Origin of the sequence: Agrobacterium tumefaciens (assembly GCA_025559845.1) — a bacterium.
GTDB lineage: Bacteria > Pseudomonadota > Alphaproteobacteria > Rhizobiales > Rhizobiaceae > Agrobacterium.
Map to the genome: position 1 here is coordinate 1,026,399 of CP048469.1, position 456,266 is coordinate 1,482,664.

471 protein-coding genes, 1 tRNA gene, 11 pseudogenes and 3 riboswitches are annotated in these 456,266 nt (G+C 59.4%); of the genes and pseudogenes, 261 read left to right on the top strand and 222 right to left on the bottom strand.

Annotated elements, in window-relative coordinates:
• Window positions 1-118: 118 nt before the first annotated feature.
• Window positions 119-490: a response regulator gene (locus FY156_05095; protein UXS00913.1), complete on the top strand. Its 372-nt coding sequence runs from the start codon at window positions 119-121 to the stop codon at window positions 488-490.
• A gap of 17 nt (window positions 491-507) precedes the next feature.
• Window positions 508-1,878 carry a PleD family two-component system response regulator gene (locus FY156_05100; protein ID UXS00914.1) on the top strand — a complete coding sequence of 457 codons (1,371 nt, stop codon included), beginning with the start codon at window positions 508-510 and terminating at the stop codon, window positions 1,876-1,878.
• Window positions 1,879-2,579: 701 nt separating this feature from the next.
• On the opposite strand, the gene rpmG is transcribed toward FY156_05100, so the two are convergent.
• The 10 genes from rpmG to FY156_05150 form a co-directional block, all read right to left on the bottom strand.
• Complete coding sequence (rpmG, locus tag FY156_05105) at window positions 2,580-2,747, bottom strand: 50S ribosomal protein L33 (protein UXS00915.1); 168 nt, start codon at window positions 2,745-2,747, stop codon at window positions 2,580-2,582.
• An 88-nt stretch (window positions 2,748-2,835) separates the two neighbouring features.
• Window positions 2,836-4,008, bottom strand: a complete 1,173-nt coding sequence (locus FY156_05110; GenBank protein ID UXS00916.1) for an MFS transporter — start codon at window positions 4,006-4,008, stop codon at window positions 2,836-2,838.
• An 8-nt stretch (window positions 4,009-4,016) separates the two neighbouring features.
• The gene (locus FY156_05115; protein ID UXS03025.1) at window positions 4,017-4,643 is read right to left on the bottom strand and encodes an NUDIX domain-containing protein; all 627 of its coding nucleotides are present in this window, start codon (window positions 4,641-4,643) and stop codon (window positions 4,017-4,019) included.
• A 56-nt stretch (window positions 4,644-4,699) separates the two neighbouring features.
• On the bottom strand, window positions 4,700-5,143 hold the full coding sequence (locus tag FY156_05120) for a DUF983 domain-containing protein (GenBank protein UXS00917.1): 444 nt from the start codon (window positions 5,141-5,143) through the stop codon (window positions 4,700-4,702).
• A gap of 36 nt (window positions 5,144-5,179) precedes the next feature.
• Window positions 5,180-7,534 carry a ribonuclease R gene (gene rnr / locus FY156_05125; GenBank protein ID UXS00918.1) on the bottom strand — a complete coding sequence of 785 codons (2,355 nt, stop codon included), beginning with the start codon at window positions 7,532-7,534 and terminating at the stop codon, window positions 5,180-5,182.
• Entirely contained in the window at window positions 7,531-10,209 is a 2,679-nt protein-coding gene (topA, locus tag FY156_05130) for a type I DNA topoisomerase (GenBank protein ID UXS00919.1), read from the bottom strand. The genes rnr and topA overlap by 4 nt, the downstream gene beginning before the upstream one ends.
• A gap of 306 nt (window positions 10,210-10,515) precedes the next feature.
• The gene (gene dprA, locus FY156_05135) at window positions 10,516-11,658 is read right to left on the bottom strand and encodes a DNA-protecting protein DprA (GenBank protein UXS00920.1); all 1,143 of its coding nucleotides are present in this window, start codon (window positions 11,656-11,658) and stop codon (window positions 10,516-10,518) included.
• A 37-nt stretch (window positions 11,659-11,695) separates the two neighbouring features.
• Complete coding sequence (plsY, locus tag FY156_05140; protein UXS00921.1) at window positions 11,696-12,313, bottom strand: glycerol-3-phosphate 1-O-acyltransferase PlsY; 618 nt, start codon at window positions 12,311-12,313, stop codon at window positions 11,696-11,698.
• Between the two features lie 52 nt (window positions 12,314-12,365).
• Window positions 12,366-13,655, bottom strand: coding sequence for a dihydroorotase (locus FY156_05145; GenBank protein UXS00922.1), 1,290 nt, complete (start codon window positions 13,653-13,655; stop codon window positions 12,366-12,368).
• On the bottom strand, window positions 13,652-14,593 hold the full coding sequence (locus FY156_05150; GenBank protein ID UXS00923.1) for an aspartate carbamoyltransferase catalytic subunit: 942 nt from the start codon (window positions 14,591-14,593) through the stop codon (window positions 13,652-13,654). Before FY156_05150 ends, FY156_05145 begins: the two co-directional genes overlap by 4 nt.
• Before the next feature lie 293 nt (window positions 14,594-14,886).
• Here FY156_05150 and FY156_05155 point away from each other — a divergent pair.
• The 3 genes and pseudogenes from FY156_05155 (at window position 14,887) to FY156_05165 (ending at window position 17,989) form a co-directional block, all read left to right on the top strand.
• Window positions 14,887-15,468: pseudogene (locus FY156_05155) on the top strand (hypothetical protein).
• Between the two features lie 119 nt (window positions 15,469-15,587).
• On the top strand, window positions 15,588-17,240 hold the full coding sequence (locus tag FY156_05160; protein ID UXS00924.1) for an acyl-CoA dehydrogenase: 1,653 nt from the start codon (window positions 15,588-15,590) through the stop codon (window positions 17,238-17,240).
• 137 nt (window positions 17,241-17,377) lie between these two features.
• Entirely contained in the window at window positions 17,378-17,989 is a 612-nt protein-coding gene (locus tag FY156_05165; GenBank protein UXS00925.1) for a GNAT family N-acetyltransferase, read from the top strand.
• A gap of 24 nt (window positions 17,990-18,013) precedes the next feature.
• Here the strand turns inward: FY156_05165 and FY156_05170 are convergent, their stop codons facing one another.
• Window positions 18,014-18,937, bottom strand: a complete 924-nt coding sequence (locus FY156_05170) for an ornithine cyclodeaminase family protein (GenBank protein ID UXS00926.1) — start codon at window positions 18,935-18,937, stop codon at window positions 18,014-18,016.
• Window positions 18,938-19,131: 194 nt separating this feature from the next.
• Here FY156_05170 and FY156_05175 point away from each other — a divergent pair, with 194 nt between their 5' ends.
• From FY156_05175 to FY156_05185, 3 genes are all read left to right on the top strand, one after another.
• Window positions 19,132-19,782 carry a TetR/AcrR family transcriptional regulator gene (locus FY156_05175; protein UXS00927.1) on the top strand — a complete coding sequence of 217 codons (651 nt, stop codon included), beginning with the start codon at window positions 19,132-19,134 and terminating at the stop codon, window positions 19,780-19,782.
• A 230-nt stretch (window positions 19,783-20,012) separates the two neighbouring features.
• The gene (locus FY156_05180; GenBank protein UXR99975.1) at window positions 20,013-20,174 is read left to right on the top strand and encodes a hypothetical protein; all 162 of its coding nucleotides are present in this window, start codon (window positions 20,013-20,015) and stop codon (window positions 20,172-20,174) included.
• The gene (locus FY156_05185) at window positions 20,171-20,488 is read left to right on the top strand and encodes a hypothetical protein (protein ID UXS00928.1); all 318 of its coding nucleotides are present in this window, start codon (window positions 20,171-20,173) and stop codon (window positions 20,486-20,488) included. Before FY156_05180 ends, FY156_05185 begins: the two co-directional genes overlap by 4 nt.
• On the opposite strand, the gene ruvX is transcribed toward FY156_05185, so the two are convergent.
• Together ruvX and FY156_05195 are read right to left on the bottom strand one after the other, a co-directional pair.
• Window positions 20,440-20,919: a Holliday junction resolvase RuvX gene (gene ruvX / locus FY156_05190; protein UXS00929.1), complete on the bottom strand. Its 480-nt coding sequence runs from the start codon at window positions 20,917-20,919 to the stop codon at window positions 20,440-20,442. The two genes, FY156_05185 and ruvX, sit on opposite strands and share 49 nt — an antisense overlap.
• Window positions 20,920-20,929: 10 nt before the next feature.
• Window positions 20,930-21,232, bottom strand: a complete 303-nt coding sequence (locus FY156_05195; GenBank protein ID UXS00930.1) for an alkylphosphonate utilization protein — start codon at window positions 21,230-21,232, stop codon at window positions 20,930-20,932.
• 184 nt (window positions 21,233-21,416) lie between these two features.
• Here FY156_05195 and FY156_05200 point away from each other — a divergent pair, with 184 nt between their 5' ends.
• From FY156_05200 to gatA, 3 genes are all read left to right on the top strand, one after another.
• Window positions 21,417-22,121, top strand: coding sequence for a metal-dependent hydrolase (locus FY156_05200; GenBank protein UXS00931.1), 705 nt, complete (start codon window positions 21,417-21,419; stop codon window positions 22,119-22,121).
• A gap of 127 nt (window positions 22,122-22,248) precedes the next feature.
• Window positions 22,249-22,536, top strand: coding sequence for an Asp-tRNA(Asn)/Glu-tRNA(Gln) amidotransferase subunit GatC (gatC, locus tag FY156_05205; GenBank protein ID UXS00932.1), 288 nt, complete (start codon window positions 22,249-22,251; stop codon window positions 22,534-22,536).
• 57 nt (window positions 22,537-22,593) lie between these two features.
• Window positions 22,594-24,075 (top strand): Asp-tRNA(Asn)/Glu-tRNA(Gln) amidotransferase subunit GatA, encoded by a 1,482-nt coding sequence (gene gatA / locus FY156_05210; protein ID UXS00933.1) that lies wholly within the window; start codon window positions 22,594-22,596, stop codon window positions 24,073-24,075.
• A gap of 69 nt (window positions 24,076-24,144) precedes the next feature.
• On the opposite strand, the gene FY156_05215 is transcribed toward gatA, so the two are convergent.
• The gene (locus tag FY156_05215; protein UXS00934.1) at window positions 24,145-24,402 is read right to left on the bottom strand and encodes a hypothetical protein; all 258 of its coding nucleotides are present in this window, start codon (window positions 24,400-24,402) and stop codon (window positions 24,145-24,147) included.
• Between the two features lie 327 nt (window positions 24,403-24,729).
• On the opposite strand from FY156_05215, the gene FY156_05220 reads away from it, so the two are divergent.
• Window positions 24,730-25,239: a GNAT family N-acetyltransferase gene (locus FY156_05220; protein ID UXS00935.1), complete on the top strand. Its 510-nt coding sequence runs from the start codon at window positions 24,730-24,732 to the stop codon at window positions 25,237-25,239.
• A gap of 16 nt (window positions 25,240-25,255) precedes the next feature.
• On the opposite strand, the gene FY156_05225 is transcribed toward FY156_05220, so the two are convergent.
• Window positions 25,256-25,831 (bottom strand): hypothetical protein, encoded by a 576-nt coding sequence (locus FY156_05225; protein UXS00936.1) that lies wholly within the window; start codon window positions 25,829-25,831, stop codon window positions 25,256-25,258.
• A gap of 184 nt (window positions 25,832-26,015) precedes the next feature.
• Here FY156_05225 and gatB point away from each other — a divergent pair, with 184 nt between their 5' ends.
• The 5 genes from gatB (at window position 26,016) to FY156_05250 (ending at window position 29,644) form a co-directional block, all read left to right on the top strand.
• A complete protein-coding gene (gene gatB / locus FY156_05230) occupies window positions 26,016-27,518 on the top strand; it encodes an Asp-tRNA(Asn)/Glu-tRNA(Gln) amidotransferase subunit GatB (GenBank protein ID UXS00937.1) in 1,503 nt (500 codons plus the stop codon).
• Window positions 27,519-27,594: 76 nt separating this feature from the next.
• Window positions 27,595-28,092 carry a GNAT family N-acetyltransferase gene (locus tag FY156_05235; protein ID UXS03026.1) on the top strand — a complete coding sequence of 166 codons (498 nt, stop codon included), beginning with the start codon at window positions 27,595-27,597 and terminating at the stop codon, window positions 28,090-28,092.
• On the top strand, window positions 28,089-28,562 hold the full coding sequence (locus FY156_05240) for a GNAT family N-acetyltransferase (GenBank protein UXS00938.1): 474 nt from the start codon (window positions 28,089-28,091) through the stop codon (window positions 28,560-28,562). The genes FY156_05235 and FY156_05240 overlap by 4 nt, the downstream gene beginning before the upstream one ends.
• A 105-nt stretch (window positions 28,563-28,667) precedes the next feature.
• Window positions 28,668-29,066 carry an NADH:ubiquinone oxidoreductase subunit NDUFA12 gene (locus FY156_05245; protein ID UXS00939.1) on the top strand — a complete coding sequence of 133 codons (399 nt, stop codon included), beginning with the start codon at window positions 28,668-28,670 and terminating at the stop codon, window positions 29,064-29,066.
• Window positions 29,067-29,206: 140 nt separating this feature from the next.
• The gene (locus FY156_05250; protein UXS00940.1) at window positions 29,207-29,644 is read left to right on the top strand and encodes a DUF2155 domain-containing protein; all 438 of its coding nucleotides are present in this window, start codon (window positions 29,207-29,209) and stop codon (window positions 29,642-29,644) included.
• Between the two features lie 21 nt (window positions 29,645-29,665).
• On the opposite strand, the gene FY156_05255 is transcribed toward FY156_05250, so the two are convergent.
• The 5 genes from FY156_05255 to FY156_05275 all read right to left on the bottom strand — a co-directional run bounded on the left by FY156_05255 (window position 29,666) and on the right by FY156_05275 (window position 33,482).
• Window positions 29,666-30,277: a leucyl/phenylalanyl-tRNA--protein transferase gene (locus FY156_05255; protein ID UXS00941.1), complete on the bottom strand. Its 612-nt coding sequence runs from the start codon at window positions 30,275-30,277 to the stop codon at window positions 29,666-29,668.
• A gap of 2 nt (window positions 30,278-30,279) precedes the next feature.
• Window positions 30,280-31,623 (bottom strand): acetyl-CoA carboxylase biotin carboxylase subunit, encoded by a 1,344-nt coding sequence (gene accC / locus FY156_05260; GenBank protein UXS00942.1) that lies wholly within the window; start codon window positions 31,621-31,623, stop codon window positions 30,280-30,282.
• A 12-nt stretch (window positions 31,624-31,635) separates the two neighbouring features.
• Window positions 31,636-32,124: an acetyl-CoA carboxylase biotin carboxyl carrier protein gene (locus FY156_05265; protein ID UXS00943.1), complete on the bottom strand. Its 489-nt coding sequence runs from the start codon at window positions 32,122-32,124 to the stop codon at window positions 31,636-31,638.
• Between the two features lie 27 nt (window positions 32,125-32,151).
• Window positions 32,152-32,589 carry a type II 3-dehydroquinate dehydratase gene (gene aroQ, locus FY156_05270; protein UXS00944.1) on the bottom strand — a complete coding sequence of 146 codons (438 nt, stop codon included), beginning with the start codon at window positions 32,587-32,589 and terminating at the stop codon, window positions 32,152-32,154.
• Between the two features lie 125 nt (window positions 32,590-32,714).
• A complete protein-coding gene (locus FY156_05275; protein UXS00945.1) occupies window positions 32,715-33,482 on the bottom strand; it encodes a DsbA family protein in 768 nt (255 codons plus the stop codon).
• Between the two features lie 173 nt (window positions 33,483-33,655).
• Between FY156_05275 and FY156_05280 the strand changes: the two genes are divergently transcribed.
• Complete coding sequence (locus FY156_05280; GenBank protein ID UXS00946.1) at window positions 33,656-34,819, top strand: aminotransferase class I/II-fold pyridoxal phosphate-dependent enzyme; 1,164 nt, start codon at window positions 33,656-33,658, stop codon at window positions 34,817-34,819.
• A gap of 16 nt (window positions 34,820-34,835) precedes the next feature.
• Here FY156_05280 and FY156_05285 read toward each other — a convergent pair whose 3' ends face one another.
• Window positions 34,836-35,522 carry a winged helix-turn-helix transcriptional regulator gene (locus tag FY156_05285; GenBank protein UXS00947.1) on the bottom strand — a complete coding sequence of 229 codons (687 nt, stop codon included), beginning with the start codon at window positions 35,520-35,522 and terminating at the stop codon, window positions 34,836-34,838.
• A 74-nt stretch (window positions 35,523-35,596) separates the two neighbouring features.
• Between FY156_05285 and FY156_05290 the strand changes: the two genes are divergently transcribed.
• Complete coding sequence (locus FY156_05290) at window positions 35,597-35,923, top strand: NIPSNAP family protein (GenBank protein ID UXS00948.1); 327 nt, start codon at window positions 35,597-35,599, stop codon at window positions 35,921-35,923.
• Window positions 35,920-36,270 (top strand): antibiotic biosynthesis monooxygenase, encoded by a 351-nt coding sequence (locus FY156_05295; protein UXS00949.1) that lies wholly within the window; start codon window positions 35,920-35,922, stop codon window positions 36,268-36,270. Before FY156_05290 ends, FY156_05295 begins: the two co-directional genes overlap by 4 nt.
• Window positions 36,271-36,370: 100 nt before the next feature.
• On the opposite strand, the gene FY156_05300 is transcribed toward FY156_05295, so the two are convergent.
• Window positions 36,371-39,268, bottom strand: coding sequence for a ribonuclease E/G (locus tag FY156_05300; GenBank protein UXS00950.1), 2,898 nt, complete (start codon window positions 39,266-39,268; stop codon window positions 36,371-36,373).
• A 646-nt stretch (window positions 39,269-39,914) separates the two neighbouring features.
• Here FY156_05300 and FY156_05305 point away from each other — a divergent pair.
• From FY156_05305 to FY156_05320, 4 genes are all read left to right on the top strand, one after another.
• On the top strand, window positions 39,915-41,174 hold the full coding sequence (locus tag FY156_05305) for an N-acetylmuramoyl-L-alanine amidase (protein ID UXS00951.1): 1,260 nt from the start codon (window positions 39,915-39,917) through the stop codon (window positions 41,172-41,174).
• A gap of 303 nt (window positions 41,175-41,477) precedes the next feature.
• Entirely contained in the window at window positions 41,478-43,937 is a 2,460-nt protein-coding gene (locus tag FY156_05310; GenBank protein ID UXS00952.1) for a penicillin-binding protein 1A, read from the top strand.
• A 98-nt stretch (window positions 43,938-44,035) separates the two neighbouring features.
• A protein-coding gene (locus FY156_05315) for a peptide chain release factor 2 (GenBank protein ID UXS00953.1) occupies window positions 44,036-45,167 on the top strand; the annotation gives its coding sequence in 2 pieces (ribosomal slippage) (window positions 44,036-44,104 and window positions 44,106-45,167; 1,131 coding nt in all).
• 76 nt (window positions 45,168-45,243) lie between these two features.
• Window positions 45,244-45,714 (top strand): cysteine hydrolase family protein, encoded by a 471-nt coding sequence (locus tag FY156_05320; GenBank protein ID UXS00954.1) that lies wholly within the window; start codon window positions 45,244-45,246, stop codon window positions 45,712-45,714.
• Window positions 45,715-45,745: 31 nt separating this feature from the next.
• Here the strand turns inward: FY156_05320 and FY156_05325 are convergent, their stop codons facing one another.
• A complete protein-coding gene (locus FY156_05325; protein UXS00955.1) occupies window positions 45,746-46,252 on the bottom strand; it encodes a hypothetical protein in 507 nt (168 codons plus the stop codon).
• Between the two features lie 11 nt (window positions 46,253-46,263).
• Entirely contained in the window at window positions 46,264-47,037 is a 774-nt protein-coding gene (locus tag FY156_05330) for an NAD kinase (GenBank protein ID UXS00956.1), read from the bottom strand.
• A 331-nt stretch (window positions 47,038-47,368) separates the two neighbouring features.
• On the opposite strand from FY156_05330, the gene FY156_05335 reads away from it, so the two are divergent.
• Complete coding sequence (locus tag FY156_05335; GenBank protein UXS00957.1) at window positions 47,369-48,283, top strand: PhzF family phenazine biosynthesis protein; 915 nt, start codon at window positions 47,369-47,371, stop codon at window positions 48,281-48,283.
• A gap of 108 nt (window positions 48,284-48,391) precedes the next feature.
• Here FY156_05335 and FY156_05340 read toward each other — a convergent pair whose 3' ends face one another.
• The gene (locus FY156_05340; protein UXS03027.1) at window positions 48,392-55,279 is read right to left on the bottom strand and encodes a hypothetical protein; all 6,888 of its coding nucleotides are present in this window, start codon (window positions 55,277-55,279) and stop codon (window positions 48,392-48,394) included.
• Window positions 55,280-55,763: 484 nt separating this feature from the next.
• On the opposite strand from FY156_05340, the gene FY156_05345 reads away from it, so the two are divergent.
• On the top strand, window positions 55,764-56,132 hold the full coding sequence (locus tag FY156_05345; protein UXS00958.1) for an Hpt domain-containing protein: 369 nt from the start codon (window positions 55,764-55,766) through the stop codon (window positions 56,130-56,132).
• Window positions 56,133-56,271: 139 nt separating this feature from the next.
• Window positions 56,272-56,592, top strand: a complete 321-nt coding sequence (locus tag FY156_05350; protein ID UXS00959.1) for a (2Fe-2S)-binding protein — start codon at window positions 56,272-56,274, stop codon at window positions 56,590-56,592.
• Window positions 56,593-56,945: 353 nt separating this feature from the next.
• Here the strand turns inward: FY156_05350 and FY156_05355 are convergent, their stop codons facing one another.
• Window positions 56,946-57,572: a DUF922 domain-containing Zn-dependent protease gene (locus FY156_05355; protein UXS00960.1), complete on the bottom strand. Its 627-nt coding sequence runs from the start codon at window positions 57,570-57,572 to the stop codon at window positions 56,946-56,948.
• Window positions 57,573-57,751: 179 nt separating this feature from the next.
• On the opposite strand from FY156_05355, the gene folP reads away from it, so the two are divergent.
• From folP to folK, 3 genes are read left to right on the top strand one after another with little or no spacing between them, the layout of a single operon-like run.
• Entirely contained in the window at window positions 57,752-58,528 is a 777-nt protein-coding gene (gene folP, locus FY156_05360) for a dihydropteroate synthase (protein ID UXS03028.1), read from the top strand.
• A gap of 15 nt (window positions 58,529-58,543) precedes the next feature.
• The gene (gene folB, locus FY156_05365) at window positions 58,544-58,909 is read left to right on the top strand and encodes a dihydroneopterin aldolase (protein UXS00961.1); all 366 of its coding nucleotides are present in this window, start codon (window positions 58,544-58,546) and stop codon (window positions 58,907-58,909) included.
• Window positions 58,910-58,919: 10 nt separating this feature from the next.
• Entirely contained in the window at window positions 58,920-59,426 is a 507-nt protein-coding gene (gene folK / locus FY156_05370) for a 2-amino-4-hydroxy-6-hydroxymethyldihydropteridine diphosphokinase (protein UXS00962.1), read from the top strand.
• Window positions 59,427-59,451: 25 nt separating this feature from the next.
• Here the strand turns inward: folK and FY156_05375 are convergent, their stop codons facing one another.
• The 4 genes and pseudogenes from FY156_05375 to FY156_05390 all read right to left on the bottom strand — a co-directional run bounded on the left by FY156_05375 (window position 59,452) and on the right by FY156_05390 (window position 63,348).
• Window positions 59,452-60,012, bottom strand: a complete 561-nt coding sequence (locus FY156_05375) for a hypothetical protein (protein UXS00963.1) — start codon at window positions 60,010-60,012, stop codon at window positions 59,452-59,454.
• Between the two features lie 131 nt (window positions 60,013-60,143).
• The gene (locus FY156_05380) at window positions 60,144-61,223 is read right to left on the bottom strand and encodes a TIGR01620 family protein (GenBank protein UXS00964.1); all 1,080 of its coding nucleotides are present in this window, start codon (window positions 61,221-61,223) and stop codon (window positions 60,144-60,146) included.
• Window positions 61,220-62,698, bottom strand: coding sequence for a YcjX family protein (locus FY156_05385; GenBank protein UXS00965.1), 1,479 nt, complete (start codon window positions 62,696-62,698; stop codon window positions 61,220-61,222). Before FY156_05385 ends, FY156_05380 begins: the two co-directional genes overlap by 4 nt.
• 135 nt (window positions 62,699-62,833) lie before the next feature.
• Window positions 62,834-63,348, bottom strand: a pseudogene (locus tag FY156_05390) (histidine phosphatase family protein).
• 266 nt (window positions 63,349-63,614) lie between these two features.
• Here FY156_05390 and dksA point away from each other — a divergent pair.
• Complete coding sequence (gene dksA / locus FY156_05395) at window positions 63,615-64,034, top strand: RNA polymerase-binding protein DksA (GenBank protein UXS00966.1); 420 nt, start codon at window positions 63,615-63,617, stop codon at window positions 64,032-64,034.
• A 115-nt stretch (window positions 64,035-64,149) separates the two neighbouring features.
• Here dksA and FY156_05400 read toward each other — a convergent pair whose 3' ends face one another.
• The gene (locus FY156_05400) at window positions 64,150-65,448 is read right to left on the bottom strand and encodes a flagellar biosynthesis protein FliO (protein UXS00967.1); all 1,299 of its coding nucleotides are present in this window, start codon (window positions 65,446-65,448) and stop codon (window positions 64,150-64,152) included.
• Between the two features lie 339 nt (window positions 65,449-65,787).
• Here FY156_05400 and FY156_05405 point away from each other — a divergent pair, with 339 nt between their 5' ends.
• The 7 genes from FY156_05405 (at window position 65,788) to FY156_05435 (ending at window position 74,898) form a co-directional block, all read left to right on the top strand.
• Window positions 65,788-68,376 carry a response regulator gene (locus FY156_05405; GenBank protein ID UXS03029.1) on the top strand — a complete coding sequence of 863 codons (2,589 nt, stop codon included), beginning with the start codon at window positions 65,788-65,790 and terminating at the stop codon, window positions 68,374-68,376.
• A gap of 299 nt (window positions 68,377-68,675) precedes the next feature.
• Window positions 68,676-69,029, top strand: coding sequence for an ATP-dependent Clp protease adapter ClpS (gene clpS / locus FY156_05410; GenBank protein ID UXS00968.1), 354 nt, complete (start codon window positions 68,676-68,678; stop codon window positions 69,027-69,029).
• A 10-nt stretch (window positions 69,030-69,039) separates the two neighbouring features.
• A complete protein-coding gene (gene clpA, locus FY156_05415; GenBank protein UXS00969.1) occupies window positions 69,040-71,556 on the top strand; it encodes an ATP-dependent Clp protease ATP-binding subunit ClpA in 2,517 nt (838 codons plus the stop codon).
• 211 nt (window positions 71,557-71,767) lie between these two features.
• Window positions 71,768-72,523: an AzlC family ABC transporter permease gene (locus FY156_05420; protein ID UXS03030.1), complete on the top strand. Its 756-nt coding sequence runs from the start codon at window positions 71,768-71,770 to the stop codon at window positions 72,521-72,523.
• Window positions 72,520-72,870 (top strand): AzlD domain-containing protein, encoded by a 351-nt coding sequence (locus tag FY156_05425; GenBank protein ID UXS00970.1) that lies wholly within the window; start codon window positions 72,520-72,522, stop codon window positions 72,868-72,870. The genes FY156_05420 and FY156_05425 overlap by 4 nt, the downstream gene beginning before the upstream one ends.
• A gap of 62 nt (window positions 72,871-72,932) precedes the next feature.
• Entirely contained in the window at window positions 72,933-73,886 is a 954-nt protein-coding gene (locus tag FY156_05430) for a hypothetical protein (protein UXS00971.1), read from the top strand.
• A 61-nt stretch (window positions 73,887-73,947) separates the two neighbouring features.
• Complete coding sequence (locus FY156_05435) at window positions 73,948-74,898, top strand: hypothetical protein (GenBank protein ID UXS00972.1); 951 nt, start codon at window positions 73,948-73,950, stop codon at window positions 74,896-74,898.
• Here FY156_05435 and FY156_05440 read toward each other — a convergent pair.
• A complete protein-coding gene (locus FY156_05440) occupies window positions 74,877-75,761 on the bottom strand; it encodes a LysR family transcriptional regulator (protein UXS00973.1) in 885 nt (294 codons plus the stop codon). The genes FY156_05435 and FY156_05440 overlap by 22 nt on opposite strands.
• Before the next feature lie 114 nt (window positions 75,762-75,875).
• Here FY156_05440 and FY156_05445 point away from each other — a divergent pair, with 114 nt between their 5' ends.
• Window positions 75,876-76,727, top strand: a complete 852-nt coding sequence (locus FY156_05445; protein ID UXS00974.1) for a DUF1989 domain-containing protein — start codon at window positions 75,876-75,878, stop codon at window positions 76,725-76,727.
• A gap of 80 nt (window positions 76,728-76,807) precedes the next feature.
• Here FY156_05445 and FY156_05450 read toward each other — a convergent pair whose 3' ends face one another.
• Genes FY156_05450 through FY156_05465 form a run of 4 tightly spaced genes read right to left on the bottom strand, consistent with a single transcriptional unit; the run spans window position 76,808 to window position 79,674 of the window.
• Window positions 76,808-77,239: an HIT family protein gene (locus tag FY156_05450; GenBank protein UXS00975.1), complete on the bottom strand. Its 432-nt coding sequence runs from the start codon at window positions 77,237-77,239 to the stop codon at window positions 76,808-76,810.
• A gap of 37 nt (window positions 77,240-77,276) precedes the next feature.
• Window positions 77,277-78,470: a GNAT family N-acetyltransferase gene (locus tag FY156_05455; GenBank protein UXS00976.1), complete on the bottom strand. Its 1,194-nt coding sequence runs from the start codon at window positions 78,468-78,470 to the stop codon at window positions 77,277-77,279.
• The gene (locus FY156_05460) at window positions 78,467-79,207 is read right to left on the bottom strand and encodes a glycerophosphodiester phosphodiesterase (GenBank protein ID UXS00977.1); all 741 of its coding nucleotides are present in this window, start codon (window positions 79,205-79,207) and stop codon (window positions 78,467-78,469) included. Before FY156_05460 ends, FY156_05455 begins: the two co-directional genes overlap by 4 nt.
• Window positions 79,204-79,674: a RidA family protein gene (locus FY156_05465; protein ID UXS00978.1), complete on the bottom strand. Its 471-nt coding sequence runs from the start codon at window positions 79,672-79,674 to the stop codon at window positions 79,204-79,206. Before FY156_05465 ends, FY156_05460 begins: the two co-directional genes overlap by 4 nt.
• A gap of 115 nt (window positions 79,675-79,789) precedes the next feature.
• Here FY156_05465 and FY156_05470 point away from each other — a divergent pair, with 115 nt between their 5' ends.
• From FY156_05470 to lpxB, 14 genes are all read left to right on the top strand, one after another.
• Window positions 79,790-80,632, top strand: coding sequence for a cell envelope integrity EipB family protein (locus FY156_05470; protein UXS00979.1), 843 nt, complete (start codon window positions 79,790-79,792; stop codon window positions 80,630-80,632).
• Window positions 80,633-80,825: 193 nt separating this feature from the next.
• The gene (rpsB, locus tag FY156_05475; protein ID UXS00980.1) at window positions 80,826-81,593 is read left to right on the top strand and encodes a 30S ribosomal protein S2; all 768 of its coding nucleotides are present in this window, start codon (window positions 80,826-80,828) and stop codon (window positions 81,591-81,593) included.
• 249 nt (window positions 81,594-81,842) lie between these two features.
• Window positions 81,843-82,769, top strand: coding sequence for an elongation factor Ts (locus FY156_05480; protein UXS00981.1), 927 nt, complete (start codon window positions 81,843-81,845; stop codon window positions 82,767-82,769).
• A 97-nt stretch (window positions 82,770-82,866) separates the two neighbouring features.
• The gene (locus FY156_05485) at window positions 82,867-83,589 is read left to right on the top strand and encodes a UMP kinase (protein ID UXS00982.1); all 723 of its coding nucleotides are present in this window, start codon (window positions 82,867-82,869) and stop codon (window positions 83,587-83,589) included.
• A 66-nt stretch (window positions 83,590-83,655) separates the two neighbouring features.
• Window positions 83,656-84,213: a ribosome recycling factor gene (gene frr / locus FY156_05490; GenBank protein ID UXS00983.1), complete on the top strand. Its 558-nt coding sequence runs from the start codon at window positions 83,656-83,658 to the stop codon at window positions 84,211-84,213.
• A 64-nt stretch (window positions 84,214-84,277) separates the two neighbouring features.
• Window positions 84,278-85,024: an isoprenyl transferase gene (locus FY156_05495; GenBank protein UXS00984.1), complete on the top strand. Its 747-nt coding sequence runs from the start codon at window positions 84,278-84,280 to the stop codon at window positions 85,022-85,024.
• Window positions 85,024-85,857 (top strand): phosphatidate cytidylyltransferase, encoded by an 834-nt coding sequence (locus FY156_05500; GenBank protein ID UXS00985.1) that lies wholly within the window; start codon window positions 85,024-85,026, stop codon window positions 85,855-85,857. Before FY156_05495 ends, FY156_05500 begins: the two co-directional genes overlap by 1 nt.
• Window positions 85,858-85,903: 46 nt before the next feature.
• The gene (gene rseP / locus FY156_05505; protein UXS03031.1) at window positions 85,904-87,025 is read left to right on the top strand and encodes an RIP metalloprotease RseP; all 1,122 of its coding nucleotides are present in this window, start codon (window positions 85,904-85,906) and stop codon (window positions 87,023-87,025) included.
• A 199-nt stretch (window positions 87,026-87,224) separates the two neighbouring features.
• Window positions 87,225-89,549, top strand: coding sequence for an outer membrane protein assembly factor BamA (gene bamA / locus FY156_05510; protein UXS00986.1), 2,325 nt, complete (start codon window positions 87,225-87,227; stop codon window positions 89,547-89,549).
• A 49-nt stretch (window positions 89,550-89,598) separates the two neighbouring features.
• Window positions 89,599-90,666, top strand: coding sequence for a UDP-3-O-(3-hydroxymyristoyl)glucosamine N-acyltransferase (gene lpxD / locus FY156_05515; GenBank protein UXS00987.1), 1,068 nt, complete (start codon window positions 89,599-89,601; stop codon window positions 90,664-90,666).
• Window positions 90,659-91,126, top strand: a complete 468-nt coding sequence (gene fabZ, locus FY156_05520; protein UXS00988.1) for a 3-hydroxyacyl-ACP dehydratase FabZ — start codon at window positions 90,659-90,661, stop codon at window positions 91,124-91,126. Before lpxD ends, fabZ begins: the two co-directional genes overlap by 8 nt.
• The gene (gene lpxA / locus FY156_05525) at window positions 91,123-91,938 is read left to right on the top strand and encodes an acyl-ACP--UDP-N-acetylglucosamine O-acyltransferase (GenBank protein ID UXS00989.1); all 816 of its coding nucleotides are present in this window, start codon (window positions 91,123-91,125) and stop codon (window positions 91,936-91,938) included. Before fabZ ends, lpxA begins: the two co-directional genes overlap by 4 nt.
• A gap of 3 nt (window positions 91,939-91,941) precedes the next feature.
• Window positions 91,942-92,805, top strand: coding sequence for an LpxI family protein (locus FY156_05530; protein UXS00990.1), 864 nt, complete (start codon window positions 91,942-91,944; stop codon window positions 92,803-92,805).
• On the top strand, window positions 92,805-93,986 hold the full coding sequence (gene lpxB, locus FY156_05535) for a lipid-A-disaccharide synthase (GenBank protein ID UXS00991.1): 1,182 nt from the start codon (window positions 92,805-92,807) through the stop codon (window positions 93,984-93,986). The genes FY156_05530 and lpxB overlap by 1 nt, the downstream gene beginning before the upstream one ends.
• A 192-nt stretch (window positions 93,987-94,178) precedes the next feature.
• On the opposite strand, the gene gltA is transcribed toward lpxB, so the two are convergent.
• Entirely contained in the window at window positions 94,179-95,468 is a 1,290-nt protein-coding gene (gene gltA / locus FY156_05540) for a citrate (Si)-synthase (GenBank protein UXS00992.1), read from the bottom strand.
• Between the two features lie 306 nt (window positions 95,469-95,774).
• Here gltA and FY156_05545 point away from each other — a divergent pair, with 306 nt between their 5' ends.
• Window positions 95,775-98,225 (top strand): ComEC family competence protein, encoded by a 2,451-nt coding sequence (locus FY156_05545; GenBank protein ID UXS00993.1) that lies wholly within the window; start codon window positions 95,775-95,777, stop codon window positions 98,223-98,225.
• Between the two features lie 25 nt (window positions 98,226-98,250).
• Here FY156_05545 and FY156_05550 read toward each other — a convergent pair whose 3' ends face one another.
• The 3 genes from FY156_05550 to FY156_05560 all read right to left on the bottom strand — a co-directional run bounded on the left by FY156_05550 (window position 98,251) and on the right by FY156_05560 (window position 101,111).
• The gene (locus FY156_05550; protein UXS00994.1) at window positions 98,251-98,928 is read right to left on the bottom strand and encodes a glutathione S-transferase family protein; all 678 of its coding nucleotides are present in this window, start codon (window positions 98,926-98,928) and stop codon (window positions 98,251-98,253) included.
• Between the two features lie 590 nt (window positions 98,929-99,518).
• Window positions 99,519-100,247 (bottom strand): transcriptional repressor LexA, encoded by a 729-nt coding sequence (lexA, locus tag FY156_05555; GenBank protein ID UXS00995.1) that lies wholly within the window; start codon window positions 100,245-100,247, stop codon window positions 99,519-99,521.
• Window positions 100,248-100,463: 216 nt separating this feature from the next.
• The gene (locus FY156_05560; protein UXS00996.1) at window positions 100,464-101,111 is read right to left on the bottom strand and encodes a hypothetical protein; all 648 of its coding nucleotides are present in this window, start codon (window positions 101,109-101,111) and stop codon (window positions 100,464-100,466) included.
• Window positions 101,112-101,620: 509 nt separating this feature from the next.
• Here FY156_05560 and FY156_05565 point away from each other — a divergent pair.
• The 12 genes from FY156_05565 to lipA all read left to right on the top strand — a co-directional run bounded on the left by FY156_05565 (window position 101,621) and on the right by lipA (window position 113,799).
• Window positions 101,621-102,184 carry a hypothetical protein gene (locus FY156_05565; GenBank protein ID UXS00997.1) on the top strand — a complete coding sequence of 188 codons (564 nt, stop codon included), beginning with the start codon at window positions 101,621-101,623 and terminating at the stop codon, window positions 102,182-102,184.
• A gap of 217 nt (window positions 102,185-102,401) precedes the next feature.
• Window positions 102,402-103,283: a VOC family protein gene (locus FY156_05570; GenBank protein ID UXS00998.1), complete on the top strand. Its 882-nt coding sequence runs from the start codon at window positions 102,402-102,404 to the stop codon at window positions 103,281-103,283.
• Window positions 103,283-104,128 carry a 3-deoxy-8-phosphooctulonate synthase gene (gene kdsA / locus FY156_05575; GenBank protein ID UXS00999.1) on the top strand — a complete coding sequence of 282 codons (846 nt, stop codon included), beginning with the start codon at window positions 103,283-103,285 and terminating at the stop codon, window positions 104,126-104,128. Before FY156_05570 ends, kdsA begins: the two co-directional genes overlap by 1 nt.
• 136 nt (window positions 104,129-104,264) lie before the next feature.
• A complete protein-coding gene (gene eno, locus FY156_05580; protein ID UXS01000.1) occupies window positions 104,265-105,539 on the top strand; it encodes a phosphopyruvate hydratase in 1,275 nt (424 codons plus the stop codon).
• Window positions 105,540-105,839: 300 nt separating this feature from the next.
• Complete coding sequence (locus tag FY156_05585; protein UXS01001.1) at window positions 105,840-106,157, top strand: septum formation initiator family protein; 318 nt, start codon at window positions 105,840-105,842, stop codon at window positions 106,155-106,157.
• Between the two features lie 153 nt (window positions 106,158-106,310).
• A complete protein-coding gene (gene pdhA / locus FY156_05590) occupies window positions 106,311-107,354 on the top strand; it encodes a pyruvate dehydrogenase (acetyl-transferring) E1 component subunit alpha (GenBank protein UXS01002.1) in 1,044 nt (347 codons plus the stop codon).
• A gap of 17 nt (window positions 107,355-107,371) precedes the next feature.
• Window positions 107,372-108,760 carry a pyruvate dehydrogenase complex E1 component subunit beta gene (locus FY156_05595; GenBank protein ID UXS01003.1) on the top strand — a complete coding sequence of 463 codons (1,389 nt, stop codon included), beginning with the start codon at window positions 107,372-107,374 and terminating at the stop codon, window positions 108,758-108,760.
• A 14-nt stretch (window positions 108,761-108,774) separates the two neighbouring features.
• A complete protein-coding gene (locus tag FY156_05600; GenBank protein ID UXS01004.1) occupies window positions 108,775-110,136 on the top strand; it encodes a pyruvate dehydrogenase complex dihydrolipoamide acetyltransferase in 1,362 nt (453 codons plus the stop codon).
• Between the two features lie 61 nt (window positions 110,137-110,197).
• Complete coding sequence (locus tag FY156_05605) at window positions 110,198-110,845, top strand: SGNH/GDSL hydrolase family protein (GenBank protein ID UXS01005.1); 648 nt, start codon at window positions 110,198-110,200, stop codon at window positions 110,843-110,845.
• Window positions 110,846-110,908: 63 nt separating this feature from the next.
• On the top strand, window positions 110,909-112,354 hold the full coding sequence (gene lpdA / locus FY156_05610; GenBank protein UXS01006.1) for a dihydrolipoyl dehydrogenase: 1,446 nt from the start codon (window positions 110,909-110,911) through the stop codon (window positions 112,352-112,354).
• An 84-nt stretch (window positions 112,355-112,438) separates the two neighbouring features.
• Window positions 112,439-112,687, top strand: a complete 249-nt coding sequence (locus tag FY156_05615) for a GlsB/YeaQ/YmgE family stress response membrane protein (GenBank protein UXS01007.1) — start codon at window positions 112,439-112,441, stop codon at window positions 112,685-112,687.
• Window positions 112,688-112,827: 140 nt separating this feature from the next.
• On the top strand, window positions 112,828-113,799 hold the full coding sequence (lipA, locus tag FY156_05620) for a lipoyl synthase (protein UXS01008.1): 972 nt from the start codon (window positions 112,828-112,830) through the stop codon (window positions 113,797-113,799).
• 251 nt (window positions 113,800-114,050) lie between these two features.
• Here the strand turns inward: lipA and FY156_05625 are convergent, their stop codons facing one another.
• Both FY156_05625 and FY156_05630 read right to left on the bottom strand, forming a co-directional pair.
• Window positions 114,051-114,989 (bottom strand): DMT family transporter, encoded by a 939-nt coding sequence (locus tag FY156_05625; protein ID UXS01009.1) that lies wholly within the window; start codon window positions 114,987-114,989, stop codon window positions 114,051-114,053.
• 96 nt (window positions 114,990-115,085) lie between these two features.
• Window positions 115,086-115,826, bottom strand: coding sequence for a helix-turn-helix transcriptional regulator (locus FY156_05630; GenBank protein UXS01010.1), 741 nt, complete (start codon window positions 115,824-115,826; stop codon window positions 115,086-115,088).
• Window positions 115,827-116,352: 526 nt separating this feature from the next.
• On the opposite strand from FY156_05630, the gene FY156_05635 reads away from it, so the two are divergent.
• Together FY156_05635 and FY156_05640 are read left to right on the top strand one after the other, a co-directional pair.
• On the top strand, window positions 116,353-116,922 hold the full coding sequence (locus FY156_05635) for an AAA family ATPase (protein ID UXS01011.1): 570 nt from the start codon (window positions 116,353-116,355) through the stop codon (window positions 116,920-116,922).
• Window positions 116,923-116,931: 9 nt separating this feature from the next.
• The gene (locus FY156_05640) at window positions 116,932-117,387 is read left to right on the top strand and encodes a type II toxin-antitoxin system RatA family toxin (GenBank protein ID UXS01012.1); all 456 of its coding nucleotides are present in this window, start codon (window positions 116,932-116,934) and stop codon (window positions 117,385-117,387) included.
• Here the strand turns inward: FY156_05640 and FY156_05645 are convergent.
• Window positions 117,369-117,878: a CinA family protein gene (locus FY156_05645; protein ID UXS01013.1), complete on the bottom strand. Its 510-nt coding sequence runs from the start codon at window positions 117,876-117,878 to the stop codon at window positions 117,369-117,371. The genes FY156_05640 and FY156_05645 overlap by 19 nt on opposite strands.
• On the bottom strand, window positions 117,875-119,062 hold the full coding sequence (locus FY156_05650; protein UXS01014.1) for a bifunctional 2-C-methyl-D-erythritol 4-phosphate cytidylyltransferase/2-C-methyl-D-erythritol 2,4-cyclodiphosphate synthase: 1,188 nt from the start codon (window positions 119,060-119,062) through the stop codon (window positions 117,875-117,877). Before FY156_05650 ends, FY156_05645 begins: the two co-directional genes overlap by 4 nt.
• Window positions 119,063-119,337: 275 nt before the next feature.
• Between FY156_05650 and dusB the strand changes: the two genes are divergently transcribed.
• The 9 genes from dusB to FY156_05695 all read left to right on the top strand — a co-directional run bounded on the left by dusB (window position 119,338) and on the right by FY156_05695 (window position 131,442).
• Window positions 119,338-120,354 (top strand): tRNA dihydrouridine synthase DusB, encoded by a 1,017-nt coding sequence (gene dusB, locus FY156_05655; protein UXS01015.1) that lies wholly within the window; start codon window positions 119,338-119,340, stop codon window positions 120,352-120,354.
• Window positions 120,351-121,499 carry a nitrogen regulation protein NR(II) gene (locus FY156_05660; protein ID UXS01016.1) on the top strand — a complete coding sequence of 383 codons (1,149 nt, stop codon included), beginning with the start codon at window positions 120,351-120,353 and terminating at the stop codon, window positions 121,497-121,499. Before dusB ends, FY156_05660 begins: the two co-directional genes overlap by 4 nt.
• Window positions 121,496-122,947, top strand: coding sequence for a nitrogen regulation protein NR(I) (gene ntrC / locus FY156_05665; GenBank protein UXS01017.1), 1,452 nt, complete (start codon window positions 121,496-121,498; stop codon window positions 122,945-122,947). Before FY156_05660 ends, ntrC begins: the two co-directional genes overlap by 4 nt.
• 153 nt (window positions 122,948-123,100) lie before the next feature.
• Entirely contained in the window at window positions 123,101-125,362 is a 2,262-nt protein-coding gene (locus tag FY156_05670; protein UXS01018.1) for a PAS domain-containing sensor histidine kinase, read from the top strand.
• A complete protein-coding gene (locus FY156_05675) occupies window positions 125,352-126,716 on the top strand; it encodes a sigma-54-dependent Fis family transcriptional regulator (protein ID UXS01019.1) in 1,365 nt (454 codons plus the stop codon). The genes FY156_05670 and FY156_05675 overlap by 11 nt, the downstream gene beginning before the upstream one ends.
• A 50-nt stretch (window positions 126,717-126,766) precedes the next feature.
• Window positions 126,767-128,143: a Trk system potassium transporter TrkA gene (trkA, locus tag FY156_05680; GenBank protein ID UXS01020.1), complete on the top strand. Its 1,377-nt coding sequence runs from the start codon at window positions 126,767-126,769 to the stop codon at window positions 128,141-128,143.
• 185 nt (window positions 128,144-128,328) lie between these two features.
• Window positions 128,329-128,571: an RNA chaperone Hfq gene (hfq, locus tag FY156_05685; GenBank protein ID UXS01021.1), complete on the top strand. Its 243-nt coding sequence runs from the start codon at window positions 128,329-128,331 to the stop codon at window positions 128,569-128,571.
• 193 nt (window positions 128,572-128,764) lie between these two features.
• On the top strand, window positions 128,765-130,099 hold the full coding sequence (hflX, locus tag FY156_05690; GenBank protein UXS03032.1) for a GTPase HflX: 1,335 nt from the start codon (window positions 128,765-128,767) through the stop codon (window positions 130,097-130,099).
• Window positions 130,100-130,260: 161 nt separating this feature from the next.
• Entirely contained in the window at window positions 130,261-131,442 is a 1,182-nt protein-coding gene (locus FY156_05695; protein ID UXS01022.1) for a GGDEF domain-containing protein, read from the top strand.
• Between the two features lie 14 nt (window positions 131,443-131,456).
• On the opposite strand, the gene mazG is transcribed toward FY156_05695, so the two are convergent.
• Together mazG and FY156_05705 are read right to left on the bottom strand one after the other, a co-directional pair.
• On the bottom strand, window positions 131,457-132,293 hold the full coding sequence (mazG, locus tag FY156_05700; GenBank protein ID UXS03033.1) for a nucleoside triphosphate pyrophosphohydrolase: 837 nt from the start codon (window positions 132,291-132,293) through the stop codon (window positions 131,457-131,459).
• Between the two features lie 22 nt (window positions 132,294-132,315).
• Window positions 132,316-132,903, bottom strand: a complete 588-nt coding sequence (locus FY156_05705) for a nucleoside deaminase (protein UXS01023.1) — start codon at window positions 132,901-132,903, stop codon at window positions 132,316-132,318.
• Window positions 132,904-133,153: 250 nt separating this feature from the next.
• Between FY156_05705 and cobA the strand changes: the two genes are divergently transcribed.
• The 5 genes from cobA to FY156_05730 all read left to right on the top strand — a co-directional run bounded on the left by cobA (window position 133,154) and on the right by FY156_05730 (window position 138,081).
• The gene (gene cobA, locus FY156_05710) at window positions 133,154-134,617 is read left to right on the top strand and encodes a uroporphyrinogen-III C-methyltransferase (protein UXS01024.1); all 1,464 of its coding nucleotides are present in this window, start codon (window positions 133,154-133,156) and stop codon (window positions 134,615-134,617) included.
• Complete coding sequence (locus FY156_05715; protein ID UXS01025.1) at window positions 134,610-134,924, top strand: DUF2849 domain-containing protein; 315 nt, start codon at window positions 134,610-134,612, stop codon at window positions 134,922-134,924. Before cobA ends, FY156_05715 begins: the two co-directional genes overlap by 8 nt.
• A gap of 8 nt (window positions 134,925-134,932) precedes the next feature.
• Window positions 134,933-136,603, top strand: coding sequence for a nitrite/sulfite reductase (locus FY156_05720; GenBank protein ID UXS01026.1), 1,671 nt, complete (start codon window positions 134,933-134,935; stop codon window positions 136,601-136,603).
• A gap of 13 nt (window positions 136,604-136,616) precedes the next feature.
• Entirely contained in the window at window positions 136,617-137,123 is a 507-nt protein-coding gene (locus tag FY156_05725; protein UXS01027.1) for a DUF934 domain-containing protein, read from the top strand.
• A gap of 145 nt (window positions 137,124-137,268) precedes the next feature.
• A complete protein-coding gene (locus FY156_05730) occupies window positions 137,269-138,081 on the top strand; it encodes a ferredoxin--NADP reductase (GenBank protein ID UXS01028.1) in 813 nt (270 codons plus the stop codon).
• 48 nt (window positions 138,082-138,129) lie between these two features.
• Here the strand turns inward: FY156_05730 and FY156_05735 are convergent, their stop codons facing one another.
• The gene (locus FY156_05735) at window positions 138,130-139,494 is read right to left on the bottom strand and encodes an MFS transporter (protein UXS03034.1); all 1,365 of its coding nucleotides are present in this window, start codon (window positions 139,492-139,494) and stop codon (window positions 138,130-138,132) included.
• 145 nt (window positions 139,495-139,639) lie between these two features.
• On the opposite strand from FY156_05735, the gene FY156_05740 reads away from it, so the two are divergent.
• Entirely contained in the window at window positions 139,640-140,143 is a 504-nt protein-coding gene (locus FY156_05740) for a hypothetical protein (protein ID UXS01029.1), read from the top strand.
• 3 nt (window positions 140,144-140,146) lie between these two features.
• On the opposite strand, the gene FY156_05745 is transcribed toward FY156_05740, so the two are convergent.
• The 7 genes from FY156_05745 to FY156_05775 form a co-directional block, all read right to left on the bottom strand.
• Window positions 140,147-141,286, bottom strand: a complete 1,140-nt coding sequence (locus FY156_05745) for a diguanylate cyclase (protein ID UXS01030.1) — start codon at window positions 141,284-141,286, stop codon at window positions 140,147-140,149.
• 138 nt (window positions 141,287-141,424) lie between these two features.
• Window positions 141,425-142,228, bottom strand: coding sequence for an endonuclease/exonuclease/phosphatase family protein (locus tag FY156_05750; protein ID UXS01031.1), 804 nt, complete (start codon window positions 142,226-142,228; stop codon window positions 141,425-141,427).
• Window positions 142,229-142,328: 100 nt separating this feature from the next.
• Window positions 142,329-145,469, bottom strand: coding sequence for an autotransporter domain-containing protein (locus tag FY156_05755; GenBank protein UXS01032.1), 3,141 nt, complete (start codon window positions 145,467-145,469; stop codon window positions 142,329-142,331).
• A gap of 299 nt (window positions 145,470-145,768) precedes the next feature.
• Window positions 145,769-148,633, bottom strand: coding sequence for an aminomethyl-transferring glycine dehydrogenase (gcvP, locus tag FY156_05760; GenBank protein UXS01033.1), 2,865 nt, complete (start codon window positions 148,631-148,633; stop codon window positions 145,769-145,771).
• On the bottom strand, window positions 148,633-148,995 hold the full coding sequence (gcvH, locus tag FY156_05765; protein UXS01034.1) for a glycine cleavage system protein GcvH: 363 nt from the start codon (window positions 148,993-148,995) through the stop codon (window positions 148,633-148,635). Before gcvH ends, gcvP begins: the two co-directional genes overlap by 1 nt.
• Window positions 148,996-149,025: 30 nt before the next feature.
• Complete coding sequence (gcvT, locus tag FY156_05770; GenBank protein ID UXS01035.1) at window positions 149,026-150,165, bottom strand: glycine cleavage system aminomethyltransferase GcvT; 1,140 nt, start codon at window positions 150,163-150,165, stop codon at window positions 149,026-149,028.
• 150 nt (window positions 150,166-150,315) lie between these two features.
• Window positions 150,316-150,403, bottom strand: a riboswitch (glycine riboswitch).
• Between the two features lie 125 nt (window positions 150,404-150,528).
• Window positions 150,529-150,714, bottom strand: a complete 186-nt coding sequence (locus FY156_05775) for a DUF3008 family protein (protein UXS01036.1) — start codon at window positions 150,712-150,714, stop codon at window positions 150,529-150,531.
• A 131-nt stretch (window positions 150,715-150,845) separates the two neighbouring features.
• On the opposite strand from FY156_05775, the gene FY156_05780 reads away from it, so the two are divergent.
• Together FY156_05780 and FY156_05785 are read left to right on the top strand one after the other, a co-directional pair.
• Window positions 150,846-151,262 carry a hypothetical protein gene (locus FY156_05780; protein ID UXS01037.1) on the top strand — a complete coding sequence of 139 codons (417 nt, stop codon included), beginning with the start codon at window positions 150,846-150,848 and terminating at the stop codon, window positions 151,260-151,262.
• Window positions 151,263-151,350: 88 nt separating this feature from the next.
• Entirely contained in the window at window positions 151,351-152,334 is a 984-nt protein-coding gene (locus tag FY156_05785) for a DUF1775 domain-containing protein (GenBank protein UXS01038.1), read from the top strand.
• Window positions 152,335-152,434: 100 nt separating this feature from the next.
• Here the strand turns inward: FY156_05785 and FY156_05790 are convergent, their stop codons facing one another.
• Window positions 152,435-152,764 (bottom strand): hypothetical protein, encoded by a 330-nt coding sequence (locus FY156_05790; GenBank protein ID UXS01039.1) that lies wholly within the window; start codon window positions 152,762-152,764, stop codon window positions 152,435-152,437.
• A 201-nt stretch (window positions 152,765-152,965) separates the two neighbouring features.
• Between FY156_05790 and crcB the strand changes: the two genes are divergently transcribed.
• From crcB to FY156_05815, 5 genes are all read left to right on the top strand, one after another.
• Window positions 152,966-153,343 carry a fluoride efflux transporter CrcB gene (crcB, locus tag FY156_05795; GenBank protein UXS01040.1) on the top strand — a complete coding sequence of 126 codons (378 nt, stop codon included), beginning with the start codon at window positions 152,966-152,968 and terminating at the stop codon, window positions 153,341-153,343.
• 64 nt (window positions 153,344-153,407) lie between these two features.
• Window positions 153,408-154,400, top strand: a complete 993-nt coding sequence (locus tag FY156_05800; GenBank protein ID UXS01041.1) for an RluA family pseudouridine synthase — start codon at window positions 153,408-153,410, stop codon at window positions 154,398-154,400.
• On the top strand, window positions 154,397-155,053 hold the full coding sequence (locus FY156_05805; protein UXS01042.1) for an HAD family hydrolase: 657 nt from the start codon (window positions 154,397-154,399) through the stop codon (window positions 155,051-155,053). Before FY156_05800 ends, FY156_05805 begins: the two co-directional genes overlap by 4 nt.
• 30 nt (window positions 155,054-155,083) lie before the next feature.
• Window positions 155,084-155,878: an ATPase gene (locus tag FY156_05810; protein ID UXS01043.1), complete on the top strand. Its 795-nt coding sequence runs from the start codon at window positions 155,084-155,086 to the stop codon at window positions 155,876-155,878.
• Window positions 155,879-155,938: 60 nt separating this feature from the next.
• The gene (locus FY156_05815; protein UXS01044.1) at window positions 155,939-156,427 is read left to right on the top strand and encodes a hypothetical protein; all 489 of its coding nucleotides are present in this window, start codon (window positions 155,939-155,941) and stop codon (window positions 156,425-156,427) included.
• Between the two features lie 43 nt (window positions 156,428-156,470).
• Here FY156_05815 and fghA read toward each other — a convergent pair whose 3' ends face one another.
• Genes fghA through FY156_05830 form a run of 3 tightly spaced genes read right to left on the bottom strand, consistent with a single transcriptional unit; the run spans window position 156,471 to window position 158,472 of the window.
• Window positions 156,471-157,304 (bottom strand): S-formylglutathione hydrolase, encoded by an 834-nt coding sequence (gene fghA, locus FY156_05820; GenBank protein ID UXS01045.1) that lies wholly within the window; start codon window positions 157,302-157,304, stop codon window positions 156,471-156,473.
• A 37-nt stretch (window positions 157,305-157,341) separates the two neighbouring features.
• On the bottom strand, window positions 157,342-158,004 hold the full coding sequence (locus tag FY156_05825; protein ID UXS01046.1) for a DUF1345 domain-containing protein: 663 nt from the start codon (window positions 158,002-158,004) through the stop codon (window positions 157,342-157,344).
• Between the two features lie 21 nt (window positions 158,005-158,025).
• Window positions 158,026-158,472, bottom strand: coding sequence for a YaiI/YqxD family protein (locus tag FY156_05830; GenBank protein UXS01047.1), 447 nt, complete (start codon window positions 158,470-158,472; stop codon window positions 158,026-158,028).
• A 238-nt stretch (window positions 158,473-158,710) separates the two neighbouring features.
• Here FY156_05830 and chrA point away from each other — a divergent pair, with 238 nt between their 5' ends.
• Window positions 158,711-159,901 (top strand): chromate efflux transporter, encoded by a 1,191-nt coding sequence (gene chrA, locus FY156_05835; protein UXS03035.1) that lies wholly within the window; start codon window positions 158,711-158,713, stop codon window positions 159,899-159,901.
• Between the two features lie 3 nt (window positions 159,902-159,904).
• Here chrA and FY156_05840 read toward each other — a convergent pair whose 3' ends face one another.
• Window positions 159,905-160,423 carry a GNAT family N-acetyltransferase gene (locus FY156_05840; GenBank protein UXS03036.1) on the bottom strand — a complete coding sequence of 173 codons (519 nt, stop codon included), beginning with the start codon at window positions 160,421-160,423 and terminating at the stop codon, window positions 159,905-159,907.
• Window positions 160,424-160,967: 544 nt separating this feature from the next.
• Here FY156_05840 and FY156_05845 point away from each other — a divergent pair.
• Window positions 160,968-163,637, top strand: coding sequence for an autotransporter outer membrane beta-barrel domain-containing protein (locus tag FY156_05845; protein ID UXS01048.1), 2,670 nt, complete (start codon window positions 160,968-160,970; stop codon window positions 163,635-163,637).
• A 262-nt stretch (window positions 163,638-163,899) separates the two neighbouring features.
• Here the strand turns inward: FY156_05845 and FY156_05850 are convergent, their stop codons facing one another.
• Window positions 163,900-164,358 carry a GNAT family N-acetyltransferase gene (locus FY156_05850; GenBank protein ID UXS01049.1) on the bottom strand — a complete coding sequence of 153 codons (459 nt, stop codon included), beginning with the start codon at window positions 164,356-164,358 and terminating at the stop codon, window positions 163,900-163,902.
• 107 nt (window positions 164,359-164,465) lie between these two features.
• On the bottom strand, window positions 164,466-164,918 hold the full coding sequence (locus FY156_05855; protein ID UXS01050.1) for a winged helix DNA-binding protein: 453 nt from the start codon (window positions 164,916-164,918) through the stop codon (window positions 164,466-164,468).
• Window positions 164,919-164,991: 73 nt separating this feature from the next.
• Here FY156_05855 and surE point away from each other — a divergent pair, with 73 nt between their 5' ends.
• Window positions 164,992-165,822: a 5'/3'-nucleotidase SurE gene (gene surE / locus FY156_05860; protein UXS01051.1), complete on the top strand. Its 831-nt coding sequence runs from the start codon at window positions 164,992-164,994 to the stop codon at window positions 165,820-165,822.
• 8 nt (window positions 165,823-165,830) lie between these two features.
• Here surE and FY156_05865 read toward each other — a convergent pair whose 3' ends face one another.
• The 5 genes from FY156_05865 to FY156_05885 all read right to left on the bottom strand — a co-directional run bounded on the left by FY156_05865 (window position 165,831) and on the right by FY156_05885 (window position 171,134).
• Window positions 165,831-166,292, bottom strand: a complete 462-nt coding sequence (locus FY156_05865; GenBank protein ID UXS01052.1) for a GNAT family N-acetyltransferase — start codon at window positions 166,290-166,292, stop codon at window positions 165,831-165,833.
• A 63-nt stretch (window positions 166,293-166,355) separates the two neighbouring features.
• Window positions 166,356-166,994, bottom strand: a complete 639-nt coding sequence (locus FY156_05870; GenBank protein UXS01053.1) for a trimeric intracellular cation channel family protein — start codon at window positions 166,992-166,994, stop codon at window positions 166,356-166,358.
• Between the two features lie 40 nt (window positions 166,995-167,034).
• Window positions 167,035-168,771, bottom strand: coding sequence for a penicillin-binding protein 2 (locus FY156_05875; GenBank protein UXS01054.1), 1,737 nt, complete (start codon window positions 168,769-168,771; stop codon window positions 167,035-167,037).
• 157 nt (window positions 168,772-168,928) lie between these two features.
• Window positions 168,929-169,780, bottom strand: a complete 852-nt coding sequence (locus FY156_05880) for a LysR family transcriptional regulator (protein UXS01055.1) — start codon at window positions 169,778-169,780, stop codon at window positions 168,929-168,931.
• Window positions 169,781-170,229: 449 nt separating this feature from the next.
• Window positions 170,230-170,323, bottom strand: a riboswitch (glycine riboswitch).
• A gap of 85 nt (window positions 170,324-170,408) precedes the next feature.
• Window positions 170,409-171,134 carry a L,D-transpeptidase gene (locus FY156_05885; GenBank protein UXS03037.1) on the bottom strand — a complete coding sequence of 242 codons (726 nt, stop codon included), beginning with the start codon at window positions 171,132-171,134 and terminating at the stop codon, window positions 170,409-170,411.
• A 335-nt stretch (window positions 171,135-171,469) separates the two neighbouring features.
• On the opposite strand from FY156_05885, the gene FY156_05890 reads away from it, so the two are divergent.
• Window positions 171,470-172,642: a polysaccharide lyase family 7 protein gene (locus FY156_05890; protein UXS01056.1), complete on the top strand. Its 1,173-nt coding sequence runs from the start codon at window positions 171,470-171,472 to the stop codon at window positions 172,640-172,642.
• Between the two features lie 985 nt (window positions 172,643-173,627).
• Here the strand turns inward: FY156_05890 and FY156_05895 are convergent.
• The 3 genes from FY156_05895 to FY156_05905 all read right to left on the bottom strand — a co-directional run bounded on the left by FY156_05895 (window position 173,628) and on the right by FY156_05905 (window position 177,076).
• Complete coding sequence (locus FY156_05895; protein UXS01057.1) at window positions 173,628-174,638, bottom strand: IS30 family transposase; 1,011 nt, start codon at window positions 174,636-174,638, stop codon at window positions 173,628-173,630.
• A 178-nt stretch (window positions 174,639-174,816) separates the two neighbouring features.
• Complete coding sequence (locus FY156_05900) at window positions 174,817-175,389, bottom strand: adenylate kinase (GenBank protein ID UXS01058.1); 573 nt, start codon at window positions 175,387-175,389, stop codon at window positions 174,817-174,819.
• A gap of 136 nt (window positions 175,390-175,525) precedes the next feature.
• On the bottom strand, window positions 175,526-177,076 hold the full coding sequence (locus FY156_05905) for a TerC family protein (protein UXS01059.1): 1,551 nt from the start codon (window positions 177,074-177,076) through the stop codon (window positions 175,526-175,528).
• A 561-nt stretch (window positions 177,077-177,637) separates the two neighbouring features.
• Here FY156_05905 and FY156_05910 point away from each other — a divergent pair.
• The 4 genes from FY156_05910 to FY156_05925 all read left to right on the top strand — a co-directional run bounded on the left by FY156_05910 (window position 177,638) and on the right by FY156_05925 (window position 180,144).
• On the top strand, window positions 177,638-177,925 hold the full coding sequence (locus FY156_05910; protein UXS01060.1) for a DUF2282 domain-containing protein: 288 nt from the start codon (window positions 177,638-177,640) through the stop codon (window positions 177,923-177,925).
• A gap of 64 nt (window positions 177,926-177,989) precedes the next feature.
• A complete protein-coding gene (locus FY156_05915) occupies window positions 177,990-178,871 on the top strand; it encodes a DUF692 domain-containing protein (protein UXS01061.1) in 882 nt (293 codons plus the stop codon).
• Complete coding sequence (locus FY156_05920) at window positions 178,868-179,650, top strand: DUF2063 domain-containing protein (GenBank protein UXS01062.1); 783 nt, start codon at window positions 178,868-178,870, stop codon at window positions 179,648-179,650. The genes FY156_05915 and FY156_05920 overlap by 4 nt, the downstream gene beginning before the upstream one ends.
• Window positions 179,647-180,144, top strand: coding sequence for a DoxX family protein (locus tag FY156_05925; protein UXS01063.1), 498 nt, complete (start codon window positions 179,647-179,649; stop codon window positions 180,142-180,144). The genes FY156_05920 and FY156_05925 overlap by 4 nt, the downstream gene beginning before the upstream one ends.
• Here FY156_05925 and FY156_05930 read toward each other — a convergent pair.
• The 11 genes from FY156_05930 to FY156_05980 all read right to left on the bottom strand — a co-directional run bounded on the left by FY156_05930 (window position 180,141) and on the right by FY156_05980 (window position 191,055).
• Complete coding sequence (locus FY156_05930) at window positions 180,141-181,922, bottom strand: chloride channel protein (GenBank protein ID UXS01064.1); 1,782 nt, start codon at window positions 181,920-181,922, stop codon at window positions 180,141-180,143. The genes FY156_05925 and FY156_05930 overlap by 4 nt on opposite strands.
• 21 nt (window positions 181,923-181,943) lie before the next feature.
• Window positions 181,944-182,768 (bottom strand): MBL fold metallo-hydrolase, encoded by an 825-nt coding sequence (locus FY156_05935; protein ID UXS01065.1) that lies wholly within the window; start codon window positions 182,766-182,768, stop codon window positions 181,944-181,946.
• A 3-nt stretch (window positions 182,769-182,771) separates the two neighbouring features.
• Window positions 182,772-183,554 (bottom strand): TatD family hydrolase, encoded by a 783-nt coding sequence (locus FY156_05940; protein UXS01066.1) that lies wholly within the window; start codon window positions 183,552-183,554, stop codon window positions 182,772-182,774.
• A 5-nt stretch (window positions 183,555-183,559) separates the two neighbouring features.
• The gene (locus tag FY156_05945; GenBank protein ID UXS01067.1) at window positions 183,560-185,110 is read right to left on the bottom strand and encodes a methionine--tRNA ligase; all 1,551 of its coding nucleotides are present in this window, start codon (window positions 185,108-185,110) and stop codon (window positions 183,560-183,562) included.
• 104 nt (window positions 185,111-185,214) lie between these two features.
• Window positions 185,215-186,240 (bottom strand): DNA polymerase III subunit delta', encoded by a 1,026-nt coding sequence (locus FY156_05950; GenBank protein ID UXS01068.1) that lies wholly within the window; start codon window positions 186,238-186,240, stop codon window positions 185,215-185,217.
• Window positions 186,237-186,908, bottom strand: a complete 672-nt coding sequence (locus FY156_05955) for a dTMP kinase (GenBank protein ID UXS01069.1) — start codon at window positions 186,906-186,908, stop codon at window positions 186,237-186,239. The genes FY156_05950 and FY156_05955 overlap by 4 nt, the downstream gene beginning before the upstream one ends.
• 77 nt (window positions 186,909-186,985) lie before the next feature.
• Window positions 186,986-188,182, bottom strand: coding sequence for a D-alanyl-D-alanine carboxypeptidase (locus FY156_05960; protein ID UXS01070.1), 1,197 nt, complete (start codon window positions 188,180-188,182; stop codon window positions 186,986-186,988).
• A gap of 55 nt (window positions 188,183-188,237) precedes the next feature.
• Entirely contained in the window at window positions 188,238-189,320 is a 1,083-nt protein-coding gene (locus tag FY156_05965) for a septal ring lytic transglycosylase RlpA family protein (protein ID UXS01071.1), read from the bottom strand.
• Between the two features lie 324 nt (window positions 189,321-189,644).
• On the bottom strand, window positions 189,645-189,827 hold the full coding sequence (locus FY156_05970) for a hypothetical protein (GenBank protein UXS01072.1): 183 nt from the start codon (window positions 189,825-189,827) through the stop codon (window positions 189,645-189,647).
• 117 nt (window positions 189,828-189,944) lie between these two features.
• Window positions 189,945-190,214: a hypothetical protein gene (locus FY156_05975; protein UXS01073.1), complete on the bottom strand. Its 270-nt coding sequence runs from the start codon at window positions 190,212-190,214 to the stop codon at window positions 189,945-189,947.
• A gap of 67 nt (window positions 190,215-190,281) precedes the next feature.
• Window positions 190,282-191,055 (bottom strand): SDR family oxidoreductase, encoded by a 774-nt coding sequence (locus FY156_05980; protein ID UXS01074.1) that lies wholly within the window; start codon window positions 191,053-191,055, stop codon window positions 190,282-190,284.
• 137 nt (window positions 191,056-191,192) lie between these two features.
• Between FY156_05980 and FY156_05985 the strand changes: the two genes are divergently transcribed.
• The gene (locus FY156_05985; GenBank protein ID UXS01075.1) at window positions 191,193-192,095 is read left to right on the top strand and encodes a LysR family transcriptional regulator; all 903 of its coding nucleotides are present in this window, start codon (window positions 191,193-191,195) and stop codon (window positions 192,093-192,095) included.
• Between the two features lie 18 nt (window positions 192,096-192,113).
• On the opposite strand, the gene FY156_05990 is transcribed toward FY156_05985, so the two are convergent.
• Entirely contained in the window at window positions 192,114-193,022 is a 909-nt protein-coding gene (locus FY156_05990) for an alpha/beta hydrolase (protein ID UXS03038.1), read from the bottom strand.
• Between the two features lie 2 nt (window positions 193,023-193,024).
• Complete coding sequence (locus tag FY156_05995; GenBank protein UXS01076.1) at window positions 193,025-193,636, bottom strand: DUF2239 family protein; 612 nt, start codon at window positions 193,634-193,636, stop codon at window positions 193,025-193,027.
• A gap of 152 nt (window positions 193,637-193,788) precedes the next feature.
• On the opposite strand from FY156_05995, the gene FY156_06000 reads away from it, so the two are divergent.
• The 3 genes from FY156_06000 to FY156_06010 all read left to right on the top strand — a co-directional run bounded on the left by FY156_06000 (window position 193,789) and on the right by FY156_06010 (window position 197,144).
• Window positions 193,789-195,225 (top strand): coniferyl aldehyde dehydrogenase, encoded by a 1,437-nt coding sequence (locus FY156_06000; GenBank protein UXS01077.1) that lies wholly within the window; start codon window positions 193,789-193,791, stop codon window positions 195,223-195,225.
• 228 nt (window positions 195,226-195,453) lie between these two features.
• Complete coding sequence (locus FY156_06005) at window positions 195,454-196,317, top strand: phosphatidylinositol kinase (GenBank protein ID UXS01078.1); 864 nt, start codon at window positions 195,454-195,456, stop codon at window positions 196,315-196,317.
• A 59-nt stretch (window positions 196,318-196,376) separates the two neighbouring features.
• Window positions 196,377-197,144, top strand: coding sequence for a restriction endonuclease (locus tag FY156_06010; protein UXS01079.1), 768 nt, complete (start codon window positions 196,377-196,379; stop codon window positions 197,142-197,144).
• 339 nt (window positions 197,145-197,483) lie between these two features.
• Here FY156_06010 and FY156_06015 read toward each other — a convergent pair whose 3' ends face one another.
• The 4 genes from FY156_06015 to FY156_06030 all read right to left on the bottom strand — a co-directional run bounded on the left by FY156_06015 (window position 197,484) and on the right by FY156_06030 (window position 199,528).
• A complete protein-coding gene (locus FY156_06015; protein ID UXS01080.1) occupies window positions 197,484-197,714 on the bottom strand; it encodes an AlpA family phage regulatory protein in 231 nt (76 codons plus the stop codon).
• 205 nt (window positions 197,715-197,919) lie between these two features.
• Window positions 197,920-198,252, bottom strand: coding sequence for a hypothetical protein (locus tag FY156_06020; GenBank protein ID UXS01081.1), 333 nt, complete (start codon window positions 198,250-198,252; stop codon window positions 197,920-197,922).
• Window positions 198,252-198,776 carry a hypothetical protein gene (locus FY156_06025; GenBank protein UXS01082.1) on the bottom strand — a complete coding sequence of 175 codons (525 nt, stop codon included), beginning with the start codon at window positions 198,774-198,776 and terminating at the stop codon, window positions 198,252-198,254. The genes FY156_06020 and FY156_06025 overlap by 1 nt, the downstream gene beginning before the upstream one ends.
• The gene (locus FY156_06030; protein ID UXS01083.1) at window positions 198,773-199,528 is read right to left on the bottom strand and encodes a secretion activator protein; all 756 of its coding nucleotides are present in this window, start codon (window positions 199,526-199,528) and stop codon (window positions 198,773-198,775) included. Before FY156_06030 ends, FY156_06025 begins: the two co-directional genes overlap by 4 nt.
• A 147-nt stretch (window positions 199,529-199,675) precedes the next feature.
• Here FY156_06030 and FY156_06035 point away from each other — a divergent pair, with 147 nt between their 5' ends.
• The 15 genes from FY156_06035 to FY156_06105 all read left to right on the top strand — a co-directional run bounded on the left by FY156_06035 (window position 199,676) and on the right by FY156_06105 (window position 210,961).
• Entirely contained in the window at window positions 199,676-200,773 is a 1,098-nt protein-coding gene (locus FY156_06035) for a N4-gp56 family major capsid protein (protein ID UXS01084.1), read from the top strand.
• Window positions 200,774-200,842: 69 nt separating this feature from the next.
• A complete protein-coding gene (locus FY156_06040; protein UXS01085.1) occupies window positions 200,843-201,304 on the top strand; it encodes a hypothetical protein in 462 nt (153 codons plus the stop codon).
• A 63-nt stretch (window positions 201,305-201,367) separates the two neighbouring features.
• Complete coding sequence (locus FY156_06045) at window positions 201,368-201,781, top strand: hypothetical protein (GenBank protein UXS01086.1); 414 nt, start codon at window positions 201,368-201,370, stop codon at window positions 201,779-201,781.
• A 3-nt stretch (window positions 201,782-201,784) separates the two neighbouring features.
• Window positions 201,785-202,486 (top strand): hypothetical protein, encoded by a 702-nt coding sequence (locus FY156_06050; GenBank protein UXS01087.1) that lies wholly within the window; start codon window positions 201,785-201,787, stop codon window positions 202,484-202,486.
• A complete protein-coding gene (locus tag FY156_06055; GenBank protein ID UXS01088.1) occupies window positions 202,486-203,112 on the top strand; it encodes a hypothetical protein in 627 nt (208 codons plus the stop codon). Before FY156_06050 ends, FY156_06055 begins: the two co-directional genes overlap by 1 nt.
• The gene (locus FY156_06060) at window positions 203,112-203,528 is read left to right on the top strand and encodes a hypothetical protein (protein UXS01089.1); all 417 of its coding nucleotides are present in this window, start codon (window positions 203,112-203,114) and stop codon (window positions 203,526-203,528) included. The genes FY156_06055 and FY156_06060 overlap by 1 nt, the downstream gene beginning before the upstream one ends.
• Complete coding sequence (locus tag FY156_06065; GenBank protein ID UXS01090.1) at window positions 203,528-204,040, top strand: hypothetical protein; 513 nt, start codon at window positions 203,528-203,530, stop codon at window positions 204,038-204,040. Before FY156_06060 ends, FY156_06065 begins: the two co-directional genes overlap by 1 nt.
• Window positions 204,041-204,048: 8 nt before the next feature.
• Window positions 204,049-204,315, top strand: a complete 267-nt coding sequence (locus FY156_06070; protein ID UXS03039.1) for a hypothetical protein — start codon at window positions 204,049-204,051, stop codon at window positions 204,313-204,315.
• Entirely contained in the window at window positions 204,315-205,487 is a 1,173-nt protein-coding gene (locus FY156_06075) for a hypothetical protein (GenBank protein UXS01091.1), read from the top strand. The genes FY156_06070 and FY156_06075 overlap by 1 nt, the downstream gene beginning before the upstream one ends.
• Entirely contained in the window at window positions 205,444-205,992 is a 549-nt protein-coding gene (locus FY156_06080; GenBank protein ID UXS01092.1) for a DUF4376 domain-containing protein, read from the top strand. The genes FY156_06075 and FY156_06080 overlap by 44 nt, the downstream gene beginning before the upstream one ends.
• A 9-nt stretch (window positions 205,993-206,001) precedes the next feature.
• On the top strand, window positions 206,002-207,741 hold the full coding sequence (locus tag FY156_06085) for a hypothetical protein (GenBank protein ID UXS01093.1): 1,740 nt from the start codon (window positions 206,002-206,004) through the stop codon (window positions 207,739-207,741).
• 10 nt (window positions 207,742-207,751) lie between these two features.
• Window positions 207,752-207,997: a hypothetical protein gene (locus tag FY156_06090; protein UXS01094.1), complete on the top strand. Its 246-nt coding sequence runs from the start codon at window positions 207,752-207,754 to the stop codon at window positions 207,995-207,997.
• Window positions 207,994-208,443 carry a GNAT family N-acetyltransferase gene (locus FY156_06095; GenBank protein ID UXS01095.1) on the top strand — a complete coding sequence of 150 codons (450 nt, stop codon included), beginning with the start codon at window positions 207,994-207,996 and terminating at the stop codon, window positions 208,441-208,443. Before FY156_06090 ends, FY156_06095 begins: the two co-directional genes overlap by 4 nt.
• 50 nt (window positions 208,444-208,493) lie before the next feature.
• A complete protein-coding gene (locus FY156_06100; GenBank protein UXS01096.1) occupies window positions 208,494-209,660 on the top strand; it encodes a tail fiber domain-containing protein in 1,167 nt (388 codons plus the stop codon).
• Window positions 209,657-210,961, top strand: a complete 1,305-nt coding sequence (locus FY156_06105) for a hypothetical protein (GenBank protein ID UXS01097.1) — start codon at window positions 209,657-209,659, stop codon at window positions 210,959-210,961. Before FY156_06100 ends, FY156_06105 begins: the two co-directional genes overlap by 4 nt.
• Before the next feature lie 3 nt (window positions 210,962-210,964).
• Here FY156_06105 and FY156_06110 read toward each other — a convergent pair whose 3' ends face one another.
• The 3 genes and pseudogenes from FY156_06110 to FY156_06120 all read right to left on the bottom strand — a co-directional run bounded on the left by FY156_06110 (window position 210,965) and on the right by FY156_06120 (window position 225,337).
• Window positions 210,965-219,565, bottom strand: a complete 8,601-nt coding sequence (locus tag FY156_06110) for a PLxRFG domain-containing protein (protein ID UXS03040.1) — start codon at window positions 219,563-219,565, stop codon at window positions 210,965-210,967.
• 1,548 nt (window positions 219,566-221,113) lie between these two features.
• Window positions 221,114-222,991: pseudogene (locus FY156_06115) on the bottom strand (hypothetical protein).
• A 1,827-nt stretch (window positions 222,992-224,818) separates the two neighbouring features.
• A pseudogene (locus FY156_06120) lies at window positions 224,819-225,337 on the bottom strand (cell wall hydrolase).
• Window positions 225,338-225,524: 187 nt separating this feature from the next.
• Between FY156_06120 and FY156_06125 the strand changes: the two are divergent.
• The gene (locus FY156_06125; protein UXS01098.1) at window positions 225,525-225,758 is read left to right on the top strand and encodes a hypothetical protein; all 234 of its coding nucleotides are present in this window, start codon (window positions 225,525-225,527) and stop codon (window positions 225,756-225,758) included.
• Between the two features lie 70 nt (window positions 225,759-225,828).
• Window positions 225,829-226,119 carry a hypothetical protein gene (locus tag FY156_06130; GenBank protein ID UXS01099.1) on the top strand — a complete coding sequence of 97 codons (291 nt, stop codon included), beginning with the start codon at window positions 225,829-225,831 and terminating at the stop codon, window positions 226,117-226,119.
• A 15-nt stretch (window positions 226,120-226,134) separates the two neighbouring features.
• Here FY156_06130 and FY156_06135 read toward each other — a convergent pair whose 3' ends face one another.
• The 21 genes and pseudogenes from FY156_06135 to FY156_06235 all read right to left on the bottom strand — a co-directional run bounded on the left by FY156_06135 (window position 226,135) and on the right by FY156_06235 (window position 240,684).
• Entirely contained in the window at window positions 226,135-227,244 is a 1,110-nt protein-coding gene (locus FY156_06135; GenBank protein UXS01100.1) for an acyltransferase, read from the bottom strand.
• A 79-nt stretch (window positions 227,245-227,323) separates the two neighbouring features.
• Window positions 227,324-227,533 (bottom strand): hypothetical protein, encoded by a 210-nt coding sequence (locus FY156_06140; GenBank protein ID UXS01101.1) that lies wholly within the window; start codon window positions 227,531-227,533, stop codon window positions 227,324-227,326.
• The gene (locus tag FY156_06145; protein UXS01102.1) at window positions 227,530-228,465 is read right to left on the bottom strand and encodes a fibronectin type III domain-containing protein; all 936 of its coding nucleotides are present in this window, start codon (window positions 228,463-228,465) and stop codon (window positions 227,530-227,532) included. The genes FY156_06140 and FY156_06145 overlap by 4 nt, the downstream gene beginning before the upstream one ends.
• On the bottom strand, window positions 228,465-228,779 hold the full coding sequence (locus FY156_06150) for a hypothetical protein (GenBank protein UXS01103.1): 315 nt from the start codon (window positions 228,777-228,779) through the stop codon (window positions 228,465-228,467). The genes FY156_06145 and FY156_06150 overlap by 1 nt, the downstream gene beginning before the upstream one ends.
• 410 nt (window positions 228,780-229,189) lie before the next feature.
• Window positions 229,190-229,468 carry a hypothetical protein gene (locus tag FY156_06155; protein UXS01104.1) on the bottom strand — a complete coding sequence of 93 codons (279 nt, stop codon included), beginning with the start codon at window positions 229,466-229,468 and terminating at the stop codon, window positions 229,190-229,192.
• Window positions 229,469-229,482: 14 nt separating this feature from the next.
• The gene (locus FY156_06160) at window positions 229,483-229,671 is read right to left on the bottom strand and encodes a hypothetical protein (GenBank protein UXS01105.1); all 189 of its coding nucleotides are present in this window, start codon (window positions 229,669-229,671) and stop codon (window positions 229,483-229,485) included.
• A gap of 8 nt (window positions 229,672-229,679) precedes the next feature.
• Window positions 229,680-230,660: a hypothetical protein gene (locus tag FY156_06165; GenBank protein UXS01106.1), complete on the bottom strand. Its 981-nt coding sequence runs from the start codon at window positions 230,658-230,660 to the stop codon at window positions 229,680-229,682.
• 12 nt (window positions 230,661-230,672) lie between these two features.
• Entirely contained in the window at window positions 230,673-232,910 is a 2,238-nt protein-coding gene (locus FY156_06170) for a hypothetical protein (protein ID UXS01107.1), read from the bottom strand.
• 1 nt (window position 232,911) lies between these two features.
• Entirely contained in the window at window positions 232,912-233,337 is a 426-nt protein-coding gene (locus tag FY156_06175; protein UXS01108.1) for a hypothetical protein, read from the bottom strand.
• Window positions 233,338-233,428: 91 nt separating this feature from the next.
• A pseudogene (locus FY156_06180) lies at window positions 233,429-234,910 on the bottom strand (hypothetical protein).
• Entirely contained in the window at window positions 234,910-235,710 is an 801-nt protein-coding gene (locus FY156_06185) for a hypothetical protein (GenBank protein ID UXS01109.1), read from the bottom strand. The pseudogene FY156_06180 and the gene FY156_06185 overlap by 1 nt, the downstream one beginning before the upstream one ends.
• Window positions 235,704-236,333, bottom strand: coding sequence for a YdaU family protein (locus FY156_06190; protein UXS01110.1), 630 nt, complete (start codon window positions 236,331-236,333; stop codon window positions 235,704-235,706). The genes FY156_06185 and FY156_06190 overlap by 7 nt, the downstream gene beginning before the upstream one ends.
• Entirely contained in the window at window positions 236,330-237,073 is a 744-nt protein-coding gene (locus tag FY156_06195) for a hypothetical protein (protein ID UXS01111.1), read from the bottom strand. Before FY156_06195 ends, FY156_06190 begins: the two co-directional genes overlap by 4 nt.
• A complete protein-coding gene (locus FY156_06200; protein ID UXS03041.1) occupies window positions 237,070-237,360 on the bottom strand; it encodes a hypothetical protein in 291 nt (96 codons plus the stop codon). Before FY156_06200 ends, FY156_06195 begins: the two co-directional genes overlap by 4 nt.
• Window positions 237,361-237,416: 56 nt before the next feature.
• Window positions 237,417-237,860 (bottom strand): hypothetical protein, encoded by a 444-nt coding sequence (locus FY156_06205; GenBank protein ID UXS01112.1) that lies wholly within the window; start codon window positions 237,858-237,860, stop codon window positions 237,417-237,419.
• Window positions 237,857-238,351, bottom strand: coding sequence for a hypothetical protein (locus tag FY156_06210; protein UXS01113.1), 495 nt, complete (start codon window positions 238,349-238,351; stop codon window positions 237,857-237,859). The genes FY156_06205 and FY156_06210 overlap by 4 nt, the downstream gene beginning before the upstream one ends.
• Window positions 238,348-238,920, bottom strand: a complete 573-nt coding sequence (locus FY156_06215) for a hypothetical protein (GenBank protein UXS01114.1) — start codon at window positions 238,918-238,920, stop codon at window positions 238,348-238,350. Before FY156_06215 ends, FY156_06210 begins: the two co-directional genes overlap by 4 nt.
• Window positions 238,921-238,923: 3 nt before the next feature.
• Window positions 238,924-239,235: a DUF2312 domain-containing protein gene (locus tag FY156_06220; protein UXS03042.1), complete on the bottom strand. Its 312-nt coding sequence runs from the start codon at window positions 239,233-239,235 to the stop codon at window positions 238,924-238,926.
• A 65-nt stretch (window positions 239,236-239,300) separates the two neighbouring features.
• Window positions 239,301-239,717: a hypothetical protein gene (locus FY156_06225; protein ID UXS01115.1), complete on the bottom strand. Its 417-nt coding sequence runs from the start codon at window positions 239,715-239,717 to the stop codon at window positions 239,301-239,303.
• Complete coding sequence (locus tag FY156_06230; GenBank protein UXS01116.1) at window positions 239,695-239,988, bottom strand: hypothetical protein; 294 nt, start codon at window positions 239,986-239,988, stop codon at window positions 239,695-239,697. The genes FY156_06225 and FY156_06230 overlap by 23 nt, the downstream gene beginning before the upstream one ends.
• Complete coding sequence (locus tag FY156_06235; GenBank protein UXS01117.1) at window positions 239,989-240,684, bottom strand: hypothetical protein; 696 nt, start codon at window positions 240,682-240,684, stop codon at window positions 239,989-239,991.
• A 293-nt stretch (window positions 240,685-240,977) separates the two neighbouring features.
• On the opposite strand from FY156_06235, the pseudogene FY156_06240 reads away from it, so the two are divergent.
• From FY156_06240 to FY156_06370, 27 genes and pseudogenes are all read left to right on the top strand, one after another.
• Window positions 240,978-241,259: pseudogene (locus tag FY156_06240) on the top strand (transcriptional regulator).
• Window positions 241,260-241,523: 264 nt separating this feature from the next.
• Entirely contained in the window at window positions 241,524-241,949 is a 426-nt protein-coding gene (locus tag FY156_06245) for a hypothetical protein (protein UXS01118.1), read from the top strand.
• A 286-nt stretch (window positions 241,950-242,235) separates the two neighbouring features.
• Window positions 242,236-242,541, top strand: a complete 306-nt coding sequence (locus FY156_06250) for a hypothetical protein (GenBank protein ID UXS01119.1) — start codon at window positions 242,236-242,238, stop codon at window positions 242,539-242,541.
• Entirely contained in the window at window positions 242,538-242,825 is a 288-nt protein-coding gene (locus FY156_06255; protein UXS01120.1) for a hypothetical protein, read from the top strand. The genes FY156_06250 and FY156_06255 overlap by 4 nt, the downstream gene beginning before the upstream one ends.
• 1 nt (window position 242,826) lies before the next feature.
• Window positions 242,827-243,408, top strand: coding sequence for a hypothetical protein (locus tag FY156_06260; GenBank protein UXS01121.1), 582 nt, complete (start codon window positions 242,827-242,829; stop codon window positions 243,406-243,408).
• Window positions 243,398-243,610, top strand: a complete 213-nt coding sequence (locus FY156_06265) for a hypothetical protein (protein ID UXS01122.1) — start codon at window positions 243,398-243,400, stop codon at window positions 243,608-243,610. Before FY156_06260 ends, FY156_06265 begins: the two co-directional genes overlap by 11 nt.
• A 1-nt stretch (window position 243,611) precedes the next feature.
• Window positions 243,612-244,022 (top strand): helix-turn-helix transcriptional regulator, encoded by a 411-nt coding sequence (locus FY156_06270; GenBank protein ID UXS01123.1) that lies wholly within the window; start codon window positions 243,612-243,614, stop codon window positions 244,020-244,022.
• 25 nt (window positions 244,023-244,047) lie between these two features.
• A complete protein-coding gene (locus FY156_06275) occupies window positions 244,048-244,938 on the top strand; it encodes a hypothetical protein (protein UXS01124.1) in 891 nt (296 codons plus the stop codon).
• Window positions 244,935-245,105 (top strand): hypothetical protein, encoded by a 171-nt coding sequence (locus FY156_06280; protein UXS01125.1) that lies wholly within the window; start codon window positions 244,935-244,937, stop codon window positions 245,103-245,105. Before FY156_06275 ends, FY156_06280 begins: the two co-directional genes overlap by 4 nt.
• 62 nt (window positions 245,106-245,167) lie before the next feature.
• Window positions 245,168-245,692, top strand: coding sequence for a hypothetical protein (locus tag FY156_06285; protein UXS01126.1), 525 nt, complete (start codon window positions 245,168-245,170; stop codon window positions 245,690-245,692).
• Entirely contained in the window at window positions 245,689-245,943 is a 255-nt protein-coding gene (locus FY156_06290) for a hypothetical protein (protein ID UXS01127.1), read from the top strand. Before FY156_06285 ends, FY156_06290 begins: the two co-directional genes overlap by 4 nt.
• The gene (locus FY156_06295; GenBank protein UXS01128.1) at window positions 245,940-246,338 is read left to right on the top strand and encodes a hypothetical protein; all 399 of its coding nucleotides are present in this window, start codon (window positions 245,940-245,942) and stop codon (window positions 246,336-246,338) included. Before FY156_06290 ends, FY156_06295 begins: the two co-directional genes overlap by 4 nt.
• Window positions 246,331-246,990, top strand: a complete 660-nt coding sequence (locus FY156_06300; protein ID UXS01129.1) for a hypothetical protein — start codon at window positions 246,331-246,333, stop codon at window positions 246,988-246,990. Before FY156_06295 ends, FY156_06300 begins: the two co-directional genes overlap by 8 nt.
• The gene (locus FY156_06305; protein ID UXS01130.1) at window positions 246,987-247,412 is read left to right on the top strand and encodes a hypothetical protein; all 426 of its coding nucleotides are present in this window, start codon (window positions 246,987-246,989) and stop codon (window positions 247,410-247,412) included. The genes FY156_06300 and FY156_06305 overlap by 4 nt, the downstream gene beginning before the upstream one ends.
• On the top strand, window positions 247,405-247,911 hold the full coding sequence (locus FY156_06310; GenBank protein UXS01131.1) for a hypothetical protein: 507 nt from the start codon (window positions 247,405-247,407) through the stop codon (window positions 247,909-247,911). The genes FY156_06305 and FY156_06310 overlap by 8 nt, the downstream gene beginning before the upstream one ends.
• On the top strand, window positions 247,908-248,270 hold the full coding sequence (locus FY156_06315) for a hypothetical protein (GenBank protein UXS01132.1): 363 nt from the start codon (window positions 247,908-247,910) through the stop codon (window positions 248,268-248,270). Before FY156_06310 ends, FY156_06315 begins: the two co-directional genes overlap by 4 nt.
• Window positions 248,263-249,183, top strand: coding sequence for a DUF5131 family protein (locus FY156_06320; GenBank protein UXS01133.1), 921 nt, complete (start codon window positions 248,263-248,265; stop codon window positions 249,181-249,183). The genes FY156_06315 and FY156_06320 overlap by 8 nt, the downstream gene beginning before the upstream one ends.
• Entirely contained in the window at window positions 249,180-249,932 is a 753-nt protein-coding gene (locus FY156_06325) for an adenine methyltransferase (protein UXS01134.1), read from the top strand. Before FY156_06320 ends, FY156_06325 begins: the two co-directional genes overlap by 4 nt.
• A complete protein-coding gene (locus tag FY156_06330) occupies window positions 249,925-250,266 on the top strand; it encodes a hypothetical protein (GenBank protein UXS01135.1) in 342 nt (113 codons plus the stop codon). Before FY156_06325 ends, FY156_06330 begins: the two co-directional genes overlap by 8 nt.
• The gene (locus FY156_06335; GenBank protein UXS01136.1) at window positions 250,259-250,903 is read left to right on the top strand and encodes a hypothetical protein; all 645 of its coding nucleotides are present in this window, start codon (window positions 250,259-250,261) and stop codon (window positions 250,901-250,903) included. The genes FY156_06330 and FY156_06335 overlap by 8 nt, the downstream gene beginning before the upstream one ends.
• A complete protein-coding gene (locus tag FY156_06340) occupies window positions 250,900-251,745 on the top strand; it encodes a hypothetical protein (protein UXS01137.1) in 846 nt (281 codons plus the stop codon). Before FY156_06335 ends, FY156_06340 begins: the two co-directional genes overlap by 4 nt.
• On the top strand, window positions 251,732-252,328 hold the full coding sequence (locus FY156_06345) for a hypothetical protein (GenBank protein ID UXS01138.1): 597 nt from the start codon (window positions 251,732-251,734) through the stop codon (window positions 252,326-252,328). Before FY156_06340 ends, FY156_06345 begins: the two co-directional genes overlap by 14 nt.
• 3 nt (window positions 252,329-252,331) lie before the next feature.
• Window positions 252,332-252,886, top strand: coding sequence for a hypothetical protein (locus tag FY156_06350; protein UXS01139.1), 555 nt, complete (start codon window positions 252,332-252,334; stop codon window positions 252,884-252,886).
• 39 nt (window positions 252,887-252,925) lie between these two features.
• Window positions 252,926-253,162, top strand: a complete 237-nt coding sequence (locus FY156_06355) for a hypothetical protein (protein ID UXS01140.1) — start codon at window positions 252,926-252,928, stop codon at window positions 253,160-253,162.
• 1 nt (window position 253,163) lies between these two features.
• A complete protein-coding gene (locus FY156_06360; GenBank protein ID UXS01141.1) occupies window positions 253,164-253,424 on the top strand; it encodes a hypothetical protein in 261 nt (86 codons plus the stop codon).
• Entirely contained in the window at window positions 253,421-253,681 is a 261-nt protein-coding gene (locus tag FY156_06365; GenBank protein UXS01142.1) for a hypothetical protein, read from the top strand. The genes FY156_06360 and FY156_06365 overlap by 4 nt, the downstream gene beginning before the upstream one ends.
• Window positions 253,678-253,875: a hypothetical protein gene (locus FY156_06370; GenBank protein UXS01143.1), complete on the top strand. Its 198-nt coding sequence runs from the start codon at window positions 253,678-253,680 to the stop codon at window positions 253,873-253,875. Before FY156_06365 ends, FY156_06370 begins: the two co-directional genes overlap by 4 nt.
• Here the strand turns inward: FY156_06370 and FY156_06375 are convergent.
• The 6 genes from FY156_06375 to FY156_06400 all read right to left on the bottom strand — a co-directional run bounded on the left by FY156_06375 (window position 253,872) and on the right by FY156_06400 (window position 256,987).
• Window positions 253,872-255,176 (bottom strand): integrase arm-type DNA-binding domain-containing protein, encoded by a 1,305-nt coding sequence (locus FY156_06375; protein UXS01144.1) that lies wholly within the window; start codon window positions 255,174-255,176, stop codon window positions 253,872-253,874. The two genes, FY156_06370 and FY156_06375, sit on opposite strands and share 4 nt — an antisense overlap.
• Window positions 255,177-255,337: 161 nt before the next feature.
• Window positions 255,338-255,427, bottom strand: a tRNA-Ser gene (locus FY156_06380).
• A 103-nt stretch (window positions 255,428-255,530) separates the two neighbouring features.
• Window positions 255,531-255,773 (bottom strand): hypothetical protein, encoded by a 243-nt coding sequence (locus FY156_06385; GenBank protein ID UXR99976.1) that lies wholly within the window; start codon window positions 255,771-255,773, stop codon window positions 255,531-255,533.
• Window positions 255,774-255,860: 87 nt separating this feature from the next.
• Window positions 255,861-256,049: a hypothetical protein gene (locus tag FY156_06390; GenBank protein ID UXS03043.1), complete on the bottom strand. Its 189-nt coding sequence runs from the start codon at window positions 256,047-256,049 to the stop codon at window positions 255,861-255,863.
• Window positions 256,050-256,470: 421 nt separating this feature from the next.
• Window positions 256,471-256,692 (bottom strand): hypothetical protein, encoded by a 222-nt coding sequence (locus FY156_06395; protein ID UXR99977.1) that lies wholly within the window; start codon window positions 256,690-256,692, stop codon window positions 256,471-256,473.
• 28 nt (window positions 256,693-256,720) lie between these two features.
• A complete protein-coding gene (locus FY156_06400) occupies window positions 256,721-256,987 on the bottom strand; it encodes a hypothetical protein (GenBank protein ID UXS01145.1) in 267 nt (88 codons plus the stop codon).
• A 187-nt stretch (window positions 256,988-257,174) separates the two neighbouring features.
• Here FY156_06400 and FY156_06405 point away from each other — a divergent pair, with 187 nt between their 5' ends.
• The 3 genes from FY156_06405 to FY156_06415 all read left to right on the top strand — a co-directional run bounded on the left by FY156_06405 (window position 257,175) and on the right by FY156_06415 (window position 259,903).
• Window positions 257,175-257,885, top strand: coding sequence for a hypothetical protein (locus FY156_06405; protein ID UXS01146.1), 711 nt, complete (start codon window positions 257,175-257,177; stop codon window positions 257,883-257,885).
• A 148-nt stretch (window positions 257,886-258,033) separates the two neighbouring features.
• Entirely contained in the window at window positions 258,034-259,557 is a 1,524-nt protein-coding gene (locus FY156_06410; protein UXS01147.1) for a D-alanyl-D-alanine carboxypeptidase, read from the top strand.
• Between the two features lie 85 nt (window positions 259,558-259,642).
• Entirely contained in the window at window positions 259,643-259,903 is a 261-nt protein-coding gene (locus FY156_06415) for a hypothetical protein (GenBank protein ID UXS01148.1), read from the top strand.
• 340 nt (window positions 259,904-260,243) lie between these two features.
• On the opposite strand, the gene FY156_06420 is transcribed toward FY156_06415, so the two are convergent.
• Window positions 260,244-261,581 (bottom strand): acyl-CoA transferase, encoded by a 1,338-nt coding sequence (locus FY156_06420; GenBank protein ID UXS01149.1) that lies wholly within the window; start codon window positions 261,579-261,581, stop codon window positions 260,244-260,246.
• 79 nt (window positions 261,582-261,660) lie between these two features.
• Between FY156_06420 and FY156_06425 the strand changes: the two genes are divergently transcribed.
• Window positions 261,661-262,791, top strand: coding sequence for a citrate synthase (locus tag FY156_06425; protein ID UXS01150.1), 1,131 nt, complete (start codon window positions 261,661-261,663; stop codon window positions 262,789-262,791).
• 21 nt (window positions 262,792-262,812) lie between these two features.
• Here the strand turns inward: FY156_06425 and FY156_06430 are convergent, their stop codons facing one another.
• Window positions 262,813-263,151, bottom strand: a complete 339-nt coding sequence (locus FY156_06430) for a hypothetical protein (protein ID UXS01151.1) — start codon at window positions 263,149-263,151, stop codon at window positions 262,813-262,815.
• A 157-nt stretch (window positions 263,152-263,308) separates the two neighbouring features.
• Window positions 263,309-264,121, bottom strand: coding sequence for an aminotransferase class IV family protein (locus FY156_06435; protein ID UXS01152.1), 813 nt, complete (start codon window positions 264,119-264,121; stop codon window positions 263,309-263,311).
• An 83-nt stretch (window positions 264,122-264,204) separates the two neighbouring features.
• On the opposite strand from FY156_06435, the gene FY156_06440 reads away from it, so the two are divergent.
• A complete protein-coding gene (locus tag FY156_06440; protein UXS01153.1) occupies window positions 264,205-264,564 on the top strand; it encodes a MerR family transcriptional regulator in 360 nt (119 codons plus the stop codon).
• Window positions 264,565-264,597: 33 nt separating this feature from the next.
• Here FY156_06440 and FY156_06445 read toward each other — a convergent pair whose 3' ends face one another.
• Entirely contained in the window at window positions 264,598-265,335 is a 738-nt protein-coding gene (locus tag FY156_06445) for an HAD family hydrolase (protein ID UXS01154.1), read from the bottom strand.
• A gap of 151 nt (window positions 265,336-265,486) precedes the next feature.
• Between FY156_06445 and FY156_06450 the strand changes: the two genes are divergently transcribed.
• On the top strand, window positions 265,487-266,263 hold the full coding sequence (locus FY156_06450; protein UXS01155.1) for a class I SAM-dependent methyltransferase: 777 nt from the start codon (window positions 265,487-265,489) through the stop codon (window positions 266,261-266,263).
• A gap of 45 nt (window positions 266,264-266,308) precedes the next feature.
• Here FY156_06450 and FY156_06455 read toward each other — a convergent pair whose 3' ends face one another.
• The 6 genes from FY156_06455 to FY156_06480 form a co-directional block, all read right to left on the bottom strand.
• Window positions 266,309-266,512: a DUF4287 domain-containing protein gene (locus FY156_06455; protein UXS01156.1), complete on the bottom strand. Its 204-nt coding sequence runs from the start codon at window positions 266,510-266,512 to the stop codon at window positions 266,309-266,311.
• A 237-nt stretch (window positions 266,513-266,749) separates the two neighbouring features.
• Window positions 266,750-266,959: a hypothetical protein gene (locus FY156_06460; GenBank protein UXS01157.1), complete on the bottom strand. Its 210-nt coding sequence runs from the start codon at window positions 266,957-266,959 to the stop codon at window positions 266,750-266,752.
• 1 nt (window position 266,960) lies between these two features.
• Complete coding sequence (locus tag FY156_06465) at window positions 266,961-268,166, bottom strand: multidrug effflux MFS transporter (GenBank protein UXS01158.1); 1,206 nt, start codon at window positions 268,164-268,166, stop codon at window positions 266,961-266,963.
• Window positions 268,163-269,647, bottom strand: a complete 1,485-nt coding sequence (locus FY156_06470) for an efflux transporter outer membrane subunit (GenBank protein UXS01159.1) — start codon at window positions 269,645-269,647, stop codon at window positions 268,163-268,165. The genes FY156_06465 and FY156_06470 overlap by 4 nt, the downstream gene beginning before the upstream one ends.
• A 25-nt stretch (window positions 269,648-269,672) precedes the next feature.
• Window positions 269,673-272,807 (bottom strand): efflux RND transporter permease subunit, encoded by a 3,135-nt coding sequence (locus FY156_06475; GenBank protein ID UXS01160.1) that lies wholly within the window; start codon window positions 272,805-272,807, stop codon window positions 269,673-269,675.
• Window positions 272,807-274,030: an efflux RND transporter periplasmic adaptor subunit gene (locus tag FY156_06480; protein ID UXS01161.1), complete on the bottom strand. Its 1,224-nt coding sequence runs from the start codon at window positions 274,028-274,030 to the stop codon at window positions 272,807-272,809. Before FY156_06480 ends, FY156_06475 begins: the two co-directional genes overlap by 1 nt.
• Before the next feature lie 79 nt (window positions 274,031-274,109).
• Here FY156_06480 and FY156_06485 point away from each other — a divergent pair, with 79 nt between their 5' ends.
• Both FY156_06485 and FY156_06490 read left to right on the top strand, forming a co-directional pair.
• On the top strand, window positions 274,110-274,760 hold the full coding sequence (locus FY156_06485) for a TetR/AcrR family transcriptional regulator (protein ID UXS01162.1): 651 nt from the start codon (window positions 274,110-274,112) through the stop codon (window positions 274,758-274,760).
• Window positions 274,761-274,797: 37 nt separating this feature from the next.
• Complete coding sequence (locus FY156_06490) at window positions 274,798-275,370, top strand: DUF4269 domain-containing protein (protein UXS01163.1); 573 nt, start codon at window positions 274,798-274,800, stop codon at window positions 275,368-275,370.
• Between the two features lie 43 nt (window positions 275,371-275,413).
• Here FY156_06490 and FY156_06495 read toward each other — a convergent pair whose 3' ends face one another.
• Entirely contained in the window at window positions 275,414-276,373 is a 960-nt protein-coding gene (locus FY156_06495; protein ID UXS01164.1) for an alpha/beta hydrolase, read from the bottom strand.
• 52 nt (window positions 276,374-276,425) lie between these two features.
• Window positions 276,426-277,379: an alpha/beta hydrolase gene (locus FY156_06500; GenBank protein UXS03044.1), complete on the bottom strand. Its 954-nt coding sequence runs from the start codon at window positions 277,377-277,379 to the stop codon at window positions 276,426-276,428.
• A gap of 115 nt (window positions 277,380-277,494) precedes the next feature.
• Here FY156_06500 and FY156_06505 point away from each other — a divergent pair, with 115 nt between their 5' ends.
• Together FY156_06505 and FY156_06510 are read left to right on the top strand one after the other, a co-directional pair.
• A complete protein-coding gene (locus FY156_06505) occupies window positions 277,495-278,388 on the top strand; it encodes a LysR family transcriptional regulator (GenBank protein ID UXS01165.1) in 894 nt (297 codons plus the stop codon).
• A 130-nt stretch (window positions 278,389-278,518) separates the two neighbouring features.
• Complete coding sequence (locus FY156_06510; GenBank protein ID UXS01166.1) at window positions 278,519-279,067, top strand: GNAT family N-acetyltransferase; 549 nt, start codon at window positions 278,519-278,521, stop codon at window positions 279,065-279,067.
• Window positions 279,068-279,187: 120 nt separating this feature from the next.
• On the opposite strand, the gene gyrA is transcribed toward FY156_06510, so the two are convergent.
• Together gyrA and FY156_06520 are read right to left on the bottom strand one after the other, a co-directional pair.
• A complete protein-coding gene (gene gyrA, locus FY156_06515; protein ID UXS01167.1) occupies window positions 279,188-281,980 on the bottom strand; it encodes a DNA gyrase subunit A in 2,793 nt (930 codons plus the stop codon).
• A 57-nt stretch (window positions 281,981-282,037) separates the two neighbouring features.
• On the bottom strand, window positions 282,038-282,220 hold the full coding sequence (locus FY156_06520) for a hypothetical protein (GenBank protein ID UXS01168.1): 183 nt from the start codon (window positions 282,218-282,220) through the stop codon (window positions 282,038-282,040).
• Between FY156_06520 and FY156_06525 the strand changes: the two genes are divergently transcribed.
• Entirely contained in the window at window positions 282,198-282,830 is a 633-nt protein-coding gene (locus tag FY156_06525; GenBank protein ID UXS01169.1) for a MarC family protein, read from the top strand. The two genes, FY156_06520 and FY156_06525, sit on opposite strands and share 23 nt — an antisense overlap.
• Window positions 282,831-282,953: 123 nt before the next feature.
• Entirely contained in the window at window positions 282,954-284,102 is a 1,149-nt protein-coding gene (locus tag FY156_06530; GenBank protein ID UXS01170.1) for an HPP family protein, read from the top strand.
• Between the two features lie 75 nt (window positions 284,103-284,177).
• Here the strand turns inward: FY156_06530 and FY156_06535 are convergent, their stop codons facing one another.
• On the bottom strand, window positions 284,178-284,732 hold the full coding sequence (locus FY156_06535; GenBank protein ID UXS01171.1) for a single-stranded DNA-binding protein: 555 nt from the start codon (window positions 284,730-284,732) through the stop codon (window positions 284,178-284,180).
• 308 nt (window positions 284,733-285,040) lie between these two features.
• Here FY156_06535 and uvrA point away from each other — a divergent pair, with 308 nt between their 5' ends.
• Entirely contained in the window at window positions 285,041-287,962 is a 2,922-nt protein-coding gene (gene uvrA, locus FY156_06540; protein UXS01172.1) for an excinuclease ABC subunit UvrA, read from the top strand.
• A gap of 52 nt (window positions 287,963-288,014) precedes the next feature.
• Window positions 288,015-288,815: a DUF72 domain-containing protein gene (locus FY156_06545; protein UXS01173.1), complete on the top strand. Its 801-nt coding sequence runs from the start codon at window positions 288,015-288,017 to the stop codon at window positions 288,813-288,815.
• Window positions 288,816-288,897: 82 nt separating this feature from the next.
• Here FY156_06545 and FY156_06550 read toward each other — a convergent pair whose 3' ends face one another.
• The gene (locus tag FY156_06550; GenBank protein ID UXS03045.1) at window positions 288,898-289,458 is read right to left on the bottom strand and encodes a hypothetical protein; all 561 of its coding nucleotides are present in this window, start codon (window positions 289,456-289,458) and stop codon (window positions 288,898-288,900) included.
• Between the two features lie 1,230 nt (window positions 289,459-290,688).
• Entirely contained in the window at window positions 290,689-291,696 is a 1,008-nt protein-coding gene (dusA, locus tag FY156_06555) for a tRNA dihydrouridine(20/20a) synthase DusA (protein ID UXS01174.1), read from the bottom strand.
• A gap of 329 nt (window positions 291,697-292,025) precedes the next feature.
• On the opposite strand from dusA, the gene FY156_06560 reads away from it, so the two are divergent.
• Window positions 292,026-292,253, top strand: a complete 228-nt coding sequence (locus FY156_06560; protein ID UXS01175.1) for a DUF1653 domain-containing protein — start codon at window positions 292,026-292,028, stop codon at window positions 292,251-292,253.
• On the opposite strand, the gene FY156_06565 is transcribed toward FY156_06560, so the two are convergent.
• The 4 genes from FY156_06565 to FY156_06580 form a co-directional block, all read right to left on the bottom strand.
• Window positions 292,243-292,869, bottom strand: coding sequence for a hypothetical protein (locus tag FY156_06565; protein UXS01176.1), 627 nt, complete (start codon window positions 292,867-292,869; stop codon window positions 292,243-292,245). The two genes, FY156_06560 and FY156_06565, sit on opposite strands and share 11 nt — an antisense overlap.
• A 43-nt stretch (window positions 292,870-292,912) precedes the next feature.
• Window positions 292,913-293,449 carry a transcriptional regulator gene (locus FY156_06570; protein ID UXS01177.1) on the bottom strand — a complete coding sequence of 179 codons (537 nt, stop codon included), beginning with the start codon at window positions 293,447-293,449 and terminating at the stop codon, window positions 292,913-292,915.
• 615 nt (window positions 293,450-294,064) lie between these two features.
• Entirely contained in the window at window positions 294,065-295,147 is a 1,083-nt protein-coding gene (locus tag FY156_06575; protein UXS01178.1) for an ATP synthase F0 subunit B, read from the bottom strand.
• A 256-nt stretch (window positions 295,148-295,403) separates the two neighbouring features.
• Complete coding sequence (locus tag FY156_06580; protein ID UXS01179.1) at window positions 295,404-295,607, bottom strand: CsbD family protein; 204 nt, start codon at window positions 295,605-295,607, stop codon at window positions 295,404-295,406.
• Between the two features lie 162 nt (window positions 295,608-295,769).
• On the opposite strand from FY156_06580, the gene FY156_06585 reads away from it, so the two are divergent.
• A complete protein-coding gene (locus tag FY156_06585; protein ID UXS01180.1) occupies window positions 295,770-296,483 on the top strand; it encodes an SDR family NAD(P)-dependent oxidoreductase in 714 nt (237 codons plus the stop codon).
• A gap of 61 nt (window positions 296,484-296,544) precedes the next feature.
• Here FY156_06585 and FY156_06590 read toward each other — a convergent pair whose 3' ends face one another.
• On the bottom strand, window positions 296,545-297,345 hold the full coding sequence (locus FY156_06590) for a DUF429 domain-containing protein (GenBank protein UXS01181.1): 801 nt from the start codon (window positions 297,343-297,345) through the stop codon (window positions 296,545-296,547).
• Window positions 297,342-297,677: a hypothetical protein gene (locus FY156_06595; protein ID UXS01182.1), complete on the bottom strand. Its 336-nt coding sequence runs from the start codon at window positions 297,675-297,677 to the stop codon at window positions 297,342-297,344. Before FY156_06595 ends, FY156_06590 begins: the two co-directional genes overlap by 4 nt.
• Before the next feature lie 303 nt (window positions 297,678-297,980).
• Here FY156_06595 and FY156_06600 point away from each other — a divergent pair, with 303 nt between their 5' ends.
• The 3 genes from FY156_06600 (at window position 297,981) to FY156_06610 (ending at window position 300,223) form a co-directional block, all read left to right on the top strand.
• The gene (locus tag FY156_06600) at window positions 297,981-298,625 is read left to right on the top strand and encodes a DUF3885 domain-containing protein (GenBank protein UXS01183.1); all 645 of its coding nucleotides are present in this window, start codon (window positions 297,981-297,983) and stop codon (window positions 298,623-298,625) included.
• Between the two features lie 333 nt (window positions 298,626-298,958).
• Window positions 298,959-299,549: a TetR/AcrR family transcriptional regulator gene (locus FY156_06605; GenBank protein ID UXS01184.1), complete on the top strand. Its 591-nt coding sequence runs from the start codon at window positions 298,959-298,961 to the stop codon at window positions 299,547-299,549.
• 188 nt (window positions 299,550-299,737) lie between these two features.
• A complete protein-coding gene (locus tag FY156_06610) occupies window positions 299,738-300,223 on the top strand; it encodes a hypothetical protein (GenBank protein UXS01185.1) in 486 nt (161 codons plus the stop codon).
• An 80-nt stretch (window positions 300,224-300,303) separates the two neighbouring features.
• On the opposite strand, the gene FY156_06615 is transcribed toward FY156_06610, so the two are convergent.
• Both FY156_06615 and FY156_06620 read right to left on the bottom strand, forming a co-directional pair.
• Window positions 300,304-301,332, bottom strand: coding sequence for a methionine synthase (locus tag FY156_06615; protein ID UXS01186.1), 1,029 nt, complete (start codon window positions 301,330-301,332; stop codon window positions 300,304-300,306).
• A gap of 28 nt (window positions 301,333-301,360) precedes the next feature.
• Entirely contained in the window at window positions 301,361-302,344 is a 984-nt protein-coding gene (locus FY156_06620; protein ID UXS01187.1) for a DUF1852 domain-containing protein, read from the bottom strand.
• A 222-nt stretch (window positions 302,345-302,566) separates the two neighbouring features.
• Window positions 302,567-302,770, top strand: a riboswitch (cobalamin riboswitch).
• Between the two features lie 98 nt (window positions 302,771-302,868).
• Between FY156_06620 and FY156_06625 the strand changes: the two genes are divergently transcribed.
• Window positions 302,869-303,705: an acyl-CoA thioesterase gene (locus FY156_06625; protein UXS01188.1), complete on the top strand. Its 837-nt coding sequence runs from the start codon at window positions 302,869-302,871 to the stop codon at window positions 303,703-303,705.
• 2 nt (window positions 303,706-303,707) lie between these two features.
• A complete protein-coding gene (locus FY156_06630; GenBank protein ID UXS01189.1) occupies window positions 303,708-304,595 on the top strand; it encodes a LysR family transcriptional regulator in 888 nt (295 codons plus the stop codon).
• Window positions 304,596-304,720: 125 nt separating this feature from the next.
• Here the strand turns inward: FY156_06630 and FY156_06635 are convergent, their stop codons facing one another.
• From FY156_06635 to FY156_06655, 5 genes are all read right to left on the bottom strand, one after another.
• On the bottom strand, window positions 304,721-305,161 hold the full coding sequence (locus FY156_06635; GenBank protein ID UXS01190.1) for an EamA-like transporter family protein: 441 nt from the start codon (window positions 305,159-305,161) through the stop codon (window positions 304,721-304,723).
• 6 nt (window positions 305,162-305,167) lie between these two features.
• Window positions 305,168-305,686 (bottom strand): N-acetyltransferase, encoded by a 519-nt coding sequence (locus FY156_06640; protein UXS01191.1) that lies wholly within the window; start codon window positions 305,684-305,686, stop codon window positions 305,168-305,170.
• A 78-nt stretch (window positions 305,687-305,764) separates the two neighbouring features.
• Entirely contained in the window at window positions 305,765-306,331 is a 567-nt protein-coding gene (locus tag FY156_06645) for a helix-turn-helix domain-containing protein (protein ID UXS01192.1), read from the bottom strand.
• A gap of 68 nt (window positions 306,332-306,399) precedes the next feature.
• Window positions 306,400-307,155 (bottom strand): cysteine hydrolase, encoded by a 756-nt coding sequence (locus FY156_06650; GenBank protein UXS03046.1) that lies wholly within the window; start codon window positions 307,153-307,155, stop codon window positions 306,400-306,402.
• 303 nt (window positions 307,156-307,458) lie between these two features.
• Complete coding sequence (locus tag FY156_06655; protein ID UXS01193.1) at window positions 307,459-308,370, bottom strand: AraC family transcriptional regulator; 912 nt, start codon at window positions 308,368-308,370, stop codon at window positions 307,459-307,461.
• A gap of 75 nt (window positions 308,371-308,445) precedes the next feature.
• Here FY156_06655 and FY156_06660 point away from each other — a divergent pair, with 75 nt between their 5' ends.
• Window positions 308,446-309,273 carry an oxidoreductase gene (locus FY156_06660; protein ID UXS01194.1) on the top strand — a complete coding sequence of 276 codons (828 nt, stop codon included), beginning with the start codon at window positions 308,446-308,448 and terminating at the stop codon, window positions 309,271-309,273.
• Between the two features lie 167 nt (window positions 309,274-309,440).
• Window positions 309,441-310,001 (top strand): peroxiredoxin, encoded by a 561-nt coding sequence (locus FY156_06665; GenBank protein UXS01195.1) that lies wholly within the window; start codon window positions 309,441-309,443, stop codon window positions 309,999-310,001.
• A 231-nt stretch (window positions 310,002-310,232) separates the two neighbouring features.
• On the opposite strand, the gene FY156_06670 is transcribed toward FY156_06665, so the two are convergent.
• A complete protein-coding gene (locus FY156_06670) occupies window positions 310,233-311,570 on the bottom strand; it encodes a hypothetical protein (protein UXS01196.1) in 1,338 nt (445 codons plus the stop codon).
• 364 nt (window positions 311,571-311,934) lie between these two features.
• Between FY156_06670 and FY156_06675 the strand changes: the two genes are divergently transcribed.
• The 3 genes from FY156_06675 to FY156_06685 all read left to right on the top strand — a co-directional run bounded on the left by FY156_06675 (window position 311,935) and on the right by FY156_06685 (window position 313,928).
• Window positions 311,935-312,369, top strand: coding sequence for a winged helix-turn-helix transcriptional regulator (locus FY156_06675; GenBank protein ID UXS01197.1), 435 nt, complete (start codon window positions 311,935-311,937; stop codon window positions 312,367-312,369).
• Window positions 312,370-312,422: 53 nt separating this feature from the next.
• A complete protein-coding gene (locus tag FY156_06680; GenBank protein UXS01198.1) occupies window positions 312,423-313,169 on the top strand; it encodes an SDR family oxidoreductase in 747 nt (248 codons plus the stop codon).
• Between the two features lie 204 nt (window positions 313,170-313,373).
• Entirely contained in the window at window positions 313,374-313,928 is a 555-nt protein-coding gene (locus tag FY156_06685) for a hypothetical protein (protein UXS01199.1), read from the top strand.
• Window positions 313,929-313,988: 60 nt separating this feature from the next.
• Here FY156_06685 and FY156_06690 read toward each other — a convergent pair whose 3' ends face one another.
• From FY156_06690 to FY156_06700, 3 genes are all read right to left on the bottom strand, one after another.
• The gene (locus tag FY156_06690; GenBank protein UXS01200.1) at window positions 313,989-314,426 is read right to left on the bottom strand and encodes a VOC family protein; all 438 of its coding nucleotides are present in this window, start codon (window positions 314,424-314,426) and stop codon (window positions 313,989-313,991) included.
• A 141-nt stretch (window positions 314,427-314,567) separates the two neighbouring features.
• Window positions 314,568-314,966 carry a hypothetical protein gene (locus FY156_06695; GenBank protein UXS03047.1) on the bottom strand — a complete coding sequence of 133 codons (399 nt, stop codon included), beginning with the start codon at window positions 314,964-314,966 and terminating at the stop codon, window positions 314,568-314,570.
• A gap of 170 nt (window positions 314,967-315,136) precedes the next feature.
• Window positions 315,137-315,586, bottom strand: a complete 450-nt coding sequence (locus FY156_06700) for a hypothetical protein (GenBank protein ID UXS01201.1) — start codon at window positions 315,584-315,586, stop codon at window positions 315,137-315,139.
• Between the two features lie 323 nt (window positions 315,587-315,909).
• Between FY156_06700 and FY156_06705 the strand changes: the two genes are divergently transcribed.
• Window positions 315,910-317,088, top strand: coding sequence for a GGDEF domain-containing protein (locus FY156_06705; protein UXS01202.1), 1,179 nt, complete (start codon window positions 315,910-315,912; stop codon window positions 317,086-317,088).
• A 38-nt stretch (window positions 317,089-317,126) separates the two neighbouring features.
• Here the strand turns inward: FY156_06705 and FY156_06710 are convergent.
• Both FY156_06710 and FY156_06715 read right to left on the bottom strand, forming a co-directional pair.
• Window positions 317,127-317,314, bottom strand: a pseudogene (locus tag FY156_06710) (hypothetical protein).
• Between the two features lie 71 nt (window positions 317,315-317,385).
• Window positions 317,386-318,129: a helix-turn-helix transcriptional regulator gene (locus FY156_06715; protein UXS03048.1), complete on the bottom strand. Its 744-nt coding sequence runs from the start codon at window positions 318,127-318,129 to the stop codon at window positions 317,386-317,388.
• 103 nt (window positions 318,130-318,232) lie between these two features.
• Here FY156_06715 and FY156_06720 point away from each other — a divergent pair, with 103 nt between their 5' ends.
• Window positions 318,233-319,177, top strand: a complete 945-nt coding sequence (locus FY156_06720) for an NADP-dependent oxidoreductase (GenBank protein UXS03049.1) — start codon at window positions 318,233-318,235, stop codon at window positions 319,175-319,177.
• Window positions 319,178-319,389: 212 nt separating this feature from the next.
• Window positions 319,390-320,202, top strand: coding sequence for an alpha/beta fold hydrolase (locus tag FY156_06725; protein UXS01203.1), 813 nt, complete (start codon window positions 319,390-319,392; stop codon window positions 320,200-320,202).
• A 152-nt stretch (window positions 320,203-320,354) separates the two neighbouring features.
• On the opposite strand, the gene FY156_06730 is transcribed toward FY156_06725, so the two are convergent.
• Complete coding sequence (locus tag FY156_06730) at window positions 320,355-321,638, bottom strand: cystathionine gamma-synthase family protein (GenBank protein ID UXS01204.1); 1,284 nt, start codon at window positions 321,636-321,638, stop codon at window positions 320,355-320,357.
• A gap of 126 nt (window positions 321,639-321,764) precedes the next feature.
• Here FY156_06730 and FY156_06735 point away from each other — a divergent pair, with 126 nt between their 5' ends.
• A complete protein-coding gene (locus FY156_06735; GenBank protein ID UXS01205.1) occupies window positions 321,765-322,223 on the top strand; it encodes an Lrp/AsnC family transcriptional regulator in 459 nt (152 codons plus the stop codon).
• Here the strand turns inward: FY156_06735 and FY156_06740 are convergent, their stop codons facing one another.
• Complete coding sequence (locus FY156_06740) at window positions 322,224-322,790, bottom strand: pyridoxamine 5-phosphate oxidase (GenBank protein ID UXS01206.1); 567 nt, start codon at window positions 322,788-322,790, stop codon at window positions 322,224-322,226.
• Between the two features lie 53 nt (window positions 322,791-322,843).
• Window positions 322,844-323,818 carry an MBL fold metallo-hydrolase gene (locus FY156_06745; protein ID UXS01207.1) on the bottom strand — a complete coding sequence of 325 codons (975 nt, stop codon included), beginning with the start codon at window positions 323,816-323,818 and terminating at the stop codon, window positions 322,844-322,846.
• A 135-nt stretch (window positions 323,819-323,953) separates the two neighbouring features.
• Here FY156_06745 and FY156_06750 point away from each other — a divergent pair, with 135 nt between their 5' ends.
• The 3 genes and pseudogenes from FY156_06750 (at window position 323,954) to FY156_06760 (ending at window position 325,854) form a co-directional block, all read left to right on the top strand.
• The gene (locus FY156_06750) at window positions 323,954-324,850 is read left to right on the top strand and encodes a LysR family transcriptional regulator (GenBank protein UXS01208.1); all 897 of its coding nucleotides are present in this window, start codon (window positions 323,954-323,956) and stop codon (window positions 324,848-324,850) included.
• 183 nt (window positions 324,851-325,033) lie between these two features.
• A complete protein-coding gene (locus FY156_06755; protein UXS03050.1) occupies window positions 325,034-325,546 on the top strand; it encodes a GNAT family N-acetyltransferase in 513 nt (170 codons plus the stop codon).
• Window positions 325,547-325,611: 65 nt separating this feature from the next.
• A pseudogene (locus FY156_06760) lies at window positions 325,612-325,854 on the top strand (hypothetical protein).
• Between the two features lie 358 nt (window positions 325,855-326,212).
• On the opposite strand, the gene FY156_06765 reads toward FY156_06760, so the two are convergent.
• Window positions 326,213-327,115 carry a LysR family transcriptional regulator gene (locus FY156_06765; GenBank protein UXS01209.1) on the bottom strand — a complete coding sequence of 301 codons (903 nt, stop codon included), beginning with the start codon at window positions 327,113-327,115 and terminating at the stop codon, window positions 326,213-326,215.
• A 121-nt stretch (window positions 327,116-327,236) separates the two neighbouring features.
• Between FY156_06765 and FY156_06770 the strand changes: the two genes are divergently transcribed.
• Together FY156_06770 and FY156_06775 are read left to right on the top strand one after the other, a co-directional pair.
• Complete coding sequence (locus tag FY156_06770; GenBank protein UXS01210.1) at window positions 327,237-328,103, top strand: aldo/keto reductase family oxidoreductase; 867 nt, start codon at window positions 327,237-327,239, stop codon at window positions 328,101-328,103.
• Between the two features lie 148 nt (window positions 328,104-328,251).
• On the top strand, window positions 328,252-328,704 hold the full coding sequence (locus FY156_06775) for a hypothetical protein (protein ID UXS01211.1): 453 nt from the start codon (window positions 328,252-328,254) through the stop codon (window positions 328,702-328,704).
• On the opposite strand, the gene FY156_06780 is transcribed toward FY156_06775, so the two are convergent.
• Both FY156_06780 and FY156_06785 read right to left on the bottom strand, forming a co-directional pair.
• Complete coding sequence (locus tag FY156_06780) at window positions 328,697-328,981, bottom strand: hypothetical protein (GenBank protein UXS01212.1); 285 nt, start codon at window positions 328,979-328,981, stop codon at window positions 328,697-328,699. The two genes, FY156_06775 and FY156_06780, sit on opposite strands and share 8 nt — an antisense overlap.
• A gap of 110 nt (window positions 328,982-329,091) precedes the next feature.
• Entirely contained in the window at window positions 329,092-329,424 is a 333-nt protein-coding gene (locus FY156_06785) for a hypothetical protein (GenBank protein ID UXS01213.1), read from the bottom strand.
• Window positions 329,425-329,601: 177 nt separating this feature from the next.
• Between FY156_06785 and FY156_06790 the strand changes: the two genes are divergently transcribed.
• Window positions 329,602-330,183 carry a TetR/AcrR family transcriptional regulator gene (locus FY156_06790; GenBank protein UXS01214.1) on the top strand — a complete coding sequence of 194 codons (582 nt, stop codon included), beginning with the start codon at window positions 329,602-329,604 and terminating at the stop codon, window positions 330,181-330,183.
• An 87-nt stretch (window positions 330,184-330,270) separates the two neighbouring features.
• Entirely contained in the window at window positions 330,271-331,002 is a 732-nt protein-coding gene (locus tag FY156_06795) for an SDR family oxidoreductase (GenBank protein ID UXS01215.1), read from the top strand.
• A gap of 191 nt (window positions 331,003-331,193) precedes the next feature.
• Here FY156_06795 and FY156_06800 read toward each other — a convergent pair whose 3' ends face one another.
• Window positions 331,194-331,715, bottom strand: a complete 522-nt coding sequence (locus FY156_06800; protein UXS01216.1) for a GNAT family N-acetyltransferase — start codon at window positions 331,713-331,715, stop codon at window positions 331,194-331,196.
• Between the two features lie 89 nt (window positions 331,716-331,804).
• A complete protein-coding gene (locus FY156_06805; GenBank protein UXS01217.1) occupies window positions 331,805-332,335 on the bottom strand; it encodes an AAA family ATPase in 531 nt (176 codons plus the stop codon).
• A 175-nt stretch (window positions 332,336-332,510) separates the two neighbouring features.
• Between FY156_06805 and FY156_06810 the strand changes: the two genes are divergently transcribed.
• The 4 genes from FY156_06810 to FY156_06825 all read left to right on the top strand — a co-directional run bounded on the left by FY156_06810 (window position 332,511) and on the right by FY156_06825 (window position 334,782).
• A complete protein-coding gene (locus FY156_06810; protein ID UXS01218.1) occupies window positions 332,511-332,816 on the top strand; it encodes a hypothetical protein in 306 nt (101 codons plus the stop codon).
• Between the two features lie 140 nt (window positions 332,817-332,956).
• Window positions 332,957-333,571, top strand: a complete 615-nt coding sequence (locus FY156_06815) for a type 1 glutamine amidotransferase-like domain-containing protein (protein UXS03051.1) — start codon at window positions 332,957-332,959, stop codon at window positions 333,569-333,571.
• Between the two features lie 75 nt (window positions 333,572-333,646).
• Window positions 333,647-334,321, top strand: coding sequence for an HD domain-containing protein (locus FY156_06820; GenBank protein ID UXS01219.1), 675 nt, complete (start codon window positions 333,647-333,649; stop codon window positions 334,319-334,321).
• A 68-nt stretch (window positions 334,322-334,389) separates the two neighbouring features.
• Window positions 334,390-334,782, top strand: coding sequence for a GFA family protein (locus tag FY156_06825; protein UXS01220.1), 393 nt, complete (start codon window positions 334,390-334,392; stop codon window positions 334,780-334,782).
• A 13-nt stretch (window positions 334,783-334,795) separates the two neighbouring features.
• Here FY156_06825 and FY156_06830 read toward each other — a convergent pair whose 3' ends face one another.
• On the bottom strand, window positions 334,796-335,734 hold the full coding sequence (locus FY156_06830) for a DMT family transporter (GenBank protein ID UXS01221.1): 939 nt from the start codon (window positions 335,732-335,734) through the stop codon (window positions 334,796-334,798).
• Between the two features lie 85 nt (window positions 335,735-335,819).
• Between FY156_06830 and FY156_06835 the strand changes: the two genes are divergently transcribed.
• Complete coding sequence (locus FY156_06835; protein UXS01222.1) at window positions 335,820-336,692, top strand: LysR family transcriptional regulator; 873 nt, start codon at window positions 335,820-335,822, stop codon at window positions 336,690-336,692.
• A gap of 193 nt (window positions 336,693-336,885) precedes the next feature.
• Complete coding sequence (locus FY156_06840) at window positions 336,886-337,452, top strand: hypothetical protein (GenBank protein UXS01223.1); 567 nt, start codon at window positions 336,886-336,888, stop codon at window positions 337,450-337,452.
• Between the two features lie 73 nt (window positions 337,453-337,525).
• On the opposite strand, the gene FY156_06845 is transcribed toward FY156_06840, so the two are convergent.
• A complete protein-coding gene (locus FY156_06845; protein UXS01224.1) occupies window positions 337,526-338,218 on the bottom strand; it encodes a helix-turn-helix transcriptional regulator in 693 nt (230 codons plus the stop codon).
• A 193-nt stretch (window positions 338,219-338,411) separates the two neighbouring features.
• On the opposite strand from FY156_06845, the gene FY156_06850 reads away from it, so the two are divergent.
• The gene (locus tag FY156_06850) at window positions 338,412-339,569 is read left to right on the top strand and encodes an acyl-CoA dehydrogenase (GenBank protein UXS01225.1); all 1,158 of its coding nucleotides are present in this window, start codon (window positions 338,412-338,414) and stop codon (window positions 339,567-339,569) included.
• 45 nt (window positions 339,570-339,614) lie between these two features.
• On the opposite strand, the gene FY156_06855 is transcribed toward FY156_06850, so the two are convergent.
• Window positions 339,615-340,070, bottom strand: coding sequence for a hypothetical protein (locus FY156_06855; protein UXS01226.1), 456 nt, complete (start codon window positions 340,068-340,070; stop codon window positions 339,615-339,617).
• Between the two features lie 802 nt (window positions 340,071-340,872).
• The gene (locus FY156_06860) at window positions 340,873-341,178 is read right to left on the bottom strand and encodes a hypothetical protein (GenBank protein ID UXS01227.1); all 306 of its coding nucleotides are present in this window, start codon (window positions 341,176-341,178) and stop codon (window positions 340,873-340,875) included.
• Between the two features lie 372 nt (window positions 341,179-341,550).
• Between FY156_06860 and FY156_06865 the strand changes: the two genes are divergently transcribed.
• Both FY156_06865 and FY156_06870 read left to right on the top strand, forming a co-directional pair.
• Window positions 341,551-342,189, top strand: coding sequence for a terminase small subunit (locus FY156_06865; GenBank protein ID UXS01228.1), 639 nt, complete (start codon window positions 341,551-341,553; stop codon window positions 342,187-342,189).
• Window positions 342,173-343,591, top strand: a pseudogene (locus FY156_06870) (terminase). Before FY156_06865 ends, FY156_06870 begins: the two are co-directional and overlap by 17 nt.
• A 107-nt stretch (window positions 343,592-343,698) precedes the next feature.
• On the opposite strand, the gene FY156_06875 reads toward FY156_06870, so the two are convergent.
• The 3 genes from FY156_06875 to FY156_06885 form a co-directional block, all read right to left on the bottom strand.
• Window positions 343,699-344,298, bottom strand: a complete 600-nt coding sequence (locus FY156_06875; protein ID UXS01229.1) for a hypothetical protein — start codon at window positions 344,296-344,298, stop codon at window positions 343,699-343,701.
• Window positions 344,299-344,408: 110 nt separating this feature from the next.
• Window positions 344,409-344,840: a GNAT family N-acetyltransferase gene (locus tag FY156_06880; GenBank protein ID UXS01230.1), complete on the bottom strand. Its 432-nt coding sequence runs from the start codon at window positions 344,838-344,840 to the stop codon at window positions 344,409-344,411.
• A gap of 38 nt (window positions 344,841-344,878) precedes the next feature.
• Window positions 344,879-345,208 carry a hypothetical protein gene (locus FY156_06885; GenBank protein UXS03052.1) on the bottom strand — a complete coding sequence of 110 codons (330 nt, stop codon included), beginning with the start codon at window positions 345,206-345,208 and terminating at the stop codon, window positions 344,879-344,881.
• A gap of 304 nt (window positions 345,209-345,512) precedes the next feature.
• On the opposite strand from FY156_06885, the gene FY156_06890 reads away from it, so the two are divergent.
• A complete protein-coding gene (locus FY156_06890) occupies window positions 345,513-345,782 on the top strand; it encodes a hypothetical protein (protein ID UXS03053.1) in 270 nt (89 codons plus the stop codon).
• Window positions 345,783-345,799: 17 nt separating this feature from the next.
• Here the strand turns inward: FY156_06890 and FY156_06895 are convergent, their stop codons facing one another.
• Together FY156_06895 and FY156_06900 are read right to left on the bottom strand one after the other, a co-directional pair.
• The gene (locus tag FY156_06895; protein ID UXS01231.1) at window positions 345,800-346,762 is read right to left on the bottom strand and encodes a cation transporter; all 963 of its coding nucleotides are present in this window, start codon (window positions 346,760-346,762) and stop codon (window positions 345,800-345,802) included.
• 81 nt (window positions 346,763-346,843) lie between these two features.
• On the bottom strand, window positions 346,844-347,467 hold the full coding sequence (locus FY156_06900; GenBank protein ID UXS03054.1) for a TetR family transcriptional regulator: 624 nt from the start codon (window positions 347,465-347,467) through the stop codon (window positions 346,844-346,846).
• A 117-nt stretch (window positions 347,468-347,584) separates the two neighbouring features.
• Between FY156_06900 and FY156_06905 the strand changes: the two genes are divergently transcribed.
• The 4 genes from FY156_06905 to FY156_06920 all read left to right on the top strand — a co-directional run bounded on the left by FY156_06905 (window position 347,585) and on the right by FY156_06920 (window position 351,113).
• Window positions 347,585-349,051 carry an MFS transporter gene (locus tag FY156_06905; GenBank protein ID UXS01232.1) on the top strand — a complete coding sequence of 489 codons (1,467 nt, stop codon included), beginning with the start codon at window positions 347,585-347,587 and terminating at the stop codon, window positions 349,049-349,051.
• The gene (locus FY156_06910) at window positions 349,048-349,800 is read left to right on the top strand and encodes an SDR family NAD(P)-dependent oxidoreductase (GenBank protein ID UXS01233.1); all 753 of its coding nucleotides are present in this window, start codon (window positions 349,048-349,050) and stop codon (window positions 349,798-349,800) included. The genes FY156_06905 and FY156_06910 overlap by 4 nt, the downstream gene beginning before the upstream one ends.
• A gap of 207 nt (window positions 349,801-350,007) precedes the next feature.
• On the top strand, window positions 350,008-350,502 hold the full coding sequence (locus FY156_06915) for a GNAT family N-acetyltransferase (protein ID UXS01234.1): 495 nt from the start codon (window positions 350,008-350,010) through the stop codon (window positions 350,500-350,502).
• A gap of 11 nt (window positions 350,503-350,513) precedes the next feature.
• Window positions 350,514-351,113, top strand: a complete 600-nt coding sequence (locus tag FY156_06920) for a thioredoxin domain-containing protein (GenBank protein UXS01235.1) — start codon at window positions 350,514-350,516, stop codon at window positions 351,111-351,113.
• Window positions 351,114-351,158: 45 nt separating this feature from the next.
• Here FY156_06920 and FY156_06925 read toward each other — a convergent pair whose 3' ends face one another.
• Window positions 351,159-351,629 (bottom strand): GNAT family N-acetyltransferase, encoded by a 471-nt coding sequence (locus tag FY156_06925; protein UXS01236.1) that lies wholly within the window; start codon window positions 351,627-351,629, stop codon window positions 351,159-351,161.
• Window positions 351,630-351,693: 64 nt separating this feature from the next.
• Here FY156_06925 and FY156_06930 point away from each other — a divergent pair, with 64 nt between their 5' ends.
• On the top strand, window positions 351,694-351,873 hold the full coding sequence (locus tag FY156_06930) for a hypothetical protein (GenBank protein UXS01237.1): 180 nt from the start codon (window positions 351,694-351,696) through the stop codon (window positions 351,871-351,873).
• Window positions 351,874-351,891: 18 nt separating this feature from the next.
• Here FY156_06930 and FY156_06935 read toward each other — a convergent pair whose 3' ends face one another.
• The gene (locus FY156_06935; protein ID UXS01238.1) at window positions 351,892-352,104 is read right to left on the bottom strand and encodes a hypothetical protein; all 213 of its coding nucleotides are present in this window, start codon (window positions 352,102-352,104) and stop codon (window positions 351,892-351,894) included.
• Between the two features lie 317 nt (window positions 352,105-352,421).
• On the opposite strand from FY156_06935, the gene FY156_06940 reads away from it, so the two are divergent.
• From FY156_06940 to FY156_06980, 9 genes are all read left to right on the top strand, one after another.
• Window positions 352,422-352,664, top strand: coding sequence for a hypothetical protein (locus tag FY156_06940; GenBank protein UXS01239.1), 243 nt, complete (start codon window positions 352,422-352,424; stop codon window positions 352,662-352,664).
• A 3-nt stretch (window positions 352,665-352,667) separates the two neighbouring features.
• Window positions 352,668-354,356 carry a phage tail protein gene (locus FY156_06945; protein UXS01240.1) on the top strand — a complete coding sequence of 563 codons (1,689 nt, stop codon included), beginning with the start codon at window positions 352,668-352,670 and terminating at the stop codon, window positions 354,354-354,356.
• Window positions 354,353-354,715, top strand: coding sequence for a hypothetical protein (locus tag FY156_06950; GenBank protein UXS01241.1), 363 nt, complete (start codon window positions 354,353-354,355; stop codon window positions 354,713-354,715). The genes FY156_06945 and FY156_06950 overlap by 4 nt, the downstream gene beginning before the upstream one ends.
• Complete coding sequence (locus tag FY156_06955) at window positions 354,708-355,430, top strand: hypothetical protein (GenBank protein UXS03055.1); 723 nt, start codon at window positions 354,708-354,710, stop codon at window positions 355,428-355,430. Before FY156_06950 ends, FY156_06955 begins: the two co-directional genes overlap by 8 nt.
• A 3-nt stretch (window positions 355,431-355,433) precedes the next feature.
• Window positions 355,434-356,474, top strand: coding sequence for a hypothetical protein (locus tag FY156_06960; protein UXS01242.1), 1,041 nt, complete (start codon window positions 355,434-355,436; stop codon window positions 356,472-356,474).
• Window positions 356,475-356,594: 120 nt separating this feature from the next.
• Window positions 356,595-357,005 (top strand): hypothetical protein, encoded by a 411-nt coding sequence (locus FY156_06965; GenBank protein ID UXS01243.1) that lies wholly within the window; start codon window positions 356,595-356,597, stop codon window positions 357,003-357,005.
• Window positions 356,998-357,306, top strand: a complete 309-nt coding sequence (locus tag FY156_06970; GenBank protein ID UXS01244.1) for a hypothetical protein — start codon at window positions 356,998-357,000, stop codon at window positions 357,304-357,306. The genes FY156_06965 and FY156_06970 overlap by 8 nt, the downstream gene beginning before the upstream one ends.
• Window positions 357,307-357,406: 100 nt before the next feature.
• Window positions 357,407-358,870 (top strand): hypothetical protein, encoded by a 1,464-nt coding sequence (locus tag FY156_06975; GenBank protein ID UXS01245.1) that lies wholly within the window; start codon window positions 357,407-357,409, stop codon window positions 358,868-358,870.
• 130 nt (window positions 358,871-359,000) lie between these two features.
• Entirely contained in the window at window positions 359,001-361,031 is a 2,031-nt protein-coding gene (locus FY156_06980; protein ID UXS01246.1) for an autotransporter domain-containing protein, read from the top strand.
• 648 nt (window positions 361,032-361,679) lie between these two features.
• On the opposite strand, the gene FY156_06985 is transcribed toward FY156_06980, so the two are convergent.
• Complete coding sequence (locus FY156_06985; GenBank protein ID UXS01247.1) at window positions 361,680-362,114, bottom strand: hypothetical protein; 435 nt, start codon at window positions 362,112-362,114, stop codon at window positions 361,680-361,682.
• Window positions 362,107-362,871, bottom strand: a complete 765-nt coding sequence (locus FY156_06990; GenBank protein UXS01248.1) for a nucleotidyltransferase domain-containing protein — start codon at window positions 362,869-362,871, stop codon at window positions 362,107-362,109. The genes FY156_06985 and FY156_06990 overlap by 8 nt, the downstream gene beginning before the upstream one ends.
• A 182-nt stretch (window positions 362,872-363,053) precedes the next feature.
• Between FY156_06990 and FY156_06995 the strand changes: the two genes are divergently transcribed.
• From FY156_06995 to FY156_07010, 4 genes are all read left to right on the top strand, one after another.
• Window positions 363,054-363,701: an HAD family phosphatase gene (locus FY156_06995; GenBank protein ID UXS01249.1), complete on the top strand. Its 648-nt coding sequence runs from the start codon at window positions 363,054-363,056 to the stop codon at window positions 363,699-363,701.
• Window positions 363,702-363,805: 104 nt separating this feature from the next.
• Entirely contained in the window at window positions 363,806-364,333 is a 528-nt protein-coding gene (locus tag FY156_07000; GenBank protein UXS01250.1) for a MarR family transcriptional regulator, read from the top strand.
• Window positions 364,330-365,124 carry a DNA alkylation repair protein gene (locus FY156_07005; GenBank protein ID UXS01251.1) on the top strand — a complete coding sequence of 265 codons (795 nt, stop codon included), beginning with the start codon at window positions 364,330-364,332 and terminating at the stop codon, window positions 365,122-365,124. The genes FY156_07000 and FY156_07005 overlap by 4 nt, the downstream gene beginning before the upstream one ends.
• Window positions 365,125-365,144: 20 nt before the next feature.
• Window positions 365,145-365,483 carry a hypothetical protein gene (locus tag FY156_07010; GenBank protein ID UXS01252.1) on the top strand — a complete coding sequence of 113 codons (339 nt, stop codon included), beginning with the start codon at window positions 365,145-365,147 and terminating at the stop codon, window positions 365,481-365,483.
• Window positions 365,484-365,555: 72 nt separating this feature from the next.
• On the opposite strand, the gene bcr/cflA is transcribed toward FY156_07010, so the two are convergent.
• Together bcr/cflA and FY156_07020 are read right to left on the bottom strand one after the other, a co-directional pair.
• Complete coding sequence (bcr/cflA, locus tag FY156_07015; GenBank protein ID UXS01253.1) at window positions 365,556-366,755, bottom strand: CmlA/FloR family chloramphenicol efflux MFS transporter; 1,200 nt, start codon at window positions 366,753-366,755, stop codon at window positions 365,556-365,558.
• Window positions 366,756-366,977: 222 nt separating this feature from the next.
• Window positions 366,978-367,877 carry a PhzF family phenazine biosynthesis protein gene (locus tag FY156_07020; GenBank protein UXS01254.1) on the bottom strand — a complete coding sequence of 300 codons (900 nt, stop codon included), beginning with the start codon at window positions 367,875-367,877 and terminating at the stop codon, window positions 366,978-366,980.
• A 310-nt stretch (window positions 367,878-368,187) separates the two neighbouring features.
• Here FY156_07020 and FY156_07025 point away from each other — a divergent pair, with 310 nt between their 5' ends.
• The gene (locus FY156_07025; GenBank protein ID UXS01255.1) at window positions 368,188-368,901 is read left to right on the top strand and encodes a DNA helicase; all 714 of its coding nucleotides are present in this window, start codon (window positions 368,188-368,190) and stop codon (window positions 368,899-368,901) included.
• 99 nt (window positions 368,902-369,000) lie between these two features.
• On the top strand, window positions 369,001-369,438 hold the full coding sequence (locus tag FY156_07030) for a GNAT family N-acetyltransferase (GenBank protein ID UXS01256.1): 438 nt from the start codon (window positions 369,001-369,003) through the stop codon (window positions 369,436-369,438).
• Window positions 369,439-369,578: 140 nt separating this feature from the next.
• Here the strand turns inward: FY156_07030 and FY156_07035 are convergent, their stop codons facing one another.
• From FY156_07035 to FY156_07045, 3 genes are all read right to left on the bottom strand, one after another.
• On the bottom strand, window positions 369,579-369,974 hold the full coding sequence (locus FY156_07035) for an SgcJ/EcaC family oxidoreductase (GenBank protein ID UXS01257.1): 396 nt from the start codon (window positions 369,972-369,974) through the stop codon (window positions 369,579-369,581).
• A 193-nt stretch (window positions 369,975-370,167) separates the two neighbouring features.
• Window positions 370,168-370,683 (bottom strand): N-acetyltransferase, encoded by a 516-nt coding sequence (locus FY156_07040; protein UXS01258.1) that lies wholly within the window; start codon window positions 370,681-370,683, stop codon window positions 370,168-370,170.
• 75 nt (window positions 370,684-370,758) lie between these two features.
• Complete coding sequence (locus FY156_07045; GenBank protein UXS03056.1) at window positions 370,759-371,313, bottom strand: GNAT family N-acetyltransferase; 555 nt, start codon at window positions 371,311-371,313, stop codon at window positions 370,759-370,761.
• A gap of 171 nt (window positions 371,314-371,484) precedes the next feature.
• On the opposite strand from FY156_07045, the gene FY156_07050 reads away from it, so the two are divergent.
• Complete coding sequence (locus FY156_07050) at window positions 371,485-371,715, top strand: hypothetical protein (protein ID UXS01259.1); 231 nt, start codon at window positions 371,485-371,487, stop codon at window positions 371,713-371,715.
• Window positions 371,705-372,211: an NUDIX domain-containing protein gene (locus tag FY156_07055; protein ID UXS01260.1), complete on the top strand. Its 507-nt coding sequence runs from the start codon at window positions 371,705-371,707 to the stop codon at window positions 372,209-372,211. Before FY156_07050 ends, FY156_07055 begins: the two co-directional genes overlap by 11 nt.
• Before the next feature lie 43 nt (window positions 372,212-372,254).
• On the opposite strand, the gene FY156_07060 is transcribed toward FY156_07055, so the two are convergent.
• The 7 genes and pseudogenes from FY156_07060 to FY156_07090 form a co-directional block, all read right to left on the bottom strand.
• Window positions 372,255-372,839 (bottom strand): protein-tyrosine-phosphatase, encoded by a 585-nt coding sequence (locus FY156_07060; GenBank protein ID UXS01261.1) that lies wholly within the window; start codon window positions 372,837-372,839, stop codon window positions 372,255-372,257.
• Window positions 372,840-372,952: 113 nt separating this feature from the next.
• Window positions 372,953-373,582 carry a hypothetical protein gene (locus tag FY156_07065; GenBank protein ID UXS01262.1) on the bottom strand — a complete coding sequence of 210 codons (630 nt, stop codon included), beginning with the start codon at window positions 373,580-373,582 and terminating at the stop codon, window positions 372,953-372,955.
• A 68-nt stretch (window positions 373,583-373,650) separates the two neighbouring features.
• Window positions 373,651-374,349, bottom strand: a complete 699-nt coding sequence (locus tag FY156_07070) for a glutathione S-transferase (protein ID UXS01263.1) — start codon at window positions 374,347-374,349, stop codon at window positions 373,651-373,653.
• Between the two features lie 12 nt (window positions 374,350-374,361).
• Window positions 374,362-374,748, bottom strand: a complete 387-nt coding sequence (locus FY156_07075) for a hypothetical protein (protein ID UXS01264.1) — start codon at window positions 374,746-374,748, stop codon at window positions 374,362-374,364.
• A gap of 5 nt (window positions 374,749-374,753) precedes the next feature.
• Entirely contained in the window at window positions 374,754-374,942 is a 189-nt protein-coding gene (locus tag FY156_07080; GenBank protein UXS03057.1) for an XRE family transcriptional regulator, read from the bottom strand.
• A gap of 132 nt (window positions 374,943-375,074) precedes the next feature.
• Window positions 375,075-375,230, bottom strand: a pseudogene (locus FY156_07085) (Asp/Glu racemase).
• A gap of 122 nt (window positions 375,231-375,352) precedes the next feature.
• A complete protein-coding gene (locus FY156_07090) occupies window positions 375,353-376,252 on the bottom strand; it encodes an AraC family transcriptional regulator (GenBank protein UXS01265.1) in 900 nt (299 codons plus the stop codon).
• 95 nt (window positions 376,253-376,347) lie between these two features.
• Here FY156_07090 and FY156_07095 point away from each other — a divergent pair, with 95 nt between their 5' ends.
• Window positions 376,348-377,100, top strand: a complete 753-nt coding sequence (locus tag FY156_07095) for an SDR family oxidoreductase (GenBank protein UXS01266.1) — start codon at window positions 376,348-376,350, stop codon at window positions 377,098-377,100.
• A 105-nt stretch (window positions 377,101-377,205) separates the two neighbouring features.
• On the opposite strand, the gene FY156_07100 is transcribed toward FY156_07095, so the two are convergent.
• The 4 genes from FY156_07100 to ftrA all read right to left on the bottom strand — a co-directional run bounded on the left by FY156_07100 (window position 377,206) and on the right by ftrA (window position 380,964).
• Window positions 377,206-378,459: a GGDEF domain-containing protein gene (locus FY156_07100; GenBank protein ID UXS01267.1), complete on the bottom strand. Its 1,254-nt coding sequence runs from the start codon at window positions 378,457-378,459 to the stop codon at window positions 377,206-377,208.
• Between the two features lie 188 nt (window positions 378,460-378,647).
• Window positions 378,648-379,022, bottom strand: coding sequence for a VOC family protein (locus tag FY156_07105; GenBank protein UXS01268.1), 375 nt, complete (start codon window positions 379,020-379,022; stop codon window positions 378,648-378,650).
• 84 nt (window positions 379,023-379,106) lie between these two features.
• Complete coding sequence (locus tag FY156_07110; protein UXS03058.1) at window positions 379,107-379,427, bottom strand: YkgJ family cysteine cluster protein; 321 nt, start codon at window positions 379,425-379,427, stop codon at window positions 379,107-379,109.
• Between the two features lie 538 nt (window positions 379,428-379,965).
• The gene (gene ftrA, locus FY156_07115; GenBank protein ID UXS03059.1) at window positions 379,966-380,964 is read right to left on the bottom strand and encodes a transcriptional regulator FtrA; all 999 of its coding nucleotides are present in this window, start codon (window positions 380,962-380,964) and stop codon (window positions 379,966-379,968) included.
• A 79-nt stretch (window positions 380,965-381,043) separates the two neighbouring features.
• On the opposite strand from ftrA, the gene FY156_07120 reads away from it, so the two are divergent.
• A complete protein-coding gene (locus FY156_07120) occupies window positions 381,044-381,460 on the top strand; it encodes a rhodanese-like domain-containing protein (protein ID UXS01269.1) in 417 nt (138 codons plus the stop codon).
• A 40-nt stretch (window positions 381,461-381,500) separates the two neighbouring features.
• Here the strand turns inward: FY156_07120 and arsH are convergent, their stop codons facing one another.
• From arsH to FY156_07150, 6 genes are all read right to left on the bottom strand, one after another.
• Window positions 381,501-382,247 (bottom strand): arsenical resistance protein ArsH, encoded by a 747-nt coding sequence (gene arsH, locus FY156_07125; protein ID UXS01270.1) that lies wholly within the window; start codon window positions 382,245-382,247, stop codon window positions 381,501-381,503.
• Complete coding sequence (gene arsC / locus FY156_07130; protein ID UXS03060.1) at window positions 382,204-382,635, bottom strand: arsenate reductase (glutaredoxin); 432 nt, start codon at window positions 382,633-382,635, stop codon at window positions 382,204-382,206. The genes arsH and arsC overlap by 44 nt, the downstream gene beginning before the upstream one ends.
• Window positions 382,632-383,690: an ACR3 family arsenite efflux transporter gene (arsB, locus tag FY156_07135; protein ID UXS01271.1), complete on the bottom strand. Its 1,059-nt coding sequence runs from the start codon at window positions 383,688-383,690 to the stop codon at window positions 382,632-382,634. The genes arsC and arsB overlap by 4 nt, the downstream gene beginning before the upstream one ends.
• A 1-nt stretch (window position 383,691) precedes the next feature.
• Window positions 383,692-384,219 carry an arsenate reductase ArsC gene (locus FY156_07140; protein UXS01272.1) on the bottom strand — a complete coding sequence of 176 codons (528 nt, stop codon included), beginning with the start codon at window positions 384,217-384,219 and terminating at the stop codon, window positions 383,692-383,694.
• A 39-nt stretch (window positions 384,220-384,258) separates the two neighbouring features.
• A complete protein-coding gene (locus tag FY156_07145) occupies window positions 384,259-384,624 on the bottom strand; it encodes a helix-turn-helix transcriptional regulator (GenBank protein UXS01273.1) in 366 nt (121 codons plus the stop codon).
• A 149-nt stretch (window positions 384,625-384,773) separates the two neighbouring features.
• The gene (locus tag FY156_07150; GenBank protein UXS01274.1) at window positions 384,774-385,337 is read right to left on the bottom strand and encodes a TetR family transcriptional regulator; all 564 of its coding nucleotides are present in this window, start codon (window positions 385,335-385,337) and stop codon (window positions 384,774-384,776) included.
• An 80-nt stretch (window positions 385,338-385,417) separates the two neighbouring features.
• Here FY156_07150 and FY156_07155 point away from each other — a divergent pair, with 80 nt between their 5' ends.
• Window positions 385,418-386,620, top strand: a complete 1,203-nt coding sequence (locus FY156_07155) for an MFS transporter (GenBank protein ID UXS01275.1) — start codon at window positions 385,418-385,420, stop codon at window positions 386,618-386,620.
• Between the two features lie 83 nt (window positions 386,621-386,703).
• On the top strand, window positions 386,704-387,291 hold the full coding sequence (locus FY156_07160; protein ID UXS01276.1) for a sugar O-acetyltransferase: 588 nt from the start codon (window positions 386,704-386,706) through the stop codon (window positions 387,289-387,291).
• Between the two features lie 61 nt (window positions 387,292-387,352).
• On the opposite strand, the gene FY156_07165 is transcribed toward FY156_07160, so the two are convergent.
• Entirely contained in the window at window positions 387,353-387,841 is a 489-nt protein-coding gene (locus tag FY156_07165) for a hypothetical protein (protein UXS01277.1), read from the bottom strand.
• Window positions 387,842-388,088: 247 nt separating this feature from the next.
• Here FY156_07165 and FY156_07170 point away from each other — a divergent pair, with 247 nt between their 5' ends.
• A complete protein-coding gene (locus FY156_07170; protein UXS01278.1) occupies window positions 388,089-389,153 on the top strand; it encodes an AI-2E family transporter in 1,065 nt (354 codons plus the stop codon).
• On the opposite strand, the gene FY156_07175 is transcribed toward FY156_07170, so the two are convergent.
• The gene (locus FY156_07175; GenBank protein ID UXS01279.1) at window positions 389,125-389,583 is read right to left on the bottom strand and encodes an Lrp/AsnC family transcriptional regulator; all 459 of its coding nucleotides are present in this window, start codon (window positions 389,581-389,583) and stop codon (window positions 389,125-389,127) included. The genes FY156_07170 and FY156_07175 overlap by 29 nt on opposite strands.
• 251 nt (window positions 389,584-389,834) lie before the next feature.
• Here FY156_07175 and FY156_07180 point away from each other — a divergent pair, with 251 nt between their 5' ends.
• The gene (locus FY156_07180) at window positions 389,835-390,473 is read left to right on the top strand and encodes an AzlC family ABC transporter permease (protein ID UXS03061.1); all 639 of its coding nucleotides are present in this window, start codon (window positions 389,835-389,837) and stop codon (window positions 390,471-390,473) included.
• Complete coding sequence (locus FY156_07185; protein ID UXS01280.1) at window positions 390,466-390,789, top strand: AzlD family protein; 324 nt, start codon at window positions 390,466-390,468, stop codon at window positions 390,787-390,789. The genes FY156_07180 and FY156_07185 overlap by 8 nt, the downstream gene beginning before the upstream one ends.
• A gap of 20 nt (window positions 390,790-390,809) precedes the next feature.
• Here FY156_07185 and FY156_07190 read toward each other — a convergent pair whose 3' ends face one another.
• Together FY156_07190 and FY156_07195 are read right to left on the bottom strand one after the other, a co-directional pair.
• Window positions 390,810-392,174, bottom strand: a complete 1,365-nt coding sequence (locus FY156_07190; protein ID UXS03062.1) for an amidohydrolase family protein — start codon at window positions 392,172-392,174, stop codon at window positions 390,810-390,812.
• A 49-nt stretch (window positions 392,175-392,223) separates the two neighbouring features.
• Complete coding sequence (locus FY156_07195; GenBank protein ID UXS01281.1) at window positions 392,224-392,436, bottom strand: hypothetical protein; 213 nt, start codon at window positions 392,434-392,436, stop codon at window positions 392,224-392,226.
• Between the two features lie 449 nt (window positions 392,437-392,885).
• On the opposite strand from FY156_07195, the gene FY156_07200 reads away from it, so the two are divergent.
• Window positions 392,886-395,795, top strand: coding sequence for an autotransporter outer membrane beta-barrel domain-containing protein (locus FY156_07200; GenBank protein UXS01282.1), 2,910 nt, complete (start codon window positions 392,886-392,888; stop codon window positions 395,793-395,795).
• A gap of 39 nt (window positions 395,796-395,834) precedes the next feature.
• Here the strand turns inward: FY156_07200 and FY156_07205 are convergent, their stop codons facing one another.
• Window positions 395,835-396,119, bottom strand: coding sequence for a K+/H+ antiporter subunit F (locus FY156_07205; GenBank protein ID UXS01283.1), 285 nt, complete (start codon window positions 396,117-396,119; stop codon window positions 395,835-395,837).
• 300 nt (window positions 396,120-396,419) lie between these two features.
• On the opposite strand from FY156_07205, the gene FY156_07210 reads away from it, so the two are divergent.
• Together FY156_07210 and FY156_07215 are read left to right on the top strand one after the other, a co-directional pair.
• Window positions 396,420-397,574: a calcium:proton antiporter gene (locus FY156_07210; GenBank protein UXS01284.1), complete on the top strand. Its 1,155-nt coding sequence runs from the start codon at window positions 396,420-396,422 to the stop codon at window positions 397,572-397,574.
• A 482-nt stretch (window positions 397,575-398,056) separates the two neighbouring features.
• Window positions 398,057-398,803: a F0F1 ATP synthase subunit A gene (locus FY156_07215; protein ID UXS01285.1), complete on the top strand. Its 747-nt coding sequence runs from the start codon at window positions 398,057-398,059 to the stop codon at window positions 398,801-398,803.
• Window positions 398,804-398,851: 48 nt separating this feature from the next.
• Here FY156_07215 and FY156_07220 read toward each other — a convergent pair whose 3' ends face one another.
• A complete protein-coding gene (locus tag FY156_07220) occupies window positions 398,852-399,367 on the bottom strand; it encodes a hypothetical protein (GenBank protein UXS01286.1) in 516 nt (171 codons plus the stop codon).
• A gap of 42 nt (window positions 399,368-399,409) precedes the next feature.
• On the opposite strand from FY156_07220, the gene FY156_07225 reads away from it, so the two are divergent.
• Window positions 399,410-399,760 carry a helix-turn-helix transcriptional regulator gene (locus FY156_07225; protein UXS01287.1) on the top strand — a complete coding sequence of 117 codons (351 nt, stop codon included), beginning with the start codon at window positions 399,410-399,412 and terminating at the stop codon, window positions 399,758-399,760.
• Window positions 399,753-400,931: an arsenite efflux MFS transporter ArsK gene (gene arsK, locus FY156_07230; GenBank protein UXS01288.1), complete on the top strand. Its 1,179-nt coding sequence runs from the start codon at window positions 399,753-399,755 to the stop codon at window positions 400,929-400,931. The genes FY156_07225 and arsK overlap by 8 nt, the downstream gene beginning before the upstream one ends.
• Here arsK and FY156_07235 read toward each other — a convergent pair.
• From FY156_07235 to FY156_07260, 6 genes are all read right to left on the bottom strand, one after another.
• Window positions 400,928-401,605 carry a DUF4405 domain-containing protein gene (locus FY156_07235; protein ID UXS01289.1) on the bottom strand — a complete coding sequence of 226 codons (678 nt, stop codon included), beginning with the start codon at window positions 401,603-401,605 and terminating at the stop codon, window positions 400,928-400,930. The two genes, arsK and FY156_07235, sit on opposite strands and share 4 nt — an antisense overlap.
• Window positions 401,602-402,075, bottom strand: a complete 474-nt coding sequence (locus FY156_07240; GenBank protein UXS01290.1) for a cytochrome P460 family protein — start codon at window positions 402,073-402,075, stop codon at window positions 401,602-401,604. Before FY156_07240 ends, FY156_07235 begins: the two co-directional genes overlap by 4 nt.
• Entirely contained in the window at window positions 402,068-402,559 is a 492-nt protein-coding gene (locus tag FY156_07245; GenBank protein UXS01291.1) for a cupin domain-containing protein, read from the bottom strand. Before FY156_07245 ends, FY156_07240 begins: the two co-directional genes overlap by 8 nt.
• A gap of 3 nt (window positions 402,560-402,562) precedes the next feature.
• Window positions 402,563-402,907, bottom strand: a complete 345-nt coding sequence (locus tag FY156_07250) for a carboxymuconolactone decarboxylase family protein (protein ID UXS03063.1) — start codon at window positions 402,905-402,907, stop codon at window positions 402,563-402,565.
• Between the two features lie 161 nt (window positions 402,908-403,068).
• On the bottom strand, window positions 403,069-404,169 hold the full coding sequence (locus FY156_07255) for an alpha/beta hydrolase (GenBank protein UXS01292.1): 1,101 nt from the start codon (window positions 404,167-404,169) through the stop codon (window positions 403,069-403,071).
• A gap of 51 nt (window positions 404,170-404,220) precedes the next feature.
• Window positions 404,221-405,303, bottom strand: a complete 1,083-nt coding sequence (locus FY156_07260; GenBank protein UXS03064.1) for an alpha/beta fold hydrolase — start codon at window positions 405,301-405,303, stop codon at window positions 404,221-404,223.
• A 313-nt stretch (window positions 405,304-405,616) separates the two neighbouring features.
• Here FY156_07260 and FY156_07265 point away from each other — a divergent pair, with 313 nt between their 5' ends.
• Window positions 405,617-406,930, top strand: a complete 1,314-nt coding sequence (locus tag FY156_07265) for an adenylate/guanylate cyclase domain-containing protein (protein UXS01293.1) — start codon at window positions 405,617-405,619, stop codon at window positions 406,928-406,930.
• A 4-nt stretch (window positions 406,931-406,934) separates the two neighbouring features.
• On the opposite strand, the gene FY156_07270 is transcribed toward FY156_07265, so the two are convergent.
• On the bottom strand, window positions 406,935-407,828 hold the full coding sequence (locus FY156_07270; protein UXS01294.1) for a LysR family transcriptional regulator: 894 nt from the start codon (window positions 407,826-407,828) through the stop codon (window positions 406,935-406,937).
• A 134-nt stretch (window positions 407,829-407,962) separates the two neighbouring features.
• On the opposite strand from FY156_07270, the gene FY156_07275 reads away from it, so the two are divergent.
• From FY156_07275 to FY156_07295, 5 genes are all read left to right on the top strand, one after another.
• On the top strand, window positions 407,963-409,396 hold the full coding sequence (locus FY156_07275; protein UXS01295.1) for an MFS transporter: 1,434 nt from the start codon (window positions 407,963-407,965) through the stop codon (window positions 409,394-409,396).
• Between the two features lie 16 nt (window positions 409,397-409,412).
• Window positions 409,413-410,396, top strand: coding sequence for an aldo/keto reductase (locus tag FY156_07280; GenBank protein ID UXS01296.1), 984 nt, complete (start codon window positions 409,413-409,415; stop codon window positions 410,394-410,396).
• Window positions 410,397-410,411: 15 nt separating this feature from the next.
• Window positions 410,412-411,401, top strand: a complete 990-nt coding sequence (locus tag FY156_07285; protein ID UXS01297.1) for an aldo/keto reductase — start codon at window positions 410,412-410,414, stop codon at window positions 411,399-411,401.
• A gap of 1 nt (window position 411,402) precedes the next feature.
• Window positions 411,403-412,296 (top strand): FAD:protein FMN transferase, encoded by an 894-nt coding sequence (locus FY156_07290; GenBank protein ID UXS01298.1) that lies wholly within the window; start codon window positions 411,403-411,405, stop codon window positions 412,294-412,296.
• 92 nt (window positions 412,297-412,388) lie between these two features.
• Window positions 412,389-412,700: a hypothetical protein gene (locus FY156_07295; GenBank protein ID UXS03065.1), complete on the top strand. Its 312-nt coding sequence runs from the start codon at window positions 412,389-412,391 to the stop codon at window positions 412,698-412,700.
• Window positions 412,701-412,748: 48 nt separating this feature from the next.
• Here the strand turns inward: FY156_07295 and FY156_07300 are convergent, their stop codons facing one another.
• Window positions 412,749-413,921: an MFS transporter gene (locus tag FY156_07300; protein UXS01299.1), complete on the bottom strand. Its 1,173-nt coding sequence runs from the start codon at window positions 413,919-413,921 to the stop codon at window positions 412,749-412,751.
• An 88-nt stretch (window positions 413,922-414,009) separates the two neighbouring features.
• On the opposite strand from FY156_07300, the gene FY156_07305 reads away from it, so the two are divergent.
• The 3 genes and pseudogenes from FY156_07305 (at window position 414,010) to FY156_07315 (ending at window position 416,784) form a co-directional block, all read left to right on the top strand.
• The gene (locus FY156_07305; protein UXS01300.1) at window positions 414,010-414,507 is read left to right on the top strand and encodes an Lrp/AsnC family transcriptional regulator; all 498 of its coding nucleotides are present in this window, start codon (window positions 414,010-414,012) and stop codon (window positions 414,505-414,507) included.
• 76 nt (window positions 414,508-414,583) lie between these two features.
• A pseudogene (locus tag FY156_07310) lies at window positions 414,584-415,075 on the top strand (AAA family ATPase).
• Between the two features lie 107 nt (window positions 415,076-415,182).
• Window positions 415,183-416,784, top strand: coding sequence for an EAL domain-containing protein (locus FY156_07315; GenBank protein UXS01301.1), 1,602 nt, complete (start codon window positions 415,183-415,185; stop codon window positions 416,782-416,784).
• A gap of 5 nt (window positions 416,785-416,789) precedes the next feature.
• Here the strand turns inward: FY156_07315 and FY156_07320 are convergent, their stop codons facing one another.
• Window positions 416,790-417,695 (bottom strand): LysR family transcriptional regulator, encoded by a 906-nt coding sequence (locus FY156_07320; GenBank protein ID UXS01302.1) that lies wholly within the window; start codon window positions 417,693-417,695, stop codon window positions 416,790-416,792.
• 133 nt (window positions 417,696-417,828) lie between these two features.
• Here FY156_07320 and FY156_07325 point away from each other — a divergent pair, with 133 nt between their 5' ends.
• The gene (locus FY156_07325; GenBank protein UXS01303.1) at window positions 417,829-418,482 is read left to right on the top strand and encodes a hydrolase; all 654 of its coding nucleotides are present in this window, start codon (window positions 417,829-417,831) and stop codon (window positions 418,480-418,482) included.
• Window positions 418,483-418,548: 66 nt separating this feature from the next.
• Here the strand turns inward: FY156_07325 and FY156_07330 are convergent, their stop codons facing one another.
• Window positions 418,549-418,839 carry a barstar family protein gene (locus FY156_07330; protein ID UXS01304.1) on the bottom strand — a complete coding sequence of 97 codons (291 nt, stop codon included), beginning with the start codon at window positions 418,837-418,839 and terminating at the stop codon, window positions 418,549-418,551.
• Between the two features lie 46 nt (window positions 418,840-418,885).
• Window positions 418,886-419,767, bottom strand: coding sequence for a LysR family transcriptional regulator (locus FY156_07335; protein UXS01305.1), 882 nt, complete (start codon window positions 419,765-419,767; stop codon window positions 418,886-418,888).
• Window positions 419,768-419,905: 138 nt separating this feature from the next.
• Between FY156_07335 and FY156_07340 the strand changes: the two genes are divergently transcribed.
• The 11 genes from FY156_07340 to FY156_07390 all read left to right on the top strand — a co-directional run bounded on the left by FY156_07340 (window position 419,906) and on the right by FY156_07390 (window position 430,346).
• A complete protein-coding gene (locus tag FY156_07340) occupies window positions 419,906-420,976 on the top strand; it encodes an alkene reductase (GenBank protein UXS01306.1) in 1,071 nt (356 codons plus the stop codon).
• A 162-nt stretch (window positions 420,977-421,138) separates the two neighbouring features.
• Entirely contained in the window at window positions 421,139-421,876 is a 738-nt protein-coding gene (locus tag FY156_07345; protein UXS01307.1) for an SDR family oxidoreductase, read from the top strand.
• Window positions 421,877-421,952: 76 nt separating this feature from the next.
• On the top strand, window positions 421,953-422,609 hold the full coding sequence (locus tag FY156_07350; GenBank protein UXS03066.1) for an acetyltransferase: 657 nt from the start codon (window positions 421,953-421,955) through the stop codon (window positions 422,607-422,609).
• 48 nt (window positions 422,610-422,657) lie between these two features.
• The gene (locus FY156_07355) at window positions 422,658-423,863 is read left to right on the top strand and encodes an MFS transporter (protein ID UXS01308.1); all 1,206 of its coding nucleotides are present in this window, start codon (window positions 422,658-422,660) and stop codon (window positions 423,861-423,863) included.
• 19 nt (window positions 423,864-423,882) lie between these two features.
• Entirely contained in the window at window positions 423,883-424,320 is a 438-nt protein-coding gene (locus tag FY156_07360) for an acetyltransferase (protein ID UXS01309.1), read from the top strand.
• Between the two features lie 76 nt (window positions 424,321-424,396).
• Window positions 424,397-425,215 (top strand): nucleotidyltransferase domain-containing protein, encoded by an 819-nt coding sequence (locus FY156_07365; GenBank protein ID UXS01310.1) that lies wholly within the window; start codon window positions 424,397-424,399, stop codon window positions 425,213-425,215.
• A gap of 146 nt (window positions 425,216-425,361) precedes the next feature.
• On the top strand, window positions 425,362-426,093 hold the full coding sequence (locus FY156_07370) for a class I SAM-dependent methyltransferase (protein UXS01311.1): 732 nt from the start codon (window positions 425,362-425,364) through the stop codon (window positions 426,091-426,093).
• 47 nt (window positions 426,094-426,140) lie between these two features.
• On the top strand, window positions 426,141-426,527 hold the full coding sequence (locus FY156_07375) for a DUF4440 domain-containing protein (GenBank protein UXS01312.1): 387 nt from the start codon (window positions 426,141-426,143) through the stop codon (window positions 426,525-426,527).
• Window positions 426,528-426,710: 183 nt separating this feature from the next.
• Window positions 426,711-427,898, top strand: coding sequence for a hypothetical protein (locus FY156_07380; protein ID UXS01313.1), 1,188 nt, complete (start codon window positions 426,711-426,713; stop codon window positions 427,896-427,898).
• Between the two features lie 99 nt (window positions 427,899-427,997).
• Window positions 427,998-429,551, top strand: coding sequence for a hypothetical protein (locus tag FY156_07385; GenBank protein UXS01314.1), 1,554 nt, complete (start codon window positions 427,998-428,000; stop codon window positions 429,549-429,551).
• Window positions 429,552-429,683: 132 nt separating this feature from the next.
• Window positions 429,684-430,346, top strand: a complete 663-nt coding sequence (locus tag FY156_07390; GenBank protein ID UXS01315.1) for a LysE family translocator — start codon at window positions 429,684-429,686, stop codon at window positions 430,344-430,346.
• 58 nt (window positions 430,347-430,404) lie between these two features.
• Here the strand turns inward: FY156_07390 and FY156_07395 are convergent, their stop codons facing one another.
• A complete protein-coding gene (locus FY156_07395) occupies window positions 430,405-431,400 on the bottom strand; it encodes a zinc-dependent alcohol dehydrogenase family protein (protein ID UXS01316.1) in 996 nt (331 codons plus the stop codon).
• Window positions 431,401-431,584: 184 nt separating this feature from the next.
• Between FY156_07395 and FY156_07400 the strand changes: the two genes are divergently transcribed.
• Window positions 431,585-431,935: a helix-turn-helix transcriptional regulator gene (locus tag FY156_07400; GenBank protein UXS03067.1), complete on the top strand. Its 351-nt coding sequence runs from the start codon at window positions 431,585-431,587 to the stop codon at window positions 431,933-431,935.
• 7 nt (window positions 431,936-431,942) lie between these two features.
• Here the strand turns inward: FY156_07400 and FY156_07405 are convergent, their stop codons facing one another.
• From FY156_07405 to FY156_07420, 4 genes are all read right to left on the bottom strand, one after another.
• Window positions 431,943-432,455 carry a GrpB family protein gene (locus FY156_07405; GenBank protein UXS01317.1) on the bottom strand — a complete coding sequence of 171 codons (513 nt, stop codon included), beginning with the start codon at window positions 432,453-432,455 and terminating at the stop codon, window positions 431,943-431,945.
• Between the two features lie 64 nt (window positions 432,456-432,519).
• Window positions 432,520-433,677, bottom strand: a complete 1,158-nt coding sequence (locus FY156_07410) for an amidohydrolase (protein ID UXS01318.1) — start codon at window positions 433,675-433,677, stop codon at window positions 432,520-432,522.
• Window positions 433,674-434,924, bottom strand: coding sequence for a Zn-dependent hydrolase (locus FY156_07415; protein ID UXS01319.1), 1,251 nt, complete (start codon window positions 434,922-434,924; stop codon window positions 433,674-433,676). The genes FY156_07410 and FY156_07415 overlap by 4 nt, the downstream gene beginning before the upstream one ends.
• A complete protein-coding gene (locus FY156_07420) occupies window positions 434,924-436,123 on the bottom strand; it encodes a diaminopropionate ammonia-lyase (protein ID UXS01320.1) in 1,200 nt (399 codons plus the stop codon). Before FY156_07420 ends, FY156_07415 begins: the two co-directional genes overlap by 1 nt.
• A gap of 103 nt (window positions 436,124-436,226) precedes the next feature.
• Here FY156_07420 and FY156_07425 point away from each other — a divergent pair, with 103 nt between their 5' ends.
• On the top strand, window positions 436,227-436,703 hold the full coding sequence (locus tag FY156_07425) for an Lrp/AsnC family transcriptional regulator (GenBank protein UXS01321.1): 477 nt from the start codon (window positions 436,227-436,229) through the stop codon (window positions 436,701-436,703).
• 6 nt (window positions 436,704-436,709) lie between these two features.
• Here the strand turns inward: FY156_07425 and FY156_07430 are convergent, their stop codons facing one another.
• A complete protein-coding gene (locus tag FY156_07430) occupies window positions 436,710-437,699 on the bottom strand; it encodes a hypothetical protein (protein UXS01322.1) in 990 nt (329 codons plus the stop codon).
• Entirely contained in the window at window positions 437,696-439,996 is a 2,301-nt protein-coding gene (locus tag FY156_07435) for a hypothetical protein (protein UXS03068.1), read from the bottom strand. Before FY156_07435 ends, FY156_07430 begins: the two co-directional genes overlap by 4 nt.
• A 716-nt stretch (window positions 439,997-440,712) precedes the next feature.
• Between FY156_07435 and FY156_07440 the strand changes: the two genes are divergently transcribed.
• The 10 genes from FY156_07440 to FY156_07485 all read left to right on the top strand — a co-directional run bounded on the left by FY156_07440 (window position 440,713) and on the right by FY156_07485 (window position 452,979).
• The gene (locus tag FY156_07440; GenBank protein UXS01323.1) at window positions 440,713-441,270 is read left to right on the top strand and encodes a TetR/AcrR family transcriptional regulator; all 558 of its coding nucleotides are present in this window, start codon (window positions 440,713-440,715) and stop codon (window positions 441,268-441,270) included.
• Window positions 441,271-441,330: 60 nt separating this feature from the next.
• Window positions 441,331-442,551, top strand: coding sequence for an efflux RND transporter periplasmic adaptor subunit (locus FY156_07445; GenBank protein ID UXS01324.1), 1,221 nt, complete (start codon window positions 441,331-441,333; stop codon window positions 442,549-442,551).
• A 9-nt stretch (window positions 442,552-442,560) separates the two neighbouring features.
• Complete coding sequence (locus FY156_07450; GenBank protein UXS01325.1) at window positions 442,561-445,731, top strand: multidrug efflux RND transporter permease subunit; 3,171 nt, start codon at window positions 442,561-442,563, stop codon at window positions 445,729-445,731.
• A gap of 109 nt (window positions 445,732-445,840) precedes the next feature.
• On the top strand, window positions 445,841-446,530 hold the full coding sequence (locus FY156_07455; protein ID UXS01326.1) for a pentapeptide repeat-containing protein: 690 nt from the start codon (window positions 445,841-445,843) through the stop codon (window positions 446,528-446,530).
• A 30-nt stretch (window positions 446,531-446,560) separates the two neighbouring features.
• Window positions 446,561-447,034 carry a pyridoxamine 5'-phosphate oxidase family protein gene (locus tag FY156_07460; GenBank protein UXS01327.1) on the top strand — a complete coding sequence of 158 codons (474 nt, stop codon included), beginning with the start codon at window positions 446,561-446,563 and terminating at the stop codon, window positions 447,032-447,034.
• 99 nt (window positions 447,035-447,133) lie between these two features.
• Window positions 447,134-447,763, top strand: coding sequence for a hypothetical protein (locus tag FY156_07465; protein ID UXS01328.1), 630 nt, complete (start codon window positions 447,134-447,136; stop codon window positions 447,761-447,763).
• Window positions 447,756-449,852: a hypothetical protein gene (locus tag FY156_07470; GenBank protein ID UXS01329.1), complete on the top strand. Its 2,097-nt coding sequence runs from the start codon at window positions 447,756-447,758 to the stop codon at window positions 449,850-449,852. Before FY156_07465 ends, FY156_07470 begins: the two co-directional genes overlap by 8 nt.
• Window positions 449,833-450,309 carry a hypothetical protein gene (locus tag FY156_07475; GenBank protein ID UXS01330.1) on the top strand — a complete coding sequence of 159 codons (477 nt, stop codon included), beginning with the start codon at window positions 449,833-449,835 and terminating at the stop codon, window positions 450,307-450,309. The genes FY156_07470 and FY156_07475 overlap by 20 nt, the downstream gene beginning before the upstream one ends.
• A complete protein-coding gene (locus FY156_07480) occupies window positions 450,302-450,811 on the top strand; it encodes a hypothetical protein (GenBank protein UXS01331.1) in 510 nt (169 codons plus the stop codon). Before FY156_07475 ends, FY156_07480 begins: the two co-directional genes overlap by 8 nt.
• A gap of 11 nt (window positions 450,812-450,822) precedes the next feature.
• Entirely contained in the window at window positions 450,823-452,979 is a 2,157-nt protein-coding gene (locus FY156_07485) for a hypothetical protein (GenBank protein UXS01332.1), read from the top strand.
• 39 nt (window positions 452,980-453,018) lie between these two features.
• On the opposite strand, the gene FY156_07490 is transcribed toward FY156_07485, so the two are convergent.
• Window positions 453,019-453,339, bottom strand: coding sequence for a hypothetical protein (locus tag FY156_07490; GenBank protein UXS01333.1), 321 nt, complete (start codon window positions 453,337-453,339; stop codon window positions 453,019-453,021).
• Window positions 453,340-453,555: 216 nt separating this feature from the next.
• Window positions 453,556-454,395: an N-acyl homoserine lactonase family protein gene (locus FY156_07495; protein ID UXS01334.1), complete on the bottom strand. Its 840-nt coding sequence runs from the start codon at window positions 454,393-454,395 to the stop codon at window positions 453,556-453,558.
• 53 nt (window positions 454,396-454,448) lie between these two features.
• Between FY156_07495 and FY156_07500 the strand changes: the two genes are divergently transcribed.
• On the top strand, window positions 454,449-455,078 hold the full coding sequence (locus FY156_07500) for a TetR/AcrR family transcriptional regulator (GenBank protein ID UXS01335.1): 630 nt from the start codon (window positions 454,449-454,451) through the stop codon (window positions 455,076-455,078).
• Window positions 455,079-455,118: 40 nt separating this feature from the next.
• Here FY156_07500 and FY156_07505 read toward each other — a convergent pair whose 3' ends face one another.
• Window positions 455,119-456,108: a carbon-nitrogen hydrolase family protein gene (locus tag FY156_07505; protein ID UXS01336.1), complete on the bottom strand. Its 990-nt coding sequence runs from the start codon at window positions 456,106-456,108 to the stop codon at window positions 455,119-455,121.
• Window positions 456,109-456,266 lie beyond the last annotated feature (158 nt).

The window sequence follows — 456,266 nt, forward strand, 5'->3', positions numbered from 1 at the left end:
TTACCTATTTTGAAACCAAATCGCTTTAGCCTAGCGCGACAATTGGACGATGGAATCGGCTCTGAGGCAACTTATATGTCTTGATGAAGGTTTCAAAGCGGAGCGGGGACTGTTCGCCATGCCCAAACAGGTCATGATAGTCGAAGACAACGAGCTGAATATGAAGCTCTTTCGCGATCTGATCGAGGCATCGGGTTACACGACGATTCAGACGCGCAACGGCATGGAAGCGCTCGACCTCGCCCGCAAACACCGTCCAGATCTCATTCTGATGGACATTCAGCTTCCTGAGGTATCAGGTCTGGAGGTCACGAAATGGCTCAAGGAAGACGATGAGCTGCACGTTATCCCTGTCATCGCGGTTACCGCCTTTGCGATGAAAGGGGACGAGGAGCGTATTCGTCAGGGCGGTTGCGAGGCCTATGTCTCGAAACCGATTTCCGTCCCGAAATTCATCGAGATCATCAAGACCTATCTTGGTGACGCGTAAGGCGGCTGGGGAAAACCATGACAGCGAGAGTTCTTGTCGTTGATGACATACCCGCAAACGTCAAGCTGCTTCAGGCGCGGCTTCTGGCGGAGTATTTCGACGTTGTCACAGCCGAAGACGGCTTCAAGGCGCTGGCCATCTGCGACAGCGAGCAGGTCGATATCATCCTTCTCGACATCATGATGCCGGGCATGGATGGCTTTGAAGTCTGCGAGCGGTTGAAGGCCAACCCGAACACGGCACACATTCCGGTTGTCATGGTTACGGCGCTCGATCAGCCTTCCGACCGCGTGCGTGGCCTGAAAGCCGGCGCCGACGATTTCCTGACCAAGCCTGTCAACGACCTCCAGCTTATTGCCCGTGTCAAAAGCCTGGTGCGTCTCAAGTCCGTCAGCGACGAACTGCGCATGCGCGCCGAAACAGCACGGCAGATCGGTATGGAAGACCTGCTGCGCGGCGACAGCACGATGCAGACGCCAGGTCGTGTTCTGCTCGTCGATGGCCGTGCAAGCTCGCAGGAGCGCATCATCAGAGCTCTGAAGCCGGTTGCCGAGGTCGAGGTCATGAGCGATCCGCAAGCCGCCCTGTTCACGGCAGCGGAGAACCCTTTCGAACTGGTGATCGTCAACGCGAACTTCGACGACTACGACCCGCTTCGCCTGTGCTCGCAATTGCGCTCACTGGAGCGCACCCGCTTCCTGCCGCTTCTCCTGGTGGCGGAGCAGGGCGCTGACGATATGGTGGCGCGTGGGCTCGATCTTGGCGTCAACGACTACATCCTGCGTCCGATCGATCCCAATGAGCTGGTCGCCCGCACGCTCACGCAGATCAAGCGCAAGCGCTTCAACGACCATCTGCGCCGCAACCTGCAGCACACGATGGAGCTTGCCGTTGTCGATGGGCTGACCGGCCTCAACAACCGCCGTTACCTGGACAATCATCTCAAGATCCTCTTTGACCGCGCGGCAGCGCGTGGCCGGCCGATTTCGATCTGCATCACCGATATCGACCGCTTCAAGACGGTCAACGACACCTATGGCCACGACGTTGGCGATGAGGTGCTGCGTGAGTTCGCAGCCCGCATCCGCTCGGCTGTCCGTGGCGCCGACCTTGCCTGCCGTTATGGCGGGGAGGAATTTGTTGTGGTCATGCCGGATACGTCGATGGAACATGCCATCGGCGTCGCCGAACGTCTGCGCGAGATCGTCGAAGGTGAGCCCTTCTATGTCCGCTCAATCGACCGTGAGCTGAGGATCACTGCATCGCTCGGCATCGCCACCAACAGCCCCTCGGTTGTTTTGCCGGATCAGCTTCTCAAGCAGGCTGACAAGGCTTTGTATGAAGCGAAGAATTCAGGCCGCAACCGGGTCGTTGCCGCTGCGGCTTAACCAGCCGATCACCATATTTTGAGCCGGGTTGCTTTGTGTCCTGCGTTCTACAGGCGGAAAAGCCCGGTACCGCAAGCTTTTGTGCGACTATAGCGTAAGTTGAATTTTAAAATAAATTCAATCTCATCGCGCAGTATTGTGTATCATACTGGTATATTTAACCATATCTTTCGACGGAAATGGGCTTCGCTTAAGAATTTGTTGATTTTTCTTTAGGTTCTGCGAAAATCTAAGCCAACGAAAAAGGATCTTTAAGGCGGCTTTTTTGCCGCGGATGAAGTGATGATTGCGGCGAAGACGCTGCAGAGTATCGCTCATCAGGGGTCGTATTGCGTAGCTTAGAATACCCCATGATGCCAGGTCCGCCGCATCTCCTGAATCGTGGGGTCGGTCGGCCGGCGATGTTCGAATCGGTTCCTCGTGCCGTAATCACATCGTTGGCCGACCCCCTATTTCCCCACTGACATCCACCCCATCTTCACCGGCTGCTTTTGTCCCCAGGCGCTTTCGCGTGCGCTCTGCGCAAACGTCGCGGTTTGGTTCGGCGCTGCACTGATTCTCGAGGCAGGTGATCAGGTTCGCGCAGGCAGATGACCTGTCGGGGCTTTGTGGCTCTATCTGCGGCGGGAGAGGCGTTCGCGTGGCCACAAACAAAAAACGCGCCCGGAGGGCGCGCTTTTGTCGGAATGCCCGATCAAGAATTACTTGATCTTGGTTTCCTTGAATTCTACGTGCTTGCGTACAACCGGGTCGTACTTCGTCTTCGTCATCTTGTCCGTGAACGTACGGCTGTTCTTGGTGGTGACGTAGAAGGTACCGGTGTCGGCTGTCGACAGCAGCTTGATCTTGATTGTTGTAGCTTTCGCCATGGTCGTCCTGCCTTTAAACAAAAGAGAAGCCGCAGGCGCTTTCACCTCGGCTAAATCTGGCGCGAAACTACGTATCGCGCCCGAAAAGTCAAGTCTGTTTTGCCCGGAAAACAAAACGGACGACATAAAGCACGACGTAAAGACCGAAAAACATGGCAAGCGCCCAGGCAAAACCATCGGTGCCGGCAATGTCCATTGCAGCACCCACCGCCTGCGGCCCGCAGATCGTTCCCAGCGCGTAGCAGAAGATGAAAGCGGCATTGGCTGCCACCAGGTCAGCACCCGTCAGGCGCGAGCCCAGATGCGTCAGGCCAACCGTATACATGCCGGACACCAGGCCGCCCCAGAACAGCAGCAGACCGGCCACCAGCAACCAGCTGTCCACCATCAATGGCAGCGCCAGCGTGCCGCCGACGCCGGCAAGCGCCATCAGGCCAAGCAGCGTGCGGCGATCCTTCATCCTGTCGGACATCAGGCCGATCGGGATCTGGAAGACCATGTTGCCGATGCCCATCACCGTCAGCAGCAGCGCCGCCTGCGATTCGTTGAAGCCTTCACGCGTCGCATAGATCGGAAAGAGCGAGAGACCGCCCGCCTGCACCGAGCCGAACACGAAGGCAGCGGCAGAGGCCATCGGCACGAGCCAGATATAGCGTGCGAAATGATGGTTTGGCCGTTCATCCAGCTCCGGGCTTTCGCCTCGCGCCATGTAGATCGGAATAGCCGCCAGAAGAATGATCGCGGCACCAACGAGGAAGGGAAGAATACCCTCGCTGCCGACAGCCGAAAACAGCAGCGGCCCAACCGCAAACCCCACCGCAAGCCCGGTGGCGTAAATGCCGAGCACCATGCCGCGCTTTTTCGGCGGTGCGGCCATGTTGATCCAGTATTCGGACAGGATGAACAGCGTCGTGGTCGCGCCGTGGAAAACGAGTCGCAGCGGAAACCACATCCAGAACGCATCAGCGAAATAGAAACCGAGGGCACTAAGCGCCGAAATCACCACCGCCACCAGCATGGTGCGTGCGACGCCGAAGTCGTGGGCGATTTTCGATGCCACAGGTGCCGCCATCATAGCCGCCACACCGGCCATGGCCGTGTTGACGCCAATCATCGTCGAGGAGATGCCGCGCTTTTCCAGAATGATGGACAACAGTGGCAGGCCGAGACCGATGGCCACACCGACCGCGCTGATGGAAGCAATGGCGGCGATCAGGGAAGGCCAGTGAATGGCGTCTTCTTCGCATTTCGTCTGTGACATAACGGCCTTTATACAAAGTCTCGAATGAACCGGCCGTGGCGCGTGAAGTAGAACCGCACGGGGCTTTCAAAGGGCAGTGAGGGATCACCTATCATAAGTTTTGTGACATCTTCGAGAACCGTGCGTGTGATCGTCGGCATGTTCAGACCGGAAAGCTCCGCCGTGTCAACCCATCGCACGTCGTGAAGCTCGTCCGAATCGCTGATCGCATCGATATCCACGTCGATTTCATCGGTAAAACCGCAAAAGAATCGCGTGTCGTAGCGGCGCGACAATCCCGGTGGCGTGATTGCACGTGCCACGAAACGCAGTGGCGACAGATCCGGGCCGGCGTTTTCCTTGCCAAGCCGGATACCGGTTTCCTCAGCCAGTTCGCGCACGGCAGCCAGCGCCAGAGCGCGCGCACCGGCAACGCTTAGACGGCGCGGCACGGATGCGGAAAGCTGCTCCAGCACACTCGGGTGCAGATCGCCGCAATAGGGAAGGGCATGGTCCTGTCGGTCACGCTTGCCGCCCGGAAAGACATAGGTGCTGGGCATGAAGACATGTGCCGCGCTGCGTTTGCCCATCAGCACGCGCAGTCCGCGGCTGGAGCGGTCGAACAGGAGAAGGGCAGCGGCGTCGCGTGGACGCAGCACTGCCGTCGTTCGGCCCGGGTCTGTGGTGGAATTCAGTGGCGTCACGCGACAGCCTAATGCGAGGAGCCGTCAATGACGGGTTTTGCCGGCCGGCTGTCGAAACCATGCATTCGAAGCGCCCATTGCAGGCCAACGACACCGCCCTTGATCGGCTGCAGTGTCAGAAGTGCCGCGAGAATGGTGATCGGCACCCAGATGGCGAAGTGAACCCACATCGGAACCTGCATGACGAGGTCGGTCATCATGAAACCGCCAACGGCGATGTGGCCGATGATGACGATGGAAATATAGGGCGGCAGATCGTCGGAACGGTGGTGGTGCATTTCCTCGCCGCAGGCCGCACAATTGTCCACGGGCTTCAGCCAGGCACGGAACAGGCGTCCCGAGCCACAGGCCGGGCAGCGGTTCAACATGCCCCGCATGATCGAACGGCCAAGCGGCCGCTCCACACCTTTGTCGCCGAACGTCAGAATGTCGGAGCTGTGTTCATTACCCATGCTCGTTTCCTTCCCGTGGCGGTTCCTGCCGCCGTTTTATCGCCGCCGTCTTGGCGGGCGCGTTCCGGGCTTTGCCGCCACGCGCGATGTCCGCCGCCCCGCTTTATGAAACGACCGTGTGGCGACCGGCATCTTCCTTCCCTCGCTCAGCATATCGAAACGCAGGGCGCCCGCCAACGGTACCGCTTCGGCAAGACGTACCTGCACGCTGTCGCCAAGCTGATAGCCGAGACCGGTCTTTTCACCCGTCAAGGCCTGATGCGCCTCGTCGTAAATGAAATAATCGGTTCCGAGCGTTGATATAGGTATGAAACCATCGGCACCAAACTGAGGCAGCGCGACAAAAAGTCCCGCCTTGGTGACACCGCCGATGCGACCCTCGAATTCCTCGCCGACACGCTCGGACAGGTGATGGGCAATCAGGCGGTTGATGGTATCGCGCTCGGCTGCCATGGCGCGGCGCTCGAAGGTCGAGATTTCCGCTGCGATATCGTCGAGCGTCGCTTCTTCCTGCGGGGTGATGCCACCTTCGCCAAGGCCGAGGGAACCGACCAGCGCGCGATGCACGATCAGGTCGGCATAACGGCGGATCGGCGAGGTGAAGTGCGCGTATTTCATCAGGTTCAGGCCGAAGTGCCCGATGTTCTCAGGGCTGTAGATCGCCTGGCTCTGGGCGCGCAGCACCATCTCGTTGACCATGATCTGATGCGGCGTATCCAGCGCACGTGCCAGAATGCCATTAAAGGAGTTGGCGCGCATCGCCGCACCCTTGGCCATGGAAATACCGATGGTGCCCAGGAATTCGCGCAGTGTCTCCTGCTTGGAAAGCGTCGGCGCATCGTGCACGCGGTAGACAAGGCGCTGCTTTTTCTTTTCCAGCGTCTCGGCGGCGGCGACGTTTGCCTGGATCATCATTTCCTCGATCAGCTTGTGCGCATCGAGGCGTTCCGGAATGACGACCTTGTCCACGGTACCGTCGGGGCGAAGCAGGATCTTGCGTTCCGGCATGTCGAGTTCGAGCGGCTGGCGACGATCACGCCCGCGCTTCATCACCTCATAAGCGTGCCACAGCGGCTTGAGGATCGGCTCCAGCATTGGTCCGGTCTTGTCGTCCGGCTTGCCGTCGATTGCGGCCTGCGCCTGCTGGTAGGACAGCTTGGCAGCACTCTTCATCATGATGCGATGGAATGTGTGGCCCGCTTTGCGGCCTTCCTTCGAAAAGATCATCCGCACGGCAAGGGCAGGGCGATCGACACCTTCCTTCAGCGAGCAGAGGTCGTTGGAAATGCGTTCGGGAAGCATCGGCACGACGCGATCCGGGAAATAAACTGAATTGCCGCGCTTCAGCGCTTCACGGTCCAGCGGCGCACCTGGGCGCACGTACCAGGAGACATCGGCAATCGCCACCGTCACGATCACGCCATCAGGGTTGTCGGGCGAAGGATCGGGCTCGGCATAAACCGCGTCGTCATGGTCCTTGGCATCGGCAGGGTCGATGGTGATCAGCGGCAGGTCACGCCAGTCTTCGCGGTGTGACATCGTCGCCGGCTTGGCATCGTCAGCCTCGGCCAGAACGTTCTGCGGGAAGATGTGCGGAATACCATGCGCATGGATTGCGATCATCGAGATCGCCTTTTCGGATGCTACCGAACCGACGACAGACAGAACCTTTGCCCGCGTCAGGCCGTAACGCCCGCTGTTGCGTGAGGTTTCGACCTCGATCAGATCGCCGTCCTTGGCCTCGCCCACGCCATCGGGGTCGATGACCATTTCCTCGCCGCGCCGGTCGATAGGCATCAGGCGACCACCGCCGCCAGGCGACAGCTTGAATACGCCGAGAAGCGCACCCTGTCTGCGGTCGAGAATCTTGACGACACGCGCCGTATAGGCCGGGCCACCGCGTTCCTTGGCTGGAAAGATCTTTGCCAGAACCCGGTCGTTGAGACCGGCGGTCGGCGCTTTCTTGCCGCGATCCTGCGACGACTGGCGGATCAGAACCGCAGGGGCTGCGCCCAGATCATCCGGCCACTCCGCTGGCCGACCGATCAATTCGCCGTCCTTGTCGCGGGTGGTGATATCGAGAACCGTGACGGGTGGCAGGCCGCCCGGCCGCACCAGCGACTTGCGGCTCTTCTGCACCATGCCGTCGCCTTCCAGCTCCTTCAGCACGCCTTTCAGCAGCACGCGGTTCTCACCCTTCAGCCCGAAAGCCTTGGCGATTTCACGCTTGGAAGCCTGTTGCGGATGGTCGGCAATGAATTTCAGCAGCACTTCGCGGGAAGGCACCTCACCGTGGATGATGCCTTCACCTTCGTTGACGCGCTTGGATCGCGCAGTGCGTCCGAAACCGTCCTTAGCCGAACCCTGTCCCTGACGCGGCGCTTTGCTCACGATTCTGCCTTCTTCGATTTTGCTGCGGCCTTTGGCTTGGCAGCGGATTTGGCCTTGGTGGCCGTTTTTGCTTTGGTCGCCTTCGGCTTGGCTGTCGTGTCACCATCCGCAGACTTTGCCGTCGTCTTCTTGGCCTTCACAGGCTTGCCGGTGCCGGTCTTGGCGATGCGCTCGGCAATCAGCACCAGCGCTTCCTCCAGCGTCACGCTGTCAGGCGCCTGAGCCTTCGGAATGGTGGCGTTGACCTTGCCCCAGTTGACGTAGGGACCGAAACGCCCGTCACGCACGGTAATCGCGCCACCATCGGGGTGATCGCCAAGCGTTTTCAGCGCGGCAGGCGTGGAGGATCGGCCACGGCCCGGTGCAGCCTTCTTCTCGGCAATCACCGTAACCGCACGGTTGAGACCGATCGAGAACACGTCCTCGACGCTCTCCAGGTTGGCGTAACCGCCGTCATGCAGCAGGAACGGGCCGTAGCGGCCGATTCCGGCGGAAATCATCTTGCCGGTTTCCGGATGCTGACCGATATCGCGCGGCAGGTTGATCAGCGCCAGAGCCTTTTCGTGGTCGATCTCTTCCGGCTTCCAGCCCTTGGGCAGCGATGCGCGCTTGGCATCCTTACCGTCGCCACGCTGGATGTAAGGTCCGAAGCGACCGGAACGCAGCGTCAGTTCCTCGCCGGTCATCGGGTCTGCGCCCAATGCCTTCGGCTCGTTCAGCGCTGCAGCTTCCGCTTCCGCACCGTCAGAGTTGAGCTGGCGGGTGAAGTTGCATTCCGGATAGTTCGAGCAGCCGACGAAGGCGCCATACTTGCCGAGCTTCAGCGACAGGTTGCCGGTGCCGCAAACCTGGCAGATGCGCGGGTCGGAACCGTCTTCGCGCTTGGGGAATACCAGCGGTGCCAGAACCTCGTTCAGCGCGTCGAGAACGTTGGTGACACGCAGTTCCTTGGTGTCTTCGATCTGCGCGAAGAAGTCCGTCCAGAAATCGCGAAGAACCTGCTTCCAGTCCAGTTCACCGGCGGAAATGCGGTCGAGCTTTTCCTCCAGAGCAGCGGTGAAGTCGTATTCGACGTATTTCGTAAAGAAGCTTTCCAGGAATGCCGTCACCAGACGTCCACGCGAATGCGGGATCAGCTTGCGCTTGTCGACGATGATGTATTCGCGGTCGCTCAGCGTCTTCAGTGTCGCCGCATAGGTGGAAGGACGGCCGATGCCGAGCTCTTCCATTTTCTTGATGAGCGATGCTTCCGAATAGCGCGGTGGCGGTTCGGTGAAGTGCTGGCTGGCGTTGATCTTCTGCTTGGCGAGGTTCTCGCGTGCATTGATCTCCGGCAGACGGCCTTCGTCGTCACCGTCGTCGCTCTGTTCGCCATCTTCCTTCTGGTCGGTATAGGCAGCGATGAAACCGTCGAAACGGATTACCGAACCAACCGCACGCAAACCGGCCTGGTCGCCCTTGTTGTCAGCCAGAATTTCAACCGTGGTGCGCTCGATTTCTGCCGATGCCATCTGGCTGGCGATGCCACGCTTCCAGATCAGATCGTAGAGACGGAACTGATCGGGATCGAGGAAACGCTTCACCTGATCCGGGGTACGGTTGAAATCGGTCGGACGGATCGCCTCGTGCGCTTCCTGGGCGTTCTTGGCCTTGGTGGAATAGAAGCGGGCCTTTTCTGGCACGTAACGGCTGCCGAACTGCTCACCGATGGCGCTGCGCGCCGCATCGATCGCTTCCGGCGCCATCTGCACACCGTCGGTACGCATATAGGTGATCAGACCGACAGTCTCGCCGCCGATGTCGATACCTTCATAAAGCTTCTGCGCCACCTGCATGGTGCGCGAGGCCGAAAAGCTCATGCGCGACGACGCGGCCTGCTGCAGCGTCGAAGTGGTGAAGGGCGGGCCGGGATTGCGCTTGACGGGCTTCGCCTCGACCGTGTCGACCAGATAGGTCGCACCATCGAGCAGCGCCTTCAGGCGGTTGGCATCATCGCCCGTCTTGATGGACTTGCCCTGCAGGCGTTTGCCGTCGGCAGAAACCAGCTTGGCTTCGAATTCGTCACCGCGCGGTGTCTTGAGCAGGGCGGAAAGGTTCCAGTATTCTTCCGAGACGAAACGCTCGATTTCGGACTCGCGATCGCAGACGAGACGCAGCGCCACCGACTGCACACGTCCAGCCGAGCGTGCGCCCGGCAGCTTGCGCCACAGCACCGGCGAAAGATTGAAGCCGACGAGATAGTCGAGTGCGCGGCGTGCCAGATAGGCGTCCACCAGCGGCACGTCGATGTCGCGCGGGTTGGCCATCGCATCCAGCACCGCCTTCTTGGTGATGGCGTTGAACACCACGCGCTTGACGGGCTTGTCGCCGATCACCTTCTTCTTTTTCAGAAGATCGAGAACGTGCCAGGAAATCGCTTCGCCTTCGCGATCAGGGTCGGTTGCCAGAAACAGTCCGTCGGAGGATTTGACCGCGTCGGCAATGTCCTTCATGCGCTTCTGCGAGGCAGGGTCGACCTCCCAGGACATTTCAAAGTCCTGGTCGGGCAGCACCGAGCCGTCCTTGGCAGGAAGGTCGCGAACATGGCCAAAGGATGCAAGAACCTTGTAGCCCGAACCAAGATACTTGTTGATAGTCTTGGCTTTGGCCGGAGATTCTACGACGACGACATTCATATTTTTTTCTCTGGGAACGGGTCCGTTAGTGTGTGCCCGGTGCATTGGCGTACTGCAGCAAGGCTTCCTTATATTTCGACATGGACAGGTAATGCGCGCTGGTCAAGAGGCAAGGGCGATTTTCTCATATCGGCACGAATGCAGCCGATGGGTTATTTTTGCCGGATTCGCAACTTCGGGTCATCGATCCCCGGTTGCATGATGCCTGTGACGACACCCGAGATCCTGTCTTCGTGGTGGCTGGCTGACACATATATGGTGTCGCGTGGCGATGGCGCAATCCGCAGATATCAACGACGTCGGCAATCACTCGGCCATGATAAGGGAAACCTGGCCGCCGGCGTGGCGGTTCAGTCGCCCGGCAATATCCAGTTCCAGCAGCACCATATGCACCGTCGCTGCGGAAAGACCCGTATGCCTGATGACATCATCGCTTTCGACCGGCGAGGGGCCAATGGCTGCGGCAATCATCTCGCGCTGATTGTCTGCGGGCGGCGACATATCCGCGTCGCGGGACGGTTCCTCGACCTTGCGGCCAAGCGGCAGGCCGGGTTCGACAAGCGGCCGCAGCGCCTCCAGAATGTCGGCGGCGCCTGTTGTCAGCATTGCGCCCTCCTTGATCAGCCGGTTCGTACCCTGGCAGCGCGGGTCGAGCGGCGAGCCTGGCACGGCAAAGACCAGACGGCCCGCTTCGCCGGCAAGCCGGGCAGTAATCAGGGAGCCGGAGCGTTCGGCGGCCTCGACGATGACGACACCAAGCGAGACACCGGCAATCAGCCGGTTGCGGCGGGGAAAATCCCGGGCGCGCGGCTCCCAGCCGAAGGGCATTTCACTGATGGTCGCGCCACCCTGATCATAGATCTGCTGCAACAGGCCAAAATTTTCCTGCGGATAGGGGCGATCGAGCCCGCCTGCCAGCATGGCCACAGTGCCGGTCGCAAGACTGGCGCGGTGTGCGGCGGCATCGATGCCACGCGCCAGACCGGATGCGATGGTATAACCGGCGCGCCCGCATTCATGCGCCAGCATGGCGGCGAATTTCGCGCCGTTGATCGAGGCGTTGCGGGAGCCGACGATACCGATGGAGGGGCGTATCGCGGCCGCACCCGATCCCTTCATGGCAATCAGCGGCGGGGCGCCATCCACATGCCGCAGGGCGGGCGGATAATCCGGCTCGCCGATGCCGACGAAGCGGGCGCCGAAGCGCTCTGCCGCCTCGATTTCCTGCTCGGCTTCCGCCTGCGTGGCGATACGGACATTGCGTGCCGCGCCGCCTCGCCGGGACAATTCCGGCAGGGCATCCAGCGCTTTTTCGGCACTGCCATAGTGATTGATGAGTTCGCGAAAGGTAACGGGACCGATATTGTCGCTGCGGATCAGCCGCAGCCAGGCGATCTTTTGCCGTTCGGAAAGCGCCATGCCTTGCCGTTTCGTCCCGTCATGCGGCATCAAACGCCCCCCGAAAGAGGGCGTAAGACCTGTCGTCTTAGCCCTTCTGGCCGATCTTGCTTTCCGTGCCTGCCATCAGGCGCTTGATGTTTTCGCGATGTTTCCACCAGGAAATCACACTCAGCACCGTCACGAGCAGCGCGGTCTTTTCCGGGCCGAGTATCCACAATGCAACCGGAATGACAAGCATCGCAACCAGTGCGGAAAGCGAGGAATAGCGTGTGACGAATGCCGTCACCAGCCAGACCACGGCAAAGCCCAGCATCATCAGCGGTGCGGCACCCAGCAGCACACCGATATAGGTCGCCACACCCTTGCCGCCCTTGAAGCCCAGCCAGACCGGAAACAGGTGGCCGAGAAAGGCAAAGAAGCCGGCAATCAGCGATGCCTCGTAACCCCAGAGCGCGTTGGCAACCAAGACCGCCGCCGTACCCTTCAGCGCGTCGAGCAGCAATGTCGCGGCAGCAAGTTTCTTGTTGCCGGTACGCAGCACATTGGTTGCGCCGATATTGCCCGAACCGATCTTGCGCACGTCTCCCAGACCCGCCATGCGGGTCAGGATCAGGCCGAACGGGATCGAGCCGAGCAGGTAACCCACCAGCGCGGACAGTGCGAGAAGGGAGGGCGCCGTCTCCCAGACAGTCAATGCAGTCATTCAAATGTCCCCAGTCATCGTGCGTTCCGCACCGTGGTTATGCCCACATGTCTTACAATGCATGAACCTGCTTGCCGGCTACATAGGTGGCAACAGCACGGCCACTGAAACGGGCGTCCTCGAACGGCGTGTTCTTCGATTTCGAAACGAGCTGTTCCTTGGCGACCAGCCACGGTTCGTCGAGATCGACCAAGGTAATGTCGGCCTTGGCGCCAGCCTGCAGCGTGCCGGCATCGAGCCCGAAGATTTTGGCCGGACGGGTCGAGAGCGCATCGATCAGCCGCATCAGCGGGACTTCGCCGCTGTGGTGCAGACGAAGCGCTGCCGCCAGCATGGTTTCCAGTCCGACCGCGCCGCTTGCCGCATCGGAGAAGGGCAGGCGCTTGGTGTCGACGTCCTGCGGATCGTGCGAGGAGACGATGATATCGATGGTGCCGTCCTTCAGCGCTTCCACCATGGCCTTGCGGTCGTCTTCCGCGCGAAGCGGTGGGGAAAGCTTGAAGAAGGTGCGGTACTCACCGATGTCGTTCTCGTTGAGCGTCAGGTGGTTGATGGAAATGCCGCAGGTGGCCTGTACGCCACGCGATCTTGCCAGCTTGATAGCCTCTGCCGATTCCGGCACGGAAATCTTGGCGGCATGGTAGAGCGCCCGCGTCAGTCCGGCGATCCGCAGGTCGCGCTCCAGCGGAATGATTTCGGCTTCTTTCGGAATTCCGGGAAGGCCGAGCCAGCTTGCGAAAAGCCCCTCGTTCATATCGCCGTTGCCGATATATTTGTCGCGTGTCTCGAGCGCGATGACGGCACCCAGTTCACGGGCGTAGGTCATGGCCCGGCGCAGCACCAGCGTATCGTAGAGCCCCTTGCGGCCATTCGTGAAGGCAACGGCGCCCGCTTCCTTCAACATGCCGAATTCGGTCATTTCCTCGCCGTTCAGACCCTTGGTCAGCGCGGCTGCCGGGTGCACGTTGACCAGCGCCTTGTCGCGTGCGGTCTTCTTGACGAACTCCACCAGCGCGATCTCGTCGATGACGGGATCGGTATCCGGCATGACGATCATGCTGGTCACACCGCCGGCCGCTGCCGCGCGTGAGGCGGATTCGATCGTTTCACGATGTTCGGCACCGGGTTCGCCAACGAAGACGCGGGCATCGACCAGGCCGGGAACGGCAAGCAGACCCTTGCAGTCGCGCACGGTAGCACCTTCTGGTGCGCCCTGATTGCGGGCGTCCTTGCCAGCGGCAAGGATCGTTCCGTCTGCGCCGATGACGATGCTGCCGGTTTCGTCGAGACTGCGGGAAGGGTCGATGATGCGGAGATTGTTCAGAACAGTAACGGCACTCATGCGCGCTCACCCTGGTTTTGCGAGACAAGCAGGGTTTCCATCACCGCCATACGAACGGCAACCCCCATTTCAACCTGGCTTTCAATCACGCTCTGCGGACCGTCGGCCACTTCTGATGCGATTTCCACGCCACGGTTCATCGGGCCGGGATGCATCACGAGGGCGTCTTCCTTGGCTGCTTTCAGCTTTTCCGCGTCGAGGCCGTAATAATGGAAGTATTCGCGCACCGAAGGCACGAAGGAACCGGACATGCGCTCGCGCTGCAGGCGCAGCATCATCACCACGTCGGCATCTTTCAGGCCTTCTTTCATGTCGTGGTAAACTTCCACGCTCATGTCGCGAATGCCGGAAGGAAGCAGCGTCGCAGGCGCGACGACGCGTACCCGCGCTCCCATCTGGTTCAGCAGAATGATGTTGGAGCGGGCAACGCGCGAATGCAGCACGTCGCCGCAGATCGCAACCGTGATGCCAGACAGCTCGCCCTTGGCACGGCGAATGGTCAGCGCGTCGAGCAGGGCCTGGGTCGGATGTTCATGCTGGCCGTCACCGGCATTCACCACCGAGCAGGCCACCTTCTGCGCCAGAAGCGCTGCGGCACCGGCGGATGAGTGGCGCACCACCAGCACGTCGGGGCGCATGGCGTTCAGCGTCATGGCCGTGTCGATCAGCGTCTCGCCCTTTTTGACGGAGGAGTTGCCGACCGACATGTTCATCACGTCGGCACCGAGGCGTTTTCCAGCCAGCTCGAAAGAGGACTGTGTGCGCGTCGAAGCTTCGAAGAACAGGTTGATCTGCGTCAGGCCACGCAATGTCGAGGTTTTCTTCTCGCGCTGACGGCTGATTTTCACCGCCTCGTCGGCTTTGTCGAGAAGAAGGGTGATGTCCTGGTGGGAAAGCCCCTTGATGCCGAGGAGATGGCGGTGGGGGAAGAAGACCATGCGGTTTGCCTCCTGATGGGCGTCGCATTTTCCCGTGAAAATGCCCGGAACGCCCGAATGCTGGTCCGTGCGCTCCCATTCGCTGTCTACACGCCTGTGGAGCGCCGCGGAATTCGGTCCTGCGCTCTATAGAGACTGCTTGGGCGAGGGGCAAGCGTCCGCGACCCTGTGAAATGAAAACATGGCGATGTTTCCCCGCTTGCTTTGTATCAAGGCGCGTCTTTGTGGCGTAAGGCACTCTCCAGTGTTAGTCGCAGCCAATCAGGGTTTTGCGCGCAGATCATCGGAATTATGCCATGTCTTCCTATTCGGTTTTTGCTTTGGCGGCTCTTGCGCTTTTGTTGACGCCAGGCCCGACCAACACGCTTCTGGCGCTGTCCGGTGCCGGTCGCGGCGTTAAAGCCTCACTGCCGCTGATGCTTGGCGAAATTGCCGGTTATCTTCTCGTCATCCTGTCGCTTGTTCTGCTCGTCTCGCGTTTTCTCGAGGCGCATGCCGGGCTTGCCTCTGCCATCAAGCTTTGCGCGGCGGTCTGGGTGGCCTTTCTGGCGGTTCGGCTCTGGAGCCTGCCGCCGTCCGCGCCGATTGGCGAGGCCATCTCGGTTCGCCGCGTATTCGTCACGACATGCCTCAATCCAAAGGCGCTGATCGTCGGCCTCGTGCTGTTGCCGCAGGCGCCGGTTGCCGAGGTCTGGTCGTATATTCTGCTGTTTTCGCTGCTGGTGGCATTTGCTGCGTTGGCCTGGCTTTGCGCCGGTGCCTTTCTCATTCGCCATGCCAGCCAGTCGTCACCGCGTCTGGTTCGCGGCACGGCATCGTGCTTTTTGCTTGTGCTGTCACTTGGACTTGCCGGAAACGTGTTCGGCATTCTCTGAGAACAGCGTCCGAAAAATGCCAAAACCGGGCGTTTAATCCGTTCAATCGCTTCCTGTGGGCAAAATTATGCAATATCACCCACTATGCAATTCAAATTAAAAGCAGCTAGAAGCACTTGATGACCCAGAACTCCCGGACCGATGAATCGCTCGCCGAATTGAACCAGCCAAGCCTCTGGACCGGCATCAATGCTTATCGCTCAGATCCGCTGATCGTTGATCTGACGTCGGGGCTGTCGCGAAACGTGCGGGATGAGTTCGACCAGCTTGGCCGTTACGTTACCTCGCACGAGGCGCAGGAACTGGCGCGCATGGCCAACCAGGGCGTGCCGAAACTCAACACCCACGGCCCGCGCGGCGAACGGCTGGATCAGGTGGAGTTTCATCCGGCCTGGCACGCGCTTATGCGCCGCTCCATGTCGTCTGGCCTGCATTCCGCCGCCTGGGAAAATTCGCCGGATACGCGCGGCAACGAACACAAGGCACGCGCCACCAAGTTCTATCTGACCTCGCAGCTTGAGGCCGGGCACCTGTGCCCGTTGACCATGACCAGCGCATCCGTTGCCGCAATCATGACCTCGCCGCGTGTGCAGAAGGAGTGGGCGCCGAAAATCCTGTCGCGCAAATACGATTCGTCGCAGAAACCGGCATTGCAGAAAACCGCCGTGACCATCGGCATGGGCATGACGGAAAAGCAGGGCGGCACGGATGTGCGCGCCAACCGCACGACGGCGGAACGGGTGGGCGAGGGCATCTATCGTCTGTCCGGCCACAAATGGTTCCTCTCCGCGCCGATGAGTGACGGTTTCGTCATGCTGGCGCAGATGGGCGATGGCATGGGCTGCTTCCTCGTGCCGCGTTACCTTGAAGACGGTTCCGCCAATGGCCTGCATTTCCAGCGCCTCAAGGACAAGCTTGGCAATCGCTCCAACGCCTCTGCCGAAGTCGAGTTCACCGATGCCTTCGGCTATCTGCTGGGTGATCCCGGTGCCGGTGTTCGCACCATTCTCGATATGGTCACGCTGACGCGCCTCGATTGCGCGCTCGCCTCTGCCGGCATGATGCGCGCCTCGCTGGCCGAAGCCGTGCACTATGCCCGTGGCCGTTCTGTCTTCGGCAAGATGCTGGTCAGCCAACCGATCATGACCCGCGTGCTTGCGGACATGGCGCTTGATGCGGCGGCGGCAACGGCCCTTTCGTTCCGGCTGGCCACGGCCTTCGACGCAGCCCGCAACAATCCTGCGGAAGCGGCTTATGCCCGCGTCATGACGCCGATCGTCAAATACTGGTGCTGCAAGATCGCACCGGCGCTGATCTACGAGGCCATGGAATGCCTCGGCGGCAACGGTTACGTTGAAGAGCGCCCGATTGCCCGCCATTACCGCGAAGCTCCCGTCAACGCCATCTGGGAAGGCTCCGGCAACGTCATGGCGCTGGATGTGCTGCGTGTCCTTCAGCGCGGCAAGGATCTCTTCGATCTCGTTTTCCAGACGCTGGAGCGCGATCTCGGCCCTTCGGGCAAGAAGACCACGGATGTTCTGCGTGCGGCGATTGCGCTTGCTGAGCGCGACGAGGGTGCAGCCCGTCTTCTGGTCGAACAGTTTGCGCTTGCGGCGGCTGCCGCAGAGCTTTGCCGCCTCGGTGCCGGCAAGATCGCCGACGCATTCCTCGAAACGCGTCTGGCCGGCGGCTGGAGGCACACCTATGGCATGCTCGATTCGCGCTTCGATCCGACATACATTATCGATCTTCTCTATCCGCCAGCGACATAAGGTGGCGATTGGGAAGATCAGGCACACGCGATCCTGTGGGAGGGGTGGGATTTGAACAGCAGTGGTGGCGTATTCATCTGTCCGATTTGTCTTTCGCATGCCGTGCTTATGGGCGCGGTCATGGGGCTTGAAACACCATGCTGATCTTTCGCTCTGCACGACCCGAAGACGAGGACGCCCTTTACGCCATCAGCCTGGCAACCGGTGATGCCGGCCAGGATGCGACGCAGCTTTACCGCGACGGGCGCATGGTCGGCCATATCTACGCGGTTCCCTATCTGCATCTGTGGCCGGACGCTGTCTTTGTCGCCGAGGATGACGAGGGCGTCTGCGGTTATATCGTCGGGGCGCTCGATACGGCGCTGCACGAAGAACGGCTGGAACAGGAGTGGTGGCCGCACCTGCGCGCGCTTTATCCCGATCCTGAAGGCGATCCGGAAAGCTGGAACGCCGATCAGCGCCGCGCCCACTACATTCATCACCCGCGCCGCACGCCGACCTGGCTGACCGAGCCTTTTGCCGCTCACATCCACATGAACCTTCTGCCGCGCACGCAAGGCAAGGGCGGTGGCACCCGGCTTTTGTCCCGCTGGCTCGACATGGCGAGACAAAATGGCGTCGGCGGCATCCATCTCGGTGCCAGCGAGCGCAACGAAACCGGCATGCGCTTCTGGGAAACCCGCGGTTTCAAGCGTCTCGAAAGCCACGAAACGCCTGGCACCGTCTGGTTTGGTATGGCGCTCGAATAGCGCTTCTATTGGCCTGCGAGCACGTTACGCCTTTCTGCGCAACAGGGCCGCAGCCACCGCGACATCCGTACCGGCAAGGCCGGTCGAGCAGAACAGCGTTATCTCGTCCGGTGACCGACGGCCGGTCTGCTGTCCCGCAACAATCTCTGCGAGATCCCTGATGCGTTGTTCGTCCGGCGTGCCGGCAAGAAAAAACGGTGATGCGTAGGCGCGAATCTGGTCGGGCGAATCTGTCGCGATCAGGCTCGCAGCAGCGGCGACGTCTTTGCCCAGTTCGTGTGCATTGACAGTCTTCGGCCCAACCGTGTTGATATGGACGCCGGGTTTCAATGATCGCGCATGGATGACGGGTGTCTTGCTGCTGGTCGCGCAGATGACGATATCGGCGTCCGCGACTGCATCCTCGACCGTCTCGGCAGGCTGGATGTCGATATCCAGCTGACGCTGCATTTCTGTTGCGAATGCATGTCTGTTCGCTTTGTCCCGGCTGAAGACGCGCACATGTGAAAGGCGCCGCACGGCCGCTGCCGGAGCAAGTTGGGTCCGCGCCTGAAGGCTGCTGCCGATGATGCCGACCGTTTTGGCATTTTCGGAGCTGAGGTGGCGAATGGCGACGCCACCGATTGCACCGGTTCGGATCGCACCGAGCTTTTCTCCCAGAACGAGCCCTTCCAGCCGGGCTGTGTCGGCTGACCAGACGGCAACGATCTGCGAATGTTCGTTGCCGGCAAAGGTATCGTAGACGCGAAAACCCGCGATCGCATCATCCCCGACAAGGCCGCCGACGGTAAAGACAAGATCGCCTTTGCCGGGAAAGGCGACATGGTGTCTGGGTGGGGCAACCAGTTCGCCAAGCGCTTTTTTCCGCATGGCGGCCTCAACCGCTTCTATCGCGATCGGCATGATGTCGCCGCCGCTCAGGTCCTGATCCGTCAATATCGTCGTCATGGCTGTCCTTTCGCTCGCCACATGCTGCAAGCTCAAGTGCAGTTTAGGTCAAGCATCTCTCAAAAAAGAAGCGCTGGTGCGCAGTTTGGCCGTCATCCACAGGAACCTTGGCCTTGCCGCGCCTCGTGCGTTGTTCTTCCCTTCATGCTTTGTTAACCCGGTGGTTCAGCTTCCGGGAAGGACGGGTAGACACTATGCTTGCGAGCGCCGCCGCAGAGATGATTTCGGACGTAAAACCGGAAAAGCGCATCAAGGATCGCGCCGCCACCGAGAAGGCCATCTTCAATGCCGCCAAGTCCATTCTGGCGGAAGAGGGCTTCCAGAATTTCGGCATCAATGCCATTGCGCGCCGGGCCGGTTGCGACAAGCAGCTCATCTACCGCTATTTCCGGGGTCTTGAAGGCCTGATCGAAGCAATCGGTGAAGACCTCGGCTCATGGGTCAAGGATCGCATCCCTGAAGATACCGGTGGCATGTTCCTGCTGACCTATGGCGACCTCATGGAGAAGCTGGCGCTTTATTTCATGGATGCGCTGCGCGCCGACCCGCTCGTCTGCAAGATCATCGCCTGGGAAGTGTCCGAAAACTCGCCGCAGGTGCGCCAGCTTTCCGAAGCGCGTGCAAAGTCTCTGGCGAAGTGGCTGGAGCGTATGCGCGGTTCGCTGGAGGCGCCCAAAGGCGTCGATACCGCAGCCGTCAACGCCGTGCTGTTTGCGGCGATCCAGCATCTCGTTATTTCCGCCGCCGCCAGCGGCCAGTTCGCCGGCGTCCCGCTCAAATCCACCAAGGATTGGGAAAAGGTCGCAACCGCCGTCAAGAGGCTGGTGCGTGGCGTCTACGGCTGATAGCCGCAAGGCCTGATCTACATATTCCCCCATCTGGCCGCTTGTGTCTTTCGCAGCGGTTTTTCTATGCGTGGCACAGATGTCTCTTGCGGGTGACGTCGGGGGTTATCCACATCCGCATCCCGTTTGTTAACCATGTTGGCAGCTTTTGTTTGCCTGGCGGCGGCCGCCGGTTCACTGTGTTAATAATTCGTTAACCATGCGCAATGACTGCGCAGAGGGAGCCGCAAGTGAGCCGCTGGATAGCTTTGAGCGTCATGATGACGTTTTTTGCCATGCTGCCGTTGGATATCGACGTGCCAGCGCTGAACCTATGCCTTATGGCGTTCGCGCGCTGGGCGGTGCTTGCTGGCATTCCCGAGACGTTTTTCGTACGGGAGCAGATGGCATGAAGTGGTTTCTTATCCTCTGGGCCGGTCCCGTCGCTCTTCTGGCGGGCTGGTACTGGCTTTCCTATTACGACATGAGTTTCGGCTTCTACATGCTGACCCGCCAGACGCATGATCTCGTCTTCCAGGTCTACGGCAACATTCTCGGATTGCCGCCGGAAAGCCTGCCGCCGATGGTGGCACGCGCCATTGCGGTCGACAGCCTGATCGTGCTGGCAATCGTCGCCTTCCGCAAAAGAAAGAAAATCATCGCCTGGTGGCAGGGCCGTCAGTCTGTGGAGCGCGCCAGCGCCGAAAGCCTGTCCAGCGCACCCTGAAGAATGAAGCTTGCCGCAGCCGAATCGATGCGTTCGGCCCGCTTGGCGCGTGACACGTCCATTTCCAGAAGCGCCCGTTCCGCTGCAACCGTCGAAAGCCGCTCGTCCCAGTAGATGAAGGGCAGGGCGGTCTTGTCGCTCATCGACCGAACGAAGGCGCGCGTGGCCTGCACGCGCGGACCGGATGAGCCATCCATATTCATCGGCAGACCGATCACGAAGGCTGCGACCTTTTCCTTTTCGGCAAAGGACAGCAGCACCTCGGCATCCTGCGTGAATTTCACCCGCTTGATCACGGGGCGCGGCGTGGCAAAGCGCCGCGACAGGTCGGACATGGCAAGGCCGATGGTTTTCGTGCCAAGGTCCAGTCCGGCAATGGCCTGTCCCGGCTGCAGAAAACCCGCAAGTTCTTCGATTGTCAGCGTTGCCATGCGTTTTCTCTTACCGCTTGCGAACAAATTCGGTGCGCAGCACCAGCCCTTTGACGGCATCGTGCTTGCAATCGATCTCTTCGGGATTATCTGTCAGTCGTATCGACTTGATAACCGTTCCCTGCTTCAGCGTCGTGTTTGCGCCCTTGACCTTCAGATCCTTGATAAGTGTAACAGAATCGCCATCGGCCAGGAGGTTTCCCGCCGCGTCATAGACTGCGTTTGCCTTTGCCGCTTCTGCTGCTATTTCAGAGGCCGGGCGCCATTCGCCGCTCGCTTCGTCATACACATATTCGTCATCATCTGCGGCCATGTTCGCAATCCAATTCAAAAGCATGTCGCGCAAAAATACGTCAGGCGGTTTTGCGATAACGGCATGCGAAAGCAAGAAATCTGCAAAGCGTTGTGAAACTGAAAATCTCGACGCCTTGCTGGGGTAACCGGTTATCCGGCCCGTCCTATGTCACAGTATACCGTTAATACAAAGGAGAACTTCCATGAAAGTCACTTGGCTCGGTCACGCCGCCTTCCGCATTGAAACGGCAAAGGCGAAAATCCTCGTCGACCCGTTCTTCACCGGAAATCCATCCTTTGCCGGGCTGGACGCCAAGGGCGCCGCTGGCGGTATCACCCACATTCTCCTGACCCACGGTCACGGCGACCACGTGGGTGACACGATCCAGCTTGCCAATGAAACAGGTGCAACGGTTCTCGCCAATGCCGACCTGGCTGCATGGCTCGGCTCCAAGGGTGTTTCGAAGCTCGAAATGGGGAACACCGGCGGTACGGTGCATTTCGACGGATTTTCGGCGACCTTCACCAACGCGCTTCATTCCTCGGCGCAGATCACCGAAGACGGCGTTTCCCATTCGCTCGGCAATGCCAACGGCCTGATGCTGCACTTCGAAGACGGCCCGACGGTCTACCACATGGGCGACACCGATATCTTCTCCGACATGAAGCTTATCAATGAACTGCATGCGCCAGACATCGGCCTCGTGCCGATCGGCGACCGCTTCACGATGGGTGGCGCGGTGGCTGCTCTGGCCTGCCAGCGCTTCTTCAAGTTCGAGCATGCCATCCCCTGCCACTACGGTTCGTTCCCGATCATCGATCAGACGCCGGAGAAGTTCGTGGATGGTATGGACGGCGAGCAGACCCGCGTTCACACTCCCAAGCCAGGCGAGACCCTGTCCTTCTGATATCGCGTTTTTAAGCATGTCGGCACCGTAAAACCGCGTCAGAGTTTTACCCGACATGCTTTCTACCGTTGCGAACGGCGGACATGCTGATTATAGCGGGTAGGAAAATTCCTACCGGAGTAGAACCATGTCCGTCGATCTCGCCACCGTGAAGCGCGTTGCGCGCCTTGCCCGTATTGCCGTCAACGAAGAAGAAGCTGAGAAGATGCTCGGCCAGTTGAATGGTATTCTCGGTTTCGTGGAGCAGCTTTCGGAAGTGAATGTCGACGGCGTCGAGCCGATGACCTCCGTCACCCCGGTGGAAATGAAGAAACGCGCCGACGCTGTGACCGATGGCGACAAGGCCGACGATATCGTTGCCAATGCGCCCGCGACTGACCGGAACTTCTTCATGGTTCCGAAAGTGGTCGAATAAACCGACCACCGTTCCTTCGCCCGATTTTTCCGAGATTTTCGAAAGCCGTTGCCGACCATGACCGAACTGACGAGCCTTACCATCGCTGAAGCCCGCGAGAAGCTGAAGGCGAAAGAGTTTTCCGCCCTTGAGCTGACGGACGCCTACCTGAAGGCCATTGATGCCGCCAACGGCGCGCTGAATGCCTATGTCGCGCTGACGCCGGAAAAGGCCCGCGAAATGGCAAAGGCGTCGGACGAGCGCATCGCAGCCGGCAAGTCCGGTGACCTCGAAGGTATTCCGCTCGGCGTCAAGGACCTGTTTGCTACCCGCGACGTCCACACCCAGGCCTGCTCGCACATTCTCGATGGCTTCAAGCCGAAATACGAATCCACCGTGACCCAGAACCTCTGGGATCAGGGCGCGGTCATGCTCGGCAAGCTCAACATGGACGAGTTCGCCATGGGCTCTTCCAACGAAAGCTCCTGGTATGGCCCGGCCATCAACCCGTGGCGCGCCAACGGCTCTGAGCAGAAGCTCGTGCCGGGCGGTTCTTCGGGTGGTTCGGCCGCTGCCGTTGCCGCGCATCTGTGCGCCGGTGCGACCGCAACCGATACTGGCGGCTCGATCCGCCAGCCAGCCGCCTTCACCGGCACCGTCGGCATCAAGCCGACCTATGGCCGCTGCTCGCGCTTCGGCATCGTCGCTTACGCTTCCTCGCTCGATCAGGCCGGCCCGATCGCCCGCGACGTGCGTGACGCAGCGATCCTGCTGAAGTCGATGGCAAGCGTTGATTCCAAGGACACGACCTCCGTCAATCTGCCGGTTCCGGACTATGAAAAGGCTATCGGTCAGTCGCTCAAGGGTCTGAAGATCGGCATTCCCAAGGAATACCGCGTCGATGGCATGCCGGAAGAAATCGAAAAGCTCTGGGCGCAGGGCGTTCAGTGGCTGAAGGATGCCGGCGCTGAAGTCGTCGATATTTCCCTGCCGCACACCAAATACGCGCTGCCGGCCTATTACATCGTGGCACCGGCTGAAGCCTCGTCCAACCTTGCCCGTTACGACGGCGTTCGCTACGGCCTGCGCGTCGATGGCAAGGACATTGCCGATATGTATGAAAAGAGCCGCGCTGCCGGCTTCGGCAAGGAAGTTCAGCGCCGTATCATGGTTGGCACTTACGTGCTGTCGGCCGGTTATTACGATGCCTATTACCTCAAGGCGCAGAAGGTTCGCACCCTTATCAAGCGCGACTTCGAAGATGCGTTCCACGCTGGCGTCGATGCGATTCTGGCACCGATCACGCCATCATCCGCATTTGCTGTCGGCGATGAGGAGCTCGCATCCGATCCGGTCAAGATGTACCTGCAGGACGTCTTCACCATCACCGTCAACATGGCCGGCCTTCCGGGCCTGTCGGTCCCGGCCGGTCTCGACGGCAAGGGTCTGCCGCTTGGCCTGCAGTTGATCGGCAAGCCGTTCGAAGAAGAAACCCTGTTCAAGACGGCGCATGCCATCGAACAGGCCGCAGGCAAGTTCACGCCCGCCAAGTGGTGGTAAGAAGTTTTACCAGACATCTGTTCTGATGTGTTCGCCGGGCCGCAGTCGCTGCAGCCCGGCGATTTCTTTTTATCGGTTGTCCAGCTCGCCTCGAACGAGAACGAGCCCACGCGTGGTGATGCGATAAGGTCTGCCGCCTGAAGAGGCGATCGCCTTCTTGCGCTTCAGTTTGCGAAAGGTTTCGAGGTTGAGGCCACTGAAAATCCAGCCGTCGCGTGTGTAGAGCGAAAGCTTTTCGACTTTGCGATTGATGTCACGAACGAGTTCGATGCTGCCGCCTTGTGCGAGCAGGTGAAGGATGCGCTGTTCGGCGCGGGAAATGTCCATTTTCGGAAATCCGGTCGGCGTCTTTTGGACGCGTGAAAACAAATCCGGGTGCCACAGGCATCCGGCTCGGTTTCATTTTGGCCCGGCGCGCAAGAGACTTGCGGGCAGGGCCTTTACCGGGACTCCGATTGAGCGAACATAAAAGCTCCTTGTTTGCGCCTTCTGGTTAAACCGCAAGATGAACGCGGTCAAGTCTGGCACAATTTCCATCCTGCGCTGCGTCTCTACTCTGTCGAAGGATCATTTCAGGCGATATTGCGTCTCAAGGTTGCGCTGGCCGAATCGTTCGGCCAATGCTTTACTTCGGTGGACAATGGAGGGCGCGGATTGATCGTCATTCGCAATGCGCGTGAGGAAGAGGCGGCAGTGCTGGCGGAAATCGGCCTGCGCGCCTGGCAGCAGGCAACTGCCGCTATCGGCATCACGACTGCGCTGTATGAAAACGCCAGCAGCGCTTTTGCCAATTTCACCGGTTCATCCTGGTTGAGCATCATCGTTGCCGAGACCGGCGGGGTCGTTGCAGGCTGGGCATCGCGTGAACGCTTTGACGATACGATCAGCGATTTCTGGATCGATCCCGATTTTCAGCGCCGCGGCATTGGCAGCCTGTTGCTGGGCGAGATTGAGAAACAGATCGCCGAGAAGGGGTTTGAAAGCGCACGGCTGGAGACTCATGCGCAGAATGAACCAGCCGTCGCTTTCTTCCGTCACCACGGTTACAGCATCAGCTGGTTTTCGGTGTCCTACGCGCCCAAACTTGATCGCGACGTACAATCGGTCGGCCTGCACAAGCAGTTCGTTGAGATCGCAAGCGGTACCTATGGGCCGGGCTTCTGAGGAGACGGCTCCAAGGTCATTTTGCCGGGGTGGTTATCTCATAGGTGCATTTGAAGGAACTGGCGGCGATACGGTAGGTGTCCTTCTCGTCTGAAGGAACCTGAACGATCGCATCTCCCGGCTTGGCAACCATCGTCTCACCCCATGGGGCGGTGAAGTTGAAAGCGCCGATCTTGTCGCTGACAATGAAATAGGTCATGTCACCGCCCAGTGGCTTGAATGTGCGGTAGCCTTTTTCGTCCGGTTGAGACAGGGGTTCGCCGTAACGCTGCGGAAATTTGGCGGCTTTGACGAGAATTTCCTCGTTACCGGTTTCCGGGCAGCGGTTGCGAACCACCCAGTCGCCATTTTCAGCCGGCTTTGAGCGCGTCTCCACACCTTCACCCTTGATCGTCGTAATGATGATTTCACCGGCAAGCGCAGGACGGGCATCGACTTCCCGTGTCTTGCGGGCAATTCCGGTCTCGTGGCGGGCTTTTGCCTCGCTGATCAGCGCGACCTGGTCCTTTACTGGCACGCCGTCGGCCGCAGCGCAAAAGGCGGGAAAAGCCGCTGCCAGAAGCAGGCCTCGAAACAGGGGAAGCGTTGTCATGTCAGTCCTCTTGGAACAGGCCGGATTTTGATATCGAGGGGTTTGGCGAAGTTTGAGGGAGGCTATTCAATCCCTATCGTCATGGCAATAAGCCGTGCACCTTTATGCATGCCGTGAGAAGCCTTGCGTATGCGGCCTATTTGTTTTACCCCACGCACAGAAAAACGTATTCCGTGAGCTTCAGATGACCCTTGTAGACGTGCGCACCCCAGACCCGAAACGCTTTATCCCCGGCGCCACCGGCGATTGGGAGATCGTCATCGGCATGGAGGTGCATGCGCAGGTTCTGTCCAATTCCAAGCTTTTCTCCGGCGCGTCCACGACCTTCGGCAATGCGCCGAACTCCAACGTGTCGCTGGTTGATGCGGCCATGCCCGGCATGCTGCCCGTCATCAACGAGGAATGCGTCAGGCAGGCGGTTCGCACCGGTCTCGGTCTGAAGGCGCAGATCAACAACCGTTCGATCTTCGACCGCAAGAACTACTTCTATCCGGATCTGCCGCAGGGCTACCAGATTTCGCAGTTCAAGGACCCGATCGTCGGTGAAGGCACCATCACCATTTCGCTCGGTCCAGACCGTCAGGGCAATTTCGAGGATATCGAAATCGGCATCGAGCGCCTGCATCTGGAGCAGGATGCCGGCAAGTCCATGCACGACCAGCACCCGACAATGTCCTTCGTGGACCTGAACCGTTCGGGCGTTGCGCTGATGGAAATCGTGTCCAAGCCGGACATGCGGTCGTCGGATGAGGCGAAGGCCTATCTGACCAAGCTGCGCTCCATCGTCCGTTACCTCGGAACCTGCGACGGCAACATGGACGAAGGCTCAATGCGCGCCGACGTCAACGTTTCCGTGCGCAAGCCGGGCGGTGCATTCGGCACGCGTTGCGAAATCAAGAACGTCAACTCGATCCGTTTCGTCGGTCAGGCGATCGAATACGAAGCACGTCGCCAGATCGCCATTCTCGAAGACGGCGGCGTCATCGACCAGGAAACCCGCCTGTTCGATCCGGGCAAGGGCGAAACGCGGTCGATGCGCTCCAAGGAAGACGCGCACGACTACCGTTATTTCCCAGATCCGGACCTGCTGCCGCTGGAATTCGACGATGCTTTCGTGGAAGCCCTGAAGGTCGACCTGCCCGAACTGCCTGACGACAAGAAGGCACGTTTCGTCGCCGATCTCGGTCTGTCGGTTTACGACGCATCGATCCTGGTCTCCGAAAAGGCGATTGCCGACTATTACGAGGCTGTTGCTGCCGGTCGCGATCCGAAGGCTGCTGCCAACTGGGTCATCAACGACCTTCTTGGCGCGCTCAACAAGTTCGGCAAGGACATCGAGACGACCCCGGTTTCGCCGGAACAGCTCGGTGGCATCATCGACCTCATCAAGGCCGAAACCATTTCCGGCAAGATCGCCAAGGACCTGTTCGAAATCGTCTGGAACGAAGGCGGCAACCCGGCGGAGATCGTTGAAAGCCGTGGCATGAAGCAGGTGACCGACACCGGCGCCATCGAAAAGGCTGTCGATGAGATCATTGCCGCCAACCCGGATCAGGTCGAGAAGGTCAAGGCGAAGCCGACGCTGGCCGGCTGGTTCGTCGGTCAGGTCATGAAGTCGACTGGCGGCAAGGCCAACCCGCAGGCCGTTCAGGCCCTGGTCAAGGCCAAGCTCGGCATTGAGGAATAAGCATCGCTGAGGCGGTGCCGGGCCGGGGCCGGAAACGGTACCCGGCCTTTTTCATTTGGAGCAAAGGAACACGATGGTGTTTTTCATTCGGACAGCCAGCGAGCGCGATATCGAGCCGGTACGGGCGCTGCTCGACAAAACCTGGCACGCCACCTACGACGATATCTACGGCGCTGAAAACGTCGTGAAGATGATGGAAAGCTGGCATTCGCCACAGGCCATGAAGGACCGCGTTCACAAGAAGGGCGGCGAGTTTCTGGTGGCCGATGACGGCAAACGCATTGCCGGCATGGGTTATGCCGCCATGTCCAGCAAGATGACCAAGACGGCGCTGCTCTACCAGCTTTACGTCGCTCCTGAATTCCAGCGCCAGGGAATCGGGCGCGATCTGTTCGCCGAACTCGAAACCTGCTTCCCATCGGCCGAAATCATGCGCCTTGAAGTCGAGCCGAAGAACACGGCTGCAATCGCGTTTTACCAGGGCGTCGGTTTTGTCGAGGTGGACCGAATCGAACGCATGGCCGGTGTTGAGGGGCTTCCCGGCATCGTCATGGAAAAGAGCCTGCCGAAATGAGTGCTGCGCTCGATAATCTCGCAATCCGCCAGGCGCGGGAAGATGACATTCCCGCACTCGTGGCAATCTATGCGGCGGACGAGCTTGGCGGACACGGCGACACGTCCGACGAATCCGCTCTGGCCGACTACGTGACGGCGTTCAGGGCGATAGAAGCATCGCCCAGTGAAACGCTCTACGTCGCCGAACTGGACGGCGAGGTCGTCGCAACTTTCATGACCGCGATCCTGACCAAGATGGTCGGGCGAGGGGCCGTGTCGATGATGATCGAGGCCGTGCATACGCGCCCTGACCGGCGCGGGCGCGGCATTGGCGCTGCGATGATCCGCCACTGCATCGAGGACGCGAAAAAGCGGGGTCTCAACGCGGTTCAGCTCACCTCGAATATGAAGCGTCTGGATGCACATCGCTTTTATGAGCGGCTCGGTTTTGAAAAGCGCCAGTTCGGCTTCAGAATGAAGCTGAAATAGTGTTTGCCAGACGGGAAATGCTGGACAATCCACGCACATGACGGCATAAGCTTTTGGCGGTGCAGGCGTAAAAACCGCAGCACCTATAAGCCTGAGGAACGCATTATGAAGACTCTCCTGACGCAAATCTTCACCTGGTGGAATGGCCAGACGATCGGAACACGGTTTCACACCTGGCGTTTCGGAAAGAAGGTAGGGCAGGACGAGTTGGGCAACACCTATTACGAAGGTGGCACCACCTCCTGGGGCATGCCGCGTCGTTGGGTGATCTACAACGGTTACGCAGAAGCTTCCGCCATTCCTCCGGGCTGGCACGGCTGGATGCACTACCGCACCGATACCCCGCCAAGCCAGGAAAACTATGTTTCGCGTGAGTGGCAGAAGCCGCACCAGCCGAACCTGACTGGCTCTTCCCAGGCTTACCGCCCGCAGGGTTCGCTTGTCGTTGCGGGTGAACGTCCGCGCGTGACCGGCGACTACGACGCCTGGACCCCCGGCAACTGATTTTTCGTTTCGGGCGGCATGCTTGTGGATGCCGCCTTTGAAACCTCGTCCTCACCCGCTTTCGCCACATTCCGCCCTTAGAGCATTGGCGTGATCCGGTCGAAGAGACGACTCAGGAAGAATTTTTGGAGACAGGTCGTATGAGCAAAAACACGCGGGTTCGTTCTTTGCGTGCGCTGGCAACATCGCTGCTGGCAATTGCATCTACGGCAGTTCTCGTGTCGCCCGCACCGGCGGCACGCCTGGAAAACAAGGTGGCGGTTTTCTCCGGCATCGACAAGATTACCGGCCGCATCACATCCTTCGACGTCTATATTGATGAAACCGTGCAGTTCGGCGCGCTGCAGGTCACACCGAAGGTCTGCTATTCCCGCGATCAGACGGAAGCCCAGAAGATCGATGCCTTCATCGAGGTCGACGAAATCACCCTCGATCGCAAGATCCGTCGCATCTTTACCGGCTGGATGTTTGCCGATAGCCCCGGCCTCAACGCTGTGGAACATCCGATCTATGACGTCTGGCTGACCGGTTGCAAGCAGGACTCGGAAGTGCCTGCTCCCTCTACGGCAAGCAACTGACCTAACGGAAACTCTGAAAATTCAGAATGGCAGGCTTGGCCGGTTCACGGCAGCCTCGAGCATCTTCACGTATTCAGCCTTGGGAACGTCAATGGCGCCGAACGTCTTCAGATGGTCGGTGGTAAATTGTGTGTCGAGCAGGGTGAAACCCTGTGCGCGCAGGCGTGCGACCAGATGGACGAGGCAGATTTTCGACGCGTTGGTGCGCCGTGAAAACATGCTCTCTCCGAAAAATGCCGAGCCGAGAGAGACCCCATAAAGGCCGCCGACAAGTGTATCGCCTTCCCACGCTTCAACGCTGTGGGCATGGCCGATCTGGTGCAGTTCCGTGTAAAGATTGCGGATCGTCTGGTTGATCCAGGTGCTTGGCCTGTCAGGCGCTTCGGCCGCGCAGCCCGCCATCACACCTTCGAAATCCGTATCGAAACGGATGTCGAACGGCCGTTTGCGGATGGCCTTGCCGAGACTTTTGGAAACGTGGAACGTATCGAGCGGGATGACGCCCCGCAGCTCCGGCTCGACCCAGAACAGCTCCGGGTCATCCGCCGAATCGGCCATGGGAAACAGGCCGACGGAATAGGCGCGCAGCAGAATATCGACGTTGAGATCGCTATTTCTGCCGCGCCGTCCCATTCTTAGTGTGCGTCACCGGCCAGATATTTTTCCAGCCAGTGGATGTCGTATTCACCCTTCAGGATGTCTTCGTTCTGCAGAAGATCCTGGAACAGCGGCAGGGTCGTCTTGATACCGTCAACGACAAACTCGTCCAGCGCGCGGCGCAGACGACGGATGCATTCGTCACGGTCGCGACCGTGAACGATCAGCTTACCGATCATGCTGTCGTAATAAGGCGGGATCTTGTAGCCCTGATAGGCACCCGAATCCACGCGCACGCCGAGACCGCCGGGCGTATGGAAATAGGTGAGGATGCCCGGAGACGGAACGAAGGTACGCGGATCTTCGGCGTTGATACGGCATTCGATTGCGTGGCCATGGAATTCGATATCGGCCTGCGTCACCGAAAGGCCCTGGCCGGAAGCGACGCGAATCTGCTCCTGCACGAGATCCATGCCGGTGATGGCTTCGGTGACCGGATGCTCCACCTGAAGACGGGTGTTCATTTCGATGAAATAGAACTCGCCGTTTTCGTAGAGGAATTCGATAGTGCCTGCACCGCGATACTTCAGCTTGCGCATGGCGCTCGCGCAGATCTCGCCGATTTCCATGCGCTGTTCGACCGTCAGGGCCGGAGAGTTTGCCTCTTCCAGAACCTTCTGGTGACGACGCTGCAGCGAGCAATCACGTTCGCCAAGGTGAATTGCATTGCCTTCACCATCGCCGAAAACCTGCACTTCGATGTGGCGCGGCTTGCCGAGGTACTTTTCCATGTAAACGGCATCGTTGCCGAAAGCGGCAGCCGCTTCAGAACGGGCCGTGTTCACGGCTTCGTCGAGATCGGCTTCGGTCTTGGCGACCTTCATGCCGCGTCCACCGCCGCCCGCGGTTGCCTTGATCAGAACCGGGAAACCGATCTGTCTAGCAATTTCCAGCGCGTTTTCAGGCTTCACTTCGCCATCGGAACCGGGAACGACGGGAATGCCGAGTTCCATGGCCGTCTGCTTGGCGGTGATCTTGTCGCCCATGATTCGGATGTGCTCGGCGGTCGGCCCGATGAAGGTAATGCCGTGCGCATCGAGAATATCGGCAAACTTGGCGTTTTCCGACAGGAAGCCGTAGCCGGGGTGAACCGCATCAGCACCGGTGATCTCGCAGGCTGCGACGATCTGGTGGATGTTGAGGTAGCTGTCACGCGACGGCGGCGGGCCAATGCACACGCTTTCGTCGGCCAGGCGAACATGCATGGCGTCCGCATCGGCCGTGGAGTGCACGGCAACGGTCGAGATGCCAAGTTCCTTCGCAGCGCGCAGCACGCGAAGGGCGATTTCGCCGCGGTTGGCTATGAGGATCTTCGAAACCATTGTGGACCGCCTTTATTCGATGACCACGAGGGCTTCACCATACTCCACGGGCTGTGCGTCGTTGACGATGATTTCCACGACCTTGCCGGACTTCGTTGCCGGAATCTGGTTCATGGTCTTCATGGCTTCAACGATGAGAAGCGTCTGGCCTTCCTTGACGGTGGCGCCGACTTCGATGAACGGGCGAGCGCCCGGAGCAGGCGACAGGTAAACCGTACCGACCATCGGCGAGGTTACGGTGTTGGCCGGGTTGCGGGCAGGGGCCGCAGCCGCTGCTGCCGGTGCGGCAGGCGCAGCAACAGCCGCAGGTGCGGCAACCGGTGATGCCGGAGCGTAGGCGACTGGTGGTGCAGCGTAGACCGTTGCAGGCGGGGCAGAACGGGAAACGCGAATGCGCAGGTCGTCCTGCTCGACTTCGATCTCGGAAAGGTCGGTGTCGTTGAGGATGTTCGCAAGTTCGCGGATCAGTTCCTTGTCGATACCGTTTTTCTTTTCAGACATGACAAACCCTATTCTGATTGTTTCTTTTTATGCCGTGATATTCTTCAGCGCGTTGAGCGCCATGATGTAGCCGTATGGCCCGAAACCGCAGACCATTCCCTTGGCTGCGGGGGCAATCATCGACTTGTGACGGAATTCCTCGCGGGCGTGGATGTTGGAAATATGAACTTCCACCACGGGAACGGAGATGGCGCGAATGGCATCGTGCAAAGCAATCGACGTATGGCCATAAGCACCGGGATTGATGACCACGCCGACTGCACGGTCGCCTGCTTCATGCAGCAGATCGACCAGCGCGCCCTCATGGTTGGACTGATGGCATTCGACGGAAAATCCGAGTTCTTCGCCGGCCTTGATGCAGTCGTTTTCGATGTCCTTCAGCGTTTTGCCGCCGTAAATACCCGGCTCCCGCTTTCCCAACATGTTGAGATTGGGTCCGTTCAGGACGAAGATCGTGTTGCTCATTCGTGGTTCCACAAGAAAATCAGCGACACCTATAGACTGCACAGCTTCGAAGGAAAAGCCCCTGAACACCGTAAAGCACCGGGTTGCCCGGCAACTTCAGGGTTTATGCAGGGGCTTTTGAGAAATCAGGAGCAGGTGGCCTTACCGCAGGTGCGCATATTGGCGATCTTCTCTTTCAGCGGTGCGGCACCAACAGCGCCGAACACGGCCTCCGTGCCGACGATATAGGACGGCGTTCCGGTGATGCCGAGATTGTTGGCGAGCTGATAGGCTTCCTGCACCTGCGCGTCGTTGGGGTTCTCTTCCATGGACTTGCGGATATCCGCTTCCTTGAGGCCGAGAGAGGTCGCAACTTCCATCGCGCTTTCTTCATTGGCGCGGCCGCGCGCGCCAAGCAGGGTGCGCTGGAACTCCGGATATTTTTCCGGCGAGAGAAGTTTCACGGCATTCGAAACCCGGTGGGCCGCGACCGATTCCGGTCCGAGAATCGGAAATTCCTTCAGCACGACACGCACTTTGTTGTCGGACTTGAGAATGTTGTCCATGTCGCTCATGGCGCGTTTGCAGTAGCCGCAATTGTAGTCGAAGAACTCGACCAGCGTGACATCGCCTTCGGGATTGCCGAGCGCCAGATCGTATTTCGATTCGAAAATGGCCTTCTGGTTGTCGGCTACCGCTTCGGATGCCTTGGCGTTGCGCGCCGCATATTGCTTGCGCTCCAGCGCATCCTGCACCTCAAGCATGATCTCCGGGTTCTCGATCAGGTATTGCTTGATGAATTCGCCCATCTCCTTCTTCTGCTGCGCGTCAAGCGCGTGCGCAGGCTGGAAGGCAAAAACGGTCGAAAGGGCCGTGATGCTGGCGAAAACGGTTGAACGGAGAAGGTGCGCCATATCGGTCCTCGTCATGTGTGTGGGCAGTGCCACTGGAATATCACTCTGGCACTTACCTTACCTTAAGCCAAATATCATACGGCAAAAATAGTTGTCCTCATTATGATCGCATCATTGTGAAGACTGCGATTTTGCGGCAAGTCTCGAAAAACATTTCAGGAAAGAAGACGCCATTGATAACGATGTCGAAGCGAAGCGCGGTTGAACCCTTCCATGCCATGGACATTCTGGCGGAAGCGAACCGGCGCAAGCAGGCAGGCCGTCCGGTGATTTCGATGGCCGTCGGCCAGCCGTCTCACCCCGCGCCAAAGGCCGCACTCGCTGCCGCCGAGACCGCGCTGAAACATGGCCGCATCGGTTACACCGACGCGCTTGGCCTGCGTGATCTGCGTGAAGCGATCGCCGGCCACTATCAGCGCCGCCATCAGGTTTCGGTCGATCCCGCCCGCATTGCGGTGACCACAGGATCTTCGGCCGCCTTCAATCTCGCCTTTCTCGGCCTCTTCGATGCGGGCGACCATGTCGCGATCGCAAGACCCGGTTATCCCGCCTACCGCAACATTTTAAAGGCCCTCGGCCTCAATGTCGTGGAGGTGCCAGTCACCGCCGAAACCGGCTACACGCTGACACCGGCAAGCCTGGAGCGCGCCGAAACCAAGGCAGGCTGCACGCTGAAGGGCGTTTTGCTGGCAAGCCCGGCCAACCCCACCGGCACGGTAACGGGACGCGAGGCGCTGAAACGCCTGTCTGCCTATTGCGACAGCCGCGACATCGCCTTCATCTCGGACGAGATCTATCACGGCCTGACCTTTGTCGGGGATGAGACTAGCGCGCTCGAAATTACCGACAACGCCGTCGTCATCAACTCGTTCTCCAAATATTATTGCATGACCGGCTGGCGTATCGGCTGGATGGTGCTGCCGGAAAAACTCGTTCGCCCGGTCGAATGTCTTGCGCAAAGCCTCTACATTTCCGCGCCGGAACTGTCGCAGCTCGCGGCCGCGGCCGCGTTTTCGGCCGAGGCTGAGCTGGATGTCTACAAGGAAAGCTACCGCACCAACCGCGATTTCCTGATGGCGCGCCTGCCGGAAATCGGCCTGCCGCTGGCATCTCCGATGGACGGGGCCTTTTATGCCTATGTGGACACCAGCCGTTATTCCAATGACAGCATGGATTTTGCAAAGCGCATGCTGGCTGAAATCGACGTGGCGGCAACGCCTGGCATGGATTTCGATCCGGAAGAAGGCCACCGGGCACTTCGCATTTCCTATGCGGGGTCGGTGTCGGATATAGCCGAAGCTGTCGGTCGCATTGCCGGCTGGCTGAAACAGGGCTGACGTAGCCTAGACGCTGTTATTCCGCAGCATCGCATTGAAAGGTGCTGCGGAAAGCCTTCTCGCCCTTGGTGGTGAAGGTCAGAACTCGGCCTTGTCCGCGTCGTATCCAGTCGCGGCTTTGCATGGTCGATAGCAACGATGCACCGAGCCCGCCGCCGAGGTGATGGCGACGTTCGCTCCAGTCCAGGCACTGCAGGCAGATGGGACGGCGGCTTTTCTCCAGCGTCGTAAGATCGATGCCGAATTCTTCGAAAAAATGGCGTCCCTTGTCGGTCAGGGCAGGGTCATCGCCATCGGTGACAAAACCTTGCGTGATGATGGCGTTGAGCAGCGTGACACCGCTTTCGCCAGCCAGGTGATCATAGCAGACGCGCGCTTCGCGCAGCGCCTTGTCTTTCGGGCCGGTCCGCACCCGCACCGCCCCGGTGCGTTGGGCGAGGCCCATCAAGGCCTCCAGAACCTGCGCGACATCTTCGTCGGAGAGCCGGAAGTAACGGTGGCGTCCCTGCTTTTCGGCTTTCAGAAGATGCGCGTCGGAGAGTTTCGACAGATGGCCGCTGGCGGTTTGCAGCGTGACTCCGGCCGCCTGCGCAAGCTCGCTTGCCGTCAGCGCACGCCCATCCATCAGCGCCGTCAGAATGTTGGCGCGGGCAGGGTCGCCGATCAGTGCGGCAACATTGGCGATCATCGGTCCATCTTTCATACTTCGATCATAGCCGAAGCATCGACGCGCAGCAATGGCGTAAACAGGGGCATGTCACATCAACGGAGATTGCCATGCTGACCTGTTTCATTCGTTATGAAATCGACCCATTCAAGGTCGACGCCTTCAACCAGTATGCCCGCAACTGGGGGGAGGCCATTCCGCGCTGTGGTGCCGATCTGATCGGTTATTATGCCCCGAAGGAGGGATCGAGCACCGTTGCCTATGGCGTTTACAACATCGACAACCTTGCCGCCTACGAGGCCTATCGCGCCCGTCTGGCCGCTGATCCGCTCGGTCGCGAAAATTACGAGTTTGCAAGGCGCGAACAGTTCATTCGCCGCGAAGACCGGTTGTTCCTGCAACTTGCCTCCGCGCCGCATGGGGTGGGCGGGAGATGATCGCTGTCATCTTCGAAGTCTGGCCAGCGGAAGGCGAACGACAGCATTATCTGGATATCGCATCCGCGCTGCGCGCCGATCTTGAGGCGATCGACGGTTTCATCTCCGTCGAACGGTTCCAGAGCATCGTCAATCCCGACAAGATGCTTTCCCTCTCCTTCTTCCGCGACGAGGCGGCAGTGAAGGCATGGCGCAACCGCAGCGGCCACAGGGCCGCTCAGTCCGCAGGGCGTTCAGGTGTCTTTGCCAATTACCGGCTGCGGGTCGCCAGCGTCATGCGCGATTACGGTCTGAACGAAAGAGACCATGCACCGTCCGACAGCCGTGCTATGCACGAGAACAACTGACGGCCAGACCGGCACTCTTCGCTGAACCTCACATCTCTGCACAAAAGAAAACGCCCGCAATGTTCGTTGCGGGCGTTTTTCAGTGTCTATTCGCGTGGTCTCAGAAGAAGCCGCGACGCTGCCACCAGCCGCCCTTGCGCGGCTTCGGCTCATCGCCGTCATTGCCGGACGAGGTCACGACTGGCTCGGACGTGGAGACGTTCTCACCACGGTTGGCACGGGCAGTCTTGCCTTCGGCTTCGGCTTCCGTTTCCGGTGCAACCGTTTCAGCGCCAAGGTCTGCCGAGGCTTCGCCGGCTTCCTCGATTGCCACTTCGGCAACGGTCTGCTCGACGATCACAGGCTCGACCGTTTCGACCTCAACAGCCTTCGGTTCGTCCTCGACCTTCGCCTTGGCCTTACGGGTACGGCGTGGCTTCTTCGGCGCTTCTTCGGCTACCGGTTCTGCAACGGCTTCGACAACCTCGACAACCTCGACAGCTGCGACGTCTTCGGCAGCGGCAACTGGCGCTTCCGCCTCGTCGCTTTCTGCTTCGCCGTCAGCCTGCTGTTCGCCATCGGCATCAAGAGCTTCGTCTTCCGCACGGTTGCGACGACCGCCACGCTTGCCGCGACGACGACGCTTGCGCTTGCCGTCTTCATCGGAAGCAACGGCGTCGCCTTCTGCAGCGGCATCCTCATCGGCATCCACGCCATTGTCTTCGTCGGCATCGGACTCATCGCCAGCACCGTCTTCGGAGCCTTCGGCTTGATTGTCACCGCCCTGGCCATTCTGGCCGCCCTTGCCGCGACGACGACGACGACGCTTGCGCTTGCGCTTGCCATCTTCGCCATTTTCGCCCTGCGGCTGGCGGGCTTCGGTGCCCTGAGCCTTGACGATTTCTTCTTCGTCCTCGTCCTCTTCGATCTCGATGACGATATCGTCTTCTTCTTCGGCGAAGTCGGGCAGGGCCTGCAGAAGGCTTTCGATCTTCACCGGATTTTCGACGGCTTCGCCACGGTCGATTGCGAAGTGCTGTGCACCAACGCTGGCATCGGCTGCGATGATGATCGAGACGCCGAAGCGGCCTTCATAATCGACAATCGTGCCACGCTTGTGGTTGAGCAGGTAGAGCGCTGTCTCAGGCGTGGTGCGAACGGTGATGTTGTGCGTCGTGTTGCGCAGCAGATATTCCTCGACGCCACGCAGTACGTGCAGCGCGATGGACGATTCCGAGCGAACGTGGCCCGTGCCGCCGCAATGCGAGCAGACCTGGGTGGTCGATTCCAGAACCGATGCGCGAATACGCTGGCGCGACATTTCCAGAAGGCCGAAATGCGAGATGCGGCCGACCTGGATGCGGGCGCGGTCGTTCTTCAGGCAATCCTTGAGCTTCTTTTCGACAGAGCGGTTGTTGCGCTTTTCTTCCATGTCGATGAAGTCGATGACGACAAGACCGGCAAGGTCGCGCAGGCGAAGCTGGCGGGCAACTTCTTCAGCGGCTTCAAGGTTGGTCGTCAGCGCGGTTTCTTCGATCGAATGTTCGCGGGTCGAACGGCCGGAGTTCACGTCGATCGAAACCAGAGCTTCCGTCTGGTTGATGATGAGATAACCGCCCGACTTCAGCGTGACCTGCGGCTGCAGCATGCGGTCGAGCTGGGCTTCGATGCCCGAGCGCGAGAAGATCGGGTGAATGTCGCGGTAAGGCTGAACCACCTTGGCGTGGCTCGGCATCAGCATCTTCATGAAGTCTTTCGCTTCACGATAGCCGTCTTCACCCGAAACGATGATCTCGCCGATATCCTTGTTGTAGAGATCGCGGATCGAGCGCTTGATGAGCGAACCTTCCTCGTAAACGAGGCAGGGGGCCGTGGAGTTCAGCGTCAGCGTGCGGACGTTTTCCCACAGGCGCATCAGATACTCGAAGTCGCGCTTGATCTCGACGCGGGTACGGTTGGCACCAGCGGTACGCAGGATCACGCCCATGCCCTGCGGCACCTCGAGATCGCGTGCGATTTCCTTCAGGCGCTTGCGGTCGGCCGGCTGGGTGATCTTGCGGGAAATACCGCCGCCCCGTGCCGTGTTCGGCATCAGAACCGAATAACGTCCTGCCAGCGACAGATAAGTGGTCAGTGCCGCGCCCTTGTTGCCGCGTTCTTCCTTGGCAACCTGCACCAGAAGGATCTGGCGACGCTTGATGACTTCCTGAATGCGGTACTGCTTGCGCGGCTTGCGCGAAACGCGATCCGGAACTTCTTCCATAGCGTCTTCGGCGCCAACGGATTCGATCACTTCCTTTTCGTGGTGATCGTCGTCGTCATCGTCGTCGTCGTTGTTATCGCGACGAAGACCTTCGACTTCTTCGGAAATCGTGTCGGCATCCACCATGGCGGCCATTTCGCCACCGGTGCTGCCATCATCCTCGGAAGAGCCCTCTACGGCTTCAGCCGCTGCTTCGTCTTCCGCAACCTTCTTCTTGGCGCGGGGACGACGGGTGCGCTTCTTCGGCTTTTCTTCTTCGACAACGGCGTCTTCTGCGACCGCTACAACAGCGACGGCTTCCGCTTCCGTTTCGGTGACTTCGGCAACCGGTTCTTCGCTTGAAACGGCAACCGCTGTTTCTTCGCTCGCCACAATGCCGACATCCGGCTGGTCTACCTGCGACAGATCGATGGCAGGTGCGCCCGGTTCCGGTGCGTCAGCCGATTCGAAATCGTCGCTGCGGCGATGATCCTCGGCTTCGGCCTTCAGCAGTGCCTGACGGTCGGCAAGCGGGATCTGGTAATAGTCAGGGTGAATTTCCGCAAAAGCGAGAAAGCCATGACGGTTCCCGCCGTAGTCGACGAAGGCCGCCTGAAGCGAAGGTTCAACGCGGGTTACCTTGGCAAGGTAAATGTTGCCGCGAATCTGCTTCTTGTGTTCCGATTCGAAATCGAATTCCTCAATCCGGTTTCCACGGACGACTACAACGCGCGTCTCCTCTTCATGGGAGGCGTCGATAAGCATTTTGTCTGCCATGTAAGCTGTGCTCCTCGGCGCAGCCTTGTATTATACGAGAACAGGCCCGCCGGGAGGACGGGCCTTTCATATGAGTGCAAGGATGTGCCGGAAATGAAGTCTCCAGCCTGACCTCCGTAAACTGGCAGCATCCGGACCGACGGCGAGGCGCTGGGCCTGCTCCTGGTATCCGGTTCATATGAAAACTGCTGCGACATCTTGGGCCAGGCGGAACGACAATAATATATAGACCCCTTGGGGTCCGATGAATTTGCTCTCCTCAGAGCGGCGGTGGCAACGCCACCGGGTACGTTTCCGGACAGTTCCGGAATTGATCCAGTTTCAGGATAAATGTAACAACGGCAGATGATTACCCGCTTTTGCGGCGCCAGCTTCTAAGTCGATTGGCAGCCGGCGGGCGTCTATCCCGTCAACACTTTTAACCCTCTCCCGTGTTGTATGTTTTCTCTGTCATAATAGCAATAGGCTGGCTAAATATGCCATATTGTTGGTGGAATTGGCGGGTTAAGAATTGGTTCATCAACGCCTGCGATTTTGGTGCCAAATGGCGCAAAGGCATATGCGTCGGGGCTGAAATAGCCACAAACCGGCGTCAACGCGGCGTTGTTCGTGCAAATGACTGAAATACGGATTTTTTTAGAAGACCATGATTTTCTATCGAGGATCAGCCTTTTCGGGTGAGACAAGAGCGTTTGGCGCGCGAATCGCACGTCTGGCGTGCGTCGTCGCGTTGTCTTTCGTCGTATCGATTCCAGGGCTCCGCGCTGCATCGGCCAATGGACCGCTGGTCGCGCATCAGGCCCGCATCATCGGAGACGAGGCGCGCACGCGCATTGTTCTCGATTTCGCCGAAGAGCCGGAGTTCGATATTCACTATCTCGACTCGCCGACGCGTATCGTCGTCGATTTCCCCGCCGTGAACTTTGCCTTCCCGGCATCCGATCTTGCGGCGACGGGGCTGTTTTCGGATATCCGCTTCGGCAGTATGGGCGAGGGCAACGCCCGTATCGTCCTGACGGCAAAGAAACCGGTCAAGGTGGCCGTGGCCGAGGCAAAACCCGGCGAAGATGGAAACTCCTATCGTTTCGTTCTGGATACGGAGATCACCACCAAGGCGAAATTCGCCGAACTGCTGAAGACGCAGCAATGGCAGACACCAGCGCCGGTTTCCACGGCCTCCATTACCCCTGATGACAAGACATCGCGCACCAATGACTTCGTGATTGCCGTCGATGCCGGTCATGGTGGTATCGATGCCGGCGCATCCGGCAGCACAACCGGAACGGAAGAAAAGATCATCACGCTGGCTTTCGCCCGCGAGCTGGCAGAGCGCCTTAACCGCGAACCCGGTGTGAAGGCGTTCCTCACCCGCGATTCCGATACGTTTCTGGCGCTTTCCGAACGCGTGACGCTGGCCCGGCAGAACAATGCCAATCTCTTCATTTCGGTTCATGCCGACACGTTGAAGCAGAAGGGTATTCGCGGCGCCACCGTCTATACCTTGTCCGACCGCGCCTCCGACCGCATGGCGCAGGAACTGGCGGAACGCGAAAACAAGTCCGATCAGATCGCCGGCGTGGCCGCCTCGAGCGAGCCGCCCGAGGTTGCGGATATCCTTCTCGATTTCACCCGTCGCGAAACCCAGGCGTTTTCGGTGACGCTGGCGGAAAATATCGTTTCGTCCTTCGAGGGGCAGGTGGGTCTCATCAACAACCCGCATCGTTACGCCGGTTTCATGGTTCTGCGTGCCCATGACGTGCCGTCTGTTCTGCTGGAACTCGGATTTCTGTCCAATCCCGAGGACGAGAAGCTGCTGCTCGACACCGAATGGCGCAAGAAGGTTGCCGATACGCTGGCAAAAGCCGTCGGTCGTTATCGTGAAAAGGCGATGGCAAACGGCGGCTGACGAAATTTTGCGAGTGCCTGCAATCCGTTGTATCATCGCCATAGTGCAACAAAACCATGGGTTCTACACAGGGTAAAACAGCCGGGAGCCCTATTTTACTCACAATCGACGCGTTACTCGGAGGTCGGATTCGGCGATGGTCGGGACGCGGCCTTTGTCGATCGTGTGGTAACATATCGGCGAATGCAGCGCATTCGGCTTGTCATTGAAGGTATGGTGTGCAAAACGGCACCCGATATGCAAGGATACGTCCCGATATCGATGGGCGTTGATGGTTACGATTCGAATTATCGGTAGCTTGGTATGATCAGACTTATTGGATATTTCTTCGGCTTGGCCTGCGTGCTGTTTCTGTGCGCCGCCGCCGCCGGTGCAATTTATTTGCGCGGCGTGTCGCAAGACCTGCCGGACTATGCCGTACTGAGCACCTACGAGCCGCCGGTAACGACCCGCGTGCACGCCGGTAACGGTGCGCTGATGGCGGAATATGCGCATGAAAAGCGTCTCTTCCTGCCGATCCAGGCGATCCCGGACCGTGTGAAGGCGGCGTTCCTCTCCGCCGAAGACAAGAATTTCTACAACCATCCCGGTATTGACGTCTGGGGTCTTGGACGCGCGATCCTCGTCAACGTCCAGAACCTCGGTTCCGGCCGTCGCCCGGTCGGCGCATCGACGATCACCCAGCAGGTCGCCAAGAACTTCCTTCTCACCAACGACCAGACCTTCGACCGCAAGATCAAGGAAGCGATCCTGTCCTTCCGCATCGAGCAGACCTACTCGAAGGACAAGATTCTCGAACTTTATCTCAACGAGATTTTCTTCGGTCTGAATTCCTACGGTATCGCTGGTGCGGCACTGACCTATTTCAACAAGTCGGTCACCGAACTGACGATTGCCGAAACGGCCTATCTTGCCTCTCTGCCGAAGGGTCCTGCCAACTATCATCCCTTCCGTCGTGAAAAGGCTGCCCTTGAGCGCCGCGACTGGGTGATCGACCGCATGGCCGAAAACGGCTACATCACCGTTGCCGACGCCACCGATGCCAAGAAACAGCCGCTCGGCGTCAACGTGCGTCGGGGTGGCGCCCATATCTTCGCCTCCGACTATTTCGCCGAGGAAGTCCGTCGTCAGATCGTTGAAAAATACGGCGAAAAGGCTCTTCTCGAAGGCGGCCTTTCGGTTCGTACCTCTTTCGATCCGCAGGTTCAGCTTGAAGCCCGCAAGGCGCTTCAGGATGGCCTCGTTGAATATGACGAGCGTCGTGGTTATCGCGGCCCGATCGAGCAGATCGATACGACCGGTGACTGGACGGCGGCTCTCGCCAAGATCAAGGGCCTGCGCGACGTTCCCGAGTGGAAGGTCGGTGTGGTTCTGGCGGTTGCCGCAGACGGTCTGACCATTGGCGTTCAGGCCGATCCTGATGCCGAGGACGAAAGCGGCGACAAACGGACACGCGGCCATATCGCCCCTGAAAACATGCGCTGGGCTTATCGCGACGCCAATGGCAAGCGCTCGACGGCAAAATCGCCGGTCGGCGTTCTCGCACCCGGCGACGTCATCTATGCCCAGCCGCTGAATGCCACGGGCAGCGAATACCGTCTGCGCCAGCCGCCGAAAGTGCAGGGTGGCATGGTGGTGATGGACCCGCATACCGGCCGTGTTCTGGCCATGGTCGGCGGCTTCTCCTACGGCCAGTCGGAGTTCAACCGTTCGACGCAGGCCATGCGCCAGCCGGGTTCCTCCTTCAAGCCGTTCATCTACGCGGCGGCGCTGGACAATGGCTACACGCCTGCATCCGTTATTCTCGATGCGCCGATCGAAGTCGTCTCAGGCGGTCAGGTCTGGAAGCCGCAGAACTACGGCGGCGGTTCGGCTGGTCCTTCGACGCTGCGCCTCGGCATTGAAAAGTCGCGTAACCTCATGACCGTGCGTCTGGCACAGGACATGGGCATGAACGTCGTCGCCGAATATGCCGAACGTTTCGGCATCTACGACAAGATGCCGCCGCTTCTGGCCATGTCGCTGGGTTCGGGTGAAACCACAGTCATGCGCATGGTGTCGGCCTATTCGGTCATCGCCAATGGCGGCAAGCAGATCAAGCCGACTTTGATCGACCGCATTCAGGACCGTTACGGCAAGACGATCTTCCGTCATGAAGAGCGCGCTTGTGAAGGCTGCAATGCGACGAGCTGGCAGAACCAGGACGAGCCCGTCATCGTTGACAACCGCGAGCAGGTTCTCGACCCGATGACCGCTTACCAGACGACGTCGATGCTGGAAGGCGTTGTTCGTCGCGGTACGGCTGCTGGCAAGATCCCGGTGAATGACCGCCCCGTAGCAGGCAAGACCGGCACGACCAACGATGAAAAGGACGCCTGGTTCGTCGGTTACACGCCGAACATGGTCGCGGGCCTTTATATCGGTTTCGATTCTCCGGCCCCGCTCGGTCGCGGTGGCACCGGTGGTTCCTTGTCGGCGCCGATCTTCGGTGAGTTCGTCGCTGATTTTGCCAAGCACACGGAGCCGAGCCAGTTCATCGTGCCGGAGGGCATGAAGTTCATCGCCGTCAACCGCAAGACCGGTATGGCAGCCATGGAAGGTGAACCTGACACGATCATGGAAGCCTTCAAGCCCGGCACGGGTCCCGCCGACAGCTTCTCGGTCATTGGCGGCATGGACGGCTATATGTCTCAGGAAGATATTCTGAAGACCTCGCCACAGGCCCAGCAGGCCATCACCGGCGGTGGCGGCGGCCTTTATTGATCCGTCATCTAGGAGTTCGTAAGGGGCGCGGTCTTTACATCCGCGCCCCTCGCATTTATTTGAGCAGCCAGTTTCAAACAAGGTGAAGAACCAGCGAAATGCGCAATGAAATTGTGAACGTAGTCGACGAAATCAAGCAGGCCATAAGCCTGCTGAGGAGGCATCTTTGACTGGGACCAGGCGATAAGACGACTGGACTGGTTGAATAACAAGGCAGAGGACCCGACCCTCTGGAACGATGCCGCAGAAGCCCAGAAGCTGATGCGCGAGCGCCAGCAGCTTGATGACAGCATCAGCGGCGTGAAGGCGCTTGAGCGTCAGTTGAGCGACAACATCGAGCTGATCGAACTCGGCGAGATGGAAGGCGACGACGAAATCGTCAAGGACGCCGAAGACGCACTGAAGGCACTGAAGAACGAGGCCAACCGCCGTCAGGTGGAAGCCATGCTCTCGGGCGAAGCCGACGGTAACGATACCTATCTCGAAGTGCACTCCGGCGCCGGCGGTACCGAAAGCCAGGACTGGGCCAATATCCTGCTGCGCATGTATACGCGCTGGGCGGAACGCGAAGGCTTCAAGGTTGAGGTTCTGGAAGTTCATGACGGCGAAGAAGCGGGCATCAAGTCTGCGACGATCCTGGTCAAGGGTCACAATGCCTTCGGCTGGCTGAAGACCGAATCGGGCGTACATCGTCTCGTCCGCATTTCGCCTTACGACAGCAACGCCCGTCGTCATACGTCGTTCTCGTCCATCTGGGTCTATCCGGTGGTCGATGATTCGATCCAGATCGACATCAATGAAAGCGATTGCCGCATCGATACCTACCGGTCCTCGGGTGCGGGTGGTCAGCACGTTAACACCACCGACTCGGCTGTTCGTATCACGCACATTCCGACCGGTATCGCGGTTGCCTGCCAGCAGGAACGCTCCCAGCACAAGAACCGCGCCAAGGCGTGGGAAATGCTGCGCTCGCGTCTCTATGAGGTCGAGCTTCAGAAGCGCGAAGATGCCGCCAATGCGCAGGCTGCATCCAAGACGGATATCGGCTGGGGTCACCAGATCCGCTCCTACGTTCTGCAGCCTTACCAGTTGGTCAAGGACCTGCGTACCGGTGTGGAAAGCACGGCACCTGGCAACGTTCTGGACGGCGATCTGAACGAGTTCATGGAAGCGGCTCTTGCCCATCGCATCAGCGGTGGCGCGGGCGTGGATGTCGCCGACATCGATTGATGAAGGCTGGCAGACCAGTGTTGTAGAATTCGCCCTTCGCAGAAAACTGCGGGGGGCTTTTTGTTTGGAGGAATGCGTGAGACAGGCTCTATACATCGTCGATGTTCAGCCAAGCTTCAATCCACCGGCCGCGCTGGTCACGGAGATTGCCCGACTGGCGAAGACCATGCCGAGTGCGGCGAGCGTCGAACGCCATGATGAGGCCATCACGCCCTTCGAACGGCAACTGGGCTGGAAACCGGGCAGGGATGATGAAAGCCTGGTGCCAGCAGACCGGGTGTTCATCAAATACGGCTATGCGCCGCCGAAAGAGGCGATCGATTATCTTCGCTCGCTGAACGTGGAGCGCGTGCTCGTGTGCGGTATTCAGGCCGATACCTGCGTGCTCGCCGCCGGTTTTGCACTGTTCGATGCCGGTCTCACCCCGACCCTGCTGCCGTGGCTGACGGTTGGTTCCAGCCTGGACCGGAGCGGTGGGCTCGGCGAAAAGCTCTGGAAACATCATTTCGGCGCGGTGTTGTCAGGACCGAACGAACTGGGCCTGTAGAGCGAAGCGGATTACATCCGGTCTTCCGGTCTCAGTTCGAGGCGCGCTCAATTTTCATTTCACCGAGTTCATCGATGAGGATCGTCCAGCTTTCCGATTCCTTGGCCATCGGATCGGTCTTGAGGTAGACCGTTACGAACAGTCCCGGCGCGGTGGGTGCACCGTTGGAACTTTCGGGTCGAATATCCGTCACGTAAGACTTCATCTGGTTGAATTCTTCCAGCTCGACCGTTTCGACGAGGTGCGGGCCATTGGCCGTGAAGGCAATGCGCTGCAGATAGATCTTGGCGGTTCCGTCGCCCTGTCGCAGCGCAATCACCTTATAGTAGCCGCGTGTCGGCGCGCTCGGCGGTGTTCTCTGGGCGTCAGCGCCGTTCTGCGCAGGGGCTGCAGGCGGGTTGGCGTCTTCCCAGAGACCGCTGCTCGTCACGAAGATCGTGGAAACCGGCAGCGCATCGATCTCCTGCGTCTGCGCAGGCGCGCAAAGCGTGCTGGCGGCCAGAAACAATGTGGCAAGGAGCGTCAATTTCGGGTGCATGCGGGTCTTCGTCAGTTGGTGAATTGCTCGGCAAGAATGCGGTCGGACCATGAACGATCCGGGTCGGATAAAATCCGTGCTGTCCTGTCCTGCGATTGGGCGATCCTGACATGGGTTACGGATTTGACTTCCGTATGGTCCGCAACGGCATTGACGGGGCGCTTGTCGCGTTCGAGAACATGAATGTCGACCGTCACCTTATTCGGTAAAAGCGCACCGCGCCAGCGGCGTGGGCGGAAAGCGCTGACAGGCGTGAGCGCCAGAAGCGGCGATTCCAGCGGCAGGATCGGTCCATGCGCGGAAAAATTATAGGCGGTGGAGCCGGCCGGTGTCGCCACCATCATGCCGTCGCAGATCAGCTCTTCCAGCCGCACCTTGCCATCCACCTCGACGCGCAGCTTGGCGGCCTGGTGGGACTGGCGAAAAAGGCTCACTTCGTTCATCGCAAGCGCGGTAAACTCGTCGCCGTCGGAATCCGTGGTGGTCATGCGCAGCGGATGAAAATCATTGCCGGTTGCCACGGCAATGCGTTCGCGCAATCCCTCGATCTTGTAGTCGTTCATCAGGAAGCCGACAGAACCACGGTTCATGCCATAGACACGTTTTCCCGAGTTCATGGTTTCGTTCAGCACCTGCAGCATGAAGCCGTCGCCGCCGAGAGCCACGACGACTTCGGCCTCTTCAAACGGCATATTGCCATAAAGTGCCGTCAGCTCCTCGAGCGCGGCCTCGGCGTCCTCGGTTTTCGCAGCGACAAAGGACAATGAAGAGCTAGGACGCGACATTCGCTTTCCTTGACAATGTCGCGGGACAGAGATGACACGCGAAAATGTGGGTAACTTGTTGAGGCAACTCGCAATCTTCCGGTCTGCAGGCGAATCGTCGACGAAAATCCGCCGATCCTTCGCAGGTATATTTTCCTTGGTACATGAAGAGCTTATGTCGCGACAAGCTATTTTGACCGAGATCGGTTCTGCGAGGGTCTCTGCACCAGATCCGGTCCACAGCTTGTTGTTTTTACCTGCGCGCCGAGGGTTGCGATGCGCTTTCGTCTGGGGCAGGTTGCTCGACACCAACATGCGCCGACATGAATTGACGTCTGGCAGGAGGCAAAGCGTGGTTCTGAACTACTCAATCTATGATGTCTTTACCGAAACAAAGATGGCCGGAAATCCTCTGGCTGTCATGTATGGCGGCGAAAGTCTCGACGATGCGACCATGCAGGCCATTGCCAGGGAAATGAACCTGTCCGAAACGGTATTCGTCAATCCGTCGTCCAATCCGGCCCATGCCGCATCGCTGCGCATCTTCACGCCGTTTGGCGAGTTGCCCTTTGCCGGGCATCCGACAGTCGGATCGGCGGTGGCAATTGCCGAGCGCCAGCATGCGGCCGGCGGTGATCTCGACATGGTCAGCGTGCTGGAGGAAAAGGTCGGACCGGTCCGCTGCGCGGTGAAAATCCGTGAGGGTGCGGCAAGTTTCGCCGAATTCGACCTGCCGCGCAAATCTTCGCGCGTCGACCTGCCGCTCGACAACACCAGGCTTGCCGACGCGCTCGGCGTCAGCGAAGGTCATATCGGCTTCGAAAACCACGTGCCCTCGGTCTGGACCGCTGGTGTGGCTTTCCTGCTGGTGCCGCTGCACAATCTGGCTGCCGTACAGGAAATGGAGTTCGACGCCAGCCTGTGGCTCAGAACAGCCCCGCTGGTCGAAGGACGCCTTGCTGCGGCGTTCATTTATTGTCGCGGTGGCATCAACCACGCCGCAAAGTTTCATGCCCGCATGTTCTCGCCGGAAATGGGCATTCCTGAAGACCCGGCAACGGGCTCTGCCGTGGCGGCAATGTCCGGCGCCATTCATTATTTCGATGGCCTGTCCGACGGCCAGTATCCGCTGCTGATAGAGCAGGGTGTGGAAATGGGCCGCCCGTCGCACATCCATCTGCGCATGGACATCAAGGACGGCGAAGTTGCCCGCGCCCGCATCGGCGGCAATGCTGTCCGCGTGGCATCGGGTGTGTTCGAACTCTGACGCAGAAGGGCCGGACAGCACACGCCGTCCTGCCAGATCCATTCCTAGCCCCAAAAGAAAACCCCGGTCTTTCGACCGGGGTTTTTATTTGTCCAGCGTAGCGTCGGATCAGTTGAACCGACCCGCCGCATGCGCAAGCATCGTATAGACCTTGCCGGTATCCGAGGTGAGGTAGGACTGCGTTACGGTGCGGTCGCGATCCGTGCGGGCCACGTCGGCCAGCAGCTTCTCGAAATCGGCGATGTAACGGTCAACCGCGGTGCGGAATTCCTGCTCGCGATCATACTTGCGCTTGATCTCGTCAAACGTCTGCTGGCCCTTCAGCGTGTAGAGACGACGCGTGAACACGTCGCGCTCACCGCGCTGGTAGCGGCGCCACAGTTCGACCGAGGCATCGTGATCGATGGCGCGGGCGATATCGACGGAAAGAGAGTTCAGCGATTCCACCATATGACGCGGGTTGCGGGTGTCAGCAGCGCGGGTCGGCTGTTCTGCAGCAGCGCGCGGTGCGGCTGCGGCAGGCGCTTCCTGACCGTCACGCGATGCGCCACGCAGCAGATCGCTGATCCAGCCACCACCTTCTTCACGACGTCCTGCCGGTGCAGGCGCAACGGGCTGGCGGTTTTCGATCGGCAGGTTGCCACGCAGGGCAGGCGCCGCTGCGGCTGGCTGCTGTGCGACACGCTGCTGAACCGGGGCAGGTGCCGGAGCGACCGGGGCCGGTGCTGGAGCGGGGGCCGCTGGCTGCTGACGCGCTTCAACGCGACGTTCGACAGGCTGCGTTGCTGCAATCGCACGGGCAACAGGTTCGGACACTTCCATCTGCTGCGTCGAGCGACCGACGAGCTGCGAAATGTCCTGCAGCGCCTTGATCTGTTCGGAGACGGCGCGACGCATGGCGGCTGCGCTTTCCTTGGCCTCTTCGGGCAGATCGAAGGCACCACGCTTCAGTTCGGCGCGGGTCGAGTCGAGTTCGCGGCGAATATCGTGGCTGGAGCGGCGGATTTCGTCCGTGGCACCGGCGAAGCGGGCAACGGCCTCTTCCACGGCCTGACGCAGCGTATCACGCATATTGGCGGCTGCGGCATTCGACTTTTCGGAGGCGCTGCCTAGCAGGGTGTCGACTTCCGAGAGCGACGATTCCACGCCACCGCGCAGGCGGTTGACCAGCTCGTCGGAGTATTTCTGCGCATCGGCCAGCGTGCTCTCGATCGAGCGGGTGGCATCCTGACCGGCGGAGAGCAGGGCGCCCCGCATGGTCTGTGCAGCCGAACGGGCCCGCTGTTCGGTTTCGTCCAGCGAGCGGCCGATATCGGAGAACGAGGACTGCAGATTGTCACGCAGGTTGCCTGCAACATTCTGCGAGCGTTCTTCGGCGGCGGTAAGTGTGTCTTCCACCACGCTGACAACACCGCGCATGGAGTTTTCGATTTCTTCCGAGCGCTTGAGCAGGCCGACCGAGAGGCTGCGCAGGGCATCCTGACGTTCTTCCAGCGTACCGACGAGGCTCGACTGTGCCGCGTTCAGCAGTTCGGATGCCTGGCTCAGAACCTTGGAGTGTTCTTCGAAACGTCCAACGATACCGGCGACCTGTGCCAGCGTCTGACCGGAAATGTTCGACAGACGGTCGATCTTTCCTTCCAGCAGACGGCTGGAGCTGGACACCATATCGGCGGCCTGGGAAGCAGCTTCCGAGAAATGCGTCGCGGTCGAATTCAGAGCCTGATCTGCGGCGCTGAATTCCTGAGCGGCGCGTTCGACGGCGGAGTTGAACTTCGCTGCCGACTGCTCGACGATTTCCGCCATGCCGTTGTGCGTCTGAGACAGCATGTCCGTGCTCTGGCGGGTGGCGGCAACCAGCTTGTTGGCGGCATCGCTGCCGACACGGCCATACTTGTCGATACCCTGTTCCACGGCGTCGGCCATGGCGGTGTGGGTTTCGGACAGCATGTCGGTGCTCTGACGCGTTGCTGCGACGAGCTTGCTGGCTGCTTCGTTACCGGCAGTGGCGTAGTCGCTGATGGCCTGTTCGACCATGCCGACCATGCCGCTGTTGCTCTGCGTCAGAAGATCGGCGCTCTGCTGTGCGGCGGAGACGATCTTTTCGGCGGCTTCGCGACCGATGGTGGCGTATTCGTCCACAACCGGCTTGGCCTTTTCTTCAATGAGGCGCGACAGTTCGGCAGACCGGCTGGCCAGCATCGAGTTGAGTTCGCGGGTGCGGTTGTCGAGTGCGGAGCGGATGGATTCGCCGCGTGCATCGAGAGCCGATTCCACATTGGTGAGCGTTTCGGAAATCACGCCAACCTGCGAGCGTACGACAGCTTCCGCCTCGGCCACCTTGTTGACAATGATGTTGCCGGCTTCCGAGAAGGTCTGGGCAACGGCGGCAGCCTGGCCCGAAAGGCGGGTCTGCGCATCCGAGATGCGGTTGACGATCTCGCCGGAGCGCTCTTCGATGGCCTTGGTGAAGGCCTCGTTCTGCGCCTGAACCTGCTCGACATAGTCGGAACCGGTCTTGGCCAGCAGTGCGGTGGAGCGTGTGGCTTCTTCGCCAATGCTTTCGGTGGCAGAGATAACAGCGCCGCGCAGGCTGAGCGCCAGATCGGTAGCCTTGCCTTCGATGGTACGGTTGACGTTTTCGAGACCGATCGTCAGCGCCCGGTCCATGGTACCAAGGCGTTCATCGATCTTGGCCGAACCGCTGTCGAAGGTTTCCGCCAGACGGCTGGTGCGGCTTTCGAAGGTATCGGCAACGCGTGCCGACTGCTCGTCGAGCAGGCCGGTGATGCGCTGTGCCGCGTCTTCGCTGCTGCGGGCAAAGGCTGCGGTCTTGTCATCAAGCGTTTCGGCGAAACGACGGCTCGCATCGTCGATGGCAGTGTTGACATTGCCGAGGTCGCCATGAACGCGCTCCTGCAGCGTGTCGAGGCTGACCTCGATGCGCGTGCCGGTCTCGTCCAGACGGTTGGTGATGTTGCCGAGCGAGGTTTCGATGCGGGTGGAAAGCTGGTCGGTCGCACCGCCGATTTCACGCGCGGCGTCGCTGATCTTGCCTGCAATGGCGCCAGCACCGTTGCGAAGGCGCTCTTCGAGGCTTGCAGCGCTTCCGTCGATGGCTTTCTGCAGATTGTCCTGCTGCGTTTCGAGCGAGAGTTCGAGCATGCTGGCGCTGGAAGCGACCGTCGTGCCGATCATCATGGCCTGTTCGGAGAGCAGGTCGCTCATCTGCGTCGACGCGGAATTCAGCGTCGCGGCAATATCGGCATGGCGCTGGTCGAGGGTGGTGGCGATATCGGCCTGCGACTGCGACAGGCTCGTCTCCAGGCGCGAAACGCCTTCTTCAACGGTCTGCGAGAAGCGGCTGCTGCCACCTTCAACGGCGGTTTCGATGCGGTGGGCTGCACCGGCAACGCTGTCTTCGATCAGGCCGCTGTTGCGTTCCAGCGTGCCGGCAATGCGCTCGGCCTGCGAACCCAGCATGGTTTCAAGACGTTCGTGACCGCCGGCGAGGGCGTTCTCAAGCGTGAAGGCGGTTGCCTCCAGACGCTGGCCTACACCGGAAGCCGCCAGCGAAAGCGAAGCGGACTTGGCATCGAGAGTTTCGGCGATGCGCTCTTCCGCACCCGAAATTGCCATGTCGAGCGCCATGGAGCGGCTGTCCAGCACGTCTGCGATGCGCTCTTCGGCATTCGAGACGATGCCGCTGAGTGCTGCGGTGCGGCTGTCGAGTGCCGAGGCAATACGGTCTTCGACACCGGAGACGACGTTGTTGAGGGCGGCGGTACGGCCTTCGATGACGTCGGCAATCTTTTCCTCGACGCCGGAGAATGTCATGTCGAGCGCCATGGAACGGCTGTCGAGCACATCGGCGATGCGCTCTTCGGCATTCGAAACGATACCGCTGAGTGCTGCGGTGCGGCTGTCGAGTGCCGATGCGATCCGATCTTCAACGCCGGAAACGACGTTGTTAAGGGCAGCGGTGCGACCTTCGATGACGTCGGCAATTTTTTCCTCGACGCCCGAGAAGGTCATGTCGAGGGCCATGGTGCGGCTGTCGAGAGTTCCGGCGATGCGCTCTTCGGCATTCGAGACGACGCCGCTGAGGGCTGCGGTGCGGCTGTCGAGTGCCGATGCGATACGGTCTTCGACACCGGAGACGACGTCGTTGAGAGCAGCGGTACGGCCTTCAATGACATTGGCGATCTTGTCTTCGACACCCGAGAAGGTCATGTCGAGCGCCATTGCGCGGCTGTCGAGCACATCGGTGATGCGCTCTTCCGCACCCGATACGATGTTCCGGAGCGATGCCGTGCGGCTGTCGAGTGCCTCGGTGATCTTTTCCTCAGCACCGGAGAAGGCCATGTCGAGGGCCATGGAACGGCTGTCGAGCACATCGGTGATACGCTCTTCCGCGCCCGAAACGATGGTCTGCAGCGATGCCGTGCGGCTGTCGAGTGCTTCGGTAATCTTCTCTTCGGCACCCGAGAAAGCCATGTCGATGGCCATGGAACGGCTGTCGAGCACATCGGCGATGCGTTCTTCAGCGCCCGAGACGACCGAGGTAAGGGCTGCCGTGCGGCTGTCGAGTGCTTCGGTAATCTTTTCTTCGGCGCCCGAGAAAGCCATGTCGATGGCCATGGTGCGGCTGTCGAGCACATCGGCGATGCGTTCTTCAGCGCCCGAGACAACCGAGGTGAGGGCTGCCGTGCGGCTATCGAGCGCGTCGGCAATCTTGCCTTCGGCGCCTTCAACGATACCCGCCAGCGCAGAGGTGCGGTTATCGAGGGTTTCCGACAGACGTTCTTCGACATTCGCAAAGGTCATGTCGAGCGACAGCGTACGGCTGTCCATCGTGTCTGCAATGCGCTCTTCGACGCCGGAGATCGCGCTGGAGAGTGCCGCGGTGCGGCCGTCGAGCGTATCGGCGATACGGTTTTCCGCACCCGAAACAACTTCGTTGAGGGCTGCCGTGCGGCTTTCCAGCGTGTCGGCGATGCGGTCTTCGATGCCGGTAACAGCGCCGGTGATGGCGGCTGCGCGGGTTTCGAGCGTTTCGGTTAGGCGACGTTCAACGTCGGCAACCACGTTGTTGATGGCTGCAGCTCTTTCGTCGAGCAGCGCGGCCAGATGTTCGGCCGTACCGGAAACGGAGCTGGTGATGGCCTGCGAACGGCTGGCAAGCGCCTCATCGAAACGGTTCTGGCTGGCAGAAAGCGCGCCAAACAGGGCATTGCTGCGCTCTGCAAGCACGCTGTCGATCTTTTCATGCGTATCGGCAAATGCGCCGGTGATTTCGGCGGTGCGACGGCCAAGAGCATCACTGAAGGCGCGGGTGCGATCGTCAAGCGCGCTTTCGAGCATTTCCTGGCCGGTTCCGAGTGCCGTCGCCAGTGCCAGCGACTGATCGGTCATTGTCGAGCCAAGGCGCTCGATGCTGCCGTTCAGCATGGTGTCGAAGGCTTCCGAGCCGCCTGCAACGGTTTCGTTGATGCGAGCCAGGCTCTCCATCAGCTTGCTGTCGAGGCTGCCGGCACGCTGGTCGAAGGCGCTTGCAAATTCGGCAACACGCTCGTCGAAGGCGGAGTTGACCAGGCCGACGGTCGCCTGCAGACGTTCTTCAAACAGACCCGAACGCAGATCGAGATCCATGATCGCGTCGTCGGCCGTGCTCTGCAGGTTCTGACGGAAGGACAGGCCCTTTTCTTCCAGCGTCGCGCTGAGCTTGTCGAGAACGGTGTCGAGCGAGCCGCCAATGATCTGTTGGCCGCGGTCGATATTGCGGTTCAGTTCCAGCGTGCGCGTTGACAGGGTGTCGTTGAGCTGACGGGTGCGCTCTTCAAGCGCGCTGTTCAGGCTTTCGGCACCGCTATCGAGGGTGGAAGCGTGGATTGCGAAGCGCTCCAGCAACATTTCACCGCGCTCGTCGAGCGTCGAGGAAAGATTGTGCAGGCGCATGTCGAATTCGTTGGAGAGCGCCGAGCCGGAGGTGTTCAGAGCCTGCAGCAGGTTTTCCGTCTTGGCGGCAATCAGGCTGCCCATGGCTTCGGTCGAAGCGCGCGATTTTTCGAGGAGTGCCGCCGAGCGCGTGTCGATCATCGAAGCGAAAGCCTCGCCGGTGGTGGCAAGGCGCATCGACAGCTCTTCGCCGACGATCGAAAGTTCTTCCTTGATCTGCTCCTGCGCGCCAACGATGGACGAGCGGATGCGTTCGGCGTGATTGACGATGGCGTCACGTTCCGCCGTCAGTTCCTGCACGAGGCTGCGAACGCGCAATTCGTTGTCGGCGTAGCTGCGCTCAAGTGCGTTGACTTCGGAGTGGACGAGGGTTTCGAGTTCGGTGGCACGGGCAATGGTGCGCTCGATGCCATCATTCATGGCCGAAACTTCGCGGCGAACCGCCTGACCGACCGACATGATGCGGTCGGAGGCAACGGTTTCTGGCTCTGCCAGACGCAGGGCGACTTCCGCCATGGAGCGTGCGGCATTGCGAAGGTCACGGGCGCGCGCCATCATGATGGCGAAGGCGAAGAACAGCATGACCGGAACGATGATGCCGACAATGATCGCCATCAGGCCGGGGATAGCAGCGAGATCGGCAATCGATGCGATGTTCCAAAGCGCGTTGCCGTAGAACAGATGCGCAATGCCGAGGCCGCCGATCGCCCAGATGATGGACATGATCGCCGCGTTGCGCAGCGCACCACCAATCGAGCCGCCTTCCAGCGATTTCAAAATCATCGCCGGGCTGCGTTTGGAGCCGTCATTGGCCGCTTCCAGATTGGGGGATTTTGGCGCCTGTTCGGCCGCAGCGCGCGCCGGTTCGGGTGCGGAACGCTGCTGTCTGCTGGCTTCCTTCAATCTGGCCTCCGGCTGCTTCGGCGTTGTAGATTTTCGCTGCTCCGGCGTGTCTTCAAAGGCGCCGAGTTGCAGGGCGTCTTCCAACGCCTGAAATGCAGTCTCGTCGACGGAGTCGCTAATCTTGTTGTTCGCCATGCGGTTACGCCTCGTTACACATACGCCCGGCTTCATGCCGTAGAACCCGTTTGCCGCCCGCAAACGAATTGCCGCCATCTGCCAACGGAAAAGCCCTTGAGAAAGGGAATCGATTCCGCTCATTACACATTTCCGGATGCTGGTGACCCAGCTTTCGGGCGAAATTACATCACTGTGCCGTAATAACAAAGCTTGAGCGAAAGCCTGGTCGGAACGGCAGTACCGTAGTGACACATTTGCGTCTTCGAAACAATTAATGCGGATTTGCAGAGAGGGCGAAGTGTCGGCTTTTTAACAGTATTTAAACCTCGGTCCCGCGCCGAATGCCTTGTTTCATATAAGTTTAGCATAAATTAACCATAGCGAAAGATTTTCACCAATGCCGCGCCGTAATTTAAGCCGATAGCACCGCCATACATGCGTAAATCCGGCACAGATGTGACGCAAAACAAGAAACGGCGAGACAGAAACAAGGAATTGAGACATGGCAGCGGTCAGTATTGCTTTCGAAGCTCCGGATAATTCCGGTGGCGCGGCTTCCGCCAGCACAAAGCCGATCGATTTTGTTCATCTTGCCCGTCAGACGATGGGTGACAAGGAACTGGAAATTGAAGTCCTGCAGCTTTTCAGCCGCAGCGCCCGCTCGGCATTGCACGAGCTGAATGGCGCTGATGCGACCGCCGTCAAGGCCATCGCACACCGGTTGAAGGGTGCCGCCGATGCGGTTGGCGCATTCGCCGTTTCCGCCGCCGCTGCCAAGCTCGAAGACAATGCAGGTGATGGCGCCGCCATGGCAAAGCTCGTGGCAGCCATCGTCGAAGCAGAGAATTTCGTTCTCAAGCTCTGCCGCTAAGCCGGGATTGGTCGATTTTGTCAGGCCGGCCGGGCTTGGTGCCGCTTCTGCGGGTTGCCAAGCGGAGCCGGCCTTTCTATGTGTTTAGAACAATTCTTAGAACACACCTCAGTCACAGAACACGACCTGGATCTCCGACATGACCAAACTGACCATCGTCGCCTTCGACGGCACGTCCCATGAACTTGATGTAAGCAACGGTTCCACCGTCATGGAGAATGCCGTGCGCAACTCCATTCCCGGTATCGATGCCGAATGTGGCGGTGCCTGTGCCTGTGCGACCTGTCATGTCTATGTCGATGATGCGTGGACCGAACGCGTCGGCGGCCCGGAGCCGATGGAAGAGGACATGCTCGACTTCGCGTTCGATGTGCGTCCGACGTCGCGCCTTTCCTGTCAGATCAAGATGAACGACGAGCTCGATGGTCTCGTCGTTCATGTGCCTGAGCGCCAGGGCTGATATCTGATTATTCCGCTTTGCGCACAAAGAACCCCGCTCGCCTGATTTGGGAGGAGAGCGGGGCAAGGTGGGTACGCAGCATGCAGGCGAGGGAGGAAACACCTGCGAGCCCTCAAGCGCGCACCGGGAGAACTGCTGTCGGATGTCTTATGCCGATGGTTTTACTCGGCTTCTTCCTGAATTTCGTATTCCGGAAGCAGGCTACAATGAGTCTATTTGCGCGCGCCACGGTGAGAAGTTACCGGTAAAATCGGGCATGACGTAACGTAACGCCGCCTATGGCGCAGGCGCCAGAATGCGATGTTAAGTCTCTGATTTTTATGAGTTGATGGCGTGTTGTTCGCCGGCTTCCGTTACCGGCGGTTCTGGCCTTGCTCCAGGCGATGCTTCAATAGCCGCGTCATGCGCGCATCGAAGTTCTTCGATTCCACCACATCGAACCGGTACTGGTCCTTGTCATGCTCTTCCATGACGGTCTGGGTGATCTTTCCGGCCATTTCCTGCAGCTTGTCGCAGGATGACTGCGGCCGCATCGCCTTCAACTGGCGTTCGAGCGAACGGGCATAGGTTCGAGCGATTTCCGCGTGCCGTTCCTCGTGCCGTTTGATGTCGGCAAGCAGCGTATCCCAGATGAAGGCAAGCTCTGCCGTTGTACGGCGGCGGTTCTTCCATTGCGGCAGCAGGATGCGCGTGTTCAGCAACACCTTGGCCGTACCGACGCTGCAAAGTCCGTTTCGTTCGACATAGGTCACGTCGCCGCCGAACTTGATCTCCGTCGCACCCGGATGACGCGCGCCTGTCGCTTTCGTCAGTGGGCCACGCGCTGAAAGCTCCTTGTCCAGATCACCAGCCGTTTTGCCGCCAATCGAGAAATAGGAATAGCTTTTGCGCAGAACCGTTTCCGGAAATGCCGCTGTCGGCAAAGAAACGGCCAATGCGCCGGCAAGAATGGCGCAAAGGGCGCGTGTTGGTCTGGTCATTACCCGGCCTTCCGGTTGAATTCGAAAATCGTTTGCTGCATAGGCGGAGCGGAACTTATAAGACTTTGCATAACACTCCGTTATTCCTGAAAGGCTCGTGTTACGTGATAACAGCCAGCAGCAATGTGTGGCAAGCGGCCCATGGCCGCTCCCTGAAACTTGATGGACGTGGCCGTATTATGGCCATCGTCAACGCCACACCCGACTCGTTTTCCGATGGCGGCCGCTATCTTGCCGCCGATCAGGCGTTTTCTCACGCCATCAAATGTGTGGAAGAAGGCGCTGATATCATCGATATCGGCGGAGAATCGACACGTCCCGGTGCAGCTGATGTCACGGAAAGCGAAGAGCAGGACCGGATATTGCCGGTGATCGAAAAACTGGCGCGCGAAAGCGACGTTCTGATCTCGGTCGATACATACCGCGCCTCAACGGCAAAACGGGCCATCGAGGCAGGCGCCCACATCGTCAACGATGTTTTCGGTCTGCAGAAGGACGCTGACATGGCCGCTGTTGTGGCCGCGACTGGCGCAGGTGTTTGCATCATGCACACCGGTCGCGAACGGCAAAAGCTCGATGACGTCATCGAGGATCAGTTTGCGTTTCTCGGTACTTCGCTTGAGATCGCCTCAAAGGCGGGTGTCGCTCGCGGCGCCATCGTTCTCGATCCCGGTTTCGGCTTTGCCAAGGACACGGATGAAAACGTGGAACTGATGGCGCGGTTTGGTGAACTCGATCCTTTCGGCCTGCCGATCCTGGCCGGAACGTCGCGCAAGCGTTTCGTCGGGTCGTTGACGGGCAGGGATGTTGCCACCGATCGCGATATTGGTACGGCGGCGACAACGGCGATCCTCAGAATGGCGGGAGCTTCTGTCTTCCGCGTCCACAATGTTGCCATGACACGCGACACGCTGGCGATTGCCGATGCGGTGTTCGCCCGCGTATCGAAGGCTTGAAGGGAAGGCTGACACATGAGCCGCTACACCATCGTACTGAAAAACTGTTCGTTCTTTGCCCGTCATGGTCTGCTGGAGCAGGAGGAGGTGCTGGGTCAGCGCTTCTTCGTCGATGCCGAGATGGAGGTCGAGGCCGGTGACGCACTGGAAACCGACTCGATTGAAAACACTGTCGATTACGGCGTTGCTTTCTCGGTCATCGAAAAAAGCGTCGTCGGACAGCGCCGTTATCTGATCGAGGCACTAGCAAACGATATCGCCAAGGCGCTGCGCGAACGTTATCCGCAGATCGTCTGGGTACGCATCACGGTGCGCAAGCCGTCGGCGCCGGTTCCGGGAATTCTCGACTACGCGCAAGTGAGTGTCGAGCATCATGCCTGAGGCAAGGCAGATGACAGTCGCCACGCTTGGGCTTGGCGGCAATATCGGTGATCCCAAGGCTGCAATGGCGCAGGCGCTGCACGATCTCGATGCGCGCGGCGATTGCCGGTTGCTGGCGGTTTCTGCGCTCTATCGCACGCCACCATGGGGCAAGACCGATCAGGCTGATTTTTTCAATTGCTGCGCCAGGATCGAGACGTCCTTGTCGCCGGAGGCGCTGCTGCAGACCTGCCTCGACATCGAAAAAAGCATGAAGCGGGTCAGGATCGAACGCTGGGGTCCGCGCACCATCGATATCGACGTGCTGACCTATGGTAACGCACCTTACGTTGCGGAAACCATCGAGGTGCCGCATCCGCGCATGACCGAGCGCGCCTTCGTTCTGATGCCGCTTACCGATATCGCCCCCGACCTGCTGGTCAAGGGCCGCACGGTCAGCGACTGGCTGGAGGCTGTCGATACGGCCGGTATCGTCAAGGCAAACGAAAAGCGGGAGTGGTGGACACTCCCGCTTTGAAAATCGGATAAAGCCTGGTTTTCGCTTACGGCTTGATCGAGCCGACAGCCATCTGATCGACATCGCGTGCCAGCGTCAGGCCGATAACCGGAACCATCTGGTCGGCGACCTTGACCGAAATCGTGATGTTCATGGAGTTATCGCTGGAAACGCGGGCAACCATGGCGCCATTGAGCTTTGCGCGGTTGATGCCGACAACCACCTTGTCGCCGCTGACCTGTCCCGAAATGATGTCCAGGCCTTTGCCTTCGGCGCCATCAAGGAACTTGCCCTCGTAGCTGCCACCCTTCTGGGCGATAACGGCGGACATCGGCTGGCTGAACACGCCCACGCGGCAGGTGCCGCCAAGCTTGATGCCGGTCTGCTTGTCTTCCAGCGGTTCGCCGGTCAGATCGCAGGTGAATTTCGTGCCCTTGTACTTGCCGGCGACGATTTCGCCCGGTCCCTTCCAGCTTCCGGCAACGGAACGGAAGAACACGTCGTCACGGTCGCGCGAGGCAGCCTGAACGTCGGAAATTCCCAGGCCACCGCTGAAGGACATAGCGGCGGCAAGTCCGCCCAAAAGCGAAAAGAAGCGCGAATACATGATACTTTCCCCGGCGAAGAAGCCTTGTTCGATAAGGGGCAATCTACTGGCGGAATGGTTAATGAACGGTTTATTTGGCCTCGAAACAGCGCAAACTCCGTAACCTTTTGAACCGGTGGATGCCCCTGAAATCAGGCGTTTTCGCGGGTTTTTCCGCCAGTTAGGTCAGGGGTCAGATCGGACACGAAATCACCGATGCCAGGACGTTTGACGGCCCTGAACGGCAGGGGGCGGCAAAGATCCATCGCGGCAATGCCGATTCGTGCCGTCATCAGGCCGTTGATCACACCTTCGCCAAGACGGGCCGAAAGCTTGGAGGCAAGCCCGTGGCCCAGCACCTGCTGGGCAAGCCCGTCACCAACGGCAATCGAGCCCGTTACGGCAAGATGGGCGACAACGTCGCGCAACAGCCGCAACATGCCAAGCGTGCCGGGACGGCCGCCGTAAAGTTCGGCCATGGCGCGCACCAGACGCGTCACCTCGAACAGCACATAGGACAGGTCGACGATGGCGCGCGGGCTGACGGCCGTTACCACCGAGACACGTTTCGATGCATTGAGGATCAACGCACGCGCCTGCCGGTCGAGCGGAATGAGCAGCTCGCGCTCGGCAAGATCGATCAGATGCGGGCCGTCGATCACGTCATTGTCGGTTTCCTTCAGCGCTGCACGTCCCTTGGCCGTTTCGGCGCGATGCGACAGCACGGCATTGAGCCGCGCGACAATGGCACGGGCCGCAGTTGGGCTGCGCTCCAGGCTCGCCGCTTCGGCATCGGCCTTCAGCGCCTGCACGGCATTCAGCCGCATGATGCCGAAGACCTCCCTCCCGACGAGAACCAGAACGGCAAAAACGGCTAGGATCAGCGCGGCGCTTGCCGTGTAACCCAGCCAGTCGGAGCGGGTGAAGAGGTCGCGGACAAGCTGGTCCGCCCAAAGACCGAAGGCGAGCGAGAACAGCACGCCGAGCGCGCCGAGCGCGAGTTTTCCGAAGGAAAAGCGCGTCTTTTTCGGTGTGGCGACGGGCAAGACGGTGGCATCGACGTCATCCGGGATCACGAACGGGTCGTCTTCGTCCGGCGTCATCGTCACTTCGCTGGCAAAGCTCTGCGGTGCGCGCTTCTGCGTGGCGGTTGGCTTTTCCGTGCTTTCAGGTTCAAGCGTGAAGGCCGCGGGGCGACGTGTCTTTTGATCGCTGGGGGTAGGAAGCTTCATGCGAGCTTGTCTCCGAAAAGGAACTGCATGGCGCGGTCGAGCCGGATATGCGGTACGGAAAGCCGGATGCCGCCGCTACCGGGTTCGTCGACTGCGGGTGGGCGAAACCGCACCACGTTGACATCCGGCAGCGTTGCCTTGTCACCGTCCACATCGATGCTGCGAAACAGCGGTTCGGGATCATCGGGCAGGTCGCCGGGGAAAATAGCCGTCTTGCGATTGCCGTCGAAGGTTTCGCCGTTGATCGTTTCTCCGGCAATTGGCGTGCCGACGATCACGGGCAGATTATGGCCATCCTGGCGAATACTCGCTTCCTTGGTGGCGCGCACCGAGGCAAGCGCCATCACCTCGATGCCGGCGCCGCTCATGCCGATGGTGGTGATCGCACGGTCGACAAGGCGGCGCGTCAGTCGCTCCAGCCGGTCGTGGCTTTCGTGGTGCAGATGGTCGGCCTTGGTGGCGGCAATCAGCACCTTGTCGATGCGTCGGCCCAGCAGGGACGACAACAGGCTGTTGGTGCCCGGCCGGAAGCAGGCCAGCACGTCGCCGAGCGCCCGTTCCAGATCCTGCACCGCCTCGGGACCGCGATTGACGGCCTGCAGCGTGTCGATCAGCACGATCTGCCGGTCGAGGCGGGCAAAGTGCTCGCGGAAGAATGGTTTGACGACAATCGATTTATAGGCGTCGTAACGCCGTTCCATCATGGCGCGCAGCGAACCCTTCGCAGCCTTTTCATCTGTCAGGCCCGGCAGCGGCGCAAAGGTCAGCGCCGGTGATCCCTCCAGATCGCCGGGCATCAGGAAGCGGCCGGGTGGCAGGGTGGAAAGCGAGCGTTCGTCGGATTTGCAGGCCTTGAGATAGGCGGAAAAGCTTTCGGCAAGTCGCCGCGCCGTCATTTCGTCTGCCGGTGCGTTGAGATCGAGCGAAGAGGCGATCGCCAGCCATTCACGCGCCAGTTCGGCACGCACCCCCGTCTTGGCCAGCGCCACTGTGCTGTCGCTGAAACTCTTGTAGTCCTGCGAAAGCAACGGCAGGTCCAGCAGCCATTCACCGGGATAATCGACGATGTCGATGGAAAGTTTGCCCGGAGAAAACCAGCGGCCCCAGCCGCTTGCGCTCTGGTAATCGAGCGTAATGCGCAGTTCGGAGATCGCGCGGGTCGAGTCGGGCCACAACCGGTCGCGCACCAGCGCCTGAATGTGATCTTCATACTGAAAGCGCGGAATGGCGTCGTCGGGCTGCGGCTCCAGCCGCGCATTGGAAACACGGCCGGACCGCATCGCTTCGAACAGCGGCAGGCGGCCGCCATTCAGCAGGTTATGGACCAGCGAAGAGATGAACACCGTCTTGCCGGCTCTTGAAAGACCGGTCACGCCAAGCCTCAGGGTCGGGTGGGTGAGGGTGCTTGCACGGTCGGCCAGATTGTCCAAAGCGACGAGCGCGCTGTCAGTCAGGGACGTAAATGAAGGCGGCAATGGCGGTTTCCCGTCTGGTTTCGATAGTTACGCCAACAATATAGGAAATTTTCGTGCCCAAAAAAGAAGCGGAATAACGGATTTTCACGTCATTTCCATGCCCCGGCCGCTTGGCTCGCCGTAAAGGTGCCGCCATTATTTTCCTGGCGAAACGAAGTCGACAAGCCGCCAGCGGCCTTTTCCGTTATAGGCGTCCTCAATGAAATCCAGGACCGCAAGACCGGCTGTCGGAAAGCCGGAAGGCAGCGCGGCATGCAGAAGATCCTCGCCGATCAGCGCTTCAAGCGTGGCTTCCATCGTTGGATTATGGCCGACCAGCATCACCGATTTCGCCTCTTTCTGCGCGGCGATCAGAGCGAGGTAGTATCGACCTGCGCCTCATACATCTCGTCGACAAAAGAGATGCTGATCTCTTCGTTGAAAGCTCTTTGCCAGGCCTCTGTCGTCTGCCGGCAACGCTCTGCCGTGGAAGACAGCAGGATGTCCGGATCATAGCCCTTGTCGGCGGCAATATCGGCGACGATTTCCGCTTCGGCAAAACCGGATTCATTCAATCTGCGGTCGAAGTCGCGTTCGCCCGGAGCCGCCCAGGCGGCCTTTGCGTGGCGCAGAAGATAGATGCGGTACGGCGGAGAATCGATCTGAAGCATGGACCAGCATTCGAAACCAGAAAGGAGCAACTGCCATGCTACAAGATAGAGTTGTCAGCCCGCAAGTCCCTTCACCTTTCAGCAAGTCGCGTAAATGTGCGTGAAGAAGAGATCTGGGCGAAACGCAATAAAGGATAAAAATTAGTCATTTAGATGATTTTTGTGTCAGTTTTAAAAATGCCTGAAAACTGATCTGTAGACTTGAATCGATCTATATCATTGGAGTATACACCGCCACATTGAGATGTTCTTCGAGGAGAATCGCGTTGAGTGAGAAGATCGATCTTAGCAGCTATGTACTCTCGGAATCCGATGAGTTCATGAACGTCAATCAGCGGGCGTACTTTCGAGCGAAGCTGATTGCATGGAAGAACGACATCCTGAGAGAAGCGCGCGAGACGCTAGGCCATCTCGCGGAGGAAAGCGCCAATCATCCGGATCTTGCGGACAGGGCGTCTTCCGAAACAGACCGGGCAATCGAACTTCGTGCCCGTGACCGTCAGCGCAAGCTGATTTCCAAGATCGATGCCGCGCTCCAGCGCATTGACGACGGCACTTACGGATATTGCGAAGAAACCGGCGAGCCTATCGGACTGAAACGTCTGGATGCGCGACCGATCGCAACTCTGTCGATCGAGGCGCAGGAGCGTCACGAGCGTCGTGAGAAGGTCTACCGCGACGAGTAAGTCGCGGGCCTCCGGCTAAGGCAAACCAGACATCACAGAAAAGAAGGGCGCGGATTTCTGTCCGCGCCCTTTTTGTTTCCTTCATGCTGCAGGCAGCAATGCGTTTCGGCATGCCTCAGCGATCACGGGTGACGGAAAGCTCACCGAAGATACGCGCCATTTCCTTCTGCATGTCCTTGTCAGGCGTGGCACCCGTCATCGGCGGTTCGACGATCTCGGCTTTTACAGGTGCTTTCGGTGCTGGGGTGGCGTCATTGGACGCGGTTGCTGCCGCATCCTGGCCCTTGGCAATTTCCGCCTCGAGAAAGCTCTCGAAGTCGCTGGCCAGATCGTCGGAAAACTTCGGCTCGGCGTCGGAGGCAACGACGACGGCGTCCTGCCTGTCCATCGAGGGGGCCGGCTGCGTCAGTGTCGGAAGCACGCGCTCGCGCGCCGCATCGAGAAAATCGGCGGCGCTGGACTGGTCGATAACCGCTTCACGCGCTGTAAACAGTGCGGCTGGGTGTGGCGCTTCCGTCTCGACCGTGACCACTGGCTGCGGCGCGATCGAAACGACAGGTGCATCCACCTGCTTCGGCTCCGCGCTCTGCGCAGGCGTATCGATCACTGCGGCTGCGAGCGGCAGGGCGGCGGCGGCCTGAACGGCGACGGGCGGGCGAACAGGTGTCGCCACGTCCGGTGCAGGCCGGGCAGCGGCCGTTACCGGTGCCGATGCGACCGGAGACGAAACGGGTGCTGGCGCAGCCGCGGGGGGTGCGGCAGGAGCCGGTTGCGGGGTTTGCTGCGGAGCAGGGCGCGGAATGTCGCGCGCGACAACCGGTGGCGCGGGACGCGGAGCAGGCGGTACATCGCGCGGAACAGGCGCCGGGCGTGGCGGCTGCGGCGTTGCCGCTGCGGGCGCGCGGGCCACGGGTGCTGCAGGCTCTGCCCTCAATGGGCGTTTGGCCGGTTCTTCGGTCTGGAGAATCGGTGCAGCAGCAATGGAGGGTGCCGGAGACTGCTGCGGCAGGGCTTCGCGGCGTTCCTGCTGGATCGCATTCTCCTGCGCTTTCGTCTCGTTTTCCTGGCGAGGCAGCGACTTCAGCGGCAGTTCTTCGGGCTCGCTCACTTCCTTGACGATCGGGATCGCTCCGATACCGCTTTCGATGACGATGTCCGTCGGTCCACCAATCATGACCAGATGCTCGACATTGTCACGGCGCACCAGCACCAGCCTGCGACGCGCATCGACCGCCGTCGCATCAAGCACCTGCAGGCGCGGCTGGCGGTTTCGACCGCCGCGAATGAACGGCGCCGAACCGCTGCGTCTACGAATGATCCACAGCGCGATTGCCAGAAGAAGCAATGCAACACCGACGCCGACGACGGCGACGATCAGATTGTTTCCATAGGTGCCGATAAAATCGTCCATCATGGAGATCTTCCCTTTAGATTTTCTCGGGCAAAAAATGCCGTGTTTCTTTGTTTTACCGTGCGTTAGCAGGAAAAGACGATTTTTTTGGGTTCGTTACAAGTTTTATCCGCCCATGTCCCCACATTTGCAAAAAGCCTTGAAGCTTTATCCGGTTCCATCCGGTAAAAATCGCGAAATTCTTTGCTCCGAGGCGTTTTGGCTGTGCGTTTTTAAGTCTTTGTGTCGCGGCAGAGCTTTTTGATGTTTGAGCGAGTTGCTACAAGACAGTCTTTCTGCCCGATTCCGTAAAGGAACCGGGCCTTTCTGATGACGACGACCTGCACGATTGCGAGGCCAAAAATGACACGGGTGCGCCAGCCAAGCGACAACGACCTTCCTTTGGTGGACAGGCGTGCCCGGTCCGGCACGGTTCTGCGAATCCTGTTGCTGGCGCTTGTGCTGGTCGCCGCTGCCGCAGCCTTCGTCTATTTCAAGGATTCGCTGGAAAACGAGATCGTGCTCGGCATTCTCGGCGTGCTGGCCATGATGGGGATATTCTTCCTCGTCTCGTCGATCATCGGCTTTATCGAGGTCATGCCGCAGTCGCGCTCCGATGGTCTGGCCCGCCGTTTCCTCTCCGCTCATCCGGATGGAACGCTGATTACTGATGCCAAGGGCCGGATGGTCTATGCCAACGCCACCTATTGCCGCATGACCGGCACGACCAAGGCGAGCGACATTCAGAGCCTGGAAACCCTGCTGTCGCGCAGCCGGGAATCGACCGAGGCGCTTTATCGCCTGATCAATCTTCTGCGGGAAGGCCGCGACGGTTACGAGGAGTTCCGGCTTCTGAAGCCGTTGAGCGAAAACGCCACCAATGGCGGACCGCACTGGTATCGCCTGAAGGGCCGCGTGCTCAAGGATGCCGGTGACGAAGACCTGCATGTCTTCCAGATCGCCGATATCACCCCCGAGCGCGAAGACCAGGAACGGTTCTTCCGTGAACTGCAGAACGCCATCGATTATCTCGACCATGCGCCGGCCGGTTTCTTCTCTGCCGGCCGCAAGGGCGAAATCGTCTATCTGAATGCCACGCTGTCGGAATGGCTGGGCATCGATCTTGCGCAGTTCTCACCGGGGTCCATGACCGTTTCGGATATCGTCGCGGGCGAAGGCATGGCTTTGATCGAATCGGTCCAGCCACAGAACAACGCCAAGCGCACTGAAATCCTCGATCTCGACATGCGCCGCGTCAACGGCCAGAGCATGCCCGCCCGTCTCGTGCATCAGGTGACAGCTCAGGATGGTGCGCCGGGTGAAAGCCGAACCATCGTTCTGATGCGTCCGAAGGGGCATGAAGACGCCGAATCGTCTTCGGCGATGCGCTTCACGCGTTTCTTCAACAACACGCCGATGGCGATTGCCTCGCTGGACGGTGAAGGCCGCATTCTTCGGATCAATGCGCCGTTCCTCAAGATGTTCTCGGGCGTTGTCGGCCGTGACGACATCGATCGCGGCATCGCGTTCGAAACGGTCATCAATGATACCGAGAAGACACGCCTCAAGGATGCGCTGGCCGAGGCGAGGGATCGCCAGGGCGATATCGCGCCGTTCGATTCCCGCCATCCGACTGACGAGGGCCGCCATTTCCGTTTCTACGTCAATGCGGTGATCGACCAGGACGATGAAGCGCCGGAAGAAATCGCTATCGTCTACGCCATCGAAGTGACCGAGCAGAAGGCGCTTGAGACACAGATGGCACAGACGCAGAAAATGAATGCGGTCGGTACGCTGGCGGGCGGTATTGCGCACGACTTCAACAACGTTCTGACGGCGATCCTGCTGTCGTCAGACCACCTGCTGCTGCAGGCGCGTCCGGCCGATCCGAGCTTTGCCGACCTGATGGAAATCAAGCGCAACGCCAACCGCGCCGCGGTTCTGGTGCGCCAGCTCCTGGCCTTCTCGCGCAAGCAGACCATGCGTCCGGCGGTTCTCAATCTGACCGATGTGATCGGCGATCTGCGCATGCTGGTCGATCGATTGATCTCGGGTACCAATGTCAAGCTGGAAGTCGATTACGGCCGCGATCTCTGGCCGGTGAAGACCGACCTGTCGCAGTTCGAGCAGGTGCTTATCAACCTCTGCGTCAACGCGCGTGACGCGATGCCGAATGGCGGCAAGATCACCATTCGAACCCGCAACGTCGAGGCGCAGGAAGCGGCCGCACTCGCGCGTCCGGATATTCCGGCAGAAGACATGGTCATGGTTGAAGTTGCCGATAATGGTACCGGCATTCCGCCCGAAATCATGGACAAGATTTTCGAGCCGTTCTTCACGACCAAGGAAGTGGGCAAGGGCACCGGCCTCGGCCTTTCGATGGTCTACGGCATCGTCAAGCAGTCCGGCGGTTACATCTATCCGGAATCGGAAGTGGGCAAGGGAACTGCGTTCCGCATCCTGCTGCCGCGCCATGTGGTCGAAGCGGTTCAGCCGGGCGCACTGGCATCCGAAGCCGTGGCCGCACCTGTTGCAGCGGTGGAAGCGGCCAAGGAAGAGCCTCTTGATCTGACTGGCAAGTCTGCCGTCGTTCTTCTCGTTGAAGACGAGGAAGCGGTGCGGCGCGGCGGAAAGCGCATGCTGGAAACGCGTGGTTATACTGTCCATGAGGCCGGTTCGGGCACCGAAGCGCTTGATGTGATGGAGGAGCTGGGCGGCAAGGTGGACATCGTCGTCTCCGACGTGGTGATGCCGGAAATGGATGGCCCGTCGCTGCTGCGTGAGCTGCGCAAGTCTCACCCAGATCTGAAATTCATCTTCGTTTCGGGTTACGCGGAAGATGCCTTTGCCAAGAACCTGCCGGCCGACGCCAAGTTCGGCTTCCTGCCAAAGCCCTTCTCGTTGAAGCAACTCGCCGTTGCTGTGCGGGAAATGCTCGACAACAAGGACTGATGCGAATCTCCTGGTGGCAATGCATGACGATGGGGCCGCTCAGTCGGCCCCTTTTTCGTTTTCGCGTGTATTTTTCAGGTGTGCCGGAGGGGCGGGCCGGTGCGACGGCGCACGAATGCGGCAGCCCTTCGCTGTCATCTGCAAATTTCCTGAAGTTTGCCTCTTCGCAAACGCAATAGTGATTGCAGTGTTTCGCAAGGGGCTTAAAATCACCGATGAACGACCTAGATATGGAGAGGCGAAGTTCTCCCTCCTGGCATGAGCCGACGGTTTGAGAACAGTTTGGAGAATGATGAAAGATGATCGCTAAGCCGATCTATATGCAGGGCGAAGGCGAAGGGGAGGGCGACGGTTCCAACCGTGGAACGTCCGTTATCACCCGCGTTAAACCTAAGACGAAAAGACCAAATCTGTACCGTGTTCTTTTGCTGAATGACGACTATACTCCAATGGAATTCGTCATTCACATTCTGGAGCGTTTTTTCCAGAAGGATCGCGAAGCAGCAACCCGCATCATGCTGCATGTCCATCAGCATGGGGTGGGGGAATGCGGAGTGTTTACATATGAGGTCGCAGAGACGAAAGTAAGCCAGGTCATGGATTTCGCCCGACAGCACCAGCATCCGCTGCAGTGCGTCATGGAAAAGAAATGAGGATCGCAACGTGCCAACTTTTTCCCCAAGTCTCGAGAAGGCGCTGCACCAGGCACTGACCTTTGCAAATGAGCGTCACCACGAATATGCGACGCTTGAACATCTTCTTCTGGCGCTGATCGATGATGCGGACGCAGCCGCCGTTATGGCCGCTTGCAATGTAAATCTCGATGCGCTGCGCAAGACCGTCAGCGACTACGTCGATAATGAGCTTGCCAATCTGGTGACCGGTTACGATGAAGACTCCAAGCCGACTTCCGGCTTCCAGCGGGTCATTCAGCGGGCGGTCATTCATGTCCAGTCTTCCGGTCGCGAGGAAGTGACCGGCGCCAACGTGCTCGTCGCCATTTTCGCCGAGCGCGAAAGCCACGCTGCCTACTTCCTGCAGGAGCAGGAAATGACCCGTTACGACGCGGTCAACTACATTTCGCACGGTATCGGCAAACGCCCGGGCACGTCGCAGACGCGCACCCCGCGTGGCACCGAGGAAACCGAAGGCGAAAACAAGGCCACCCGCAACAACAATCAGGAAGAAGAAGGTCCTTCTTCCAAGAAGCAGCAGGATGCTCTCAAGGCTTACTGCGTCAACCTCAATGAAAAGGCCCGCAACGGCAAGATCGATCCGCTGATCGGTCGCCATGAAGAGGTCAACCGCACGATCCAGATCCTGTGCCGCCGTTCCAAGAACAACCCGCTTTACGTGGGTGATCCAGGCGTCGGTAAAACGGCAATTGCCGAAGGTCTGGCAAAGCGTATCGTTGAAGGCAAGGTTCCCGAAGCGCTGAAGAACGACACGATCTTCTCGCTCGACATGGGCACGCTTCTGGCTGGCACCCGCTATCGCGGTGATTTCGAAGAACGTCTGAAGCAGGTCGTCAAGGAACTCGAAGAGTTTCCGGGTGCGGTTCTGTTCATCGACGAAATTCACACCGTTATCGGTGCAGGCGCCACGTCCGGTGGGGCCATGGATGCTTCGAACCTGCTGAAGCCGGCGCTGTCGTCGGGTGCGATCCGTTGCATCGGTTCGACCACCTACAAGGAATATCGCCAGTTCTTCGAAAAGGACCGCGCGCTGGTGCGTCGTTTCCAGAAGATCGACGTCAACGAGCCTTCCATCGATGATGCCATCGAGATCATGAAGGGCCTTAAGCCCTATTTCGAGGACTACCATCACCTCAGATATTCCAATGAGGCGATCAAGGCGGCAGTCGAGCTTTCGGCACGGTATATCTCCGACCGCAAGCTGCCGGACAAGGCCATCGACGTGATCGATGAAACCGGTGCCGCACAGATGCTGCTGCCGGCTTCCAAGCGTCGCAAGCTGATTACCGAACGGGAAATCGAAGCCACGATCGCCACCATGGCCCGCATCCCGCCGAAAACGGTGTCCAAGGACGACGAGATGGTGCTTGCCAATCTCGAGCAGGAACTGCGTTCGGTCGTTTATGGTCAGGACACCGCCATCGAGGCGCTGTCGACGGCCATCAAGCTGGCGCGCGCCGGTCTTCGCGAACCAAACAAGCCGATTGGCTCCTATGTCTTCTCCGGCCCTACCGGCGTCGGCAAGACGGAAGTCGCCAAGCAGCTTGCCTCGTCGCTTGGCGTGGAAATGCTGCGCTTCGACATGTCGGAATACATGGAGCGGCACACGGTTTCGCGCCTGCTCGGTGCACCTCCCGGTTACGTCGGCTTCGACCAGGGCGGTCTGTTGACCGATGGCGTCGATCAGCATCCGCACTCCGTTGTTCTGCTCGACGAAATCGAGAAGGCGCATCCGGATATCTACAACATTCTGTTGCAGGTCATGGATCACGGCTCGCTGACCGACCATAACGGCAAGAAGATCGACTTCCGCAACGTCATCCTGATCATGACGACCAATGCGGGCGCGTCCGAAATGCAGAAGTCGGCCATCGGCTTCGGTTCGTCTCGCCGCACGGGTGAGGATGAAGAGGCGATCAACCGCCTGTTCACGCCGGAATTCCGCAACCGTCTGGATGCGATCATTCCGTTCTCGCCGCTGCCGACCGCTGTCATCCACAAGGTCGTGCAGAAGTTCGTCATGCAGCTCGAAACGCAGCTTTCCGAACGGAACGTTACGTTCGACCTGCACGAAGATGCCGTGTCCTGGCTGGCGGAAAAGGGTTACGACGAGAAGATGGGCGCCCGTCCATTGTCCCGCGTGATCCAGGAAAACATCAAGAAGCCGCTCGCCAACGAAATCCTCTTCGGCAAGCTGAAGAAGGGCGGTGTCGTCAGCGTCACCGTTGGCAAGAAGGAAGACGGAACCGATGGCTTGATCCTCGAGGTGTTGCCGGAAACGGCACCCGTCAAGCCAAAGCCGGAAGCGGAACTGAAGGCTGCCAAGTCGCCGGCCAAAACGGCGAAGGGCAAGTCAAAGTCTGCCTCCAAGGCGGCCAAGGCCGAACAGGCCGATGTGCTGACGCTCGACGCGGACAAGTCGGAAGACACTCAAAGTCCGCGCCGCAAGGCGAACGCGGTTCCGAAGGTTCCGAAAAAGAAGTGATATCGATCGCTTGATCGACAAGACGATGCCGGGCTCAATGCCCGGCATTTTCGTTTCTGCGAAGCTGCTGCCGTTCACACGGCTCCGTCCGTGCCCCTTGGCCAAAGACGATTGTTTCCGGCCGTCGCTTCGGTTATTCCCTTGGCCAACCGCCTCTGTCCCGCCGGAAATCTCCTCTGCAGAACGAGCAAGGAAGCGTATCTTCATGGCCATGCAATCCGAAAGCGATCAGGTTTCCCTCGGTCACTGGTTCCTCCGGGGCATGAGGGGTATTTTTTCCCTGCCGTCCTTCATCCTCATGACGTCCTTTGTCGGCTTCAGCGCCTTTGCGCTGGAATCGGGTGTCACCAGGGGCGAAGCCGTGTTCATGACGCTGATGATCTGGGCTTTGCCGGCCAAGATGATCCTGATCGGCTCCCTGGTCGGCGGCGCCAATCTCGCCGCCTGCTTTCTGGCGGTGACGCTCTCATCGGTCAGAATGATGCCGATGGTGGCCTCGATCGTTCCGGAAATGCGCGGCGCCAAAACCCCGACCTGGCTGTTGCTGTTCCTGTCGCATTTCGTCGCCATCACCGCCTGGGTTTTTGCCACGCAAAATCTCTCGAACGTGCCGCGCGAGGGCCGTGCCGCCTGGTTTGCGGGCTTCGGCATGACGCTCACCCTCGTCAACACGCTGATCGTCGGCCTTTGCTACGGTGTCGTCGCGGCCTTCCCGCCTCTGGTGGCTGGCGTACTGTTCTTCCTGACGCCGGTCTATTTCATCGCTTCCATCTGGGCCTCGGCCCGTCACTCCGTCGTCAAGGTCGCCTTTGTGGTGGGCGTCATTGCCGGGCCGTTATTCGCGGTCATCACACCGGAGTTCGATATTCTCTATGCCGGGATTGGTGGTGGCACCTTCGCCTATCTGGTCGATCGCTTTCTCTTTCGCCGCAAGATCGTGCCGGTCTCGCCGGAAGGAGAACCGTGATGACCGATCAATGGTGGGCGCCTTACGTCTTCATCGCCATTGCCGGATGGCTGGCAACCGATCTCTGGCGCTGGCTCGGCGTTCTCGCCGGCAACCGGCTGAAGGAGGATTCGGAGGCTTTGTCGTGGGTGAGGGCGGTCGCCACAGCCCTCGTCATGGCCGTCACCGCCAAGCTGATTGTTTTTCCGACCGGCTCGCTTGAGGCGTCGCCTGTCTGGCTAAGGGTCGGCGCCGCCGCGCTCGGCTTCGCCACCTTCCTTGCCGCCGGTCAACGCGTTCTGGTCGGTGTGGCAGCCCCCGTTATTTTTCTGGCTGCGGGGCTGTTTATGCTGGGTTTTGGTGTCTGACTTTATCTGAATATTAAATTCCCGGTTCTAGCTTTCGACTGTTTTAGCCAGGAATTTTCAGTATGAAATTATTTGTCGCAGAACGTTTTGTCCTGACTGTCATTTTGTCTTTGTTTCTGATTGATGCCGTTTTGATTGTCGTCAAAGATATCAATTTCGATTTCGGCGGATATCTTGTTTGCGTGTTGCTTGGCGGTGGCATTTTTATACTCGGCCAGTTTTATCGAAAAACCGGACGCGACCTGCGTATCGCAACGGCGTTGATTTCGGCGGGATTGTTCATTCTGTTCACTCTTGTGGCATCCGTTTTCAACTACATGTTCCTGCCGGTTCACTTTCCGGCCATCGATCCGCTGCTCATGCGCATCGATGCCGCATTCGGTTATAGCTGGCCGGATGTCGTCACCTGGGCGGCGACCTACCCATGGATCGGTACTGGCCTTTTCGTGGTCTATGGAACGTCGCTGATACAGCTTCTCCTGATCGTCATCATGCTCGGCTTCACCGGCAAGGACCGTATGCTGCACCACTTCCTTGTCACAGGTGTCTTGGGGGCGCTGGCAAGTATCCTGTTCTGGATCGTCTTCCCGACCTACGGTGCCAAGGCTTATCACGAACTGCCTTTATGGGTGTCCGAAGCCATCCCTATGGCGGTCAATCCTGCCTATGGCCGTGAGTTGATGCGGCTCGGGCAGGAGGGCGTGAGCTATCTGACACCTGCGGATGTCCTCGGTCTCATCGGCTTCCCATCGTTTCACATCTTCATGGCGGCAATGTCGGTCTGGTTCGTGCCCCGGCATTGGCTTTTCATGGCGGTTATCTGGACACTGAACGTGCTGATGCTGCCTGCCGTTCTGGTCCAGGGTGGCCATCATCTCTCGGATATCTTCGGCGGACTTGCCGCCTTCGCCATTGTCTGCCCGCTGTCGGCATGGCTCCTGAACTGGATGGATGCCCGATCTCATCAAACCGCCGCTGTTCCAGATGGGATAGTTCCCGTGGGTGTTTCAGGATAAGCCTTATCCGAATTTTAAAACCCCTGTTCTAGACTGTGCTCATTCGAACAGGGGCTTGATCATGAAACTCTTCCCTGCGGAACGGTTTGTTCTGTCCATCATCGTTGCGCTGTTTGTGATCGACGCGACGTTGATCACGCTGAAAGGCATTCGTATCGACTATGCCGGATACCTGGTCTGCGGGCTGCTCGGCGGTGGCGTTTTCATACTCGGTCAGTTCTATCGCAACAGCGGCCGCGATCTGCACATAGCCGCCGCGCTGACCTCGGCCGGTCTGTTCGTCCTGTTCACGCTTGTCGCTTCTGTCTTTAACTACATGTTCCTGCCGGTCCGTTTTGCAATCGTTGATCCCCTGCTTTTCCGGATTGATGGGGCGTTCGGTTATAGCTGGCCCGATGTGGTGACCTGGTCTGCGACCCATCCGTTGGTCGCCAAGATTCTCTATGCCGTTTACGCGACATCCTTGCCGCAGCTTTTGCTAATCGTTATCACGCTCGGCTTTACCGGCAGGCGTGCTTCGCTTCACCACTTCCTCGTGACCGGTGTGCTGGGTGCACTCACCTGTATCATCTTCTGGATATTTTTCCCGACTTTGGGCCCCTCCGCATATCAGACATTTCCTCAATGGGTGATGCAGGTCATCCCTCTGGCGGTTGATGCAGGTTACGGTCGGGAACTGGTTCGTCTCGCCTATGAGGGTGTCGTCTATCTCACGCCGAAAGACACGCTCGGCCTGATCGGCTTTCCGTCGTTCCACATCGTCATGGCGGCGATGTCTGTCTGGTTCGTGCCGCGCCATTGGGCGTTCAGAGCGGTGATCTGGCCTTTGAATGCCCTGATGGTGCCGGCCGTTCTGGTACAGGGTGGTCACCACCTTGTGGACATTGCTGGTGGTTTACTGGTGTTTGCCATCATCTGCCCGGTTTCGGCGTGGCTGCTGAACCGCATGGCGGAGCGGGAAAAGGCGCGCAGAGCACCTCTTTCCCAGTCTCAGGCTCTGGCAACCAAATAACTGCTCAGCTGGTCCTGTGCCTCCTGAACGAGCCAGCCGAACAGCCGTTTTGCTGGGGCCGTCATGGTCTCTGGCGCCACCAGCCAGTAATATTTGTCCTGATCAGACGCCTGATCGAACAGCACGCTCAGACGACCGCTCGTTATCTCGTCCCGCATCAACTCGGTCGGGCATAGTCCAACACCCTGTCCGGCTTTCAAGGCTGTCAGAAGCAGATTGAAATCGGCAAAGATCGGTCCCGTGTTTTGGGGGCTGCGTGTTCCCGTCGCTGCGAACCAGTCCCGCCAGGCCGCCTCGGTCTCGTCATGCAGAAGTTCCGCCTTCGAGAGCCTCGCAATATCCTTGATCGGTCCGAAGTTTTCGAGATAGGCGGGCGCGCAGGTTGGCCTGGTTGCGGCACTGAACAGCGCCACTGCGCTCTCCGTCGGTCGTCTGCCGTGCAGGATGGTCAGGTCGGCCGGCGTGGACATGCCCGTCGTCGAATAGCTGATTGAAACCTGGATATCAGGATGAAGCGCGCGGAAGCGGGGCAGGCGAGGCGTCAGAAAATATGCCACCACGGAAGGCAGGCTGGCCAGCCGCACGACTGCGCGCTGTTTGCGTCCGCGGATCTCTTCGGCAGATGCCGCAACCTGCCGCAGGCTTGAGGAGACCGTGGCTCCAAACTCGCGTCCTGCCGCGGTCAGTCGAACACCGCGCGCCTGCCGTTCAAACAGCGGTTCGCCCAGCCATTGCTCCAATGTACGGACATGCTGGCTGATGGCGGCGGCACTCATGCCCAGTTCAGCCGCAGCGCCTGCGAAACTTTCGTGGCGGGCAGCAGCCTCAAAGGCGCGAAGGGCAGGGAGCGGAGGTAGTTTCATGGTCTCCGAAGGCTAAGTGATACTTGTGCTCAGGGCAAGAAAAACCCGTCTTGTCAGGCCGTCTTGCACAGGGCAGTTTCGCTTTTGCCACTGCCCTTTGTTTCGAGGATTTATATGTCGCACACCGCCATGACCGAACCCGCAGATGCCGCTGAGCGGCGCGCCCGCCGTCCAGTTGTTGTTTATCCGAATGGAACGCTTGAGGCACCTGACCTTTCCAGTCTCGTAAAGGCCAGGGAAACGATGCAGAAGGTGGGTGAGGTGATTGTACCACCACGTGATGGCCGCACCTTTCAGGTGCCTAAGGGGCATTTCTTCCGCATTATCAGCATTGATGGTCCACAGGTTGGCGACCTCAATCTCTGGAACGCGCATGATCTGACCGAGCGTTTTTTCAGCGGCAAGACCCGCGCCCTTCATGCCACCCATGTCTCCATCGGCGACCGGCTGTGGAGCAACCTGCCATCATTGCGCCCGATGGCAACGATCACCGGTGATAGCCTCGCATGGTACGGTTGGGATGAGGATGGCGGCGGACTGCATGATGTGATCGGCACGCGTTGCGATCCCTACACCAATCGCCTGCTCAGCGGCGGTGATTACCACCATTGCTGCCATTCGAACCTCACCAATGCGCTGGCATCGTCCAGAGGCCTGTCGTTTGCAGAGGCCGAACCGCATGTGCACGACGTTCTCAACGTCTTCATGTGCACGGGCTTCACCCGCGACACACACCAGTATTTCATGAAGGCAAGCCCCGTTCGGCCGGGCGATTATCTGGAATTTTTTGCCGAGATGGATCTGCTCGGCGGTCTCTCCGCCTGCCCCGGTGGCGATTGCAGCGCCAGCCACTCAAGCGATGCGGCTGCCTGCTACCCGCTGAAGGTGGAAATCTACCGCCCGGATATGGCGCTTCTCAACGCTTGGCCTTTCCCGGAACGCAATGCTTATCGCAACCCGGTGTGAAGGCCGGACCTGATCTGTTGCCACCAGCCGCGTATTCACGAGCGGGACCCCGGTTGTCTCCGGGGTCGTTGCTGTGATCGTCAGGAAGCCAGGGCTGCCTTGATCTTTTCTGCATGTGCTTTCAGCACGTCGCTGTCGGCCATCGCGCCGGAATGCGGCTTCAGCGGCTGGCCTTCCACGCGCGGAATGACGTGGAAATGCAGGTGGAACACCGTCTGTCCGGCAGCCGGCTCATTGAACTGCGCAACGTAGACGCCGTCGGCATCGAAGGCCTCCTTGGCGGCGACGGCAAGCTTCTGCACCACGGCAATGGTGCGGGCCAGCACGTTCGGATCGGCATCCAAGAGGTTGCGCGAACCGATTTTCGGAATGACCAGGAGGTGACCCGGCGCCTGCGGCATCACATCCATGAAGGCCAGCGTATGCTCGTCCTCATAGAGCTTCACGCTCGGAATTTCCCCGCGCAGGATCTTGGCGAAGATGTTGTTGTCGTCATAAGCGCTGGCGGTCATCAGCAGTCTCTCCTCATGTGGTGATATCGAAAACGGATTATTCATCCGATTCTTGTCTTTCGCCCTTGCGGAAGGGCGTGTGGTCTTCGAGGTAGTCGCCGATGTTTTCAACTTCCTGACGTTCCCGTTCCAGATAGTCGTCAATGGCGCGGCGCAGCCCCGGATGGACGATGTAATGCGCAGAATGCGTGGTGACAGGCACATAACCACGCGCCAGCTTGTGTTCGCCCTGCGCGCCCGCCTCAACCCGCTGCAAGCCTTTCGACAGGGCAAAATCGATGGCCTGATGGTAGCAGACTTCGAAATGCAGAAAGGGATGATCCTCGATGCAGCCCCAATGCCGGCCATAAAGCGCGTCCGAACCGATGAAGTTGATGGCGCCTGCGATATAGCGTCCGTCGCGTTTTGCCATGACGAGCAGAATGTCGTCGGCCATACGCTCGCCGATCAGCGAATAGAATGTCCGCGTCAGATAGGGTCGGCCCCATTTGCGGCCACCCGTATCCATGTAGAAGGTAAAAAACTGATCCCAGATGTCTTCCGTCAGATCACTGCCGGTCAACCAGTCGATGCTGATGCCGTTTTCGAGCGCGGCGCGGCGTTCCTTTTTCAGTCCCTTGCGTTTGCGGGACGAAAGGGCATCGAGAAAATCGTCGTGATCGCGGTAGCCATTGTTGAGAAAATGGAACTGCTGATCGGTCCGGTGCAGAAAGTCCTGCGAGGTGAGGGCTGCAATGTCGTCATCCGTTGCGAAGGTGACATGGGCCGATGACAGGCCGCCCTTTTCGGTTACCTGTCCGATACCGGAAGCAAGAAGCAGCTTGACGCCGTCATTGTCGGATGTCTGCGAGGTCAGAAGGCGCGGACCGGTCGCCGGGGTAAAGGGGATGGAACACTGCAGCTTGGGATAATAATGTCCGCCGGCCCGTTCAAAAGCGTCCGCCCAGCCGTGGTCGAAAACATATTCGCCCTTGCTGTGGTTCTTCAGATAGGCCGGTACGGCACCAAGCAGATCGCCTTTTTCATTTTCAAGCAGCAGGTGGTGGCCCTGCCAGCCGGTCTTGGCCGTTGCCGATCCGGACTCTTCGATGGATGATAAAAAGGCGTGTGAAATAAATGGATTATAGGACTTTCCTTCCGCGTTGCGCGAAGTTCCGGAAAGCTGCTTCCAGCGATCCGGATCGATATCCGTGAAGGATTGCGCAACGCGGATGGAGTAGTTTTCTGTCATGCCGTAGCGGACGGGTTCTCTCTCGGGTCGAAACCTTCGAATGTCATCTGGTCAGCATATTTATAGGTAATCGCACGGGCATTTTCATCCCTTACCGTCCAGGTAATCACCGGAACGCCAAGTTTTCTTTGTGCTTCGATAAAGCTGTTTGGCAGGTGGCCCCAATGGTAGGAGATGAAGTCGAGGCCGATATGCATGGCTTCGTCATGCTTGAAGAAGTCTTCCGGCTTGTCGCCTTCGGCCGTGAGGCCGAGTGGCCAGGGGGAACCGGCGGCCTTCAGATCCTTCAGGAGATGATGGTCGAAGCTCATCAGCGCCACATGGCCCTTGTAACCTTCGAGGTCTTCCAGCACCGCCTCGGCAAAACCGTCATCGACGCCTTCACCCTCGCGGCCCTTCAGCTCGATCACCAGCGGCACCTTGCCGGCACAGAGTGCCAGAAGCTGCTTGAGCGTCGGGATCTTGTCCTTGGTCTGGCCGATCGACAGCAGCGACAGTTCGCCGGACGTCCGCTCGCGGATGTCACCCTTGATGCCGGTCAGGCGGGTCATCTCATGGTCGTGGAAAACGACCGGTACGCTGTCGGCACCAAGCTGAACGTCGCATTCGATTGCAAATCCGGCTTCGATGGCGCGGGAAAACGCCGAAAGCGTGTTTTCCCAGATCGCATGGTTCATGTCATGATAGCCGCGATGGGCAACAGGCTGAGCAATCAGCCAGGAAAGTTTCAGCGTCATACGTCTATTTCCACGATCGCGTCGATTTCGACAGAGGCATTGAAGGGCAGGCAGGCCATGCCGACGGCGGCGCGCGCATGTTTGCCGGCATCGCCGAGAACATTGGCGAGAAGGTTGGACGCACCGTTGATCACAAGGTGCTGCTCGGTGAACTCGGGAACGGAGGCAACGAAGCCATTGAGCTTGAGGATGCGGCGGATTTTCGAAAGGTCGCCATTCAAGGCTGCCTTGACCTGCGCGAGGATGTTGACGGCGCAAAGTTCGGCCGCGCGCTGGGCTGCGGGAACATCAACATCGCGTCCAACGAGGCCCGTGACCGCAATCTTGCCGGATTCCATCGGCAATTGACCCGATACGTAAAGCAGATTGCCGCTGATGGTGAACGGAACGTAGTTTGCCGCAGGTGCGGCGGCGACGGGAAGCGTAAAGCCAAGTTCCTTGAGGCGGCCTTCGATGACGTCCGACATTTTCGTCTCCGGTTTTGTTGTAAATCCTTCAAGAATCCGGCATTCAGGAGATGTGATCCCAAAGCCGGGCGGTTGCTTGTACAATATGAGTGGCGAGTCCAACAGGAGATAATGCATGTTTGTCAGGAAGCTTGGTTTCGTTGCCACTACGGGGCTCTTGTCCTGCTTGTCGAACGCTGCCAATGCTTTGCCCGCCCAGCTTCCCAATCTGATTGCCCATCGGGCAGTCTACGATCTGGAGCTGAAGGATGCATCGGATCGCTCCGGCATCGAGGGCATGACCGGCCGCATGGTCTATGAATTCACCGGTTCCGCCTGTCAGGGCTACAAGACGGACTTCCGTTTCGTCACGCAGATCAATACCGGCGACGCCGTTCGCCTGACGGATCAGCAGACCACGACGTTTGAGGACCCGGCCTCCAAGAAGTTCACCTTCGAGACGAAATCCTACACCGACGACAAGCTGGACAAGGAAGTGCAGGGCGCTGCTAGCGACAGCGATGCCGGTGTGAAGGTCGACATTACCCGACCCGATGCGCGCCAGATCGATCTCGTCGCCTCCGAATTCCCGACCGAACACATGTTCCAGGTCATCGAGAACGCCAAACAGGGCAAGCGGATTTTCGAGTCCCGGATTTTCGACGGCTCCGATGATGGTGACGAAAGCCTGATTACCTCGACCTTGGTCGGCAAGTCGCAGACGGCGAAGGATGGGGACGCGGAAGCCGGCAAGGCGGGCGATTTCGCCAAGGCGTCCTTCTGGCCTGTCACCATCGCTTATTACAACGACAAGACCGGTACGGATTCTCTGCCGATCTACCGCATGTCGTTCAAGCTCTACGAAAACGGAATCACCCGCGACCTGACCATGGATTACGGTGACTTCGTGCTGACCGGAAAGCTTGCGAAGCTCGATATCCTCACGCCCGAAACCTGCGAAAACAAGCCGGTTCGCTGAAACCGGCCTCGTCAGGCAGGTTTTTTCGCATAAAAGCTTGCATTTTGTCGCAGGCGACTGTATGCGCCTCACCATTCCACACGCGAAGCTTGGGATGTTCCGGGAGAAATCCGGATCGTTCCGCCCGGTGGTGTCGATGAAAGTCGATGCTGTTCGCTTCGCGGGGGTTAAACCGGAAAAGGAGTAACAAGGCATGGCATTGCCCGATTTTTCTATGCGTCAGCTTCTCGAAGCTGGTGTTCACTTCGGCCACCAGACGCACCGCTGGAACCCGAAGATGAAGCCGTACATCTTCGGCGACCGTAACAACATCCACATCATCGACCTCGCTCAGACGGTTCCGATGCTGTCGCGCGCCCTCCAGGTCGTGTCCGACACCGTTGCCCGTGGCGGCCGCGTTCTGTTCGTTGGCACCAAGCGCCAGGCGTCCGAAATCATCGCCGACAGCGCAAAGCGTTCGGCTCAGTACTACGTCAACTCCCGCTGGCTCGGCGGCATGATGACGAACTGGAAGACGATTTCGAACTCGATCCAGCGTCTTCGCAAGGTTGACGAAATCCTGAACTCGGAAGCTTCCGGCTACTCCAAGAAAGAGCGCCTGAACCTCGAGCGCGAGCGCGAAAAGCTTGAAAAGGCTCTCGGCGGTATCCGCGATATGGGCGGCGTTCCGGACCTGATGTTCATCATCGACACCAACAAGGAAAAGATCGCGATCGAAGAAGCCAAGCGTCTTGGCATTCCGGTCGTTGCGATCATCGACTCGAACTGCGATCCGGATGCAATCGATTACCCGATCCCGGGCAACGACGACGCTTCGCGCGCAATCTCGCTGTACTGCGACCTGATTGCTCGCGCTGCCATCGACGGCATCGCACGTCAGCAGGGCTCTTCCGGCCGTGACATCGGCGCTTCGGAAGAAGCTCCGATCGAGCCTGCGCTCGAAGACGAGGCTGGCGCCTGATAAGGGTCTGTCGGGCGGCGAATTTCACGCCGCCTCATCGATCATGATCTGCAAGGCCGTCAAAGACCGTTCCGGGTTGACGGCCTTGTTCGTTTCAAATCGCTCCGCCGGTGATCGGCGTCCTGATGTGATTGAAACGTCCGGGGTGCTCATTCATCACCCTGTCACACTTTAGGGTAAATTCGTCACCCAAACATCGGCATGGCGATTTCCAGCCTGCTGACCGATTGAACAGACAAGAGGCAAACAATGACCGAAATCACAGCCGCAATGGTTAAGGAACTGCGCGAGAAGTCTGGCGCAGGTATGATGGACTGCAAGAAGGCTCTTGCTGAGACCAATGGCGACATGGAAGCAGCAATCGACTGGCTGCGCGCCAAGGGTATTGCCAAGGCTGACAAGAAGTCTGGCCGCACGGCTGCCGAAGGTCTCGTCGGTATCGCATCTGCCGGTCACAAGGCTGTTGTCGTCGAAATCAACTCGGAAACCGACTTCGTTGCTCGTAACGATGCCTTCCAGGACATCGTTCGCGGCGTTGCTGCCGTTGCTCTGACGACCGACGGCACTGTTGACGCGATTGCTGCTGCCACCTACCCGGCAACCGGCAAGTCCGTTTCGGACAGCATCAAGGACGCGATTGCCACCATCGGCGAAAACATGACGCTGCGCCGTTCGGCTGCGCTCGAAGTTGAGCACGGCGTTGTTGCAACCTACATCCACAACGCTGCTGGCGACGGCATCGGCAAGCTGGGCGTTCTGGTTGCCCTGAAGTCGGTTGGCGACAAGGCTGTTCTGACCTCGATCGGCCGTCAGGTTGCCATGCACATCGCTGCAACCAACCCGCTGGCGATTCGCGCTGAAGAAGTTGACGCTGCTGTTGCTGAGCGCGAGCGCAACGTCTTCATCGAACAGGCTCGTGAATCCGGCAAGCCGGAAGCAATCATCGAAAAGATGGTTGACGGCCGTATGCGCAAGTTCTTCGAAGAAGTTGCTCTTCTGTCGCAGGCTTTCGTTATCAACCCTGACCTGACGGTCGGCGCTGCTGTCAAGGAAGCCGAAAAGGAAGCCGGCGCAGCGATCGAAGTCACCGGCATGGTTCGCCTGCTGCTCGGCGAAGGCGTCGAGAAGGAAGAAAGCGATTTCGCGGCAGAAGTCGCCGCAGTCGCCAAGGGCTGATTATATTTACCCAATCTTGGGGAAACGGGAGGGCATCGCGTGACAACGCGGTGCCCTTCGTGTATCCGCGTTTCGGTTACATTTCCGAGGAGTCATGATGTCTTCCAAGCCGATCTATAAACGCGTCCTGCTCAAGGCTTCCGGTGAAGCCCTTATGGGTGACCAGGGTTTTGGTATCGATGTTGCGGTCGCCGACCGGATTGCCTCCGATATCGCTGAAGCAAGAGCAATGAATGTCGAAGTCGGCGTCGTCGTCGGCGGTGGCAATATTTTCCGCGGCGTTGCCGTTGCCTCTAAGGGTGGCGACCGGGTGACCGGCGACCACATGGGCATGCTGGCAACCGTCATCAATGCGCTGGCGCTTGCAACGTCACTTCGAAAGCTCAGCATCGACACGGTCGTTCTCTCGGCCATCGCCATGCCTGAAATCTGCGAAAGTTTCTCGCAGCGCGCCGCTCTGCACCATCTGGCCCAGGGCCGCGTGGTGATTTTCGCCGGTGGTACGGGCAACCCGTTCTTCACGACCGACTCCGCAGCCGCCCTGCGTGCTGCCGAAATGGGCGCTGAAGCGATCTTCAAGGGAACGCAGGTCGATGGCATCTATTCGGCTGACCCGAAGAAGGACCCGACAGCAACACGTTTCGACGAGTTGACCCACAGCGAGGTTCTCGGCAAGGGTCTGGCGGTCATGGACGTTGCAGCCGTGGCGCTTGCACGCGAAAACCACATTCCGATCATCGTTTTCTCGATTCACGAGAAGGGTGGCTTCGCACAGATATTGACCGGCGGCGGCCGTAAGACCATCGTGCACGACAAGTAATCGCAAACGAACGATGCCGCCTGGTGCGGAATACGGCCGCGATGGCCGACAGAGATGGAGTATCAAATGAGTGGTGTTGACCTCACCGATATCAAGCGCCGTATGGATGGTGCCATCAATGCATTCAAGAGCGATATCGCATCGCTGCGCACCGGCCGCGCATCGGCCAACATTCTCGACCCTGTCACGATTGACGCCTACGGCTCGCGCGTGCCGCTGAACCAGGTGGCCAACATCACCGTTCCGGAGCCGCGCATGCTCGGCGTCAATATCTGGGACAAGTCGATGGTCAACGCCGTCGACCGCGCCATCCGCGAATCCAATCTCGGTCTCAACCCGATCGTTGACGGTCAGAATCTGCGTATTCCGCTGCCTGAACTCAACGAAGAGCGCCGCAAATCGCTGGTCAAGGTTGCCCACGAATATTCCGAAAAGGCCAAGGTCGCGATTCGCCACGTTCGCCGCGATGGCATGGATGGTCTGAAAAAAGCCGAAAAGGATGGCGACATCGGTCAGGACGAAAGCCGTGGACAGTCGGAAAAAGTTCAGAAAATGACCGACGACACGATTTCGGAAATTGACCGCTTGCTTGGCGAGAAGGAAAAGGAAATCATGCAGGTCTGATCGCCAGGGCGACAGACACTGTATTTTATTCGTTTTAAATCCGCGCTGCCAATATTGGATCGATATGCCGACGACGACGATACGTTCCTCAGTTCCCGAGCACGTCGCCATCATCATGGATGGTAACGGGCGTTGGGCAAAGCAGCGCGGTCTTCCGCGAATCATGGGTCATCGCCGGGGCGTGGAAGCCGTTCGTGAAACGGTGCGCGCTGCCGGTGACTGCGGCATTTCCTATCTGACGCTGTTTGCCTTCTCGTCGGAAAACTGGCGTCGGCCGGAGTCCGAGGTCACGGATCTGATGGGCCTGCTGAAAGCCTTCATCCGTCGCGACCTTGCTGAGCTGCACCGTGAAAACGTGCGTGTCCGCATCATCGGTGATCGTGAGACTTTGAAAGCCGACATTCGCTCGCTTCTCGAGGAAGCCGAGCACATGACGCGTGATAACACCAAGCTTACGCTTGTTATCGCATTCAACTACGGAAGCCGCGACGAGATTGCCCGTGCGGCGGCCTCGCTTGCGCAGGATGTTGCCCAGGGCAAGCTCGATGCAGCCTCGATCACGCCGGAGATGATTTCGGGACGGCTCGACACTGCCGGCATCCCGGACCCGGATCTCATCATCCGCACCAGCGGTGAGGAGCGTCTGTCGAACTTCCTGCTCTGGCAGGCTGCCTATTCGGAATTTCTCTTCGTTCCAGACTACTGGCCGGATTTCGACCGCCAGCATTTCTATTCTGCAATCGAGCAATATGCGACGCGTGATCGCCGTTTCGGCGGCTTGGCCGATCAGGTTGCTGTGGCAGGCGCCTGATGAGCCCTGAACTCCGTTTGCGGATCGTCTCCGCGATCGTCATGGCGGCGGTCATCCTCACTGCGACGTGGTACGGCGGCATTCTGTTCCGTATCGTCGCGGGCCTTCTGGCTATCCTCATCTATTATGAGTGGTCCTCGATCACGAGGCTGTCTGAAACAAACCCGACGGGCAATGCCTGGGGCTGGTTCTCGGTCGCTGTGATCGCCGGCAACACGATTTTCGGCGAGACATCGCTCGATCTGCCGCTTCTTTCCGGTTTTGCCCTGACAGCGGCGCTGTTTCCGATTCTGCGCGGCCAAAACTGGTGGCTGGTTGGTGGCATTGTCTATGCGGGGCTGAGCGCGATTTCGCTTGCCGCCATCCGCAGCGACGATCTCGATGGCTTCGTTTCGATCATCTTTATCTTCGCCGTTGTCTGGTCGACGGATATCCTGGCCTATTTTGTCGGTCGTGCCATTGGCGGGCCAAAGCTTGCACCGTCCATTTCGCCCGGTAAGACCTGGTCCGGTGCCATCGGCGGCACGGTTGCCGCGCTGATTGGCGGGGCGGGTGTGTCCATGGTCTATCATGGCCGGGTCGGCTTCGTCATTCTCGGGCTTGCTCTGGTGCTGTCCGTTTTCAGCCAGATCGGCGACCTTTTCGAATCCTTCGTGAAGCGGCGTTTTCAGGTGAAGGATTCCAGTCACCTCATTCCCGGTCACGGCGGTTTTATGGACCGGGTTGACGGTCTTGTTTTTGCCTGCTTTACCGTGTTCGTCATTGCTTTCGTGCATGCGGCGGTTACCGGCGATGCGCCCGGTTCACGCGGCGGCCTGTTGCCAGGTTTTTGAAGTGCGGCGGGTCATTGGAGTAAGAGGCTGAGTTATGAGCACAGTAATGGCTGCCACCGGGTTTTTGACCGGTTATATCATTCCATTCATCCTCGTTCTCTCGCTGCTCGTTTTCGTGCATGAGATGGGCCATTATCTGGTTGGACGCTGGTGCGGTATTCGCTCCACCGCCTTTTCCATCGGATTCGGGCCTGAACTGATCGGTTTTACCGACAAGCGCGGCACGCGCTGGAAGATTTCCGCGATCCCGCTCGGCGGTTACGTGCGATTCTTCGGCGATGAGGATGCATCCAGCAAACCGGATAGTTCCGGCCTTTCCCACATGTCGCTTGAAGAGCGTGCGCAGACCCTGTCGGGCGCAAAGCTGTGGAAAAGAGCTGCTACCGTCGCGGCCGGCCCCATCGCCAACTTCATACTGGCGATCCTGATCTTTGCCTTTCTGTTCGGGATCTACGGCCGCGTCATCGCTGACCCGGTTGTGGCCGAGGTGCGCGAAAACAGTGCGGCTGCGGCCGCAGGCGTTCTGGCCGGAGACCGGCTTGTCGCCATCGATAATGAAAAAGTGAAGACCTTTGAGGATGTGCGCCGTTACGTCGGCATCCGTCCGGGCACGCAGATCGTCGTGACGGTCGAGCGGGCAGGCGAGGAGCTTCGTCTGCCGATGGTTCCGACCCGCACTGAAACCACCGACCAGTTCGGCAACAAACTGGAAATGGGTATCATCGGTATCGTCACCGATCAGAACAGCGGCAACTTCAGGCACATTACCTTCACGCCGACCGAGGCCTTGATTGAAGGCGTGCAGGAAACCGGCCACGTCATCACGGGAACGTTCAATTACATCGGAAATCTGGTGACTGGCCGCATGAATGCCGATCAGCTCGGCGGTCCGGTGCGGGTTGCGCAGGCGTCCGGCCAGATGGCCACGCTTGGCATTTCCGCCGTGATACAGCTTGCAGCCGTGCTTTCGGTGTCGATCGGTCTTCTCAATCTCATGCCTGTCCCGGTTCTGGACGGCGGGCATCTGGTGTTCTATGCAATCGAGGCGATCAGGGGCAGGCCGCTCGGTGCGGGCGCGCAGGAAGTTGCTTTCCGTATCGGACTTGCCATGATCTTCAGTCTGATGGTATTCGCAACTTGGAATGATATCAGCAGCTTGATCGGTTGAATGGGGTGTTTTATCGATTTTGTTAGCGGCTTGTTTACCTTGTTTTTATGCCAAAGTGGCGAATGAGCCACTCTAGGTCACGAAGTAAACAGAAATTAACGTTCGCGCTTGCTTGTAGAGGAAAAGCAGGTAAAACGACGCAGATGGCCGGAGTCGGGTTCCGCCCGCTGAGGGACAACGTAAAAAGGTAAGAATTGAAATGAAGGCTGGTTCAAGATTTTTGAACGCGGTGTCGGCGGTTGCGCTGTCTGCTGGTGTTTCTTCGGTTGTAGGCCTGGGGGTGCTTGCTTCTGCGGGTGTTGCGAATGCCGCTGTCGTCAGCAGAATTGATGTTCGGGGTGCCGAAAGATCTGGTGCAGATTCTGTACGCTCCAATCTCACCATCGCGCCCGGACGCAACTTTTCCAATTCTGACATCGACGAGTCGGTGAAGCGTCTTTACGCCACCGGTTACTTCTCGAATGTCGCCATGCGCGTTTCCGGCAATACGTTGGTCGTGACCGTCAGCGAAAACCAGATGGTCAACCAGGTGGTTTTCAACGGCAACCGCAAGATCAAGGACGAGAAGCTTTCCGGCATCGTGTCGACGCAGCCGCTCGGTCCGTTCAACCAGGCGCTCGTTACGGCTGATATTGCCCGCATCAAGGAAGCTTACGCCGCCATTGGCCGTAGCGACATTGAAGTGACGACGCAGACCGTTTCCGTCGGCCAGGGCCGCGTGAACATCGCTTTCGTCATCAACGAAGGTGAGCGCACCAAGATCGGTCGCATCGATTTCGTTGGTAACAACGCTTACAGCGACGGCCGTCTGGCTGCCGTTATCAACACCAAGAAGTCCAACATGCTGTCGTTCCTGACGCGTAAGGACGTTTACAACGAGGACAAGCTGCGCGCCGACGAAGAGGCGCTGCGCCAGTTCTATTACAACCGTGGCTACGCCGACTTCCGCGTCGTGTCGTCCGAGGCTGTGCTGGACGAGTCCAAGAACGAATACAACATCACCGTAACCGTCGATGAAGGTCAGCGTTACAACTTCGGCAATGTCGCGGTTGAATCGACTGTTCCGGGCGTTGATGGCACTGAACTGCAGGGTCTCGTAGAAACCCGCCAGGGCGGCACCTACAGCGCCAAGGAAGTTCAGCAGAGCATGGAAGCCATCAACAAGCGTGTTGCTGCCGAAGGTTACCCCTTCGCCCGCGTTACGCCGCGTGGCGACCGTGACATGAGCGGCAACACTGTTGGCGTTACCTACATCGTCGACCAGGGCGAACGCGCTTACGTCGAGCGTATCGAAATCCGCGGCAACACCCGCACACGCGACTACGTTATCCGTCGCGAATTCGATATCTCTGAAGGCGATGCTTTCAACCAGTCGATCATCACCTCCGCAAAGCGTCGTCTTGAAGCGCTTGGCTACTTCTCCAAGGTCAACGTTTCGACCGCCGGCGGCAGCGCCCCGGACCGCGTCGTGATCGTTGTCGACGTTGAAGATCAGCCGACCGGCTCCTTCGGTATCGGTGCTGGTTACTCGCAGAACGACGGCGTACTGCTCGAAGCTTCTGTAGAAGAAAAGAACTTCCTCGGTCGCGGTCAGTACATCCGTATCGCTGCGGGCGCAGGCGAAGACGATGCGCGCAGCTACACGCTGTCCTTCACCGAGCCTTACTTCCTCGGTTATCGCCTTGCAGCCGGGTTCGATCTCTTCAAGAGCCAGACGAGCAGCGAAGACTATTACGATTACGACGAACAGGGCTTCACGCTGCGCGTTACCGCGCCGATCACTGAAGACCTGTCCACGACGTTCAAGTACACCTACAAGCAGATCAACTATGACGGCGAAGGCGATTGGGAGAACACTGCCAACCTCGCAGAGCCGTATCAGGAGCTGATCCGTGGCGGTGACTGGACACAGTCGATCATCGCAAACACGCTGAACTTCAACACGCTTGATGACCGCAACATGCCACGCGAAGGCTGGCAGGCGCAGCTCACGAACGAGTTTGCAGGTCTCGGTGGCGATTCCGAATACTACAAGATCTACGCCAAGGCGCGTTACTACCACACCTTCTCGGACGAGTACGACATCATCGGCTCGCTGACGGGTCAGGCTGGTCACGTGATGCCGACCAACGACAACCTGCTGGTCTTCGATCAGTTCAAGTTTGGTGGTCGTCAGGTTCGCGGCTTCGAGAACGACGGTATCGGTCCGCGTATCGGAAACGACTCCATCGGCGGCACGACCTACTTCGCGGCTTCTGCTGAAGTCACGGCTCCGATGCCTGGCATTCCGGAAGACTTCGGTCTGCGTCTCGCCGGCTTCGTTGATGCTGGTACCATGTACGGTAACAAGGTCTCCACGACCCAGACCGTTCAGGACGACAGCTCGATCCGTGCTTCCGCTGGTATCGGCGTCATGTGGGCATCGCCCTTCGGTCCGATCCGCGTCGACTATGCCGTTCCTTTCATGAAGGAAGACTACGACGAGGAACAGCGTTTCCGGTTTGGCATGTCCAACACTTTCTGATATCGGCAGTCCAGAACTGCAACTTTGAACGTTCTGGAGTTTCCGTCTGATGGAATACAACGGCTTTTTTCCGCCCCACGAAGGAATGCGATTGAAAGACATCGCAGACCGTCTTGGGGCGGAACTGTCTGATGAGGCGGCTGGCGAGCGGATCGTGCGATCCGTGGCGCCCGTCTACCGGGCAAAATCCGACCAGCTCTGCTACATACTTTCCCGCAAGAACCGCGAGGAACTGCTGACCTGTGAAGCGGCTGCGGTCATCTGCGATGTGGCCCTGGCAAGCTCGATACCGCCCCATATCCCCGCTTTGATCTCGAAGACGCCGCATACGCTGTTTGCGCAGGCCGGCGCGCTTCTGCATCCTTCCGCCATGCGTCCTTCGACCTTCGGCCGTATGGACACGGCGATTTCGCCGTCCGCTCATGTCGATCCGTCGGCACGTCTGGAAGACGGTGTAGTTGTCGAGCCGTTTGCGGTGATCGGTGCTGACGCACATATTGGTGCGGGCACGCGCATCGGGCCGGGCGCGATCATCGGCGCCAATGTGCAGATCGGTCGCGATTGCACGATTGCCGGCGGCGCCAGCATCGTTGCGGCACTGCTCGGCAACAATGTCATCATCCACAACGGTGCACGCATTGGCCAGGATGGTTTCGGTTATGCACCGGGTCCGCGTGGCATGCTCAAGATCGTTCAGATTGGCCGCGTCATCATTCAGGACAACGTCGAGATCGGCGCCAACACCACGGTTGATCGTGGCACGATGGATGATACCGTTATCGGCGAAGGCACCAAGATCGACAATCAGGTCCAGATTGGCCACAACGTTCGCATCGGCCGCCATTGCGGCATCGTCAGCAAGGTCGGCATTGCCGGAAGTACCCGCATCGGCGATGGCGTGATGATTGGCGGCGCAGCAGGCATCAACGGCCACATCACCATTGGTGATGGCGTACAGATTGCGGCAATGAGCGGCGTTGTTGCCGACGTGCCGCCCGGCGCGCGTTACGGCGGTACGCCGGCGCGTCCGATGAAGTATTTCCTGCGCGACATGGCCGACATTCTGGCCCGCGTCGAAGAACGTGATAAAAAAACAGGAGAAAAAAACAATGGCTGAAGAAACGACGACGACGCTTGGCGCGGCTGACATTCTTGAAGTGATGAAGCTGCTGCCGCATCGTTATCCGTTTTTGCTCATCGACAAGATCATTGAGATCAACGGTGACAATTCGGCAATCGGCATCAAGAACGTCACGGTCAACGAGCCGCACTTCACGGGTCACTTCCCGGATCGCCCGATCATGCCTGGCGTTCTGATCGTTGAAGCCATGGCCCAGACGGCTGGCGCGATCTGCGCGCGCAACCAGGGTGATGGCGGTTACCTCGTTTATTTCATGACCATCGACAACGCCCGTTTCCGCAAGCCCGTCGTTCCTGGCGACCGTCTGGAAATTCACGTTGCAAAGCAGCGCCAGCGCGGTAACGTCTGGAAGTTCCACTGCGAAGCGAAGGTGGATGGCGTGCTGGTCGCTGAGGCGGATGTCGGCGCGATGATGATCCCTGAGGATCAGCAATGAGCAAGATCGCGGCTTCGGCCACAATTCATCCGACAGCGGTCGTCGAAGACGGCGCTGTGATCGGAGAGAACGTTTCCATCGGTCCGTTCAGCTATGTCGGTCCGAAGGTGACGTTGCACAATGGTGTAAAGTTGTTGAACCATGCTGTCGTGACGGGCAACACGGTCATAGGCGAGGATTCCGTCATCTACCCCATGGCCGTTATCGGTGGCCCACCGCAGGCAATTCGCCACGACGGCTCAGAAACGACGCTGGAGGTCGGCGCACGCTGCACGATGCGCGAAGGCGTCACCATGAATGCTGGTAGCTCGGATGGCGGCGGCAAGACCGTTGTTGGCGATGACAACCTGTTCCTGGCCAATTCGCATGTCGCGCATGACTGCATCCTCGGCAGCCACATCGTTCTGTCGAATAACGTCATGCTGGCTGGTCACGTCACCGTCGGCGATCGCGCCATCCTCGGTGGCGGCTGCGCCGTTCATCAGTTCACCCGTATCGGTCGCCAGGCGTTTATCGGTGGGCTCGCGGCGGTCAATTACGATGTCATTCCCTACGGCATGCTGAATGGCAATCCCGGTATTCTCGGTGGCCTGAACGTCGTCGGCATGACGCGTGCTGGTATCGAGCGGGCAGACATTCACAAGGTTCGCCGTATCTTCAAGCAGGTCTTCGAAAGCGAAGGCGCGATCCGTGGTAACGCTGCGGCCATCGAGCGTGCGGATTTCGCCGATTGCCCGCAGGCGCTTGAGGTTCTCGACTTCATCTTGGCTGCAACCGATCGGCCGATTTCCTCGCCGAACCGGGGCAAATAAGCCGTGAAGGGCAGCGGACGCCTCGCCATTATTGCGGGCAGCGGGCAATTGCCGCTGTACGTGGCTGGCGCTGCGCGCGACATGGGTGAAAACCCGTTCGTTGTCCGTCTGCGCGATGATTCCCGCCTTGATTGGCAAGGCTTCGACAGCGCCGTCATCAGTGTCGGCGATGTCGCGGGCCTCGGCCGGTTGCTGAAAGACAAGGGCATAGACCGTGTCGTTCTCTCCGGCGCCGTCGCACGCCGCCCGGAGTGGCGCGAAATTCGCCCTTCGGCAAAAATACTGCTGCGCCTGCCGTCGATCGTCCGCACGCTTTTGTCCGGCGGTGACGATACCGTGCTGCAGATGGTCATCAAGATCATAGAGACGCTGGGTGCGCGGGTCATTGGCGCCCATGAGATTGCGCCCGGTCTTCTGGCCACCACCGGTCCCTTTGGCCTCCACAAGCCGCAGGAAGACGATCTGCGTGATATCCGCAAGGCGGCACAGGCTGCTCTGGCGCTCGGCACGCTTGATGTCGGGCAGGGCGCTGTCTCCGTTGGCGGGCGTATCGTGGCGCTCGAAGGTGTCGAGGGAACCGATGCCATGCTAGCGCGGGTTGCCGCGTTGCGTGCGGAGGGCCGTATTTCCGCGCGTCGCAAAGGTGTTCTCGTCAAGCTTTGCAAGCCGCAGCAGGATATCAGGGCCGATCTGCCGACAATCGGCGTAGACACGGTCCAGAATGCTGCCAGGGCAGGCCTTGCCGGGATCGCGGTTGAATCGGGCAGAGCCCTGGTGCTGGATCGTGACTCCATGCTGCAGGCCGCCGATGCACAAGGCATCTTCGTCTGCGGTATCGATACGTCACTGGATGGAGACATGATGTGATGGCTGAAACCCTGAAGGTGGCCGTGATCGCGGGTGAAGTGTCCGGTGACCTCTTGGGAGCAGACCTGATCCACGCTCTGAAGACCCAGTATAGAGGGCCGATCGAACTGGTCGGCGTGGGCGGCGAGGGGCTGGAGGCAGAAGGTCTCACCTCGTTTTTCGACTATTCCGAACTGTCGATCATGGGTTTCACGCAGGTTTTGAAGAAGCTGCCGAAGCTGATCGCCAGAATCAGGCAGACGGCCGAGGGCATCGTCGCGGCAAAACCTGACGTGCTGCTGATTATCGATAGCCCGGACTTTACCCATCGCGTCGCCAGAAAGGTGCGTCAGGCATTGCCGGATCTGCCGGTCATCAACTATGTCTGCCCCAGCGTATGGGCCTGGAAGGAGTACCGCGCCACCGCGATGCTCTCTTACGTCGATCATGTTCTCGCACTTCTGCCGTTCGAACCGGAAGCCATGAAACGGCTGGGCGGCCCGCCAACCACCTTCGTCGGCCATCGCCTCAGCGTTGATGGGGACTTGCTGGCCGTGCGGCAAAAGCGGGCAGGGCGTGCCTTGCCGGCGAAGGGCGAACCCCGAACCATTCTGCTGTTGCCCGGCTCACGCTCGACCGAGACCACGCGGCTGATGGAGCCGTTCCAGGATGCGGCAAAAGCCTTCGTGGAACGCAATGGCCCCACCCGCTTCGTCCTGCCGACCGTGCCGCGTCAGGAAAGCCGCATTCGGGAACTGGCTGCGACGTGGCCGGACCACATCCGGCCTGAAATCGGCGTTGGCGCCGATTTCAAGTGGAAGGCCTTTGCCGAGGCCGATGCGGCCATTGCCGCATCCGGTACAGTCATTCTTGAACTGGCGCTCGCAACGGTTCCCACCATTTCCGTCTACAAGACCGACTGGATTTTCACCATGCTCAGCAAGCGCGTGAAAACCTGGACCGGCGCTTTGCCGAACCTGATTGCCGATTACGCGGTCGTGCCGGAATATTTCAACGAGGTCGTGCGCGCCGGTTCCATGCTGCGCTGGGCAGAGCGCCTGTCTTCCGACACGATCCAGCGCCAGGCCATGCTGGAAGGCTATGCGCTGGTGCAGGAGCGCCTGCGCACCGACGTGCCGCCGGGCGAAACCGGCGCCCGCATTCTTCTCGATGTTCTGAACGCACGTCGCGCGAGACACTGACATTTCAGCATTTCGGTTGACCTGAAATCGCAGAGCCATTCCTACTGCGGCGAAGCTTGCCGATTCTGAGCAGGCCTGTCCGATCGTCCCGGAAGCGTTGCCGTAACCCGGGTCTTACCTTCTGCAGACTTTGCAAAGAAAAAGGCCGGCGGGTTTCCCCGTCGGCCTTTTTGATGGCTGGGTTGCCAGCGCTTAGCGCTTGGAAACCGGAATGTAGTCGCGCTTGCCGGCGCCCGTGTAGAGCTGGCGCGGACGGCCGATGCGCTGCTGCGGATCTTCGATCATTTCGTTCCACTGCGCGATCCAGCCAACGGTACGGGCCAGAGCGAACAGAACGGTGAACATGGTCGTGGGGAAGCCGAGAGCCTTCAGCGTAATGCCGGAGTAGAAGTCGACGTTCGGGTAGAGCTTCTTTTCGACGAAGTAAGGATCGGACAGAGCGATCTTTTCCAGTTCCAGCGCGACCTGCATGATCGGATCGTCGGAGTTGCCGGTTGCTTCCAGCACTTCGTACATCGTCTTCTGCATGATCTTGGCGCGCGGGTCGTAGTTCTTGTAGACGCGGTGGCCAAAGCCCATCAGGCGGAACGGATCGTTCTTGTCCTTGGCGCGGGCAATGTACTCAGGAATACGGTCAACCGAGCCGATTTCGTTGAGCATGTTGAGCGCAGCTTCGTTCGCGCCACCATGTGCCGGGCCCCAGAGGCAGGCAATGCCAGCCGCGATACAGGCAAACGGGTTTGCACCCGAAGAACCGGCAAGACGAACCGTCGAGGTGGAAGCGTTCTGCTCGTGATCAGCGTGCAGGATGAAGATGCGATCCATGGCGCGGGCCAGAACCGGATCAACCTTGTATTCTTCGCACGGTACGGCAAAGCACATGTGCAGGAAGTTGGAGGCGTAATCCAGATCGTTCTTCGGGTAAACGAAGGGCTGACCGATGTGGTACTTGTAAGCCATGGCAGCGATCGTCGGCATCTTGGCGATCATGCGCAGCGAAGCGACCATGCGCTGATGCGGATCGGTGATGTCGGTCGAGTCGTGGTAGAAGGCCGAGAGCGCGCCAACGGTACCGCACATGACGGCCATCGGGTGTGCGTCACGACGGTAGCCGGTGAAGAATCGGCTCATCTGCTCATGCACCATGGTGTGGCGCGTTACGCGGGTGTCGAAGTCCTTCTTCTGTGCGGATGTCGGCAGTTCGCCGTAAAGCAGCAGATAGCAGGTCTCGAGGAAGTCGCCCTGTTCGGCGAGCTGCTCGATCGGATAGCCCCGGTGAAGCAGAACGCCTTCGTCGCCGTCGATGTAGGTGATCTTGGATTCACAGGAGGCCGTGGACGTGAAACCCGGGTCGTAGGTGAAAGACCCTGTGTGTTTGTACAGCGTGCCGATATCGACGACGTTTGGTCCGATCGTGCCTTCCCGTACCGGGAGTTCGACCTGTTTATCGCCAAGTGTCACTGTAGCGCTTTTTTCCGTCATACTGATCCTCCGAAAACATGCGGGTGGGGGCGCTGGGAAGCGCCCCGCGGTTAAGCGTCTGATGATTAGCTATATGATCCTTGCGCCAATGCCAAGCTATTCAAAGGTCAAATTGTGCATTGCAGTAAACCTGTTGCGCGCCTTCGTGCAGTTGGGTGAAGAGCCGATTAAATATCTCTGAACGACCCGTTAAAGCAAAAGATTGCAATCGTTAGCGATGAGCTGCACACTCCCTTCCAGTCCGGCAGGGGGCAGCACGGATTGACCAGTCAAGGGGAAAAACAGCATTTCGGATATGCTGAAACGATGCAGGGTTCAGCTCCCGGCACGGCGGAGATTTTGTCGCCGTTAAGGCGCTCGACAGACGCCACCGCTGAGGCCGTGACAACAGCATTTCGCCGCCGCGGCCGCGCGGCCAGAATCGCCAGAAAATTCTCGGTTTCCGTTGAACACGAACGCGCCTTCGCCACCGAATTTCTTTTCATTCCTGTCTTTATCAGCGCTGGCGCGGTTTTATGGTTTTCTTTTGCTGAGTCCCCGTCATCCATTTTCGTGGCGCTGTTTTTCATCGTTGCGGCTGCATTGGCGCTTCTGCTTCGTCACCGCACCGGCTGGACGGCGAAGATATGTGCATTCGGCGCATTCGCGCTGCTCGGCATGCTGCTTGCGGATCTCGAAACGCGCCGTGCCGCAACCGTCATGCTCGATACGCCGGTTACCACGACCATCACCGGAACGGTGGAGCGCCGGGAGGTCGATGCGCGCGGATACTGGCGTTACCTGATCGCCGTATCGGCAACCGAAGGTCCGACCTTGTCCCGACCGCCGGAAAAGGTCTCGGTGTTATCCCGCAGCAAGGGAGAAGCGATTGCCGTTGGCGGCATCATCGAGGGCAAGGCGCGGCTTTCGCCGCCTTCGGGCCCGGCTCTGCCCGGACTGAACGATTTCGCCTTTGCCTCCTATTTTCGAGGCATCGGCGCCACGGGCTTCTTCTATAGCGCACCGAAAGCGGTGTCGCTTGCCGGTGATGCTGTTCAGAAACCGCAGAGCTTCATGAAAGATGCCGGCACCTGGCTCTATCTTTTAAGAAGTGCCATTGCCGACCGTGTCCGCTCCGTCATCGGCGGAGATGCCGGTGCTTTTGCGGCTTCCATCATCACGGATGAGAGAAGCGCCATATCCGCCGATACGATGGAGGCGTTGCGCGTCTCGGGTCTCGCTCACATCGTTGCCATATCCGGCCTCAACATGGCGCTGGCATCGGGCATATTCTTCGTTGGCCTGCGGATTGGTTTCAGCCTGTTCCCGGCCTTCGCGCAGCGCTGGCCCGTCAAGAAGATCGCTGCCTTCCTGGCGCTTCTGATGACGCTTGCCTATTACCTGATCTCCGGCTTTGCCGTTTCGGCGGAGCGCGCCTGGCTGATGATGTCGGTTCTGCTGATCGCCGTGCTGTTCGACAAACCGGCGCTCAGCATGCGCAATGTCGCCTTGTCGGCCCTCATCATTCTGGCTTTTTCGCCATCGGAAGTCATGGGGCCAAGTTTCCAGATGTCTTTTGCCGCAACCATCGCGCTGGTTTCGGCATATGCGTTCTGGAGCCGTTGGCGGGTGGATCGCGAGCGGCTGTTCGTCGGTCAGAAACCGGCATGGATGAAGGTCAGTGAAGCGGCCATCGCCATTGTCGGCGGCGTGGTCGTGACATCGTTGATCGGCGGCCTGTCGACGGCTGTCTATTCCATCGAACATTTTCATCGTGTCACCACCTATGGACTTGCGGCAAACCTCGCCGCCATGCCTGTCATGTCGCTGATTGTCATGCCTTTCGGCCTGATTGGCATGCTGCTGATGCCCTTCGGGCTGGATGCGCCGTTCCTGAAGGTCATGGGTTATGGCATGGCCATGGTGATTGAAATCGCCAATGGCGTCTCCTCATGGGGCGGCAGTGCCGCAATCGGCCGCCAGCATGGCTGGTTTCTGGCGCTTTCCACGGCAGGGTTCCTGCTGCTCTCGCTGTTTCGCACGCGGCTTGCCCTGTCAGGCATTCCCCTGCTGTTTCTGGCTTTCGGCCTCTCTGTGGCCGAACATCACCGCCCGAGGCCCGATCTGCTGATCTATGAGGATGGAACGCTGGTCGGGCTGGTCGGGGAGAGCACGGTGGCGACAACCAAGACACGACCTTCCGGTTTTGTATACGACCAATGGTCCCGCGCCTTGCTGCTGCCGGAAAAAACCGTCTCACCGATCTTTCTCAAGACCGAGAAAAAGACGGACGAGACCGATCAGCAGAGCGCCAAGCCGTCGAGGGAGAGTCGGCGCCTTTCCGATGAGCAAAGGGCGAAGGCGATTGAGGACATCGGCAAGGCGCTGGCCGCAGCGGGTGAGGGCTTTACCTGCCACAGAGGTCTCTGGTGCGCTGCCCGCAGCGCCAAGGGCCAGCGCATCGTCGTTCTCGAGGATACGTCGCTGACCGGGGCAGCCTGCGATATCGCCGATATCATCGTCACCAGCAGACGAACCTCATTCCAGCAGTGCCGTTCGGGCGCGGTGCTGTTCAGCCGCGATGTCCTGCGGCGCATCGGTTCGGTGGAAGTTACGCTGTCTCATGAGAATGAAAGCGGGCCGATTGCACGGTTGGCGACGGCTATGGCCGGCACGAACCGCGCCTGGAGCGAACACCGCTCCTATGACTGGAAAACCCGGTCGTTTGACCGGGAGACATCTGAAACGATCGAAGAACTGGTTACGGCGACGCCATAAGGACCGCCGCACCAGTGACGATTTTTCAAGCCTGGCTGCGCAGATCGGCAACCACGGTTGAGACGTCGCGGATCTCCTGTTCATGCGGTTCGTCGCGCCAGATTTCCTTCAGGCCGGCGTCGTACCAGTCGCGCATCGCCGGAAGGGCGAGAAGACGCTCCAGATAGGCTTTTGCCGCCGGTGAAAGGTCGGCGCCAAAGGACTGAAAACGGAACGCCACGGGTGAGAAGAAGGCGTCGACAGCGGTAAACTCCGCACCGGCCAGATACGGGCCACCAAAGCGGGAGAGCCCCTCGCTCCACAGTGCATCGATCCGGGCAATATCCGCCGCAAGACCCTTGTTGTCCGGATTGGGCGTGGCACGGATGCCGACGCACATGGGGTAGAAGTTGCGCAGCGAGAAAAAGCCGGCATGCATTTCGCTGGCCGCGGACCGCGACCATGCGCGGGCGATGGCATCAGCGGCCCAGACGCCATCATGCCGTTCCGCCAGATATTCGACGATCGAAAGTGATTCCCACACCGTCGTCGTGCCATCCACCAGACACGGCACCTTGCCGGTTGGCGAAAAGGTGGTGAAGGGCACATCCTGCCCGAATGGCACGAGCTTTTCGTTGAAGTCGATGCCCAGCGTGCGCATCAGCACCCACGGTCGCAGCGACCAGGACGAGTAGTTCTTGTTGGCGATATAAAGATCGTACATGGCATGCTCCCCGATATGATCTGGCTTTCTTACGACCAGGATACACGCTTCGAATATCGAAAATATTCCATGGCTCCCATAAGCCGAAATGATGGGTCGGCTCGAAGCGAGCCGTGACACCGGATCATGCAATCAGACCGGCACGCTGTCATCCAGCGAAGCGGGCCGGTTCAGTCGGAATCAGATCGTCTGATCCACGCGCTTCCTCATCGTTCTCTCGTGCCAACAGATGCCGACCGGACTGGCTTGGCTTCTGTCGTGAAGGATCAACGTCGCTCGATGAAAGATTCTTGCGGGAGCGCTCCGGCAGGCGGTGTCTCGTCAGACAAAAACGCAGCCAATCTCACGATTTATTCGGCAGGACTATCCAGCACCCGACCAATCTCTCTCCATCCATGTCGATGATCGTTCATATGCCTGCCGAGATAAAGCCGATGCTCAAGACCCAGTTCCACACCGTGCCTGTGTTTCAGCCTTTTATGGGCACGGCGCAGAACGCCGCAAATGACACAATCCATTGTGTCACGCCCAAAAGCAAAACCGCCAGCCAATGGCCAGCGGTTCAAGCGTCGATACAGATCGATGCGGCGTTAGTGATAACGCCGGATAAGGCCAACCAGCTTCCCTTGGATTTTAACCCGGTCAGGTCCGAAGATACGGGTTTCATAGGCCGGGTTTGCAGCCTCGAGCGCAATCGAAGCGCCCTTGCGGCGGAAGCGTTTCAGCGTTGCCTCTTCGTCATCCACCAGTGCCACAACGATGTCGCCCGGATTGGCCGTGCTGCCATCGCGAATGATGACGGTATCGCCATCAAAGATACCGGCCTCGATCATCGAGTCGCCCTTGACCTCCAGCGCGTAGTGTTCGCCAGAGCCCAGCATGTCCACAGGCACTGCCACGTCATGCGTGTTGTTCTGGATCGCCGAAATCGGCACACCGGCCGCGATACGGCCCATGACGGGAACATTGACCGCACCGGCAAAATCATTGCTGGCGGGTTTCAGCGATGGGGCAGGGGCTGGCTCAGGCGCCTTCGGCTTGCCAAGGCTGCCTTCGATGACGCTTGGCGAGAAGCCGCGTTGCGGTTTCAGGCCGGGCGAATAGGCCTCGGGCAGCTTGATGACTTCAAGCGCGCGCGCCCTGTTCGGTAGCCGGCGAATAAAACCGCGTTCTTCAAGCGCGGTAATCAACCGGTGGATACCGGATTTGGAAGCAAGATCGAGTGCATCCTTCATTTCATCGAAGGACGGCGGCACGCCGGATTCTTTCATTCGCTCATGAATGAAGAGAAGCAATTCCTGTTGTTTGCGCGTCAGCATGAGGAAAACACCCTTGAGAATCGCATCGAAAAGTTGCGAAACAAATACAGAACGAACACTATATGTTCCATATGTGTTCTGCAATCCCCTAAAATTTCGTGAAACTGCAATCGGTTATTTTGATGAGTGACGCGTTTTGTTCCAGTTGTGTGTTCCAGGCCCCCGAAACAGCGTTTCAGGCAGATTGATCCAGCTCCTAAAGCGCGTCACGCAATCTCACATCGGCCAGCGCACCAATGCTTCGCGGCCAGCTTCCGTCAAACCATAGACGCCCCGCTCAAGCCGTTCGAACCAGCCATAGACGTTCGATTGCAATATCTTGCCGGCATCGGGGGCGTTCAATTTCACGTCACGAAGCCGGAGCGGCCCTTCGGAGAGCGCTTTCGCACATCCCAGCGCCTGCTGGCGATAGGCTGTCATCTGCGGCATGCGTGTGCTGCCGCCAAGGACCGGATCGCCCTTGCGTTTCTGGTGTTCGCGCATCAGCCGCGAGCGTCGTTTCGGGTTGGTGCGCGGCATCGGCGATACCGAACTGACGATGACACTGACATGACCGCCTTCGGAGACGGCAAGCATGCCAATTCCCAGCCGCCGGCAAAGATCGCGGTAACGCTTGTCGGTCTCGCGCCCTCGGCCACTGACAGACATTTTTGCCGCGATCCAGACTTCGTCGGATATTGCGGCACGATCGATCGCCTGAAGGATCAGCTCGAGATTGAAGGCGAGCTTCAGTTCGCACACCACCACCACAGGCGGATCATCGTCACTCATCCCGACAAGGTCGCAGCCGCCGATTTCGCCCTTTACCGTATAGCCGGCTTTTTCAAGGAAGGCTTTCACAGGGTGGTAAAGGGAGGTTTCCATGCGGGCACTCGGAAAAAAGAATCGTCTGGCGACCATACAGCAAGACGATGCTGGATCACGACACCCCTTGAAAACCGAGGGGCGCCACCTCATCTAGGGATCATCACCCGTTATCGATGGCTTGCAGCAGTGGTTTTCCGCGCGTAATGCTGTCCGGGTCTGCAAAGGGCGCTCTCCAGAAACGGATCGAGCGCCCTTTGTGTTTTTCGCAACGGGTCTCGATGGAAAAAGGCATCAGGATAAATCTCCGGGGATTGCCGCACCCCCGCAGGCTTCGAATGAAAACGCTTACACCTTTTTTACGATCTTCTCAGCTTCCCACGTCTCTGGGTTGCCAAATGGCTGTGTCACGATATCTACGGCCCTGCTTTCGAGGGTCATGTGGACATGACCGGATCGTCTTGTGGGACAGAAGGCTCTTTGCCGCTCAAAGCATCTTTCTGAAATCGTGATGGATCGCTGCCAGTGTCTCCGCGGGGAGATATGGCGCGTGAGCGGGAAAATTTCGCATGAAACGCATGAAATTCGCATTGATTCTGGGCCTGCTGGTGGCCACGGGATGCCAGACCGTGTCGCCCAATTCTCCGGAAGCTTTGAAGCGCGCCGAATATGACCGGCTGCTTTTGAATTCCACAGTCGCCAACTGCAAATTGATCGTGGAGCTCAATCAGAAGCGCAAGGCGCAGAACAAGGAGCCGACGCGGGATAACCAGTGCGCATATATCCTGAAGAACAACAATCTCAATGCCGGGCCGCACGCCGCCAACTTCATTCCCGACGTCGGTATCAACGGTATCCCGATCCCGCTCGGCAGTCTGGTGCGCCTCGCCGTTGTTGCAGACAGAAACCAGCGCGAAAAGAAAGCACTTGAAGCAACGTTGCCCGCCTGGGTCTCCGCTCAGGGCGAAACCGCCACGCACGTCTATCGCATCCTGCTGACGCAGGGCTTCAAGCCGGATGAGGTGGACGGACTGAAGGGCAGCGGCAAGTTTGCCGATGCCGTGAGATCGGCCGCACCGTTTGTGCAGTTCGTCAAGGACAATCCTGACACGGTAAAAAGGGCGCAGGCTTAGTTCGCCCTTCGTTGTTTGACGGGTGAAGATGTCCATCAGGTCATCTCCACCCGCTACCCGCCTGACATGCGGTTTTGGCATGTCAGGCGGTCTTGCTGCTCCCGGCCGCCGGTGCCGGTTACTGCCATGATTTGCCAGCATTGTTGCTGATGTGCTTTGGTATGGTTCGGCGTGCCGTCTGACACGGGCGCCGATCTTGCCGGAGAGGGAGCTTGTCATGGCAAAGCCTGTTGATGTCGACCATCTTGTCCTGCCCGTCGGCAACATTGAAACCGCATCACGACGGCTTTCCAGTCTCGGTTTTACGCTGGCTCCGCTGGCGCTCCATCCCTTCGGCACGCAAAACGCCTGCATCTTTTTCGAAGACGGCACCTATCTGGAGCCTCTCGCCATTGCTGACCCGGATAAGTATCGGGCGTCGATAGAGGCGGGTGATGTCTTTACCGGTAGGGATCAGGCTTTTCGGAACGCACATGGCAGCGACGGCTTTTCTGCGCTGGTCGCCAAAACCGACGATGCTCTGGCCGATCATCAGCGCTTTGTCGAAACCGGTATTTCGGCTGGCGATGTTTTCGATTTTTCCCGGCCGGTGACGTTGCCGGATGGGTCGCAAAGCGAAGCGTCTTTCCGGCTGGCTTTTGCGGCGGAGGGCACCGCGTCCGATTTCTTTTTCTTCGCCTGCCAGCGGGTCAAGGCCCTGCCGGGGGATCGCTCCGCGCTTGTACGCCATGACAATGGTGTCATCGGTCTCGGCGAAATCCAACTGGTGTCGGATGATCCTTCTGCCGCCGCACCGCTTGTCGAGGCCGTCTTTCAGGTTGATCGCAAGGTGTCGCCGGATGGTGATGTTCTGTTCGAGGCCGGCAACGTCGATATATATGTTGCCTCGGACCTGATGTCGCCATCGGCATCTGGTGCGGACGAAACTGGTGAAAAGAACGGGCTGCGCGGCGCAACCATCGTTTTTTCTACGGCAGATATCGCCGTGACAGAAGCGGTGCTTGCTGCTAATGGCGTTCCCCATATGAGAGAGGGTGCCCGTCTGATGGTACCCGCAGCACCCGGTCAGGGCGTCGCATTCGCCTTCGAGGAAAAATGATGAGCGTTACCAACAATCTCAAAGTCACCGCCGGAGACGGCGCCACCAAGGTGTCCTTCTGCAACACCGAGCGCTTCTCGCTGATTGCCGGTCCCTGCCAGATGGAAAGCCGCGATCATGCCTTCATGATTGCAGGCGTTCTGAAGGAACTGTGCGACAAGCTTGGTATTGGCCTCGTCTATAAATCTTCCTTCGACAAGGCAAACCGCACCTCGCTTTCGGGCAAGCGCGGCATCGGTCTGGATACGGCCATGGAGGTTTTTGCCGATCTGAAGAAGGAATTCGGTTTCCCGGTTCTGTCGGATATCCATACCGAAGAACAATGCGCCGAAGTGGCGAAGGTTGTCGATATTCTGCAGATTCCGGCCTTCCTCAGCCGTCAGACAGACCTTCTGATCGCTGCGGCAAAGACCGGTCGCGTCATCAACGTCAAGAAGGGCCAGTTTCTGGCGCCCTGGGACATGAAGAACGTTCTCGCCAAGCTGAACGACAGCGGCAATCCGAACGTGCTTCTGTGCGAGCGCGGCGCCTCCTTCGGCTACAACACGCTGGTATCGGACATGCGTTCGCTGCCGATCATGGCGTCGCTGGGCGCGCCAGTGGTGTTTGATGCCACGCACTCGGTTCAGCAGCCGGGCGGGCAGGGCGGTTCTTCCGGCGGCCAGCGTGAATTCGTCGAGACGCTGGCGCGTGCGGCCGTTGCCGTTGGCGTCGCCGGTCTCTTCATCGAAACCCATGAAGACCCCGACAATGCGCCTTCCGATGGCCCGAACATGGTTCATCTGAAGGACATGCCGAAGCTTCTCGAAAAGCTTCTGGCTTTCGATTCCATCGCGAAAGCCTGATGAAATCCTGCGATTTGCCGCATGTGATTTTTATGAGAAAGCAGTGCGCTGATTTGGCGCACCGTCATTGTAATTTCTTCGCCATCGTCTAAGACAGGCGACTGAAAATATCTGTTCCATTCCCAAGGGAGAGACCATGACTGCCATTACCGATATCATTGCGCGCGAAATTCTCGACAGCCGCGGCAATCCGACCGTCGAAGTCGATGTTTATCTCGAAGACGGTTCCATGGGCCGTGCGGCCGTTCCGTCGGGTGCGTCGACTGGCGCGCATGAAGCGGTAGAGCTGCGCGATGGCGGCAAGCGTTATCTCGGCAAGGGCGTGGAAAAGGCTGTCGAAGCCGTCAACACCGAAATCTTTGACGCCATCGGCGGTTTCGATGCCGAAAACCAGATCCAGATCGATCAGATGATGATCGCGCTCGACGGTACGCCGAACAAGTCGCGCATCGGCGCAAACGCCATCCTCGGCGTTTCGCTGGCTGTTGCCAAGGCTGCTGCTGAAGCCTCCGGTCTGCCGCTTTACCGTTACGTTGGCGGCCCCAACGCGCATCTTCTGCCGGTGCCGATGATGAACATCATCAACGGTGGCGCACATGCCGACAACCCGATCGACTTCCAGGAATTCATGATCCTGCCGGTCGGCGCGGAAAACATTCGCGAAGCCGTGCGCATGGGTTCGGAAGTGTTCCATACCCTCAAGAAGGAACTGGCGGCACAGGGCCACAACACCAACGTTGGTGACGAGGGCGGTTTCGCACCTGGTCTGGAAAGCGCGCCTGCAGCGCTCGATTTCATCATGAAGTCGATCGAAAAGGCCGGCTACCGTCCGGGCGACGACATGTTCATCGGCCTCGACTGTGCCTCGACCGAATTCTTCAAGGGCGGCAACTACGTCTACGAAGGCGAAGGCAAGACCCGTTCGCCGCAGGAACAGGCCGAATACCTCGCCGATCTCGTTGCGAAGTACCCGATCATTTCCATCGAAGACGGCATGGCTGAAGACGACTGGGAAGGCTGGAAGGTTCTAACCGATCTCGTCGGCAAGAAGTGCCAGCTCGTCGGCGACGACCTGTTCGTTACCAACTCCGCACGTCTGCGCGACGGTATCAAGATGGGCGTGGCCAACTCCATTCTCGTCAAGGTCAACCAGATCGGCTCGCTCTCCGAGACGCTGGACGCCGTCGAGACCGCACACAAGGCAGGCTACACCGCCGTCATGTCGCACCGCTCGGGCGAAACGGAAGATTCCACCATTGCGGATCTCGCCGTTGCTACCAACTGCGGTCAGATCAAGACCGGTTCTCTGGCGCGCTCTGACCGGCTCGCAAAGTACAACCAGCTCATCCGCATTGAAGAAATGCTGGGTCCGCAGGCTGCTTACGCCGGTCGCTCCATCCTGCGCGGCTAATTCGCGTTCGATTTGTTCAAGAACAGCCCGCCCTCCGGCGGGCTGTTTTGTTTTGGGGCAGTGGCATCCGCTTCGCTCCTTTTCGGAAGGTGTCCGCTTCCCGCTCGTCAACCCGGAATCGATCCGGTGTCGGCGCGATCAAGCTCCAGATCGCCTGAGATTCGTCGGCCGATCTTTCCTGCCGCCCGCCGCGATCTTTTTTTGTGCTTTGCAACCGGTGAATTTTTAAGGTCAACGGATAGTTAAACAATCCGCCGTAGTCTCAGACTCACGTTACGAGTTTGAAGGCATCTATCCGGCATGTGGACAAGACATCATAAAAAGAGACGATTCGGCCGCCTCGTTGTTCCGGCAATCACCATCGCTTTTCTTTCCTATTTCGGATATCATTCCATCCACGGCGACTTCGGCCTTCAGGCAACGGAACGCCTTGAACGCCAGCGTTTGGCCCGCACAACCGAGCTTGCAAAGCTGACGGAAGCGCGGGTTGCACTGGAGCGGCAGGTCGAATTGCTGAGCGACGGTTCGCTGGAGCGCGACATGATCGATGAGATTTCCCGGTATCAGCTCAATATGTCCCGTTCGGACGAAATCGTCATCATGAACGGATATTTCTGATTAACCGAAATCAGGTTAATTAAGCTTTTTTGATTTGTTCACAGCTATTTAGCGTGAATACGTGCCATGCGTTTAAAGCATTGCTGCGTGGCGTTTTCTTGCATATGGTACGGCCCAATCTACCCATTCTAATGGCAACTCAGGGAGGGATGAATGGCGCCGCGAAAATCCGCGTCCGTATCCGGCCGAAAGACCACGGCGAAAGCCGCCACCGAATTTACCGGCAAGAACAGCCCGGACTTCTCGAAGGATGAAGAGCTTCACGCATATCGCGAAATGCTCCTGATCCGTCGTTTTGAAGAAAAGGCCGGCCAGCTTTATGGCATGGGCTTTATCGGCGGTTTCTGTCACCTTTACATCGGTCAGGAAGCTGTCGTTGTCGGCATGCAGATGTCGCAGAAGGAAGGCGATCAGGTCATTACCGCGTATCGCGACCATGGCCACATGCTGGCTTGCGGCATGAGCGCCCGTGGCGTCATGGCCGAGTTGACCGGCCGCAAGGGCGGTCTGTCCAAGGGCAAGGGCGGCTCCATGCACATGTTCTCGAAAGAGAAGCATTTCTATGGTGGCCACGGTATCGTCGGTGCGCAGGTTTCGCTCGGCACCGGTCTCGCATTCGCCAACAAGTATCGCGGCAACGACAATGTGTCGGTGACCTACTTCGGCGACGGCGCTGCAAACCAGGGCCAGGTCTACGAGAGCTTCAACATGGCTGCTCTGTGGAAACTGCCGATCATCTATATCGTCGAAAACAACCGTTACGCCATGGGCACCTCCACGGCCCGCGCAACCGCACAGTCGAACTACTCGCTGCGCGGCCAGTCCTTCGGCATTCCTGGTATCCAGGTTGACGGCATGGACGTTCGCGCCGTCAAGGCTGCGGCCGACCAGGCACTGGAACATTGCCGTTCCGGCAAGGGTCCGATCATTCTTGAAATGCTGACCTACCGTTACCGCGGTCACTCCATGTCTGACCCGGCAAAGTACCGTTCCAAGGACGAAGTGCAGAAGATGCGCTCCGAACACGACCCAATCGAGCAGGTGAAGGCACGCCTTCTGGAGCAGGGCTGGGCAAGCGAAGAGGAACTCAAGGCAATCGACAAGGATGTCCGTGACATCGTTGCCGACAGCGCCGACTTCGCCCAGAACGATCCAGAGCCGGATGCGTCCGAGCTTTACACCGACATTCTGCTCTGATCGGGAAAGGGAAAACAATGCCAGTAGAAATTCTTATGCCCGCCCTTTCCCCGACCATGGAGGAAGGCACGCTTTCCAAGTGGCTTAAAAAGGAAGGCGACAAGGTAACGTCCGGCGACGTGATTGCCGAGATCGAAACCGACAAGGCGACCATGGAAGTGGAAGCTGTTGATGAAGGCGTTATCGGCAAGCTGCTCATCGATGCAGGCACCGAAGGCGTCAAGGTCAACACCGCAATTGCAATCCTGATTCAGGAAGGCGAAAGCGCCGACGATATTTCGGCTCCTGCCAAGAAGGAAGAGCCGAAGGCTGAAGCGCCTGCTGCCGCTGATTCCGAGCCGGCCGCCGCTACCGAAGCCGCCAAGGTTCCGGCTGCACCGAAGATCGAAGTCGCTGCCGATCCGGATATTCCGGCAGGCACCGAATTCGTGACGCAGACGGTGCGTGAAGCACTGCGCGACGCGATGGCCGAAGAAATGCGTTCGGACGAAAAAGTCTTCGTCATGGGCGAAGAAGTTGCCGAATATCAGGGCGCCTACAAGGTTACCCAGGGTCTTCTGCAGGAATTCGGCGCAGCCCGCGTGATCGACACGCCAATCACCGAACACGGCTTTGCCGGTATCGGCGTCGGCGCTGCAATGACGGGCCTCAAGCCTATCGTCGAATTCATGACCTTCAACTTCGCGATGCAGGCGATCGACCAGATCGTCAACTCTGCTGCCAAGACACTTTATATGTCTGGCGGTCAGATGGGCGCACCGATGGTCTTCCGTGGCCCTTCGGGCGCGGCGGCACGCGTCGCAGCTCAGCACTCGCAGTGCTATGCCGCCTGGTACAGCCATATTCCGGGCCTCAAGGTCGTCATGCCGTATACGGCTGCTGACGCCAAGGGTCTTCTGAAGGCTGCTATCCGCGATCCGAACCCGGTCATCTTCCTTGAGAACGAAATTCTCTACGGCCAGCAGTTCGAAGTTCCGAAGCTCGATGATTTCGTCCTGCCGATCGGCAAGGCACGCATTCACCGCAAGGGCAAGGACGCGACGATCGTTTCCTTCGGCATCGGCATGACCTACGCGATCAAGGCTGTTGCAGAACTCGAAAAGCTCGGCATCGACGCCGAACTGATCGACCTGCGCACCATCCGTCCGATGGACCTGCCCACGGTTATCGAATCGGTCAAGAAGACCGGTCGTCTGGTCACCGTTGAGGAAGGTTTCCCGCAGTCATCGGTCGGTGACTTCATCTCCAACCAGGTCCAGCGCGCTGCATTCGACTACCTCGACGCGCCGATCCTGACGGTTGCCGGCAAGGATGTTCCGATGCCTTACGCGGCAAATCTCGAGAAGCTGGCTCTGCCGAACGTCGATGAAGTCGTTCAGGCCGTCAAAACCGTCTGCTACAAGTAAGGGGAGGCGTTTCGATGCCTATCAACATTACCATGCCTGCCCTTTCCCCAACCATGGAAGAGGGCAACCTCGCCAAGTGGCTGGTGAAGGAAGGTGACAAGGTTGCACCGGGCGACGTGATCGCGGAAATCGAAACCGACAAGGCGACCATGGAAGTGGAAGCCGTTGACGAAGGTACGGTTGCAAAGCTCGTCGTTCCCGCCGGTACGGATGGGGTCAAGGTCAACGCCCTGATCGCAATCCTGGCTGGTGAAGGCGAAGACGTGGCTGCGGCTGCAAAGGGCGGCGATGCCGCCCCTGCAAAGGCGGAAGCACCCAAGCAGGAAGCCCCGAAGGCGGAAGCTGCCAAGGCCGAGCCTGCGCCTGCCAAGGCTGAAACGCCGGTTGCCGATCAGGCTGCCGCGCCGTCCACGCCGGCACCGGTTGCCAAGTCCGGCGAGCGCATCTTCGCCTCGCCGCTGGCACGCCGCCTGGCCAAGGAAGCTGGCCTCGATCTCGGCAATGTCACCGGTTCGGGACCACATGGCCGCGTCATCAAGACCGACGTTGAAAAGGCTGTTGCCTCTGGTGGTGCAAAGGCTGCTCCGGCTGCTGCTGCAGCATCGGCTGGCGCTCCGGCTCCGGCACTTGCCAAGGGTCAGTCGGACGAGGCCGTCCTCAAGCTGTTCGAGGAAGGTTCTTACGAACTCGTTCCGCACGACGGCATGCGCAAGGTCATTGCCAAGCGCCTGGTCGAGTCCAAGCAGACCGTTCCGCACTTCTACGTCTCCGTCGATTGCGAACTGGATACGCTCCTTGCCCTGCGCGCCCAGCTCAATGCTGCCGCACCGGAAAAGGACGGCAAGCCGGTCTACAAGCTGTCGGTCAACGACATGGTCATCAAGGCGCTGGCTCTGGCGCTGCGTGATGTTCCGGACGCCAACGTCTCCTGGACGGAAAGCGCCATGGTCAAGCACAAGCATTCGGATGTCGGCGTTGCCGTTTCCATTCCGGGTGGCCTGATCACGCCGATCATCCGCAAGGCCGAGCAGAAGTCGCTGTCCACCATCTCCAACGAGATGAAGGACTACGGCAAGCGCGCCAAGGAACGCAAGCTGAAGCCTGAAGAGTACCAGGGTGGCACCACCGCCGTGTCCAACATGGGCATGATGGGCGTGAAGAGCTTCTCCGCTGTCATCAACCCGCCGCACGCCACCATTCTGGCCGTCGGCGCGGGCGAGCAGCGGGCAGTTGTGAAGAACGGCGAGATCAAGATCGCCAACGTCATGACGGTCACGCTCTCCACCGACCACCGTTGCGTCGATGGCGCGCTGGGAGCCGAGCTGATCGGCGCCTTCAAGCGTTACATCGAAAACCCGATGGGCATGCTGGTCTGATAAAAACGGTCGAGCCGAAAGCTGTCACCAGCCTTCGGCTCTTCCCGTTCGGGAGACGGATGTGATGAAAACCGTTCTTTGCTACGGCGACAGCCTGACGTGGGGATATGACGCCGAAAACCTTGGCCGTCATGCCTTCGAAGACCGTTGGCCGAGCGTGCTGCAGAAGGCGCTTGGTGACAATGTCAACGTCATCGCCGAAGGATTGAACGGCCGCACGACGGCTTACGACGATCACCTCGCGGATTGCGACCGCAACGGTGCGACGCTGCTGCCGACCATTCTGCACAGCCATGCGCCGCTCGATCTCGTCATCATCATGCTCGGCACCAACGACCTGAAACGGGGCATCGGCGCCGGTTCCGCAGTCGGCGCGGTCAAGGGCATCGACAGGCTGGTGAGTCTCGTCCGGCATCATGCGTGGTCCTTCGAGGATCAGGAGCAGCCGGAAATCCTGATCGTATCTCCGCCGCAGATCTGCGAGACGGGCAACGAAATGTTTGCCGCCATGTATGCGGGTGCCATCGAGCAATCGCTGATGATGGGTTCGCTTTATCGCGATCTGGCGGACGACAAGGGATGCGCTTTCTTTGATGCGGCATCCGTCACCGTGACGACGCCACTCGATGGCGTCCACCTGGATGCCGAAAATACGCGTGCGCTGGGACGCGGGCTGGAGCCCGTGGTGCGCATGCTGCTTGGAATTTGAAGATAGATTCGATTGACGCAGCGGCGCGACGCCGCCGTCAAAAAGATAAAGGCAGGAAACACAATGGCTCAATCATATGACGTCATCATCATCGGTTCGGGTCCGGGCGGTTATGTCACCGCTATTCGCGCCGCTCAACTGGGTCTGAAGACAGCCATCGTCGAGCGTGAGCACTTGGGTGGCATCTGCCTCAACTGGGGCTGCATTCCCACCAAGGCACTGCTTCGCTCCGCTGAAGTCCTCGACAATGCCAGCCACGCCAAGAACTACGGCCTGAAGCTCGAAGGCACGATCACGGCTGACGTCAAGGAAGTCGTGGCACGGTCGCGCGGCGTTTCGGCCCGTCTCAACGGCGGCGTTGCCTTCCTGATGAAGAAGAACAAGATCGACGTCATCTGGGGCGAGGCCAAGCTGACCAAGCCGAACGAAATCGTCGTCGGCAAGTCGTCCAAGCCTGTTGTACAGCCGCAGAACCCGGTTCCCAAGGGCGTTCTGGGTGAGGGCACCTACACCGCCAAGCACATCATCGTCGCAACAGGCGCACGTCCGCGCGCCCTGCCGGGCATCGAGCCGGATGGCAAGCTGATCTGGACCTATTTCGAAGCGATGAAGCCGGACTTCCTGCCGAAGTCTCTCGTCGTCATGGGTTCCGGCGCCATCGGCATCGAATTTGCCTCCTTCTACCGCTCGATGGGCGTGGATGTGACGGTTGTTGAGCTGATGGCTAATGTCATGCCGGTCGAAGACGCGGAAATCTCCGCATTCGCCCGCAAGCAGCTTGAAAAACGTGGCCTGAAGATCATCACCGAAGCGAAGGTTTCGAAGGTCGACAAGGGCGCGAACTCGATTACGGCCCATGTCGAGACCAAGGATGGCAAGGTTCAGCAGATCACGGCGGATCGCCTGATTTCGGCTGTCGGCGTTCAGGGCAACATCGAAAATCTCGGTCTGGAAGCGCTTGGCGTGAAGACCGACCGCGGCTGCATCGTCATCGATGGTTACGGCAAGACCAATGTTCCCGGCCTCTACGCGATCGGCGACGTTGCCGGCCCGCCGATGCTGGCCCACAAGGCCGAGCACGAAGGCGTCATCTGCGTTGAAAAGATTGCAGGCCTGCCGAACGTTCACCCGATGGACAAGAACAAGATCCCGGGCTGCACTTACTGCAATCCGCAGGTCGCTTCCGTCGGTCTGACCGAGGCCAAGGCAAAGGAACAGGGCCGCGAAATCCGCGTAGGCCGTTATTCCTTCGCAGCCAACGGCAAGGCGATTGCGCTCGGTGAAGATCAGGGCATGGTCAAGACCATCTTCGACAAGAAGACCGGCGAACTGCTCGGCGCGCACATGGTTGGCGCGGAAGTCACCGAACTCATCCAGGGCTTTGTCGTTGCGATGAACCTTGAGACGACCGAAGAAGAGCTGATGCACACCATCTTCCCGCATCCGACCCTTTCCGAAATGATGAAGGAAAGTGTTCTGGACGCCTACGGACGCGTGCTGAACGCCTGATACGATACGACGGTGCCCGGCATTGCCTGACGATGCCGGGTATCCCATATGTCTGACTGGACATGTCTTTCAGGGAGCGTGGGAATGGAAAGTGTAGGCTGGATTGCCGCAATCATCATCGGCGGATTGGCGGGATGGCTCGCCGGCAAGCTCATGGATATGCGTTTCGGCATCATCATGAACATCATTCTCGGCATCGTCGGTTCGGTTGTTGCGGTCGCAGTGCTGCGCACCTTCGACGTGTTCGTGCAGGATAGCCGGCTCGGTTATTTCGTCACGTCCTTCATTGGCGCAAGCCTGTTGCTGTTCCTGGCGAAACTCGTCCGGCGCTGAAAGCTCAGGGCAGAAACGTTCAGGTTTTCGATAACCGAACGCGGTAGAATCCAGATTTCATGCAGTTCCAGATGAAAATGCTTACACTTTTTCTGGAATTGTTCTAAAGGGCCGCAGTAAGCGACAGAAGCAGGTTTCTTATGGTCACTATTCTCGACAGGACATCCTCGGACGAAAAGCGCGTTCGTCACCCGGAAAAGGCGCACCGCCCCGATACCGAGGTTCAGCGCAAGCCCGAGTGGATTCGTGTCAAGGCGCCGACCTCCAAGGGCTATCACGAGACGCGTGAGCTCGTGCGCTCCCACAAGCTGGTTACGGTCTGTGAAGAAGCCGGCTGTCCGAACATCGGCGAGTGCTGGGACAAGAAGCACGCGACCTTCATGATCATGGGTGAAATCTGCACCCGCGCTTGCGCCTTCTGCAACGTCTCCACCGGCAAGCCGAACCCGCTGGATATGGCCGAGCCGGAAAACGTCGCGAAGGCCGTCAAGCAGATGGGCCTTTCCCACGTCGTCATCACCTCCGTTGACCGCGACGATCTGGAAGACGGTGGCGCCGAACACTTCGAGAAGGTCATCTGGGCCATTCGCGCTGCTTCGCCGAACACCACGATTGAAATCCTGACCCCTGACTTTCTCAAGAAGCCGGGTGCGCTGGAGCGCGTTGTGGCTGCCAAGCCTGACGTCTTCAACCACAACATGGAAACGGTTCCCGGCAACTACCTCACGGTTCGCCCCGGTGCGCGTTATTTCCACTCCGTCCGCCTGTTGCAGCGCGTGAAGGAACTGGACCCGACCATGTTCACCAAATCAGGCATCATGGTTGGCCTTGGCGAAGAGCGCAACGAAGTGCTGCAGTTGATGGACGATCTGCGCAGCGCCGACGTCGACTTCCTGACCATCGGCCAGTACCTGCAGCCGACCCGCAAGCACCACAAGGTCGAGAAGTTCGTCACGCCGGAAGAATTCAAGTCCTACGAGACCATTGCCTACACCAAAGGCTTCCTGATGGTGTCGTCGAGCCCGCTGACCCGCTCCTCGCATCACGCCGGCGACGATTTCGAGCGCCTGCGCGCCAACCGCGAAAAGAAGCTTCTGGCAGCCGCCGAGTAAGCATCAGACATCGCCAGCGTCTCCACGCTGGCGATTTTGTTTTGGGCTGCATCCGGTTGCACGCGCCAGACGAATTCCCCAACCGGCAACCTCTGTTTCCTCTCATTCCGGCCTGGGCCGGAATAGAGCGCCGCGTCCTCGACGCAAAGGAGGTCTCCAGCGATCAAGGATCGACCTGGACCCCACCATCAGCGCCGAGTGGAGGAAGAGCGTTCAGGACCGTGCCGCCGAACGCAGCACATCCTCTGGAATCACCCATGCGCCTTCGCCGGTCGATGCGCCTGCATGCAGAGCAGCACGCTCAACACCACGGAAACGATGGCTGCGGTTTCGACCAGTGTCGGGCCGCGCTGTTCCCACAGGAAACCGTAGAGCAGGGCAAACAGGGTTTCGAACAGGATCATCTGTCCCACCATCGTCAGCGGCAGAAGGCGGCTCATGCGGTTCCAGAAGGCGTTGCCGAGGATCGAGGCGGAGATGCCGAGGCCGATGGCGACGGAGGTGAATTGCAGCCAGTCACTGCTGCTGTGCGCCGCCGTATCGCCAAAACCGAAGGCGGGAACGGCCAGCATCAGCGCCAGCGCGCCGGTGACCACGCCGGTCATCAGGTTCCATTCGTCGGCACTCACATCATGCAGGCGCGTCAGCCAGCGGGCATTGCCGACCGCAAAGGCTGTCCAGGACACCAGCGCGCCAAGCGCGCAGGCAAGGCCAATGATCCTGTTGATGTCGAGCGGCCCCTGGCCTTCGCTCAGCGATTGCCAGGAGATGCCGATAATGCCGATGGCACCGAACAACAACGAAGGCCACAGGCGCCTCAGCGACACCGCCCCATGATCGCGGCTGCCGATGATCGTTACAGCGACCGGCAGGAAGCCGATGATGATCGAGGTAAAGGCGACGCCGCTCAGTTGCACGGCCGTGGAGATGAAGACGTAATAGACGATGTTGCCGATCAGGCTGAGCCAGGCAAGCGCAATCCATTCCTGCTTGCCGAAGCGCGAGGCGACACGACGGATTTTCGGGCCGATCAGAACGAGAGCGATCAGGCCATAGGTGAGGTAGCGCGCCGTGGAAAGCTGAAGCGGCGTAAAACCTGCCGGGATGATTTTCGGGGCGAGGAAAATGCCGCCCCAGAGCGCGCCCGCAAGCATGCCGTAAAATACGCCGAGACCGGTCTTGTTGTTCATGTCATTTCAATTCCGCATTCAAGATTGCGGCTGTTTGACATAGATACGGGGCGGCTGTCTTGACAAAAACTCCTGCGACGCACGCCGTACAAGCCGTCAGTGCATGTCTTTTAGATGGGCGCGGCGATAGGCGGCCGGTGTCTGCCCCATCGTGTTGCGCATCGCCCGCGTCAGCGCCGTCTGGTCGGAAAACCCGGCCTTGAAGGCGATTTCGGCAATCGGCATCGCACTGTCCCGCAAAAGGTGGCAGACCTTTTCCAGACGCAGGCTGGCGAGCCATTGATGCGGCGAAGTCTCGAATTCCTCGATGAACAGCGCATGCAGGCGGCTGTCGCTGATGTCGACATGTTTTGCCATCGTCTCCACCGTCCAGGGATGGAACGGATCGACCGAGACAATCGCGCGCAGCGCATCGAGGCGGGACCGGATCGCGGGCTTGTCGTGTACGAGGCTGTCGATCAGAAGCGGCGCCCACAGGCCGGCGGTCTCGCTTTCAAGCCCGTCGGTTGTCATGCTGTGGCGCATCCAGCCGACAAGCTGCCTTGTCGTCGCACCAACCTCGAAATAGGGTGACGCGGCAAACCGCTCGAGAATTTTATCGCTGACGGTGCTCTGATCGATATCGACGACCAGCGAGCGGTTGATGGCGGTTGCTTCCTGTGTGTGCAGCCTGCCGCTTTCAATGAGGACGCCGCGTGCCGAGGACAGTTCGTTTTCCCGCCCGGCAACATCCATGCGCAATTGACCGAAAACCGGCAACACGATCTGGACGAAGCCGTGGCGTTCGCTCGGCCTTTCCTTCGTGTAGGTCCTCAAATCGACGGCAGGCGTTTTCATCGAACCGATATCCCGGTGCAAAAGCAAATGGCCGCATGATGAAGCGGCCATTTTCATTTTGCTATTGTCGCACACGCTGGCCGACAGAGCCAGCGTGCGAAGTAAAAAGGTTCAACCTTCACTTTTGACCGTCGATTCGCCGCGTTTGCGCTTGCGCAACACCGGCTTGTTCTCACGCGCTTCGCACTTGGCGACGTCGATCAGATATGCCAGAACCGGCATGCCGTTCATCGACGCAAGCTGCTTGGCGGATTCGAGAAGATTGATGATATTGGAAAAGTCGTCCATCGGCTCACTCGGTAGCTCAAAGCATGTATGTCTTGTTGTGACTTTAAGGTGAATACGGGCGTGGAAATCGGGTGTTTCCGGCGCGTTTGCACCTCATGGGTGTAGTCTCGTTCGCGACTAAATAGCAATCCCTGTATGCACGTTGCAATAGTCAATTTTCCGAGACTGCCATGCTTCCACGGCATGCATGGGTCTAATGAGGGGAGGCGAGCACTCCCGAACTGCGAGGAGACACGCCATGCCAAACTATCTCCAGCATGTGGAAGAGGCCGCAGCCATCGTTTCTCAGGCCAGACGCATCATGGTGGTTGGCTGTTCGGGTGGTGGTAAATCCACTTTGTCGCAAAAGCTCGCCCGCACATTCGGCCTACGCTACATCTCCATGGACAAGGAGATCTTCTGGTTGCCTGGGTGGCAGATGCGTTCGCGCCCAGAGCAACGGCAGATCATAGCGAGCATCATTTCGGACGAGACATGGCTGATGGATGGCAGCAATCCATCGTCTTTCGACATGCGCTTGCCACGCACACATATCGTGCTTTGGGTAAGAATGCCGCGTTGGATTTGCCTGTGGGGCGCCGTCAGCCGCGCCGTCAAAGGATATGGCAAGGCGCGCCCCGAAATGGCGGAGGGCTGCCCGGAGAGGCTTGACCTCGATTTTCTCAAGTACATCTGGAATTTCGAAAAGCGGCACGCGCCGATTTTTGAACAGAACTTCGGTGTTCATGGCCCGCAAGTACCGGTATTCCAGATCAAAAGTCGAAAACAGACCCGCCAGCTTCTTGATCTTCTGCGCATCGAGGATTAACTGCGGCCCATGCCTCAGTTCGAAACGCATCGCCATGTAAAACACTCGCCAGACAGGATGTATGCCCTTGTCGCCGATATCGAGAGCTATCCGCAGTTTCTGCCCTTGTGTGAGGCGCTGACGGTTCGGTCCCGCAAGGAGCGCGATGGCAAGACGCTTCTGGTGGCGGATATGACGGTGGGCTACAAGGCCATTCGCGAGACCTTCACCACGCAGGTGCTTCTCAACCCTGCCGAGCGCGCCATCGACGTGAAATATATCGATGGCCCGTTCCGTTATCTCGAAAATCGCTGGCGTTTCGAGCCCTCGGAAGATGGCGGATGCTCCGTCCACTTCTTCATCGATTACGAATTCAAGAGCCGCATTCTGGGTGCGCTGATGGGGACGATGTTCGATCGTGCCTTCCGCATGTTCACGGAAGCCTTCGAAGCCCGCGCCGACAAGATCTATTCAGCGCCGGCCTGAGACAGAAGAATCAGCATTTCCAATGCGGTCTTGATGGTCGCTAGGCGAATTTCGGTTCGGCCGATATCGCCGTAACGCATCTCCCGATGCAGGATTGCGCCGTTGCGGCATCTGGCGGCGAGATGCACGAGACCAACCGGCTTTTGCGCCGAGCCGCCGCCCGGTCCGGCAATGCCGGTTACGGCCACGGCAAATTCGGCGCGTGAGCGGAACAGCGCCCCATGCGCCATCTGCAGCGCCGTCTCCCTGGAAACAGCACCGAAGGTGGAAAGGGTCTGGCCGCTGACGCCCAGCATGTCTGCCTTGGCCTCATTGGTGTAGGTGACAAAGCCGCGATCCACGACCGCCGACGACCCCGCGATCTCGGTCAGCGCACCGGCAATCAGCCCGCCGGTGCAGCTTTCGGCGGTGGACACCATGTGACCCCGTGCCGAAAATTCCGCGATGATCTCGTGCGCCAGCGCCTCGATCTCGGCCGGAAACAGGCTCATGCCGGGCGGCCCGTATAAACGACGGTTGCCGTGGCAATGGCGGCAATGCCTTCTCGGCGACCAACGAAACCGATTGTCTCGTTGGTGGTGGCCTTCACTGAGCAGCGTTCCAGCGCAATGCCGAGAATTTCGGAGAGCTTTTCGCGCATCGCTTGGCGGTGCGGACCAATCCGAGGTGCCTCGGCAATCAGCGACACATCCGCATTCATGATCGTTCCGCCATTGCCGCGCACAACCTTTGCGGCGTGCTCGAGAAAGATGCTGGAGGCGGCACCCTTCCACTGCGGGTCGGAAGGCGGGAAGTGGTCACCGATATCGCCGGCGCCGCAGGTGGCAAGAAGCGCATCCGTCAGCGCATGCAGGGCAACATCCGCATCCGAATGGCCTTTCAGCCTCTGGTCATGCTCGATGAAGACGCCGCAAAGCGTCACGCCGTCACCGGCTTCGAGCTGGTGAACGTCATACCCATTGCCGGTGCGCACATCCGGCAATCCGTGTGAGAGCTTTTCGTCGGCCATGGCAATATCCCGTTTCAGTGTAAGTTTGACGTTGTCGACTGACCCTTCGGTGAGCGTGACCTGAAGGCCAGCCCATTCGGCAATCGAGGCGTCGTCGGTAAAATCCGTGCGGTTGGAGGCTGCGGCTGCCCGGTGCGCTTCGACAATATCTCTATAGAGGAAGCTTTGCGGTGTCTGTGCGGCGTAAAGTCCCTGTCTGGAGACAGTCTCGACAACTTGACCTTGCGCACCGCGCTTCAGCGTGTCGGTAACGGCAAGCGCCGGCAGGACGCTCATCGCTCCGTTTTCGAAAAGCGTGACGGTGCGATCGAGAATATCGGTCGAAATGAACGGGCGTACCGCGTCATGGATCATCACATGCGTAATGCCGGTCGCGCCAAGCGCTTCCAGCCCGGCCAGCACGGACTGCTGCCGTGTCGCGCCGCCATGCAGGGTGATGATTCGTTCACCGGCGGCGAGCCTTGCGGGTATCGGCGCAAACAGCGCTTCGTCGTCAGGGTGGATGACAACGGCGATCGGTGCGGACTGATCCCAGGCGAGAAAGGTGGAAAGCGTGTGTTCGATCACCGGTCTGCCGCCAATCGGGCGATATTGCTTTGGCCCTTCCTCTGGCGAGCCTGCTCTTTCACCGCGTCCGGCGGCGACAATGACAATACCGATATTCATCATGCGTTCCTGCATTGGACATATGCTGCTGGTGCAACTCTCGATGGTTGACAGTCAGGCTTTAGCGCTCCAAAACCCGAAAGACCAGCCCGGCCACATGCGCACAGGACGCATGTTGTTTCCAGAGGGAACGTTTCCCTCGCCAACAATTTGCACAAATTGCCATCGTCCGCAAAAGAGGCGGGCAAGCAATGGCAAATAAAACGTGCAGGCCAGTAAAAATGCTTGGCAAGAGCATAAACACTGGCTAAAAATAATGCACGCAATCATTCTGCATGAAAGATCATCAATTGCCCCTTCCGGAGTTGTCAGACCCGTTTAGCATCGGCTCCGTTGCAATCCGCAACCGCGCTGTGCTGGCACCCATGTCGGGTGTCACGGATTTGCCGTTCCGGCAGCTTGCCTGGCGTTACGGCGCCGGCCTCGTCGTCACCGAAATGGTCGCAAGTCGTGAGCTGGTCGCCAACAAGGGTGAGTCCTGGGCGCGATTGAAAAATGCAGGCATGGTTCCCCATGTGGTGCAGCTTGCCGGACGCGAGGCGCATTTCATGGCGGAAGCGGCAAAAATCGCCGCAGACAATGGCGCTGGCATCGTCGATATCAACATGGGCTGTCCGGCCAAGAAGGTCACCGGTGGTTATTCCGGTTCCGCCTTGATGCGTGATCCGGATCACGCCCTGTCGCTCATCGAGGCCACCGTCAGGGCGGTGGATGTGCCGGTCACCTTGAAGATGCGTCTCGGCTGGGACGAGAACTCTCTCAATGCACCTGATATTGCCAGGCGTGCCGAAGAGGCGGGCGTTCAGCTCGTGACGATCCACGGCCGCACCCGCATGCAGTTTTACGAAGGCCGCGCCGATTGGGATGCGATCCGCGCCGTTCGCGATGTCATTTCGGTTCCGCTGATTGCCAATGGCGACGTGGAAACGGCGGAAGATGCCCGCGAAATTCTGGCCCGCTCCGGCGCGGATGCCGTCATGGTCGGGCGCGGCGCGCAGGGCCAGCCCTGGCTGCCTGCGGTTCTTGCGGGACATGCGGCACCAGAGCGCAGTGACATCGCAGACATCGTTGTCGAACATTACGGCATGATGCTGGAATTCTACGGAAGGGAAGCCGGTTTCCGGCATGCCCGCAAACATTTGGGCTGGTATCTCGATCGCTTCGCGCCCGGGACTGCCGCCAAGGACAAGGCTACGATCATGACATCGGGTGATACGGCGCAGGTGACGGATCTCCTCCGCGCCGCGCTTTGCGAAGACGCGGCCAGCAATGCCGCAAGGAAGGCGGCATGAGCGCTGACAAATCAACACCGGTCGATACGAACGCGCTGGCCATGGCCGTTCTCAACGCGGTGCAGAACCCGGTTATCCTGGTGGATGCCGAAGGCTTCATCGCTTTCGCCAACTGGGAGGCGGAAGCCTTTTTCGGTGCAAGCGCATCGCACCTGGCCCGCTATCGCGTTTCGACCTTCATTCCCTTCGGCAGCCCGCTTCTGGCGCTGATCGATCAGGTGCGCGAACGCCGCGCGCCGGTCAATGAATATCGCGTCGATCTGAGTTCGCCGCGTCTCGGCCAGGAAAAGCTGGTCGACCTTTATGTTGCCCCTGTCGTCAGCGAGCCGGGCTCTGTCGTCGTCGTCTTCCAGGAACGGTCGATGGCCGACAAGATCGACCGCCAGTTGACCCATCGCGCCGCAGCCCGCTCCGTCACCGGTCTTGCATCCATGCTTGCGCATGAAATCAAGAACCCGCTGTCCGGTATTCGCGGCGCAGCCCAGCTTCTGGAAACCTCGGTTGAAGATGAAGATCGCGCCCTGACACGACTGATCTGCGACGAGACGGACCGCATCGTCTCGCTGGTCGACCGTATGGAGGTGTTCTCCGACGAGCGCCCCGTGGATCGCATGCCGATCAACATCCATTCGGTGCTGGATCACGTCAAAGCCATCGCCAAGGCCGGTTTTGCCCGCAACATCAAGATTTCGGAAAATTACGATCCGTCGCTGCCGCCGGTCTATGCCAATCGCGACCAGCTTGTGCAGGTCTTCCTCAATCTGGTGAAGAACGCGGCCGAAGCCGTGAGCAACCAGCCGGATGGCGAAATCGTGCTGACCACCGCGTATCGTCCCGGTATGCGTCTGTCGGTGGCAGGCAGCCGTGAACGCATTTCTCTGCCGCTCGAATTCTGCGTGCATGACAATGGTCCCGGCGTTCCGGCAGACCTGCTGCCGCACCTCTTCGATCCCTTCATCACCACCAAAACCAATGGTTCCGGCCTTGGCCTGGCGCTTGTCGCCAAGCTGATCGGCGCGCATGGCGGCATTGTCGAATGCGACAGCCAGAACCACAGAACGACTTTCCGCGTATTGATGCCCGTCTCGCCGGAAGTGGCGCTGGACGACAACATCTTGCCGAACACGACAGGAAATAACCCATGACAGCAACGATTCTCGTCGCCGATGATGATGCGGCCATCCGTACCGTGCTGAACCAGGCGCTTAGCCGTGCCGGTTACGATGTGCGTATCACCTCCAATGCGGCCACGCTCTGGCGCTGGGTCTCCGCGGGCGAGGGCGATCTCGTCATTACCGATGTCGTCATGCCGGATGAGAATGCGTTCGATCTTCTGCCGCGCATAAAAAAGGCCCGTCCGGAGCTTCCGGTTCTGGTCATGAGCGCCCAGAACACCTTCATGACCGCCATCAAGGCGTCGGAAAAGGGTGCTTACGATTACCTGCCGAAGCCTTTCGACCTGACCGAGCTGATCGCCATCATCGGCCGCGCCCTGTCTGAACCGAAGCGCAAGCCTGCCAAGCTGGACGACGACATGCAGGATGGCATGCCGCTGGTTGGCCGTTCGGCGGCCATGCAGGAAATCTACCGCGTTCTGGCGCGTCTGATGCAGACCGACCTGACGCTGATGATCACAGGTGAATCCGGTACCGGCAAGGAACTGGTGGCGCGCGCCCTGCATGATTACGGCAAGCGCCGCAACGGCCCCTTCGTGGCCATCAACATGGCGGCCATTCCGCGTGATCTGATCGAGTCGGAACTGTTCGGCCACGAGAAGGGCGCCTTTACCGGTGCACAGAACCGTTCGACCGGCCGCTTCGAGCAGGCCGAGGGCGGCACGCTGTTTCTCGACGAAATCGGCGATATGCCGATGGATGCGCAGACCCGACTGCTGCGCGTGCTGCAGCAGGGCGAATACACCACCGTTGGCGGCCGCACGCCGATCCGCACCGATGTCCGCATCGTTGCCGCCACCAACAAGGATCTGAAGCAGTCCATCAATCAGGGCCTGTTCCGTGAAGACCTTTATTATCGCCTGAACGTCGTGCCGCTGCGCCTGCCGCCGCTGCGTGACCGTGCCGAAGACATTCCAGATCTCGTCCGCCATTTCATCCAGCAGGGTGAAAAGGAAGGCCTGGAAGGCAAGCGTTTCGAAAACGAAGCGCTGGAAGTGATGAAGGCCTATGCCTGGCCGGGCAACGTGCGCGAGCTGGAAAACCTCATCCGCCGCCTGATGGCGCTTTATCCGCAGGAAGTCATCACCCGCGAGATCATCGAGCAGGAGTTGCAGTCGGATGTGCCCGACAGCCCGCTCGACAAGATGGCGGTTCGCACCGGTTCGCTGACCATCTCGCAGGCGGTCGAAGAAAACATGCGCGATTATTTCGCCGGTTTCGGCGACAACCTGCCGCCACCCGGTCTTTACGACCGTGTTCTGCGGGAAATGGAATATCCGCTGATTCTCGCTGCCCTGACGGCAACGCGCGGCAACCAGATCAAGGCAGCAGATCTTCTCGGCCTCAACCGCAACACCCTGCGCAAGAAAATTCGCGAGCTTGGCGTTTCGGTTTACCGCAGTTCGCGTCCTGCCTGACAATATTGACAACCTCAGGATTGCCGTTGCATTTTCGCCACATTATGTTGCTTGGAAAACACTAGGGGGCCCGGAGAGATTCGCTCCGCCCCACGGATGTTTTCAAAGACAATGAAATGGGACGCTGGCTTCGCCGGCAACTGGGAGACGTGAATGCGGAAAACCGCCGCGGAAAAAACCGTTGCCGAAGATGCAACGGGAATGGTGGTCGCCGATCGCAGAATGTCGTTTGCCTTGCCGGGTTTGGTTCTTGCCGGCATTGCGCTGATCTGTGCGACGCTGACGCTGTTCGTCCTCCTCGGCCTGACACCGATTGCGCCGACCTCGAATGTCGTCGTCGCATCCGGCATCATCAACGCGCTGTTCGTCATCGGCCTGATGTATCTCATCGGCCGCGAAATCAACCGGCTGCTGAAAGCGCGCAAGAAGGGCAGGGCCGCTGCCCGCCTCCACGTGCGCATCGTCGTTCTGTTTTCGATTGTGGCAATCACGCCTGCCGTACTCGTGGCGATTTTCGCCAGTCTGACGCTGAATGTCGGCCTCGACCGCTGGTTTGCGCTGCGCACGCAGTCGATCGTCGATTCCTCCAGCAACATCGCTGAAGCCTACATGATGGAGAATGCCGGTTATCTTCAGGGTCAGACCCTGCAGATGGCGACCGTTCTCGACAGCAACCGTGCGCTCTTCTATCTCGACCGCACCGGCTTCGTGGATATGATGACCCGTCAGGCCAAGGGGCGTGGCCTGCTTGGCGCGTTTCTCGTTCAGGATGATGGCGATGCCGTTGCCCAGGCCGATATCAAGACCGAAAAGCCGCTGCCCGCGATCCCGCAGGATGCGCTGCAGAAGGCCGCGGCCGGTCAGCCGACGCTCATTCCGCCGGGTATAACCAACCTCGTTGGCGCCATCATCAAGCTTGAGGGCATCAGCGGCACCTTCCTTTACACCGTGCGCGCCGTTGACCCGAAGGTCATGCAGGCGATGCGGCTGATGGAAGAAAACCGTGCCGAATACAAGGCGATGGAAGCGGGCCGCGCACCGCTGCAGATTGCCTTCGCAATCCTTTATCTCGGCTTTGCGCTGATCGTGCTTCTGGCGGCGATCTGGACGGCCATTGCCGTGGCCGACCGTATCGTCCGCCCGATCCGCCTGTTGATCGGCGCCGCCGACAGCGTTGCCTCTGGTAACATGCAGGTGCTGGTGCCGGTTCGCGCCATCGACGGCGACGTTGGCCGTCTGTCGCGGACCTTCAACAAAATGGTGTCGGAGCTGCGCAGCCAGCAGGGCCAGATCATCGAGGCGAAGGACGATATCGACAACCGCCGTCGCTTTATCGAAGCGGTGCTGTCGGGTGTCACGGCTGCCGTCATCGGTGTTGACGAGAACCGCAATATCACCATCGTCAATCCGTCTGCCGAGGAATTCCTGGCGCTGGAAGCCGACAAGCTGATCGGTGCACAACTCTCCGAGATCGCGCCCGAGGTCGAGCAGGTGGTGACCGAGGCACGCGTCTGGTCGCGGGGCGACTTCCGCAAGCAGATCAACATCATGCGGCGCGGCAAAGAGCGCACGCTGAATGTGCAGGTGACACGTGAGGATGCGCGTGACTCCGGCGATTCCTACGTCATCACGCTGGATGACATCACCGATCTCGTCATCGCCCAGCGCTCGACCGCATGGTCGGATGTGGCACGTCGCATTGCGCATGAAATCAAGAACCCGCTGACGCCGATCCAGCTGTCCGCCGAGCGCATCAAGCGCCGCTTTGGCAAGCAGATCGACGAGAATGACCGCGCCATCTTCGATCAGTGTACGGACACCATCGTGCGCCAGGTCGGCGATATCGGCCGCATGGTCGACGAGTTCTCGGCCTTTGCGCGTATGCCGAAGCCGACCAAGGAACGTTCGGACCTGCGTGCCATCCTGAAGGATGCCGCCTTCCTGCGGGAAATCAGTGCCGCCGATACGAAGTTCACCACAGAACTCGGCGATCTGCCGCTGGAGGGCATGTTCGATGCCCGCATGCTGGGGCAGGCCTTCGGCAATCTCATCAAGAATGCGACGGAAGCCATCGAGGCGATCGAGGGTGATAAGCGACCGGGCAAGATTCTGGTGCGCGCCTCCTTCGATGAAGCCAATTCGCGTTTCGTGGCCGATATCATCGACAACGGTCGTGGTCTGCCGGTCGAAAACCGTCACCGCATTCTCGAGCCCTATATGACGATGCGCGACAAGGGCACCGGCCTTGGTCTGGCCATCGTCAAGAAGATCATTGAGGAACATGGCGGGTATCTGGAATTGCACGATGCCCCGTCGGATTTCGATCATGGCCACGGCGCCATGATCAGAGTGCTGCTGCCCTATGTTGAGGCGGCCGGCAGCGAAAATAACAAGGAAGCAGCATATGGCGTCTGATATTCTGGTCGTGGACGACGAGGCGGACATTCGCGAAATCGTGGCGGGTATTCTCTCTGACGAAGGTCATGAAACCCGCATGGCCTATGACAGCGATAGCGCTCTGGCAGCGATTTCCGAGCGCGTACCGCGCCTGATTTTCCTCGATATCTGGATGCAGGGCTCCAAGCTCGATGGTCTGGCTCTGCTCGACGAAATCAAGAGCCGCCACCCCGACATTCCCGTGGTGATGATTTCAGGTCACGGCAACATCGAAACGGCCGTAAACGCCATCAAGCGCGGCGCCTTCGACTTCATTGAAAAGCCGTTCAAGGCCGACCGCCTGATCCTGATCGCCGAACGCGCGCTCGAAAACTCCAAGCTGAAGCGCGAGGTGCAGGAGCTAAAAAAGCGGACGGGCGATGCGAGTGAGCTGATCGGTGCGTCGCTTGCCGTGTCGCAGCTTCGCCAGACAGTCGATCGTGTCGCCCCCACCAACAGCCGCATCATGATTCTTGGACCATCCGGCTCCGGCAAGGAGCTGGTGGCGCGCATGATCCACAAAAAGTCTTCGCGTGCGACGGGTCCCTTCGTGGCCCTGAATGCCGCGACGATCACGCCGGATCGCATGGAAATTGCCCTGTTCGGCACCGAAGGCCTGCCGGGTCAGCCGCGCAAGGTCGGCGCGCTGGAAGAGGCTCATCGCGGCGTTCTCTATCTCGATGAAGTCGGTGACATGCCGCGCGAAACGCAGAACAAGATCCTGCGCGTGCTGGTCGATCAGCAGTTCGATCGCGTTGGCGGCGGCAAGCGCGTCAAGGTCGATGTCCGCATCATCTCGTCCACCGCCCACCATCTCGAAAGCCTGATTGCCGAGGGCCAGTTCCGTGAGGACCTCTATCACCGTCTGGCCGTCGTGCCGGTCAAGGTGCCGGCACTGTCGGAACGCCGGGAGGACATTCCCTTCCTGGTCGACATGTTCATGCGTCAGATTTCCGAGCAGGCGGGTATCCGTCCGCGCAAGATCGCCGACGACGCGATGGCCGTCCTGCAGACGCATGACTGGCCGGGCAACATTCGCCAGCTTCGCAACAATATCGAACGTCTGATGATCCTCGCCCGTCCGGAAGGCGGCGATGCGGCAATCTCGGCCGACATGCTGCCCGCCGATATCGGCGACATGCTGCCGAAGATCGCAGCCCAGGGCGACCAGCACATCATGACCCTGCCGTTGCGTGAAGCGCGCGAAATGTTCGAGCGTGACTATCTGGTGGCGCAGATCAACCGCTTTGGCGGCAATATTTCCCGCACCGCCGAATTTGTCGGCATGGAGCGCTCCGCACTGCACCGCAAACTGAAATCGCTCGGCGTGTAAACGCCGGGTGAGCCGCGCCGCACGCCCCATTTTCCGGTCAGAGAGACGTCATGAAGGTCATTATTTGCGGTGCAGGACAGGTGGGCTACGGCATTGCCGAGCAATTGTCGCGCGAGGACAATGAAGTCTCTGTTATCGATACCGCCGCGTCGCTGATTACCGCGATTACCGAGACGCTCGACGTTCGCGGTTATGTCGGCCACGGCGCGCATCCCGACATGCTGGCCAAGGCAGGCGCCGATCAGGCCGACATGATCATTGCGGTGACGCTGCATGACGAAATCAACATCGTTGCCTGCGAAGTGGCGCATGCATTGTTCAGCGTGCCCACCAAGATCGCCCGTATCCGCGACCAGAGTTATCTGAAACCGGAATATGCCGATCTGTTCAGCCGCGAGAACATGTCGATCGACGTGACGATTTCGCCGGAAATCGAAGTCGGCAAGATGGTGCTGAGACGCATCGCCTTTCCAGGCGCCACCGACGTGGTGCGTTTTGCCGATGACAACATCTCCATGCTGGCGATTGAGTGCATGGAAGATTGCCCCGTCATCAACACGCCGCTGCAGCAGCTTTCCAGCCTCTTTCCCGATCTGATTGCCACGGTGGTGGCGATCTATCGCAACGGTATCCTCAAGGTCGTCAATTCCTCCGAACAGTTGCGGGTCGGCGATCTTGCTTATGTCATCTGTCAGCGCCAGCACGCGCGCCGCACCCTCAGCCTGTTTGGCCATGAGGAACAGGAAGCGCAGCGTATCGTCATCGCGGGCGCCGGCAATATCGGCCAGTATGTCGCCCACAAGATCGAGGAACTGCAGCCGAAAACCAGGGTCAAGATCATCGAGGCCGACCGCGACAAGGCAATCGCCGCGTCCGAACAGTTAAGCAGCACGATTGTCATGCACGGCTCGGCGCTGGATCAGAAAATCTTGCAGCAGGCCGATATTCAGGATGCCGACCTGATCGTTACTCTGACCAACAACGACCAGACCAACATCCTGGCCTCGGTCATTGCCAAGCAGTTGGGCTGCAAGTCGAATCTGGCGTTGCTCAACAGCACCTCGTTCCATGATGTGTCGCGGTCGCTCGGTCTCGATGCCTATATCAACCCCAGGGCGGTGACGATTTCACGCGTGCTGCAGCATGTCCGCAAGGGCCGTATCCGCTCGGTCTACGCGGTACAGCGCGGCTCCGGCGAGGTGATCGAGGCGGAAGCGATGGAGACCTCGCCGCTGGTCGGTCTTGCCTTCCGCGACATGGACATGCCGGATGGAATCCGCATCGGCGCGATCTTCCGCGACGGCGTGGTCATCCGCCCCGACGGCAATACCAAAATCAAGGCGAGGGACCGTGTCGTGCTGTTTGCCGCAGCCGAGGCGGTTCGCGATGTGGAACAGCTTTTCCGCGTCTCGATACAATATTTCTGACTGTTTCGAATCAGCGCGATCGTTCAATACTTGCGCATGTTCGGGTGTTTTCATCGTTGCGGAACTAGGCGCGATTTGATACCAGAGTTTTCTGGCCTGCCAAGCTGGGGACGAGACTTGGCTGGTTGATTATTGATTGATTATTTTCCGGTATCCCGACCGGCAAAAAAGAAAGAAGCGGCGCCATGGCGGAACGTTCTCAAAACCTTCAGGATCTTTTTCTCAATACCGTTCGCAAACAGAAGATCTCGTTGACGATTTTTCTTATCAACGGTGTTAAGCTGACGGGTGTTGTCACCTCTTTTGACAATTTCTGTGTCCTCTTGCGTCGCGACGGTCATTCGCAGCTTGTCTACAAGCACGCGATTTCCACCATCATGCCCGGCCAGCCGATGCAGATGTTCGAAAGCGAAGAGAACGCTGCCTGAGGGTAACGCTCGTTTTCCGATATTCTCTTGATGATGTCGGGAACGTTTGTGATCTTACCAAGTTTTGATTGATACACCGCCCGCATCGCTGCGGTCGGTGTTACCTGTGTTTCTGGATAAGGCTGAGCCCATTTCGACGCGCGACACCTCAAACGAATCGATCATTCCGGAGCTGGAAAAGCACCGCGACGACATGCGCGCGGTTGTTATCATCCCGGTCCTCAAGCCCACGCGTGAAAATCGCGATGCCGCTCAGGTGCCCGCAGCACCGTCTCGCTCCGTCGAGGCCAAGCTGGAAGAGGCCAAGGGTCTGGCACTGGCGATCGATCTCGAGGTCACGCAGGGGTTGATCGTGTCGGTCAACCAGCCACGTCCGGCCACCCTTTTTGGCACCGGCAAGATCGAGGAAATCGGTCATCTCCTGGAAGAGACCAATTCGGGTCTGGTGATTATCGATCACCCGCTGACACCGGTGCAGCAACGCAATCTCGAAAAGCAGTGGAACTCGAAGGTCATCGACCGCACGGGTCTCATTCTCGAAATCTTCGGCCGCCGCGCTTCCACCAAGGAAGGCACGCTGCAGGTCGATCTTGCGCACCTGAACTACCAGAAGGGCCGTCTGGTCCGAAGCTGGACCCACCTTGAGCGTCAGCGCGGCGGTGCGGGCTTCATGGGTGGTCCGGGTGAAACGCAGATCGAGGCCGACCGTCGCCTCCTGCAGGAACGTATCGTGCGGCTGGAGCGTGAGCTGGAACAGGTTGTCCGCACCCGCCAGCTTCACCGCGCCAAGCGCCGCAAGGTGCCGCACCCGATTGTTGCGCTGGTTGGTTACACCAACGCCGGCAAATCCACGCTGTTCAACCGCATCACCGGCGCGGGCGTGCTGGCTGAAGACATGCTCTTCGCCACACTCGATCCGACGCTGCGTCGCATGAAGCTGCCGCATGGCAGAACAGTCATCCTCTCGGATACCGTCGGTTTCATCTCCGACCTGCCGACCCACCTTGTTGCTGCCTTCCGCGCAACGCTGGAAGAGGTGCTGGAAGCCGACCTCGTTCTGCATGTTCGAGACATGGCCGATCCTGACAACGCCGCACAGTCGGCCGATGTCCTGCGTATTCTCGGCGATCTCGGCATCGGTGAGAAGGAAGCGCAGGAGCGCATTATCGAGGTCTGGAACAAGGTCGACCGGCTGGAGCCGGAAGCCCATGACGCCATCATGCAGCGGGCCGAGGGCCGCTCCGACATCCGTGCCGTTTCGGCAATCACGGGTGAGGGCGTCGATGCGCTGATGGACGAAATTTCCCGTCGTCTTTCCGGCGTGCTCACGGAAACCACGGTGACGCTGCCCGTCGACAAGCTGCCGCTGCTCTCGTGGATCTACAACAACTCCATCGTCGATGGCCGTGAAGACAACGAGGACGGTTCGGTTTCGCTGGATGTCAGACTGTCGGAAACGCAGGCGGCCGAGCTGAATCGCAAGCTGGGCATCTCTGCAAAAGTTGAGCCCGAAGACTGGGAAAAGTGAAGCGCATTTGCGCAAAAACGTCACTTTATAGAACCGAATACCCCAAAATACGGCTTTCGCGCATGGCAGATATGCGCGAAACAACGGCTCGTGATGGTCACTGTTAGCATTTCCTCAGTCTGTTGATGGGATAGTGCTCATCCTAGATGATGAGCCAGCCGATGTTGCCACCGTTAGATCTCGAAACTGTCCTGCTGCTGCATAAACTGTCGTTTTTCGTTGCCGCCGTCTGTTTCCTTTATGCCCGTTCGCAATCGAAAGAGAGTGTCGGTCTCGGCTTTCTGTCCCTCGGCTTCCTGCTGGTCGCAGCATCCTCCACCCTCATCGGTTTCGGCAAGATCGTTCCCGGCCTGAACTGCGCGCTGATCGTCACCGGCAATCTTGCCGGAATGTGCGGTTATGCAATCTTCTGGATCGGCATGTGCCGCATCAGCAGTCAGCGCAAAAGGGCAGGCGAGTGGTGGATCTTGCTTCTGCCGGTCCTCGTCGGTGCGATCCTTGCGCTGGCGGGCTGGTATGGCGACCTGGTGGCACGAGCCTCCGTATTCCAGTTCACGGCCGGTTTTCTGCTGGCCGCAGCCGCCTACACCGTTATCGCCGACCGCAAGAAGGAGCCGCTCCCTGTCCGCCGTCCGCTTGGCGTCACCATCGGGCTGACGGCATTTTTGAGTTTCGTCGTGGTCATCGGCCTGCAGTTTCCGACCGTCGCCATCATCGCGCCGCGCAATGCGTTCTTCCTGTCCATCATCTGCCACTTCGCCATAGCCGTCTTCGTTCTGGCGCTGGTCAAGGAACGGGCGGAAGAGGGGCTGCGCCGTCTGGCCGATCTCGACCTTCTGACCGGCATTGCCAACCGGCGTTCCTTTTCCACCCGTCTGCGCGACAACATGCTGCCGGGCGACGCGATCGCCATGATCGACATCGACCACTTCAAACGCATCAATGACCGGTTCGGCCATCTGGCCGGAGACGACGTGCTGGCATCGGTTGCGGCCGGATTGCGCGAACGGGTCGGCGCCAACGACCTTCTCGCCCGCTTCGGCGGCGAGGAATTCGTGCTGTTCATGCCGGGCATCGGCAAGGAAGATGCAATGGCCTTCGTCGCAAGGCTGCGCGCCGAAGTCAGCGCCATCATCCACGACCTCGACGAACAGGTTGTCGCCGTAACACTGAGCGCCGGGCTGTCGGTCTGTGAGGAAAAAAGCCTGTCAGCACAGGCGCTGATCAAGATGGCCGATACGGCGCTCTATGCCTCGAAAGCTGCGGGCCGCGATCGACTGACATTTTACCGCCCGGAAGATTTCAACCGTATCACCCCACAGGCCGTGCGCCAGGCGGGATGAGGTCATAGACCGGCTCAGCCTGCGAGCGAACGCTCGATGTGCTTGGCCGCTTGCCACAGATCTTCCATGCGCTCCAGCGTCGCCGCTTCCAGGGTTTCGCCATTTGTTGTGAGCGATGTTTCGATGTGATTGAAACGTCTGCGGAATTTCGTATTGGTGCCGCGCAGCGCGTTTTCCGGGTCGGTCTTGACGTGACGGCCGATGTTGACGAGCGCGAAAATCAGATCGCCGAGCTCATCGGAGACTTTCTCCGGTTTGCCTTCCGCCAGCGCCTCGCGCAGCTCCGCGATCTCTTCTTCGATCTTGTCGAGGATCGGGGCAGGGTCCGACCAGTCGAAGCCGACGCGTGCGGCCTGTTCCTGCAGTTTCAGCGCCTCGGTCAAGGCGGGCTGGCTGCGCTGCACGCCGCCGAGAAAACCGGCCTTGAAATCCTCGGTAATGCCGCGGCGCAGGCGCCGTTCGGCGCGTTCGCGTTTTTCTTCGGCCTTGATCCGGTCCCACTGCAATTTGACGGTGTCAGGCGTGTCGGCATCCGAAACGTCGAAGACATGCGGATGGCGACGGATCATTTTCGAGGTCACGGCATGTACCACGTCGCCAAAGGAGAATTCACCCATCTCCTCAGCGATGCGGGCATGGAAAACCACCTGCAGCAGCAGGTCCCCCAATTCTTCGCAAAGATCGTCCGTGTCCTTGCGCTCGATGGCGTCAGCGACTTCGTAAGCCTCTTCGATCGTGTAGGGCTTGATCGTTTCGAAGGTCTGCACGATGTCCCACGGGCAGCCGGTTTCCGGCTGGCGCAGGGCCTCCATGATCTCGATCAGACGGGAAATATCCTTCGAGGCTTCCATCGGCATGTCTTTACTTCCCGGTTCAGTTGAGCGGAATGTTGTTGTCGGTCTTCGATGCCTGGTAGCTGTTCGAAAGATCGTCATAGGCGGCCTTGATGCGGGCCGTCTGCGCCTTCAGTTCGCTTTTCAGCGGGTCGGCTTCGCTCTCCACCAGGTCGGAGATGAAATAGGAGTTCCAGAAGGCATTGTTGCGGCGGTATCCTCCGGGCTCCAGACCGAACACTTCCTTCAGGATTTTCAGGTCGTGCGGAATGGCGAAAGCGTCGCGCGAATCTTCGTGGCTGAAGAACGAGTAGAAATTGTCGAAACCGGCCCAGGTGATCGCCGACATGCACATGGTGCAGGGTTCGTGCGTCGACAGGAAGATCAGGTCCTTGGTGTTGAGCTTTTCGCCAAGTTCATAAAAGCGCTTGAGGGTGTGGACCTCACCGTGCCAGAGCGGATTTTCCAGCTCGTTGTTGGTTTCGGCAATGACCAGAGACAGGTCGGACTTGCGCAGAATGGCGGCGCCGAAAACCTTGTTTCCAAGGCTGACACCGCGCGCCGTCAGCGGCAGGATGTCGTGTTCGATAACGTCGAGAAGGCGGGCGGCGATGGTGTTGCTGGCCACGGTGATCGTCCTTTGTGCCGGCGGAACGGAAAGCGGCTTCCGAGCGGAATGCCGTTAGAAAACAATGTCCTCTTTTTTGGCTCGAAGCCGCTTTTGTCAAGGGATGCAAGGCGGGATTCGTCTTGGGTAAAAACCCTTGCGGTTGGATTTCCTCAAAAACCCCACCGGTCGAGAAATAAAAATCCAACCGCGCGAACGGCATGAATTTCTGTTTCTTCATTCCTCGCGGCAAATGCGGGATACATGTGGCATGAATAATCATACCCGCTTTCCGCAAGCTGATGAACGGCTCTCCACTTTCCCCGCGTTTTTCCGCGTTGAAGGCAAGGTCGTTATCGTGTTCGGAAATGGCGATGAAGCTTTCGCCAAGGTCCGGCTGCTCTCCAACACCAACGCACATATCGTCGCTTTTGCCGATCAGCCTGAAGACGCATTCAAGCGTTATCTCCTAGAGAACGGTATCGATTATCGCCCGCTCGCCTTTTCCGCCGAGTTGATCGATGGCGCAACACTGGTCTTTGCCGCGACCGGCGATGAAAGCCTGGACCGCCAGATCGTGACGGAAGCGCGTGGCAGAAAAATTCCGGCCAATGCGGTCGATCAGCCTGCGTTTTGCGATTTCTTCACGCCCGCTCTGGTCACGCGTGCGCCTGTTGCCGTTGCCATCGGCACTGAAGGCGCCGGCCCGGTTCTCGCGCAGATGATCCGGGCGCGTATCGACCAGATGCTGGCACCGTCGCTTGGCAGGCTCGCACGCCTTGCCGTCGATTATCGCGATGCAGCGGAAGACAATGTTCCGAAGGGCGCTCTGCGCCGCAACTTCTGGCGTCGGTTCTTCTCCGGCCGCGTCGCGGATGCGGTTGCCGTGGGTGATGAAACCGCTGCTCGCCGTAGCGCGGAAAGCCTGCTGCAGTCGCCTGAACGCAGCGAAGGCCATGTCTGGCTGGTCGGTGCAGGTCCGGGCGCGGAAGATCTTCTGACGCTGCGCGCCCAGCGCGTTCTGATGGAAGCCGACGTCATCGTTTATGATGCGCTGGTTCCGCAGGCCATTGTCGATATGGGCCGCCGTGACGCGGAGCGTCTTTCTGTCGGCAAGCGCAAGGGCTGTCACACCAAGTCGCAGGACGAGATCAATCGCCTGCTGGTGCGCCTGGGACAGGAAGGCAAACGCATCGTCCGTCTGAAATCCGGCGACCCCCTGGTCTATGGCCGTGCAGGTGAAGAAATGGCGGCTCTGCGCCATGCCGGTATCGGTTACGAGATCGTACCCGGTATCACCTCGGCCTTTGCTGCGGCTGCCGATTTCGAATTGCCGCTGACACTGCGTGGCGTTGCCTCGTCGCTGATCTTCACCACCGGTCACGACCTGACCGGCGACGTGCTGCCCGACTGGGCACGACTGGCCGTTTCGGGTGCGACGATTGCTGTCTACATGGGCCGCAGCGTTGCCGCTTCGGTCGCGACCCGCCTGATGGATGCCGGTCTTGGCATTGAAACCACGGTTGCCGTGATCGAAAACGCCAGCCGTGCCGATCGCAAGCTGCTGCATGGCACATTGAAGGATTTGCCCGATCTGGAACATCGTGATGAACTGACCGGCCCGGTCATGGTTATCATCGGCGATGCCGTCGCGGGCGCCAATTTTGACAGGTCTGAGGCTCTTGCTCTTTCGGCAAGAACCAGGGACCTTAAGCGGGAGTATGAGAATGGCTGACAAGGTTTTGACCGCCAACCGTCTGGACGATGGCATTGCCGTCTGGCTGGATGCCAATGGAGAATGGACGGAAAACCTCCAGAACTCCCTGGTGGCGCGCCATGCGGAAGCCGTTGCTTCGCTGGAGGAAATCGGCAAACGCGATTTTTCCGCCAACAAGGTCGTTGACGTCAACATTGTCGATGTCGTCGAGGAAAATGGTCGCCTGTGGCCGACCCGCCTGCGCGAACGCATCCGTGCGGCCGGCCCTACCGTTCAATACGCCACCGGCTTCAAGCCGGCCGATGCAGCATTTATCGCAGTCTGAGGAATACGATGTACCGTTACGACGAGTTCGACCACGCTTTCGTTCAGGGCCGTGTTGAGCAATTTCGCGATCAGGTGGCCCGCCGCCTGTCCGGAGAACTCGCTGAAGATGCCTTCAAGCCGCTGCGCCTGATGAACGGTGTCTATCTGCAATTGCACGCCTACATGCTGCGTGTTGCCATTCCCTATGGCACGTTGAATTCAAAACAGATGCGTATGCTGGCGCACATTGCCCGCAAGTATGACCGTGGATACGGCCATTTCACCACGCGTCAGAATATCCAGTACAACTGGCCGCGCCTGGCCGACACGCCGGATATTCTTGACGAGCTGGCCAGTGTGGAAATGCACGCGCTGCAGACCTCGGGAAACTGCATTCGTAACGTCACCGCAGACCATTTTGCCGGTGCAGCCGCCGATGAAGTGGCCGATCCGCGTCCTTACGCCGAAATCCTGCGCCAGTGGTCGTCGGTCCACCCGGAATTTTCGTTCCTGCCGCGCAAGTTCAAGATTGCCGTCACGGGTGCGGAGCGTGACCGCGCCGCCATTCAGGTCCACGATATCGGTCTGCATCTGAAAAAGAACGACAAGGGCGAGATCGGCTTTGCCGTTTACGTCGGCGGCGGTCAGGGCCGCACGCCGATGATCGCCAAGAAGATCCGCGACTTCCTGCCGGAAGAAGACCTGCTGTCCTACACCACGGCCATCATGCGCGTTTATAACCTGCACGGCCGCCGCGACAACAAGTACAAGGCGCGCATCAAGATCCTGGTGCATGAGACCGGTGCGGAAGAACTGGCGCGCCAGGTCGAAGTTGAATTTGCCGAACTGAAGAACGGCGAACTCAAGCTGCCCGACGCCGATATCGCCGCGATCACCACCTATTTCGCTCCGCCGGAACTGCAGGACCGTTCGGAAGGCTGGGAAAGTCTGGCCCGCTGGAAGCGTGCCGACGAAGGTTTCGCACGCTGGGTCGAGCAGAACGTCGCGCCGCACCAGCATCCCGACTACGGCATGGTGACGATTTCGCTGAAGCCGATCGGCGGTATTCCGGGTGATGCCTCGGATGCGCAGATGGATCTGGTGGCCGATATCGCCGAAGAATATGCCTTCGACGAAATCCGTATCAGCCATGAGCAGAACATCATCCTGCCGCATGTGGCGCTGGCCGATCTGGAGCCGGTTTACCGCGCGCTGGTCGGTGCGGATCTGGCAACCGCCAATGCTGGTCTCATCACCGACATCATTGCCTGTCCCGGCTTGGACTATTGCGCGCTTGCCAATGCACGCTCTATTCCGGTTGCCCAGGAGCTTTCGCTGCGTTTCGGCGCACCGGAGCGTCAGGCTGAAATTGGCGAACTGAAGATCAAGATTTCCGGCTGCATCAATGCCTGCGGTCACCACCATGTCGGCCATATCGGCCTGCTTGGCGTGGAAAAGAAGGGTGCTGAACTCTACCAGATCACGCTTGGCGGTTCCGGAGACGAAAACACGTCGATCGGCGAAATCATCGGTCGCGGTTTCGAACCGGAAAAGGTCACCGACGCGGTGGAAACCATCGTCGATACCTATCTCGGTCTTCGCCAGTCGAAGGAAGAAACCTTCCTCGAAGCTTACCGCCGTGTGGGCCCGCAGCCGTTCAAGGATGCGCTCTATGGCTCTGCCGCCGAAGCCGCCTGAGGAGACCAAGACGATGACAAAGATCTGGAACGAAAGCGGTTTCGTCGAAAACGATCCTTGGGTGATCGAAACGGAAGAGGTGAAGGCCGAGGACGGCCAGAAGGCCCTTCTGCCGCTCGACGCCTTTCTGACGCGGGTGGGTGAAAGCAACGATATTGGTCTGGGCGTGCTGATTGCGCCCGCCGACGACGTGACGAAGCTTGAGCCATATCTCGACCGTATCGGCCTGGTGGCGGTCAGCTTCCCGGCCTTCAACGACGGGCGTGGTTTCAGCCATGCCTCGCTGTTGCGCAGCCGTCTCGGCTTTACCGGCGAGGTGAGGGCGGTTGGCGATGTGCTGATCGATCAGGTGCCCTTGATGTTGCGCACCGGCTTCACCAGCTTTGCAGTGACCAACCAAACCGCGATCCGCCGCCTGTCGGAAAACCGGCTTCCGGCGATCGACGTCTATTACCAGCCGACGGCCCGTGCCGCGACCGGTAACGAGACCTATAGCTGGCGACGCCGCGTCGCTGTGTGACGCGTCGCCATGGAAATATGAGTTTCAGATACATATTTCCTGAATGCATGGCAGTATTGGCATTCTCATGCCTTCAAAACCGGGCAGAAATGGTATAATTGCCCGGTCGGAGAATGTCGCTTATCGAATATGGACGGAACTAGAAATGAACGCGCCAGCCAAGACGGAAGATTTTGCGATCAAGATACCTGATGGTGTTTACGCCGAGACGGTTCTTTCGGTAGAGCATTACACCGATCACCTGTTCCGCTTCCGCATGACGCGGCCGGCCGGTTTCCGTTTCCGTTCCGGCGAGTTTGCCATGATCGGCCTGATGGTTGGCGAAAAGCCGATCTACCGTGCTTACTCCATCGCAAGCCCGGCCTGGGATGAGGAACTGGAATTCTTCTCGATCAAGGTTCCCGATGGTCCTTTGACCTCGCACCTGCAGGCCATCAAGCCCGGCGACACGGTCTTGATGCGCAAGAAGCCGACAGGCACGCTGGTTCTCGACGCGCTGACCCCCGGCAAGCGCCTTTACATGCTTTCCACCGGTACCGGCATTGCGCCCTTCGCAAGCCTGATCCGTGACCCGGAAACCTACGAAAAGTTTGATGAGGTCATTCTGACCCATACCTGCCGCGATGTGGCCGAACTGAAATACGGTTTCGATCTGGTCGAAGAAATCAAGAACCACGAGTTCCTGAACGAAATCGTCGGCGACAAGCTGAAGCTCTACTCCACGGTCACCCGTGAAGATTACGCCTTCACCGGCCGCATTACCGACCTCATCGAAAACGGCAAGGTGTTCGCCGATCTTGGCGTGCCTCCTTTCGATCCGGCGATCGACCGCGGCATGATCTGCGGTTCCTCAGCCATGCTGAAGGACACCAAGGCGCTGCTCGAAAAAGCAGGCCTGACGGAAGGCGCCAATAACAAGCCGGCAGAATTCGTCATCGAACGTGCATTCGTCGGCTAAGCCGCGCCACAGACCGAGATTTTGAAGGAGGCCCAACGGCCTCCTTTTTTATTGGCCGTGTGATACCTCTGCCGCCTCATCATGCTCCTTCGGCGCGATTTCGTTGCGGTAGATGAGAAAGAGGCCGATGGCGATGGCCGAGATACCGCCGCCGACGAGATGGGACAGGGAGTAGCCACCCTGCGTCACCAGCCAGCCTGCCACCACGTTGCTGAGCGACGCGCCGATGCCCTGTACTGTCATGACGCTGGCAAGGCCGACATTGAAGCGTCCGGTACCCTTGAGAATGCGCTCGGCTGCCACAGGTGTGACGATGCCGAGCAGACCAGCACCGATACCGTCCAGAAACTGCACCGGAAAGATCACCCAGAAATCCGTGAAGGCCGATGCCAGAAAACCCCGGATAGGCAGGGCAATCAGCGCAATCAGAAACACCGTTGCAAGTCCGAAACGGCGGATCAGCCAGGGTGCCAGGGCAGCAACGAAGATCATCGCGAATTGCGCGACGCCGGTGATGATCGCGGTGGTGCGGAACGGCGTCTGCAGTTCGATGGCGAAGTCCTGGGCGATCAGCCGGCCCATTGGCGCATTGCCGAAATGAAAGACCAGCAGAATGATGGCGAGGAAGATCAGGCCGCGTTCCTGCAGCAGCACCTTGAAACCGGAAGGGCCGGGCTCGCCCTTGTCCTCGCCAAGACCGCGCGCCACCTTGTGATCGATACGGTGCGGATCGATGGCGGCGGTTGCGATGAGCGCGCCAACAGCCGTGAGCAACATCAGGCCGATGACCCCATGCAGGCCGAAGAAGGACACGGCGACATAGGTCGCAAACAGCGAGGCGAAGTTGCCGCCATGGTTCCAGAACTCGTTGCGCGATATCTGGTGTGAAAACAGGCGCTCACCGACAAGGCCAAGCGTGAGGCCGGCAAGGGCAGGTGCGACGACAGCACCCACCACGGCGGTCATGATCTGCCCGGTCCAGACGATCCAGACATCGGGAAAGATCAGAGTGATGAGGGCGCCGATGGTGACCAGCACCACAGGCACGGCAATCAGCATCCGTTTCCAGGTCGTGCCATCCACCAGTGCGCCGCAGAGCGGCGTGGCGATCAGGCCGACCAGGCCGCCAACCGTGGCAATGAGACCGAGAGACAGCGAAGACCAGCCATTCGTGGCAAGAAAGGCATCGAGAAACGGACCGAGCCCATCCCGTGCATCGGCAAGAAAGAAGTTCAGCGCAGCAAGCGCAAACAGGGTGCGGTCAGATAGGCCGCCGGCTCGCGGCGCACCGCCGGAGGAATGACCGGCCGAGGGGCTGCCTTGCGGCGCAGAAACGCTGAGGGCCGTCATGAGAAGTGCTCCGGAAATATAGCGGTGGTGATGCTTGGCGTCATCGAGGTTCGCGAAGAACAGATGCCGCCGGATTTGGTTGCATTGGAAAACTAAAAAGCCTGATCGCGCATGTTGCTTGTAAAAACCGGTGAAAAGCCTGCCTTGGCACAGGAACATTTGTCCGGCTCAGCGAGTTACCGTCCGTCTAAACTTACGGATCGACGCCATGAAACGCACAGCCGCAGTCCTGTTATCACTCGCCGGTATCGTGGCAGCCCAGCCCGCTGCCGCTGACGAAAGCGCATTTCTCTCGTCCCTTGAAGGCACGTGGACGGGCAAGGGAACGGTCATCACCCGCATCGGTGCACCGGCTTTTTCGGTGAATTGCACGTTGAATTCGGATGCCCGAAGTGCTGCCCTGAGCATGTCAGGCAATTGCCGTGGACTGGTTGTCGTCAACCGCGCCATCGCGGCCGACCTGACCGCCAGCGGGGCGCGCTACACCGGCACCTACACCGGTCCGTCTGGCCGTCCTTCGGCGCTGTCTGGCAATCGCCGGGGAAATGCCATCAACCTGACTGTGCGCTGGAACCGCGATATCAATGGTGACCGCGTGGCCGCAATGACCATCGAAAAGGTCGGTGCGAACGGCCTCAGACTGCGCACAACCGACAAGGACGGCAAGACCGGCAAGACGGTGGTGACAAGCGATATCCGACTGGTGCGGTAAGCCTTACGCGGCAAGCGCGTCCGCAACCATTGTTCTGTTGCGGCCGGTGTTCTTGGCTTGGTAAAGCGCAACATCGGCGCGGGCATAGGCGGAAGAAAAGCTTTCTCCGGGATTGATCACGGCCAGACCGAAGCTTGCGGTAATCGGCAGATCGCTGTCGCAATCGGCAAACAGTGCCGGAACACCTTCACGGATCGTCTCGACCAGTTTCAGGGCATCCTTCATGTCCGCCCTGGACAGGAACAGCGCAAACTCTTCCCCACCCATACGTGCGGCAAGGTGATCCACGCCCGCAAAGCTATCAATATGGTCGGCAAAACGCTTGATCACGGTGTCACCGGCAGCATGGCCGAAGCGGTCGTTGACGGTCTTGAATCGGTCGATATCGGTGACGACGACAATTCCGCGTGGAGTGTGGCGAAGTGCGATCCGCCTTTCCACTTCTTCTTCAAAACCACGCCGGTTCAATACACCCGTCAGGTAGTCATGGCGGGCCTGGCGTTTCAGTTCCTTGGCAAGATCGGCCGCCACGATCATCAGCGTCAGAATGCCGGTTCCGATCATGCCGGTCGGCGTGCCGATCGACAATACGACGATAAAGCTGGCGTCGGCGATTTCGCCGCCCGCCCGCGCGAGCCAGGCGGCAATTGCGACACTGCTGATATACAGGCCATAAACGGTGAGAATGCGCCGGACGGTCAGCGCAATGCCGGTGGCGCCGCGCAGGGTGTAAACGATGATGCCCACGAAGGCGGCGTCGGCAATGGCGGTCGCCATGCGCGAAAACATGCGCCATTCGGTCAACTGGAACGCCCAGGCTACGAGAATGAACAGGGTCGAGACGATCCAGGTGATCGCGACACCGCGATTATCCCTGCCAGCCCTGAGCCGGAAACCCCAGGCCAGCAGCGCGAAACTGCCGATGGAGGCATGGCAGGCCAGCATCGCCGTCAGATATTGCTGCTCCGGCATCAGCCCGCCAACGATGCGCAAACCGTGGCCGATGGCCGACGACATGAAGGACAGCGCCCAGATCATCGCGTGTTGCTTCAACCCGAACTGACGCCACGCCAACAGAAGCGCGACGCCAAAAAGCAGGCTCACGACAACAATGCTCAGCGATGTGACGACGGTGGAAAGCATAAGCCGTTGGACAGGTTGTAAATGGGAAAAACGCCGTAGCGAGGCGCCCTTATATCGTCAGACCTGGGCGAATGACAATCCGCTCTCTGTTCACAGTATTGTCCTGCGTCAATGACGCGCAAAGCAGACGGATGATTTCTAAGTGAAATCAATCAGTAGAGGACAATGATCCGAGACTTCCGGACGGGTCACGACATCGAAATTGTCGATGTTTACGGCCGGATTGACCAGCATGTAGTCAGCATAACGGTTCTGTTTGGTGTAGTGGGAGGTGCGCGTGCTCGTAAAACCACGCCCCGTTACCAGTTCCACCAGATCGAGTTCTTTCAGCACGGCGAAGGTCTCGCTGTCTGGCAGAACGTTGAAATCGCCGCAGACGATGATCCGGTCGCCACCCTCTGCGACGTTCCGCACGAGCCGGACGAGGCGTTGTGCCTGCGCCAGTCGCTCCGGCGTGTCCTGTTTGCCCTGGAGATCCCGGAGCCCGTGCATATGGGCGATCACGACCGGCCGTCCCGTCGCAAAATCGAAAACACGAATGGCATGTGCGGTACGTGAGCGCGGATGCGCGCCATATCCATCGGCGGAAAACGCCCCGTGCACGAAACCCTGTGCCTGTCCGATCACGGCAATGGATTTGCGCACGAAGGTCGCCAGTCCCCATTGCGAGTCATATCGCGTCTCGCCTTCCCAGAGATCGCCCTGTGCTGCCGGGCAAAACACGGCCAGATGATCGGGCAGGGTAGCGGCCACATCGCGGAGCATATTGGCCCGCTGCACCAGATCGGTGCCATGATCGCGATACATCAACCACGCCTGCGTCGCCGCTGGCGTATGAATGACTTCCTGCAGGCAGAGAATATCCGGATCGGCCGCCGCGAGATAGGCAATCATCTCCCCATGCAGTTTTCCACCCCAGCCGTTCAGGCAAATCAGACGCATTCCCCCTCCATCACCGCAAAACTCCCGAAGTCACCTGTAGCACGGAATGCCCATCCAGAACGAAAAAGGCCCGGATCGCTCCGGGCCTCGAACATAAGGGTCAGAACCTTCGCGAGATGCCAGCCTTGGCGCCCGCCGATCTTTCGCCATCGCCTTCGATGTTGAATAGCAGTCTGCCTTCGACCGACCAGGCATCGTCGGTTTGCCAGGCGGCACCGATCGAGACAGATCCGAACGCGCCGGAGCCGTCCAGGCCCGAATAACCGCCCGTCAGGCCGATCTTCGGTGTCAGCTTAGCGCCGTCGTCAAACGTGAAGGAGCGGGCAATTTCTGCCCCGAGGCTGACCCGGAATTGTTCCTCGTTGAAACCTTCGATGGTCAAGGCATCCCCGGCCTCGTTTCTGACGGTGTAATCGTCGACATTTTCGGAGAAATAGACGGCACGAAGTCTCGGCGTCAGGCTCATGTCGTTTCCGAGATCGAGCTGGCCCTCGATCGACGTATCCGCCATCCAGCGCGTCGTGTCGAAATCGCCATCCCAGAATTGCGTGTCGATCGTGTTCGACGATCCGCCATAACGCAGGCTGGCATTCCAGAACACGCCCTTGCCGATTTCAAATGATGTATAGGGACCAGCCAGCCAACCGTTGCCCGTCAGTTCCGCATCGGTATCGGTTGGGTCGGTCATGTAATCATAGTGGAACGACAGGCCGAGAAGAGCCCTGTCGCTGACAAGATAATCGGCGCCCATGTTGATCATGGCGAAACGGCCCCACTTCGAACCGTTGATATCCCTGTCGTTATGAGCAAGGAACGCGCCGTCGATCCAGATGTTGAAGGGCGATGCATAGCCGCCGCCAACACCATCAGACCGGTCACGGGCGGATTCCATCTGTGCAAGGCTCGTGGAGAAATTCACCGTCATGCCGTTTTCAGACGGCGTCATGTTGGCGGTCACCGGGTCGGAAGCCTGCGCTATCCGGCGGCGCTCCAGCAGACCAGGAACCTTGATCGCAGAAGAGATCATGCTCTGCCGGCTGCGCACGAAGTCATGCACGAGCGCGTCGATTTCGTTCGCGACCTCGGCAGGGTCGTAGTTGATGTTGTAAGTAACCGTGCCGGTGTTTGATATGCCGAGCGCACTGGTCAGGCTGAAATTCACCTGGACCCTGCCGGAATAGGCTGGATTGGGAGTAAACTTCAGATACCACCCGAGCGTTGTCGGTGTGGAGGACTGCGCGAACTCGCCGCGCACGATCGAGATCGTACCGGCATTGGCCGGTGAGACCGACACGATATCGGCAGAGACGAAGGGCCCACCGGTTGCCCCGCGTGTCAGGTCTACGTTGTTGGGTGTCGCACCCGCCGCGACCTCGACCGTCGTATCCGTGGCAGTGACCGAACGCGGTTTGACGGTCAATGTGTAGGTTGCCGTTCCAATCCCGTTGTTCTGGTCGGCGACCTGGATGGTGAAGTTGTAATCCTTGGCTTCGGCATTGGCGGTTACAGGCCCGGTAAGCTCGCCCGTCGCGGGGTTGAGCGATAGGCCGTCCGGCAGGACACCTGACGTCAAACTGTAAACAAGTGTTCCGTTCCCGCCGCTGGCGCTGATCGTCTGGCTGTAATCCTCGCCCACCATCGCATCCTTCAGCGTACCCGCTGCAGGCGACAAGGTCAGTGTCACCGGTACGGCGGCGACATTGAATACGTAAGCCCCCGAAACCGTAACACCGTTGGCGTCGGTTGCGGTCACGGTGAAACTGAAGGTTCCAGATGTGGTTGGCGTTCCGGTAATCGTGTCACCCGATAGCGTCACACCAGCAGGCAAGCTGCCTGATGTGACGGAATACAGATAGGGAGCCATGCCCCCCGAGGCTGAGAGAGACTGGCTGTAGGCGCTTCCGAACGTCGCGGCTGGAAGCGTGCCTGATGCTGGAGACAGCGTTATCGTTGGCGCGGTAACGGTTATCGTCACCGTCGCGGATGGCGATGTGCCATTGGCATTGGTGGCGGTATAGGTGAAACTATCCAGGCCGGAGTATCCGCTGACTGGCGTGTAGGTGATTGAGGTGTCTGCTGCCGCTGCGGTACCATGCGATGCACCCGAGGCGACTGCGACCGAGGTTGCCGCACCACCGCTGATATCGAGCGTGATCGTATTGCCAGTCGAATTTGCGGAAACCGTCGCTGAGACGTCATGAGCAACGGGCTCGAGAGCCGAGATCTGAAGCGTATAACTCGACGACACCATGAAACTGTTGGCATCGGTTGCGGTCACAGTGAAATTGAAGGGGCCGGAGGCGGTTGGCGTTCCGCTGATGATCCCGTTGGCCGTATTCAGGGAAAGGCCGGTCGGCAAACTTCCTGCCGTTATGGCGAAAGAATAGGGTGCAGCGCCACCCGAAGCGGTCATCGTCTGGCTATAGGCCGTACCAACCGTTCCGCCGGTCAATGTCGGCGGAGAAAGGGTGATCGTCGGCGCATGATACGTAAATGCGCCGACTAGCGTTGCAGTGCCGCCGGGCGTGGTCACCACAACGTCAGCCGCACCAGCGGCGTGTGCCGGCGTGGTGGCCGTGATCGATGTGGCGCTGTTGACAGTGATGCCTGTTGCAGCCGTGCCGCCGATCGTCACCGATGTCGCACCCGTCAGGTTCGTCCCGGTGATCGTCACCGTCGTACCGCCTGATGCAGGCCCCTGGGACGGACTTACGGATGTCAATGTCGGTGCACTGGATGTGCCGGTGCAGCGTACGGCAACCGTACTGATGTAGGTTCCAGTCGAAATCTGCAATCTGAGACCGGTTGAGGTCAGTTGGCTGGATGTGATTGTGTAGAAGTGGGGACCTGCCTCTTTCGCGCTGCTGTAATACGTCCCGTCATACGGATCGGAATAGTTGGCAGCCTGCACGAAAACGCGATCAGTTGCTTCGATAGGCGAATTTTTCGGGTCGCCACCATTGTCTGTATAGGAAACTGTGACTGTTTCATCACTGTTGAAGGAAGACGCTGCAAAAATCTGGCTGAAAGAGTTGGTATCCAGCGAGCTTAGCGTCGTACATGACGCCGACAGCGCGTAGGCATTGGATGTCCAGGAAGCAAAGAGCAGAAATAAAAGTGAGGCGATGAATCTCGACAGATAAAAGACTGAGAATCTAGTCCCGGAAAATGATGGCTCTCCTTCTCCATTCTTTCCGAATGTCAGGAATTTCGACGGTATATTGCTGATTTTATTGTTCATTTTTTCTGCTGCGGTCTTGCTTGCCGTCGATATCATCTTTTGGTGAATCAACTTGAGATGGTGCGATTCTCTGGAATACCTGCACGCAGCAATAGCGTTTTCCTTGCCTCTTGGCTGTCGTCCATATGCGGGTGAATTTCAATAAATGCGAGCAAGCGGCCTTTTTGCACCACTGAATTTAAAGGGGTACCAGGAACGGCCCGGCCAGAGGAAGTGAGTTCGGCCCGCACGTTTTCGTCCGCGCCGCAACAAAAAAGGCCCGGATCGCTCCGGGCCTTTCAAGGTAAAGGTTACAGACCTTATTCTGCCGCTTCGGCGTAAGCTTCCATTGGCGGGCAGGTGCAGATCAGGTTGCGGTCGCCGAAGACGTTGTCGATGCGGTTGACCGAGGACCAGTATTTGTCGACGCGGAACGAGCCGGGCGGGAAGCAGGCCTGTTCGCGGCTGTAGGGGCGGTCCCATTCGCCGACCAGATCTTCGACGGTGTGCGGGGCATTCTTCAACGGGTTGTTGAGCTTGTCCGCGCGTCCTTCTTCGATGTCACGGGCTTCCTCGCGGATGGCCAGCATGGCGTCGCAGAAGCGGTCGATTTCCGCCTTGGTTTCGGATTCCGTCGGCTCGATCATCAGCGTGCCGGCAACCGGCCAGCTCATGGTCGGCGCGTGGAAACCGCAGTCGATCAGACGCTTGGCAACATCGTCCACCGTCACGCCGCAGCTATCGGCCAGCGGCCGTGTGTCGATGATGCACTCATGCGCCACGCGACCGGTTTCCGACTTGTAGAGCACGTCGTAAGCGCCCTTCAGCCGTGCCGCGATGTAGTTGGCGTTGAGGATCGCAACCTTGGTTGCCTGCGTCAGACCTTCGCCGCCCATCATCAGGCAGTAGCTCCAGGAGATCGGCAGGATCGATGGAGAGCCGAACGGTGCTGCCGAAACCGCACCCTCGCGTCCGTCCGTCGAGGGGTGGCCGGGAAGGAACGGCGCCAGATGCGCCTTGACGCCGATCGGGCCCATGCCGGGACCGCCGCCGCCGTGCGGAATGCAGAAGGTCTTGTGCAGGTTTAGGTGCGAGACATCCGAACCGATGTCGCCGGGACGGGAAAGACCGACCATGGCGTTCATGTTCGCGCCGTCCAGATAGACCTGGCCGCCATACTTGTGGGTGATGTCGCAGATCTCGCGCACCGTCTCCTCGAACACGCCGTGCGTGGAAGGATAGGTGATCATGCAGCACGAGAGGTTTTCTGCGTACTGCTCTGCTTTTGCACGGAAATCGTCGATATCGACGTCGCCGTTTTCGCGTGCCTTGACTGGAACCACCTTCATGCCGGCCATCTGTGCGGAGGCAGGGTTGGTGCCATGCGCCGAGGTCGGGATCAGGCAGACGTCGCGGTGCGTGTCGCCATTGGCAAGGTGGAAGTTACGGATGGTCAGAAGACCCGCATATTCGCCCTGCGCACCGGAATTCGGCTGCATGGAGAAGGCGTCGTAACCGGTGACCGAGCACAGCTTTTCGGAGAGATCGTCGATCATTTCCCTGTAGCCGAGCGCCTGGTTGGCCGGCACGAAGGGATGGATGTCGGAGAATTCCGGCCAGGTGATCGGCAGCATTTCCGCTGTCGCGTTCAGCTTCATGGTGCAGGAACCGAGCGGTATCATCGCGCGGTCAAGCGCCAGGTCACGGTCCGAAAGACGGCGGATGTAACGCGTCATCTCGCTTTCGGCGCGGTTCATGTGGAAGATCGGATGCGTCATGTACTGGCTGGTGCGCAGCAGATCCTTCGGCAGACGATAATCCGGCTCGAAATCGGCAATCTCGAAGTTGCCGCCAAAGGCACGCCAGACGGCCTCCAGCGTTGCCGGGCGGGTCCGCTCGTCAAGGCTCATGCCGATCTTGGTGGCGCCGACCTTGCGCAGGTTCACGCCTTCCGCCACGGCCGAACGTAGGATAACGCCCTGCATGTGACCGACATCGACGGTGATGGTGTCGAAGAAGGTTTCCGGCTCGATCTTGTAACCGAGCTTTTCAAGACCCTTGGCCATCAGAACCGCCTTCTGGTGGGTCTGCTGGGCAATCGCCTTGATGCCCTGAGGGCCGTGGAACACGCCGTACATCGAGGCCATGACAGCCAGCAGCACCTGTGCGGTGCAGATGTTCGACGTCGCCTTTTCGCGGCGGATGTGCTGTTCGCGGGTCTGCAGCGACAGGCGATAGGCGCGGTTGCCGCGTGCATCGACGGAAACACCGACCAGACGGCCAGGCATGGAGCGCTTGTGCGCGTCCTTGACCGACATGTAGGCCGCATGCGGACCACCGTAACCGACGGGAACGCCAAAGCGCTGCGACGAGCCGATGGCGATATCCGCACCCATTTCACCGGGGGACTTGAGCAGCGTCAGGGCCAGAAGGTCGGCAGCGACGGCAGCGATGGCGCCGGTCTGGTGCAGACGGGCGATCAGGCCGGAGAAGTCGCTGACATGGCCGTGCGTGCCGGGATACTGGAAGATCGCGCCGAACACGTCCACCGGATCGAGATCGGTGAAGGGGTTGCCGACGATGATTTTCCAGCCGAGCGGTGCTGCACGGGTTTCGATCAGGGCAATGGTCTGCGGGTGGCAGTTGGCATCCACGAAGAAGGCGGTCGCCTTGGACTTCGCGACGCGCTGGCACATGGCCATGGCTTCGGCAGCCGCGGTCGCCTCATCGAGAAGCGATGCGTTGGCAACGTCGAGACCGGTCAGGTCGCACACCATCGTCTGATAGTTCAGCAGAGCTTCAAGACGACCCTGGGAGATTTCCGGCTGGTAGGGCGTGTAGGCCGTGTACCAGGCCGGGTTTTCCAGAATGTTGCGCTGGATGACCGGCGGCGTGATGGTGCCGTAATAGCCCTGGCCGATCAGCGAGGTCAGGACGAGGTTCTTGTTGGCCGTTTCGCGCAGGCGGTCGAGGGCTTCGCGCTCGGTCAGAGCCGCACCCCAGGTGAGTGGCGTCTTCTGGCGGATGGAAGCCGGCACGGTCGCGTCGATCAGGGCGTCGAGGCTCTTGTAGCCGACAACCTTGAGCATCTCGGCCATTTCCGACGGCGACGGCCCAATGTGACGCCGGTTGGCGAAATCATAGGGCTGATAGTCGGTGAAATGGAATTCGGTGGGCGTCGTCATTACGCGATCAGCTCCTTGTAGGCTGCTTCGTCGAGCAGCGCATCGGCATCCGCAACGTTGGAAAGCTTCAGCTTGAAGAACCAGCCGGCGCCCTGCGGATCGGAGTTGACGAGAGAAGGATCGTCAACGATGGCCTGATTGATTTCGGTGATTTCGCCGTCAAGCGGACAATAGACGTCGGATGCCGCCTTGACGCTTTCAACAGTGGCCGCTTCGCCATTCTTGGCAAAGGTGGAGCCGACTTCCGGCAGTTCGACGAATACGAGGTCGCCGAGCTGTTCGGCGGCATGGCTGGTGATGCCCACGGTGGCGACATCGCCTTCGATCTTCAGCCATTCGTGTTCTTCGGTAAATTTCAGCATCGGGTAATCTCCGGGAGTTTTGAAGAAAGACTATCGTTTGTAGGTGGGCGTGATGAAGGGCAGGGCGGCAACGGTCACCGGCAGATACTTGCCGCGCACTTCCGCAAAGATCGCCTTGCCGGCAACAGCGTAGTCGGTGGGCACGTAACCCATGGCAACCGGGCCTTCGACCGTGGGGCCAAAGCCGCCGGAGGTCACTTCGCCGATTTCGGTCTTGCCTTCCGCATCGGCAAACAGCTTCGAATGGCCGCGCACCGGTGCCTTGCCTTCCGGCTTCAGGCCGACACGGCGACGCGTTGTGCCGCTGGTCAGTTCGCCCAGAATGCGCTCGGCACCGGGGAAGCCGCCTTCACGGTCGCCACCGAGGCGGCGCACCTTCTGGATCGCCCATTCGAGCGATGCTTCGATCGGCGAGGTCGTGGTGTCGATGTCGTTGCCGTAAAGGCAAAGACCGGCCTCAAGGCGCAGGCTGTCACGCGCGCCAAGGCCAATCGGATGACAATCGGGATGTTCGAGCAGCGCCCTGGCGATTTCTTCTGCCTTGTCGGCCGGCACGGAAATCTCGAAGCCGTCTTCGCCGGAGTAACCGGAGCGCGAGACGATGCAGGCAACGTCATGCAGCGGCACTTCCTGCACGTCCATGAATTTCATTTCCGAAACGCCGGCCCAGAGTTCGGCCAGAACCTCTTCCGCACGCGGTCCCTGCAGCGCAATCAGCGCCCGGTCGTCGAGAAGGGTAATGTCGCAGGTCTCGCTCATATGCGCCTTCATGTGGGCGACATCGGCGTCCTTGCAGGCAGCATTGACGACAACGAACAGATGGTCGCCGCGATTGGTGATCATCAGGTCGTCAAGAATGCAGCCGTTTTCGTCGGTGAAGAAACCGTAGCGCTGGCGACCTTCCTTCAGGCCGAGAATATCGACCGGTACCAGCTTTTCGAGCGCCAGCGCCGCATCGGCATTGTTGCCGGACTTGGCTTTGACGATGACCTGGCCCATGTGGGACACATCGAACACACCGGCGGCTGTGCGCGTCTGGATATGTTCTTTCAAAACGCCAGCCGGGTACTGCACAGGCATGTCGTAACCGGCGAATGGAACCATGCGGGCGCCAAGCGACAGGTGCAACGAATGAAGCGGGGTAACTTTAAGAGCGGCGGTATCGTCCAAGGACGCCTCCAGGGTTGCGCTGAAAACGCGCGGGCTCAGGTCGTGACGCAAAAGCGCCGGTTTCAAGAGCCCCCTCTGTCCTTGTCGCCTGAGATTGTTATCCCTTCGGCGAGCCGTCCTTGTGAAAGGTGGCTTCTCTCCAGAGTTCCGTCATCTTCGCTGGTCCTTTTGCCTGAGAGTTTCCGGGGCGGTTGCTCCTTCGGCACCGCACTCAAGCGGTTTCTCCCAACGATGATGCGACGCTCATTATCTGCGAAGGCCCTCTCTTGGCAAGGACCAAATGCCGCAACTGAACAGATTCTTGCTCTATCTGCGCCATCGCCCAAAAAAACGGCGAATGCCCCATTCGCAGGCGCTTTACGGTCAGTCGCCCTTTCGCTCCGGCAGGCCCTTGCGCTTGGTCGATGCCAGATCTTCAAGTTCTTTTTCTGTCATGGACTTAGCCATGTCTTTTGAAGCACCTTGTAAACTGGATTTGCTGGTTTCGCCACGTTTTGCGGCCAGTGCCGCGCCTGCGGCTTTCTGTTGTGCCTTGGATTTTGCCGGCATGTGTCTGCCTCCTCTGAAAGAGCGATGCCGCCATTAAAATGCTCCCCTGCGACGATTGTTCCCACGCCGACAGGTCCGTTGCGGCAATTTCCCCTTTGCTCCGCGCCGCAAAGCGCTGTATCGCCTTGATTATGACGATGGGATGGAACGCTCGGCTGACATCGACGGAAAAGGTGCTGCGCATCCTCTGCGCCGTGCTGATGCTGTCGCTCGGTTTTGCCCACAAGTCGTTCGCCCTTCCGCCAGCCCAGCCGGTGCTGGATGAGACCTACAGACTGCCGGATGGCACCTTCGCCGAAATCTGCTTCGGGCACGACGAAGGCGTCAAGGTCGACCACGGCAAAAGCGATCACTCCGGCGACGCCATCCTGTTTTGCGAAGCCTGCCTTCTCGCCTCGTCCATTCTCGTTCCCGTGCCGGATGGCGAGAGCTGGCTGCAGACCGAATTCGCCTGGCTTGAAAACGGCCTCTCTGTCGAGCGCGGTGTCCACAATGATCAGAACCTGGAAACGCCAAAGGCGCGCGGCCCTCCCGTTCTCTTCTCCTGACCTCGCATAACGATCAGAAACGCCGCCCGTTTGCGGCATAGGGGAGACTGCCAGAACCTTGATATGGCGGCAGTCAAAGGACCGGAAAATGAGAACACACAAGATCATCGCCTGCACAGCACTTGTCGCCGCAGCCTCCACCGCGCAGGCATTTGCGCACACGTCTTTCGTCAATGGCTCGGCAGAGCAGGAAAGCACCATCGTTGCAGCGCTGCAGGTGCCGCACGGCTGCGATGGCGGCCTTGCCACCACGGAAGTGCGCATGGTGCTGCCGGAAGGTTTCATTGCCGCCAAGCCGCAGCCCAAGGCCGGCTGGGAACTGGAAATCATCAAGGGCGATTACCAGAAGGCCTATAAGAACCATGGGCAGGAGATCAAAAGCGGTCCGGTGGAAATCCGCTGGAAGGGCGGCGAACTGCCGGATGAGTTTTACGACACCTTCAATGTGCAGGGTAAGGTTTCCGGCGTAGAGGCCGGCGGCAACCTCGCCTTCAAGGTCACGCAGCTTTGCGGCGACAAAAGTAAGGTCGCCTGGGATGAGGTCGCGGCAGCGGGCGTCGATCCCCATTCGCTGAAGAACCCGGCACCGGTGATCCGCGTGACCGCGAAGACCGAAGGCGAGGGGCACCATGACCACGCGGCGATGGCGGCAGCACCCGATGTTGTCACCGTCGGCAGCCTGGAACTGTCGGGCGGCGTCTCCAGGGCCATGCTGCCGGGTCAGCCGGTCGGCGGCGGTTACGTCACCATCAAGAACACCGGCACGGCCGATGACAAGCTGGTTGCGGTCGAAACCGCTGCAGCCGGTCGCTCGGAAATGCACGAAATGGCTATGGTCAATGACGTCATGAAGATGCGCAAGCTCGACGACGGTATCATTATCCCGGCCGGTCAGACGGTGGAGCTGAAGCCCGGCGGTCTGCACTTCATGTTCTTCAACGTGCAGAAGCCTTTCGCCGATGGCGACAAGATCCCGCTGACGCTAACCTTTGAAAAGGCAGGCAAGGCAGAGGTCATTTTGTCAGTCGGTTCGGCCAAGGGTGGCGATGAACACCAGCATCAGCACAATTGATTTAAACAAAACGACCGCCGGAGCAACCTGGCTGCGGCGGTCTCGATCCTGCGATTGTGGCGTCGGACAATGTCAGCACCGCAATCGCCCGGAGATCGGGCTATAAGATCTCTGCGATATCCTGATTGGAGCCGTCGCTTTCAGGGTTTTTGTTGCCGCTGTTGTCGTCGTAAGCCTCTACGGCCTCTGAGAGCGTCGTCTGCGGTTCCTGCCGCTGACTGGCGGCCGTGAGGAAGTAGAGCGTCAGCGCCGGTGGGCGCACGGCTGTCATCAATCCTCTGAGCTGAAAGTCGTCGCCCGTTTCGGCCTTGCGCGCCAGTTCTTCAATGGCGTGCTCTACTTCGCTTTTGCGCGATACGCGCTGTACGGGCTTTTGTGCTTCAAGAGCATAGGCGGCCGTGGTCGCCGAAACTGAAAGAACCTGTGTCATTCACCCTCCGGCCCCTGCTGCCGATGTCATGAAAGCTTAACAATACTGATGACCTCTTGCCGTGAAGCTAAATCGGGAGGCGGTTGTTTAATTGAATTTTAGTGAAATCGGCGCGTCGGCACGGTAAGTCGTTGGCGCCTTCCGCCCTCTCCATCCATGGTCCGGGCGTGTCATATCTTTTTTAGACCGGAGACATTATCGATGCTGAATATCGCACTCGTCGCTGCAGGTGGCGCCATCGGTTCGGTTTTTCGCTACCTCGTCGGCATGTGGAGCATGCGCGTTGCCGGGCCTGCCTTCCCCTGGGGCACGCTGGTGGTCAATGTCGCGGGATCGTTCCTGATCGGCCTTTTGGTCGAACTGATCGCGCGACGCCTGAATGCATCGTCGGAAATGCGCCTGTTCATCGTCACCGGCGTGCTCGGTGGCTTCACGACATTTTCGTCCTTCTCGCTCGATGCCGTTGCCCTGTTCGAACGTGGCGCTCTCAGCCTTTCGGCAGTTTACGTCATCGCCACACTGGTTGTTTCGATCGTTGCTGTTTTTGCCGGGCTGGCCTTGGGACGCAGTTTGCTCTAAAGGCTGATCCAAACGGCGCGCCGATGACGTGAGCGCGCGATCAGACAGAAAGACTGGAATTTTTATGGCAGGTATCGAGCATATCAAGGTCGAGGCCGATGAGGCCGGTATGCGCCTCGATCGCTGGTTCAAGGTACATTATCCGGGGCTGGGCTTCGGTCAGTTGCAGAAGCTCATGCGATCCGGACAGGTGCGTGTCGATGGCGGCCGCGTCAAGACCGACGCGCGCGTGCAGCCGGGGCAGATGGTGCGCGTTCCGCCGCTGGAATCAGATGCGAAGGTCAAGACCGGCCCGATCGGTTCGAAGGACCTCAAGCACTCTGAAGATGGCGATCTCCTGAAGCGCATGTTGCTGCATGAAGATGACAAGGTCTTCGTCTTCAATAAGCCGGCCGGCATTGCCGTGCAGGGCGGTTCGGGTGTGACCCGTCACATTGACGGCCTGCTGGAAGCGTGGACAAGCCAGAAGGGCGAAAAGCCGCGTCTGGTGCATCGTCTCGACCGTGATACCTCCGGCGTGCTGGTGGTTGCCCGCACGCGAGGTGCTGCGCAGAAGCTGACGGCTGCCTTCCGCGAACGCGACACCAAGAAGACCTACTGGTCGCTGGTGAGGGGCGTGCCGCGCAAGCACCAGGACAAGATCTCGACCTGGCTGGTCAAGGAACAGACGCCGGATGGCGACCGCATGCGTATCGCCAAGCATGGCGAAGACGGTGCGGATCATGCCGTATCCTATTACCGGGTCATCGACACCGCCGCGCAGAACCTTGCCTGGCTGGAAATGGAACCCTACACCGGCCGCACGCACCAGCTTCGCGTACACGCGCTGCATATAGGCCACCCGATTATCGGCGACCCCAAATATTACATCGACGATCCGAACTGGGATTTCCCCGGTGGCGTCCAGAAGCGTCTGCATCTGCATGCGCGCCACATCGACATTCCGCACCCTTCGGGCGGGCGTCTGCGCATCACTGCACCTTTGCCGCCGCACATGGTGCAGACCTGGAACCTGCTCGGTTTCGACCAGGCTGATGGCGACAAGGACGACGAATGAAACTGGTCCTGTTCGATTGTGATGGCACGCTGGTCGACAGCGCGCGCCTTATCCACGAGGTCATGGCGCGCACCTTCGTGCATTTCGGTTACGATCGTCCGGATATTTCCGAGACGAAGGCAATCATCGGTCTCACCCTCGATATCGCCATTGCCCGCATGCAGGGCAAACCGCATGTCGATGAAGAGGCAACGGCGATGACCGCGCATTACAAGGCGATCTTTCAGGAAACCCGCGCCGAAGCCGGTTTTCAGGAGCCGCTGTTTGACGGCATCGCTCCGATGATCGACCGGCTGGCAACCCGTGATGACGTGTTGATGGGCGCTGTCACCGGCAAGTCGCGGCGTGGCCTCAATCTCATCATGGACACGCACGGTTTGCGCCAGCACTTCATCGTGTCGCGCACGGCAGACGATTGCCCCTCCAAGCCGCATCCGGGCATGGTCACGGAATGCTGCCATGAAACCGGCATGGTTCCGGCCGATACTATCGTCATCGGCGATGCCATCTACGACATGCAGATGGCCAAGGCTGCGGGCGCAACGGCGATCGGGGTTGCCTGGGGTTATGCCTCGGTTGACGATCTCTGGAAAGCCGGCGCCGACGCTGTCGTCAGCCATCCCAATGAAATTCCGGCCTATGTTCCCGACTAAGCCGATACCAGAGACCAAGAAGGACGTGTGATGCGCGATCTCCTGAACGATCTTTCCGAGGGGCTGAGCCACCCCGATCCGATCCTGCGCGCCCAAAAGCAGATGCAGCGCCCCTTGCCGAAGCGTTTTTACAAGGACGTGACGATTGCCGAGGCGGAAGAGGGCGGTTTTGCCATTCTTCTCGATGGCAAGACCCTGCGCACACCCGCCAAGCACAGCCTGACCGTGCCGACGAAGGCTGCGGCCGACCTGTTGCGTGACGAATGGGATGCGCAGACGGAGGTCGTCAATCCGGCGATCATGCCGATTTCGCGCCATGTGAATACGGCAATCGACGGCATTGCCAGCGACACGCAGGCTGTGTTCGAAGATATCCTGCGGTTTTCCTCCAGCGATCTCCTCTGCTACCGCGCCAGCGATCCCGCCCGTCTGGTGGAACGTCAGGCCACGCATTGGGACCCGGTTCTGGATTGGGCGGCCAATACGCTTGGCGCACGTTTCATCCTGATCGAAGGTGTCATGCATCAGGAGCAGCCGAAAGAGGCTGTGTCGGCCTTCGCGTTCACGCTGCGTAAATACGATACGCCGATCGCGCTTGCCGCTCTCCACACCATGACGACGCTGACCGGCTCCGCCATTCTGGCGCTGGCCGTGGCGGAAGAGGAGCTGACGCTCGAAGAAGCCTGGGCGCTCGCCCATCTCGACGAGGACTGGACGGCGGAACAATGGGGCGAAGACGAAGAAGCGCTGGAACGCCGCGCCTACAAGCTGGTGGAGATGCGGGCTGCGGCCGGGCTTCTGGCGGCGCTGAAAGCGGCTGCTTGACGCTTTTTTAACCCTGATGATCGAATATGTGGCTACCTTACGTTAGGGGAGCCGCAGGTCATGTCCATTCGTCCAGGGCGCCTTGGCATTTTTGTGCTGGCGTGTTTCGCGCTCATGTCTTTCCGGCTGGAGCCGGAAGCGACTGACGCTGGGCGGCTTCTTTACGATGTGCGCGGTGCGTTCGTGGCGGCAAAGCCCGATGTCTCCGCGCCTCTCATGCAATCCATTCATGCGCAGGTGCTGAACGCCATCAAGATGACGGCGCGCGAAAAGATGCGGCCGCGGGTGGTGCTGACAATCCGCCTTGCATCGGTAACCCGCGCCTCGATGCTGTTTGGCGAAAGGGCATCCGCCCGCGTCATCGTTCGCGCCGCGGCCGTCTCGACGGGCGAGGTGATTGCCGAGGCAAAATTCACCGCGACGGTGGTGGGGCTGAACGGCCAGTCGCTCGAGCAGGAACTGGCCTACGGCGTTGCCGAACGGGTGATCCGCGAATTCCGCCTCAATCATCCCGGTCCGGCAACTCTGGCAACCGCGCTCTTTCCCTGACAATTCGAAAATCGCGTGAAAAAGAGCGCTCCGCTCTGGCGTCTTAGCCGAGACGTTCGGCATGCCACTTCAGATGTTCGTCCATGAAGGTCGAGATGAAGTAATAGGAGTGGTCGTAGCGCTCATGCATGCGCAGCGTCAGGCCGATATCGGTGCCCTTCACCGCATCCTCGAACAGCCACGGACGCAGGCCCTTTTCCAGGAAGCCATCGGCTTTGCCCTGATCGATGAGGAATTCGGGGAAACGCGCGCCGTCTTCCACCAGCGAGCAGGCATCGTACTGGCGCCATGCGGCACGGTCAGCGCCGAGATATTTTTCGAAGGCCGGTTCCGACCAGTCGGCGGAAGACGGGGCGACGATCGGTGCGAAAGCCGAGCAGCTCCTGAAGCGCTCCGGGTTCTTCAGCGCAATCGTCATCGCGCCATGTCCGCCCATCGAGTGACCGAAAATCGCCTGGCGGTTCATGTCCGCACGGAAATGTGTGGCGATATAAGCCGGCAGCTCCTCGGTGATGTAGGTATACATCTGGTAGTGCTCGGCCCAGGGCGTTTCGGTGGCGTTGAGGTAGAAGCCCGCGCCCTTGCCCATCTGCCAGTTGGTCAGTTCGTCCGGCACGTCATTGCCGCGCGGGCTGGTGTCCGGGCAGACGATGATCAGGCCGAGTTCGGATGCCATGCGGCGGTACTCGCCCTTTTCCATCACGTTCGCATGGGTGCAGGTCAGGCCGGAAAGATACCAGACAACCGGGCAGGGCTCGTTGATCGCTTTCGGCGGTACGTAAACGGCAAAGGTCATTTCGCTCTTGCAGGCTTCCGACGTGTGGGAAAATACGCCCTGCATGCCGCCGAACGCCGTATTTTGCGAAATGATATTCATGAGATCAGTCCTTGATGATGCTTGAATGTAAAAAGGATCAGCCCGCCAGCGCGACGGCCGCATTCACGGCAGCGGCGACGAGGATCGTGTTGAAGAAAAACGAAACGATGGAATGCAGCAAGGTCACCTTGCGCATGGAGGTCGTGGTCAGGGCGACGTCGGAGGTTTGCGCCGTCATGCCGATGACCACGGCGTAATAGAGGAAATCGAAACCGCAGGGTTCCTTGGTATCGGGAAAATCCATGCCGCCACGGTGCTGCGGCTTGCCGTCCACAGTCGTCGGGCGCCAGTAGAGATGGGCGTAATGCAGCGCCGTCATGGTGTGGATGGTCAGCCAGCCGAGGATTACCGAACCAAAGGCGAGGCAGAGTGTCCACACGGTCTGTCCGGCCGCATGGTTCAACGCCAGAAACAGCGAGACCACGGCAACACCGACAGCGAGAAGCGTGACGCCGGTAATCGCAAGTGCCGGCAGGTCATCGGTATCGGCATGCGCCTTCAGGTGCCGTGCCGTCAGTTGCGGCAGCCGCACGGCGATCATGACCAGATAGGTCAGGAAAAACAGGATTGCGGCAATTTCAACCGCCAGCGACGGCATGAAGATCACCGCTGGAACAAGCCCGACGATGCCGACGAGAAAGGCGACATAAAACGGCTGGTGCCGACGATACGAACTGCTCTTCTGGGTGGTTGTTGTCATGGGCGCGCTCCGGCTTGCCGGTCATTTTTTGACACGACGGCAGAACCGGTCAAGCGTCTCCAGAAACGCCGATCTGTCGCGCGGTGAAAATGCCGCGTTGTAACCCTTGCTTTCGCCGGTTTCGCGCAGATGCGCGCCAAGATCGCGCATGGCTGTGGCCATGCCGATATTCGATTTGTCGAACACACGTCCTGTCGGTCCGGTCACGAGCGCGCCTTTGGCGACGCAGCGCCCCGCCAGCGGCACGTCGGCGGTCACGACGATGTCGTCTTCGCCGGCATGTTCGGCAATCCAGTCGTCGGCTGCATCGAAGGAGCTGGACACGATGACATTGCGCACCATCGGATCGCGTGACGGGCGCAGGCCGGAATTGGCCACGAAGGTCACTTCCAGCCCATGCCGTTCCGCAACCTTCAGAATTTCCGGCTTCACCGGGCAGGCATCGGCATCGACATAGATTTGCGGCATGGATACTTCTTCGCTGTTTTTGGCGTTTCAGGCGCTTTTATCGTCATTACAAGGGATTACCAACCCCGCACCGTTGCAGAATGCCATAAAAGAGGTGCGCGCTCGCTGATCTGCCAGTGCTGCTTTGCATTTGAAGCCATTGCCTTCATAAAACGGTCATCGGGCATCCGCATAGCGTTGCGGGCAGCATGGGCGAGGGGCAGTGGTGACATCTTCGGCAGAGACGGGCAGTGAAGGCATGGCAGGACAGCCGCATGGCACGCCGGCGGAGGTATTTTTTGCCTTCCTCAAACTTGGTCTGACCTCTTTCGGCGGCCCGATTGCTCATCTCGGCTATTTTCGCGACGAGCTTGTGGTGCGCCGCAAGTGGATCGATGAAGCCGGATATGCCGATCTCGTTGCGCTCTGCCAGTTTCTTCCCGGCCCGGCATCCAGCCAGGTGGGGTTTGCTCTTGGTCTTTTGCGCGGCGGGCCGCTCGGTGCTTTTGCCGCCTGGGCCGCCTTTACCCTGCCATCGGCGATCTTGCTGGTGGCCTTCGCATTATTGGCCACAGCCTTTGACGGTCCCATCGGCACCGGTCTATTGCACGGCCTGAAGATCGTTGCGGTTGCCGTGGTAGCGCAGGCGGTCTGGGGCATGGCGCGCAGCCTGGCACCGGATCGGCAACGGGCCAGCATCGCGCTTGCCGCCGTCGCCATCGTGGTGTTTGCCGCAGGCGCCATCGGCCAGATCGCCGCCCTTGGTCTTGGCGCGCTGGCGGGTCTGGTGTTTTGTCGTGATGGCGTCGTTACCGGCACGCCGCATCTGGCGTTTCGGGTGTCCCGCAGCGTCGGCGTTGCCTCGCTCGTTGCGTTTTTCGGTTTCCTCGTCGGCCTGCCGGTCATCGCCTCCGTGGCAGGTTCGCAAGGGCTGGACCTTTTCGACGCCTTCTATAGGTCCGGTTCACTGGTGTTCGGCGGCGGCCATGTCGTGCTGCCGCTGCTGCAGGCCGAGGTCGTCAATCCCGGCTGGCTCGGCAACGATGCCTTCCTGACCGGTTATGGCGCAGCGCAGGCCGTTCCCGGACCGCTCTTCACCTTCGCCGCCTATCTCGGCGCGGCCATGGAGCTGCAACCGAACGGCATCACCGGCGCGATCATCTGTCTTGTCGCCATCTTCCTGCCGGGATTCCTTCTGCTGGTCGGCGCCCTGCCATTCTGGAACAGCTTTCGCAAACGCCCCATGGCTCAGGCCGCCATGCGCGGCGCCAACGCCGCCGTCGTCGGCATTCTCGGCGCCGCACTCTACAGCCCTGTCTGGACCAGTGCCATCCTGAACGCCTACGACTTCACCCTCGCACTCACGGGTTTCATACTCCTCGTCATCTGGAAAGCCCCGCCGTGGCTGGTGGTGGTGCTGATGGGAGCAGGGGGCATTCTGCTGGGGTGATTATCATGCTTGCGATAACCACTCTTCGCGCAACATACCCATGATGGCCGTGTCCCATCGCTCATCACCCACCTTGGCCGAGGATCGCCTGACGCCCTCGTGAGAAAACCCGGCCTTGATGTAGGTCCGGATCGCAGCGGTGTTCCAGCTATAGACGTTCAATTCCGTCCTCTCGATCTCGGGATTGGAGAACGCCTGTCTCACCGCCGCTTTCAGCAGTGGCAGGGCCAGGCCTTTGCCGCGCATCTCCGGAGCGATCATGACACGGCCGATCCGCGCGACACCATTTCGCCAGTCCAGCGCCACCTGAATATGGCCCGCCAACGCGTGAGTGCGATCAACGGCCATCCAGCTCAGGCGCCTGGGCGGAGTAGCCCGTCCCTCGGCGATCATCTCTTCAAGCTGTCGGTCCGTAACAGGGTGTTCCAGATCGGGGCCTCCCCATTGCACGAGATCCCGCTCGGTCGGGAGCCAGTTGCGAAGAACCGGAAAGTGACTGGGTTCGAAATCGATCAATTCAATCATGTCTGCCGCCATATCTCATTCCACTGAAGACAACCTGCAGCCAGCAGCTTCCGCAACACAACGCAGGTGTTATCTCCGTCAGCTCGTATTTAAACGTTAGCGCGAATCTTTCAAATTACCCCATCGTCAAGTTGCGAAAAACAATCTAGGATAAGTCATATAGTCTTTTGGTTGCGTTTTATTATCAGTCACTTACATTCGGAAACAATAAGAAACATAGGGGCGCCAGGCTCCGATTTCCGTGTTGAGACGGCATTTCCGACGAGACGTCACACGGATCACGCATACCCCCGACATGATTGTCCGGGTGGCGCAAGACTGGAGGGGAGATGCGAGAAATTCTCCTCCCGCTTTAGCCTCATCGGCTGGAAATTGAAGATCGTCGGCATGCCTGCCTCGCCTCACCAGCGAGGATCGCGACTTGCCGCCGCAAAATTCATGGGATGCGTTTGAAGCATCCACCGATTTGCACGGGAGATTTCATATCAGATAAAATTCTGCTTTTTCAATTATTTGCAAGTCTTGTGCGGGGGCACGTTTGATGCGTAATTCGAGACAGAACAGAATACCCGGTTTCTTTTCCTTTTCGCACTCCGGTGCATTTCAGTTGAAGCTTGGACTGCCGCTTACCAGCGCCTTGCTCTTCTTTCCCTACACGGGAACGGCACTTGCCGATTGTACACCGACCACGCCGTCTTCTGGCGATACGGTTGTCTGTGATGGCAATCCGGCGGGCTTCACCACAACCGGCCTGGGCAGCCTGAATGTCCAGATACAACAGGGCACCAACCTGAATGGTCCGTTCACGGCCAGCACGATGGGCACTCTGACGGTCGACTCCTCGGGCAATCTGCAGAGCGTCGGCATCACCGATGTCAGTAGACTCGTCTTCGACAACCGCGGCACCATCAATGGTGGTCTGGTGGTGAGTGGCGATGGCACCTATATCGTCCACAACTACGCCAACTCCTTCATCAATTCGGCCTTCAGCTTCACCGGCAACAGCACCAACGTCATCACCAATGACGGCACGCTGAACAATGGCATCACCATCAATGGCGACGGCCAGACCAACATCACCAACAACACTGGAGCATCGCTGAACAGCGGTATCTTCGTGACCGGCGCCAGCCAGACCTACGTGCAGAACTACGGCACGATCCAGAGCAACATCTCGCTCGGAACGGGCAATGACACGATCATCAACTACGATCCGGGCCAGATTAACGGCAGCGTCTCGCAAGGCTCCGGCAACGATATTTTCGACATGCGCGGCGGCCGCGTCAGCGCAACGGTCAATCAGGACGATGGCGACGACCAGTTTCGGCTGTCCGGCGGCGAAGTCACGGGATCGCTGGTAGCGGGTTCCGGCGCCGATTCCATGGTCTGGATCGGCGGTCTGATCGGCGGTATCGACATGGGTACCGACAACGACACGGCCTATTTCTCCGGTCTCACCGATGAACATCTCCGCGGCATTCAGATCGATGGTGGTCTCGGCACAGACATTCTGACCTGGTCGAATACCAAGGGCAGCAATCCGGGACGTTTGATCAACTGGGAACGTATCGAACTGACGAACGGCTCCGACCTGACGATGAACAACACCCTGACACTGGGGGACACTGGAACTCTGACGGGTGGTCTCGTCATTGACGGTTCCAGCTATCTGCGAGCCGGTAGCGGCACGTGGAGCATCAACCCGGCGGTTGGCGGCAATCTGGTTCAGGTGCAAAACTCAGGTTTCATCGATCTGACCAACGGTTCCAACTCGACATCGGACAGCCTCACCATTGTCGGCAATTATCGCGGTTTTGGCGGCCAGCTCTGGCTCAATACCGTGCTGGCGAGCGATAGCTCCCCCTCCGATAAGCTGGTGATTTCCAACGGCACGACATCGGGCACCACCGGCCTCGTCGTCACCAATGTCGGTGGCGCCGGTGCGGAGACGACGCAGAACGGTATTCTCGTCGTGGAAGCCATTAACGGTGCGACCACAGGCTCGGGCACCTTCAATCTCGCCCGCCGTGCCTCTGCCGGTATCTACGAATACCAGCTCGTTCAGGGCGGCGTGACCAGTGGCACCGAAAACAACTGGTACCTGCGCAACAACTTCCAGGGCATTGATGCCAGCAACCCGAACCTGCCTGACTGGCTGCTGCCGGGTGGCGGTGGCGAAGAAGGTGGCGGTGACAATGGTGGCGGTTCGGGCGGCGGCGGCAGCGGTGGCGGCGGTGACGACGGCGATGGCGGCATCACGCTGATCCGTCCTGAAGTCCCGATCCTCAGCGCGACGCCAACTGTTGTTCGCGGCCTGCTGCGCGTCGCGCTTGGCACGTTCCATGAGCGTCACGGCGAACAGGCCTGGTTCGGTGACGAAGCGGACAAGGATATCGTCTGGACCCGCTTCTTCGGCGATCAATACCGTCAGGACCTCAGCTCCTTTGCCGATCAGCGCTTCAAGGGCAACCAGTGGGGCCTGCAGTTCGGTGCGCCGGTCTATCGTGCCGAACATGATGATGGCCAGCTTGATACCTTTGGTGTGATGGCCGGTTATGCGCGCGGCTGGGGCGATATGCGCGCCCGAAACATCTACGACCGGGTCATCGAAATCGGCAACATCGATGTCGACGCCTATAGCCTTGGTGCCTACTGGACGCACACCTGGGAAGACGAGTCCTACATCGACGCCATTCTCATGCATTCCTGGCTCAGCATCGATACGGACTCGGTTGCCGATTACAGCACCAGCTTCCACGGCCGAGAATGGACGGCTTCGCTGGAGGCCGGCAAGAAGTTCGATATTTCCGAAAACTGGGTTATCGAACCACAGGCGCAGATTTACTGGCAGTACCAGAATTTCAACGAGGCCAACGATCCGGGCGGCCGGATCAGCTACGATAACAACGATTCCTGGACTGGCCGTATCGGCATGCGTCTGGAAGGCGACTACACGATCAACGAGCGACCGTTCAGCCCCTTCGTGCTGGCCAATGTCTGGCATCAGTTCAAGGCCAGCGACACGATCCACTTCAATGAAACCGCTATTCGCCCGTCCTGGGAAGAAACCAGCCTCGAACTCGGCGTAGGCTTCACCACCAAGGTCTCGGAAAACGCCTCGATCTATGCGAACGCGTCTTACGAGTTCAACCTCGGCGGCGAAGACTTCCGCCTATTCTCCGGCCGCGTAGGCGCCCGCATCGTCTGGTGATGCAAAACAACGGTCGCGCCTGACGTTCCAAACGACAGGCACGACCGGTTCATTCTGGACAATCCATGCAGGGCCTGACCTTCAGGCCGATGATCGCTTACAGCATTAACGCCACGACGCGGACGTGGAAATCCGCGTGCAATGCGACAGCTCCGTCCCCGCATGCGAGAAAGAACGGGCAGGGAAGGCGCCTCCCTCGTGGCAAGCATCTTCATGGCGAGGTTTTGCTAACTCGACCGAGAAGAGACTTCAGCCATCGCTCTTATTTTAACGTCAGAACCATATCCCAGCGATCCAGCCCCACGCCATAACCATCCGGCGTAACCTCGGTCATGACAAAGCCGAACTTCTCGTAGAAGCCTTTGGTGTGCTGGCTGGTGTTCAAGGTAATGCTGTCGACATCGGGCAGGTTTCTGGCAAGCTCGAGCCGCGCCTGCGTCAGCAGTCGCCCGACACCCTTGCGATGATGATCGCGCGCCACCATGCCCCACGACAAAAACGCCGTCCTTTTCTCCGGTAAGGTCTCCAGCCCACCGCAGGCAATGATGCCAGTGCCATCCTCAAACACCAGATAAGGGCGCTGCAGGGCAAGTCCCGTCAGGAATTCTGCATACTGCGCGCGTTCCTCTTCGGCGAAGAAATACGGGACATTGCTGTCAAAGACAGCAAGGCAGGCTGTGCTATCTTCGAGATGATAGGGCCGAGACGAAATCGATTGCACTGGTCCAACCAGACTTTGAGTTCAGATGAGGGGAAACTAGCCGAAGCAGCCAACAGCTGCAAAAGCTGGCGGCGGCCGCGGAGACCTGTGGCTATTGTTCCCGACAGTTAACCCCGGTCAAACAAGGCAATCCGTTCGATCAGTTCGCTGGCTTCCAGCAATTGTTTCTGTTCGTCGGCCGTCAGCGTCGCCTGCATGGCGGTTTCGAGCCATTTTTCGCGGGTTTTGCGGCTTTGGGACAGAACGTTTTTCCCTTCGTCGGAAAGCGCAATCCAGACTTTCCGGCGGTCCTGTTCGTCCGGGGTTCGGGTAATCAGTCGCTGTGCTTCAAGGTCTCGCAACAGTGCGGCGACATTGGCGGAGGACATGCTTTCGGCGGCTGAGAGCATGGTTGGTGTGACGCGTCCGCCCATTCTGTCGATCAGGCCGACGATCAGCATTCTGGACCATGACACTTCGTCGCTCTGGGCTTCCTTGCGCAACCGTCTGGCCAGAAGCGTCAGTCGCGACCGCAATTTCGATATGTCCCCGTCGTCCACCTGTCTGTCCTTGCTGACCATTTGAATTCGGCAGTTGGAGATTTACCTAACATATGTTAGCTAATGATTTATAGTTAAATAGAAAGTTGAGCCCATGATTGCTTCCTCCGGCCGTATCCGGCGTGTTTTGCTGACCAATGATGATGGCATCGATGCACCGGGATTGGCCACACTCAGGCAGGTGGCGGAAGAGATCGCCGATGAAGTCTGGGTTGTCGCTCCAGATCACGATCAAAGCGGTAGCGCCCAGTCCCTAAGCCTGCATGCGCCGTTGAGAGTGACGGAGAGGGGGGACAGAACGTTTTCGATTTCCGGAACTCCCGCTGACTGCGTTGTCATGGCGCTTCGCCATCTGATGCCAAGCCCGCCGGATTTACTGTTATCAGGCATCAACCGTGGTGCAAATCTCGGTGTTGAAACGGTGTTTTCCGGAACGGTCGGTGCCGCCATGACGGGACTGCTGCTCGGCGTTCCCTCGATCGCTCTGAGCCAGGCCTTTTCAGACCGGTTCGCCGTTCGCTGGCCAACGGCAAGGGCGCTGGCGCCGGATGTCATCATGAAGGCTGTGCGGGGAACGTGGAGCGGCAAGGTGTGCCTCAACATCAATTTTCCCGATGCCGATCCGGGTGAGGCGGGCCCCTGTGTCGTCGCACGGCAGGGTGCCGGTCTTCTGAACGATGTGAAGGTGGTCTCCGGTACCGATCCGCGCAATATCGGTTATCACTGGCTGAAACTGGAACGGCTTGCTGAGAAGGACGACGACCGGTCCGAGACCGAGATTATCCGTCGCGGCGCGATCTCTATCACGCCGCTGGCGTTCGACCGCACGGCATCCGAAAGCCTGGATTTTGCGACCACGCGTCCTTCGAGTTCCGAAGTCTCTCAGACCATACCCGTTGCTTGTCTATCGGCACATCCAGAATGATGTACCGCTCACAAAAGACGCAGCTTGTAACCGATATGGGTTGGTTCAAAGCCCAGCCGGTCGTAGAACCGGTGCGCGTCGGGGCGTGCCTTGTCGGTTGTCAGTTGCACCAGCGCGCATCCTTGCGAGCGGCTGTAATCGATGGCCCATTTGAACATCGCTTCGCCAATCTGCTCGTTTCGCCTGCTCTGGGCAACACGCACCGCTTCGATCTGGGCGCGCTTTGCGCCGCCGCGTGACAGGCCGGGAATGACGGTCAGCTGAAACGTTCCGACAATCTCGTCGCCGTCTTCCGCAACACACAGGAACTGGTTGGCATCGCCGGTGATGTCACGAAACGCGGCTCGGTATCGCTCCATATCTTCTGGTTGGGTCGATTCCCGGCTGGCGCCCAGCACGTCATTGGCAAGCAGGTCGATAATCGCCGGCAGATCGGCCTCGATGGCTTTGCGAAACATCAATGGCGCCAAGACCTGTATCCTTTTTTGCCAAAATATCGGAACGGCCGGACCCTAAACCGGTGAGGCGGCCAGTCAATGCAAATCCCTGGTGTAGACGAATTTTGGCATGCTCCAGCCAAAGCGGATGGCGAGGAGACGCAACACCAGGCCAAGCCCCATGGCGAGGAGGGTGGAGAGCGTGTGCGACAGCCCGAGATGCGGTGCGGCCAGATAAACCAGGCCGGTGAACACCGATACGGTGGCATAAAGTTGCGAGCGGAACAGCAGCGGCACCTCGTTGCAAAGGATGTCACGTAACACGCCGCCAAGGCATCCGGTCAGCATGCCCGCCGCCACCACAACAACCAGCGGCTGGTTCATGGTCAGCGCAATCTGGCAACCGATGACGGTGAAGACCACCAGTCCTATCGCATCGAGAAACAGGAACATCTTGCGCAGATGATGCATGTATCGCGCCAGCGGTATCGTCGCCAGAGCCGACAGGCCCGTGACCAGCAGGTAGCTGGGGTTTGCCACCCATGACAAGGGATGGTGGTTCAGCAACACATCCCGCACCGTGCCGCCGCCAAGAGCGGTGATGCAGCCGAGCAGGAAGACACCGATCCAGTCCATTTCGCGGCGCCCGGCGGCGAGGGCTGCGGTCATCGCCTCCGCGACGATGGCAACGAGATAGAGAATATGGACGATGTCGCTGGCGGGCGACGCGCTCATCGAAAACCACCTGAAAATTCAATCATGTCTGCAGATACCCTCAATAGTTCATCAGCGGAGATGCCTGCTGGTCTCCGAATGAGGGGCGAACGCCGAGAAGTGGCGCGGCCCGCGTAATGATATCGCGCACCATGGGCGCGGCGTTGTAAGCGGCCAGCCGCCCGCCGCGCTCGCCGGAAAGCGGAGCGTCGACGATGGTGAGAACCACGTAACGGGGCCGGTGCATGGGGAAGGCGGCAAGGAACGTGTTGAAGTTCAGGTTCTTGGCGTATCTGCCATTGATGACCTTTTCCGCCGTTCCGGTCTTGCCGCCAACATCGAATCCCGCGACCTGTGCGTTTCGGCCGGAGCCCTGCGTGCCGTTATAGGCGAAGAGTTCACGCATCTTGGCGCTGGTGGCGGCCTCGATCACCCGTGTCCCGTCCATCTGGCTGCGGGCATTGCTGCCGGCGATAAAGGTCGGATGACGGAACATGCCGCCATTGACGAGGGCCGCAGCGGCGGCGGCTGTCTGCAGCGGTGTTGTCGCCAGACCGTGCCCGAAGGAAATTGTCGCGGAATTGATCTTCTTCCAGTGTCTGGGCGCCGTGGGCGAGGCCACCTCCGGCAATTCCGTCTGCAGGCGTGACAGCAGGCCCAGCCTGGAAAGAAACCGCTGGTGATTGTCCAGTCCCACCAGATCGGCGACCTTGGCGGTGCCAATGTTGGAGGAATACCGAAACACCTCGCGAATTGTCAGCGGCCGGCCGCGACCGTGAAAATCGCGGATGAGGAAACCGCCCATTTTCAGGGGGCGGGAGGCATCGATCACCGAATTGAGACCCACCACACCGGCATCCAGCCCCATGGCGAGTGTAAAGGCCTTGAAGGTCGAGCCCATTTCCACCGCGGAATTGCTCATGCGGTTAAACCACCCCTTTTCGTAGTCCTTGTCGATTGCGCCATCCGCAAGGCGGCGTGAGGGTTCGTTCGGGTCGTAATCGGGGGCGGAGGCCATCGCCAGCACCTCGCCGGTGTCGACATCGATCACAACCGCGCCAGCCGCTTCCGCCTGATAGTTCTTCATGGCATCGACAACCACGGTGTGCACGATGCTCTGTACACGCAGATCGATGGAGAGCCTGACGGGTTTCAGGTCCGTAGCATCCGTCAGGCCGATATCGCGCAGATCCGCCAGACCCTGCCGGTCGAGATAACGCTCGATACCTGCCAGCCCCTGATTGTCGATGTTGACGTGCCCGACAATATGCGACGCCACCGGCCCGCCGGGGTAAAAGCGCCGCTTCTCCGGCCTGAAGCCGACACCGGGAATGCCAAGCCGCATGATCTCGGCCTGCTGTCGGGGGGTAAGCTGTCGCCTGATCCACTGAAAGCCGGTGTCGGAGGTAAGCTTGCGGTGCAGATCCGCCCAGTCGAGACCGGGAATGACCGAAGCGAGCTTTTCAATTGCCTCATTCGGGTCCACCACGCGGCGCGGTTCCGCATAAAGCGACACGAGATTGACATCCGTTGCGATGAGCTGGCCGTGCCGGTCGACAATATCGGGGCGTGAGGCAATGGCGCCGGGCGATCGTGGAATGCTCGCGGTCGTGTCGCTCTCGGAGACCTGACCATAGTGGATAAGCCGCGCCGCAATCACCCCGTAACCGATGGCGAAAGCGGCAAACAGCAGCGCCACACGCTGACGATGCCGGACCGGCGATGTTCGCCGAGTTTTTTTGGGCGATAGAACAAGCTTGCCAATGGCACCTTTGCGGGTGCGGACGATCAACGACATGAAATTACTCCACGCTCATGCATCGGGGGCAGGGTGGGCCTGTGGGCAGGTCGAACCGGCATCCGCACACGCGCCTGACAGGGTCTGTCATCAGGCATTCTACACGGCGGAAAATCGCGCAGAATTCGGCAATCGCGCAGGCCCAGTCTGCGCATAATCAGGAACGCCATAACGGCTTGAGGCTTTCGCTGATGAAGTCCATGGCAACGCGGATGCGCGGCGTGTCGCGCACGTCTTCATGGATCACCAGCCAGACATCGATGCTGACGCCGGGATCAAGCGCGTCAAACCTGACGAGGCCGTGTTCGGCGGCGAGATATGCGGGCAGCAGCGCCACTCCGGCACCACCGGCGGCAGCGGCCGCCTGGATGCGCAGATCGTTGCTGCACATGAACACCTCGTCAGCCGAAAGCCTGTCATCCAGCCAGCGATGGTGGTCCGACCCGCGCATCGTGTCGTCATAGCTGATGTAGAGCGGGCTGCCGTTTCGCGTCAGATAGGCGGGGCTGGCATAGAGGAAATAGGACAATTGCCCGAGGCGGCGGGCCACAAGCGTGGCTTCGCTCGGTCGCTTCAGGCTGATGGAAACATCCGCTTCGCCCTTGGAAAGCGACATGGCCTCCATGGTGCCGACCAGGCGAAGCCGAACGTCCGGGTGCTGCATCTGCAGCGTGGCAATATGTGGGGCAATGAAACTGTAAAGCAGGGAGGGCGGGGCAGATACCACGACGTCCCCCTCTATGCCACTCTGGCCACTGCAGGCGCAGCGGCTCAGCGCAAAGGCCGACTGGCTCATCTCCTCGGCGAAATTCGCCACGTCGCGGCCCATGGTTGTCAGGACATAGGATCGTGGCCTGCGATCCACGAGCTTGACAGACAACGCTGTTTCCAGTGACGCGATGCGGCGACTGACGGTGGTGTGGTCAACGCGCAGCGCCTTGGCGGTTGCCGTAATCGAGCCATGGTGTGCGAAGGCGGAGAAAAAGCGCAGATCTTCCCAATCGACCATTTTGATATTCCTGATAGCGAGATTGTGGAACGGGAGGAGCGTCGGCCATCGTCACGACAGGGCAGGGTCACGGCATGGCTTGCGCCACGCCAGTCCGGTGCCGTTATCGCGAAACGCCGCGAGGCCGTTCAGTTCCTGAAGGGAAGCGGGGTGAAACGTCGTGGCTGTTTCAGGTCGCCATGCGCATCGGCTGGCTGGATTTCAGCCGGCATGCGTAAATCATGCAGGGTTAATGCCCGCGCAGCAGGTTTCCATGAACGATGTCTTGAGATGGCGATAACGTGCATCATTGTCGATGGGGAAGGGTGACTTCCAGGCATAGGTGCTCCTTGCCCGTCTTTCCGGGCCTCTGGCACCCCCTCTGTCATTGGCCTGAGAGATTCGCTCACCACGTCAGGGTGAACTTACACCATCGGCGCGAGCCTCGGCCCGCTTTTCAGAGTTTTCAGGATCTTGCAGCGGTCCTTTTGCCTGAGAGTTTCCGGGGTGGTTGCTCCGTCGGCGCCGATATCGGGAGACATCGATCTCTCCCGCTGCTCGATTTGTTTTGTCCATCGCCGGCACCCGGCAGGCGTGAACGACGTGAGATATGGTGCCGTTTATGGCGTAAGTTTGACACTTGGCGCCATCAGATCACCAGCAGAGGCGTCTTGCCTTTGACCCGGTCGTAGAGATCGATGGCATCCTGCATCAGCATTCTGACGCAGCCCGACGAGGAATTCTTGCCGATCGTTCGCCAGCTTGGTGATCCGTGAATGCGGTAAAGCGTGTCCTTGCCGTTCTGGAAAATATACATGGCGCGCGCACCAAGCGGGTTCTTCGGGCCGGGGGCCATTCCGCCGGCTTCAACACCGTAGGGTTTAAGTTCGGGGTTGCGCGCAATCATGTCGTCAGGCGCCTTCCAACGTGGCCACTTCTGCTTCCATTGCACGACGGCGCGTCCCTTCCAGGAGCGCCCCTGTGTTCCAAGTCCGACTCCGTAACGTATGGCCCGACCGTTTGGCAGCACCCAGTAAAGGAACCGTTCGCGGGTATCGACGACAATGGAATAAGCCGGCTCGGTCGTGGCGTAAGCGACCTCCTGGCGCAGATATTGCGGATCGATGGCGCGGTGGTTGACCGCAGGCACATCAAATCCGCCATCTGTCAAAGCGGCATAGATGACATCGTAATCGAGACCGGCAGCCTTATCCCCAGGCTTGTTCTCCTTCGCCGTTTTGACGAGCGGTTGCGGCTCTTCCTTCTTCTCGGGCAGGAGGCCGGCGGCGGTCTCAAGCTTTGCCTTTGGAGCCTGCACGCAACCGACTGCCAGTACCGAACTGGCGGCAAGGGTAAGCAGCGACCTGCGCGACATGTGGGAATTGAGTTTCTGTTCCAAGGCTGTTCTGCTGTCGATGTCTGGAGGTAACGGTCGGGATGAGGTTTGGCCCGGACCTTCTGGTTGCGCGACACAGACCACGAAACCGACGGATTCGGTACTGCGCAAATACGCAGATCGATGCTGCAGCATCGCATGTTGCCAACCGGGGTCACGATGTGGCGAAGGGCAGGGTGCAATTTTCGGGCGAGAGCCAATTGACCGATGCCACCCTGCGTGGCTCAATGGCGCGACTCCTGCCCACAGATTCAGTCGTCGTCATGACGACACCAGATGCTGCCAATTTTTGATTTGATAATCGGAGATATCCCATGCCTCTGGCTACGGCGCGCGCGTTTTTGATCTTCGGCCTCGCCACACTGGTTCTTTTGCTGAATGCGGCGCCTCGTGCGATGGCGCAGGAAGGGGCTATCGATGGCGATGACAGGCCGAAAAAGAAGAAGATTCCGATAGAAGAACGCCTGCCGGGCATCCTGTCGGGCCGGTCCACCGCAATTGATCTGAGCCGATGGAAGGTGACCTTGCCGGTGAACGAGCAGGGCGTGAGAAGCGGTGAGGGCGATGCTGTCGAACTCAAGATGCTGAAGGGTCTTTCCGTACCGCCCTATTTTGATGTGCAGCAGAACTCGATCACCTTCGTGGCGCCAACCAATGGTGCGCGCACCAAGGGTTCGAACTACCCACGCTCGGAATTGCGAGAGATGGACGGCAAGGGTGATGAGTACGAGTGGCAGGTCGGCGATGGTGGGCGGCTTTCTGCAACGCTGAAGGTCGATCAATTGCCAAAGGCCAATGATGATATGCCCGCCAGAGTGGTTATCGGCCAGATCCATGGACCCGACGACGAGCTTTGCCGCCTTTATTATACCGACAAGGGTGAGCTCTATTTCATCGACGACAAGGCGGGCGACGACCACGAAGAAACGGTTTTCAGGCTGGTATCGTCCAAAGGCAAAGAACCGAAAATCCCGCTGGGCGCCAGCTTTTCCTACGTCATAGACGCGAATGCCGAACGGCTGAGCGTAACGGTCTCGTACAAAGGTGTTGATTACGTCGGCGTCGATCCCATCAGCAGCTTCTGGCCGGGCAAATCCCTCTATTTCAAGGCTGGCGCCTACCTTCAGGTCGGAAAGCCGGGCAGCAAGGCCGGAACCGTCGGCCAAGGCCAGGGCAGCGTCACCTTCACGGCGATCGGAACACCCACGCACGATATCTATCGTGAGCAATCGGAAGAAGATGGTGAGGATAAAACCGCCGGCTCCGAAGAGACCGGCCGCGACCGGAAAACCGGAAAAGCCGTCAGCAGCGTCGAACTTTATGCGGGCTGCATCGCGGTCAAGACGACCAAGCTGCTTGAGGCGGTCAGCGATCTACCTGACGCAATGAAAAAAGCACGCCCCTTGTGCGAAAGTCTGGATCGCGAGTTCAGTGCGAAGGAAACGGCCGAAGTGGATGCCCTGTTACAGAGGATTTTTGCACGCTGACGATCAGCAACGCGCATCGTTTTCCCAAAGATAACCTGCGACGTCGCAGGTTATCTCTACCTTCCACGGCAAGATAGAGCAGGGGCAAGGGCAGGGTACAGAGCGCCTTGCTGTGGCTATCCGCTGATGAAAACGGATACGCACTCGGGCCGATCGATTTGGGGTGCCGCCTGCAGGTTCAGATCCCTTTCGTGAGCTGCTTCGTATTGACTGCGACAGGACGTAGGGATGCTTGGCGCCAATGAAGCGTTCCATGCGGTCGTTATGACGCACAAAGTTTTGTCGTTGGCGCAAAGTTCTGACCTAGAACTCCGTTGGCTCGGGAGTTTTCTTTTGTACGCTGGTTTTTATCGGGTCGCACTTGGCTTATCGACCGCTGTGCCGACCAGTCCTGTAGATAACACGTCCATTTACTACTGCACGCTGGTAACCCTGACCGTTGCCCTGATCGACCCATTGGGTGGTATTGCCCGAGCTATCGATCCTGACGGGGTTACGGCTAGAATCTCGGCGGTCATGGTTGCGTCGTTCGTAGTCGCTGCGATGATAATATCGGTGATAGCGATCTTGGTTGTAGTCGCGGTAATACTTGTCTCGCTCGTAGGATCGATACTGGACACCGGATGCATAGTAGCCGCCAGACCGATAGCTGCCGTCGTCTACACATCCTGCGAGAATAGCGACGGATAAAACACATATTGTTGCGCTGAATATTTTCATAATTTTATCTCCTATCGTTAATTCTAACGCTCACAAAGCGTTCGATGTTCCATTGTAGAGATTGCAATCTTTGAGCTTAATCGAGGCTGAATAGACAGGATCGTTCGTGAAGTCTTTCCGATGACCTGAGCCATTGGCGTGTATGTTGTAATCACTTATCGCTGTTGCTCTTCACATCAGGCGCCGGCTGAACGTCGTCGCATCCTTGTCGCCCTACCAAAAAGTGTGAGTTCATGCTGAACCGCGACTTGCGGGGCATCCGAAGCTAACCGGCATGCCGCATCTGCGCGAGAACTTTCTTGCGGAAAACTTCTGCAGGCGTTCGATAGCCAAGGCATTTGCGCGGCGTTGCGTTGAGCCGACTGCAAATTTCTATCAAGTCCGCGTCGGTGACCGTGAGTGGGTCGACGTCTCTTGAAAGCCATTTCCTCACCCGGCGGTTGGTGTTCTCGACAGTGCCTTTTTGCCACGGCGATTGGGGATCACAGAACCAGGTTTGCGTACCGATGCTTGCCTGAAGATAGGGCCAATCAGTGAACTCTGTTCCGCGGTCGAACGTGATCGATCGGCGGGCAAGGTGGGGCAGGGCTTGCAGGACACGAACAAGGCCATCCATGACGGGCCGGGATTGCCGGTCGTTGTTGCGTAGGAAGATCGCAAAGCGGCTGACCCTTTCTACGAGCGATGTGACGTTTGCCTTCCCAAACTTCTTTCGGAACTGGATCAGATCGCATTCCCAATGACCAAATTGTTTGCGCTCGGCAACAGCATCCGGCCGCCGCAAGATGTTGAGTTCTGGACTAAACCGTTGTCCGTGCTTGCGTCTTGCATGTCGTGGTCGCCGTCGAGCACGATGCTCTGGCAGATGCCGCCACAGCTTGATCGCATGCCCGTCGGACGAGTATGCAAACTTATAGATCGTTTCGTGACTGACCGAGACCGGATGGCGCTCCAGGCGCATACGGCCAGCGATCTGCTGCGGCGACCAGCCATGCATGATGCGTTCGATCACCGACTGTCGAACGTACGAGAACCGCGCCAGCTTGCGTAGTTTCGCACGTCGTTCACACGACATGGCGTGCGCAGTCACGCAGTAATAGCCGGTTAGATCGGGCACAACCTTATCGACAAAAGTGTTGCGTTTGATCTCACGAAAGATCGTTGAGCGATGCCGGCCGAGCTGCTCTGCGATGGCACTAACAGTCAGCCCGGCCGTTCGCCAGCGGGCTATCTTACGACGTTCATCAAGATCAATGTGGGAGTAGGTGCGTTCCATTGCATCTTCCTTGTGACTGATAACCCATTGGTATCATTCGCAAGTCGCACTTCAAGCTTGAACCCACCCCCCTACACACAAAGATCGCATAAGATAGATTATGGAACTTTTGTGGGTGCTGGGACAGGCTGAATTGGCTGGATTACGGGCTTTTCAGGCGTTTTCAGCCTCTCAGTCGTTATTCTGCGTTCTGATGTAAGCTGTGACGTAACAGCTCGTCTTCCACTTTGCACACCAGGTCTTCTGTTGGCTGTTCGCCCTGAAGTCGCAGTGTGGGTTTGGTTTGTCTGCTCAGCCAGCGCTCGTGCTGTGCCACGTTGCGTCCCGTAAACGACGGGTCGTCGTAGCGCGATGCCCAGTCGCGGAATGCCTGATGGGCCTCGTGCATGTCGCCGCCTGGCAGGATGCGTGTGCCGTGGCGTGCACTCTCTCGTGCGTCGAGGCGTTGAAGCCTTGTTGGCGTTGGCGTGTGCAGGAAGATGATGAGATCGATGTTGTCCATCAGGGCGTCGCCCCAGACCATGCATGAGCCGGTCAGTATCCAGCCAGCCAGTGCAGCCTGCTGCTCCTGCATCTGCCGTACGCGGTCCTGCGGTGGACGTTTGGTGGTGAATGGCGGATCGGTCGGCATCCAGTAGAAATCGTCGACATCGAGCTGCGGTACGGAAAACCGCTGCGATAGCGCCGCGCCGAGCGTCGAGACGCCGCAGCAGGACGCTCCGGTGATGTGTATGCGCGGTAAAGTCGTCATCGGCCCTGGTCCTGGGTATGTTTCTGCGAGAGGATGCCGCTTTTAACGCGGCTCGCTGTCGGGCTCAATCACCGGGCGGCAGACAAGCGTGCAACGGGTTTGGCGCGGCAATGGGCTCCCATGCCGCGCCGATCCTTTAGGCCGGAACGCGCTTCCAGGCCCGGACCTTTTCGATGTTGCGTTCCGAACGGGAGACGATTTCGAACTCGAACTCATCGCCGGAAACACGTTCGCCAACGTCTGGAAGACGGTTGAGACGCCACAGGATATAGCCCGCGACAGTCGAATAACGGTCGGCATCGTCGACCAGATCGATATCGAGAAGATAGGACGCGCGTCTGACGTCGACAGCGGCATCGATGATCCACGAACCGTCTTCCGCCTGCTCCGAAATGAGCTGTTCTTCGCCCTCCTCCGGAAACTCGCCGGCAATCGCCTCGAGAATGTCTGTCGGTGTGGCGATGCCCTGCAGCGTACCGTACTCGTCGATGATGACGGCCATCTGCAGCGGCGATTTGCGCATCTGTTCCATGACCTGCAGCGCCGTGGCGCTTTCATGCACGACAAGCGGTTCGCGCAGCGAATGGTCGAGATCGAGCTTTCCATCGCGGAGAAGATCGCGCAGCAGGTCCTTCGTTGCAGCAACGCCCAGGAAGGCATCGAGCTTGCCATCCGCCAGCAACAGCCGCGAGCGGTCGATTTCCAGCAGGCGGTGTCTCAGCACCTCAGGACCGGCGCCGATATCCAGCCAGTCGAGTTCGGTGCGTGGCGTCATGATGGAAACAACCGGGCGTTCGCCCAGTGTCAGCACGCCACGGATCATGTCCTTTTCCTCGGATTTGAACAGCTCGCCGCGCGCTGCCTGTTCGGCAATCACATCGGCGGTCTCGCCAAGCGGCTGTTCGCCGACCCGGCCGCCCAGAAGCCGCAGAATGGCGTCTGACGTCCGCTCGCGCATGTCGCCAGCAGTAATTCGCTTTTCGCGATTGCGCCTGCCGATCTGGTTCGCCGCTTCGATCAGCACGGAAAAACCGATGGCGGCATAGAGATAGCCCTTCGGCAGATGGAAACCGAAGCCTTCGACAATCAGGCTGAAGCCGATCATCAGCAGGAAGCCAAGGCACAGAATGACGACGGTCGGGTGTTTCGACACGAACGACATCAGCGGCTTCGATGCCGCCATCATCACGGCCATGGCCACACAGACGGCGGTAATCATGACCCAGAGGTTGTTGACCATGCCGACGGCGGTAATGACGCTGTCGAGCGAGAAGACCGCGTCGAGCACGACGATCTGCACGATCACCTGCCAGAAAACGGCATGAACGACCTTACCCTCCTTGGGCTTGTGCGCGCCTTCCAGGCGCTCGTGCAGTTCAATGGTGCCCTTGGCAAGCAGGAACGCGCCGCCGAGGATGAGAATGATATCCCGGCCGGAGAAGGAGAAATCCGCGATGGTGAACAGCGGACGGGTCAGTGTCACGATCCACGAGATCGAAAACAGCAGGAGAACGCGCATGACCAGCGCCAGCGACAGGCCGATAAGCCGCGCCCTGTGGCGTTGATGCGGTGGCAGCTTATCGGCAAGGATCGCGATGAAGACGAGGTTGTCGATACCGAGAACCACTTCGAGAACGATAAGCGTGACGAGGCCGATCCAGATGTTCGGATCTGCAAGGAATTCCATGTTCAGGGGCCTTTATGGGAACGGGCGCAAACGCAAAAAGCCCCGGACAAACCATCCGTGGCGAAAACCCGTCGTGTTGAGAAAAACAAGAAAGGACGAGGCTGGCTTAGCGGTTCGCAAGCCAGCCTCGTTCGGTGTCGACTACTGTCGCTACTACTGTCGCCTTCGTCAGGCATAAGGGTAAAACATCCCGTTATCAGTCAAATCTTGTGTTGGCGGACCTAGCAGATTTGCGGCGGCAACAAAAGCGGCTTTCGTCTTGGCCACCGCAGCAAGGGGCGGGAATTGACAATTTCTGCGCGCAAACAGGAGTTTTTACGGCCATAAACTTTCCGTGAAGTGCAATCTTCGCGATAGGTAAACCGCCCTCACCCATCGCACCGGTGCGGCTGCAACAGGCATCGTTGTCGCCGTTACGCCGCAGCCGGTGGCGCCTGTGCGTAGCACACGTCGCCTTCACGAACTCGTGTCTGCAACCGGTGAAACATCCGGTCGTGATCGCCCGAATACAGACATACGCAGCCGATGAACGGCCTGCGGACGTTGAAGAGGAGATCACTTATGAACCGTTCCACGCTCACCCTCGCTTTGGCAGGCTCGCTCGCCAGCGCCGTCGCATCCGTGTCCTTTGCTGCACCGCTGACACCGGAACAGATGGCCGGAAACGAGAAATGCTACGGCATTGCCCTCAAGGGTCAGAATGATTGCGCTGCCGGCGCTGGTACCACTTGCGCCGGAACCTCCACCATGGATTACCAGGGCAACGCCTGGAAGGCCGTTCCCGCCGGCACCTGCACCACGATGAACGTGGAAGGCCACAAGGGCATGCTGGAACCATCCAAAAGCTGAGCTGCGACACTGGAGGCCCGCTAGCCGGGCCTCCCCCTCATCCGTCAAAACCGGGAGACCAGCAATGACCGTTTCAGCAGACCGCGCCACCGTCCTGCCACCTCGCGCCGGCCTCGGCCTCAAGCCGGAGCATTATGAAACAATTCTGGAGACGAGGCCGGATATCGGCTTTTTCGAAGTCCACGCCGAAAACTACATGGGGGCCGGTGGCCCGCCGCACCGGTATCTTGAAGCCGTTGCAGCGCTTTATCCGCTGTCGCTGCATGGCGTCGGCCTGTCGATCGGAGCAGCCCGCGATCTCGACACCGAGCATCTGAAACGGCTTCGCGGACTTGTCGATTGCTACCGGCCGCAGAGCTTTTCGGAGCATCTGGCCTGGTCGACCCATGACACCGGTTTCCTGAACGATCTCCTGCCCTTGCCCTACACGGTCGAAACGCTGTCGCGGGTCATCGCCCATGTTGATGAGACCCAGCAATGGCTGGGCAGGCAACTGCTGCTCGAAAATCCCTCGACCTATGTGCTGTTTTCCGAAAGCACCATCGACGAGGTGGATTTCCTCACCGCCATCGCCAGCCGAACCGGATGCGGGCTGTTGCTTGATGTGAACAATGTCATGGTCTCGGCTGTGAACCACCGCCTCGATCCCGTTGCCTATATCGACCGTTTCCCGGTCGAACTGGTGGGTGAAATCCACCTTGCCGGTTATGACGAGACCGTCGATGGCGTCGGAGACCGGCTGCTGATCGATGCCCACGGCAGCGAAGTCAGGTCTGACGTTGTCGAGCTTTACCGGCATACGCTCTCGCGCAGCGGTGCTTTGCCGACCCTGATCGAATGGGACAACGACGTGCCGGACTTTGCCACGCTTCAGGCAGAAGCGGTGCGCGCCGATGCCATGTTGAACGAAGCGGCCCTGAAGCGCCGCGCCAGCCGGGCGGCATGACCATGGGATTTTTTCAAAGCCAGAACGCCTTTGCCGCCGCCCTCCTCCATCCGGACAAGCCGCTTCCGCACGGCATTACCACAGCCCGGGGTGCCGCAGATCGCACACGGTTTGCCGTCTATCGCAACAATGTCTATGTCGGGCTGACATCGGCGCTGGCGCAGCGCTTTCCGGTCACAAGACGGCTTGTCGGCGCTGACTTTTTTGCCGGCATGGCGCGTGCCTATGCCGCCGATCACAAGCCGCCCTCACCGCTCATCATGCATTATGGAGATGATTTCCCGGATTTTATCGCGGCCTTTCCGCCTGCGGCGTCTCTTGCCTATCTCGCGGATGTGGCGCGGGTCGAGGTGGCGTGGACGAGGGCCTATCACGCGGCAGACAGAGTGCCGCTTGAGGTCGCCCGGCTCGCCGCCATTTCGCCCGAACACCTGCTCAACAGGGCGCTTGTCCCGCATCCCTCCGCCCAGCTCGTGCAGTCGCCGTTTCCAGCCGGAAGCATCTGGAGCGCCCACCAGGGCGAAACGGTGACACCGGTTGAAAACTGGCGGGCGGAAACCGTGCTTGTCGTGCGGCCGGCCATGCAGGTCGAAATCAGCGTCCTGCCACCGGCAGATGCCGCCTTCGCAGCGCGCCTGCTTGCAGGCGCAAGCCTTGGCGAAGCAGCCGAGACCGCCTTGGCGGAAACATCGTCGTTTGATTTCGGATCGGCCTTGATCGGCCTGATCGGCCTTGGCGCCTTCAGCGCCGTTGAACACCGTGAAGGGGACCTTCCATGACCACAGACCTTGCCTCCACACGCAGCCTCGGTGGCGCGCTTACAGCACTTCATCGCCACGTCGAATGCCTGCTTGCCTCCATTCCGCAATCATTGCCGCTATTGGCGCTGCGGCTCGGCCTTGCAGTTCCGTTCTTCAAATCGGGACTGACCAAGTGGGACGGATTTCTGACGTTATCAACCGGCGCCAGATATCTGTTCGAACAGGAATTCAGGCTGCATATCTTCGGCAGCCTTATCCCCTACCCTATGCCGCTGGTCATGGCGGCGGCATCCGGTATTGCCGAACTCGTTCTGCCCGTGCTGCTGGTTCTCGGCCTTTTCACCCGCTACGCCGCCTTGGGCCTGCTGGTCATGACGGCGGTGATCCAGCTTACCGTTCCAGACGGCTGGGCCAATTTCCACCTGCCCTGGGCCGCCATGGCGCTGACGCTGGTGGTCTATGGCGGTGGCAGGATCGCGCTGGATGCGCTGTTGAATGGCCACCGGTCCTAAAGTTCGCCGGATGCCTCGCGGCGTCGCTGTTCCAGTTCTTCGCTGTAGCGGCGCAGCGTGTGGCTTTCGGTCAGCAGGCCGACGGGCCGGTTTTCGATCTTGTCGTTGACGACGACGAGCGCTTCGCTTTCGGAAGCATCGAAGGCGGCTGCGGCCTGGCGGGCGTTCATGGTCGGCAGCAGCACGTCGTTCTTGTATTGCAGATAGGTTTCAAGGCTGATGGTTTCGGGATCGCGGTCCATCGGGTCGGCGTAGATTTCCGGCACCAGCACGATGCCCGCATAACGTCCGTCATCGTGGGTCATGATGACACGCTGTGTCGAACCCAGCGGAAACTTTTCCTTGAAGGCCGGAAGCCCCATGCTGACATTGGCCTTGCGAATGTCGGCACGCATCATCTTGCCAACCGTCAGGTCGCGTATCCAGCCGATATCATGGGCGCTGCGAATGCTCTCGCCGCGCAGGTGGAAACGCCAGGTGGCGAAGGAGTAGCCGAATGTGGTGCGCACCACGAGCGAGGTGGTGATGACGGCAGCCAGTACCAGAACCGAAATCTGGAAGTCTCCGGTCAGTTCCAGCGCCAGAAACGTCATGGTCAGCGGCCCGCCGATGATGGCGGCGGCAAAGGCGCTCATGCCGATCACGGCGTAGACGATCGGCGATGTCGAACCGTAACCGATATAGGGCGCGCAGATCGCGAAGATCTTGCCCAGCAGCGCCCCCATGAACAGCGATGCGAAGAACAGGCCACCACGGAAGTTCGAACCGATGGAGATGGCGCTGGCTGCGGCTTTCAGCAGGAACAGGCCCGCCAGCGCGTAAAATGGCAGGTCGGCATCGATGTTGAGGTGCAGCGCGCCGTGGCCGCTGGACAGAACCTGTGGCGAAATCAGCGCCAGCGCACCGACCGCCGTGCCGCCGATTGCGGGACGCAACCAGCTTGGAATGGCGCTTTTGCGCGCCGTTTCCTCGATGAAAGACACTGCCTGCATGAGCCCGATGCCAATCACCGCGCAGAGAATGCCGAGAATGATCGTCGGCACGTAATCGGGTGCTGTCACCCGGTTGGCGTCGAAGACATCGATGGTCAGCCCATGCCCGCCGATCAGGCCGGTGACGACAGTGGCAACCAGCGCAGACACGATGAGCGGCGCCAGTGTGACGACGGTATAGGTGCCGATGATGAGTTCGATGGCGTAGAACGCCCCGGTCAGCGGCGCATTGAAGGCCGACGCGATCGCACCCGCCGCCCCGCAGCCGACGAGGATACGCATGTCCCCTCGCCTCAGTTTCAGCTTGATGCCAAGCTTCGATGCAACGCCACTGGCGATCTGCGTGTAACCGGCCTCCAGCCCCACGGAGGCGCCAAAACCGTTGGAAACGATGTTCTGCACGCAAACGAGAATGCTGTCCGTCAGCGACAGACGCCCGCCATGCAGCGCATTGGCCTCGATGGGGTCGACCATCGGTTTCTTGCGGGTTCGCGACAGGATGAAGAGGATGATGCCGAGAATGACGCCGCCGATCATCGGCCCCAAAAGCACCACCCGACCGGAGAGATCGCTGCTGCTTAAACGCTCGACGCCGAAGACCAGAACATGCAGCGCCGTGCTCAAGGCACCGATCAGTGACACCAGGAGACCGGCAGCAATGCCGATGACAACCGCAAGCGCCACAAGCCCCAGTTCGCCGCGCCGGAACATGGCGCGCAGGCGGCTGGCACGCAGATTGTCGAAAAAGCTTGCCATACTCGGTGCACGGAAAGGCTTGGTCGACATGATGTTCCTTTGCAGGCGGTATCAGAGGGCTTCGATCTCGACCTCGAAACGCATTTGGTCGTAAGCCGGTTCAACATGATCAGGCGTTTCACGCATCACCGTATCGTAATCGAGCGGAATATGCATGTGGGTCAGAATGGCTCTTTTCGGGCCGATCCGCTCGATCCAGTCGAGGGACTGCTCCAGCGACAGATGGCTCGGGTGGTAACGATACTGCAGCGCATCGATCACCAGCACATCGAGGCCCGCAAGCTTCGGCAGCGATTCAGCCGGAAAATCGCTGACATCGGTGCAATAGGCGACGTTGCCGATGCGAAAACCCAGCGAATGTACATCGCCATGCTGCTGCATGTGGGCGTGGAAGGTGATCGGCCCACCTGCCCCCTTGACCACAACAGGCTTTGCAATGTCCTCGATCAGCCTTGGCTCGACGATCGGCGGATAGTTGCTGCCCGGCGGTGTTTCCAGGCAATAGGCAAAACCCTGACGAATGCGCTTCATCGTCACCGGGTCGGCCAGGATCGGAATGCGGTTCTTCTGCAGGGCGAAATAGATGCGCAGGTCATCGATGCCGTGCAGATGGTCGGCATGGGCGTGCGTGTAGAGCACGGCATCCACGGCCTCCACCTTCGCGGCAATCATCTGCTGGCGAAAATCGGGTCCGGTGTCGATGACAACAGTGGTCTTGCCGCCATTCGGTGCAATCTGCTCCACCATGAAGGCGGCGCGCGTTCTGCGGTTCTTCGGGTTGTCGGGGTTGCAGGCGCCCCAGTCACCGTTGATACGCGGTACGCCGGGCGACGAAGCGCATCCGAGCACGGTAAAACGGCGCCGATAGCCTGCCACGCCTCACACCCTTGTCATCTTGGAAAAGCAGCGAAACGCATTTTCCGTGGTGATTTCGGCCATGCGCTCATAGGAAACGCAATGCACCTCGGCCAAAACCTCTGCCGTGTTGACGACATAGGATGGCTCGTTGCGCTTGCCGCGCCAGCGCTTCGGCGCAAGGTACGGCGCATCGGTTTCCACCAGCAGCCGGTCAAGCGGCACGGTCGCGGCGATATCGCGGATATCCTGTGATTTCGGGAAGGTCAGAATGCCGGAGAAGGAGACGTAGCCGCCCAGCTCCACACCCACCCGGGCAAGTTCGGGCCCGGCCGAGAAGCAATGCAGGATGAAGGGGAAAGCCCCCTTGCCGCTTTCATCCGTCAGGATCGAAATCATGTCCTCATCGGCGCTGCGGCTGTGAATGACGAGCGGCAGTTTCGTGACGCGGGCAGCTTCGATATGGCGCAACAGACCGGTTTTCTGGTCTTCCGGTGTCTGCGTGTCGTAGAAATAATCGAGCCCGGCCTCGCCGATCGCCACGATCTTGTCGTGGCTGTTGGCCAGACGGATCAGGTCTTCGGCCTGAATATCCAGCTCCTCGTTCGCACTGTTCGGGTGCGTACCGACAGAGCAGAACACGGAGGGGTATTTCTCGACGATCTTCAGCAGTTCCGGCAGACGCCGCACTCTGGTCGAGATCGTCACCATTTGGCTGACGCCGGACGCGTGAGCGCGGGCGATGATCTCGTCGCGCTCAGCATCGAAGTCCGGAAAATCCAGATGGCAATGGGTATCGATCAGCATGGCGCTCAAGCCTCTGGCGCCACGTAACGCGGGAAGACCGGCTTCGGTGCTTCAAGCGGCGTGCCCGGTACCAGACGACCAGCTTCGCCAAGCGCTGCGAAGTCGCGCTTGTCCGCCGGTGCTGCCACCAGATCGAGCAGCTTGTCGCACGATTCCGGCATGAACGGCTGCAGCAGAATGCCGATCTGGCGCACCACTTCTGCCGTTACGTAAAGCACGGTGCCCATACGCTCCGGGTCGGTCTTTTTCAGCGCCCAGGGCTCCTGGCTGGCGAAATAACGGTCGGTTTCCGAAACAACGGCAATGATGGCGGCAAGCGCGCGATGGATAAGCTGCTTGTCCATTTCCTCGCGGCAGATGGCCAAAAGGCCATCGGCGGAAGCCAGCATCGCCTTGTCTTCGTCGTTGAAGGCGCCGGGCGTCGGGATCTGGCCGTCGCAATTCTTCACGATCATCGACAGCGAGCGGCTGGCAAGGTTGCCGATACCGTTGGCAAGGTCCGCATTGATGCGGGTGGCGATGCCTTCTTCGCTGTAGCTGCCGTCCTGTCCGAAGGAGACTTCGCGCAGGAAGAAGTAACGCACCGGGTCGAGACCGAAATGGTTCACCAGATTGACCGGATCGACAACGTTGCCGAGCGACTTCGACATCTTCTCGCCCTTGTTGAGCAGGAAGCCGTGGGCAAAAACGCGCTTGGGCAGCGGCAGACCGGCGCTCATCAGGAAGGCAGGCCAGTAAACCGCGTGGAAGCGGATGATGTCCTTGCCGATGATGTGCACGTCGGCCGGCCAGTATTTGGCGCGCGGGCCGTCCTTGTCTTCGATGTATCCGGTCGCGGTGATATAGTTGGTCAGCGCGTCGACCCACACATACATGACGTGCTTGGGATCGTTCGGAACCTTGATGCCCCAGTCGAAGGTCGTGCGCGAGATCGACAGATCCTTCAGGCCCGACTTGACGAAGGACATGATTTCGTTGCGACGCTCGGCCGGGCCGATGAAGTCGGGCTGGTCTTCATAAAGCTTGAGCAGCTTGTCCTGATATTCGGACAGCTTGAAGAAGTAGCTAGCCTCTTCCACCCATTCCACCGGCGTGCCCTGCGGCCCGTAGCGAACGCCGTCGGCGCGCACTTCGGTTTCGTCTTCGGCGTAATAGGCTTCATCACGAACGGAATACCAGCCGGCGTAGCTATCCTTGTAGATATCGCCGTTGTCGGCCATCAGGTTCCAGATGTTGCGCGACGTCTCGTGGTGACGCTCTTCCGTGGTGCGGATGAAATCGTCGTTCGAGGCGTTGAGCAGCTTGCCCATTTCGCGGAACTGGTCGGAGTTGCGCTGCGCCAGTTCTTCCGGCGTAATGCCTTCGGCACGGGCCGTCTGCTGCATCTTCTGGCCGTGTTCGTCGGTTCCGGTCAGGAAGAAGACGTCCTTTCCATTCAGGCGCTGGAAGCGCGCCATGGCATCGGTCGCAATCAACTCGTAGGCATGGCCGATATGCGGCTTGCCGTTAGGGTAGGAAATCGCGGTGGTGATGTAGAAAGGTGTCTTGTCTGTCATGACGCTCGATCGGCTTTGCGGACTGTTTTTTGGATAGACCGCTCTTAAACCATTGTTCGCACCAGCGAAAGCGAAAGCCGCACGATTTGTACGATCTATCGGTTTCAGACGCCGCGAATGTCTTCGAGGATGGACAGCACCATCTGTTTCTTGTCGAGATTGTAGGCGGTTGCGACCGTAATGCGCTCCGAAAGCGTGGAAGAAAGCCGCGCATGCCGCTCTGCGGCATTGATGTCACCGGCAATCGCCAGCGCCCTCGCCTGATCCATCAGCGCTTCGGTGGCATGTTCCATGAAGAAGCCCAGAATGACATCGCCGTCCTTCTGCGCCAGCACGTCGGCCAGCTTGTGCATCAGCTTGCGCGCTGCCGGCCCTTCCGCCGTCATCACCTCTGAAAACGCCTCGACGATATCGCTGCCGCCATAGTTCACCAGCTTCAATGCCTGCGCCACGCTGCCTTTGGAGGCTGCAAGCAGCGCATCGCGCTTTTCGCCGCTGGTGCTGATGTCGAGATTGTCGAGCGCCCGAACCATGTCGTTGTCGGACAGCGGCAGCATGCGCAGCGGCATGCAGCGCGATCGGATGGTCGGCAGCAGCTTTCCCGGCGCATGCGAGAGAACCAGGAACATCGCCCGTTTCGGCGGCTCCTCGAGAATTTTCAGGATCGCGTTGGCGGCGTTGCGGTTCAGATCGTCAGCCGGGTCGATAATGACGATACGCCAGTTGCCGGTGCCCGAGGTCTGCGAGAAGAAGTGCCCTGCCCGCCGCACCTCGTCCACGGTAATGGCGGATTTCACCCGACCGGTCTTTTCATCGACAGGGCGTGTCAGATGCAGAAGATTGTGCGAGGCGCCGGAGGTGATCTGGCGGCTGACCAGCGATTGCGGGTCAGGGTCGGCCATCTCGGCCGGCGCAAGCGCCGGGTCGGGGTGGCTCAGCACATGGTTGGCAAAACGGAAGGCCAGCGTCGCCTTGCCGATACCCTCGGGCCCTTCGATCAGAATGGCATGGTGGCCTTTGCCGGACCGGTAAGATTGCGCCAGAAAGGCTTCCGCCTCGGCGTGACCGAACAGTCTGGTATTCTGCTGCGGAGCGATGGCGCCGTCGAGAACGCCCTGAACCTCGCTCATGGTGTCTCGCCCGCGGTTTCCCTGAACCGCTCCAGCAGAGGCTCGACAAAGGACATCACGTCGTCGGTGACGCGCTCTTCCGGCTGATCGGCATTGACGATGCGGCAGCGGCGCGGTTCGGCAAGCGCAATATCGAGATAGGCTTCGCGGCGCTTTTCATGTGTCTCGATCTCTTCCTTTTCGAAGCGATCGGGCGTTGCCCCCTCATCGGCGCGTTTTCTGGCGCGTGCCAGACCCTTTTCAGCGGCAATGTCGAAGATCAGCGTCAGGTCAGGCACCACACCATCAACGGCGATACGCTGCAATGTCTCGATGAAGTCCGGTTCCAGATTGCCTGTCGTGCCCTGATAGACACGCGAGGAATCGAGAAAGCGGTCGCAGAGCACCACGGCACCCTTGTCCAGTGCCGGACGGATCACCTCTTCGACGTGGTCGTTGCGTGCTGCGGCAAACAGAATGGCTTCCATGCGAACGCCAAATGATTCTGCCGCACCCGACAGCAGCACATGCCGCACCGCCTCGGCGCCTGCGGAGCCGCCCGGCTCCCGCGTCACGATCACATCGAGACCACGCTTGCGCAAAGCCTCGGCAAGCGTGCGAATCTGCGTCGACTTGCCGGCCCCCTCGCCGCCTTCAAAGCTGATGAACAATCCGGTCTTTTCAGACAAAGCGATTTCCTGTGCAGTCTTCTTTTTGAATCCGGGTTCTGTTTAGACCATATCGCCGGCTTGTAAAACAGCCGCGTTCAAAGCCAGAAGAGCAGCAGTTCTTTCAGTGCGCCCGTGGCGTTCTGGGTCAGGGTGCCCTTGCCAACCGCCGTGGTGGCGTAAAGCGGCACTTCACGCAGCAGCCGTTCGCCAGAAAATACCCGAAGCGTGCCGGCATTGGCGCCATTTTCCAGCGGCGCGCGAAGCGGCCAGTTGTAGACTATGCGGCCGGAAAGCCGATCGGGATTGTTGACCGGCACCAGCACGCTGATGTCTTCACCCGGTGCCAGATCGATATGCGAGACATCGCCGCCATAGACGCTGACCGAGCCGACCGCCTCACCCTTTGTAAAGAGATGACGTTTTTCGAAATTCGTCAGGCCCCAGTCCACCACCCGGCGGGCTTCTTCCTGACGGGTCTTTTCGTCGGCAATGCCGGCAAGCGCCAGATAAACGCGCCGTCCGTCACGCCCGGCCGAAACCACGGCGGCGTAGCCACTGCCTTCGGCAAAACCAAGGCCCATGCCGTCAATGCCGACCCCAAGCGCCAAAAGCGTGTTCTTGTTGCGCTGGAAAATCCGGTTCCATTCGAAATCCGGCTTGGTGAAAAGCCCGTACTGATCCGGATAGGTATCATGCAGATGCTGGGCGAGCCGCACCATGTCCTTCGCCGTTGTCTGGTTGCCGAGGTCGGGCAAACCGGTGGAGTTAGCAAAGGTGCTGCGGTTCATGCCAAGTTCTGCCGCCCGTGTCGTCATGCGCTTGGCAAAGGCCGCATCCGACCCCGCCATGCCTTCGGCCACGATGATGCAGCCATCATTGGCGTTCTGCACGATGATGCCAGTCAGGAGATCGTTGATGCCGACGGAGGATTTGAGCTGCGCGAACATCGTCGAGGTTCTGGAGGGCGCCCCGCCCGTTCGCCAGGCGTATTCGGAAACGGGATATTGCGTCTCGGCGGAAACCTCGCCCTTTTTCAGCGCATCCAGCATCACCTCGACCGTCATCAGCTTGGCAAGCGATGCGGGAGGGAAATTCTGGCTTTCATTCTGGGTCAGAAGCACCGTGCCGGTTTCGGCATCGATCATATAGGCCTGTTCGGCCTTGGCAATGAAAGGGGCTGTCTGGGCGCCAGCGCCTGTGCTGCCGGCAACAGCGACTGCAAGCACAACGGAAAGCCGGATGAATGACCGTTGGAATGCCTTGCCCAGATCGCCGCCCAGATCACCGCCCATGTCGCCCCGCATGGCCGCCGTTCAGATAACGGCGGCAGAAAATTCACTTTGACCGTCAGCGCTTCGCGTTCTGACGCTTTACGTAAGCGAGAATGGACTCTTCGTTGAGCGCACCGCGATCTGTCAGAACGCTGTCGAAGGCCTGAGATGCCTTGGAAACGGACGCTTCCTCGGAATAGGCGGCGGCATATTTGGACGACGGCGTCGGAACGCGCAGGTAATGACCGCCGGGATCGTTGGGCGCACGCAGGAAGTCACCGTCCGGGCGCTCGGCCAGGAACGGACCGATTTCCGGCAGAACGGCGAACTGCTCAAACGTCTGCGGCGCGCTGTTGACCAGCGGCATGGCCTGCAGGGCGGCATTCTTCTTGGAACCGACCAGTGCCGTCTGGGTCGAGCCGCTGTAAGACGGGCTGGACGCCGGAACCGGAACGAAATTCGGAGAGGCCGAAGCCACCATCACGCCGGTTGCGATCTGGCCTTCGGGTGCAACGCCTGGAGCGCGCGAGCCCTTCGGAATGTACGAGGCCATCAGGTAAGGCATGTCATGGCCGTCGAGCGGCGCACGTCCGGCATATTGCACGCGCACATTCGCCGTGCCGGTTCTCTTCATGTCGAGAAGGTCAGCGGTCTTGCTGGAAACGTCGATCAGGCGTCCTTCATGGAAAGGACCGCGATCGTTGACGCGCACCAGAACCGACGAGCCGTTTTCCATGTTGGTGATGCGGGCATAGCTGGGCAGCGGGAATGTCGGATGCGCGGCAGACAGGTGTTCCTTGTCGTAGACTTCGCCGTTCGCCGTCAGGCGACCGTGGAATGCGGAGCCGTACCAGGATGCAAGACCGGTCTTGTTGTAGCCCGGCTCTTCCTTCGGGAAATAACGACGTCCCTTCACCGTGTAGGCGTTGCCGACCAGTTCGCGGCCGCCGCCCTTGGGGATGTTGTGGCCATCAGCCACACGCGGGCTGGCCTTCACGCCGTATTCCGATTCGGAGAAATACTCTTTGCTGCGCTTTTGCTTCGGTTTGGTTTCTGAGGTGGTCGAGCACGACGCTGCCGCAGCGCACAGCACGGAAATCGCAAGCAACTTAACGCCCGACTTGGCGTTGATGCCGAGTTTCTTAACCGGAGAATTCAAATCGTCTGTCCCACGCTGCTTGCAGGTCGGTGAACCGCACCCTCTTTTACTTCGATTGCATTGCCCCTGCCATCGAAGCACCTAACAGTCGTTTAATCTTGTGCATAACGTGGCGAAAATGCGAACGACTTCTGCAAAATCGATAAAATTGTAACGAACGTGGTTAATGAAGTGTTGCAAAATGAACCACCTTCGCGGTGGGGCAATCTGCGTAAAACGCTTTTATTACAGCGGTTTAGTCGGAAAATTGGTGTAAAGACACCCGATCCCGCCAATCCGGCGGGATTTTTGCGGCATACATGGCCCGGATTGGCCTGAAATGCCTTATTTCGATGTCGCGGCGTGCAGACGGGCCACCAGATAGTCGTAGCTTTCCATCACCTGCACACGGTCGTTCGGTCCACGAACGATCATCGCGCCCTGTGCCAAAGGCAGGATCTGCAGCACGTGATCGAAGTTGATTGCAAACTTCTGACTGTTGCCAACAGCGGTGACTTCAATCCACATAAATAGCCCCTTCGAGAATCATATTTCCGAAGGATTTTATAAAGGCAGGATTGAAACTCTCAACCGCTTATCGATGCTTGTCAGACAACGAATTGGCTGCCGCAGCGCCGCCAGCCATCACGTCTTCGCCAGTTGCCAGATCAGCCCTGCCGCCAGCACGGCCGGCACGGCGAACACCACGAGCAGGATCGGCAGTTCCTGGGCAATCGTGTAGCCGGCTTTGGTCACCCCAACCGTCAGGTTGACGAGCGACATGACCAGCCACACGGGCACGAACCATTTCGCCCCGGTGACGATGCCAGCGGTATCGCCACCCCAGAGTTTGCCGAACAGGGCAAACAGACCCAACAGAACCGCGCCGCCACCGATGACTGATACCATGTGCATGTCTTGCCCTCGCCCTTTGCCCTCTTGAAAAACGCGGCCTGCCGGATGGACAGACCGCGCCGTGATGTCACTTGGTGGTGTAACCGCCGTTGACCAGAATGGTCTGGCCCGTCATCCACCAGCCATCGGAAACCATGAAGCGGATATAGGGCACGATATCGGCGATATCGGTCAAGCCGGTCTTCGAAAAACCGGAAAGTGCGGCGGCGGTCTTGTGGTAGGCCACGGCATCCGCGCCTTCAGCGGGGTAGAAGAATGGCGTGTCCATCGGCCCCGGCCCGATCGCGGTCACCGAGATACCGCGTTCGCCGAACTCCTTGGAGGCGGCACGGGTAAAATGCTCCACGGGCGCCTTGGTGCCGGCATAACTCGCATAGAATGGCGTATAGGCGCCAAGCAGCGAGGTTACCAGCGTCACCAGCTTGCCGTTGTCGTTCAGGTGCTTCCCCGCTTCCTTGATGAAAAAGAAGGCCGTCTTGGCGTTGACCGCGCTCATGTCGTCATATTCGGCCTCGGAGATATCGAGGATCGGCTTTTTCAGGACCTTGCCGACGGTGTTGATGGCGATGTCCGGCCGGCCGATGGCGGCGACCGCATCGGCAAACAGCCGTTCCATCGCGCCCGCACTCGTCAGGTCTGCCTGAAGTGCGACAGCCTCGGCACCGGCCGCCTTGATGGCCGCCACCGTTGCCTCGGCATCCGCCTTGGTGGCGGCGCTGTTATAGTGGATAGCGATGGCCTTTGCGCCATGCGCGGCCAGATCGCGGGCAATCAGTCCGCCCAGGTTTTTCGCGCCGCCTGCGATGATAACGGTTTTGCCCTTGATGCTGTGATCGGTCATGGGTGGCCTCCTTTGCCAATGGGCGGCCGCATTGCGACCGCTTTCATGCAGAAACCATATCGTCTAGGATTGGCCGATAAAGGCAGTCGTTCTGACATCACTTGTCAGGAAATCCGCACAATAAAGGTGCCCGCATCTTGGACCGTATCGACCTCTTCCGCATCTTTGCGCGTGTTGTTGAATGCTCCAGCTTCACCCGCGCCGCCGATATGCTCGGCGTGCCCCGGTCCTCGGTCTCGGCAGCGGTGCAGGAGCTGGAAGGACGTGTCGGCGCGCGGCTGCTTCACCGCACCACGCGCAGCGTTTCACCCACACAGGATGGCGTTGCCTTCTATGAACGCTGCCAGCGGGTCATCGCCGATGTAGAGGAGACGGAAAACCTCTTCCGCCAGACGGCGGCACAACCATCCGGCCGTCTCCGGATCGACGTGCCGGGCCGCATCGGCCGGCTGATCATCGCGCCTGCCCTGCCCGGCTTTCTCGATCTTTACCCGCAGATCGACATCGATCTCGGTGTCACCGACCGGGCCATCAACCTGATTGAAGACAGCGTCGATTGTGTTCTGCGCGTCGGGCCGTTGCGCGACTCCGGGCTGATTGCACGACCGATCGGCAGATTGCCGCTCATCAATGTTGCGAGCCCCGACTATCTCGCCCGGTACGGAAAGCCGCAGACACCTGACGATCTTGAACGTCACTGGGCGGTGAATTACGCCTCACCCTCCAGCGGCCGGGTCGAGGATTGGGAGTGGATGGAGGACGGTGTGTTGCGTACCAGAGCCATGCGCGGCCGCGTCACCGCCAACAGCGCCGAAGCCTATATCGCCTGCGCACTCGCCGGTCTCGGCCTGATCCAGATCCCGGCTTATGACGTGCGCGCCCACCTGGAGGCCGGTGAACTGGTCGAAGTCATGCCCGGCCACCGTGCCGAAGCCATGCCCATGGCCCTGCTCTACCCCCACCGCCAACACCTCTCCCGCCGCCTGCAGGTCTTCGCAGACTGGCTGGAAACCCTGCTCAAACAGCAGCTTCTGGCTTAGGCAGACGGATGTGAAGTATCACGCGCCCGGACGCCGAGAGCTGCTGCTCGCCAGATCGCACATCGCGTCGATCACCACCTCGGCGAATGGATCGGGCAGGTCGTGGCCCATGCCCTCCACCGGCATGTAGCGCGCACCGGGGATCGAGGCCGCCGTTTCCTCGCCGCAGGCGGGCAGGATCAGCGGATCATCCGTTCCGTGAATGACGAGTGCCGGTGCCGTGATTGTTGCCAGACGGGCCCGCCGGTCGCCTGCCACGGCCATTGCAGCAATCTGGCGCGCAACGCCGGCGGGATCGTGGCTGCGCCTTGCCTCTTCCATCAGGATTGCCGCAAGCGATGCCTCGTCGAACGGACAGGCCGTTCCGGCGATCTTCCGCGCAAAGGCAAGCCGCACCGCCAGAAAGCCATCGGGATCGACAGCGGGATCGGGCGCCGGGCGCATCATCATCGCCATCACCTCGGGCGCGGCCTGCGGCAAGGCCGGGTTGCCGGTGCTCGACATGATCGAGGTGAGAGACAGGGTCCGCGCGGCATTCTCACTCGCCATGATCTGCGCGATCATGCCGCCCATCGAACGTCCCGCGACATGCACCCGCTTGATACCGAGCGCATCCAGAAGCCCGATTGCGTCTGCTGCAATGTCATCAAGCCTGTAGGGCACGACGGGTTGGCCTCCGGCCATCAGCGTGGATGCCAGTGCGGCGAAATCCGGCACGGCAGAGCTGGTAAAATGCGTGGAGCAGCCGGCATCCCGGTTGTCGAAACGGATGACCCGGTAGCCCCTCGCCGCCAGCCCTTCGCAAAAGCCTGTCGTCCAGCGGATCATCTGCGTGCCAAGGCCCGAAATCAGCAGGAACGTTTCATCACCTGGGTTGCCGAAACTCTCCCAGGCAATCTCGATGCCATTGGCCTTGGTGATCGTCAGGGTCATGTCTCACTCGGTCCGTTCGTGGCATCGACTGGCGCAAAGGCGAGCTGCAACGCGTAAGCCCTGATATCGTCAGGCCAGGTGGCGATGAGCCCTTCCAGCGCATTCAGGTCATCGGCAAACAGAGCGCGTGTCGCGTCCTCGTAACCGGGCAGATCCCCGGCCATGGCGTGCATGAACCGATAGGCGGCCTCTTGTGAAAGCCGCTTCTGCTGGCGTGGCTGGGTTGCCTTGCGGGCATTATCCACCAGACGACGCAACGCCGCAGAGGCGCCGCCGGGCTGCGCCGCCAGCCACTCCCATTGTCGCGGCAGCAATGTCACCTCGCGGGCGACAACGCCGAGTTTCGGTCGCCCCCGGCCCTTCTGGTCCTGCGCCTCCCCTGATATCTCCGGTGCCTGCGACATCTGCCGCAGACGCTTCACCACCTCTGTTTCACTGCCGCGAAGATCAAGGTCGATGATGCGGCCCGTCGCATCGTCAAACACCAGCACGCTGTCCGCCGCGTCACCGGCGCGTTTCAGCGAAACGGCTACGTCCGCAAGAGCGCCCTTTGCCATCATCCTATGGCCGGAAAATGCTGTGCAGGATTTGGTCTGGGGATCGGGCATGTCGCGCTCACTCAACTGGATGTGCGGATTAATACCCGGGTATAATTTTCCCGTCAATTCTATCCGGGTAAAAACAGACGCGTGGAAAACTGCCTCTCGTGGCATCAGCGGACGGATGCTATGAACCATGCAAAGCCCAGGGGTTGGATGCCATGACGCAAGCCGCAGAAATAACGTTGGATATGATGAATGTGCTGGAGCGTCAGCGCCTCGCGTTTCTGCAGGATGGCCTGCCCGATCTTGCACTGCGCAGGGCGCGGCTCTCACGGCTGCGCGCTGCCGTTCTTGCCCATCGTCGGGCAATTGGCGATGCCATTTCCCAGGATTTCGGCCATCGCTCGCACCACGAAACCGATCTGATGGAACTGGTCGGCGTTATCCAGTCGATCGATTATCTCAGCCGCAACCTGCCCCGCTTCATGAAACCGGAGCGGCGTCATGTCGATATCCTCTATCAAGGCGGGCATGCCTCCGTGGCCTATCAGCCAAAGGGTGTCATCGGCATCATGGCGCCGTGGAACTACCCGTTTTCGCTGACGATGATCCCGCTTGCCACGGCCCTTGCCGCCGGCAATCGCGCCATGCTGAAACCATCCGAACTGACGCCGCGCATCAGCGAATTGATCCGCGCCATACTGGCAGAGGCATTCCCCGCCGAGGAGGTCTCGGTCGTGCTGGGTGGGCCGGAAGCCGGTGCCGAATTCAGCCGCCTTCCCTTCGATCATCTGCTGTTTACCGGAAGCACGCAGGTCGGCCGCATGGTCATGAAGGCCGCCAGTGAAAACCTCGTGCCGGTCACGCTGGAACTGGGCGGCAAAAGCCCCGCCATCATCGCACGCGGTCACGTCGACAGGCACACGCTCGGAAGTCTGGTGTTCGGCAAACTCTCGAACGCCGGGCAAACCTGCGTTGCCCCGGATTACGCCCTCGTGCATGCGGAGGATCTGGATGCCTTCGTGGCGGGATATGATGGCACCGTCGCCAGCGCCTACCCCGATGGTCCGACGGGCAAGGATTTCACCTCCATCATCAGCGACCGGCATTATCAACGCCTCACGGGCCTGATCGAAGACGCACGACAGAAAGGCGCCCGCATCCTCGAGGTCGGCGTCAAACCCCAGTCCGCTGCCGACAGGCCCAAAACCCTTGCGCCCACGCTCATCCTCGAGACGACCGACGACATGGCCGTGATGCGGGAGGAAATCTTCGGGCCGATCCTGCCCGTGCGGACATGGCAAACCATCGATGAGGTCATCACCCACATAAACGCCCGCCCCCGCCCGCTGGCGCTCTATTATTTCGGCAAGCAGGATGCCGATTGCGAAACGCTGCTCAGCGCCACCACATCAGGCAATGTCGGCATCAACAACACCATGATCCACGTCGCCCAGGACGACCTCCCCTTCGGCGGCATAGGCCCAAGCGGCATGGGCGCCTACCACGGCATAGAAGGCTTCCGCACCATGAGCCACGCCAAAGGCATCTTCACCCAAAGCCGCTGGAACCTCCCCAAACTGCTCCGCCCACCGTTTGGCAGACTGGCAGATGCGTCCTTGGCGTTTTTGCTGGGGCGGAGGGGTGGCGCGTAGATCGCGAGGGCAGGATAGCGGGATTTGATATCTGCTTGATGGTTACTTCGATCTTGGCGTAACCGATCTTACGCAATAAATACGCGTCAAGAAATGTCCGTGGTTGCCTTAATGGCTCGCAACTGAGCCGTACCAATATGACTGAGGCGATGGCTTTCTTTCAATTTGCTTGACACCATGATCTCCGATAGAACCGGCTTCACAACCTTTTGTGCTTAAAAGATGAATATGTTTCCGATTATCGAAGTCGACAACGAGATTGAGGTGATTGAGTATCTCGGCACGAAGGAAAAGTTTTGGTTTAGACGCCAAGGCGAACTTCACCTTTTGAAATTTGGCCGAGAGGGTACCGGAGAAAACTGGGCCGAGAAAATCGCTTGCGAATTATGCGGCTTATTGAATCTCCCACATGCTCACTACGATCTCGCGCAACATTTGGGTCGCCAGGCGGTACTCACCCCTAAAATGAATGAAGAGGGTAGCCGTCTTGTTTTAGGAAACGAAATTATCGGCTCAGCAGGTAAGGCAGACAATGATGGCGCGCGCTTTTACAAATATCGCGGACACACGGTGAGGCGTGTCATCGCTGCTCTAACTAAATTCACTGATGATCCAGACGTTAGCATTAAATATTTTATTGGTTACCTACTTTTAGATGCATGGATTGGAAATGGTGACCGTCACAACGAAAATTGGGGGGTTGTGGTAAACCCAAAAAGGCGCACTATCACACTCGCACCAACGTTTGATCACGCATCAAGTCTAGGTCGCGAACTTTCTGACGAGACACGCGTGAGGCGTCTTGAAACGAAGGATAAGCGTGCTGACGTGCAAGCATATTCCGCAAAGGCGCGCTCAGGTCTGTATGGCGACCAATCCGACGACCGACCACTATCCCCTTATGATGCGTTTCGACAGGCGGGCGTTGCAGGGAAAGATCATATCGAATTTTGGCTGAGTGAACTGGAAGCGATTCCGGAAGTCAAAATTGAACAGTTGTTCGATCGAATACCAGCAGAGTTTATTAGTCAGGAGGCTTCGGCCTTTGGGAAAGCTCTACTAACCATAAACAAAAGAAGACTGTTGGGATGAATGTTGTGAGGACATTTTTTATTCACTGGCAAGACCCAGAAACACGAAGATGGATTCCTGTGGCTAAACTCATCCAAGCCGATAATCTCTTTGTTTTCGGCTACACAAAAGGTGCACGTTTATCTGAAAACTTCCTGCCATTCGGAAGTATGCACGACCTAGATTCTTTGTACGTGTCCCATGAATTATTTCCGATGTTTGCAAATCGGGTGATGAATGAGAAGCGGCCCGAGTACCAGCAATACATGCGATGGGCAGATCTATCCCCAAGCACTTCTGACCCTATCGGATTGATGGCGCGAATTGGCGGTGTGCGCGCAACCGATGGGTTGCAGGTTCTCCCTGTGCCAGAACCGGGCGCCGATGGAAACTACAAAAGCGTGTTCTTCGTCCATGGGATTAGCCATCTGTCATTGTCGTCTCAGCAAGCCGTTAGTACGCTGAAAAAAGGTGATCAACTATATCCACTTCTTGATATCCATAATCCAATTGACGCGAACGCAGTTTGCCTAAGAAGTGGTGACCCGGCATCATTGGTTGGCTACTGCCCAAGGTATCTTGCTCCAGACATGAAGTCACTCGCTGACAGTGTTGGGGCAAACATGAAGTTTAGCGTCCGGGCGGTAAATCAAGATGCCCCAGCTCAGTTTAGGCTATTGTGCGAGGTCACATGCAATTGGCCTGAAGGTTTTGTTCCTTGTGATACGGAAGAGCATCAACTTAATCGGTCGATCAAAATTAACGAACTGATCAAGCTCGTTGACCAATCTGAGCGGGCTCACTCTCCAGCACGTACATCATGGCCTCAAGCGAGAAGTATGATGTGACGATCAAACAAACCGAATCTAATCGTGTCTAATTTTCGAAATTAGGCAATGACTTTTTATTCGGGGCCGGTCTTGGCCCCGTCTCTGTTTAGGTACTCTTCGTAATTTGGGAGCTTACCTTTAAGAAGGCGGGCATCGTCGAATAATCGAATTGCTTAAATGTGATAGGCCCGCATACCGGAGCTTCTACCGCATGTTAGGCCAAAACCGAAATGTGCCGAGCAAATGGCAGATGGGGTGTCTGCCACGTTTAGAGGGTTACGGCCTTGAAAACGAAGCGCATTTTTTCGGCCGTTTTCCGATTATACCCGGGATTGTACCCGGAAAAATAATTGGTTCTTAAGACGCCCTTTTCAGTGTGTCGACCGGCTGTCTGGCGTCCTGCCATGCCTTGATGTCGGCAACCGTCCATCTGACACATCGATCGCCGAGCTGACGCGGGCGTGGGAACGATCCCTGATCCATCCAACGATAGAGTGTCGACGAGCCGATCTTGAGCATGCCCAAGACTTCACTCAACGAGAGATAGGCGTCTAGGGCGATAAGATTTTGTGCGGGGGGCTGGGACATTGTTGCGCTCCAAACAGATTAAAGGGCGCGGTGATAGGCTCACCGCTTTGGAACTGTCCGCAGGAACAATATGGGAACATATGGGATGACATGTCAACCCATGGGAGCCTAAAAATGGATGCAGAATAACCAGACGAGAAGAACGACTGTAGCCGCGGCCAGAACCCTGCCCTGCGGCTTTGCTGCTTCTCTTATGTGTCTTGCCTTAGGTCTCATCATGCCGGCGTCTCCCGATCTCCGCGTGACGGAGGCGAAATGCCTTCAGAATAATTTCGATGATGATAACACCACCGATACCTGTAATGAAACCGCCGACACTCGCCGATTGTTCCTCTGCGATGCTCATGGCGCCGAAGATGAAGTGAAAGAACTTCATCCCGATTGGGCTCAGCCAGTAGGCCGCAGCAGCGCCGACGAGGAACTTCCTCGCGCTTGACGCCCAGCCGGTCCACTCCATCGCAACCGACACTGCAGAACCTGCGATGCCCGCGAAAGCGATCTTCCCCTCAGCAGAATTCCACCATTCCCAGAACGACATCAGCCATCCCTTTTCACGGCGCGAATTACCGTGTTACCGCCCATGTAGAGGCCGGTGTAGATCGTGAATATCCCTAGGAAGGTTGCGAGGTCGAGGCCCACCTCGATCTGCACGGCCACTCCGAAAGACCAGAGCGCCGCGTTCAGAAGCGGGCGGACGATCACGAACCATGCGATGCAGACAAGCATGAGCCACATGCCTGCAGGGCGCCAGAGCCAGCCAAACGAGCTATCCTTGTTCATCTCGGCCAGCATGAGCCGGTTCGCCTCGCGCTGCTGTTCGATCTCGGCAAGGATCAGTTCGGGCGACATTTGCTCCACCCGGCTAACGGCAGCGTCCAGCGTAGTCTGGGGAACGGTAGGAAGCTCCTCAACCGTCACGCCTGCTTGCGCCGCGATCGCGTCGATCAGCGTCCCGCCAAGTTCGCCCGCAGTGCCTCCGACTTGGTTCTGTAAGATGGCCTTGACGGTCGTAGCTCCCACACGGAGAGCTGCACCAAGAAGGATCGACGTCAGCGCGCTCATGCTGCTACCTCGTTGTAGGCTTCGACGCGGGCATCGGCGGCGCGCTTCTTGGCGATGAAGATTGCTGTGGCGACGGCACCAGCCGCGACGAGTGCCACCAACACCCAGACCGTCGTCATGTCGGTGACGGCAGATGGCTCAACGACCGGGGCGGCTACAGGGGCAGACGAGGCTGCGGCGGTTGTCGTGGCAACCTTCTTGGCTGCAGTCGCTTCCTTGGCCGACGCCTGGGCCTCGTATGCTGCCTTCTCACGCACCTTTGTTTCGCTCATTCCCATGGCCGCGAGAGCCATTGCCACGCCCTTCGCCTCGATATCAGCGACACGACGGCCCCAGCCCTTGCCGAAGGTTTTCCAGATGGCGAGGGACTGCATGAAGGACAGACGGGCGCGGCAGATCTTTTTGACGGTCTCGCTGTGATCGTTGCTGCCGGTCGATGCTTTCAGCCATTTGATGCCTCGAGAGACCCCCGAGTTGACCGACGCATCGTACACGGCGAGATCCACGCCGGGGAACAGATCAAACTTTACTGCAGTGGGGTTCCAATACTGCTCGCGGTAGATTTGCAGTGCTTCGGACATCGAGATGTTCCGGACCGGCTTCAAGGCGAGACCGCGAGCTTTCAGCCAGGCGTGATAGACGGCCTCTGTGATGCCGTACATCGTCTTGCCGCCGGGGTCTGCTTTGTGGTCGCTCCAGCCACCTTCCCATGCAGCTGTAATTGGGTGGCAAACATCAAATCTGTCAGTCATGAGGGCGCTCCGAAGAAGGGGCCGCACTCATGCGCTAGCGATCCGTTTCAATATCATGTGCCAGTTGTTGCAACAATCCGCCAAATCCAGTATTTAGAGAGCAGATGCGCATGAGTGCTGTTTGATCCCGAACCGGAGACATCACTCATGACCAAGACTGTGGTTGCCTTTGGCGATCCGAAAGCGCAGAAGAAGTGGTCTGGCGCACTCTTCATCGACATCACCAAGAAAAGCTACTTTGACCGCAAGTTCATCGGCACGTCCGACGAATTCGCGATCCAGCGCCTAACCGACCTCGAGTCGGAAGCAGGCGACCAGATCAGCTTTGACTTGTCGGTTCAGCTCCGCAATCGCCCGACCTACGGTGACCAGCGCCTCGAGGGCAAGGAAGAAAGCCTTCGCTTCTTCACTGACCAGATCAAGATCGACCAGATGCGCCACGGCGTTTCCGCTGGCGGCAAGATGAGCCGCAAGCGTACCGCGCACAACATGCGTCAGATCGGCAAGAACCGTCTCTCCGACTACTGGTCGAAGTTCAACGATCAGATGATCTTCATCTACATGTCCGGTTCCCGCGGCATCAATGAAGACTTCATCGAAACGACTGCTTGGACCGGCCACGCCGAAAATCCGATCGAAGCGCCGGATGCCGACCATATCCTGTACGGCGGCGACGCGACGGCAAAGGGTAACCTCGATACGGCGGACATCATGTCCCGTTCTGTCATCGAGCGCGCTCAGACCAAGGCCCGCATGATGTCGGCCAAGGATCCGAAGAACGCCAACATGATGCCGATCATGATCAACGGCGAATCCCACTACGTCTGCGTCATGAACCCGTTCCAGGAACATGACCTGCGTAACAACGATCAGGGCGGCTGGCTGGAAATCCAGAAGGCGGCGGCAACGGCAGAAGGCCGCAGCAACCCGATCTTCAAGGGTGGCCTTGGCATGGTCAACAACACCGTGCTTCACAGCCATGAGTGGGCGATCCGCTTCAATGACTATGGCGCTGGCAACAACGTCGCCGCTGGCCGTGCTCTGTTCATGGGTCGCCAGGGTGGCGTGATTGCCTTCGGTTCCGCTGGTGGCTTCCGCTACACGTGGACCGAAGAGACCAAGGACCATGGCAACGAGCCGGTTGTCGCGTCTGGCGTTATCGCCGGGGTCAAAAAGACGCGCTTCAACGGTCGCGATTACGGCGTGATCTCGATCGACACCGCTTCGAAAGACCCGAACGCCTGATGATCTGCCCGGGCTAGTCCCGGGCACTTCCTTTCGCCACCGCGATCTAACCCTCAAAGGAACATGCTCATGGCGCTCATTCAGAGCAAATACGCTAAAGGGACCGAGCCCCTTTCCTACCCTTCGACTGCTGGCGAAGCGGTCGCGATCCGCTTCTCTCATCAGTTGGCAGCAAACCCAGCCGCCGGTGACATTCTTGAGCTGGCGTGCATTCCGTCGAATTGCCGCGTCGCTGAGATTGTCCTCGACTGCGACGATCTCGACAGCAACGGCGCTCCGACTGTCGTCTTTGACGTCGGCATCATGAGCGGTGCGTTCGGCGAAGAGAGCAACGCGCGCACCTGCGGCGCAGAATTCTTCTCCGGTTCAAACGTCGCACAAGCCGGCGGCGTTGCTCGCCCAACGGTTCGCACTGCCTACCGCACGACCCCCTCAAACATCGATCGCAGTATCGGTGTGAAATTCACCGCTATCTCGGCGACCTTCCAGGCGGGCTCTATCGGCCTCACTGTCTTCCTGACCACCGAGTAAGCCCCTCGACGGTTGGTTGCGACAAGGGGCTCACAAGCCCCTTTTTCTTTCAAGGAGCGGATTATGAAAACTGTCATCGAGTGCCTGCTGGGGGCGACTGAACAAACCATTGGCGGCATCACCTACAGCTTCGACCGTGACGAACATGGCCGTTACGTCAACGAAGTGAACAGCGTTCTCCACCGCTCGATCTTCCTCAACGTAGTTCACTACAAGGAAGTGCCGTTAGATCCTCCTGTCCCCGACGATCAGGAAATCCCTGCGTTCCTCTCCGGGCAGGCAGGCGCGGCCACTGACGCCGCGGACGATTCCGAAACCGTGAGCGACGAAGATGCCAACGATGAAGGTAGCGACGCGGACGACGGGGATGCATCCGTGCCGGAAGCTGCGCCCGCAGAAGACACCGGCGAGAACGAGCCGTCCGAACCTGCACCGGTAGCACCCGCTGCCAAAAAGGCCACCAGCAAGAGCAAGTAAGCCATGCCCAAGGCAAGTGAAGTGATGAAGAGCGCCAGCGTCCTCCTGTTGGACGAAGACAATGTGCGCTGGCCGCTTTCAGAGCTTGCCGACTGGATCAACGATGCGGTCAAGGCGATCATTCTCGCCAAGCCTTCCGCATCGTCTCGCACGGCGCAATACCCGCTCGAGCAGGGCACCTACCAGAAGATCCCTGAGACGCTGGACGGGGTGACGCCGCTGCAGCTCCTTGGCGTCAACCACAACATCATCGACACCGTTAAGAACATCGGCGGGCGAGCCATCCGCACCGCCTCGCGATCGATGCTCGATTCCCACGAACCGAATTGGCGTAATCCCGCCTACGCACCGTTTGCGAAAGAAGTGCGCCAGGTCACGTTCGACGAAAACGTGCCGCTCGAATTCGAGTGCTACCCGGGCAATACCGGCAACGGCGTGGTGCAGATCGCGATTTCGTACCTCCCTGCCCGCGTCGCACCCGTCACCGGCCGTGATGTGGCAACGCTCGAGGCGTGGGACGTTAGTGTCGGTGTGCCCGAGCCCTACACCGTCCCCTTGATCGACTACGTGCTGTTCAAAGCCTTCTCGAAGGATGACATCGCTGGCGATCCAACAAAGGCGATGACGCACTATCAGACATTCGCGACTGCGCTTGGCATCAAAGTGCAGGGTGAAGCGGCTGCTAATCCGAATAGGAGGCGGTGATGCGCGACATAGACGATATGCTGCCGTTCGTCCTTCCCTTCGCGCCGAACTGCGCCGATTTGACCGCCTATCGATGCATTCGTGAAGCAGCTCGAGAGGTTTGCGAAAAAGTCGACATCTGGCGCGAGAAAGACACGATCAGTGTCACCGACATTGACGGTGAATGCCTTTCGACGTTCGGTGACGCAGAGGTGAAGAAGATCGAGGCCGCGGCGCTGGACGGCATCCGCCTCGAGCCTAAATCCCCTGAATGGCTCGATGCGAACCAGCCGGGCTGGGACGGCGACAACGAGAACCAAGCACAGGCGCGTTTCATAACGCAGATCACGCCAGGCAAGATTGTTGTCGTCCCCCGTATGACGGGCACGCTCTCCGTTCGCCTCATTCTCAAGCCATCGCTCAAGGCAATGACGCTGCCTGACTTCATCGTCGACAAGTATGCGACCGAGATCGGCAGAGGCGCTGCAGGAAGGGTGCTGATGCTGCCGAACGACGACGGCGGGGCCAATCCCGCTATGGCGACGGCCCTGCTCTCTGAATTCAATCTATTCCTCGACCGCCTGCCGATGATGGCCGCAAAGGGCCAGCAGGGCGCGCGCCCGAGAACGAAAGCGAGCTTTTACTGATGCCAGCCAGCACCTACGCCGCCAATGCCATATTGAACCAATTCCTTCGTGGGGTTGCTGCAGCGCCACCGACACGGCTGTACGTCTCGCTTCACACAGCGGACCCGGGAAACACTGGCACGTCGGAAGTCGCGACTGCAGCTTGGCCCGCATACACTCGTCTCGACGCTGCGCTGGGGGGCGCTGTGGCGTCGGGCTTCACCGCCGCGGCGGGGAAAGCCTGCACCAACGCCAAAGAGCTGCTCTACCCGCCTCACAACGGCGCGGCCCCCATCACCGTGACACACTTCGCGATTTGGACAGATCCTCTCGCCGGTGAGATGGTGATGCAAGGCGAGCTGATCGCGCCAAAGACACTCAACCCAACCGACGAATGTATCATCCACGCCAACGACCTCGACATCGTGGTGGTCTGATGGATAGCCGCGGCTCCACAAATGGCGCTGAGGTGAATGCCTTCGCGGTCAACACTGGAAACTTCATCGTCGATGTTCCGGCATCGGCGCAAACTTCTGTGACGCCCTCCCTCTCGCTGATCCGCCGCATCGCCGCCCGTAGCGTGGATGTTCTGGCAGTCGCAGGAAATGTGATGCTGACCGCTCGCCGACGCGCAACAGCCGCGGCTCAAGTGACTGTCGACGGAGCGGCCTTGCTAGCTCGTCGAGCCGCAGCTCGAGCCACGTCACAAGCAACTATCGACGCCGGTGCGGCGCTCACTCGTCGCATCACCGCCTTGTCTACAGCCACAATCACGATTGACGGCAAGGTGTTTCTCGCCTGGCGCTACCTGCGCCGTGCCACGCCGAACCGGATCATGCGCATCCAGCCTGTACGTGCTTTCGTCGTCGGACCAGAGCTGCGCCGCTTGATCGTGCCTCGAGACATTTCTGTGATGCGCCTGCCTCGGGAACAGGGAGCGATGCCATGACCGATGTGATGGTGAAAAAGCCTGCTGACGTTCTCGACTACGACGTGGATTTCGCACGTTGGCTCCCCTCGCCTGATCGCTTGTCCGGCGCATCGACCACGATTGAGAACTCGACTGCCGTCGTCGATCGTACCGAGTACACCGACACCAACGCAAAAATCTGGATTTCCGGCGGCGCGACTGGCGAGACCGCTGACGTCACCGTGACTGTGACAACCCTGGAAGGCCGAACCAAGCAGTTTTGCTTCAATCTCAAAATCAAGGAGTGCCATTAATGGTGGTCAAGCTTGCCAATAATGCCATTTCCACCCTTGCGGCCTCAATAACGGATGCGGTGTCGTCACTCTCTGTGCAAGGCGCGGATGCTGGAAAATTCCCTCCATTGGATGCCGGAGACTGGCACCCCGCTACGATAATTGATCCCGCTGGCAATATGGAAATTGTCAAAGTGACGGCTCGCGTCGGTGCAGTTTTGACAATTGAGCGCGCTCAGGAAGGCACAACGGCAAAAGCGTTTGCGGCGGGGTCGCGTGTAGACATACGCTTGACGGCCGGGGCTTTTCTCGGTGCTCTTTCGGGCAAGGTAGATAATTCCACATTCGGGGACGTTGTTAACGACCTGCAAGAGATGGGTGACGATCTGCAACAACTGGGCGACGACCTGCAGTTACTCGTCAGTGGTAATGCGGGCAAAGGTTTGCCCAGCTACGTTAAAGGTCTCGTCACTTCGAGACCCTCCGCTTACTTGGTCTCGGTTACAAGTGGCGAGATCAAGGGCAACGGAAAATTCACCGAAAATACTGCCGCTTTCTCGAAACGGCTTGATGCGGTTTGGGCGGCGGGCGCTGGAAACGGCGGTCGATTAAGTGCGGCGGCTATTGCCGCCAGCACTACCTATCACCTTCACGCTCTGCGCAAAGATAGCGACGGTTCATTCGATTGGGGGTTTGATGTATCTGCTACGGCTCCCACGGTTCCCGTAGGTTATTCGTGGGTAGGACGCTTTTGGTCCGTTTACACGAACTCAGCGGCAAATGGGATTGTTGCTTATACGCAAGCAGATAATTTTTGCATCACATCCGGCGGCACATGGTTTGTCTCGACTTCGGCTTTAGCCTTGGGGTTGTATTCGCCGCCTGTTACGATCCCGGTGCCTAGCGGCATTAAAGTAAGAATGCGCGTAGCTGGCATTGCCGATGCCGCCGCAAGTGGCAACACCGACCTACAGCTGTACCATGCTGAAACGGTTCCAACGGCATTGGCAGATTTGCGAGCTTTCGCCGGTGTTGGGGTCGTTGCTGCGTCGACAAACGACGTAGTAGCAGGAACATTGATAACAAATACCGCAAGACAGGTAGGCATATTGTTGGCATTCAATGGCGCGGGCGGAACGGGTACGCTTGTTGTCGTGGGATGGGAAGATTTCACCCTCAACAGGATTTATTGATATGGCTTTCGTTAGACGAGAGAACGGCAGGATCGTTACTTACTCCCTTGGCCTGTCGCCTGGCATCGCGGAAGAAGAAATCGCCGACAACCATCCTGATTTCTTGGCGTTTCTCACGCCCCCGAAATCGGAAAAGGACGTGGACCGAGAGCGGGATCGCCGGATCGATGCCGGCTTTGTGTTCGAGGGCGTGTATTATCAGTCTCGGACAGAAGATCGCGAAAACATTGCGGGCGCGAAAGCAGCAGCAACGGACGCCATAACGCTGTTCGGCGCCGAGGCTGGCAACTTCGCGTGGCAACGCCTTCTTGATTCCAATGCCCCGCCGGAATTTCGGTGGATTGCAGCGGACAACAGCACCCATCTGATGGATGCCCAAACCGCAATGCGCTTCGGCTACGCAGCGCTAGGCCACAAACAAGATCATATCTTCGCGGCTCGTAAGCTAAAAGACATGGACCCGATACCGGACGACTATGCCTCGAACGCACTGTATTGGCCGTAAGGAGGCTCAATGCCTGCCATCAACATCTCTGCGTTCATTGGCGAGCGACCCCTCATCATCCCGCGCCTTCTGCCCGAGACGGCGGCGCAAGAGGCAGTGAACGCGCGCCTTGATGATGGCGGTCTCACCCCGATCCGTAAATCGCTGAAAACAGGTGAATTCGTAGAAGCTGGGGCTGTCACAGTCTACCGCCATAACGGCGTGTGGTTGTCGTGGCCCGTCGTGGTTGACGCCGCCCCCGGCCCGGTCGCGCAAGAGCGCCTCTATTTCACCGGCGATGGTGTCCCTAAAATGCGCATCGGAGCAGACGTCTACGACCTTGCTGTGCCTCGCCCAGTTGGTGCTCTTACCGCCGTTGCTTCTGGCACCGGAGATGGGGACACTCAGAGCCGAACCTACGTATACACCTACGTCACCGACTTTGGGGAGGAAACAGGCCCCTCGCCGGCCTCTGCAATCATCGACTGGAAACCGGGGCAGACTGTCACCCTTTCTGGATTTGCAGCGCCGGTGGCCGGTCGGCAAATCACGAAACAGCGTATCTATCGAAGCCAGACCGGCTCCAGCGGAACATACCTCTACTTTATCGCTGAACGCGCTGCGACCGCAGCAAACTACATCGACAACGTGGCCGTGGATGCGTTTCAGGAGGCTCTGCCGTCTGCAGGCTGGGACGAGCCGCCTGATAATCTTTTGGGCCTCACCGTCATGCCAAACGGCATGATGGCAGCGTTCGTCGAGCGTAGCGTGTATTTCTCCGAACCATGGCGCCCGCACGTCTGGCCAGAGAAGTATATCATGAACTGCGACAGCGAGGTGGTTGCGCTCGGCGCGATCGGGAACGTTCTTGTAGTCATGACCAAGGCGCACCCTTACATCATGACAGGTAGCCATCCCGATTCGATGCAGTCGCAGAAACTGGAAGCGAACTTCCCCTGCATTAACGCTAGAGGCGTCGTCGATCTCGGATTCTCCATCTGCTATCCAACAAACGACGGGCTCATCGCAGTCGGGGGCGACGGTTCTGTCAATCTCGTCACTCGTGAGCTTTTCCGCCCGCACGACTGGCTCAAGCTGTCTCCCGCGACGGCCATCGGAGCGCAATATTCAGGCGCTTATGCAATGTTCTACGACATCGAGCAGGATGGCATACGGCAGGCGGGATGCCTCTTCGTCACGGTAGGCGCGACGCCGTTCCTTATACGGTCGGCAGAGATTATCTCGGCATGTTATTTCGATGTGGCGGATTCGGCCCTCTATTTCACGCGCCCTGGCGATACGAACATTTACAGGTTTGACCCGCCTGATGGTCCACCTGAGATGATGGTTTGGCGGTCGAAAGAATGGTGGTTGCCGCGCCCAATGAATTTCGGTGCTCTTTTGATCGATAAAGGTAGCCTCAAGGCCAACAATCACACGGCAGCTATACAAGCCGAAGTGGAAAGGATTGAAACAGAGAACGCGGCAATTTTCGCGTCTGGCCAGCTCGAATCCGCCGTTAACGAGAACGCCGTCAACGCATACCCAGTAAATGGCGATGCTATGCTTCCTTTGCCGGAATACCTTGCGGTCTCTATAGGTGTCTTTGGTGACGGCAAGCTTGTACGCGTAATCAACAGGACTGACACAGTCGAGCGCCTGCCAGGCAAGAGCATGGCGAGAGTTTGGGAGATCGCGGTTTCCTCCAACGTTCCAATCAGTCGGATCGCCATGGCGTCATCGGTCGACGAGCTGAGGACGTTAGCGTGAGGACACTGGCATGAACAATGAGCAGATCGAAAAGCTCGAGGTTCTGGACGGTTCTCGCCGCGGCACGCGTGAAAAGGCCGCGGTGCGTATCGAGGATCTCAACGAGCTGCTGCGGATCGGCGGGAAGCTGCAAACGAAGCAGCTCACCGCCGCGCCGACGATGGACGACTTCAACGCGCTGCAGAAAGACCTCGAGAACATCTCCGCGCGCCTGAACGGTGTCGCGGCAGCGATCCAGAAGAGGCTTATCCGTTGAAAGAAGTGGTGTACGGCCCGAGCGAAGAGATGCTGGATTGGGCGACACAGCGCGGCGGCATCCGATTCCGCGACGATGCGGCAACGATCGGCATGCGTTCCGACAAAGGCCTGCACGGCGTCATCGTTTTTGACAGCTTCACCACGACCGGCTGCTGGGTCTCCGTCGTTTCAGACGGTGGACGCAAATGGATAACCCGAGAGCTGATTATCCGGACCTTCGCCTACCCATTCATTCAGCTCAACTACCCTCGCCTCAACTCTTTCGTTTCGGTGCACAACGCCGACGCGATCCGCTTCAACGAGCATTTCGGCTTCCAGCGCGAGGGCGTCATGCGTGAGGCGGGAGAGAAAGGCGAGGATCTGATTGTCTACGGCATGCTGCGCCGGGAGTGCCGTTGGTTGCCAGAACGCTTCTCTGGAAAAGTTGGTCAGAGACAGCTATAACAAGCCATTGCGCATGAGTGCTTTTCCCGTTTCGAAGAGGCACGTTATTCATGGGCAAAGGCAGCTCCTCCGCACCCGGTCCTGATCCGCAGATCGGCGCAGCGGCTCTCAAGCAGGCAGAAACAGGCGAGGCATGGCTCGCCTTTGCGCAAGACGCATTTGCAGTCTCTCAGGACCGACAGAAAGAACTCGACGCGCTCACCACGAAAGTGACTGAGCAGCAGCTCGGGCTTGCCACCGATCAGGCCACATGGGCAAAGGAGGATCGAGAGCGGTACAATTCGGTCTATAAGCCCATCGAAGACGAGTTTATCGAGGAAGCTACCAACTACGCGACGGAAGAACGCCAGACGGAAGCCGCTGCAGAAGCTCGAGCCGACGTTCAGAGCGCCGCGGCGACGAACCGGGCTGCAACGGAGCGCGCAAACGCCTCTATGGGTGTCACACCCGGCAGCGGACGTTTCACCGGTGTCCAGGCCGCATCTGACCTCGGAACGACGCTAGCAGAGGCCGGTGCAGCCAACACGGCGCGTCAGGCGGTGCGTGACAAGGGGCTGGCGCTGAAAGCGGACGTCGCGAACCTCGGCAAAGGCCTGCCTGCGCAAGCCGCGGCCGGTGCGGCCGGCAGCGTCGCGGCAAGCGGTACAGCGCTGGGCGGATCTCAGGCAACCAACAGCCAGGCGCTCGCGGCATCCACGATCCTCAACGCGGGATATGGTGGCGCGATGCAGGGTTATGCCGGACAGGCGGGCACTCTCAATCAGCAATATGGCCTGCAGTTGGATGCGTGGAAGACGCAGCAGCAGATGAATGCTCAGAATGCATCCGGCATCGGCAGCTTCCTTGGCGGCATCGGTGGCCTCATCTTCTCCGACGAAGAGGTCAAGGAAAACAAGGAAGAGATCGAGGACGGTGACGCACTCGATGCTCTCAACTCAATGCCGGTCGAAGAATGGGACTACAAGCCCGGTGTCGCCGACGAAGGGCGTCACGTCGGCACCTATGCCCAAGACTTCCAGCGCGCCACCGGTAAAGGCGACGGACATACCATCCCGGTGCAGGACGCCATCGGCATCACCATGAAAGCCGTGCAGGATCTCGACAAGAAGCTTGATGCGACGATTGACGCCATCGGCCTCGGCGGTGTCGCGCCCGCTCCCCGTAAAACTTCGGTACCCAGCGTAAAACGTAAACCCGCAGAGGAGAACGCACCATGAGTTTGGCAATTGGCCTTGGCGGCTTCATGGACGGCTTCCAGAAGGGAATGCAGATCAAGCAGGACCGAGCCGACGCGGACCGCCGCAAGACGCTGCAGGACCGGCAGGACGCGGAATACACACGCGTCACTGAGCAGCGCGCCGCTATCGACAACATCAACAAGGAAGCCAAGTCCACGTTCGATGCGCAGGTCGCTTCCGGCGCTCAGCAGCCAGGCAACTTTGACCAGTTCTGGACAGACTACGCCCTCCCGAAGCTCAAGAACACATACCTGCTCAACGGCGACGTGGAGAATGCTACAAGGGTGCAGGAATGGGGCGATCAGGAGGACACTCGGAAGGGTGCTCGCCTTTTTGCTGGCGCGCTCTTTAAGGCGCAGACTGGAGACGCGTCGGGCGCCCTCACCGACGTCATGGAAGCGGCCAAGGTCAAAGGCTACATGAACAACGGCTATCAAGTCCTTGGACATGAAGCGATTGTTGGTCAGGACGGGTCACAGCAGGGCTATCGCATCTCGCTCAAAACGCCCGATGGCAAAGACGTCTCGCAGGACGTGCGGACGCAGGACCTCCCGAAGCTCATCGCGACCTTTGGCAACCCGCAGGCCGCATGGGAAAGTCAGGTTGCTTCGAGAGCCGCCACTGACAAAAAGCGCGACGAACTAGAGACCTACGAGGCGAAAAAGAAGATCGATCGTCAGTATGGCACCGGAGAGAACAAGGAGCGCGGCAACGCCATCACGGCGCTGCGCAAACGCTACGAGGGCGGTCTCGGAGGCGATGAGGTCAAGTTCGACGACATGCCGCGTGAGCAGCAGGAGAAACTGATCTCGCAGGAGCTTGAACTGCAGCAGGGCCAGATCGGTCTTGCAGGCGGCGCACCGACTGCTCCCGAGAAAAAGGTTCTCGTCGATCAAACGACGGGCAAACCCGTCCCATCTAGTTCCGCACCAAAGGCTGAGGCAAAGCCACCGGCCAAGGCTGACGCATCACCCCGCGCCGAATCCACCCAGGCACCTATCCCGGGAGTGCCGGAACGGGCTCAAAGCGGCGTTCGTTCGCGGATGGAAGGCCTGCAGCGTTCCGCCAACAGCCCTGCCCCAGCCGCCGCTCCAACCCCTGCATCGCCGTCCGACACAGCTTCACTCGTCTCGCAAGCTGATGTGGCGATAAAGAACGGCGCTCGCGTCTACGACGTCGCAATGGGCTTGCAGGAATCGGGTGTCCCTGAATCGGAATGGCCCGCCTCATTGAAGCAGGCCATTGCTAATCAGCGTGGCGTCATCGGCCTTGGCGACTGACCCTTACCGATAAATCGGATCGGCCAGCCTATCGCGCAGTGCCGATCCGAGAGCCTTATTCCCGATCAACACACCATCTTCCCGCTTTGCGGCATTGGTCGCGCGCGTCTTGATCGAGCGCTTGAGCGTTTCCTGCGTGATCGGGAAACCAGCATGCACCTTCACCGAGTTGAACGCCTTGATGCCGTCCAGCGCCTCGCCGGCCGTTTCCTTGTCGCCAGCCATCGTCGCCATTGCCCATTTGTTGATGAGCCGCTGACGTTTCTGCTTCACCCTCACCTCTGCATTCTTGAGCGCGCTGTTGCGTTCCCAAGTCTCGGCGATTTTCGCGGGTGAGAAACCGAGGGCTTGGGCGACGATATCGGTAGCGTCGATCTGATCCTTCTCGAGGATCTGATCCTTGCCGATCGTTGCCAAGCCATCCTGCGAATAACGATACGCCTTCATCAGGTCACGAACCGCCTTTGGCGCCATCATCTCGATACCTCGAGCAATATCGCCATCGCCGGTCATAACCTTGAAGCCGGTATAGAGCTGCTCGCCAAGGCTGACGGTCGCACCAAGGCTCTGCGACAGCCAATACTGGTATTCATCCTTCCCCTGCAGTTCCCTCGACGGAGAACGGAACCAGAGATCCGGCATGCCGATACGTGAGGACAGGTCGATGCCGAGATAATGGCCGGGGGCACCGTTCAGCAGGATACCACCCAGCTCTGGCCCGAGAACGTCAACGACGTCAGCCTTGAACTTATCCTCAAACGCCATCGGATCGTCATCGTCGCCGAAGAGAGCCCCTGCCAGCATCATGGCGACACTGAAACCCATGGTGCCGGTCACACCCGCCATAGCGGTCATCATGCCAAGGACACCGGCCAGCTGATAGCGCGCCTCACGGCGGGCCTGCGGCGTCTCACCCTTCACCGACTGATGAATATCGCGGATGACGCGGTACAGCATGTTGATGTTGTGCTGGCGGAAGACGAGAGCGACCTTGGCGAAGTCGTTCTGCAGCAGCGCTGGTCTCGAGCTGTTCGAATAGTCGAAATGCGTCTTCCACGTCAGATCGTGGGCGGTGTCGATCGCATCGGACATGTTCTGCCCTGCCTCACGCGCCATGCGATATGCCGCCAGCGCCGTCACCTCACGGTTCCAGACCTCGGCGCGGTGGAAGGCCCAAGAGATCTTCTCCATGACCTTGGCGCGCAGCGGGGTGTATTCGACGCCCGTTTCACCCACACCGGCCAGATCGTGGCTCTGTGTGCGGTCGATCAGGCCGGATTCGTAGAACGCTGCCATTGCGTTCTTCTCGTCGCGGCTGAGGCGTTCGCTAACGACGGTACCGCGACCGGCGAATGAATCGGCGGACGCCTTGCCAATCGCTGCAGCAGCATTCTTGAACCCGCCGAACTTCGCCGCCAACACCGGCAGGCCGAGCATGACAGTTTGTGTCATGTTCACCAGTGCCGCTGCAGGCGATGCAGCCAGGTACCAAACGAACGCCGTGCTGGTCATGGTTTGCGCAACCTTGCTGCCGGTCGGGTTCATCACCCAATTGTGCCGGTTCGAAAGCTCATTCGCCAAGGTCATGGCGCGGGTTTGATCGTCAGCTTCTTTCGCCTGGTCGACGGTCTGGTTCACCAGCTCCTGCAGCTCGAGGCCGTATTTTAGGCGGGCCATCTGGTGAGCGGCATGGAACATGTGGGACGAAAACACGCGCAGCGCGTCCTTGCTGTACCCAGACGTCCCCTTACGATGTATGAAGCGCTTGCGGGTCGACAGGTCCGGCATCGACTCGAGGTAACGCTGCCAGATCTGGTCCATGACGTCGCTGTTGACGTTTGCACCGCCAAGGATTTCCTCAATCTCGGCAACGATGCGCGGGTCCATGGCTTTCCGGAGATCGCTGCCCGCCTCCATCACACCCACCTCGACCTTACCGGCTGGGTACTCGTTGCGCAGTTCGCGCGCCATCCGGTCTCGTTCTGCCACACTCTCATGTTTCGAGAAGCTGAGGACAGCGCCGTCGATGTTCCGCACCGTGACGAAGTATCGACCGAAGCGACCCAGCGGGAAGTATGGCGGCTGCACCCGGCTGGCTTCGAACGCTACACGCATCCGGGTCAGACGTGCTTTCGCTGCCCAATTGGATTTGGTGGTTTCGGTTTTGTACGAGCTGGCCGCGTCTTCTTCTGCCTTCTTCCGATCAAGGCCGGTCATACCTACGTCCTTGATCTTCTGCAGCGTACGCTTGTAGCGATCCTCGGCGTTGCGCTGCGCGATTTCCTGCGCCTTTCGTACGTTGTCGAGGAGAATGTCGTCCAGCTCCTCAGCCTGCGCCAGATAGGCGTCCCGCACCTCGTTGAAGAGCGCTCTACCCTTTGGCGGCATTGCGACATACCGCCTGCGGAGATGCTCGTAACCGGCGATCGCCCGGGTCTCTTCGTCGGTACGCGACGGGTCGACACCGGCAATGGTGGCATCATGCATCAGGTCTGCCAGTTCCTGCGCCTTGGCCTTGTCCTTCCCGGCAAAGCCAAGACGGGTGTATTTCAGCCAATCCTGTGCGATGGCGTCCGCCTCAGCGTGCTTCGTGCCTCTGAACGCATCCATCAGGCGCTTTACCCGCAGATAATCGGCGACTGCCGTCATGTTGGAACGGGCAAGCTCGTTGAAATAGTTCAGCGGGATGGTTTTCAGGAGGGTTGGCTGAATGTCGATCAGCTTACCGCGCAGTTCCTCGACGACGCGAGACTGCGTTACGCGTTGGGCTCGACCTGGCTGTTGCTCTGGTCTGCGCTCTTTTCTCTGATAATTTGGCGTGCTTGTTTCAGATAGGCCTGCCGGTCCGGATCGCGGGGCGACCACTGGCTCACCGAGGCGTGCCAATCCTTCCACTTCTGCAACGTGTCGAACGTCGCGGGGGGATCGTCGTGAAACCCTCTGATCTGTGCCTGCTGCTGTGCCATCGCTGATCTGTCCCTTGAGCGCGACCGCCAATTTATCGAGCCTGGCCTCCAAGCCCTCGATGGCGGACGTATCATACTTGTTGTTGCTGGAAATGTCGATAATCCCGGCCTTATCAGCCACGATTGCAGCCGTGTTGCGATAGGCCTCATTGCCCATCTCAGCCGTGATCTCGCCCCGCTCGACGAGAGGACGCAGAAACGCGTCGATATCCTCGAGCGCAGATGCCAACTCGTTCTTCCAAGCCCTCACCACGCCGTTGTGGTCGGTAGACGCCTGCACGAAGACATCGGCCTCTGGCGTCAGTGCGGCTCGCATCTGCATGCCGTCCTTGCCGAATGCCCATACAGAGTGGAGACCAGGTAGTGCGAGCATCGTGAGATCAGCGACACTCAGAGGGCCGCTCGATGGGTGGTTATGGAATACGACAATGCGACGGTCCGGGTTCATCAACGCGCCCAGCAGGGTGTTATTGATGCCGGTTGCGGCCTTTTTCTTCGCGGTACCGAACTCGACAATGCTGCCGTCGTCATCTACGGCCATGAGGTATTCGTGGCCGTTCTTCCCAAACCGGGCAATGGTGTCCTTCGCCCACTTGAAGATCGCGGTACCGGAAGGCGCGCTTGGCAGGCCAACGGTCAACAGGTCGTTCGCGCTGCCGGTCTCAACGGGGTCAGGACGCTTGTTTGCGATCGGAGCGTCGTATTCCCCGCTCTCAACCGTTTTCGCTGCGGTGGCGCTCTTGGGCTGGGGCTTGAGAGCATCCAGCAGTCGACGGTGGCGTTCCGACGTCTCCGCGAGATCCTGCGTACCGATCCATGCGCCGATCTGCTTCTCGAGCGCGGGTGTCTGGGTACCAATCTCAGCGATACGCGCCTTGTCGAGATCTGGCTGGTTGGCGATACGCTTCACAGTGTTGGCGATGCGGGTTGCCAGACCTGCAGCATCGACGTCGGACGCATCATCGACCGGGACATGGTATTCCTTGCCGCCATTGATGGTGACGTTGAATGCCCTGCCGTAACCCATCGGTTCGATGCCGATCTTGAAACCGGCATACTCGCCGATCTCGCGCACACCTTCCTTGTCGATCAGCTCCTTGCGCATCGCCGAGACGATGGCCGCGCCGAATTCCTTGCGCTTGTCGAACGCCTCGCCGTTGATGGTACCGGCGAATTCCGCCGGCGCATTGCTGGCAAGCTCGGCGTCGGCCTGAACCGCTGCCATACCGGAACGAAGCTTTCCTGCTTCCTCCTCGAGCGAACGGATCTTGCCCTTGATGCGGTGCTGCTCTCTGTCATGCTCGACGGACTGGCCCTCGAGCTGGCGAAGCTTCCGGCGGGTGTCCATCTCCTCGAGGATCAGCGGATTACCGGACGCTGCCGCCTTCATCTCAGCGGCGTTTGCGGCCTCACCGGCGATATCCTCGATCTCGCGGGCTTTCATATCACCCTTGCGCATCTGCTGGATAAAGCGGGCCTTGGCCTCGATTGTCTGCCACTGACGCGCATCCAGCGTGTTCTTGGTGGCATACCGAAGGATCTCGATCTCGAAACCTTCCGGATCGGCGGCATACAGCTCGTTGCCCTGGCGGATGCCCCGCCCGTCGCGCTGCTCGAGGTCAGACGGGCGCCACGGTGCGTCGAGGTGATGCAGCGCCACCAGTCTGTTCTGAACGTTGGTCCCCGCACCCATCTTCGCCGTTGAGCCAAACAGGAAGCGGACACGGCCGGAACGGACCTTGCCGAACAGCTCTTCCTTCTGTGTCTCGGTGTTGGCGTCGTGGATGAACGCGATCTCCGCTTCCGGAATGCCGCGATCGATGAGCTTCTGTTTCAGATCATCATAGACAGAGAATGTGCTCTCGAGCGCCAGCAGCTCGTCGGGCGAAACCTTGTCCAGCGCCTCGATTGCGGCCTCATCGCCGTTATCGGCCTTCTCCATCAGGTCACGAAGGCGTGCCGCTTCTGCAGCCTGCGCTTTCTTCGGCGTCGAAAGGTCGATGAACACGAGCTGAGTGCCGCGCTGTTCCTTCGTCGCGTCGTAGATCCGCTTCATCTCATTTGCGGCTCGGTGAACCTTCGATTTCTTATGATCCGGATAATTCGGGTCGATCAAGCGCATGTCGAGCGCCGCCTTACGGGCGTCAGACATGACCTTGAGCATGTTGTCTTTACCCTTTTCGGCCTTCTTGGGCAGGTTCTCCGCCCGCCATACCAGAGAGCCACGCGGGAACACGAGGTTCCCGGCGTCGTCGGACTTGCCCTCACCGATGAATGCGGCCTGATCGGACGAACGCTCGACAACCACGTTGGTGGGCTTTCCGCCCTTCACCTTCGGCAACGGGAATTTCTTGCCCTGAGCTGCGAGCTGCGCCTTGATGTCGTCATTGGTGATGACGTCGGCAAAGCTGCGGTACCGCTGCATCAGCTCTGGCACGTTGACGAACTTCGCGAACCGGCTGTTGAGCCGGTACTGTCCGGACGGTGAAAGCTCCCAATCGGTGACGACTTCGCCGAACACACGCGCCCAGGCATCGAAGTGCGACACACCCATGGCCCGCAGCGCCTTCTCGTCGAGGTAACGCTGAACTGTGAACATCTCGGCCATCGTATTCGACAATGGCGTACCGGTGAGGAAGACAACGTTATTGCCGCCGGTGCGCTCGAGCACGAAACGCGACTTCATGTAGAGGTCTGCCGCCTTGGCACTGCCGGCCATGTTGCCGAGACCTGCCACACGTTGCATCGACGTGGAATAAGCGAGGTTCTTGAACTCGTGCGCCTCGTCGACATAGAGCGCATCAACACCCAGCTCGTCGAAGGTGAGGCCGTCGTCCTTCCTGCCGGAATCGAGCAGGCGTTCCATCTTGGCTTTGAGGTTATCGCGCCATTTGGTGAGTTGTGCGACGTTCCGGCTCTTAGCGCCCGTCGCACGTCGCACCTCTGCCAGTGAGGCCTCAAGATCATCCATTTGCTGCTGGATGAACTGCGCCTCATAGTTCGGATCGATGCCGATACGACCGAATGAGGAATGCGCGACGATCACAGCGTCCCAATCGCCCGTAGCGATGCGGGCAAACAGCCGCTTGCGGCGGTCTTTCTCAAAGTCCTGCTTTGTCGCAGCCAGGACCTTCGCACCGGGATAGAGACGGACGAAATCTGCAGCCCACTGACCGACAAGGTGATTGGGCACAACGAGCATCGGCTTGCGAGCCTGCCCGGTGCGGCGTTTCTCCATGACGGATGCGATGGCTGCAAAGGTCTTGCCCGCGCCTACGGTATGATCGGCGAGCGCGGTACCACTCTGCAGCGTGCGCCAGATGAAGTTTTTCTGGCTGGGGCGTAGCTCGATGATGTCATCACCCACCTTGCCCGGGAGCGTGAGGTGCGAGCCGTCGAACTGCTGGATGACGTCGGTGTTGAACGTGTCGTTGTAGAGACGCGCCAAGTCATCGCGGCGGGTGTCATCCTGCCACAACCACTTGCGCCACTCTGCCTTGACGCGCTCCACCTTCTCGTTGGCGGCGTCTGTAGCCGCCTGGTTGACGACGGACTTACCATCCGTGGTGCGGTCGTTGATCGTGATGGTCTGGCCGTTCAATACGGCGCTCAACACTGTTCCAACCGGTGCGCGATCGGTACCCCACTGCACCTGCGCCGCCGGCGTGACCTGCGGCACCTCGATGTCCCATTTCGCGTTCGCGGCGGAATAGAACACTTTCGGCCTGATCGATCCTTGGCCGATATGGCTGATGAAGTCCTGAACGTGCGATGCCGGGAGCCATGGTGCGCCTGGCTTAACATCGATGTCGATTGCCTCGATATCGGCTGGGATGACATCGCGCAGCGCATTCACGTTGCGGCGGAACTCCGGATCTTGCTCTGCAGCTCGCTCAGCCTCGGCAAGCTTCTGCTTCACGTTGCCAGAGAGGTACTGGTCAGACGTCTCATACGCGCCGGTCGGTGTTCTGAATACGAGCGGGCCCAGTTCGTCGACAATCGCATCGACCGGCTTGCCGTAGAGACGCGACATCGCCTCGAGATCGATACGCCCATAGTCGTTCAGGACCGTTGCAAGAGCATCCTTGGCGCTGCTCGCGCTGGTCGGGCGGCGGTATGGCTGCTGTGTCCTACGGCTGAAAATAGCCGCTTTGTCAGCCGTGGCAGGACGGGCCTTTTCGCCCGTTTTCTTTGCCATGCCCGCGCTGAGACCCTTATCGAAATTCTGCTCGAGCGCGCTGATCTGCGGCCACGTCGGATCATCGCGGAACAGACGCTTATTTGCGTCCGAATTGACAGGACCATTAGACTTTACAAAGCCATCGTACAGACTGTTCAACCTTTTTCTGAGGTTTTCAATCTGCTGCTCCGTTGCCGTTTCGCTGATCTGAGCGCGGCGCAGCTTCGCAAAGGCGTCACGCACGCGGATCATGCCGGACACACGCTCTTTCGCGGTGTCGTTGGAGAAAGTAACGGCCTGCGACGTGGCGTTGCCGATGTGATCGGGGGTACGCAGGTGGATGGTGCCATCAGGCGCGGCAAACATGGTGCCGACTTGCACGTCGGTAACGGTCTCAGGGACGGTGACAGTTTCTGTCACCCTTGCAGCACCCGGTTCTGCCATGATGTCTCGCGGCAGTTTCTCGACGGCCTTTGCCAGCTCTGCCGGGGTATCCTGTCCACCTCGGGCAATGAGCGCGGGCTCATCAGGCCCATACATCGTGCCATATGCGCCGAAGTCACCCACCATCATTTCCGGGTTGTTGGCGAAATACTTGTTCAACGGCACGGAATTGCCGTCCTTGCCGCGATAATCCACGACCTCGAGCCAATCGCTCGACTTCGGCGCAGCACCATTCTCGCGGCGCTGCAGGATGACGATGTCCGTCGTGACCTCGGTACCGGCGTTCTTGAGGAACGCGTCATTCGGCAGTCGGATAGCGCCAATGAAATCCGCCTTGGCGTGGATCATGTTGCGCGCCGAGGCGGACTGGCCGTCGAGGAAACGGTTCGTCACGACCATGGCAAGCACGCCACCTGGTCGCAGAGTCTCAATCGCCTTGGCGAAGAAGAAGTTATGGATGGACAGCTTGTTGAGGTGCGTGCGCTCTTTGTCATAGAGCTTTTCCGAACCGAACGGCGGGTTGCCGATCGCCAGATCGAAATATGAATCGGGAACGGTCAGTTTCTCAAAGCCGACAGGGGCCTGAATGTTGGCGTTCGGATAGAGGTGCTTGGCGATAGAACCGGTGATGCGATCAAGCTCTACGCCGGTCACATTCGATGGGCCGCGCAAATCCCCAGGCATCAGACCAAGGAAGTTGCCAGCACCCACCGAAGGCTCGAGAACCTGCCCGCCCTTGAAGCCGAGACGCTGCACGATGCTCCACGCTGCATCCACGATCTCGGGAGACGTGAAATGCGCATTGCGCGTCGAGGACTCGGCGGCGCTGAATTCCTCTTTGGTCAGCAGACCCTTGAGTTGTGCTGCTTCGCGCTCCCAGCCTTTGGCAACGCTGCCATCTTCACGCGGGAATGCAGAGCGCAGACCGCCCCAGCCGACCCACTTTGCGAGAACAGCCTGTTCGTCGCGGGTTGCCGGCCGCTTCTCCTCGTCGAGTTTTTTGACAAGCTCGATGGCCGCGACGTTGGCGCGGTATTTGGCTTTCTGCCCGCCCTCGCCCAATCCGTCTTCGGACGTGATGACGTAATCGGTAGGCCGCTGCTGTGCCGGTACAGACGCAACGCTGGTCTCGGTTACTCGATCGCGACTGTCCGTTGACCGCTGCGTGCGGCGCTCATCAGATCCTGAGACGTCTGGCTGGTCGTTTCTGCCTGCTGGCTGCCTTCCGGCGGAAGCAAGAGGTAATTCCCCCTCACCATCTGCCACGCCTCGTCCGGCTGGAACCCGTTCTGCTCGAGCTGGTCGGCTTCCAGATACGTCTGCTCCGCTGCGTCTTTCAGCGCCTCGTCCAGCGTCCCGGCCACTTTCAGCTCCTTGTACCTCTTCGGCAGGAACTCTTTCCAGTGCTGGCGCCCCAGCTCGATCCAGTTCTGCAGGTTCATTCTCGGCTCCGGTGAAGGTGTTTACGTCGGCGGCTTCTACGTCCGCTGCGCTCGACATGCCGTCGAAGGCTGCAGCGCGTGGATCGTACTTCACACCCATATACCACGATTTGAGGTAAGGACGCGCCCCCTCGCCAAGGTCCGCCAGCATAGCCGAAGCGTATGCGGCAAAGGTGCGCGCCCCTTTCTCGATGTGGTAGCCTGCAAGTGTGATCCCGGCCTGCAACAGCTCCGGGTCGATGCCGCTGTTCAGGGTATTGCCGGAAAGCTTCTTCCGAAGCAACTCACGCGCCTTCGCCGCGGCGTCGTCAGTGAAGAGCTTGTTCTCGGAGACCGCAGGTTTAGCCTTCTGAGGAGCCGCGGCGGGTTTCTCCGCCGTTCTTTCCGGTACCGGATTATCACGCTCCCACCGTGCCAGATCCTTCTCGGATGGCTGCGTCGAGTGGTTGCGCTCTCGATCGAGCGAGCCGTCTGCCTTTATCTCGGCAACCGTTACATTCCATCCGCGAGGTCCGCCGCGGTCAAAGCCAATTACACGATCAGGTCCGCCGTAACCCGGAACATCACGCCCAGGGCGGAAGTAGTTCTCAAGTCGGGCGAGGTTGTCGGGAGCCTTGCCCTTCTTCGGCTTGGGCTTCTGCTCCACCGGTGCTGGTGTGGCTGGCGGTGTGGCCTCACGCGCTGCCGCTTCGCGCCTCATGTCCTCGAGGGAGACCGCGAATTCCTTCCGTACAGCATCGGCGAGATCCTTGCCGCGCAGCACGATACGCTCGTTACCCCCGTCTTTCTCGAGCGTGATCGTGACTGAGGGTCCCTTACGGGTCTCAATCATGTAACGATTGCCGCCGGCACCGCCCTCGCCCCACCGCGTCTGGATCAGCTCGAGCAGAGCCTTGTTACTGACTTTGGCCTTGATCGCGTCAGAGATCGGCGTGTCACCGCCATTCACCTCGGCTATACGGCTCAGTGCGTCAGAGATCGCATCGGCTTCGCTGTTCCACACATCGGTCCAGGGGTACGCGCTCGGGTCAATCTCGCCACCCTTGGCACTCAGCACCGGCGGAGTGGTACGGCTACGCTCCAAGACCTCGAAGCGCTTACCACGCTGAACAACCTCATGGGTCTGCCCCATCTTGTTTTTCGCCACGTAGGCGTCTGCTTTGTCCTGCGACGCAAACCATTTCGGCGCGAACGGGTCTTTCGTCTTGCCGGATTTCAGCCAGGTCTTGAAGTCGCCAAGCGTGGTTTGGCTGATATCGCCGAGACCCTTCCAGTCGGCGGTGTAGTTTTCGAGATATGCCGCACGTGCCTGTGCCTCGTTGTCGAAGCCAGCCATTACCTTGTGCTCATCAAAACGACCCCGGGCTGGGTCTTTCTGGTCGACGACAAAGATCGGCGCGGAATCGTCCAGTGTCTCGGTACCGGGACGCACGAAGATATCGATGTGATCCTTGTCCCGGCCTTCGGTACCGCGAATGTAGCCGTAATGGCTCTTCATATCGACGGACCACGCCTTACCAGATCCGGACACGCCCTTGCGCTGCGATCCTGCGGGGTTCTCGACCGAGATATCTAAGCCGCCCAGCTTCAACCGGCCTACTTTGTAATTCCCAGCTTCCTTCTGTGCTGGTGTGGGCTCTGGCAGGTCATTGGTGGGCGACGTTGCGGCCTCGTTTGCTGCGGCTTCCGTCGTCGTCGGAGTTTCACCCGCCAACGTCGCGACATCTTCCGCTGCAGCGCGCTGCGCATCACGTACATCGAGCAGCTTCTTCTTGATGCCAGGCGTCATGTTGGCCCATGGCGTACGCTCTGGCCGTTTCACCCCAGCCTCAGCCAGAATGCGCTTGCGGTCTGGGTCTGTGAGATCAACCTCCCACCAGCTCGCGCCGTCGTCTGCGGCCTGTGGCTGTGCCTCACCCGCCTCTTTCGCCCTCGCCGCCTGCCGCTGCTTCAACAGCCGGTCATTCAGCGCATGCATCTTCACGGGCAACGTCGAGCGAGCATCCTTCGCTGCGCGTTCTGCACGGTACCGGTAATCATCTGCCATCGATGCGAGGTCGGAGACCTTCACGCCGAGTGCATCCGCAAGCCTCTTGCGCTCTGCAGGCAGCACGTTGTCCATGTCGACCTGTGACGTGCCGCCCAGCCGCTTTGCCATGATCTGCTCGCGGGCAAGGTCATAGAGCGCTGCGTGGTTGTCATCGGGGAGGACAACAGTCTTGCCGCCGATCTTGCGGCTGTTTGGGCCAGCATCGCCAATCTCGCGCTCGATGGGTGGATTGCGCTCGAGATCCTGTGCCTCGACCTGTGCCGCGGTAAGGCTGCTGACGTTTAACGCCGTCGTCGGCACCTGATACGGATTGCCCTTGTCATCGACTACAAGAGCCTCGTTGCCTTCGTTCTCATACCGCTCGATGCGCGCAGCGAACCTGCCTGCCTCTGGCGTATCGACAATGACACGCTGTCCGGGCTGTGGCCGCGTCGGGCGCATCTCGGTTGCTGGCTTGTCTTCGGAGCGTGGCGGAACCTCTGACGTGACCTGAGACGCCACTGGCGCCATCGGCTCGAGCGCAGGATCTGCAGACTGCTCTGGCATGCCATCGCTAGACCGCTCGGGGAAACGATAGTCCTCGATCGGTGGCGCGATCTGCGTGATGTTGGCGAGCGGCACCTGGTACACTTCGCCACTGCCGGAATCGACCACGACGGCCTCATCGCCCTCGTAGCTCTCAACCGTGCCCATGAACGGCTCGATGCCTTCGGCCTCGACACGCACCGTGGCTCTGGTGGCCGGCCTGCCATCGATCGGCGCACCGGCATCCGCCGCCGCTGCACGTTCGGAACCGCGCTGCTGACCATGATCTGCAGCACGGCGCAGCGGGCCCCGGTTGTCTGGTTCTGCCTCAGGGGCTTCGATATCCTGCGGCGCAGACTGCTCTGCACCTGCACCGCGACGAGGACGGGCCAAGCCGCCAGCACCGCCCATGCCGCCGCCCATCGCGCCGCCAACAGCCACACCAGATGCCAAGGATTCGCCGAGACCTTCTGTCAGCTCCTGATCCGGATTGACGCGGCGCATTGCTGCGTTCTCGGCGACGGTCTGGCCTACGCTCTGCGGGGCCTCTTCAAACAAGCCTTCCGCAATCGCGCCACGCGTCATGCCAGTGGCGACGCGACGGACCACGCCGCCCTCAACGCCTTCGGCAACAATCTTCGCCAGTGCACGGTCGCCCATGCCACCGAATGCGCCGGTGACGACACCTGCCGTAACGAGAGCCTGCATCTGCGCATCGCTGCTCACCGCTGCAATGGCGTCATCCTCGGACATGCCCTGCGAAACGAGCTGCTTGACCGCATCCGACTGCACCAATTGCTCACGCGGCATTTCCGCGATCTTCTGGCGCACCGAGTTTGCGGCGTCTGCACCGCCCAACAATCCCTCGGTGATGCCGCCTGCCAGTGTTGCAGCCTTTGCCGCTGCTGCTGCCGCGACCTCAGTCGTCGCGCCTTGCGCCAGTGTCGCAAGATATGCGCCCCGAGCAACCAAGCCGGCGGGTGCCATGCTGGCGATTGTCGACGGGCCGCTTTCAGCGATCGCACCGATGTAGCTGCGCGGATCGGTCCACGCATCGCCCAGCCTGCTGTTCTCTTCGTCCCACCACTTCTTGTCTCGAGCTGCTTCACCCTCTGGCGAAAGCGTGGCGTTCTGACGGTCAATGCTCTGCTGCAGGCGTTCATCGCTGCTGGTGCCGCCGCCGATCCACCTATCGATCCCGTCCAGCGCGTCGTTGATGAGCTTTCCACCTGGTACCCTGTTGAGCAGCAGGTTGCCGAGGTTGTCGAGCGACTGGCTCGAGCCACTGGCTCCGGCACCCCAGCGACGTACGATGTCGCCAGCCGTGCCGCTCGCGCGGTTCTCCTTGTCCCACTGCTCCTGCCACGCGCCAAGCTCGCTCTCCGAGATCTCGCGGTACCTGCCCGGTTCCTTTGCCTCGAGGCCGGTGAGCGTCTTCTCGACCGTGGCGTTGTTGGCCGTCACCTCAGCCTCAGCGGCCTTGCGCTCTGCATCGGCCTTGGCCTGTTCTTCCGTCAACCGGCGCGTCTCGGCCGCACTGACTGCATCCTGCTCGATGGGATTTGCGCCGCCGGAGTACAGGCCGAGAGGGTCGCTGGCCTTGAAACCAGCATCAGCGACGATGCCCTTCGCCTCACCTGCCGCCCCCGGGTTCGCTGCCACCTCCTGAAACCATGCCGGTGCGCTGCGCATATTCCGGTTGCTGCGGTCGTACATGAACCACGGCGTACCCTTGCCGGTCTGATCCTTCATGTCGACGTGCAGCATGTCCGGGCTGTCTTTGTAGGTGATGAACCTACGAGCACCACGCGCATACAGCTCTCTCACGAGCTGCTGCCGCTCTGGCTCGCTCATGCCTTTCATCGACACGTCCGACGCCTTGCCTGTAGAATGCTCACCCGGTCCGTTCGCCTTTGCCGCCTCGACGCGATGCTTGGGCGAGCGGTACCCGGAGTTGATCGTGAAGTCGCGCCCCATGGCCTTCGACGTCTCGGAGAGGATCGATGCGAACTGCGGGTCGATGTTCTCCTGTCCGGCATGCACGAAGTTCAGCTTGCCGCCGGTACCGCGTGGCGCGTCCTCTGGCTCACGCACCAACCGGGCCAGCCCTTTGCCGTTCGGGTTGGGCGCGCTGGACTTGCCCTCATCACCCTGCAGCAGATCCTTGAACTGCCCCTTCGGGCCATACAGGCCAAGTGGGTCTTGCTCTGGCACGAACGCCGTCGATGTTGACGGTTCCTTGCCCTGCTTTCCACTCTTGGAATTGTAATAGACGTGCTCGCCGATCTTCGTCGTCTGCGGCATCGACGATGCCCAATACGGATTGACCGACGTGGCATGGTAATGATCCGCGCCTCCGGTCGGATCTGGGCCGTCGCTGGTCAGCACGCTGCGGAGAATGCCCTCAGCTCGAGCACGCATCGCAGGATCGCGCATAGCCTCGACGGCCTTTGCGCCTGGCTGGGCGTAACCGGTGAACTGATCTGGCTCGCGCACCACATCACCAATGGACTTGCCACGGATATTCGATCGATTGCGGATGACATGCGCAACGCCAGCCATGCCGTCGTCACCCTCGCCTGCAGCTTCGGCGATAACGGTGTTTACCGTATCGTCCCAATCGCGCTGCGACATGCCTGCAGGCAGTGATGGTTTTGTATCGTTTTGAGGAGAAAGCCCGGGCGTTGTACCGCCGTACAGGTTGAGAGGATCATTCCACTCGGCATTGTCGCCGAGACCAAGGACGATGGGCATGCGTGGGCTCCTGATCGAGAGCCGCACTCATGCGCGGACGTGATGATCCGTTTATAGTTTGAACCGCATCGAATTGGAAGTTGGATTGAGTTTCTGCGGTTTTTTCAATGTGTTCAACACCTGTGGATTGCTTGGCCTCCCACGTCGACTTGCAAAGGCAAAGGTGCACAATCGAGTTCTTGGAATCGTTAGGAGAAATACCATGACAGATAAAATCCCGAACCAGCGCTGGGACGTCTACATCGCTAATCCAGACAGTGAAGATCAATTTCGCGGCAAGGCGGTTTTAGCAGATCCTGCGCGCCCTTTGCCTGATGAAGTCCTACGTAACTTCACCATAGATAAAGAGGACGAGCTGGTCATTATTACAGACCCGCTTATGCGCGACTATCAAATGGTTGCGGCTCACGGCTTTGTTCTATCTACGATTGAGTGACACGCGAAACGCTGCCACCCCTTTTATGGTGTGACAAAATTCCGCCCTCACCCACTCGCACTGTCCCTCGATGACCGAACCTTACCAACCCAAATACCGCTGGAAGCGCACCCAGATCGACGCTCAAGACCCGCCCACGGATTTCGACTGGACGGGTTACGACGGCGTCGAGGTTGTCGGCCGTGTACGCAAAGACATGCACGGTCCGACAAAAGGCAAATGGCAATGGGCTGGCTATTTTCCGTCTGGCTTCAAAGGCGCTCCGCCAACGCCGAATACCGGCTACGTCGAAACCGCTCGTCTGGCGATGCAGAAGTGTGAAGAGTATTGGGAGCGAGCGAACGAGGCGAACAGTAGATGAGCATCGACGTCCGCGTTAAGCGATGACAACTCTACGCTGGAATACAGATTGAATAGCGGAAGACAAGCGAACTGCTATCGGCTTTTCAATCCATTGTGCGATGACGAAGGCTACGGCGATTGAACCAGCAAATGCCAGCGCAATTGATGCCTCTGGAGACACCCCTGTCGGGTAGAGCCACAGCATAATCGCTCCGCCAACATGAAAATGGACCAAATACAGTGGGTATGTGATCCGCCCGAGAGCCATGACGAGTCCTCTAACAGGCGTTAAAACGCGAGAGATGTAACTGTTCCAGTAGATCGACCCGGCCATAGCAAACATCGCAAAAGCCCAAACAAGATAAGGGACCATTGGCCAGAGGTCGAAACCAAACCCTGGCTTTTCCCACACGAGTGATGTCTTGATTTGTACCCACGTCGGCAAGAGCGACACCACCATAACAGCAACATTCAACGCGCTCGCGCCTTTTGTTTTGAGCAGCCAGAACGCGACCCCTAGGGCAAAGTAGCAGCCATGCTGCAAAAGGAATAACTGAGTGAGACGCCCGGTGGTATCTTCATAAAATCCGCTTGTCACCGCCAGCCAATAAAACGCCGAAGCAAATGCGACAGCGAGGCATACCCACGCGATGCGATCAAAGCTACGGAAAATCAGTAGCGCCAACATTAAACCGTAAAACATTATCTCAATGGGCAGTGTCCAAATTTGACCAGCAATCCACGGCCCGAATGGGAAAAATGTGATGCTCTTCGCGTATAGATAAAGCGCCGAAGAGACAGGAAATGCCTGCCAGTAGAGCGTGATGGCTAAGCAGATTGTCGCGCTTATCCACATTACTGGCGCCAGTCTGGCTATACGTCCGACAATGAACTTAGAGGGCGCAGAATTCTCACTAGAAAACGCTATGACAAATCCGGAGATGACGAAGAATATTTGAACTCCGACCCACCCGAACCATGTCTCTTCCGACCACGACCACAAGATATCCGGGGCCCGTAATTCTTCGTGGAGATAGTATGTATCGAGAGACCAAGCTTTGTATCCGAGATGATACGCCATAACCATAATAGCGGCTATGAACCGAAGTACATCGATCCCGAGATATATTTCCCGATTACGCATTTCGCATCCCTTCCTAGCCCCTTAAGGAAGAGTTACCGCAACGCAATAAATATTGCCATGCAGCTCGAGGGATTTATTTCTACGATACGTAAGTTACCGAGGGATGAGCAATCATCACTTCATGCTGTGCCGGGGTTAGCCAAACTTTAATGACGAAGCCTGCCACCTTGTCAGTCGTATCGAGAGATACAGTCCCGCCATGCTTCTCGATCATGAAGGTTTTCCAACCAGGTACGTCTGTGTCATCGGGATCGTAAAACGGGATGATGCGATAGATGTATTCGTTCATGCTGCAAGCGCCTTTATGCTAACTGTGCCGAAGAGAGGGGTGATGGAGGCTCGGACTGTGTGTCCTGCCTTCGTCGCGGTCGACAACCGGCCTCCCAAAGAGATATTCGAGCCGATGAGCTCTGCACCGTTCCTCGTCAAGGAAACGGCGCCCCCAACCACTTTCATTTCGATCTCATCGCCAATGACTACTTCTTGTGGCGATGTTCCTAGAGATATGAACCCCTCTGTCGTTGTTACAACGTATAATTGCCAGAGGTTCCCGTTCCGACGAAGGCCTGCGTAATTGTCCCCGTCGATCATCCGCAGGCATAGAAAGAACGTCTGGGAATTTGCGATGGTCTGAATTGTGGTTTTGATAGAGTGGTTGGGTGACCCGGTTTCAACCATGTACGGCGTGTCGGGTGCTGCGCCCGCGACATGCTTTACGGTGCTAGCTCCGGTTGTTTGCGCCGATCGTCCACCCGCCCCTTTTATCCAAGAGCTGCGTGCCGAGAGATCGGCATTGTTTGCTCCGTCAGCGAAAGTATCGGTGAACGCAAACAGGGTGCCAGCACTCGGCGTAACGCTCTTCACATCGCTATCCGCCCCATTGCCTATCGCGTTTACAGCACGCACCTTAACGTTGACCGATGCACCGTTTGTCAGGCCGTTGATGTCGAAGGTGCCAGGGGACGATATGCCTGAGGCAGTCCAAGCCCCTGCGCCAACCTGGTATTGAATAGCCGTGATAGCTGACCCACCATCCGCTGGGAGCGCCGATATCGTAACTGTTGCTCTGCCACCGACCGCGGCATCGACCACAGACCATTGCCCCGCGCCGAAGGCCGCTGGTGCGGTTTGAGCGGGGGGGCTGTTCTCGCCCTGCTTCGCCTCACTCAGGGCAACGAGCCTACGAAGCGACTTCATGTTCCCCTTGAGCCGCATCCCCATTACGCAGCTACCCACACAAAGCGGTCGCCTGGCTTAACATACAGGTCGTGTGGAGCGTTCGCCGCCAACAGCACATGGCGCGGGCTCTGTCCCGCATTCGACACGTCCGGACCATGAGCGACGAAGATATCGACAGTGTTCGTAACCCTGAAAACGGGGACGAGACCTTGGATGTCGGATGCACGCTGCGTTGTGGGAACGTTGGAAGCCGGTTCGGCTGACCACTGAGGGTCTTTGAAGAGCGCCTGCTTGTCTTTGGCGTTACCGTCGCCACCTGCATAACCGCAGATCACATGCACTTGCGGGAGAGCCATTCGCGATATCCTTTTGCGAAGGGCACTCATGCGCCTGTTGATATGCGCAATATACCGGATTTTTGCCGCGTATCCAGCCCGGTACACGGTTGGAACCATTTGTGCGGCAACCAACAAGTTTCAGTGGACCGGGTGAAATTCACTGACATACTGCGGCAGCAGGCATTCGCACTTTTTCTTTTTTTAAATGGAAAGGTGCGTCATGAACCATACAACCGATTTTTTCATGTTCTCATTCCCAGGCTTCCACGGGCAGGCAGAAGGAACATTAGCAGTCTTGTGTATTACTGCTGTAGTGCTCGTTGCACTTTGGAGGATACCAAGGCAGTGAACTATTGTTCACTGCTTCACACCAGCGACACGGCGCAGATAAGCCGCGAATGCGAGCAGTGACGCGTAAAACTTGTTTTTCATGCTTCACCTCCGAATGCGGCGATGCGCTCGCGCAGAACCTTCGAATATTCTGCCATGATGGAAGACTGGCGATAAAGGCGCTCGCGTTCCTTCTGGTCCGCGACGATAGACACAAAGTCGTCACGGCCAATGAAGTCGCGCAGCTTGTCATGCTTTTCGTCCAGCGCGGACTTTTCATCAACAACCCGCTGCTGGTGCGGCAAAAGCGGCTCTGTCTTTTTGGGTTGGTCTTTCGCCCGCGGCCTGAACCGGTAATCAAATTGTGGAAGTCCCATGTATTTGATCCTCGTTAAAACTGATCAATTGTCTGACGGCGCGTCAACGCCGGCCGAGGCTCTTCGCCCTTGTGGATCTTGATCGGACCCATGGGTGTATCGAAACCAAGTCGCACTCGGCGCCCTGATTTCTCTTCGACATGGATGGTGCCCATGCCCTCTATCTTCACGGTGTCACCAATCTTGACGACAAGCCTCAGCATCGACGCTCCTACTCGGCCAGGTAACGTTCGCGCTTCTCCTCAGAGAGCTTCGCGAGTTCGATTTCGTATGCTTCGTGGTCCTTCGCGCCGAGGCGATCCAGCCAGCCGAATTCGCCGCCATCATCTGCGTCGTTGGCGTCGGCAGCGGGTACAGAGCCCAACGTCGGCACAACGTCGCGCGCCGGCGGCTTCTTGTTGTCATTCGGCTTCTGCTGTTCCTGCGGCTTAACGCCGTAAGCCTTGGACACCTGATCGGTGAGGTTCTTGTGCGCCTGCTTGAGTATTGCTGGGTTCAGAGGGTTCTGGGATTGCGCCTGCAACTTGCGCACCTCGGCATCCAGCATGGTGTAAAGGATCGACCCCTTCTCATACTGCTTGTGCTCGGCAAAGAACTCAGGAACGGTTACCTCCTTGTAGTGGTTGACGGCGTTCGTCTTACCGATGTTCGCCGCCATACGCTGCTCTTTGAGCTCTTCAAGCTGCGCGTCGATCTTGCGCGTCTCTGTCCGAAACTCTTTGAACGTAAGCTCACCGTCGTCAGCCTTTTCGGTCAGCTCGTCCTTTTTCTTCTCGAGAGCTTCAATCTGCTCCGGCACCTTCGGATCAAGCACCCAAGACGGAGCACGATCATCAGGGATGACGGCTGCAGCGGCAGCGGGCGTTTCGTCGGCAACAGGAGCGGCGGTGTCGTCCGCGGCGGCAGCGGCCGCAGCAGCAGCGGCATCGTCGGCCTTTGTGGTGTCTGGCTTACCAGCGTCATCATCATCGCCGTTGCCATCGTCGTCACCGTTCCCGGCGTCGGCGTTCGCCTCGTCGTCCTTCTTGCCAGCTGCATCATCAGCAGCCGCAGCGGCGGTATCGTCTCCGTCATCGCCCGCACCGTCGTCGCCATCTTCCAGACCTTCGTCAACGGTGTCTTCGTCGAGCAGGCCCTCAAGCTCCTCTTCGGTCAACATTTCCAACTCGGCTGCACTCAGCTTGGGTGCCATCGTCTCTACCTCTTATACGCCCAGGCCAATTGCCATTGGGTCTTGTTGCTGTTGGGCTTGCTGCTGTTGCTGCGCCGCCTGTGCCTGCTGGGCCGCTGCGGCGCGCATGGTCTCCTCTCCCTCGGTGCGGGAACGGAAACCGGATTCGTGAAGGATGACGTCGCCAACGTCGGCGAGACCCGGAGCCATGACGGCGATACCTGCAGCCTCGAGCGCCGCTTTCTGGCTGGTGACGTTGGAGGAGACGGTCTTTGCCTGAATGTCTGCGGCTTGGGCTTCGTTCTTCGTCGCTTCGGAAACAAGCTTGCGCAGTGTGGCCATGGCCGTCTCGATGGCGAGCTGCTGCTGCTGCGCGTTCATCTGCTGTTGCTGCTGCTCTTCCGGCGTTGGGCCTGTGTCTTCGGCGTCCGGATCTTTCATGCCTGTGATCTGACGAATACGGCGCACGATTTCGTCACGCTGCGGAATGTCCATGGCCTCAATGACGAGATCCATCATGGCGATGGCGAACTGCGGATTGACCGGTGCGATCTTGGCGATGAGATCGAGCAAGGATTCAACCTGCGCTTGGCGAACCGATGCGCGCCAATCCTTCTCGTCTATAACGAAATCCGCCTTGGTTCGAACGATGCTGTTCTCGGGCAGACCGTCGTTAACCGTGACGTATTCCGGCTTACCGCGCATGTTGGTGATGCGGAACTGCTTTTCCTCGGACATGAACTGCTCGATGTTCGCCAGCTCCTTCTCGCCCCGCGTCTGCTGGGCGTAGCGGTAATTGTCGAAGAGCTTTGCTGTGGCGAGTGCGCCCTGCTCCTGCCGCGCCTGAATGGCGATGCCGGAAACGGCGTTGGTGCTGCGGCCAAGGTTTTCGTCGGTGACGCCGCCGACCTGCTGCACCATCTGAATATTGCGCGACATCAGCTCGAGATGCCACTGGCTGAGTTCTCGGTCGGCGTTAAGCTCGAGTTTCTTGCCTGTGTTGACGACGATGATCGCGTCGGGGTTGGCGGCTTCTTCGCGCAACTCCTCAATATCGTCGACTGCACCGCTTTCCATAATGATCTTGTTCGACGACAAGATGTGTAGGGCTTTGGCGGCGCGCTTGTTGATGTCGCTCTGAATGTCGCGGATGTTGCGCACCAGGCCGTACGGCATGCCGTCGCGGTCGCGGCGCTTGTTCCAGATCGGCGTGAACGGGTACTTGTTGTGGCGGTACGGCGATGGCGAGAGCCATAGCATGCCGGACGTGGTGAACAACGCGACGTACATGCGCATCATCGGCTTCTTGACGACTTCGCCGTCGCCTTCGTTGATCGCGTCGAGGTGTCCCGGGGATGCATCGTCGAACAGTTCACCGGCAAAGGTGCCGCCAGATATTTTGTCCGTCGTTACCGGCATCTTGAACCACATCTCAATGATGCGAATGCGCCGACGCTGATATCCGGTTACACGATCTGAAATGTATACCCCGTCGCCCCTGCCCTGATTTTCCTGCTCCGGGCCGTCCATCGGTTCATCGCCATAGGCGTCAATCATGGCGAAGTTGTCGCTGTCATCGACGCTGCGCTCGAGCAACGCTTTGCGCTTGGGGAAAATGGCCTGCGCCACGTCGAGATCGATCCACTTGGTGCGGGCGACGTAACGGGCGTCGTTGATATCAAGCTCCGTCGCCGTGCTGTCCCACAGCATGTTCCGCCACGATTCGTAGCGGGTGAAGAGCGGTTCGCCCTCATCGTCGCCCTGATAGCCATCCTCGATCCAGCCGAGACCGACTTTGGCGGCATCTTCAAAGGCGCGGCTGACGTGGAACTGTGTCTTGTTGACGTCGGAGAGGTATTTCAGCAGCTCTGTCTTGCGCTGCGCAGGCTTGCTGTCCTCCTTGCGTCGGGGCAGCACGTTGAAATCGGTGCGGGCGCGCTTCTCGGTACCAATGACCCAATCCACGGTGGTTGCCGTGACGTTGAACACGAGCGGCACCTGGCCGCGCTCCTGCAGCGTTGCTGCCTGCTCCTCGGTCCACTGGATGTTGTCGTAGAAATCGGCGTCGACTGCCATATCGCGGCGGTTTGGGTTCTGGCGGTCCAGCTCCCGGGTGTAAAAGTTCAGAAGGCGATGATGGAGCTGAACATTGCGGTTGTTGTCGAGCGTGTTCCCGCGCTGAGGTCGCTGCAGCGCGGGGGTGTCGGCGGGGATCGGCGATTCATATCGCTTCTTTCTGACAGAACCGTCATCCGCGGCGAGATCGAACATTCTATTCCCTTAGTTCAGCTTCGATGGTGCGACCGGTGTTGGTGTCGCGCATTGTGATCTCGGCCACGGTCTGCTGATCGGGGTTCTGGTATGGGCGAATAGACAGAAGGTCGCCGAGATGGTCCTGAATGAACATCGCGAGGCGGATAACGGTGCGCTTGTCGTGGGACGCTAGACCGAGCGTGTCGGCGAATTGGTGAGCTGTAAACGCAGCTTGAGCAGGGTCGCCGACTTTCTCATCCCAGATCCATGCCTTGTCAATCGTGACAACGCAGGGCACCAGTCTGTCGTCATATTCCCTGTCCGCTGGAATAAGTACCATACACTGCCGGAAACGATCTCCCTGACGCAGCCAAGTGCCGATAGCTATAATCCCGCCTCTGGTTCGTGTCCAGACGCGCTTGTTCAAGTCGAGATCAGGGGTCATGAAATGCCTCATGGGGTTAGATCGTCATAGGATCGCGAGAGCGGCGGCGGCTTCGCGACGATGAGGAGGAGGACGTGGCGTGGTAGCCGCAGAGTCGGCGAACCTCTTCGCGGAACTGTGCTTTCTGGCGCAGGGAATCGACGGCGTGCTGGTGGCCGTTCTTCTTCGGCATGTCGGACCAAACGCCCATGTTGGCGTTCCACGACTTGCGGTAGTTGTCGCAGTGCAGGATGCCTTGGGCGCAATTCTCTTCGTCGATGACGTAGTTGACGAAATCATCCTTGAGCGCAGGGATACCGATCGCCATCAGATCCGGCGTTACCGGAACGATGTGGACATTCATCAAGCCGACGCCTTCCAGCATCTCCTTTGGGGTCTCGATGACGACGCGGCCGGGGCGGCGGTGGTCGCCGTCGTGGGGCAGGAAGTGGTGGCCCCAGATGTAGCCGTGCTTGTTCATCTCGCCGACGACGTAACTGTACGCCTCGCCGCTGCACTCGAAGTAGTTGATGAAATGGTCCATGAGGCCGACAGCTTGGTGAAACCAAATCGCGATCTCGTCATTGACGCCAAGGTCCCAGAACGTGTTGACCGGGATTTCGGGACGCCACGGCACGCGGGTGATGCGGCCTTGGCTCCGGGCAATCGTCATCTGCTTGGCGAGGATGACGCCTTCGGTGGAAACCTTGAACGCCTCGTCGACGGTGGACGGGTATTCCTGCCACATCATTTCGTCGTCGTCGGAATAGTCGTTCTTGCGGATCTCTACGTACCAGGCGCGCTTTCGATCCGAGATGGGACGGCCAATCTCGCGCTCCAGCTCGTCGAAATACTTGGTGTCTTTCGGAGTGACGACGACGCCCTCAGGGTCGATCTCATACTCGTCAGCGTCCCACCACGACGCGAAATGCAGCCGGTACTGCAGGCGTGTCAGCTTCTTCTTGGCCTCTTTGTTGGCCTTCGCTTCCATGACCATCTTGTAGTAATGGCCGTCGCGCCCTTTGGCCGTACTCTCAATGAAGGTGATCCCCTGTTGAGCCGCAGCGAGAGCGCCTGAAACGATTTTTGCCGCCTTCAGCGGCGATTCGAAGCAGATAATCCCGAACTCGGAGACGTGGAGCCAGTTGAGAGTGTCGCCTCGAGCTGAGGTCGAAACCTGAATCGACGAACCGTTGGTGAATATCTTCTCTTCGGTGTTGTCGACCTTGATGCCGATGTCTTTCCGCAGGAATTCCGGCAAACGTTGATACGCAAACTCGATCTTGTTGCGCATGATCTTGCTGGCGGTGAACTGATCCTGCGCAATGATTGCGCCGCGCTGGTTCTCGTTGAACAGACACGCGTCCAGGATCAATATCTGGATGACGGTGGAGAACCCACGCTGGCGGGCCTTCGGAACGATGTTGCGGTACCAGATCCGCTTGAGAAACTTCTCCTGCGCCTCATTCGGGCGGAAAAGGACCGTGTTGCCGTCTTTATCGAGAATGTAATACAGGTTTCGGATGCGCCACTGAGGGTCCTTGAGCTTTTCAAGGAACTCTTCCTCAGTCATGCCGCGGAGATGCTCATACATTACGCGTCTTCACCCTCGCCGTCCTCGTCGTCGGAGGGTCTGATGGAGTTCGGCGCATCGTCGTCCGGCGCATCCTCAATGGGGGTGAACGTGCTGGGGCCGAGCTTGGACAGGAAGCTCCCGAGCGGGCTTTTCTCGTCGACGTCGTGTTTCAGGTTCTTGGTGTCGCGCCAGTCCACGCCCTTCCGGTTCTTGAGCCAGAAGATTGCGGCTGTGGTGTCTGGTGGCACATGCTCCATCGTCTCGACACGCTGGACCACGCCGCCAGCGGTGACGATCTTCTCGCTGTCGTAGGTGTAGCCGGTGGCGCGACGGAACAGGCTCTGCTCGACGATGGTGTCTGCCAGCTCTTTGCCCACCTCGAGCGCATCGGCAAACTCCGGGTGCTCAATCTTCCAGCGGTGCAAGGTCCGAATGTTGCAGCCGAGCGCGTTGGCGATGTCCATGTCGATCGCGCCGAGCTTCGCCATGGCTTTGGCAACCTCGACGAACTTGTCATCCCAGATCGTCGGACGGCCTGCGCCGCGAGGGTCGCGATGAAACGCCTTGTCGAACGCGGGATGCTCCTCACGCCACCAGGCCAATTCCTCCATGTCGCAGCCCAAGGCTTCGGCGATGTCCTCATCGGTGGCGCCACGGTCTACCAGCTTCGTGGCGATACCGACGAAACGATCATCCCAGATGGCACCGTTGCGAGGCTCAGCGGCAACGGTCTGCTGTGTCGCCTTCTTGCGCGGTTTCTTGGCCTTGGGAGCGGCAACGCCACCCTTCACAGCCTTGCGAGGAGTACGGCTTACCACCTGCCACCTCCCTGCCTCGATCGACGAGCGGCAAGCGCGGCTGCTGCCCCCGATCCGGTTCTACGGTCGAGGCTTTCGATGAGACGATTGGGGACAGGAATAACCGCTGGTGGATCGGCTGAAACAAACCGTTCAACCACCTCCTCCGGCGACTGCGTTTCCACAGATACCGAAGCGTTATTATTATTTATATCTGGTACTGGTACTGGTATTACAACGCAATTGTCGAGCAATTGCTGAACCGGATCATTGATTTTATTTCTCTTTTCCAGTTTTTCGTTAGAATTATCTTTTCGTTTCGATCCGTTTTCAGCTCGTTTTCGCGAGATATTCAGCGCGTTTCCTATTTCAACTTCGGCACGGTGATTGCTGATTTTCTTGTCCCTCGTGATGTAGATTTTGCGCAGTTCGATCAGCTCCTCGAGGAGTGCTTTCACCTTTCTGAGGGAGCAATTCAGCTCACCGGCAAGCCACCGTTCGTTGCGCTCGATCGGTCCGCCCTCGTCGTAAATCAGGTCAAGGATCGTCGTGTACGCGCCACGCTGCTCGAGCGTGAGCTTGCGGTAGCCCTGCAGGGCGTCGCCTTGGTACCGGCGGTGATAGGGCATGGTACGGCGGCTCATGCTGGCGTCCCTTCGAATGGCAGAGAAAGCGCCTCCTGCGGCGGCTGTGGCGAGGCGGGAGGCTGGTCGGCATAGAACGGCACGTCGGCCTCGGCGAACGCTCGCTGGCGAAGCTGACGGCATACGGCGTGGGTGACTTCCTTGCCGGTGAGATGCCAGGCTAGGTCGCGGATCATGTCAGGACGGGTTGAACGGGATGAGCAGGCGACGCGGTGCCTGTTGCATTCAGCTCTCAGCTCTTCCGCCCACAGCATGTCGAGCATCGATGTTGCCCGGGGGATTCGAGATAGGTCTTTGCGACGATCAAAGTCCCACGCGTCGCCGTGGCGACCATAATTCCAATCGCTCATCTCGGGTTTGGGGTAGCGCCAAATGTTCTTGCGACGGCTGAATCGCTTGCCGAAAAACAAGGGATGGTTCAGATGCCGCTCGGGCGTGTGGTCACTATCCCAATATGGTTCTCGGAAATCTGCGAAATGCTTCTCGTGGGCCGCGACGGCGACGAAGTGGCACACGTCGTTGAACGCCTTCCACTGCTCGTCGAGGCGCTTGAGAACGTCCTTCCGGGATTTGATCTCAACACCAACGATGTGCTCTTTGGTCACAGCGGCAACGTCGATACGGTTCGACCCCTGCCCCGCAACGTTAAGTTCGTGAACGATACGGGCGTCTGGCAGCAGCTCGCGAAGGCGGGCGACGACGACATCGCGGATTTCCTGTTCGTCGAGGGAGCGCGTCATCTCTGCCCCCTGCTGACCTGTTGGGCCCACGAAACAGCCTCAGCAACGCTATGGAGCGTGACGACAGACGAACCGCGCCAAGCATCGGCGAAAGCTTGTTGGTTGTCGTTGAGCGCTGCGCCGTAACCTTTGTGACCGGATTTGAACTCGACGACATGGGTAACGCCCCGATACCCGACAATCGCGTCGGTCGGCTCGTGCAGGAGGAAGACGCTCATGCCGAACGCCTCGAGCGTCTTCACGATTTCGGGCTCGGCAGCGTCGCGCTTGGCGTTTCGGCGCGCCATCGTGGTGCGCTTCTTCGCTTTCGTGTTTTTGCGGTAGGTTGAGGCTGGGAGGCGTGTCACGTGGCACCAGCTCCCCGCGTCATGTGGAGGTGGGCAACGTGCGCAGCGATGTAATCGACGCCCCATTCCTCACCATGGGCGGTGAAAACCTCTTTCGCCTGATGCTGGACGCGCAGAAGCAATGCCAAGGGGCACTTCAACAGCCAGTCGCGGCGCTCTGCAGATGATGCCTTCGCTAGGATCTCGATGAGCGGCATGTCATCGGGTGGAACAGGAACGGGCTGCAGCCTCGTCGCCGCAAGGAACTCATCGAAGCGATGCTCTACGACTTTCTGGGCCTTTTCGACCGTCGACTCGCTGCCATTGGCGGCGTTCTTTGTCGGGCCTACCCAGACACGGTACCGGAAATACTTCGCCGACAACGGACGGAATACCGCGCCAACAGCCGTGTCGCCGCACCGGGCCAACAGGCGATTGCCTTCATCTTTCCAAATAATCATGCCGCCCTACCTAACTCCGCGATCATGTCGCGGGCGGCTGAGAGGATTTTGGACGGAGTGGAGAGGTCGCGAGTAAGCGCACTGCCCAGGGCGACGTTCTCCTGCTGTATCCTTTCCCAGTCAGTGAAGTGATCCCGCACGAGATTATCCAGTGCAGACCACGCACTTTCCTCGTCCCATTCTGGTTCGTAGTATCCAGATACGGCGCCAACCATCACGGTACCCTTGCGGGGGTGGATTGGGGGCTTGATAAGGACGGGCGCACCAGCCTTCGTCCAATGAAGGATTTCCGCGCCACGCTTGGTAAGGTAATCGCTTCGGGGTTCACACTTTGGGTGGCAACGCCGCCGATCCCAATGTTTTCGAGCGGTTATCAGGTTGCCGTGGTAGTTGTCGCCTCGTTCGGATGGAAACTGTTGGCGCTTATCTCCCAGCAGCGGCAGGAGCGCCGCCGCCCGCTTCGATAACTTCTTGAGGGTGCGTAGGTTCATGCCGCGATCCTCCGAGGCACAGCATTCCGCTCCGCCTGAGAACCAAGGCCGACAGACATCTTGTGATGGCAATCGCAGTAGGATTTCTGATCACGCGTTACCGCGCCGCAGAACAGCGTGTGTTCGCGCTCTCCCGAAACCGGCCACTTGCACTGATTACTCCCCAGCTCGAATAGTTTGAGGTTCAATGGCTCGGGCACAACGAGTGGCGCAGCGGGCTGGACGACGACTGGTTTTACCGGGGCCGGAGCAATCTTGTGCGGCTGGGCGAAATGCCCCCCGGTTCTCAGCAGCACGCCGGATGGCTTTTTCACCCTCGCCTTGGCAACCTCGCGGGCCTTCTCGACCTTCTCTGAGATAGCCGGCGCTTTGCCAGTGAGCGGCACGTCGACGAGCTTTGCAGCGTGACGGTTATAGTGCGAGATGACGGCGTTGCGTGAAATCGTGACCCGGAACTTCCCCGACAGCGCGGCAGCGATCGCAGCGCCGGTACCGGTCGTGGTGGGGTGGATTTTGATGATAGCTGCGGTGCGCTCGTCGGCGCTCAAGCCTTTCCAATGTTTCGTCATGGCTCACTCCATTCCAAGAGCGGCCATGTACGTCTGGAGGATGGTCTCCTCCTCGATACGCTCGTTGGCGTCTTTCTTGCGAAGACGGATTAGGGTGCGGATCGCCTTGGTGTCGTAACCGCGCCCCTTTGCCTCGCCCATCACGTCCTTGATGTCAGCCTGGATCGCTGCCTTCTCTTCCTCGAGACGCTCGACGCGTTCGATGAACTGGCGCAGCTCGGCCGCGGCAACGCCCTCAACGGCGCTTTCTCCGGTCTCTTCTCGGCTGAAAGCTTCTTTCTGTCCGGTCTGCGGAGGGTTATGTGCCCTGCCGATCGCCGCATTGGTCACAGCTCGCGCCGCGCCCTTCATGTTACCCTGTGCAAGTTCACCAGAAATCGTCACCCGTCAGTCCCTTCTAGGCTCTGCAGCGTCACGCGCCGCGCTTTGGCCCGCCGATTGAGCCGGCAGGCTTTGAGTTTCAGTTCGTTGTCGGACAGCATTTTGAGTTTCGCCGTGTCGCGATGCCGGGGGTTCCAGATCGTCACAACGACCCCGGCAGGCTGGGCAATTCGGGCCGCAAACACGCGATTGTCGAAAGACGTCACACCGAACTTCGCGGCTGTTTGGAGCCCCTTCGTCCAGATCAAGGCGCGGATATCGACGATCGACATGCCTGCAGCGGCGCAGAGCGCATGCGCCCTCGCCTTTTCACTCTCAAATTCTTCCATGGTATCGATGTGCAGGATGCGCTGCACGTAACGCGCTACGGCGTGATAACTCACCCGTTCAGGATCATCCGCCGCGTTCGGTTGCATTGCCGCTCCCGCTTTTCAGGAGGTCGCGGGCCTGCACCAAAGCTTCGAGATGGCCGCGCTGCGTCTCGATCTCATGAGCAGGACGAGCGCCCTTCCCTGAGCCGAAACGGCCCAACCACCAGATTTTGCTACGCGCCATCTTGTCGAGGTGCTGCAGGATCATCCGCAGGACCAGCTTATTTTGGCGGGCTTCCTGCATCTGCTGCTGAATGTGGGCTTCTTCTGCTGCGTGAGCGGCGTTTTCCACTGAGGTGCGGCGAAGTCCGTTCACTCACGCCACCTCGCTGAAATTGTCGCGTTCTCGCTGCAGCATTTCGATCTGAGCGTCGATCTCGCGCCGGCGCTGCGCCTGGACGGCTTCCGACACCCACATCGGCGGCTTCGGAAAGGAAGCAGCGAGAAGGCTGGGACCGAACACGGCGATAAGGATTGAGAAATGCTGCACCGACGGCTGAGAGCGCCGGTGCAGCCAGTTCTCTACGCTGGCGGCTGGAATTCCCGTTTTGGCTTCGACGTGGAACGTCGTGGATCGCGGGTATTTCTTGCGCAGCCAGTCAATCAGGCCCGTCACGTCAAACAGAGGTGATGAGCCAGTCCCGCAACTTTGCGGGATCTTCCCTGCGGAAACGGTACGTCGTGACGTGGCATTGTCAAAACGTTGGTGATCCTCTTCGGAGAAACCGAAAGGGCTTCGACCGGTGCGAACGGAAGAAGCAGAGGGATGCGATGGCTGGGCAATCAGGCGAAGGGTTTTGCGGACAGTAGACGCGATCATGGCCAGCCACGCAAACCGCAGGGGAGCGGAATGCTGGGAATGGGGCACCGAAGCGGACGCAATACCTGCCGCTTCGGTGTTGCAGCTCTCGGGGACGTGAGATGCTGCTGGGGTAGGAAATTGGAGAATGTTCAAATGTGCCCCCTGATGTTTGCTGAAATGAATGGTTTCAACCGGCTTGAGCGACGTCATGCGGCATCGGCTCCCTCGGGCGGCTCTTCGTCGAGCTTGCGGATAAAATCGCGAACCTTGTCTTCTGTATCTGGCCAAACACGTCCGCCATTTCGCAGGCGCTCCACGAGCCTGCCGTTGCCAGCAGCGAGGATGCCAAACCGGTGAGGTCCAACACCAGATTTCGGCAAGCAACGTTCAATTTCTTTGAGGAGTTCGGTTTGCATACGAAACTAGATACACGCGATAGCGTGCAAGTCAATGCACGCCATAACGTGCAACACATTTTTTACTGGCGTGCTAAGAACGGAGATATGGAAAAGGGCTGGTACGACCGTTTAGTTGAGGCGATCAAAGGGGATGGGCGCTCAGAGCGAGCGATAAGCCTTGAGGCTAAGTGTGGCCCGAATTACGTCCAGCAGATGATCAGCGGGGGCAAGCGTCCAACAGTCGACAAGCTGATGGCGCTTTTAGATGTTCTTGGGGAGGCTAAAGCCTTCGAAATTCTGACCGGCCAAAAGTTGGTGGACGAGGATCTGGAATTTATAAGGCTTTCCGCTGGCCTCGATCCTGCTCAGAAGCGCGCAGCTCTGGCTTTTTTTCAGACTCTTTTAGAGCGGCAAGGTACTCCAACGCCTCCCGGCGGCTCTCAGGAGTGAGCTTTACCCAAATATCCAGCAGCGCAAGAAAATCTTTCAATTTTACGACCCTTTCCCAGGCCGGAAAAGTGGAACAAAATAAGAACTAAGGCAAGCGTGATTGCATCAAATCTAAATGATTAGTTAATTATTCACAGCGCCCTAAAGTAGCATAAGGGCATAGTTTGGTTGTGTAATATCTTTTAGTTATGGGGGAATACTATGAAGCCACTTAATTGTTTTGCTATGATTTTTGTAGCTGCTACCGCCTGCGCTTGCGCCACCACAAGCGAGATGCCGCTGGCACCGAATATGGTGCGGCTTGACACGCAGGCAAGCGGATTACTCTTCACTTCTACGGCAGGGCAAACCACTCTGGTAAAAGCTGCGGAAGCCACCAAAAGTCGCGGATATACCCATTTTCGCTTAACTGATGCGACAACGGCCCGGGGCTCGCAGATGGTGGGGATGCAGTCTCAGTCATACGGCTCGTACAACAGCGGTTTTTATTCGGGCTCGACGACCTACACTCCGATGCACGCTCCAACCGCGCAAATCGGCGTTACAGTAGTGATGTTTCACTCAAATGAGGCGGGTGCTAAAGGCGCTTTCAGCGTTGCCGAAGTCCTTAAGCAAAAGAAATCGTGAGCGTCCAAACGCACGATTCGGGTGGGGTTTACTCCGCCCAAAAATGATGCACGCTAAGGCGTGTATTTTCTGTTGACTAGCACGCTATAGCGTGCAATTGTCTTTCCATCGACGGTTGCTTCGCCGCAACCGGATTTTACCGATGGAGAGAGACGAATGCGGACCCTGCTTGCTTTGGCGGGAGCGATATCGCTTGCCCTGATTTTCAATGTCGATGACGGCATGAGCCGTTGCACCGCGTCGGTCTCGACGTGCCACTCAACTCTGAACCGTTGAGGTGCCGATCATGAAATTCTGGACCTGCACCGGCTGCGGCAACGTCGAACGCCTCAACATCTTCCCTGACTGCTGCTCCTCCTGCAACAGCCCCATGATCTGCGACGATGGCCGTACCACGAATGGCCGCGTCGAGCCCGATGTTATGGATTGCTTCGAGCTGCGCACCGCCGCGGCTGAGGGCGATCCGGAGGCGAACGTCATTCTCTGGCAGGAGTGCGCGCCTACCCGTTCGTTTGATCAGGATATGATCGACACCCTGTTGCTGCAGAACCGCATCGACATGATGCAGGCCGTTTTCGGGAAAGCGGCATGAGCGAGCTGCCGAAGTTTCCAGAAGCCACTCATATCGCGCTCTACGCCGCGTCGGATCGTTCCACATCACCTGTCACGCAGCAGCTCATCGCTTACACGGCGTTGAGCTATCTGTACCCGGGCGCGGCCCCGCGGTGGCTCGGCGCTGCCGTTGGCTATTCGACCCCGGGCCTCGCTGAGGCGATGTCGTTGATTTACCTCTACGCCAACGCTTTCAGCACAGTCGACGTAGATCACGTCATCGGCGCCATCGTCGCCCCTCTCTACGGTGAGAGGGCGAACTGACGTGAGTAAGCATTCCAACTTCCCCCGCAACAAGCACGACATGTATCTGACGCCCTATGAGGCGGCTTTGCCGCTCCGTCCCTTCTTGGAGGGAGTTGAGACGTTTGCAGAGCCCTGCAGAGCTGATGGCCGGCTGATCCGCTGGCTTGAGAGCTTTGACCTGTCCTGCGTCCACAGCGGCGACATTCAGGACGGCGTTGACGCCCTGACTGATCCTTGGCTCGCTCTTGCCAAGGCAGACACCATCATCACGAACCCACCGTACACTTGGGAAATCCTCGAGGCGATGCTGGTACGGTTCATGAAGATCGCGCCGACCTGGCTTCTTCTCGAGGCAGATTTCGCATTCAACTTGCAGAGCGCGAAGTTCATGCCGATGTGCACCGACATCGTGCCGATCGGGCGTGTGCGCTGGTTCACTGAGACGGAACACGACAGCAAAGACAATTTTGCTTGGTTCCGGTTCCACCAGCAGCATCGCCGTGGCCCGGTGATGCACATCATGCAGCTCATCGACAAGCGCAGCATCCGCAAGATGAAACATCCGGAAATCCAATATCCGGAGTTTGAGCGTGCAGCCTGATCCAGCCCTCACCGCGCTTTTCTGCCTCGCCTTTCCCATCGCCGTATTCGGCGGCGGCTGGCTCATCGGCAGGGCGCACCGGTCTTTCCATGGCCGTTCCCACCTCACCCACATCGAGGCGACGCGCAACGCCATGCTGCGCCAAGCCGATGAATACGATCGCCACCACAGCGCCCGCATGGGCCTCACCAATGGAGAATGAAATGCTCGATAAAGCACAGCACGCAAAGAAGCCAAACCCGGTCGACGTATTCGTCGGGTCAAAGGTACGCGCCCGCCGCAACTCCCTGTCTATTAGCCAGGAGAAGCTTGGTGCGGCCATCGGCGTGACGTTCCAGCAGATCCAGAAATACGAGAAGGGCATGAACCGGATCGGAGCTGGGCGCTTGCAGCAGATCTCCGATGCACTTGGGACCAACCCTGCATTCTTCTTTGATGGAGTGCCGTCGCACGGTGTTTCCAGCAACGTCGATCAGGATGATTTGCTGACGTTCATGCAGCGCGCAGACGGGCTGCGATTGGCCCGCCTCTGGATGAAGATCGGCGATAGCGAAGCCCGCCGCAAGCTTCTTGGCGTGATCGAACTGGTCGCTGCGCACCGCAGCGCCGAATAATTAATCTCCAACTTGAGGACTTCTTATGAAGCCATTGATTGTTTTGATGTTCGCGGCGCTATTCGTCGTGGCATGCCAAGCCAGCAACGCCAAGGCCGCATCTATCCGGCTTTGCACCGGTGCTGAGAGCGGCAACTACTTCGCCGCTGGCGATGCCGTGGTGAAGATGGCGGGCAAATCGCTCACCGTCGTCAACGTGCCGACCGAAGGCACGATTGACAACCTCGAGCGCGTCCTCGATCTCGACCCATCTAACCCCGAAGCGTGCGACGCTATGATCGGCCAGCCTGACGGCCCGGTCTATGTTAGTCGTTCGTCACCGGCCAAGGTGAAGAAGCTGCGGCAGGTGGCAACTCTGCACCGGGAATACCTGCATGTCCTGTGCGGCAAAAAATCCGGCGTAGATGATCTCTCTGACCTGCCAGATGATCCAGCCAAGTATTCCGTTGCGATCGGCGAACCCGGCAGCGGTGCCTGGCTGATCTGGCAGAACATCATTGCCGAAGACGAATCCTACGGGAAGGTTCCGGTTCGCAATGAAGGCAGCACCCTCGCCCTGTCTGCAGTCTCGAGCGGCGAAACAACGTGCATGCTCGTGCCGGCCGGACTGAAAAACGGCACCGTCAATGAAGCCGACCAGATCTATGGCGACACCGTGCTGTTGGCCGGTGCAAAGGATCGCGACTTCGACGATGCCACCGATATCAAGGGCGATCCGCTCTATGAATATCGAGATATCCCAAAAGGTACCTACCCGCGTTCCCTGCAGAGCGGCTGGTTCTCGTCGCGCAGCACGATCTCTTGGCCCGCTGCCATCTTCGTCAACACTGACCGCATCGATAGCAAGACCCTGACAACCTTTGTCCAGGCAGCAGCTCGCGCAGCGCAGGCCGTCAAAGCGGAGTACGGCAATTGATCGCCCGGGCAAAGGCGTGGGCGAAAGAGCGGACGTCGGGGATCATTCTCACGACCGCAACAGCCTTGGTTGTTCTGTCGATTTTCACAGGTTGGATCATCGACGCAGTGCTTGGCTTCTTCGTCCTTCTTCTCCTGCGTCTCGCTCTGCATCTCAACAAGCGCTGACCCGCTCCGGTTTCCCCGCCTGCCTTCGGGCGGGGTTTCCCGAACAGGTCATGGAGTTTGAAATGACGAATACAGCTACTTCCCCCACAATACCCCCGCGTCCGCGCTACTACGACGATGCAGTTCGTGAGACGGCGGTAGACGGCATTCTAGAAGACGTCTGTGAATGGCTGCAGGACAACGCGCAATTCGAAGAAAGCCGCGTTCGCGAGGCGCTTCTGAGGTGCCTCGATACGAACGGCTATGAATATGCTCAGAACCTCGCGCGCCGCCACGGTTGGGCACCAGATGCTCGGCTCGTCGAAATACTTGATGGTTTGTCTCTCGATGCTGCGCACCGGAAAGCGTGCATTGATTGGGTGAAGGCGCATGACGTGAAGGTGCCGTTTGAGGTGGGCGCATTGGTTAGTACCGTGCGCTACGCAAAAGCGAAGATCTTTGCGATTGAAGAGAAGTACGGGTGGCTGATCGTCCAGGACGACGCGTGGACGCATGGTGATGGCGGTCACATCATCAATTTCGAAGACGCCATCCCGATCATCGGCACCATTGACGATGCTGCACCAGCGGAAGGCGGTGCGGCATGAGCCATCGCGTCACCGGTCGAGACCCAATCAAGCGGCACCGTCAGAAGATTGTCGAGGCATCTGACATCGCGAAGAAAGTCTATTTCGAGGAGATGCAGCGGGGCGCAATGACGTGCAACGCATTCCATCTCGCTTTTTGCCGCGCCCTCCGCTCCGGAATCGTCGAAACAGCTATTGAGGTCAGTCAGCTTCCAGAGGGAGAGGCACTGCTCGCCAGCCTTGCCCAAGAGGCGGAGGGAGGTGCTGCATGACGAACGAAGATCTCCGCAAGCGCTGGGCCGAAGCAAATGAGCGCGTCGAGCTGCTGGACAAGCAGCGGTACCAGCTCCTCGCACATACCGAACAGGAATGGCTCGAGGCTCAGACTGCGTTTCAGAAAGTCGTCGACGAGTGCGTGAATGGCGATGCCTTTTTGTGCACTGCCTGTGACACGCCAATTTTCCCTGGCGATCAATTCCACGCTGGCGCCACTCCTCTTTGCTACGAGTGCGCCCCGACATTCCAGTCGATGCTTAACGAGCCTGAGCTGTTCGTCGACCTTATCAACGAGAAGCCATCGAGCCCCGAAGATCTTCGCGCTGCGTTCGATGCTCACATCGCCGCCGGCGGCAGCCCTGACGACAAGATGGTGGAAGTATATGAGTGATCGCCCGATCTTATTCAGCGGCGAGATGGTCCGCGCTCTATTGGCCGGTCGCAAGACACAGACGCGCCGGGTGCTAAACCCTCAGCCTGCAAACTCGGATAAGTTCCACGGCTTCGTAGGCGTCGGAGAGACGCGTGCCGTATTCGGAAAAAGCGACTATCCGCCTGGCGAGCCTAAGACGGTGAAGGTTCGCATCGGTATCGGCGACCAGCTTTGGGTGCGCGAGACGTGGCAAGGGTTGTCGTTCGGCGATTATTTGCCGACGAAGAGCAGCGCTTGCGACGTTAGATATGCCGCGACAGATCCTTGCGCTGATCTGGATGCCGAAGCCCGCGGCTACCCATGGCGCCCTTCAATTTTTATGCCCCGCTGGGCGTCACGCATTACCCTGCTCGTGAAAGACGTAAGGATCGAGCGTCTACAGGATATCAGCGACGATGATGCCATCGCGGAGGGCGTTGAGCAGACGATTGCTCCTGTTGCCGGACGCGATGTGGACATCGACGGCTTCTATTGGCCCGGTGGCCCGAAACGAATGTTCGCTAGCCTCTGGGACCGTGTGAATGGCAAGGGCGCATGGGACGCCAACCCATGGGTGGTGGCGTACACCTTCGTCACGATCAACGCGAATGTCGACAAGGTGGCAGCATGAGCTATTCCACCTTCGACGACATGCCCCGCCGGAATCGCCGGTTGATCCTTCGCGATGAGGGTATCGCCCGCCGCGCCGGGAAATGGAGCAAGTGGGAAACGCTCAGGTTCCCCCGCGGCAGCGTCCACACCCACGGCTGGACCGCCGACATACTCATAGCTCACCGGAACAACGTGTTCAGCGTGCTTGATCGCACTTTGCCCGATGGCACGCGCCACCTGGCTATCACTTCGCTTTCCGGCGTTCGCCCGACGTGGCCGGAGATGCAGCGCATCAAGAACGAGATTGCAGGTCCAGAGGCGACCGCGGTCGAAGTCTACCCGCCGCAAGCCGAAATCGTCGACGACGCCGACATGTATCACCTGTGGGTGCTGCCTGCGCCCCTGCCATTTTCTCTGCACTCGAGGACGAACAATGACTGAACCGGTCAACCGTGATTTTATCATCAAATCCTTCACTGAGGTGGACAGGGATCTCGTTTCGTTGACCACGAAGCGCGTCGGGGATGCCGTCAATTCCGTGATGCAACTCGTCGATACGCCCGAGAAGGCTCACCATATTGGGCTGGCTGCCCTCACCGCGGCACTCGGCGTCATGGCCGGGACACACGCGGCCTATCACGGCGAAAACAGTGAATTCGACGACATCGCCTATGCCCGCAAATGCTTGGACATGATGCAGATCGTGCGATCGGCCAAGAACGGCACCGAGATTGAGAAAGCTCTAGAAGCCGTTCCTGACGAGGCGAAAATCAAGCACTCGATCGAAGCAATCAGCTATTTGCTAAATCGTTCACAGCGCGACGACAGACTCTATTACCAGATAGGTTTTGGCACCGAATCCTTCCGTCTTCTAACGGTCGCCTTGGCAGCATTGACCGACGTCGACCACGCCTCTGTCGAGAAGAGGTATTCGCGATGAAGGCGTCCTTACTGAATATCCTTCAACACTCCCTTGGCCTCGACGAATACGGGCGCGGCACACCCTATCGCAACCACTTCGTAACAGGTGAAGGCAGCAAAAATCACGCTGACTGCTTGGCGCTTGTCGATGCTGGGTACATGGGGATTCGTAAAAACCATCCTCTCGCAGGCGGGGATGACGCTTTCTGGGTAACAGAAGACGGTAAGCGCGCAGTGAAGGAACATAGTCCAGCCCCTCCTAAGCTGACACGGGGGCAGCAGCGCTATCAGGCGTGGCTCGACTACGACGGCAGCATGTCCTTCATCGAATATCTGAAATGGAAATCGCATCAGCGGAAGGTGGCAGTCCATGGCTGAAACCTCCGCTATCGAGTGGTGCGACGCCACCGTGAATTTCTGGTGGGGCTGCACCAAAGTCTCGCCCGGGTGCGATCATTGCTACGCCGAGACATGGAACGCCTTTCGTGGCAACGGCGAATGGGGACCAAATGCCCCTCGCCGCAGGATCGCAGGCGCTCCCTCTCTGATCCGCCGACTGAATAACAAATCCGCTCGCACATTCTTCTCAGAGCACGGCCGGTTGATGCGCGTGTTCATGCAGTCGATGTCCGACACCTTCGACAACGAGGTGGCAGACACATGGAGGCATGAACTCTTCAAGGCGGCTGCCTGGGCGACCAGTCTGCAGATCATCTTCCTGACAAAGCGCGGCGCGAACGTCGCCAAAATGGTGCCTGAGACCTGGCTGGACCGTTGGCCCCGCCACATCGGACTGATGTTCTCCATCACGAACCAGCGCGAGGCAGACCGGGATATCCCGCGCCTTATCGATCTCAAGCAGCGTCTCGGCCTGCCGTGGATCGGTTTGAGCATGGAGCCGCTTCTCGGCCTCACCCGTCTCAAGGCTGAATGGCTGGACCATATCGATTGGGTGATAGTTGGAGGCGAGAGCGGCAAGGACGCCCGCCCGATGCATCCTGACTGGCTAGACGAGATCAAGAACGCCTGCACGATGCGCCGCCATCCGCGCAAGCCGGTACCGTTCCTGTTCAAACAGTGGGGCGAATGGGTGCCTCATGACGTGGCGCGCAAACTTCCCAGCGTCAAGCCAATGGCGCCCTACCCGATGATGAACCTGCGACGCGAGAACAATGCGTTCTCAATGACCAATCTCGGCACCGTGGTGATGGTTCGCGTCGGCAAGAAAGCCGCCGGCCGAGAGATCTACGGCACCGAATACCTGCAGTTTCCAGAGGTGTTCGCAGCATGAGCGAAACTGCTCCACTTTTCGCAGGCATCGGTGGCCACCACAGCACTCGCGCCCGAACAGATGAATGGCTAACGCCGCCGAGCATCATTGACGCGCTTGGTGGTTCATCGTCGTTCGACCTCGACCCATGCTCGCCCGTTGTGAGGCCTTGGCCCACTGCAAAACGGCATCTCACGGTCGAGGATAACGGGCTCACGAAGCCTTGGAGCGGACGGGTTTGGCTGAACCCGCCATACTCCACTTCCGTTATTGGACTGTGGCTGGGCCGTCTCGCTCATCACGATGACGGCGTGGCGTTAATCTTCGCTCGCACCGAAACCGATGCGTTCTTCCGTTTCGTGTGGGAGCGAGCAGCCGCGCTGCTGTTCCTTCGCGGGCGCATCAATTTCCATCTGGTTGACGGGAGGCGTGCGACGAAAAACAGCGGCGCGCCGTCAGTTCTTTGTGCCTACGGTCTCGATAACGCAGTCCAGCTCGGCGATTGTGGCATTGATGGCCAATTCGTGCCCCTCCTCCTTCCTCGGTTCTGGACCGGTGCCAGCGTGGCGCAGACATGGCGGGAGGTGTTGGCGGCGTTCATGGCCGAGAAGCGCGGGCCGGTCGCTCTTGCGGAAATCTACAGGGCGCTTGTTAGGCACCCAAAGGCGCGCAGCAACCGGAACGTAGAGGCAAAGATCCGGCAGGAGTTGCAGCGCGGTCCGTTCATTCGGGCGGGTAAAGGGTTTTGGGAGGCTGCCGCCCATGACTGACCGAATCGCCTGCATCAACCCCACCTGCCGCCGCACCGCCGCCCAGGAAAAACACCCGGGCTCGACGTGGATCATCTGCGGCAAATGCTGGAAGGCAATTCCCGCTCGATATCGAGCCCGTTGGAATTCGTTGAAAAAACGAAGCCGGAAGCTCGACCGCATCTTCGACAAGCAAAAGCCCGCGCAGCCAGATCGGCTCGAGCAATGGCAAACCATCGACCGCTTCTACAGGCAGTCGTGGGACAAGCTCATCTCGTCAATCACCCACTATTTTACCGCCTCAGAGCAGCCAGTCGGCCTCGAGGATTATATGAAGGAGAACGGCCTTGGCTGAGGAAAATCAACATTGGGCCATTGAGGTCCGCGTCGACGGGGAACAGGTAATCACCCTAGAAAGTGATGGCAGCCTGGCCGGTATCTCGGACATTCAGCCCTCCTGCCAAGAGGCTATACGAACTGCGGCAGATCATATTACGGCCTTTATCGGACGTCGCCCACCAGAGATCGATATTATCGATCTGCGAGAAGCTGGGTCGGACGGCGGTAGCCTGATGGGATATTGGGCGAAGGGACACCATGAGCGCCACGCCTTCGCGGAAGCCGTCAATCAGCATACTGGCGCGGACTACTACTACGACAAACGTTACGTGAGCTGGGAACGGCGTCTTCCCGGCAGCACCGATGTTGTCCGCCATGAGTGGTGGCGAGCCGTACCGTTGTCCGGAGAGCCGGGGCACAGCGTCTATCAAAGTGCAGAGCCGCATTCCCGCGGCGCGTTCCCTGTCACCGTTACAACGATCGTCGAGGATCGGGAGCGTAAGGCTGTCCAGCGCAACATCGACGAGTACCACAAAGGCAGCCGCAGCGGTTTCGCCGAAGGGCTCAATTGGGCGCTGCGCCAGCTCGACAACATCGACGAAGAGGCCGGCAAGAAGCTGCTCGCTCGCTACCGCGAAAGGGACAAGGCATGAGCGACAAGGATTCGGCAGCGCTCGATATCGTAGAGGCCATTTTCACGGACATCCGTGGTCGTGCAGTCATCAAGTGGCTGTTCGACACCCACGGATCGGAACACTTCATTGCCAAGTTCGATGACGGCGAAGAGCTGCGGGGTATCGACCTCGAGGTGCAGGGGCAGATCAAAGCCGCCTGGCAGGTGCTTGTCAGAGAGGGTTTGGCGAAATTCAGTCGCCCCACTGGATGGCGCTGTTTCCATTGCGACGAGGTTTTCACGACCGAGCAGGATGCCCGCCTTCACTTCGGTATGGATCAGTGCAGCGACCCTGCCTGCAAGATCAAACTCGGCGCAGAGAAAAGCCTGCTCGTCGCGCTCCATCGCGCCGAAACCGAGCTGCAGGACGCATGGGCCGCGATCCACAACGAGAGCACGGAAGCCGCCAAGGCCTATTATGCGCAGCAGTCTCGACATGGCGAGCAGCTCCGCGCAGCAGAGGAGCATGGGTACGAGCGCGCCGTCGCGGACAGCGCGACTGTTTTCCGCGAAAACGACGAACTGCGGGCGATAATTAGCAAATGCGCTGACGCTCTCGGGACTGGTGCGTTCATCTCGCAGAAGTGCACCATGGAATTCATGCAGCAACTTCCGGCGGAAATATCGTCGACCGTGCAATCCCTTCGCTCCTGCGCAGAAGCATCGCGTGAGCTGGCCTCTTGGGCGGGATGTATCAACTGGCGCGGAGGCGAAAATCAAAAGGAGTGGCTGAACGAACTTCGTCAGCACATCTCGCAAGTTGAGGCTATCACGCAGCCATATATCGCTAGCCAGCAGGAGAATACCAATGAAGCCAACTGACACGGAACACCCCCGCATTTGGCTCGAGCCAAAGGGCGCACCAGACCGCTGCTGGTGCTCTGACAACCAATGGGGCGATGAAGGCGTTGAGTACATCCTTGCATCTGCGGCGCAACCGCCATGTGACCACGATTGGTTCGCGATGGTCGATCCAGCTAGACCCTTGACCCATGCGATCGCCTACTGCTCGAAGTGCGGACAAGACGGCAACGGAAGAACTGTGATGACGCCGGCCTACAACCCTCAACCCCATCTTATGGCTTCGCCCTGTTTCTCGCACGGTGGGACAAATGCGGGCGGGGCCCCTCCCGCGCCATCCCCAGCCGTGAAGGCTTTGGAGTGGATCGTTGCCCACCCTGCGGAAAGTAATGCAGTTGTTTGGGATTTAGCAAAGAACGCCCTCTCCGCACAGGTGCAGGACGTGGCGCGAGACCTTCCGTCCGAGTTCGAGAAATGGTGGGATGATGCCGGCCATTATGTCGGCGGCGTGGTCAAGATGACGTACACGCAGCGCAAACAGCTTGCTTGGGATGCGTTTTTCGCGTCAGCCAACCCCGCCGCACCCACAAAGCAGGAGGGCTGAGTTTTGACCTGCGACGTATGCCAAGGCTCAAAATACATATGTGTACCGGTCGCTCTAGCGCTCAGCACTTTTGTAAACGAAAGCGGTGTTCCCTCGAGCAGTGAGACAGTAATCGATCGCAAGACCTTTCCTTGCCCCCAATGCTGCGGGAAGCAAGCTGCCGACGAACGCATCGAGATCGCGGGCGTGGCGCTGGACGTGCCTGATTATGATGATGCTAGTGCCGAACGGTTCTACAAGGACCAAGCCGCACGCGTCCTCGCGAGCAACTTTCTCAAGCACGCTTCTATCGATTTCAAAAAGACCCCTCACCCCTACAAGCCCCTCCAATTTGAGATGACCGGCGTCGTCGGCCTCGTAACGAAGGTGCAGGTAAACCGCATCGAGGCCCGAGCAAAGGCAGAGGCGGCGAAGATTGTCGAGGAGGTGATTGAGGTCGCCACTCGTGACATCGAAACGTGGGGAAGCGCGTACACCGGCCTTGATGGCCCAATCGAAAAACGGATGGCAGTTCGGTTTATCCGGGCAGCTTTTCAGAAAGTGAAAGAGGGATTGTAAATGGGAGATCGCAACGAGAATTCGATTTTGTTGAAATTAATGGAGGTCCAAGACGCCGACGACGCTGCGCAGGCCCAGCTCCGCGCCGAAAAGATCGCTGCAGAGCGCCAGGCAATTGTCTCGGAAGCCTATCGCCAGATGCCTGCAGACCTGCGTGAGAGAGCCAAGGAATGGGGTGTTTCGGCCTTGATGGAGCTCGTCTGGCTCAACGGCTGGGATTGTGGGTACCGGCAGTCCTTTCGTGACAGCGCCGCCGTTCCGGTTCGGGAGGAATAGTATGGCCTACGGAGATTATGACGGGCCAGATAAGCCCGATAAAGGCGAAGAAAACGGAAGCTGCGCCCGTACGCTTTGTCAGTGCGGCCCGTCACGTTGGTATAACCATGGCTCATTCAAATGGTATTGCGACGACTGCCGTAGGGATATCCAGTTCGACATTTTCAATCTGAGGGATTGGGAGAGAAACTGGCAGCCGCGCTTAGGGCATCCGATGTTCGAAACCCGCGAAATGATCGTTGCTCGAGAGGCTGACCAATGAGTTACAGCCTACTTAGCCGAAAACTTACAAAGGCCCGCATCCCACACCGATGCATCTGGTGTTGCCATGAAGTCTTGGTTGGGTCGCTGTATGTGAGAGAATGCTCTACTTATGACGGCCATTTCCAGAATTTCGCATGGCATGAAGCCTGCCGAAAAGATGCAGACGATTACTTCGACGACGGTGGTTGCGAAAACTTTACTTCCGGCAACGACATGCCGTTTTATGCGCTCTATGAGTTGGAGAAAGCAGCGTGAGCAAGTTCACCGAAGCGCGTTTCTCGCAATTGTGCGCCTACATCGCTACGAACGCAGCGAAATGGGCGGGCGATACACTCACCCTCCCCGAAAATCACCATCGCCAGGCTGACCCGGCGATGGTCAAGCGTTTCACCAATGAGATGCGAGAAAGGCTTGACCGTCTCGACGAGTTGGCGTCTCGCGGCGATTAAGCCGCTATCCGCTTTTTCCTCGAAGGGGCCGGGTTCGGCCCCTTTTTGTTTATCCGGATAGGTCCGTTCACGAATTCATCGAGCGAAGGGGCACCATCCAAGACTAGATCCGCATAGATCTGCGCCAGTTCGCAACGGCGGTCTATATGCCGGGAGCGGTTATAAGTGCCCTCAACCTTATCCTTCGGCGTATGCGCGAGCATATGGTCGATGGTGCGATACTCGAGCGGGAAACGCTCATTCATGATCGTCGAGAATGAAACACGGAAGCCGTGCGGCACGTGATCGCCGTAATATCCCGCCCTATTCAGCATATAGCCAAGCGCGTTAGCTGACATCGGCTCACTTGGCCGCCTGGTGTTCGGGAACACATACTTGCCTCGTCCAGTCAACCGGCGCAGCAAAGCGATTATGTCCAGCGCCTCACGCGGCAGCGGAACGAAGTGGTCGAAATTCTCGTCGCCTTTTCTGCTCTTCTTGAGCTTCATTCGAGCCGCTGGAACTCGCCAAACGGGGTTGTCCGGGTCAAGATCATCCCACTCTGACCACGGCGTTGCTGCCAATGTTCCTGGCCGAACAAAGGTGAGAATGAGAAGACGAATGCCAAGTTTAACGAATGGCCGGCCGGGTGTTGCACAGACGTCTTTGAGGATTTTCTGTACCGCCGGAACTGTCGTGACCGCCGGGTGTCTACCCTTCTCGAGCGGCGCCAATGCATCCTGCACTACGGCTGCAGGATCGGATGACGCCCGGCCTGATGAAATCCCATAGACGAACACTGCAGATATTCTCTGACGGAGACGTTTCGCCGTTTCAATCGCACCGCGCTTTTCGACCAGCCTTAACACACCGAGAACGATGGGAGCATCGATGTCTTTGATCGGCAGCTCTCCGATGTGCGGTATCACGTCACGTTCAAGCGTGTGCCAGACCTCATCCGCGTGAGCTGTCGACCAGGCCACGCTCGCCAACTCAAACCACTCTTTTGCCACGACCGCGAACGTGGCCTCAGCATCGGATCGCTGAATCGCTTTCTCGAGCTTCTTTTGGGCGGATGGGTCTTTGCCGGATTTCAAAAGCTGACGTGCTTCGTCACGAGCGCGTCGCGCATCGAGCAAACTCATCTCAGGATAATCGCCTATGACGAGGGTTTTTTCCTTGCCTAGAAATTCGTAGCGATATCGGAAGGTCTTGTTACCCGCTTTGCTGACATGGAGGTGCAGGCCATTGGTGTCTGCAATTTTGTAAGGCTTCTCTTGAGCCTTCGCTTTTCGAATCGCCGTGTCGGTAAGCACGCCCACTTCCTTGTACCCGGTTTTTGAATGCCCTGTACCCGGTTTCGTACCCGGTTTTGACCGGGATAGTACGGAACGTTATGGGAACCAGTGGGAATATATGAACCGGAAGAGCGTTGGCGCGCAAGGGCGAACGGGAACAAAAGGGAACGTATGGGAAACAAATGTGGCAGATGGGGTGGGATTCGAACCCACGGTACGCTCTCACGCACGCCGGTTTTCAAGACCGGTTCCTTAAACCACTCGGACACCCATCCCTGCAGTGGTGAGGCTTTATAGCGGTTTGAAAAAAGCCGTCAATCCCGCTAACGCCATGATGCGCCCCGCCCCGTCATAATCCACCGGTGATCTGCAGAGAGCTTATTGCCCCGGCGTGGTGCCCGGTGGCAGGAGGGAGCCTTGTCCCGTGGGGACGGCCGGTATCTGCTGGCTGGTTTCGAAGAAGGCGATGCTCAGCACGATCGCGATCAGTACCAGCAGAAGCCCGACAAAAACCAAACCCGACTTGTCCATTCGTCTGCGCATGGGCGTGATGATATGTCCAAATGTGTGCAATTCGAGGCGACCGGGCAAATCCGGTGCCGCGTGCAAACCTGCGACCATCCCGTCGCCATTGCAACGGTTTATGCCGGAAACGGTGTCGGATTTTTGCAATGCAAGGGAAACGGGCCGGCATCTGCCAGGCGTTTTTCAGGCGGGAAGCTTGTTCTGATTGGCCGGCTTGCGGTTCGAAACGGGTGTCGAGGCAAGGTAGAGAACGTAATCGTCGGCAGCATCGGCTAGCGCCAGCGCCGCCTCTTCCTCCCGCCAGCCATTTGCCACGGCATTGACGATCAGGGCCCGCGCAGCAGCAATAAACGTTTCCCGGCATTCGGCGATCCGGGCCGTCTGGTCAACTGCAAAACGTGGGGGTTGAATTTGCTGCATGACGGCAGATTGCCATTACTGCCTTGCTTCCGCAAGTCATTGATTAAGCGATAGTTAATATATCAAGGTGTGAGACAGTTTTGTATCATAGTGGCACGAAATTGCGCAGCGCAGCGCCGCAAAACGCCCTTTTCAGCGGCAAATAGCCGGGCGCGCAAACCTACCCTGCCCGATGGGTCGGGGGTGCTGACATGTTTTTTAGCAAAGCGTACCGATTGGGACGGATGTGACCTATCTCATCCACGACATAATGAGCTATTCATTATTCATCGCTCCCGGGCATTGCCCAACTTTCCCCGAGCGATCAACCTTGCCCCGCTTATCGCGGGGCTTTTTTATTTCGGGCTTGCGTGTTTCAAGCCCGCCAGATGCCTCAGACGTCAATGCCCGGACGGTGCCCGTCATAGCGCAGCAGGTCTTCGAACAGGTCGATGATGGCGGGCGGCAGCGTATCGGAAAGCTCGGCGATGATTTCCGTGGCCCGGTTATAGGAATAGATTGCGCACAGCGTCAGAACCAGCAGCACGATCCACGGCCACATGGCTTTCTTGCGGGGTGGTCGTGGCGGGGGTGGTGGGCCTTGGTCGACAGCCATCTTTCTCCTGCCCTTCTTTCAGTGCGTGTCAGCGCGCTCTCGCACGCGGTTCGCCGCCCGGTGCATAGGCGGTCTTTTGCAGAAAGCGGAATATATTGCCGCATTGCGCGCAGCGTATCATGTATTCCGAAGGATTGCCGGAAGGACGCTCGGCGCGAAACCCCCTCGGCATCTCGTCAATGCGGAAGTCCACATCCGGCAAACGCTTGTCATCCAGTTCCGAGGCTTCGGCAAAACCCTGGTGGCCGCACTTCGAACATTCGAGTTTCCGGGAATATCTGTCGCGCGCTGCCATTTGCCGTCCTTTTTACTGTCAAAGGTCAGGTAGCAGCGACGAATGGGCATTTCAATGGTTCGGGCCGGACGTTAAGAGTAAAGAGTGGCCGAATCCCATGTCCTCTGCGGCCAGCAGGCGCGTTTGCCGCTGCGGTCGCGTCGATCTTTCCGGACAGTTTTATCGCCGTGGACGTCTTGAGGGGCCCATGCAGAACGAAACGCCCTTCTTCTCTTCCCGTTTCCGCCTCGTGCTCTCCGCTTTTGCAGCCCTGTCCCTTGTTCTTCTGGCGGCGCTGTGGTTTGCGGCGGGCTGGTATGGCGAGCAGATCCTCAATGCCGGGCACACGAGCTCGACCGATCCCGTCACCGTTACCATTGGCAATGACAGGCTGCAGCTTGCCAAAAACACCATCCGCGTGCCCGCGCAGCGCCAGGATGGCGAATCGGACCGGGTCGATCTTTATCTGACCTGGCCGGATCTCGGCGGATATGGCGAAGCGAATCGCAAGGTTTTTGATAATCCGGACAGCACGGCCGACCTTATCTTCATACAGATATCGCGCAGCACCATGTCGGAGGATATGTCCGGCCGCTTCCTGCCGATCTACGCGCGGCTGGCGGAAGGAGAGCCCCTGCCCCTGCGTTACGGCCTGATGCTGCACCGCCTGAAAGCCGATTCCGGTTACGGCAAGGAAGTCATTCTGACTGGAAAGCGTGACAGCGAGACCGACTTCGTGGTGCGCTGCCTTTTGCCGCAAAAGCCCGAGGAATCAACAGGAAACGATTGCCAGCGGGATATTCGCGCCGGTCAGGACCTGACCATCTTCTACCGCTTTTCCGCACGCCTCCTGCCGCAATGGCAAAAACTCGACCAGGCACTGAAAACTTATGTCGAGGCCCGCCTCAATAAAGGCTGAATACTGCGGGAAGCCCCGTCCCGCAATGCGCTCGAAAAGTCGCATTTTATGGAATCCGGATACCCTTCATAAACCACTTGGTAACGCCATCTCGATAAAGTTCCGACCCATAGAGTTCGGGCGGGGCGTGTCCGAGCGGATTATGAATATGCGATTGAAGAGTTCAGCGGTGTTGAAAATTCTATCTGGAGCACATGTGCGCAAAGCGGGTGTGAAGTCTTTCGTCAGGTTCGTTGCGTTGACCCTTGCTGCGGCGTTCATGGCCGCAACATCCGTTCAGACCGCACAGGCAGAACCGAAGTATGCCGGCATCGTCATCGATGCGAAAACGGGCAAGGTTCTGTATGGCGAAGACCCCGACGGTCTGCGCTATCCGGCCTCGCTGACCAAGATGATGACGCTTTATCTTACGTTTGAAGCGTTGAGCTCGGGTCGTATCTCTCTCGACTCCAAGGTTCCGGTTTCGGCCAATGCCGCAAAGGAGCCGCCTTCCAAGCTCGGCGTTCGCGCCGGTGGCAGCATCACGGTTGAACAGGCCATTCTGGCGCTGGTCACCCGCTCTGCAAACGATATGGCAACGGCACTTGGCGAATATCTCGGCGGATCGGAAGATCGTTTCGCCCGCATGATGACGGCAAAGGCACGCGCTCTCGGCATGACCCGCACGACCTACCGCAATGCCAATGGCCTGCCGAACACCGCGCAGATGACCACGGCACGCGATCAGGCCCGTCTCGGCATCGCCCTTCGCCAGCACTACCCGCAATATTACGGTTACTTCAACACCCGCACCTTTACCTTCGGCAAGCAGGTCATCGGCAACCACAATCGTCTGGTTGGCACGGTCAAGGGCGTTGACGGTATCAAGACCGGTTACACCCGCGCTGCAGGCTCCAACCTTGCAACCTCGGCACAGCTTGATGGCCGCTCCATCGTTGCCGTTGTTCTCGGCGGCCGTTCCAGCGCAGCCCGTGATGCCACCATGCGCAAGCTGGTTGCCACCTATCTGCCGCAGGCTTCGCGTGGCGGTAACTCCAACCTGATTGCCCAGACGCGTTCCGCGCCGATTGAGGAGCCGATTGCACCAGCCGCACCGGTTGCCATTGCTGCCGCTGTGCCTTCCGCACCGGTTGCCGCAGCCTCCGCTGGCGGTCTGCCGCACTCCGGCCCGGTTCCGCAGGCCCGTTACGGCGATGAAGCACCTGTCAGCGCCTTTGCCGGTTCGTCTTCCAACGCGGCTGTCAACGCGATGGAAATGGCAACGACCCGCCAGAAGGCAAAGACCCAGGCACCTGTTCCCGTCGCCCCGATTGCGCCGGATCGCAGCCTGATCACCAACTCCACCAAGGTCGACAACATCGTCACCGCGTCCGTTGCAGCCTCTGCAGCCAAGCCTGCCATTGCCCCGAAGATGGAAGCACCGGCCAGCGGCTGGGTCATTCAGATCGGCGCTTCGCCAGACGAAACCTCGGCCCGCAACCTGTTGCAGTCGGCGCAGGAAAAAGGCGGCGCGGCACTGCGCTCTGCCAAGCCCTTCACCGTCGCCTTCAACAAGGACGGCTCCCAGTTCTACCGCGCCCGCTTCGGTGGCTTCGATGGTCAGAACGCTGCGGTCAATGCGTGTAATGCGTTGAAGAAGAAAGGCGTAAGCTGCTGGGCCTCGGCACAGTAGTCGTCACCCTGAACGGGCGGTGCCTCAAGGTTTTGGCGCCGCTCAAATCCCCTCGAATTTGTATTGTGTAACGAGGCGTTCAAAGATGGCAATCAACGAGAATTTTTCGGACATTGCAGCAGGCAACGGTCAGGGCAGCCTGTCCGTTCTGCACCCCATTCATGAGGCCGCAATGCGCATTGCCGATATCGGCCTCAACCGTTCCCGGCATAAGACGCGTGATCTGGTCAACCTGCTGCTTTCCCACGGCGCCCGCGCATGGCGCAGCAACCAGCCGGAAGCGAAGATCCATCTTCACATTTCCGGCCGCTCTGGCCGCGCGCCCATTCACATGAAGCTGCGCTGAAACGCGACTGTCCGAACAGCAATAACAAAACCCCGCGGCGCCATCGGTTCCGCGGGGTTTTTTGTCTTTTCAGCCGGAATGGCCATGGCGCACCTGCCCTGCCGGCCCGTTTCTCAGTCAGGCGTTCTTGCCATCGTTATCAGGTCGTCGCGGTCGGCGGTGTTCGTTGCAAGGACGTTGACGCACATCACTTGCAGCCGCTGGCACGCGCAAGGCGCTCGCATCCCTCCAATGCCCTGCTCCGGAACGATCTTCGGCTGTGCTGACGAAATGCGGCTGAGCAAGCCAGAAGGAAAGCGATCTGCTCTCGCCATGTCGATGGAGGAAGGACGCCGCGTGTTCACCAGCGCGCCGCATCGATGCGCAGCAGGCCCGCCGGCAGCGCCCATTCCGGTCCCCTGCCATCGACGCGAACCGGGAAAGTCAGCCGCCTCGCCGGTCCCCAGGATGTTTGTTCCAGAGCAGGAGCCAGATCGGCATCCCTGTCCTCGAGTTTCGATCCCTGAAATGGCCGGGCACCGGCGCCCGTCAGCAAGGCCGCCGTTCTGGCAAGTGACAGGCGGGCGGAAAACCTCGTGCCGGTTGCCTGCGCGTGGCGCAAGGCGCGCAGCACGGCTGCGGCGATCAGATAGCCCGTCGCATGGTCAAGCGCCTGCACCGGAAGCGGCACCGGTTGCGCGCCGCCGGATCGTGTCATGCCTTCATCGGCAATGCCGCAGCTCATCTGCACCAAACTGTCGAAACCACGCCTGCCCGCCCAGGGACCGGTCCAGCCATAGGCATCAAGGCAGACATCGATCAGGCCGGGCGACAGGCGCTGGCGCTCTTCATCGCCATAACCGAGCTTTTCCAGCGCACCGGGGCGGTAACCATGCACCAGCACATCGGCCTTTGAGAGCAGGGCTTCAAAGGTGCGGCGGTCGTCGGCACGGTGCAGATCAAGCCCGGCGCGGCGTTTGCCCACCGTCACCTCCGGTTCCACGGCCGGTTCGTTCCAGTCGGGTGGATCGATGCGCAGCACATCAGCCCCGAAACCCGCCAGAAACCGCGTTGCCACCGGCCCGGCCAGAACGCGGGTCAGGTCCAGCACCCGCAGGCCAGCGACCCCGGTGATCCTGCGTCCCTGCCCGATGTCTCGCCACTGGATCAGCGGCTCTGCCGCCACCGCCTGCCCTTGCGGATGCGTCCTCCATTCCTCGAGGCTGCGCATGGCGGCCGCCGCACCGCCCACCGCCACGATCGCCGCTTCCAGCTCGTCCTTGTTCCGGGCGGCAACCGCCGCTGAAACGCTCTCCCTGTCGCCGGCGCAGTCCAGCACCTGCAGCGCGGCGTGGCGGTGGTGCGGCGCATTGGTGTGCAGCCTGATCCAGCCATCGGCAGCGCGGTAATCGCCGGCAATCGGGTCCCATATGGACGGCAGGCTCCAGCCGGCAGGGCGAAGGCTCATGCTGAACCACATCAGCGATAACCGGCGGTCAACCGAAACCGCCCGCGCACCTGTCAGTCCCGCAAGCTCGCCTGCGGCGGCGCGCACCGAGGCCTCCGCCAGATCGGACACCCGGAAACACGACGGTAACTCACCGTCACCGCTGCGTGACACCTCTGCTGCAGGGGCAAATTCGCGCCCCAGCGCCTCGTTGATCTCCCTGTCGAAATCCTGCGTCACCTTCGCCTCCATCGCTGCCTGCCTTCAATGCATGATTGGCGCATGAGACCGCCGAGTTGACCGGCTGTAAATCTTGATCAATATAATCAATATGAATTCTCTTGACTGGATCGACGCCCACACGGCCTGTGCGATGCTCGGCGTCAAACCGCAGACGCTTTATGCCTATGTCAGCCGTGGTCAGGTGCGGGCCGAAGCGGATGCCGAGGACGCGCGCCGCAGCCTTTATGCGCGCCCGGATGTGGATGCCCTGCTGCAACAGAACCGACGTCCCCGCGCCCGTGCGGAGATTGCCGAACAGGCGATCAGATGGGGCGAGCCCGTGCTTTCCACCGCCATTTCAGAGGTGCGCGACGGTATGCTCTGGCTGCGCGGCCTGTCGATCGAACACTGCGCGGAGCATTTCACGCTTGAGGATATGGCCGTGCATCTGTGGGCCGTCAGTGCGGTCGATGCGCCGGAGAGCGAGGTGGCGTCATCCCTGCCCAGTCCGCTCGGCCGCGCATTGGAGGTTCTCAGCCGGGAGGTGCCGGCGGCACCGAAACTGAAGCCGGATGCGGCTGCGAAACAGGGCGGCAGGCTGATGTCCCTTGTCGCCAATGCCCTCCTCGGTAAATCAGCATCGGGACCGATCCACCTGCGTCTCGGGCAGAACTGGGGTCTGGATGCATCCGGCTGTGACGATGTGCGCCGTGCCCTGGTGCTGCTGAGCGACCACGAATTGAACCCGTCCACCTTCGCCGTGCGCATCGCCGCATCAACAGGCGCAAGCCTTCCGGCCGCCCTGCTCTCCGGTCTCGCCACACTCAGCGGCCCGCGCCACGGCGGTGTCGCCACGCTGGCGCGGGTGGCGCTGCAAGCCACGGAGAGCGGCAAAATGCAGGCATTCCTCAAGGATCATGCCGACCAGTCACCCTATGGTTACGGCTTCGGCCATCCGCTATACCCGGAGGGTGATCCAAGGGCACGCCTCATCCTCGCCCGCCTCGGCGCGACAGCATCGCCGGTCGCCGCAGTCTGGGCGCTCTCCAGTGAAATCGGCATTCCACCCAACATAGACGCCGCCCTCGCCGCCTTGAGCCTGGTGCACAAACTACCCGACGATGCCGCCTTCACGATCTTCGCAACCGGAAGACTGATCGGCTGGATCGCCCACGCCATCGAACAACAGCAAACCGGCGAAATCATCCGCCCGCGCGCACGTTATCGCGGGAGCGTGTAACCATGTCACTCATCAGAGACATTAGGTGACAAAGGGCATGATATCCACGCCGTCGCCGGGAAAGACGGTGATGTGCGGGTGGTCCTGAAAAAGCCGTGCGGCGTCGTCGGCGCTCTCTGCCTCAACCACCAGATAACCGCAGAACGGATTGACCGCAGCCTGTATGCCATCTCTGCTAACGCGCGTCGTCTTGCCCACCATGCCGCCGCGATCCAGAATGGACGCGGCGTTTTTCTCCTCCCACGCCGCCCATGCCTTGACGCCGACGGCATCGACAGCGTCCCGCTCGGATTTCGGCATCCGCCGAAAGGCCGCGAGGTCTTCGGGCGTCATGGTGTAAACGGCTAGAAAACGCGGCATGGACCACCTCCACAGTCTGCAACGATCACCAAGCTTACACCGCAAGTCTGCAAACCAGTCACGGAATTTCAGAGTGGCCTGCGCGGGTGTCGCGGCAAGGCAGGCATGAGGCGCGACCCTGCCGCATCTGCCTTCCCGCTTCACAGCCTTTGCCGGTTTAAATCCGCACTGCCGGTTCCGCCTGATAGGCGGCGTGAAGCAAGGTGTTGAACGCGTCCGACACGGGTATCTCAAACGAACCGATCCTGCGGATTGCGACGGCGGGCGTCCATGAATTCATCAGCGCGGCACCGGCGAAGCTTTCGGCATCTGCAAGGCTGATGTCTTCCGTTCGGGAGCGGATGCCGAGTTTCGCAAGCTGTCGCTCGACGATCTGCATGGTGACGCCGTGCAGGATATCGGCCTTCGGCCATATCACCGATTGCCCATCCCAGAACGCCAGATTCCAGATGCTGGCTTCGGTCAGGCGCCCCTGTTGATCGACAAACACGGCATCGTCAAAGCCGTTGCGTGCAGCCTGACGCATCGCGTAGGTCTTCATCGGCTCACCCACCTGCTTGATGCTGGCAAGCGCCCTCTGGTGGTGAACGACATCCAGCGCGACAGGTCCGCCCGGACCCGACGATGCCGGAAAGCTCCGCACCAAGATGGCCGGATCGTCATAAGACGCTTGCGCTGTGAACTCCCCATGCCGCGAAAACACAGTGGCGGTCAGAGAAAGGTTCTGCGGCCCGGCCGCAACCGCCATGCGCAGAAAACGGCTGATGTCGGCATCGCTCCGCGCGCGGCCAAACATTGCCATCGAGGCGGTGCGAAGGCGTGTGAGATGCAGGTCCAGCCCCCGCACCTTGCCATCACGAACCTGCATTGCGGTAAAATGGGCAAAGCCCGCAAAGGCCAGCGGCGACAGATCCGTCGCGGTCGCCTCGTTTCCATCCAGCATGGTCACGAAGGAAGGATGTTCTTGCATGGTCTCTTGCTCCTCAGATGTGTTTGCATTGACGAGCAAATCCTATAGACCCTGACAGTGCTGTTAGGGTCAAGGGTGAAATCATGAAGATTGGCGACATGGCGGAGCGGACCGGCATCAGCATCCGGATGCTGCGATATTATGAAGAACAGGGCCTGCTGACGCCCGGCCGAACCGCCGCCGGCTACCGCGACTATGGCACAGAAGAACTTGCCACGATCACAATGATCAGGAAGCTCGGAGCCTGCGGAATGACCCTGCCGGTCATCCAGCAATTCCTGCCCTGCTCCCTCGACGGCCGCGATGAGTTCGAACCCTGCGACGAACTGCGCGCCATCCTGCAAAAACACATCGACGGCGTCGACCAGCAGATGGCCGCACTCACAGAAAGCCGCTCCCTCCTCTCCGACCTGATGAGCGAGATCGACACAAGGCTGAAATGAGCGCGGGGAGCCTTGTCTGAAGCCAGTCGGTCGCTACTGCGATGTCAGCTTGGGTTGCCCAATCAAATCAGGCACTTCGCCAAGTTGAGTTACTGACAGCCCTTCATAAGATTGTTCCTTGCCAATCAGGATCGTCGAGAGGCCCGCAGCTTTGCCGCCCTCGATATCTGACTTCACATTGTCGCCAATCATCCAGACGACCTGCGCTGGTGCGAGTTCGGCGACGACGCGGGAAAAGCTCTCGGGTGAGGGTTTTTCATGACCAAGTGAGCCGGATGAAAATATGCGGTCGAAGCTGCCGGCAATACCGAGACCTTCAACGATCTGCTGCAGGTCCGGTGCAAAATTTGACAGTATAGCGTGCCTCCAGCCTCTAACGGAAAGCCTCTGCAGCGTTTCTGCCGCATGGGGAAGCAAATCCCAATATGCCAAATTGAGGTAAGTCATTCGCAGATTTTCTGACGCTTGTTCTGCCAGGTCAAAACGCAGTCCATGAGCAAGCAATGCCTGCATACTTGCACTCCGCAGTGGAGCCCACCAAGCCTCTTGAGTTGCAAAATGATGGTCCCGATCAGGGCTGTTCCACGGAAGCACCGCCGAAAGGTATGGCTTCAAATCGTCTGAAGATGTTTCGAAATTCGGATCAACCGACATAGCAGACGTTCGAAGTGCCTCGGCAAATCGTCCGCGCCGCCTCGCAAGTGTTCCCTCGAAATCCCAGAGAATGTAGTGCGACGCCATGCTGTTTCTCCCACCCAGCGCGATAACCAATGACGTCCTATCGCGTTCATGTGACCTGAATTTGAGGCTTGTTCCCCAAATGCAGAATCTCAAAAAATCTGATGATCAGCCGTCCGTCATCTGTCGATCATGAGGAGCGGCTAAAGAACCGTTCTCGGCTGAAACAGATATGGAGCTGAGAATGATCGAGCGGCATGGCGTATCCTTCGAAGACCCCTTGGTTGTGGAGAATTACATCCATCGCCCTCCCTATCCCCAAGGCGTGTACGACAGGCTTCTGTCCATTACCCCGCATCGCAATTGCCTTCTGGATCTGGGGTGCGGGACCGGTAAAATCAGCCGCCCTCTGGCCCGGCATTTCACTGACGTCGTTGCTGTTGACCCTTCGGAAGCCATGATCGATCTCGCCCGGCGGCTCGAGGGTGGGACGGCGGCGAATATTCGATGGGTTACCGGTTTTGCGGAAGATTATGACACTGCCGCGGATGACAGGTTCGACCTCATGGTCGCCGCTGCAAGTATTCACTGGATGGATCACACCCGCCTGTTTCCGCGGCTCAGGATGCTGGCGTCCGAATCCCACAAGATTGCGATCGTGACGGGCGATACGCCTTTCGCGCCTGCCTGGGCTGGCGACTGGCAATCATTTCTGGCGAAATGGGTTCCCATCGCTACGGGCGAAGAGTTCGACCACGACCGGAAAGACGAAAAACGCTCCCGGTACAAGGCATTCCTGCATATCGAGGGTACGGAGTTTTTCAGTTCGGAGCCGGTAGAGCAGAGCATCGAAAACTTCATCCTCTGCCAGCATTCCAGAGACACATTCGCGCCATCTCGGCTTGGCGAACTGCTGCCCCGGTTCGATGCGGAGCTGCGCGACATTCTGGTGCCGCATGCCACCGATCAGACGCTGCGCTTTTCGGTGCGTTCGCAAGTGCTGTGGGGCACGATCAGATAGGCTTAAGCCGCCTGCCACCGCGAAAGTCGCTGTGGGATTATCCCCTCACTCCCGCAGCGTATCCGCCACCAGCGCGTTGGCGTGGCCGTGGCCCATGCCGTGTTCCTGTTTCAGCCAGGCGACCAGTTCCATGTGTTTCTTGCCGCTCTGGGCACGGATCAGCTCTTTCCACTCGGCAATCGGCCGCCCGTATTTGGCTTCGATGGACGGAAAGTAGGATGCGGGGCCCTTTACCGGAGTGGTTGTCATGATACCTCCCAGACATGAACGGTTCGTCTGGCAAGTGATAACACGAAAGAACGCGGTGTCACCGCCCGTGGACGCGATTTGACGCTTGAGGTGCATGTTTCGGTACAGCGCTTGTGAGCTTGTTCTCATCTCACCAATCGCCTCCAGGACAGAAAACCCCGCAGCGCCATCGCGCCACGGGGTTTTGATGTGTCGCACCTGAAAAGGCGCAGATCAGTCTTTCGGGTCAGGTTTTGCCTATCGGCAGACCTTTTCCTTCTTGGTGATCGGGCGGCCGAAGCGGTCTTTGGCTTTTACCAGCACCGTCTTGCAGTGAAGTTTCGGCTTTTTCGACGGGCCGCGCTCGACCTGTTTGCCCGGCTGGCGCGGCGGCGGTTCTTGGGCGATGGCCGGCAAGGCAAAAGCCGTTGCGACAACGCAAGTGATTGCGAGGGTGAGACGTCTCATTTCAAACTCTCCTGTCTTTCTGAAATCCGGCAAAACACGCAAACGCCGCCATAGCTGCCGCCGCTATGACCACGGTCATCGGCAGCGGCGAATTGTTCGCCATCATGCCGACGAGGCCGCTGACCAGTCCGGCGATGCCGAACTGCAGAACGCCGAGTATTCCCGATGCCGCGCCCGCATCCTTGCCGCAGGCCGCCATCGCGAGAGCCGTGGAATTGGCGGCAACGACCGGCACGTTGGCAAGGCACAGGGTCAACGGGATCATCAAGGTGATGAGATCCGCCGCCCCCGAGAGCGCCACCGTTGCAGCACCGGTGACGACGAACAGCAGCAGCGAATATTTCAGGACGGTCGCGAGCGGATGCCGGCGCAACAGGTAACCGTTGATCTGCGAGCCGATGACCATGGCCACGGCGTTGGCGGCGAACACCCAGCCATAGGTTTGCTGAGACAGACCGTAGAGGTCCATCATTACATGCGGCGATCCGGTGATGAAGGCGAAGAGACCGCCAAGCGCAAAGCAGCCGACCAGGGTGAACAAAACAAACTGCCTGTTCTTCAGCAGCTTGAGATAGGTTCTGCCGGTCTCGCCGATCCGTTGCGGCTGGCGGTTTTCCGGCGGCAGCGTTTCGCGAAAGGCAAAGCCGATCGCAAACAGGCTGGCGGCGGCAATGGCGGCAAGCGCCACAAAGATCGCCTGCCATCCCCAGGAGATCAGGATGTAGCCGCCCAGGATCGGCGCCAGAATAGGCCCAAGTCCGGTGATCAGCATCATGTGCGAGAGCACCCGCGCGCCCTCGGTGGCATCGAACAGATCGTTGATGGCGGCGCGGCCGATGACCATGCCGGAGCACGCCCCGACCGCCTGCAGCAGACGCAACCCGTTGAAGGTGACAATGTCGGGCGCAAACGGCATTGCGACCGAACTGAGTGTGAAGACGGCCATGCCCGCCATCAACGGCAGCTTGCGCCCGAACCGGTCGATCAGCGTGCCATAGATGAGCTGGCCGAACGCCATGCCGATGAAGAAGATCGACAGGCTGAACTGGACCTGCCCGGCCGAGGCCGAGAGGTCGGCGCCAATCGCCGGAAACGCCGCCAGATACATGTCCGTGGCCAAGGGCGTGACGGCTGTCATCGCCCCGAGCACCAGTATGGTGACCAGATGCCCTCGGGAGGTTGCGGGAGACGCGGTGCCCATCGTCATCGCATTGCCACCCGTGGGCCGCTGGCAGGATCGACCACCGCCGGTTTTTCGACATCGACCGTGCCGGTCCAGCCGCCACCGAGCGCCTTATGAAGCGCAATGTAATAGGTGGCGATATTGGCCTGGCTCGAGATCAGCTCTTCCTCGGCCGAATAAAGCGAGCGTTCGGCTTCGAGAACGTCCAGACGGTCGATCGCACCATCGACATTCAACTGACGGGACAGTTCGGCCGCTCTCCGGTAGGCGGCCACCGAGGCCGACAGTCTGGCGCGACGCTGCTGCGACTGCGTCAACGCCACGACCGCATTTTCCACGTCTTCCATCGCCGACAGCACGGCCGACTGGTAGGCTACGAAATACTGGTCGCGCTGCGCCTTCGCCACATCCACGGCAGCCTTCAGCTGACCGCCCTGGAAGATCGGAATGGAAAGACTTGGCCCGAATGCCCAGCTGATCGTCGATTTTTTGCCGAGGTCGGAAACGCTGCTCGCCGTCGTGGCAATATCGCCGGTAAGGCTGATCGACGGGTAACGGTCGGCTTCCGCCTTGCCGATCTTGGCGGTGTATTGCGCCAGTGCACGTTCTGCCGAGCGGACGTCCGGACGTCCGCTCACGACATCGGCCGGAATGCCGATACCGGCCGCCATCTTCGGCGAGGGTATCTTGCCGGCCTTCGCCATCAGCGGCTGCAGCTCTGACGGTGCCTTGCCAAGCAACACGGCGAGACGGTTGACCGACTGCATGTAGGAAATGCGGTAGGAAGGAATATCCGCCTCGGTCGAAGCCGCCTGCCCTTCAGCCGTTGCGCTGTCCACGCCCGTTGCAGCCCCAGCCTGCACCTGGTCGCGGGTCAGCACGGCTGACTGGCGTTGCGATTTGGCGGTGCGCTCGGAAAGCGCCACCAGAGCCTGATATTGCCGCGCCTGAACGTAATAGGACGTGACGTCACCGATCAGTGTCACCAGCGTATCCGCCAGATCTTCGTCTGCGGCCTGTGCCGCATAACGCGCTGCTTCCGCCGAGCGCCGGTTGCCACCGAACAGATCGATTTCCCAGCTCGCGTCGAATCCGGCCTGCGCCTGGTTGTAGACGGCCGTTTCACCGGCGCTGGCCGTGCGGTTGCGCGTGCCGGACGCGGAACCGTTGACGCTCGGGTAGAAAGCCCCCGTCTGCTGGCGATAGGTGGCGCGGGCTTCGCGAATGCGGGCCTTTGCACTGGCGACATCCAGATTGCCGTCCACTGCCTGCGCGACGAGCGTGTTCAGCAAGGGATCGTTGAGCTGGCGCCACCACTCCGTCAGGTTGGGTTTTTTCGCCGCCGCCCCGGCTTTCGCGCCGCCCCCCCAGCTGGCGGGCACCACAAGATTGGGCTTCTGGTAGTCAGGGCCGACAACACATCCGGCAAGCAGAACTGCCAAAATGGACGCAGAGGAGGCCTTAACGCAGGTCGCAAGACCGCGCTTGAAGGTTGGATTGAGCAAATGAGCGTTCCTTACGCTGGGGTGGTTATTCTGCCGGCGCGACGGGGATCGCGGCGGGTGTTGCGGCTTTCGACCTGAAGATCCTGCGCACGATGACGAACAGCAGCGGGATGAAGAAAACACCCAGCACCGTTGCCGAAATCATGCCGCCCATCACGCCGATACCGATCGAGTTCTGCGCCCCGGAGCCTGCGCCATCGGCAATCGCCAGCGGCAACACGCCGAGGATGAAGGCAAGCGAGGTCATCAGGATCGGGCGAAGACGCTGGCGTGCGGCCTCGAGCGTTGCTTCCACCAGGCCCTTGCCATGCGCCTGCTGTTCGATGGCGAACTCGACGATCAGGATCGCGTTCTTCGCGGCAAGACCGATGGTCGTCAGCAGACCGACCTTGAAGTAGACGTCGTTGGTCTGCCCGAACATGGTTGCCGCAACCACCGCCCCAAAAATGCCGATTGGCACAGACAGAAGAACGGCGAAGGGAATGGTCAGGCTTTCGTAAAGTGCGGCCAGCGCCAGAAACACTACCAGAACCGAGATCGCATAAAGCTGCAGGGCCTGGTTGCCGGAAAGACGCTCCTGCGCCGACAGGCCGGTCCATTCATGCGCATAACCGGCCGGCAGCTCCGCCATCAGGCTGTCAACCGACGACATGGCTGTACCCGAGCTGACACCGGCTGCGGCCGACCCCTGGATTTCAACAGCAGAGGCACCGTTGTAACGTTCCAGACGCGGCGAACCATAGGTCCATTTGCCCGTCGAAAAGGACGAGAATGGCACCATCGTCTCGCTGGAATTACGGGCATACCAGCGGCTGAGGTCTTCAGGCTGCATGCGGAAATCCGTTGCACCCTGCACGTAGACCGGCTTCACGCGACCACGATCGATAAAGTCGTTGACATAGGTTCCGCCCCACGCGGTCGACAGCGTGGTGTTGATGTCGGAGAGGTCGAGGCCGAGCGCGCTTGCCTTTTTGTCATCGATCTGGATCGAATATTGCGGCGTGTCTTCCTGGCCGTTCGGTCGCGTTCCGCTCAGCTGCTTGTCCTTGGCGGCAGCGGCGAGAAACTGGTTTCGGACATCGATCAGTTGCGCGTGACCGGCACTGTTGTTGTCCATCAGGTAGAACGAAAAGCCGCCGGATGTGCCGAAGCCGGGAATGGCCGGAGGCTGCAATGCAAAAGCGCTGCCATCGGTAAATCTGGAGAATGCCGCCATGGCGCGACCGGCAATGGCACCGGCTTTCGCCTTGTCATCCGTACGTCCGGCAAAATCCTTCAGGCTGACGAAGGCGATGCCGACGTTCTGGCCCGCGCCGCCGAAGCTGAAGCCGACGGAAGACATCACGCCTTCGACATAGTCCTTCTCATCATTGAGGAAGTAGTTGGTGACGTCGTCCAGCATCTTGCGGGTCCGGTCCTCGGTCGCACCCGGCGGAAGCTGGACGCTGGCGATGAGCACACCCTGGTCTTCATCCGGAATGAACGAGGATTCCATGCGCGTGAAGACAAGTCCCGTGACGACGACGATGGCCGCAAAGATCACCAGAAACACCGGGCTGCGGCGAATGATGCCGCCGACGCTTTTCTGGTAGCCCTGGGTGGTCTTTTCAAAGCCGCGGTTGAACCAGCCGAAAATGCCCTTGTTCTTTGCGTCATGCTTGGGTGGACGCAACAGCGTTGCGCAGAGCGCTGGCGTGAAGATCAGGGCAACGCCGACCGAAAGCACCATGGCCGAAACGATGGTGACCGAGAACTGGCGATAGATGATGCCGACCGATCCGGAGAAGAACGCCATCGGAATGAACACGGCAGACAGCACCGTGGCGATGCCGATCAGCGCGCTGGAGATTTCCTTCATCGACTTGATCGTGGCAGCCTTGGGGTCGAGCCCCTCCTCCTCCATGACGCGCTCGACGTTTTCGACAACGACAATCGCGTCGTCCACCAGAAGGCCGATGGCCAGCACCATGCCGAACATCGTCAGCGTGTTGATGGAGTAACCGAACAGCGACAGGATGCCGAAGGTGCCAAGCAGCACGACGGGAACGGCAAGGGTGGGAATGATCGTTGCGCGGAAGCTCTGCAGGAACACGAACATCACGACGAAGACCAGAACGATGGCTTCACCGAGCGTCTTGACCACGTCTTCAATCGACAGTTCCACGAACGGGGTCGTGTCGTAGGGGTAAACCACTTCGACATTCTGCGGCATCGTCGGCTTCAGCGCCTCGATGGCGGCCTTGACGCCGTTCGCGGTGTCTATGGCGTTTGCGCCGGTGGCGAGATTGACGCCGAGACCGCTGGCCGGCTGGCCATTGTATTTCGTCGTGGTGGTGTAGCTTTCCGCGCCGAGTTCGACGGTTGCCACGTCGCTCATCTGCACGACGGAACCGTCCGTCAGGCTTTTCAGAATGATGTTCTTGAATTCTTCAGGGGTCTGGAGACGGCTTTTCGCCGTAACCGTGGCGTTGAGCTGCTGGCCCTTGCGCTGCGGCGCGGCACCGAGCTGCCCGGCCGAAACCTGGGTATTCTGGGCCTCGATGGCCGAGGTGACATCGCCGACCGTCAGCGAATATTTCGACAGCTTGTCGGGGTCCAGCCAGATGCGCATGGCATAACCGGAACCGAACATCTGTGTATCGCCAACGCCTTCAACGCGGGCAATGCGGTCCTTCAGCGTGCTGTCGATATAGTCGGAAATATCCGTGGAGCTGAGTTTGCCGTCCGTCGATACGAAGGCGGCAATCAGCAGGAAGCTGGAGGTCGACTTCGTCACGGTGATGCCGGCCGTCTGAACGGCCGTGGGCAGGTTGGACTCCACCTGCTGCAACTTGTTCTGCACCTGCATCTGCGCGACATCGGGGTCGGCCTTGTTGGTGAAGGTCAGCTCGATCGAGGCTTCGCCGGTCGATGTGGACGTGGCGGTCATGTAGTCGAGATTGTCGATACCGGTCATGCCCTGCTCGATGACCTTGGTCACCGAGTTTTCGACCGTCTGGGCGTCAGCGCCGGAATAGCTGGCGCTGATCGTTACCGAGGTCGGGGCGATCTGCGGATATTGCGAGATCGAGAGACCGGTGATCGACAGCACGCCTGCCAGCATCACGCAGACGGCGATCACCCATGCGAAGATGGGGCGGTTGATGAAGAACAGAGACATCAGTGCTGCGCCTCCGTCAGGCTGGCGACCTTGTTGGGGGTGTCGATGGATGCAGCCTTGAGTTCGCCGGTCGCGTTGTCGATGGTCACTTCCTTTACGTCGACATCCTGGCCGATCTGCGTGCGCTGCGTACCCTCGACGATCACCCGGTCGCCATCTTCGACACCTGCTGTCACCAGCCAGTTGTTGCCGATGCTGCGGTCCACCGTCAGGACGCGCTCTTCGACCTTGTTGTCCTTGCTGACGAAACGTGCGGTCGGTTCACCCTTGGTGTTGCGCGACACGCCGCGCTGCGGCACCAGATAGCTGTTTGGCGCAACGCCTTCCTGGATCACGGCGCGCACATACATGCCCGGCAGCACGATGCGGTCGGGGTTTGGAAACTGCGCGCGAAGTTTGACCGTGCCGGCCGATTCATCGACCGTCGCCTCGGCAAATTCCACCGTGCCGGTCTTGGCGTATTCCTTGCCGTTGTCGAGTTTCAGGTTGACCGAGACGTTGATGCCCGAAAAACGCAACTGCCCGGCATCGACGGCCTCTCTGAGATCGAGGATTTTCGAGCTGGCCTGCGTCACATCGACATTGATCGGATCGAGGCTTCTGATCGTCGTCAGCGCCGTGGTCTGCTCCGCCGTGACAAGCGCGCCGACAGTAATGGCCGAGGCATCGACACGGCCGGAAATCGGCGCGCGGATCTTGGTGTATTCGAGATTGATGCGGGCTGTCTCGACGCTCGCCTTGGCCGACGCGACATCCGCCTTGGCCTGTGCCAGCGTCGACTTCGCGTCTTCAAGGTCCTGCTCACTGACGGCGTTGTTCGATGTCAGGCGGCCGTAACGGTCGACTTTGGCCTGTGCGCTCGGCAGAGCCCCTTCAGCCTTCTGCAGTGAGGCAACGGCGCTGTCATAGCTCGCCTGGTAGGTCGCGGGGTCGAGTTCGTAGAGCACGTCGCCCGCCTTTACCTCGCTGCCCTCCTTGAAATTGCGCTTGCGGATAATGCCGCCAACCTGCGGGCGGACCTCTGCTTCCAGCGAAGCGGATGTCCGGCCCGGCAGCTCCGCCGTAATGGCCACGTCCTGCGGGTTCAGCACCACGACACTGACATTGGGCTTGGCGGCTGCGGCCGGTGGCGCTGCTGCCTTTTCATCGCTGCAGGCGGCGAGCGCTGCACACACAAAGAATGCGAAACCTGCTGCAAAAATGGGTCTTGATCTGGGGGGCACGGGTTTTTACCTTTTTCTGTAACGGTGGGTACAAATAATCAATTTGCGGTAAGAGTCAACGCATGCTAGGGAGACGTTCATGGAAAATTCACCAGCAGACACGCCCGAAAGGCCGGCGGAACGAAGCCGCGGCAGGCCGAAAATCTATAGTGATGAGCAGCGTCGACAGACGATTCTGGACGAGGCGCGGCGCACCTTCACCGAGGAAGGTTTTCGCCGCACGACCATCGCCAAGGTCGCGGCGCGCTGCAAAATTTCGAAGCAGACCATCTACGAATCGTTCGAGAGCAAGGTCGATCTGTTCAAGGCCGTGGTGGGCGATCACCGCCGCATGATGCTGGACCTGCCCCGCCCTGCCGATGAAGACGCACCTGTCGATATCGTCATCGAACGTATCTTTCGCATCGATATCGACGAGGAAATGGACGCGGAACGCGACAGCTTTCTCTCGATCATTTTTGCCGAATCGAAAGAAGTGCCCGAACTGTTCGATTTCATCCGCGACGAAGGCGCCGATCCTTCAAGGCGCGATTTGATCGACTGGCTGAAAAATCAGGTCGAGCGTGGGCGACTGAAGATCGACAACCCCGAAAGTGGGGCGCGCATGCTGATGGATATGCTGCTCGGCCCAACCGGACCCGGCCGCCGCGACTGGGCCACATTGGAAGACCGCCGCCGCCACCTCAGATGGTGCATCGACTTCTTCATGGCTTCGGCCGCGGCCAGGTGACGGATGCGGTGATCGCGTAAAGGAACGAACCGTCGCCATGACACGTCCTCACTATGAAACGGCCATTCAGGCACTCGGCATCATGGAGGCGCTTGCGGCTTACGATCCACATATCGCCGGAACACCCCCACTGGGTGTGCATACCGAAAAGAGCGATATCGACATCCTGTGCCATGCGACTGACCAGCAATCCTTCCTGCGGGACGTCGTAAATTTATATGGAGACCGCAAGGCGTTTTGTGTCTGGCAGTGGACGTCGAACGACCAGCCAATCATCGCAAGCTTTACCACAGAAGGTTGGGACTTCGAAATATTTGCCAGCCGCCTCCCGGTCGTCGCACAGGCCGGATGGCGTCATTTTGAAATCGAGAAACGCCTTCTTGCCCTCGGCGGCAGTGCATTCAAAGCGAAAATACTCGCGCTCCGAAGCGAGGGATTGAAAACCGAACCGGCGTTCTGGAGCGCGCTGCAGTCCGCCGGTGATCCCTATCTGGGATTGCTGGACCTTGAGGCTGCTTCGGACGAGGAACTGCGCGGCAGGCTCGCCGAAGCCGGATTTGTGTGCCGGCTGGATATGGAACCTGCTGCAAAAGCTCTACGCTCCACCTAAAAAAACGCCCCGGAATGCGCTGGCATCCGGGGCGTCTGTCTTGTCATGCGGCTGTCTTTGTCTTGGCCGTCGATGCGTCAGCCAGATGTTTTCTGAAGAACGGCACGATTTCCTTGAGCGCCTTGCCCACGGGTTCAGGCTTGTCGTAGAGGTCGTAGTGTGACCAGCCTTCGACGACGACCAGCTCCTTGTTCTTCGAGGCGGCGCGACCATAGATTTCCATCCCGTCACGATAGGCACCAAAGCCGCCGGGCTTGTCGCCGAACACCAGCATCATTGGCTGCGTCAGCAGCGTTTCAGCGAAGGCGAAGGCGTCCCAAGCAACGGCTGACGCGGCATGCGAGACCAACATCCTCGTCCCTGCCCCTGCGGCCGGGCACCGGTTGCGGTAGTAGTCCGTCGCTTCCAGCACATCGATGTCAGTGATACCCGCGGCATTGCCCTCTTCGACGCTGGCGGGCAGGAAGATGTTTATGCGCTCTTCTGCTCCGGCGTTCTCGGCCGTTCGCTGTGCGGCCATTCCTTCGAGCGCCCCGACGGGGTCGAAGTTGCTGAAGCCCTCTCGCATCAGACGTCCAAAGTTGACACCGGTAATACTGACCAACGCCTTGATGCGCTTATCGATGATGGTGGCCTTGATGGAGTAGCCGCCGCCACCGCAGATGCCGAGGATACCGATGTTGTTGGCATCGACGTAGGGCAAGGATTGGGCATAGTCGATGACATCACGATAGTCCTTCACCCGCTGCTCCGGGTCTTCAATCCAGCGGGGTTGTCCGCCGCTGCCACCCTGGAAGCTGGCGTCCGGAACAATGACGACGAAACCCGCTTTTGCCAGCGCTGCGCCGTAGACGTTGCCGGCCGTCTGCTCTTTGCAGCTGCCGATAGGATGGTTCGAAACGATTGCCGGATAGCGATGCCCGGCGTTGTAGTCGGGTGGGAGGTGAATGTCGGCGGCGATGTTCCAATGCATTCCGGGGTTACGGATGTTCACGGTTTCCATGTGACTCTCCTGTTTACCTGAAGCGACTTGCGCTCGGTGGTTTCTAGTCCCGTTACTCGGCGGCTTGGCTGGCAGTGGTGTCGGCAACGAGCTTTGCCCGAAAGAACGGTGCGAGGACCGACACGGCTTCATCGACATATTTTTCGCCGTCATACAGCTCCATGTGGTTGGCACCTTCAACGACATGCAGCGCCTTGTCTCGGCTTGCGGCACGCTTCAGAAGGTCATCGCTCATCCACTTGCTACCGGCCTTGCTGCCGGCAACGACCTGCAACGGCTGTGTCAGATAGACCTCGGCCATGTGGTAAGCGTCATAGGTGATGATCTGGTTGAGGCTGCGCAGCGTCGCAAAACCGGGTGCGGTCGGGCATTCGGCGCGGGGGGTGTGGTAATACTCCCAGGCCTGACGCAGTTCTTCATTCGGCGCGTCCTCTTCCTTCAGCGGAGCAAGCGGCATCTGTCCCTTCTGGGCGCTTCCCGCATCGGCCGTACGGGCATTCGATCCCGCCTCGATATAGGGCAAGGCGTCGATGTCCTTGACGTTGTTTTCCCAGCCGTTGCGGAACATCGAGCCGATGTTGACCGCGCTCACTGTGCCAACGGCCTTGATGCGGCGGTCCTGGATGGCGGCGTTGGCGGTGTAACCAGCGCCGGCGCAGATGCCCATCGCGCCGATGCGGCTCTGGTCGATGTAGGCAAGCGTCGTCAGGTAATCGATAACGGCGCTGACATCTTCCGTGCGGATATACGGGTTTTCGAGCTGGCGCGGCTCACCGCCGCTTTCGCCCTGATAGGAGGCGTCATAGGCAATCGTCACGAAACCTGCTTCGGCAAGCTTGCGGGCATAGGTGCCGGCGGTCTGTTCCTTCACGCCGCCGCCGGGATGGGAGACGACGATGGCAGGATACTGGCGGTTCTCATCAAAACCTGCGGGGAAGTTGATGACGGCCGACATGGTGATTTCAGGGTTATTCGAATTGGTGAAGCTGATCTTTCCCATGGTCATATCCTCTTGGTTGGTCTGGTCTGTCGTGCACCAGAAGGGATGACTGGAAATATAGATCCATCTCACCTATCACTCTATGATAGAGAATTGCATGAACCTATCACTGAGGTGATAAATGAAACGCGATGAAATGGCGGATCTGACGGCTTTTGTCGTTGTCGCGGAAGAGCGCAACTTCACCCGCGCCGCGCTGAAACTTGGCCTGTCCCAGTCCGCACTGAGCGGCATCGTCAGGCGGCTGGAAGAAAGGCTCGGCGTGCGGCTTCTGGCGCGCACCACCCGCAGCGTCGCGCCGACCGAAGCCGGGGAACGGCTGGTGCAGACGCTGGCGCCGATGCTGCGCGATCTCGATCAGCGCATTTCCGAACTCAGCGAGTTCCGCGACAGTCCGGCCGGCACGATCCGCATCACCTCGGTCGAACATGCGGCAAAAACCATCATCCGCCCCGCCGTCACCAAACTGCTGAGCCGATATCCCGACATCAATGTCGAGGTCGTCGTCGATTACGGGCTGGTCGATGTCGTCGTCGACCGTTTCGATGCGGGTGTTCGTCTGGGAGAGCAGGTCGCGAAGGACATGATTGCCGTGCGGATGAGCCCGGATGTACCGATGGCGATCGTTGGCTCCCCTGCTTATTTTAAGCGGCACCCGCTCCCGGAAAATCCCGAACAGCTTGTCGATCATCGCGCCATCAATCTGCGTCTGCCGACAACAGGCGTGCTGAACGCGTGGCGGTTTATCGACAAGGGGCGTGAGATCAGGGTCCATGTCGATGGTCCGCTGGTCTTCAATACGATTGAACTGATCCTCGATGCGGCAATCGACGGGCTGGGGCTGGCCTATCTGCCGCTCGATCAGGTGACCGGGCATATATCCGCCGGACGCCTCGTCAGGACGCTGGAGGAGAGCACGCCGCCCCTGCCCGGTTACCACCTATATTACCCAAGCCGCCGACACTCCTCCCCGGCCTTCAACCTGTTTGTCGATGCGGTTCGCCACCGAAGCTGAAAACCTTCTTTGTGCCTCGTTTGGTGCTGATCCGGCGCATGCCGTCCGCGACGCAAAGCGGGTACAGTCCTGTCTTGTGACTATGCCCTTGCGACCCCAAATAGCCGGGAGACATTTGCAGCGAGTATCCATGATCCCGACCTTGCCTCTCGAAACGCAACGCCTGATCCTTCGTCCATTCCAGCCGCAGGATTTTTCCGCCTATGCCGATTATCATGCGCGCAGCGACGTTTACCGGTTCCTCTACGCCGCGCCGCCAGCCAGGGCGGCGCTGGAAGCGCAGTTCGCATCGATCCTTTCGGCGGCGTTTGAACAGGATGGCGATACGTTGCGACTTGCCGTCATCCGTCTTGATGACGATGCTTTGCTTGGCGAGGTGCTTCTGAAGATTGCCAGTACGGCGGCGCTTCAGGCCGAGGTCGGTTATATCTTCAACCCGGCATATTCGGGAAAAGGCTATGCGACAGAGGCGGTGCGCGCCATGATTGGCCTCGGCTTCGACAGCCTTGGTTATCACCGGATTTTCGCGCGGCTGGACACGCTGAACCATGGCTCCATCGGCGTGGTGGAACGCCTGAAATTGCGCAGGGAAGCGCATCTTGTGCAGAACGACCGCTTCAACGGCGTCTGGGGTGACGAGTTCATTTATGCCGTTCTGAATTCGGAATGGCAGAGCTGAGATATTGACAGTCTCCTGCCGGTGACAAGGCGGGGCCGCAATCTCCATCAAGACAGCAAAAACCCCGCGGTGCCATCGCTCCGCGGGGTTTTGATTTTTGCGGGACCTGAAAGCTGAGGCTTATGCCTCGCTTTCCGGTGCTTCCGGCTGCTCGGTGACCTGGTCTTCGACCTCGGCACCATTGCCGTTTTCAGCGTCTTCGTCGCCTTCCGGCTCGTTGATGCGCTCGACCGAGACGACCTTTTCATCCTTGGCCGTCGAGAAGATCGTCACGCCCTTGGTGGCGCGGCTGGCGATGCGGATACCGGCAACCGGTACACGGATCAGCTGGCCGCCATCAGAGACGAGCATGATCTGGTCGTTGTCTTCAACCGGGAAGGCTGCAACCAGTTCGCCGATTTCCGTCGTCTTCGACGTGTCGGTGGCGCGGATGCCCTTGCCGCCACGGCCGGAGGTGCGGAAGTCGTAGGAGGACGAACGCTTGCCGAAGCCCTTTTCGGAAACGGTCAGCACGAACTGTTCGCGTGCCTTGAGTTCCTGATAACGGTCTTCGCCGAGTTCTCCTTCTTCCGTCACCTCTTCGCCAACCAGCGCGATGTCTTCTTCATCGACACCGGCTGCACGGCGTTCTGCGGCCGAACGCTTGAGGTAGGCTGCACGCTCCCATGGGGCCGCATCGCTGCTGCCAACGATAGTCATGGAGATGATGCGGTCGCTGTCGCCCAGATTGATGCCGCGCACGCCAACCGAGTTACGGCCAGCGAAGACGCGAACGTCATCGACCGGGAAGCGGATGCACTGGCCAAGCGCCGTCGTCAGCAACACGTCGTCACGGTCGGTACAGGTTTCGACGGAGAGGATCTGATCGCCCTCTTCATCCAGCTTCATGGCGATCTTGCCGTTGCGGTTGACCTGCACGAAGTCGCCCAGCTTGTTACGGCGCACCGTTCCGCGTGTCGTCGAGAACATCACGTCGAGGGTTTCCCACGTCGTCTCGTCCTCAGGCAGCGGCATGATGGTGGTGATGCGTTCGCCGGGTTCCAGCGGCAGCATGTTGATCAGCGCCTTGCCCTTGGACTGTGGCGTACCGATCGGCAGGCGCCAGACCTTTTCCTTGTAGACGATGCCACGCGAGGAGAAGAACAGCACCGGCGTATGGGTGTTGGCCACGAACAGACGGTTGACGAAATCTTCGTCGCGCGTTGCCATGCCCGAACGGCCCTTGCCGCCGCGACGCTGCGCCTTGTAGGTCGTCAGCGGCACGCGCTTGATGTAGCCAAGATGCGATACGGTCACGACCATGTCTTCACGGGCGATGAGGTCTTCATCGTCCATGTCGGGGCCGCCTTCGACGATTTCCGAACGGCGTGGCGTGCCGAATTCGTCACGTACGGCGGCCATCTCGTCCTTGACGATCTGCTGGATACGCACGCGCGACGACAGGATTTCGAGATATTCGCTGATCTCAGCGCCGATCTTGTTCAGTTCGTCGCCGATTTCGTCACGGCCGAGTGCGGTCAGGCGGGCCAGACGCAGTTCGAGGATGGCGCGTGCCTGCTCTTCCGAGAGGTTGTATGTGCCGTCTTCGTTGATGCGGTGGCGCGGATCGTCGATCAGGCGAACGAGGCTTTCGACATCCTCGGCCGGCCAGCGGCGCGTCATCAGTTCTTCACGCGCAGACGCCGGGTCCGGCGCATGGCGGATAACGCGGATGACTTCGTCGATGTTGGCGACGGCAATGGCCAGACCCACCAACACATGCGCGCGGTCGCGCGCCTTGCGCAGCAGGTACTTGGTGCGGCGGCTGACGACTTCCTCACGGAAGGATACGAAAGCGCGCAGCATGTCGAGCAGCGTAAGCTGTTCCGGCTTGCCGCCGTTCAGCGCCACCATGTTGCAGCCGAAGGAGGTCTGCAGCGGCGTGTAACGGTAGAGCTGATTCAGGATGACTTCGGCATTGGCATCGCGCTTCAGCTCGATGACGACGCGGTAGCCCTGACGGTCGGACTCGTCGCGCAGGTCGGAAATGCCCTCGATGCGCTTTTCCTTGACCAGTTCGGCCATCTTTTCAATCATCGTTGCCTTGTTCACCTGGTAGGGAACTTCGGTGATGATGATCTGCTCGCGGTCGCCGCGCATCGGTTCGATGGTGGCGCGGCCGCGCATGATGACCGAGCCCCTGCCCGTCTCGTAAGCCGAGCGGATGCCGGAGCGGCCCATGATGAAGGCGCCTGTCGGGAAGTCGGGACCGGGAATGATCTGCATCATCTCGGCCAGCTCGATGGCCGGATTGTCGATGAGCGCGATACAGCCGTCGATTACTTCCGAAAGGTTGTGCGGCGGAATGTTGGTTGCCATGCCGACGGCGATACCGCCAGCACCGTTGACCAGGAGGTTCGGGAACTTGGCCGGAATGACCACCGGTTCCTGAAGCGTGCCGTCATAGTTGTCGCGGAAGTCGACAGTTTCCTTGTCGAGATCGTCGAGCAGCGCGTGCGCGGCCTTTTCCAGACGGCACTCGGTATAACGTTCAGCCGCCGGCGGGTCGCCGTCGATCGAGCCGAAGTTGCCCTGACCGTCGATCAGCGGCAGACGCAGCGACCAGTCCTGCGCCATACGCGCAAGCGCGTCATAGATGGCAGAGTTGCCGTGCGGATGGAATTTACCCATCACGTCACCGGTGACGCGGGCGCACTTTACGTATTTCTTGTTCCAGTCGATGCCAAGTTCGGACATGCCGTACAGGATGCGGCGATGAACAGGCTTCATGCCGTCACGAACATCGGGAAGTGCGCGCGACACGATAACGCTCATCGCGTAATCGAGATACGACCGCTGCATTTCCTCGATGATGGAAATCGGCTCGATGCCTGGCGGAAGCTTTCCGCCGCCGGGGGGACTTTGGTCAGTCAAAACGGATCACATTCTCTGTTAAGAATCGGATGAATTTTTATAGCGGAAACAGCAAGGTTAAGCCAATTTCCCGGCAAGTTTTGAACAGCCTTTTGCGTCAAATGCAAGACAAACAGCGCTTTTCTCGCCTTCTCCGCCCAAAAGCACCGCTCCTCCCTTTAAAACCGCCATCGACTTGCGTAGGCTCACGGCCAAAATAACATAAGCAGGGGAAAAAATGCCTGGCAGCGAAACGCTCATCAATGCGCTCACCACCCTTCTGGTGACGCTCGATCCACCCGGCCTTGCCCCCGTATTCCTTGCCCTGACCGTGGGCATGACGCGTGACCAGCGCAAGCAGGTGGCGCTGCGCGGTTCGCTGATCGCCTTCGGCATTCTCGCCGTCTTTGCGCTGTTTGGTCTTGCCATTCTCAACCTGCTCGGCATTTCGCTCGGCGCCTTCCGCATTGCCGGTGGCCTGCTGCTGTTCTGGATCGCATTCGAAATGATTTTCGAAAAGCGCCAGGAGCGCAAGGAAAAGACCTCCGAGATCGCCATCACCAAGGACCATCTGCACAATCTGGCGGTCTTTCCGCTGGCCCTGCCGCTGATTGCCGGGCCTGGCGCCATTTCCGCCACCGTGCTTCTGGCCGGCTCGATGAAAACCACCGTCGAGATGGTCATCCTCATTCTGATCCTCGCCTTTGCCATGGCGCTGGTCTATGCGGCGCTGATCGTGGCGGAACGCATGGACCGCTTTCTCGGCAATACCGGCCGGGCAATCCTGACGCGCCTGCTGGGCGTGCTCCTGGCAGCGCTCTCCGTGCAGTTCGTGGTGGATGGCATAAGGTCCGCCTTCGCGCTGCCATAGACCGCCCGAAAGGCGTTTTTGCAACAAAATCCCTGAAGTCGGACGAGAGCGGAAATTCCGTTCTTTGATTGCGGCGCGTGCGCGGGTTAAAAGGCGGCCATCGACCAATCGAAAGTGCCTCCCATGCAATCCATGCTGCGCCGCCTCATCCCGGATGCCGCCCCGCCCAGTCTCAAGGAGCGCCTGCGCGCCGCGCTCGGTGCCCTCGTCGGCATTCTTGTCACCGGTCTTCTCGGCAGTCTTGCCTTTCGCTTCGATCCCGCCCTGCCCGCCATGATCGCGCCGATGGGCGCATCCGCCGTGCTGCTGTTTGCCGTGCCCTCCAGCCCGCTCGCACAGCCCTGGTCGATCCTCTGCGGAAATCTGGTGGCGGCCTTCGTCGGCGTCACGGTCGCGCTGCTGGTGCCGGATGTGTTCTTTGCCAGTGCGCTGGCCATCGGCCTTGCCATTGCTGCCATGATGGCGCTGCGCTGCCTGCACCCGCCAAGTGGCGCCGTGGCGCTGACGGCCGTTCTCGGCGGCCCTGCCGTGCACGATCTCGGTTACGGTTTCCTGCTCTGGCCGGTCGCCGGCAATTCACTGATCCTGCTGGCGCTGGCGCTGCTCTACAACAACATGACGGGCCGCCCCTATCCGCACTCGATCAAGCCCGCAGCTTCCAGCCACGGCGCCGGCAATCTCGGTTCGATCCAGAAGATCGGTTTTGCCTCCAGCGATCTGGACGAGGTTCTGAAGGAATACGACCAGGTTCTCGATATCGACCGTGACGAGCTGGAACTGATCCTGCGCAAGACGGAACTGCGCTCCTATCGCCGCAGGGCCAGCCACCTCGATTGCGAAAGCGTCATGACCCGCAATGTCGTGGCTGTCGCGCCGGAGGATTCGCTCACCCATGCCCATGCGCTGATGCGCAGCCACCATTTCAAGGCGCTACCCGTGACGAATGACCGGGCCGAGATCGTCGGCATCGTCACGCAGACGGATTTTCTCGAAAAGGCGAGCTGGAACAAGGGCCGGCCGGCAATCGGCTTCGGCCAGCGGCTGCGGCTCATTCTGACAGGCGCCAGGGCGCCGAACGACACCGTCAAGGATATCATGACCTCGCCGGTGAAGACCGTCAGGCCCGACATGGCCGTGGAGGAAGCCATCATCCGCTTTGCCGAGGAAGGGCTGCACTACCTGCCGGTGACAGATCACAACGGCAAGATGGTCGGTATTGTCTCGCAGTCGGATGTCATGGTGTCGATGCTGGCCGACAAGGCCGCCGCCTGAGCGCACCCCGGCAATAAAAAAGGTGGCTGCCCTTCGGCCGCCACCTCGTATTCCAGAGCCCGATAAACCCGGTTCTCAGAACGGGATATCGTCGTCCATGTCGTTGGAGAAGCCGCCCGAAGGCTGGCCGCCACGCGAGGAGCCGCCACGCGACGACTGCTGGTCGTAACCGCCGCCACCGCCGTAGTTCGAACCGCCGCCGCTGCCACCGCCGTAAGAGCTGCCGCCGAAGTCGCCACCTCCGAAGTCACCGCCACGGCTTGCGCCGCCGCCTTCACCACGACCGTCGAGCATCGTCAGGGTCGAGTTGAAGCCCTGCAGAACGATTTCCGTCGAATAACGGTCGTTGCCGTTCTGGTCCTGCCACTTGCGGGTCTGCAACTGGCCTTCGATGTAGAGCTTGGCGCCCTTCTTGATGTACTGCTCGACAACCTTGCAGAGACCTTCGTTGAACACCACGACAGTGTGCCACTCGGTCTTTTCCTTGCGCTCGCCGCTGTTGCGGTCGCGCCAGGTTTCGGAGGTCGCGATACGCAGGTTCGCAATCGGGCGGCCATCCTGCGTCCGGCGAATTTCGGGATCGGCGCCCACGTTTCCGATCAGAATTACCTTATTTACGCTGCCAGCCATCTCTTTAATCCTGTCCGCCGGTTGTTCTGCCCGGCCTTTGCATTTCAAAAAATTCCGTTCACAATAACCATCGCAGCCCGCGAAAGGCACCCGCAGACGGGACTCTATCCACAAAGAATAATCCCGTTCCGACCCGCGAGACATTGCCGCTTGATTTTTGTTCTTTTTTTGTTCTATTAAACCCCGAAATTCGAGTCAAGAGAGCTGAAAACCGATTGGCCGATTGGGAATAGACCTCGACTCCTCCGGTTGCGTGCCTACATAAGGGACCGCCCCACCAAGCCCGTTATCAATGTCCGAGCCTTGTCATGAGTGAACTGAAGACGATTTCCATCCGTGGCGCCCGCGAGCATAACCTCAAGGGCATCGATCTGGATCTGCCGCGCAACAAGCTGATCGTCATGACCGGCCTTTCAGGCTCGGGTAAATCGTCGCTCGCCTTCGACACCATCTATGCCGAAGGTCAGCGTCGTTATGTCGAAAGCCTCTCGGCCTATGCGCGCCAGTTTCTGGAAATGATGCAGAAGCCGGATGTGGACCAGATCGAAGGTCTGTCGCCGGCCATTTCCATCGAGCAGAAGACGACCTCGCGCAACCCGCGCTCGACGGTCGGCACTGTCACGGAAATCTACGACTACATGCGTCTGCTGTTTGCGCGTGTCGGCGTTCCCTATTCGCCGGCCACCGGCCTGCCGATCGAAAGCCAGACCGTCAGCCAGATGGTTGACCGCATTCTGGCCTTCGAGGAAGGCACGCGTCTTTATATTCTGGCGCCGATCGTGCGCGGCCGCAAAGGCGAATATAAAAAGGAACTGGCGGAGCTGATGAAAAAAGGCTTCCAGCGCGTCAAGGTCGACGGGCAGTTCTACGAAATCGCCGATGTTCCGGCCCTCGACAAGAAATACAAACACGACATCGACGTGGTGGTGGACCGCGCCGTGGTGCGTGGCGACATGGCCGCGCGCCTTGCAGACAGCCTTGAAACCTCGCTGAAACTGGCCGATGGCCTGGCCATTGCCGAATTCGCCGACAAGCCGCTGCCCCCGGAAGAAACCGCAGCCGGTGGCTCCGCCAACAAGTCTCTGAACGAGACGCATGAGCGTGTGCTGTTTTCGGAAAAATTCGCCTGCCCTGTCTCCGGTTTCACCATTCCGGAAATCGAACCGCGCCTGTTCTCGTTCAACAACCCCTTCGGTGCATGCCCGACCTGTGACGGTCTCGGCTCGCAGCAGAAGGTCGATGAGAACCTGATTATTCCCGAACCCGCCCGCACCCTGCGTGACGGCGCGGTCGCGCCATGGGCAAAATCCTCTTCGCCTTATTACAACCAGACGCTGGAAGCGCTCGGCAAGGCCTTCGGTTTCAAGCTGTCGAGCAAGTGGACGGATCTTTCCAGGGAGGCGCAGACCGCCATCCTGCAGGGCACCGAAGAGAAGATCGAGTTCCAGTATCAGGACGGCGCCCGCTCCTACAAGACGGTCAAGAACTTCGAAGGCATCGTGCCGAACCTCGAGCGCCGCTGGAAGGAAACCGACAGCGCGTGGGCGCGTGAGGAAATCGAACGTTACATGTCAGCAGCGCCCTGCCCGGCCTGCGCCGGCTATCGCCTGAAACCTGAAGCGCTGGCCGTCAAGATCAACAAGCTGCACATCGGCGAAGTCACCCAGATGTCGATCCGCACGGCGGGTGCCTGGTTCGAAACCCTGCCGGCGACCTTCAACGCCAAGCAGAACGAAATCGCCGTGCGCATTCTCAAGGAAATCCGCGAACGCCTGCGCTTCCTGAATGATGTGGGACTGGATTATCTCAGCCTGTCGCGCAATTCCGGAACGCTTTCGGGTGGCGAAAGCCAGCGTATCCGCCTTGCTTCGCAGATCGGTTCCGGCCTCACAGGCGTTCTCTACGTTCTGGACGAGCCGTCGATCGGCCTGCACCAGCGCGACAATGCTCGCCTGCTGGAAACGCTGAAACATCTGCGCGACATCGGCAACACGGTGATCGTCGTCGAACATGACGAAGACGCCATTCTGACGGCTGACTATGTCGTCGATATCGGTCCCGCCGCCGGTATTCACGGCGGTCAGGTCATTGCCGAAGGCACGCCGCAGGACGTGATGGCCAATCCGAAATCGCTGACCGGCAAATATCTCTCCGGCGAAATGGGCGTGACCGTTCCGTCCGAACGTCGCAAACCCAAGAAGGGCAAGGAGATCAAGGTCGTCGGCGCACGCGGCAACAACCTCAAGAACGTCACGGCCTCCGTGCCGCTTGGCGTGTTTACGGCGGTGACAGGCGTTTCCGGTGGTGGCAAGTCCACCTTCCTCATCGAAACGCTCTACAAGTCTGCCGCACGCCGGATCATGGGTGCGCGTGAAATCCCGGCTGAACATGACCGGATCGACGGTTTCGAATTCATCGACAAGGTGATCGATATCGACCAGTCGCCGATTGGCCGCACGCCGCGCTCCAACCCGGCCACCTATACCGGCGCCTTCACGCCGATCCGCGACTGGTTTGCCGGTCTGCCGGAGGCAAAGGCACGCGGTTATGCACCGGGCCGGTTCTCCTTCAACGTCAAGGGCGGCCGCTGCGAGGCCTGCCAGGGCGATGGTGTCATCAAGATCGAGATGCACTTCCTGCCGGATGTTTACGTCACCTGCGACGTCTGCCACGGCAAGCGCTACAATCGCGAAACTCTCGACGTGACCTTCAAGGGCAAGTCGATTGCCGACGTTCTGGATATGACCGTGGAGGAAGGTGTCGAGTTCTTTGCCGCCGTGCCGGCGGTGCGTGACAAGCTGCAGTCGCTGTTCGATGTCGGTCTCGGTTACATCAAGGTCGGCCAGCAGGCCAATACCCTGTCGGGCGGTGAAGCCCAGCGCGTCAAGCTTGCCAAGGAGCTGTCCAAACGCTCCACCGGCCGCACGCTCTACATTCTCGACGAGCCGACCACCGGTCTGCACTTCCATGACGTGAAAAAGCTTCTGGAAATGCTGCATGCGCTGGTGGAACAGGGTAATTCGGTGGTGGTGATCGAGCACAATCTCGAAGTCATCAAGACGGCCGACTGGATCATCGATATCGGCCCCGAAGGCGGCACCGGCGGTGGCGAAGTGGTGGCGGCCGGCACACCGGAAGCCATCGTCAAGGTGGAACGCTCCTACACCGGCCAGTTCCTGAAAGAACTTCTCGAACGCCACCCGGCGGGAAAGCAGGTGGCGGCGGAATAACCGTCGCCCTTTGAACCGACCACACCGAACATTCCCAGGGAGGAAACAGCACATGGCCACGTCAGGCACGATCCGCACAGGCATAGGCGGCTGGACATTTGAGCCCTGGGAAGGCACCTTTTACCCGGAAAAGCTGGCCAAGAAGCGCCAGCTTGAACATGCCAGCCGGCAACTGACGGCCATTGAGGTCAACGGCACCTATTATGGCAGCCAGAAACCGGCAACCTTTGCCAAATGGGCATCGGAAGTGCCTGACGATTTCATCTTCTCGCTGAAGGCCAGCCGCTTTGTCACCAACCGCAAGGTTCTGGCTGAAGCGCAGGAATCCATGACCCGGTTTCTGACGCAGGGGCTGACGGAACTGGGCGACCATCTGGGCCCGATCCTCTGGCAATTCGCGCCGACCAAGAAGTTCGAGCCAGATGATTTCGCCGCCTTCCTGGCGCTCCTGCCGGAAAAGCAGGACGGCATCAAGCTGCGCCACGTCGTTGAAGTCCGCAACCCGACCTTCCAGGTGCCGGAGTTCATCGATCTGATCGCGAAGCACAATGTCGCCGTCGTCTGCGCCGACCACCACGATTATCCAATGCTGCCGGACGTGACGGCCGATTTCGTCTATTGCCGTCTGCAAAAAGGCGAAGACGACATTCCGACCTGCTACCCTCAGACGGAAATCGACCACTGGGCAAAACGCATCAAGACCTACGCGGCTGGCGGCACACCCGACGATCTGCCGATGATTGCCCCTGATAGCAAGGCCGAAAAACAACCCCGCGACGTCTTCGCCTTCTTCATCACCGGCGGCAAGGTCAACGCCCCGAACGGTGCACAGGCCCTGCAGAAGATCGTTTGATTGCTTCAATGGTGGCAGCGGTTCTCGTGAACCGCTCTACCCGATTGCAGTGTCCGTGGCAGTTCAGGTCGTTCCCAGTGCTTTAGGCACCCTGCCGCCGATATCGCGGCGGGAGTTCTGCGATGGGCAGATCGTCGGCCTTGAACAGCTTACCGGTGGACCATGGAAGCATGTTCAGCACTACACCAAAAATCATGACGATCGCCGCAGCCACGGGTTTGCCAAAAGCCTTTGTCCAGCCAGCAAGAAGAGCTCCGAGCGGTTTGAAGATCAAAAGTGGGATAAGGGCGAACGGCGCGATCAAGAGGGTCAGCACCGTCGGGATCGCCGCCTCCATCATAGGGTCGCCGCCGTATCGAAGACGGAGACGCGGGTTACGGGCGACTGCGAACGGAATCAGTTCTTCCATGAAGCGAACATAGTCGGCGGATCGATCGAAGCCAGTCTCTCCCTGCCAATCCAGCGAGGATACCTCCCTCGACGCGAAGAATGTCCGCAAACGCGCGCTGTAAACTGGAAACCCAGTGGTGCCGACCCCACTCGTAACGTGAATGTGCAGGAAACGAAACGAAGTCCATGGGACCAGTGTGACGGACCGTCCTTGCGTTACCGAAAGGCCTTGCGCGTCGATGACGTAGGCCATCTTGATGCCTGGAGAGCTTTTATGATGCTTCTCGACTTTCGCGGTAAAGCGATAGGTCGGCGGGTCGTCCGTCTGCAATTGAACTCTCCAATACGGTCCGCCAAACGGAAATTATGAGCGTCTAGCCTTAAACGCTTCAAGCTGCTTCGACAGTTCTTCTTCTTTGGCGTCTGCAGCTTTAAAGCTCCCAAACTGCAAGCTCACGCCTATCCAATACCAGCGAAAAAACCACGGACTGAACATAAACAAAAAAACGAGGGCGGGCAGGCTAATAATGAAAACTGCGGCCGTCTCGCCGAAAAGTCCTAACAAAAGAAAGTATGCCAGAAGGAGCGGGAGACTAGCCGCAGCATACCAGAAAATCATCAGTACTATGGTCGGGAAAGGTCGAAAAGGCGAGTATAGTGATCGACTGAGACGAAGGGTCCAGAGCTCGCTACGATGGCGATAGTATGTAATCAGTTGCCAAAGTTCCCGGCTCATTTACGGCTTGCCCCCTGCTTTTCCCCAAATCCAGATATCTTCACAAGAAGGACTGTACTGCAATAGATTTTCGCACTCTATAGGTGCAAAAACCGTTGGCCAATGCAGCCGTCAAAATCCGTATCTGTTTGGAATTCTTCGCTTAGCCCGACGGCGTCAGTATCCGACCCGCTCGCCCAGTCAAACGCCTATGCATTACCGAAGGTAATGAGAAACGGGAAAAATCGATAAATGTAATATTCCTTCCGGTTGCGACTTGCCCATTATAATCGGTCGCAAAACTGCTCATGCAGATAACACGAATGCCGACAAGCGATCACAGATCACGGAGGTGGGACACGTGCGAGCGGAACACCGGTTACCCTGCAGGGCTAAACAGGAACAGACTTTCCCGTCTTGGTAGCTACGTGCTGTCAGGCGCTTCTGAAAAAATCGCCACCATTCAGGAAGAGCCCCACCTGCCCGTCTCAAAGGCTGGTTTCTGTGGCGAGATGAGGAGCGGTCCAGTGCGCCAGACGCCTTGGCAGGATTTAAGTCTGTGGCCGCAAGCTCCGCCTTGCCTACATGGCCGAGCAGCAACGGGCATAGCAGCAAAGTTCTCGGATGCCTGCCAGCATCCGGCTAGTCCAGAACTTTCCTGTCGTCGTGGCTCCGTGCCGTCAGGCGTTTCTGAAAATCGCCTCCATCAGGGAAGAGTCCCACCTGCCGTTTCACGACGCTGAATTCGGCAGCGAGGCGACTGGCGGCTCAGCCAGCCAGTTCTTTCGCGGGGTTGAAATCGATGGCGGCGAAAGCGGCCTCGATGACTTCAGGCCCGGCACCAGGGCGTGTGGCGTCGCTGGACAGGATCTGGCGGAAGCGGCGTGCGCCTGGCATGCCCTGAAACAGACCGACCATGTGGCGGGTCACATGGTTCAGGCGTCCGCCAGCGGCGATATACGCTGCGGCATAGGCCATCATCGTGTCGCGCAGCGCCATCCAGTCCGGTGCGCTTGCCGCATCGCCATAGATGCGGTGGTCGACATCGGCCAGAATGGAGGTGTTGTGGTAGGCGGCGCGGCCAAGCATCACGCCATCCATATGCTCGAGATGCGCTTCGGCCTGATCGAGATCGGAAATGCCGCCATTGATGCCAATGAAGACATCGGGGTTTTCCTGCTTCATGCGGTAGACAAGGTCGTAGTCGAGCGGCGGAACCTCACGGTTCTCCTTGGGCGACAGTCCCTGCAGCCAGGCCTTGCGGGCGTGAACCCACACGGCATCGGCACCGGCCGCCACAACACGTTTCAGGAAGTCCGGCAGCACCACTTCCGGCTCCTGATCGTCCACACCGATCCGGCATTTGACGGTCACAGGCACGGAAGAAACGGTCTTCATCGCCGCCACGCAACGCTCCACCGTCTCCGGTTCGCGCATCAGGCAGGCGCCGAACGTGCCGGACTGCACACGGTCCGAAGGGCAGCCGACATTGAGGTTGATTTCATCATAACCGTAATCACCGGCAATACGCACCGCCTCGGTCAACTTGGCCGGATCAGATCCACCAAGCTGCAACGCCACCGGATGCTCCTGCGGATGATACCCAAGCAGCTTCTCCCGCAGCCCATGAATAATGGCATCGGCAACAATCATTTCAGTGAACAGCAACGCACGCTTCGACAACTGCCGATGCAGAAATCTGCACCTCGTGTCAGTCCAATCGATCATAGGCGCAACCGCGAAGATTTTTTCTCCGCTATAGTATTGATTTTTCATGATATTCCAAAACTGCACCATTTTGCCGGCTAGGTGCTTGGCGGCATTTGGGGCCACTCTCTATCACACGTAACCCTTTGAATCCACTCAAAGCATACGCGGCGTAATTTCCTGACTGCACCAAGAACTGCACCTCGGCAGTCGCGATCTGTCCTTACAACTGCACATGAAATCCCGTCTATTCAACAAATAGTTGAATACTGAAATCCGGCTCAGGTACACTTTGCTCACACCAACAGGCGCGGCCATGAGCCGCCTGGGAAAGGAACGTGAACCAGAAAGTAAACCTATACGACGACCATAAATGGGCGGGGAACGGCGAGTGTCCAATGTGCTGCGAAACCTGGCGCGGCCTGACCCCAGAGCCCGAAGCGCCGAGGGCCGGAAGCGTATGGCGTCACTATAATGGGGCCACATACGAGGTGCTCACGATCACAAACGCTGAAAGCAGCAGACCCAAGTATCCGCCCACTGTGGTTTATCGTGGTCTTGGCAACGGCAAGCTGTGGTCACGCCCGCTGAGCGACTGGAATAGGTCGATGACGATCAGCGAATAGGTCTCGTAGCAGTGGTCTCGTGCATCCTGCTTAGAAGCTCAGCGACGTTACCCCCGTGACAGGAGATGGTGCCAGTCACGCGATGTTCAAATCCGTTTTCGTTCTCATACTCATAGCTCTCCTCAAACATCTGAAAGGCGTCGGACCACGGTGCGACGTCGACCTCTTTGATTGCCTCATAGGCATCCACCGCCACGTTAAAGACGGCAGGCTCTATGTCGACGATCTGGCCGTACCACCGGAATGCTCCCACCACGTCTCCGGGCGTCCGCTTAAACTTTTTCGCTTGCGCCGCCTCTCCAGCAGCCGCCCGCTCAATAAGTGAACGGTCAACAAGGCAGACACGGCTCAACTCAACGACGACCGGCTGCACGAAATCGGTGACGACGCTGATCTTGCTCAGCAGTTCAGCCTCATGATGGAACAGATTCCGTAGCGCCTTCAGCCCGATGAAGTTCGGAGAGTCGTGCAGACCGTCTTTTCTGTGACGCTTGAGTTTGTCGCTGAAACTATGCAGCGAGTTCAGGAAGTGGAACAGTGTGTCCTCGTTCGGTGCTTGGCAGTGGCGACCATAGTCTCTGAACAAGCGATCCGTTGCGGCTTGAAGGTCTTTCATTCACAATCCCTTATTGGGGCCTATGGCAAGAATCTATTCACGGCTAAATCTTCCACTCAACAGCCAGAAGCCGCCTTTGCCCGACATAGTGAGGGCGGTTTGTTAGGTTCAGCACCAACGCAACCGCTGCAGTAGTGAACTGGCCGCGAGTGTTGACCTTCACGTCCGCGTAGGGCTTCACGTCCGCGTAGGGCTTCACCGCCATCTGAAGCTGCGCGCACAGACCGACTACCTTCTCCGTCGCAAACGACACTTTGATCCGGTGTGCGAACTCGTTACGCACTTTTCGGATCAACTCGCATTCCCGATACTCTGCTTCCGAAATCAGACCAAGGCCGAACGCCGCTGCGATCCTGGCTGAAAACGATCCGAGTGGCGCGTTGAACCCACTGAGTAACGCCTGGCTACCCTTGTTTGGAATGAGGAACGCTTCGATGATTTTGCCGAGCTGATCATCGAGCATCGCCGCCGCAGCGAGAGCTGCACCGCGCTCGGTTTCTTCGTTGAAGTCGTCCAGAAAATCGGAGAAGCCGATCAGATGCGGGTGTGTTTCGGAGAACGGTCTGCGATTATCTACCACTCAGCAACATCCTTCCCTTCGATCCACCATAGGTAGCATCTGCACCAGTCGCTTGGCGTTGGCTGCACCAGAACTGCACCATCGCGATTACGAAAATAAATATCTAAGCGATTTCAACGGTTTATTTTTCGCCCGTCTAGTCCATCATAGACACAACCGCGAAGATCGGAGATCCGGATTGTACGGCGTCTTTGTAGAAATTCAATGTGTTATGACCGTTTGTTAGTGTATCGCTTTATCAGCGTTGCTGTCTCGATGCATCATTTTCAATATCAGACGACAATGCCGTGTTTACCCGACAGAACTGTTTTGCCGACGAGAAACACGCACGAAAACAATGGATGGCTGCGCCCTACATACAGCGCTGCTGTTTCGAAAAAAAGGCTGGGGCATCGTTTTTAGACAGGCCGGGTCTTTCGACTGATGCGGGGCTTTGTCATACGTTCGGCAAACCCGTATATCGAACAACGAAAAAGGCCAGCGCGTTTCTGCACCAGCCTTCTCTTGCTTCTGTTCGCCGCCATTACATCCGTGGTCGACTTTGGAAGCCGCGGCGCATTGCGCTGCTATGACGTCTTTAACGTCTGGGCGATCATTCGGTTCCAGGGTGCGCAATTACTTTCTGTAGGCAAGACCGCCCCAGACGCGGCCTTCGTCTCTGTGACGACCGCCGTGCACCGCCCCGATGTAGGCAGCGGCGGCGGATACGAGAGCCGAAGCAGCCAGAAGGAAAGCGGTCAGGATACCGGCGACCCGTGCTTTTTCAGCGGCGTCGACGGCTTTTGTCTTGGCGTCCTGCAGAGCTTTTTCCGCCTCCGCCTTCAGATCATCGATCCGCTTCTGGGCCTCGTCGACCTTTTGCTGTGCCTGCGTTCTGACTGCCTGAACACGCTCAACTGTCTGGCTTACGCGCGTCTGAGCATCCGTCGGGCTGATACCAGTCCGCGCTGCAATCTGGTTTGCGAGCCACGCGCGATCGGCATCGGAAATCTCTCCGGTTGCCAGCAGGTTGCTGAGAATACCGCTCACCTGACGCTGAAAATCTCCAGCGCCCTGATCCCCGCCAATCGCCGGTGTATCGGTGCGCAACAGAGTGTCCGTCAGATAGTCGATCGGGTTCGACTTCAATCCCTGAGGAAGAGCTTGTTCGATACTGGGAGCCGCAGCCTGTCCTGCACCCTGCGCAATGCCTCCAACAGCGTTGCCTGCACCGGATACGACACCGCCGGCCAGCTGCCCAACGCCCTGCGCTGCGCCGCCCACGGCAGAACCTGTTGCCTCAACGGCAGTCTGAGCCACGCTGCCGACCGCCTTTGCGCCGCCAGACACCACGCTGACGGCCAGTAACGCCGATACGACAGTGCCAAGACCCCAGACGACCAGTCCGTTGATGCCATCACGCGTCGTAAGTTCGTTCCGGTCGGCCGAGCCAGCCGGACGTCTCATGCGACCGGTAATGTAGCCGCCCAACATGTAGGAGCCGACCATTGAGATAACGACGAACAGTCCGGTGATGATCAGCCATGTCATGCTGATCTCACCACCATCGTCCGCCGAAATCGAGCTCAGGCCCAATCCACCGGCAAAAGCCGTGAGAATGGCAACCGCTCCGGACGCGATGACTGTGCCCGCGAAGATGGCTGGCCAATCGACATAGCTACGGTTCGGATTGGTTTCGATTGAGGTTGAATCTACCATCAGCGTAGCCCCAGCAGAGAGAGAATAAACAGCACAACGACGACCAGTCCAACCAAGTAAATGATTGAATTCATGAGACCCTCCTACGGTAATCTTGTTTTCAAGACGCAGCCGATCAAATCGATGCGTTAGAGCTTCCTGCGCTTGAGGTTTTGTCCGGTCGAGTGACCGTGTTGAAAACACCTTTCGGCATCAAACGTTCCGGAAAAAGAAACCGCCAGTCATCAATGACCGGCGGCCTGTATTCTTGGCGATCTTACCAGCCCTGACGGCCGTACCAGTCATCGATGTCTTTCTTGGCCTGGTCTTTCTCGTAGCCGTAGCGCTCCTGGATCTTGCCTTCGAGCTGCTCACGCTTACCGTTGATCACGTCAAGATCGTCGTCAGTGAGCTTACCCCACTGCTCCTTGATCTTGCCCTTCACCTGCTTCCAGTTACCTTCGACGCGGTTCCAATCCATTGAAATGTCTCCTCTTTATGTTGTGACCGGTAAACGCGGCAGGTGCGGGTTGGTTCCCTGAAAAGGGACTTTGTGCTGTGGCGCACAGTTCCTGCTGACAGACGTTGGATTTATACGAGGGCCACACCCCGAACCATTCCACCCCCACCGCGTTAAACGCGCATGGACGCTGAACACGCCGTTTTCGGATCGCTGCCCGATGGTTTTCATGCGCTGGTTGTTGGTGCGACTGGCGGGATCGGTGGTGCTTTTTGTGATCTCTTGGAGCGGCAGCCTCGTTTGGGGTCGCTGGTGCGGGTGTCGAGAAGCGGCAGCGGGTTTGACCTGTTGAATGAGGACAGCATTGCCGAACAGGCGGCGTCTCTTTCACAGCGGAAATTTCACCTGATGATCTGTGCGACTGGCGTGCTGACCACGGATGGGCGGGCGCCGGAGAAGGCGTTGCGGCAGCTTGACCCTGAAACAATGGCCATGCAGTTCCGCGTCAATGCCATCGGCCCTGCCCTCGTGATGAAGCATTTTCTGCCGCTTCTGGATCGCCAGCAGCGTTCGATCGCGGCATTTCTGTCTGCCCGTGTGGGCTCGATCGGCGATAACAGGCTGGGCGGCTGGTATGCCTACCGGGCGTCCAAGGCAGCCTTGAACCAGTTTGTTCGCACGGCATCGATTGAGCTTGTCCGCACGCATCCACAGGCGGTGCTGGTATCAGTGCATCCGGGCACCGTGCGCACATCCCTGTCAGGGCCCTATTCCGCCGGCCACAACACCGTCAGCGCGGCGGAAGCGGCCGTGTCGATGTCAGGCGCGCTGGAAGCGCTGACACCTGAGAAAACAGGCTCTTTCATTGCTTATGACGGCAAGGATATTCCGTGGTGATGCTCTCGCCGCTGTCCGCACAGCGGCGAAGACGGATACTCCCTCGGCCGATGACCAGAGCCTAGGGCACTGGCACCCAGATTGCCGAGATGTCGTCACCATAGGCTCTTGCCCTGCCATCCAGAATAGCGGCGCCAACCCAGGCGCAGATCACCGCATCGAGCATGTCCTCGAAGGCCTTCATTTCGTATCCGCGCGCGTCCGGGGCGGGCAATGGCAGAGCAGCCAGCACACCCTGCACGCGGCTCTCCAGCAGGGTTATGATCTGCCCCCAGATTTCAATGAGTTTCTGCCGCCGCACCGTCGGCGGTTCGCCCGGCCAGTATTTTGCGACCTTGGAAGCCTTGTAAGGCAATCGCCTCTCGGCAGCCGCAAGTTCGATCAAGGCCGGATGCGGATAGACTTCGACGATGGCGCGGCCTTCGACGGCGCTTGTCGCCAGCGGGTAACCCAGCGCGGCAAAGCCCGCACGCAGCGCATCGCTGATCTTGCCGGGGCGGGTGGCGCTGGGCGTGTGCGTGCTGGCATGCCTGGCGCCATAAGCTGTTGAAATCATGTTGTCGGATGGTCTGCGCGTGATGATGGGCTGCAGGGAAAGCGGCATGTCGATGGCCACCAGATCGACGGGGCAACCCGCCCTCGCCTCCGCCACGGCCATAAGCACCGCAGCATCCGGCACCGAGCCGCGATGGCGCGCAATGGGCTGAGATCCGACCTCCCGCAGCAGGCCTTCATAGGACGCGGCGACCTCGATCAGCCGCCAGCCGGAACCGTCATCGCTAACCAGCGCCACGCCACTCGGTTGCTGTTCCGTCCACGCCGCATCGATGCCCAGCACGGCCCTCTTTTGCACTGCCTTCATCGGCCCGTTTCATCCGGCATCACTTCCGTCAGCCTGAGGCTGATACCGCTCTTGACCACCACGTTGAGCGTGCGGATCAGGTCGGCAGCCTCCAGCAGCGCATCGCGCCGTGCCGCCTCTTCCTGACGGTCAGATCCGGCCGCCACCTCGGCCAGACGGATAATCGCATCCTGACGGGTGCCGCTTTCGGGAATGCCCGCCTGACGTCGCAGATCACGGATCGCAACAATCGAGCGGAACAACAGGTCGTCGATGATCTCCGTGGAGGCGCGGTTGATGCCGTTTGCATTGCGCAGCAGGTCAGCGACGATCTCACCAGGGTCATGTTTCAAGCTTAAAAGACCTCGCTATCCAGTCATTGCCTAAGACGACGTGAACGAAGCTAAGCGAGGAGAAGAGTCGCGGCAACCACGCACGTGGAAGATGCGGATGTTTTTGCAACCGGTCTGCGGCTGCCCCTGGGGGTCAGGTCTCGGCCAGCCGATGCACCGTTCTCATCGGCGTTTCTCTGGAAGGTCTCAAAGAGGTTTACGGCCTCAGAAAGAAAACGCTACTGGTTGTGGAACTCGCTTGAACGATCGCCGAGGTTGGTGGAATCGTCAGGGAAACCCTTTGAACGTGGAGTGCCCTAGGCAATGCGAATAGAACAGGCGGCCGGTCGTCCGACGCAAAGAGTTTTTGAAGTCTTTGGCTGGAGCGGCTTTCCCTATGCGTTGTTCTACCAAACAGATTTCGCTCTGCGTTTCAATCTGGGAGACAATATATCGGAAGTCCCCGCCTGTTTCCTTCAGGCAATGGATCGGTCCAGAGCTATTTTGAGTGCGTTGTTCCGTGGATCGACACACCTTACTGCCGTCATAGACTATCTCGATCGTGACCGGCGGACATCGCGTGCTGGCAGAAGTTTTTCAGCTTTGTCTGCGATGGGTTTCAAAGGCAAGTTTGGTCCGGCAGAGCGGACAGAGTTAGACGATGAGGACTGCGATTACCGGCGCAGATATTGGCACGAGGCGGAATTTCCCAACGATCCGGATCAGATCAACGCTCTCCTTTGGGCCAGCATCACCCAGGAATTATCGATGGAGCCCAGAATCCACCAGTCCCTGCGTATTTATATCGTCGATTTTCAGCGAGGGATTGCCGCAACAGCCTATGACGACAGGGGTATGGATATTGTCGCCTTGAATCAGGCCACGCTGCAGCCCCTCTACGATCAGTTCGGAGCATGGCTGCTGGACTATGATCGGTCAGCAATGGACCGGGTTTTCGTAGCGGGATGACAGCGTCATGAGTTATCGGCGGGCCTGAAGCTTCGCCGCGCGTGTACCGGAGAAAAGACCGCGTTCACCAAGCCAGACTTCAGGAGCGAAAGTCGAGCTACTCCATTTCTTCCTGCCCTGATCACCGGGATCGCAGGTCTTGTCAGTGGACATTGCGATGATGGATTGCGAAGTTCTAAAAGTAAGGAATCAGCCTTGCTTCTGGCATAGTTTTCCAGCTCGATTTTCGGTTCTGCACTTCTTCAACCAAGTCCGTCCAGGCCACAGGCCTCCATCCCATAAAACCGGTTTCGCAGAATTGACAGCCTCCCTACCAGAAGGTAGGTTGTGCGCATGAACAATGTCGGTTCCACTTACGATCACATCCTCGCCTGCGCGCAGAAACTCATCGTTTCCGGCGGGTACAATGGTTTCAGCTACGCGGATATTGCCGATATCGTCGGTATCCGCAAAGCCAGCATTCACCACCATTTCCCCAGCAAGGTCGATCTGGTTCAAACACTTGTCAGCCGTTATCGCATTGCTGCCGAAACCGGCTTTGCAGGGATCGAGCAGAATGTGCCCCACCCGCTGGACCAGTTGCGCACCTATACCGACCACTGGGCAAAATGCATCGATGATGGCAGCCGGCCCTTTTGCGTCTGTGCCCTGCTGGCCAGCGAGCTCCCTCTCCTGCCGCCGGAAGTTGCCGTTGAGGTCAAAGCCTATTTCCAGCTTCTTTCTGGCTGGCTGACCCGAACATTCGAGCGCGCCGCAAGCCAGGGTGTCATCCACATTTCACGCCTGCCAGCGGTCGAGGCGGAATTGTTCATGGCCACCGTTCACGGTGCCATGCTTTCAGCCCGTGCCTATGGCGACGCGACCAAATTCTCGGTCGTCACCTCCGCCGCATTCGAAGACCTGAGGCCGAAACACCAGGGATAAGCGTGAGACATCCGTAGACAGGCGAAAGCTTATGCCGCGCGCCAATATTCGCGCACTCTCAACCTACCAACTAGAAGGTTGATTGTCTCTTTGGCGCCTGCTGATCGGTATCTTTCCGCGCGGAGAAAACAGAGAGAACCGGGGAGATCCCCTCCTCAAGACCCGAAATCAGATCGAAAGGAACTGACATGTTTGGAATAACACCACTCGGCTGGCTGCATACGCTGGGAAGCCTCCCGGCCATCCCTGCCGCGGCATACATGATTTTCCGGTTTGGGCGGATCAAGCCAGACAGTCTGGCCGGCCGCATCTATTTCATCTGTATGCTGATCGGCAGCCTGACCATTTTCCTCGTTGCGAAGGCGCCCGTCAGCCCGGCCATCGCGCTTGTTACATTGCTGTGTCTCATCGGCGGCTACACGGTTCACAGGCTGACCTTCCTCGGCCGCCTTCAAAAGTACGTGGAAACGCTGCTTCTGAGTCTCACTGTCTTTCTGCTGATGGTGCCTTCCGTCTCGGAGACGCTGAGACGCGTTCCCGACGGTCACCCGATCGCCGCCAGCCCCGATGCAATCATCCTGAAAATCGCCCTCGCCACCGTCGCCGCAACCTTTCTCTTCGGCCTTGCCGCACAGTTCATCTATCTCGCCCGCTACGCAGGCAAACCGCGCTGAAAAAGCCGTATGGGCAGGTGGCTGCCACATCCTCAAGCCACCTGCCCTGTTTTGGGCTTGCCCCCGTTGAACAGTCAGCGCTAGGCCGACAGTTCTCTTCGGATGATTTCCGCCCCGGCGCCCAGGGCATTCAGTTTGCCTCTTGCAATCTGACGAGACAGCGGAGCCATGCCGCAATTGGTGCAGGGGTAAAGCTTGTCTGCGTCGACGAACTGCAGGGCTTTTCGCAGCGTATCGGCGACCTCTTCAGGGGTCTCGATTGTGTTGCTTGCCACGTCGATGGCCCCGACCATGACTTTTTTGCCGCGAAGGAGTTCGATCAGATCGATCGGAACGTGCGAGTTGTGGCACTCCAGCGAGATCAGATCGACACCGGATTTCTGCAGCTTGGGGAAGGATTCCTCATATTGCCGCCACTCCGACCCCAAGGTCTTTTTCCAATCCGTATTGGCCTTGATGCCGTAGCCATAGCAGATGTGGACGGCGGTTTCGCATTTGAGCCCTTCAATTGCCCTTTCGAGAGTGGCAACACCCCAATCGTTCACTTCGTCAAAGAAGACATTGAATGCGGGCTCGTCGAACTGGATGATATCGACACCGGCGGCTTCCAGTTCCCTCGCCTCCTCATTGAGGATCGTGGCGAATTCCCAGGCCAGCTTTTCGCGGCTTTTGTAATGCGCATCATAGAGCGTATCGATCATCGTCATGGGGCCAGGCAAAGCCCATTTGATGGGTTGCGTGGTCTGCTGGCGCAGAAATTTGGCGTCTTCCACAAAGACTGGTTTTGGGCGAGACACCGCGCCAACGACCGTCGGAACGCTGGCATCGTAGCGATTGCGAATCCGGACCGTCTCGCGTTTTTCGAAATCGACGCCGCTGAGGTGTTCGACAAACGTCGTCACAAAGTGCTGGCGCGTCTGCTCGCCGTCGCTGACGATATCGATCCCCGCCTTCAACTGATCGTCGAGGGACAGACGCAGGGCATCCTGCTTGCCCTCGATGAGTTCATCATCCTGCAGTTTCCAGGGCGACCAGAGTTTCTCGGGTTGTGCCAGCCAGGAGGGTTTGGGCAGGCTGCCGGCGGTTGACGTGGGCAACAGTCTTTTCATGTTATGCGACCTTATGTTCATGGGTTCGTCAGCGGGCGTGATTGGCCGACCATTGCTCGAGAATGGCCCTGTAGGGTTTGATGAAATGCTCCTCGGCAAAGCGTCCCTGTTCGACAGCCAGCCGGCTGCGTTCCTCGCGATCGTAGACAATTCGCGTCAGGGAATAGTCCTGGTTCTTCAGGCTGGGCTGATAACAGGCCCCGGCGGCTGAGTTGGCGTTATAGATTTCGGGCCGATAGATCTTCTGGAACGTCTCCATCGTGCTGATGGTGCTGATGAGTTCAAGATTGGTGTAATCGGCCAGCAGGTCGCCGACGAAATATAGGGCGAAAGGCGCGACGCTGTTCGGCGGCATGAAAAATCGAACCTGCAATCCCATTTTCTGGAAATAGAGGTCTGTCGAAGACAGTTCATCCTGCTGGTATTCGATACCCAGTACCGGATGCTGATTTCCGGTCCGACGATAGGTTTTGCTGCTCGACGCACTCAGGCATATCACAGGCGGCTTCGGAAAATGCTGCCTGTAGGCATCAGAATTCAGGAAACTCTTGAAAAGCTTGCCGTGCAGATCACCGAAATTGTCTGGCGTACTGAACTCGGACCGCCCCCTGTTGTGCTCAGGCAGCACCACGCTGAAGTCGTAATCCCGGACATAGGAGGAGAAATTGTTTCCGACGATACCCTCGATACGGTCGCCGGTTTTTTGATCGTTGATCGTCGTCTTCAAAATCTCGATCATCGGGAATGCGTCGCCATGGTTTTCAGTGCCGACATTCATCTCGACGGATATGATATCGAGCTCGATAGAATATCGATCACCTCTGGGGTTATCCCAGTGCGCCAGGTCGTTGAAACGGTTGTCGATCATCCTCAAGGCGTTGCGAAGATTGTCCCGCCGGTTCTCGCCCCTTGCCAGATTGGCAAAGTTGGTGGTGATACGGGTGCTTTCAGACGGGCAATAATCCTCGTCAAAGGCAAGACGCTTGATCGTGAAGGTGAGATCTTTGGTCATGGCGTTATGGTGTCCTCATCCCGGGACAGAACCTGAATGAAGTGCTCTATCGGTTCTCTCGGTCAGCAGATTTCATGCTCTCCGTTGTTGAGAGCCATGCCTGACTTATGCCTGAGCCGCTGATCTGGAAAAATTGGTATTATCTCATCGAAGCATGAGCCAGCTTCATGAGTGGATGCGAGGTCACGGTGGCAGATGCCTTGACCATTTTGGCGACATGCGACATTGGTTCGTCATCGTGGTTCTGCGGATGCAAATCCGGAGCTAAGAGGGAATTCGGTGAGGGTTTTGCCTGAAACCGAAGCTGCCCCCGCAACTGTAAGCGGCGAGCGAAAGTCCATCGAAGTCACTGAGGCCTGCCTCGGGAAGACGGACCGAAGCAACGACCCGCAAGCCAGGAGACCTGCCGCGATAGATAACGTCCACGGGCGGGGTGTCCCGGAGTGCCGCTTTCGCGATGGGCATTCTGCTGCCTTCGTCTTTGCGTCATGCCACTGCCCGGCCGCAACCTGATGGCAAGGCCGATGACTGAGACACCGACAACAGGAAAGCGTGCGCAGCACGGCTCCACAACCCGCCTCATCGATATTGTCTTTCCCGGAGACACCAACCATCACGGCACCCTTTTCGGGGGAACCGGTCTTGCTCTCATGGATCGCGTTGCCTTCATCGCGGCCACGAGGTTCGGTCGGGCACCCTTCGTCACCGCATCCTGCGAGCGTATTGATTTCAGGCAGCCGGCCCGCATAGGGCACGTCATCGAATTCAGCGCCAAACCCGTCAAGGCCGGTCGCCGCTCCCTGACGGTCGAGGTGGAAATGGTGGCGGAAACCATTGTCGGCCGGGAGCGAAACACCTGCACACGCGGGGTCTTCCATATGGTGGCTGTGCCGGAGGGCGAGCACGCCGCGCATTACGCCTTGCCTGCCCTGCTCCCGGAGGAACCGCCAGAGACGAGCGACGTGGTTGCCATGGTCGAGATCGTCTTTCCGGATCAGGCAAACAGCGTCGGCCGGATGTTCGGGGGCGATGCAATCGCCTACATGACCAAGGCCGCTTTCGTCGCAGCGTCACGCTACTGCGGCCAGATGGTGGTGCTGGCGTCATCCGAGCGCATCGACTTCACGCGAGCAATCGAGATCGGTGAAATCGTCGAGGCAGAGGCACGGGTCGAACGCGTGGGCAAGAGTTCGATGTCCATCCAGACAAAACTCTGGTCCGAAAACCTGATGACGGGCGAGAGGCACATTACCGCGACCGGACACTTCACCATGGTCGCGGTCGACAGGGAACACCGGCCAGTTCCTGTCCGCGACGACGCTCCTGCGGTGAGCGCGCTCTTTGACAAGGGGTGGGAATAATCATGCTCGACAGGCAACATCTTTCGATCCTGCGTGAAGTCGACCGCCTGGGCAGCCTGACGGCTGCGGCGGAAAGGCTGAACGTCTCGCAGTCTGCGCTCAGCCACACGATCCGCAAACTTGAGGAGCGCTACGGTGTGGCGATGTGGGAGAAATACGGTCGAAACCTGCGTCTCACCGAGGCCGGTCGCTACATCGTCCGGCTGGCGCAGCGTGTTCTTCCGCAGATCGAAAGGGCTGAGAATGTGCTGTCGGATTATCGGCATGGCCAGCGAGGCTCACTGAAGATCGGCATGGAATGCCATCCCTGCCATCAGTGGCTAATGGGGGTGACCAAGCCCTATCTCATGGACTGGCCGGACGTCGATCTGGAACTCACGACATCCTTCGCCTTCGGCGGGGTCGCAGCTCTGACGGGGTACGAGATCGACATCCTGATCACACCGGACCCGATCGAGGCACCCGGTATCCAGTATCTGTCGGTGTTCGATTACGAACTGGTGCTCGCCGTTCCGGCCGGTCACCCGTTGGCGCAGAAACCTCACGCCGAAGCTGTCGACCTGCTGGATGAGACGCTGTTTACCTATCCGGTACCGCCTGAGCGGCTGGATGTCTTCACGCAGTTCCTCGTGCCCGCCAACGCCCGCCCGCGCCACCACCGCAATGTCGAGACAACGGAAATGATGCTTCAGCTCGTCGCAGCAGGTCGAGGCGTCAGCGCCATCCCGAACTGGCTCGTGCGTCGCGAAGCCGCAACACTCGGTGTCCATCCCGTCCGCATCGGCCAACCCGGCATCCGCAAAAGCATCCATCTCGGTTTCAGGGACGGTGACGACACTGTCGATTTCATCGCAGGGTTTCTCGCAACATCACGCCAGACATCAGCCTGACGCGTTGGAGGCATGAGTGACCGCCTGCGGCCGAATGTGGTTAGGGCGGCATCGCGCCAAAAGCGGTCATGCCCATGCCAGAAATTGTGGGTAGGATGGATCAATTCCAATATGGGCTGGATACGTCAGTTTGATCGGAACACGATAAGGCTAGCCCCAATTGCAAGAAGAAGAGCGCCCACCATTGCACCTTCGTAGCCCCGGATATTTCCGGTTCTGAAAATGTCGATTGCCAACCCGAAGGCCAGTTGGGTGCCGACAAGCGTCGCTATCGTCGCCGCGGCCCCGAGACGTTGGTACCCAAATATGCTGGCGAACACGAAGAACGATCCGAGAAGTCCCGGCAGCACATTCCAGACCTTGAAGGAGCTCAACGCCTCCTGAACCCCGGTCATGCCTGATCGTGCAATCAATAGCCCAAGAAGCGCAAATAGACCGACTGCGGAGTTCAGCACCAATGGGATGAGGATTGTCGAAGAACTTTCGGAGATGCGGGCCATCAACATGTTTTGCGCCACGAGTGCGGCACCTGCGGCCGCCAACAGTACGAATACGGTGGAAGGCATTTTTCCTCACCGCCTGTTCGGTGAACCGTTCGGATCGAGGGTTAACTGCATGAAGGCGAGATCGAGCCACCTGTCGAACTTGGTTCCGACCTGCCTGAGGTGGCCGACATGCTCGAAGCCGAGCTTTTCATGGAGGCGAACGGAACCGAGGTTCTCCGCTTCAATCCCGGCGACCATGACATGCTTGCCGATGCTGCGCGCCCGCTCGATGAGGGCGGTCATGAGCATCTTGCCCGTGCCCTTGCCACGCTGATCTACCCTGACATAAACGGAATGCTCGACAGTGTGTCGGTATCCGTCGAAGGCTCGCCAATCTCCGAAGGAAGCATAGCCTACAACCTGACCATTATCGTCGACGGCGACGAGGACCGGATAGCCGAGCTTCGTGCGATCGGCCACCCAGTTCTTCCTGTTGGTGAAATCAACTTCGGTATCGTTCCAGATTGCAGTCGTGTTGACGACCGCGTGATTGTAGATGTCGGTGATGGCGGGAATGTCGGCCTCTACGGCGTCGCGGATATCCATGGTCACTTCCATTTTTGTTAATATAATGGACTATTGTCTACTATATTAAACAATGGAGATCAAGCCGATTTTGCTCGATTAGGAGACTGTCAGGGCTGCAACCGCGTAGACGCAATCGTGACCGCTCTCGTTCTTGAACAGGCAGTCCGTTGGCGGCCCAAGCTCAAGGCAATCGCCTTCCTTCATCTCATGTCGGGTTTGGCCTTCAATGAACACGAGCTCGCCCGAAAGCACCCAGACGAGCTGGCGCAGGAAGGCATATGCCGAGGCCGGCATGGGCACGTCCTTGCCAGCGGGTAGTGTGACATTAACGAGGTCCAGTGGCATGTCCGAACGCGGAGAAACGTGGCGTCGAAGATATCCCGTCTCCGGATCGGTCCAAGTCGGCTGATCCGCCTTCCTGAGGAGGCGACCCTGCTGTATCTCGGCGCGCGCCATCAAGGTGGACATGCTCAGTCCGAATGCCCCTGAAAGCTTCCCCAGCATATTGGCGGTGGGACTGCTTTCGCCCCGCTCGACTTTGTAGACCATGGCGCGGGAGACCGACGCCTTTTCCGCAAGGTCGCTCAACGACCATCCCCGGCTTTCGCGCTCGGTTCGAATGCGGGCACCGATGCGTTGATCCATATTATCTTCTTTGCTCATCGTGCTACAATAGTAGACCCGTGTTTGGTCTTCAAGGGGCGTCGCCCAACGACGACGCCCCTGCAGGATCAAATGGACTGCTTGAGCAGCTTGACGAAGGTTTCCGACGAGATGACGGGAGCGAAGAAGTTGTTGATGCGCTCCATCGCCGCCTTCTCCTGTTCGGGCTTCTGGCAACCACAAGCGTCGCCGATGACGATGGGAAGGTATCCGTTATCACGGGCGAGACGCGCATTGCCTTCGATGCACCAATCGAGATGGATGCCCGTGAGCACGATCACCTCGACCTTCTTACGCGACAATTCGAGCGGTAGCTGAGTTCCGATGAACGCTGTCTGGAGGGCGCGCTCGTTGAACTCGTTGTCGCCCGGTTGAACCAGGGCCTTGAGTTCTCCCACGAGTTCGTTGTCGCGTGCCTGCTCTTCCTTTGTCCACTTGAGTCCCTTTGTCCATGAACTGAACTGCACGCGGTCGAAGTCGTTCACCGGGTAATCCTGGCGGAAGACCTCGTAGCCGATCCAATTGAAGGATACGAAATTCTTTGCCTTGCGGGCGGCTTCGACCACTTTGACCGTTGCCGGAAGGCTGCCGCGTTCGCGATGTCCCTCAGCGGCCTGCACGCCGCCCGGATCGTAGCAGGACTTGTTCTGGCTTACCGAGCAATATGCGGCCGGCCGCGACAGGATTTCGGCGAGATCGAGTTCTTTCCACTGAGGAGCAAGTTCGGGAATGGCGTGGATGCCGCCTACATTTGCGGCAGTCTGGTTGGCTTTTGCTCTGGACGCGCCAGCGACGGCTGCGGCGAGGCCCAGTGATCCGAGCATTGCGGCTCGACGAGTTGCGATGACATTTTCCATGTTTTCCTCACGTTAACGAGTGTTTCGCCCGCGGAGCATTCCGAGGTACGTGAGGATAGATGCAATCGATGTGCCAATTTAATAACACAACGTATTACTATAGTAATATGGATTCGCCTCCAACCAATTCTCACAACACTATTTCGTTTATCACGAGCAACATTTGAGTGCACACCATGACTGCAATGGGTCGAAAGGAGACACCGGCCAGGTCAGATTGGGCAAGAAGGTGGATTGCGCTTAAGCGACCAGGGTTTCCGGGGCCTGTCGTCATGTGGCTTCGCCCAGATGTGCCCTCATCCAGCGGGCTTCCTCGGTGGCACTGCGCCCGAAATACTGGCGAAAATCGCGGCTGAAATGGGCGGCGCTCGTATAGCCGACTTCGGCTGCAACCGTGGCCACGGGTCCATGGTTGCGGGCGATCATCAGGCGCGCTTCGTGCAGCCGCATCGCCTTGAGATAGCGAACCGGCGATGTGCCTGTCAGGGCCTTGAAGTGGGCGTGATAGGACGGAACACTCATTCCGGCCTCGGTGGCCAGAGCCGGCACGGAAAGTTCCGAGGAGAACGAGGCGCGAATGCGCGCGAGACTTTCAACGATCCGGCCGGTGGTCCCCCGCTGACGCAGGGCCGCCCGTAGAGCATTTCCCTGCGGGCCGACGAGCACCAGATAGTGCAGTTCCCGCTTCAAGCAGGGCCCGAGGATTGCACTTTCCTGCGGATCGGCGAGCACCCGAAGGGTCCTGCTCAGAAGCTCCCGCATCCTCGGAGTTATCGGGCTTGAAACAAGGCTGCGCGCCTGTTCCTGCACGGGGGTTCCCCGCTCTTCCAGCATCACGGCAATCTCTGCGGCGAGAGGCAGGTCGAATTCGACATAAAGTGCCAGCAAGGGCCGTTCAGGGCTGGCTTGCGACGCCATCCGGAACGGAACTGGCACCGACACGCCGAGGTAATGATCGGCATCGTAGCGATAGACCTGCCCATCCAGAAAACCCTGTTTCGCGCCTTGCAGCACAAAGACCGCACCGGGCCGATACAGCACTGGCACGTCCTCCAGAATGGCTTCGGAGCGCAGGATGCGCATGCCTGCCAGCGCGGTGGGATTGTAGCCGGGGCGCGACGCGAGCTTAGACGCCTGCGCCGTGAGATCGTCAACATCAATAGGATTGAGCAATTCTATCATAGGATCTGCACTATTTTGCCTCGAACGCCCAGACTATCTGTCAATTCATCGAAAAGCAAAAGTGAGGGCTCTTTCATGAATGCCAGGACTTTCTTCATCACTGGCGCCAATTCGGGGTTCGGGTTCGCCGTCGCCCGGGCAGCGCTTGAGGCCGGACATGAGGTGATCGGCACGGTTCGCTCGGAGGCGGCGCGCTCCGCTCTCAGCGAGCGTCTTCCCCGATCCCGCGTTGTGTTGTGCGACGTTACCGATTTCGACCGCATCGAGGCAACCGTCCAGCAGGCCGAGGAGGATTTCGGCCCGGTCGACGTCCTGATCAACAATGCCGGTTACGGGCACGAGGGAGTGCTGGAAGAATCCCCGCTGTCCGAGATGCAACGCCAGTTCGACGTCAACGTGTTCGGCGCGGTCGCTGTGGCCAAGGCTTTCCTGCCGCGGTTCCGTAAGCGGCGCTCGGGGTTCGTCGTCAACGTCACCTCCATGGGTGGTTTAATCACCATGCCGGGTATTGCCTATTACTGCGGCAGCAAGTTTGCGTTGCAGGGCATATCTGAGGTGATGCGTGCCGAGATGGCGCCATTCGGGGTGCACGTAACAGCGCTCTGCCCCGGCTCCTTCCGCACCGACTGGGCCGGACGCTCCATGGTCCGCACAGAGCGCTCCATCGCGGAGTATGACGCGCTGTTTGATCCGATCCGCGAGGCGCGACAGAACAAACACGGCGCGCAACTCGGCGATCCGGACAAACTTGCCGATGCGGTCCTGACCCTTGTCGCCTCCGAAAATCCCCCACCGCAACTGCTTCTCGGTAGCGATGCCCTTGGTCTGGTCCGCAAGCGGCTTCAGGCGATGCTGCAGGAGATAGACGACTGGGAGCCGCTCACCCGTTCGACAGACGGTTGACGGAACGGAGCGCCAGACCGCGCCATATCGCGGCCCGAGGCTGCGACCGCTTCGGGCCGAAAGCCAGCCAGAAAAAAAGCCGGCTACGTATCAATCCTCACACATTGCGGCGGCATGGAAATTGTCTAGTTTCGCTGAATTGCACACAGGAAGGGCAACGGGCGGTGATGGTTGAGCGCGATCAGGATGAGGCATTACTGACACCACACGATGATGGGGCAGCCAGGCATTTGTCTGGCATGGAATTGCCTGACGTCGTGCTGGAGGCAACGGATGGTACGGCCGTCAATCTTCGCGGACCGGGCTTGTCGGTGGTCTATGCCTACCCTCGGACGAGCCCGCCCGGAGGCAAGGCGATTGATGGATGGGATGCCATTCCCGGTGCGAGAGGCTGCACACCGCAATCCTGCGCCTTCCGGGACCATTTCGCCGAACTGAAGGCCGTGGGAGCAACGCATCTGTTTGGCCTCTCAACGCAGACCACGGACTATCAACGAGAAGCGGCCGAACGGCTTCACCTGCCCTTTCCCCTGCTCTCCGACCATTCGCTTCGTCTGGCATCAGCCCTTCGTCTGCCAACGTTTCAGGCTGGCGGCATGACATTGCTGAAAAGGCTGACGATGATTATCGAGACAGGGGTGATCAGGCACGTCTTCTACCCCGTTCATCCGCCAGAAAACAACGCGGATGCCGTGATTGCCTGGTTGAAAGCCAATAGAAATTCATGAACCGATCGATGCCAGCGTTGCCAGCCCCGGCTTTCAGTGTCCTTGGAATTATGCCGGCCGATGGCATGTTTTTAAGGGGCGGACGCAAGGAACGGGTCCAGCTTTTCCGGGCTCGTATCAACGCGAGCGCCGACACGACTGTCGCGTAACATCCATCAAAAAAGACCCTTCGAGATGTGGTTCGCGAAGGGTCTGATTCATGTCTGGAGATTCTCGTTAGATGGCGGCTTATCACGCCGCCTTGCTGCGCGCCCGATCGTGGGTCGCGTTGAGCTGTCGGGCGACGATATCGTGATTGAGCCATTGCACCGGTCCGGAAGGTGCGCTGGACGATCTGAAAATCAACTGCCCGGTTGCTTCCACCACGAATGTGCTCAGGTGATCACTGATCAGTGACTTGCCATCGCGGTGCATCTGCGTGATCTCGTGTGACGTGCCGATGGTGAGATCGGCCTGAGCCTGGCTGTTCGGCATCGGCCATGCCGAGAAATTGTAGAACGGGATCATCACATCGCTGGCCTGCATGGTTCTGATCTTGTCCATAACGTCGTCGAGGGTGACGTTGTCGGCCAGCAGAGCCTGGCATGCCTGCCATTGTTCCCGCGCCCATTCCGCACCGCCTTCTTTTTTCAAAGCCAGCAGAAGCGGGATCAAAGGCAGTTCGATACCCGTGAACACGTCGGAAGAGTTCGTCCGGATTTCCGGGCAATTATAGACCGATGCCTTGATTCCAGCCGCCCATGCCCGCTCGGCTATACCCTCGAGCCGCATCTTTGCGTAGCCCTGCGTATAGTTGGTGTAGGTCTGCCAGCGATATTCGCCATCGATGAGGATTTCGCTGCCGTGATAGCCATAGGCCGTGTAGCGGACCTGGCAACCAGACGCTTCGACACGCTCACGAATGGCAGAGCTGAATTCGATCAGATGGCCGAACGTATCTGCCGACACCGCGTCGAAATTCTTCAGGATCAGCTTGCCCAGATCACTCTCGATGAGAGCCTGAGACGACATGTGCCTTGCCCCGGTGCCCTTGTAGATACGGTTTGCGAGAACCAGGAACACCTTTGCTTTCGGTATGCCGCCCGCCATCGTGTGCGCAAAAAACACGTTCTGACCCTTGCCGATCATCCCGTCGAGTTCGGCCATCACCTGCGTCAGCGCGTCCGTGAAACGCTTGGCGGAAATGTTCTGACATTGCTCGATGTAGCTCCAGTCGAGCTTGTCGTCTTCCCAGCTTGTAAGCGACATGTCCGCCAGAAGATCGGTTGGCGTCTGTCCGCCTTCCGGGGCATCGAGATCAAAACCTGCCATGAGCGGGATATTGATGATCTTGCCGCCCAGCCGCTCTTCGGCCGCTGCCAGCTCTTCCGCGTCAAGCGGACGCAGAGTGTTATCTTCGTTGCGACGGCCGACCGTGATGCCGACGATCTTCATTCCCGCCTTGCGCGCTTCATCGAGCAGTCCCGTGGCGTAACCACGTCCGAAAAGTTCGCCAAAAAGGACGAAGATATCACCGCTCTTGAAAACAGTGTTTTCGGGAAGCTGCTGCTGAGAGGACGAGTTTTTCATTTTTCAAACATTCTTCATTCAAGACTTCGAGCGTCGGCTAACCGACTTCTGGATCATGTGATGCCTAAATTCGCGCGTCTTGGGAATTCATATTGGGTTACAGAGCATCGCATAACGTGAGCGCCACCCCAATTGTTCCCCGCCCCGCCGCCCGATTGCAGGCGATCCGCGCAATGTTTTCGTGAAAATAGCACTCTGTTTGCGGCGCCTGAAAACCACGTCGAAAAGGCCGTCTGAGCGGGAGATGCCACATCTTCACCTCGGTTCGAGACATGTGCACGCTCGATTCGCACAAGGCATTGACACGGAGATATCCTCTCGCCCGAGGCTTACGTTTACGATGCGGAAATGCTTAATACCGGGAATGACAGAACCCACAGTCGAACAAACCGAACAACTTGCCATCGCTTTTGAGCGCTTCACCCGCCGGTTCAAGGTGGCCGAGGCGGCCGCCGCGATGCAGAACGGGCTTAATGCGCTCGACATTCAGGTCCTTCTGTTCATCAACGAATGTCCCGAATGCAGCCTGGGAGACGTCGCGCGCCACATTCAGGTCGCGCTGACGACAATGTCGTCCTCGGCCGACCGGCTGGTGCGCCGGGACATGATCGAGCGGAACAGGCCAGAGGCCGACCGTCGATCGGTCGCTCTCACACTCACACCAAATGGGAAAGACGCTGTTGCGGGTTACATGGACGGTTACAGAGCCTCCTGCCGGGCAATGCTGGAGGCGCTCGATGATACTGATCGGATCGCGTTTCTTCGTCTGACGGACAAAATCGCAAAATACGATAATTGAATAATACGAGATTCGTAGTATATCGCTGACACCGAAACTGTCAGGGATATGAAATGAGCAAGGCACCGTCTTCCGCACTCGTCACAGGCGCAAACAAGGGCATCGGCTTCGCTATTGCCCGGCAGCTTGGCACGAATGGCCTGCTGGTCTGGCTTGGATGCAGGGATTTGTCGCGCGCAGATGCAGCGGCGCATCAATTGCAGAGCGAGGGCATTGAAGCGCGTGCAGTCCAGCTCGATGTGACGGATGAGGCAAGCGTTGCCGCCGCCGTTCAAACCATCGACGGCGAGACGGGCAGTCTCGATGTTCTGGTCAATAACGCCGGGCTCATGTTCGGACCACCGCTTTCCCTAGCGGAGGAATCGATCGATGAGATCAGGCGGATGTTCGAGACCAACGTGTTTGGCGCATTACGCGTCACTCAGGCCTTCCTTCCATTGCTGCGCAGATCAGAGGCGGCGCGAATCGTCATGATGAGCAGCGGCCTCAGTTCGCTCGCAGATTCTCTCGATATGCGAAGCGAGACATGGAATGTGGGGTTCGGCGGTTACTGCGCATCGAAGACGGCGCTCAACATGCTGACCGTGAAGCTGGCAAAAGAACTCGATCGCGAAGGGATCAAGGTGAATGCGGTAGATCCGGGCCTGACATCCACTGACATGACGGGGAACGGCGCCGGGCACCCGCCTGAAATTGGCGCGCGCCCGGCCGTCGCACTGGCAATGGCTCACGCGTTCGGACCATCGGCCGGCTTTTACAGTTGTTCGCCACAGGGCGAACTGGTTCAGAAAAACTGGTGACATGCGGGTCGATGCCGGGGAGCGAGACAAATCCGTTCCGCCTCCCGGTTTTCTGAATGCCCTGCCCTGTATTGAAAACGGAATATGACATCTCTGGTGGCTGTAATGTCTGGTTCGGGCCTACGGCGCTGAACCAACATCGGTCGTTGCGTTTGATAAGACACATCATTTACGATGGGGCATTGTTGTTTCCAGAGATTGATAGTGACCTTTCCAAGCATGTCTTTCCATCTGCTCGCCCCTGTGGCCATGCTCGTTGGCGCCTATCTCATGGTCCGTTGCATCGCCATGCTGGCACGGGTGATCTTTCCAAAGGTAAGGGTGCGGTTTTCGGCGGGTGAAGCCCCTTGCAAACTGACGATACAGAGGCCAGACCGCTACGTTATCAACGTTCTGATCCCGCCTTTCACCTTCATCACCGGCGTCTCCCATTTCTCCGCCCGGTTTTCCGTCACCACATTTCCCGACAAAGTACCGCTGGATTATCGATCCTACGGACGTTCGCTTTTTCGCGTTCAGAGAACTGATATGGCGGGGAAACAATCCGTGCCGCTCGGCTCATTCGAGTGCACGGCGCCAGGCGAAATCCTGATTACCTGCGACAATCCCGAGACGATACGGCCGAACTATCTGCTGGAAGTGTCTTCCCATGTCTCAGCGCTAAAGCTTGTCGCCCTTATCCTGGCAACGATCATGTCATCGGCCATGACAATCGGCGGCCTCATCATCTCCATCCTATGGATAAGCGGAAAGATCTGAGCGCCTCAGCGCCTTCGGCGGTCACGAAGAGGCCCCCGCTCTGCGCCAGCGCTAGCCGTGTCATTTGATCGCCTGCTCAAGTTCAAGCAAATTGCCCTCGGGATCACGTGCGTAAGCGATCAAGCATGGGCTCTCAGGCGTCCCGAAATCCGTAATTTGTCCGATTTGCGATCCCCCGGCCTCGATTATGCTGGAAAGGGTGCTGCGGATGTCTTCCATCTGAAATGCAAGGTGCCCAAAGCCGGGTTCGTTGACCCTTGGCTCGCCACGATGATGCGTAATTCGATGCTCGTGAATCTCCAGAAAAGGATGTTCCAGTTCAGGGAACTTGAGCCAGATTGTGAGGATTTTAGAGTTGGAAAGCCCATTTCCTCGCGAGACCTTTTCACCAGATAACGTCTTAGGTCCGCGAAGGACTGTGCATTTCATAACGTTCACGTAAAATGCCGCGAGCGGTTCAGCGTTTCTGGCAACCAAGTTGATATGAGCTAGTCTCAACGCGCTTCGCATCCTCGTTTTGTATCAGCTTCGCTGCACGCGGCGAAACAATTCCGCTTTGGGCCAACGCACCACGACGGCCCTGACGCCGGCGAGATTCATCCCAGACACTCACGCTGAAGACCGCTCATGGCGACGCTTTCAGACGTAAGTATCGAAAGTGTCGGCCTCACTTTGAGTGGTGAAGGTGAATGTGACCACTTCACTGTCATCGGGTTGGCGGATGCCAATCGCGGTTACAATCAACCGGGCGATCTCATCCTGAGCTTCACTTCCCGACCGGGACAAATTCACCGTTTTCTCGATGGCCGGTGCGAATACCTCGCTGATGACGCCGAGGCGCATATTGTGTTTCATGATGATATCCCGATCCTCGATGATCGCGGCCTGCTCATCCTTCGGGATTCCGGCATTGTCCATTGCGCTTATCGTGGCATTGGTCGCGAGCTTGATCGGGCCCTCCTCGAGCCACCGCTCAACCATCTGATGGAACTGGCGCATACGCGCAGCGGGAATTGTTTTCTGTACAGTAATCGACATCTGCGTTCCTTTGTCAGCTTCCATGCATACTCGATACCAGTTCCCCGGATAAGGGCCGGCGATCGCACTCATCAAGAACTTGCGTGAGCAGCGTGTAGGGCGTTGCGCAACAAGCTTCAATTGATTTGTGCTGAAGGTCAGTCGCCATGGAATTGGGCGAACCAAACTGCTTACATCATGCAGTGTTTCTGGTTTGAAGGGCCGAATCTAGCGCCTCTTCGGAGTTCAATGGCGGGGTCATGGGGTCGCACAGTTATTGTGCGCTCGCTTCGGTAAGTTTTGCCGAGATCGGAAACAATTTCAATTTCACACATCACTTTGGCCGGAGCAACGATGGAAACCCTTATGGTTGCATCCGCGAACCACGTTGGCGGCATCGCATTTGACTCCATCATTCGCAAAACCGCGCGCCCATAATATTCCTCTGACAGGGCAAAAGCAGGATGATCAGGTGTCTCCGTTGCATGCGTCAGTTTGAGTTGAAGTTGACGTTCGCCGAGGTTGTTGAGTACGGAAACGTACTGGCCTAAAGCCCAGTAGCCATTCAAATCATTGTAACGACTTACAAATGATCCAAGAATGTCATTGCAAATGCCTTGGAACTGCTTTTTCCTGGACATATGAAAACCAGCTCCCTTCGCCACCAATCTGAGGATGTAGACGTCTTCCGGTAGCAGCAACTTTCTCTTGATGGCAAGCTTTCAGTCCATTCGACGCCGCCACGGACAGTTCCACGGTCGTGGCAACCCAGTCATATCGCTAAGCGCCGATGGTAGCCGCCCCTGAGGAGCTACGCCCCACGGTTGAGGCCGAATGGAATTCAATAAACCGCCAGCTACCAACCAAAGGGCGAGTTTTTAGCAACGTAAGTAAGAGATTCGTCACGGAAACCCCATAGGCTCCTCCCCGACAGGAAAAGCGATAGCGGCTATGGTTTTTGGGCATGATGCTTGATTACAACTCACTTTTGATTGCGCTTGCCGTCTCGGCCACGTGTCTTGGGGTGACCCTGCTCGGCAGCTGGTTCGCGCGCCGCTCCGAGACCTTTCTATTGAGCTGTACGCTCGGGCTCGTGCTCATCGTCAGCGGCATCATTACCTACGGCCTTTATGTGGACGATCCTGTCGTTGCGTTCGGCGTGATGTCGTTCATTCTTCTTCACGCGGGCTTCGCGATCATCTGGGGAGCAGGCTGCCAGTTTCGCAGCAACAGATTGCCGCTACGACCCGTTATTGCCTGTGCCATCGCGGCGATGCTTGTCTCTATTCCGCCGCTCGTGATCGGTTACGACGGGATCGCATTTATCGCCCAGAATTCGGCGATTGCCACGATGCTCTTCGCGACCGCATGGCAATATTGGCGCGCGCGCGAGGAAGCGCTGGTTCCCCTCATCGGAATTTCCATCCTCTATTGCCTGACAGGGGTGTCCTTTGTTCTGTGCGCCGCCGTTCTCGTTGCCGATGGAAAGGCCGTACTGGGCGTTGCGCCAAGCAATTGGGCCGAGGATCTCAGTATCGCCATCTGCATCGCCGGGATGACCGGCATCGGCGCCCTTTCACTGGCGCTTCACCAATGGCGGCTCGCGGCGCGGCACCGTCTGGACGCCATCACTGATCCGCTAACCGGTCTCCTGAATCGCCGGGCGCTGTTCGAGCGCTGCGGTCAGCGTATGATCGGACCGGAAACGGCAGTCCTGGTCTTCGACCTCGATCATTTCAAATCCATCAACGACACGTTTGGGCACGCCGCTGGCGACCGCGTGCTGAAAATCTTCGCTGCCGAACTCGCGGCCAACTGTGGAGCCGGTGATACCGCTGCGCGCCTCGGCGGCGAGGAATTCGCTCTGATTTTGAAAGAAGTCATGCCCAATCGCGCCGAAATGGTGGCGGAGGGCATTCGCAAAGCCTTCGCGGATCACAGGATTCACCTGGAAGGCGAAACCCTCACATGCACGGTCAGCGCCGGGGTTGCCTTGGGGCGCTCCGCGCCAATGGATTTCGACGCGATGCTGAGCGCGGCGGACAAGGCGCTCTATATCGCCAAGCGCGCGGGGCGTAACCGGATCGAGGTTGCAAGCCATCTCCACGCTGTATCAACAGGTTCTGCTCGCACTGTCTCATAAGCGACTGCGCATGAGGCGGACGAAGGGTGCGGCGCACTATCGCTGGTCTCGTACTCCACAGAACCGTCAAGCCTTACGGTCAGCACGGACCCCCGTACTCTATGCCAACCGACTTCTTGCGTCTCTGCAGGAATGTGGGTGATGCGGACGCCCGAAGCTGGCGAGCTGGTCGTAGACAAATCGATTTATCGAAATGAGACTGGCCATCCGGGGGGCCGTCGTTCACTCGAAAAGCTGATGACTGCCCTCGCCGAAAGTCAGCCCCCTCACCCGGTCAAAGCGCGAAACAATCGCCGCTCAGGCGTCCTGCAGGAACGCCGTCGGGGTCAGCGCGGTCACCTGCCGGAAGGCGTGGGAGAAGGCGGCGGTGCTGGCGAAGCCGGCCTGGTCTGCCACGCGTGCGATGGGTTCTCCCTCGGCGAGCCGCCGCATGGTCCAGGCGATCCGGGCCCGCTGGCGCCATGCCTTCAGTGTCATCCCGGTTTCTGCGGGAAAGAGCCGGCTTGCAGTGCGAACCGATGTGGCAGCGCGAGATGCGAGTTCGCCGAGGTCCATCAGGTTGGCGTGGTCGGCAAGGGCAAGCTCCGCCACGCGCCTGCCCGTCGGGCTTTTCGGCAGGGGAAGGAATGTCGGTGCATCCTGCATGGCTGTCAGTTCGTGCAGCATCAGCCTGACGATGAGGGATGCCTTTTCCGATTGAGGATCGGCGGCCACGGCTGCATCGAGCAGAGATCGCAGCAATGGCGTAACCCGCGAAGCGAATGCCCGCTGCGGAAAGGCTGAGGGAACCCACTCCCGGATGGCGGATTGCTGCCAATGCACCATCCACAGTTCCGCATCCGTCATGATATCCAGCCGGTGTGAAACACCTGCGGGTATCCACGCCGCAAGCTGCGGAGGCACCAGCCACACGCCCTCATCCGTATGAACCTGCACCATGCCGGAGGCCGCAAACGTCAGTTGCGCCTCATCATGGGAATGAAGCGGCAAGGCCTCTCCACGGCGTTTGATCATGCGGTGAATGGTGAAGGGTAGCGGCAAAACGATTGGCCTTTCCGCGATGCAGGTTGGCGTCACATCGAAGAAATCATCTGTTACCATTTTGCCAATGGACGATCAAGGAAGAGCGCTGATGGGAATGAAGATGCAGGCGGTGGTCATCGCCGAATATGGCTCAAACGATGTCGTGGAGTTCACCGAGGTCGACCGGCCGGAGCCACAGGCGGGCGAGGTTTTGGTCAAGGTTCTCGCCGCTGGCGTCAATCCGGTGGACTGGAAAATCCGCAATGGTGCGGGCCAGCGCATGGGAATGACCCTCCCCATCCATCTCGGCGGCGAGCTGGTCGGCACGATCAAGAAAATTGGAAGCGGCGTCGATGGCTTTTCCAAGGGAGAGACGGTTTTCGGAATGGTCCACACCGGCGCCTTTGCGCACTACGCTGTTATAAAGGTGGGTAACATGGTTCGCGTGCCGGTCGGGCTCGACCCGGTTGAGGCCGCAGCACTGCCGCTGGCCGGTACGACGGCATGGCAGGCCCTGTTCGATGTGGCCGACCTGAAAGCCGGGCAGCGCCTGCTCATCACCAACAGTTCCGGCGGCGTCGGCTCGCTGGCGGTGCAATTCGCCAAGGCAAGCGGTGCCCATGTCACGGCGGTCGGTTCGGCGCGTAACGAAGATTTCGTTCGCAGCCTCGGCGCAGACGTCTTTGTCAACTATACCAGCCAGCCTTTCGAAGAGGTCATCAGCGACATGGACGTCGTGTTTGATACGATGGGTGGCGAGACGTTCGGCCGGGCATTCAAAACCCTGCGCAAAGGCGGCTTCATGGTGACCGTTGTTGCCTTTCCCGATGGCAGCGAAGCCGAACGCTTCGGCGTCAGCGTCAAACGCTCCTTCACCGTGCCAAGCGCGCAAAGCCTCACCTCGATCGTGGAGTTGGTCGAAGCCGGCAAGGTAACGCCGCATGTCCATAACGTCCTGCCGCTTGCCGAGGTCAGGCAGGCACTTGCGCTGTCGGAAAGCGGCCGTGCGCGTGGCAAGATCGTGCTGTCCGTTTCGGATTTAAAAGGAAAGTACCCGATCTGCTGACCGGCGACGGTCATCTCCAGAAATACTGAATCGCGCTTCAAGTCGATGTCAGCTTGATGTCAGGTGTGTTGTCTACCGATATCTTCGTCGGAGCTAATAGAGTTCCGGTCGAGTGCCTGGGAGGAGTATTCGACTGTGAACACGATGGTGACGCTCGTCATCGTCAGGCGTTCACGAAGTCGACAGGCAAATGTTTTGGAGAGGAAAACATTATGTCCTACAGAGACAATTTTTTACACGCTTTACAGACGGTTATCGTTGCGGCGATGGCGACTTTGATGTTCGCTTTTGGAGTTAAGGCCGAGCAGACAGAGCAAAAGTTAAAGAAAACCATCGAAGTAGAACTCGATTATTTGCTCTACTTGCCGAAAGATTACAAAAATCTCGCAGCGACTAACAGCTTTCCGCTGGTTGTTTACCTGCACGGCGGCGGCGCAGAAAGTCTGGCCAAAGTTGGTGAGAATTTTCTGCCCAACCTCATCAACCAAGGCAAAGAATTTCCTTTTATAATGGTGTCTCCGCGCAACCCGCGCGAAGAAGAGTTTTTTCCCCAGGAGCCCCTGGCGACCCTGGTTGAAGACATTGCCTCCACCTACAAGGTCGATCGCGACCGGATTTATCTCGTCGGCAACAGCCGGGGCGCATTCACCGCATTTCAGATGATCCAGAATTATCCGGACACTTACGCTGCGGTCGTCGCCGTGTCCGGCGGCGGCATCGCCCATTACCTCGACCGCGTAAGGGCATGGACACCGTTCTGGGTTTTCCATGGCAACAACGACGAAACCGTGAAGCTCTCCGAGTCCGTCGCGATGGTTCAGAAGCTCAAGGATCTGGGCGGAAATCGTGAAATCCGCTTCACTGTCTATGAAGGCGTTGGCCACTCTCAAGCGGATGATTTGGCGTTTTCGGACCCGTCGCTTTACGAATGGCTGCTCAAACAGACCCGGGTACAACCGAAAGACGTCACTCCAACAGCAAAGTCGACAGATACCGCGGTCAAACCCGCGGCTGTAATCAAGTAACTCTGCGCAGAGTACCGCATGAAGGGGGCGTTTCGCCCCCTTTTATCTATGTGGCGGGCACCGCAAGTTTCAACTGCTGTTCGATCCCGGTAATGTCCCATCCCAGCCGGAAGCCCGGTGCCATTTCACATGCTTGAAACGTCCGCCTGCCCTCACGCCTCATCCAGCGCAAGCGTCAGATCGGCGATGAGATCGTCAGGATGCTCGATGCCGATGGAGAGGCGGATGGTGGATTCCAGCACGCCGATGCGTTGGCGCACATCGGCCGGCACGCCGGAGTGGGTCATGGTTGCCGGGTGCGAGGCGAGCGATTCCGTGCCGCCGAGGCTGACGGCGAGCTTGAAGATTTTCAGCGCGTTGAGGAACTTGAAGGAGGCCGCCTGCCCGCCGACGATATCGAACGAGAAGGTTGATCCTGCCCCCGTGCTTTGCGCCGCAAAGACCTTGCCCACTGGTGAGGCCGGATCGCTGAACGGCAGGTAGTGGATCTTGTCGACCTTGGGGTGAGCCTGCAGAAATTCGGCCACCAGTCTGGCGTTGCTGTCGGCGCGCTCCATGCGGATCTGCAGCGTTTCCAGCGAGCGGCCGAGCATCCAGCAGGAGTGTGGATCGAGTTGCGTGCCGATGGCGCCGCGCAGCGCCTTTACCTGTTTCATCACGTCCTTGCGGCCAAGGGCTGCCCCGGCAATGAGGTCGGAATGGCCGCCGACATATTTGGTCAGCGAATAGAGCGAGATATCGGCGCCGTGCTCGATCGGCCGCTGGAACACCGGGCCCAGAAGCGTGTTGTCGCAGGCTATGATTGGCCGGTGCCCCTGCTTGTCGCCGATCATCTCGGCTATTCGGCGCACCATGGGAATATCGACAACGCTGTTTGTCGGGTTGGCGGGGGTTTCGATGAGAATGACGGATACCCTGCCCTTTTGCATCGCCGCCTCTGCGGCGGCCGTGACCGAGGCCTCGCTGACACCATCGGCAAAGCCCACGGCCGAAACGCCGAAATTGTGGAAGGTCTTTGCCAGCAGCGTTTCCGTGCCGCCATAAAGCGGTTGCGAGTGAAGCACGGTGTCACCCGGCCGCACGAAGGCAAACAGCGTGGTTGAAATGGCCGACATGCCGGAGGAGAACAGCGCGCAGCTTTCGGTGCGCTCATAAACCGCCAGACGATCCTCGACGATCTCGCTGTTGGGATGGTTGAAGCGCGAATAGACAAGGCCAGCGCCCTTGCCCGCCGGAGGCTCCTTGCGGCCGGAAACGTAATCGAAGAAATCGCGGCCGTCTTCCGCCGTCTGGAACACGAAGGTCGATGTCAGGAACACCGGCGGCTTTACCGCGCCTTCTGACAATTCCGGATCGTAACCGTAATTGAGCATCTGCGTTTCGGGGTGAAGCGCGTGGTTGCCGATATGGGTTTTAGACGGATGCGGCGCGGTCATGTCCGGTGTGTCTCCTCAAACAGGCGTTGAACTGAGACGAGGTTACACCCAATCGGGCCGAAATACCTTGCATTCTGCAGCGCTGCTCTGTCTGATGGCGCAATAAATTGCGGGGAACGACCTAGAATGTCGCAGAAAATTGCCGATACGATCGACAGACGCATATTGAAAGAACTGTCTGCCGACGCACGCATCACCAACAACGAACTGGCCGAACGCGTTGGCCTTTCGGCATCGGCCTGCCTGCGGCGGCTTCGCCGGCTGGAGGAAGTTGGGGTGATCAAGGGCTATTGCGCCATCATCGATCCTGCCACCGAAGGCTGGACCATGACGGCACTCGCCTCCATTCGCCTCAGCCGCCAGCATGACGATGAAATCCGCATGTTCGAGACGGCGGTTCTGGACTGGGACGAGGTGCTGGAATGCCACCTCGTCACCGGTTCGCGCGATTACATGCTGAAAGTCATGTGCGGCGGGTTGGAGGATTACGAGCGTTTCATCAAGGAAAAGATCGCCAAGCTGAAATGTGTCGATACCATCGAGACCAGCTTCGTGATGAACACCATCAAGGCCCGCCGCATCTGACTAGCGTGATGCATACTGCTCCAGCTCGGCCAGCGTGAAACGCGGTGTGATGTGCTGCGGGCAGTTCCAGTCAAACGCTTCCACCGTGATGAGCGCCAGACGCTCCACCCTGGCCGGGTAATCCGGCATCGTCAGCCGCTCTGCCAGATCAGGATCTTCGTCCGCATCGATAACCCGCATGTGGCCGAAGATTTTCAGGCGCCGCCGGTGGGCATAATCCATCAGAAACAGCGAGACGCGGTCATTGGCGCTGACATTGCCGGTGGTGATGTATTGCCGGTTTCCGCGAAAATCCGCAAAACCGAGCAGCGTCGGATCAACCGCGGTGAGAAAACCCGTCGGCCCACCGCGATACTGCACGTAAGGCCAGCCGGTTTCCGAGACGCTGGCAAGGTAAAACCCATCCCTGCCCCGGATAAAGGCGGCTTCCGCCGGGCCAAGCCGCTGGCTTTCACCCGTTTCCGCGCCGTTGCGTGCGCCGATCCGCGCCCATTGCTCCGCGCTGCCGTAATGTTCCTGTGCGGCCGCCACGGAAAGTGTTGTGGCGATATTGAGATATCTGCTCATTCCGTTTCATCCTTTCCTGGCCAGTTCATCTCTGCGGGCGGCCGAAGCCGGCCTCAATCCTGCAGGGCCCAGTCCGCCACTTCCCAGCGGGTCTGCCCACGGTCGGAAACGATGCGACCGAGCCCCGGGAAAGGCATGTGCGTGGCAGCAATCAGTGCACCTTCGGCGGCAGCACGCGGGAAAAACCGGTCGCGCATCGCCTTCGCGGCGTCACGATCCTGCTCGAACAGGAAGAACACGTCCGTGGCAGCGGGATGCACCACCGGGAAAATCATGTCCGACACCATGATCATGCTCTTGCCGCCGTCTTCCACCCGTACGCCGATATGGCCGGGCGTATGGCCTGTCAGGTCAACGATCGACACGCCGGGGACGATTTCACGTTCGCCGTCAATCGCCTGCAGCCTGGGGTAAAGGCGCACCACCTCATCCGCCATCTGGAAGCTGGTCTGCAGGTAATCCGGTGCACCGGCGCGCTTGGCCGGGTCGGTCCAGTGCTTGACGTCGCGGCGATCGATATAAAGCTCGGCCTTCGGATAATTGTTCTTGCCGCCGGCAATCAGACCGCCCATGTGGTCCTGGTGCATATGCGTGACGATCACGGCGTCGATCTGGTCGAGCTTCAGGCCAAGCGTGGCAAGCGCCTGCGGCAACTTGCCGGTCTCGCCGATCGAACCTGCCGCCCCGGCATCGATCAGGATGCGGCGTTGGCCATCATCGATCAGATACTGGTTGAACAGGAACCGCACGCCGCTTGGCCGGGCGGTAGACTGGGCGACGGCTGCCTGCTCCACATCGGCCGGGCTGCGGCCGGGAAAGAAGTTGTATGGCATGTCGGCATAACCGTCGGTCAGTGCTGTCACCGTAAAGCGACCGATGCGGATCTGCGCCAGCGGCGTGACGCTGGCCAGCGCCTTTGCGGGTTCCTGCGCTGCAACGAGGCCTGGCAATGCGCTGCCGATCAGCCCACCGCCTAGAAGGCCAAGAGGAAGAGCGCTGGCGAAGGCACGGCGTGAAAGTTGAGGCATGGCGTCTTTCTCCTGATCTTTGAACAATGGGAGGAGCCGTTTGCGTCCCCTCGACGACATGAAGCTATGATATCCATAAACGATGGGGTATCCTGCCATTTCAGGAAGTTTCCTCTCATTTTCCGGAAGGATGAAATGGACCGGTTTGATGCGATGTCGGTGCTGCTGGCGGTGGTGGATGCGGGCAGTCTTTCAGCGGGGGCGCGGCGCCTGCATGCACCGCTTGCCACCGTCAGCCGCAAGGTGGCCGATCTTGAAAAACACCTCGGCGTGCGTCTGGTGCTGCGCACCCGCCGTGGTTTGACCCTGACGGATGAAGGACGCAGCTACGTTGCCGCATCACGGCGTATTCTGGACGAACTGGAAGCGGTGGAGCGTCAGGCAAGCGGCGATTATGGCGCGCTGCGCGGCGGGCTGCACATGACGGCCCCCGTCACCTTCGGCGAGCGCCATATGCTGCCAATCGCTCTGGAATTTCTGAAGGAACAACCGGAAATCAACCTGCGGCTGACATTGGCAGACCGGCAGATCAGCCTTGCGGATGAGCATGTGGATGTGGCGCTGCGCATCGGCCATCTGGCCGACAGCGCGCTGATCGCAACCCGTGTCGGCACCGTGCGCCGCGTGGTCTGCGCCAGCCCCGATTACCTGGCCCGGCGCGGCATTCCGCTGAAACCCGAGGACCTTGCCCAGCATGACGGCATCAGTTTTCAGGGCTTTGCCAGCGCGCCCGAGGTGCGATTCCGCCGCGACGTCTCGGCATTCACCGCCGAGCCCCGCCCCAAACTCGCCGTCAACACCACCGAAGCCGCCATCCAGGCCGCCGTTTCCGGCATCGGCATCATCCGCGTTCTCTCCTACCAGATCGCCGACCAACTGCGCACCGGCGCCCTGCAGGAAGTGCTGGCAGATTACGCCCCAGAGCCCCTGCCGATAAACATCATCTACGCCCCCGCGGACCTCCAGCCACTGAAAGTGAGACGTTTTCTCGACTGGATCACACCCCGTTTGCGGTCGCGGATGGCCGGGTAGTGTTATTCCGCCAAGGGAATGAGATATCGGCATGACCCTCGCGCTCTGCAGTCTATTTCAGACCAGAGCCTCACAAAAAAATGTGCCGCGCCTATCCATTTCTCCCCGTAGTCGTGGTTACAGTACGCACTCCATTCTCTTTTAACCCGCTGAAGTATGAGTGGATGAGCCATGGCTGTAATTCTGAGTACGGATCGACTGTATCTGCGCGAAATAGACGATTCTGACCTCGTTTCATTGGCTGATATCTACGCCGACGATGAGTGTATGAAGTTCTACCCGGGCACAAAGACAGCGGCTGAAACAAAGGCATGGTTTCAGAAACTGGCTTTTGACAGTTACCGGGCGGATGGGTTTGGACTATGGGCGGTCGTTGACCGTCTGACCGAGCAAGTCATTGGTGATTGCGGCATCACGCGACAACAGACGCCGGCAGGTATGGAGCCCGAAATCGGTTATCATCTCTGGCGTGAATTTTGGGGGAAAGGGTTCGCGACTGAAGCCGCAACCGCCTGTCGTGATTACGCCCTTGAGACACTGGGTCTCAACCGGGTCGTCAGCATCACGACGCCCGAAAATATTGCCTCCCAGCGGGTCGCTCAAAGGGTTCACGACCGAAAGGAAATCTATCAGAAACGGTCAGGAGACAGCGGTATCCTGGTGGACCGTTTTCTCTACATCAGCGACAAGAGATAACGGCTTCGTTCCCTTCCACGCTCATCGGATTTCCTGCTTTGAGAGATATGCAGCGACGGTGCGTTGCCGCCGTTGCTGGCAAGGGCGTTGCTCTCGTCAGAAAAGCCTTGGTCACACAGGAATTGAGCAGTGGCCGTCTGGTTCACCTGATGCCGGAAGTCGCCTGGCCGGTGAAGTGGGCTTATTACGCGGTGGCCGCGCCCAAGGCGTTGCGCAGGCTTGAGGTCAGCGCATTTCACGATTGGCTGACGAGGTCGATGAATGTCGGCTCGGAGGGGAACCATCTCCCCTCGGTCGATACCCCCTGACGGGTCACGCCGGGGGGCAAGGCTGTATTCGGCGGGCGCTTCTGTTCCGCCGGTTTTGTTACTTCTTCTTCGCCTGGTCGTGGTGCCATTTGATGGAGAAGAACATGCCCGTTCCCAGGACGAGAATCTTCAACGGAAAGAAGACTATCGGGAACCAATCTACCCAGTCCATTTTGAATACTTTCAGGCTGTTACTGATGCTGTCTGTCGTAGGATCTACCTCAAAACAGCCGCCTCGGCAGCGTCTTTTTCGCTAAAAGCCCTTCTGGCGGCATTATGCCGCAATCACCCCTGCGGACCATGCCGCACGCAGACCGGGGCGACGGGATCATGAAAAAGGCATGTCAGGGAGCGCTCCTCAGACACGTGGCATCGCCTTAATGAAATCGATGAAGGCACGCAGCGGCGACGGTACGAGGCGGCGGCCGGGGTAGTAGAGGAAGGGGCCGGAGAAACTCAGCCACCAGTCTTCCATAACAGGCACAAGCGCTTTGCTCTGGAAATGCGGTTGCAGCCAGTCTTCGAAGAGATACATGAGCCCGAGGCCGGAAATTGCCGCGTCTATGCCGAGATCGGTGGCGCCGCCGGCCTGAACGACGAGGCCGCCGGAGGGCTCTATCGTCAGTACCTCCCCGTCCCGTTCGAACTCCCAGCCGGGAATGGCGCGGCCCGAAAAGCGGCCGCGAATGCAATTGTGCGACAAGAGATCGCGTGGGGTTTTCGGTGTTCCATGCGCGGCGAGATAAGCGGGTGACGCGGCAAGCGCGAAGCGCTGTTCGCGGGGGCCGATCGGCACGGCAATCATGTCCTGCTCAAGCCGCTCGTCATAACGGATGCCGGCGTCGTAACCGCCTTCGATGATATCGACGAAGCTTTCATCCGTGACGATTTCCAGCCGGATATCCGGATAGGCTGCCAGGAATGCTGGCACGATGCGCGGCAACACCAGCCGGGCGGCACTTGCCGGAACATTGAGCTTCAACGCGCCGGCCGGGCGGTCCCGGTGGCTTGTCGCCTGATCGAGCGCAGAGGCGATTTCGGAAAAGGCAGGCCCCAGACGTTCCATCAGCACCCGCCCCGCCTCGGTCGGCAGAACACTGCGCGTCGTGCGGTTGAGAAGCCGCACTCCAAGCTCGGCCTCCAGACGCTTGACCGCATCGCTCAGGGACGACGAACTCGTGCCGCTGATGCGCGATGCCTCGCGAAAACCCCTGGCACGCGCCACCATCAGGAAAGCCTCGACATCGGCCATTTCGCGCATTCAACTCTCCGCCTCACCAGTCGCCTATTGTCCGTCCACACGGACAGCATGTCCGGATCTTACCGGATTGTGACGTTAATGTCAGGCGCTTACCTTGATGGTCGAAACAGGAGACAAAGCCATGACGACCATTGGAAAATCCGGCACATTCATTCTCGGCGACCGCGCTGTAAACCGGCTTGGTTACGGCGCCATGCAGCTTGCCGGAAAGGGCGTATTTGGCCCTCCCCGCGACCGTGCAGAGGCAATTGCCGTTCTGCGCGAAGCTGTCGAAAGCGGCGTCAATCACATCGATACCAGCGATTTCTACGGCCCGCATGTCACCAACCAGATCATCCGCGAAGCGCTTCATCCCTACAGCGACGACCTCGTGATCGTCACGAAGGTTGGTGCCCTGCGCGGCACGGATGCTTCCTGGAACCCCGCCTTTTCGCGGCAGGAACTGACGCAGGCCGTGCATGACAATCTGCGCAATCTCGGCCTCGATGTTCTCGATGTCGTCAACCTGCGCGCCATGTTCGATGTGCACGGTCCGGCGGAAGGCTCGCTCGATGAGCCGCTGGAAGTGCTGGCAGAGCTGAAACGGCAGGGCCTGATCCGGCATATCGGCCTCTCGAACGTCACGGCAAAGCAGATCGACGACGGCAAGGCGATTACCGACATCGCCTGCGTGCAGAACCAGTACAATCTCGCCCACCGTGGCGATGACGCTCTGATAGACAAGCTTGCCGCAGACGGCATCGCCTACGTGCCGTTCTTCCCGCTCGGAGGCTTTTCGCCGCTCCAGTCCTCGACCTTGTCAGATGTCGCAACCCGCCTCGGCGCAACACCCCTGCAGGTGGCCCTCGCCTGGCTGCTGAAACGTTCACCCAACATCCTGCTCATCCCCGGCACCTCATCACGCACCCACCTCAGAGAGAACATCGCGGCCGAGAGCGTTGAACTGCCGGCCGATGCACTTTCGCAACTGGAAAACATGGCGGCGTGAGAGACACAAACCGGGCAGCGCGGGTGATGGCTCGCACCTCTCCGTGCTGTCCGGATAATATGCCCGATTGTGTCGCGGTCCGTTCCTCAGTGACGAGGAGGCTGATAAGCAATGCCGACGTCAGGAATTCTGTTCAGATGGAATCGGCATGCTCGCACCAACGCTCCGCACTTTGAGGAACATATCGCTCGCTCACCTCGCGGGAACCTACGTAACGCTGCTGGTTTTTTTCATGGCAGGCGCTTCGGTTCCGGATCAGGTGTTGAAATCACCGTTGATAGCGTGGATGATGTTGCCAGTCATCTACCCGATTACGTTACCGTTGGTTGTGCCTTTCGCCGTATTGTCGCTTTTCATCATCAACAGGTACCGCCTTCAGGCTCGTTGGACTTTCACGCTGGCAGGTGCGGTATCGGGATTATGCTCGGTCCTGCTCATTGGGTATTTCATGCCCGGTTTCTGGAAAGAGGGCCCCTATATTCTTTGTATCTCGGCAACCGTGGGCGGCGCCGTTGCAGGGCAGATATTCAAGCTGGCGACGGGTTCTGCCTCGCGCCGACGAGGGCGTGAAAGATTTGTGGCTGATGAAAACTTTAGCTGAGCCATGGAGAGATTGCGACAAGGCAAAGTGTGACAGATGCACCCCATTGGACATACTGAAGCGTTTTGATCCGGGCAGTGGATGCACCGCGAACGGCAGTGCGGAGACCCACGACCAGCATGACCAGCGCCAGGGGTAAACCGAAGAACAGATAAACTAACTCTGGATAGGACTCGTTCGGGCGTCCCATTTCTTGCCAGGCCAGTGGTGTGAACGAGAGCACCGCCATCACCAAGACGCAAACCGCGCCGAGAACTACTCCAATATAACGCGACACTGCACGCTCCGATGCCCGGTGAAAATATTTCCCTGTGATTATAGAGGCTTGGTGACGGCGTCAATTTCGACACGAGCCCCGCCGCCTCCTCCCTTCGCCGCATCATGCGGCTAATCAACCTCTTTCGTTCCCCACGCATAATGCTCCACAATGCCCTGCTGGTTGCGGATGAGGTGGCCGGCCAAAATGGGGTCGCCGCCTTTCATGGTTTCGGCATCCGCGCCGCACAGATGCAGGAACATGCGCTGGTGAAGGACGGCGGCGAAATAGTCCTGGGGTGGCGGGGGTTGCGTTGCTTCCTCGCTTTTCCATCCTTCCGATACCTGCGTCGTCGCATCTTCCAGCGCCTTCAGAACCTCAGCCATCATGCCTTCGGTGGCCCGTTCGATGAGGTCGTTGATGTGCCTTTCGGCGGGCGTGAGGACGGGGCAGGAATTGCTCATGCGAAGATCTCCCATAGACGTGCGTGCTGTTCTGACGTGGCTTCACCTTAGAGGAGAATGTGTCGGTTTTGGGCGGTGGGCTGGTGGAGTTATACCGGATGAGAATTTTACCACTGCCCTCAAACGCAGTCCAAAATAATTATTGACCGATCTATCAATAATGGATATCCAGTCAGCATGGCTAGACCGAGAGAATTTGATCGTGATGCGGCGCTGGACAGTGCCTTGCGGGTGTTTTGGGCAAAGGGTTTTGCTGCGACATCGACCGATGATCTGCTGGGCGCGATGGGGATCGGCAGGCAGAGCCTGTATGGTGCGTTTGGCGACAAGCGTACGCTTTATCTTGAGGCACTGGATACCTATCAGCGGCGCACGGTATCGGGTCACCTGAAAAGGTTGAGCGATGCCGCCTCGCCTCTGCAGGGCATCCAAAACCTGCTGACCGGGCTGATCGCGGAAGATGAAAACGAGCGGGTGCTGGGCTGCATGGGCGTCGGTTCACTCGGCGAGTTCGGCATTACCGATGCGGAACTGAATGAGCGGCGTGGCAAATCCAGCCAGGTGCTCGACACGCGCATTGCCGAGCGTATCCGGCAGGGTCAGGCGTCGGGAGACATAGACCCAGCCCTTGATCCGGCCGAGGCATCCGCATTCGTGCAGATGACGATGACGGGGCTGCAGCTTGCGGCGCGCAGTGGTGCCGCAGCCGCCGATCTCAAGGCCATGGCGCGCTTTGCTGCGCAACGCCTGACACCATGAGACCGTAAAATACCGAGACTGGCCTCCCGCGACGGGAGGTTTTTATATGCTTAATTATGGATCGATCAGTCAATAAAGGAGACGATCATGACGACAGGTGAACGCAGGACGGCCCTCGTTTTTGGCGGTGCACGCGGCATTGGCGCTGCGGCAGTGGAAAGACTGGTGAAGGATGGTTTCGACACCGCCTTCACCTATGTCTCGCGGCCCGATAGCGCCAATGAACTCGTGGCGAAACTTCAGGCTGCCGGTGGTCGCGCCGCTGCCATTGAGGCCGATAGCGGCGATCCCTCGGCCATCCGCGCCGCCGTGGCAAAGACGGTCGATCTTTTCGGACCGCTGGATGCCGTTGTCGTCAATGCCGGAATTCTGCGCCTCAACACGGTTGAAGATGTCAGCCTCGAGGAGCTGGATCAGATGCTGGATATCAATGTCCGGGGCGTGTTCCTGTCCATTCAGGCGGCCGTGCCGCATATCAGGGATGGAGGACGCATCATCACCATCGGCTCCAATGTGGCAATCAGCACCGGTCATCGCGGTTCCAGCGTCTACCAGTTCACCAAGACGGCGGTTGCGGCAATGGTGAAGGGTATCGCGCTCGATCTTGCGCCACGCCGCATCACCGTCAACAACATCCAGCCCGGCCCGACCAACACGGATATGACCTCCGATCTGGTGGCGATGCTGTCGGAGAAAAGCCCTCTGAAACGCGTCGCCGACCCTGCCGAGATTGCCGGCGTTGTGGCGTATCTCGCCAGCCCCGCCTCGTCCTATATGACCGGTTCAAGCCTGACCATCGATGGCGGCTTGACGCTCTGATCGGCCGCCGGCACGCGGCAATCCGTAGCGCCTGTCAAAAAAAAATCGGCAGGAGCCGGAACCGAATGTCGCGATGCGCATTGATTAGCCGGACAAGCCTCCCCCTCTTTGTCCATCCTGCCCGCAATTTTGCGGGTTTCGGCACCCTTTGAGACCCTCCCGACGGAGGGTTTCTTTTTGAGTTTTGCCCGTCACGCCTCATCCAGCAGAATGGCCATGCAGATGGTATCGCTGAATTGCCCGTCCACGCAGACACTGCGTTTGAGCAGCCCCTCCTTCACGAAGCCGACCTTTTCATAAAGCGCGATGGCGTTGGTATTATCGGAGCGGACGGAGAGCTCGACACGAAGAAAACCTTCTTCGCGCGCCTTGTCCAGAGCCGCGATCATCAGCCGATGCCCGATCCCCTTCCCGCGAAATTCAGGAATGATGCCCATGCCAAGGCTTCCGCGATGGGCGTGCGAGGGAAAGAAATGCCGCGAGATATCACACCAGCCGACCACGCGATCTGCCGCCATCGCCACCATGTGCGGATTGCGTTGCTCGATCATTCCGAGAACGAAGTCGCGCGTCTGCGGCAGAGGAAACGCCTCGAACATCGTCAGATATTTCCGCTCCCGTGCAACCGTATCGAGCGCGTGGTGATATCCCTCGATATGGTCGGCGGTAATCGACGTGATGTCGATCTGCCCCAGGGCATGTGTATCGGCCATGTCCACCCTCATTGGCATGTCGCAAAATCCTGCCGCAAGGTTAGTGGTGAAATTTCAGGCGATCAATGCGCGATGCAGCCGCCTCCCGCCTAATGGGATATCCGGCATTTCGACAGAATGTCGTCCACGACGGCAGCCAACGGCACTGTCGCATCGATATCGATGGCGTTGCGGGGAATGTCTTCCTTGCTGGCCAGCAGTTGCAGCACGAATGTCCGCTCGTCCGGCCTGCCGCCAAACTCGTCGTCCGGGCGCACGGCCAGCCGCTGTATCAGGGTTTCGGCATCGAGACTGAGCACGAACACGCCGTCGAACAGGTCGATGAAATGATCGAAGTTTCTGGAGCCGCCGCAAAAGAACGACACGTAACGGCTCTTGTCGGCAATCAGCGATGTGACCTTGGCGACATCCCACAGGTGGTGGCGATGGGTGAAGGCGAAGTCGGCGCGATTGTGTTCCAGGGCCGAAAGATCGATAGGCTCTCCCGTGACGGGATCGCCCTTGTAGGCCAGTTCCCGGTCGCCATGCACGACATGGTAACCGCGCCGCTGCAGCTCCGTGGCGACGGAGGTTTTTCCCGCGCCCGATACGCCTTCGATGAGGTAGTTGCGGATACCCATATCGCCTCGTCTCAAAACAGCGGTTCTGTTCTCCAGCCAGGATCTTTGCCATGACTGTCGGCCGAACATGCCTCAGCTTTATGACGCCGCTTTCAACGCATTTCTCGCAAAACTGGCGTTGACCGTTCTCATTCCTGAGGCGACACTCCGGCCAGTCACAGGATGGGAGGAACAGATGGCAGAACTAGACCGCTGGCGACACATGCGGAGCGCACCGAAAGATGGCAGCCGCATTCTGGTGACCATTCGCCCCTCCGAACAGGGGCCGGGAACGGTCGATCTCGCCTACTGGTCGAATGGCGACAGATATGGTGCCGAAGCCTGGCGTTCCTCCGATTCCGCACCGGGCCGGATCATCGAATATGCCGACCCGGAGCTGAAGTGTTGGATGCCGATGCCCTCGGCCAATCTGGAACAGATGACATTGCCGTCCCCCTGGGAGGGTGAGGATGCGCAGGAGCTGGATGGATCGGGCATCTAACCCGGTCCTTGAGCGCAGAGCACCGCATCACAACGCGTCCGAGGTCATTTTGCGGAGAGGCCGCCGTGCTCAATCTTGCCTTCTATTGCGATCAGATCATCCCTGAAAACCGGGCAATCGACGAAAGGCTGCTGGCGGTGATGGCCGCAAAAGGCCCCGGACGGCGCATCGCCTATATTGCATCCGGGCCGGAGCCGGACAGGCGGTTTTTCCTTGAGCGCGTCGACTATTACGCGCAATACGGGCTCGATCTCTGCATCTTCCACGATCTGGATGAGACGCACGGCGCAGACGACGAGGCTGCACTGTTTGGATGTGACGCGATTCACCTGACCGGCGGTCATACGGCAGATTTTCTCGCCCGCCTGAAACGCAGCGGGCTGATGCCACGCCTCAGACAATGGGCTGTCGATGGCGGTGTGCTGATTGGCACAAGTGCGGGCGCCATTCTGCTGACGCCGACAATTGCCACCGACGCGCTGTTTACGAACACCGCACCGGAAGAAGCGATGGAGGAAACGGCACTCGATCTCGTGCCCTTCGAGTTCTTTCCGCACCTTGATGAGCGCCCGACATTTCTGGCCGATCTGATCCGTTACAGCCGTTTCACGCCAAGACCCGTTCTGGCGTGCCGGGATGGCGACGGGCTGGTGGTGAGCAATGGCCTGCTGGAATGCATCGGCCAACCCCTGTGGATCGAAAAGGGTGAAACGCGCCCTGCCCGCACCATGCCGTTAAGCGCCATCAGTGCGTAGACGCGAAGCGGCAAGACGATTATGTCAGCGGAGCGCTGCCTGCCGTATCTGTCTTTCCCATGATGAAGGTGAACCATGACGTTCGAGACCAAGCTCAAGCCGCTCTCGCCAGATGATATCGATCTGGAGACCCTGTTTGCCGATGGCCGGATGGCAAAGCAGATCCGCTTCATTCTCGAGGTCGAAAAGCTGAAAACCGTGCTGCGCATGACGCCGCTGCTCGATGCCTCCCGCCGGGAAAACGATGCCGAACACACCTGGGAACTGGCGCTGATGGCCGTTCTGCTGGCTGAATATGCCGACGAACCGGTCGATCTTGCCCGCGTGGTGAAGATGATCCTCATCCACGACATCGTCGAGATCGATGCTGGCGATACCTTCATCTACGACGCCAAGGCCGTGACGGATCAGGAAGCGCGCGAAATAGCCGCCGCCGACCGGCTGTTCGGCCTGCTGCCGGAAGATCAGGCAGCGGAGTTTCGCGCGCTCTGGGACGAGTTCGAGGCGAGAAAGACAGCCGAGGCGCGTTTTGCCAGAGCGATGGACCGGCTGCAGCCTTTGCTGCACAACTTCTTCACCAGCGGCGGCACCTGGCATTCCGCCGGTGTGACAAGGGATATGGTGATGGAACGCAAGGCCGTCATCGCCGGTGCCTCCAGCCGCCTGTGGACGGCGGCACAAAGCCTGATCGACGAGGGTGTGCGCCGGGAGTTTCTGGCTGAGGCCGCGCCTGTTGCTCCGCAGGAATAGTCATCAAACCCTGGTGTTTTCGGGATTTGCACGCAAGACTGCCTGAAGGAAGCATGGGAGACTGAACAATGCGTTTGTCCGGCGGGTGTTTTTGCGGCGCGGTGGAATACGCGGTCGAGGATGCGTTCGTCTATGCCGCGATGTGCCACTGTTCGGGCTGTCGCCGTGCGACGGGATCGGCTTTCAAGGCCTTTGCCGGCATTCAGCGCGAAAAGCTTGTTGTGACCAAAGGCAACGCCGACCTGATGATCTATGGCCAGCCGGACAATCACGATGCTCACTGCGGTATCTGCGGTTCGCTGCTCTATTCCCTCGTCCGCGATGCCGCCTGGGTGCATGTGACGATGGGTACGCTGGTGGACGCGCCCTCTATTCGCCCCACCCACCACATTTTTGTTGGGTCGAAAGCGCCCTGGTACGAGATTACCGACGACCTGCCGCAATATGACGGGTTCAACTGAACGCCCGGCATGCCTATTTGCCGCTTCTGACCGACCAGATCGCCCCTGCCATCAGGGCAAGCCCGACAAGCTGAATGGCGGAAAGCGTGTGGCCATAGACCTTCCAGTCAATGATGAAGGCCGTGAGCGGATAGACGAACTGCAGCACGGCAATGCGGCCGGTGCTCAGGCGGGCAAAACCGGCATACATCACCGCATAGGCAAGCCCGGTGTGAATGGCGCCAAGCCCGACCAGCCAGGCAATCGCCGCACCATCCGTCGGCCAGCCATAAAGTGCCGGCCACCAGAGGGTGAAGGCCGCACCCACCAGGCATTGCCACCATGACAGCGCAAAGGACGTGACCGAGGTCATGGACTTCGCCACCAGCGGCACGCCGGCATAGATGAACGAGCCGAACAGGCTCATGCCGAGGCCGAGCATAAACCCGTGGCTCAACGTGACGGCACCCGCCAGCCCGTCCACCACGCCGGTGCTCAGCACCAGACCGGCAAAGGCGACAAGGGCGGCGAAAACCTGCGCCGAGGACACCTTTTCGCGCAGCAGCCAGGCACCCAGCGCCATCGTCCAGAACGGCTGGATGTGAAACACCACGGTCGAGATGCTGATGGAGGTTCTGGGAATGGCGGCGAAATGCAGCGCCCAGCTCATGGTCATCAGGATGCCGGTGACAAGTGCGCCGAACAGCGCACGGCCGCGCAGCCTGATTTCCGGCAGACGCCGGGACATGGCGCCCCAGATCAGAAGCGAAAGACAGCCGAAGGTGCAGCGAAACGCCACGGTGGTGATAGGGTCCTGCCCCGCCTGCACCACAAAAACCCCGACTGTGCCAAGGATCAGCCCGCCCAGCACCAGCAGCATGGTGCCCTGACGCTCACGCGCCGAGGGTTCCCCGGCCAAGGGTGCGGGGGCGGATGACAGAACGGATGGTGCGGTAGGTTGCTGCGTGCTCATGGCAAGACAATCGCGCGAAGAGACTATCCTGAAAAGCGAATATTCATTAGGATAAGCATTCGATTTTCGAATGAGGGAAGTTGCCATGCACGACCTGCAGATCGACTGGCTGCGCGCCTTTATCGCGGTAGTGGATTCCGGCTCGATTACGGCGGCATCCCGGCAGGTTTCCCGCTCGCAATCTGCCGTCAGCATGCAGCTTAAAAAGCTGGAGGATTGTGTCGGGCATACGCTGCTCGATCGTGGTCCGCGCACTCTCTCGCTCACACCGGCCGGTATCGATCTCCTGTCTTACGCCCGGCAACTGACGGAACTGCACGGGCGGGCGCAACTGGCCATGCGCGGCGCCACCATTTCAGGCAAGGTCAGCATTGGCGTGCCGGACGATTATATCTCCAGTCATTTTGCGTTGATGCTGCGTTCGCTCGCCACCCGCTTTACCGATGTCGAGATTACGGTGGTCTGCGAACCATCCAGCTCGCTCCTGCCGCGCATCGATCGGGGCGATCTGGACGTGGCGCTGGTGACACGCGACACGGCGGCACGCGGTGAACCGGACAGAGGCCGCTTCCTGTTTCACGAACCTCTGGTCTGGGTCGCCTCTGACCAGCACGAAGCCTGGCGCAGAGACCCCCTGCCGCTGGCGCTGCACGAACTGGGCAACCGGTTTCGAAACGAGGTTCTGGCCGGTATCGAGGCGCTGGGGCGCGACTACCGTGTGGTCTATGGTTCGCCCAACATCACCGGGCAACTCGCCATCGTCAAAGCCGGCCTCGCAGTCGCCGCAGTCGCCCGCTGCAGCGCCCCCGCCCACCTCAAACTGCTGGATACCCGCCACGGCCTGCCCGACCTGCCCAAAATGGAAGTTGCCCTCGTGCGAAGCCGGGATTCCAGACGCTCCGCAGCTGTGGAAGCGATCTATAACGAGGTGCTGCAGACGCTTGATGCGCAGGCGTGACGCCTATCCGCTGGAGGCAGCCGCCGTATGCCCCCGCGCCAGGGCCAGAAACGCCTTCAACCATGCCGACAGGTTACGACGACCGGGGTAATAAAGGCAGAACCCCGGAAATGGCGGCGTCCAGTCATCAAGCAGGCGAATCTGGCGACCCTTGACGGCTCAGCAAGTCTGCAAGTAGCCTCTGATAATGTTGATGATCCGCGTTCTTTCTGGTCTCCCACCCTACGGGTCTCCAGCTCTATCCTTCCCAATGCCACACGCCTTTCAGGAAGGTTTTGTTCTGGAATTCACCCCAGAAAACGGAAAAACGTGGGTGGGGAACTTCGCGATGCCACGCCTTGATGGCTTCTCCGCCGTCTATAAGGAGTTTGGTTCCAAAGCGGTGGTCGTTGTTTCCGGTGGCGCTGGATATATCGTTGACTGTGAGGATCGCAGACTCGTCCGCGAGATCAACGGACCAATTGATCAATGCTGGTATCAGCCCGAATTACACGCCTTAATTTTTTCGGATGGATTGGGTTTCGAGTGCTTCGATGATCACCGAACACTTTGGCGGAGTCCTCGGATTTCGTGGGACGGCATACGAAACATCGATTGCTCGGACATGATGGTAACCGGAGAGGCGTACGATCCGTTTTCTGATAGCTGGCTTCCAATGCGACTCGACCTTAGAGCCGTCACATTTACGGGCGGGTCATATCCAGCCGCAAACAATGAAGATAATGCTGCGATCAAAACTTCCATGGGGCCCAACAGCTAAAATGGTCGAGGCTCTTCGTTGTCTGAGAGCTTCTCCAAATCACGGCTGTAATCGACTTGCCTCTATATACCACTCAGGCCCGCATCCTCGGCGTCTTCGCAAAGACGCTCAGGCCCAGCCAGTCCTGCATGTTGTGGGCAAGGCCCCTGTCGCCTTCCAGTTTGAGGGTTGATGCGTCGATTTCCTGACGGATGGTGGAGATGCCCATCCAGATGGCGGTCATGGAGCGCAGGGCGCCTTCGACGAGGAGGTCGACGTCGTAGCCGGGGTCGAAATTGCAGAGGTCGACCTGGCCGTTTTCCACCACCAGCCACCAGCATCGCTGCGAGGCGGAAAGTTCGGGGTACAGAAACTGAATCGTGCAGCGGCGCGGCGGCAGTCTTCCGGCATCGAGGTTGCGGCGCATGTCCCACATCAAGAGAGACGGGTCGAGGTTCTTGAGCGACAGGCGCGACTCCATCCAGCGCTGCGACCAGTTGCCCAGCCCGACGATCAGCGGGCGCAGCTCCTCGCCAGCGGCGGTGAGCTGGTAATCGTTGATGCCGCCGGCATTGCGCGTGACCGTGATGATGCCGGAGTGTTCGAGTTCCTTCAGCCGCTTGGACAGCAGCGCCGGAGACATTTTGGGCAGGCCGCGACGCAGCTCGTTAAAGCGTGTCGAGCCGCAGAGGAGTTCGCGCACCACCAATGGCGTCCAGCGCGAACAGAGGACTTCCGCTGCCATAGAGACGGGGCAGAACTGCCCATAGCCGTGACGCTCTACCATGGGGACCTCCAGAGGTCTGATGGCCCCAAGAATATTGCAAAGCGGCCGTTCCGCCAATGCCCCATCCGGGTGTGCCCCGCCCGCAACGACAAGGCGGTTCGACCGAGGTTTTGAGCAGTACAGTTCCTGAACTAGCGGCAGCTCTGAAACGGGCGCAAAATTTCAGTCCTGATCTCGAGGAGGAGGACTTGAAATGCTCGGGCTTGTAGAACCAATGGAAAGACCGGTCGGCGGTCCCTCGATTGCCGAACGAACCCGTTCCGTGTTGCAGACGCTTGCGGAACGCGCCGCATCGATCGATGAAAACGATGACTTCGTGGGCCAGAATTACGGCCTGTTGAAAGAGGCCGGTCTGGTGCATGCGGGTGTTCCCGAAGAGCTGGGCGGGCTGGGTGCAGAGGTGCCGGAACTGGCAGAGATGCTGAAATCGCTGGCGCATGTCTGCGGCTCCACCGCGCTTGCCTTTTCCATGCACACCCATCAGGTCGCCATTCCCGCCTGGCGCTGGCGCCACCAGAAGGTGGCGGCGGTGGAACCGCTGCTGAAACGTGTGGCGGCCGACAGGATCATTCTGCTCTCAAGTGGAGGGTCGGACTGGATCGGCGGATCGGGCAAGGCAACGAAGGTGGATGGCGGCTACCGCATCGCGGCACGCAAACGCTTCACCTCCGGTGCGGCCGCAGGCAATGTTCTGATGACCGGCGCGATTTATGAAGGCGACGACGGCAGCCGCAGCGTCATTCACTTTGGCGCACCGATGGCCGCGCCCGAGGTTTCCATAGAGGAGACCTGGCGCACGATGGGCATGCGGGGCACCGGCTCGAACGATGTCATCATCGATGACCTGTTCATACCGGATGCGAACGTCGCCTTTTCCAGAACAGCAGGACAATGGCATCCGGTGTTCCAGGTCATCGCCACGGTGGCCTTTCCGCTGATCTATGCCGTCTATCTCGGCATCGCCGAAAACGCTCGCGACATTGCCATCAACATGGTGCGCGGCAAGACCAGCAGCGAGCACACGATTGGCCTGATCGGGCGCATGGACACGGCACTGAGAGCCGCACAGCTTGCCCACCGCTGGATGCTGGAGGTGGTGGCGAAAAACGCGCCTTCGGCCGAGACGGTCAACGAGGTGATGATCGGTCGCTCACTGGTGGCACGCCACGCCATCGAGGTGGCGGAACTGGCCATGGAGGTTGCCGGTGGCGCCGCCTTCTATCGCGACAACGGGCTGGAACGCTGCTTCCGCGATATTCAGGGCGCGCGTTACCACCCCATGCAGCCGGGCGCCCAGGCACATTATGCCGGAGCATGCGCACTGGGATTGCCGACGGACACGATCTACTGATCGAAAACGCTGGCCGGTCCTGTCCGGCCAGCCCCAACCGGTGCCCTAGCAAGCGGGCCGCAGATAGGTCCTGAAATAGTCACCCGATGTCCAGATGCCAGCCCTGAGCTTCGCATCCACCGCTTCGGGTGTGGTGGGGACCAGCAGCAGCATACGCTCGGCGATGGTATCACCGGGCCGCATGATATCGGCGATGCAGGCCAGTTCTTCATCGAGATCGATATCCTCCGGCAGCGCCGCCATACGTCGCTCCGCCAGAATGGCGACCTCGTGCAAGGCGTTGCGCAGCCCCAAAAGCTCAAGATCGTCAGGGCTGAGAGCTGCGGTATCGAGCGAAATGCCCCCCGCATCCCAGCCTGCAAAATCAAGGTTTTCGATCTGCTCTCGGACGAATTGTAAAATGGATTTTTCCAGCTTGTTGAGAGAGTTAAACAGGTTTTCTCGATCATTGCGTGAGAGTGCGGACGGAATGAATGTCGGGTTCAGGGTCAGCTTGAACATCAGGCCCCACCCCTGACTCTGGCAAGGCCGTCTGAGACGGCGATGTCGCTCCAAGAAAACATTCTGCAACTCTCTCCTGTAGATTATGCCGGGATGATAAGCGCGTCCGGCGCATGTGGGCAAGCGAAATATGAATTAATTCCTATATCATTTGCGTTTCGAGACATATGTCGTTCTAATTCATATGGTTAGGTGGCTAGGAAAAATTTCAACCTGAAATATGGTTCCGGAATTGGGGTGAAACACCGGCGATAGGTCTCGATCGATGCGATCAGCGGCCTATCCGTCTTGCCCTGAAACAGATTTTGGCACTTGCCGGACTGTCATTTAGAAAGCCGGGATTTCGTGTTTCGATGCTAAAATAACGCTTCTTTCTAGTGCGCAACAAACTCCAGCAATACATTGATATAAAACGAATTTAATCGCGATGGCAGGACGTTTTTCAAGGTGTTTATGTTTGACGTTTACGTCAAATCTTGTGGCGAGTGCGATGATAGCCGGAGACCGGAAAATGACGTGGTTTAACAAGGCCGTCACCTTCATCCGCCGCTTGGGCTGCTGCACATTCACATGGCCCATACACCCACCGTGATACCGCTGATGCCGGACGTCAATGTCGGCTCAATCCCACCCCGTTTATGCGCATCGCCCCTCTGGAGGGGTGAGAACCAGCTCGCCAACGATGTGCAGCACGGCCCGGCAAAACGCTGGATGTGAAGCCTGAGCATCTATCGGCGCTACAGGCGCGGCGGTATCGAACCGGCCGGGAGATTTCACCGCCTTCGTTTCAGGTCACCTCGCTTCAGGCCACCTCTTTGTGCAGCGCCACCGCATCGGCCCACTCGGCGGCGGCATAGCGGCCGACGCGCGTTCTGTCGTTCTGGATGATCAGGGCAATGCGCCTGAACAGTTCCGCCTCGAATGGTGTCTCCAGCTCTGCCACGTCCGACAGGCAGGTGCCGTCTTCCAGATAAAGTTCCGTCACGAGGAAACCTTCGTCATCGCCTTCCAGTTCGGCGCGGCCGGAAATCATCACACCGCTGTCAAAACGACCATGCACGGCGATGCTGAGTTCATCGAATTCGAATGTGGCGCTGATGGGTGCCAAGGCGTCTCTCCTGATTGCTGCGGCTTCCGGCCAGAACAGGGCAGACTTGGTTGTCGTGTAAATCAGGCTGCAAACAGCGAGGCGAAGCGAGTGCCACTGACCATTTCCGGTGGCTTCCGGAAGCTTAGGGAAAGCGCCTTTTTTCCTCTATGCGTTTGAAAATGAATAAGTGATGCAGGTGTTTTCAAAAACCGGCATAGGGCCTGAAGAACAATGCCTCCAGCCTTCGGCCCGCCCGCTGTTTTTGCATGATATCTGCGGAGCTGTTTGGAGCCGATGCGCGTCACTTAAACATTTTCAATGTCTTGCTGACGTTTTCTCACACAACCATTGAGCTGTTAGAGGAATTCCGAAACGGAGGCATGACGCGCTATGACATCACTGACGCCAAAACAGGCCCGCTTTGTGGACGAATATCTGCTGGATCTGAACGCCACGCAGGCCGCCATCCGGGCCGGTTACCGCAAACATGCGGCGGGCAGAATGGGCTCGCACCTGCTGAGAGACCCTGCCATTGCCGCAGAGATCGAGACGGCGAAAAAGGAGCGCGCCGCACGCACGCAGATCGATGCCGACTGGGTGCTGAAACGCATTGGCGAAGAACTCTCGGCCGACATGGCCGATCTCTATGACGACCACGGTGATCTCCTGCCGATCGAAGACTGGCCGCTGATCTGGCGGCAGGGTCTGGTCTCGGGCGTGGATATTCTGGCGCTTTATGAAGGCGAAGGTGAAGACCGCAGGCTGGTTGGGCAGGTGAAGAAACTGAAGCTGGTGGACCGCACACGGCGGCTGGAACTGGTTGGCAAACACATCAGGGTCAATGCCTTCCAGGAGGTGTTTGAGCACAAGGGGCTGAACGCGCTGGCCGACCGGCTGGAGCGGGCCGGCAAACGTCTGGAAAGCGATGCAAGACCCCTCGCCGCACCTTTGAGCGATGGCGCGGCCCACGCTGAGATCGACACAGGAATGCAAGAACAGGACGCCGCAGACGATGCCACCAACCCCTGACAGCGACGACAACAGGCTGATCGAGCTTGCCGCCTCCTGCCGCTTCAGTCCGAGGCGCTGGAGCCGGCTGGCGTGGGACTGGGGGGTCGGCGAACTGGCCGGTCACGATGGCCCGCGCGGCTGGCAGGATGACATCAACGACATCATTGGCCGGCATCTCGAAAACCCGGCAACGCGGTATCAGCCGCTGCAGATCTCGGTGGCATCCGGCCACGGCATTGGCAAGTCGGCGGAAATGGGCATGTTGTCCAACTGGGCCATGTCCTGTTTTGCCGATTGCCGCATCGTCACCACCGCCAACACCGAGGGCCAGCTTCGCACCAAGACCGCGCCGGAAATCGGCAAGTGGTTTCGCATGTCGATCACCGCCCACTGGTTCGACATTCAGACCATGTCGATCAAGAGCAGAGACCCGAGACGCGGCGAGAGCTGGCGGCAGGATTTCATTCCCTGGAGCGAACACAACACCGAGGCCTTTGCCGGGCTGCACAACAAGGGGAAGATCATTCTGCTGCTGTTCGACGAGGCCTCGAAAATCCACGACAGGGTGTGGGAGGTTGCCGAAGGTGCGCTGACGGATGAAGACACCGTCATCATCTGGGTGGTGTTTGGCAACCCGACGCGCAACAGCGGCCGCTTTCGCGAATGTTTCCGCCGCTTCCGCCACCGCTGGATTGGCCGGCAGATCGACAGCCGCACCATTCCCGGCACCAACAAGCAGTTCCTGCAACGCATGGTCGATGACCACGGCGAAGACAGCGATTATGTGAAGGTGCGAGTCCGGGGGCAGTTCCCGTCGCAATCCGCCATGCAGTTCATTTCCGCCGACGACGTGGACAAGGCGCGCGCCGTGCACCTGCGCAACGCGCAATATGGCTTCGCCCCCGTCATCATCGGCGTCGACCCCTCATGGACCGGCGACGACCCGACCGTGATCATGCTGCGGCAGGGGCTGTTTTCCAGACGCCTCGCCTCCATTCCCCGCAACGACAACGACATCGAGGTGGCAAACCTGATTGCCCGCTTTGAAGACGACTATCAGGCCGACGCCGTGTTCGTGGATGCGGGGTATGGCACCGGCATCGTCAGCGCCGGCACAACCATGGGCCGCTCCTGGCAACTGGTATGGTTCGGCTCCACCAGAACGCTCGACCCCGGCTTCTACAACATGCGCTCCTACATCTGGGGGCAGATGAAACGCTGGATCAAGGCAGGCGGCGCCATCGACCCACGGAACGAAACGCTCTATCAGGACCTCGTCGGCCCCGAAACCGTGGCCCGCATCGACGGCAAGATCCAGCTTGAAAGCAAGCAGGACATGAAAGAACGCGGCATCCCCTCCCCAAACGAAGGCGACGCCCTTGCCCTCACCTTCACCCAACCCGTCACCAGAAAACTGCGCACCCGCAAGGCCGTAACCCTGCCGGATGGCACCACGGTTTATGAACCGGGCGTGATGCGCGCGGATACGGAATATGATCCGTTGGGTGGGTGAGTGTTTGGGGTGGGTTAATCGCTGTTGTTTGCCAGCAATAGGATGACCGGGTCAGAGCTATCTCGCGCCCGGATGTAGCTGCTCTCTATCAACGTGCGAAGGCGTAGTGCATCGGAAGCGATCTTGTCGAGGTTTTCCTGTGTGCAATCGATGGGATAGAGCCCTTCGGCAAGTCTCGGCCTGTTGTATTCGCAAGTAAGTCCTATTTTACCGATCGCAGCGAGGTATGCAGACAACGACGAAGCCCGAACGTCGCCCGGTGCGAGACGCCCATGCTGAGCAGCATAGAACTGCCGGCCGATATCATCGAGTTTTTCCTTGATCGACCCATTCGGTGTCAGGACGGTCGCAATCATCGCGACCTGCATGCACACCAATCCACCGCACTGATGCTCCAGGGCAAGCCATTGGCGGTCGTTCGAGAGCTTAGGCGCCGAACTGACGAACGCCAGAACCGGCACGATACGTTCAAACCCTTCGTCCTGTCCTGAAACTGGTGTGTTGTTTTTGAAGAATAAATCTCTGGAGCGCGAGAACATCGATACCGGCAGTGCCTTGACATCAACTCCGCCTGTTTTGCGACGTTGCTGTAGCTCGCCTTCCGTTACAATCATAAGAAGTCCATCACCTGCGCGAGATCGGTTATACGTGTAGGTAATTGTTCTGGCACGCATGTCCGAGGTGAGCAATACCGCTGTTGGGGTGACGACCACCCGCGCAGCCGTCACGCTATCGGCTTTGTCATCAGCGGGCTGTCTGGCGATGGGTCGATTACATGCCAGCCCAGTTTCTCGTAAAATGGCACGGCGTTTCGCGCAGCGTGGACATCCAGCCTCTCTACCCCTTTTGTGGCGGCGAAGGATTGCAGTCTTCGCATCATCGCCGAACCGACGCCACGCCTCTGGTACTCGGGCAGGACCGCGACCAGCCGAACAATGCCGACGCCAGCTTGCGCGTCTGCCATATCAAGACGAACGGTTCCGACCGGCGTGCCATCGAGGCTGAAAAGCAGGGGAAAGTGCCCTTCCCGGTGCTCGTCCGGATGGGTTGGATCATAATTCTCCTGACCGCGCAGTTCGAAGAGAACATGGCGGCGAATGGCGTGGTATGCCTTCCAGCCGTCGACGTCGTGAGCTTTCAACAGCCGCAATTCCATCCCGTCGCTCCCATCCCGTAAAGCAACAGACTGGAACGTTACGCCGGATAGGTCCAGAGCTCATCATCCGCCTTGATCGCGGCGACCGTCGCTCTTGCGCGAATATCCGTATCGGGCTGCTGGTCGAGCGCCATATGATCCGTCTCTATCGTGACCAGAAACGCAACCACCTGTTCGTCAGGAGCACCACGCCGCAGCATGCCGGCGGCCTGAACCAGATAGGCGTCATATTCATCGGCAAAAGAAAGCGCCTCGCCCTCGTCCCACCGCCAGCCGGGACCGAGCAGACCGATCGGGTCCCACAAAGACCAGCCGATGTCTCTCAATCGGGAGAGCCTGATTTTGGGCGGCGGCGTCAGAGGGGGCATTGGTTCTTCCGGATTGCTGTCTGGTGGACGCGTCTCACCACGTTGATGCTTCGTTGTCCATTCTTTGATGAGACGCTTGGCACGGTTTGATGGACGTGGCATCGCGCAATCCGAATGTTATGGTGTCACCTCCTGACTTCTGGGGGAAATGCATGATCTGTGTGATCGATTTGATGATGGGAAGGTTGATGACGCCAAGCTACGGACAGATACTTGGAGCCGTTGGTCAGAAAGGACGAACATTTTTTTCAGCGTGGAACATCCCTCAGGGTCATTGCGCTGCATGGCCCACAGTTGCATTGCGATGACCTTGCCTGACAAAATAGCCAGAACAGTCAAAACCCTCCAGGCAGCCGGTGGTTTGAAGCGCGTTCGGATCGTGGAACGGTCTGACGGCGTTTATCGCCTCGCACCCGAAGAATGGTACAGGTCAATCGATGAGGGAAAACTCATCGCCGAGGGATGGAAACCGATATACGAGCAGTTCGGACTTTTCGGCGATGTCGCATCGGCCGAGCGTGAAGCAATATCAAGCTTTGACTGGCTGTCGGTTGATTCACGCTCCGGTGATTAGGACACCTCTGCCCAAAACTACTCCGCCCAGCGCAGGTCGCTGGTGAAGGTGATGGTGATCCAGCGGTCCGGGCCTTTGCCGCCGATGGCGTCGCCGAGTTCGTCTCTGAGCGTGTCCCATTCCAGCAGCGAGCGGGTAGCGCGGTCTTCGGGCACGATGATGTAGACGCTGATTTCGCGTGAGCGGCCGGTTTTTGCGACATAGGCGCGGAAATCGCTGAAGCCGTGGCGTTCGACGAACTCTGTCGTGACGGAGCGGACGTGGCGGCGCAGATCGGCAGGCGTAATCATCAGAATATCCGCCAGCGCATCCCGCACTGTTCTGATGGGCAGCGGAATGATGACGAGGCAGACGAGCACCAGCGCGACAGGGTCGACATAGGGAATGAGCCAGGCAAAGCTGGTTCCTTCCAGCAGCAAGGCCGTGCCGAATGCCACCAGCAGGGCGCCGGAAATGCCGCCGCCGACCAGCCAGCCCTTCACATCGAGCCCGATCAGCGCCGAGCCGATCTTGCGGTTGGCAACGCTGGCGATGCGCGCCATGACAAGGCTGATGACGAGGGTAACGGCGGCGTAGGCCACGGCCGCATCCATGCTGAGTTCCGTGCCGCCATTGAGAATGGTGCCGAGCGCATTGACCAGCGCGTAAGCTGCCACGGTGAAAAGCAGCGTGCCGTTGAGGCCGAGGACGATGGGTTCCAGATGCCAGAAGCCCATGGAAAAGCGCTTGCGAAACCGCTCCGAAAGATTGCCGACGATCTGCGTGTCGGCCAGGATCAGCTTTGCCACCCACAGCGACAGAAGGCTCATGATCGTATCGAGGAACGAATAGATACCGTCGAAGATGATCGAGGCCGAACCGGACAGGATACCGGTGACAATGCCGAACGTCGCAACGAGGATGGTCATGGAAATGGACAGGCGAAAGACGCCCTGCTCATCTCGAAGATGATAAAAATCTCTAAGGGGGGTGGAAAACATTCTTCTTACTCAAACAGTTTTGTCGGTCCGGCGAAAGCGCATCATGCCACAGAGGCGTTGCCTTCGCATGTCTGCGGCGGATCAGCGCCGCGCGGCTTCGATACCTGCGCGCAACATGTCGACCGCGCGGTCGAAAACCTCTGTTGCATGCAGGTGGCGGTAACGGGGTTGCAGCCGCCTTGTGAGCGGGTATTCCTCCGGCGGAAGTGTGTTCAGTTCCAGATCGTCCTGCGCCGATGTGGGGCGGATCAGGCCGGAGATTTCCCCCATGCACAGGCCGATGATGCCGGCGTACCAGGCAAGGCTGACGGCGGGCATGTCCTCATCCTGCAAACCGGCCTCCACCAGCGCGCCATGCACCATTTCGATATGGGCAAAATCCGCCCTGCCCGTGCTGAGATAACGCTGAAACAGTGCAAAGGTGGCCGGGTAGGAAAGCGCGATCTGTCGGTACTGCCCGGCCAGTTGCCGCAGCCTGTCGGCCCACGGCTGGTCGCCTGAAACAAGGGCGAGCCTGGCGGTCAGCCCGTCTGCCATGGCGCGCAGGAGCCCGTCCTTGTTCCTGAAATGATAAAGCACGGCCATCGGATCGCAGCCGAGCCGCTCCGCCAGCTTTCTCACGCTGAATTTCTCCGCGCCGATCTCTTCCATCAGCGCGATGGCGGTGGCTGTCATCAGGGATTTGTCGAGCCCACGGGCGGACATCTGGGTTTCGGTTCTGGTCATCATCAACTCCGTGGCATCAGCCAATAGCATGCTTGCAAAGTTATTTCTACAGTGTAGAGATTGCCGCCGTTTGATGAGACGTATCGGGAAATCGTGATGTCCTGGAATAATCGCTGGTTGGTGCTCGCTGTGGTGTCGAGCGCATTGCTGCTCATCGTCATCGACATGACGGTGCTCTACACGGCCTTGCCGCGCCTGACGCAGGAGCTGCAGGCAAGCCCCTCTGAAAAACTCTGGATCGTCAATGCCTATGCGCTGACGGTGGCCGGACTGTTGCCCGCTTCCGGTGCGCTGGGTGATCGTTACGGCGCAAAGCCGCTGTTTCTCGGCGGTCTTCTGGTGTTTGGCCTCGCCTCCCTGCTTGCCGCCTTCGCACCCTCGCCCAACGTGCTGATTGGCGGGCGTGTCGCGCTGGCGATCGGGGCGGCCATGATGATGCCGGCAACGCTTTCCATCATTCGCCACACCTTTGAGGATGAGCGCGAGCGCAGCCTTGCCATCGGCATCTGGGCTGCCATTGCCTCTGGCGGTGCGGCCTTCGGGCCGATCCTCGGCGGTTTTCTGCTGGAGTTCTTCTGGTGGGGGTCGGTGTTCCTGATCAACGTGCCGATCGTGGCGCTGGCGCTGGTGCTGGGCAGCCTGTTCGTGCCGAACAAGAAAGGCAGCGCGCATCACCCCTTCAGCCTCATGGCCTCGGTGCAGATCATGGTCGGTCTGGTTGCCTCCACGCTCGCCATCAAGGAATTCGGCAAGCCGGAACCGTCACTTGCCATCGCCGCGATTGCCGGTGTGACCGGCATTGTTTTCGTCTCTGCCTTCATTCGCGGCCAGCGCCGTGCGGTCCGACCGATGCTCGATCTGCGGCTGTTTGCCAATGCCAGTTTCAGCGGCGGTGTCATCGCCGCGCTCATTGCCGCATCAGCCCTGATCGGCCTGGAACTGGCAATGACGCAGCGTTTCCAGCTTGTGCTGGGGCTTTCGCCACTGGAAGCGGGTATCAGGCTCCTGCCCCTGCCGCTCGCGGCGTTTCTGGCCGGTCCGATTGCCGGCCGGCTTCTGCCACGCTTCGGCATGCGCATGCTGCCGGTGTCGATGGCGCTGATGGCCGTGGGCGGGCTCATTCACCTCTTCGCCATGCAATCGCTCGTCGTTGAAATCGTCTCGATGGTGGTGATCGGCATTGGCGTCGGCGCGACGATGACCTCCGCCTCCGCCTCGATCCTGCACAATGCGCCGGCGGAAAGCGCCGGCACGGCTGCCTCCGTGGAAGAAGTCTCGTTCGAACTCGGCGGCGCTATGGGTGTGACCATTTTCGGCAGTGCGCTTGCGGCCATCTACAGCCATGCATTCGAGGGTGACGGTGTGGCCGCCGAAGGCATCGATCAGGCCATGCGGCAGGCACAAAGCCTGACAGGACCGGCCAGCGATGCGCTGCAGCGCGCCGCCGCGGCCGCATTCAACCTGTCGTTCATGTCGGTTCTGGCGGCGGCAACCGCCATCGTTCTGGCGGGTGCCGCGCTGGTGGCATGGATGGCAACCCGGACCGAAGGAGCAAACTCATGAACACGCTGGCTGGAAAGATCGCCGTCATCACCGGGGCCGGCCGTGGCCTGGGCGCCGCCTTCGCCCTGTCACTTGCCGATGCGGGCTGCGAACTGGTGCTGTGCGGCCGCAGGACCGAAGATCTGCAGACCATCGCAACGCTTGTTGCGGAACGCGGTGGCAAGGAGCCCGAGATCATCGCGCTGGACCTTGCCGGAGCCCAGAGTATCGACGACGCCGTCAACCGGATCGCCGCTCGAAAAGACCGTGTCGATATCCTCATCAACAACGGCGCCATGTGGCTGGAAGCCAGCGACGAGCCCTATCGGCAGGAAGACGTGCTTGCCGTTATCAACGCCGCCATCACCGGCACATTCCTCTTCGTGCAAGGGCTTCGCCCGCTGATGCTGGCATCCGAAACACCCGATGTGGTGACAATCGGCTCGATCAGCGGCCTGCCGAATGCCGCCCTGCAATCCGTTTCCGTGCCGTTTTACGCCGCCAAACGCGGACAGGTCGCCCTTGCCGAAGGGCTCAGACAGGCGTTTTCAGGCAGCAGGTTCCGTTCGATTCTGGTCAACCCGCCCTATCTCGACGACGCCCGCCCCGACCAGCAGGACTGGATGGACGCTGCAACACGACAGAAGGGCGAACGCGGCACCAGCCGCGACGTGGTGGAAGCCGCCCTCTACGCCCTGACACGCCCCCGCCACATCTCGCTGACCATCGACATCGACGCCGACGACGGCGGGCTTTATCCCCCGGCATGAAACGCGGCAGCCAGAGCAACGGTAATTTCAGCTGATCCAGCACCTGTCGATGGTCTGGTGCCGGCAGCATCTTCAGGGTGTCACGCGGCACATTGAACGGCAAGGGATACAGGACGGCAGTTCCACCGCGACGCTCCTGACGACAATGCACTTCAAGCCATCGGCACCAGCGTGTAAGGAGCACCTGTGTTATTCGAGGAATTGACCATGACCGCGCAGATATCCTTTCGCCACGCCGTTCCTGCCGACGCCGAACGGTGTTTCGAGATCGAGGCTGGGGCCTATGAGGGCGACGAGGCCGCGACACTGGTGAAGATTTCGAAACGGATCGCGCAATATCCGCAAGGCTTCCTCGTGCTGGAAGCCGATGGGCGGATCGTCGGTTTCATCAATTCCGGTTGCGCCCACACGGTCGTCATGTCGGATGAAGCCTTCAAGGAGTTGGTCGGACACGATGCATCAGCTGCGAATGTCGTCATCATGTCTGTCGTTGTCGATACGGCCGAACAGGGTAAGGGCTACGCAAAAATGCTGATGAGCGGCTTCGTTGAAAGAATGCGGGCCATGGAAAAGCAGACAATCCATCTGATGTGCAGGGATCGGCACGTAGCCCTCTATGAAAAATTGGGCTACCGATATGTTCAGCCGTCCGACTCCGACCACGGTGGAATGGCCTGGCACGACATGATGATGACGCTCTGATTGGGGGAAGAATGCGCAGATTGATCATGGCAACCACCTTCGCCATTGCCACGGCTTTGACGCCAACCTGGCTTCTTGCCGGTTCGGTGATGGATCCGACCCCTCTCGACCGCTATGTCGGTGAGCAGACGGCGCCGAAAACGTTGCTCGTCTATACCGCGCCCACCTGTTCGAACTGTGTGGATTTTGAACGGCAAATCCTGCCGGAGCTTCACAAACGTTATGTCGAAACTGGCAAGCTTCGGCTGGTTCATCGCCCCTTTATTCGTAACTCGGTCGATGCTGTCGCCTTTATGGTGATTGCCAGCGTGAACGATGCGAACAAGGAAAAGGCGTTTGCAGCGTTCACCGACAATTTTGAGAAGATCACTCAGCCCGGGAGCAAACCGGTGATACACAAGATCGCCGCAAGCGTGGGGATCGACAGTGACGGCTTCGAGCGTCTGCTGAAAGATCAGAAACTGCTGGATGAGCTGAACCGCACGATGGCAACCGCAATGACGGTCTATGATGTACGGGGGACGCCGGCATTCTTCCTTGACGGGAAGCTGATTACCCCTGACGGAACGATCCGCCCTTTTGCCGAGGCAATGGACGCGAAAACGCCCTGACGGATACGGCCCGGCGAATGGCAATGGCGTGCACGCAGAGATGCCCTATGTCTGCTCCGCAGTCATGAAACGGTAAATCCAGACGTCATCAAGCTCGATCCGCTCGATTGCCTTTACATCCGCCGTTGCGATGGTCTGGCGCCAGAACTTTTCTGCGGCGTGGTTGTCCTTGAGAACGCTGAGTTCCCATATGCCGGGGTGGCGTTCCAGAAGACTGGTGAAGGCACCCTTGCCGACGCCGGCGCTGCGAAATTCCGGTTTGATATAAAACTCGGCGACCGCGAAATCCGTGCCCTTCAGCGATGTCGACCAGGTGTTGATGAGGGAGAAACCGGCCACAGCGCCGCCATGGTCGATGAAATACGGCCAGCGGTCCTGATCGGTCCAATAGCTGTCAAAATAAACATAATCGGCATCGACAGCACCATACTGGCTGAGTTCCTGCAGATACGTCGAAAGCATGCCCCGAAGCTGCCCCTTCTCCGCCTCGCCCACCGCTCGCAATCTGACCGACATGATTGAACCTCTGCGCCACTTTTGAGCGCACTATAATGTCCTGCTCTGCTTTTAGTCGAACGAAATGCCGCCGCGCAGCGACGAAGACGATGTGAAGGAAGGCCGCCTTGAGATTGTCTTGCCGGAATTGTCCAAGGCAAACATTCCGATTTCGCTGATCTATCCTAACCGCAAACACATTGCGCCGAAGGTCCGGCTGTTCATCCAGCATCTGGAGCGCAGTGTGAATAAGACGTCTCTTTGACGTGATTTTCTGGCCAGTTCAGTGGAGAAACATGAAAAGAATATCGGGCCTGCTGAGAAAACCACCGATAATCAGGCCGGCTATACCAAGGCCGATAGCACCGCCGATGCCGTGATTTTCCAGGCCGATCAGGACACCGAGCGTGGTGCATAGGAGTATCACCGATGCGGTCCAGACGATCTTGAAGATCGTGACCATGCGTTGCCACCGGGTCGGTGCTTCACCTGTCATGACACATTCTGTGCGCGCGACTGCTTTTCCCATGCTGATGTAATGGCGATTTTTCGGTTCTCCAGAGGCTGGTTTCAGGCACCTCGCGACCTCGGAAGGTGCAGCCGTTCCGCCGGCAATTCAGGCTGACAACCATTCATCGCGCACCTTCGCTTGAGATGGCCGGGTGGCCGTGTGGAGCAGCTTATGGATGACACCTTCGACATGGATCTGCGCGTCTTCGCCACCGGCCTGCCGGTGATGCGTGCGGGCGTGGTTCTGCGCCGCGTGCCAGCCACCGCTGTTCTCCCTGTTCCTGATAACCTCGGATGATTGCCATGTGCATGTTTTCTTCTCCCAAGACCACCGCCGCGGCCCCCGTTGCCCCGCCTGAATATGCGCAGCAGAAAACGCCTGATTATGCGGCCGCACAGGCCACCACGGCGCGGCGTGCCACCGACCGGATCAAGGGTGCGAGCAGCACCATCCTGACCTCGGCCACCGGCGTCGGCTCGCTGGCACAGACCTCTTCGCCCACGCTGACCGGCACGGACGGCAAGAAAACCCTGCTGGGAGCCTGAGCCATGGCCGATTTTCCCCGTTCGCACGAAACGCAGATCACCTATCACCGCCGCCGTCTGGAAGAGCTGAAACAGGTCCGCCAGCCCTGGGAAGCGGAATGGCGGGCGCTGGCCGATTACATCGAGCCAACCCGGCTTCGCCTGTCCGGCAACCGCGAAGGTCCGCGCTCACGCGCCAGGATCATAGACAGCACCGGCACCCATGCCTACGACACCCTGAAATCCGGCATGCATTCCGGCCTCACCTCGCCCGCCCGGCCGTGGTTTCGCCTGACGACCTTCGATCCCGGCCTGAAGAAGGCGGATTCCGTCAAGGCCTATCTGGCCGCCGTGCAGGACAAGATGCGCGAAGTCTTTGCCGCATCCAACCTCTACCGCGCCTTCCATGTGGGTTATGGCGATCTTGGCCAGTTCGGCCAGTCGGTCGCCATTCTGGTGGAGGACGAGGACACCGTCATCCGCGTGCAGCAGCTTGTGCACGGCCGGTTCTGGCTCGCGCGCAACCACAAGGGCCGCGCCACCACGCTTTACCGGGTGTTTCGCTGGAGCGTGCAGCGCATTGTCGAACGCTTCGGTTACACGCAGGTGCCACAGCGCATTCGCGACCTCTACGACACGGCCAGATATGCGGAATGTTTCGATGTCTACCACGCCATAGAGCCGCGTTACGACCACGATCCGGCCATGCGCGACAAACGCAACAAGCCGTTTCTCTCCAACTACTGGGTGGATGACATCGGCACGGAGCTGCTGGAAGAAAGCGGTTTCGACAGCAACCCCATCATCGCGCCCGCCTGGGAGCTGTCCGACGACGACCATTATTCGCTGTCGCCGGGACAGAAGGCTCTGGGCGATATCAGGATGCTGCAGCTCGAACAGACCCGCAAGCTGGAGGGCATCGACAAGAAGGTGCGCCCGCCCATGAACGCGCCGACCTCCATGCAGAACAGCCCGACCTCGCTTCTGCCGGGTGCGGTGAACTATGTGGACGATCCGGCCGGCAAGGGGTTTCGCCCGGCCATGGAGGTCAATCTCAGCCTTTCGGAGCTGCGCGAAGACATCCAGGAAACCCAGCGCCGTATCGACCGCACGTTTTTCGCCGATCTGTTCTTCGCCATCACCAACATGGAAGGCGTGCAGCCGCGCAATCAGTTCGAGCTGACGCAGCGCAAGGAAGAACAGCTGCTGCAACTGGGCCCGGTGCTGGAAAATGTCTTCGGCGACCAGCTTGGACCGACCATCGACCGCACCTTCGACATTCTGGCCGCCCGCGATGAGCTGCCGCCGCCGCCACGCGAATTGCAGGGCGAGCAGCTCAAGGTGGAATATACCTCCACGCTGGCGCAGGCGCAGATGGCGGTTTCCACCGGGCCGATCGAGCGCGGTGTCGCCTTTATCGGCCAGCTTGCCGGGGCAAGGCCGGATGCGCTGGACAAGCTCGATACCGACGAGGCGATCGATCTCTATGTCGAAGCGATCGGCGCGCCGCCCTCGCTGATCCTCGCGGACGACAAGGTACAGGCCATCCGCGACCGGCGTGCCGAGGAAGCGCAGGCAAGACAGTCTGCCGAAATGGCCTCCACCATGGCACCGGCGCTGAACCAGGGTGCCAAGGCCGCCGAACTGCTGGCCAGCGCCAACGAGAACCCGAATGGCAGCGCGCTGCTGCGCCAGCTGGGGCTCGGCGCATGACGGATTTCACTGATTTGAGCCAACAACCTTCTGCCCTTCACACCTTGGAGCGTGACGAAATCACGATGGCTTTTCGTGATGTCTTTGCTCTCGATGCCGGCAAACGCGTGCTGTTCTGGATGCTGGAACAATGCGCCATCTACCAGGATGCCTATTCGGGGGAACTGACCAACGCAACGAACTACACGCTTGGCAGGCAGGGTGCCGGTCGCAAGCTTATCGCACAGCTCGATAGCATCGACCCCACCTTCTACCCGAAGCTGTTGCTGGCCATCGCGGATTTCAGGGCCATGGATGAGGCGGCGGCGAAACGCCGTGCCTCAAGCGAGGAAGGTGAAGACCATGACGTTGATGCCTAACAGGTGGCTTGGCCTGACGGCGTTCCTGTTTGCTGCCGAAGGCAGCGGTTCCGGCAGCCCCGGAGGCGATGGCGCATCGCCCTCTCCCGAGGCCGTGCTGTTTCCAGATGACAGGGCGCAGACCGGCGATGAGGCTGCAAACGGCCAGTCCCTGACCATTGCCGATGCAAAAGCCGACGATGGCGCGGTTGATGACCCCGCCAGTGACGACACCGGCGATCTGGCTGACACGGTGCCCGAAGACGGCAGATACAGCCTGACCATGCCCGAAGGCGTGGAGGTTGATCAGGAGCTTCTCGATGCGCTGGGCACCGATTTCAGGGACATGGGCCTGACCAGCCGGCAGGCACAGAAACTGGCCGATACCTTCATCGAAACACAGACGAAACGCGGTGCTGCCGCAGCCGAAGGCTGGGCCAACCGTGTGCAGGGCTGGGCCGATGACGCCCGCCGGGACCGGGATATCGGCGGCCACAAATGGCAGGGCACGGTGTCCAATGCGCAGCGCGCCCTTTCCACCCTCGGGACACCTGCCCTGAAGGACTATCTGAACGCCAGCGGCGGAGGCAACCACCCAGAACTCATCCGGATATTTGCGAAAGTCGGATCGATGATCCGCGAGGACAACCCACCAACCGGAGGCGCAGACGGCGACGGCAGGAAGGCCGAAACCGCTCACCTTCTTTTTCCTAACGACGCACCGAAGGGCAAATAAGCTATGGCTATCATTGGTAGCACCGTTCCCACCCTCGTCGACGCCCACAAGGCATCCGGTGAGGGCATCGTTCTTGAACTGCTGGCGCAGAACAACCCCATTCTGAAGGATGCGATTGCCACCCAGTGCAATCTCAAGGGCATTCACCGCCACTCCATCCGCACCGGCCTGCCATCGGCCGGCTGGGGCAAACTTTACAAGGGTGTGCAGAAGTCGAAGAGCACGCTGCAGCAGGTGGATGACACGACAGGTTTTCTCGAAGCGCGCTCGGAAATCGATACGCGCCTGCTGAAACTGGCGCCTGACCCGGCCAAGCAGCGTCTGGTCGACAGCGCACCGTTTCTGGAAGCCATGAACCAGGAAATGGCAACCGGCCTTTTCTACCACGACACGGACAAAACCCCGGAAAAGTTCAAGGGTTTTGCGCCGCGTTTCAGCGCCTATAACAGCAACATTCCCGACCCGACGCGGCCAAACGCCGCCAACCAGGTGATCAATGCCGGTGGCACCGGCGGCGACAACACCTCCATCTGGTTCGTGACCTGGGCCGACCATGCCGCATCCCTGCTCTACCCCGAAGGCACCAAGGCCGGCGTGGAAGTGATGGACAAGGGCGAAGAGCCGGTGAAGGACGACGACGGCAACACCTATTACGCCAAGGTGACCGCCTTCGAGTGGCACATGGGCGCTTTCGTCAAGGATTACCGCTACATGGCGCGCATCGCCAATATCGATGTGTCGGAGATGATGGCCGGCAATGTCGACCTCTGGAAGCTTCTGCGCCAGGCTTATTACCGCCTCTACATGACCTACGGCATCAACGCCAAGGGCGGCCGGACGGTGTGCTACATGAACCGCCAGGTCATGGAAATTCTCGACGAACAGTCCACCGACCGTGGCCTGACGACGGGACGCGCCAACTCCGTGCCGCTGAAATCCGCCAACCTCGAAGGCGAGGAAGTGACGACCTATCGCAACATCCCGATCCGCATCGCGGACTCGCTTCTAAGCACCGAGGCGCCGGTTCCGCCCGTCGCACTCTGACGATTGCCCAAAGCGTCTGCCGCCGGTTTCAGGGAGGCAGGCCCTCTCCCCGCTTGTCTCGTTGCCGCAGCGGATACCCCCGAAACCGCATTCGGTCGACGTTTGAGAAAGGAATACGTCGTGATTTTCGACACTCAAAGCATGCTTTCCAACGCCCAGGCCGTCACAGTCACGGCGCCTTCCACCAACACGCTCGACCTCGGCCCTGTTGCCTCCGGCATCGCCCGCGATATCGGCAAGGGCAAAGCGGTCCCGTTCCGCCTGCAGGTGGTGGAGGATTTCAACAACCTCACCTCGCTGACGCTCGATCTGCAGAGCGACGACAACACCGGCTTTTCATCACCGAAAAGCCTCTGGTCGCAGACCGTTCCGCTGGCGGAGCTGAAAACCGGCAAGGTTCTGCTGCCGGAGTATCTGCCGCGTGGCACGGCCGAACGTTATCTGCGGCTGAACTACACGGTCACCGGCACAGCGCCGACGGCGGGCAGGATCACCGCTGGCGTGACACTCGGAAACCATTCCAATGGTTAAGGTCATCGCCAGTACCCGTGGGTACATCGACGGTGAAATCCGCGAGGCGGGCGACAGCTTCGAGATTGACGATGCGCTGTGGAAGGACGAAACGCGCCGGCCGAAATGGGTGGCGCCCTACACGCCCGAACGCGCCGCAGCCGTGCGGCAGGACAGCACCCGCAAACCGGTGAAAACCGCCGCCAGACCGGCTGCCGGATCAACCGGGCCGAAAGGCGATGGCGCGCAGCAGGAACCGGGCGGCCCGCCGCCCGACTGGTTGCCGCAACAGCAGCCGGACCCGGACAGCCCGGCCGACTGAGCCACAGCGCCAGCGGCCGCGGACCGGCAAACGCGCAAACATCGGGGCGGCTTCAGGCCGCCCTCTCCTCCGCTCTATCCTCTTTTCCAGACGGTGACCCATGGCAGAACTTTACAACGAGCAGCGCGTTCTCGGCGTGCGCTTTGTCGATGACAGCACGAAGATGTTCAACGACCAGCGCGTTCTGGGTGTGGTGCCGCTGACCCGCGCCACGAAATCCACCAATCTGGTGGCGCTCTATGGCGACAGCCTGGTGGCGCAGACCTTCATGGACCCCGGCACGCGGGTACGCCGCACCGTTTATAACAGCATCAACATTGCCAATGCGCTGAGCGGCCAGAGAATGCAGTTCGTGGTCAAGCGCGCCGCATCCGGCGAGCGCAGCGACCAGATCCTGCAGCGTTTTCTGACCGATCTCGGCAATGGCTCGCTGGTTGCCAGCGGTGCGGGCACGCTGATCTTCACCATGGGCACCAACGATATCGCCCAGAGCAGCTACACCGACCTTTTGAGCGGTGCGGGGGTAACGCTGACCAATGTGGCAGACAACATCGTCGCCAATGCCGCGCGGCTTTTGAACGCCTGCAGTGCACTTGGCATTCAGTGCATTTTCCGCACCCTGCATGGCGCATCCAACTACAATGCGGCGATGATTGCCGCGACCGCCGATGCCAACCGCAAGATCCAGGCGCTCTGCAAGGGACGGCGCGACGTGCATCTTCTGGAAGTGCGCGATGCGCTGCGTAACCCGCTGACCACCACCAGCAGCGCAATCACCTTCCGCACCGGCGCGATGATGAACGATTCCGGTGTCTTCGTGCATGAGGCGGTTCCCGGCGCCTATGCGGTGGGCAGGAAGCTTGCCGACATCATAAGGGAGGCTATTCCGCCCCTTCCCGTTTCCTATTCTGATGCCTCGGAACGCTATTCCGCGAACTACCCGACCCAGCTTCTGACCAACCCGGAATTTTCAGGCACCAGCGGCACCCTGAACGCCGGCGGAACGCTTGGTACCAATGCCACAGGCGGCGCACTGGCCGGTGTGCCGACAAGCTGGATTGCGCGGCGCCGCGCCAACGACACCACCACGGCCTTTACCGTGAATGTGGGAGAAGATGCGGCCGGGCGTTATGTGGAATTCGTCATCACCGCAACGGCAGCCAATGGCGGTATTCTGTTTCAGAACGAAGTGACGAGCCCCGCCACCAAGGTCGCCGCCGGCGAGGTTCTGCAGGGCTTCTCCACCGTCGAGGTCATGTCTGGCGCAACAAATCTGGGTGCCGCCTCGCCCTCCATGGATTTCAACTACACCAGAGATGGCGTCAACGCCTCGATCTATGCCCACGGCTGCAACCAGCCAGGCACTGGCGTCGGCAATTACGGCGTCTTCCCCTCGACCGAAGGTTTCACCTTCGAAGACGCCACCGAACCGGCAACCCTGCCCGCCTTCGACAGCGTCCAGTGGATCGTCAGCCGCGCCCTCGACATCATCTTCATGGCCCCCGGCTCCGCCACAATCCGCGTGCGCCGGCCGAGGCTGGAGAAACTGGCGGCGGTTTCGTGACGGGCCATCATAAACCCGAAGCAATCCACTAAACTGACGCCCGCTTGACGATTGCAGATCTTGCGACAATACTCGCATTCGTTGTTAGCGGTCGATTTGCCGCGAACATTGTCTATTGGGGGCGTGGGCAATGAAGACAATTGCAATTCGAAACTGCGGCGTTGTCGCAAGCGGTAGCCTTTGGCAGGGCTTCATGGCTCGAACGGTGCTGGCATCGCTTGGCTGTATTGTCTGGAGCAGTCCCGGATTTACCGCCGATGACGCCAGCGGTTACAAGGATCTCGGCGCACAAGGCGGCATTTACTCCGTCGCTTTAGACGTAAGCGGCGATGGCTCTGTTTCTGTTGGCTATTTCTCGCTAGACGATATGACCTACCGTGCCTTTCGCTGGACCTCCGCCGGCATGACAGATCTCGGTACGCTGGGTGGAGCTTTCTCGACAGCCTATGGCGTAAACGCAGACGGGACAGTCATCGTCGGGGCGTCAATGCTGGCCAACTCAGATTCGCATGCCGTTCGCTGGACATCTGTCGGGATGGAGGATCTTGGCACTCTACCCGGCGGCAATATCTCCGTTGCCCGTGGGGTGAACGCAGACGGCTCTGTTGTGGTTGGTTCTGCCAATTCGCCCACAGCAACGAACCATGCCTTTCGCTGGACATCTGCCGGCATGGTCGACCTCGGTACGCTTGGCGGCACGTATTCGTCTGCCGAGGATGTCAATGCAGACGGTTCGGTTGTCGTTGGTTTTTCTTTTCTCAGCATTAGTGGGCAGCGCGCATTCCGCTGGACATCCGCCGGCATGGTGGATCTCGGTACGCTTGGTGGCGATACCTCTACTGCCAGAGGTGTGAGCGCGGATGGCTCTGTAGTTATAGGCGGTTCAACTTTGAGTAATGGAGACCAACGAGCCTTCCGCTGGACATCGGCTGGCATGGTGGACCTCGGTGCTTTTGCCGGCGGCTCATCCAGTGGCTTTGGCGTTAATGCCGATGGATCTGTGGTCGTCGGTCGGTCCACTTTGAGCAGTGGTTCCAACCGCGCTTTCCGCTGGACCGAGGCGAGCGGAATGGTGACGGTCGAGGACTGGCTGCGCGCCAATGGTGTGACTGTCGCAGCGGATTTTACCCGAGAGGCGAATGACGTCAGTGCGGACGGAAATGTCGTGGTCGGCATGACGCAGAACCAGACGGCGTATATTGCGCGTGTGACCTCAACGACGGACGGCTCCGGCCTGATCGACCTCTCGCAATACATGTCCACGCTGGTAGCCAAACCGGGCGCGGAGGCTTCGCTGAACATGGCGGGCACGACATTGAACGGTGCGCACGGTGAGCCTATGCGAAACCTGCTCGATGCGGGGCGGCAATCCTTTTCAGTGACAGTGGATGGCGGTTACGACAATGGTGCGACTTCAGATGGCGGCCTTGGCATTGCCGATTTCAGCTATGGTATCGGCCTTGAGGGTGGCGCCACGGCGCGGCTTTCAGCCGGCGGGCTTTATACCAGGCAGGATATCGATACCGGTGGCGACTTTCGCCAGAGGGGTTTTTACGTTGCGCCGGAAGCGAGTATTCCGCTGACCGATGGTTTGCACGCCACGATCGGCGGGTATTATTCGCCCGGACGCCTTGATGTCACGCGCGGCTATCTGAATGCTGGTCTTGCCGATTATTCGCGCGGCGAAACCGATACACAGACGTGGGGTGGCAAGCTCAGGCTGGACTGGCTGAACGCTTTCAGCGCTGGAGACTGGGCGTTCACGCCCTATACCAGCATCACCTACACACATGCCAGGCTGGACGGTTACAGCGAATACGGCGGCTCTTTCCCTGCCTCCTTCGATAGCGTAAGCGATCATGCAACCGTCGCCCGCATCGGCCTCGATGGCGTCGGCAATGTCACCGATCGGTTACGAATCCTCGGAAAGCTTGAGGCCGCTTACCGCTTCGAGAACGAAACGGCAGATAGCACGGGCCGTATTATCGGCCTCTCGGGTTTCAATCTCTCAGGACAGGACGTCGATCAGGTCTGGCTCCGGGTCGGCCTTGGTAGCGAGTTCGATCTGGATAAAGGCACCGCCTATCTCAGCCTCAATGCTTCGACCCAAGGCGACGACCCAACGGTCTGGTTACGCTCAGGCTGGAAGGTTATGTTCTAGCTGCTATCAGAAAAACGGGCGTGTGCGGCCTGCTACCCATTGATGGCCTGACGTAGCACGTTCGAGATGCGGCCGACATCGGCAACATTTCGTTTGTCACCGGCCGAGGGGGGATAAACTGGCGGTGGTTTGAGCGTGTGGCCGGGTGGTGGCTGATGCCGTGCCGCTCAATGCCCCACCACGTATTTGCGGTCGGAAACGGACAGGGAATTCAAAATTTAGCGGGGATTTTTACACCAGCGAAAGCGGCAGATGCTCTACTCCCGAAAAAGGGGATGGCATGAGCTGGCAAGCAAGGATTGCGGAGCGTCTCAAGAAGACCGAGGCACGGACGGAGCGGCAACGAAACGCAATTGACGAGAAAATGGCTCGGGAAAGACCTGTGCGCGTGCTGAGGCGCGTGTGGCGGGACTTTCGCGAATATCGTCGTATCTTGACAAACAGCCGAAGTTACCAGGCACGCACACGCCAACTTTATATCGTTCTCGGCGCAATGACTGGCTTGTTAATTTCGGCACCAACCCACACGCCGCCGCTATTTTGGGCAGCCGGCGGCGTTCTGCTCGGCTTCCTGATCTATCGCATAAGGCGTCGCGCGAAACTTGAACGCGACAGGCAAAATCGCCGGTATTAAGTAAGCGAGCACGGTTAAAGGCTGCAACCGGGATGCCTGTAAAGATCGGCCTGGGACAGATCAGGAGGGCATTCGGAGGTTTTTCCACCGGATTGGCCGCAGGCCGATGCCTTGATTTGCGATATGGCCGAATAGCGCCCCTGCGACACATGCACCCGGACGCAGACCTTTGTATCGGCATTCCACCAGGTATTGTTGCCGCCTACATCCACATAACCGCGCGATTGCATCTCGCTTTCCGCCCCCGGTGCCCGCGCTCCAACAAGATCGGCAACATCATCAGGAGATTTCGCATGAACTGCAGAGGCTGAAAACAGCGACGCGGCGAGAATCAAAATTGGATTCAAACGCATGAATTGTGTCCCTCCCGGTAACGGCCCACGTGAATCTAGCCGTATCGACGAACTGTGACGAGCAGATATTTGACGAAGGCCGATGGCCTCAAGCATCCCGCCATTCGCTGGGGGCGTGCTGTCTGTATCCCTCTCTCAGTCGACCGCCAAAATCTCGCAGAACGTCGTCGATGAGGTCATTGACCTGCCGGCTTTCCAGTCCAGCAAACAGCGCCTGGAATGATCTTTCAAATTGCAGGGCAAGACCGTCTGACATGGTCGCAAGAGCCCGAGGCAATGCCTTGCCCGTTGCACTCCATTGCCCATTGGCCCGCAATGCAAAATCCGCCAACTCGATATAGAGCGTCGCGCCGGTTGCAAGACGCTCGTGTCCTGATGTGGTGGCATCGAGCGCCAAAGCCAGATCCGAAATAACATGGCGGCGGCGATCAATCTCAGGGTTGGTCAGCGGCAGAGGTCCTGCGTCAATCACCTGCTTTGCGATGACACGCGCACGCTCCAGCGTTGGCGTGGGCGGCAAGACGGAGATTCCTTCCGTCACCAGCGCAGGCAGAACCGGTTTTCCTGATGGGCGGTCAATCTCCCGGCAGAAATAGGAGAACGTGTTGAGGTCGTGACAAAAGACTTCAAGCACCTGCCCTTCGAACGCCACAACCTCGCGCCATGCGCCCGTGGGCAGCGAAGGGAAAAACAGAACGACGTCGTAATCCGAGTTCGCCCGTGCTGTGCCCCTTGAGCGCGAGCCCGCCAGCAATGCCGCCTCGGCGTTCTCGTGAAATTGTTGCGCGAACCGCATGATGCGTTCAATCGCGTTCACCACCTCCGCGCAATATTCGCTCTGGCCCTCGCCCATCGAACTATCCCCAGGACATACCGGTGTTGGAGAGTGACTAAGATCACAATACGCTCGGGAATCAAGCCACACGTCCAGATCGCACCTGAACGCGCCCTGCCACATGGCCGAGATGCCTGCCTCGGGCTGGACTATATGAGACTGGCCGCTTAAACCGGGAGCTTGATGGCAGGGGGAAAACGATGGCGTTGCAGTTTTCAGGTGTGTTGCTGGACCTTGATGGGCTTCTGCTCGATACCGAACGGCTACAGTTCGAGGTCGGGCCAGCGGTGCTGCGCAGTCTCGGATATGCGGTTTCGCAGGATTTCTTTCACACGCTGGTCGGTGTCGACCGGGTGGAAAGCGCGCGGCTGATCAACCTCGAAATCGGCGCCTCCATCGACAGCCAGGAACTGAACCGTGCCTGGAACGAGGCGATGGACGCGAAAATGCGTGACGCCATACCCCTGCGTCCCGGTGTGCACGATTTTCTGGACGCGCTGGATGAGCGCAAACTGCCCCGCGCCATCGCCACCAACAGCGTCACCGCCAGAGCGGAATGGAAGCTGGAACATGCCGGCCTTCTCGAGCGCGTCAACGCCGTTGTCGGCGTCGACAAGGTCAAGCGCGGCAAGCCTGCGCCGGATGTGTATATCGCCGCCGCCGCAGCGCTCGGTCTCGACCCATCGGAGTGCATCGCGCTTGATGACAGCGACCTTGGCGTGCGCGCTGCCGTGGAGGCCGGACTGGCAAAGGTCATCCAGATTCCCGACATGGTGATGAGCCGCGATCTGCGCGCCCACCACCAGGCAGGTTCGCTTGCCGAAGCGCGGTCCATTCTCGGCATCTGAGCCAGACCGCGCCACTGCCCTGCCAGCCGATCCCTCATTGCGGCCTTACCCCAATAGAAACAGCCTGTTGACTAATAGTTAGGCGCCATACTATATGCCGCCATATGACATTATTGGAACAAAAACACCTTGCCTTGCTCGACGAGGCCGAACGCCGGGGTCAGACTGACATCGGCAATATGCGCTTGTGTTTCGAGGTGCTGTCGCTGGCGGCCTCCATCGATCGAGCCTGCGCCGGGCGGCTTGCGCCACACAACCTGTCGGAAGGCAAATTCGTTCTGCTATTCCTGCTGCGCGATCTGCCCGAGGGGCTGGCGCCGCACGAACTGGCCGAACGCGCCGGTGTGACGCGTGCAACGGTAACAGGTCTTCTGGACGGGCTGGAACGCGATGGTTTTCTGGCCCGGCACAACGACAGGCAGGATCGCCGCAAGGTCTCCGTTCGCCTGACGGAGAAGGGACAGGCGACGGCCGCAGAGCTTTTCCATGAGCACAGCCGTTGGATCGGCTCATTATTTGCGGGCTTCGACGCCGCCGAGCGCGTGGTGCTGGGCAACATGCTGCAACGTGTATGGCGCAACGTGACCCTGCCGCATGATGACCACGCCGCGACAGAGGCCCCTTCCCCGTGAGCGGTCGTGCATCTGGAAAACGCGTTGCGGATATCGCGCCGTCACGTCTGGCGCTGCTGAATGCAGGCACTGTGGAGGCGACCACGCTGACGGAATGCCTGGCCGTCGATTTCGCTGCCCTTATGGCTGCCGCCCTGCCTGAAATTGGCGAAGAGGCAATCGGAACCATGCGGCAGGCTTCGACAGATGGCATTTCCCGGCGCATGGCGCTGGCGGCGCACCTGATGCGACAGGCGCTGGTGGACGAGCATCAGGACGCGTCGATGCTGGACAGCCTGCGCCAGCACCCTTCCGATACGGTGCGCGGCTGGGCATGTTTTCTGGTGGGAGCGACGCCCGACCACACGCTTCATCAGCGCCTTCGGCTCATTCGGCCGCTGGCTGATGACATGCATTTCGGCGTGCGCGAATGGGCATGGATGGCGGTGCGCCCGCATATTGCCGGGGATCTCGAAAGCGCCATCCGCGAGCTTGCGGCATGGACCCATGCGCCTTCGGAAAGGCTGCGACGTTTCGCGTGCGAGGCGACCCGGCCGCGCGGCGTGTGGTGCGCGCATATCGCGACGCTGCGCCAGTGCCCTGAACTGGCCTTGCCGATCCTCGAGCCCCTGCGCGCCGACCCTGCCCCTTACGTTCAGGATTCCCTCGGCAACTGGCTGAACGATGCCAGCAAGGACCGGCCAGACTGGGTGCAGGACCTTTGCGACCGCTGGTCCCGCCAGAGCCCGACGCCGCAAACGCAGCGGATTTGCCGCCGCGCGCTGCGCTCGCTCACCCGCAAGGCTTCATGAGAAACGAAAGGCCCATACCGATGACGCACTATCTTGCCGAACTTTATTCCCCCAGGCAGCAATGGCTGTCTCTGGATGAGGCAGGCCGCACCGGCTTTTTCGAAACCATCGGCGCCGGCATGGGCGCCTTGTCCGCCCTTGGCATCGAGGCAATCGCGCTGGGACGAACCGAGGCGACAACACTGAACGCCCCCACCCAGCAGTTCTTCGCAATCTGGCGCGCCCCTGACGCCACCGCCATGCAAGCCCTCATCAACGGCATCGCCGCCTCCGGCTGGCACGACTACTTCGACACGATCAACGCCACAGGCGCCGGTGGCGACCTGAACACGCATCTTGCGGAACTGGCAGCGCTGTAAGTGGAACCTTGAAGCACCACTCATCCACACATGAGATTGCCGGGCGGCAGATCGTCCACCGCCCGGCAGACATCATGGGACCTGGCGGCGGTTTCGACGCAGCAGGTAAAGCGCAAACAGCACCAGCACCGCCATGACCGTGGCATAGGCCACCAGCGGCCAGGCGGTGTCGCCATCAAATGTGAGGACCATCAGCGTTCCCACGATGCCGACGAACAGGCTCTGGATGCAGAAATAGAGCGCCACTGCCGAGCCGGCCCTGTCCTCGAATTCGGCCAGCGCACCATTGGCCGTGACGGACACCGCAAACACGATGCCTGTCGCCATCAGCCACATCGGTATGACGAAGCTGAAGAAGGATGGCTGCGCAAATGTCTGCCCGAGACCGAGCAGAATGGCACCGGCCAGCAGCATGACCATGCCCCTGACGAGACTGCCGGGAATGCCCCAGGCCCCGACAGATCCTCTGGCAAAGCGGCTGGTGAGGATCATCACCACGGCCACTGTCGCAAACATCAGGCTGAAGTGCAGTTCGGAGTAACCCGCTTTGTCGATCAGCACCCGCGGCGCGGTGGAGAAGAACACGAAAAACGTGCCCATCGCCGCGCTGAAACCCAGCGTATAGCTCCAGAATGAAAGGCTGCGGAACATCGGCCGGAAGGACCGGTGCGATGGCGTGGCCGTGACCGGTCGTGTTTCGTGCCATTGCCCCAGCGCATTGAGCACCGCCAGCGAGGCAAGCCCGCCGAGCAGGAGGAAGATTGCCCGCCATCCATAGGCATCGGCAATCAGGGCACCGGCAATCGGCCCGAGTGCGGGCACGAAAGCCAGCATCGATCCGAACAGGCTGTAGATGGTCGCACCTTCCGGGCGTTCCGCGTAAACATCGCGAACCGTTGCAAACAGGGCAACCAGCGCCGCCGAGGCGCCAAGCCCCTGCAGCAACCGCAACAGCAGGAACGGTACGGCCGAGCACGATGCGGCAAGCGCGAAGGACGCGATCGCAAACACGGCCCCCCCGAAAATCAGCACCGGGCGACGGCCGATGCGATCGGAAACCGGCCCGAAGACGAGCTGACCTGCGCCAAGTGTCACCATGTAGAGACTGAGCGTTAACTGGACGATGCCGGGGCTGGTGCCGAGAATACCGGGCATGGCCGGAACGACCGGCAGATAGATATCCATCGCCAGCGACGCGAGGATATCGAAAGGCGCCATCAGCAGCAGTGCCGCAGGCAGGCGGTGGCTCCAGAGAGGAGTAGGATGAGACATGAGAAAACGTCCGCACAAATGAGAGCATCTGGCAGCGTCTGTCTGCAGCAATGGCTGGATCTGGGTTCGACAGGACGCCGCAACAACGAAAAAGCTGTTGCGGCTTATCTGTCTGCTTGTTTGGCCGAACCCATAATGCGCTCCACGGGCGAAATCTCGATGGCCGGGAGGTTAGGCGATTGGCAGCCTCAAGTCGAGGGCCGACGGGCCGTCACAAGCGGATCAATAAAACAATGTGCCTTCGGCACATGTCACGCACATGCCGCCAACAGTGACACCGCCTTTGCCATCGGTGACGACCGATATGCGGCCGTCACGGCCGACCCGGCGGCCCTGTGACGCCGTATAGTGGATGCCGCCTGCTGCAGATGCTTCGCGTTCTGCGCGGAAATAGCCGACACTGCCGTTGCCGGAGCCGCAGACGGGGTCCTCCTCCACACCGCAGGACGGCGCGAAGGAGCGGACTTCAATATCCGCCTCGCCGCCCTGGTAGCCGCCGAACACGGTTACACCGGTGGCGCCAAGTTGACGCTCGAACGCTGCCGAACGTGCGAAATCGGGTGTCAATCCGAGGACAGCCTCGCCATCCTGAAGACGCGCCACGATCCAGACCGCGCCGACGTCAACGATGGCAGGGGCACTCTCCCTTTGAACAGCACGGCCGAGGATGGCTTCAAGTTCATCGACCTCCGCACCTGTCAGCGTGCGGATTTTCGCCGGTGGCATCGACAACGTCAGTCTTCGCTCGGCACCCTCTCCCGCCACGGAAATCCTGATGAGCCCTGCTCCACACTCTTGAACGAGCAGGCCCGAACGCGGAGTGACAAGGCCCGCCTCCAGCACGGCATGGGCACTGCCGAGGGTCGGATGTCCCGCAAACGGTAACTCGCTTCGCGGCGTAAAAATGCGAAGGCGGTAGTCCGCATCCGGTGTGGTCGCGGGCAGAACGAAGGTGGTTTCGGAAAGGTTTGTCCACCGCGCAATGGTCTGCATCTCGTCATCGGTCAGCCCCGCCGCCTCGAGAACGACAGCAACGGGATTGCCCATGAACGGCCTGTTCGAAAAGGCATCGACAACTTTATATGTTCGCACTCTATGGCTCCCTGCGTGGTCTGGGTCCATCTGCAACTATTCCCATCCTCGCATCATGACAAATCTAATCGGCTGATGGATGCCATCAGATTTGGTGCAGGCCCCGGTCCGGGTCGGATGCCTTGCAGCGTTGAGGAAACACGCGGGCGCAATGCCGTGACAACAATCGCCCCCTTGCCGGGAATCATGCAACTCGCTAGCTTCCAGGCACAGGCAGCCCCAGGCCTCCCCCCTCCTTTCGGGAAAGCATGACACATGCAGGGTAATGCCCGTTTGTCGAACCATCTGTTCGAGCATCGCATGAGGAGGGATTGCGTTTCAGCTCGCAATGGAGGTTTTGATGAAGCTTTCTGCCCCGATCTTCCAGTTGAAAAGACGTGCCAGATTGATGGCCCGCAACAAGGCTTTGCCGCTGAACGAAGCGCTCGATCACATTGCCCGAGAGGAAGGCTTTGCCCGCTGGAGCCTGCTGTCCGCCAGCCTGTCTTCCACGCCGCTTTCCGAGACCATTCTGGACCGGCTGGACAATGGCGATCTGCTTTTGCTGGCCGGGCGCCCCGGTCAGGGCAAGACGAGGCTTGGTCTCAAACTGCTGCTGGATGCCGCCCGAAATGGCCGCAAGGCGCTGTTCTTCACGCTGGAATTCACCGAACCACAGACGCGCAGGCATCTGACGTCCTTGCAGATTGATGCCTGCGTTGCCGCAGATGCCGTTCAGGTGTTCACCTCCGACGATATCAGCGCCGACTATATCATCAGCCAGATGTCCGGACTGGAACCGGGAACGGTCGCCGTCATCGATTATCTTCAGTTGCTCGACCAGCAGCGGAGCAAGCCCGACCTTTCCGAACAGCTTCAGTCGCTTGGGCGTTTTGCAAGGGAGACAGGCATTATCCTCGCCTTCATTTCCCAGATAGACCGGGCCTTTGAAACGACCGGCAAACGGCTTCCTGATATCGGCGATATCCGCCTGCCCAACTTTGTCGACAAGGCGCTGTTCAGCAAGGCCTGCTTCCTGCATGGCGGCGAAGCGCAGATGAAGGCCGTTGCCTGAAAACCTGCCAAACCGGTACCAGGTCGCGGCATTTTTCATGCATGCCAGTACAATCGGTGATATCAGCGGCGTCGAGATACAACATATCAAGGTGAAGCCGTGCCCGCAGAGATCAGACTTGCCCAGATGACCGACATTCCCGCCATCTTCCATGTGCGGACCTCGGTGCATGAAAACCATCTGTCGCGGGAGCAGCTGACCGCGATGGGCATCACCGAAGATGCCATTGCCGACATGATTGCCGCCTCGCCCTCAGCATGGGTTGCCGTGCGCGATGGCGAGGTGGTGGGCTTTTCCATGATCGATGCTGAAGAAGCCTCGCTGTTTGCGGCCTTTGTGCTGCCTGCGCATGAGGGACAAGGGCTGGGAAAACCCCTCGTCCTCGCCGCGGAAGCCGAACTCTTCCGCCACCACGCCGCAATCTGGCTGGAAACGGAACCCGACAGCCGCGCTGCCGGCTTTTACCGCCACCTCGGCTGGCGCGACGACGGCGTGGCCGACGACAACCAGATCCGGCTGATCAAGACCCGTGTTTGATTTCCGGCGGGATGCTTCGATAATCCCGTCCTGTTCCACGTCTTTGCCATCGCCCTGATTATCGGGTCTCTTGTCGTGACCAGCTACATGCTGCCCAGTCACCCCGACCGCATTTCTGAAACACGGCCGGGGGATGTGTTTCAGGCGTCGAGCAGGGATGTGCCGTAGGAGTTGTCGATTGTGCAAAGCCAGTTGCCAGTGGCGTCCTTGCGGAAGACGTAGGTGGCGCGGCGGGTGATTGCGGTTTTCGCCCCTGCCCCGTCAACCGTTTCAAGCACTGTCTCCATGATCACCAGCGCGGTATCGCCGCCCTCGATCACCTCCATCTTGCCCTGGTGCACGGTCAGTTGGCCCTGAAAATAGGCGGAAATGGCTTCGAATGCCCTACGGATCTGGTCCTTGCCTTTGGCGACAAGGCCGGGTTTCACCACCAGCGTGGCATCGTCGGTGTAAAACCGCATCAGCCCGTCGAAGTCTTTGGCGGTGATGGCGCGGTCGGCTGATACGATCAGGGATTTCAGGGGATGCTCGGTCATTTCGGACTCCAAAATGGCCGCGAGCGGAAACAGAAAACCCGCCTCGCGGCGGGTTGCTTTGTCTGGAACGAAGACGTGCCTAACCCACCACTCGAAGAATGGCGGGAATAATCGATGCGGCGGCGCGTTCAGATTCCATGCTTGTTGACTAGCATGGGCAGCGGCACGGCGTAAACCGTTCCGTCGATCAGCATCACCTTCTCCGGCCGGTGACATCGAGTGCCATCAGCCGTTCGTCGACATAGCTATCGCCAAGCTTCAGGGCGCGTTTTTCAAGGCCGTATTGCTCGAAACCGGCGCGGCAATACATGGCGAAAGCCGGCGCATTGTCTGCCCCGACCACCAGCGTCACCTCCTCCACCAGCGTCGCCGCATGGTCAAGGACATGGGAAAGAAGTGCGGCGCCAACGCCGAGACCGCGCGCCTCAGGCCGAACATAAACACCCCACAGCAATGCCTTGTGCCGAAGCTTCTCCGCCGTGGGAATGCGGATCGCCATGGTGCCGATCAGGCTCAGGTCGACGCTTGAGCGGGCACCGAAGATAAGCGCATCTTCAACACGCCCGGCAAACTGCTCGACACTCAGAATGGCCTCATCGTCATGGGACGCGCCGAACGCCTGCGGATGACGCATGAGACCTTCAAGACGCAGCGCACGATAGGCCTCCGCATCATCCCGGCCCAGCCTATCGATCGAAAACGCCACCATTTCAAACCCTCTCCTGCCAGTTCAGTCGATCTCTAAGCCAGCTCAATAAAGCCTGGATGACGATTTGAGGAGCCATCAATCCGTGCGCCGCCACAGATAGGACCAGCCATTCAGTCTTTCGCCGCGAGGCTTCATCAGCAACGCGCCGGGCAAAAACGCATCGCGCACAAGGCCGATCTTTTCCAGCACGCGGCAGCTTGCGCCGTGGGTTGCGGCACATGTGGTGCGGATGGTGGAAAGGTGCGATTGCCCGGTGACCCAAAACATCACCGCCTTGCCGGCTTCGGTCGCCAGCCCCTGCCCCCAGAAACCACGCCCCAGCCCGTAATGGAATTCCGCACCGTCGCCCTGCATCAGCAGCAGAAAAAGGCCGATTGGCCTGTCGCTTTCCCGATCGATGATGCTCCAGGCGAAGCGGTCGTTTGAGGTCCAGCGGTCAGCCCCCCAGGCATCGATGACGGCGAGGGTTTTCGCCTGCGACCGATGGGGCCCGCGCGGCAGAAAGCGTGAAGCCTCGAGATCGCTGGTATAATCAGCAAAAAGGCCTGGCGCGTGGTCGGCCCGCGCAGCGTGCAGCCACAGACGCTCGGTCTGGAACGCCGTTGGCGGCAGATTTCCCTCTCGCACCATGACCTCGCTTTCCGTTGCCATTCCCGTATCCGGCAACGCTACAGCGATCGGCAAGCAGGCACAAATCGGTGAAGCCGCCCTCTCAGAGCGTGCCGGTGAGAAACTGTACCTTTCAAGATGCGACAAGCTGTGTCATAAAACCGTCACAAGCGTTGAGGAGTTGGCATCCAAATGACTGTCATGGCTTTCGCCGGCGGGGAGACGCTGGCGGCAAAGGCGTCTGTCATTGGCGACGTCCACACGCTGACTGCAGCACGTTGCTGTGAGCATGCCGTTTATGCAGACCGGCCTGATAACGCCCGGCGCAGCATGAGACATCTCGTTTTACCTGAGGTCGATTTCAGAACGGAGCACGTCGATGGATACAGGTCGAACGTCCGGGAACATCACCATGAGGCATGAGGCAGCGCGGGCACGTCTGTGGCCTGCGCAACCGCGCAGACGCCTGATCGAACGGCTGCTGCCGGTCACACAGGTCATGGTGGCCTGCGTCCAGCTTCAGGATGACGATCTGTCCGTTGTCATGGTCAGCGCAAAATCCGGGTCCGGCTGGACCTTTCCCAAAGGCACGATTGAAGCTGGCGAAACGGTGGCGGAAGCGGCATTGCGGGAGGCTTACGAGGAAGCTGGCGTCAAAGGCCGTATCCTCAACCCCTTCATCGGCGATTTTACCTACCGCAAGGGCTCGGAATTCTGGCCGCGCCGCGCTGCCCTCATTCTGGTCGAGGTGGACGAGCTGGTAGCCGACTACCCCGAAGTCCAGATAAGAAAGCGGCGGACCTTCAAGGACGTGTCGGCCGCTCCCAAGCTCTCCTCGGCGGTGCATGCCGCACGCGAGGCCGGCCTGCTCGATCTTGTCCAGCAGGCCCTGTCACAGACGCTTTCCCTGAAAGCCTGAGCCCAGCGTCACGCCACGCTCACAGCAACAGAGGTCAAGGCAATTACGCCTCGACAGCCATCTCGACTTCGGCGCCGCGACCAAGCGAGGCCATCCAGTCTCTGAACTGCGGTTGGGCCTTGAGCTGGCGTCCATAATGGCGTTTCAACTGCTCGCTCAATTCACCCTTGCGGCCAAGCTGTTCGTCGGCAAAGGCGATCATGCGGGAGTTCGGCCACGCCTGCGGGCGGATTTCCACCAGTTTCAGGAACAGCGCCTGCGCCGTCTCATCCGGATTGGCCTGCGCCATCAGCGTCATCATCGCCGCCGTGGAGCGCGAAACGCCCATATGGCAATGCACGAGAATATGCGCGGCGGTCTCATCGTCCCGACTGTCCAGGAACGACTGGCCGAATGCCAGGATTTCTTCCACATGCTGTTGCGTAGGCAGGATGTGGCCGTTCTGCTCGGCAATGATGTCATGGAAGCGCAGCGTCGTGCGGCTGTGATCGCCATAGCCGGAGAATTCGGTCAGGGCCGGACGGTCCGGATCGATGATGGACAGCACATGGGTAACGTTTCTGGCGCTGTGCGATGTCAGCTCATCAATGCCACAGACGGTCAGTTCGGGGGAGAAATGGATCTTCATGGAATTACACCTGGTCATGCGAAGTAAAAGCGATGCGGAGCTTACAGCAAGCTCCGCCACGGTCCAGCCTGATAATCCAGTTCGACGACCGGGATATGAAAGCTGGCTGACGGTTAGCGAAGAAATCCGTCGACGTCGAATTCGGCCCAGCCGCGAAGCTCCGCAGCCGGATTGTCGGGATCATTTTTCGGCTTTTTCGCGGTCTTCTCAGCCTTTTTCAGAGACCGTGTCAGTTTCGCCTGATAGGCGGCACGGCGTCTCTTTTCGGCCTTGGCTTCGGCATCTTCAACACGCCATTCATCAACCGCGCCCCGGTCAAGAAGGTCTTCCACCACCTTGGGGTCGAAAACGTGGAAGGTGATGCGACGGGCGCGTCCGTTCAGCCGAACGGTGCGCGTTCCGGCACTCGGCAGGCGCCCGTCTGCAAGCCACCTGTGGCGTTCGCTGGTCTTGATGGTCAGAATATCCTGGATCTCGCGCGGAATGACCGGCAGGGTCTCAACCTCATCCATCGCCCTGGAGATAACGGCGACGGCGGCATTGAAGACGGCCTTGTCATTGGCGGGCATCGCAAGCGTCAGCTCGCGCCCTTCGAGAACCAGCAGCTTCTTGATGGCGGCGGGCAGCCTTGCCTGCATTTCCTGCAGGATGCCCTTGGCCCGCACCGACGAACCAAGCGTCGCCGCAGTCGACAGCGTCCACGTTCTGATCAGCTCGATATCGTTCTTTGCGTTCTTTGGCATGGCCTTTAGATGGGATTTGCAGCCCGCGAGGTCAATGATTTTGTGATGCCCTGAAGGCCCGCGTGGATTTAACCCGCGACCTTTCTCAGCGATTTTTCGATCTGTCCGCCACAATAGGAATCCCCGTAATCCTCGAAGCTCTTGCGGTTCAGCGCAGAGAGTGCCGGTGTCGCCTGCATGCGCTCGGCAAGCCCCCAGATCAACGGAGACGTCCTGACGATCACCGCCTTGATGGCCGGGAAACGATCCGCCATCGTTGTGAAGAGAATGGAGGTGACGATATCGGCCATGCCGGGCTTCTCCGTGCCGAGCATGAACCCGGACCCGCCCTGCAGCCCGTGTCGCACGCCGGTCGCCTCGAAAATCCTGATCCACGCTTCAAGTCGCGGCACAAACGCGTCCCACTTGTCCGACGTCCACATCTCGCGGCCACCGTCGAGGGTCAGCTCATCGATCACATCGTTGGCGTCGTTGACGATCTTCACGCTTAACGCCCTGCCCTCGGCCGTATCGGGCAAAAGTCCGAGCCGTTCTCCGAGATAAAGAGCAATCGCCGGCATCTGCGAGATGGCAAAATCACGCTTTCGATCGATCAGCACCGGCGGGCCCATGAAGGCGACCGGTTGCTGTGCGGCATCGAGAGCCATGATCACTCCGATATCATCGGCGTCGTGCTCGTCCCAGCTCTGGCCGCCATAGGCCAGAATGGCCCGGATGAACTGGCCGCGAAACGGAACGGGCCAATAATAAAGCTCGAAGTCGCTCAAATCTTTCTCCTCTCATCCCGCATCGCTATCTGTGTCGTTGGCAGCATCGCCGGCGCTGCGCGCATGATACCAGTCGGCATAGGGCGTGGATGTCACCAGATGTCGGTTGAAATCCGGTGCGCCATCCGACCACCAAACCGGCCCGCGTTCACCGAGTGCAATCTTGGCTGCATTGAGCGCGTCTCGCGCATGGCGAAGCCTGCCGTCATCCGCCCCGGCCTGCCTGACCGCCCTGCGCGCCGACATCAGCTCCGATACCAGCAACGTCAGGCGCTCCGGCGGCAGGCGCGGGTTGGATTTGCGCCACAGCCTGCCCCGCACGACGATGTAGCGTCCATCGGGTGTCTCGAATGGCGGGCTGGTCTTCAAATGGTCGTCTCCGTTCGGGAGGGGCGCCATATGCTTCAGAACAGCGCGTGCTCGATCCTCTCAAGATATTTGACGGGCGCCGCCTCGTCGGCCTCTTCAGCGGCGGCGATTTCGGCAACAGTCAGACCGGTGGCAATGGCAAGGTCTTCATAACTGTAGCCTTTTGCCAGACGGGCCTGGCGACGACGTTGGGCGGAGTGGGGTTTCAAGGTAATCTGATCCATCTTGTGGCTCCAAAAATCAGGCGACAAGAAACAGATCAGACGGCGTTGAAGTTCCCTGGAGACGGCAGGGTTCAGCGAAATATTTGCAGCGGGCAACCAGACACACGCGCTGCGCGATGGCACCGCACGCGCAATGTCGGCGTTGAGCCCTCCGGCCATTTCAGCCGCAGCCAGAAGATCCACACGCACCTCATGCAAAAGAGCGCCTGCCGGGAGATCGAGCTCCCTTGCAGCGCTTTCAAAAACGGCGACATTGCTTTCGGCAGTATGCAGGCAGGCAATTTTCACGACGAACTCCGGCTGGAGGAAATGGTTCTGTCCTTATCAGGACGCCATGTCTTCCGAAATTTTGGCCCGCCCGGCAAGGCCAAACACGGCCCATTCTACGCGGCCCTTCTAGGCGGCCGATCCTACGCGGCCATACGCGCATATCGCGCCGGGGGCACACCGGCATGGCGGGCGAAAGCCACGCTGAAGGTGCTGGCAGAACCATACCCTACCCGCTCGGCCACGTCCTCGATCCCCAGCCTGCTATTGCGCAGCAACTGCTTTGCCAGCGCCATGCGCCAGACCAGCAGATATTCCATCGGCGGAACGCCGACAACGCGGCTGAAACGTGCAAAGAAGGCCGAACGCGACAGCGCCGCCTCATGGGCGAGATCAACCACGGTCCAGGCCTGTTCTGGCCGGGCATGCATGGCGCGCAGCGCACCCGCCAGACGCTCATCCCCCAGCCCCCGGCTCAACCCCGGCGCAGCGCCGGTTTCCGTGCCGGAGCGCAGCGCCTCGATCAGCAGCACCTCGATCAACCGTTCCAGAACTAGCTCGCGGGCCGCGCGCCGCTCGCGCGTTTCTTCATCGATCAGTTGCATCAGCGTGGCAAGCCGGGGTTTGTCACGCACCACAACCACCTCCGGCAAAAGCGAAACGAGCAGCGCTGTGTCAGGCGCACCGAAGCTGCAATGGCCGATGCGCATGCGCAGACTGGCCGGACCGTGCTGCGAGCCGACGCGAAAATGCCCGTCATTGATCCTGACCGGCAGCATGGCCGGAAGATCGGGTGCGGCATCGATGCTCTCGTTGACAAGGTCACGCATGGCGGGTGCAAGAATGAAGTCTCCGGCCTGCAGCGTCAGCACCTGATGCCCGTCAAAGGTCACCCGGCAGCTTCCTTCAAGGATAGCGCAATAAAAGGGTTCGCCGGTCGCCTCCCGGTGGATGCGCCACGCGCCGCCGCATTCCACCAGTTTCGACAGCCGCGCGGCGGGCTGCAGAAGCGTGACGATTTCAGCAAGGGGATCTACGGTCATAACAAGGACTATCGCTAAAGAAATGAGGACTTCAGCCTATACAAAGTCTCGCTTCCCGTCACTACCCTTGGAAACTGTCACCCAAGGAGAAAGTCATGCCCACGATCTTGATTACCGGTTGTTCCTCAGGCTTCGGCCTCGAAACCGCAAAACTGTTCCTCGAAAGAGGCTGGGATGTGGTTGCGACAATGCGGACACCCAACCCGGATGTGCTGCCGCAATCGGAGCGCCTGCGCATACTGGCCCTCGATGTCACCGATCAGAACAGCATTTCAGCGGCGGTCGCGGCGGCAGGCGAGATTGACGTTCTCGTCAACAATGCCGGGTTTGGCGCACCCTCCCCGGTGGAACTGACCGCGCCGGAAACCGTGCAGGCACTGTTCCAGACCAACACCATCGGAACCCTGGCGATGATCCAGGCCGTTGCCCCGCAAATGCGGGCGCGCCGCGCCGGCGTCATCATCAACGTCACCTCCACGGTCACGGTAAAACCGATGCCGGTGGTCGGGGTTTACCGCGCCGCCAAGGCGGCGGTGAATGCGTTCAGCGAGTCGCTGGCAATCGAAATGCAGCCGCTGGGCGTTCGTGTGCATATCGTGCTGCCCGGCCGCTCGCCCGAAACAAGCTTCGGCAGCAGCGCACGCCCGCACCTGCGCGGCATGGATGACACCGACTACGCGCCGCTTCTGCAGCAGTTCATCAAAAACGTTCAGGAAGACAAGGGCCCCGTCACCCACGCACCCGATGTTGCCGAAGCAATCTGGCACGCCGCCACCAACTCTTCCGCCCCGCTGCGCATTGCCGCAGGCGCGGACGCCGAGTTGTGGATGGCCGAGGCCGGTCTGTAACCAGCCTGCCTGCCAGATGACCCACTGCTAGATAACGTATGGGGAACGCACTGCCGTAGCGTAAGGTGCGTTCTCACCTCGCTCCCTCGCGGCGCTGGCGCGGGCTTATCCAGCCCCTTGCACGGCAGGAGGTCGCGTCACCGACGACAGAACAGGCTTTGCACTGGCCCATCCGTCAATCTCGGCCTCGATGTCGGCCGCAATCTCGACCTCGACCTCGATGCGGTTGCGGCCATTCATTTTCGCCCGGTAGAGACAGACATCGGCTTTTTCCAGCAGGTGCGGAAACGTTGTCGCATCCACCGCGCCGCGACAGGCTGCGATACCGAAGCTCGCGGTCAGCGCAATATCCTCGCCTTTGAACACAAGCGGCCTCGCCTCCATTTTCCGGCGAAGTTTTTCCGCCAGCAGGGAGGCCTCCTCGATAGTTTTTCCCGGCAGCAGAACAACGAATTCCTCGCCGCCGATGCGGGCGATGAAATCCTGCTCGTGAAATGTCTCGCGCAGCAGATCCGCGCAGCGCCTGATTGCCTCGTCGCCCGCCGCGTGGCCATGGGTATCGTTGACGCTTTTGAAGTGATCGATGTCGAGCAGCACCAGCGCCGTCTCGTCCTGCGTCTGGCGCTGCCTGACGATTTCAGGCAGGGCCTCGATGCTCAGGCGATTGTAGAGACCGGTCAGGGGATCGCGAAGCGCCGTCTCCCGCAGCCCGGCGACGCTGCGCTCATAAGCCAGAGACAGCGAAAAAGCCCCGCTCGCGCTGATGTGGATGGCGGCGGCGATGAGGTTGAGATCGAGGAAGATATCGGCGGGCAGCAGGTTGTCCATGCCACGGTCGAGAAGCAGCCCCTGCAGCACGCGCAGCGCCGAAGAGGCCGCAACGGCGCCATAGGCGAACACCAGACCCCAGCGGGACGGCAGTTGCTCGCGCTCCCGCGCCAGCGACACCATGATCGCCACGATCTGCGCGGCAACGATGGCGTTCGTCAGGCCGAAGATCAGGCCCTTGCCAAGAACCGGTGAAAACAACAGCGCCAGCGCAATGAAGACGCTGAGGGACAGAAACCAGACCGACGACGAGGCATGCCCGAAAAAGCTCCTGATCGCCCGCCATCGCAGGCCAAGACCGATGACGAGCAGACCATTCGGCAAGATCAGATCGCCCGGCGTGCCATTGATCTGGCGCGAGAACAGAACGAAAGCGACGGCGAAAACAACATTGGATGCGACGAGATAAGCCCAGTAACGCCGATCCTTCTGCCAAAGCCCTGCAAAGGAAAAGGCCGCAGCGAACACGATCAGCAGCAACGCATTCAGCTTGAACATGGTTTGCTGGTCGAGGCCGAACAGAGGTTCCATAGAGTAGAAAGTACCAATTCACATCTTTGACGTGCAGACAGATTAGGCCAACTCATTGACAATCCCCTCAAACACCACACGCCATTTTTAATCTCATTTTAGGCAAGTGGGGGATGTCGACACCACGACTTGAGAACCGGCCGGCCTTCTACACTCCAGATCATTGATCGGTCAGGCAGGCGCCCACATCATTTTGTCGGCTGGGACCGTGCGGTCAGTTTGTTTCCGTCGGGGTCGCGGAGATAGGCGACGAATGCGCCGTTTGGGCGTTCCGAGGGTGGGGTTTCGATTGATTTTCCGCCGTTGGCGGTGCCTGCGGCGTGCCATGCCAGAACATGGTCGGGGCTTTCGGCGGCAATGCCGATTGTTCCGCCGTTGGCCGCAGTTGCCGGGTTGCCGTCGATTGGGGTGGTGACCATCAGGCGTCCGCCCTCATGGACATAGATCAGCCTTCCGCGCGCATCCATCTCGCCGGGCTTGCCGCCGAGTGCCGCGAAGGTGGCGTCGTAAAAGCGTCTGGCCTGCTCCAGATCGTTGCTGCCAATCATGATGTGGGTGAACATGCTTCATCTCCAGAGATCGAACCGGTTTCGGCCAGAGCGCCATTTTTTCGGAGCTTTTGCAAGGCCGCGCGACAAGGCTTCTGCTCAGATGCCTGTTTCCATGCCATGAGCGGCGCGGGCCATTATGCATTCGGGATCTCCCGGCAGGCAGGCGCGACAGACATCCGGGCGGACGTCATAGACCATGCACGCGGTGCCCTTGCCTATTTCGCCTGACAGCGCCGTACACCGTTCGCCATCGCAACGCATGCCCCGCGCGTCGTCGGAGACGAACTTTGCCGGAATCCGATCCAGCGCCTCATCGCTTTCCATGGTGAAACGCGGCCATTCCGACGAATAGGAACAGCAGGCACCGCAGGTCTGACAGTCCCAGTCGACGCTGGTTTCAAGGTCGGAAAATTCCATGGTGTAATCATAACCCTCAGGCATTTCGGCGCTCCTTGCCCAATGGCTTCCTTCTCGACAGTCATCATTGTGATCCCCCACCCAGAAATAGTCATGCTGGAAATCCGCAAGTCGGCTTCTGGAACAGTCACGCTCTGCGGCATGCCGTCGGTGGGTCAGGCTGATACGCCGTAGAATGTCCTATAGATCACATGGACGTTGGGAGGAAGGTCTTGTGCCGAAACGTGGCAGAGGCCCGCATTTTCCACATTCCGGGTTGACCGCTCAATCGCAAGCTGCAGCTCGCGCCGCATCATCGTGAATGTAATCAGGAGCATAATCGTCAAAGCATCTGCTGATATTTGAGTTCACTTCCCATATTGGAATGATCACGACGTGCAGTATTCCTGCCCACACGCATCCCGTCAAAACGCACATGAAAACGATAAGAGCTCGATCCTTCATTGATTGCCCGTAATGCAGGAGTTTTCGTAGTGTCTTCAGACATAAGGATTGCGAAAAGTGTTGGATATGAGGCTTGCGACAATCCTCTCTACGGTCAATCGCGCCGTTTTTCAGTTCCCGTCCTGTCCGCCGTCTCCCGCATGAAGCGGGTTCGATATTCCACCGGGCTGATGCCGACTTTTTTTCGGAAGTGGTGGCGCAGGGTGTGGGAGCTTCCGAAGCCTGCGGTCATGGCCACCGTTTCCATTCTGGCATTGCCCTGACAGAGCAGCCGTTTGGCTTCGTTGATGCGCTCGTCCGCCAGCCAGTCTCCCGGCGTCTGGCCGGTGGCTTCTGAAAAGCGGCGCAGAAAGGTGCGGGTGCTCATGTGCGTTGCCTCGGCCATCTGCCTGACGCTCCATTCCCGTGCCAGATCGGCACGGATGCGGTCGAGCAGCGGGGCAATTTCGAGGCCTTCGCGGGCCGAGACCGGCCGTTCGAGAAACTGCGCCTGTCCGCCCGTGCGGTGCGCGGGCATGACAAGGCGTCGCGCCACGGAGTTGGCGGCCCCTGCCCCGAAATCCTGCCTGACGATCTCGATCAGAAGATCGATGCCCGCCGCACTGCCGGCGGAGGTGTAGATGCGATCATGGGCACGGTAGAGCGAGGCATCGTCGACCTCGATATCGGGATAAAGCTGGCGCAGCTTGTCGGCGTAACGCCAGTGCGTTGTCGCCGTGCCGCCGGAGAGAAGGCCGGTTGCGGCCAGAACGAAGGCGCCGGAGCAGATCGAGGCGATCCGTGCGCCACGGCTGTGTGCGGCCCGAAGCTGACGGCACAGTGTTTCCGGAACGGCAATGTCGCTGCCCTTCCAGCCGGGAACGACGATGATATCGGCCTCTTCGAGAATTTCAGGCCCGTGATCGGCAACAATCGAAAAACCGCCATGAGCACGCATCGGCCCCTCATCCACCGCGCAACTGGCAAAGCGATACCAGGTCTCGCCCATTTCGGGCCGTGAGAGGCCGAAGATTTCGGCAACGATGCCGAATTCGAAGGTGCAGAGACCATCGTAAAGAAGGCCGACAACGAGGGGTCCGGTGAGGTTTGGCATGATCTTTACGTATATTGTCATTTGCGCCAATTGCAAGCACGGCTCCAAGGGATAGACCGGAAGGGCAAAGGAGATCGACATGACCACAGCCGTAACCGCCGTTCCGCCTGCCCCAAGCGCACTGGCCCGCGAGCATTTTGCCGCCGAATTCACCTTCGAAACCGATTGCTGGGATGTGCACGACGCGCTCGAAAAGGGTGCGGATTTCGTGCTCATCGATGTGCGCAGCCCCGCCCTGTTCGCCAGAGGCCATGTGCCGGGCGCCATCAACCTGCCGCACGGCAAGATCGTCCGCTCGAAGATGAGCGAATGGCCGGAAGAAACTATCTTCGTCACCTATTGCGCCGGCCCGCATTGCAACGGCGCGGCCCGCGGCGCGCTGCGCCTTGCCGGGCTGGACCGCCCGGTCAAGATCATGGCTGGCGGCATCACCGGCTGGATCGATGAAGGGTTCAGGCTGGAAACGGTCGAAACTGCCGCCGCAACCGGCACCTGATCCCTTAATCCCTTACGGCCCAAGGCCATGATGCGGCCGGTCAGATCGATGTCAGCGACACCCGCTTTTCCAGTTCGGCCGACTCTTCCTTTCGCTCGCTGTAACGATCGGTGAGGTAGGCCGACGCATCGCGCGTCAGAATGGTGAACTTGACCAGCTCCTCGCAGACATCGACGACGCGGTCGTAATAGGAAGATGGCTTCATCCGGCCATCCGCATCGAATTCCTGATACGCCCGGGCGACCGACGACTGATTGGGGATGGTGATCATCCGCATCCAGCGGCCGAGGATACGCATCTGGTTGACCGCGTTGAACGACTGGCTGCCGCCGGAAACCTCCATCACCGCAAGGGTCTTGCCCTGCGTCGGGCGTACGGAGCCAACGGAAAGCGGTATCCAGTCGATCTGCGACTTCATGATCCCCGTCATTGCTCCATGGCGCTCCGGGCTGATCCAGACCTGCCCCTCCGACCATTGCGAGAGTTCACGCAGCTCCTGCACCTTGGGGTGACTTGCGGGTTCTTCATCCGGAAGCGGCAATCCCTTCGGGTCGAACACCCTGATGTCGCACCCCATTTTCTCCAGCAGGCGTTTCACTTCAAAGGCAAGCAGGCGGCTGTAGGACACCTCACGCAGCGATCCGTAAAGGATCAGGATGCGTGGCTTGTGGCGCGAGAATGCCGGGCGCAGGGCATCGTGATCGATGGCGTGAAGATGTTCGCTCGCAAGCGCCGGAAGATGATCAGACAAGGCGCTTTCCTTCGTCGTTGAGAAGCTGTTCGCCATCCTCCTTGGTAAACGGCCCCTTGAAAGCATCGGCAGGAAGAATATCGAGAACGACTTCGGACGGACGGGATAAACGTGTGCCCATCGGGGTCATGACAAACGGACGATTGATCAGGATCGGCGTTTCCAGCATCGCATCCAGCAACTGCGCGTCGCTCAGTTCCGGATTGTCCAGGCCGAGTTCCGCATAGGGTGTGCCCTTTTCGCGCATCGCCTGCCGTACCGTGAGGCCGGCACTGGCAATCATCCGCACAAGCTGCTCGCGGCTCGGTGGGTTCTTCAGATATTCGATCACCGTCGGTTCGATGCCGGCGTGACGGATAAGTTCGAGCGTATTGCGCGACGTGCCGCAGGCCGGGCTATGATAGATCGTGACGTCCACGTTCAGGTCCTTTCAGTGACGATGGTTCGGGAAACGGCGGGGGAAGCCTCGTACCAGTCCTTCGAGCGGTTCACGATCCATACGACCGAGAGCATGACCGGAACCTCGATCAGCACGCCGACAACCGTTGCCAGCGCCGCGCCCGACTGAAACCCGAACAGACTGATGGCGGCGGCGACCGCCAGTTCGAAGAAGTTGCTGGCGCCGATCAATGCCGAAGGTCCGGCGATGCAATGGCGTTCCCCCGTCATCCGGTTCAGGAGATAGGCAAGACCGGAGTTGAGATAGACCTGGATGAGGATCGGAACCGCGAGCAAAGCGATTATGCCCGGCTGCGCGATGATCTCTTCACCCTGGAATGCAAAGAGCAGCACCAGCGTCGCGAGCAATGCCACAAGAGACATCGGCTGAAGTCTCGAAAGCAGGCTGTCGAGCGCACCGGTCGTTCCATCCGCCGTCAGGTGGCGGCGCACGACCTGCGCAATGATGACGGGCACGACGATGTAAAGCGCAACCGAAAGCGAAAGTGTCGCCCACGGCACGGTGATCGCCGAAAGACCAAGCAGAAGCCCGACGATCGGCGCGAAGGCAACGACCATGATCGCGTCGTTCAACGCGACCTGCGAAAGCGTGAACAGAGGTTCGCCCCGTGTCAGATTGCTCCAGACGAAAACCATGGCGGTGCACGGCGCTGCCGCGAGAATGATCAGCCCTGCAATGTAGGAGTCTATCTGTTCGGCAGGCAGATAGGGACGGAACAGCCAGCCGATGAAAAGCCAGCCGAGCAGCGCCATCGAAAACGGCTTCACGGCCCAGTTGATAAACAGGGTCACGCCAATTCCGCGCCAGTACGACCCTACCTGCGTCAACGACCGGAAATCGATCTTGAGCAGCATCGGGATAATCATCAGCCAGATCAGAATGGCGACAGGGATGTTGACGCTGGCAATCTCTGCCGCTGCGATGACGTGGAAGAAGCCCGGCATGATATGACCGAGTGCAACGCCGACGGCGATACAGAGGAAGACCCAGACGGTCAGGTAGCGTTCGAACGCGGACATATCACGCATCCCCGGTGGATTTGACGGAAGCACCGTCAAGCGAACCGATCTGGCGAACATGCTGTTCAAGCGCCATGCGATCGATGGAGGCGATGGGCAGATTTATAAAGGCAGTAATGCGGTTTTTGAGGAAGCGGGCCGCCTGTGCAAAAGCGCGCTGGATCTCGACCTCGGAACCTTCCACCGCCGCCGGATCTTCGATACCCCAATGTGCCGTCATCGGATGACCGATCCAAACCGGACAGGCCTCACCTGCGGCGCTGTCGCAGACCGTGAAAATGAAATCCATCTCCGGGGCATCCGGCCCCGAGAAAACGTCCCAGCTTTTCGATGAGAAACCGGTTGCGTCGTAACCAAGCACGTTCAGCTCCTGAAGCGCGTGCGGGTTCACGCCGCCTTTGGGCTGGCCGCCGGCCGAATAGGCCCTGAAGCGTCCCGCCCCTTCCTTGTTGAGAATGGCTTCGGCGAGAATGGAGCGTGCGGAATTGCCCGTGCACAGGAAGAGCACGTTGTAGATCCTGTCTGTCATGGTCGTGTGTCCGTGGTTACGCCGGAGCGTGATGGAGCGTCATGAGGGTTGTTGACGGTTGGCAGCACCCGGCGCGCAGCAGGGCGTCAGCTCCGCGATCAGCGGCGCGCAGAGTTCGGTCGAACCGCCGCAGCAGTCCTTCAGCAGAAACAAAGTCAGATCACGCAAGCCATCGAGATCGGCCCGATAGATGATCGATCGGCTCTGGCGTTCGCTTTTCACCAGACCGGCACGCGACAAGGTGGCAAGATGCGCCGACATCGTGTTCTGCGGCACATCGAGAAGCCGGGCAAGTTCACCTGCCGGAACGCCCTCCGGCTCGTGCCGCACGAGCAGCCGGAACGTATCGAGCCTGGTGGTTTGGGCGAGCGCGGCAAGCGCCGCTATTGCTGTTGAGTTTTCCATATATCCAGATTTATGGATATAATGTGCGTTGTCAATGGAAAATCTTTATGAGCGTGGTTGGCGCAGTGGAAAGCGCAGGACTTTTTCGCGCGGCAAGCCTCCCTCCGGCCCGAATAACCAGCCAGTTCGGGCTCCGCACACCCCGGAAATCAGCGCGTCAGCGTCTCCACGATCCGGGCGATATCGGCGCGGTCGAGCAGTTTGGGGTTGGTGGCGTTGTGGATGGTGATGCCTTCGATCATGGCGTCGAGCGCCCTCGCCTCTTCCGGCGTGAAATGCTGCTCCAGTGCACGACGGCTGGCGGCCATCCAGTTCAGCATGATGGTTTTCAGAAGCGTCCGGCGTGAGGCATAGGCGTAGAGTTCGTAGATGACGATCATGTCGTCGGATTTGTCCGGCGCATCGTCGCAGAGATAGGAAACCAGCGCCTCGCGCGCCGCCTCGCGGTTTTCCGCAGCCGCCATGACGGCAAGGAAACGGCCGGAGACCTCCTCTGCCAACTGCTCGAAGGCGGCGGCGATGATCTCGTCGAGACCTGAAAAATAATAGGTCAGTGAACCGAGCGGCAGACCGGCGGTTTCCGCAATGCGCCGATGCGTGGTGTCGGCAACGCCAAGCCGCGCAATGGTTTGGCGGGCTGCGGCGATGATTTTATCACGCCTTTCCGGGTCGTTGGCGGCCCGGCGGCTTCTGGGCGGGGAAATTTTGGTCATGATCGTCGCTTTTCAGGTAGATTGACGTTGTGTACTATCGTACATATATCAACAATTCCTTTCCCAGACCAAGAGATACCATGCCCTCGCTCCAGCAACGACGCCTCGCTCTCTTCGCGTTCTTTTTCCTTCCCGGCATTGCCATGGCCTCCTGGGTCACCCGCACCCCCGCCATTCGCGATCGTATCGATGCCTCGATTGCCGAGATGGGGCTCGTCCTTCTCGGTCTCTCGGTCGGCTCCATGACCGGCATCCTGTTTTCCGGTTTCGCCGTCGGCAGGTTCGGCACCAAAACGGTGATCCACGCCGGAACATGGGCAGTGGCAACGGGTGTGGCGCTGATGGCAACCGGCACGCTGACCGGACAGGCCGCCATTGTGGCACTGGGGCTTGGATCGTTCGGCCTCGGCATGGGGTTTGCGGAAATTGCCGTCAACATCGATGGCGCCATGGTCGAACGCGCCTCGGGAAAGCCGTTGATGCATGCGCTGCACGGCTGTTTCAGCTTCGGCACGGTGCTGGGGGCGCTGGCCGGTTTCGCCGCCAATGCGCTGGCCGTGCCGGTCGAGGCGCATCTGGCTGCCGTGGTCGTTCTCATCGCACCATCGACGCTCTATTTCATCCGTCATATCCCCGAGGGAACAGCGCGCAACGATGCAGCGCAGACCAGCGAGGTGAGAGGCGACAGCGAAGATGCCCCGTGGCGCGACCCGCGCCTGCTTGCCATTGCCCTGATCGTTCTTGCCACGGCGCTGGCCGAAGGTGCAGCCAATGACTGGCTGCCGATCCTGATGGTCGACGAGCATGATTTTTCCAAAACCACGGGTTCGCTGATCTTCCTGGTGTTTGCCACAGCCATGACCATCGGGCGCTTCTCCGGCGGGTATTTTCTGGAGCGTTTCGGCCGGTCCGCCGTCATTCGCACCAGCGCGATCTTCGGTGCGCTCGGGCTTGCCGGGGTGATCTTCTCGCATCACCCGGTTCTGGCCGGCGCATCCGTGCTGTTGTGGGGGCTTGGCGCCTCGCTCGGCTTTCCGGTTGCCATTTCGGCTGCCGGTGACTCCGGCGTTAACTCCGCAGAGCGGGTCAAGATCGTGACGATCGGCGGATATGTCGCCTTCCTCGTCGGGCCGCCGCTGCTCGGACTGATCGGCGAACATTATGGCCTGCGCAACGCCATGCTGGTGGTGCTGACGCTGCTGTTCTGCGCCATTGCCGCCGCCCCCGCCGTGCGGCCAAGGGTTGCAGCAAACGCCGAGGAAACATCGAGAACGCCAGCCTGATCGGCGTAACCTGACCATCCTGCTGGCCCCTCCCACAATCCCACAGCCTCACGGGCCTGCCACAGACATCGAAAGGATACCCCATGAACGAAATGGAAAAGGCGGCCGCCGGCCTGCTCTACGATGCGAACTACGATCCCGAGCTGAAGCGTCAACGCGATGCCGCCAAGGAGGCGCTGTTTGCCTTCAACACCACGCCGCCCAGCCAGAGCGAAAAGCGCCGCGAGATCATCCGTTCCCTGTTCGGCAAGACCGGCAAGGAGTTTCTGATCGAGGCGCCGTTCAACTGCGATTACGGCTTCAACATCGAAATCGGCGAGAACTTCTACGCCAACGTCAATCTGGTCATTCTCGATGGCGCCAGAGTAAAGATCGGCAGCAATGTCTTCATCGCACCGAATGTGCACATCTGCTGCGCCGGGCATCCGCTGGACATAGAACGCCGCAACAAGGGGCTGGAATATGCCTTCCCGGTGACGATTGAAGACGACGTCTGGATTGGCGCCGGCGCGCAGATCCTTCCCGGCGTCACGGTCGGCCGTGGCAGCGTCGTGGCTGCCGGCGCCATCGTCATCCGCGATGTGCCGCCCATGTCACTGGTCGGTGGAAACCCCGCCCGCGTGATCCGTCAGATCACTGACGCCGATATCGCCAAGTACCGCGAGGCGTAATCGCCGCATATCTCTCGCCTGGGCCTCAACGATCCGGCTGAGGCCCTTTCACCCATCGCCGTCACGCCGCAAACGGCAGCAAGGGATAACGGGCATTGCGTTTTTCAGATGCGTTGAGCGGCGCATGGCGCAGCACCTCGGCATAATGCTGTTCCATGAAGGCGCCCAGCTCCGGCGAAATGCGGTGCATGGTGGCGATGGCGGGGGCCATCCAGTTCCAGCGCGAATAGCCGTCATCCTTCAGGCCGTAATCCAGCGGAGGGGCGTTTTCGGGCGCACGTCTGTCCTTCAGTTCAGAGGCGCAGGCATGGCCGAACGCCATGCCGGATAAAAACCAGCGTGCCGCATCCGGTAGTGAAAGACCTGACATCCGCTGCGTCTCCTGCCCGCGTTCGGTAATGACGATCTCGTAGAGGCCACGACGGATTTCGACATGCGGCGATCCATCGTCCTGACGTGCAGTCCTGACCCGGACCGCCGCGCCAAGACCGGTCTTTTCCCAGGCGGTGTCGATGGTCGATTGCAACGTGTCGATCAGCCCGTCATCCATCCGCCGCCTCCATTTTCCCAAAAGCCTCATATTGCCGCTACCGCCTTTCGCCTTCTACCCAGCATTGCACCTGTTGTATCGAGCCGTTATAGCTTGGGGAATTGCCGGTTCCCGCTTCCCCCATAGAAAACGGGTAGTTCATGCGACGACGCCTTGCAGCCTTTTTATCACCTGTCTTCACCGCTGCCGCCCGGCTGAATGCTGTCGATCAGCATCGTCGTTACAAGGCAATAGCAGGGGCGAACTGATGGCCGGATTTCAGGGTGCGCGTGTCAGCCTGACGGTGATTGCGGTTCTCATTGCGCTGTGGTCAGCCAAGGCTGCCTATGTGTTTCTGGCCCCGCTGACGCTTGCGATCTTCGTGCTGGCGCTGGTCTGGCCAGCGCAAAAAGCGTTGCAGATGCATGTGCCGAAGGTGGTTGCCGCAGCGGTAACTCTGGTGGGCGCGACACTGGTACTGGCGCTTTTCGGTTTTGCCATCGTCTGGGCATCCGGCGCGGTCTGGAGCAATGTTGCCGCCCAGTCGGAACGCTACCAGTTGCTCTACCAGAGCGTCACAGGCTGGCTGGAAAAGAACGGCATTGTCGTTGGCGCGCTGTGGGCCGATGGTTTCAACGTCAACTGGTTGCTGCGCGCCGTGCAGCAGGCCTTTTCGCGCATGAGCCAGTTTACCAGCTTCCTGATGGTCGCCGTTGCCTATCTTCTGACGGGGCTGATCGAGGTCGATGCCGTTGAGAACCGTCTCGACCGCTTCTCACTGGGCTCGTCGGCGAAAATTATGCTCGATACCTGCCGCACCACGGCAAAGAAGCTTTGTACCTATATCTGGGTCCGCACCGTCATCAGCCTGCTCACGGGTTTCTGCTTCGGCGTGGTGATCTATGCGCTTGACGTGCCGCTGGCGCCGCAATGGGCGGTGATCGCCTTCGTGCTGAACTACATTCCCTTCATCGGCCCGCTGATTGCCACCATCCTGCCCACGGTATTCGGGCTCGTCCAGCTTGGCGACCCGTGGACGGCATTCGTGCTGTTTTCCACCCTCACCGTCGTGCAGTTCGTCAGCGGCAACTATCTCGAACCCGTGCTTTCAGGCGGCATGCTGACCCTGTCGCCCTTCGTCATTCTGGCGTCGATCTTTCTCTGGACCTTCCTCTGGGGCATTTACGGCACCTTCATCGGTGTTCCTATCGCCATTGCGGTGGCCTCTTTTGCCGCCTCCTCACCATCGGCCGCGTGGCTTGCAGCCTTGATGGGCGCCGAAGGACCGGAGCCCGATCCGGACGCTATACCGGAACCTCCCACGACTGCTTGATCTTCTGCATCGGGATTTCCGATTTGATGTTGCGCACGCCCTTGATGCGGCCAAGGTGCTCCATCTGGAAGCGGCGATAACCATCGAGATCGGGCGCCACGACGCGCAGCATGAAATCGCAATCGCCCGCCATCAGGTGACATTCCACCACCTGCGGCAGCTTCTCGGCCGCTTCGTAAAAGGTGGTGGTGGTTTCTTCGTCCTGGCTGTCGAGCCAGATGCGCACGAACACGGTAAAGCCCATGTCGAGCTTGGCAGCGTCGACCAGCGCCACATACTGGCGGATGATGCCAGCCTCTTCCAGAAGCTTGACGCGCCTGAGGCACGGCGATGGCGACAGGCCGACTTTGGCCGCGAGGTCGGTGTTTTGAATGCGCCCGTCCTGCTGCAGCACACGGAGAATCTTGCGGTCGATGGCATCGAGTTTCATTGGCGTTTCGTTTCAAGCATATGGCGATTGGTTGGCACACAATGCCAGTTTTTCTAAAAATTGGAAAGAGAACGCAACCAACCACCACACCGACAGCTCTATGATGCCGCCGTCCCGATCAAGGCTTCGGGGCGAAATGGCATGAAAGTGAAAAGAGACGTTCGGTGGTTGAATATGTTGCAAGTGACGCCCGCCTTTATGGCGGTGCGCGAAGCGAACTGTGGCGCGGATTGAAGGATGGCATTCCGGTGATGCTGGGCTTCGTGCCCTTCGCGCTGGTGCTGGGGGCGCAGGCCGCCGCCAAGGGGTTCAGCATTGCCGAAGTGCCGCTGATGACCGGGCTGAATTTTGGCGGCGGATCGGAATTTGCCGCCGTCGAGCTATGGACCTCGCCGCCGCATATCGCGCTCATCGTCGCCATCACCTTCCTCGTCAACAGCCGCCACCTGCTGATGGGCGCGGCGTTTGCACCGCTGATGCAGCACCTTTCCCGCAGCAAGGCATTGGTGGCGCTGTTCTTCATGTGCGACGAAAGCTGGGCGATGGGTCTGGCCGATGCCAGGAAGGCGAGACGCGGCCTGAGTGCCGGCTATTTCTTCGGTGTGGCGCTTGGCCTTTATGTGAGCTGGATCGTCTTTACCGCCGTTGGCGCAGCCGTAGGCCCGCTCTTGGGAGATGTGACGCGTTACGGTTTCGACATGGCCTTTCCGGCGGTGTTTCTGGTGATGCTGGCGGGCATGTGGAAGGGCGCGCGCTCTGCCCTGCCCTGGCTCATCAGCCTTGTCGTGGCGGCCACCGTTCACCTTCTCGTTCCCGGCGCGTGGTACGTGCCCGCCGGTGCGCTCTCCGGCGTCCTGTTCTCTTATCTACTGGCCAAACCGCATGTTTGACGCACTCCCCACCCCCCTGTTCGACCCGCATTATGTCGCGGCGATCTTTCTGATGGCAACGGTGACCTATCTGACGCGGATCGGCGGTTATCTGTTCCTGCGCAACCGCGCGCTGAGCCCGCGCATGCAGGCGGCAATGGAGACCGCGCCGGGCTGCGTGCTCATCACCATCATCGCCCCGGATTTCGTATCGGGGCGACCGGCCGATCTCATCGCGCTGGCCGTGACGATGCTTGCCGCCACGCGCCTGCCCATTCTGCCGACCGTCATCATCGGCATCGTCTCTGCCGGTCTTCTGCGCAACATGATGGGCTGAAAAGACGCCTTGCCGGCGTTTCAGGCAGGCAAGGTGTTCTTGTGGATGCGCCCGTCCTTCATCACCAGCGACATGCTGCGATCGGGGTCACCGATCAGGGATATGTCCTGCAGCGGATCGCCATCCAGCAGCAACAGGTCGGCATAGGCGCCGGCCTCGATGCGGCCAAGCTTGCCGGGATAGGGATTGCGCGGGCCCGAAAGCCCCAGCAGATCGGCATTGCCGCTGGTCAGCATCCGCAAAACCTCGGCATTGTCATACCAGCGGGCGAATTTGGCGAGCTGCCTGCCCTGCGTGGCGGTGCCAGCCGGGCTGAACAGAATATCGGTGCCCAGCGCCATCCTGACCTTGTATTTGCGGCCCAGCTCAATCGCCCGCACCGTGCCCTCGGCAATCAGCTCCTGCTGCTGCCGCTGTTCCGGCGATGGTTTGGCATTGGCATCCTCATCGGCCAGAAACGGCTGGATACTCCACCACGCATCGGCATCGGCGATCCGCTGCACGGTTTCCTCATCCGCCAGCTGGCCGTGTTCGATGGATCTGACGCCGCATTCCAGCGCCCGGCGAATGGCCGCGGAGGTGTAGGCGTGAATGCAGACATAGGTGCCCCAGTCTGACGCCGCCGCAACGGCCGCCTTCATTTCGGCGGGCGTATATTGCAGGGAATCGATCGGATCGAAGGAGGATGAAACACCGCCGCCGCCCATGATCTTGATCTGGCTGGCACCAAGCATCAGTTGCTCGCGCACCCGGCGCAGCACTTCCGCTTCGCCATCGGCAATGGCCGAAATACCCGCCGTTTCGGCAACGCTCAGATCGCTCTGCGGCTGGCGCGGCAGATCGGTGCGCATGCGGAAATCACCATGCCCCGAGGTTTGCGACACCATGGCACCGGATGGATAGATGCGCGGACCGGCCACGCGGTTTTCATCGATGGCGCGTTTCAGCGCGAAGGAAGGCCCGCCGACATCGCGCACGGTGGTAAAACCGCGCAGCACCGTACGCTCGGCCTCCTGTGCCGCGACCAGATGCACATAGGGAATATCCGCCGTCATGGCCGCAACCTGCGAAATACCGGCGAGAATGGAATGCCAGTGGGCGTCGATCATGCCGGGCATCAGGGTACGTCCACCGCAATCGATCACCTGCGCATCCGCAACCGCATCCGCCGCGCCCACCAGCGCCTTGATGAGATTGCCCTCGATCAACACGCCATTGCCCTCGATCAGCCTGCTGTCGATGCCGTTGAAGATTTTGACATTGCGCAGCAGGATCGATTTTGCCGGTGCCTGCGCAAAGGCAGGGTCGACCTGACCGAGTGCGGCCACCGCCAGGCTTGCCGCAATGCCCTTCAGCACCGAACGGCGGGAAAGCCCGGCATTCATGCGCGCAAACAGGTTTCGGGCTTCGGGACTATGGCAGGCGCAGCCGCCATCATGAACGAGATGAGCGTATCTTTCTCCGAGACGAAACACCAAGCGACACCCCTTGTTTCTGCGGAAGCGGATCAACCACCGTCGGGTTGCGAGTTAAGCCGATTTGCCGTTGAGCGACAAGCGCAATCATGCCGGGAACAGCAGACAAGCGAACAATCAGACCGGCAGATATTTTTTCGACGTTCAAACCGTCAATGACCGTTTCAGCCACCTGCCCCACGCCGCAAAGTGCTGTCGCAGATGACCGTGGTCACGCACGCGTGCTGGTTGCCGCATCAGTGCATTTCGGGGCCGTTTTCAGGCCGAAATGCCGCGACTGCGAAGGGAATGACAGGCAATGACGAAATGCCGATAACACGCATAGAGTGCAATTGATCCCTTGACGAATAGCAGCCTGCGAAGAGCACCTTACGTTAAGGGAAGAGCTTCGACAGATATAATTTTAACATATTGTTTTACAACGTATTCGTAAGGATAAATCGTTGTGGCGCGACACCTCCCTCAATTTCCATCCGAGAAATCTTGTTCTAACAATCGTCAGCTTTTTCGACTATTCGACATTGCGAAACTGCAACTTTCCCTTGTTCTCAGTGAGTCTGAAAACGGGAGAGACGGGCAGATCGGCCGCACTGCGGTATTTGTCATATTCGGGGGCGAATAGTGAACGACGTTACGGTAGAACCACGGGCTTCGAAAGAAGCGCGCGCATTGGCACGCAATGCCATCAGATCCAGCAAAAACATCCGTTTTCTTTCAGGCGTGTCTCTCGCCGTTCTGGCACTCGGCTGTTCCATGCGGCCGTCGCTGGCCGCAAGTTTCACAGCCTCCAATGAGGCCGAACTTTCACAGGCCATTACCGACGCGGCAGCCAGCGGCGACGCCTCCTCCACCATTACGCTGACCGGCAGTTTCTCTGTCACCAGCACGCTTCCGGCCGTCAGCAGCAACATCACCGTGGATACGGCGAGCTACACGCTGACCTTCGCAACGGCGGCGAACCTGGATGTCGCCAGTGGTTCGACATTGACCTTCTCCGGCCAGCTTGCCGGCACCAACACGGTGCTGACCGTCAATGGCAATGGGACACTGGTGGTCGATGCCGCAGCATCCGGTATCAGCCGCATTACCGTCGACCACGGCGCACTTGTGGTGAATGGCGGCGGCGACGTCATCTACGGAACATCGCTCGGTACAATCTCGCAGCTCGATATTGCCGGATCGACTGGCGCCAACGGCAGTGTGACCGTATCAGGGGCCGGAACACGCCTGGTTGCGACGGGTTCGGATAACGTCGATCTCAGCAACGCCACAGGAACCGTTTCGACGCTTACCATTCAGGATGGTGCGGCCCTTACCACAGGCACGTCGTCTATCCGCGTTCATACGATCAACTCGCAGGGTGTCGCCACCATCAATGTGCTGGGCACAGGCTCCAGCCTGCAGAGCAACAATTTCGGCTCCTACAACGGCACCACCAACATCAACGTGCTCGACGGCGCCGTGGTCGACATCACCGGCGCAACCAACTGGGGCGGGCTTGGCGCTGCCGCTTATGCCGGCGCCAATGTCACGGCCGTTGTCTCGGGCGATGGATCGCGCTGGGATACCGGTGGCGCCTTCGGCATGCAGAAGGGCTCGCTCTCCATTCTCGATGGCGGCGCCGTGACGGCAACGACCGTGAACATTGCCACAGCTTCCGGCGCTGTTGTTCCCAACTTCAGCGTGCTCGTCTCCGGTCAGGGCTCCGAACTCAGCGCTACCAACATCAATGTCGGCACCTTCGGAACCGGCGTTCTGACCATCGCCGACGATGGCACGGTGATCGTCAATGGCGGCGCCTCTGCGCTGGTGCTTGGCGGCGCGGATGCCGACAGCAACGCATCGCTGAACATCGGTGGCGTGGCCGGTCAGGCCGCTGCGGCGGCGGGTACGCTGGTTGCCTCGGCCGTCACACTGGCGGCAAGTGCCGAGATCAATTTCAACCACACCGAAACCGGCTATGTGTTCGACACGCCCATCAATGGCAGCGGTGCGATCAACCAGTATGCCGGCCGCACCATCTTCAATGCCGCCCAGACAGGTTTTTCCGGCACCAGCAGCATCTATGGCGGCGTTCTCGAAGTAAACGCCACGCTCGGCGGCGTGGTGGATGTCATCTCCGGCACGCTGGCCGGTACGGGCACGGTCGGCAACACCACCAACCAGGCGGGCGGCACCATCGCGCCCGGCAGCAATGGCATCGGAACCCTGACCATCGGCGGCGATTACACCGGCAATGGCGGCACGCTGGCGATTGAAAGCGTGCTGGGCGACGACAGCTCGGCCACCGACAGACTGGTCGTGACGGGTAACACCTCCGGCAGCACCAATGTCGCCGTGACCAACCTCAATGGTGATGGCGCATTGACGACCGACGGCATCAAGATCGTCGATGTCGCGGGCACTTCGGCAGGCCTTTTCTCGCTGCTCGGCGATTACACCTATGAAGGCGAAGAGGCCGTGGTCGGCGGCGCTTATGCCTATCGGCTCTATCAGGGTGCGGATGGCGACTGGTATCTGCGTTCCGTTCTCGATGCATCGGTTTCGGTCACGGACCCGCTCTACCAGCCGGGCGTGGCGCTTTACGAAGCCTATCCGCAAATGCTGCAGATGCTGAACGAACTGGACACCCTGCAGCAGCGCGTCGGCAACCGCTACTGGCAGACGGATCTCGAGCCTGTCGCGACATCGGGTCTCGATGGCGTCTGGTTCCGCACCAAGGGCATGCATGGCAGCATCGACCCGAAGTCCAGCAGCAGCGGCGCGACCTATGACTACGATCTGTGGAAGGCCGAAGGTGGCATCGACGGCGCGCTTTACGACAATGAAAAAGGTCGTCTGATCGGCGGGCTGACCGCCCATCTCGGCACCATCACCGGCGATATCAACTCGATCTACGGCAATGGCGAGGTCGACACGACGGGCTATGGCATCGGCAGCACGCTGACCTGGTATGGCAATGACGGCTTTTACGCCGACGCCGTCAGCCAGGCGACGTGGTACGACACCAACCTGAAATCCGATCTGGTCGATGGCGCACTGAAAAACGGCAGCAACGGCTTCGGTTATGCCCTCAGCCTCGAAGGCGGCCGCCGCTTCACCTCCGGCTCATGGGTCATCACCCCGCAGGCGCAGCTCGTTTACTCCTCGGTCGATTTCTCCACCTTCAACGACCGCTTCGGCGCCCGCGTTTCGCTGAAGGACGGCGACAGCCTGATCGGGCGTCTGGGCGTGGCGGTGGACCGCGACGAGACCTGGCAGGACAAGAACGGCGAAACCGTTCGCGGCCGCATCTACGGCGTTGCCAATCTCTATAACGAGTTCCTCAACGGGACCGCCATCGACGTCTCCGGCGTCGGCTTCGACAGCAGCAGCGAACGCCTCTGGGCCGGCGTGACGCTGGGCGGCTCCATGACCTGGAAGCAGGACCGCTTCTCGATCTACGGCGAACTCACCGCCAAATCCGCCCTGAAAGACTTCACAGACAGCTACGCCCTCAGCGGAACCGCCGGCTTCCGCGTGAAGTGGTAACCTGAAACGACCGGCGGGCGGAAAAAGCTGCCCGCCGTCTCATTCGATCACCTCGCCCCGCATCAGAAACTTCGACAGCACCACCGTCGAAATGAAGCCGATCACGGCGAAGATGAGGATGAATGGCAGGTAGAGCGGATTGCCGGTCTTGATGGCCAGAACCAGCGCCTGCAGCATGGCGATATTGTAAAGCGTATCGGCCGCGAGAATCCGGTCCTGCGCCCGTGGGCCACGCAGCAGCCGGAGGGCGGCGATCAGCATGGCAAGCGCCAGCATGACCTGAGCGAGACTGGCCGACCAGTAGACGATCATCGAACCCGGCATGGCGATTACCCGCGCATGTGGCTGATATCGAACGGAAAAACCGGCTGAAAAACGCAGGGTGAAGGGATATGCATGGCGACCTCGTGAAAAACACAGAGGGGCCGTCCCCGAATGAGAAACAAGACACGGGTCGTCCCGCGTGACACCCGGATATCATGATCTCCCCTGCCCAGACAAGCACACTCTGGACCCTCGCGCACAGACGTGATAATTCCTCGAACCAGCTTGATAAGCTCCGTTCGGGACGACCCGAGGGCGGCATGATGTGATTGGGGACGACCCCGGATGAGGTCACCATTTATGCCCCACATGCCCGCAATTTCTCTTTTCCGTGGTGTTGTTCCCAAGCTTGTCATCGCCTGGGCCGTCGTTACCGCGTTTCAGTTCGAGTTTCATTCCTGGCTTTCCGCCGACATGTCGCCGATGGTGGCGATCAGCTGTTTTGCCGTGCTGTTTGCGACAATCCTGATGGCGGCGTTCGGTGTCGTGCGTGAGGCCGATGCGCTGGCGCACCGGCTTGGCGAACCCTATGGCACCCTGATCCTGACGCTTTCCATCGTGTCGATCGAGGTGATCCTGATTGCCGCCGTGATGCTAGGACCGGGCGAAGCGCCGACGATTGCGCGGGACTCGATCTTTGCCGTGATGATGATCATCATGAACCTCATCACCGGCATCTGCCTGCTGGCCGGTGCGCTGAAATACGGCGAGCAGGAATACAACGCCCCCGGCACCATCACCTTCATCAGCATGATCCTGATCCTTGTCGGCGTCGCACTGCTGCTACCCAACACACTGAGCACGGGCAACGGCACGTTCACGCCGGTCCAGGCGGTCGTTCTCTCGCTTCTGACCGTGGTCGGTTATGGCGGTTTTCTGGCACTGCAGATGGGCAGATACCGCAGCGATTTCATGCAGCCCGAAGCCGGGCGCATGTGGATTCTGCTGTCGGAAGCAGCAAGCCGCAACAAGGCCGACGACACGACGGCGGAGACCCGCGGCAGCAGCAACCTCATGCATGCGGTCAGGCTGGTGGCGCTGATGTTGCCCATCGTGCTTCTGGCGCATGACCTCGCCATCATCATCGACTACGGCGTGGTGCAGGCTGGCGCACCGGTTGCCGTGGGTGGCGTGCTGATTGCCATCATCGTCTTCACGCCGGAGTCCATCACCGCCATCAAGGCCGCACTCAACAACGAAACGCAGCGCGCGATCAACCTTTGCCTCGGCGCCTTCGTCTCGACCGTGGGACTCACGGTTCCAGCCGTACTGACGGTGGGCCTGATGACCGGCAAGACCGTGGTTTTCGGCATTTCAGCGGTCGAAACCATGCTTCTGGCACTGACCATCGGGCTGACGACGCTGACCTATCTCGGCCACCGCACCTCCGCCACGCAGGGCATGCTGCATATTCTTCTCTTCTTCGTGTTCGGCCTGATGCTGTTTACCGCCTGACACGCAGATGCACCGCAGGACGACCTGCGCTCTGCCAAGCGACCAGGGGACGGCCCCACAGCCATGAGGCAATCATGATGTGGACCAGCCGCCGAAAGCTTTACCGGGCGATACGCCAGACGATCATGGACAATGCGTGCGAGCGATCGCCGGGCATCGTTACACGCGTGTCCGCGCTCGCCATTTACCTGCTCACCGCCAACCGTGAGGTGCGTTTTCGCCGTGCATCAGCCTTTGAACGATGGCCGTTGCAATCAGAGCGCGACGCAGCTAAGAAGCCCCTGTGCGGGACGACCCGCGCCTTGAAACGTTCCGGGGACGGCCCCGAATCTCCTTGTCGAGATCAGAGGCCGCCCGATTGTTGACCATCACCCATCATCCAGAAATCATTGGTCCGCAGGCTCTGCGCGCCCGGCAACGCTGTGGCGCTGCCTTGGCGTGCCGTCGGTCTGTCGTGGCCACAGCCCGTCAGAGGAAGCCGAATGGCCGGACCCATTGAACAATTCGAAGTGAAAAAGATCATCGAGATCAACATCGGCGGTGTGGATCTGAGCTTCACCAACGCCTCCGCCACCATGTTTTTGACCGTCGCCATCGCCACCGGTTTCCTGCTTCTGGCGACAGCGCAGAAACGGCTTGTCCCCGGCCGGTGGCAATCCAGCGCCGAAATGCTCTACCTGTTCGTCAACAAGACGCTGCGCGACAATGTCGGCAAACACGGAATGCACTTCTTTCCGTTCGTTTTCACGCTGTTCATGTTCATCCTGACGGCCAATCTGCTTGGCATGTTTCCCTACGCTTTCACGGTCACGGCCCAGATCGTCGTGACCTTCGGGCTCGCCGCACTCGTGTTCCTGACGGTAACGCTCTACGGCCTCTACAGGCACGGCCTCGGTTTCCTGCGGCTGTTCAAGCCGGATGGCGTTCCCGCCGTTCTGGCGCCGATCATTATTCCCATTGAGCTGATTTCCTACCTCTCGCGCCCGGTCAGCCATTCGGTGCGTCTCTTCGCCGTCATGCTGGCAGGCCACATCACGCTCAAGGTGTTTGCCGGTTTCGTCGCATCGCTCGGTGCCATGGGAACGCTGGGTGTCGCAGGCGCCATCATGCCGCTGTTCATGACGGTTGCGATCACCGCACTGGAATTCCTGATGGCTGCCATTCAGGCTTACGTCTTCACCATGCTGACCTGCATGTATCTGAACGACGCACTGCATCCCGGCCACTGAAGCCCTGATGTGAAACGGGCGGGCCAAGGCCCGCCGCTTGCCATAGGATCAGGCGCAACAGCCTGTCGATGACGGTGTGCAGCACGGCTTTGGCGTGGCGGTTTCCTGCTCCGCCAGCCACCGGTCACGCGGCTTGCAACTGGCCGGGCGCGGTGCAAGCTCTACCGAGATGACAGTCTCACCAACCTGCGGCATTGCCGCGCAATAAAGCGCCATCGGCCGCACCCCGTCGCTGACCTCGAAGGTCAGCCGCGCCGAGCCATCCAGCTTCACATGCTCCGATACCTTGCGGATGATCGCCGCAAATTTCCCGGCCTGCATGTGGGTTCGCCCGCCGTCTTCGACATCCCAGAGCTGCACGAAGATTTCCGCCCATGCCTCGGGGTTCGCGCCGCAATCCAGGCCCGAAAACTGCCCGGCCTTCACTTCGGTGACGTGATAGCCGGGTCTCACCACCTGCCCGTCATAGCGGAACACCAGCGGCAGGTCGGGTTTGCGCGCCAGCGTTCCGAGCAGAAGCCCGAGGCTGATGTCAGGCGATGAGGTCTTGTCGAAGGCGTTCATCTGCGTTATTCCTCGTTTCAATATTTCAAGGATTATTGAAACATGGAAGAACGTCAAGCCCTCGCATCCTTCGGCGCGCTGTCACAGGAAAGCCGGCTACAGATCGTGCGGATGCTGGTGGTGGCGGGTCCGGACGGCATGTCGGCGGGGTCGATTGCCGAACGGCTGGAAGCCTCGCCCTCCAACGTCTCGTTCCATTTGAAGGAGCTGGACCGTGCCGGTCTGATCGGCCAGCAACGCGAGGCGCGCTCGATCATCTACACCGCCAATTACGATGCGCTGAGCGGTCTGGTGCGCTTCCTGCTGGAAGACTGCTGCGCCGGACACCCGGACATCTGCAAGCCCATGTCCTGCAAATCAGAAATGAACGCGGACGGAAAACCAATTGTCTGATCGTGTGCCTGTTGCCGCCGTCCTGCTGCTGGGCGTTACCCAGAACATCGGTTACGGCACGCTCTATTACAGTTTCAGCATTCTCGCGCCCGATATGGCCGGGCATTTCGGGCTTTCGCAGCAATGGGTGTTTGCCGCGCTGTCCGTGGCGCTCATGGTTGGTGGGTTGACGGCGCCGTGGCTTGGCACGCTGTTTGACCGGCTGGGCGCGGCAAAGGTCATGACGGCAGGCTCGGCGGTGGCGGCGGCAGCACTGGTTGCCTGTGCCTACGCACCGGAAAAGGCATCCTACGCCGCCGCGCTGATCGTGATGGAGGTGGCGGCCAACCTCGTTCAGTATGGCGCGGCCTTTGCGCTTCTGGTGCAGCTTCAGCCGCAGGTCGCCGCACGCAGCATCACCTATCTGACGCTGATTGCCGGTTTTGCCTCCACCATCTTCTGGCCGATCACCACGGCACTGCACGCCCATCTGTCGTGGCAGCAGGTCTATCTGGTGTTTGCCGCCCTGAACCTCTTGATCTGCCTGCCGTTTCACGCCTGGCTTGCCGCGACCGTGGTAAAGTCGCGCAATGCCCCTGCCCGCGAGGTTCAGCTTGTCGAAGGCGTCCTGCCTGGAGAGCATCGAAAGCTTGGATTTGTGCTGATGGTGGCGGGCTTCTCCCTGACCTCGCTGGTCAGCGCCGCCGTGCTGGTGCACATGGTGCCGCTGCTGTCCGGCCTCGGGCTTGGCGCAACCGCCGCCATGATCGCCACCCTGTTCGGCCCCTCACAGGTGGCGAGCCGGTTGATCAACATGGTGTTTGGCAAGGGCATCGATGCGGCGCATCTGGCCATCATCGCCGCCGCGCTGATGCCGGCAGGCGTGATGACGCTGGCCGTTTCAGCACCCTCCATCGCGGGCGCCATGGTCTTCGCCGTGGTCTTCGGCATGGGCAACGGCCTGTTGAGCATCGTGATCGGCGCCTTGCCGCTCCACCTCTTCGGCAGCCAGGGTTATGGCAGGCTGCAGGGAAAGATGATGGCGGCGCGTCTGATCGTCTCCGCACTCGCCCCCTTCGCGCTGGCACTTGCCATGTCCGCCATTGGCATTGGCGCTTCGCTTGCGGTCACGGCAACCCTTGGCGCATCGGCGATCGCCCTCTTCGTCGGCTTGGCAAGACTGGCGCGTTAGACACCTGATCTGCCGCGTCTGACAAGCAGCAGGACGTAATGGGTCACGGCGGCAAACAGCCCGACGATCGACGCGTAGTTGACGAAGAACTGCAGCGTTGAGGCGTTGAAATCCCACATATCCAGCGCGTAGGTCAGCATCAGCTTCGAGCCGAAACCAATCTCGACCGTGCTTCTGACACCATGCGCTGCAACGGCCGCTGTCACCACCCGCAGACCCGCCGTGCGCCAGCGGCTTTTGCCGTCGAGACGCAACAGCGCGGCGCAGGCAGTCATCACCACCTGCCAGCGGGTGCCGAGATGGATGGCAACGACAAGCAGCACCCAATAGGCCGCAAACATGTGCAGCTCCCGCACAGCAAAGGCGCCGTCGAGCGCCATGAACGGCAGGAGGTCGCGCGAGATCAGCAGGCTCGTCACCAGCATGATCGTCATGCCCAGGGCGAGACAGGCGATGGTCGCCAGATTGACGATGCGCACGGCATCAAGCCTGCGCTTCGCCACGCCGCCATACCAGCGCCGATTGAAGACATTGTGCCCGATGACCAGCGCGAACAGGGCCGTGCCGAAGATCTCATGCGCAAGATTATCGAGCCACCAGTAGGCCAGACAGGCGACAATCAGCGCGATGGCAACGACATCGAGCAGCAGGCGCAGACGAAAGACGGCATTCATTCGAATTCGAACCGGCGCATGTCATTGAAGGTATAGAGGAAGTCCCGGTCTGCCCGCGATGTGTGGCAGCGCTGACAGCGCGCCGTGTTCTCTTCCATGTTGATCGAGCCATCGGGCTTGAACCACTGAAACTGCCAGTCGGCGGTGCGGCGGTTTTCATCATAGTCCTGCCCCCAGCCCTCGCCTTTTTCCATGATGAAATAACGGAAGACCTCGCCACCGCGATAATCGACCAGCGCCACATGCGTACCGTTGGGGATCGGCTCGCCCCGCTTGACCGCCTCGATCGCTTCCCGCGTCGTCATGATATGCTCCGTCACCTCACCCCGCGTCACCGTGGTGTAATGGACGAGCTTGCTGATATCCGGCATGGTCGCCCGCGTCGGCTCTGCCTGAACCTGCATGCCGACGAGAACGACGGCGCCGGTGACGAAAGCGGCAGCACCCGCCATCCTGAAAACCTTATTCATCGGCGCCCCCGTTTTTCAGGCCATATTGTGCGTCGGTCACGTGTTTCATCCACTCCACCGTCTTGCCATCAAGGGCTTCCGCAACGGCGATATGCGCCATGCCGCTTTCGGGCGACGCCCCGTGCCAATGTTTGACGCCGGGCGGTATCCACACCACGTCTCCGGGAACGATCTCCTCAATCTCGCCATCCCAGTGCTGCACGCGCCCCACGCCCTCCGTCACGATCAGGGTCTGACCGAGCGGATGGGTGTGCCATGCGGTTCGGGCAGCCGGCTCGAAGGTAACGAGGCCACCACCAACCCGGGCGGGCGATGGCGTCTGAAACCGCGACTGCACTGTCACGGAGCCAGTGAAGTTTTCCGCAGAGCCTGCGGTCGCAGTCGCAACACTCGAACGCGTAACCTTCACGGCGCGGTCGGGTTCAGCAAAAGCTGCGGTGGCGCTCAGGGCTGCAGCGACAGTAACCAGCGATGTCGTGTTCATGGATCAGTCCTCCGCAAACACGTCTTTGGCGATCGCGACAGCCGAGACACCACTCGGCCAGCCGGAATAGAAGGCCATATGCGTGATGGTCTCGACGATCTCCTCCTCCGTCAGACCATTCTGTCGGCCAAGACGGATATGTGAGCGCAACTGATCGGGACGATTGAGCGCAATCAGCGCCGTGATCGTCACAAGGCTGCGGTCGCGTTTGGAGAGTTCGGGGCGTTCCCAGATATCGGCGTAGAGGACACCATCGGTCAGTTCGGCGAGCTTTGGCGCGGTCTCGCCCATCAGTTGCTGGGCACGGCTCTGCTGTGGCGAAGGTGTCGTGGTCTGGGCTTGGGTCATCGTAACGGAAACGAGAATGAGAGTGACGCTGGTGGCGAAAAACAGGCTTCTGGTCAGTCGCTTCAAAGGGAACTCCTTGCATGGCACAGGGGATGGCCGGGGCGATGCGGCATGGCAACGCCCTGATCTTTTTTCGAGGGGAATGAAAAAACGGGACGGTTTCAGACGAGCGTTCGGCCGAAGAACGGGGTCAGCTTGTCGAGCGCCGCATCGACATATTCCGGCACCCAGTAGGTTTCGATGTGTCTGGCGCCGGCAATCCTGAAGAGTTCCTTGTCCTTCGTGCCGGTGGCCCGGGGGAACGCGTCTTCCGTCATGTAAAGCGTATCGGCTTCGCTGCCGGCGATCATCAGCAAGGGGACGTCGATCAGCTCGATTTCGTCGGTCGCATCCCAGCGCATCAGATCCATCAGGCTGCTCATGGTGTAACGGAAGGTCGAGCCCGGATGCGCATGGGTGCGCCAGTAATAGTGATAACCCTGACGATAGAGATCGAAGGGCAAGGCTTCGATCTGCGCATCGGTCAGGTTGGCATCACCGGCATAAAGCACCTCTCCACCGGCCGCTTCCTGAGCGCGGGCGGCGGACGCCTGCTGCAGCCGCGTCTGTATCGTTTCGAGCTGCGAGTCCTGAAAACCGTTGCGGCGAACGCGGCCGGAATTGAACATGCTGAGCGTGGCAACCGCCCTGAAACGCTTGTCGGTCTTGGCCGCCGCCAGCGAATATCCGCCGCCGCCGCAGATGCCGAGCAGCCCCAGCCGCGCCGTATCGACACCGGGAAAACGGCTGATGAAATCGGCCATGCCGTGAATGTCCTCGATGCGATGCTGCGGTTTGTCGACGCTGCGCGGCGCCCCGCCGCTTCCGCCCTGATAGGCTGCGTCGGCCGTGATGGTGATGAAACCGCGCTCCGCCAGACGCTGGGCGTAAAGCCCGGTGGTCTGTTCCTTCACGCCGCCATTCGGGTGAGCCAGCACGATGGCGGGGTATTTTTGCGCGGGGTCGTAATTGGCAGGGGTATAGACATTGGCAACGATGTCGAGACCAGCAAGCCTGTATGTCACCGGGTGGATATTCACCTTGCCCGGTTCGTTTTTGGTGATCGCACCGTCATAGACCAGCGTGAACGGGTTCTGTTTGTAATCGGCTGCGACAGCCTCGGTCGTGCTCATGGTTGATACTCCGAAAATTGCGCCGGAAACGAAAAACGCCGTGGCGCCGAGAAACCTGCGTCTCGCGCCGTTGATGATGTCATTGCTCATGCAGAGGCTCCTTGTCAGATCGGGCCGGGTTTTTGCCCATGCGCCGCTTGCTCAATCGAGCGCCTTGTCGGTGAGGAATTGCGAGATCTGGTCGGCGATCTCGACGTTGTTCAGGTCCGACATCAGAAAATGCGTGCCGCCCTTGGTGCCCTTTTCCGGCAGGTGCACCAGCGTGGCGTCGCCACCGTGTCTGTTGACGGCATCGACCCAGAGCTTCGCCATCGCCAGCCGCACACGCCAGTTGTCCTGGCCGCGCTCTGCGGTCGGTTCGGTCGGGAAATTGTCGCCGTAATAGATGACGATCGGCAGACGGGTCAGCTTTTCGAAATCGGCAGCAGGGACCGCCTCGCCCTTCAGCGTGCCAGCCGCACTCGGCATGTCGGCAGGCACCTCACCTTCTGGAAAGATGAAACCGCTGCCCGGCTCCAGCGCCACGATGGCCTTGACGTTCGGGTTCCTGATCGCCGTCAGCCAGCCGGGGCCACCGGCCTGCGAATGGGTGAACAGAATGGCGGGACCGGTCCGGTCGAACAGAGCCGACATGGCATCCGAAATCACCTTCGCATCAAAAGGACCGGTATTGGGTGTGACCGAGCGGAAAAACTGGTCGAGTGCGGCCGGGTCACGCGAGAACTGCACGTTCCCGAAATAATCGGGCCATTTGCCAATGCGGAACTGGTCGAAAAACAACTGGTCGTAAGGCGTCGGCTCGATGGTCGTCGCCACCGTGCTGTTGCCCGCCCGGCCCCGGCGCGGCTGATCGACGAGATAGGTGGAATAACCGCGACGCAGGAAGATGTTCTGAAAACCCTCACGTCCATCCGGCGTGGTTTCCCAGCTGCGCGCCGACTGAAAGGCACCATGCAGCATGACGATGGGCAGCGGCCTCGGGTTCTCCGGTACCTGATAGAAAACATAGGCGTGGTCGCCGTGGAGCGACTGTCCCTCGGCACTAGGCGCATTGTTGTTGTAGGTGCCCGGCGTCTTTGCCACCGTGCCGCCCACGGCAAAACTGCCCTGCTGCTGAATGACGATGGGGCCGGGTTTGGCCGCCTCCGCCCATGCCGATGGCGATGCCATCAGGCCACCGGAGAGCACCAGTACCGACGCCAGCGATTTGAAATTCTGTCTCATCATACCCGTCTCAAGAATTGCGATGAGAAACGATATCGCGGTCGCTTTGACGGGATTAGCGGCTGGAAACCGGATGAGGTTATTAGCCCCACTTATCAATCACAGAGTGTTGATTACTATTTCGACCTCACCCGAAAAAATACCGCTGCGCCAAAGCGGCTGAAAACCGTTCAAACGGCTGATCGCATTCGGATTTTTACGAAATCTCGCAAAAAACGTCGCCACAAGATTGTCCAGATTCCCACGTTTGCGCGTTGATACCGGGAGTAGCCGTCTGCTTCGCTCCGCGGCTTACATCAACTGTCGTGGAGATATGCCGTTGGAGATAAAAACGCCTGCGCTCGATCCCGCCCTCCGCGCCACGGCATTTGCCGAACGTCGCGGTTTTGAGCTTGCGGTCTACGGCCGCACCGTTGCGGCGGTGCTGATGGCCGGAACGGCGTTCTGGGGGTATCACTATCCCAACAATCTCTGGGTCGCCGGGCTGTTTCTGCTGCTGGCGGCGATCGGTCTGCTGCCGCTGGCGGCCGAAGAGACGCGTTACGAAGTCCCCTCACGCTATGCCTTCTTTGCCATGGATGCGCTGCTGATTTCGGCCGTCCTGTCCTTCGTGCCATTGAGCAGCGGCGAGATGGTGCCGCAGAACCTCGTCTTTCTGACCAGCCGCGATCATTTTTATTACATCGTCATCGTCGCCTCGGTGCTGACGCTCTCCCCACGCCTCGTCGTATGGACCGGTGTGTGGTGCATGGCGGGGCTCTCGGCATCGATCGGCTGGATCGTTTTCAGCCTGGGCGACTTCCTGACTTACGAAAACCTGCCGCTCGCGCCGAAACGGGAGGTGTTTTATTCGGTGGTGCTGAGCCCGCATTTTCTCGGCATGGCCTCCAGACTGCAGGAGGTGCTGATTATCGGCGCGGTCACGGGCATTGCCGCCCTCGCCGTGCATCGCGCCCGGCACATGGTGCAGGCCAGAGCCGTGGCCGAAACCGGACGGCGGCGCATGCAGCGGATCTTCGGCAAATACGTGCCGCCGCATGTGGTACGCGAACTTGCCAGCAATGAAGGCTATCTCCGCCCGCAGATGCGCGAGGCAACGCTGCTGTTTGCCGATGTCGAAGGTTTTACCGCGCTATCGGAACAGCTTTTCCCCGAAGTGCTGATTGCGGTGCTGAACGAACTCTTTTCCGCCACCGCAGGCGTCATTGCCCGCAATGGCGGTCTTGTCGTCAGCTACATGGGCGATGCCTTCATCGCCTCCTTCAACGCGCCGCTGCCGGTCGACGACCATGCCGAACGCGCCATCGCCTCGGCCCGCGAAATCCTGCGGCTGACAGACCAGAAAAAATTTGGCGGCCACAGCCTGAAACTGCGCATCGGCATTGCCACCGGCCCGGTTGCCGCCGGGACGGTCGGCAGCGATGACCGGCTGTCCTACACGCTTTACGGCGATACCGTGAACCTGGCGCAGCGGCTGGAAGCGCTGAACAAGGATCATGACACGCGCTGCCTGCTGAGCGGCGAAACGGCAAAGGCGGCGGGCCATGCCGTCGGGCTGACCTATCTCGGCGCGGCGAATGTGCGCAACCGGCAAAAGCCCGTCGATCTCTATGTGCTGAACGACTGAAACCCTATCCGCGGTAACGCAGCGCATCGACCACCAGCGCAAAGGCTGGCGAGGCATGGCGCCGGTTCGGATAATAGAGGTGGTAGCCCGCAAACGGCGCACACCAGTCTTCCAGCACCCGGATCAGCTCGCCCTTCGCAATGTGCTCCTCCACCAGATCTTCCGGCATATAGGCCAGGCCGAAACCGCGTTTGACGGCATCGAGCCGCATGGCGATGTTGTTGAATACGAGCTGCCCCTCGACACGGACCTTCAGTTCGTGGCCGTCCTTCTCGAACTCCCAGGCAAGAATGTTGCCATAGGTCGGCATGCGGATCTGGATGCAATTGTGGCTGGTCAGATCTTCGGGAACCTCCGGCCAGAGGTTCTGCTGGAAATAGGAGGGCGAACCGACCACAGCCATGCGCATTTCCGGGCCGATCCTGACCGCGATCATGTCCTTGGCCAGTTGTTCGCCAAGCCGCACGCCCGCGTCATAGCGCTCCGCAACAATGTCCGTCAGGCCGTAATCGACGGTGATCTCGACGTTGATATCGGGATATTGCGGAATGAATTTTTCAAGCGCGGGCGCAAGCACCGAGATTGCCGCATGTTCGCCGGTCGTGATGCGAATGGTGCCGGCGGGTTTGTCGCGCATGTCACTCAGCGCAGACAGCTCCGCCTGTATCTCATCGAAGCGCGGTCCTGCCGTCTGCAACAGCCGCTCGCCCGCCGCCGTCGGTGAAACGCGGCGCGTGGTTCGGGTGAGCAGGCGAAGTCCCAGCCGCTCCTCAAGACCGCGCACCGTCTGGCTGAGCGCCGATTGCGAGACACCGAGCTTGACGGCTGCGCGGGTAAAACTCTCCTCGCGCGCCACGGTGACGAAGGCGATCAGATCGTTGAAATTTTCCTGCGGCATTTATTAGGTGTCCTTATAGCCTCATGCTGATTACTGCCTCTAATCGATAAGGTCGGCAAGCAATATCTTCAGAGCATCGAAACCGCAGCCTTGCCGTGGAGGACGGCCAAGCGCCCGCGCAGAACGGAATGACGATGCCCGAAAGACACTTGACCGCCTCCCCGCAACACAAGACCGCAATCCTCGCCATCATCCTCATCAGCTACGTGATGATCGTGCTGGACATATCGGTCGTGTTGACCGGACTTCCGAAAATCCACCACGAACTCGGCTTTACCGATGCCGGCCTTGCCTGGGTGCAGAGCGCCTATACGCTGACCTTCGGCGGTTTCCTGCTTCTGGGTGCGCGTGCCGGTGACATTCTCGGCCGTCGCCGCATGTTCATCACCGGCATGGCGATCTTCACGCTGGCCTCGCTTGCCATCGGCGCCTCGCAATCTGCCGCCTGGATGCTGGCATGGCGGGCCATTCAGGGCCTCGGCTCGGCCATTCTCGCACCCGCCACGCTTGCCCTGCTGCAGACCAATTTCGAGGAAGGCGATGAACGCGTGCGCGCCGTTTCGCTCTACAGTGCGGCGGCCGGTGTGTCGGCGACTGTCGGCCTGATCGTCGGCGGGCTGCTGGCCGACTGGCTGTCCTGGCGTGTCGGCTTCCTCATCAACCTGCCGATCGGCATTGCCATGATCCTTGCAGCCCGCGCCTACATCAAGGAAACCGGCAGACAGCCCGGCACCTTCGATATTCCCGGTGCGCTGACCTCGACCACGGGCATGAGCGGCCTCGTCTACGGTTTCATCCGTTCGGCGCAGGCCGGATGGGACGGCACGACCATCGGCATCATTGCCCTGTCGCTCATCCTGCTCGCCACCTTCTTGCGCATCGAGCGCCGCGCGAAACAGCCGATCCTGCCGCTGCGCCTGTTTTCGGATATCGAACGTTCCGGTGCCTATGGCGCCCGCGTTCTTTACCTCGGCGCAATGGTCGGTTTCTTCTTTTTCACGACGCTCTATCTGCAGGAGGTCGCGGGGCTGCGCCCGGCGCTCACAGGCATTGCCTTCGTTCCAGCCACAGCCCTGCATGTGCCCGTTGCCATGATCGTGCCGCGCCTGATCCGCCGGTTTGGCCGCAACGCGGTGCTTGTTGCCGGCATGATGGTCGGTATCGTGGCAATGGCCTGGCTGAGCCGCGCCGGCGTCGGCTCAAGCTACTGGACAGCGATTGCCATGCCCATGCTGCTGATCGGCATCAGCCAGGGTCTGACGCTGAGCCCGCTCACCTCATCCGGCGTTGCCCGCGTCGACAATGCGGATGCCGGTGCAGCCTCCGGCGCAGTCAATGTCGCCCACCAGATGGGTGCATCGGTCGGCCTCAGCGTATTGATCGCCATTGCGGCCATCGGTTCTGCTGGCCTCAGCGGCGCTGACCTGACGGCCTACCGTGTGTCCCACGCCTTCGATGCCGGAACGGCTATGCTCGTTCTGACATTGATCATTGCTCTTCTGACAATCGTGCCTGCGGCCTCGCGCCAGGCAAACTCCAACGCCGTGCCGACTGAGCGCACGGCCTGACCCGAAGGAGAATAAAATGCAAAATCGCAAACTCGGAACGCTCGACGTCTCCGCCCTCGGCCTTGGCTGCATGGGCCTCAGTTTCGGTTATGGCGCAGCGACCGACACGAAGGACGCCATTGCGCTGATCCGCGCCGCCCATGACCGTGGCGTGACCTTCTTCGACACCGCGCAGGTCTACGGCCCCTTCACCAATGAAGAACTGGTTGGCGAAGCGCTGCAGCCGTTCCGCGACAAGGTGGTCATCGCCACCAAGTTCGGTTTCGAACTGCCGAGCCCGGATGGGGGCCAGCACATGAACAGCCGCCCCGATTACGTGCGCCAGTCGGTCGAGGCCTCGCTGAAGCGCCTGCGCACCGATGTCATCGATCTGCTTTATCAGCATCGTGTCGACCCGAATGTGCCGATCGAAGATGTGGCGGGCGTGGTGAAGGACCTGATTGCCGAAGGCAAGGTCAAGCATTTCGGTCTTTCCGAGGCCGGTGCACAGACCATTCGCAGAGCGCATGCGGTGCAGCCGGTCACGGCGCTGCAGAGCGAATATTCGCTGTTCTGGCGCGAGCCGGAAAAGGAGATCATTCCAACGCTGGAAGAGCTTGGCATCGGCTTCGTGCCGTTCAGCCCGCTCGGCAAGGGTTTCCTGACCGGCAAGATCGACGCCTCGGCAACCTTTGCGCCCGGTGATTTCCGCAGCGTCGTGCCGCGTTTCCAGGCCGAAAACCTGAAAGCCAACACGGCACTGGTGGAAGCCCTGACGCAGATTGCCGACGCCAAGGGCGTGACACCGGCGCAGATCGCCCTCGCCTGGCTTCTTGCCCGCAAACCCTGGATCGTGCCGATCCCCGGCACCACCAAGCTGCACCGTCTGGAAGAAAATCTCGGTGCCGCGACTGTTGAACTGAGCGCGCAGGACGCCGCCGAAATCGCCGATGCGCTGGCAAAGATCGATATCGTCGGCGACCGCTACCCGGCCCATCTGCAAGCCCGCGTCGGCAAGTAACAACGGGAGAAACCCATGAAAAAGAGAACTATCGGAAACCTCGAGGTTTCCGCCCTCGGCCTTGGCTGCATGAGCATGAGCTCGGCTTATGGCCCGGCCGCCGACCGGGGCGACATGATCGCGCTGATCCGCCACGCCCATGACCGGGGCATCACCCTGTTCGACACCGCCGAAGCCTACGGCCCCTTCGTCAATGAAGAGCTGCTGGGCGAAGCCCTGTCACCGATCCGCGACAGCGTGGTCATCGCCACCAAATTCGGTTTCGACATCGACCTTGAAACCGGCGAACGGCGCGGCGGCACCAACAGCCGCCCGGAGCATATTCGTGCCGTGGCCGAAGCCAGCCTCAAGCGGCTGAAGACCGACCGTATCGATCTGTTTTACCAGCATCGCGTCGATCCGGCCGTGCCGATCGAGGACGTCGCCGGTGCGGTGAAAGACCTGATTGCCGAAGGCAAGGTCAAGCATTTCGGCCTTTCGGAAGCCGGTGTGGCGACCATTCGCAAGGCCCATGCCGTGCAGCCGGTGGCCGCCGTGCAGAGCGAATATTCGCTGTTCTGGCGTGGTCCGGAGGCGGAGCTTCTGCCGGCGCTTGAAGAACTCGGCATCGGTTTCGTGCCGTTCAGTCCGCTTGGCGCCGGTTTCCTGACCGGCAAGATCGATGAGAACACCACCTTCGACCCGACCGACTTCCGCAACAGCGTGCCGCGCTTTACGCCGGAGGCACGCAAGGCGAATTTCGCGCTGGTCGACGCCATCACGGTCATCGCCGAAAACAAGCGCGCCACAACCGCCCAGGTGGCGCTGGCCTGGCTGCTGGCGCAAAAACCGTGGATCGTGCCGATCCCCGGCACGACCAAACAGCACCGTCTGGACGAAAACCTTGGCAGCGTCGATCTGCAACTGACCGCAGCCGACCTCACGGAAATCGACGCCGTGCTGTCCAGGATCGAGGTGGTTGGCGACCGGCTCCCCGAAGCCGCCATGAAGATGACGGGCCGCTGAGATGGATGGCGTGCCGAACTGCCGTTTCAGCTTCGATGCCATCGGCACGCGCTTCGAGATCGACACGCCACAACCGCTTTCGACCACCATGCGAGAGCGCGTGCTTGAGCTGACAGAAGACTTCGACAGGCTCTATTCGCGCTTTCGCGACACCTCACTGATCGCAGAGATCGCCGCTGCCAAAGGCGGTGGCGTCTTTGCCTTTCCGCCTGATGCGGCGGTGATGTTCGACCTCTATGACCGGCTTCACACAGCAACCGATGGCGCGGTCGATCCGCTGGTTGGCGCCGATCTCGAGCGGCTGGGGTATGACCGCAGCTATTCGCTTGTCTCAACCTGTGACACGGCACCCTGCCCGGCATCGCAACGCCCGGCATGGAACCGAGATATCACGAGACATGGCGCGACACTCACGACCGGACGACCGTTGACCATCGATCTCGGCGCACTCGGCAAGGGCCGGCTTGTCGACCTGATCGCCGACCTGCTGAAATCGAAAGACATCGAGGATTTCCTTGTCGATGGCAGCGGCGACATGCGGCATCGGGGCAACCTGCCTGTAACCGTCGGGCTGGAAGATCCACGCGATCCTTCACGCGTTATCGGCATCGCCACGCTTGCCGATGGCGCACTCTGCGCCTCGTCGGTCAATCGTCGCGCCTGGGGCGATGGGCTGCACCACGTTGTCGATGGCCGCACCGGGCGACCGACGCACGATGTCATCGCCACATGGGCGATGGCGGCAGATGCAGCGACGGCCGATGGCCTTGCCACGGCGCTGTTCTTCGCCCCGGCCGCACGTCTGAGGCAGGCATTCGATTTCTCTTTCGTCCGCCTGTTCGCCGATGGCCGCGCCGAAGTTTCCGACAACTTCGATGGCGAAGTTTTCACCTGAGAAAGGACATTGATATGACCAGCCAGACCAGAACCATGCTGATGGCATCGGCTCTCGTGCTGACACTTGCCGGAGCGGCCGATGCGCAGGGCGTGAACCGCAGCCGATATGTTGATGGTGACTATGAAGCGACCGGCCAATATGGCGGCCAGCCGTCTTTCGTAACCGTGCGCGTCACCTTGCAAAACGACATCATCACCGCCGTCACGGTGACACCGCATGCCTATGTCCCAAGGTCGCTGGAACTGCAGCGCGCCTTTGCGGCGGCAGTGCCAGATGTCGTGGTTGGCAGGCGCATCGATCAGGTCAAGGTCGGCAAGCTGGCGGGGTCCAGCGGCACGCCGAAGGGTTTCAACGCGGCTCTCAGGCAGATCAGGGATCAGGCGGCGCGCAAAGCCGGATGAGGCAACGGCCGGTCGAAACCGGCCGCCACACATGTTCGGGGAACGGTGTTATTCCGCCGCCGCCCGGGCATACTCCGCATCGGCTCCAAGCCGTGCGATGAAGGCCAGAGCCAGCGCGATGAGCGACAGAATGGCGCCTGCCCAGTTTGGTGAGGCAAGACCGAAACCGGCCGCAATGGTGGCGCCGCCCGCCCAGGCACCAAGCGCGTTGCCGAGATTGAACATGCCGATATTGACCGAAGCGGCGATGGTTGGCGCACCGGCGGCATTGGCGCGGTCCATGACCAGCTTCTGGATCGGCGAAACCGTGGCAAAACCGAAGGCCGCCATGAGGAAGACCGAGGCCGAAGCGACCACGGCATTTTCAACGCCAGCCCAGAACACCATCAGGATGGCAGCCTGTGCGGCAAGCGTCACAAACAGCGTGCCGAACAGCGAGCGGTCGGCAAAACGCCCGCCCACCCAGTTGCCGACGGCAAGGCCAAGACCGAAGAGAACCATCAGCCGCGCCACACCGGCTTCCGAAAAACCACCCTCCTCGATCATCATCGGCGCGATATAGGTGATCGAGGTGAAGAAGGCCGCCGGGCCGAAAACGGTGATGCCCATGGCCAGCAACACCTGCGGATCGGTGAAGGCACGCAGCTCGCGGCGCAGGGCAATGGCCTTGCCCGCCTTGATCTGCGGCACCAGCAAAGCAACGCTGACAATGGTGACAACACCGATGGCGGCCGAAAGCCAGAACACCAGCCGCCAGTCATAGACCTGTGCCAGCCATGTCGCGGCGGGAACGCCGACGAGATTGGCCATCGTCAGGCCGGAGAACATGAAGGCGATCGCACGCGCCTGCCGGTCAGGTGCCACCAGCGAGGCGGCGATGATGGAACCGATGCCGAAGAACGCACCGTGGTTGAAGGAGGTGATGATGCGTCCCGTCAGCGCAATCGACAGGGTCGGCGCAATGGCGGTGATGACATTGCCAAGCGTGAAGATGACCGCAAGACCGATCAGCATCGTCTTTCTGGGCACCCTCGCCCCCAGCACGGTCAGAACAGGTGCGCCGACAAACACACCCAGCGCATAGGTGGTGGCCATGAGACCGGCCGTCGGTATGTCGACGCCGAACTCCTGGGCGATCTGCGGCAGGATGCCGGCGACGACGAATTCGGTCAATCCGATACCGAAAGCGCCGACGGCCAGCGCGAGAAGAGCCAAGGGCATGATGAAACTCCAGATAGGCAATTGTCTTCCGAATAAAATTCGGCGTTAATGGCCATATGGTGGAATGAAATTCGGAGGTAAAGCCTAAATGGCAACTGAAGTTGAAGAAAAAGATACGGTTCGGCAAACACGCCATCACCCTGCCGATATCGATGCGACAGACCGAAAAATATTAGGCGTGCTCGCCGAGGATGCCTCCGCCAGCTACGCCGAACTCAGCAAGATCGTGAATCTCTCCGCCCCCGCCGTGCACGAACGCGTCAAGCGTCTGAAGCGCGATGGCGTCATCAAGGGCACGGTTGCCCAGCTCGACGGCTGCAAACTCGGCCGCTCGCTGCTGACCTTTCTGGTGATCGATACCAGCAGCTACAACGCAACGCGCGAATTGCTGAAATTCACCAAACGGCCCGAGGTCGAAGAGCTGCATACCGTGGCGGGCGATGGCTGCGTGCTGGTCAAAGTGCGGGCTGTCGATACGGAATCGCTCGAAAACTTCCTGATGGAAATTCAAAGCCTCGAAGGGGTGCGCTCCGTGCGCAGTTACATCGCCCTTTCGACCTTTCTGGAGCGTGGGCCTTACCCCTGAACGGCAGACATCACGGCGTCACGGGCTCATGGCGTCATGGCGTCGAAGATGGAACGGGGTCGATCGGGAGGGTGACATGCTGATTATTCTGGGCGGCCTGCCCGGTTCGGGAAAAAGCACCATCGCGCAGGCTCTCGCCGCACGCATCGGCGCCTGTTACCTCAGGGTCGATACGCTGGAGCAGGCGATCCGTTCGTGCCTGCCGGACGGATGCGATGTCGGACCGGCCGGCTACATCGGCCTTTACCGGCTGGCGGCGGACAATCTGCGGCTCGGCCAGACCGTGATTGCCGATTCCGTCAACGCAACGGAGATCACCCGCAAGGCCTTCAGGCAGGTGGCGGCGGAGACCGACCGCCGATAAATCGAGATTGAAATCCGCTGCTCGGATGCGACCACCCATCGTCACCGCGCGGAGACCCGCCCTTCGACCATCGAAGGCCTGACACCGCCCACATGGGCGGCAATCGAGGCGCGCAGCTTCGAACCGTGGACGACTGACCTCAGCCTCGACACATTTCGCCTGTCGGTCGAAGACAGTGTGGCTAAGATCATGGCTTTGCTCTGATGGATTGTCCCCGTGAGAATTACCACCGCAATTGTAAGGTTCTGACAACCTTGAACGTTTAAGTTGAGCATCATTGCTTGTGATGCCCGGCGCTCAAGGAAGCCAAGATGCGGCGAAACATTGTTTTGACGATTGCATTCGGATTGGCAATTTGCGCCGGGGCTTTGCCGCTGCTCGCCGCAGTCTACATTTCACGCGAACGGGCCTTTGCGCTGGAACGACGGCATCTGGCCGATTATGCCGACTGGACCGTGCAGCGCGGCGACCTCAACATTGCCCGCGCCCGCGCCGTACTCAAGGTGCTTGCAGCGGAAAATCGCCAGTCCTGCACGCCCGACGATATTGCCCGGCTGCAGAAACTGACGACCGACGCACTCTCCGTCGATGAGATTGCCGTGACGAACAACGGACAACTCGTCTGCGACACCTGGGGGCTGGTCCGCACCGAGGCAACGCTGTTCGAGGACAGCATCGCGCTTTCCGAAGGCTATGAACTGCGCCTCAATGGCGGCGGTCTCTCGGACCCAGTCGATGGCATGATCGTGGTGAGCCAAGGCAATTACCACGCGCTTCTGAAACGCGAACGGCTGGTTGATGTGCTGCACGACACGCCCATGCTGCTCGGCATCGCTTCGCTGGATGGTCAGCCGATTGCACTGTCCGGCGCTGCCGATCCGCAGCTTGTCTCGCGTCTGGTCAGCCAGGAAACCAGCGGCTTCAACGACAGGCAGGTCTTTTCCTCCCGGCGCGGCAAGGACTTTGCCGCCTTCGCCATTTCCAACCGCAGCGTCGTGGACTGGCGCACCGACGCCGAACTCTGGAAGATGATCCCGGTTGGCATCGGCATATCGCTCGGCCTCATCGCGTTGATTGCCTGGGTGTCGCGGCAGCGATTGTCACTGGCCGGTGAACTGGCAATCGGTATTCGTCGCAAGGAATTCGTCGCCCATTACCAGCCGATCATCGATCTCGCGACCGGCCGCTGCATCGGGGCCGAAGCCCTGATCCGCTGGCAGCGCCCGGATGGCTCTTCCGTCCGGCCCGATCTTTTCATTCCCGTTGCCGAGCAGAACGGCATGATCGGCCAGATCACCGAAATCATGGTGCGCAACGTGCTTGAAACCATGAAGGATGCGCTTGCCGAACACCGCGACATGCACGTCGCCATCAACATATCGCCGCAGGATGTGGAGGACGGCCGGTTCCTGACCCAGATCGACGATCAGCTCCGGACCATCAAGGTCCAGACATCGCAGATCTGGCTGGAGGTGACGGAGCGCGGTTTCATTCAGGCTGATGCTGCCAGCGCCACGCTGACCAGAGCCCGCGACGCCGGACATGTGATTGCCATCGACGATTTCGGAACCGGCTATTCCAGCCTGTCGATGTTGCAGAGCCTGCCGGTGACGGTGCTCAAGATCGACAAGTCCTTCATCGATGCCCTCGGTCGCAATGCCGCCACCAGCCTCGTCACACCGCACATCATCGAGATGGCCCACAGCCTGAAACTCAAGATGGTCGCGGAAGGCATCGAAACCGCCGAACAGGAAGCGGTTCTGTACAAGGCCGGGGTGCAATATGGGCAAGGCTGGCTCTATTCGAAGGCCCTGCCCTTTGAGGAATTCATGGCGTTCTACGAGCGGCGCAACGCCGATATCAAGGGCGGCGCCAAGATCATCCGCCCGGTTCACTTCAGCCATTCACGTTAAGGCCGTCAGCCCGCACTGCGCGTGTGCTCGAAACAGTCGATCAGCATTTCGGTCAGCACCCGGACCTTTCTGGAAGGGTGCTGCCCCGGCGGGCGGATGACATAGATGCCGGCCGGCGGCGGCGGATAGCGGGTCATGACCGGCACCAGCGCACCGGAGGCGATGTGTTCGCCGGTAATGCCATCCGGCAACCAGCCGATGCCGAGACCGGCCAGCGCTGCCGCGGTCAGCGCCACGGCATTGTCGGCCTTGAACCGTCCGCGCGGATAGACCGTGATCGTCTTCTCTCCATCCAGAAACTGCCAGGCTTCCGTGCCCTGCATCAGCGCCTGATGATCGACAATTTCGGCCGGTGTCTTCGGCTCGCCATGTTTCCTGACATAGTCGGGGCTGGCGACCAGCTTGCCGTAGAGCGGGCCGACACGTCTGGCAATCAGGTTGGAATCCGCAAGATATCCGACGCGAATGGCGCAATCGAAACCTTCTGCGATCAGATCGACAAAGCGATCGCTGTAGGATGTGTGCACATTGAGTTGCGGATGACGCTGCGCCATCTGCGCAAGCACCGGGGCAAAATGCGTCGGGCCGAAGGAAAGCGGCACGGCAATGCGCAGGCGCCCGCAAAGCTCTCCCGCCGGCAGGATGGTTTCTCTGGCTTCATCGATTTCGGCGCAGGCTCTGGCCGCATGATCGCGAAAGGTGATCCCGGCCTCGGTCAAGGCGGCACCCCGTGTCGTGCGGGCCAGAAGCTGGATGCCGAGTTCCGCCTCCAGCCGGATCAGCCGGCGGCTGACAATCGATTTCGACAGGTTGAGCCGCCGTGCGGCCGGTGAAACACCGCCGGCTTCGGCAACTTCCACGAATGTCCTGAGATCTTCGATATCCATCTGGCGTTCCGGTTTGCGCGACACAGCTTGCCGCAAGTCAGCACTATCGTAGCGAAAAACGCAATGACAGTGTTCGCGCCACAGGCTGCGCCGCTGTCAGCGCAACCCTGTCGGCAAACGAACGTCACACCCAAAACGACAGCAAGAGGATGCATTCATGACCTTTCGTAACGGCCTTGCTTCACTCCTTCGCCCCGAAGATTCGGTTCTGGTTCTGATCGACCATCAACCCTACCAGCTTGCCAACCTGAACAGCCACGAGCCGCAGATGGTGGTCAACAACGCGACGGCGCTGGCAAAAGCCGCAAAGGTGTTCGGCGTCCCCACCATTCTGACCAGCGTGATCGCCGATCGCGGCGGCCTGATCTTCCCGCAGATCACCGATGTCTTTCCGGGTCAGGAGGTGATCGACCGTACCTTCATCAACACCTGGCAGGATCAGACCGTGGTGGATGCCGTTAAGGCAACCGGACGCAAGCAGCTCATCATCGCCGGTCTGTGGACCGAGATCTGCGTTGCCATGCCGACGATCCAGGCGCTGGGCGAAGGCTGGGATGTGACGGTGATTACCGACGCCTCGGGCAGCGTGTCCGTCGAAGCCCACGAACTTGCGATCCAGCGCATGATCGCCGCCGGCGCCAACATGATGACGTGGCTGGCACTGGCCGCCGAATGGCAGCGCGACTGGGCACGCACCGAACACGCCGCGGAACTGACGGATATCCTGAAGCACCACGCGGCAGGCAGCGGCATCGCCTATCTCTGGGAGCAGCAGCTTCTCAACACCCCGGTCCCGACCACGGCTGGCTGATCATCGGCGCGGGGGTGGCGACCCCATCCCCGTTTCCTCTGCCGGTAAAATTTGATGGCAAGCCTTTCAGGTGAAGGTTATGCGCGTCACGGTCGCCTCATTGGCGATTGCGGCAAGCGCATCGAGGAAAGATGCGTTGCCGTCCCCGGTCCTCAGCGCAGACAGGTGCTCCGTGTGCGAAAAGATCAGGGCAACATCCCCTGGCCACCCCGGCCCGCCACCTTCAATGGCATCCCAAAATGCATCCAGGTTACATCCAAACACCGCCGCGCCCTGCGGCTTGACCACGTCCAGATAGCGCTGCCAGAATTCCGCAGCCGATCTGATCCCTGAACAATCGACAATGACCTCTCGCATATCCCAACTATGGCTGTTGGCGGCGGGTCGTCAACCGTGCCATGTCCTAGACTGCATCCCGCAATTTCTCCCGCAGGAACTCGATGAACCTCTGGGTTTTCGCCGGTAACAGCCGTGTTTCGGTGACGGCGTAGACTGGACCGGGCTCGCCGGTCCAGTCGGCAAGCACAGGCTGCAATGTGTCGGCTGCAAGCTTGTGGGCGACGACCCGTTCAGGCAGGAAAACGATCCCCATGCCATGCGCTGCCAGTTCGCGTACCATCGCCACGCTGTTGGCACGGTAGCGGCTCGAGGCATTGACGGTCATCTTCTCCTTGCCGCGATAGAGCGTCCACGACGGCCGCGTCGCGACGGTCAGACATTCGTGGCTCTCAAGATCATCAGGCCGTTGCGGTTCGCCTCGGTTCCTCAGGTATTCCGGCGAGGCGTAAAGACGGGAGGATATTCTGGCGATGACACGGGTAATCAGTCCCGTTCCCTCGGGAACGGCCATTCGGATGGCAAGATCGAACGGCTCGCCGACAAGGTCAACATTGCGCGGCGTCAGGTCCATGTCGAGCGTGATACCCGGATAAAGCGCGGCAAATTCCGGCAGCAGCGGCGCGACATAGGTGGTCGCGAAATCCACCGGTAACGACACCCGCAGCACCCCGCTCGGCTGCGCCACCATGTTGCCCAGTTCCTCATGCGCAATGCGCGCTTCCTCGACAATGCGCTTGGCGCGCTCGTAATAAAGCCGCCCCGCCTCGGTCAGCTCGATTTTGCGCGTCGTGCGGTGCAGCAGCCGCAGGCCGATGGACTCTTCAAGTAGCGAGATACGCCGTGACAGTGTGGAATTGGGCATGCCGATCACGTCAGCAGCCTTGCTGAAACTGTTGGAGCGGACGACTTCCACGAAGAGCGCCATGTCATTCAGATAGTCCGACATTATACCACCTAATGAATAATCATTTCCATTATCCGCCGTTAATCCCGATTATGGAAGAGATTATATTGCCCTCAGAACATCGAACCACCCAACCGCCCGGTTGATCGCAATCGAAACGGAACTCTGAGGAGACTACCCATGACCGATATCTGGAGCCCGGCACGCGTCGGCACACTTGATCTTGCAAACCGTCTGGCAATGGCGCCGATGACACGAAGCCGCGCAGACTATGACGGCGTGCCCGGCCCGCTGACATCAGAATATTACGCACAGCGCGCAGGTCTTGGCCTGATCGTCACCGAGGGCACGCAGCCCTCCGATGACGGACAGGGATATCTGACGACACCCGGCATTTACACCGACGCCCATGTTGCGGCATGGAAGACGGTAACGGATGCCGTGCACGCCAAGGGATCGCACATCTTCATCCAGTTGATGCATGTCGGTCGCACATCGCACCCGGACAACACGCCGCACCACCGCCCGGCACTCGCCCCTTCGGCCATTGCCCCCAACGATCAGATCTTTACCGCGACCGGCATGCAGTCGATCCCTGAACCGCGTGAAATGACCGTTGAAGACATAAACCGGACAATCGCCGATTTTCGCCATGCGGCCAGACGTGCGGTTGAAGCGGGTGCGGACGGTGTGGAAATTCATGGCGCCAACGGCTACCTGCTACAGCAGTTCTTCGCGCCCAACGCCAACCAGCGCACGGATGCCTATGGCGGATCGATCGAGAACCGCGCCCGCTTCGCCATCGAGGTCGCCAAGGCGATCGCCGATGAAATCGGGCCGGAGAAGACGGCAATTCGCCTGTCGCCGGGAGCAACGCTTGGCGGTCTCGATGAAGGTTCCGAAGGTCCGGAGCTCTACCGTTATCTGGTCGGCGAACTGAACAGACTGGGCCTTGCCTATGTCCACATCATGCACTTCGGCAACGAGGCGCTGCTGGCCGACATCCGCAGGCTCTGGCACCAGACGTTGATCGTCAACCGTCCGGGTCGCCCCCTCGCTGACATCGGCGCCGATATATCGAGCGGACTGGCCGATATCGAATCCTACGGGCAGTTCGTTCTCGCCAATCCGGATTTCACCAGCCGGCTGAAGGATGGATCGGACATGAACCCGGCGGAACGTGCCACCTATTTCGGCGGCGATGCCAGGGGTTACACCGATTACCCGACGCGCGATAAAGCCGCCGCCTGACAAACCATAGATCGCGTCATCACCTCTGGTCGGGGTTTTCCCCGGCCGGTTGCCGCATCGTCTTCTGGCAGAACTGCGTCATCATCGATCATTGCACCGGCTGCATTGCCGGGCGTAGAACAGGCCCGTTTCAGAACGAAATGTGCATAAGGAGATCGAACCATGGGCAGATTCAGCGGCAAACGCATCTTGATCACCGGTGGCACAAGCGGCATGGGACTGGTTGGCGCAAGGCGCATCATTGCCGAAGGCGGAACAGTGCTTGTGACCGGCCTGAACGAACAGCGCCTGAAAGCCGCAGAGCGGGAATTCGCCGACAAGGCCGTGGTGTTCCGCAACGACGCTGCCGAACCGACTGCAACAGCCCTTGCCGAAACCGTGGCCTCGGCTGGTCCGCTGGACGGGCTGTGGCTGAACGCCGCCTTCGCGACCCTTGGCCTGCCGGAAGAGATTGATGCCGAAGGCTTCGACGCCATGATGGCGACCAATGTGCGCGGCCCGATGCTGCAGCTTGCAGCACTTTCGCCGCACCTCGTCTCCGGCGCATCGGTCCTGCTCACCTCTTCCAGCTCGACCTATGAAGGGGCGGCCGCAACCGCGCTCTACGCGGCAACCAAGGGTGCGGTCGTCGCCATGGCCCGCTCCTGGGCGTCGGCGCTGGCGCCGCGCGGCATCAGGGTCAACACACTGGTCCCCGGCCCGATCGAAACCAACTTCCGCAGCTTCCTGCCGGATGAAGCGCGGCAGGGTTTTGAGGATTTCGTCGTCAATCAGGTTCCACTCGGCCGGGCTGGCAGCGCAGATGAAGCGGCCGCCGTTGCCCTGTTCCTGCTTTCATCCGAAGCATCCTATGTCACCGGCAGCCAGTATGCCGTCGATGGCGGCCTCATCATGCAGTGAGTGTCGCACCATCGTCATCCGCCTGGTTTAGTCGACGCCCTATCGAGACCTCCCAGGACAGGACTGCATCGTGACGATGACGACATCGCCGGACGAGACGAACGCTCGGCCGGCTCCCAAACTTGCCGAAACCTTCATCCACCCGACTGTGGGACTGCGTGAGGTCAAGATCGGCAAACACTGCGAAATCCTCGAGGCCACAAGGGTCGAATATTCGACGCTCGGGGATTTCAGCTATCTCGGTGAAAACTGCACGGTGGCAGATGCGCGGATCGGCAAATTCTGCGCCATTGCCGCATCGGTCAGGATCGGTGCACCGAACCATCCCATGCAGCGCCCCTCCCTGCACCGCTTCACCTATTGCACCGATTATTACTCCAGCGATGTCGGCCGCGATCACGCGTTTTTCGAAGATCGAAGACGCGCCATCGTCACCATCGGCAACGATGTGTGGATCGGCCACGGCGTCATCGTGCTGCCGGGCGTGACGGTTGGCGACGGCGCCGTTCTCGCCGCTGGTGCGGTCGTCTCACGCGATGTCGCGCCCTACACCATTGTTGGCGGCGTGCCCGCCCGCCTCATCCGCGAACGCTTTTCCCGCGAGATTGCCGGGCGGCTGGCGCGGCTGGCATGGTGGGACAGGCCGCACGACGAGATCGTGGCGCGCGCTGGCGAATTTCGTACCGACGACATCGAAGAATTCTGCCGCCTCTGGGAGACGGATGGCGATTGACCGGGAATAAACGGCGATCTATCCCGCTCCTCAAGCCGGGGGCCATCCATGACATTTCTCTTCAGCAGAACAGCCGCGACATCGACACCGATCCCGAAAACCGTCTGGTTGCTCGGGCTCGTCAGCCTTCTGATGGATATATCATCCGAGATGGTGCAGACATTGCTGCCGTTTTATCTGGTGTCAGGGCTTGGCGCGTCTGCAATCACCGTCGGTTTCATCGAAGGCATCTCGGTGGCAATCGCCACTGTGACCAAGCTGTTTTCCGGCGTGATTGCCGACTGGACCCGCAACAGAAAGATGCTGGCCGTGATCGGATACGGGCTGGGCGCGGTCTCGAAGCTCGTCTTTCCGCTGGCAACCTCGGTTGATGCGGTGATTGCCGCCAAGGCCGTGGATCGGGTTGGCAAGGGCATACGCGGCACGCCGCGCGATGCGCTGATTGCCGATGTCACGCCACCGGAAATCCGCGGCGCGGCCTTCGGCCTCAGAAAATCACTCGATACGGTTGGCGGTTTTGTCGGCCCATTGGCGGCCATCGGGCTGATGTTTGCGCTGAGCGGCAATGTCTCGCTTATCTTCTGGATCGCTGTCATCCCGGCTTTCCTTTCCGTCCTTGTGCTGATGTTCGGCGTGAGCGAACCCGACCAGCCACCACGCAAGGCAAGCCCGGCTCCAACGATCGGCGAGATGATGCGACTGAGCCGCGCGACATGGCTCGTCATCCTCGCCGCCTCCGCCCTCACCTTCGTCCGTTTCAGCGAGGCGTTCCTGCTGTTGAAATCGCAGGAGGCCGGTTTCCAGCCCGCCTGGATACCGATCACCATGGTCATCATGCACGCCATTTATGGCCTGACCGCCTACCCGACCGGACGCCTTTCGGATATCATCGGGCCGAACGGGCTGCTTGCCGCAAGCGTTGCAGTCCTGGCCGCCGCTTATGCCGTGCTGGCGCTTTCGACCTCGATCCCTGTCTTCCTCCTCGGCATTGTTCTCTGGGGTCTTCACATGGGGCTCTCGCAAGGTCTTCTCGCCACGCTGATTGCCCAATCCGCCCCGGCGCATCTCAAGGGCACATCCTTTGGCGCCTTCAACCTGATGACCGGCTTCACCGTGCTCATCGGCAATGTCTTTGCCGGTTTCCTCTGGGAATTCTACGGCTCCGCCACCGCATTCACCACGGGCGCGGTCCTGTCGCTCTGCGCTTTGCCGGTGCTGCTGCTCGTATCGAAAAAATCTACGGCGCAAGCGTGAACTGGTATAGGTGCAGATCATGATCAGCATTCGACCAGCACGCCCCGGCGAGGGCGACCGCATCATGGATATCTGGAGAAGCGCGGTTGACGCCACGCATGGTTTCCTGCTGCCCGAAGACCGTATCGCCCTCGATGAAATGCTCTGCGGTTTCCTGCCGCAGGCCCCGCTCTGGCTCGCGGTCGATGCGGCCGATCATCCTCTCGCCTTCATGCTGATCGACAGCGGCCATATGGAAGCGCTGTTCGTCGATCCGCGTCACAGCGGTAACGTCATTGGCGCCGCACTCGTCCGCCACGGCCTCTCGCTTCATCCTGATATGACAACAGACGTCAACGAGCAGAACGATCAGGCCATTGGCTTCTATAAGAAAATGGGATTTCGTGAAACGGGCCGCTCACCCCTAGACGGACAAGGCAGGCCTTACCCGCTCATTCATCTGGCTTATGTGAACTGAGCCATGCACGCATTGCGGCATTGCCAAAACACCCTATTCTGCTGCCTTGACGGGCAGCTTCCGGAGGTGGGGTGGCATGAAGCAGACGGCACTGATAGAGCATATTGCAAGCGGGCTTCGCGACGATAAGGCGCTGGCTGGTCTTTTCCTCGGTGGAAGTTTTGGGCGTGGCACCGAGGACAGCTACAGCGATATCGACTTCATCGCTCTTGTCGAACCCGACGCGCAGACCGCAACGATCGCCAGATGGCGCGAATGCCTGCAGGCCATCACACCAGTCGTTTTCTGGCGGCAACGCGGTCAGGGAAACGTTCTCGTCAATGCAATCACGGTCGACTGGCTGCGATGCGATCTCTCCGTCATGCCGCCAGCATCCTTTACCGGGCGGGCCCGAAACACTGTCCGTCCGCTGATCGACAGGGACGACCGTTATGGCTCGTTACCGGAAACGCTGCCGGTCAAAGCCCCTGACACAGGCAAGGTGGAGTTTCTGATCGGCGAATTTCTCCGCGTCCTCGGGCTTCTCAATGTCGTGGTCGGCAGACGGGAATATGTAACCGCTGTCGGTGGCGCCGGCATGCTGCGCGATCATCTGGTGAGCCTGATGCTGGAAGCGGCCAATGTCGCCGGGCGTGGCGGAGCGCTGCATCTCAGCAAGGCCTTGCCCGAAGACGACATGCAAACTCTTCTGCGTCTGCCGTTTCCGAAGCCGGAAAGACAGGCGGTCATCGACGCGAATTTTTCCATCGCCGAGCAATTCCTGCCGCGCGCCCGCGCGTTGGCAAAGCAGCTTGAACTGTCATGGCCCCACGACTTCGAGCAGGCCACCCTTCAGATGCTGGCAAGGTCGCTGGGACCAACACCAGACTGGAATGCGCTGTCGCCCGCATCATGACGCAACCTTCACCGAAGTGAGCGATGCTCGTCTGCGTCTTTGACGCCTCTGGCGAAGCAGCTATCATGTGCCGCCGTCATCGGGCGACCGGGCATGTCTCTTTCAGGTGACAGCCTGTCATGGCAGTGCGGGTGCGAGGTTCGATCATGGCGCAGAACATTTACGACAACGCGGCTTTTTTTGCCGGTTACAGCCAGCTTCCGCGTCAGGTGCAGGGTCTGGATGGGGCGCCGGAATGGCCTGCCATTCGCGCCATGCTGCCGTCATTGACCGGCAAACGCGTCGTTGACCTCGGTTGCGGTTTCGGCTGGGCCTCGCGCTGGATGCATGAGCAGGGCGCGGCCTCGATGCTTGGCGTCGACCTCTCTGAAAACATGATCGAGCGGGCACGCGCCGACACGCCCTACCCTGCAATCGACTATCAAAGAGCCGATCTCGAAACGCTTGAATTGCCGAAGGCGTCGTTCGATCTCGCCTACAGTGCGCTCGCCTTCCACTATGTCAGCGATTTTGAGCGCCTCGTTCGCATGGTTCATGCCGCACTCGTTTCAGGCGGCGATTTCGTCTTCACCATCGAACATCCGATTTTCATGGCCGCCGACAAGCCGCAATGGATATCCGGTGACGACGGACGAAAGACCTGGCCGGTCAACGGCTATTCGATCGAGGGAGAGCGGCGCACCGACTGGTTCGCCAAAGGCGTTCTCAAATACCACCGCACGATGGCAACGACGCTGAACAGCCTTGTCGTCAACGGCTTCACCATCCGCGAAATCAGGGAATTCGCCCCGACGGCAGACCAGATCAGGCAGTTTCCTTCACTGGCGGAAGAACTTGAGCGCCCGATGATGCTGCTGGTCGCGGCACATCGCCCCTGACGGACACCCCGTCCTACACCTCCCATTCCATGCCAGCCGGAGCTGCAATGTCGTTTGATGCGAATGATATCGAGATGTTTTTCTCGCTGGAAACCAGCCTGCATCGCCCTAAGGTCAGATCGTCGCCGCAGGCGGTCTCCGATCTGCTGGCCGATGACTTCGTCGAGTTCGGCAAGTCCGGCCGCGTCTACGACAAGCAGATCACCATCGAGGCGCTGGCGCAGGAAGAGGTATCGGTGTCGACACCGCCGCTGGAGGTCGCCGACTTTACCGCAAAACCACTGTCGGAAGATGTGGTGCTGGTCACCTACAAGAGCATCCGCCCGCTGGCGCAGGACCAGCAGAGCAACGAGACGCTGAGAAGCTCTATCTGGAAACGCATCGACGGTCGCTGGCAGATGATCTTCCATCAGGGAACGCCAGTTCCCGTTTGACGCGTATTTTCTGCTGTCCTCGATGGATGTGGGAGCGGGAGAGATCATCATCCTGTCCACCCTTGCAACACGGCCAAACCGCAGAGCCAGGAAGAGAAAAAAACGAGCAATCGAGCGCTTTTTCAACCCGCTTGCGCGCGATCAAAATGAGCGCTACCACAATCATGAATTGAGGGGCGGGACATGGAATCAATCGCGTATGACGTGCTGCAGATGGGGGCGTGGCAGACGCTCTTTTTAGTTTGGGGTATTGTGAGCGTCTCCGGCCTGTTGGCGGGCGCCCTGATACAGCTTCCCTGGAAAATGGGGCGATCTGCATACGTCCTGTCTAACGGATTTTCGTCGTTTCTGGTCGGGCTGACTTCCGTGTTGTCGTTAGCGGTGCCACATGCATCGGAAAACGGCTACCTCTCGCTCATCGTCGCCGCTTACTATGGATCTCTCATACCCATTGGTGCCTTTCTTGGCATCACTGCGGCGGCTCGATCACTCGATGCATATGGAACACGCAACAGATATATCTTGTCGTTCATTCCTGTCGCCAATCTTTTTCTCTTGTTTGCCAAGCCTAAAAACCGCACCAGAACAAGCGGCATGAAAGCGACTGGCATCATCCTGCTCAGCTTCATTCTTGCGATGGCGGGACAGTCCGTATCGATGCGTGTCAAGGACACGATTGAGAAAAGAAACACGACCGAGACAGCCTCTGAGGACAATGAACAGAGCCTCATCGCCGAACGCTACATCCAGCTCATTTCTTCCCGGTCCGACAACTTTCCAGACGCTCCGGTGAAGGCGACCAAGGTCGCGGTCAAAGCTGACACCAAAACCCTGATCCAGGTTTTGCAGATCGAGGCCCCCGATGAACAGCAGGCTCTACTTATCCGCGATGGCAGCATGTACGCGCTCTGCAACGCGGAAAACTTGAAGACGCTGTATTCATCAGGCGCAGCCGCAATGTTCAGCTATCAGGACAAGGCGGGAAAAACTCTCGATACGGTGACAGCCAGCACCTCACTCTGTGAGATATGGAACACCGCGGTCGATGACGGAATGACAGCGATTGCAGCATCTGAAAAAACACCGGTAAAAATGGACGAAGTGTCGACCCTCATCCGAATGTCCTACGCCGATAAAACCCTCACCCGCTACATCACACTGAGCATCGCCTGGCCCGACGGGGTAGAGGCAGAGATCATAAGCGGCGAGTGTCAATTACCGCTATTCCAGGTGAACGTGGGTTTAACGCTTCGGAACGTCTACCTTACGGAGACAGGCGCACCGCTCGCTGCGATTTCCGCCGACTGGGATACCTGTCAGGCTCTAAGCAACCCGGAGCGGCCCACACAGCCAATCGACGATCCTTTATGAGATCCAGGCGATGATCGGATGACGGCTGGCAGCAAGAGCTGATTGCTTGTCCCTTATTTGAAAAAGTTATTATCACAGCCCTTAATTGAAAGAAAAAGCATGGACACAATCGCGGCTGCGCTGGGATGGAGCATGCTGGCGATGCTCTTCTGGCAATGGGGCATCATGGCGCTTTCAGGCCTGTTCGCGGGTGCCCTGATACAACGCCCGTGGAAGCTTGGCCGCGCCGCGTATTTCGCGTTGCTCAACCTTATTTTTTTGCTGTGGGGAGCAACGTCGTTTCTCGGAAAACTGATGCCTCACGCAGCGGCGAATGGCTATGCATTTGCCGTCGTGGCAGTATTTTTTGCCGCCATCGTGGTCCTGGGCGCGATCACCGGTATCTGTGCCGCGTCGCGGTCCCTTGATGTGTTTGGTACCCGCAACAGATGGCTTTACGCGTTCATTCCCTACCTGAACCTTCAACTGCTGCTGCCGCCCTCATCTTACCATCCGAACCCAGATCGTGTCGGCCCCATAAAAGCGGCGGGGCTCTTCACCCTTGGCCTCACCCTGTGTGTTGGCGGACCGCTGATCATCCCGTCAATGTACAAGCCTTTCCTGCAGGCCATGGATGAATTGCCGCACCAGTCTCCTGAAGAAGCGATGAGAATGCAGTTTGAGACATTCAAACCGCATATCATCAAGAATTTTGCCGGCAGGCTTCCCTTGCCGATCGACGACAACAGGACTTTGATCGACGTAAGAGTCATAGGCAGAACCCTTATCCGCACGATTAAAATTCACGGCGATGGTGAAGCGGATACCGATCTGCTCACAGCTTACGAAACCCACGATGCCTGTAACTCACCGGAGGTCGAAGAGGTTTTCGATTGGACCGGAATTGCCGAAACCCGTTACTGGGACAAGAACGACCAGCCCATCGTAAACGTGACGTTGGCGCGGTCTTCGTGTGAGGTCTGGAACAAGAACAGAGTTGAAGCGATGGCAGCAAAAGCGGATCGAAAATCGCTTGAACGGAGAATTACCGCCGCGCAAACGACAGGACGTTCCCTCGCCCACAGACAGGCGATGCAAATCGTATCCGATATGAGCCTGAAACCTCCGATGAACATGGGACCTGGGCTGACACTTACAGCGGTAAAAGCAGAATCTGACGCCGTTCTGCTTGTGATAAGCGCAACGGGCAACAAGGGAAAACCCGAGGAAACGAAGCTCCGCGAAATCTACACACGCTGCACCAACCCGGCCATCCGGAGAGATTTCTTTGACAGGGGCGTCAGCATATTGAGCCGTTACCACAATCGTGACGACAACACTGTTCTGGAGGTGCGGATCAACACGGCTCAATGTCAGACCCTGGACGAACAGATCGACGCCCATATGGCAGGTCTGGCGAAGGTGAACTTTCTGGAAGGAGCTGAATATACGTATGATGCACCGCGTTACACGAACAAAAACTATATATTATATCTCTTCATGTCTGGCCCGATTTCCGCCGGGTTTGATGCCGATGCGAAAAAACGCATGTGCAGCGCGCCTCATTTCCAGACAGCCCTTCGTCTCGGCGTGACGATCTGGGCAATCATCATCCGCAATAGCGACGAACCGTCGAAACAACTCTACGTGGACCGCGCCACCTGCGGCGTTTGAAAAGCCGAGGGAACGGTCACATCAGAAACATCCACCGCTGTTGACCAATTCAGCGACAAAGATCCCCGATGCTGCCTTTTCAAAACGGCGTGTGTTAAGACGTCTGAAGTCGATCTTCTACCGTGATTGCCAATGCCCGACGCGTCCACTTTTCTGACCTTTCTCATAGCACTCGCCGTTCTCGAAATAACGCCGGGGCCTGACATGATGCTGGTGATCGCACGTGGCGTTGGCCAAGGGCGCAAGATCGCATTGCTGACAGTTGTCGGCATGATATTCGTTGCCGGTATTGTCCAGGTAAGTTTGCTGGTGTTGGGTCTGGCATCGCTCGTGGCGGCCTATCCGTCCGCCCTCACCGCGCTCCAATGGGCCGGTGCGGCATATCTGATCTACCTTGGTGCCAAAATGGTCTGGGCGAGCTTTGGGCCACAGTCCGAAGCACGGCTGAAAGCAAAACCGGTTTCCGGTTGGAAGGCCGTGCGCGAAGGCACGCTCAACAGCCTGACAAACCCGAAATCGCTGCTTTTCATGTTCACCTTCCTGCCGCTGTTTGTCGATCCGGGCGCAGGCCCTGTCTGGCTGCAGTTGCTGGTTCTGGGATCGATACAGAAACTGGTCGGCATCGTTTCTCTGGGTGGTGTGGCGATCGCCTCCGGCAGTGTCGGCCAATTCCTGCATCGTTGGCCAAAATTGCTGGCCTGGCAGGAACGTTTCACCGGCATCATCCTGCTGGGCCTCGGTATCAGGCTGCTGCTTTCCGGCAGCCCCTCACCCGCACCGGCGCCAGCGCGATAGTGCGGTCCTCCCGCCAACCTCAGGAGGCTGACGGGAGAGCGGTTAAATCGATCCGTGGTCAGGACGACAGCGAAACGACGATCTTGCCGATCTGCGCATTGCTTTCCAGAAAACGTGTCGCCTCCTGAATATCGTCAAACGCGAAGCTGCGAGAAATCAGCGGCTTCAGCGCTCCGGTTCGCAGCCCCTCATTGATGAAGGTCTTCGCCCGCATCAGGATCGCATCGTCCGAAACGATCTCCGTGTAGAGGTAACCCTTCAACGTCAGGCTTTTGCCGAGGACGGCGAACTGCGGAAACGGTCCTTCGTCAGGGCTGAGGGCGCCATATTCCAGCAGGATGCCGCCAACGGACATGCATTCGGCAAGCTCGGCGATGGCGGGGCCGCCAATCGGATCGAAGACCACGCGGGCGCCTTTACCGGCCGTGATGTCGCTGACACGCGCCGGAAGATCCTCTTCCGCCGTGGCGATGACGTGATGCGCGCCGGCATCGAGCAGAGCCTGCGCCTTGGCGCTGGTCCGCGTTGTGGCAATCACGACAGCGCCAACGCTGCGGGCAATCTGGAATGCCGCGATGCCGACGCTGCTCGATGCGGCAGAGACGATGACGAACTCGCCCGCCGACAATTTCGCCTGTTCGATCAAGGCTCCCCATGCCGTCACATATTGCATCCACGATGCGGCAGCCTGTTCGAAGGACAGATTTTCCGGATGCCTGACAACGTGCCGGGCCGGAACGTTGATGACCTCCCCATATGTGCCCCACCGCGCCATATCGAGTGTGGGGATGACGCTGACCGCATCCCCCTCTGCAAAACCGGAAACATGCCCGCCAAACGCCTTCACCGTACCGGCGGCTTCATAACCGAGCCTTGAGGGAAATTCGGCCTGTTGCAGATAGGCGTTTTTGCGAAACATCACCTCGGCGCGGTTGAGGCCAATGGCCTTCACTTCAATCTGCACCTCGTCAGGTGCTGGTGCTGGAACTTCGATATCGTCGATCCGAAGCACCTCCGGCTCGCCGTATTCGTGAAACCGTACAACTCTCGTCATGCTGCTTACTCCTTGCATCTTTTCGCGCCCGGCCTTGGGAGCGGCGGGAACGGTCAGATGCAATTGGCAACTGGATGCAGAAATGAAAATACGGTAATCGAATGCATATAGTGCCCAAAAGTATACCGTCAGCGAGGTCATGATGAACAAGGACAGGAATTACGACGAGGTGCCCGGCTGCACCATGTACGCGGCCCTGAACCTGATCAGCGGCAAGTGGAAAGGCATGATCCTGTATCACCTGCTCAAGGGAACCCTGCGCTTTAACGCGCTGAAAAGAGAGCTTGGCGACTGTTCGCAACGCCTTCTGATCAAGCAGCTTCGCGAGCTGGAAGATGACGGCCTTGTTGAACGCAAGGTCTTCGCGGTCATACCGCCGAGGGTCGATTATTCGATCACCGAAGAAGGCAGAACACTCGCCCCGATCCTGCTGGGTCTGCGCGACTGGGGACATGGCTGGCTCACCCGCCGCAACCTCGTTGCCCGCGACGACCATCTGCAAGCCGTGAAGCCCGAGACCAGCCCCTCTGCCTGACCGGACGTCATGGGGAACTGTTCTCGAGGCCGCTGACAATCCCGGCGATGAAGGCGGTTTTTTCCGAGGTGTAACGGTCGCCATCATAGGGAAAACGGGCAGCAAGCCGGGTTTTCAAGGCCGCATAGGCCGCAGCCGTCTGCGGATTTTGGCGCAGGTGGTTTCGAAACAGCATTCGGGCCTGATGGGTCCGGTTTTCGGGCGGGCAGAGATAGCCCCTGAGCTGCGGCGAGGAATCTCTGTCGAGGAAGGCCCAGATATCATCAGCATGGCGATTGCCACGCGGCTCGAACCCGGCCCGGACAAGCACCACGCTCGCATCGGCAATGTCACCGGGGCCTGACACGGTCACATCGATATCGACAACAGGCTTTGCCGAAAGCCCGGGAATGGCCGTGCTGCCGATATGATCAATCGCCACGACCCGGCCGCCGAGCATTGCCCGCAACCGCGCTGCGGCGCGTTCGAAATCTCGCGGCCAGTCCGGATCATATGTAACGATTTCAACCAAGGTCGGCATGGAAAATCCCTGAAAACACCGCCATCCGTTTGGACAGGCTTTGCCTGCGGAGATCAAGCCATTTTCAGCCCCGTCTCAACCGCCGCTCAACGATGCCGACATGGAAGTTGGCGCCGTGGATCAGGCCGTCGTCGTTGAAATCGTAGCTGGCATTGTGCAGCGGCGCGGAGTTTTTGCCGTTGCCGAGAAAGACAAAGCAGCCCGGCACCTTATCCAGAAAACGGGCGAAATCTTCCGAACCGGTCATCGGTTTGTCGGCGATATCGACATTCTCGCTGCCGTAGAGCTCCTCAGCCAGAGACAGCACCTCCCCGGCAAGCTCCGCATCGTTGACCAGCGGCACGAACTCGCGGCTGTAGGCCACCTCTGCCGTGACATTGTAGGTCAACGCCGTTCCCTCGGCGATGGTGCGCATCTGCTGTTCGATGCGCGCGCTGACGCTCGGGTCGAAGCTTCTGGCATCGCCCAGAATGCGCGCCAGACCGGGTAGCGCGTTGCGCGTGCCATCGGTAATCAGTTCGGTCACGGAGACGACGCCGATATCGGCCGGATCGATGCGGCGCGACACGATGGTCTGCAGGTTGGTGACAAGCGCGCAGGCCGCCACCAGAACCTCGTTGCCCCAATGCGGACGGGCCGCATGACCGCCAACACCTGACAGCGTGATTTCGAAATTGTCCTCCGCCGACATGATGGCGCCGGGCCGGGTTTGCAGCAGACCGACAGGAAGACCGGGCATGTTGTGAATGCCGTAGATTTCATCGAAGGGAAACCGCTGAAACAGCCCGTCATTGATCATCGCCAGAGCGCCCCGCCCCCATTCCTCGGCCGGCTGGAAGAGAAAGCGTACGGTGCCGTCAAAACCGCCCTCTTCCGCCAGGTGTCTGGCCGCACCCAAGAGCATGGCGGTGTGGCCATCATGCCCGCAGGCATGCATGACACCGGGGTTGCGCGATCTGTAAGCATGGTCGGCGTGTTCGGTGATGCGCAGCGCATCCATATCGGCCCGCAGCGCAATGGAGCGGTTGCCCGTGCCGCGTTTCAGCGTGCCGATAACGCCGGTACCGCCGACACCCTCCACCACTTCATCCAGCCCGAATTCCCTGAGCTTTGCTGCCACGAAGGCGGCTGTCGCCCGTTCCTCAAAGCCGAATTCCGGGTTGGCATGCAGGTGCTGGCGCCACTCTTTCATGGCGGCGTGAAGCGAGGAAATCCCGGTCATGGCTTTACCTTTTGCGTATCTGTCAGTGATCTGACGACATCGAGCAGCACGTTGGCACCGGCGACAAGATCGTCATCTGCGGTAAATTCCCTGGGGTTGTGGCTGATGCCGCCAACGCTCGGCACGAAGATCATGGCCGAAGGGGCAATCCGCGCCATCATCTGCGCATCATGCCCTGCCCCGGATGTCATGCGCCGCGAGCGAAGTCCCCGACCGGAGACAGCCTTTTCGATCAGCGAAACGATGCCGCTGTCGAACACAACAGGCTCAAACCGCGCCAGCCGCTCCACGCTTATGCTGACCTCTTCCTCCTGCTGCAGCCGCAGAAGAAAGGCAGCCAGCGCGGCCTCCTCGTCCTTCAGGCGCTGCTCATCCGGGTCACGCAGATCGACCGTGAAGGTGGCCCTGGACGGGATGACATTGATGGCGTTCGGCTCAAAGGCCATGGTGCCGACAGTGGCAACCGTGGGCGTGTTGGAAGCGGCGGCCCGCTCCCGCAGAAAGGTGATGACGCGGGCGGCGGCAAGTCCGGCATCGCGGCGCATGGACATCGGCGTCGTGCCGGCATGGTTGGCATCGCCTTCAATAACGACCTTCTGCCAGGAAATGCCCTGCAGGTTTTCCACCGCGCCAATCGGCAGACCCTCGCGCTCCAGGACCGGCCCCTGCTCGATATGCAACTCGATATAGACTTCCGGCTTCAGGAAACCGGGCTCATGCGGGCCGGCATAACCGATGCGGGCAAGCTCATCGCCAAGGATTGCGCCATCCGTGCCGATGGTTGCCAGCGCCTCATCGATGCCGAGACCGCCGGCATGAACGAGCGAACCCAGCATGTCAGGCGCGAAACGAACGCCTTCCTCATTGGTAAAGGCCGCAACGACCACAAGCATGGCAGGCACAAAGCCGTTTTCCGCAAGCGACTGGATAACCTCAAGCCCCGCCAGCACGCCGTAGCAGCCATCATAAATACCGGCATTGATAACCGTATCGATATGCGAGCCCAGCATCAGAGGTTGGGCGTCATGTCCGGCCTCTGGCCGCCATATGCCGAAGATGTTGCCGATACGATCGATGGCTACCTCAAGACCGGCCTCGCGCAGCCAGGCGACGAACTGGTCGCGCCCGGCCTTTTCGCTGTCTGACGCGGCAAGGCGAATGAGGCGCCCTTCCTGATCCCGGCCGATATCGCCAAGCTGTCTCAACCGGCCAAGCAGCCTCTGGCGATCAATGGATATGCCGCTCATCAAGCCTTCTCCTCCGCCAGAACGGTGTCCGGCGACTGGCCGACAATCTCCTGATAGCGCAACGGATCGGTCGCGCCTTCGGTGTTGACCAGCAGCACGCGGGACGCATCGTTCAGACCGAGCGCCGCCTTGATGGCAGGATCTTGCGCAGCCTTGATGAGACCGGCAAGACCGACGCCGCCGCTTTCCCCCGAGACGATGGCGGGATCGCCGGGCAACGGACTGGCAAGCGAGCGCATGACTGCAATGGCGTCTTCCTCATCGACGGTCATGAAGGCATCGGCCACCCGCGAGAGAATGCGCCATGCAACAAGCGACGGCTCGTAGCACTCCAGCATGGCCATGACGGTGGGTTCGCCATGCGGAATGACAACCGCATGCCCCGCCTTGGCGGATGCGCAAAGGCAGGCCGCGCGGGCGGGATCAACCACCGTGAACACCGGCCGCCTCTCGCCAAACAGCACCGCCATATGCCCAGCGACGGCAGCCGCAATGCCGCCGACGCCGGACTGGATGAAGATGTGGGTCGGTGGTTCAGCAAGCGCGGCAAGCGCCTCGGTGACGATGGCGGTGTAACCCTGCATCACCAGACCGGGAATCCGCTCGTATCCCGGCCAGGAGGTATCGGACACGATCGTCCAGCCGCGCTCTTCGGCAACGCGGGCGGCGTGCCGCACGGAATCGTCGTAATTGCCCTCAACGCGGATCATCTCCGCCCCAAAACGGGCAATGGCCGCAACGCGCTCATCGCTGACACCGGAATGCACGAAGATTGCCGCGCTGGCGCCCACCAGTTGCGCGCCCTGGGCAACCGAACGGCCGTGGTTTCCATCCGTGGCGCAGGCAAAGGTCATGGTTTTGGCAATGGCCAGAACCTCGCCGCTATCCAGTTCGGCAATATCGACCGTGCGCCCCAGCCGCCGCGAGGCTTCTTCCAGCACCAGCCGGATCACGGCATAGGAACCGCCCAGCGCCTTGAAACTCTTGAGGCCCAGACGATGCCCCTCATCCTTGATATGGATGGCCCCGACACCAAGCTTTGCGGCAAGCGCCGGGAGTGAAACCAGCGGTGTGGCAGCATGGCCCACCCGGTAAGACAGGAAACGCGACACCTCGCTTGCCGCCGCACGGCCAAGCGTCTCCGCATCCGTTACATCCAGCGCGGCGCCATAAGCAGGGTTTTCATTTCGAAGAAACATCGCCATCTCCAATCTCGGTTGAAGAAAACATATTGCATTCACGACGATATTTGCGCTGATATCCGGGCGCTTATTTGCAATTTTGTTTCATGAAAGCCGCCCGATGCGCCGTTCACAGCCGCTTGACGATTTCGACCTGAAAATTCTGGCGATCCTGCAGAAAGACAATCTCACGCCGCAAAGAACGATCGGCGAAGCCGTAAACCTCTCCGCGCCCGCCGTGCAGCGCCGCATCAAGCGCATGACCGACATGGGCGTCATCAAGGCCAACGTCGCCGTGGTCGACCCCGACGCGCTGGGCCAGCCGATCACCATTTTCGTGGAAGTCGAAGTCATCAGCGAAACCGCCGCCCAGATCGAAGCCGCCAAGCAGCAATTCGCCAGCACACCCGAAATCCAGCAATGCTACTACGTCACCGGCGAAGCCGACTTCGTCCTCGTCCTCGTGGTCAGCGACATGGCCCGCTACGAAACCCTGACCCGCGAACTGTTCTTCGGAAACAACAACGTCAAACGCTTCAAAACCTTCGTGGCAATGGACCGGGTGAAATCCGGGCTTGAGGTGCCGGTGGTGCGGTAGTCGTGGTCAGCATTGATAACAGAAATCGATAACTTCCTTAAAGCCGACCTGCTCATTACGCAGCCTACCCTCCAGTTCATTCAGTTGATTGATGGATACAATCTCCTCGGAAGCTTCTATACTGAGTGAGAATGAACCTCCATAGACTTTCCCAATCCTAGTCAGTTCTCGGCTTAACTGCTTAAGGATGGAGTCCCTGAAAATCACCTGGACACGTCGGAACCTGATAAGACGATGGCAATCGAAGAAATCCGATCGCTTCTCCGAGTCATACTTTCTACCGTTCCAACCCGTCGCACGCGTGGCTCGGTAGAAAGCCATGTCATGTGCCTCGCGCCATTGAGTAAAGTTGAAATAAGTGTGAGGGTTCGGATTCTCATGGGTTGCTTGAGGCTGTAATGCCAAGGCAAGAGAGCCGTCGTACCTGTCTAGCGTTCCAAAGATCTTGTTCTGAGCTGATATCATCCGGCGGATTGCCGTTGGCCATTTAAAGAGCAAGATTCTCCGCCTGTCCAGTAATCGAAGTTCACGTTCCAGCTTGCGCTCTGCTCCATCCTCTTGGCGCTCGACCCTGCTAGGCACGTACTGCACAAAGGATTTGTAAAGACTGAACACTCGCTCTGACCCAAGAGATATTAGATCAAAAGCGTCATCTGCATCGTGATCCCTAATGAAGTACAACGCCTTCCCGTGAAACATCATCAATTGAGCGATGTCTTCAACTAGCTCTACAAGACGTTCAGTTTGTCCTCCGCGATGACGGGTAGCGATGTTGGCCAGCAGACGATCTGCAAGGTCGTTGTTACTTGTCTCAAGTTTAAGCGGGCTCGCTGAACCATGCATGCGGTGGTGGAATAGATTGACAAAGTCTTGTGTGAACAGATGTCGATTTAGGCCTTTGTCGCGCCTGCTACGACCAAAGATCAGCTCCTCTAACCAGTTCATCTCCTGATGGTAGAATTGGGTTTGGATCGGCATCGATCTAACAAACTTCATTCTGCTTCCCCCTCACCATTTGTCTTTCGGCTCAACTTCTTAGCCAAGTGAGTGATTCTCCAGTCGATCTTAAAATCCACTTTTCCTAGGGCAGGAAGTACCTCTAGCGCAAAAAACAGATCAGATGCCTCTGAGTGGAAGCTCAAGAATTCATTGATGATGTCGCTTGTATGCGCCCTACCACGTTCAAAGCCCATTCTATCGAAGTAGCCATCTTGTCTAGCCTGACGCTCAAAGGCCATACGCCACTCAATTCTGATAATGTTCCGTGGCGACGCGCCCCAGCTGAAACTATTTGTGTCAGATAGACGTAGCATTCTCGTTAGGTAGGCTTTCTTGTCCGCCACTCGACTGACGTAGTGCCGAAAGCACGTCCTGCTTATCAATTGAAGATCGGGATTTCCGTAGTACTCACTATAGATGATGGAGTAACCCACCACAGATGCAAGATCCTGCAATACTGTCGATATTAGGTGGAGACGGAACTCTGTAGAAATAGTTGAATCTGGCTGAACAAATTTGTGGTCAGCGGCAAGAATAGCGAGCGGAATGAACACCTGCACTAATCGCTTAAGATTTTCCGCATTATTTTCCTGCAATGCAAGGATGCATTCTTCAGCTAATGTATAGTAAGCATGTCCGAACTGATCAGGAAGATCGTCGTCGTGCGAATAGCTCATCAGATGCTGCACGATTTCCGGACCAGAGAGCAAGGCAGTAACTTCATCTTTGGCGGTGGCGTAAGAGGACGCCATAGCCAACACATCCGGTCGCTCCAGCTTATATTGCTCTTCTGAGTAATGTTCGTATTCAGTATACCGATTCAGGAGGCCAGATATCTGCTCCAGCCATTGCGGAAACTTCCAATAGGAATGAAGATTTGCAAGAAGCACTTGCGTCGCTTCTTCTATCAATCCTGACTTGATCAGACCTCTGGCGAAGTCGGGAACTTCCTTTTGATGAAATTCGGAAGCTTCTGGCAGGATCTTCGAGTATGTCCTTAGAAGTCGTTGGACAACCAACTGCTTAAGGTACTTTGGTTGAGAAAGTCGCTGTCCTTCGACGTCTATTTCGAATTTGATCCTGCGGCTTATGAAGGAGACTTCGGCTTGTAAGAACGCCGGTAGTTGCCGCGTCGTATCCGTCGTCCATTCATTTGCTTCGAAAAAATCAACAAGTTCCTGCTCAAAAGTGAGCATACGCCTCATCGATTCTAGGCATAGAGAGCCACCCAATGCTGCCCAAGTGTCGCACAGATAGATCAGTGATTTCCTATTCGAAAGGCTCGCGGAAGAGGTATCCAAAAGACTCCGCTCGATTATGTTGCGAAGCTCCTTGATTTCGTTCATTCCAATTTCGAAGTGAAAACCTTTCGCGTAAACCGCGATACGCGAAGACAGCCGTCCCAGTAACTTCAGAGCTAAATTATACTTCCGGGCCTCAACAGCGAGCTCAACGTGGTTCTTTAGACGGCCTATGATCTCTTTCTCCAACCAATCGAGATCAGCTTCTTCCTCCGGTGTGAGCTGACTACTTGTGCAAAGCGCCATAGTAGTGACAGTGTCCCCAGCGTAGAACCATTGCCTATGGCGCTGCCTGCGAGGGAACCAGTAGCTTTTTGGATCGATCTGCGGCTTCTTCTCCAAGTAGTGAATAAGGAGCTCAGTGTAGTCTTCGGTGAGGTTTGGTAGGGAGGCATCCCACCCGCTAACGTCTGACGTGATGCGGTCATCGATGTAAGTCATCTGCTCAAACAAGCGCCTGGCCTGCAGGGAGTGATGATTAGCAAGTGACTTCGAGATCCTAGGGTTCGACGCGGCGGCTATGTGTTTAGATATACGCGGCAGTATCTCACTTCGAATAAGCGGATTCAAATCAAAGAAATTAAAAAGGCGCTGCCCAAGAGGGAACAACGTCAACGATGTTGCTAAGGTTAAGATAGTGGCTGCACAGTAAACTAGGTATCCCGGATCGAGACCCAGCATCGGTAACGCAGTAGCTGCGACGCAAAACGACGCGGAAAAGACTAGGGATTTAGAGTAGTTGCTCCCGACCTGCTCCGATGTCAAAAGCCAGACAATATCCCTTCTAAGTTTCGAGTGACCAGAACTGAGTATGATCCCAATGGTAGCGAAATATATTGAGAATATGGACGCGAGAATCTGGGCGTATAGCCTAAGCTGATCCAAATAATAATCTAATTCAGAAGAAGGTATCGGCTTTAAAATCTCAAGCCCTCTACATAGGACTTCCTCCAAGAGGTAGAGAACAGCCAGAGATACCAGCAACCAAAACAGACCTGACGTACTTAGCCAGAAAACTTTTCGCAGTATCAGAAGATCTGACTTGGCTCTTCCAGCAGCATCAATTCGCTTATAGATAGCGGCTTCGAAGCGGAATATCGAACGGCTGAAATAGTCTCTGGATGACCAGAACCAGTGCCGAGACATCATCCAAATCTTAATTCGTTGTAACAAGCAGGACCTACAAAGTTCTTCTACTGCATGAGAGACATTAAGAGTACCAGAATCGCTGGCTGACTGGTTGAAGATCAACTTTGGCGTTCAACCGATAATATGCAATCACTATATGCTGGACAGCTCCAGAATTACCGTTCAACCCCACAGATGGAACGGAACCTCGTGTTTCGTCTGCTCACTACGAACCAGTCTGGAATGCCTATCGGTCTGTCTCACCGCTAAAAGCCTCATCTAATCAGCACGCACTCTGGGTATGTTCCTCCAAGCCCAAAGCACCGTTCTCTGTCGCACTCAAACAACTCTCATCACCACAACACTGCGAACACATCCCCCCACCCCAAAACCATTATTTTTATACGAACGGTCGTTTTTTATTGCATTTAAATACGATCGTTCGTAAATAATCTCGCGACTTGAGCGATTCCGGGTGATCCGTGTTTTGGTTTGTCTGTGGAAGATGCGAAAGTGCGAACAGATGGAACATGCCTGATGATTTCGTTTAGAACGGGGTGTGTTCTGATTTGGAGAGTGACGTGGGCCGTATTCGCAAGATCATGAAGGATGACATTCTGGATGCTGCCGAGCGGGTGGTGGTGAAGCTGGGTGCTGCCGGGCTTTCCATCGATGCCGTGGCGCAGGAGGCTGGTGTCAGCAAGTCCACCGTCGTCTACGACCACAAGTCCAAGAGCGCCCTGCTGGAAGCCTTGATCGACCGCCGGATGCACCAGGAACTGGAGCGTCAGGCGGAGCTGGTGGCTGCGGCGAAGGACACCCCTCACCCCGAGCTTTACGGCCGCATTACCGCGGCCGAGCGTGTGGTGGATGATGTGGAGCGGGCTGTTGCCATTGCCATCAGCGCCTCGATGTCATCGGAAGAAAAGATCCAGCAGCAGATGCGCGAGTGGACCCAGACCGACCTTGACGCAATCAGCAAAGGCCCGAAACCCAAGGCGGCGCTGATGGCTTACCTAGCCTTGTGCGGCTTCTGTGTCACCGAATTTTTTGGCTTCCACCAATGGAGCGACGAAGAGCGGACAAGCATTCTTGAAGGTGTGCGAACGATCTACACATCCTTTCCCGACAAGACCTGAAATCCCGGCCTGACGGCTGAAATGGCCTGATGGCCTGACCCCAACATTGAGAGAACCACCATGCAACGCAGCAGAACACTGCCGCGCCTGAAGGCGTGCCTTATTGCCACCTCGCTTCTGACCCTGACCGCCATGGGCGCAACCACCGGCGCACGCGCCCAGGAAGGCATGCCCGCCATGCCGCCCGCCGCCGTTGGCGTGATAGACCTCAAGGCGCATGCCATTCCCGTGGTCAGCGAATTGCCGGGCCGCGTTGCGGCAACCCGCGTTTCCGAAGTTCGCGCCCGCGTTTCCGGCATCCTGCAGGAGCGCGTTTTCGAGCAGGGTGCTCTGGTGCAGCAGGGTGACGTGCTCTACCGCATAGACCCGAAACTGTTTCGCGTGCGTGTGGCCAGCGCCGAAGCGGCCCTGCGCCGGGCGGAAGCGACCCGCGACAACGCCAAGGTGCAGCTTGACCGCCAGAAGACGCTGCGCGAACGCAATGTCGCAACCGGCGTCGAATATGACACGGCTTCCGTCAATCTGGCGCAGGCGGAGGCAGATGTGGCTCTGCAGCAGGCCGCGCTGGAAGAAGCCCGCATCAATCTTGAATACACCGAGGTCCGCGCGCCGATCACCGGCATCATCGGCGGTGCGCTGGTGACCGAAGGTGCGCTCGTCACGGCTGACGGCACATCGAGCCTTGCGCTGATCCAGCAGATCGACCCTGTCTATGCCGACTTCACCCAGTCCGCGCAGGATCTGCTGGCGCTGCGCCGCGCCGTGAACGAAGGCAGGCTGCAGAGCCCTGCCCCCGGTCAGGCCAGCGTTGAACTGGTGTTCGACAATGGTGATGTCTACCGCGAAAAGGGCAAGCTTCTGTTTTCCAGCGCCAATGTGGATTCCACCACCGGTCAGGTGACGCTGCGCGCCGAGTTTCCCAACACCGGCGGCGACCTGCTGCCCGGCATGTATGTGCGCGTGAAGATCGAACAGGCGGTGCGCCAGGATGCGATTACCGTGCCGCAACGCGCCGTAACCCGCACGCAGGATGGCCGAGCCCAGGTCTATGTGGTGGATGCCGACAACATTGCAAAGCTGCGCGAGGTCGAACTCGGCCAGGCGCTTGGCCAGGAATGGGTGGTCGAAAGCGGCCTGAAGCAAGGCGAAAAACTCGTGGTGGACGGTGTGCAGAAGGTGCAGCCGGACGCCAAGGTGGCGCCTGAACCCTGGGCGCCCACCCCGCAGAAAGCCAGCGAGCAGGCCGCCGGTAACGGCGCTGCCGCGACGACGGGCCAGTAAGGAAAAACTATGGCACAGTTCTTTATCAGCAGGCCGATCCTTGCCTGGGTCTTCGCCCTGTTCATTTCCATCGCGGGCATCATTGCCCTGCCCTTTCTGCCGATTGCGCAATACCCCAAGGTTGCGCCGCCGCAGTTGACCATTTCCACCGCCTACCCCGGCGCCTCGCCGCAGGAAATCTATCAGGGTGTGACGCGCCTGATCGAAGAAGAGCTGAATGGCGTCTCCGGCATGATGTATTTCGAGTCCACCTCGGATACCTCCGGCTCCGTCAGCATCAACGCCACCTTCGAGGCGGGCACGGATATCGACCAGGCGTCGGTGGACGTGCAGAACGCTATCCGTCGCGTGGAATCCCGCCTGCCCTCGGCCGTGACCTCGCAAGGCGTGACGGTTGAAGAGGCCGCATCGGGCTTTCTGATGATGGTGACGCTGACCTCCACCGATGGCCGCATGGACGAAGTGGCGCTGGGCGATTACCTGAACCGCAACGTGCTGGGTGAACTGCGCCGTATTGACGGCGTGGGCCGTGCGCAGCTTTTTGCCGCCCAGCGCGCCATGCGCGTCTGGATCGATCCGGACAAGCTGGTTGGCCTGAACATGACGGCAGCAGACGTCAATGCCGCCATCACCGCGCAGAACGCGCAGGTTGCCGCCGGCCAGATCGGTGCTGCCCCCAACCCCGTGTCCCAGGACCTGACTGCCACCGTTCTGGTGCAGGGCCAGCTTTCCGATCCCAAGGCATTCGGAGAGATCATTCTGCGCGCCAACCCGGATGGCAGCACCGTGCTGCTGAAGGACGTGGCACGCATCGAACTCGGTGCGGAAAACTACAACTTCTCCAGCCGCCTGAACGGCCAGCCGAGTGCGGCAGTCGGCATCCAGCTTTCCTCCACGGGTAACGCCGTTGCCACCTCCAACGCCGTCAAGGCAAAGCTGGACGAACTCTCCGGCTTCTTCCCCACGGGCGTCGTTTATGACACGCCTTACGATACCAGCCCCTTCGTTTCGGCCTCCATCGAAAAGGTGCTGCACACGTTGATCGAAGCCGTTGTGCTGGTCTTCGTGGTGATGTTCGTGTTCCTGCAGAACTTCCGCTACACGGTCATTCCGACCCTTGTTGTGCCGGTGGCGCTGCTGGGCACCGTGGCGGTGATGTTTGCCACAGGCTTCTCCATCAACGTGCTGACCATGTTCGCCATGGTGCTGGCGATCGGCATTCTCGTCGATGACGCCATCGTCGTGGTCGAAAACGTCGAGCGCATCATGGCCGAGGAAGGCCTTTCGCCGAAGGCTGCCACCCGCAAGGCCATGAAGCAGATCACCGGCGCCATTCTGGGCATCACGCTGGTTCTTTCCTGCGTGTTCATTCCCATGGCGTTCTTCCCCGGCTCAACCGGCATCATCTATCGCCAGTTCTCGCTGACGATGGTGGTTTCGATTACCTTCTCCGCCTTCCTGGCGCTGTCTCTGACACCGGCGCTCTGCGCAACCTTCCTGAAACCCATCAAGAAGGGCCACCATGAGAAGAAAGGCCCGGCCGGCTGGTTCAACCGCAATTTTGACCGGCTGACCAACCGCTATGTCAGCGTGACCAACGGCATGGCGAAACGTGCCGGCCGGATGATGGTGATCTACCTCGCCCTCGTCGTCGGTCTCGGCTACCTCTTCATCAACCTGCCGTCGTCCTTCGTTCCGGCCGAAGACCAGGGCAATCTGCTGGTCGATATCCAGGGCCCGCCGGAGGCGAGCGCCAACCGCACGCTGGCATCGGTGGAACAGATCGAGGCGATCTTCCGCTCCGAGCCGGCGGTGAAGGATATCGTTGCCATTCAGGGCTTCAGCTTCTCCGGTAGCGGCGCCAATGCCGCCCTGATGTTCGTGACGCTGAAGGACTGGAGCGAACGTGGCGAAGGTAACTCCGCGCAGGACATTGCCGACCGTGTCAACATGGCCCTGTTTGGCCTGAAGGATGCAACCAGCTTCGCGCTGTCGCCACCGGCCATCGAAGGCTTCGGCGCCACCGGCGGTTTCGCCTTCCGTCTGCAGGACCGCAACGGCGTTGGCCAGGCTGCGCTGACGGCGGCTGCCGCCGACCTGATGGCCAAGGCCAGCCAGAGCCCGGTTCTTGCAGGCATGCGTGTGGAAGGCCTGCCGGATGCCGCGCAGGTGCTGCTGGTAATCGACCGTGAAAAGGCCAACACCTTTGGTGTGACCTTTGCCGATATCAACAACACCATCACCGCCAATCTCGGTTCGTCCTACATCAACGACTTCCCGAATTCGGGCCGCATGCAGCGCGTGATCGTGCAGGCGCAGGACCGTAACCGCCTGCAGGTGGAAGACCTGCTGAAGCTGAACGTGCGCAATGCCAGCGGCGGCATGGTTCCGCTGTCTTCCTTTGCCATTGCACAATGGCAGAAGGGCTCGCCGCAGATCGTCGGTTACAACGGTTATCCGACCGTGCGTATTTCCGGCGAACCGGCGGCCGGCAATTCCTCCGGTGTGGCCATGGCGGAAATGGAACGTCTGGCGGGCGAAATGCCCGAAGGCATCGGCTTTGAATGGACGGGGCAGTCTCTGGAAGAGATCAAGTCCGGTTCGCAGGCGCCGTTCCTGTTCGGCATCAGCCTTCTGTTCGTGTTCCTGCTTCTGGCCGGTCTCTACGAAAGCTGGTCCATCCCGCTCTCGGTCATGCTCGTGGTGCCGCTCGGCATCATCGGCTCCGTGCTGGCGGTCATGGTCGCGGGCATGCCCAACGACATCTACTTCAAGGTGGGCCTGATCGCCATCATCGGTCTCTCTGCCAAGAACGCGATCCTGATCATCGAATTTGCCAAGGACTATTATGCCGAAGGCAAACCGCTGCTGGAATCGGCGATCGATGCGGCAAAGCTTCGCTTCCGCCCGATCATCATGACCTCGCTTGCCTTCACGCTGGGCGTGGTGCCGCTGGTCATCGCCTCCGGCGCCAGCGCCGCCAGCCAGAACGCCATCGGTACGGCGGTTCTGGGCGGCATGATCTCGGCCACCGTCCTTGCGGTGTTCTTCGTTCCGGCCTTCTTCGTCTTCGTGCTGAAACTGTTCAGGACCAGGCGGCCGGTGGACGATGACGAGGCGGATCTGATGGAGGAAGAGACGCATCAGGCGGCGCGTCAAAAAGAGCTGAGCTCCGTTTGATCCCTCCGCGACTGTTTGATACCCCGTGAATGACCGGCCCGTTTCTGAGCAATCAGCGCGGGGCCGGTCGGCATAGATGACGAAGATCAAGACTGGCAGGAGTGCAGACATGGCCGACAAAACCGCCCGGACAATCGAAGGACGCAGACTTTCACGCGCTGATGTCACCGAACTGGGACAGCCATCCCTGCCCGTGCATCTGGTCGATTGCGATTTCGAGGAAGCCGATCTTGCCGGTCTTGAATTCGAAGGCTGGATCTTCGAAAAGTGCCGCTTCGGCCGCACCGATCTGCGCGGCGCCAACCTTGAAGGCGCAAAATTCACCGCCTGCCGTGGTCCCTTTGCCGATTTCTCCGGTGCGGACCTGCCCGAAGTCACGTTTCAGGGCTGCGATTTCAACAACGCGTCTTTCGTGGAGGCCCGCGTCAACGACACCGCCTTTACCGGCTGCAAGCTGACCGGCGCCAACCTGACACGCCTGCGTGCCATGGGCATCAGCTTCAAGGACACGCTGCTCTCCGCCGCCCGCCTGCCCGGTCTTTCGTTCCGCAAGGCGCGCATCGAGGGCGTGGATTTCAGCATGGCCGATCTTGCCAGATGCGATTTCAGGGCAGCGGTGTTCGATCGATGCAGCCTGCGCGAAGCCAATGTGGTGGATGCCCGCTTCGAAGACGCCGATCTGCGCGGCGCCGATCTCGGCGGTCTGCGCCTGATCGACGCGAAAAAGTTCAAGGGCGCGACGATCTCGCGCGAACAGGCCGGAATGCTGCTTGCCGAACTGGGTTTGAACGTCCGATAACAGGGCAAGGACGAACAAAGCGAGACACGCATGAACGCCAGGATCAACGACGCCATCAGGACCGATATCGAAAATTCCGTACTGTGCTGGCTGGCGAGCGTCGATGCCGAGGGAACGCCGAATGTGAGCCCGAAGGAGATCTTCGCGTCGCACGGCGACGACCATATCGTCGTGGCCGATATCGCCTCCGCCAACACCGTCCGCAACCTGCGCGCCCAGCCCAGAGCCTGCGTCAGCTTCATCGACGTCTTTCGCCAACGCGGCTTCAAGATCGTCGGCACCGCCCGGATTATCGAACCCGACGAACAGGACTTTCCGGTCTTCGGCGAAAGACTTCTGCAGATGGCAGGAACCGACTTCCCCATCCGCCACATCATCGCCATCAAGATCGACCGCATCTCGAGAATCTGGGCCCCGAGCTACACGCTCTTTCCCGAGCGCACGGAAGACGAGCGCATGGCGAGCGCACTCGAAACCTACGGCGTGACCCTGCGCGAGCGCTGACGGCAGGCACCACCGCCACGTGGGCGGGATATCGCTTTACCCATGCCAGCCTGACAACCATTTCCGCCCTATCCAGGAGCCAACACGAAAGGTTGGTTCATGGCTTCGGTCGTTTCTATCTGCAATCTTGCCCTTTCCAATGTCGGCAAGTCCAACATCACCGATCTGACGGAAAAGAGCGCCGAGGCGCGTGCTTGCAATCAGTTCTATGCTCACACGCGCGATGTCCTGCTGCAGTCCTATCCCTGGACGGCGGCGAGGAGGACGCAGTTTCTGGCGGAGGTCGACAATGACAAGCCGGGTGCCTGGCGTTACGCCTACACCCTGCCCTCCGATTGCCTGCAGGTGCGCTGGATCAGGCCGGTTTATGCCGGGGATGGCGACGCGCTGAAGGAGTACAGTCAGGACCGTGACACGGTGGGACAGGAGCTGAAGCATCCTTATGAAATCGAGGGGCAGACGCTTTATGGCAATCTCTCCCCCTGCGTGCTTCGCTACACGGCACGGCTGACCGACCCCACCAAATATTCACCGCTGTTCATCGAGGCGCTGTCCTGGCATCTGGCCGTTCGTCTTGCTATGCCCTTGACGCGCGACCCGAAAATTCGTGCCGATGCGTTGAAGGTGGCAACCAGCGCGCAGGCGAGCGCCGAACAGGCCGATGCCAGCGAGACGCGGCACACCTCCGACATCGTGACCGATTTCATCGCGGTGCGTGACCATGGCTGAATTTCGCGCCTACCAGCCCTCCTTTACCGCAGGCGAGCTTTCCCCTGCCCTTGGCGCCCGCATCGATCTCGCCAAATATGGCAGTGGCATGCGCACCGCGCTCAACGTGTTCATTCACCCGCATGGCGGGGTCTCGAACCGGGCCGGGCTGGAGTTCGTGCATGAAATCAAGGACAGCGCCAGCCGTGCCCGGCTGATAAAATTCCAGTTCAACACCGAGCAGACCTATGTGCTGGAATTCGGCCACAACTACATCAGGATTTTCCGCGACGGCGGGCTGATCGTGAAAGGCGAAGCCGCCTATGAAATTGCCACGACCTATACGGCCGCACAGGTGGCCGATCTGGTGTTCGTGCAGGAAGCGGACGTTCTCTATCTTTGCCATGTGGCCCATCCGGTCAGGAAACTCGGGCGGCTTGCCGATGACAACTGGACGCTGAGCAATGTCAGTTTTCAGCCGAAGATCGCCTCCCCGGTTCTGACCTCCGTCAACAAGCCGGGCGATACGGCCGGCAAGGCCGGTTATGTGGCAACCGTCTATAACTACGTTGTTTCAGCCGTGGCGGAGAGCGGCGAAGAAAGCCTGCCATCCAACAGTGGCGGCGTGGTGAACGACCTTGCCATTCAAGGCGGCATCAACCGCGTGACGTGGAACGGCGTGGCAGGCGCCGTGCGCTACATCGTCTACCGCGAAGACAACGGGATTTACGGCTATATAGGCGGCACGACGGGCCTGTCCTTCGATGACGAGAACATCACGCCCGACCTTGCCGACACACCGCAAACCGGCCGCAACCCCTTTAACGCCGCTGGCAGCTATCCGCGCTGCGTAACCTTCATCGAACAGCGGCTGGCCTTCGCCTCGACCGAGGACGACCCGCAGGCGGTGTGGTTGAGCCAGTCTGCCAATTACGAGAATTTTGGTGTTTCCTCGCCTGCCAAGGCAAGTGACGCGGTGACGTTCCGTATCCGCGCCCGGCAGGTGAATGAAATCCGTTCGATGATTTCCGTGCGGGGTCTTCTGCTTCTGACCTCCGGGTCGGAATGGATCGTCACCGGCGGTTCGACCTCCGACGCCATTTCACCCTCTGCCCTGAAACTCGACAACCAGGGTTATCGCGGCGCGGCGAAGGTGCAGCCGATTGTGGTTGGCAACACGGTGCTGTTTGCCCAGCGGCTTGGCGGCGTGATCCGCGATTTCTCCTATGATTACACGCAGGACAGCTATGTCGGCAAAGACCTGACGGTTCTTGCACGGCATCTCTTCAAGGACCGCGAAATTGCCGCCTGGGATTATTCGCAGGCGCCTGACTCCATCGTCTGGGTCGTACTCGATAACGGCGCGCTGGTGTCGCTGACCTACATGAAGGAACAGGATGTCTGGGGCTGGACCCGCCATGAAAGCGGCCCTGATGGCGACGCGCATTTCGAAGACGTGACGGTGATCGAGGAAAACGGCGAAGACGTCGCCTATTTCATCGTACGCCGCACGATCAACGGCGAGACGAAACGCTATATCGAGCGCCTGCACAGCCGCTCCTTCGCCACCGTTGCGGATGCATTTTTCGTCGATAGCGGCCTGACCTATAACGGCCCGCCCGCCTCCACCATCACCGGCCTCAATCATCTGGAGGGGCAGGATGTGGTGGCGTTGGCCGATGGCAATGTGGTGCGCAATCTGAAGGTCGCGGGCGGCGCTGTGACGCTGCAGAACACCGCCGCCAAGATCCATATCGGTCTGCCGATGACGGCGACCATCCAGACGCTGGACCTCGATCTCGGCCAGATTCAGGGGCTGGGCACCGTTCAGGGCCGGGCAAAATCCATCAGCGAAGTGACGCTGAGAGTGGAAAGCACGCGCGGCATCTTCGTTGGCCCCAATGATGGCGGGCGCGATGACGACACGCTGGTGGAATACAAGCAGCGCCGCGACGAGGCCTGGAACGAGGCTATCAGGCTCTACACCGGCGACCTCAGGATCACCCCCAACTGGGACTGGACGGAAAGCGGCAGCATGTGGGTAAAGCAGTTCGATCCGCTGCCCATGACCATCCTCGCCATCATGCCGGATGTCACCCTTGGCCGCTGATCTCAACATCGTACCGGCCTGCCCCAGCCACATCCGCGCCATTGCATCGCGCATGCGGGCTGCGGACCGCCAAGAGGTGTTCGCCGCGTCCGGTCGCACACCGCTTGCGGCACTTTCCTATTCCTATCGCAAGTCATCCTGCTGCTGGACGGCCATCTTCAATGGCCGCCCGGAACTGATGTGGGGCGTTGGCGACATCAACGTCCTCACCGGCGTTGGCGCCCCCTGGCTTTTGGGCACCGACGCGGTGGAGCAGAATTTTCGGGTGTTTCTTCGCATATCCAGCCATTGGCCGCAGCAACTGTTGCAGCGTTATTCCGTGCTCAGAAACTTTGTGGATGCCCGCAACACGGTTTCCGTTCGCTGGCTCGAATGGCTGGGTTTTCGGCTGTTCGACCCCGTGGATATCAACGGGCATTCCTTCCGGCTTTTCGAAATGAGGGCGACCGATGTGTGATTTGGGAATTGCGTTGACGCTGGGTTCAACCCTGCTGGGCGCGGCGGGACAGGTGCAGGAAGCAAAAGCAACTGCGGCGGCCAACCGCTATAACGCCGAGGTCGCGACCATGAATGCGCAGATTGCCGACCGGCAGGCGAAAGACGCCATCGAGCGCGGCAAGCAGGAAGAGCAGCAAAAGCGCATGCAGACCGCCGATCTGCAGGGCCGCCAGCGTGCCGCCATGGCCGCGAACGGGCTCGACCTTTCCTTTGGATCGCCACTCGACACCATCGTCGACACGGCCCGTATGGGAGAGATGGATGCGCTGAACATCAAGACCAACGCCTACCGTGAAGCCTATGGTTACAAGGTGCAGGCCACCAACCAGCGCGCCAGCGCCACACTGGACCGCATGCGCGCCGACGCCGCGACAAAGAGCGGTTATCTGAGTTCCATCGGCACCATTCTCGGCGGCGGTAGCAACGCCTACGCGCAGGCCAATAAACTGGGTTATATCTGAAGAGGTTCAACATGCCGACCGTTCCACGTTATCAGGATACCCAGCAGCATGTCGCCCTGCGCCCCGAATATACCGAGGGGTTGAGCGTGCGCGCCGACGCGGAAGCCTTTGGCGCCGGTGTTGGCCGCGGCATGCAGGTGCTGGCCAGAGGGCTCGAAACCGCTAGTGACGCCATGGTGCGCGTGCTGGAACTGGATGACGCCAACAGCGCCAAGGATGCAGGCACACGTTACGCAGACTGGCAACGCAACGCGCTTTACGGCGAAAACGGCTTCCTGAAACTCTCGGGCAAAACTGCGCTCGACGCGCGTGCCGCTTTCGAACGGCAGGCCGGGCAAAAGCGCATGGAATTTGCCAGAGGGCTGACGCCGGGCGCCGCAAAACTTTACGACCACAGCTCCCGCGAGGCGATGACCGGCCTGCTGGACAGCGCAATCAGCCACGTTGCCGAGCAGCGCAAGGCCTGGTTCACGGAGACCTCCAACCGCCGTATCGCCGGTTATGCCAGCGATGCACTGGCGACCTACAACGATCCGGCAAAGGTTGACGCCGCCATAGAAGGCGGCCTGACTGAGCTGGATGAACAGGGCTATATGCACGGCTGGAGCGCCGATGTGCTGGCAGAGCGCAAACAGCACTATGTTTCGGGCGTGACGAAAGACATCGTCGTCGATATTGCCGGCAGGGACGCGCTGGCTGCCGACGACTACATGGCAGAACGGCGCGGACAGCTTTCAGACGCCGACCGCAAGGAGCTGGAAACGGCGCTCGCAGGCCCCGTTCTTCAGGCCAGAGCAAACCGCAATCTGAGCGAGATTACCGGCAGCCTCTCCATCCCGACCTATGATGACGGGCGCCCGGCCGGACCGCGACGAGACCTTGTGGCCGGGAGTGCCAGCCCGGACGCCGGGCCTGGACCCGGCCCCACCCGTGCCCGCGCAGCCCTGTTGCCGCAGGATTACCGAACCTTTGCCGCGTCGGCCATAACAGGCCCGCAAAATGCCCCCTTCGGTCGACTTCCAGCGCTGCCGCGCGGCCCCTCGGGCATGATGAACGGCGACACGGAAACGGCGGTGACCGGTTTTCTGAAAAACGCCGCCGGAACGACTGTCGACCCCTCGGTCGGCCTTTGGTCCAGAGACGTTCTCAACGATGTGCTTGACCGCCAGGGTGTCACGCCAGGGCACAATCGGGAGCCCCGCTCCTATCTCCATTTCGGCACGGCCACCGATGCGCCTCGCCCCGGCGATATCGTCGTTTTCAACCGCGACAACGACATGGCCGATGTCGGTCTGTTTCAGGGCCATGATGCCAATGGCAGGATTCTGGTGCTTGGCAGCAATCACGCGCGGGCCGGAAGAATTGAGGTCACGGCTGAGGACCCGGCCCGACTGCTTGGCATCCGCACAGCCGGAACTGTCGATCCCGACACCATGAAACTGGCCAATTACAGCCCGCGGGGTCTGAGCGAGATCGAACGGAAACTGGCTGCAATTACCGATCCCGATGAACGCGCCGCGACGAGGAACGTGCTGGACGCCCATTTCACTGCGCAGAAGCGCGCGATCGATGCCGCACGGGACGATGCCCAGCAGTGGGCGCAGGCGCAGGTGAAGTCCGACCCCGCGTTCGACCCGATGACCATGCCCGTCAAGACCCAGTCAACCATCGGTCCATCGGGCATGCGCGCCCTCAGAGACTACCACAGGACCGTGCGCCAGTCCGGTGAGCCGAACACTGACGAAAGCACGCTCTCCGAGCTGCAGAACCAGTATGCCAACGACCCGCAAGGCTTTGCAAAAGCGGATCTTTTCCAGCACCGCAGCCGGCTGTCCGATCAGGACTGGGAAAAGGTCACCGCATGGCGACAGGTGGCTCAGACCGACCGGAAAAGGGTGAAATCCGAAAGCTTCGATCTGAACCGCACCTTCACCCGTTCACGCGAATTGATGACGGAACTCGGCTTCATCAGATACCCCTCCAACATGACCGCCGAGGAGGCCAGACGCCTGGCGCAATTGCAGATCGGCCTCGCCGAAGACGTGACCGAATTCAAACGGCTGAACAACGGCAAGACCCTGACGGAGACCGACATGCAGAAGATGCTCAACGACCGGCTGATCCCCATGATCGCCAGCCGTGCGCCGATCACCGGCGAGCGTTCGTGACCTTGTGGATGCAGGTGCGAAAAACAGGAACGCCTGATCCTAGTGTTTCATCTCGGCAATGAATGCAAGAATGCCAAAGATGACAATCATGATCGAGCCGGTGTAAAGCCCTGCCGACGGGTTACGTCCCCTCTGAACAAGACGGGAGACGAAAAAGCCCAACAGGCCAAAAAGGAAATAGGCAAGCGCAGCGCCCAATTGCTCGCCGACAAAGGCGCCCCAACCCGAAACGGGAAAACGGCCAACGATTACGACTTTCACCAACTGTAAGCCGAGAGCCAGCAGCGCCATATTTCTGATGACCTGCCATCTCTGTCTTTTCCATTGAGCCGGCGAAATACCCTCAACCACGTCCGTCATGAAATCCCCCAATACACCCGGCGCCGCCACTGTGAAACAGAGAGCAACCCAGGCAAAAATGAATATCTCCGTGGGCACATGGCGCACGGTAATTTTCTAAAACAGCGCCCCAATTGACGCCGCCATTATCGTTATGCAATCGCCAGGCAAGAATCCACACATGGTTGCAGCAAACACGAAATTGCAACAGCTCTGTTTACGCCGCGGGGAACGACATCAGACCGGGATTTCGGTGATCTGCAGGGCTGCGAGACGGGCTGCACTCTGCGGGTCATGGGCAAATTGGGTGATTGTCCGCCTGCGCTGGCAAAGTTCGCGCATTCGCCGCGTGGTATCGTGGTGGATGGCCGAATCGAAGGCGACGCCGTCGACATGACCGGCGATCATGTCATTCTCGCTGTAGGACGCGTCGCCTGCGATCAACACGCATTGATCGCCCGTATCCACGACCACAGAGATGTGACCTTGCGTATGTCCGGGGGTCGGAACGATATGAACCTTGCCGTCCCGCGTCAGCGTTTTACTGCTGCCGAAACTTTCAAAAGGACCATCGGTAAACTCGACCTCCGTGGGTTTCAGCCATTGAGGATAATGCTTGTTGAGATAACCGGTGAGCGGGCCAGTGCGTGACAGCGCCGCATGCGCCTCCGGTTTGCTGAGCAATATAGTGCTGTTGGGAAAATGACCTATGCCGCCAGCATGGTCGCCATGCATGTGGGTCATCACCACCCAGCGCACGTCCTTCGGGTCAAAACCCATGGCGCGGAGCCGCGGTCCAACCTCTTCTTCCGGTCGCACCCAACGGCGCTCGCAAAACTGCATGAAGGGATGCCACCACGGTTGATAACCCGGATCATTCGCATGCGACGTTTCACCGGTATCGACGACGATAAGACCTTCGGGATGCTCAATCAGCCAGCAACCGATCGGCAATCTTGGCGACCAACTCCCATCGACAACGACATCCAGGGCGCGTGCCGGCCGGGCCGCAAAGCGGGCGAGCTGATGACGGCTCTTGATCTGGACATCGCCTGTTTGAATGCAATGAATTTTCATGGTATCTACCTTAACGCAGCATTTGCTGCATTAAGAAATAGGAGTGACAGGCGATGCGGTCAAGTGGGTCGGACATTGGGCCGTTCGACAGGGTTCAGGAACGGCGTGGCGGTCGCAGCGAACGCGTGCGCGAAGCGGTGATGGATGCCGTACGGCGTCTGCTGCAGGAGGAAGGCTATAGCGGCCTTACCCACCGCGCCGTTGCCGCAATTGCCTCGGTGGACAACGCGACGATCTACCGTCGCTGGCCGACCCGCCCGCAACTTGTCAGTGACATGCTGCACGACATTTCCAACGATCTGGTTCCCATACCGGACACGGGATCAGTCGGGAGCGACCTTCAGGCCTATCTGGCCAGCATCGTGGCCATGCTGGCTAACCCAGGGACGAAGAAACTGGCACAGGCGTTTTTCGCCGCATCACTGGAAGGTGACGAGGTGGTGGGTCACGTGCTCGCCGAATTCTGGCAGGGACGGTTTTCCGGTTCCTATGTAATGCTCGATAAAGCCGTGCTTCGCGGCGAACTGCCGGAAAATCCGGATCATACCGCCATTATGGAGGCACTGGTGGCACCCGCATGGTTCAGAACCTTCATTAGCCGAATGCCCGTCGATCAAGGTTTCCAGCAACGTTGTGTCGGCGCGGCGCTGGCGCTTGCCCACAGTGGCAACACCCATCCCTGAAGCCAGCGGACAGAACGCCCGCTGGCCAGAGTTTCAGATGTCAGAACGTATCACGGCTGTCGCTTCGCGGATCGCTCTCCACATGGTGTGCGGCGTAGAGATCGGCGCGGGCCTTGCGGCGCCATGGCCGTGCCGGATTGTCCCTGTCGACGAGGATATCGGTAACGGTGATCGATGCCTTGCCGTCTGCCGGGGCGCGGCTTGCCCAGCGGCCACCCGGCGATGCAATGCCGGCTGGAACGGTGACACTTTGCGGCGCATGGGCCGCATAGCTTACCCAATAGGCATTGCTGGCGGCATGGCCCAGCACCTCTGCCGCAAAGGCCGGGGCAGCCGATGGGCTTTCACCGGTGGTCGAAAACAGCACGCAATCGACCTCAAGACGCTCATATTCGGCAAAGACTTCAGCGTAATGGGTTTCCATGCCGATTGCGCAGCCAAAGCGGATGCCATCGACAGCGAATGTCACCGGGCCTTTTCCGGGCGAATACATAAACGAGATCTTCGTGTTCGACAGCATGCGCTCGTCGTAACGGGTCACCAGTTCACCGCGATCGGAGATGACGTAGAGGCTGTTGTGCGGACGATGCGGCGGTGTCAGCGCATGCACGGAGCCGAGCACCGTCCACAGGCGCAAGTCCTTTGCAAACGCGCTGATGGCCCGCAACTCGTCCCGCAGCGTCACCCAGTCGCAGCGCGACCAGTCGGATGGACCGATTTCCCTCGGGCCGTTGGCCGACATCAACCGCTTGTTGGGCGAAGACGTCGCCCCCTCCGGGAAATGGATGAGACGTGCGCCAGCCTGATGTGCATCCCGCATCAGAGCGCGAATTTCCGCCCCGCTCTCCCGCAACTGCGCGGGATCGCCGGGATAATTGAACAGCGACGTCTGCGCTACGGCAAGCCGCAACGAAGGCGCCTCGGGTGTTGGCGACGGCTGACGGATGTGGCGAAGAGCGGCGGTGTAGGATTCGCCGGTTTTGGCGGCGCGGGCGCGCACACGGCGTTTGAGATTTCCGTTCTGTGTCATTGTCGGGCCTTTCACGTCTCAGACGCAGTCCCCCAGCAACCCGCCCGAAACGACCGGACCATGGACAGGTGGCCTGAGACAAAAGTCCCTTTGCCTCCGTTCAAGACCATGCCGGGGAAGGTCAAGGAGGTTGGGCGCAGGCCACGCCTGAAGAAAGG

Coding starts and splice junctions, on each gene's coding strand:
- FY156_05095 (UXS00913.1), top strand. CDS start 119: ATGCCCAAACAGGTCATGATAGTCGAAGACAACGAGCTGAATATGAAG.
- FY156_05100 (UXS00914.1), top strand. CDS start 508: ATGACAGCGAGAGTTCTTGTCGTTGATGACATACCCGCAAACGTCAAG.
- rpmG (UXS00915.1), bottom strand. CDS start 2,747: ATGGCGAAAGCTACAACAATCAAGATCAAGCTGCTGTCGACAGCCGAC.
- FY156_05110 (UXS00916.1), bottom strand. CDS start 4,008: ATGTCACAGACGAAATGCGAAGAAGACGCCATTCACTGGCCTTCCCTG.
- FY156_05120 (UXS00917.1), bottom strand. CDS start 5,143: ATGGGTAATGAACACAGCTCCGACATTCTGACGTTCGGCGACAAAGGT.
- topA (UXS00919.1), bottom strand. CDS start 10,209: ATGAATGTCGTCGTCGTAGAATCTCCGGCCAAAGCCAAGACTATCAAC.
- dprA (UXS00920.1), bottom strand. CDS start 11,658: ATGCCGCATGACGGGACGAAACGGCAAGGCATGGCGCTTTCCGAACGG.
- plsY (UXS00921.1), bottom strand. CDS start 12,313: ATGACTGCATTGACTGTCTGGGAGACGGCGCCCTCCCTTCTCGCACTG.
- FY156_05145 (UXS00922.1), bottom strand. CDS start 13,655: ATGAGTGCCGTTACTGTTCTGAACAATCTCCGCATCATCGACCCTTCC.
- FY156_05150 (UXS00923.1), bottom strand. CDS start 14,593: ATGGTCTTCTTCCCCCACCGCCATCTCCTCGGCATCAAGGGGCTTTCC.
- FY156_05160 (UXS00924.1), top strand. CDS start 15,588: ATGACCCAGAACTCCCGGACCGATGAATCGCTCGCCGAATTGAACCAG.
- FY156_05165 (UXS00925.1), top strand. CDS start 17,378: ATGCTGATCTTTCGCTCTGCACGACCCGAAGACGAGGACGCCCTTTAC.
- FY156_05170 (UXS00926.1), bottom strand. CDS start 18,937: ATGACGACGATATTGACGGATCAGGACCTGAGCGGCGGCGACATCATG.
- FY156_05175 (UXS00927.1), top strand. CDS start 19,132: ATGCTTGCGAGCGCCGCCGCAGAGATGATTTCGGACGTAAAACCGGAA.
- FY156_05185 (UXS00928.1), top strand. CDS start 20,171: ATGAAGTGGTTTCTTATCCTCTGGGCCGGTCCCGTCGCTCTTCTGGCG.
- ruvX (UXS00929.1), bottom strand. CDS start 20,919: ATGGCAACGCTGACAATCGAAGAACTTGCGGGTTTTCTGCAGCCGGGA.
- FY156_05195 (UXS00930.1), bottom strand. CDS start 21,232: ATGGCCGCAGATGATGACGAATATGTGTATGACGAAGCGAGCGGCGAA.
- FY156_05200 (UXS00931.1), top strand. CDS start 21,417: ATGAAAGTCACTTGGCTCGGTCACGCCGCCTTCCGCATTGAAACGGCA.
- gatC (UXS00932.1), top strand. CDS start 22,249: ATGTCCGTCGATCTCGCCACCGTGAAGCGCGTTGCGCGCCTTGCCCGT.
- gatA (UXS00933.1), top strand. CDS start 22,594: ATGACCGAACTGACGAGCCTTACCATCGCTGAAGCCCGCGAGAAGCTG.
- FY156_05215 (UXS00934.1), bottom strand. CDS start 24,402: ATGGACATTTCCCGCGCCGAACAGCGCATCCTTCACCTGCTCGCACAA.
- FY156_05225 (UXS00936.1), bottom strand. CDS start 25,831: ATGACAACGCTTCCCCTGTTTCGAGGCCTGCTTCTGGCAGCGGCTTTT.
- gatB (UXS00937.1), top strand. CDS start 26,016: ATGACCCTTGTAGACGTGCGCACCCCAGACCCGAAACGCTTTATCCCC.
- FY156_05240 (UXS00938.1), top strand. CDS start 28,089: ATGAGTGCTGCGCTCGATAATCTCGCAATCCGCCAGGCGCGGGAAGAT.
- FY156_05245 (UXS00939.1), top strand. CDS start 28,668: ATGAAGACTCTCCTGACGCAAATCTTCACCTGGTGGAATGGCCAGACG.
- FY156_05250 (UXS00940.1), top strand. CDS start 29,207: ATGAGCAAAAACACGCGGGTTCGTTCTTTGCGTGCGCTGGCAACATCG.
- FY156_05255 (UXS00941.1), bottom strand. CDS start 30,277: ATGGGACGGCGCGGCAGAAATAGCGATCTCAACGTCGATATTCTGCTG.
- accC (UXS00942.1), bottom strand. CDS start 31,623: ATGGTTTCGAAGATCCTCATAGCCAACCGCGGCGAAATCGCCCTTCGC.
- FY156_05265 (UXS00943.1), bottom strand. CDS start 32,124: ATGTCTGAAAAGAAAAACGGTATCGACAAGGAACTGATCCGCGAACTT.
- aroQ (UXS00944.1), bottom strand. CDS start 32,589: ATGAGCAACACGATCTTCGTCCTGAACGGACCCAATCTCAACATGTTG.
- FY156_05275 (UXS00945.1), bottom strand. CDS start 33,482: ATGGCGCACCTTCTCCGTTCAACCGTTTTCGCCAGCATCACGGCCCTT.
- FY156_05285 (UXS00947.1), bottom strand. CDS start 35,522: ATGAAAGATGGACCGATGATCGCCAATGTTGCCGCACTGATCGGCGAC.
- FY156_05290 (UXS00948.1), top strand. CDS start 35,597: ATGCTGACCTGTTTCATTCGTTATGAAATCGACCCATTCAAGGTCGAC.
- FY156_05295 (UXS00949.1), top strand. CDS start 35,920: ATGATCGCTGTCATCTTCGAAGTCTGGCCAGCGGAAGGCGAACGACAG.
- FY156_05300 (UXS00950.1), bottom strand. CDS start 39,268: ATGGCAGACAAAATGCTTATCGACGCCTCCCATGAAGAGGAGACGCGC.
- FY156_05305 (UXS00951.1), top strand. CDS start 39,915: ATGATTTTCTATCGAGGATCAGCCTTTTCGGGTGAGACAAGAGCGTTT.
- FY156_05310 (UXS00952.1), top strand. CDS start 41,478: ATGATCAGACTTATTGGATATTTCTTCGGCTTGGCCTGCGTGCTGTTT.
- FY156_05325 (UXS00955.1), bottom strand. CDS start 46,252: ATGCACCCGAAATTGACGCTCCTTGCCACATTGTTTCTGGCCGCCAGC.
- FY156_05330 (UXS00956.1), bottom strand. CDS start 47,037: ATGTCGCGTCCTAGCTCTTCATTGTCCTTTGTCGCTGCGAAAACCGAG.
- FY156_05340 (UXS03027.1), bottom strand. CDS start 55,279: ATGGCGAACAACAAGATTAGCGACTCCGTCGACGAGACTGCATTTCAG.
- FY156_05345 (UXS00958.1), top strand. CDS start 55,764: ATGGCAGCGGTCAGTATTGCTTTCGAAGCTCCGGATAATTCCGGTGGC.
- FY156_05350 (UXS00959.1), top strand. CDS start 56,272: ATGACCAAACTGACCATCGTCGCCTTCGACGGCACGTCCCATGAACTT.
- FY156_05355 (UXS00960.1), bottom strand. CDS start 57,572: ATGACCAGACCAACACGCGCCCTTTGCGCCATTCTTGCCGGCGCATTG.
- folP (UXS03028.1), top strand. CDS start 57,752: ATGGCCATCGTCAACGCCACACCCGACTCGTTTTCCGATGGCGGCCGC.
- folB (UXS00961.1), top strand. CDS start 58,544: ATGAGCCGCTACACCATCGTACTGAAAAACTGTTCGTTCTTTGCCCGT.
- folK (UXS00962.1), top strand. CDS start 58,920: ATGACAGTCGCCACGCTTGGGCTTGGCGGCAATATCGGTGATCCCAAG.
- FY156_05375 (UXS00963.1), bottom strand. CDS start 60,012: ATGTATTCGCGCTTCTTTTCGCTTTTGGGCGGACTTGCCGCCGCTATG.
- FY156_05380 (UXS00964.1), bottom strand. CDS start 61,223: ATGAAGCTTCCTACCCCCAGCGATCAAAAGACACGTCGCCCCGCGGCC.
- FY156_05400 (UXS00967.1), bottom strand. CDS start 65,448: ATGATGGACGATTTTATCGGCACCTATGGAAACAATCTGATCGTCGCC.
- FY156_05405 (UXS03029.1), top strand. CDS start 65,788: ATGACACGGGTGCGCCAGCCAAGCGACAACGACCTTCCTTTGGTGGAC.
- clpS (UXS00968.1), top strand. CDS start 68,676: ATGATCGCTAAGCCGATCTATATGCAGGGCGAAGGCGAAGGGGAGGGC.
- FY156_05420 (UXS03030.1), top strand. CDS start 71,768: ATGCAATCCGAAAGCGATCAGGTTTCCCTCGGTCACTGGTTCCTCCGG.
- FY156_05430 (UXS00971.1), top strand. CDS start 72,933: ATGAAATTATTTGTCGCAGAACGTTTTGTCCTGACTGTCATTTTGTCT.
- FY156_05435 (UXS00972.1), top strand. CDS start 73,948: ATGAAACTCTTCCCTGCGGAACGGTTTGTTCTGTCCATCATCGTTGCG.
- FY156_05440 (UXS00973.1), bottom strand. CDS start 75,761: ATGAAACTACCTCCGCTCCCTGCCCTTCGCGCCTTTGAGGCTGCTGCC.
- FY156_05445 (UXS00974.1), top strand. CDS start 75,876: ATGTCGCACACCGCCATGACCGAACCCGCAGATGCCGCTGAGCGGCGC.
- FY156_05450 (UXS00975.1), bottom strand. CDS start 77,239: ATGACCGCCAGCGCTTATGACGACAACAACATCTTCGCCAAGATCCTG.
- FY156_05455 (UXS00976.1), bottom strand. CDS start 78,470: ATGACAGAAAACTACTCCATCCGCGTTGCGCAATCCTTCACGGATATC.
- FY156_05460 (UXS00977.1), bottom strand. CDS start 79,207: ATGACGCTGAAACTTTCCTGGCTGATTGCTCAGCCTGTTGCCCATCGC.
- FY156_05465 (UXS00978.1), bottom strand. CDS start 79,674: ATGTCGGACGTCATCGAAGGCCGCCTCAAGGAACTTGGCTTTACGCTT.
- FY156_05470 (UXS00979.1), top strand. CDS start 79,790: ATGTTTGTCAGGAAGCTTGGTTTCGTTGCCACTACGGGGCTCTTGTCC.
- rpsB (UXS00980.1), top strand. CDS start 80,826: ATGGCATTGCCCGATTTTTCTATGCGTCAGCTTCTCGAAGCTGGTGTT.
- FY156_05480 (UXS00981.1), top strand. CDS start 81,843: ATGACCGAAATCACAGCCGCAATGGTTAAGGAACTGCGCGAGAAGTCT.
- FY156_05485 (UXS00982.1), top strand. CDS start 82,867: ATGTCTTCCAAGCCGATCTATAAACGCGTCCTGCTCAAGGCTTCCGGT.
- frr (UXS00983.1), top strand. CDS start 83,656: ATGAGTGGTGTTGACCTCACCGATATCAAGCGCCGTATGGATGGTGCC.
- FY156_05495 (UXS00984.1), top strand. CDS start 84,278: ATGCCGACGACGACGATACGTTCCTCAGTTCCCGAGCACGTCGCCATC.
- FY156_05500 (UXS00985.1), top strand. CDS start 85,024: ATGAGCCCTGAACTCCGTTTGCGGATCGTCTCCGCGATCGTCATGGCG.
- rseP (UXS03031.1), top strand. CDS start 85,904: ATGGCTGCCACCGGGTTTTTGACCGGTTATATCATTCCATTCATCCTC.
- bamA (UXS00986.1), top strand. CDS start 87,225: ATGAAGGCTGGTTCAAGATTTTTGAACGCGGTGTCGGCGGTTGCGCTG.
- lpxD (UXS00987.1), top strand. CDS start 89,599: ATGGAATACAACGGCTTTTTTCCGCCCCACGAAGGAATGCGATTGAAA.
- fabZ (UXS00988.1), top strand. CDS start 90,659: ATGGCTGAAGAAACGACGACGACGCTTGGCGCGGCTGACATTCTTGAA.
- lpxA (UXS00989.1), top strand. CDS start 91,123: ATGAGCAAGATCGCGGCTTCGGCCACAATTCATCCGACAGCGGTCGTC.
- lpxB (UXS00991.1), top strand. CDS start 92,805: ATGGCTGAAACCCTGAAGGTGGCCGTGATCGCGGGTGAAGTGTCCGGT.
- gltA (UXS00992.1), bottom strand. CDS start 95,468: ATGACGGAAAAAAGCGCTACAGTGACACTTGGCGATAAACAGGTCGAA.
- FY156_05545 (UXS00993.1), top strand. CDS start 95,775: ATGCAGGGTTCAGCTCCCGGCACGGCGGAGATTTTGTCGCCGTTAAGG.
- FY156_05550 (UXS00994.1), bottom strand. CDS start 98,928: ATGTACGATCTTTATATCGCCAACAAGAACTACTCGTCCTGGTCGCTG.
- lexA (UXS00995.1), bottom strand. CDS start 100,247: ATGCTGACGCGCAAACAACAGGAATTGCTTCTCTTCATTCATGAGCGA.
- FY156_05560 (UXS00996.1), bottom strand. CDS start 101,111: ATGGAAACCTCCCTTTACCACCCTGTGAAAGCCTTCCTTGAAAAAGCC.
- FY156_05565 (UXS00997.1), top strand. CDS start 101,621: ATGAAACGCATGAAATTCGCATTGATTCTGGGCCTGCTGGTGGCCACG.
- FY156_05570 (UXS00998.1), top strand. CDS start 102,402: ATGGCAAAGCCTGTTGATGTCGACCATCTTGTCCTGCCCGTCGGCAAC.
- kdsA (UXS00999.1), top strand. CDS start 103,283: ATGAGCGTTACCAACAATCTCAAAGTCACCGCCGGAGACGGCGCCACC.
- eno (UXS01000.1), top strand. CDS start 104,265: ATGACTGCCATTACCGATATCATTGCGCGCGAAATTCTCGACAGCCGC.
- FY156_05585 (UXS01001.1), top strand. CDS start 105,840: ATGTGGACAAGACATCATAAAAAGAGACGATTCGGCCGCCTCGTTGTT.
- pdhA (UXS01002.1), top strand. CDS start 106,311: ATGGCGCCGCGAAAATCCGCGTCCGTATCCGGCCGAAAGACCACGGCG.
- FY156_05595 (UXS01003.1), top strand. CDS start 107,372: ATGCCAGTAGAAATTCTTATGCCCGCCCTTTCCCCGACCATGGAGGAA.
- FY156_05600 (UXS01004.1), top strand. CDS start 108,775: ATGCCTATCAACATTACCATGCCTGCCCTTTCCCCAACCATGGAAGAG.
- lpdA (UXS01006.1), top strand. CDS start 110,909: ATGGCTCAATCATATGACGTCATCATCATCGGTTCGGGTCCGGGCGGT.
- FY156_05615 (UXS01007.1), top strand. CDS start 112,439: ATGGAAAGTGTAGGCTGGATTGCCGCAATCATCATCGGCGGATTGGCG.
- lipA (UXS01008.1), top strand. CDS start 112,828: ATGGTCACTATTCTCGACAGGACATCCTCGGACGAAAAGCGCGTTCGT.
- FY156_05625 (UXS01009.1), bottom strand. CDS start 114,989: ATGAACAACAAGACCGGTCTCGGCGTATTTTACGGCATGCTTGCGGGC.
- FY156_05630 (UXS01010.1), bottom strand. CDS start 115,826: ATGAAAACGCCTGCCGTCGATTTGAGGACCTACACGAAGGAAAGGCCG.
- FY156_05635 (UXS01011.1), top strand. CDS start 116,353: ATGCCAAACTATCTCCAGCATGTGGAAGAGGCCGCAGCCATCGTTTCT.
- FY156_05640 (UXS01012.1), top strand. CDS start 116,932: ATGCCTCAGTTCGAAACGCATCGCCATGTAAAACACTCGCCAGACAGG.
- FY156_05645 (UXS01013.1), bottom strand. CDS start 117,878: ATGAGCCTGTTTCCGGCCGAGATCGAGGCGCTGGCGCACGAGATCATC.
- FY156_05650 (UXS01014.1), bottom strand. CDS start 119,062: ATGAATATCGGTATTGTCATTGTCGCCGCCGGACGCGGTGAAAGAGCA.
- dusB (UXS01015.1), top strand. CDS start 119,338: ATGAAAGATCATCAATTGCCCCTTCCGGAGTTGTCAGACCCGTTTAGC.
- FY156_05660 (UXS01016.1), top strand. CDS start 120,351: ATGAGCGCTGACAAATCAACACCGGTCGATACGAACGCGCTGGCCATG.
- ntrC (UXS01017.1), top strand. CDS start 121,496: ATGACAGCAACGATTCTCGTCGCCGATGATGATGCGGCCATCCGTACC.
- FY156_05670 (UXS01018.1), top strand. CDS start 123,101: ATGCGGAAAACCGCCGCGGAAAAAACCGTTGCCGAAGATGCAACGGGA.
- FY156_05675 (UXS01019.1), top strand. CDS start 125,352: ATGGCGTCTGATATTCTGGTCGTGGACGACGAGGCGGACATTCGCGAA.
- trkA (UXS01020.1), top strand. CDS start 126,767: ATGAAGGTCATTATTTGCGGTGCAGGACAGGTGGGCTACGGCATTGCC.
- hfq (UXS01021.1), top strand. CDS start 128,329: ATGGCGGAACGTTCTCAAAACCTTCAGGATCTTTTTCTCAATACCGTT.
- hflX (UXS03032.1), top strand. CDS start 128,765: ATGCGCGCGGTTGTTATCATCCCGGTCCTCAAGCCCACGCGTGAAAAT.
- FY156_05695 (UXS01022.1), top strand. CDS start 130,261: ATGTTGCCACCGTTAGATCTCGAAACTGTCCTGCTGCTGCATAAACTG.
- mazG (UXS03033.1), bottom strand. CDS start 132,293: ATGGAAGCCTCGAAGGATATTTCCCGTCTGATCGAGATCATGGAGGCC.
- cobA (UXS01024.1), top strand. CDS start 133,154: ATGAATAATCATACCCGCTTTCCGCAAGCTGATGAACGGCTCTCCACT.
- FY156_05715 (UXS01025.1), top strand. CDS start 134,610: ATGGCTGACAAGGTTTTGACCGCCAACCGTCTGGACGATGGCATTGCC.
- FY156_05720 (UXS01026.1), top strand. CDS start 134,933: ATGTACCGTTACGACGAGTTCGACCACGCTTTCGTTCAGGGCCGTGTT.
- FY156_05725 (UXS01027.1), top strand. CDS start 136,617: ATGACAAAGATCTGGAACGAAAGCGGTTTCGTCGAAAACGATCCTTGG.
- FY156_05730 (UXS01028.1), top strand. CDS start 137,269: ATGAACGCGCCAGCCAAGACGGAAGATTTTGCGATCAAGATACCTGAT.
- FY156_05740 (UXS01029.1), top strand. CDS start 139,640: ATGAAACGCACAGCCGCAGTCCTGTTATCACTCGCCGGTATCGTGGCA.
- FY156_05745 (UXS01030.1), bottom strand. CDS start 141,286: ATGCTTTCCACCGTCGTCACATCGCTGAGCATTGTTGTCGTGAGCCTG.
- FY156_05750 (UXS01031.1), bottom strand. CDS start 142,228: ATGCGTCTGATTTGCCTGAACGGCTGGGGTGGAAAACTGCATGGGGAG.
- FY156_05755 (UXS01032.1), bottom strand. CDS start 145,469: ATGAACAATAAAATCAGCAATATACCGTCGAAATTCCTGACATTCGGA.
- gcvP (UXS01033.1), bottom strand. CDS start 148,633: ATGACGACGCCCACCGAATTCCATTTCACCGACTATCAGCCCTATGAT.
- gcvH (UXS01034.1), bottom strand. CDS start 148,995: ATGCTGAAATTTACCGAAGAACACGAATGGCTGAAGATCGAAGGCGAT.
- FY156_05775 (UXS01036.1), bottom strand. CDS start 150,714: ATGCCGGCAAAATCCAAGGCACAACAGAAAGCCGCAGGCGCGGCACTG.
- FY156_05780 (UXS01037.1), top strand. CDS start 150,846: ATGACGATGGGATGGAACGCTCGGCTGACATCGACGGAAAAGGTGCTG.
- FY156_05785 (UXS01038.1), top strand. CDS start 151,351: ATGAGAACACACAAGATCATCGCCTGCACAGCACTTGTCGCCGCAGCC.
- FY156_05790 (UXS01039.1), bottom strand. CDS start 152,764: ATGACACAGGTTCTTTCAGTTTCGGCGACCACGGCCGCCTATGCTCTT.
- crcB (UXS01040.1), top strand. CDS start 152,966: ATGCTGAATATCGCACTCGTCGCTGCAGGTGGCGCCATCGGTTCGGTT.
- FY156_05800 (UXS01041.1), top strand. CDS start 153,408: ATGGCAGGTATCGAGCATATCAAGGTCGAGGCCGATGAGGCCGGTATG.
- FY156_05805 (UXS01042.1), top strand. CDS start 154,397: ATGAAACTGGTCCTGTTCGATTGTGATGGCACGCTGGTCGACAGCGCG.
- FY156_05810 (UXS01043.1), top strand. CDS start 155,084: ATGCGCGATCTCCTGAACGATCTTTCCGAGGGGCTGAGCCACCCCGAT.
- FY156_05815 (UXS01044.1), top strand. CDS start 155,939: ATGTCCATTCGTCCAGGGCGCCTTGGCATTTTTGTGCTGGCGTGTTTC.
- fghA (UXS01045.1), bottom strand. CDS start 157,304: ATGAATATCATTTCGCAAAATACGGCGTTCGGCGGCATGCAGGGCGTA.
- FY156_05825 (UXS01046.1), bottom strand. CDS start 158,004: ATGACAACAACCACCCAGAAGAGCAGTTCGTATCGTCGGCACCAGCCG.
- FY156_05830 (UXS01047.1), bottom strand. CDS start 158,472: ATGCCGCAAATCTATGTCGATGCCGATGCCTGCCCGGTGAAGCCGGAA.
- chrA (UXS03035.1), top strand. CDS start 158,711: ATGGCAGGACAGCCGCATGGCACGCCGGCGGAGGTATTTTTTGCCTTC.
- FY156_05845 (UXS01048.1), top strand. CDS start 160,968: ATGCGTAATTCGAGACAGAACAGAATACCCGGTTTCTTTTCCTTTTCG.
- FY156_05855 (UXS01050.1), bottom strand. CDS start 164,918: ATGGTCAGCAAGGACAGACAGGTGGACGACGGGGACATATCGAAATTG.
- surE (UXS01051.1), top strand. CDS start 164,992: ATGATTGCTTCCTCCGGCCGTATCCGGCGTGTTTTGCTGACCAATGAT.
- FY156_05870 (UXS01053.1), bottom strand. CDS start 166,994: ATGAGCGCGTCGCCCGCCAGCGACATCGTCCATATTCTCTATCTCGTT.
- FY156_05875 (UXS01054.1), bottom strand. CDS start 168,771: ATGTCGTTGATCGTCCGCACCCGCAAAGGTGCCATTGGCAAGCTTGTT.
- FY156_05880 (UXS01055.1), bottom strand. CDS start 169,780: ATGGTCGATTGGGAAGATCTGCGCTTTTTCTCCGCCTTCGCACACCAT.
- FY156_05885 (UXS03037.1), bottom strand. CDS start 171,134: ATGTCGCGCAGGTCGCTGCTTACCCTTGCCGCCAGTTCGGTACTGGCA.
- FY156_05890 (UXS01056.1), top strand. CDS start 171,470: ATGCCTCTGGCTACGGCGCGCGCGTTTTTGATCTTCGGCCTCGCCACA.
- FY156_05895 (UXS01057.1), bottom strand. CDS start 174,638: ATGGAACGCACCTACTCCCACATTGATCTTGATGAACGTCGTAAGATA.
- FY156_05900 (UXS01058.1), bottom strand. CDS start 175,389: ATGACGACTTTACCGCGCATACACATCACCGGAGCGTCCTGCTGCGGC.
- FY156_05905 (UXS01059.1), bottom strand. CDS start 177,076: ATGGAATTCCTTGCAGATCCGAACATCTGGATCGGCCTCGTCACGCTT.
- FY156_05910 (UXS01060.1), top strand. CDS start 177,638: ATGAACCGTTCCACGCTCACCCTCGCTTTGGCAGGCTCGCTCGCCAGC.
- FY156_05915 (UXS01061.1), top strand. CDS start 177,990: ATGACCGTTTCAGCAGACCGCGCCACCGTCCTGCCACCTCGCGCCGGC.
- FY156_05920 (UXS01062.1), top strand. CDS start 178,868: ATGACCATGGGATTTTTTCAAAGCCAGAACGCCTTTGCCGCCGCCCTC.
- FY156_05925 (UXS01063.1), top strand. CDS start 179,647: ATGACCACAGACCTTGCCTCCACACGCAGCCTCGGTGGCGCGCTTACA.
- FY156_05930 (UXS01064.1), bottom strand. CDS start 181,922: ATGTCGACCAAGCCTTTCCGTGCACCGAGTATGGCAAGCTTTTTCGAC.
- FY156_05940 (UXS01066.1), bottom strand. CDS start 183,554: ATGCTGATCGATACCCATTGCCATCTGGATTTTCCGGACTTCGATGCT.
- FY156_05945 (UXS01067.1), bottom strand. CDS start 185,110: ATGACAGACAAGACACCTTTCTACATCACCACCGCGATTTCCTACCCT.
- FY156_05950 (UXS01068.1), bottom strand. CDS start 186,240: ATGAGCGAGGTTCAGGGCGTTCTCGACGGCGCCATCGCTCCGCAGCAG.
- FY156_05960 (UXS01070.1), bottom strand. CDS start 188,182: ATGGGCGGTGATCTGGGCGGCGATCTGGGCAAGGCATTCCAACGGTCA.
- FY156_05970 (UXS01072.1), bottom strand. CDS start 189,827: ATGTGGATTGAAGTCACCGCTGTTGGCAACAGTCAGAAGTTTGCAATC.
- FY156_05975 (UXS01073.1), bottom strand. CDS start 190,214: ATGCACATGGTATCAGTCATCGGTGGCGGCGCGGTTCTGTTGGGTCTG.
- FY156_05980 (UXS01074.1), bottom strand. CDS start 191,055: ATGACCGATCACAGCATCAAGGGCAAAACCGTTATCATCGCAGGCGGC.
- FY156_05995 (UXS01076.1), bottom strand. CDS start 193,636: ATGCCCGATCCCCAGACCAAATCCTGCACAGCATTTTCCGGCCATAGG.
- FY156_06000 (UXS01077.1), top strand. CDS start 193,789: ATGACGCAAGCCGCAGAAATAACGTTGGATATGATGAATGTGCTGGAG.
- FY156_06005 (UXS01078.1), top strand. CDS start 195,454: ATGTTTCCGATTATCGAAGTCGACAACGAGATTGAGGTGATTGAGTAT.
- FY156_06015 (UXS01080.1), bottom strand. CDS start 197,714: ATGTCCCAGCCCCCCGCACAAAATCTTATCGCCCTAGACGCCTATCTC.
- FY156_06020 (UXS01081.1), bottom strand. CDS start 198,252: ATGTCGTTCTGGGAATGGTGGAATTCTGCTGAGGGGAAGATCGCTTTC.
- FY156_06025 (UXS01082.1), bottom strand. CDS start 198,776: ATGAGCGCGCTGACGTCGATCCTTCTTGGTGCAGCTCTCCGTGTGGGA.
- FY156_06030 (UXS01083.1), bottom strand. CDS start 199,528: ATGACTGACAGATTTGATGTTTGCCACCCAATTACAGCTGCATGGGAA.
- FY156_06035 (UXS01084.1), top strand. CDS start 199,676: ATGACCAAGACTGTGGTTGCCTTTGGCGATCCGAAAGCGCAGAAGAAG.
- FY156_06040 (UXS01085.1), top strand. CDS start 200,843: ATGGCGCTCATTCAGAGCAAATACGCTAAAGGGACCGAGCCCCTTTCC.
- FY156_06045 (UXS01086.1), top strand. CDS start 201,368: ATGAAAACTGTCATCGAGTGCCTGCTGGGGGCGACTGAACAAACCATT.
- FY156_06050 (UXS01087.1), top strand. CDS start 201,785: ATGCCCAAGGCAAGTGAAGTGATGAAGAGCGCCAGCGTCCTCCTGTTG.
- FY156_06055 (UXS01088.1), top strand. CDS start 202,486: ATGCGCGACATAGACGATATGCTGCCGTTCGTCCTTCCCTTCGCGCCG.
- FY156_06060 (UXS01089.1), top strand. CDS start 203,112: ATGCCAGCCAGCACCTACGCCGCCAATGCCATATTGAACCAATTCCTT.
- FY156_06065 (UXS01090.1), top strand. CDS start 203,528: ATGGATAGCCGCGGCTCCACAAATGGCGCTGAGGTGAATGCCTTCGCG.
- FY156_06070 (UXS03039.1), top strand. CDS start 204,049: ATGGTGAAAAAGCCTGCTGACGTTCTCGACTACGACGTGGATTTCGCA.
- FY156_06075 (UXS01091.1), top strand. CDS start 204,315: ATGGTGGTCAAGCTTGCCAATAATGCCATTTCCACCCTTGCGGCCTCA.
- FY156_06085 (UXS01093.1), top strand. CDS start 206,002: ATGCCTGCCATCAACATCTCTGCGTTCATTGGCGAGCGACCCCTCATC.
- FY156_06090 (UXS01094.1), top strand. CDS start 207,752: ATGAACAATGAGCAGATCGAAAAGCTCGAGGTTCTGGACGGTTCTCGC.
- FY156_06100 (UXS01096.1), top strand. CDS start 208,494: ATGGGCAAAGGCAGCTCCTCCGCACCCGGTCCTGATCCGCAGATCGGC.
- FY156_06105 (UXS01097.1), top strand. CDS start 209,657: ATGAGTTTGGCAATTGGCCTTGGCGGCTTCATGGACGGCTTCCAGAAG.
- FY156_06125 (UXS01098.1), top strand. CDS start 225,525: ATGACAGATAAAATCCCGAACCAGCGCTGGGACGTCTACATCGCTAAT.
- FY156_06130 (UXS01099.1), top strand. CDS start 225,829: ATGACCGAACCTTACCAACCCAAATACCGCTGGAAGCGCACCCAGATC.
- FY156_06135 (UXS01100.1), bottom strand. CDS start 227,244: ATGCGTAATCGGGAAATATATCTCGGGATCGATGTACTTCGGTTCATA.
- FY156_06140 (UXS01101.1), bottom strand. CDS start 227,533: ATGAACGAATACATCTATCGCATCATCCCGTTTTACGATCCCGATGAC.
- FY156_06145 (UXS01102.1), bottom strand. CDS start 228,465: ATGGGGATGCGGCTCAAGGGGAACATGAAGTCGCTTCGTAGGCTCGTT.
- FY156_06150 (UXS01103.1), bottom strand. CDS start 228,779: ATGGCTCTCCCGCAAGTGCATGTGATCTGCGGTTATGCAGGTGGCGAC.
- FY156_06155 (UXS01104.1), bottom strand. CDS start 229,468: ATGGGACTTCCACAATTTGATTACCGGTTCAGGCCGCGGGCGAAAGAC.
- FY156_06160 (UXS01105.1), bottom strand. CDS start 229,671: ATGCTGAGGCTTGTCGTCAAGATTGGTGACACCGTGAAGATAGAGGGC.
- FY156_06165 (UXS01106.1), bottom strand. CDS start 230,660: ATGGCACCCAAGCTGAGTGCAGCCGAGTTGGAAATGTTGACCGAAGAG.
- FY156_06170 (UXS01107.1), bottom strand. CDS start 232,910: ATGTTCGATCTCGCCGCGGATGACGGTTCTGTCAGAAAGAAGCGATAT.
- FY156_06175 (UXS01108.1), bottom strand. CDS start 233,337: ATGACCCCTGATCTCGACTTGAACAAGCGCGTCTGGACACGAACCAGA.
- FY156_06190 (UXS01110.1), bottom strand. CDS start 236,333: ATGAGCCGCCGTACCATGCCCTATCACCGCCGGTACCAAGGCGACGCC.
- FY156_06195 (UXS01111.1), bottom strand. CDS start 237,073: ATGACGCGCTCCCTCGACGAACAGGAAATCCGCGATGTCGTCGTCGCC.
- FY156_06200 (UXS03041.1), bottom strand. CDS start 237,360: ATGGCGCGCCGAAACGCCAAGCGCGACGCTGCCGAGCCCGAAATCGTG.
- FY156_06205 (UXS01112.1), bottom strand. CDS start 237,860: ATGATTATTTGGAAAGATGAAGGCAATCGCCTGTTGGCCCGGTGCGGC.
- FY156_06210 (UXS01113.1), bottom strand. CDS start 238,351: ATGAACCTACGCACCCTCAAGAAGTTATCGAAGCGGGCGGCGGCGCTC.
- FY156_06215 (UXS01114.1), bottom strand. CDS start 238,920: ATGACGAAACATTGGAAAGGCTTGAGCGCCGACGAGCGCACCGCAGCT.
- FY156_06225 (UXS01115.1), bottom strand. CDS start 239,717: ATGCAACCGAACGCGGCGGATGATCCTGAACGGGTGAGTTATCACGCC.
- FY156_06235 (UXS01117.1), bottom strand. CDS start 240,684: ATGACGTCGCTCAAGCCGGTTGAAACCATTCATTTCAGCAAACATCAG.
- FY156_06245 (UXS01118.1), top strand. CDS start 241,524: ATGAAGCCACTTAATTGTTTTGCTATGATTTTTGTAGCTGCTACCGCC.
- FY156_06250 (UXS01119.1), top strand. CDS start 242,236: ATGAAATTCTGGACCTGCACCGGCTGCGGCAACGTCGAACGCCTCAAC.
- FY156_06255 (UXS01120.1), top strand. CDS start 242,538: ATGAGCGAGCTGCCGAAGTTTCCAGAAGCCACTCATATCGCGCTCTAC.
- FY156_06270 (UXS01123.1), top strand. CDS start 243,612: ATGCTCGATAAAGCACAGCACGCAAAGAAGCCAAACCCGGTCGACGTA.
- FY156_06275 (UXS01124.1), top strand. CDS start 244,048: ATGAAGCCATTGATTGTTTTGATGTTCGCGGCGCTATTCGTCGTGGCA.
- FY156_06285 (UXS01126.1), top strand. CDS start 245,168: ATGACGAATACAGCTACTTCCCCCACAATACCCCCGCGTCCGCGCTAC.
- FY156_06290 (UXS01127.1), top strand. CDS start 245,689: ATGAGCCATCGCGTCACCGGTCGAGACCCAATCAAGCGGCACCGTCAG.
- FY156_06295 (UXS01128.1), top strand. CDS start 245,940: ATGACGAACGAAGATCTCCGCAAGCGCTGGGCCGAAGCAAATGAGCGC.
- FY156_06300 (UXS01129.1), top strand. CDS start 246,331: ATGAGTGATCGCCCGATCTTATTCAGCGGCGAGATGGTCCGCGCTCTA.
- FY156_06305 (UXS01130.1), top strand. CDS start 246,987: ATGAGCTATTCCACCTTCGACGACATGCCCCGCCGGAATCGCCGGTTG.
- FY156_06310 (UXS01131.1), top strand. CDS start 247,405: ATGACTGAACCGGTCAACCGTGATTTTATCATCAAATCCTTCACTGAG.
- FY156_06315 (UXS01132.1), top strand. CDS start 247,908: ATGAAGGCGTCCTTACTGAATATCCTTCAACACTCCCTTGGCCTCGAC.
- FY156_06320 (UXS01133.1), top strand. CDS start 248,263: ATGGCTGAAACCTCCGCTATCGAGTGGTGCGACGCCACCGTGAATTTC.
- FY156_06325 (UXS01134.1), top strand. CDS start 249,180: ATGAGCGAAACTGCTCCACTTTTCGCAGGCATCGGTGGCCACCACAGC.
- FY156_06330 (UXS01135.1), top strand. CDS start 249,925: ATGACTGACCGAATCGCCTGCATCAACCCCACCTGCCGCCGCACCGCC.
- FY156_06340 (UXS01137.1), top strand. CDS start 250,900: ATGAGCGACAAGGATTCGGCAGCGCTCGATATCGTAGAGGCCATTTTC.
- FY156_06345 (UXS01138.1), top strand. CDS start 251,732: ATGAAGCCAACTGACACGGAACACCCCCGCATTTGGCTCGAGCCAAAG.
- FY156_06355 (UXS01140.1), top strand. CDS start 252,926: ATGGAGGTCCAAGACGCCGACGACGCTGCGCAGGCCCAGCTCCGCGCC.
- FY156_06360 (UXS01141.1), top strand. CDS start 253,164: ATGGCCTACGGAGATTATGACGGGCCAGATAAGCCCGATAAAGGCGAA.
- FY156_06365 (UXS01142.1), top strand. CDS start 253,421: ATGAGTTACAGCCTACTTAGCCGAAAACTTACAAAGGCCCGCATCCCA.
- FY156_06385 (UXR99976.1), bottom strand. CDS start 255,773: ATGGTCGCAGGTTTGCACGCGGCACCGGATTTGCCCGGTCGCCTCGAA.
- FY156_06395 (UXR99977.1), bottom strand. CDS start 256,692: ATGGCTGTCGACCAAGGCCCACCACCCCCGCCACGACCACCCCGCAAG.
- FY156_06400 (UXS01145.1), bottom strand. CDS start 256,987: ATGGCAGCGCGCGACAGATATTCCCGGAAACTCGAATGTTCGAAGTGC.
- FY156_06405 (UXS01146.1), top strand. CDS start 257,175: ATGCAGAACGAAACGCCCTTCTTCTCTTCCCGTTTCCGCCTCGTGCTC.
- FY156_06410 (UXS01147.1), top strand. CDS start 258,034: ATGCGATTGAAGAGTTCAGCGGTGTTGAAAATTCTATCTGGAGCACAT.
- FY156_06415 (UXS01148.1), top strand. CDS start 259,643: ATGGCAATCAACGAGAATTTTTCGGACATTGCAGCAGGCAACGGTCAG.
- FY156_06420 (UXS01149.1), bottom strand. CDS start 261,581: ATGGAGGCGAAGGTGACGCAGGATTTCGACAGGGAGATCAACGAGGCG.
- FY156_06425 (UXS01150.1), top strand. CDS start 261,661: ATGAATTCTCTTGACTGGATCGACGCCCACACGGCCTGTGCGATGCTC.
- FY156_06430 (UXS01151.1), bottom strand. CDS start 263,151: ATGCCGCGTTTTCTAGCCGTTTACACCATGACGCCCGAAGACCTCGCG.
- FY156_06435 (UXS01152.1), bottom strand. CDS start 264,121: ATGCAAGAACATCCTTCCTTCGTGACCATGCTGGATGGAAACGAGGCG.
- FY156_06440 (UXS01153.1), top strand. CDS start 264,205: ATGAAGATTGGCGACATGGCGGAGCGGACCGGCATCAGCATCCGGATG.
- FY156_06450 (UXS01155.1), top strand. CDS start 265,487: ATGATCGAGCGGCATGGCGTATCCTTCGAAGACCCCTTGGTTGTGGAG.
- FY156_06455 (UXS01156.1), bottom strand. CDS start 266,512: ATGACAACCACTCCGGTAAAGGGCCCCGCATCCTACTTTCCGTCCATC.
- FY156_06460 (UXS01157.1), bottom strand. CDS start 266,959: ATGAGACGTCTCACCCTCGCAATCACTTGCGTTGTCGCAACGGCTTTT.
- FY156_06465 (UXS01158.1), bottom strand. CDS start 268,166: ATGACGATGGGCACCGCGTCTCCCGCAACCTCCCGAGGGCATCTGGTC.
- FY156_06475 (UXS01160.1), bottom strand. CDS start 272,807: ATGTCTCTGTTCTTCATCAACCGCCCCATCTTCGCATGGGTGATCGCC.
- FY156_06485 (UXS01162.1), top strand. CDS start 274,110: ATGGAAAATTCACCAGCAGACACGCCCGAAAGGCCGGCGGAACGAAGC.
- FY156_06490 (UXS01163.1), top strand. CDS start 274,798: ATGACACGTCCTCACTATGAAACGGCCATTCAGGCACTCGGCATCATG.
- FY156_06495 (UXS01164.1), bottom strand. CDS start 276,373: ATGGAAACCGTGAACATCCGTAACCCCGGAATGCATTGGAACATCGCC.
- FY156_06500 (UXS03044.1), bottom strand. CDS start 277,379: ATGACCATGGGAAAGATCAGCTTCACCAATTCGAATAACCCTGAAATC.
- FY156_06505 (UXS01165.1), top strand. CDS start 277,495: ATGAAACGCGATGAAATGGCGGATCTGACGGCTTTTGTCGTTGTCGCG.
- FY156_06510 (UXS01166.1), top strand. CDS start 278,519: ATGATCCCGACCTTGCCTCTCGAAACGCAACGCCTGATCCTTCGTCCA.
- FY156_06525 (UXS01169.1), top strand. CDS start 282,198: ATGCCTGGCAGCGAAACGCTCATCAATGCGCTCACCACCCTTCTGGTG.
- FY156_06520 (UXS01168.1), bottom strand. CDS start 282,220: ATGAGCGTTTCGCTGCCAGGCATTTTTTCCCCTGCTTATGTTATTTTG.
- FY156_06530 (UXS01170.1), top strand. CDS start 282,954: ATGCAATCCATGCTGCGCCGCCTCATCCCGGATGCCGCCCCGCCCAGT.
- FY156_06535 (UXS01171.1), bottom strand. CDS start 284,732: ATGGCTGGCAGCGTAAATAAGGTAATTCTGATCGGAAACGTGGGCGCC.
- uvrA (UXS01172.1), top strand. CDS start 285,041: ATGAGTGAACTGAAGACGATTTCCATCCGTGGCGCCCGCGAGCATAAC.
- FY156_06545 (UXS01173.1), top strand. CDS start 288,015: ATGGCCACGTCAGGCACGATCCGCACAGGCATAGGCGGCTGGACATTT.
- FY156_06550 (UXS03045.1), bottom strand. CDS start 289,458: ATGGCCTACGTCATCGACGCGCAAGGCCTTTCGGTAACGCAAGGACGG.
- dusA (UXS01174.1), bottom strand. CDS start 291,696: ATGAAAAATCAATACTATAGCGGAGAAAAAATCTTCGCGGTTGCGCCT.
- FY156_06560 (UXS01175.1), top strand. CDS start 292,026: ATGTGCTGCGAAACCTGGCGCGGCCTGACCCCAGAGCCCGAAGCGCCG.
- FY156_06565 (UXS01176.1), bottom strand. CDS start 292,869: ATGAAAGACCTTCAAGCCGCAACGGATCGCTTGTTCAGAGACTATGGT.
- FY156_06575 (UXS01178.1), bottom strand. CDS start 295,147: ATGGTAGATTCAACCTCAATCGAAACCAATCCGAACCGTAGCTATGTC.
- FY156_06580 (UXS01179.1), bottom strand. CDS start 295,607: ATGGATTGGAACCGCGTCGAAGGTAACTGGAAGCAGGTGAAGGGCAAG.
- FY156_06585 (UXS01180.1), top strand. CDS start 295,770: ATGGACGCTGAACACGCCGTTTTCGGATCGCTGCCCGATGGTTTTCAT.
- FY156_06590 (UXS01181.1), bottom strand. CDS start 297,345: ATGAAGGCAGTGCAAAAGAGGGCCGTGCTGGGCATCGATGCGGCGTGG.
- FY156_06600 (UXS01183.1), top strand. CDS start 297,981: ATGCGAATAGAACAGGCGGCCGGTCGTCCGACGCAAAGAGTTTTTGAA.
- FY156_06605 (UXS01184.1), top strand. CDS start 298,959: ATGAACAATGTCGGTTCCACTTACGATCACATCCTCGCCTGCGCGCAG.
- FY156_06610 (UXS01185.1), top strand. CDS start 299,738: ATGTTTGGAATAACACCACTCGGCTGGCTGCATACGCTGGGAAGCCTC.
- FY156_06615 (UXS01186.1), bottom strand. CDS start 301,332: ATGAAAAGACTGTTGCCCACGTCAACCGCCGGCAGCCTGCCCAAACCC.
- FY156_06620 (UXS01187.1), bottom strand. CDS start 302,344: ATGACCAAAGATCTCACCTTCACGATCAAGCGTCTTGCCTTTGACGAG.
- FY156_06625 (UXS01188.1), top strand. CDS start 302,869: ATGACTGAGACACCGACAACAGGAAAGCGTGCGCAGCACGGCTCCACA.
- FY156_06630 (UXS01189.1), top strand. CDS start 303,708: ATGCTCGACAGGCAACATCTTTCGATCCTGCGTGAAGTCGACCGCCTG.
- FY156_06635 (UXS01190.1), bottom strand. CDS start 305,161: ATGCCTTCCACCGTATTCGTACTGTTGGCGGCCGCAGGTGCCGCACTC.
- FY156_06640 (UXS01191.1), bottom strand. CDS start 305,686: ATGGATATCCGCGACGCCGTAGAGGCCGACATTCCCGCCATCACCGAC.
- FY156_06645 (UXS01192.1), bottom strand. CDS start 306,331: ATGAGCAAAGAAGATAATATGGATCAACGCATCGGTGCCCGCATTCGA.
- FY156_06650 (UXS03046.1), bottom strand. CDS start 307,155: ATGCTCGGATCACTGGGCCTCGCCGCAGCCGTCGCTGGCGCGTCCAGA.
- FY156_06655 (UXS01193.1), bottom strand. CDS start 308,370: ATGATAGAATTGCTCAATCCTATTGATGTTGACGATCTCACGGCGCAG.
- FY156_06660 (UXS01194.1), top strand. CDS start 308,446: ATGAATGCCAGGACTTTCTTCATCACTGGCGCCAATTCGGGGTTCGGG.
- FY156_06665 (UXS01195.1), top strand. CDS start 309,441: ATGGTTGAGCGCGATCAGGATGAGGCATTACTGACACCACACGATGAT.
- FY156_06670 (UXS01196.1), bottom strand. CDS start 311,570: ATGAAAAACTCGTCCTCTCAGCAGCAGCTTCCCGAAAACACTGTTTTC.
- FY156_06675 (UXS01197.1), top strand. CDS start 311,935: ATGACAGAACCCACAGTCGAACAAACCGAACAACTTGCCATCGCTTTT.
- FY156_06680 (UXS01198.1), top strand. CDS start 312,423: ATGAGCAAGGCACCGTCTTCCGCACTCGTCACAGGCGCAAACAAGGGC.
- FY156_06695 (UXS03047.1), bottom strand. CDS start 314,966: ATGTCGATTACTGTACAGAAAACAATTCCCGCTGCGCGTATGCGCCAG.
- FY156_06700 (UXS01201.1), bottom strand. CDS start 315,586: ATGTCCAGGAAAAAGCAGTTCCAAGGCATTTGCAATGACATTCTTGGA.
- FY156_06705 (UXS01202.1), top strand. CDS start 315,910: ATGATGCTTGATTACAACTCACTTTTGATTGCGCTTGCCGTCTCGGCC.
- FY156_06720 (UXS03049.1), top strand. CDS start 318,233: ATGCAGGCGGTGGTCATCGCCGAATATGGCTCAAACGATGTCGTGGAG.
- FY156_06725 (UXS01203.1), top strand. CDS start 319,390: ATGTCCTACAGAGACAATTTTTTACACGCTTTACAGACGGTTATCGTT.
- FY156_06730 (UXS01204.1), bottom strand. CDS start 321,638: ATGACCGCGCCGCATCCGTCTAAAACCCATATCGGCAACCACGCGCTT.
- FY156_06735 (UXS01205.1), top strand. CDS start 321,765: ATGTCGCAGAAAATTGCCGATACGATCGACAGACGCATATTGAAAGAA.
- FY156_06740 (UXS01206.1), bottom strand. CDS start 322,790: ATGAGCAGATATCTCAATATCGCCACAACACTTTCCGTGGCGGCCGCA.
- FY156_06745 (UXS01207.1), bottom strand. CDS start 323,818: ATGCCTCAACTTTCACGCCGTGCCTTCGCCAGCGCTCTTCCTCTTGGC.
- FY156_06750 (UXS01208.1), top strand. CDS start 323,954: ATGGACCGGTTTGATGCGATGTCGGTGCTGCTGGCGGTGGTGGATGCG.
- FY156_06765 (UXS01209.1), bottom strand. CDS start 327,115: ATGCGCGAAATGGCCGATGTCGAGGCTTTCCTGATGGTGGCGCGTGCC.
- FY156_06770 (UXS01210.1), top strand. CDS start 327,237: ATGACGACCATTGGAAAATCCGGCACATTCATTCTCGGCGACCGCGCT.
- FY156_06775 (UXS01211.1), top strand. CDS start 328,252: ATGCTCGCACCAACGCTCCGCACTTTGAGGAACATATCGCTCGCTCAC.
- FY156_06785 (UXS01213.1), bottom strand. CDS start 329,424: ATGAGCAATTCCTGCCCCGTCCTCACGCCCGCCGAAAGGCACATCAAC.
- FY156_06790 (UXS01214.1), top strand. CDS start 329,602: ATGGCTAGACCGAGAGAATTTGATCGTGATGCGGCGCTGGACAGTGCC.
- FY156_06795 (UXS01215.1), top strand. CDS start 330,271: ATGACGACAGGTGAACGCAGGACGGCCCTCGTTTTTGGCGGTGCACGC.
- FY156_06800 (UXS01216.1), bottom strand. CDS start 331,715: ATGGCCGATACACATGCCCTGGGGCAGATCGACATCACGTCGATTACC.
- FY156_06805 (UXS01217.1), bottom strand. CDS start 332,335: ATGGGTATCCGCAACTACCTCATCGAAGGCGTATCGGGCGCGGGAAAA.
- FY156_06810 (UXS01218.1), top strand. CDS start 332,511: ATGGCAGAACTAGACCGCTGGCGACACATGCGGAGCGCACCGAAAGAT.
- FY156_06815 (UXS03051.1), top strand. CDS start 332,957: ATGGCCGCAAAAGGCCCCGGACGGCGCATCGCCTATATTGCATCCGGG.
- FY156_06820 (UXS01219.1), top strand. CDS start 333,647: ATGACGTTCGAGACCAAGCTCAAGCCGCTCTCGCCAGATGATATCGAT.
- FY156_06825 (UXS01220.1), top strand. CDS start 334,390: ATGCGTTTGTCCGGCGGGTGTTTTTGCGGCGCGGTGGAATACGCGGTC.
- FY156_06830 (UXS01221.1), bottom strand. CDS start 335,734: ATGAGCACGCAGCAACCTACCGCACCATCCGTTCTGTCATCCGCCCCC.
- FY156_06835 (UXS01222.1), top strand. CDS start 335,820: ATGCACGACCTGCAGATCGACTGGCTGCGCGCCTTTATCGCGGTAGTG.
- FY156_06840 (UXS01223.1), top strand. CDS start 336,886: ATGATCCGCGTTCTTTCTGGTCTCCCACCCTACGGGTCTCCAGCTCTA.
- FY156_06845 (UXS01224.1), bottom strand. CDS start 338,218: ATGGTAGAGCGTCACGGCTATGGGCAGTTCTGCCCCGTCTCTATGGCA.
- FY156_06850 (UXS01225.1), top strand. CDS start 338,412: ATGCTCGGGCTTGTAGAACCAATGGAAAGACCGGTCGGCGGTCCCTCG.
- FY156_06855 (UXS01226.1), bottom strand. CDS start 340,070: ATGTTCAAGCTGACCCTGAACCCGACATTCATTCCGTCCGCACTCTCA.
- FY156_06865 (UXS01228.1), top strand. CDS start 341,551: ATGACATCACTGACGCCAAAACAGGCCCGCTTTGTGGACGAATATCTG.
- FY156_06875 (UXS01229.1), bottom strand. CDS start 344,298: ATGATTGTAACGGAAGGCGAGCTACAGCAACGTCGCAAAACAGGCGGA.
- FY156_06880 (UXS01230.1), bottom strand. CDS start 344,840: ATGGAATTGCGGCTGTTGAAAGCTCACGACGTCGACGGCTGGAAGGCA.
- FY156_06885 (UXS03052.1), bottom strand. CDS start 345,208: ATGCCCCCTCTGACGCCGCCGCCCAAAATCAGGCTCTCCCGATTGAGA.
- FY156_06890 (UXS03053.1), top strand. CDS start 345,513: ATGACCTTGCCTGACAAAATAGCCAGAACAGTCAAAACCCTCCAGGCA.
- FY156_06895 (UXS01231.1), bottom strand. CDS start 346,762: ATGTTTTCCACCCCCCTTAGAGATTTTTATCATCTTCGAGATGAGCAG.
- FY156_06900 (UXS03054.1), bottom strand. CDS start 347,467: ATGTCCGCCCGTGGGCTCGACAAATCCCTGATGACAGCCACCGCCATC.
- FY156_06905 (UXS01232.1), top strand. CDS start 347,585: ATGTCCTGGAATAATCGCTGGTTGGTGCTCGCTGTGGTGTCGAGCGCA.
- FY156_06910 (UXS01233.1), top strand. CDS start 349,048: ATGAACACGCTGGCTGGAAAGATCGCCGTCATCACCGGGGCCGGCCGT.
- FY156_06915 (UXS01234.1), top strand. CDS start 350,008: ATGACCGCGCAGATATCCTTTCGCCACGCCGTTCCTGCCGACGCCGAA.
- FY156_06920 (UXS01235.1), top strand. CDS start 350,514: ATGCGCAGATTGATCATGGCAACCACCTTCGCCATTGCCACGGCTTTG.
- FY156_06925 (UXS01236.1), bottom strand. CDS start 351,629: ATGTCGGTCAGATTGCGAGCGGTGGGCGAGGCGGAGAAGGGGCAGCTT.
- FY156_06930 (UXS01237.1), top strand. CDS start 351,694: ATGCCGCCGCGCAGCGACGAAGACGATGTGAAGGAAGGCCGCCTTGAG.
- FY156_06935 (UXS01238.1), bottom strand. CDS start 352,104: ATGACAGGTGAAGCACCGACCCGGTGGCAACGCATGGTCACGATCTTC.
- FY156_06940 (UXS01239.1), top strand. CDS start 352,422: ATGTGCATGTTTTCTTCTCCCAAGACCACCGCCGCGGCCCCCGTTGCC.
- FY156_06945 (UXS01240.1), top strand. CDS start 352,668: ATGGCCGATTTTCCCCGTTCGCACGAAACGCAGATCACCTATCACCGC.
- FY156_06950 (UXS01241.1), top strand. CDS start 354,353: ATGACGGATTTCACTGATTTGAGCCAACAACCTTCTGCCCTTCACACC.
- FY156_06955 (UXS03055.1), top strand. CDS start 354,708: ATGCCTAACAGGTGGCTTGGCCTGACGGCGTTCCTGTTTGCTGCCGAA.
- FY156_06960 (UXS01242.1), top strand. CDS start 355,434: ATGGCTATCATTGGTAGCACCGTTCCCACCCTCGTCGACGCCCACAAG.
- FY156_06970 (UXS01244.1), top strand. CDS start 356,998: ATGGTTAAGGTCATCGCCAGTACCCGTGGGTACATCGACGGTGAAATC.
- FY156_06975 (UXS01245.1), top strand. CDS start 357,407: ATGGCAGAACTTTACAACGAGCAGCGCGTTCTCGGCGTGCGCTTTGTC.
- FY156_06980 (UXS01246.1), top strand. CDS start 359,001: ATGAAGACAATTGCAATTCGAAACTGCGGCGTTGTCGCAAGCGGTAGC.
- FY156_06985 (UXS01247.1), bottom strand. CDS start 362,114: ATGCTTGAGGCCATCGGCCTTCGTCAAATATCTGCTCGTCACAGTTCG.
- FY156_06990 (UXS01248.1), bottom strand. CDS start 362,871: ATGGGCGAGGGCCAGAGCGAATATTGCGCGGAGGTGGTGAACGCGATT.
- FY156_06995 (UXS01249.1), top strand. CDS start 363,054: ATGGCGTTGCAGTTTTCAGGTGTGTTGCTGGACCTTGATGGGCTTCTG.
- FY156_07000 (UXS01250.1), top strand. CDS start 363,806: ATGACATTATTGGAACAAAAACACCTTGCCTTGCTCGACGAGGCCGAA.
- FY156_07010 (UXS01252.1), top strand. CDS start 365,145: ATGACGCACTATCTTGCCGAACTTTATTCCCCCAGGCAGCAATGGCTG.
- bcr/cflA (UXS01253.1), bottom strand. CDS start 366,755: ATGTCTCATCCTACTCCTCTCTGGAGCCACCGCCTGCCTGCGGCACTG.
- FY156_07020 (UXS01254.1), bottom strand. CDS start 367,877: ATGGACCCAGACCACGCAGGGAGCCATAGAGTGCGAACATATAAAGTT.
- FY156_07025 (UXS01255.1), top strand. CDS start 368,188: ATGAAGCTTTCTGCCCCGATCTTCCAGTTGAAAAGACGTGCCAGATTG.
- FY156_07035 (UXS01257.1), bottom strand. CDS start 369,974: ATGACCGAGCATCCCCTGAAATCCCTGATCGTATCAGCCGACCGCGCC.
- FY156_07040 (UXS01258.1), bottom strand. CDS start 370,683: ATGGTGGCGTTTTCGATCGATAGGCTGGGCCGGGATGATGCGGAGGCC.
- FY156_07045 (UXS03056.1), bottom strand. CDS start 371,313: ATGGTGCGAGAGGGAAATCTGCCGCCAACGGCGTTCCAGACCGAGCGT.
- FY156_07050 (UXS01259.1), top strand. CDS start 371,485: ATGACTGTCATGGCTTTCGCCGGCGGGGAGACGCTGGCGGCAAAGGCG.
- FY156_07055 (UXS01260.1), top strand. CDS start 371,705: ATGAGGCATGAGGCAGCGCGGGCACGTCTGTGGCCTGCGCAACCGCGC.
- FY156_07060 (UXS01261.1), bottom strand. CDS start 372,839: ATGAAGATCCATTTCTCCCCCGAACTGACCGTCTGTGGCATTGATGAG.
- FY156_07065 (UXS01262.1), bottom strand. CDS start 373,582: ATGCCAAAGAACGCAAAGAACGATATCGAGCTGATCAGAACGTGGACG.
- FY156_07075 (UXS01264.1), bottom strand. CDS start 374,748: ATGGCGCCCCTCCCGAACGGAGACGACCATTTGAAGACCAGCCCGCCA.
- FY156_07080 (UXS03057.1), bottom strand. CDS start 374,942: ATGGATCAGATTACCTTGAAACCCCACTCCGCCCAACGTCGTCGCCAG.
- FY156_07090 (UXS01265.1), bottom strand. CDS start 376,252: ATGACCGTAGATCCCCTTGCTGAAATCGTCACGCTTCTGCAGCCCGCC.
- FY156_07095 (UXS01266.1), top strand. CDS start 376,348: ATGCCCACGATCTTGATTACCGGTTGTTCCTCAGGCTTCGGCCTCGAA.
- FY156_07100 (UXS01267.1), bottom strand. CDS start 378,459: ATGGAACCTCTGTTCGGCCTCGACCAGCAAACCATGTTCAAGCTGAAT.
- FY156_07105 (UXS01268.1), bottom strand. CDS start 379,022: ATGTTCACCCACATCATGATTGGCAGCAACGATCTGGAGCAGGCCAGA.
- FY156_07110 (UXS03058.1), bottom strand. CDS start 379,427: ATGGAATTTTCCGACCTTGAAACCAGCGTCGACTGGGACTGTCAGACC.
- ftrA (UXS03059.1), bottom strand. CDS start 380,964: ATGCCAAACCTCACCGGACCCCTCGTTGTCGGCCTTCTTTACGATGGT.
- FY156_07120 (UXS01269.1), top strand. CDS start 381,044: ATGACCACAGCCGTAACCGCCGTTCCGCCTGCCCCAAGCGCACTGGCC.
- arsH (UXS01270.1), bottom strand. CDS start 382,247: ATGGCGAACAGCTTCTCAACGACGAAGGAAAGCGCCTTGTCTGATCAT.
- arsB (UXS01271.1), bottom strand. CDS start 383,690: ATGTCCGCGTTCGAACGCTACCTGACCGTCTGGGTCTTCCTCTGTATC.
- FY156_07140 (UXS01272.1), bottom strand. CDS start 384,219: ATGACAGACAGGATCTACAACGTGCTCTTCCTGTGCACGGGCAATTCC.
- FY156_07145 (UXS01273.1), bottom strand. CDS start 384,624: ATGGAAAACTCAACAGCAATAGCGGCGCTTGCCGCGCTCGCCCAAACC.
- FY156_07150 (UXS01274.1), bottom strand. CDS start 385,337: ATGACCAAAATTTCCCCGCCCAGAAGCCGCCGGGCCGCCAACGACCCG.
- FY156_07155 (UXS01275.1), top strand. CDS start 385,418: ATGCCCTCGCTCCAGCAACGACGCCTCGCTCTCTTCGCGTTCTTTTTC.
- FY156_07160 (UXS01276.1), top strand. CDS start 386,704: ATGAACGAAATGGAAAAGGCGGCCGCCGGCCTGCTCTACGATGCGAAC.
- FY156_07165 (UXS01277.1), bottom strand. CDS start 387,841: ATGGATGACGGGCTGATCGACACGTTGCAATCGACCATCGACACCGCC.
- FY156_07170 (UXS01278.1), top strand. CDS start 388,089: ATGGCCGGATTTCAGGGTGCGCGTGTCAGCCTGACGGTGATTGCGGTT.
- FY156_07175 (UXS01279.1), bottom strand. CDS start 389,583: ATGAAACTCGATGCCATCGACCGCAAGATTCTCCGTGTGCTGCAGCAG.
- FY156_07180 (UXS03061.1), top strand. CDS start 389,835: ATGCTGGGCTTCGTGCCCTTCGCGCTGGTGCTGGGGGCGCAGGCCGCC.
- FY156_07185 (UXS01280.1), top strand. CDS start 390,466: ATGTTTGACGCACTCCCCACCCCCCTGTTCGACCCGCATTATGTCGCG.
- FY156_07190 (UXS03062.1), bottom strand. CDS start 392,174: ATGAATGCCGGGCTTTCCCGCCGTTCGGTGCTGAAGGGCATTGCGGCA.
- FY156_07205 (UXS01283.1), bottom strand. CDS start 396,119: ATGCCGGGTTCGATGATCGTCTACTGGTCGGCCAGTCTCGCTCAGGTC.
- FY156_07210 (UXS01284.1), top strand. CDS start 396,420: ATGCCCCACATGCCCGCAATTTCTCTTTTCCGTGGTGTTGTTCCCAAG.
- FY156_07215 (UXS01285.1), top strand. CDS start 398,057: ATGGCCGGACCCATTGAACAATTCGAAGTGAAAAAGATCATCGAGATC.
- FY156_07220 (UXS01286.1), bottom strand. CDS start 399,367: ATGAACGCCTTCGACAAGACCTCATCGCCTGACATCAGCCTCGGGCTT.
- FY156_07225 (UXS01287.1), top strand. CDS start 399,410: ATGGAAGAACGTCAAGCCCTCGCATCCTTCGGCGCGCTGTCACAGGAA.
- FY156_07235 (UXS01289.1), bottom strand. CDS start 401,605: ATGAATGCCGTCTTTCGTCTGCGCCTGCTGCTCGATGTCGTTGCCATC.
- FY156_07240 (UXS01290.1), bottom strand. CDS start 402,075: ATGAATAAGGTTTTCAGGATGGCGGGTGCTGCCGCTTTCGTCACCGGC.
- FY156_07245 (UXS01291.1), bottom strand. CDS start 402,559: ATGAACACGACATCGCTGGTTACTGTCGCTGCAGCCCTGAGCGCCACC.
- FY156_07250 (UXS03063.1), bottom strand. CDS start 402,907: ATGACCCAAGCCCAGACCACGACACCTTCGCCACAGCAGAGCCGTGCC.
- FY156_07255 (UXS01292.1), bottom strand. CDS start 404,169: ATGAGCAATGACATCATCAACGGCGCGAGACGCAGGTTTCTCGGCGCC.
- FY156_07260 (UXS03064.1), bottom strand. CDS start 405,303: ATGAGACAGAATTTCAAATCGCTGGCGTCGGTACTGGTGCTCTCCGGT.
- FY156_07265 (UXS01293.1), top strand. CDS start 405,617: ATGCCGTTGGAGATAAAAACGCCTGCGCTCGATCCCGCCCTCCGCGCC.
- FY156_07270 (UXS01294.1), bottom strand. CDS start 407,828: ATGCCGCAGGAAAATTTCAACGATCTGATCGCCTTCGTCACCGTGGCG.
- FY156_07275 (UXS01295.1), top strand. CDS start 407,963: ATGCCCGAAAGACACTTGACCGCCTCCCCGCAACACAAGACCGCAATC.
- FY156_07280 (UXS01296.1), top strand. CDS start 409,413: ATGCAAAATCGCAAACTCGGAACGCTCGACGTCTCCGCCCTCGGCCTT.
- FY156_07285 (UXS01297.1), top strand. CDS start 410,412: ATGAAAAAGAGAACTATCGGAAACCTCGAGGTTTCCGCCCTCGGCCTT.
- FY156_07290 (UXS01298.1), top strand. CDS start 411,403: ATGGATGGCGTGCCGAACTGCCGTTTCAGCTTCGATGCCATCGGCACG.
- FY156_07300 (UXS01299.1), bottom strand. CDS start 413,921: ATGCCCTTGGCTCTTCTCGCGCTGGCCGTCGGCGCTTTCGGTATCGGA.
- FY156_07305 (UXS01300.1), top strand. CDS start 414,010: ATGGCAACTGAAGTTGAAGAAAAAGATACGGTTCGGCAAACACGCCAT.
- FY156_07315 (UXS01301.1), top strand. CDS start 415,183: ATGCGGCGAAACATTGTTTTGACGATTGCATTCGGATTGGCAATTTGC.
- FY156_07325 (UXS01303.1), top strand. CDS start 417,829: ATGACCTTTCGTAACGGCCTTGCTTCACTCCTTCGCCCCGAAGATTCG.
- FY156_07330 (UXS01304.1), bottom strand. CDS start 418,839: ATGCGAGAGGTCATTGTCGATTGTTCAGGGATCAGATCGGCTGCGGAA.
- FY156_07335 (UXS01305.1), bottom strand. CDS start 419,767: ATGTCGGACTATCTGAATGACATGGCGCTCTTCGTGGAAGTCGTCCGC.
- FY156_07340 (UXS01306.1), top strand. CDS start 419,906: ATGACCGATATCTGGAGCCCGGCACGCGTCGGCACACTTGATCTTGCA.
- FY156_07345 (UXS01307.1), top strand. CDS start 421,139: ATGGGCAGATTCAGCGGCAAACGCATCTTGATCACCGGTGGCACAAGC.
- FY156_07350 (UXS03066.1), top strand. CDS start 421,953: ATGACGACATCGCCGGACGAGACGAACGCTCGGCCGGCTCCCAAACTT.
- FY156_07355 (UXS01308.1), top strand. CDS start 422,658: ATGACATTTCTCTTCAGCAGAACAGCCGCGACATCGACACCGATCCCG.
- FY156_07360 (UXS01309.1), top strand. CDS start 423,883: ATGATCAGCATTCGACCAGCACGCCCCGGCGAGGGCGACCGCATCATG.
- FY156_07365 (UXS01310.1), top strand. CDS start 424,397: ATGAAGCAGACGGCACTGATAGAGCATATTGCAAGCGGGCTTCGCGAC.
- FY156_07370 (UXS01311.1), top strand. CDS start 425,362: ATGGCGCAGAACATTTACGACAACGCGGCTTTTTTTGCCGGTTACAGC.
- FY156_07375 (UXS01312.1), top strand. CDS start 426,141: ATGTCGTTTGATGCGAATGATATCGAGATGTTTTTCTCGCTGGAAACC.
- FY156_07380 (UXS01313.1), top strand. CDS start 426,711: ATGGAATCAATCGCGTATGACGTGCTGCAGATGGGGGCGTGGCAGACG.
- FY156_07385 (UXS01314.1), top strand. CDS start 427,998: ATGGACACAATCGCGGCTGCGCTGGGATGGAGCATGCTGGCGATGCTC.
- FY156_07390 (UXS01315.1), top strand. CDS start 429,684: ATGCCCGACGCGTCCACTTTTCTGACCTTTCTCATAGCACTCGCCGTT.
- FY156_07395 (UXS01316.1), bottom strand. CDS start 431,400: ATGACGAGAGTTGTACGGTTTCACGAATACGGCGAGCCGGAGGTGCTT.
- FY156_07400 (UXS03067.1), top strand. CDS start 431,585: ATGTACGCGGCCCTGAACCTGATCAGCGGCAAGTGGAAAGGCATGATC.
- FY156_07405 (UXS01317.1), bottom strand. CDS start 432,455: ATGCCGACCTTGGTTGAAATCGTTACATATGATCCGGACTGGCCGCGA.
- FY156_07410 (UXS01318.1), bottom strand. CDS start 433,677: ATGACCGGGATTTCCTCGCTTCACGCCGCCATGAAAGAGTGGCGCCAG.
- FY156_07415 (UXS01319.1), bottom strand. CDS start 434,924: ATGAGCGGCATATCCATTGATCGCCAGAGGCTGCTTGGCCGGTTGAGA.
- FY156_07420 (UXS01320.1), bottom strand. CDS start 436,123: ATGTTTCTTCGAAATGAAAACCCTGCTTATGGCGCCGCGCTGGATGTA.
- FY156_07425 (UXS01321.1), top strand. CDS start 436,227: ATGCGCCGTTCACAGCCGCTTGACGATTTCGACCTGAAAATTCTGGCG.
- FY156_07430 (UXS01322.1), bottom strand. CDS start 437,699: ATGAAGTTTGTTAGATCGATGCCGATCCAAACCCAATTCTACCATCAG.
- FY156_07445 (UXS01324.1), top strand. CDS start 441,331: ATGCAACGCAGCAGAACACTGCCGCGCCTGAAGGCGTGCCTTATTGCC.
- FY156_07450 (UXS01325.1), top strand. CDS start 442,561: ATGGCACAGTTCTTTATCAGCAGGCCGATCCTTGCCTGGGTCTTCGCC.
- FY156_07455 (UXS01326.1), top strand. CDS start 445,841: ATGGCCGACAAAACCGCCCGGACAATCGAAGGACGCAGACTTTCACGC.
- FY156_07460 (UXS01327.1), top strand. CDS start 446,561: ATGAACGCCAGGATCAACGACGCCATCAGGACCGATATCGAAAATTCC.
- FY156_07465 (UXS01328.1), top strand. CDS start 447,134: ATGGCTTCGGTCGTTTCTATCTGCAATCTTGCCCTTTCCAATGTCGGC.
- FY156_07470 (UXS01329.1), top strand. CDS start 447,756: ATGGCTGAATTTCGCGCCTACCAGCCCTCCTTTACCGCAGGCGAGCTT.
- FY156_07475 (UXS01330.1), top strand. CDS start 449,833: ATGTCACCCTTGGCCGCTGATCTCAACATCGTACCGGCCTGCCCCAGC.
- FY156_07480 (UXS01331.1), top strand. CDS start 450,302: ATGTGTGATTTGGGAATTGCGTTGACGCTGGGTTCAACCCTGCTGGGC.
- FY156_07485 (UXS01332.1), top strand. CDS start 450,823: ATGCCGACCGTTCCACGTTATCAGGATACCCAGCAGCATGTCGCCCTG.
- FY156_07490 (UXS01333.1), bottom strand. CDS start 453,339: ATGACGGACGTGGTTGAGGGTATTTCGCCGGCTCAATGGAAAAGACAG.
- FY156_07495 (UXS01334.1), bottom strand. CDS start 454,395: ATGAAAATTCATTGCATTCAAACAGGCGATGTCCAGATCAAGAGCCGT.
- FY156_07500 (UXS01335.1), top strand. CDS start 454,449: ATGCGGTCAAGTGGGTCGGACATTGGGCCGTTCGACAGGGTTCAGGAA.
- FY156_07505 (UXS01336.1), bottom strand. CDS start 456,108: ATGACACAGAACGGAAATCTCAAACGCCGTGTGCGCGCCCGCGCCGCC.